At 74.4% G+C, this 361,439-nt stretch carries 315 protein-coding genes, 2 tRNA genes, 2 rRNA genes and 3 pseudogenes (1 of these 322 cut by a window edge); 98 read left to right on the top strand and 224 right to left on the bottom strand.

The window, feature by feature from the left end; all coding sequences use genetic code 11:
• The 3 genes and pseudogenes from EYB28_RS10400 to uvrA all read right to left on the bottom strand — a co-directional run.
• A pseudogene (locus EYB28_RS10400) lies at window positions 1–334 on the bottom strand (carbohydrate ABC transporter, N-acetylglucosamine/diacetylchitobiose-binding protein); the annotation flags it as partial.
• Window positions 335–675: 341 nt separating this feature from the next.
• Window positions 676–1,179, bottom strand: a complete 504-nt coding sequence (locus EYB28_RS10395) for an OsmC family protein (protein WP_166847446.1) — start codon at window positions 1,177–1,179, stop codon at window positions 676–678.
• A 17-nt stretch (window positions 1,180–1,196) separates the two neighbouring features.
• On the bottom strand, window positions 1,197–4,160 hold the full coding sequence (gene uvrA, locus EYB28_RS10390; protein WP_240930494.1) for an excinuclease ABC subunit UvrA: 2,964 nt from the start codon (window positions 4,158–4,160) through the stop codon (window positions 1,197–1,199).
• A gap of 139 nt (window positions 4,161–4,299) precedes the next feature.
• Between uvrA and EYB28_RS10385 the strand changes: the two genes are divergently transcribed.
• Window positions 4,300–4,596 (top strand): YciI family protein, encoded by a 297-nt coding sequence (locus EYB28_RS10385; protein ID WP_166847444.1) that lies wholly within the window; start codon window positions 4,300–4,302, stop codon window positions 4,594–4,596.
• Between the two features lie 36 nt (window positions 4,597–4,632).
• On the opposite strand, the gene EYB28_RS10380 is transcribed toward EYB28_RS10385, so the two are convergent.
• The 4 genes from EYB28_RS10380 to coaE form a co-directional block, all read right to left on the bottom strand.
• Entirely contained in the window at window positions 4,633–5,655 is a 1,023-nt protein-coding gene (locus EYB28_RS10380) for a TerC family protein (protein WP_166847442.1), read from the bottom strand.
• A 20-nt stretch (window positions 5,656–5,675) separates the two neighbouring features.
• Window positions 5,676–6,797, bottom strand: a complete 1,122-nt coding sequence (locus EYB28_RS10375) for a TerC family protein (protein WP_166847440.1) — start codon at window positions 6,795–6,797, stop codon at window positions 5,676–5,678.
• A gap of 208 nt (window positions 6,798–7,005) precedes the next feature.
• Window positions 7,006–9,120 carry an excinuclease ABC subunit UvrB gene (gene uvrB / locus EYB28_RS10370; RefSeq protein WP_166847438.1) on the bottom strand — a complete coding sequence of 705 codons (2,115 nt, stop codon included), beginning with the start codon at window positions 9,118–9,120 and terminating at the stop codon, window positions 7,006–7,008.
• 43 nt (window positions 9,121–9,163) lie between these two features.
• Window positions 9,164–9,796: a dephospho-CoA kinase gene (coaE, locus tag EYB28_RS10365; RefSeq protein WP_166847436.1), complete on the bottom strand. Its 633-nt coding sequence runs from the start codon at window positions 9,794–9,796 to the stop codon at window positions 9,164–9,166.
• An 81-nt stretch (window positions 9,797–9,877) separates the two neighbouring features.
• On the opposite strand from coaE, the gene EYB28_RS10360 reads away from it, so the two are divergent.
• Window positions 9,878–11,758 carry an ABC transporter ATP-binding protein gene (locus EYB28_RS10360; RefSeq protein WP_166847433.1) on the top strand — a complete coding sequence of 627 codons (1,881 nt, stop codon included), beginning with the start codon at window positions 9,878–9,880 and terminating at the stop codon, window positions 11,756–11,758.
• Window positions 11,759–11,933: 175 nt separating this feature from the next.
• On the opposite strand, the gene rpsA is transcribed toward EYB28_RS10360, so the two are convergent.
• Entirely contained in the window at window positions 11,934–13,427 is a 1,494-nt protein-coding gene (gene rpsA, locus EYB28_RS10355; RefSeq protein WP_166847430.1) for a 30S ribosomal protein S1, read from the bottom strand.
• Between the two features lie 191 nt (window positions 13,428–13,618).
• Here rpsA and EYB28_RS10350 point away from each other — a divergent pair, with 191 nt between their 5' ends.
• Window positions 13,619–14,428 (top strand): class I SAM-dependent methyltransferase, encoded by an 810-nt coding sequence (locus EYB28_RS10350; protein WP_205711020.1) that lies wholly within the window; start codon window positions 13,619–13,621, stop codon window positions 14,426–14,428.
• Between the two features lie 25 nt (window positions 14,429–14,453).
• Here the strand turns inward: EYB28_RS10350 and polA are convergent, their stop codons facing one another.
• Window positions 14,454–17,228, bottom strand: coding sequence for a DNA polymerase I (polA, locus tag EYB28_RS10345; protein WP_370459467.1), 2,775 nt, complete (start codon window positions 17,226–17,228; stop codon window positions 14,454–14,456).
• Between the two features lie 10 nt (window positions 17,229–17,238).
• Here polA and EYB28_RS10340 point away from each other — a divergent pair, with 10 nt between their 5' ends.
• Complete coding sequence (locus tag EYB28_RS10340) at window positions 17,239–17,676, top strand: hotdog fold thioesterase (protein ID WP_166847424.1); 438 nt, start codon at window positions 17,239–17,241, stop codon at window positions 17,674–17,676.
• A 65-nt stretch (window positions 17,677–17,741) separates the two neighbouring features.
• On the opposite strand, the gene EYB28_RS10335 is transcribed toward EYB28_RS10340, so the two are convergent.
• Both EYB28_RS10335 and EYB28_RS10330 read right to left on the bottom strand, forming a co-directional pair.
• Window positions 17,742–18,479 carry a GNAT family N-acetyltransferase gene (locus EYB28_RS10335; protein WP_166847421.1) on the bottom strand — a complete coding sequence of 246 codons (738 nt, stop codon included), beginning with the start codon at window positions 18,477–18,479 and terminating at the stop codon, window positions 17,742–17,744.
• A gap of 117 nt (window positions 18,480–18,596) precedes the next feature.
• The gene (locus EYB28_RS10330; protein ID WP_166852149.1) at window positions 18,597–19,226 is read right to left on the bottom strand and encodes an ANTAR domain-containing response regulator; all 630 of its coding nucleotides are present in this window, start codon (window positions 19,224–19,226) and stop codon (window positions 18,597–18,599) included.
• 242 nt (window positions 19,227–19,468) lie between these two features.
• Between EYB28_RS10330 and EYB28_RS10325 the strand changes: the two genes are divergently transcribed.
• The 3 genes from EYB28_RS10325 to EYB28_RS10315 all read left to right on the top strand — a co-directional run bounded on the left by EYB28_RS10325 (window position 19,469) and on the right by EYB28_RS10315 (window position 23,101).
• Window positions 19,469–19,542 (top strand) — tRNA-Leu (locus EYB28_RS10325).
• A gap of 380 nt (window positions 19,543–19,922) precedes the next feature.
• The gene (locus EYB28_RS10320) at window positions 19,923–21,284 is read left to right on the top strand and encodes an exo-beta-N-acetylmuramidase NamZ domain-containing protein (RefSeq protein ID WP_166847418.1); all 1,362 of its coding nucleotides are present in this window, start codon (window positions 19,923–19,925) and stop codon (window positions 21,282–21,284) included.
• Window positions 21,285–21,370: 86 nt separating this feature from the next.
• Window positions 21,371–23,101 (top strand): serine hydrolase domain-containing protein, encoded by a 1,731-nt coding sequence (locus EYB28_RS10315; protein ID WP_166847415.1) that lies wholly within the window; start codon window positions 21,371–21,373, stop codon window positions 23,099–23,101.
• Window positions 23,102–23,204: 103 nt separating this feature from the next.
• Here the strand turns inward: EYB28_RS10315 and pyk are convergent, their stop codons facing one another.
• The 25 genes from pyk to EYB28_RS10190 form a co-directional block, all read right to left on the bottom strand.
• Window positions 23,205–24,644 carry a pyruvate kinase gene (gene pyk, locus EYB28_RS10310; protein WP_166847412.1) on the bottom strand — a complete coding sequence of 480 codons (1,440 nt, stop codon included), beginning with the start codon at window positions 24,642–24,644 and terminating at the stop codon, window positions 23,205–23,207.
• A gap of 88 nt (window positions 24,645–24,732) precedes the next feature.
• Window positions 24,733–26,199 carry a glutamate synthase subunit beta gene (locus EYB28_RS10305; protein WP_166847409.1) on the bottom strand — a complete coding sequence of 489 codons (1,467 nt, stop codon included), beginning with the start codon at window positions 26,197–26,199 and terminating at the stop codon, window positions 24,733–24,735.
• Window positions 26,192–30,760 (bottom strand): glutamate synthase large subunit, encoded by a 4,569-nt coding sequence (gene gltB, locus EYB28_RS10300; protein WP_166847406.1) that lies wholly within the window; start codon window positions 30,758–30,760, stop codon window positions 26,192–26,194. The genes EYB28_RS10305 and gltB overlap by 8 nt, the downstream gene beginning before the upstream one ends.
• 121 nt (window positions 30,761–30,881) lie before the next feature.
• On the bottom strand, window positions 30,882–31,991 hold the full coding sequence (gene lgt / locus EYB28_RS10295; protein WP_166847403.1) for a prolipoprotein diacylglyceryl transferase: 1,110 nt from the start codon (window positions 31,989–31,991) through the stop codon (window positions 30,882–30,884).
• Window positions 31,988–32,977, bottom strand: a complete 990-nt coding sequence (trpA, locus tag EYB28_RS10290; protein ID WP_166847400.1) for a tryptophan synthase subunit alpha — start codon at window positions 32,975–32,977, stop codon at window positions 31,988–31,990. The genes lgt and trpA overlap by 4 nt, the downstream gene beginning before the upstream one ends.
• The gene (gene trpB, locus EYB28_RS10285; protein ID WP_166847397.1) at window positions 32,974–34,329 is read right to left on the bottom strand and encodes a tryptophan synthase subunit beta; all 1,356 of its coding nucleotides are present in this window, start codon (window positions 34,327–34,329) and stop codon (window positions 32,974–32,976) included. The genes trpA and trpB overlap by 4 nt, the downstream gene beginning before the upstream one ends.
• A 113-nt stretch (window positions 34,330–34,442) precedes the next feature.
• Window positions 34,443–35,267, bottom strand: a complete 825-nt coding sequence (trpC, locus tag EYB28_RS10280; protein WP_166847395.1) for an indole-3-glycerol phosphate synthase TrpC — start codon at window positions 35,265–35,267, stop codon at window positions 34,443–34,445.
• Window positions 35,268–35,458: 191 nt separating this feature from the next.
• A complete protein-coding gene (locus tag EYB28_RS10275) occupies window positions 35,459–35,755 on the bottom strand; it encodes an HGxxPAAW family protein (protein ID WP_166847392.1) in 297 nt (98 codons plus the stop codon).
• Window positions 35,756–35,792: 37 nt separating this feature from the next.
• Window positions 35,793–36,452 carry a Trp biosynthesis-associated membrane protein gene (locus EYB28_RS10270; protein WP_166847389.1) on the bottom strand — a complete coding sequence of 220 codons (660 nt, stop codon included), beginning with the start codon at window positions 36,450–36,452 and terminating at the stop codon, window positions 35,793–35,795.
• Complete coding sequence (locus tag EYB28_RS10265; RefSeq protein WP_240930718.1) at window positions 36,449–37,978, bottom strand: anthranilate synthase component I; 1,530 nt, start codon at window positions 37,976–37,978, stop codon at window positions 36,449–36,451. The genes EYB28_RS10270 and EYB28_RS10265 overlap by 4 nt, the downstream gene beginning before the upstream one ends.
• A 92-nt stretch (window positions 37,979–38,070) precedes the next feature.
• Complete coding sequence (gene hisI, locus EYB28_RS10260) at window positions 38,071–38,532, bottom strand: phosphoribosyl-AMP cyclohydrolase (protein WP_166847387.1); 462 nt, start codon at window positions 38,530–38,532, stop codon at window positions 38,071–38,073.
• A gap of 79 nt (window positions 38,533–38,611) precedes the next feature.
• Window positions 38,612–40,444 (bottom strand): ABC transporter ATP-binding protein, encoded by a 1,833-nt coding sequence (locus EYB28_RS10255; RefSeq protein ID WP_166847384.1) that lies wholly within the window; start codon window positions 40,442–40,444, stop codon window positions 38,612–38,614.
• Window positions 40,441–42,432 (bottom strand): ABC transporter ATP-binding protein, encoded by a 1,992-nt coding sequence (locus EYB28_RS10250; RefSeq protein WP_370459466.1) that lies wholly within the window; start codon window positions 42,430–42,432, stop codon window positions 40,441–40,443. Before EYB28_RS10250 ends, EYB28_RS10255 begins: the two co-directional genes overlap by 4 nt.
• A complete protein-coding gene (hisF, locus tag EYB28_RS10245; RefSeq protein WP_166847381.1) occupies window positions 42,429–43,199 on the bottom strand; it encodes an imidazole glycerol phosphate synthase subunit HisF in 771 nt (256 codons plus the stop codon). Before hisF ends, EYB28_RS10250 begins: the two co-directional genes overlap by 4 nt.
• Window positions 43,196–44,182, bottom strand: coding sequence for an FKBP-type peptidyl-prolyl cis-trans isomerase (locus tag EYB28_RS10240; RefSeq protein ID WP_166847378.1), 987 nt, complete (start codon window positions 44,180–44,182; stop codon window positions 43,196–43,198). Before EYB28_RS10240 ends, hisF begins: the two co-directional genes overlap by 4 nt.
• Before the next feature lie 301 nt (window positions 44,183–44,483).
• A complete protein-coding gene (pafA, locus tag EYB28_RS10235; protein WP_166847375.1) occupies window positions 44,484–45,845 on the bottom strand; it encodes a Pup--protein ligase in 1,362 nt (453 codons plus the stop codon).
• A 64-nt stretch (window positions 45,846–45,909) separates the two neighbouring features.
• A complete protein-coding gene (prcA, locus tag EYB28_RS10230) occupies window positions 45,910–46,632 on the bottom strand; it encodes a proteasome subunit alpha (RefSeq protein WP_166847372.1) in 723 nt (240 codons plus the stop codon).
• Window positions 46,629–47,537: a proteasome subunit beta gene (prcB, locus tag EYB28_RS10225; protein ID WP_166847369.1), complete on the bottom strand. Its 909-nt coding sequence runs from the start codon at window positions 47,535–47,537 to the stop codon at window positions 46,629–46,631. The genes prcA and prcB overlap by 4 nt, the downstream gene beginning before the upstream one ends.
• Window positions 47,538–47,543: 6 nt before the next feature.
• Window positions 47,544–47,741, bottom strand: coding sequence for a ubiquitin-like protein Pup (locus tag EYB28_RS10220; RefSeq protein ID WP_166847366.1), 198 nt, complete (start codon window positions 47,739–47,741; stop codon window positions 47,544–47,546).
• Between the two features lie 184 nt (window positions 47,742–47,925).
• Complete coding sequence (locus tag EYB28_RS10215; RefSeq protein WP_166847363.1) at window positions 47,926–48,210, bottom strand: hypothetical protein; 285 nt, start codon at window positions 48,208–48,210, stop codon at window positions 47,926–47,928.
• A gap of 287 nt (window positions 48,211–48,497) precedes the next feature.
• Window positions 48,498–50,231, bottom strand: coding sequence for a depupylase/deamidase Dop (gene dop / locus EYB28_RS10210; RefSeq protein WP_166852140.1), 1,734 nt, complete (start codon window positions 50,229–50,231; stop codon window positions 48,498–48,500).
• A gap of 118 nt (window positions 50,232–50,349) precedes the next feature.
• Complete coding sequence (arc, locus tag EYB28_RS10205) at window positions 50,350–52,038, bottom strand: proteasome ATPase (protein ID WP_166847361.1); 1,689 nt, start codon at window positions 52,036–52,038, stop codon at window positions 50,350–50,352.
• 132 nt (window positions 52,039–52,170) lie between these two features.
• Window positions 52,171–53,238, bottom strand: coding sequence for a tRNA (adenine-N1)-methyltransferase (locus tag EYB28_RS10200; protein WP_166847359.1), 1,068 nt, complete (start codon window positions 53,236–53,238; stop codon window positions 52,171–52,173).
• A gap of 50 nt (window positions 53,239–53,288) precedes the next feature.
• Window positions 53,289–54,407: a site-2 protease family protein gene (locus EYB28_RS10195; RefSeq protein WP_166847358.1), complete on the bottom strand. Its 1,119-nt coding sequence runs from the start codon at window positions 54,405–54,407 to the stop codon at window positions 53,289–53,291.
• Window positions 54,408–54,416: 9 nt separating this feature from the next.
• The gene (locus EYB28_RS10190) at window positions 54,417–55,127 is read right to left on the bottom strand and encodes an HAD family phosphatase (RefSeq protein ID WP_255461567.1); all 711 of its coding nucleotides are present in this window, start codon (window positions 55,125–55,127) and stop codon (window positions 54,417–54,419) included.
• 153 nt (window positions 55,128–55,280) lie between these two features.
• Here EYB28_RS10190 and EYB28_RS10185 point away from each other — a divergent pair, with 153 nt between their 5' ends.
• Window positions 55,281–56,153: a PAC2 family protein gene (locus EYB28_RS10185; protein WP_166847354.1), complete on the top strand. Its 873-nt coding sequence runs from the start codon at window positions 55,281–55,283 to the stop codon at window positions 56,151–56,153.
• 67 nt (window positions 56,154–56,220) lie between these two features.
• On the opposite strand, the gene mshC is transcribed toward EYB28_RS10185, so the two are convergent.
• Entirely contained in the window at window positions 56,221–57,501 is a 1,281-nt protein-coding gene (mshC, locus tag EYB28_RS10180; protein WP_166847352.1) for a cysteine--1-D-myo-inosityl 2-amino-2-deoxy-alpha-D-glucopyranoside ligase, read from the bottom strand.
• 69 nt (window positions 57,502–57,570) lie between these two features.
• On the bottom strand, window positions 57,571–58,443 hold the full coding sequence (locus tag EYB28_RS10175; protein WP_166847350.1) for an undecaprenyl-diphosphate phosphatase: 873 nt from the start codon (window positions 58,441–58,443) through the stop codon (window positions 57,571–57,573).
• A 70-nt stretch (window positions 58,444–58,513) separates the two neighbouring features.
• Here EYB28_RS10175 and EYB28_RS10170 point away from each other — a divergent pair, with 70 nt between their 5' ends.
• Window positions 58,514–59,488, top strand: a complete 975-nt coding sequence (locus EYB28_RS10170; protein ID WP_166847348.1) for an aldo/keto reductase — start codon at window positions 58,514–58,516, stop codon at window positions 59,486–59,488.
• A 21-nt stretch (window positions 59,489–59,509) separates the two neighbouring features.
• Here the strand turns inward: EYB28_RS10170 and EYB28_RS10165 are convergent, their stop codons facing one another.
• The gene (locus EYB28_RS10165; RefSeq protein ID WP_166847346.1) at window positions 59,510–59,857 is read right to left on the bottom strand and encodes a primosomal protein; all 348 of its coding nucleotides are present in this window, start codon (window positions 59,855–59,857) and stop codon (window positions 59,510–59,512) included.
• Between the two features lie 130 nt (window positions 59,858–59,987).
• Between EYB28_RS10165 and EYB28_RS10160 the strand changes: the two genes are divergently transcribed.
• The gene (locus EYB28_RS10160) at window positions 59,988–60,251 is read left to right on the top strand and encodes a DUF5703 family protein (protein ID WP_166843765.1); all 264 of its coding nucleotides are present in this window, start codon (window positions 59,988–59,990) and stop codon (window positions 60,249–60,251) included.
• 21 nt (window positions 60,252–60,272) lie between these two features.
• A complete protein-coding gene (locus tag EYB28_RS10155; RefSeq protein ID WP_166847344.1) occupies window positions 60,273–61,073 on the top strand; it encodes a fructosamine kinase family protein in 801 nt (266 codons plus the stop codon).
• A gap of 16 nt (window positions 61,074–61,089) precedes the next feature.
• Here the strand turns inward: EYB28_RS10155 and EYB28_RS10150 are convergent, their stop codons facing one another.
• The gene (locus EYB28_RS10150) at window positions 61,090–62,460 is read right to left on the bottom strand and encodes a M20/M25/M40 family metallo-hydrolase (RefSeq protein ID WP_166852137.1); all 1,371 of its coding nucleotides are present in this window, start codon (window positions 62,458–62,460) and stop codon (window positions 61,090–61,092) included.
• Window positions 62,461–62,547: 87 nt separating this feature from the next.
• On the bottom strand, window positions 62,548–63,564 hold the full coding sequence (locus EYB28_RS10145) for a LacI family DNA-binding transcriptional regulator (RefSeq protein ID WP_166847341.1): 1,017 nt from the start codon (window positions 63,562–63,564) through the stop codon (window positions 62,548–62,550).
• Window positions 63,565–63,755: 191 nt separating this feature from the next.
• Here EYB28_RS10145 and EYB28_RS10140 point away from each other — a divergent pair, with 191 nt between their 5' ends.
• From EYB28_RS10140 to EYB28_RS10120, 5 genes are all read left to right on the top strand, one after another.
• A complete protein-coding gene (locus EYB28_RS10140; protein ID WP_166847338.1) occupies window positions 63,756–64,580 on the top strand; it encodes an ABC transporter permease in 825 nt (274 codons plus the stop codon).
• Window positions 64,577–65,374 carry an ABC transporter permease gene (locus EYB28_RS10135; protein WP_166847335.1) on the top strand — a complete coding sequence of 266 codons (798 nt, stop codon included), beginning with the start codon at window positions 64,577–64,579 and terminating at the stop codon, window positions 65,372–65,374. Before EYB28_RS10140 ends, EYB28_RS10135 begins: the two co-directional genes overlap by 4 nt.
• A complete protein-coding gene (locus EYB28_RS10130) occupies window positions 65,371–66,384 on the top strand; it encodes an ABC transporter ATP-binding protein (RefSeq protein WP_166847332.1) in 1,014 nt (337 codons plus the stop codon). The genes EYB28_RS10135 and EYB28_RS10130 overlap by 4 nt, the downstream gene beginning before the upstream one ends.
• A 75-nt stretch (window positions 66,385–66,459) precedes the next feature.
• The gene (locus EYB28_RS10125; protein ID WP_166847329.1) at window positions 66,460–67,530 is read left to right on the top strand and encodes an extracellular solute-binding protein; all 1,071 of its coding nucleotides are present in this window, start codon (window positions 66,460–66,462) and stop codon (window positions 67,528–67,530) included.
• Window positions 67,530–68,651 (top strand): hypothetical protein, encoded by a 1,122-nt coding sequence (locus tag EYB28_RS10120; protein ID WP_240930493.1) that lies wholly within the window; start codon window positions 67,530–67,532, stop codon window positions 68,649–68,651. Before EYB28_RS10125 ends, EYB28_RS10120 begins: the two co-directional genes overlap by 1 nt.
• Before the next feature lie 52 nt (window positions 68,652–68,703).
• On the opposite strand, the gene EYB28_RS10115 is transcribed toward EYB28_RS10120, so the two are convergent.
• The 6 genes from EYB28_RS10115 to EYB28_RS10090 form a co-directional block, all read right to left on the bottom strand.
• A complete protein-coding gene (locus EYB28_RS10115; RefSeq protein ID WP_166847326.1) occupies window positions 68,704–70,386 on the bottom strand; it encodes an ABC-F family ATP-binding cassette domain-containing protein in 1,683 nt (560 codons plus the stop codon).
• A gap of 266 nt (window positions 70,387–70,652) precedes the next feature.
• Window positions 70,653–71,255 carry a GNAT family N-acetyltransferase gene (locus EYB28_RS10110; protein WP_166847323.1) on the bottom strand — a complete coding sequence of 201 codons (603 nt, stop codon included), beginning with the start codon at window positions 71,253–71,255 and terminating at the stop codon, window positions 70,653–70,655.
• Between the two features lie 37 nt (window positions 71,256–71,292).
• Entirely contained in the window at window positions 71,293–72,474 is a 1,182-nt protein-coding gene (locus EYB28_RS10105) for an AI-2E family transporter (protein ID WP_240930492.1), read from the bottom strand.
• Between the two features lie 121 nt (window positions 72,475–72,595).
• A complete protein-coding gene (locus tag EYB28_RS10100; protein ID WP_166847320.1) occupies window positions 72,596–73,633 on the bottom strand; it encodes a nuclease-related domain-containing protein in 1,038 nt (345 codons plus the stop codon).
• Window positions 73,634–73,685: 52 nt separating this feature from the next.
• Window positions 73,686–74,342, bottom strand: a complete 657-nt coding sequence (locus tag EYB28_RS10095) for a response regulator transcription factor (protein WP_166847317.1) — start codon at window positions 74,340–74,342, stop codon at window positions 73,686–73,688.
• Window positions 74,339–75,580, bottom strand: coding sequence for a sensor histidine kinase (locus tag EYB28_RS10090; RefSeq protein WP_240930491.1), 1,242 nt, complete (start codon window positions 75,578–75,580; stop codon window positions 74,339–74,341). The genes EYB28_RS10095 and EYB28_RS10090 overlap by 4 nt, the downstream gene beginning before the upstream one ends.
• Window positions 75,581–75,792: 212 nt before the next feature.
• On the opposite strand from EYB28_RS10090, the gene EYB28_RS10085 reads away from it, so the two are divergent.
• The gene (locus tag EYB28_RS10085) at window positions 75,793–76,836 is read left to right on the top strand and encodes an ABC transporter permease (protein ID WP_240930490.1); all 1,044 of its coding nucleotides are present in this window, start codon (window positions 75,793–75,795) and stop codon (window positions 76,834–76,836) included.
• Window positions 76,837–76,878: 42 nt separating this feature from the next.
• Window positions 76,879–77,574, top strand: a complete 696-nt coding sequence (locus EYB28_RS10080) for an ABC transporter ATP-binding protein (RefSeq protein ID WP_166847308.1) — start codon at window positions 76,879–76,881, stop codon at window positions 77,572–77,574.
• A gap of 327 nt (window positions 77,575–77,901) precedes the next feature.
• Here the strand turns inward: EYB28_RS10080 and EYB28_RS10075 are convergent.
• Window positions 77,902–77,988, bottom strand: a tRNA-Leu gene (locus EYB28_RS10075).
• A 126-nt stretch (window positions 77,989–78,114) separates the two neighbouring features.
• Between EYB28_RS10075 and EYB28_RS10070 the strand changes: the two genes are divergently transcribed.
• Together EYB28_RS10070 and EYB28_RS10065 are read left to right on the top strand one after the other, a co-directional pair.
• Window positions 78,115–78,579 (top strand): phosphoribosyl-ATP diphosphatase, encoded by a 465-nt coding sequence (locus EYB28_RS10070; RefSeq protein WP_166847305.1) that lies wholly within the window; start codon window positions 78,115–78,117, stop codon window positions 78,577–78,579.
• 166 nt (window positions 78,580–78,745) lie between these two features.
• On the top strand, window positions 78,746–79,561 hold the full coding sequence (locus EYB28_RS10065; protein ID WP_166847302.1) for a metal-dependent hydrolase: 816 nt from the start codon (window positions 78,746–78,748) through the stop codon (window positions 79,559–79,561).
• 94 nt (window positions 79,562–79,655) lie between these two features.
• Here the strand turns inward: EYB28_RS10065 and EYB28_RS10060 are convergent, their stop codons facing one another.
• A complete protein-coding gene (locus EYB28_RS10060; protein WP_240930489.1) occupies window positions 79,656–80,483 on the bottom strand; it encodes an MBL fold metallo-hydrolase in 828 nt (275 codons plus the stop codon).
• Window positions 80,484–80,765: 282 nt separating this feature from the next.
• On the opposite strand from EYB28_RS10060, the gene EYB28_RS10055 reads away from it, so the two are divergent.
• Window positions 80,766–81,608, top strand: a complete 843-nt coding sequence (locus EYB28_RS10055) for an RIO1 family regulatory kinase/ATPase (RefSeq protein ID WP_205711016.1) — start codon at window positions 80,766–80,768, stop codon at window positions 81,606–81,608.
• Window positions 81,609–81,626: 18 nt separating this feature from the next.
• Here the strand turns inward: EYB28_RS10055 and EYB28_RS10050 are convergent, their stop codons facing one another.
• On the bottom strand, window positions 81,627–82,226 hold the full coding sequence (locus EYB28_RS10050) for a hypothetical protein (protein WP_166847293.1): 600 nt from the start codon (window positions 82,224–82,226) through the stop codon (window positions 81,627–81,629).
• Window positions 82,227–82,264: 38 nt separating this feature from the next.
• Between EYB28_RS10050 and EYB28_RS10045 the strand changes: the two genes are divergently transcribed.
• Window positions 82,265–82,663, top strand: coding sequence for a hypothetical protein (locus EYB28_RS10045; RefSeq protein ID WP_240930488.1), 399 nt, complete (start codon window positions 82,265–82,267; stop codon window positions 82,661–82,663).
• 1 nt (window position 82,664) lies between these two features.
• Here the strand turns inward: EYB28_RS10045 and EYB28_RS10040 are convergent, their stop codons facing one another.
• Entirely contained in the window at window positions 82,665–83,279 is a 615-nt protein-coding gene (locus EYB28_RS10040; protein WP_166847288.1) for a GNAT family N-acetyltransferase, read from the bottom strand.
• 77 nt (window positions 83,280–83,356) lie between these two features.
• Between EYB28_RS10040 and EYB28_RS10035 the strand changes: the two genes are divergently transcribed.
• A complete protein-coding gene (locus tag EYB28_RS10035) occupies window positions 83,357–84,001 on the top strand; it encodes an SRPBCC family protein (RefSeq protein WP_166847286.1) in 645 nt (214 codons plus the stop codon).
• Window positions 83,998–84,432 carry a metalloregulator ArsR/SmtB family transcription factor gene (locus EYB28_RS10030; RefSeq protein ID WP_240930487.1) on the top strand — a complete coding sequence of 145 codons (435 nt, stop codon included), beginning with the start codon at window positions 83,998–84,000 and terminating at the stop codon, window positions 84,430–84,432. The genes EYB28_RS10035 and EYB28_RS10030 overlap by 4 nt, the downstream gene beginning before the upstream one ends.
• On the opposite strand, the gene EYB28_RS10025 is transcribed toward EYB28_RS10030, so the two are convergent.
• The 4 genes from EYB28_RS10025 to EYB28_RS20105 form a co-directional block, all read right to left on the bottom strand.
• Window positions 84,383–85,492: a glycerophosphodiester phosphodiesterase family protein gene (locus EYB28_RS10025; RefSeq protein WP_166847283.1), complete on the bottom strand. Its 1,110-nt coding sequence runs from the start codon at window positions 85,490–85,492 to the stop codon at window positions 84,383–84,385. The two genes, EYB28_RS10030 and EYB28_RS10025, sit on opposite strands and share 50 nt — an antisense overlap.
• A 77-nt stretch (window positions 85,493–85,569) precedes the next feature.
• Window positions 85,570–89,121, bottom strand: coding sequence for an error-prone DNA polymerase (locus EYB28_RS10020; protein WP_166847281.1), 3,552 nt, complete (start codon window positions 89,119–89,121; stop codon window positions 85,570–85,572).
• Window positions 89,114–90,799: a DNA polymerase Y family protein gene (locus EYB28_RS10015; protein WP_166847278.1), complete on the bottom strand. Its 1,686-nt coding sequence runs from the start codon at window positions 90,797–90,799 to the stop codon at window positions 89,114–89,116. Before EYB28_RS10015 ends, EYB28_RS10020 begins: the two co-directional genes overlap by 8 nt.
• The gene (locus tag EYB28_RS20105) at window positions 90,799–91,728 is read right to left on the bottom strand and encodes a hypothetical protein (RefSeq protein WP_205710888.1); all 930 of its coding nucleotides are present in this window, start codon (window positions 91,726–91,728) and stop codon (window positions 90,799–90,801) included. The genes EYB28_RS10015 and EYB28_RS20105 overlap by 1 nt, the downstream gene beginning before the upstream one ends.
• Window positions 91,729–92,011: 283 nt before the next feature.
• Here EYB28_RS20105 and fabG (EYB28_RS10005) point away from each other — a divergent pair, with 283 nt between their 5' ends.
• The 3 genes from fabG (EYB28_RS10005) to EYB28_RS09995 are packed head-to-tail and all read left to right on the top strand — an operon-like array spanning window position 92,012 to window position 93,971.
• Window positions 92,012–92,791 carry a 3-oxoacyl-ACP reductase FabG gene (gene fabG, locus EYB28_RS10005; RefSeq protein WP_166847275.1) on the top strand — a complete coding sequence of 260 codons (780 nt, stop codon included), beginning with the start codon at window positions 92,012–92,014 and terminating at the stop codon, window positions 92,789–92,791.
• A gap of 53 nt (window positions 92,792–92,844) precedes the next feature.
• Window positions 92,845–93,375, top strand: a complete 531-nt coding sequence (locus EYB28_RS10000; protein WP_166847272.1) for a YbhB/YbcL family Raf kinase inhibitor-like protein — start codon at window positions 92,845–92,847, stop codon at window positions 93,373–93,375.
• Window positions 93,372–93,971 (top strand): YbaK/EbsC family protein, encoded by a 600-nt coding sequence (locus EYB28_RS09995; RefSeq protein WP_166847269.1) that lies wholly within the window; start codon window positions 93,372–93,374, stop codon window positions 93,969–93,971. The genes EYB28_RS10000 and EYB28_RS09995 overlap by 4 nt, the downstream gene beginning before the upstream one ends.
• Before the next feature lie 66 nt (window positions 93,972–94,037).
• Here the strand turns inward: EYB28_RS09995 and EYB28_RS09990 are convergent, their stop codons facing one another.
• The 5 genes from EYB28_RS09990 to EYB28_RS09970 all read right to left on the bottom strand — a co-directional run bounded on the left by EYB28_RS09990 (window position 94,038) and on the right by EYB28_RS09970 (window position 100,242).
• Window positions 94,038–95,051: a siderophore-interacting protein gene (locus EYB28_RS09990; protein ID WP_166847266.1), complete on the bottom strand. Its 1,014-nt coding sequence runs from the start codon at window positions 95,049–95,051 to the stop codon at window positions 94,038–94,040.
• Window positions 95,052–95,131: 80 nt separating this feature from the next.
• Window positions 95,132–96,055 carry a universal stress protein gene (locus EYB28_RS09985; RefSeq protein ID WP_166847263.1) on the bottom strand — a complete coding sequence of 308 codons (924 nt, stop codon included), beginning with the start codon at window positions 96,053–96,055 and terminating at the stop codon, window positions 95,132–95,134.
• Between the two features lie 99 nt (window positions 96,056–96,154).
• Window positions 96,155–98,254, bottom strand: coding sequence for an iron ABC transporter permease (locus EYB28_RS09980; protein WP_166847260.1), 2,100 nt, complete (start codon window positions 98,252–98,254; stop codon window positions 96,155–96,157).
• Between the two features lie 37 nt (window positions 98,255–98,291).
• The gene (locus tag EYB28_RS09975; protein ID WP_166847256.1) at window positions 98,292–99,275 is read right to left on the bottom strand and encodes an iron-siderophore ABC transporter substrate-binding protein; all 984 of its coding nucleotides are present in this window, start codon (window positions 99,273–99,275) and stop codon (window positions 98,292–98,294) included.
• A gap of 88 nt (window positions 99,276–99,363) precedes the next feature.
• Window positions 99,364–100,242: an ABC transporter ATP-binding protein gene (locus tag EYB28_RS09970; protein ID WP_205710886.1), complete on the bottom strand. Its 879-nt coding sequence runs from the start codon at window positions 100,240–100,242 to the stop codon at window positions 99,364–99,366.
• 194 nt (window positions 100,243–100,436) lie between these two features.
• Between EYB28_RS09970 and EYB28_RS09965 the strand changes: the two genes are divergently transcribed.
• Entirely contained in the window at window positions 100,437–102,470 is a 2,034-nt protein-coding gene (locus EYB28_RS09965; protein WP_166847252.1) for a beta-N-acetylglucosaminidase domain-containing protein, read from the top strand.
• Window positions 102,471–102,515: 45 nt separating this feature from the next.
• Here EYB28_RS09965 and EYB28_RS09960 read toward each other — a convergent pair whose 3' ends face one another.
• Entirely contained in the window at window positions 102,516–103,337 is an 822-nt protein-coding gene (locus tag EYB28_RS09960; RefSeq protein ID WP_166852125.1) for an RNA methyltransferase, read from the bottom strand.
• A 44-nt stretch (window positions 103,338–103,381) separates the two neighbouring features.
• Window positions 103,382–104,875: an alpha-L-fucosidase gene (locus tag EYB28_RS09955; protein ID WP_240930486.1), complete on the bottom strand. Its 1,494-nt coding sequence runs from the start codon at window positions 104,873–104,875 to the stop codon at window positions 103,382–103,384.
• Window positions 104,876–104,999: 124 nt separating this feature from the next.
• Between EYB28_RS09955 and EYB28_RS09950 the strand changes: the two genes are divergently transcribed.
• Window positions 105,000–105,518: a GNAT family N-acetyltransferase gene (locus EYB28_RS09950; RefSeq protein ID WP_166847249.1), complete on the top strand. Its 519-nt coding sequence runs from the start codon at window positions 105,000–105,002 to the stop codon at window positions 105,516–105,518.
• A gap of 34 nt (window positions 105,519–105,552) precedes the next feature.
• Here the strand turns inward: EYB28_RS09950 and EYB28_RS09945 are convergent, their stop codons facing one another.
• The 6 genes from EYB28_RS09945 to EYB28_RS09920 form a co-directional block, all read right to left on the bottom strand.
• On the bottom strand, window positions 105,553–107,580 hold the full coding sequence (locus EYB28_RS09945) for an ABC transporter ATP-binding protein (protein ID WP_166847246.1): 2,028 nt from the start codon (window positions 107,578–107,580) through the stop codon (window positions 105,553–105,555).
• 85 nt (window positions 107,581–107,665) lie between these two features.
• Window positions 107,666–109,417, bottom strand: a complete 1,752-nt coding sequence (locus EYB28_RS09940) for an ABC transporter ATP-binding protein (protein ID WP_166847243.1) — start codon at window positions 109,415–109,417, stop codon at window positions 107,666–107,668.
• Window positions 109,417–110,160 (bottom strand): TetR/AcrR family transcriptional regulator, encoded by a 744-nt coding sequence (locus EYB28_RS09935; protein WP_240930485.1) that lies wholly within the window; start codon window positions 110,158–110,160, stop codon window positions 109,417–109,419. Before EYB28_RS09935 ends, EYB28_RS09940 begins: the two co-directional genes overlap by 1 nt.
• Window positions 110,161–110,433: 273 nt before the next feature.
• The gene (locus tag EYB28_RS09930; protein WP_166847240.1) at window positions 110,434–111,645 is read right to left on the bottom strand and encodes an SPFH domain-containing protein; all 1,212 of its coding nucleotides are present in this window, start codon (window positions 111,643–111,645) and stop codon (window positions 110,434–110,436) included.
• 169 nt (window positions 111,646–111,814) lie between these two features.
• On the bottom strand, window positions 111,815–112,294 hold the full coding sequence (locus tag EYB28_RS09925) for an NfeD family protein (protein WP_166847237.1): 480 nt from the start codon (window positions 112,292–112,294) through the stop codon (window positions 111,815–111,817).
• Window positions 112,295–112,433: 139 nt separating this feature from the next.
• Window positions 112,434–113,231, bottom strand: coding sequence for an ABC transporter ATP-binding protein (locus EYB28_RS09920; RefSeq protein ID WP_166847234.1), 798 nt, complete (start codon window positions 113,229–113,231; stop codon window positions 112,434–112,436).
• A 132-nt stretch (window positions 113,232–113,363) separates the two neighbouring features.
• On the opposite strand from EYB28_RS09920, the gene EYB28_RS09915 reads away from it, so the two are divergent.
• Window positions 113,364–114,143, top strand: a complete 780-nt coding sequence (locus EYB28_RS09915; RefSeq protein WP_240930484.1) for a hypothetical protein — start codon at window positions 113,364–113,366, stop codon at window positions 114,141–114,143.
• 36 nt (window positions 114,144–114,179) lie between these two features.
• On the opposite strand, the gene glgA is transcribed toward EYB28_RS09915, so the two are convergent.
• Complete coding sequence (glgA, locus tag EYB28_RS09910) at window positions 114,180–115,436, bottom strand: glycogen synthase (protein ID WP_166852119.1); 1,257 nt, start codon at window positions 115,434–115,436, stop codon at window positions 114,180–114,182.
• Window positions 115,437–115,536: 100 nt separating this feature from the next.
• On the opposite strand from glgA, the gene glgC reads away from it, so the two are divergent.
• Window positions 115,537–116,781 carry a glucose-1-phosphate adenylyltransferase gene (gene glgC, locus EYB28_RS09905; protein ID WP_166847228.1) on the top strand — a complete coding sequence of 415 codons (1,245 nt, stop codon included), beginning with the start codon at window positions 115,537–115,539 and terminating at the stop codon, window positions 116,779–116,781.
• Window positions 116,774–117,511, top strand: coding sequence for a phosphoserine phosphatase SerB (gene serB, locus EYB28_RS09900; RefSeq protein WP_166847224.1), 738 nt, complete (start codon window positions 116,774–116,776; stop codon window positions 117,509–117,511). The genes glgC and serB overlap by 8 nt, the downstream gene beginning before the upstream one ends.
• A gap of 76 nt (window positions 117,512–117,587) precedes the next feature.
• Here serB and EYB28_RS09895 read toward each other — a convergent pair whose 3' ends face one another.
• The 3 genes from EYB28_RS09895 to fabG (EYB28_RS09885) form a co-directional block, all read right to left on the bottom strand.
• Window positions 117,588–118,091, bottom strand: a complete 504-nt coding sequence (locus tag EYB28_RS09895; RefSeq protein ID WP_240930483.1) for a histidine phosphatase family protein — start codon at window positions 118,089–118,091, stop codon at window positions 117,588–117,590.
• Between the two features lie 75 nt (window positions 118,092–118,166).
• The gene (fabI, locus tag EYB28_RS09890; protein ID WP_166847219.1) at window positions 118,167–118,934 is read right to left on the bottom strand and encodes an enoyl-ACP reductase FabI; all 768 of its coding nucleotides are present in this window, start codon (window positions 118,932–118,934) and stop codon (window positions 118,167–118,169) included.
• A 112-nt stretch (window positions 118,935–119,046) separates the two neighbouring features.
• Window positions 119,047–119,799 (bottom strand): 3-oxoacyl-ACP reductase FabG, encoded by a 753-nt coding sequence (fabG, locus tag EYB28_RS09885; protein ID WP_166847216.1) that lies wholly within the window; start codon window positions 119,797–119,799, stop codon window positions 119,047–119,049.
• A gap of 256 nt (window positions 119,800–120,055) precedes the next feature.
• Here fabG (EYB28_RS09885) and EYB28_RS09880 point away from each other — a divergent pair, with 256 nt between their 5' ends.
• From EYB28_RS09880 to EYB28_RS09870, 3 genes are read left to right on the top strand one after another with little or no spacing between them, the layout of a single operon-like run.
• Window positions 120,056–120,610, top strand: coding sequence for a DUF3099 domain-containing protein (locus EYB28_RS09880; RefSeq protein WP_166847214.1), 555 nt, complete (start codon window positions 120,056–120,058; stop codon window positions 120,608–120,610).
• Entirely contained in the window at window positions 120,610–120,867 is a 258-nt protein-coding gene (locus EYB28_RS09875) for a hypothetical protein (protein WP_166847211.1), read from the top strand. Before EYB28_RS09880 ends, EYB28_RS09875 begins: the two co-directional genes overlap by 1 nt.
• Entirely contained in the window at window positions 120,864–121,868 is a 1,005-nt protein-coding gene (locus tag EYB28_RS09870; protein ID WP_166847210.1) for an SURF1 family protein, read from the top strand. Before EYB28_RS09875 ends, EYB28_RS09870 begins: the two co-directional genes overlap by 4 nt.
• On the opposite strand, the gene EYB28_RS09865 is transcribed toward EYB28_RS09870, so the two are convergent.
• The 4 genes from EYB28_RS09865 to EYB28_RS09850 form a co-directional block, all read right to left on the bottom strand.
• Window positions 121,841–123,439 (bottom strand): ABC-F family ATP-binding cassette domain-containing protein, encoded by a 1,599-nt coding sequence (locus EYB28_RS09865; protein WP_166847208.1) that lies wholly within the window; start codon window positions 123,437–123,439, stop codon window positions 121,841–121,843. The two genes, EYB28_RS09870 and EYB28_RS09865, sit on opposite strands and share 28 nt — an antisense overlap.
• A gap of 145 nt (window positions 123,440–123,584) precedes the next feature.
• A complete protein-coding gene (locus EYB28_RS09860) occupies window positions 123,585–123,986 on the bottom strand; it encodes a type II toxin-antitoxin system VapC family toxin (protein WP_166847205.1) in 402 nt (133 codons plus the stop codon).
• Window positions 123,983–124,219 (bottom strand): FitA-like ribbon-helix-helix domain-containing protein, encoded by a 237-nt coding sequence (locus EYB28_RS09855; protein WP_205710885.1) that lies wholly within the window; start codon window positions 124,217–124,219, stop codon window positions 123,983–123,985. Before EYB28_RS09855 ends, EYB28_RS09860 begins: the two co-directional genes overlap by 4 nt.
• A gap of 69 nt (window positions 124,220–124,288) precedes the next feature.
• Window positions 124,289–125,332, bottom strand: coding sequence for an alcohol dehydrogenase catalytic domain-containing protein (locus EYB28_RS09850; RefSeq protein WP_166847200.1), 1,044 nt, complete (start codon window positions 125,330–125,332; stop codon window positions 124,289–124,291).
• Window positions 125,333–125,397: 65 nt separating this feature from the next.
• Between EYB28_RS09850 and EYB28_RS09845 the strand changes: the two genes are divergently transcribed.
• Window positions 125,398–126,033, top strand: coding sequence for a response regulator transcription factor (locus EYB28_RS09845; protein ID WP_166847198.1), 636 nt, complete (start codon window positions 125,398–125,400; stop codon window positions 126,031–126,033).
• A gap of 14 nt (window positions 126,034–126,047) precedes the next feature.
• On the opposite strand, the gene EYB28_RS09840 is transcribed toward EYB28_RS09845, so the two are convergent.
• The 4 genes from EYB28_RS09840 to EYB28_RS09825 all read right to left on the bottom strand — a co-directional run bounded on the left by EYB28_RS09840 (window position 126,048) and on the right by EYB28_RS09825 (window position 130,437).
• Entirely contained in the window at window positions 126,048–127,640 is a 1,593-nt protein-coding gene (locus EYB28_RS09840) for a GAF domain-containing sensor histidine kinase (RefSeq protein ID WP_166847195.1), read from the bottom strand.
• 53 nt (window positions 127,641–127,693) lie between these two features.
• A complete protein-coding gene (locus tag EYB28_RS09835) occupies window positions 127,694–128,284 on the bottom strand; it encodes a DoxX family protein (protein ID WP_166847193.1) in 591 nt (196 codons plus the stop codon).
• Window positions 128,281–129,324: a universal stress protein gene (locus EYB28_RS09830; RefSeq protein ID WP_166847190.1), complete on the bottom strand. Its 1,044-nt coding sequence runs from the start codon at window positions 129,322–129,324 to the stop codon at window positions 128,281–128,283. The genes EYB28_RS09835 and EYB28_RS09830 overlap by 4 nt, the downstream gene beginning before the upstream one ends.
• A gap of 111 nt (window positions 129,325–129,435) precedes the next feature.
• The gene (locus tag EYB28_RS09825) at window positions 129,436–130,437 is read right to left on the bottom strand and encodes an Acg family FMN-binding oxidoreductase (RefSeq protein ID WP_166847188.1); all 1,002 of its coding nucleotides are present in this window, start codon (window positions 130,435–130,437) and stop codon (window positions 129,436–129,438) included.
• 255 nt (window positions 130,438–130,692) lie between these two features.
• Here EYB28_RS09825 and EYB28_RS09820 point away from each other — a divergent pair, with 255 nt between their 5' ends.
• From EYB28_RS09820 to EYB28_RS09810, 3 genes are read left to right on the top strand one after another with little or no spacing between them, the layout of a single operon-like run.
• A complete protein-coding gene (locus tag EYB28_RS09820) occupies window positions 130,693–131,493 on the top strand; it encodes a hypothetical protein (protein WP_166847186.1) in 801 nt (266 codons plus the stop codon).
• 40 nt (window positions 131,494–131,533) lie between these two features.
• Complete coding sequence (locus EYB28_RS09815; RefSeq protein WP_166847183.1) at window positions 131,534–132,409, top strand: universal stress protein; 876 nt, start codon at window positions 131,534–131,536, stop codon at window positions 132,407–132,409.
• 21 nt (window positions 132,410–132,430) lie between these two features.
• Window positions 132,431–133,420 carry a zinc-dependent alcohol dehydrogenase family protein gene (locus tag EYB28_RS09810; RefSeq protein ID WP_166847181.1) on the top strand — a complete coding sequence of 330 codons (990 nt, stop codon included), beginning with the start codon at window positions 132,431–132,433 and terminating at the stop codon, window positions 133,418–133,420.
• Here EYB28_RS09810 and EYB28_RS09805 read toward each other — a convergent pair.
• The 6 genes from EYB28_RS09805 to EYB28_RS09780 form a co-directional block, all read right to left on the bottom strand.
• Entirely contained in the window at window positions 133,404–136,052 is a 2,649-nt protein-coding gene (locus EYB28_RS09805; RefSeq protein ID WP_240930482.1) for a cation-transporting P-type ATPase, read from the bottom strand. The genes EYB28_RS09810 and EYB28_RS09805 overlap by 17 nt on opposite strands.
• Window positions 136,053–136,095: 43 nt before the next feature.
• Window positions 136,096–136,653, bottom strand: a complete 558-nt coding sequence (locus tag EYB28_RS09800) for a flavodoxin family protein (protein ID WP_240930481.1) — start codon at window positions 136,651–136,653, stop codon at window positions 136,096–136,098.
• The gene (locus EYB28_RS09795; RefSeq protein ID WP_166847176.1) at window positions 136,640–137,521 is read right to left on the bottom strand and encodes a universal stress protein; all 882 of its coding nucleotides are present in this window, start codon (window positions 137,519–137,521) and stop codon (window positions 136,640–136,642) included. The genes EYB28_RS09800 and EYB28_RS09795 overlap by 14 nt, the downstream gene beginning before the upstream one ends.
• Window positions 137,522–137,626: 105 nt before the next feature.
• The gene (locus EYB28_RS09790) at window positions 137,627–138,154 is read right to left on the bottom strand and encodes a GyrI-like domain-containing protein (RefSeq protein ID WP_166847174.1); all 528 of its coding nucleotides are present in this window, start codon (window positions 138,152–138,154) and stop codon (window positions 137,627–137,629) included.
• A 95-nt stretch (window positions 138,155–138,249) separates the two neighbouring features.
• Window positions 138,250–139,032 (bottom strand): SDR family oxidoreductase, encoded by a 783-nt coding sequence (locus EYB28_RS09785; protein ID WP_166847172.1) that lies wholly within the window; start codon window positions 139,030–139,032, stop codon window positions 138,250–138,252.
• A gap of 15 nt (window positions 139,033–139,047) precedes the next feature.
• A complete protein-coding gene (locus tag EYB28_RS09780) occupies window positions 139,048–139,566 on the bottom strand; it encodes an Hsp20/alpha crystallin family protein (RefSeq protein ID WP_166847169.1) in 519 nt (172 codons plus the stop codon).
• A gap of 222 nt (window positions 139,567–139,788) precedes the next feature.
• Here EYB28_RS09780 and EYB28_RS09775 point away from each other — a divergent pair, with 222 nt between their 5' ends.
• From EYB28_RS09775 to EYB28_RS09735, 9 genes are all read left to right on the top strand, one after another.
• Window positions 139,789–140,070 carry a DUF1876 domain-containing protein gene (locus EYB28_RS09775; protein ID WP_166847166.1) on the top strand — a complete coding sequence of 94 codons (282 nt, stop codon included), beginning with the start codon at window positions 139,789–139,791 and terminating at the stop codon, window positions 140,068–140,070.
• A gap of 210 nt (window positions 140,071–140,280) precedes the next feature.
• The gene (locus EYB28_RS09770) at window positions 140,281–141,747 is read left to right on the top strand and encodes an alpha-L-fucosidase (protein WP_166847163.1); all 1,467 of its coding nucleotides are present in this window, start codon (window positions 140,281–140,283) and stop codon (window positions 141,745–141,747) included.
• A 77-nt stretch (window positions 141,748–141,824) separates the two neighbouring features.
• Window positions 141,825–142,970 carry an ROK family transcriptional regulator gene (locus EYB28_RS09765; RefSeq protein WP_166847160.1) on the top strand — a complete coding sequence of 382 codons (1,146 nt, stop codon included), beginning with the start codon at window positions 141,825–141,827 and terminating at the stop codon, window positions 142,968–142,970.
• Window positions 142,971–143,212: 242 nt separating this feature from the next.
• A complete protein-coding gene (locus EYB28_RS09760; RefSeq protein WP_166847157.1) occupies window positions 143,213–144,508 on the top strand; it encodes an ABC transporter substrate-binding protein in 1,296 nt (431 codons plus the stop codon).
• Between the two features lie 152 nt (window positions 144,509–144,660).
• Window positions 144,661–145,512: a carbohydrate ABC transporter permease gene (locus tag EYB28_RS09755; protein WP_166847154.1), complete on the top strand. Its 852-nt coding sequence runs from the start codon at window positions 144,661–144,663 to the stop codon at window positions 145,510–145,512.
• Entirely contained in the window at window positions 145,509–146,381 is an 873-nt protein-coding gene (locus EYB28_RS09750) for a carbohydrate ABC transporter permease (RefSeq protein ID WP_205710884.1), read from the top strand. The genes EYB28_RS09755 and EYB28_RS09750 overlap by 4 nt, the downstream gene beginning before the upstream one ends.
• Window positions 146,378–148,393 (top strand): beta-galactosidase, encoded by a 2,016-nt coding sequence (locus EYB28_RS09745; protein WP_166847152.1) that lies wholly within the window; start codon window positions 146,378–146,380, stop codon window positions 148,391–148,393. The genes EYB28_RS09750 and EYB28_RS09745 overlap by 4 nt, the downstream gene beginning before the upstream one ends.
• Window positions 148,394–148,693: 300 nt before the next feature.
• Window positions 148,694–148,906: a hypothetical protein gene (locus EYB28_RS09740; RefSeq protein ID WP_166847149.1), complete on the top strand. Its 213-nt coding sequence runs from the start codon at window positions 148,694–148,696 to the stop codon at window positions 148,904–148,906.
• A gap of 179 nt (window positions 148,907–149,085) precedes the next feature.
• A complete protein-coding gene (locus EYB28_RS09735) occupies window positions 149,086–149,364 on the top strand; it encodes an alpha-L-rhamnosidase C-terminal domain-containing protein (protein WP_255461500.1) in 279 nt (92 codons plus the stop codon).
• Here the strand turns inward: EYB28_RS09735 and EYB28_RS09730 are convergent.
• From EYB28_RS09730 to EYB28_RS09690, 9 genes are all read right to left on the bottom strand, one after another.
• Window positions 149,354–149,722, bottom strand: coding sequence for a metal-sulfur cluster assembly factor (locus EYB28_RS09730; protein WP_166847143.1), 369 nt, complete (start codon window positions 149,720–149,722; stop codon window positions 149,354–149,356). The genes EYB28_RS09735 and EYB28_RS09730 overlap by 11 nt on opposite strands.
• Before the next feature lie 26 nt (window positions 149,723–149,748).
• Window positions 149,749–150,237, bottom strand: coding sequence for a Fe-S cluster assembly sulfur transfer protein SufU (gene sufU, locus EYB28_RS09725; protein ID WP_205710883.1), 489 nt, complete (start codon window positions 150,235–150,237; stop codon window positions 149,749–149,751).
• A 28-nt stretch (window positions 150,238–150,265) separates the two neighbouring features.
• Complete coding sequence (locus tag EYB28_RS09720) at window positions 150,266–151,585, bottom strand: SufS family cysteine desulfurase (RefSeq protein WP_166847140.1); 1,320 nt, start codon at window positions 151,583–151,585, stop codon at window positions 150,266–150,268.
• 48 nt (window positions 151,586–151,633) lie between these two features.
• Window positions 151,634–152,404 (bottom strand): Fe-S cluster assembly ATPase SufC, encoded by a 771-nt coding sequence (gene sufC / locus EYB28_RS09715; protein ID WP_166847137.1) that lies wholly within the window; start codon window positions 152,402–152,404, stop codon window positions 151,634–151,636.
• Window positions 152,405–152,450: 46 nt separating this feature from the next.
• Window positions 152,451–152,795, bottom strand: coding sequence for a non-heme iron oxygenase ferredoxin subunit (locus EYB28_RS09710; RefSeq protein ID WP_166847134.1), 345 nt, complete (start codon window positions 152,793–152,795; stop codon window positions 152,451–152,453).
• Window positions 152,792–154,015, bottom strand: a complete 1,224-nt coding sequence (gene sufD, locus EYB28_RS09705; protein ID WP_166847131.1) for a Fe-S cluster assembly protein SufD — start codon at window positions 154,013–154,015, stop codon at window positions 152,792–152,794. Before sufD ends, EYB28_RS09710 begins: the two co-directional genes overlap by 4 nt.
• A 1-nt stretch (window position 154,016) precedes the next feature.
• Window positions 154,017–155,480, bottom strand: a complete 1,464-nt coding sequence (gene sufB / locus EYB28_RS09700; RefSeq protein WP_166847128.1) for a Fe-S cluster assembly protein SufB — start codon at window positions 155,478–155,480, stop codon at window positions 154,017–154,019.
• The gene (locus tag EYB28_RS09695) at window positions 155,477–156,238 is read right to left on the bottom strand and encodes a metalloregulator ArsR/SmtB family transcription factor (protein ID WP_240930479.1); all 762 of its coding nucleotides are present in this window, start codon (window positions 156,236–156,238) and stop codon (window positions 155,477–155,479) included. Before EYB28_RS09695 ends, sufB begins: the two co-directional genes overlap by 4 nt.
• Window positions 156,239–156,484: 246 nt before the next feature.
• Window positions 156,485–157,117 (bottom strand): HdeD family acid-resistance protein, encoded by a 633-nt coding sequence (locus EYB28_RS09690; RefSeq protein WP_166847125.1) that lies wholly within the window; start codon window positions 157,115–157,117, stop codon window positions 156,485–156,487.
• A gap of 90 nt (window positions 157,118–157,207) precedes the next feature.
• Between EYB28_RS09690 and EYB28_RS09685 the strand changes: the two genes are divergently transcribed.
• The 5 genes from EYB28_RS09685 (at window position 157,208) to EYB28_RS09665 (ending at window position 162,022) form a co-directional block, all read left to right on the top strand.
• Entirely contained in the window at window positions 157,208–158,215 is a 1,008-nt protein-coding gene (locus tag EYB28_RS09685; RefSeq protein ID WP_240930478.1) for an ABC transporter ATP-binding protein, read from the top strand.
• Window positions 158,212–159,003, top strand: coding sequence for an ABC transporter permease (locus EYB28_RS09680; protein WP_166847122.1), 792 nt, complete (start codon window positions 158,212–158,214; stop codon window positions 159,001–159,003). Before EYB28_RS09685 ends, EYB28_RS09680 begins: the two co-directional genes overlap by 4 nt.
• Before the next feature lie 83 nt (window positions 159,004–159,086).
• Complete coding sequence (locus EYB28_RS09675; protein WP_166847119.1) at window positions 159,087–160,076, top strand: heme A synthase; 990 nt, start codon at window positions 159,087–159,089, stop codon at window positions 160,074–160,076.
• Between the two features lie 114 nt (window positions 160,077–160,190).
• The gene (locus EYB28_RS09670; protein WP_166847116.1) at window positions 160,191–161,174 is read left to right on the top strand and encodes an ATP-binding cassette domain-containing protein; all 984 of its coding nucleotides are present in this window, start codon (window positions 160,191–160,193) and stop codon (window positions 161,172–161,174) included.
• Complete coding sequence (locus EYB28_RS09665) at window positions 161,171–162,022, top strand: ABC transporter permease (protein WP_166847113.1); 852 nt, start codon at window positions 161,171–161,173, stop codon at window positions 162,020–162,022. The genes EYB28_RS09670 and EYB28_RS09665 overlap by 4 nt, the downstream gene beginning before the upstream one ends.
• Here the strand turns inward: EYB28_RS09665 and EYB28_RS09660 are convergent.
• The 35 genes and pseudogenes from EYB28_RS09660 to EYB28_RS09495 form a co-directional block, all read right to left on the bottom strand.
• The gene (locus EYB28_RS09660; protein ID WP_166847110.1) at window positions 162,004–165,456 is read right to left on the bottom strand and encodes a BTAD domain-containing putative transcriptional regulator; all 3,453 of its coding nucleotides are present in this window, start codon (window positions 165,454–165,456) and stop codon (window positions 162,004–162,006) included. The genes EYB28_RS09665 and EYB28_RS09660 overlap by 19 nt on opposite strands.
• 22 nt (window positions 165,457–165,478) lie before the next feature.
• Window positions 165,479–166,147, bottom strand: coding sequence for an NUDIX domain-containing protein (locus EYB28_RS09655; RefSeq protein WP_370459463.1), 669 nt, complete (start codon window positions 166,145–166,147; stop codon window positions 165,479–165,481).
• On the bottom strand, window positions 166,144–167,826 hold the full coding sequence (locus EYB28_RS09650) for a CTP synthase (protein ID WP_166852098.1): 1,683 nt from the start codon (window positions 167,824–167,826) through the stop codon (window positions 166,144–166,146). Before EYB28_RS09650 ends, EYB28_RS09655 begins: the two co-directional genes overlap by 4 nt.
• Window positions 167,827–167,992: 166 nt before the next feature.
• A complete protein-coding gene (gene murJ / locus EYB28_RS09645) occupies window positions 167,993–169,675 on the bottom strand; it encodes a murein biosynthesis integral membrane protein MurJ (protein WP_166847107.1) in 1,683 nt (560 codons plus the stop codon).
• Window positions 169,672–170,586, bottom strand: coding sequence for a hypothetical protein (locus EYB28_RS09640; protein ID WP_240930477.1), 915 nt, complete (start codon window positions 170,584–170,586; stop codon window positions 169,672–169,674). The genes murJ and EYB28_RS09640 overlap by 4 nt, the downstream gene beginning before the upstream one ends.
• A complete protein-coding gene (locus EYB28_RS09635) occupies window positions 170,583–171,620 on the bottom strand; it encodes a copper transporter (RefSeq protein WP_166847104.1) in 1,038 nt (345 codons plus the stop codon). Before EYB28_RS09635 ends, EYB28_RS09640 begins: the two co-directional genes overlap by 4 nt.
• Window positions 171,621–171,739: 119 nt before the next feature.
• Entirely contained in the window at window positions 171,740–172,933 is a 1,194-nt protein-coding gene (gene steA, locus EYB28_RS09630) for a putative cytokinetic ring protein SteA (RefSeq protein WP_166847102.1), read from the bottom strand.
• A 5-nt stretch (window positions 172,934–172,938) separates the two neighbouring features.
• The gene (gene recN / locus EYB28_RS09625) at window positions 172,939–174,729 is read right to left on the bottom strand and encodes a DNA repair protein RecN (protein ID WP_166847099.1); all 1,791 of its coding nucleotides are present in this window, start codon (window positions 174,727–174,729) and stop codon (window positions 172,939–172,941) included.
• Window positions 174,730–174,732: 3 nt separating this feature from the next.
• Window positions 174,733–175,707: an NAD kinase gene (locus EYB28_RS09620; RefSeq protein WP_166847096.1), complete on the bottom strand. Its 975-nt coding sequence runs from the start codon at window positions 175,705–175,707 to the stop codon at window positions 174,733–174,735.
• Window positions 175,704–176,615: a TlyA family RNA methyltransferase gene (locus tag EYB28_RS09615; RefSeq protein WP_166847093.1), complete on the bottom strand. Its 912-nt coding sequence runs from the start codon at window positions 176,613–176,615 to the stop codon at window positions 175,704–175,706. The genes EYB28_RS09620 and EYB28_RS09615 overlap by 4 nt, the downstream gene beginning before the upstream one ends.
• On the bottom strand, window positions 176,615–176,815 hold the full coding sequence (locus EYB28_RS09610; RefSeq protein ID WP_166843763.1) for a hypothetical protein: 201 nt from the start codon (window positions 176,813–176,815) through the stop codon (window positions 176,615–176,617). Before EYB28_RS09610 ends, EYB28_RS09615 begins: the two co-directional genes overlap by 1 nt.
• Window positions 176,816–176,995: 180 nt before the next feature.
• On the bottom strand, window positions 176,996–178,009 hold the full coding sequence (locus EYB28_RS09605; RefSeq protein ID WP_370459462.1) for an HAD-IIA family hydrolase: 1,014 nt from the start codon (window positions 178,007–178,009) through the stop codon (window positions 176,996–176,998).
• The gene (locus EYB28_RS09600) at window positions 178,006–178,803 is read right to left on the bottom strand and encodes a hypothetical protein (RefSeq protein WP_240930476.1); all 798 of its coding nucleotides are present in this window, start codon (window positions 178,801–178,803) and stop codon (window positions 178,006–178,008) included. Before EYB28_RS09600 ends, EYB28_RS09605 begins: the two co-directional genes overlap by 4 nt.
• Before the next feature lie 963 nt (window positions 178,804–179,766).
• Window positions 179,767–182,883, bottom strand: a 23S ribosomal RNA gene (locus EYB28_RS09595).
• A 605-nt stretch (window positions 182,884–183,488) separates the two neighbouring features.
• Window positions 183,489–185,011, bottom strand: a 16S ribosomal RNA gene (locus EYB28_RS09590).
• Together the 16S and 23S rRNA genes form the textbook arrangement of a ribosomal RNA operon.
• A gap of 618 nt (window positions 185,012–185,629) precedes the next feature.
• Window positions 185,630–186,889 carry a tyrosine--tRNA ligase gene (tyrS, locus tag EYB28_RS09585; RefSeq protein ID WP_166847090.1) on the bottom strand — a complete coding sequence of 420 codons (1,260 nt, stop codon included), beginning with the start codon at window positions 186,887–186,889 and terminating at the stop codon, window positions 185,630–185,632.
• Between the two features lie 95 nt (window positions 186,890–186,984).
• Window positions 186,985–187,341 carry a hypothetical protein gene (locus EYB28_RS09580; protein WP_166847087.1) on the bottom strand — a complete coding sequence of 119 codons (357 nt, stop codon included), beginning with the start codon at window positions 187,339–187,341 and terminating at the stop codon, window positions 186,985–186,987.
• Between the two features lie 18 nt (window positions 187,342–187,359).
• Window positions 187,360–187,587 (bottom strand): hypothetical protein, encoded by a 228-nt coding sequence (locus tag EYB28_RS09575; RefSeq protein WP_166847085.1) that lies wholly within the window; start codon window positions 187,585–187,587, stop codon window positions 187,360–187,362.
• A 167-nt stretch (window positions 187,588–187,754) separates the two neighbouring features.
• Window positions 187,755–188,486 (bottom strand): DNA-3-methyladenine glycosylase, encoded by a 732-nt coding sequence (locus EYB28_RS09570; protein WP_166852089.1) that lies wholly within the window; start codon window positions 188,484–188,486, stop codon window positions 187,755–187,757.
• Between the two features lie 61 nt (window positions 188,487–188,547).
• The gene (locus tag EYB28_RS09565) at window positions 188,548–189,492 is read right to left on the bottom strand and encodes a hypothetical protein (protein WP_240930475.1); all 945 of its coding nucleotides are present in this window, start codon (window positions 189,490–189,492) and stop codon (window positions 188,548–188,550) included.
• 256 nt (window positions 189,493–189,748) lie between these two features.
• Window positions 189,749–189,808 (bottom strand): annotated as a pseudogene (locus EYB28_RS20320) (hypothetical protein); the annotation flags it as partial.
• A gap of 92 nt (window positions 189,809–189,900) precedes the next feature.
• Window positions 189,901–190,284, bottom strand: coding sequence for a PadR family transcriptional regulator (locus EYB28_RS09560; protein WP_166847082.1), 384 nt, complete (start codon window positions 190,282–190,284; stop codon window positions 189,901–189,903).
• Window positions 190,285–190,351: 67 nt separating this feature from the next.
• Window positions 190,352–190,957, bottom strand: coding sequence for an AAA family ATPase (locus tag EYB28_RS09555; protein ID WP_166847080.1), 606 nt, complete (start codon window positions 190,955–190,957; stop codon window positions 190,352–190,354).
• Window positions 190,958–191,054: 97 nt separating this feature from the next.
• The gene (gene argH, locus EYB28_RS09550; RefSeq protein ID WP_166847078.1) at window positions 191,055–192,551 is read right to left on the bottom strand and encodes an argininosuccinate lyase; all 1,497 of its coding nucleotides are present in this window, start codon (window positions 192,549–192,551) and stop codon (window positions 191,055–191,057) included.
• A 2-nt stretch (window positions 192,552–192,553) separates the two neighbouring features.
• A complete protein-coding gene (locus EYB28_RS09545) occupies window positions 192,554–193,783 on the bottom strand; it encodes an argininosuccinate synthase (RefSeq protein ID WP_166847076.1) in 1,230 nt (409 codons plus the stop codon).
• A gap of 79 nt (window positions 193,784–193,862) precedes the next feature.
• Window positions 193,863–194,411 carry an arginine repressor gene (locus EYB28_RS09540; RefSeq protein ID WP_166847074.1) on the bottom strand — a complete coding sequence of 183 codons (549 nt, stop codon included), beginning with the start codon at window positions 194,409–194,411 and terminating at the stop codon, window positions 193,863–193,865.
• The gene (gene argF, locus EYB28_RS09535) at window positions 194,408–195,340 is read right to left on the bottom strand and encodes an ornithine carbamoyltransferase (RefSeq protein ID WP_166847072.1); all 933 of its coding nucleotides are present in this window, start codon (window positions 195,338–195,340) and stop codon (window positions 194,408–194,410) included. Before argF ends, EYB28_RS09540 begins: the two co-directional genes overlap by 4 nt.
• Window positions 195,337–196,623 (bottom strand): acetylornithine transaminase, encoded by a 1,287-nt coding sequence (locus tag EYB28_RS09530; protein ID WP_166847070.1) that lies wholly within the window; start codon window positions 196,621–196,623, stop codon window positions 195,337–195,339. Before EYB28_RS09530 ends, argF begins: the two co-directional genes overlap by 4 nt.
• Complete coding sequence (gene argB, locus EYB28_RS09525) at window positions 196,620–197,546, bottom strand: acetylglutamate kinase (protein WP_166847068.1); 927 nt, start codon at window positions 197,544–197,546, stop codon at window positions 196,620–196,622. The genes EYB28_RS09530 and argB overlap by 4 nt, the downstream gene beginning before the upstream one ends.
• Window positions 197,543–198,724, bottom strand: coding sequence for a bifunctional glutamate N-acetyltransferase/amino-acid acetyltransferase ArgJ (gene argJ, locus EYB28_RS09520; RefSeq protein WP_166847065.1), 1,182 nt, complete (start codon window positions 198,722–198,724; stop codon window positions 197,543–197,545). Before argJ ends, argB begins: the two co-directional genes overlap by 4 nt.
• Window positions 198,721–199,809: an N-acetyl-gamma-glutamyl-phosphate reductase gene (gene argC, locus EYB28_RS09515; RefSeq protein WP_166847062.1), complete on the bottom strand. Its 1,089-nt coding sequence runs from the start codon at window positions 199,807–199,809 to the stop codon at window positions 198,721–198,723. The genes argJ and argC overlap by 4 nt, the downstream gene beginning before the upstream one ends.
• Window positions 199,810–199,827: 18 nt before the next feature.
• Complete coding sequence (locus tag EYB28_RS09510) at window positions 199,828–200,274, bottom strand: nitroreductase family deazaflavin-dependent oxidoreductase (protein ID WP_166847060.1); 447 nt, start codon at window positions 200,272–200,274, stop codon at window positions 199,828–199,830.
• Between the two features lie 31 nt (window positions 200,275–200,305).
• Entirely contained in the window at window positions 200,306–200,824 is a 519-nt protein-coding gene (locus EYB28_RS09505; protein ID WP_240930474.1) for a GNAT family N-acetyltransferase, read from the bottom strand.
• A 10-nt stretch (window positions 200,825–200,834) separates the two neighbouring features.
• Entirely contained in the window at window positions 200,835–201,863 is a 1,029-nt protein-coding gene (locus tag EYB28_RS09500; protein ID WP_166847058.1) for an SDR family oxidoreductase, read from the bottom strand.
• Window positions 201,864–201,904: 41 nt separating this feature from the next.
• Complete coding sequence (locus EYB28_RS09495; RefSeq protein WP_166847056.1) at window positions 201,905–203,668, bottom strand: glycoside hydrolase family 15 protein; 1,764 nt, start codon at window positions 203,666–203,668, stop codon at window positions 201,905–201,907.
• An 89-nt stretch (window positions 203,669–203,757) separates the two neighbouring features.
• Here EYB28_RS09495 and EYB28_RS09490 point away from each other — a divergent pair, with 89 nt between their 5' ends.
• Genes EYB28_RS09490 through EYB28_RS09480 form a run of 3 tightly spaced genes read left to right on the top strand, consistent with a single transcriptional unit; the run spans window position 203,758 to window position 206,425 of the window.
• Complete coding sequence (locus EYB28_RS09490; protein WP_166847054.1) at window positions 203,758–204,741, top strand: quinone oxidoreductase; 984 nt, start codon at window positions 203,758–203,760, stop codon at window positions 204,739–204,741.
• A gap of 57 nt (window positions 204,742–204,798) precedes the next feature.
• Window positions 204,799–205,596, top strand: a complete 798-nt coding sequence (locus tag EYB28_RS09485; RefSeq protein ID WP_205710882.1) for a methyltransferase domain-containing protein — start codon at window positions 204,799–204,801, stop codon at window positions 205,594–205,596.
• A 40-nt stretch (window positions 205,597–205,636) separates the two neighbouring features.
• The gene (locus EYB28_RS09480) at window positions 205,637–206,425 is read left to right on the top strand and encodes an LLM class F420-dependent oxidoreductase (RefSeq protein ID WP_166847052.1); all 789 of its coding nucleotides are present in this window, start codon (window positions 205,637–205,639) and stop codon (window positions 206,423–206,425) included.
• Window positions 206,426–206,471: 46 nt separating this feature from the next.
• Here EYB28_RS09480 and EYB28_RS09475 read toward each other — a convergent pair whose 3' ends face one another.
• The 7 genes from EYB28_RS09475 to EYB28_RS09445 all read right to left on the bottom strand — a co-directional run bounded on the left by EYB28_RS09475 (window position 206,472) and on the right by EYB28_RS09445 (window position 216,003).
• Window positions 206,472–207,329, bottom strand: coding sequence for an SDR family NAD(P)-dependent oxidoreductase (locus EYB28_RS09475; protein WP_166847050.1), 858 nt, complete (start codon window positions 207,327–207,329; stop codon window positions 206,472–206,474).
• On the bottom strand, window positions 207,322–209,916 hold the full coding sequence (pheT, locus tag EYB28_RS09470; protein WP_166847047.1) for a phenylalanine--tRNA ligase subunit beta: 2,595 nt from the start codon (window positions 209,914–209,916) through the stop codon (window positions 207,322–207,324). Before pheT ends, EYB28_RS09475 begins: the two co-directional genes overlap by 8 nt.
• On the bottom strand, window positions 209,916–210,983 hold the full coding sequence (gene pheS / locus EYB28_RS09465; protein WP_166847044.1) for a phenylalanine--tRNA ligase subunit alpha: 1,068 nt from the start codon (window positions 210,981–210,983) through the stop codon (window positions 209,916–209,918). Before pheS ends, pheT begins: the two co-directional genes overlap by 1 nt.
• A 206-nt stretch (window positions 210,984–211,189) precedes the next feature.
• The gene (locus EYB28_RS09460) at window positions 211,190–211,675 is read right to left on the bottom strand and encodes a ribose-5-phosphate isomerase (protein WP_166847041.1); all 486 of its coding nucleotides are present in this window, start codon (window positions 211,673–211,675) and stop codon (window positions 211,190–211,192) included.
• Window positions 211,676–211,746: 71 nt separating this feature from the next.
• Window positions 211,747–213,462, bottom strand: coding sequence for a dihydroxyacetone kinase family protein (locus tag EYB28_RS09455; RefSeq protein WP_166847038.1), 1,716 nt, complete (start codon window positions 213,460–213,462; stop codon window positions 211,747–211,749).
• A 48-nt stretch (window positions 213,463–213,510) separates the two neighbouring features.
• Window positions 213,511–214,863 carry an MFS transporter gene (locus tag EYB28_RS09450; protein WP_240930473.1) on the bottom strand — a complete coding sequence of 451 codons (1,353 nt, stop codon included), beginning with the start codon at window positions 214,861–214,863 and terminating at the stop codon, window positions 213,511–213,513.
• 30 nt (window positions 214,864–214,893) lie between these two features.
• Window positions 214,894–216,003 carry a zinc-binding dehydrogenase gene (locus EYB28_RS09445; RefSeq protein ID WP_370459461.1) on the bottom strand — a complete coding sequence of 370 codons (1,110 nt, stop codon included), beginning with the start codon at window positions 216,001–216,003 and terminating at the stop codon, window positions 214,894–214,896.
• Between the two features lie 147 nt (window positions 216,004–216,150).
• On the opposite strand from EYB28_RS09445, the gene EYB28_RS09440 reads away from it, so the two are divergent.
• Window positions 216,151–217,137 carry a sugar-binding transcriptional regulator gene (locus tag EYB28_RS09440; RefSeq protein ID WP_205710881.1) on the top strand — a complete coding sequence of 329 codons (987 nt, stop codon included), beginning with the start codon at window positions 216,151–216,153 and terminating at the stop codon, window positions 217,135–217,137.
• On the top strand, window positions 217,134–218,624 hold the full coding sequence (locus EYB28_RS09435) for an FGGY-family carbohydrate kinase (RefSeq protein ID WP_166847037.1): 1,491 nt from the start codon (window positions 217,134–217,136) through the stop codon (window positions 218,622–218,624). The genes EYB28_RS09440 and EYB28_RS09435 overlap by 4 nt, the downstream gene beginning before the upstream one ends.
• 34 nt (window positions 218,625–218,658) lie before the next feature.
• Here EYB28_RS09435 and EYB28_RS09430 read toward each other — a convergent pair whose 3' ends face one another.
• The 5 genes from EYB28_RS09430 to infC form a co-directional block, all read right to left on the bottom strand.
• Entirely contained in the window at window positions 218,659–219,309 is a 651-nt protein-coding gene (locus tag EYB28_RS09430; protein WP_166847035.1) for a 2'-5' RNA ligase family protein, read from the bottom strand.
• Window positions 219,310–219,346: 37 nt separating this feature from the next.
• Window positions 219,347–220,207: an RNA methyltransferase gene (locus EYB28_RS09425; RefSeq protein WP_166847033.1), complete on the bottom strand. Its 861-nt coding sequence runs from the start codon at window positions 220,205–220,207 to the stop codon at window positions 219,347–219,349.
• A gap of 66 nt (window positions 220,208–220,273) precedes the next feature.
• Window positions 220,274–220,657 carry a 50S ribosomal protein L20 gene (gene rplT, locus EYB28_RS09420; protein WP_166847031.1) on the bottom strand — a complete coding sequence of 128 codons (384 nt, stop codon included), beginning with the start codon at window positions 220,655–220,657 and terminating at the stop codon, window positions 220,274–220,276.
• A gap of 76 nt (window positions 220,658–220,733) precedes the next feature.
• The gene (rpmI, locus tag EYB28_RS09415; RefSeq protein WP_166847029.1) at window positions 220,734–220,928 is read right to left on the bottom strand and encodes a 50S ribosomal protein L35; all 195 of its coding nucleotides are present in this window, start codon (window positions 220,926–220,928) and stop codon (window positions 220,734–220,736) included.
• Window positions 220,929–221,036: 108 nt separating this feature from the next.
• Window positions 221,037–221,768, bottom strand: a complete 732-nt coding sequence (infC, locus tag EYB28_RS09410) for a translation initiation factor IF-3 (protein WP_370459509.1) — start codon at window positions 221,766–221,768, stop codon at window positions 221,037–221,039.
• A gap of 447 nt (window positions 221,769–222,215) precedes the next feature.
• On the opposite strand from infC, the gene EYB28_RS09405 reads away from it, so the two are divergent.
• From EYB28_RS09405 to EYB28_RS09385, 5 genes are all read left to right on the top strand, one after another.
• Complete coding sequence (locus EYB28_RS09405) at window positions 222,216–222,704, top strand: Fur family transcriptional regulator (protein WP_166847027.1); 489 nt, start codon at window positions 222,216–222,218, stop codon at window positions 222,702–222,704.
• A 13-nt stretch (window positions 222,705–222,717) separates the two neighbouring features.
• Window positions 222,718–224,166 (top strand): catalase, encoded by a 1,449-nt coding sequence (locus EYB28_RS09400; RefSeq protein WP_166847025.1) that lies wholly within the window; start codon window positions 222,718–222,720, stop codon window positions 224,164–224,166.
• 132 nt (window positions 224,167–224,298) lie between these two features.
• The gene (locus EYB28_RS09395) at window positions 224,299–224,676 is read left to right on the top strand and encodes a DUF1844 domain-containing protein (protein WP_166847023.1); all 378 of its coding nucleotides are present in this window, start codon (window positions 224,299–224,301) and stop codon (window positions 224,674–224,676) included.
• Window position 224,677: 1 nt separating this feature from the next.
• On the top strand, window positions 224,678–225,214 hold the full coding sequence (locus EYB28_RS09390) for a hypothetical protein (RefSeq protein WP_166847020.1): 537 nt from the start codon (window positions 224,678–224,680) through the stop codon (window positions 225,212–225,214).
• Window positions 225,211–225,987 carry a S1C family serine protease gene (locus EYB28_RS09385; protein ID WP_240930472.1) on the top strand — a complete coding sequence of 259 codons (777 nt, stop codon included), beginning with the start codon at window positions 225,211–225,213 and terminating at the stop codon, window positions 225,985–225,987. The genes EYB28_RS09390 and EYB28_RS09385 overlap by 4 nt, the downstream gene beginning before the upstream one ends.
• A 24-nt stretch (window positions 225,988–226,011) precedes the next feature.
• Here the strand turns inward: EYB28_RS09385 and EYB28_RS09380 are convergent, their stop codons facing one another.
• From EYB28_RS09380 to EYB28_RS09350, 7 genes are all read right to left on the bottom strand, one after another.
• Window positions 226,012–226,755, bottom strand: coding sequence for an SseB family protein (locus tag EYB28_RS09380; RefSeq protein ID WP_166852065.1), 744 nt, complete (start codon window positions 226,753–226,755; stop codon window positions 226,012–226,014).
• Window positions 226,756–226,868: 113 nt separating this feature from the next.
• Entirely contained in the window at window positions 226,869–227,600 is a 732-nt protein-coding gene (gene priA, locus EYB28_RS09375) for a bifunctional 1-(5-phosphoribosyl)-5-((5-phosphoribosylamino)methylideneamino)imidazole-4-carboxamide isomerase/phosphoribosylanthranilate isomerase PriA (protein WP_166847017.1), read from the bottom strand.
• A gap of 96 nt (window positions 227,601–227,696) precedes the next feature.
• The gene (gene hisH, locus EYB28_RS09370) at window positions 227,697–228,485 is read right to left on the bottom strand and encodes an imidazole glycerol phosphate synthase subunit HisH (RefSeq protein ID WP_370459460.1); all 789 of its coding nucleotides are present in this window, start codon (window positions 228,483–228,485) and stop codon (window positions 227,697–227,699) included.
• Complete coding sequence (locus tag EYB28_RS09365) at window positions 228,482–228,991, bottom strand: hypothetical protein (RefSeq protein ID WP_166847014.1); 510 nt, start codon at window positions 228,989–228,991, stop codon at window positions 228,482–228,484. The genes hisH and EYB28_RS09365 overlap by 4 nt, the downstream gene beginning before the upstream one ends.
• A 4-nt stretch (window positions 228,992–228,995) precedes the next feature.
• Window positions 228,996–229,604, bottom strand: coding sequence for an imidazoleglycerol-phosphate dehydratase HisB (hisB, locus tag EYB28_RS09360; RefSeq protein ID WP_166847012.1), 609 nt, complete (start codon window positions 229,602–229,604; stop codon window positions 228,996–228,998).
• The gene (locus EYB28_RS09355) at window positions 229,604–230,785 is read right to left on the bottom strand and encodes a histidinol-phosphate transaminase (RefSeq protein WP_240930712.1); all 1,182 of its coding nucleotides are present in this window, start codon (window positions 230,783–230,785) and stop codon (window positions 229,604–229,606) included. Before EYB28_RS09355 ends, hisB begins: the two co-directional genes overlap by 1 nt.
• A gap of 165 nt (window positions 230,786–230,950) precedes the next feature.
• Window positions 230,951–231,463 (bottom strand): ubiquinol-cytochrome c reductase iron-sulfur subunit, encoded by a 513-nt coding sequence (locus EYB28_RS09350; protein WP_205710880.1) that lies wholly within the window; start codon window positions 231,461–231,463, stop codon window positions 230,951–230,953.
• Between the two features lie 118 nt (window positions 231,464–231,581).
• On the opposite strand from EYB28_RS09350, the gene EYB28_RS09345 reads away from it, so the two are divergent.
• From EYB28_RS09345 to EYB28_RS09320, 6 genes are all read left to right on the top strand, one after another.
• Entirely contained in the window at window positions 231,582–232,010 is a 429-nt protein-coding gene (locus EYB28_RS09345; protein ID WP_205710879.1) for a hypothetical protein, read from the top strand.
• A gap of 360 nt (window positions 232,011–232,370) precedes the next feature.
• A complete protein-coding gene (locus EYB28_RS09340) occupies window positions 232,371–234,599 on the top strand; it encodes an ATP-dependent DNA helicase RecQ (protein ID WP_166852054.1) in 2,229 nt (742 codons plus the stop codon).
• A 213-nt stretch (window positions 234,600–234,812) separates the two neighbouring features.
• Window positions 234,813–235,742 carry an ABC transporter permease gene (locus tag EYB28_RS09335; protein WP_240930471.1) on the top strand — a complete coding sequence of 310 codons (930 nt, stop codon included), beginning with the start codon at window positions 234,813–234,815 and terminating at the stop codon, window positions 235,740–235,742.
• A gap of 1 nt (window position 235,743) precedes the next feature.
• On the top strand, window positions 235,744–236,688 hold the full coding sequence (locus EYB28_RS09330) for an ABC transporter permease (RefSeq protein ID WP_166847004.1): 945 nt from the start codon (window positions 235,744–235,746) through the stop codon (window positions 236,686–236,688).
• Window positions 236,685–238,739 carry an ABC transporter ATP-binding protein gene (locus EYB28_RS09325; protein ID WP_166847002.1) on the top strand — a complete coding sequence of 685 codons (2,055 nt, stop codon included), beginning with the start codon at window positions 236,685–236,687 and terminating at the stop codon, window positions 238,737–238,739. The genes EYB28_RS09330 and EYB28_RS09325 overlap by 4 nt, the downstream gene beginning before the upstream one ends.
• Window positions 238,740–238,809: 70 nt before the next feature.
• Entirely contained in the window at window positions 238,810–240,540 is a 1,731-nt protein-coding gene (locus EYB28_RS09320) for an ABC transporter family substrate-binding protein (RefSeq protein ID WP_166847000.1), read from the top strand.
• A 98-nt stretch (window positions 240,541–240,638) separates the two neighbouring features.
• On the opposite strand, the gene EYB28_RS09315 is transcribed toward EYB28_RS09320, so the two are convergent.
• Window positions 240,639–243,932 carry a DEAD/DEAH box helicase gene (locus EYB28_RS09315; RefSeq protein ID WP_166846998.1) on the bottom strand — a complete coding sequence of 1,098 codons (3,294 nt, stop codon included), beginning with the start codon at window positions 243,930–243,932 and terminating at the stop codon, window positions 240,639–240,641.
• A gap of 151 nt (window positions 243,933–244,083) precedes the next feature.
• Window positions 244,084–245,409 carry a histidinol dehydrogenase gene (hisD, locus tag EYB28_RS09310; RefSeq protein WP_166846996.1) on the bottom strand — a complete coding sequence of 442 codons (1,326 nt, stop codon included), beginning with the start codon at window positions 245,407–245,409 and terminating at the stop codon, window positions 244,084–244,086.
• An 86-nt stretch (window positions 245,410–245,495) separates the two neighbouring features.
• Between hisD and EYB28_RS09305 the strand changes: the two genes are divergently transcribed.
• Window positions 245,496–245,732: an RNA-binding S4 domain-containing protein gene (locus EYB28_RS09305; RefSeq protein ID WP_166846993.1), complete on the top strand. Its 237-nt coding sequence runs from the start codon at window positions 245,496–245,498 to the stop codon at window positions 245,730–245,732.
• 178 nt (window positions 245,733–245,910) lie between these two features.
• Entirely contained in the window at window positions 245,911–246,969 is a 1,059-nt protein-coding gene (locus EYB28_RS09300) for a DUF1080 domain-containing protein (protein WP_240930470.1), read from the top strand.
• Between the two features lie 78 nt (window positions 246,970–247,047).
• Here the strand turns inward: EYB28_RS09300 and EYB28_RS09295 are convergent, their stop codons facing one another.
• The 24 genes from EYB28_RS09295 to mraZ all read right to left on the bottom strand — a co-directional run bounded on the left by EYB28_RS09295 (window position 247,048) and on the right by mraZ (window position 273,989).
• Window positions 247,048–247,452, bottom strand: a complete 405-nt coding sequence (locus tag EYB28_RS09295) for a pyridoxamine 5'-phosphate oxidase family protein (RefSeq protein WP_166846991.1) — start codon at window positions 247,450–247,452, stop codon at window positions 247,048–247,050.
• 137 nt (window positions 247,453–247,589) lie between these two features.
• Entirely contained in the window at window positions 247,590–248,042 is a 453-nt protein-coding gene (locus EYB28_RS09290) for an NUDIX domain-containing protein (protein WP_240930711.1), read from the bottom strand.
• Between the two features lie 98 nt (window positions 248,043–248,140).
• Entirely contained in the window at window positions 248,141–251,716 is a 3,576-nt protein-coding gene (gene dnaE / locus EYB28_RS09285) for a DNA polymerase III subunit alpha (RefSeq protein WP_166846985.1), read from the bottom strand.
• A gap of 57 nt (window positions 251,717–251,773) precedes the next feature.
• A complete protein-coding gene (locus tag EYB28_RS09280; protein ID WP_166846982.1) occupies window positions 251,774–252,220 on the bottom strand; it encodes a YkvA family protein in 447 nt (148 codons plus the stop codon).
• A gap of 10 nt (window positions 252,221–252,230) precedes the next feature.
• A complete protein-coding gene (locus tag EYB28_RS09275; protein ID WP_166846978.1) occupies window positions 252,231–253,166 on the bottom strand; it encodes an RluA family pseudouridine synthase in 936 nt (311 codons plus the stop codon).
• A gap of 2 nt (window positions 253,167–253,168) precedes the next feature.
• Complete coding sequence (gene lspA, locus EYB28_RS09270; RefSeq protein WP_166846975.1) at window positions 253,169–253,843, bottom strand: signal peptidase II; 675 nt, start codon at window positions 253,841–253,843, stop codon at window positions 253,169–253,171.
• Window positions 253,844–253,874: 31 nt separating this feature from the next.
• A complete protein-coding gene (locus EYB28_RS09265; RefSeq protein WP_166846972.1) occupies window positions 253,875–254,336 on the bottom strand; it encodes a TraR/DksA C4-type zinc finger protein in 462 nt (153 codons plus the stop codon).
• 205 nt (window positions 254,337–254,541) lie between these two features.
• On the bottom strand, window positions 254,542–255,183 hold the full coding sequence (locus tag EYB28_RS09260; protein WP_166846969.1) for a DivIVA domain-containing protein: 642 nt from the start codon (window positions 255,181–255,183) through the stop codon (window positions 254,542–254,544).
• Between the two features lie 196 nt (window positions 255,184–255,379).
• Window positions 255,380–255,625, bottom strand: a complete 246-nt coding sequence (locus EYB28_RS09255) for a YggT family protein (protein ID WP_370459508.1) — start codon at window positions 255,623–255,625, stop codon at window positions 255,380–255,382.
• 124 nt (window positions 255,626–255,749) lie between these two features.
• Window positions 255,750–256,214, bottom strand: a complete 465-nt coding sequence (locus EYB28_RS09250) for a cell division protein SepF (protein ID WP_166846966.1) — start codon at window positions 256,212–256,214, stop codon at window positions 255,750–255,752.
• A gap of 223 nt (window positions 256,215–256,437) precedes the next feature.
• The gene (gene pgeF / locus EYB28_RS09245) at window positions 256,438–257,259 is read right to left on the bottom strand and encodes a peptidoglycan editing factor PgeF (RefSeq protein ID WP_240930469.1); all 822 of its coding nucleotides are present in this window, start codon (window positions 257,257–257,259) and stop codon (window positions 256,438–256,440) included.
• A gap of 7 nt (window positions 257,260–257,266) precedes the next feature.
• Window positions 257,267–258,616, bottom strand: a complete 1,350-nt coding sequence (ftsZ, locus tag EYB28_RS09240; RefSeq protein ID WP_166846963.1) for a cell division protein FtsZ — start codon at window positions 258,614–258,616, stop codon at window positions 257,267–257,269.
• A 217-nt stretch (window positions 258,617–258,833) separates the two neighbouring features.
• Window positions 258,834–259,547 carry a cell division protein FtsQ/DivIB gene (locus tag EYB28_RS09235; protein ID WP_166846960.1) on the bottom strand — a complete coding sequence of 238 codons (714 nt, stop codon included), beginning with the start codon at window positions 259,545–259,547 and terminating at the stop codon, window positions 258,834–258,836.
• Between the two features lie 371 nt (window positions 259,548–259,918).
• Complete coding sequence (gene murC, locus EYB28_RS09230; protein WP_166852040.1) at window positions 259,919–261,385, bottom strand: UDP-N-acetylmuramate--L-alanine ligase; 1,467 nt, start codon at window positions 261,383–261,385, stop codon at window positions 259,919–259,921.
• Between the two features lie 86 nt (window positions 261,386–261,471).
• Window positions 261,472–262,635 (bottom strand): undecaprenyldiphospho-muramoylpentapeptide beta-N-acetylglucosaminyltransferase, encoded by a 1,164-nt coding sequence (murG, locus tag EYB28_RS09225; protein WP_240930468.1) that lies wholly within the window; start codon window positions 262,633–262,635, stop codon window positions 261,472–261,474.
• An 11-nt stretch (window positions 262,636–262,646) separates the two neighbouring features.
• Entirely contained in the window at window positions 262,647–263,909 is a 1,263-nt protein-coding gene (gene ftsW / locus EYB28_RS09220) for a putative lipid II flippase FtsW (RefSeq protein ID WP_166846957.1), read from the bottom strand.
• Window positions 263,910–263,934: 25 nt separating this feature from the next.
• Window positions 263,935–265,398, bottom strand: a complete 1,464-nt coding sequence (murD, locus tag EYB28_RS09215; RefSeq protein ID WP_240930467.1) for a UDP-N-acetylmuramoyl-L-alanine--D-glutamate ligase — start codon at window positions 265,396–265,398, stop codon at window positions 263,935–263,937.
• Complete coding sequence (mraY, locus tag EYB28_RS09210; protein ID WP_166846951.1) at window positions 265,395–266,477, bottom strand: phospho-N-acetylmuramoyl-pentapeptide-transferase; 1,083 nt, start codon at window positions 266,475–266,477, stop codon at window positions 265,395–265,397. Before mraY ends, murD begins: the two co-directional genes overlap by 4 nt.
• Entirely contained in the window at window positions 266,474–267,901 is a 1,428-nt protein-coding gene (murF, locus tag EYB28_RS09205; protein WP_166846948.1) for a UDP-N-acetylmuramoyl-tripeptide--D-alanyl-D-alanine ligase, read from the bottom strand. The genes mraY and murF overlap by 4 nt, the downstream gene beginning before the upstream one ends.
• A complete protein-coding gene (locus EYB28_RS09200) occupies window positions 267,898–269,589 on the bottom strand; it encodes a UDP-N-acetylmuramoyl-L-alanyl-D-glutamate--2,6-diaminopimelate ligase (protein WP_166846945.1) in 1,692 nt (563 codons plus the stop codon). Before EYB28_RS09200 ends, murF begins: the two co-directional genes overlap by 4 nt.
• Window positions 269,590–269,706: 117 nt before the next feature.
• On the bottom strand, window positions 269,707–271,425 hold the full coding sequence (locus EYB28_RS09195) for a penicillin-binding protein 2 (RefSeq protein WP_240930466.1): 1,719 nt from the start codon (window positions 271,423–271,425) through the stop codon (window positions 269,707–269,709).
• 461 nt (window positions 271,426–271,886) lie between these two features.
• A complete protein-coding gene (locus EYB28_RS09190) occupies window positions 271,887–272,330 on the bottom strand; it encodes a hypothetical protein (RefSeq protein WP_166846938.1) in 444 nt (147 codons plus the stop codon).
• Window positions 272,327–273,388 carry a 16S rRNA (cytosine(1402)-N(4))-methyltransferase RsmH gene (rsmH, locus tag EYB28_RS09185; RefSeq protein WP_166846935.1) on the bottom strand — a complete coding sequence of 354 codons (1,062 nt, stop codon included), beginning with the start codon at window positions 273,386–273,388 and terminating at the stop codon, window positions 272,327–272,329. Before rsmH ends, EYB28_RS09190 begins: the two co-directional genes overlap by 4 nt.
• Window positions 273,389–273,554: 166 nt before the next feature.
• Window positions 273,555–273,989, bottom strand: coding sequence for a division/cell wall cluster transcriptional repressor MraZ (mraZ, locus tag EYB28_RS09180; RefSeq protein WP_166852037.1), 435 nt, complete (start codon window positions 273,987–273,989; stop codon window positions 273,555–273,557).
• Window positions 273,990–274,409: 420 nt separating this feature from the next.
• Here mraZ and EYB28_RS09175 point away from each other — a divergent pair, with 420 nt between their 5' ends.
• The 3 genes from EYB28_RS09175 to EYB28_RS09165 are packed head-to-tail and all read left to right on the top strand — an operon-like array spanning window position 274,410 to window position 279,096.
• Entirely contained in the window at window positions 274,410–275,489 is a 1,080-nt protein-coding gene (locus EYB28_RS09175; protein ID WP_166846932.1) for a MoxR family ATPase, read from the top strand.
• 8 nt (window positions 275,490–275,497) lie between these two features.
• Entirely contained in the window at window positions 275,498–276,874 is a 1,377-nt protein-coding gene (locus EYB28_RS09170) for a DUF58 domain-containing protein (protein ID WP_240930465.1), read from the top strand.
• Window positions 276,871–279,096 carry a DUF3488 and transglutaminase-like domain-containing protein gene (locus tag EYB28_RS09165; RefSeq protein ID WP_166846929.1) on the top strand — a complete coding sequence of 742 codons (2,226 nt, stop codon included), beginning with the start codon at window positions 276,871–276,873 and terminating at the stop codon, window positions 279,094–279,096. The genes EYB28_RS09170 and EYB28_RS09165 overlap by 4 nt, the downstream gene beginning before the upstream one ends.
• A gap of 1 nt (window position 279,097) precedes the next feature.
• Here EYB28_RS09165 and EYB28_RS09160 read toward each other — a convergent pair whose 3' ends face one another.
• The 3 genes from EYB28_RS09160 to EYB28_RS09150 are packed head-to-tail and all read right to left on the bottom strand — an operon-like array spanning window position 279,098 to window position 281,391.
• Entirely contained in the window at window positions 279,098–279,559 is a 462-nt protein-coding gene (locus EYB28_RS09160) for a DUF3040 domain-containing protein (RefSeq protein ID WP_166846906.1), read from the bottom strand.
• A 37-nt stretch (window positions 279,560–279,596) separates the two neighbouring features.
• The gene (dinB, locus tag EYB28_RS09155; RefSeq protein ID WP_166846903.1) at window positions 279,597–280,874 is read right to left on the bottom strand and encodes a DNA polymerase IV; all 1,278 of its coding nucleotides are present in this window, start codon (window positions 280,872–280,874) and stop codon (window positions 279,597–279,599) included.
• 7 nt (window positions 280,875–280,881) lie between these two features.
• Window positions 280,882–281,391, bottom strand: a complete 510-nt coding sequence (locus EYB28_RS09150) for an SAV_6107 family HEPN domain-containing protein (protein ID WP_166846900.1) — start codon at window positions 281,389–281,391, stop codon at window positions 280,882–280,884.
• 208 nt (window positions 281,392–281,599) lie between these two features.
• Here EYB28_RS09150 and EYB28_RS09145 point away from each other — a divergent pair, with 208 nt between their 5' ends.
• Complete coding sequence (locus EYB28_RS09145; RefSeq protein ID WP_240930464.1) at window positions 281,600–282,472, top strand: fused MFS/spermidine synthase; 873 nt, start codon at window positions 281,600–281,602, stop codon at window positions 282,470–282,472.
• A gap of 105 nt (window positions 282,473–282,577) precedes the next feature.
• On the opposite strand, the gene EYB28_RS09140 is transcribed toward EYB28_RS09145, so the two are convergent.
• The 5 genes from EYB28_RS09140 to EYB28_RS09120 all read right to left on the bottom strand — a co-directional run bounded on the left by EYB28_RS09140 (window position 282,578) and on the right by EYB28_RS09120 (window position 287,388).
• Complete coding sequence (locus EYB28_RS09140; RefSeq protein ID WP_166846894.1) at window positions 282,578–282,781, bottom strand: cold-shock protein; 204 nt, start codon at window positions 282,779–282,781, stop codon at window positions 282,578–282,580.
• A gap of 250 nt (window positions 282,782–283,031) precedes the next feature.
• Window positions 283,032–283,964: a proteasome assembly chaperone family protein gene (locus EYB28_RS09135; RefSeq protein ID WP_166846891.1), complete on the bottom strand. Its 933-nt coding sequence runs from the start codon at window positions 283,962–283,964 to the stop codon at window positions 283,032–283,034.
• Between the two features lie 115 nt (window positions 283,965–284,079).
• The gene (locus EYB28_RS09130) at window positions 284,080–284,520 is read right to left on the bottom strand and encodes a response regulator (protein WP_166846887.1); all 441 of its coding nucleotides are present in this window, start codon (window positions 284,518–284,520) and stop codon (window positions 284,080–284,082) included.
• A 112-nt stretch (window positions 284,521–284,632) separates the two neighbouring features.
• The gene (locus EYB28_RS09125) at window positions 284,633–285,880 is read right to left on the bottom strand and encodes an ATP-binding protein (RefSeq protein WP_166846884.1); all 1,248 of its coding nucleotides are present in this window, start codon (window positions 285,878–285,880) and stop codon (window positions 284,633–284,635) included.
• A gap of 14 nt (window positions 285,881–285,894) precedes the next feature.
• Window positions 285,895–287,388, bottom strand: coding sequence for a PP2C family protein-serine/threonine phosphatase (locus EYB28_RS09120; protein WP_166846881.1), 1,494 nt, complete (start codon window positions 287,386–287,388; stop codon window positions 285,895–285,897).
• Between the two features lie 204 nt (window positions 287,389–287,592).
• Here EYB28_RS09120 and EYB28_RS09115 point away from each other — a divergent pair, with 204 nt between their 5' ends.
• Window positions 287,593–289,908 carry an AAA family ATPase gene (locus EYB28_RS09115; protein ID WP_166846878.1) on the top strand — a complete coding sequence of 772 codons (2,316 nt, stop codon included), beginning with the start codon at window positions 287,593–287,595 and terminating at the stop codon, window positions 289,906–289,908.
• Between the two features lie 42 nt (window positions 289,909–289,950).
• On the top strand, window positions 289,951–291,189 hold the full coding sequence (gene serA / locus EYB28_RS09110; protein ID WP_166846876.1) for a phosphoglycerate dehydrogenase: 1,239 nt from the start codon (window positions 289,951–289,953) through the stop codon (window positions 291,187–291,189).
• A 130-nt stretch (window positions 291,190–291,319) separates the two neighbouring features.
• Here serA and EYB28_RS09105 read toward each other — a convergent pair whose 3' ends face one another.
• The 3 genes and pseudogenes from EYB28_RS09105 to EYB28_RS09095 all read right to left on the bottom strand — a co-directional run bounded on the left by EYB28_RS09105 (window position 291,320) and on the right by EYB28_RS09095 (window position 292,767).
• Window positions 291,320–291,532 carry a DUF5302 domain-containing protein gene (locus tag EYB28_RS09105; RefSeq protein WP_166846874.1) on the bottom strand — a complete coding sequence of 71 codons (213 nt, stop codon included), beginning with the start codon at window positions 291,530–291,532 and terminating at the stop codon, window positions 291,320–291,322.
• Between the two features lie 314 nt (window positions 291,533–291,846).
• Window positions 291,847–292,335: pseudogene (gene nrdR, locus EYB28_RS09100) on the bottom strand (transcriptional regulator NrdR); the annotation flags it as partial.
• A 102-nt stretch (window positions 292,336–292,437) separates the two neighbouring features.
• Window positions 292,438–292,767, bottom strand: a complete 330-nt coding sequence (locus tag EYB28_RS09095) for a LysM peptidoglycan-binding domain-containing protein (RefSeq protein WP_166846868.1) — start codon at window positions 292,765–292,767, stop codon at window positions 292,438–292,440.
• 274 nt (window positions 292,768–293,041) lie between these two features.
• Here EYB28_RS09095 and lexA point away from each other — a divergent pair, with 274 nt between their 5' ends.
• Window positions 293,042–293,782: a transcriptional repressor LexA gene (lexA, locus tag EYB28_RS09090; protein WP_166846865.1), complete on the top strand. Its 741-nt coding sequence runs from the start codon at window positions 293,042–293,044 to the stop codon at window positions 293,780–293,782.
• An 81-nt stretch (window positions 293,783–293,863) separates the two neighbouring features.
• On the opposite strand, the gene EYB28_RS09085 is transcribed toward lexA, so the two are convergent.
• The 3 genes from EYB28_RS09085 to hflX form a co-directional block, all read right to left on the bottom strand.
• A complete protein-coding gene (locus tag EYB28_RS09085) occupies window positions 293,864–294,823 on the bottom strand; it encodes an L-lactate dehydrogenase (RefSeq protein WP_166846863.1) in 960 nt (319 codons plus the stop codon).
• A 9-nt stretch (window positions 294,824–294,832) separates the two neighbouring features.
• A complete protein-coding gene (locus tag EYB28_RS09080; RefSeq protein ID WP_240930463.1) occupies window positions 294,833–296,911 on the bottom strand; it encodes an ATP-dependent DNA helicase in 2,079 nt (692 codons plus the stop codon).
• Between the two features lie 64 nt (window positions 296,912–296,975).
• Complete coding sequence (gene hflX / locus EYB28_RS09075; RefSeq protein WP_166846860.1) at window positions 296,976–298,511, bottom strand: GTPase HflX; 1,536 nt, start codon at window positions 298,509–298,511, stop codon at window positions 296,976–296,978.
• 178 nt (window positions 298,512–298,689) lie between these two features.
• Between hflX and EYB28_RS09070 the strand changes: the two genes are divergently transcribed.
• On the top strand, window positions 298,690–299,295 hold the full coding sequence (locus tag EYB28_RS09070) for a class I SAM-dependent methyltransferase (protein WP_166846857.1): 606 nt from the start codon (window positions 298,690–298,692) through the stop codon (window positions 299,293–299,295).
• A gap of 55 nt (window positions 299,296–299,350) precedes the next feature.
• Here EYB28_RS09070 and dapF read toward each other — a convergent pair whose 3' ends face one another.
• The 3 genes from dapF to EYB28_RS09055 are packed head-to-tail and all read right to left on the bottom strand — an operon-like array spanning window position 299,351 to window position 301,945.
• A complete protein-coding gene (gene dapF, locus EYB28_RS09065) occupies window positions 299,351–300,277 on the bottom strand; it encodes a diaminopimelate epimerase (RefSeq protein ID WP_166846853.1) in 927 nt (308 codons plus the stop codon).
• Window positions 300,274–301,299, bottom strand: a complete 1,026-nt coding sequence (gene miaA, locus EYB28_RS09060; RefSeq protein WP_166846850.1) for a tRNA (adenosine(37)-N6)-dimethylallyltransferase MiaA — start codon at window positions 301,297–301,299, stop codon at window positions 300,274–300,276. Before miaA ends, dapF begins: the two co-directional genes overlap by 4 nt.
• A 10-nt stretch (window positions 301,300–301,309) precedes the next feature.
• A complete protein-coding gene (locus EYB28_RS09055) occupies window positions 301,310–301,945 on the bottom strand; it encodes a hypothetical protein (RefSeq protein ID WP_166846847.1) in 636 nt (211 codons plus the stop codon).
• Window positions 301,946–302,038: 93 nt separating this feature from the next.
• On the opposite strand from EYB28_RS09055, the gene EYB28_RS09050 reads away from it, so the two are divergent.
• Both EYB28_RS09050 and EYB28_RS09045 read left to right on the top strand, forming a co-directional pair.
• A complete protein-coding gene (locus tag EYB28_RS09050) occupies window positions 302,039–302,635 on the top strand; it encodes a YbjN domain-containing protein (RefSeq protein WP_240930462.1) in 597 nt (198 codons plus the stop codon).
• Window positions 302,632–303,276: a YbjN domain-containing protein gene (locus EYB28_RS09045; protein WP_240930461.1), complete on the top strand. Its 645-nt coding sequence runs from the start codon at window positions 302,632–302,634 to the stop codon at window positions 303,274–303,276. The genes EYB28_RS09050 and EYB28_RS09045 overlap by 4 nt, the downstream gene beginning before the upstream one ends.
• Before the next feature lie 77 nt (window positions 303,277–303,353).
• Here EYB28_RS09045 and miaB read toward each other — a convergent pair whose 3' ends face one another.
• Window positions 303,354–305,000 (bottom strand): tRNA (N6-isopentenyl adenosine(37)-C2)-methylthiotransferase MiaB, encoded by a 1,647-nt coding sequence (miaB, locus tag EYB28_RS09040; RefSeq protein WP_166846844.1) that lies wholly within the window; start codon window positions 304,998–305,000, stop codon window positions 303,354–303,356.
• Window positions 305,001–305,157: 157 nt separating this feature from the next.
• On the opposite strand from miaB, the gene EYB28_RS09035 reads away from it, so the two are divergent.
• From EYB28_RS09035 to EYB28_RS09020, 4 genes are all read left to right on the top strand, one after another.
• On the top strand, window positions 305,158–305,949 hold the full coding sequence (locus EYB28_RS09035; RefSeq protein ID WP_166846841.1) for an amino acid ABC transporter ATP-binding protein: 792 nt from the start codon (window positions 305,158–305,160) through the stop codon (window positions 305,947–305,949).
• A 152-nt stretch (window positions 305,950–306,101) separates the two neighbouring features.
• Window positions 306,102–306,962, top strand: coding sequence for a glutamate ABC transporter substrate-binding protein (locus EYB28_RS09030; RefSeq protein WP_166846838.1), 861 nt, complete (start codon window positions 306,102–306,104; stop codon window positions 306,960–306,962).
• Window positions 306,963–307,049: 87 nt separating this feature from the next.
• Entirely contained in the window at window positions 307,050–307,739 is a 690-nt protein-coding gene (locus tag EYB28_RS09025) for an amino acid ABC transporter permease (protein ID WP_166846835.1), read from the top strand.
• On the top strand, window positions 307,736–308,653 hold the full coding sequence (locus EYB28_RS09020; RefSeq protein WP_166846833.1) for an amino acid ABC transporter permease: 918 nt from the start codon (window positions 307,736–307,738) through the stop codon (window positions 308,651–308,653). Before EYB28_RS09025 ends, EYB28_RS09020 begins: the two co-directional genes overlap by 4 nt.
• 94 nt (window positions 308,654–308,747) lie before the next feature.
• On the opposite strand, the gene EYB28_RS09015 is transcribed toward EYB28_RS09020, so the two are convergent.
• The 5 genes from EYB28_RS09015 to EYB28_RS08995 form a co-directional block, all read right to left on the bottom strand.
• The gene (locus EYB28_RS09015) at window positions 308,748–309,449 is read right to left on the bottom strand and encodes a regulatory protein RecX (RefSeq protein WP_166846830.1); all 702 of its coding nucleotides are present in this window, start codon (window positions 309,447–309,449) and stop codon (window positions 308,748–308,750) included.
• Between the two features lie 40 nt (window positions 309,450–309,489).
• Window positions 309,490–310,608: a recombinase RecA gene (gene recA / locus EYB28_RS09010; protein WP_166846827.1), complete on the bottom strand. Its 1,119-nt coding sequence runs from the start codon at window positions 310,606–310,608 to the stop codon at window positions 309,490–309,492.
• A gap of 225 nt (window positions 310,609–310,833) precedes the next feature.
• Complete coding sequence (locus EYB28_RS09005; protein ID WP_240930460.1) at window positions 310,834–311,721, bottom strand: MBL fold metallo-hydrolase; 888 nt, start codon at window positions 311,719–311,721, stop codon at window positions 310,834–310,836.
• 50 nt (window positions 311,722–311,771) lie between these two features.
• Window positions 311,772–313,976 carry an alkaline phosphatase family protein gene (locus EYB28_RS09000; RefSeq protein WP_166846825.1) on the bottom strand — a complete coding sequence of 735 codons (2,205 nt, stop codon included), beginning with the start codon at window positions 313,974–313,976 and terminating at the stop codon, window positions 311,772–311,774.
• A gap of 53 nt (window positions 313,977–314,029) precedes the next feature.
• A complete protein-coding gene (locus EYB28_RS08995) occupies window positions 314,030–314,263 on the bottom strand; it encodes a DUF3046 domain-containing protein (RefSeq protein ID WP_166846823.1) in 234 nt (77 codons plus the stop codon).
• Window positions 314,264–314,359: 96 nt separating this feature from the next.
• Here EYB28_RS08995 and EYB28_RS08990 point away from each other — a divergent pair, with 96 nt between their 5' ends.
• A complete protein-coding gene (locus tag EYB28_RS08990) occupies window positions 314,360–319,498 on the top strand; it encodes a DEAD/DEAH box helicase (RefSeq protein ID WP_166846820.1) in 5,139 nt (1,712 codons plus the stop codon).
• 84 nt (window positions 319,499–319,582) lie between these two features.
• On the top strand, window positions 319,583–320,392 hold the full coding sequence (locus EYB28_RS08985; RefSeq protein WP_166846818.1) for a DNA-formamidopyrimidine glycosylase family protein: 810 nt from the start codon (window positions 319,583–319,585) through the stop codon (window positions 320,390–320,392).
• A 96-nt stretch (window positions 320,393–320,488) separates the two neighbouring features.
• Here EYB28_RS08985 and EYB28_RS08980 read toward each other — a convergent pair whose 3' ends face one another.
• From EYB28_RS08980 to pgsA, 3 genes are all read right to left on the bottom strand, one after another.
• Window positions 320,489–320,833 carry a helix-turn-helix domain-containing protein gene (locus EYB28_RS08980; RefSeq protein ID WP_166846816.1) on the bottom strand — a complete coding sequence of 115 codons (345 nt, stop codon included), beginning with the start codon at window positions 320,831–320,833 and terminating at the stop codon, window positions 320,489–320,491.
• Between the two features lie 253 nt (window positions 320,834–321,086).
• Window positions 321,087–321,548, bottom strand: coding sequence for a CinA family protein (locus tag EYB28_RS08975; protein ID WP_166846815.1), 462 nt, complete (start codon window positions 321,546–321,548; stop codon window positions 321,087–321,089).
• Window positions 321,545–322,150, bottom strand: a complete 606-nt coding sequence (gene pgsA, locus EYB28_RS08970; protein ID WP_166846812.1) for a CDP-diacylglycerol--glycerol-3-phosphate 3-phosphatidyltransferase — start codon at window positions 322,148–322,150, stop codon at window positions 321,545–321,547. Before pgsA ends, EYB28_RS08975 begins: the two co-directional genes overlap by 4 nt.
• An 81-nt stretch (window positions 322,151–322,231) precedes the next feature.
• On the opposite strand from pgsA, the gene EYB28_RS08965 reads away from it, so the two are divergent.
• On the top strand, window positions 322,232–323,524 hold the full coding sequence (locus EYB28_RS08965; RefSeq protein WP_240930459.1) for a CapA family protein: 1,293 nt from the start codon (window positions 322,232–322,234) through the stop codon (window positions 323,522–323,524).
• 36 nt (window positions 323,525–323,560) lie between these two features.
• Here the strand turns inward: EYB28_RS08965 and EYB28_RS08960 are convergent, their stop codons facing one another.
• Both EYB28_RS08960 and EYB28_RS08955 read right to left on the bottom strand, forming a co-directional pair.
• Window positions 323,561–326,365: a DNA translocase FtsK 4TM domain-containing protein gene (locus EYB28_RS08960; protein ID WP_370459457.1), complete on the bottom strand. Its 2,805-nt coding sequence runs from the start codon at window positions 326,363–326,365 to the stop codon at window positions 323,561–323,563.
• Window positions 326,366–326,451: 86 nt separating this feature from the next.
• Window positions 326,452–326,865 carry a hypothetical protein gene (locus tag EYB28_RS08955; RefSeq protein WP_166846809.1) on the bottom strand — a complete coding sequence of 138 codons (414 nt, stop codon included), beginning with the start codon at window positions 326,863–326,865 and terminating at the stop codon, window positions 326,452–326,454.
• 78 nt (window positions 326,866–326,943) lie between these two features.
• Between EYB28_RS08955 and EYB28_RS08950 the strand changes: the two genes are divergently transcribed.
• Window positions 326,944–327,528: a TetR/AcrR family transcriptional regulator gene (locus EYB28_RS08950; protein ID WP_166846806.1), complete on the top strand. Its 585-nt coding sequence runs from the start codon at window positions 326,944–326,946 to the stop codon at window positions 327,526–327,528.
• 60 nt (window positions 327,529–327,588) lie between these two features.
• On the opposite strand, the gene EYB28_RS08945 is transcribed toward EYB28_RS08950, so the two are convergent.
• From EYB28_RS08945 to dapA, 3 genes are all read right to left on the bottom strand, one after another.
• Window positions 327,589–328,284, bottom strand: coding sequence for a DUF4328 domain-containing protein (locus EYB28_RS08945; RefSeq protein ID WP_166846805.1), 696 nt, complete (start codon window positions 328,282–328,284; stop codon window positions 327,589–327,591).
• 220 nt (window positions 328,285–328,504) lie between these two features.
• Window positions 328,505–330,190 carry a ribonuclease J gene (locus tag EYB28_RS08940; RefSeq protein WP_166846803.1) on the bottom strand — a complete coding sequence of 562 codons (1,686 nt, stop codon included), beginning with the start codon at window positions 330,188–330,190 and terminating at the stop codon, window positions 328,505–328,507.
• A gap of 54 nt (window positions 330,191–330,244) precedes the next feature.
• Window positions 330,245–331,234 carry a 4-hydroxy-tetrahydrodipicolinate synthase gene (gene dapA, locus EYB28_RS08935; protein ID WP_166846800.1) on the bottom strand — a complete coding sequence of 330 codons (990 nt, stop codon included), beginning with the start codon at window positions 331,232–331,234 and terminating at the stop codon, window positions 330,245–330,247.
• 84 nt (window positions 331,235–331,318) lie between these two features.
• Between dapA and EYB28_RS08930 the strand changes: the two genes are divergently transcribed.
• The 5 genes from EYB28_RS08930 to EYB28_RS08915 all read left to right on the top strand — a co-directional run bounded on the left by EYB28_RS08930 (window position 331,319) and on the right by EYB28_RS08915 (window position 336,928).
• Window positions 331,319–332,791, top strand: coding sequence for an NAD-dependent succinate-semialdehyde dehydrogenase (locus EYB28_RS08930; RefSeq protein WP_166846798.1), 1,473 nt, complete (start codon window positions 331,319–331,321; stop codon window positions 332,789–332,791).
• 89 nt (window positions 332,792–332,880) lie between these two features.
• Window positions 332,881–333,579, top strand: a complete 699-nt coding sequence (locus EYB28_RS20100; protein WP_240930458.1) for an AzlC family ABC transporter permease — start codon at window positions 332,881–332,883, stop codon at window positions 333,577–333,579.
• Window positions 333,576–333,896, top strand: a complete 321-nt coding sequence (locus EYB28_RS20095) for an AzlD domain-containing protein (protein WP_205710877.1) — start codon at window positions 333,576–333,578, stop codon at window positions 333,894–333,896. The genes EYB28_RS20100 and EYB28_RS20095 overlap by 4 nt, the downstream gene beginning before the upstream one ends.
• Window positions 333,897–333,963: 67 nt before the next feature.
• Window positions 333,964–334,473: a GNAT family N-acetyltransferase gene (locus EYB28_RS08920; RefSeq protein WP_166846792.1), complete on the top strand. Its 510-nt coding sequence runs from the start codon at window positions 333,964–333,966 to the stop codon at window positions 334,471–334,473.
• A gap of 133 nt (window positions 334,474–334,606) precedes the next feature.
• Complete coding sequence (locus EYB28_RS08915; protein ID WP_166846790.1) at window positions 334,607–336,928, top strand: glycoside hydrolase family 3 C-terminal domain-containing protein; 2,322 nt, start codon at window positions 334,607–334,609, stop codon at window positions 336,926–336,928.
• 90 nt (window positions 336,929–337,018) lie between these two features.
• On the opposite strand, the gene EYB28_RS08910 is transcribed toward EYB28_RS08915, so the two are convergent.
• On the bottom strand, window positions 337,019–337,669 hold the full coding sequence (locus EYB28_RS08910; protein WP_240930457.1) for a TetR/AcrR family transcriptional regulator: 651 nt from the start codon (window positions 337,667–337,669) through the stop codon (window positions 337,019–337,021).
• An 80-nt stretch (window positions 337,670–337,749) separates the two neighbouring features.
• Here EYB28_RS08910 and EYB28_RS08905 point away from each other — a divergent pair, with 80 nt between their 5' ends.
• Both EYB28_RS08905 and EYB28_RS08900 read left to right on the top strand, forming a co-directional pair.
• The gene (locus EYB28_RS08905) at window positions 337,750–338,934 is read left to right on the top strand and encodes an MFS transporter (protein WP_166846787.1); all 1,185 of its coding nucleotides are present in this window, start codon (window positions 337,750–337,752) and stop codon (window positions 338,932–338,934) included.
• 80 nt (window positions 338,935–339,014) lie between these two features.
• Complete coding sequence (locus EYB28_RS08900; RefSeq protein WP_205710876.1) at window positions 339,015–339,545, top strand: hypothetical protein; 531 nt, start codon at window positions 339,015–339,017, stop codon at window positions 339,543–339,545.
• On the opposite strand, the gene EYB28_RS08895 is transcribed toward EYB28_RS08900, so the two are convergent.
• From EYB28_RS08895 to rimP, 12 genes are all read right to left on the bottom strand, one after another.
• Window positions 339,523–340,020, bottom strand: a complete 498-nt coding sequence (locus EYB28_RS08895; RefSeq protein WP_205710875.1) for a hypothetical protein — start codon at window positions 340,018–340,020, stop codon at window positions 339,523–339,525. The genes EYB28_RS08900 and EYB28_RS08895 overlap by 23 nt on opposite strands.
• A complete protein-coding gene (gene dapB, locus EYB28_RS08890) occupies window positions 340,017–340,787 on the bottom strand; it encodes a 4-hydroxy-tetrahydrodipicolinate reductase (RefSeq protein WP_166846785.1) in 771 nt (256 codons plus the stop codon). The genes EYB28_RS08895 and dapB overlap by 4 nt, the downstream gene beginning before the upstream one ends.
• Window positions 340,788–340,842: 55 nt before the next feature.
• Complete coding sequence (locus tag EYB28_RS08885; RefSeq protein WP_166846783.1) at window positions 340,843–342,171, bottom strand: pitrilysin family protein; 1,329 nt, start codon at window positions 342,169–342,171, stop codon at window positions 340,843–340,845.
• Between the two features lie 7 nt (window positions 342,172–342,178).
• Window positions 342,179–344,425, bottom strand: coding sequence for a polyribonucleotide nucleotidyltransferase (locus EYB28_RS08880; RefSeq protein WP_166846780.1), 2,247 nt, complete (start codon window positions 344,423–344,425; stop codon window positions 342,179–342,181).
• Window positions 344,426–344,682: 257 nt separating this feature from the next.
• Window positions 344,683–344,952: a 30S ribosomal protein S15 gene (rpsO, locus tag EYB28_RS08875; protein ID WP_166846778.1), complete on the bottom strand. Its 270-nt coding sequence runs from the start codon at window positions 344,950–344,952 to the stop codon at window positions 344,683–344,685.
• 233 nt (window positions 344,953–345,185) lie between these two features.
• The gene (locus EYB28_RS08870; RefSeq protein WP_166846776.1) at window positions 345,186–346,160 is read right to left on the bottom strand and encodes a bifunctional riboflavin kinase/FAD synthetase; all 975 of its coding nucleotides are present in this window, start codon (window positions 346,158–346,160) and stop codon (window positions 345,186–345,188) included.
• 139 nt (window positions 346,161–346,299) lie between these two features.
• On the bottom strand, window positions 346,300–347,289 hold the full coding sequence (gene truB, locus EYB28_RS08865; protein ID WP_166846774.1) for a tRNA pseudouridine(55) synthase TruB: 990 nt from the start codon (window positions 347,287–347,289) through the stop codon (window positions 346,300–346,302).
• Between the two features lie 74 nt (window positions 347,290–347,363).
• Entirely contained in the window at window positions 347,364–347,834 is a 471-nt protein-coding gene (gene rbfA, locus EYB28_RS08860) for a 30S ribosome-binding factor RbfA (protein ID WP_166846771.1), read from the bottom strand.
• Between the two features lie 89 nt (window positions 347,835–347,923).
• Window positions 347,924–350,764, bottom strand: a complete 2,841-nt coding sequence (infB, locus tag EYB28_RS08855; RefSeq protein ID WP_166846768.1) for a translation initiation factor IF-2 — start codon at window positions 350,762–350,764, stop codon at window positions 347,924–347,926.
• A 187-nt stretch (window positions 350,765–350,951) separates the two neighbouring features.
• Window positions 350,952–351,221 carry a YlxR family protein gene (locus EYB28_RS20315; RefSeq protein ID WP_255461497.1) on the bottom strand — a complete coding sequence of 90 codons (270 nt, stop codon included), beginning with the start codon at window positions 351,219–351,221 and terminating at the stop codon, window positions 350,952–350,954.
• A 102-nt stretch (window positions 351,222–351,323) separates the two neighbouring features.
• Entirely contained in the window at window positions 351,324–352,391 is a 1,068-nt protein-coding gene (gene nusA / locus EYB28_RS08845) for a transcription termination factor NusA (protein WP_166846762.1), read from the bottom strand.
• Window positions 352,392–352,393: 2 nt separating this feature from the next.
• On the bottom strand, window positions 352,394–352,981 hold the full coding sequence (rimP, locus tag EYB28_RS08840) for a ribosome maturation factor RimP (RefSeq protein ID WP_166846759.1): 588 nt from the start codon (window positions 352,979–352,981) through the stop codon (window positions 352,394–352,396).
• Between the two features lie 199 nt (window positions 352,982–353,180).
• Between rimP and EYB28_RS08835 the strand changes: the two genes are divergently transcribed.
• Entirely contained in the window at window positions 353,181–354,320 is a 1,140-nt protein-coding gene (locus EYB28_RS08835) for a DUF4439 domain-containing protein (RefSeq protein WP_166846757.1), read from the top strand.
• 18 nt (window positions 354,321–354,338) lie between these two features.
• Here the strand turns inward: EYB28_RS08835 and EYB28_RS08830 are convergent, their stop codons facing one another.
• Window positions 354,339–356,150, bottom strand: coding sequence for a proline--tRNA ligase (locus EYB28_RS08830; protein ID WP_166846754.1), 1,812 nt, complete (start codon window positions 356,148–356,150; stop codon window positions 354,339–354,341).
• Between the two features lie 61 nt (window positions 356,151–356,211).
• Between EYB28_RS08830 and EYB28_RS08825 the strand changes: the two genes are divergently transcribed.
• Window positions 356,212–357,126, top strand: a complete 915-nt coding sequence (locus EYB28_RS08825) for a DNA-formamidopyrimidine glycosylase family protein (protein WP_166846751.1) — start codon at window positions 356,212–356,214, stop codon at window positions 357,124–357,126.
• A 21-nt stretch (window positions 357,127–357,147) separates the two neighbouring features.
• Here the strand turns inward: EYB28_RS08825 and EYB28_RS08820 are convergent, their stop codons facing one another.
• The 4 genes in view from EYB28_RS08820 to EYB28_RS08805 are tightly spaced (each overlapping or abutting the next) and all read right to left on the bottom strand, a layout consistent with a single transcriptional unit that may run on beyond the window.
• A complete protein-coding gene (locus EYB28_RS08820) occupies window positions 357,148–358,338 on the bottom strand; it encodes a glycine C-acetyltransferase (RefSeq protein ID WP_166846748.1) in 1,191 nt (396 codons plus the stop codon).
• A complete protein-coding gene (gene tdh / locus EYB28_RS08815) occupies window positions 358,338–359,381 on the bottom strand; it encodes an L-threonine 3-dehydrogenase (RefSeq protein ID WP_166846745.1) in 1,044 nt (347 codons plus the stop codon). Before tdh ends, EYB28_RS08820 begins: the two co-directional genes overlap by 1 nt.
• Window positions 359,378–360,649 (bottom strand): Gfo/Idh/MocA family protein, encoded by a 1,272-nt coding sequence (locus tag EYB28_RS08810; RefSeq protein WP_205710874.1) that lies wholly within the window; start codon window positions 360,647–360,649, stop codon window positions 359,378–359,380. The genes tdh and EYB28_RS08810 overlap by 4 nt, the downstream gene beginning before the upstream one ends.
• A protein-coding gene (locus EYB28_RS08805) for a LacI family DNA-binding transcriptional regulator (RefSeq protein ID WP_240930455.1) crosses the window boundary here: on the bottom strand, window positions 360,649–361,439 show its 3' portion. It continues 385 nt past the right edge of the window; only the last 791 of its 1,176 coding nucleotides appear in the window; its start codon lies beyond the right edge, outside the window — the gene reads right to left on this strand; the stop codon is at window positions 360,649–360,651. The genes EYB28_RS08810 and EYB28_RS08805 overlap by 1 nt, the downstream gene beginning before the upstream one ends.

The raw sequence follows: 361,439 nt of genomic DNA, 5'->3' as shown, positions 1-361,439 counted from the left end.
CGGTCGCGATCTGCGTGGACGGCGACACCTTCACCGACGAGCCCGCGTGCAGGCCCGCGAGGATCTCGGCGGCGAACTCGACGTAGTCCACGCCGTACCCGCCGTCGAAGATCACGGCGTCCACCGTCGTGTTCTCCGCCATCCCGAACGGGTTGGTCGCGTCGCCCGTCCCGGTGGGCGCGGTGGTGGCGTCGTCGTCCCCGCCGTCGCCACCCCCGGTGGCGCACGAGGCGAGCGTGAGGCCGAACGGCAGCGCGGCGGCGGAGTAGAACGCCGCACGCAGGAGGGTCCGGCGGCTCGGGTCGGTGGGTTCCACCATGGGGTTCCTGGTCATCGTCGTGGATGCCCTTCGTCTCGGTTGTCCGGCTCTCGGCCTTGAGGTCCAGCGCCGTTCGGTGTGTGGCGGACGTCCCCCCGGACCGCGGCCGCGCCCAGATCGCACGCGCCCGCGGGTCGAGCGACGGGTGCCTCTTCGCCCCCGGCGATCGACGACGCCGTCGGTGTCGACGTCATCCTCGACGTCGCCAGAATCCGCATCTGTAAGGTTCCTCTCCCAATTCCGGAGATGGAGGGAACGTATTCACCGCTCGCGGTCCACGTCAACAGTCTCCGAGGTTTCGTGACCATTCCGGGACCAGCGCGTTCGAGAGGGGGATCCGCGGCGCCGCGGGACCCTCAGCCGACGACGGTCAGCCGGACAGGGGTGGGTTCGACCAGGACGGGGAAGTTGACCGAGCGCGCGATGAAGCACAGGGCGTGGGCACGGTGGTGCAGGTCCGTGATCACGGCGTCCGTCGCCGCGGGCCCCGGGTCGGCGGTCACGCGGGGACGCAGCGTCACGTCGGTGAACTGGCCCTCCCCGCGCGACTCGACGCGCATCGTGCCCGTGGCGTCGTCCGCGTAGCGGCGCACCACCAGCCGCGCCTGCGAGGCGAGGTGGAGGAACCACAGCATGTGGCACTGCGCGAGGCTCGCGACGAACAGCTCCTCCGGGTTGTAACGCGCAGGATCGCCGCGGAACGCCGGGTCGGCGCTGCCGGGCAGGGGCGCCTTGCCCGCGAGCGACACCTCGTGGTCCCGGGAGTAGGCCGTGTAGGACGTCGTCCCCGGCGCGGTGTCGTGCTCCACCCCGGGGTCCGGCCACGAGACGGTCACGGAGTAGTCGTGGTGGGCACCCATGGGGTCACGGTAGGGCGTCAGGCGGCCTTGCGCCTGCCGGCTCGCTTGGGGGTCCTCCCCCGCCCTGCGGGCTTCCCGGACGCGTCGTCGTCGCGCCCGGCAGTCGCACGCCGCGGCAGCGGCGCCGTCGGGACCGGCGGGTGCGCCGACAGCGCCTCCGCCAGGAACGTCCCGGTGTGGCTCTCGGGCACCTGGGCCACCTCCTCCGGCGTGCCCTGCGCGACGACCATGCCTCCCCCGGAGCCTCCCTCGGGCCCCATGTCGACGATCCAGTCCGCGCTCTTGACGACGTCGAGGTTGTGCTCGATGACGAGCACGGTGTTCCCCTTGTCCACGAGCGACTGGAGCACGCCCAGCAACCGCCGGATGTCCTCGAAGTGCAGGCCGGTGGTGGGCTCGTCGAGGACGTAGATCGTGCGGCCCGTCGAACGCTTCTGCAGCTCGCTGGCGAGCTTCACCCGCTGGGCCTCGCCGCCGGAGAGCGTGGGGGCGGGCTGGCCGAGGCGCACGTAGCCCAGCCCCACGTCGACGAGGGTGCCCAGGTACCGGGAGATCGCCGGGAACGCCGCGAAGAACTCGGCGGCCTCCTCGATCGGCATGTCGAGGACGTCGGCGACGGTCTTGCCCTTGAAGTGCACCTCGAGCGTCTCCCGGTTGTACCGGGCCCCGTGGCACACCTCGCACGGCACGTACACGTCGGGCAGGAAGTTCATCTCGATCTTCAGGGTGCCGTCGCCGGCGCACGCCTCGCAGCGCCCGCCCTTGACGTTGAAGGAGAACCGGCCGGGCCCGTAGCCGCGGACCTTGGCCTCCTCCGTCTCGGCGAAGATCTTGCGGATCCGGTCCCACACCCCGGTGTACGTCGCGGGGTTGGAGCGCGGCGTCCGGCCGATCGGCCCCTGGTCGACGTGCACGACCTTGTCGAGCTGGTCGATGCCCGTGACGCGGGTGTGGCGGCCCGCCACCTGGCGCGCGCCGTTGAGCTCGTTGGCCAGGACCGTGTGCAGGATCGAGTTCACCAGGGTCGACTTGCCCGACCCCGAGACGCCCGTGATCGCCGTGAGCACCCCGAGCGGGAAGTCCACGTCGATGCCGCGCAGGTTGTTCTCCCGCGCACCGACCACCGTCACCCGGCGGTCGGGATCGGTCGACCGCCGCTCGGCCGGCAGCGGGATGCTCCGGCGCCCGGCCAGGTAGGCGCCCGTCATCGACCCCTCGGCCTCGAGCAGCCCGGCGTACTCGCCCGAGTGCACGACCTCGCCACCGTGCTCGCCGGCCCCGGGCCCGACGTCCACGATCCAGTCGGCCGCGCGGATGGTGTCCTCGTCGTGCTCGACCACGATGAGGGTGTTGCCGAGGTCGCGCAGCCGGGTGAGGGTCCCGATGAGGCGGTGGTTGTCGCGCTGGTGCAGCCCGATCGACGGCTCGTCCAGGACGTACAGCACCCCGACGAGGCCGGACCCGATCTGGGTCGCGAGCCGGATCCGCTGCGCCTCACCGCCCGACAGCGTGCCGGCCGGGCGCTCGAGCGACAGGTAGTGGAGCCCGACGTCCACGAGGAAGCCCAGGCGTGCGTGGATCTCCTTGAGCACCTCGGCGGCGATGGCGCGCTCCCGCTCGCCGAGCTCCAGCCCGTCGAGGAACGTCTTCGCCTCGTCGATCGGCAGGCGGCACACGTCCCAGATCGACCGGCCGCCCACGGTGACCGCGAGAACCTCCGGCTTGAGGCGGGCCCCCTTGCACACGGGGCACGGGACCTCCCGCATGTACGCCTCGTACTTCTCCTTGGACCAGTCGGACTCCGTCTCCCGGTGCCGGCGCTCGAGGAACGTCACGGCCCCCTCGAACCCCGTGGAGTACTGCCGCTCGCGCCCCCAGCGGTTGCGGTAGCGCACGTGCACCTTGTGGTTGCGCCCGTGCAGCACGGCGTCCCGCGCACGCTGCGGCAGGGCGCGCCACGGGGCGTCCATCGAGAAGCTCATCTCCTCGGCGAGCGCCGTGAGGACACGCTCGAAGTACTCCGACGACGTCTGCGCCCACGGGACCACGGCCCCCTCGCGCAACGACTTCTCCGGGTCGGGCACCACGAGCTCGGGGTCGACCTCCAGCCGAAACCCGATCCCGGTGCACTCCGGGCACGCGCCGTAGGGCGCGTTGAACGAGAACGTCCGCGGCTCGATCTCGTCGAGGGTGAGCGGGTGGTCGTTCGGGCAGGCGCGCTTCTCCGAGAACTTGCGCACACGGTCCAGATCGTCGACGTCGGCGTCGACGAGCTCGACCATCACGAGGCCGCCCGCCAGCGACAGCGCCGTCTCGACCGAGTCCGTGAGCCGGCGCTGCACGCCGTCGCGCGCCACGAGCCGGTCCACGACGACCTCGATGTCGTGCTTCAGCTTCTTCTCCAGCGCGGGCGGCTCCGCCAGCTGGACGACCTCGCCGTCCACCCGCGCCCGTGCGAACCCCTGGGTCTGCAGCTCGGAGAAGAGGTCGACGTACTCGCCCTTGCGCCCGCGCACCACGGGCGCCAGGACCTGGTAACGCGTGCCCTCGGGGAGCTCGAGGAGCTTGTCCACGATCTGCTGGGGCGTCTGCGAGCGCACCGGCTCGCCGCACACCGGGCAGTGCTGGGTGCCCGCGCGGGCGAACAGCAGGCGCAGGTAGTCGTAGACCTCCGTGATGGTCCCCACCGTGGAGCGCGGGTTCCGATTGGTCGACTTCTGGTCGATCGACACCGCCGGGCTCAGGCCCTCGATGAAGTCGACGTCGGGCTTGTCCATCTGGCCGAGGAACTGCCGGGCGTAGGCCGACAGCGACTCGACGTACCGCCGCTGCCCCTCGGCGAAGATGGTGTCGAAGGCCAACGACGACTTGCCCGAGCCGGACAGGCCCGTGAAGACGATGAGCCGGTCCCGCGGGAGGTCGAGCTCCACGTTGCGAAGGTTGTGCTCGCGGGCGCCGGAGATGACGAGGCGGTTGCTCACCGGAGCATCCTACGACCGCCCACCGACATTCGTACAGGCGTTCTATCCGGGTCCTGCGTGGCACCGCCCGGCGTCGGCCTCACGGGCGGCCCCGGACACCCGGCGCGTGCCCGGCACCGACCGTGCTTGGATGGCTGCCATGGCCGTCTTCGCAGTGACCTACGTGTACGTGGCAGACCCCGACCGGCTCGGCGAGGTGCGTCCCGAGCACCGGGCGTTCCTGCGCGACCTGCTCGCGCAGGGCTCCCTCCTGGCGTCGGGCCCGCTGCCCCCGACGCCCGACGGCGAGCCGGGGGGCGCGCTGCTCGTCGTGGAGGCGCAGGACCCGACGGGGGCGCTCACGCTGCTGGACCCGGACCCGATGCGCCGTGCCGGCCTGGTCGCGGAACGCTCCGCGCGTGAGTGGCAGCCCGTCATCGGTGCCCTGGCGTCCTGACCCACCGCCCTGGCGAGCTCTCCCCGGGGCGTCGGGTCACGCCTGCTGGCTCGGCTCCTGCGCCTCCCGCTCCGCCGCGGCGACCGCCGCGGAGCGGCGGGTCTTGAGCAGGCTGGCCACGGTCGCGAGCGCGATCGAGCCGAGGATCACCGCGAGGGAGAGCCAGATCGGCACCTCCGGCGCCCACGCCACGTGGTGCCCGGAGTTGATGAACGGCAGCGTGTTGGAGTGCAGGGCCTCGAGGATCAGCTTCACGCCGATGAACCCGAGGATGACCGCGAGCGCGATCGGCAGGTAGACGAGCCGCTCCAGGAGCCCGCCCAGCAGGAAGTACAGCTGCCGCAGCCCCATGAGCGCGAACAGGTTCGCGGTGAAGACGATGAACGGGTCCGTGGTGAGCCCGAAGATCGCCGGGATGGAGTCGAGCGCGAAGAGCAGGTCGGTGGACCCGATCGCCACGAACACGACGAGCATCGGCGTGAAGAGCCGTGTGCCGTCCACGACCGTGCGGACCTTCGCGCCGTCGTAGTCGGGGCTCAGGGGCAGGACCCGCCGCAGCAGGCGGATCGCCACGTTCTCCTTGAACTCGGCCTCGTCGTCCTCCCCCGCGACCAGCTTGATCGCCGTGTACACGAGGAACGCGCCGAACAGGTAGAACATCCAGACGAACTGCTCGAGGATCGCGGCACCGGCCAGGATGAACGCCGCACGCAGCACGAGCGCGATGATGATCCCGACCATCAGGACCATCTGCTGGTGCTGCCTCGGCACGGCGAACTTCGACATGATGATGACGAAGACGAACAGGTTGTCGACGCTGAGCGAGTACTCCGTCAGCCAGCCGGCGTAGAACTCCCCCGCGGGTGCGGCGCCCCCGACCCCGAGGACCACCAGCCCGAAGACCAGCGCGAGGCCGACGTAGAACGCGACCCAGACGCCGCTCTCCTTCATCGACGGCACGTGCGGGCGCCGCCCGACGATCACCAGGTCCGCGGCCAGCAGCGCGATCAGCGCGACCAGCGACGCCGCCTCGAACCAGTACGGGAGCTCGTGGGTCATACCTCAGCCTCTCGGGTGGATCAGGAGTCTCGGGAGCGGGGGGACTCGGCGGGGGCCTCGGTGTCGGCGCGGGTCTCGGACGTGGTGCCGGGCCGCGGTGCGTCCTCGGACGGCACGTCCGGCGTTTCCGCCCGGGACACGGGAGCGGTCGTCGCCGTGGCGAGGCGACCCCCACGGTCGCGGCGGTCCCGAGCGAGCGAGGCGATCGTGGTGATCGCCAGGACCACGACGATGAACGCGAGGGAGACCGTGGTGGAGATCTCCGGGATCGCCTCGACGTGCTCGCCGCCGTTGACGAACGGCAGGTCGTTGGTGTGCAGGGCGTGGATGACGAGCTTGATGCCGATGAAGCCGAGGATCGCGGCGAGGCCGTAGTTGAGGTAGACGAGACGGTCGAGGAGCCCGTCGACGAGGAAGTAGAGCTGACGCAGGCCGAGCAACGAGAACGCGTTGGCGGTGAAGACGAGGTACGTCTCCTGCGTGAGCCCGAAGATCGCCGGGATCGAGTCGACCGCGAACAGCAGGTCGGCACTGCCGATCGCGATCATCACGATGAGCATCGGGGTGATGTAGCGCTTCCCGTCGACCTTCGCGGTCATCTTGCTGCCGACGTAGTCGTCGGTCGTCGGGAACAGCCGACGGGTCAGGCGCAGGACGGCGTTCTCGTTCCACTCGTCGTCGTGACCGGTCCCGGAGCGGGCCTGGGCGATCGCGGTCCAGATGAGGAACGCCCCGAAGACGTAGAAGACCCAGGCGAAGTTCGCGATGATCGCCGCGCCGGCGGCGATGAAGATCGTGCGCAGCACGAGCGCCACGGTGATGCCGATCAGCAGCACCTTCTGCTGGTGCTCCCGCGGCACGCGGAAGCTCGTCATGATGAGCACGAAGACGAAGAGGTTGTCGACGCTCAACGACTTCTCGGTGATGTACCCGGCGAAGTACTCGCCTCCGTAGTCGCCGCCCCACGCGATCCAGACGATGAGCCCGAACACGAGCGCCAGGGCGACGTAGACCGCCGACCACGTGGCCGACTCGCGCAACGTGGGGGCGTGCGGCGTGCGCACGTGGCCCAGGTAGTCGACGGCGAGCATCACCAGGATGGCGGCGACGGTGACGATCCACACCCACACGGGGACGTCCATAGAACCTCCGGTTGCCTAGCACTGAGCACCGAAGGTCTTCTCCGCCCCTGCCGGTCCCGGCGAGGGCGGGCGAGGCCGGATCGGCAGTCCGTGCCGATCGGGATGACGACCTCACCGCTTGTGGAGTACTCCCCTGCGTCCGGCAAGCATACGGTACCGAGGCACCCTCGTCGTGCCGGCCCGGGCCGCGACCGTCCGGACCCGCAGGTCAGGCGGTCGCCTCCTGCATCTGCCGCAGCTCCTTCTTGAGCCCGCCGATCTCGTCGCGGAGCCGCGCGGCGACCTCGAACTGGAGCTCGGCGGCGGCGGCGTGCATCTGGTCGCTGAGCTCGGTGATGAGCTCAGCGAGCTCGCTCGCCGCCACGCCCGCGAGGCGGTTGCCCGTGACGGCCGCCTCCTTCGGGGCGCCCGGGACGGGGGCCTTCCCCTTGCCCTGGCTCCCGGCCGGGGCCTTGCGGTACCCGCCGGCCAGCAGCTCGGCGGTGTCGATGTCCTCACGCGCCAGCATGTCGGTGACGTCCGCGATCCGCTTGCGCAACGGCTGGGGGTCGATTCCTCGCTCGGCGTTGTAGGCCATCTGCTTCTCGCGGCGGCGGTTCGTCTCGTCGAGGGCGTACCGCATCGCCGGGGTGATCTTGTCCGCGTACATGTGCACCTGACCGGTGACGTTGCGCGCCGCGCGGCCGATCGTCTGGATGAGCGACCGCTCCGAGCGCAGGAAGCCCTCCTTGTCCGCGTCGAGGATCGCGACCAGGGACACCTCGGGAAGGTCGAGGCCCTCACGCAGCAGGTTGATGCCGACGAGGACGTCGTACTCGCCCATGCGCAGCTCGCGCAGCAGCTCGACGCGCCGCAGCGTGTCGACCTCGGAGTGCAGGTACCGCACCCGCACGTCCCGCTCGAGGAAGTAGTCCGTGAGGTCCTCGGCCATCTTCTTGGTCAGCGTCGTCACCAGGACGCGCTCGTCGCGGTCGACGCGCTCGCGGATCTCGCCGAGCAGGTCGTCGATCTGGCCCGTGGTGGGCTTGACCACGACCTCCGGGTCGACGAGGCCCGTCGGGCGGATGATCTGCTCGACGACGCCGTCCGACATCGAGAGCTCGTAGTCGCCGGGCGTGGCCGACAGGTAGACCGTCTGGCCGATGCGCTCGACGAACTCCTCCCAGCGCAGCGGACGGTTGTCCATCGCGCTCGGCAGCCGGAACCCGTGCTCGACCAGGGAGCGCTTGCGCGACATGTCGCCCTCGAACATGGCACCGATCTGCGGCACGGTCACGTGCGACTCGTCGATGACGAGCAGGAAGTCCTCGGGGAAGTAGTCCAGCAGGGTGTTCGGCGGCGACCCGGCCTCGCGGCCGTCGATGTGGCGGGAGTAGTTCTCGATCCCGCTGCAGGTGCCGATCTGGCGCATCATCTCGATGTCGTACGTGGTGCGCATGCGCAGGCGCTGCGCCTCGAGCAGCTTGTTCTGCCTCTCCAGGTCCGCGAGCCGCGCGGCCAGCTCCTCCTCGATCCCCGCGATCGCGCGCTCCATCCGCTCCGGCCCCGCCACGTAGTGCGTCGCCGGGAACAGGTAGACGCTCTGCTCGCTGCGGATCACCTCGCCCGTCAGCGGGTGCAGCGTCTGGATCGACTCGATCTCGTCGCCGAACATCTCGATCCGCACGGCGAGCTCCTCGTACACCGGGATGATCTCCACGGTGTCGCCGCGCACCCGGAACGTGCCGCGCGTGAACGCGGTGTCGTTGCGCGTGTACTGCATCTGCACGAAGCGGCGCAGCATCTCGTCCCGGTCCACGACGTCGCCGACGTCGAGGCGCACCATGCGGTCCACGTACTCCTGCGGTGTGCCGAGGCCGTAGATGCACGACACCGAGGCCACCACGACGGTGTCGCGCCGGGTGAGCAGGTTCGACGTCGCCGAGTGCCGCAGCCGCTCCACCTCGTCGTTGATCGACGAGTCCTTCTCGATGTAGGTGTCCGTCTGCGCGATGTACGCCTCGGGCTGGTAGTAGTCGTAGTACGACACGAAGTACTCGACCGAGTTGTTCGGCAGCAGCTCGCGGAACTCCGTCGCGAGCTGCGCCGCCAGCGTCTTGTTCGGCGCCATCACGAGCGTGGGCCGCTGCAGCTTCTCGATCAGCCAGGCCGTCGTGGCGCTCTTGCCCGTGCCCGTGGCGCCCAGGAGGACGACGTCCTTCTCCCCCGCCTCGACACGGCCGGCGAGGTCCGCGATCGCCGCCGGCTGGTCGCCGGAGGGCTCGAACTCGGAGACCACCTCGAAGGGGGCCACCGCACGCTGCAGGTCGGTCACGGGTCGCATGTCACCACGGTACGGCGCGCCACCGACACCCGGCCTCCCGGCCTCAGGACACCTGCGAGGCGTCCGACTCCTGCGCGACCTCGTGCTCGAGCCGCCGCCACAGCGCGTCCACCTGCGCCCGCAGCTCCTCCTCGGTGCCCGTGCCGTCGAGCGTGACGTCCGCCGCCGCCCTCCGGTCCGCGTCCGACGCCTGGGCCCGCACGCGCGACCACGCCTCCGCCTCCTGCAGGCCTCGGCCGTCCACGAGCCGCGCCACCCGTTGCTCGGCGGGCGCGTCCACCACGACGAGGAGGTGGAAGCGGTCCGACTGGCCGGTCTCGACGAGCAGCGGGATGTCGTGCACCACGACGGCGTCCGGGTCGGCCGCGCCCGCCAGCGCCTCCTGCTCGGCGGCGAGCCGCCGGATCTCCGGGTGCAGGACGCCCTCGAGCCGGGACCGCGCCTCGTCGTCGTCGAAGACCAGCCGCCCGAGCGCGGGGCGGTCCAGCGACCCGTCGGGCGCCAGGACGCCGTCGCCGAACGCCTCCACGACCCCCTGGAGCCCGACGGTGCCCGGCGCGACGGCCTCCCGCGCCAGCAGGTCGTGGTCGACGACGACGGCACCGAGCTCGGCGAGGCGGCGCGCGGCGACGGACTTGCCGGCGGCGATGCCGCCCGTGAGACCGATGCGGAGCATGGGGACCATCCTGCCCCCGGCGTAGGCTTCCCGCCAGGAGCGCCCGCGACCCGGGCGCCGAGCCGGACGCACGGAGGTGGGATGGTCGGCGGACGCGCGATGCGCTCGTACCTCGGGGACCAGGACGTCAAGGACCACCGGCTGGCCTCCTCGACGCCGCGCAGGGTCCTCGCCTTCGCCCGCCCCTACCGGGGGCGGCTCGCGGTGTTCGTCGCCCTCCTGGCCGTCAGCGCGGCGGCCGGCGCGGTCACGCCCCTGCTGTTCCGGCGCATCATCGACGACGGCATCGCCGGCGGCGACCGGGCGCTCGTGCTCGGCCTCGCGGCGGCGGCCGTGGGCGTGGCGCTCCTGTCGGCGGCGCTCTCCGTGGTGGAGAGGCTGCTGTCGGCGCGGGTCGGCGAGGGGCTCATCGTCGACCTGCGCACCGCGGTCTTCGACCACGTGCAGCGGATGCCGCTGGCGTTCTTCGCCCGGGCCCGCACCGGCGCGCTCGTCCAGCGGCTCAACGGGGACGTCCTCGGCGCGCAGCAGGCGTTCACCTCCACGCTGCAGACGGTGGTGTCCAACGGCCTGACGATCGCCTTCACGCTCGCCGCCATGCTCGTCATGTCGTGGCGGCTCACGCTGCTGTCGCTCGTGCTGCTGCCCGCCTTCGTCCTGCCCGCCCGCTGGTTCGGGCGCCGCCTCGCCGCCCTCACCCGCACCGGGTACGAGCTCAACGCGGAGGCCGGCCAGCTCATGAACGAGCGCTTCAACGTCGCCGGCGCCCACCTGGTCAAGGTCTTCGGCGACCCGGACCGCGAGTCGGCCGCCTACGCCGCCCAGGCGCGCCGGCTCCGCGATGTCGGCGTGCGGACCGCCCTCCTGGGCACCTGGTTCCGCGTCGGGCTCACGACCCTCGCCTCCGTCGCGATCGCCCTGGTCTACGGCCTCGGCGGCCTGCAGGCGATCTCCGGCGACCTGACCGTCGGCACCCTGGTGGCCCTCACCGCGTACCTCGGGCGGCTGTACGGACCGCTCACGGCCATGTCCAACGTCCAGGTGGACGTGATGACGGCGCTCGTCAGCTTCGAGCGCGTGCTCGAGGTGCTCGACCTGGAGCCCACCGTCGCCGAGCGGCCCGGCGCCTCCGATCTGCGGACCGCCGTCGCCGCGCACGGCGCGCGCATCGAGCTCGACCACGTGACGTTCCGCTACCCGCGCGCCGACGAGGTCTCCTTGGCCTCCCTCGAGTCCGTGGCGACCGTGCGGTCCGACCCGTCGGCCGACACCCTGCACGACGTGTCGTTCACCGTGCCGGCCGGCACGATGGTCGCCCTCGTCGGGCCGTCCGGGGCGGGCAAGACGACGGTCTCCCAGCTGGTCACGCGCATGTACGACCCCACCTCGGGCACCGTGCGCATCGCCGGCGCCGACCTCCGCGACGTCACCGCCGCGTCCCTGCGCGGCACCGTCGGCGTGGTCTCGCAGGAGGCGCACCTGTTCCACGACACCGTGGCCGCCAACCTGCGCCTCGCCCGCCCCGAGGCCACCGACGACGACCTCGAGCGCGCGCTGCGCCAGGCACGGGTCTGGTCGCTGGTGGCCGGGCTGCCGGAGGGCCTCGACACGGTCGTGGGAGACCGCGGGTACCGGCTCTCGGGCGGGGAGCGGCAACGCCTGGCCATCGCCCGGCTGCTGCTCCGCGCACCCGACGTGGTGGTGCTCGACGAGGCGACGGCGCACCTCGACTCCGAGTCCGAGGCCGCGGTGCAGGCCGCCCTGGACCAGGCGCTGGCCGGGCGCACCTCGCTCGTGATCGCCCACCGGCTCTCGACGGTGCGCGCCGCGGACTCGATCGTCGTGCTCGACGACGGCCGGGTCGTCGAGCAGGGCACGCACCTCGAGCTGCTCGCCGCCGGCGGCCTGTACGCCGAGCTCTACGCCACCCAGTTTGCCGACGCCGGCCCGCAGGTCCCGTAGAGCCCCGTAGGCCGCACGGTCCGGCCCGCACGGTCCGGCCCGCCCGACCCGGCCCCGCGCCACCGCCCTGCCCCGCCCGACGGCGAAGGCCCGCCACCCCCGGAGGGGTGACGGGCCTTCGCCGGTGCTCACGCGGCCGTGCGGCTGCCGCACGGCTAAGTTGCCGCCAGCGGACTCAGTTGCCGGTGAGCTTCTCGCGGAGCGCGGCGAGCGCCTCGTCCGACGCGAGCGTGCCGCCGGCCTCGGGGGCCGGAGCCGCCGACGAGTACGAGGAGGAGGACGACGACGAGGTGGACGACGAGCTGCTGCTCGGCACCGCGTCGCTCACCGCGGCGTCGGCGTCCGCCGACAGGGCCGCACGGACCTGCTCGCGGTGCGCCTCCCAGCGCGCGTGCGCCTTGGCGTACTCGGCCTCCCAGGCCTCGCGCTGCACCTCGAAGCCCTCGAGCCACTCGTTGGTCTCGGGGTCGAAGCCCTCGGGGTACTTGTACTCGCCGTTCTCGTCGTACTCGGCCGCCATGCCGTACAGCGCCGGGTCGAAGTCCTCGGACTCCGGGTCGACGCCCTCGTTGGCCTGCTTGAGCGACAGCGAGATGCGGCGACGCTCGAGGTCGATGTCGATGACCTTGACGAAGACCTCGGCGCCGACGGCCACGACCTGCTCGGGCAGCTCGACGTGGCGCACGGCCAGCTCGGAGATGTGCACGAGGCCCTCGATGCCGTCCTCGACGCGGACGAACGCACCGAACGGCACCAGCTTGGTGACCTTGCCGGGCACGACCTGGCCGATGGCGTGCGTGCGGGCGAAGGCCTGCCACGGGTCCTCCTGCGTCGCCTTCAGCGACAGGGAGACGCGCTCGCGGTCGAAGTCGACGTCGAGCACCTCGACCGTGACCTCCTGGCCGACCTCGACGACCTCGGACGGGTGGTCGATGTGCTTCCAGGAGAGCTCGGAGACGTGCACCAGGCCGTCGACCCCGCCGAGGTCGACGAACGCACCGAAGTTGACGATCGAGGAGACGACACCCGGGCGCACCTGGCCCTTCTGCAGCGTCTGCAGGAAGGTGGAGCGGACCTCGGACTGCGTCTGCTCGAGCCAGGCGCGGCGCGACAGGACCACGTTGTTGCGGTTCTTGTCGAGCTCGATGATCTTGGCCTCGATCTCCTTGCCGACGTACGGCGCGAGGTCGCGGACACGACGCATCTCCACCAGGGAGGCGGGGAGGAAGCCGCGCAGGCCGATGTCGAGGATGAGGCCACCCTTGACGACCTCGATGACGGTGCCGGTGACGACGCCGTCCTCCTCCTTGATCTTCTCGATCGTGCCCCAGGCGCGCTCGTACTGGGCGCGCTTCTTGGACAGGATCAGACGACCCTCCTTGTCCTCCTTCTGGAGGACGAGCGCCTCGACGGCGTCGCCGACGGCGACGACCTCGCCCGGGTCGACGTCGTGCTTGATCGAGAGCTCGCGGGAGGGGATCACGCCCTCCGTCTTGTAGCCGATGTCGAGGAGGACCTCGTCGCGGTCGACCTTGACGATCGTGCCTTCGACGATGTCACCATCGTTGAAGTACTTGATGGTGGCGTCGACGGCGGCAAGGAAGTCCTCCTCGGTGCCGATGTCGTTGACGGCAACCTGCGGTGCGGACTTCGTGGTGGAGATGGTCATTGAGTGGATGCTCCGATGCGGACAGGGCGTAGTGCGGTCAGGGTCGCGGTGACAGGCGCCGTCGCATCGACGAGACTCGTCGGGCGCACTGCACCGCGAACAATCCTATCGATGCCGTCGTGAGGGGTCAACGCGGCCGGGGCGCCCGCCCCCCGACGACCGCGAGGTGCCACGATGACGGGGTGAGCGACCTGCCGACGCCCCCACGCCCCCTCGCGCGGGCGGGCTACCTGCACGTGCCCGACGACCAGGGCGGCGCCGCGGCACGGGGGTGGTGGGACGCCCACGCCGCCGAGTACCTCGACGAGCACGGCGCGTTCCTCGGCGACGCCTTCCGCTGGGGCCCGGAGGGACTCACCGAGGACGAGGCGGGCCTGCTCGGCGATGTCCGCGGCGCGCGCGTCCTCGAGGTGGGTGCCGGGGCGGCGCAGTGCTCTCGCTGGCTCGCCGCGCGCGGCGCGCGGACCGTCGCCACCGACGTCTCCGGCGCGATGCTCCGCGCGTCCCGCCGCGGCGGCGGCCCGGCGGCGCCCACGGTGCCCGTCCTGCAGGCCGACGCGCGGTCGCTCCCGTTCGCGGCGGCGAGCTTCGACGTGGTCTTCACGTCCTACGGCGCCATCCCCTTCGTCCCCGACGCCGCGCGGGTGCACGCCGAGGCGGCGCGCGTGCTGCGCCCGGGCGGCCGCTGGGTCTTCTCCGTGACCCACCCGGTGCGGTGGGCGTTCCCCGACGACCCGTCGGTGCGCGGGCTCACGGCCGACCGCTCGTACTTCGACCGCCGCCCGTACGCCGAGGAGGACGACACGGGGCGCGTCGTCTACGCCGAGTACCACCGCACGCTGGGCGACCACGTGCGCGAGGTCGCGGCGGCAGGCCTCCGGCTCCGGGACGTCGTGGAGCCGGAGTGGCCCGCGTGGAACACGCAGACCTGGGGCGGGTGGAGCCCCGAGCGTGGCGCCCACCTGCCGGGCACCGCCGTCTTCGTCACGACGAAGGACTGACGGTCGGGGTCGCCGGACACCGGGGTCAGTGCCCGGCGTCGTGCCAGGTCTCCCCCACGCCCACCGAGACGTCCAGCGGCACCGCGAGCTCCACCGCCGCACCCATCTCGCGGCGCAGCACCTCCTCCGCGGCCTCCCGCTCCCCGGGCGCGACCTCCACCACCAGCTCGTCGTGCACCTGCAGCAGCAGACGCGAGGCGAGCTGCCGGTCGACCAGCGCCCGGTGGACCCGCAGCATGGCGAGCTTGATGATGTCCGCGGCGCTGCCCTGGATCGGCGCGTTGAGCGCCATGCGCTCGGCCATCTGCCGTCGCTGCCGGTTGTCGCTGGTGAGGTCGGGCAGGTAGCGCCGACGGCCCAGGATGGTCGCCGTGTACCCGGTGGCACGGGCTTCGTCGACGACGCCCGTGAGGTAGTCGCGCACCCCGCCGAACCGGGTGAAGTAGTCGTCCATGAGCGACTGGGCCTCGCTCGTGGCGATGGTCAGCTGCTGGGAGAGGCCGAAGGCGCTGAGGCCGTAGGCGAGGCCGTAGCTCATCGCCTTGATCTTCGAGCGCATCTCGGGCGTCACGTCCTCCGGGGCCACCTGGAACACCCGCGAGCCGACGAAGCGGTGCAGGTCCTCCCCCGACCGGAACGCCTCGATGAGGCCCTCGTCTCCCGACAGGTGCGCCATGATCCGCATCTCGATCTGGCTGTAGTCCGCGGTCAGCAGCGACTCGTAGCCCTCGCCGACGCGGAACGCCCGGCGGATGCGCCGGCCCTCCTCCGTGCGGATGGGGATGTTCTGAAGGTTCGGGTCCGTCGAGCTCAGGCGCCCCGTCGCGGCGATCGTCTGCTGGAACGTGGTGTGGATGCGGCCGTCCGGCGCCACCGACTTCAGCAGCCCCTCGACGGTGGACCGCAGCCGGGTGACGTCGCGGTGGGCGAGCAGGTGCTCGAGGAACGGGTGCCCGGTCTTGACGTACAGGTCCTGCAGCGATGCCGCGTCGGTCGTGTACCCGGTCTTGATCTTCTTGGTCTTGGGCATGCCCAGCTGGTCGAAGAGCACCTCCTGCAGCTGCTTGGGGCTGCCGAGGTTCACCTGCCGGCCGATGACGTCGTAGGCCTCGGCGGCGGCGTCGGCGACGGCAGACGCGAAGCCCTTCTCGAGCTCGGTGAGGTAGTCGACGTCGGCGGCGATCCCGACGTGCTCCATCCGGGCGAGCACGGCGGACAGTGGCAGCTCCACGTCGGTCAGCAGCCCGTCGGCGCCCCGGTCGGCGAGCTGGGCGCCGAGCGCCTCCGCGAGGTCCGCGACGGCCGTGGCCCGCACCGCGGCCTGCCGCGCACGGGGGTCGTCGCCCGCGTCGCCGCCCGCGTCCAGCGAGAGGTCCAGCGCGCCCTGGGCGCCGTCCGGTGCCGCCACGGTCAGCTCCCGCCCGAGGTGCCGCACGGCGAGGTCGCCGAGGTCGTAGCCGCGCTGGTCCGGGTAGCAGAGGTACGCGGCCAGCTCCGTGTCGAAGGTGACCCCGGCCAGCTCCAGGCCCCGGCCCGCGAGCATGTGCCACGCCGCCTTGGCCCCGTGCACGACCTTGGCCGCTCCAGCGTCGGCGAGCCACGTCGTCAGCGCCCGCTCGTCGTCGCCCGTGACGTCGGCGAGGTCGACGACGACCGCCACCGCGCCGGCGCCGTCCGGCGCGTCGGAGGACCCGGTCGCGATCGCCACCTCCCAGGCGTCCGCCGCCCCGGGCGTCGCCGTGCCGGTCACGTCGACGCCGAGCGCCCGGCCCGCCCTCGCCTCGAGCCATGTGCCCAGGCCCCCGGGAGCCAGGCGCTCCAGCTCCACGTCCACGCCGTCGGCCTCCGCCGCGGAGGCCTCGGACTCCCCGGTCGGGTCGGCCGCCAGCAGCCGGTCGCGCAGGGCGCCGAACTGCAGGGTGTCCGAGACCCGGTGCACGGCCTCCCGGTCGAAGCCCGTGAGCTCGAGGTCCGCCGGGGCGAGCGCCAGCTCGACGTCGGTCAGCAGGGCGTTGAGCTCCCGGTTGAGGCGCACCTGGTCGACGGCGTCCCGCAGCTTCTCGGCGGTCTTGCCCTTGAGCTCGTCGACGTGCTCGAGCAGGGCCTCGAGCCCCCCGTAGGTGGTGACCCACTTCGCGGCCGTCTTCGGCCCGACCCCGTCGACGCCGGGCAGGTTGTCGCTCGACTCCCCGACCAGCGCGGCCAGGTCCGGGTAGCGCCCGGGCGGCACCCCGTACTTCTCCTCCACCGCCTGCGGCGTCATACGGACCAGGTCCGAGACCCCGCGCTTCGGGTACAGGACGGTCACGTCATCGTTGACGAGCTGCAGGGCGTCACGGTCGCCGGAGCAGATCAGGACGTCCATCCCCGCCTCGGTCGCCCGGCGGGCCAGCGTGGCGAGGATGTCGTCCGCCTCGATTCCCTCCCGCTGCAGCGCCGGGATCCGCAGCGCCTCCAGGACCTCCTTGATGAGCGGCACCTGCCCGCGGAAGACCTCGGGCGTCGCGTCCCGGTTGCCCTTGTACTCGGCGAACCGCTCGGTGCGGAACGTCACGCGACCGGCGTCGAACGCCACGGCGACGTGCGTCGGCCGCTCGTCGCGCAGCAGGTTCGTCAGCATCGAGGTGAACCCGTACACGGCGTTCGTCACCTGGCCGCTGGACGTCACCAGCGTGTCGGGCAGCGCGAAGAACGCGCGGTAGGCCATCGAGTGCCCGTCGACGAGCAGGAGTCGGGGCTTGTCGGTACGGGCGGCGGTGGATCCGGTCCCGGGTCGCGCAGAGGTCGTCACGGGTGCCAACCTAACGTGCGTGACCGACACTCCTCCGCACCACGGCGAGCCCGCCTTCCCGTCCACCGCCGAGCAGTGGGCGGCCGCCGCCCGTGGCACCCTCATCGAGCGGCTCGGCATCGAGCTGGTGCACACGGGCGCCGACCGTACGACGGGCGCGATGCCCGTGGCCGGCAACACCCAGCCGGCGGGTCTGCTGCACGGCGGCGCCACGGCCGCGCTCGCCGAGACCCTCGCCTCCGTCGCGGCGCAGCAGCACGCCGGCCCCCACCGGGCCGCCGTCGGGCTGGAGCTCAACGCCACCCACCACCGGGGCGTGCGCGCCGGCACCGTCCACGGGGAGGCCCGGGCGATCCACCTCGGACGGTCCACCGCCGCCTACGAGGTCGTCGTCACCGACGACGAGGGCCGCCGCGTCTGCACGGCACGCCTCACGTGCATGATCCTCGCCGCCTGACCCGTCGGCGCGGCGCACCGCACGGGCCGGGCTCGGGACGACGGGGCTCGCTCAGGACGCATGGCTCAGGACGAGACCGGCTCCGAGACCGTCGCGACCGGCGCCGCGGGACGCCCTGGCTCCTCGTCGCCCTCCGGCGCCTGGATGTCGCGCAGCATCTCCTCGCGCTGCGCGTGGAAGGCACGCAGGTCCACCGGCCCGGTGGGGAGCCCGGCGGCGCGGGCGCGGCGGCGCCGCGCGACGAGGTCCTCGATGGCAGCGCGGGTCGCGTCCCGGCGGCTCATCCGCGCGCCGCGCGGCGTCTGCGGCGCCTCCTGCGCCAGCCGCCGCTGCAGCGCGGCCGTCGCCACCACCCGGTGGCCGGAGGCGGGGGCGAACCCCAGCCGGGCCAGGAACCGCTGCATGCCGCGCGCACCGGGGGCCGGGGCACAGTACACGTGCTCGGCGCCGTGCTCGGCCGCCACGGCCGAGGCCGCGGCCAGCAGGGCGCGGCCCGTCCCACGGCGTCGGGCCTGCGGGGTCACGAAGATCGCGTCGATCGAGACGCTCGTCGTCGCGGCGAACAGCATCGGCTCGAGCACCCGCAGGACGATGAAGCCGCAGGCGTGGCCCTCGTGGGTCGCGAGCAGCACCGTGCCCCCGGAGGACACGAGGACGCTCAGGTGCTGCAGGAGACGCTCGGGCTCGGCCTGCGACGCCTGGACCGCGGTCGGGACCTCGACGACGCCCTGCGCGGCGAGGTCGGCGACGGCCACGAGGTCGTCGCCCTCGGCTGGGCGCACCTCGACGGCTGCTGCACGCATCGGCACCTCCTCGGCGACGGCCGGGTGAACGGTCGTCGACGCACGAAACATCACGGAAAGGTCACGGCTCCCAGGCGACGATAGCCGCCGCCCGGGAGCCGCACAAGAATCGCTTGCTCAGGCGCCGCCGACCTGGTCGATCACGGCGTCCGCGACCTCGCGCATCGTCAGGCGACGGTCCATCGAGGTCTTCTGGATCCAGCGGAACGACTCCGGCTCGCTGAGCCCCATCTTCGTCATCAGCAGGCCCTTGGCCCGGTCCACGCGCTTGCGCGTCTCGAACCGCTCGGCCAGGTCGGCGACCTCGGCCTCCAGGGCGCCGATCTGCTGGTAGCGCGAGATGGCGATCTCCACCGCGGGCAGCAGGTCGGCCGGGGTGAACGGCTTGACGACGTACGCCATCGCGCCCGCGTCGCGCGCACGCTCCACGAGCTCGGTCTGCGAGAACGCCGTGAGCAGGACGACCGGCGCCGCGTGCGCCTTGCCGATCCGCTCGGCGGCGGAGATGCCGTCCAGCTCGGGCATCTTGACGTCCATGACGACGACGTCGGGCTTGAGCTCGGTGGCGAGCTGCACGGCCGTCTCGCCGTCACCCGCCTCGCCGACCACGTCGAACCCGGCCTCCCGGAGCGTCTCGACGACGTCCATCCGGATGAGCGCCTCGTCCTCGACGACGACGGCACGTCGTGCCGGCCGCTCGCCCGACGCCTTGGGCTCCTTCGTCTCCTCGGGCTCCTGGTCGATCATCGGCGGCAGGTCGAGCGGCACCGCCGCTGCCTCGGGCTTCGCGTCGTTGGGCTTCTCGGTCACGGGAACATCCTAGACGTCACGTGCCCGTCGTGCGTGCCGCGCGGCGGGTCGAGACGTGTGAGACGCGCGACGATCGTGTGCCCGCGTCGGCTGCTCACGACCCCTGTCGGACGGCCCGGACGTCGTCCCGCCGCCGTGTTGGGCGGCCCGCCCGCCATGTGGTTCGATGGGCCCGCACCGCCCCGGTAGCCCAACCGGCAGAGGCAATCGGCTCAAACCCGATCCAGTATGGGTTCGAATCCCATCCGGGGCACCCACCGACATGACCGGCATGCCACCGGCACGACCGGCCGCTCCCCGTACCCGGCGGACGGGAACCGTCGTCCGGCGTCTCCGCGGGCCGGCGTGTGACGGACGCTCGAGCCCGGCGACCACTCCGGCCACGCACTCCCCCACGGGCCGTCGCCCGGCGCCACGGGCCTTGCCGTCGACCTCGGATGTCGGTAATTTTCCAGGTGTCCATCTATCGAGGCAACTCTTTCACCGGCCGTCCCGACGGCGGTCGGCCCGACCTGCGACGCCGGCGCCCGGCCAGGGGCGGGCGTCGCTCCGCGCGGTGACGATGCCGCGTCCCGGTGACGGCGCCGTCGCTGCCGCCGGCCGTCTGCCGCTCGCGGCAGGAAGGACCCCACGATGCACCACGACTCCCCCGACATCCCCGACCTCCCGGCCCGCCGTCCCAGCCGCCGGCAGCTCCTCGCCGGGGCCGCGCTCGGCGCGGCGAGCGTGCCCCACACCGCGCTCGCCGCCGGCGCCGCACCCGTGGCGGCCACGGCCGGTTCCGGCCAGTCCCCGCGACGCCCCGTCGTCCCCGGCGCCGACCGCCTCGCCGCGGACGGCTGGGCGGCCCTGCGCGACGGCCGCGTCGGCGTCATCACGAACCCCACCGGCGTCCTGCGGAACCTGCGCAGCGTCGTCGACGAGATGCACGAGTCCGGCGTCGTCGACCTCGTCGCCGTCTTCGGGCCTGAGCACGGCTTCCGCGGCACCGCCCAGGCCGGCGGCTCGGAGGGCACGTTCGTCGACGAGCGCACCGGTCTGACCGTCTACGACGCCTACGGCGCCGGTGCCGACGACATGGCGGCGATGTACCGCGAGGCCGGCGTCGACACCGTCGTCTTCGACATCCAGGACGTCGGTGCCCGGTTCTACACGTACATCTGGACCATGTGGCGCGCCATGCAGGCCGCCGTCGAGGTGGACGCCCGGTTCGTGGTCCTCGACCGCCCCAACCCCGTCGGCGGGACCGCCCGCGGGCCGATGATGACCGAGGACTACACGTCCGGCGTCGGCGCGGAGAAGGTCGTGCAGGCGCACGGCATGACGGTCGGCGAGCTCGCCCGGTTCTTCGACGGCGAGCTGATGGAGCCCGCGGTCGGCGCCCGCCTGGGAGACCGGCTCGACGTCGTCCGGCTCTCCGGCTGGCGTCGCGACGTCACGTTCGCCGGCACCGGCCTCGACTTCGTCATGCCGAGCCCCAACATGCCGACGCCGGACACGGCGCTCGTCTACCCCGGCACGTGCATGTTCGAGGGCACGAACCTGTCCGAGGGCCGGGGCACCACCCGCCCGTTCGAGCTCGTCGGGGCACCGTACGCCGACCACCGCTGGGCGGCCGCCCTGACCGACGCCGGGCTCCCCGGGGTGTCCTTCCGCGAGGCGTACTTCAACCCGACGTTCAGCAAGCACTCCGGCGAGGTCTGCAGCGGCGTCCAGGTCACCGTCGACGACCCGGGCACGTTCGACCCGGTGCGCACCGGCGTCGCGATGCTGGTCGCGGCCGCGTCCCTGTACCCCGAGTTCGCGTGGCGCGAGGACTCCTGGGACCCGCAGCGCCCGTTCTGGATCGACAAGCTCACCGGCTCGTCGCGGCTGCGCCAGCAGATCGACGCCGGCGCCTCGACCGACGAGGTCGTGGGCGCCTGGGCCGACGAGCTCGCCGACTTCGACCGCCGGCGCCAGCAGTACCTGCTCTACACCGGGCCCCAGGCATGAGCGCGAGGAGCCCCCGCGGAGGGACGCCGAGGGACGAGGTGTACCGGAGCGAGGCACCGCAGGGATCACGCAGAAGCGGACTCAGCATGAGGGCACGGACGTCACGACTGGTCGCCGCCGCGGTGGCGGCGGGAACGGTGGGAGCGATGGCCGTGCCGATGGCCGCGGGGAGCGCCACGGCCGCCGAGGGCGAGCCGCCGGTGCGGTTCATGCCGCCGAACACGGTCCTGTCCGAGGCGGACCCGGCGGACGTCGGGCTCGACCCGGGGCCGATCGACGCCGCCGTCGCGCAGGTCCGGGCGCACGAGGAGCTTCCCGCGGACGGCGGGTACGCGCTGTACCCCGGCGCGGTCGGGCTGATGGGCTACGAGGGCCGGATCGTCGCGACGGACGCCAGCGGCGACGCGCTCGCCTACGGCGACGAGGGGGTGCCGCTGCCCGCCGACGAGCGCGTGCCGATGCGCGAGGACACGATCTTCGACATGGCGTCGGTGACGAAGCTGTTCACGTCGATCGCCGTCACCCAGCTCGTCGAGGACGGTCTGGTGGAGCTCGACGAGCCTGTCGCCACGTACCTGCCGGCGTTCGCCGCGAACGGCAAGGAGGAGGTGACGGTACGCCAGCTGCTCACGCACACGTCCGGCTTCGTCGCCTGGCTGCCGCTGTGGAGCCGCTACCCCGACGAGGAGTCGCGCATCGCGGCGGTCATGGCCCAGCCGCTCGACGACCCTCCGGGGACCGTCTACCGGTACAGCGACCTCAACCTCATCACGCTGGGCGTGCTCGTCGAGGAGCTGCGTGGCGCGCCCCTCGACGAGGTCGTGGCCGACCGCGTCACGGGCCCGCTGGGGATGACGGACACGGGATTCAACCCGACCGAGGTGGACCGCACGGCGGCGACCGAGTACCAGGCGACGCCGCCGCGCGGCGTCGTCCGGGGCGAGGTGCACGACGAGAACGCCTGGTCGCTCGGGGGCGTCGCGGGACACGCGGGGATCTTCTCCACGGCCGGCGACATGGCGGTGCTCGCGCAGGCCCTGCTCAACGGCGGCGCCTACGACGGCGCGCGCATCCTGTCCCCGCAGTCCGTGCGGCAGATGGTCACCGACTTCAACACGGAGTTCCCCGGCGACGAGCACGGCCTCGGCTTCGAGCTGAACCAGCGGTGGTACATGGACGCGATGTCCGGGCCCCGCACGGCCGGGCACACCGGGTACACGGGCACCTCGCTGGTCGTCGACTTCGAGGCGGACGCGTTCGCGATCCTGCTGACCAACCGGGTCCACCCGTCACGGAGCTCGGGCAGCATCAACGTCGCGCGCCGGGAGTGGGCGCGCGGCCTGGCCTACGCGCAGGGCGTCGAGCCGCGCCGCGGCGACGACGCCTGGCTCTCCGGCGACGCCAACGCCACGACGTCCACGCTCACGGCACCGGTCGACGTGCCCGCCGGCGGCGCGCGGCTCGGTTTCGACCTCTACCTCGACACGGAGTCGACGGACCCGCTCCACCTGGAGTCCTCCGCGGACGGCGGAGACACCTGGACGCCGCTGCCGTTCACGGTCCGCGACCGGGGCACGGCGACCGAGTGGGACGGCGTCGTCGCGGGCTCGGGGACACGTCGCTGGACGCAGGCCCGCGCGGACCTGCCGGCCGGCGAGATTCTCGTGCGGTGGCGCGCGACGACCGACGGTGGCTACCTGGGGCGCGGCGTCCTCGTCGACGGCGTGGTCGCCCGGGGGCCGGGCGGGACGCTGCTCGACGGCGAGTCGTCGCCGGACGCCTTCGACGCCGACGGCTGGCGGCTCGTGAACCGCTGACGGCCGACCACACGAACGCGCGAACGCCCCTCGGTGGCGGGAGTCCTCCCGCCACCGAGGGGCGTTCTGGGTCAGCGGCCGTGCCGTGGGCACGGCCGCCGGGTCACTCGGTGATGGCGTGCACGTCGCCCGCGGTGCCCACCTTGTGCACCAGGATCGAGTTCGTCGTGCCCGGGACGCCCACGGGGGCGCCGGAGACGATGACGACGCGGTCGCCGGGCTCGGCCAGCCCGTTCGCCTGCAGCGTGGAGTCGACCTGGTCGACCATCGCGTCGACGCTGCCGACCTTCGGCACCTGGTAGGTGGTGGTGCCCCAGGTCAGCGCGAGCACGTTGCGCACGTGCTCCTCCGGGGTGAACGCGAGCAGGGGGATGCCCGAGCGCAGGCGGGACATGCGCTTGGCGGAGTCGCCGGACTGGGTGAAGGTCACCAGGTACTTCACCCCGAGCGTCTCGCCGATCTCGGCCGCGGCGCGCGTGATCACGCCGCCGCGGGTGTGCGGGGTCGAGCCCAGGGGCGCGATGCGCTCGCGTCCCATCTCCTCCGTGGCGGAGATGATGCTCGCCATCGTCTCCACGGTGACGATCGGGTAGTCCCCGACGCTCGTCTCGCCGGAGAGCATCACCGCGTCCGCGCCGTCCAGCACGGCGTTGGCGCAGTCCGACGCCTCGGCGCGCGTGGGGCGCGGGCTGGTCGTCATGGACTCCAGCACCTGCGTGGCGACGATGACCGGCTTGGCGTTGCGGCGGGCCAGCTCGACGATGCGCTTCTGCACGAGCGGGACCTGCTCGAGCGGCATCTCGACGGCGAGGTCGCCGCGGGCGACCATGAAGCCGTCGAACGCGGCGACGACCTCCTCGAGGTTCTCCACCGCCTGCGGCTTCTCGATCTTCGCGATCACGGGGACGGTGCGGCCCTCATCCTCCATGATCGTCGCGACGTCGTCGTAGTCCTTGGCGGACCGCACGAACGACAGCGCGATGAGGTCGGCGCCCATCCGCAGGGCCCAGCGCAGGTCGTCGGTGTCCTTGTCGCTCAGCGCCGGGACGGAGACCGCGACGCCGGGCAGGTTCAGGCCCTTGTTGTTCGACACGGGCCCCGGGACCTCGACCTGGGTGACGACGCGCGGCCCCTCGACGGCGGTGACGCGCACGCGCACCTTGCCGTCGTCGATGAGGATCGGGTCGCCGACCCGGGCGTCGCCGGGCAGGCCCTCGTGGGTCGTGGAGACCAGCTCCTTGGTGCCCTCCACGTCCTCGGTGGTGATGGTGAACGTGTCACCCTCGTTGAGGAAGTGCTTCTGGTCGCCGGCGAACCGGCCGAGCCGGATCTTCGGCCCCTGCAGGTCGACGAGGACGGCGACGTTGCGACCGGCCTCCTTCGCCGCGGCCCGTACACCCTCATAGACGGCCTGATGCTCCGCCTGCTCGCCGTGGCTCCGGTTGATCCGGGCCACGTCCATGCCCGCGTCGACCAGCTCCCGGAGCTTGGTCGGGGACGCCGTCGCGGGTCCGATGGTGCACACGATCTTCGCTCTGCGCATGTCTCCAGCCTCGTCGTCGTTCGGCCCCGGTACGACCCGGGCCGGCCCGGCCGCCGCCACGGCGACCGGGGTCTTGCTCGTCCTCGTCCTATCCTCGCAGTGCGACGGTCCGCGGACCCACCGGAGCGGGCAGCTCGGTGCTGCCCTGCAGGAACGAGTCCACCGCGGCCGCGGTGGCGCGGCCCTCGGCGATCGCCCACACGATCAGCGACTGACCGCGGCCGGCGTCCCCCGTCACGAAGACGCCGGGCACGCTCGACGCGTAGTCGTCGGCGCGGCGCACGAGCCCGCGTCCGGTGAGCTCGATACCCGTCTGCTCGGTGATCTCGCCGGTCTCCGGGCCGGTGAAGCCCATCGCGATCAGCACCAGGTCGGCCGGGATCTCCCGCTCGCTGCCTTCCTTCGGCACACGGCGCCCGTCCGGCAGGTACTCGGTCTCCGCGACGCGCAGCGCACGCACGGACCCGTCCTCGCCACCGATGAACTCTACCGTCGAGGCGAGGTAGGTGCGCTCACCGCCCTCCTCGTGCGACTCCGAGACCTCGAAGACGATCGGGTCGGTGGGCCAGGGCTGGTGCGCGGGGCGCTCCAGCGGCGGCTTCTTGCCGATCGCCAGCGTGGTCACGCTGGCGGCACCCTGGCGCAGGGACGTGCCGAGGCAGTCCGACCCGGTGTCGCCGCCGCCGATGATGACGACGTGCTTGCCCTCCGCGCTCGGCGCGTCGGCCACGGGGGCCCCGTGCGCGGCCTTGTTCGCCGGCGTCAGGAAGTCCATCGCGTAGTGGATGCCGGCCAGGTCGCGGCCCGGCAGCGCCAGGTCGCGCGGGACCGTGGCCCCCGTGGCGACCACGACCGCGTCGAAGCGGCGGCGCAGGGCGTCCCAGGTGATGTCCTGCCCGATCGTGACGCCGGGACGGAACCTGGTCCCCTCGGCCTCCATCTGCTCCAGACGGCGGTCGATGTGGTGCTTCTCGAGCTTGAAGTCGGGGATGCCGTAGCGCAGCAGACCGCCGATGGCGTCGTCCCGCTCGTACACGACCACGGTGTGCCCCGCGCGGGTGAGCTGCTGCGCCGCGGCGAGACCCGCGGGCCCGGAGCCGACGACCGCGACGGTGGACCCCGTGAGGCGCTGCGGCACCTGCGGCGTCACCAGCCCGCGGGCGAAGGCCTCGTCGATGATGGAGACCTCGACGTTCTTGATCGTCACCGCGGGCTGGTTGATGCCGAGCACGCAGCTGGTCTCGCACGGCGCCGGGCACACGCGCCCGGTGAACTCCGGGAAGTTGTTCGTCGCGTGCAGCCGCTCGATGGCGTCGGCCCACTGGTCGCGCCACACCAGGTCGTTCCACTCCGGGATGAGGTTGCCGAGCGGGCAGCCCTGGTGGCAGAACGGGATGCCGCAGTCCATGCAGCGGCCCGCCTGCTCCTTGAGGAACGGCTGGCCCTCCTCCCGGTGCGCGTGGACGTCCTTCCAGTCGCGCAGGCGCACCTCGACCGGACGGTTCGGCGGGAGCTCGCGCTCCCGCACCTTCAGGAATCCCCGGGGGTCAGCCACGGGCCACCTCCATGATCTGCTCCCACATCGACGGGTCGAAGTCGTCGCCCTCGCCGAGCGTCGTACCGTTCGCCTCGGCGTCCGCCAGGGCGGCCCGGACCCGGGCCCAGCCGGCCGGCAGCACCCGGGAGAACCGGGCGCGGGCGTCCGGCTCCTCGAGCAGCTCGGCCGCGACGGGCGAGCCCGTCTCGGCGAGGTGCCGTTCCAGCAGGTCGCGCACGACCTGCCAGTCGGCGTCCTCCAGCGGCCCGACGTCCAGCTCGCCGGAGGCGACGGCCTGCGTGTTCATCGCGGCGTCGCGCAGCCCGAGGACGTACGCCACGCCACCGGACATGCCCGCGCCGAAGTTCCGGCCGGTCGGGCCGAGCACCAGTACTGCGCCGCCGGTCATGTACTCGCAGCCGTGGTCGCCCACGCCCTCGACGACCAGCGTCGCGCCGGAGTTGCGCACGCCGAAGCGCTCGCCGACGCGGCCGCGCAGCAGGATCTCGCCGGACGTCGCGCCGTACCCGATGACGTTGCCCGCCACGACGTTCGCCGCGCCCTCGAGCACCGCGTTCTTGTCGGGCCGCACCACGATGCGCCCGCCGGACAGGCCCTTGCCGACGTAGTCGTTGGCGTCGCCGAAGAGCCGCAGGGTGATGCCGCGCGGCAGGAAGGCGCCCAGCGACTGCCCCGCCGAGCCGGTCAGCGTCACGTCGATCGTGTCGTCGGGCAGGCCCGCGCCCCGGTACCGCTTGGTCACCTCGTGGCCGAGCATGGTGCCGACCGTCCGGTTGACGTTGCGCACGGGCACGGAGACCTGCACGGGCAGCGCGTCCTCCAGGGCGGGACGCGCCTGCGCGATCAGCTCGTTGTCCAGGGCCTTGTCGAGCCCGTGGTCCTGCGTCGTGACCTGGTGCAGCGCGGCGCCCTCCGGGGCGTGCGGCTTCGTGAGCACGGGAGCCAGGTCGAGGCCCTGGGCCTTCCAGTGGTCGACGGCCTTGCGCGTGTCCAGCGCCTCCACGTGCCCCACGGCCTCCTCGACCGAGCGGAACCCGAGGGAGGCGAGGTGCTCGCGCACCTCGGTGGCGATGAACTCGAAGAAGTTCACGACGAACTCCGGCTTGCCGGAGAACCGCTTGCGCAGCTCCGGGTTCTGCGTGGCCACGCCCACCGGGCAGGTGTCCAGGTGGCACACGCGCATCATGATGCAGCCCTCGACGACCATCGGCGCGGTCGCGAAGCCGAACTCCTCGGCGCCGAGCAGGGCGGCCACCACGACGTCGCGGCCCGTCTTCATCTGCCCGTCCACCTGCACGACGATGCGGTCGCGCAGGTTGTTCAGCACGAGCGTCTGCTGGGTCTCGGCCAGGCCGATCTCCCAGGGCGTGCCCGCGTGCTTGAGCGACGTCAGCGGGCTCGCGCCCGTGCCGCCGTCGTGGCCGGAGATGAGGACGACGTCCGCGTGCGCCTTGGACACGCCCGTGGCCACGGTGCCGACGCCGAACTCGGAGACGAGCTTGACGTGGATCCGGGCGGACGGGTTGGCGTTCTTGGCGTCGTGGATGAGCTGCGCCAGGTCCTCGATCGAGTAGATGTCGTGGTGTGGCGGCGGCGAGATCAGGCCCACGCCCGGGGTGGAGTGCCGGGTCTTGGCGACCCACGGGTACACCTTGGGGCCGGGGAGCTGTCCGCCCTCCCCGGGCTTCGCCCCCTGGGCGAGCTTGAGCTGGATGTCGTCCGCGTTCGTCAGGTACTCGCTGGTCACGCCGAAGCGCCCCGACGCGATCTGCTTGACGCGCGAGCGCCGCTCCGGGTCGTACAGGCGCTCGGGGTTCTCCCCGCCCTCGCCCGTGTTGGAGCGCCCGCCGAGGCGGTTCATCGCGATCGCGAGCGTCTCGTGGGCCTCGGCCGAGATGGAGCCGTACGACATCGCACCGGTGTTGAACCGCTTGACGATCTCGCTGACGGGCTCGACCTCGTCGATCGGCACCGGCTCGCGGTCGGAGGCGAAGCGCATCAGGCCGCGCAGCGTCATGAGCCGCTCCGACTGCTCGTCCACGCGCCGCGTGTACTGCCGGAAGATGTCCATGCGGCCGGTGCGCGTGGCGTGCTGCAGGCGGAAGACGGTCTCCGGGTCGAAGAGGTGCTCCTCGCCGTCGCGGCGCCACTGGTACTCGCCGCCGGTCGTCAGCCGCTGGTGGGCGGCGTGGTTGCCGGACGCCGGGTACGCCTCGGCGTGGCGCGCGGCGACCTCGGCCGCGACGACGTCCAGGCCGACGCCGGCCAGCCGGCTCGTGGTGCCCGTGAAGTAGTCCTCGACGAGCTCGTGCGACAGCCCGACGGCCTCGAACGTCTGCGCGCCGCGGTACGACATGATCGTCGAGATGCCCATCTTGCTCATGACCTTGAGCACGCCCTTGCCGAGCGCCTTGATGAGGTTCGCGACGGCCTGCTCGGGCGAGACGTTCAGGTAGCCACGGACGGCGAGGTCCTCGACGGTCTCCATGGCGAGGTAGGGGTTCACCGCGGCGGCGCCGTACCCGATCAGGAGCGCGACGTGGTGCACCTCGCGCACGTCGCCGGCCTCGACGACGAGCGAGATCCGCGTGCGCGTGTGCTGGCGCAGCAGGTGGTGGTGCACCGCGCTGGTGAGCAGCAACGACGGGATGGGCGCGAGCTCCGAGTCGGAGTCGCGGTCCGACAGCACGATGTGCGTCGCGCCCGCCTCGATCTGCGCGTCGACCTCGGCGAAGATCTCCTCGAGGCGCGCCTGCAGCGCGCGGCCACCGCCCGAGACCTCGTACAGGCCGCGGACCATGTGCGCCCGGAACTCGCCCTCGAGCCGCTCGTCGCGCTCGATGCGCACGATCTTCGCGAGCTCGTCGTTGTCCAGCACGGGGAACGGCAGCACCAGCTTGCGCGCATGGCGCGGGTCGTCGTCGAGCAGGTTCGGCTCGGGCCCGATGGCGCCCCCGATCGACGTCACCAGCTCCTCGCGGATGGCGTCGAGCGGCGGGTTCGTCACCTGGGCGAACATCTGCGTGAAGTAGTCGAAGAGCAGCCGCGGCCGCGTCGACAGCACCGCCACCGGGGTGTCCGAGCCCATCGCGCCGAGAGGCTCCATGCCGTTGTCGGCCATGGGCGTCAGCAGGATCTTGAGCTCCTCGGTCGTGTAGCCGAACGCCCGCTGGCGGCGCTGCACGGAGGCAGCGCTGTGCGCCACGTGCTCGCGCTCCGGCAGAGAGCCGAGCGAGATCGAGTTCTCGTCGACCCACTGGGCGTACGGGCGCTGGGCCGCGAGCTGCGACTTGACCTCGTCGTCCTCCACGATCCGGCCCTGGTCGGTGTCCACGAGGAACATGCGGCCCGGTTCGAGCCGACCCTTGCGCACGACGGTGGCGGGGTCGATGTCGAGCACGCCGGCCTCGGAGGCCAGCACGACGAGCCCGTCCTCCGTGACCCAGTAGCGCCCCGGGCGCAGGCCGTTGCGGTCCAGGACGGCGCCGATGAGCGTGCCGTCGGTGAACGTCAGGCAGGCGGGACCGTCCCACGGCTCGATGAGGTTCGAGTGGTAGGAGTAGAACGCACGGCGGGCGGCGTCCATCTCGGCGTGGTTCTCCCACGCCTCCGGGATCATCATCAGCACGGCGTGCGGCAGCGAGCGGCCGCCGAGGTGCAGCAGCTCGAGCACCTCGTCGAAGCTCGCGGAGTCGCTGGAGCCCTCGGTGCACACCGGCAGCAGGGGGGTGACGTCGCCGAGGACGTCGCTCGACAGCGTGCCCTCGCGCGCCGCCATCCAGTTCCGGTTGCCGCGCACGGTGTTGATCTCGCCGTTGTGGGCCACGAGCCGGAACGGCTGCGCGAGCGGCCACGACGGGAACGTGTTCGTGGAGAACCGCGAGTGGACGAGCGCGATCTCCGACGCGTACCGGGGGTCCGACAGGTCGGGGAAGAACGGCTCGAGCTGTGCCGTGGTGAGCATGCCCTTGTAGGTCAGGGTGCGGCACGACAGCGACGCGAGGAAGAGGTCCAGCTCGTGCTGCGCCCGCTTGCGCAGGCGGTAGGTGCGCCGGTCCAGCTCGAGCCCCGACAGCTCCCGCGTCGGGTCGGCGACGACGACCTGGCGGAACAGCGGCATCGACGCGCGCGCCGTCGGACCCACGAGGTCGGCCGTGACGGGCACGTCGCGCCAGGCCAGCACGTCGAGCTTCTCCTCCGCGGCGATCGCCTCGAAGCGCCGCGCGAGGGCGTCCGCCTCGGCGGCGTCCTGGGGCAGGAACGCCATGCCGATCGCGTAGTGCCCGGCGGGAGGCAGCTCCACGGCGATCACGTCGCGGACGAACGCGTCGGGGATCTGCGTGAGGATCCCGGCCCCGTCACCGCTGTTCTCCTCGGCGCCCACCGCGCCGCGGTGGTCGAGGTTCAGCAGAGCCGTGAGGCCCGCGTCCACGATGTCGCGGCCGGGGGTGCCTCGCAGGGTCGCGACGAACGCGACACCGCACGCGTCGTGCTCGGCCGCAGGGTCGTACAAGCCCTGGGCCTGGGGTCGCGCGACCCGATGCTGCGGCGTGGTCATCAACACCGTCCTCCTGCACGCCCGTTCGAGGCGTGTCGTGCTCACGTGGTTGGTCGGGACGTCGTCGGCCCGTCGGAACTGCGGTCACGCGCACCGGGCTCTCCCCGGGCGCGCGGCGCCGTCAGGCGCGCGCAGACGTCCCCGGGTCGGGTCCGTCGGCGTCGACGCCGTCGCGGTCCGCCCCGGTCTCCCCGTCCGGGGAGCCGTCGCGGCCCGCGTCGCGTTCTCCGGCACCGTCCTCGACGGTGCCGTCGTCCGCCACGAGCTCCACGTCGTCCTGCGCGTGGTCGTGCTCGCCGGCGGCCGTCCCGGGGTCGTCCGGTGCGTCCGCCATGGTCTCCTCCTGCCCGGGCGGGGTGCGCCCGGGCAGCATGACGCCGTCCTCACGGCCGGGTCGCAGCCTCCCGACGAGGACGAAGGCGACGACGGCCCCGAGGCCGACGACGATCGACGTCCACACGTTCAGCCGCAGCCCGAGCACGTGCTCGGCGGTGTCGATGCGGAGCATCTCGATCCACACCCGGCCAAGGGTGTAGAGCGCGACGTAGGCCCAGAATACCCTCCCATGACCGAGCCTGTACCGACGGTCCAGCCAGACCAAGAACGCCGCTGCCGCGAGGTTCCAGATCATCTCGTACAGGAACGTCGGATGGAAGAGGGTACCTGCCTCGAACGACGTTCCCGTCGCGTCGTTCAGCTGCCGGATCACCTCCGGGTCGATCTCGAGGCCCCAGGGCAGGGTCGTGGGGGCGCCGAACAGCTCCTGGTTGAACCAGTTGCCCAGCCTGCCGATGGCCTGGGCGACCAGCAGGCCCGGCGCGAGCGCGTCCGCGAAGACGGCCAGGCTGACGCCCTTGCGGCGACAGCCGATCCAGGCGCCGAGGCCGCCCAGGGCGACCGCGCCCCAGATGCCCAGGCCCCCCTCCCACACGTACAGGGCACGCACGGGGTCGCCGCCCTGACCCCAGTAGGGCTCGGGGGTGCTGATCACGTGGTAGAGGCGCCCGCCGACGATCCCGAACGGGACCGCCCAGAAGGCGATGTCCAGCACGTCGTCGGCGACCCCGCCGCGGGCGACCCAGCGCTTCGTGGTGATCCAGACCGCGACGACGATGCCGGCCAGGATGGCGAGCGCGTAGGCGCGGACCGGCACCGGGCCGAGGTACCAGGTGTGCTCCGGCGGGCTGGGGATCGCGGCCTGCACGGCCGCGAGCGCGAGGGTCGAGGTCACGAGGCGTCTCCCACAGGGGTGTCGGCGCCGGACCCGGCGCGTGCCGTCCGCACGCCCTCCGCCAGCTCCGCCGTCAGCGCCCCGAGCCTGCCGAGGCGGGCGGCCCACTCGTCGTCGTCCACCTCGTGCGGCGGCCCCGGCACGGCGTGCCCGGGCATCGACTCGCCCAGGAGGGTGCGCACCAGCGCCGACCCGACGATCACGCCGTCGGCGTACCGGCCCACCTCACGCGCCTGCGCGGCGGTCGACACGCCCAGGCCGACGCACACCATCTCCGCGCCGGCGGCGCGGGTGTCGGCCACGAGCTGCTCCGCCCGGTCCCCCACCGTGGCGCGGGCCCCGGTGACGCCCATGACCGACGTGGCGTAGACGAAGCCGCGCGACGCCCCGGCGGTGAGCCGCAGGCGCTCGGGCGTGGAGCTGGGGGCCACGAGGAAGACGCGGTCGAGCCCGGGCGCGCCGTCGGCGGTCGAGCCGGGCCCCGGTCCCCCGGCGTGGGCGTCGCTCGCCGCCAGCCAGTCCGCCCCCTCGTCGGGGACGAGGTCGGGCGTGATCAGCCCGGCGCCACCCGCCGCGGCCAGGTCGCGCGCGAACCTGTCGACGCCGTAGCGCAGCACGGGGTTCCAGTAGGTCATCACGACGACGGGCACCTGCGGCGCGTACGCGGTCAGCTCGGCCAGCACCTCGAACACGTCGGACAGCCGGGTCCCGGCGTCCAGCGCGCCCTGGGCCGCCGCCTGCACGACCGGGCCGTCCAGCACGGGGTCGGTGTACGGGACGCCGAGCTCGATCATGTCCACGCCGTGGTCGACCATGGTCTTCAGCGCCTCGACGGAGCGCGCCGGCGTCGGGAAGCCGACCGGCAGGTAGCCGCCGAGCGCCGGGCGGTCCTCCTCGTCACGCAGGCGCGCCAGCAGCTCGCCCGTGACGCCCCGCGGCCACGTCGTCGCGGTTCCGGTCGCGGTCCCGGCGGTGCCCTGGCTCATCCTCGTCCCTCCTGACGCTCCAGCTCCTGTGCGGCGACGCCCTCGTCCAGCAGCCCGAACCAGCGGGCCGCCGTCGCCACGTCCTTGTCGCCGCGCCCGGAGAGGTTGACCACGATCGACAGCGGGCCGCCGTCGGGCCCCGTGCGCCCCTCCTCGGACAGCCGCCGACCGACGCGCAGCGCGCCCGCGAGGGCGTGCGCCGACTCGATCGCCGGGATGATGCCCTCGGTCTCGCAGAGCAGGCGGAACGCCTCCATGGCCTCGTCGTCGGTGACGGGCTCGTACGTCGCCCGACCCAGGTCGTGGAGCCAGGAGTGCGCCGGTCCCACGCTCGGGTAGTCCAGGCCCGCGGACACCGAGTGGCTGGGCAGCGTCTGGCCGTCGTCGTCCTGCAGCAGGTAGGAGCGCGCGCCGTGCAGCACGCCCGGCGCCCCGCCGGAGAACCGGGCCGCGTGCCGGCCCGTCTCGATGCCCTCGCCGCCTGCCTCGAAGCCGTACAGGGCCACGCCGTCGTCGTCGAGGAACGCGTTGAAGAGGCCGAGGGCGTTCGACCCGCCGCCCACGCAGGCCGCGACGACGTCGGGCAGGCGGCCCGTGCGCTCGAGCAGCTGCTCGCGCGCCTCGTCGCCGATGATCCGGTGGAACTCGCGCACCATCTCGGGGAACGGGTGCGGCCCGGTGACCGTGCCGAGCACGTAGTGCGTCGTGTCGACGTTGGCGACCCAGTCGCGCAGCGCCTCGTTGATGGCGTCCTTGAGGGTCCGCGACCCGATCTTCACCGGCACGACCTCGGCGCCGAGCAGCCGCATGCGCGCCACGTTCAGCGCCTGGCGGCGGGTGTCCTCCTCGCCCATGTAGACCACGCACTCGAGGCCCAGCAGCGCCGCGGCGGTCGCGGTCGCGACGCCGTGCTGGCCGGCGCCCGTCTCCGCGATGACGCGGTGCTTGCCCATCCGCCGCACGAGCAGCGCCTGGCCCAGCACGTTGTTGATCTTGTGCGAGCCCGTGTGGTTGAGGTCCTCGCGCTTGAGGAACACCCGGGCGCCGGCCCCGTCCCCGCCGCAGTGCGCGGCGAACCGCGGCACCTCGGTCAGCGGCGAGGGTCGGCCGGTGTACTCGCGGTGCAGCCGGGCGAGCTCGTCGGTGAAAGCCGGGTCGCCGAGCGCCTTGCGGTACTCGGTCTCGAGCTCGTCGAGCGCCGCGATCAGCGCCTCGGGGACGAACCGGCCCCCGAAGGCGCCGAAGTACGGTCCCTGCACGTCGGCGAGGCGCTCGGCCACCTGGTGCGCCAGGGTCTCGGTGAGCGCGTCCCGCACGGGCTGGTCGGGCACGGGGTCTCCCTCTCGGATCATCGGGTCATCTGTTCATCGGGTCGTCGTCCGCGCGACGCGTCGTCGTCCGCGAGCCGGCCCGGCGTCTCCGGTCCCCCGTGCGCGGGGCGGCACGCGCCGGCGGACGGCGGCGGTCAGGGCTGTGCCGCCGGGCGGACCGACCACAGGGCGGGGTGCTGCCCGGCGGCCACGAGGTCGGCGACCGACGCGCGGGGCGTGCCGTCCGTGACGAGGGCCTCCCCGACCAGCACGGCGTGCGCGCCCGAGCGGGCGTAGTCGAGCACGTCGTGGGGACCGCGGACACCCGACTCGGCGACGCGCACGACGTCGTCCGGGACCAGGGGCGCGAGCCGTGCGAACGTCGACCGGTCGACCTCCAGGGTCTTCAGGTCCCGGGCGTTGACCCCGACGACGCGGGCGCCCGCGTCCAGCGCGCGACGGACCTCGTCGGCGGTGTGCGCCTCGACGAGGGCCGTCATGCCCAGCGAGTGGACCCGCTCGACCAGCGACGTGAGGACGGTCTGCTCGAGGGCGGCGACGATCAGGAGCACGAGGTCGGCGCCGTGGGCGCGCGCCTCCCACACCTGGTACGGCGTGACGACGAAGTCCTTGCGCAGCACGGGGACGTCCACCCGGGCGCGGACCGCGTCCAGGTCGGCGAGGCTGCCGCCGAAGCGGCGCTCCTCGGTGAGGACGGAGATCACGTGGGCGCCGCCGTCGGCGTAGTCGGCGGCCAGGGCCGCCGGGTCGGTGATGGGCGCCAGCGCGCCCTTGCTCGGGCTCGACCGCTTGACCTCGGCGATCACGGCCACGCGGTCCTCCGACAGCAGCCGGCCGCGGCACTCGAGCGCCCCGGGCACGCGCGCGGCGCGCTCCTTGAGGTCGTCGAGCGACGTGCGTGCCTGACGCACGGCCAGGTCCTCGCGGACTCCCGCGACGATGTCCTCCAGGACCGTCATGCTGCCTCCCGTCCCCTCGGCACCGGACCCAGCCCGTCGCCCGGCCCGCTGCCCGGCGTCCTGCCGATGCCTGTCTGTCATGGTAGGCCCCGCGCGAGTGACCCCTTGCACACCGCCGGAGCGTGAGACACCGGACGCGCGCGAGCGGCGTGCTCCCGCCCGTCGGACGAGTGCACGCCGCTCGTGGAGGGTCAGTGCGCGGCCGGCTCGCGCCGCGGCTCCTCGCCCGGCCTCGCCTGGCCGAAGCCCATGTTGCGCAGCACCAGACCCGCCACGTTCGCCAGGACGACGATGACGATACCGGCCCAGAACAGCGCTGCGGCGGGACCGGAGGACGCGACCAGCGGGACTGCGACGCCGACCGCCGCGATCGCCGAGCCGATCATGATCCCGATCATCGTCACCCAGGCCGCGACGGTGTGGCCGTGGTTGGTGGGCGGGACCGCCGGGGGCAGGTAGGCGACCTCGGCGTTGCGGTTGTCGGTCATGGAGTGGATGCCTTTCGTGACGTGGTGCGACACCAGCCTAGCGTTCGTCGGAGGGGTCCGTGCCCCGGGTCAGCGCGTCCCACGCGTCGTGGGGGTCGTGCCGGCCCGTGCCGTCCGCGTCGGCCGTGCCGCCGTCCTCGCCGGACCCGGCGCGCGGCGCGGCGCCGGAGCCATCCGCGGGCGCTCCGGCGCGCTCGTGCCGTCCCGAGGTGGCCCCCCAGCCGGGCGCGCCCAGCACGACGAGCACCGCGACGACGACGATCAGCACGCCGAGCACGGCCGTGAGCCAGGGCCAAACCGCGACCGCCACCGGGGACGTGAGGTCGGTCACGCCCTGCGCGTCCGACGCCCCCGCGGTCGCGGCCGGGACGGGGTCGCGCAGGACGCCCGCCGCGGAGGCGGTGACCAGTCCCCCGGCGAGCGCGACGACCACGGCGACCACCCAGCGGGCGATCCGGCCGGCGATGGCGAGCGCGACGCCGCCCGCCACGACGACGAGTGCCGCGGCGCCGACGGCGGACGCCGCGTCCGTGCCGGTGACCTCCACCGGAACGGACGCCGACAGCGCCGTCGACACGGTGGTGGTGAGCCAGGTGGGCACCGCCGTGGCGAGCGTGAGACCGCCCAACGCCACGACGGCCCAGACCGCGCGGGAGCGCGCCCGCAGCGGGCCGCGGGGCGTGCCCGACGCGCTCACAGCGCACCGAACCGGGACGCGAGCTGCACGGCCCGCACGGCGGCCGCGGCCTTGTTGCGGGACTCCTCGTACTCCAGGGCCGGCACCGAGTCCGCGACGATGCCGCCGCCGGCCTGCACCGACGCGCGCCCGTCGCGGATGCAGGCGGTGCGGATCGCGATGGCCATGTCCATGTTGCCGCCGAAGTCGAGGTAGCCGACGGTGCCGCCGTAGATGCCCCGCGAGGCGGGCTCGAGCGCGTCGATGAGCGCGATGGCGCGGGGCTTGGGCGCCCCCGACAGCGTGCCCGCGGGGAACGTGGCCCGCAGGGCGTCGAGCGCGGTCGCCCCGTCCCGCAGGCGCCCCACGACGGTGGAGCACAGGTGCATGATGTGGCTGAACCGCCGGGTCGCCATGAACTCGACGACCTCGACCGTCGTCGGCTCGCAGACCTTGACCAGGTCGTTGCGCGACAGGTCGACGAGCATGAGGTGCTCGGCGCGCTCCTTCGGGTCGGCCAGCAGCTCGTCGCCGAGCGCGACGTCCTCCTCGACAGTGGCGCCGCGCGGACGCGACCCGGCGATCGGGTAGGTCGTGGCGTGCCCGTCGGTGACCTTGACCAGGGTCTCCGGGCTGGAGCCCACGACGGAGAACTCCGCGCCGTCCGCGTCGGTGAGCCGGAAGTAGTACATGTACGGGCTCGGGTTGATGGTGCGCAGCGCCCGGTACACGTCCAGCGGCTCCGCGGGGCAGTCCAGGTCCAGGCGCTGGGAGAGCACCACCTGGAAGACCTCCCCGTCGCGGATGGCCTCCTTGCCGGTGGCCACGGCGGCCTCGAACTCCTCGCGGGTGGAGCGGAACTCCAGCACGGGCTCGTCGACGTCCTGCGCGGAGCGCAGCACGGTGGGCACGGACGGTGCCGGGTCGGCGAGGCGGGCGGCCATCGCGTCGAGGCGGGCGACGGCGTCCGCGTGCGCCTCGTCCACCCGCTCGTCGGTGTCGTCCGCGTTGATGGCGTTCGCGATCAGCCACAGCGCGCCGGTGTGGTGGTCCACCGCGACCAGGTCGGTCGCCAGGCTCAGCGCCACCTCGGGCACGCCGAGCTCGTCCGGCGCGCGGGACGGCAGCGTCGGCTCCCAGTGCCGCACGGCGTCCCATCCGATGGACCCGGTCATGCCGCCGGTCAGCGGCGGCAGGCCGTCGATCGGCGGGGTGCGCAGCACCTCGAGCGCGGCGCCGAGGACCTCCACGACGTCGCCGGACGTGGGCACGCCCACGGGGACGTCGCCCCGCCAGACCGCCTGGCCGTCGCGCGCCGTGAGGGTCGCCCGCGAGTCCACGCCGACGAACGACCAGCGCGACCAGCCGCCGCCCGCCTCGGCGGACTCGAGCACGAAGGTGCCCGGCCGGTCGCGGGCCAGCGTGCGGTACAGGCCGACCGGAGTGACGTCGTCGGCGAGCACGCGGCGCACGACCGGGATCACCCGGCGGTCGCGGGCCAGTGCGCGGAACGTCGGCAGGCCGGGCCACGTCGCGCCCCACGTCAGCTCGTCGGCGGTGGGCGCGGCGGCCGTTCCGGCCGGCGCCGGGTCGGCTGGCCGGGCCGGCACCTGTGCTGACACGTGGGACGTGGGGGTGGTCACCGGGTCTCCTCGGTCGGGTGGGGCTGGTCGGTGGTGGCGGGCGCTCCCGGGTCGCCGACGACGGCACCCAGGTCTCCCCCGGCCTCGAAGCAGGTGCGGGTGCCCGTGTGGCAGGCGGCGCCCACCTGGTCGACCCGCACGAGCAGGGCGTCGCCGTCGCAGTCCAGCGCGACGGAGCGGACGTGCTGCACGTGCCCGGAGGTGTCGCCCTTGCGCCAGTACTCGCCGCGCGAGCGGCTCCAGAACGTCACGCGGCCCTGGGTCAGGGTGCGGCGCAGCGCCTCGTCGTCCATCCAGCCGAGCATGAGCACCTCGCCGGTGTCGTGCTGCTGCACGACGGCGGCGACGAGGCCGTGCTCGTCGCGCTTGAGCCGGTCGGCGACGGCGTGGTCGAGCGCGGCGGTGGCGGAGGGTCGGGCGCTGGGTCGGGCGCTGGGGTCGTGGGGTCGGGACTGCACCAGAGCATCTTGGCACGGCACCGGGCCTCCAGGTGCCGCCGTCGCGCGGTCCGGGCTCACGTGTCGATCACCGTGTGGATCACCGCGTCTGGGCCACCCAGCTCGCGTGCATCCTGGCGTACACGCCGCCGGCGTCCACGAGGGCGTCGTGCGGCCCGACCTCGACCACGTGCCCGTCGTCCACGACCACGACCAGGTCGCTCGCCTCCGCGGTGGACAGGCGGTGCGCGATGGTCACGGTGGAGCGCCCGGCGGTCAGCGAGTCGAGCGCCCGGGCCATGCGCACCTCGGTCGCCGGGTCGACGGCGGACGTGGCCTCGTCAAGGACGAGCAGGTCGCCGGCGGCGAGGTGGGCGCGGGCGAGCGCGACCAGCTGGCGCTCGCCGGCGCTGAGCGCCTCGCCGCGCTGGCCCACCGGCGTGTCCAGGCCGGCGGGCAGGTCCGCGACCCAGTCCGTGAGCCCGAGCGACGCGACGGCCTCCTCGACGTGGGCGCGCACCCGGTCGGGCAACGGACCCGCGAGCGAGGCGGGCGCGTCCTCGCCGCGCAGCCCGTACGCGACGTTCTGCGCCACGGTGCCGTCGAAGAGGAAGCCCTCCTGCGGCACGAGCACCACCCGCTCGCGCAGCGACGCCGCCGTGAGGTCCCGCAGGTCGACGTCGTCGAGCAGGACCTGGCCCGCGGTGGGGTCCATGAGCCGGGCGACGAGCTTGGCGATCGTGGTCTTGCCGGACCCGGTCCGGCCGACCACCGCGACCTTCGTCCGGGCCGGGATGTCCAGGTCGACGCCGTGCAGCACCTCGGGCCCGTCCGGGTACGCGTAGCGCACGCCCCGCAGCCGGACGCGGGCGGGGCCGCGGGGGCTCGTCGTGCCGTGTCCGCCCGGCTGCCCGCCGGGGTCGACGACGTCGACCGGGGTGTCGACGACCGCGAGGACGCGGCGCCACCCGGCCACGGCGTTCTGCAGCTCGTTGAGGATCTCGGTGGCCTGCTGCACCGGGCCGGTGAACAGCTGGACGCAGAACAGGAACGCGACGAGCTCGCCGGCGGTGAGGTCGCCGGCCATCCCGAGGTGGGCACCGACCACGACGACGACGCCCAGCACCGCCGTGGCCATGAGGGTGCCGGTGGAGAAGACGCTCGCCACCGCCACCATCGCCCTGCCCTGCGCCGCCCGGGTGTCCTCCACGGCGGCGTCGATCCGCCGTCCCGTCCGCGCCTGCGCGCCGTACGCCCGCAGGGTCTCCGCGCCGACCACGGCCTCGGAGACGGCGGCCAGCATCGCCCCCACGCGGGTGCGCACCCGCGTGTACGCCCGGTTGACGAGCCGCTGCCCGAAGCGCAGCAGAAGGAACACGGGCACGAAGGACACCCACACGACGGCCGTCAGCAAGGGCGAGTACACCAGCATCAGCGCCGTCGCGACAGCGACCTGCAGGGTCGAGACGATCAGGGTGATGCCGCCCCACTGGACGAACAGCGACACCGTGTCGACGTCGTTCGTCACGCGCGAGACCAGCGACCCGCGCAGCTCGGTGCCCTGCGCGAGCGTCGACAGGTCGTGCACGTGCCGGAACGCCCGCACCCGCAGGGCCGCCAGGCCTGCCTCCGTGGCCCGGAACAGCCGCACGTTCACCATGGCCGTGCACGCGCCGGCGAGGACGACGGCGGCCGCGGCCAGGCCCGTGAGGAGCAGCACCCGGCCGCCGTCGGGACCGCCGGCGGCCAGGATCCCGTCGTCGATGGTGCGCTGCACCGTCATCGGCACGACGACCCGGCCGGCCGCCCCGAGCACGGCGAGGGCGAGCGTCAGCCACAGGCCGTCGACGATCTGCGGCGAGATCTGCACGCCCCGGCGCACCGTGGCCAGGACGCCGAGGTCGCTCGTGGTCGCGATCCGGGCCGTGCTCATCGGTTCGCCTCCTCGTCGTCGGGCGCCGCCGCGCCCGCCGGCACCGCGCCGTCGCCGCCGGCACCGCACGCGTCCACGGCGGCCTCGTCAGCGGCCTCGCGCCGTCGCCGCGCGGTCTCGCGCTCGTAGGCGGTGGCGAGCTCCCGGTACCCGGCGTCGCGGGCGAGCAGCTCCGCGTGCGTGCCGACGTCCGCCACGCGGCCGGACTCGAGGTGCACGACGACGTCCGCGAGCGCCACCGACGACATGCGGTAGGCGACCATGACGACGGTCGTCGACCGCGCGTCGTGCCCGACGTCGCCGCCCGCCGCGGACACGGCGCCGAGGATCTCCCGCTCCACCCGAGGGTCGACGGCGCTGGTCGCGTCGTCGAGCACGAGCAGGCGGGGCCGCCGCACGAGGGCCCGGGCGATCGCCAGGCGCTGGCGCTGCCCGCCGGACAGGTTCGCCCCCCGCTCCCCCAGGTGCGCGTCCAGGCCGCCGGGCAGCGCCCGGACGACGTCGTCGACGCGGGCGGCGGCCAGCGCCTCCCACACCCGCGCGTCGGTCTCGGGGGAGACGTCGTCGTCGAGGGTGACGTTCGCCCGGACGGTGTCGGAGAAGACGAACGTGTGCTGCGCCACGAGGGCCACCTGCGCGGGGATCTCGCCGGGCGCCGCATCGCGCAGGTCGACGCCGTCGAGCAGGACGGTCCCCCGGGTGGGGTCGCTCAGCCGCGCCAGCAGGGACACCAGGGTGCTCTTGCCGGAGCCGGTGGTGCCCACGACGGCCACGGTGGCGCCGGCCGGGACGTCCAGCGTCACGTCGTCGAGGACCGTGGTGGGCGGCGTGCCGGCCATCCCGCCCGGGCTGCCGCCGACGTCGACGCCCACGCCGGCGAGGCGGACCGCGGCGCCCCGCGGGCCCCGCGGCAGGGGCCGGTCGCCGGGCCGGACCTGGCCGCGGGCGTCCAGCACGCGCGCGATCCGGTCGTACCCCACGAGCGCGCGCGGCAGGTCGCCGAGCACCCAGCCGAACGCGCGCACGGGCACGGCCATGACGGTCAGCAGGTAGGCGGCGGTGACGACGTCGCCGGTGTCGACGGCGCCGGTCGAGGCTCGCCAGGCGCCGACGCCGAGCACGAGCAGGGTGCCGAGGTTCGGCAGCAGCTCGATGACCGGGTCGAAGAGTGCCCGGACCGTGCCCACCCGCACGTTCGCGGCCCGCAGGGCGTCGGCGCGCTCGGCGAAGCGGCCCACCTCCCGGTCGGCGGTGCCGAGGGACTTGACGAGCGTCGCCGCCTCGAACGACTCGTGCGCCACGTCGGCGACCTCGGCCCGCAGCTGCTGCGCGCGCGTCGCGGCGGGCGACATGTGCCGCTGGAAGACGACGTTGGCGGCGACGGCCGCCGGGATGACGACGAGCGCCGCGAGGGCGAGCCACGGGTCGGTCGCGACGAGCATCCCGGCTGCCACCACGATCATCACGAGGACGCCGAGGGCGTACGGGAGCGGGTTGAACACGCCGGTCGCGGCCTCGACGTCGGCGCCGGCGTTGGACAGCAGCTGCCCGGCGGGGTGCTCACGGTGCCAGGACATCGGCAGCCGCAGGTACTGCCGGGTGACGGCGCGGCGGTGCTGCGCCTGGATGCCGGCGGTGGTGTACGCCGCCCAGATGCGGCGGCCCGCGACGCTCAGCGCGAGGGTCAGGGCCACGGCCAGGAGGACGAGGCCCGCCGTCCAGATCTCCTCGCGCGCGGCCGGGTCGCCGGCGATCGCGGGGACCACGACGGCGTCGGTCGCCCAGCCGACGGCGCGACTCACGGCGACGGTCGCTGCGCCGAAGAGCGCCGAGGCCGCCACCGCGAGGGCGGACAGGCGCGGCTCGGCGCGCAGCCCTCGCCCCACGAGCGTGGCGGAGCGGCGCAGGCGGGACCCGGTCAGGGTGACGCCGTGGCCGGCCCCCTGCGCCCCGCCGGGTGCGACGTCCCCGCCCCGCGGGGCGGTCACCGGACCTCGAGGCCGGCGGCGCGCATGGCGTCCTTGACCTCGTGGACCGACAGGGTGCCGAAGTGGAACACGCTCGCGGCGAGCACGGCGTCGGCGCCGGCGCGGGCCGCGGCCACGAAGTCGGCGGGCGTGCCCGCGCCGCCGGACGCCACGAGGGGGACGTCGACGCGCTCGCGGACGGCGGTCAGCATCTCCAGGTCGAACCCGGAGGTGGTGCCGTCGGCGTCCATCGAGTTCAGCAGGATCTCGCCCGCGCCCAGGCGGGCCACGCGCTCCGCCCACTCGACGGCGTCGATGCCGGTGCCGCGCCGCCCGCCGTGGGTGGTGACCTCGTAGCCCGACGGCGTCGTCGTCCCGTCCGTGACGCGGCGGGCATCGACGGACAGGGTGAGCACCTGGCGGCCGAACCGCGCGGCGATCTCCTCGACGAGCTCGGGGCGGGCGATCGCGGCGGTGTTCACCCCGACCTTGTCCGCACCGGCGCGCAGCAGGCGGTCGACGTCGTCGGTGGACCGCACTCCCCCGCCGACGGTCAGGGGGACGAAGACCTGCTCGGCGGTGCGCCGCACGACGTCGACCATGGTCTCGCGCCCGCCGGACGAGGCGGAGACGTCGAGGAACGTCACCTCGTCGGCGCCCTCGGCGTCGTACCGGGCGGCGAGCTCGACCGGGTCACCGGCGTCGCGCAGGTTGGTGAAGTTGACCCCCTTGACGACTCGTCCGGCGTCGACGTCGAGGCACGGGATCACACGGACGGACACGGTCATCTGGGGTTCTGCTCCTCGGTGGCTCCGGACGGTCGCTCGCCGCCGTCGTCGCCCGGCTCCGTGGAACCGGAGACGGCGTCCTCCTCGGTCACCTGGTAGTGCGCGTCGAGGATGTCGACCACGTAGACGAGGGTCTGGTCGGCGAGCAGGCTGCTGGTGCCACCGTAGCCCAGCGCGGGAGGCACCACGAGCATCACCTGCGAGCCGACCGTCTGCTCCACCAGCCCCTGGTCGAGGCCGTCGACGAGCTGGCCGATGCCGACGGTGGCGGACTGGGGCCGGGTCCCGGGCGTCCACGTGGAGTCGAACACGTCGCCGTCGGCCCACCGCACCGCCGTGAAGCGGATCGTCACCACCTGGCCGACCTGCACCTGCGGCCCGCTGCCGCGCAGGAGCGGCTGCACGACCAGCTCCTCGGGCGGCTTCGCGTCGCCCGGCACCCGGACCGACGGCGTCCCGTCGTCCGCGCGCACCACCGTGGGCAGGCCCTCCGCCGGCTTCCGGGCCGTGCCGGAGGCCCGCGTGGGCAGGACGTCGATGACCAGGATGACCGGCACCCCCTGGTCCTCCTCCACGAGCAGCAGGCGGGCGCCCACCCGCTGACCCCGCAGCGTCTCGTAGAGGTTGCCCCCGAGCGACTCGGGGGACATCGTGTACCAGGCCGGGGCGTCGATGAACGTGCTGGAGATCACGCTGCCGTCCCGGCCGTCCTCGGCGTACATGTTGAGCAGCACGGGCTCGCCGTCCGTGACGGGCTCTCCCGCCCCCGGCCAGATCGTGCGCGCGCCCGGCTGGGCCACGTCGTACGGCTGGGCGTAGTCGAGCACGGGCGGCTCACCGACCGTGCCGATCACCTGGACCGGCGCCTGCGACGGCGTCTCCGAGGCGGCGCTCAGGTCGCCCAGCGCCGAGGAGCCGCAGCCGCCGAGCACGAGAGTCCCGCCGACGAGAACGGCCAGGAGGGGCGAGGGACGGCGACGCACCGCGACAGTCTGCCACGCCCCATCACTCGCGTGCCGTTGCCGTTGCCGTTGCCGTTGCCGTTGCCGTTGCCGTTGCCGTTGCCGTTGCTCCCACCGTGACCGGCCGATGTCGCGCGGTGTCGTGTTCTTCGCGCGGACGTATCTTTCCCGAAGCGGAGGGCGCCCAACGCACGCGCCAGCGACCCACCGAGCGGGGCCGGAAGGTTCTTCCGCGCGGGCGTATCCCTCCCGAAGTAGAGGGCGCCCAGCGCCCGTGAACGCGCCTGCGCGGAAGAACCTCCCGGCCCCGCTCCCCACCTACCTACATCGACTCGATCAGCCGCTCGACGCGCTCGTCGACGCTGCGGAACGGGTCCTTGCACAGCACGGTGCGCTGCGCCTGGTCGTTCAGCTTCAGGTGCACCCAGTCGACGGTGTAGTCGCGGCGGGCCTCCTGCGCGGCGCGGACGAAGTCGCCCCGGAGCTTGGCGCGCGTCGTGGGCGGCGGCACCGCGGTCGACTCGAAGACCTCGAGGTCGGTCACCACCCGGTCGACCATGCCGCGCGCGGCGAGCAGGTTGTACAGCCCCTCCGTGCGGGAGATGTCGTGGTAGGCGAGGTCGAGGCGGGCGATGCGCGGGTCGTCGAGGCTGAGGCCGTGCTTGGCCTGGTAGCGCTCGACGAGGCGCAGCTTGATGACCCAGTCGAGCTCCCGCTCGACGAGGGTCAGGTCCCCGGTCTCGAGGGCCCGCAGCCCGCGCTCCCACAGGTCGAGCACCTGCTTGACGACCGGGGTCTGGTCGACGTGGGCCTCGGTGTGCTCCCGGACGCGCTGGTAGTACTCGTACTGGATCTCCACGGCGGTGGCCGTGCGCCCGTTGGCGAGCTGGACGGGGTGCTTTCCGGTGGAGTCGTGGCTGATCTCACGGATCGCCCGGATCGGGTTCTCGAGGGTGAGGTCGCGCATCGGGACGCCCGCCTCGACGAGCCGCAGCACCAGGTCGGTGGCGCCGACCTTGAGCATCGTCGTCGGCTCCGCCATCGACGAGTCGCCGACGATGACGTGCAGCCGGCGGTAGCTCTCCGCGTCGGCGTGCGGCTCGTCGCGGGTGTTGATGATGGGGCGCGACCGGGTGGTGGCGCTGGACACGGCCTCCCAGATGTGGTCCGCGCGCTGCGACAGGCAGTACACGGCGCCGCGGGGCGTGGCGAGCACCTTGCCCGCGCCGGTGAGCACCTGACGGGTGATGAGGAACGGGACCAGCACCTCGGACAAGCGGGAGAAGTCGCCCTGGCGGCGCACGAGGTAGTTCTCGTGGCAGCCGTAGGAGTTGCCCGCCGAGTCGGTGTTGTTCTTGAACAGGTGGACCTTGCCGGCAAGGCCCTCGTGCTCCAGGCGCTGCTGCGCGTCGGCGACGAGGCCCTCGAGGATCCGCTCCCCGCCGCGGTCGTAGGCGACGAGCTGGTGGATGTCGTCGCACTCCGCCGTCGCGTACTCCGGATGGGACCCGACGTCCAGGTACAGCCGCGAGCCGTTGCGCAGGAAGACGTTCGAGGAACGTCCCCAGGCGACCACCTTGCGGAACAGGTAGCGGGCGACCTCGTCCGCGGACAGGCCGCGGCCGTCGTCGGCCGCGCACGTCACGCCGTACTCGGTCTCCAGACCGAAGATCCTGCGGTCCACGACATCCCCTTTCTGCTCGGCCGGCCCCGGTGCCGGGACCGGTTCGCGGGCCCTGCTGCCGGGCTCAGCCCCCGGACTCGGTGAGCAGCTCGGCGAGAGCCGCCCCGTGCAGCCGGCGGAACGCCCGGCGCGGCCGGGCGCGCTCCAGCACGGCCACCTCCAGGCCCGCCGGCGCGATCTCCCGCTCCGACCCCTGGTCGACGAGCGAGCCGTCCGTGCCGACGGCGCCGAGCGTCCGCACGGCCAGCCGCAGCACCTCGGACAGCGACATGCCCTCGTGCCAGGCCTCCGTGACCCGGGCGCCGAGCTGCTCCGCCTGCCCGCCCATGACGACGTGGCCGTGCTCGTCCGCGACGGAGCCGTCGTACGAGAGCCGGTACACCTGGTCCTCGCCGGGCGTCGCGCCGACCTCGGCCACGACCAGCTCCACCTCGAGCGGCTTGGACTCCGTGGTGAACACCGTGCCGAGGGTCTGCGCGTACGCGTTGGCGAGGCCCCGGGCGGTGACGTCCGTGCGGTCGTAGGAGTAGCCGCGCAGGTCGGCGTAGCGCACGCCCGCGACACGCAGGTTCTCGAACTCGTTGTACTTGCCGACGGCCGCGAAGGCGATGCGGTCGTAGATCTCCGAGATCTTGTGCAGGGCGCGCGACGGGTTCTCCGTGGCGAAGGCGATCCCGCCGTCGTAGCCGAGGACGACGACGGAGCGGCCGCGGGCGATGCCCTTGCGCGCGAAGTCCGCCCGGTCCTTCATCAGCTGCTCGGGCGAGACGTAGAACGGCATGGTCATGCGCGCGCACCTCCCTGGGTCCCCTCCGGCCGGGTCCCGCCCGCGGGGCGGTCACCGTGGGCGGCGCGGTGCGCCGCCCCCCGCTCGGCGACGATCCGCTCGACCGTCGCCGCCAGCTCGTCGTCGGCCACGCGGCGCACGCCGTCGGCCGTCACCACGGTCACGACCGGCCAGATCTGTCGGACGGTGTCCGGGCCCCCGGTCGCGCTGTCGTCGTCCGCCGCGTCGTACAGGGCCTCGACGGCCACGCCGACCGCCCCGTCCGCGTCGAGCCCGGGGCGCCACAGCTTCTTCAGGGCGCCGCGGGCGAACACCGAGCCCGATCCCACCGTGTGGTGGTCGTGCTCCTCGTACCGGCCGCCGGTGACGTCGTAGCTGAACAGGCGCCCGTAGCCCCGGTCCAGGTCGTAGCCCGCGAACAGCGGCACGACCGCGAGGCCCTGCAGGGCCAGGGGCAGGTTGCCGCGGATCATCGTCGACAGGCGGTTCGCCTTGCCGTCCAGGGACAGCAGCGAGCCCTCGATCTTCTCGTAGTGCTCCAGCTCGAGCTGGAAGAGCCGGACCAGCTCGACCGCCACGCCCGCCGAGCCGGCGATGCCGACCACCGAGTACGCGTCGGCCGCGAAGACCTTCTCCATCTCCCGGCTGGCGATGAGGTTGCCGGCGGTCGCCCGCCGGTCGCCCGCCATGATCACGCCGCGGCCGCCGTCGTCGGTGCCGAAGGTCAGCGCCACGATGGTCGTCGCGTGCGGCGCGAGGCCCTCTCCCCCGGCGCCCGCGGGCGTGCCGCGGTGCCCGGGGAGCAGGTCCGGCGCGTGGTCCGCCAGGAAGTCCACGAACGACGACGACCCCGGACGCAGGAACGCGTCCGGGAGCCGTCCCGAGGTGTCAGCAGGGTGCGTCATGGAGCCTCACTGACCGCCCTTCTGGACGAAGCCCCGCACGAAGGACTCGGCGTTCGTCTCGAGCACCTCGTCGATCTCCTCCAGCAGGGAGTCCACCTCGGCGTCACGCTCGCTCGTGGCGGGGGCCGCCGGCGGCGGGGCGTCCGCGTCGTCGTCGGGCGTGCGGTCCTCGTGCTGAGGGGTGATCCGTTCCTGACCGGCCATGGTCCGCCTCCTTCGCTCACCTGCGGGCTCTCGGTGAGAACCCCGCAACGACCAGCCTATGCGCTGCTGCCGACACCGCGCGCCGGTGTCCGTTCCTGCGGGCGCGTGTCGCGGCCGGTCAGCGGCTCGCGGCCGCCCGGTTGCGCCCACGGCTGAACCTGGACGACGGCGTCAGGCCTACCGATCAGCCGTCGATCAGCGCGTGCAGCGCGAGCTGCACACGCCCCTCGACCTCGGCGTCCTGCCCGGGGCCGATGTCGTCGGCCGCCAGGAGCACCGTGTGGTAGCGCCCACCGATGCAGGCCTGCGCCATGACAGCAGCGGGATCCTCGAGGTCCGGGACGTAGCGGAGCGTCCATCCGCTGCCCTCGGGCTGCCCGGCGGCCACGAGCAGCATCGAGAAGATCTCGCACGCCCGGTCGTCGTCGACATCCTCGCCGGACTCCACGAGCCTGGACGCGTCCTCCATCGCCCGGAGGCTCTCCTCCGTCAGCATGTCGGAGCCACGAACCGCGTCCGTGAGTCCCGGTAGCCCACGCGCCCACTCGCCGGCCGGGACACTGCCGACCTGGACGCCGACGTCGTCCGGGCGACCCCACTGGCAAGCGGGGACCCCGGGTGCGCCACCGACGAGCAGGGCTCCCAGGGCGAGCGTCATCGCCGGCGACGTTCTCATGGGCGCAATCCACCACGCGGTGGCGCAGCGCGCCCGGCAGTCTCACGGGGACGCGTCGGCCCGTCCCCCCTGCCGGATCGTCACTCCTCGCCGCGGAGCGCCTTCAGCAGGGCCGCCGCGTCGGGGCTGGCGTCCAGGAGGGCGCCGATGTGCCGGCGGGTGCCGCGCTCCGGGTCGAGCATCGGCACGCGCTGCAGCGCGGCGGCGCCCGGCACGTCGAAGATCACGGAGTCCCAGCTCGCCGCCGACACCTCGTCCGCGTAGCGCTCCATCACCTCGCCGCGGAACCAGGCGCGCGTGTCGGCCGGCGGGTGGTGCACGGCGTCGGCGACCGACGTCTCGTCCACGAGCCGCTCCACCGCGCCGGACGCGACGAGGCGGTGGTACACGCCCCGCTCGGGGCGCACGTCGGTCCACTGCAGGTCCAGGGCGTGCAGGCGCGGGTGGTCCCACTCCAGCGAGTCGCGGCTGCGCATGCGCTCCAGCAGGCGGCGCTTGGCCACCCACTCGACCTCGCGGACGCAGGAGGCCGGGTCCGTCGCCAGCCGGTCCAGCACCGAGCCCCAGCGGGCGAGGACGTCGGCCGTCTCCGCGTCGGCGGACGCCTCCGCGCCGCCCATCGCCGCCACCGACCGCACGACGACGTCCCGGTAGGCCTGCTGGATCTCGAGCGCGGTCAGGCGCCGGCCGTCGGCGAGCTCCAGGCTGCGTCCCAGGTCGAGGTCCCGGGAGACCCGCTGCACGTCGCCCACGGGGTCGGCCAGGCGCAGCGCCGCCAGCTCGGCGCGTGCGGGCACGCCCGCCTCCGCGATCTCGTCGAGGTGCTCGGCGACCCACAGCACGAGCGACGTCGTGCCGAGCTTGAGGTAGGTGGCGACCTCGAAGAGGTTGGCGTCGCCGAGGATGAGGTGCAGGCGGCGCCACCGGGTCCGGTCGGCGTGCGGCTCGTCGCGGGTGTTGACGATCGGGCGCCGCAGCGTGGTCTCCAGCCCGACCTCCGCCTCGATGTAGTCCGCGCGCTGGGAGATCTGGAAGCCCGGGTCCGCCCCGGTCGGGCCGAGGCCCACGCGGCCCGAGCCGGCGAAGACCTGCCGCGTCACGAGGAACGGCGTGAGCATCTCCACCAGCGTCGAGAACGCCAGCCGGCGGTCTACCAGGTAGTTCTCGTGCGTGCCGTAGCTCGCGCCCTTGCCGTCGACGTTGTTCTTGTAGAGCACGATCTCGCCGCCGGGCACCTGCGCGAGGGAGCGCACGGCCGCGAGCATGACCCGCTCGCCCGCCACGTCCCACAGGACGCCGTCACGAGGACCCGTGACCTCCGGCGAGGAGTACTCGGGGTGGGCGTGGTCGACGTACAGGCGGGCGCCGTTGGTGAGGATGCAGTTGGCGGCGCTCGGGTCGTCGTACTCCTCCGCGGCGGGCCGCTCGACCTCCTGCGGCTCCTGCGCCCGGGCCTCGGACCGACGCCCCCGCTCGCGGGGCCCCGACGCCGCCGACACCCGCGCGGACGCCGGGGTGCCGCCCGGCACCCCGGCACCGTCATGGGCGGGCGGCACGTCGGCGGACGGGCCCGCGGGCGCCGGCCGGCTCGGGTCGTCGGTCAGCAGCGAGGGGTGCGCCGACGCGCGCTGCAGGTGGAAGCCGCGTGCGTCCTGCAGCGGGTCCTCGTCGTCGTAGTCCCAGCGCGCCGGGGGCCGGGTGCCCGGCCGCGGCGCCAGCGCCCGGTAGGTCATCACCACCTGCGAGCTCATCAGCATGGGGTTGGCCAGCGGGCGTCCCGGGGACAGCACGCCGTACTCGGTCTCGATTCCCATCACGCGACGTACGCTCACGGGCCCAGCCTAGGGTCATCGGGACGCAGGTCGGCCCGGGTGCCCGGTGGTCGGGCACCCGGGCCGGGAGGCGGGTGCGACAGGGACGGCTCGAGGGCCGCTACAGGTACTGGCCCGTGCTGGTGACCGTGTCGATGGTGCGCGGCGTGCCGTCGCCGTCCTTCTTCTGCACGATCGTGCGGATGAAGACGATGCGCTCGCCCTTCTTGCCGCTGATGCGCGCCCAGTCGTCCGGGTTGGTCGTGTTGGGCAGGTCCTCGTTCTCCTTGAACTCGTCGACGCACGCGCTCAGCAGGTGCTCGACGCGGATGCCGCGCTGGCCGGTGGACAGGTAGTCCTTGATCGCCGACTTCTTCGCCCGGTCGACGACGTTCTCGATCATCGCGCCGGAGTTGAAGTCCTTGAAGTACAGGACCTCCTTGTCCCCGGAGGCGTAGGTGACCTCCAGGAACTGGTTCTCCTCGTCCTCGGCGTACATGCGCTCGACCACGCTGCGGATCATGGCGTCCACGGCCGCGGCTGGGTCGGCGCCGTGCTCGGCGACGTCGTCCGGGTGGATCGGCAGGTCCGGCGTCAGGTACTTGCCGAAGATCTCCTTCGCGCCCTCGGCGTCGGGCCGCTCGATCTTGATCTTCACGTCCAGGCGGCCCGGGCGCAGGATCGCCGGGTCGATCATGTCCTCGCGGTTCGAGGCCCCGATGACGATGACGTTGTCGAGCCGCTCGACACCGTCGATCTCGGCGAGGAGCTGGGGCACGATCGTCGTCTCGACGTCGGACGACAGGCCCGTGCCGCGGGTGCGGAACAGGGACTCCATCTCGTCGAAGAACACCACCACCGGCATCCCCTGCGACGCCTTCTCCCGCGCCCGGGAGAAGATCAGCCGGATGTGCCGCTCGGTCTCGCCGACGTACTTGTTCAGCAGCTCCGGGCCCTTGACGTTGAGGAAGAAGCTCTTCGCGTTCGGGTCGCCGCCGCGGGCCTTCGCCACCATCGCCGCCAGGGAGCTGGCCACCGCCTTGGCGATGAGCGTCTTGCCGCACCCGGGCGGGCCGTACAGCAGCACGCCCTTGGGCGGGCGCAGGCCGTGCTCGCGGAACAGGTCGGGGTGGCTGAACGGCAGCTCGACCGCGTCGCGGATCTGCTCGATCTGCGGCCCCAGGCCACCGATGTCCTCGTACGCGATGTCGGGGACCTCCTCGAGGACGAGCTCCTCGACCTCCGACTTCGGCACCACCTCGAAGACGAAGCCGCTGCGCACGTCCACCGTCAGCGCGTCCCCCGCCCGCAGCGAGTCGCCCGGGACGGACCCCGCGAGGCGCACCACGCGCTCCTCGTCGGCCCGGCCCACCACCAGCACGCGGTCGTCGTCGATGACCTCCTTGACGGTGACGAGCTCACCCACCTGCTCGAAGCCGCCGGCCGACACGACCGTCATGGCCTCGTTGAGCCGGACCTCCTGGCCAGGGCGCAGCCCCGCCACGTCCAGGCTCGGGCTGGCCTGCACGTGCATCTTGCGGCCGGCCGACGAGATGTCCACCGTGCCGTCGTCGTGCGCTGCCAGGAACGTCGCGTAGGTGCCGGGCGGCTTGGCGAGGTCGTCGATCTGCCGCTTGAGCTCGACGATCTGGTCGCGGGCGGCCCGCAGGGCCTCGGCGAGCCGCTCGTTCTTGGCGGCGAGGAGGGCGAGCTGGGCGTCGTGGCTCGGCGCCGCGTGCGGCGTCTCCGGTTCCGCGCGGTTCCCCGGGCGGAAGTCCGGGCTGTGCTCCGGGCGAACAGGGTCGGTCATCGCATCCCCTCTCGTACGGCCCGGGTGGCCACCTCCCCGGCCGGGAAGGCGCCCCCGAGATACAGCACCCTAGACGTGAACACCGACGTGAGCGTGGTTCATTTCACGGAGCGGTCGCCGTTCACGATGTCCTCACGTCGCGTCCGGGTCCGTGCCCGCCGCCCCGGCGCCGGAGTCGCGCCGGGCGCGGCGGACCTTCTTGTCCGACACGGAGCGCTCCCCGAGGTCGTCCTCGGTCCACTCGGCGGATGTCGTGGCCTCCGCCCCCGCGTAGGAGCCCTTGGCAGGACGCCGCTTGCGCTCCGGCGGGGCCACCCCGTCGGCGAGGCGGCGGGCCGTCACGAGGAAGCCCGTATGCCCGATCATGCGGTGCTGCGGGCGCACCGCGAGGCCCTCGAGGTGCCAGCCGCGCACCATCGACTCCCAGGCGGACGGCTCGGCGAAGCGCCCGTCGCCGCGCAGCGCCTCGGCGGTCCGCGAGAGCTGGGTGGCGGTGGCCACGTAGCAGACCACCACGCCGCCCGGGGTCAGCGCCCTCGCCACGACGTCCACGTTCTCCCAGGGCGCGAGCATATCCAGGACGACGCGGTCGACCGTGCCGTCCTCGACGGCGTCCGGCAGCACGTCGGCGAGGTCGCCCACCGACAGCCGCCAGGCCGGGTGCGGGCCGCCGAAGAACGACTCCACGTTGCCCCGCGCGATCTGGGCGAAGTCGTCGCGCCGCTCCACCGAGTGCAGCTCGCCGGCGTCGCCGACGGCCCGCAGCAGGGACATCGTCAACGCACCCGAGCCCACGCCCGCCTCCACGACGCGCGCGCCCGGGAAGATGTCGGCCATCTGCACGATCTGCCCGGCGTCCTTCGGGTAGACGACGGCGGCGCCACGCGGCATCGACAGCACGAAGTCGCTGAGCAGCGGCCGCAGGGCCAGGTACTCGATGCCCGCGGTGTTGGTGACCACCCACCCCTCCGGCCGGCCGATGAGCTCGGAGTGGCGGAAGTACCCCTTGTGGGTGTGGAACGTGGCGTCGTCCTTGAGGGTGATCGTGTGCAGCCGGCCCTTGGGGTCCGTGAGCTGCACCCGGTCGCCGACGCGCAGCGGGCCGCGGCGCAGGTCGGCACCGGTCGCCGAGGCGGGCGCCGGGCCGGTCTCGTCGGGCGTCGGAGGTGTCGGGGGCGTCGGGTCGTCGGCGGAAGTCACGACGCGCCAGTCTACTGGCGCACCGGCCGGTGCCCAGCCGATCAGAACACCTAGCGCCGCAGGGCCGCGGCGACCCGCGCCACGTCCAGCACGCCGGTGACCCGGCCCTCCTCGACGACGGGCACGACGCGCGACCCGCCCGCCGTCCGCGCGAGCGTCGACAGCAGGTCCGGCCCGGCCAGGTCCGCGGTCACCGCGGACCCCGCCGGGAACGGCACCACGACCGCCTCGACCGAGGTCGTGGAGGCCGCCTCCGCCGGGACGCCCGCGGCGGCGCCCGGGTCGACCCAGCCCCGCGGTGCGCCGTCCGCGCCCACCACGACGACCACGGCGCCCGGGCGCGCGGCGAGCACGCCCGGCAGCGAGCCGACCGTGGCGTCCGCGGGCACGGTCACGGCGGGGACGGCGAGCCCGCGCACGGTGAGCAGGCCGACCTCCTCCCGGCGGCGCGCGCCCTTGATGGCCTCGCCCGCCCCCGACCAGAGGAACGCCCCGATGAGCGCGGCCCAGGCCACGGTCAGCAGCGACGGCGAGCCGCCCGTGCGCAGGGGCCAGAGCAGCGCGCCGACCACGACGCCCACGGCCACGACCCGGCCCACCCAGCCGGCCGCCAGCGTGCCCCGCGTGCGCGACCCGGTGGCGCGCCAGACGACCGCCTCGAGCACCTGGCCGCCGTCGAGCGGCAGTCCGGGCACGAGGTTGAACAGGCCGACGAAGGCGTTCGAGAACGCCCCGGCGAACAGCAGCAGCGCCGGGATCGTCAGCGAGCTCTGGAGCTGGAAGGCGGCCCAGAGCCCGGCGGCGATGGCGAGGTTGGTCAGCGGCCCGACGACGGCCACCAGTGCACCGTCCAGCGGGCGCCCGGACGAGCCCGTGTACGCGGTGTGCCCGCCCCACAGCGTCAGGGCGACCTCGGTGACGCGGTGCCCGCGGGCCCGGGCCACCAGGGCGTGCGCGACCTCGTGCAGGAACACCGACGCGAAGAGCAGCAGCACGAACGCGAACGCTACCACCAGCACGCCGGTCGTACCCGTCCCCGGAGCGAAGCGCCCGACCGTGGGGGCGAAGACCAGCGTGAGGACGACGGCGCCGAGCAGCCAGGACCGCGTGAGGACGACGGGAGCGCCCGCGACGCGGCCGACCACCCAGCCGGAGGAACGTGAGGTCACCGGCCCAGGCTATCCGGCGGCCGGGGCGGCCCCGGCGGTGAGGTCGAGGACCTCGCCGGCCCCGATGCGGGCCACCGCGGCGAGGTCGACCTGCGCGAGCGAGGCGGCCCGGCTCAGTCCGTCCAGGTGCGGGACCGGGACGACGGCCTCCACGCCGAGCGTGCGCGCGCCCGCGGCCACGGCCGACGCGATCCCGGTGGGCGAGTCCTCGATCGCGACGCACCGGGCGACCTCGACGCCGAGCTGCGCGGCGGCCGCCAGGTAGGGCTCGGGGTGGGGCTTGCCACGACTCACCCGGTCGCCGGTGACCTGGGCGGAGAACGCGTCGGCGGGGCCGCGCGCGACGACCTCGTCGGCGAGCACCGTGTAGCTCATCGTCACCAGGGCGCACGGCACCCCGGCGTCCCGCAGCGCCGTCAGCAGCTCCACGGCCCCCGGCCGCCACGGGACGCTCCGGCGGACCTGTGCGACGACCCGGTCCAGGAGGCGCGCCACGATCTGCTCCGGCTCGAGGCCGACCCCGGCCTCGCGCAGCACCTCGGCCGACACGAGCAGCGGGTTGCCGACGAGCTGCAGCGCCTGCTCGTGGGACCAGCGGCCGCCGAACTCCTCGACCAGCTCGTGCTCCGCCGTGATCCAGTACGGCTCGGTGTCCACGAGCGTGCCGTCCATGTCCCACAGGACGGCGGCGGGCAGGCGGGGCGGGGCGACGGTGTTCAGGGTGGCTCCTGGGCAGTGCGGTCAGGTGCGGACCCGCCCGAGGATATCCGCTCGGTCGCCCGCGCCCCGGGTCGCCGCCCCTCGCTGCGGGCGTCCGGGCTCCGCCGCGCCGCCGCACCGTCGGCGCCGCGCACGCGTGTATAGGCTGGTCGAATGACGATCGAGTCCGAGCCCGCGGGCCGCCACTCCGCCCGGCAGACCGTGATGGTGGCGGCCTTCGAGGGCTGGAACGATGCCGGGGGCGCGGCCACCGCGGCCCTCGACCACCTCTCCGAGACCTGGCAGGCCAAGCAGGTGCGCGAGCTGGACCCGGAGCTCTACCACGACTTCCAGGTCAACCGGCCGGTGATCGAGCCCGGCCCGGACGGCGAGCGGGTGCTCACGTGGCCGACGACGACGATCTCGGTCGCCGAGCTCCCCGAGCGGACCGTCGTGCTGGTGCACGGCATCGAGCCGTCGTTCCGGTGGCGGTCGTACTGCGCCGAGCTGCTGGACCTGGCCGACGAGCTGGGGGTGCGCAGCGTCGTCACGCTGGGCGCCCTGCTCGCCGACGTCCCCCACACCCGCCCGATCCCGATGAGCGCGACGACCGAGAGCGAGGGGCTGCAGGCGGTGCTGGACGTGGAGCCCAGCATGTACGAGGGACCCACGGGCATCGTCGGGGTGCTGCAGCACGAGGCCGCCGCGCGCGACTTCCAGTCCGTGTCCCTGTGGGCCGCGGTGCCCCACTACGTGGCCAACCCGCCGTCACCCAAGGCGACGCTCGCGATCCTCACGCGGGTCGAGGAGCTGCTCGCCGAGTCGGTCCCCCTGGGCGACCTGCCGGAGGACGCCGAGGCGTGGCAGCACGGCGTCGACGAGCTCGCCGGCGAGGACGCCGAGATCTCCGAGTACGTCGCCCAGCTCGAGGAGGCCAAGGACACGGCCGACCTCCCGGAGGCGTCGGGCGAGGCCATCGCCCGGGAGTTCGAGCGCTACCTGCGCCGCCGCGACAAGGGCGACAAGGGCGGTCCCGCCCAGGGCTGAGGAGCGCGAACGGCCGGGACCGACCGGTGCGCGCACCGTCGTCGTGCGCGGGACCGTCGGGCCGACGTCAGAGCCGCACGCCGAGCAGGGCGTCGACGGCGCGCGCGGCGAGGCCGGGGGCACCCTCGAGATCGTCAGCGGTGTCCCGGCCGCCGTCGAGGGCCTCGGCCGCCCAGGCGTCGACCGCCGCGAGCGCCGTCGGGGCGTCCAGGTCGTCCGCCACGGCCGCCCGCACGGCCGCGACCATCGCCGCCGGGTCGGGGGCGCCGTTGCCGGACACGGCGGACCGCCAGCGGTCCAGCCGCTCCGCGCCCGTCCGCAGGTCGTCGCCGGTCCACTCCCACTCGGTGCGGTAGTGGTGCGCGAGCAGGGCGAGCCGGATCGCCATCGGGTCGACGCCGTCGGCGCGCAGGGCGGAGACGAAGACGAGGTTGCCGCGCGACTTGCTCATCTTCTCGCCCTGGTAGGCGACGAGCCCGGCGTGCAGGTGCACCCGTGCCCCGCCACCGCCCAGCACCCGGTCGTGGGACGTCGACATCTCGTGGTGCGGGAACAGGAGGTCCGCTCCCCCGCCCTGCAGGTCGAACGGGAGGCCCAGCCCGTCGCGGGCGATCACGGCGCACTCGACGTGCCAGCCCGGCCGGCCGGTGCCGAGCCGGCCACCGTCCCATGCGGGCTCGCCGGGTCGCTCGCGGCGCCACAGCAGCGGGTCCAGGGCGTTCTTCTTGCCCTCGCGCTCCGGGTCCCCGCCGCGCTCGGCGAACAGCTCGGCCATGGTGCGGGAGTCGAGGCGGGAGACCTCGCCGAACGACGGGTCGGCGGACAGGTCGGCGTAGACGTCGCCGAGCCCGGGGTCGTCGCCGCCCGCGCCGGGCTCGACGGGCACGCGGTACGCGGCCCCGGTGTCCAGCATGTGCTCGACCGCCGCGACGACGGCCGGGACGGACTCGACGGCGCCGGTCCACGTGGCGGGCGGGATGACGCCGAGCGCCGTCATGTCCTCGCGGTACAGCGCGGTCTGCTCGGCCGCGAGCTCCTGCCAGTCCACGCCGGTGGCGGTCGCCCGCTCGAGCAGCGGGTCGTCGACGTCGGTGACGTTCGACGCGTACGTCACGTCCTTGCCGGCGTCGAGCCACGCGCGGTGCAGCAGGTCGAACGCGAGGTAGGTGTTCGCGTGCCCCAGGTGCGTCGCGTCGTACGGCGTGATGCCGCACACGTAGAACCGCGCCGTGGCGCCGGGGGCTGCCTCGACGAGGTCACCGGTGGTCGAGTCGTGCACCCGGACGGCGGCGGGGCCGTCGGCGGGGCGGGGGATCTCGGGGATCTGCGGGGCGGGCCAGGAACGCACGTGCCCAGGCTACCGGCCTGATCAGCGTGCCCTGTCGCCGCGCTTCGCGGCGAGACGGCCGGCAGCGTGTCAGACGACGATGCCGCCGTTCGGCGTCAGCACCCCGGTGAGCAGCAGGACGACGACGACCGCTGCGAGGCCGAGCCGGTACCAGACGAACGGCATGAACGAGTGCGTGGTGATGAGCCTGAGGAAGCCGATGATCACGACGTAGCCGACGACGAACGCCACGAGCGTGGCGACCAGGGTGGCGAACCCGCCGGGCGAGCCCGGGGCAGGGTCGTCACCGAGGGACTTGGCGAGCTGGTAGAAACCGGAGCCGAGGACGGCCGGCACGGCGAGCAGGAACGAGTAGTCGGCCGCGGCCTTGCGCGTGAAGCCCATGAGCAGGCCCGCGGTGATCGTCCCACCGGAACGTGAGACGCCGGGCACGAGCGCCAGCGCCTGGGCGAGCCCGAACGCGATCGCGCGCCGGGGAGTCAGGGTGTCCAGGGTCCGGGTACGCCGGCCGATGCGGTCGGCCCAGCCGAGCAGCAGGCCGAAGACGACCAGGGTGGTCACGGTGATCCACAGGTTGCGCAGCGTCGTCTCGATCGCGTCCTGGAACAGCAGGCCGAGCACGACGATCGGGACCGACCCGAGGGCGATGTACCAGGCCATGCGGGCGTGCGGGTCGTGGGCGCCCATGCGGGCGCGCCAGTCGCGGCCGTGCTTGCCGGCGAGCGAGGTCCACCAGCCGACGCACACGTCCCGGATCGTCCTGCGGTAGTAGAGCAGGACGGCGGCCTCCGTGCCGATCTGGGTGATCGCAGTGAAGGCCGCCCCCGGGTCGCTGGAGCCGATGAGCTCGCCGACGATGCGCAGGTGCGCGCTCGACGAGATCGGGAGGAACTCGGTCAGGCCCTGCACCAGTCCCAGGAGGATCGCTTCCCACGCATTCACGGGCGGCAACACTACCGGGCGCGGCGCGTGCTCCTGCCCGCCGACCACCGCGCCGGTAGCCTTGCGCCCCATGGAGCGTCGAGCGGTGGGCCGGTCCGGCCTGCGGGTGTCCGTGCTGGGCCTGGGGACCATGACGTGGGCGCGGGACACCGACGAGCTCGACGCGGCCGAGCAGCTCCGGGACTTCCTCGACGCGGGCGGGAATCTCGTGGACACGGCCGCCACGTACGGCGACGGCGACGCGGAGCGGCTCATCGGGTCGCTCCTGTCCGGCACGGTGCACCGGGACGAGGTCGTGCTGTGCACCAAGGGCGGGGTCCGCGGCGGTCCCGGCGGCGCGACCGTGGACGCGTCCCGCGGCGGGCTGCTCGCCGACCTCGACGCGTCGCTGGAGCGTCTCGGCACCGACCACGTGGACCTCTTCCTCGCCGCGTGCCCCGACCCGGCCACGCCGCTGGACGAGACGGTGTCCGCGCTGCGGCTGGCGGTGTCGTCCGGCCGTGCCCGCTACGTGGGCCTGGCCAACCACCCGGCGTGGGCGGCGGCGCGGGCCGCCACGCTCCTGACGGGCTCGGGCGCCGACGGCGTCGGGCTGACGGCCCTGGAGCTCGAGTACTCGCTGCTGCAGCGCGGCGTGGAGCGCGACGTGGTGCCGGCGGCGTCCGCGCTGGGCCTGGGCGTGCTCGCCTGGTCGCCGCTGGGGCGCGGCGTGCTCACGGGCAAGTACCGCCGCTCGCTGCCGGCCGACTCCCGTGCGGCGTCACCACACCTCGCGGCGTTCGTCGACCCGTACCTCGACGACACGTCGTCTGCCGTCGTGGAGGCCGTGGCCACCGCCGCGGACGGCCTCGGCCGGGCACCCCTCGAGGTGGCGCTGGCGTGGCTGCTCGCCCGCGAGGCCCTCGCGAGCGCCGTGGTCGGCGCGCGGACGCCCGCGCAGCTGCGCACCTCCCTGGCCGCGGTCGACCTGGAGCTGCCCGGCGAGGTCCACGGCGCCCTGGACGACGTCTCGGCGCTCGAGCTGGGGTACCCGGAACGCTGGTGACCGCCGCCGGGGCGCCCCGGGTCAGCGGCCCGCGCCGCTCCCCTCGCGCCGGGTGGCCGCCTCGTCGAAGTAGTCGTCGTCGAGGTCGTCGTCCTCGGCGTCGCTCCCGTCCTCCGCGGCGTCGTCGTCCGAGTCGTCGTCCGAGTCGTCGTCCTCGCCGTCGTCCTCGCCGTCGTCGAGGTAGAAGGGCGTCACCTCGGCGTACACCTGGGCCAGGGCGTCCTCGTAGACCTCGAAGGCGTCGGCGAGCACCTCGTAGGCGTCGTCGACGGCGGGGTCGTCCTCGCCCCGGCGGGTCGACACCGCGTGGTAGTGGCTCTCCAACGCGGCGACGAAGCGGTCCAGCGCGGCACGCGGGTCTGCGGTCATGCTCCGACCGTAGCGCTCCGCGGGGCACAATGGGCAGACGAAAACGGCTCGTGGACGAAACGGCCCGGGACCACGCCCCTCGCGACCCCGGCCGGGCGGTCCGCGACACGACGTCGTCGGGAGGGCGAGGATGGAGTCGAGCTCGTCGAGGAGCCAGCACGGCACCGGACCGGACCCCGCCGCGGGGAGCCGGTCCGCCTGGCGCAGGCACGGGCAGTACGAGTACCGGGTCGTGACGATCGACCGGGGCACGAGCGTCCCCGACGCTCGCCGGCTGCTCACCGAGGAGGCCGAGTACGGCCGCTGGGAGCTGGCCCGCACGCGGCTCTACATCGGCGGGGAGCGCAAGGTCTGGCTGCGCCGCAAGATCATCAAGGTCTCCCCGACGTTCTGACCCCGTCTGCCGAGGAAACGCATGGTCGAGACCTTTCGCAAGGCACGTCCCGACGCCCCGCCCGGGTTCTTCGCCACGGAGGCCGCGGGGCTGCGCTGGATCGCCGTCCCGGGCGGGCCGCGCGTCGCCGAGGTGCTCGACGTCGGGCCGGCCCACCTGGACCTGACCCGGGTCGCCGCGGCCCGTCCGACGCCGGCCGCAGCGCGCGCCCTGGGGCGGCGCCTGGCCGTCATGCACGACGCCGGCGCCCCCGCCTTCGGCGCCCTGCCCCCGGGCGCCGACGGGCCCGGGTACTTCGGGCCGCTCGACGACCCTCTCGAGCTCGTCTCCGGCGCCTGGGACGACTGGCCGTCGTTCTACGCGCAGGCGCGACTGCGGCCGGTCGTCACGCAGGGCCGCGAGCGCGGCGTCCTCACCGGGCGGGACGCCGACGCCGTCGAGCGCGTCTGCGCCCGGCTCCCCGACCTCGCCGGCGCGGCCGCCGACGAACCCCCGGCCCGGCTGCACGGCGACCTGTGGTCCGGCAACGTGCTGTGGGCCGCGGGGCCCGACGGGCCGGGGACCGACGGGGTCGAGGCCGTCCTCGTGGACCCGGCCGCGCACGGTGGGCACCGCGAGTGCGACCTCGCGATGCTCGCGCTGTTCGGCGCCCCGCACCTGGACGCGATCCTCGCCGGGTACGCCGACGCCCACCCGCTCGCCCCCGGGTGGCGGGACCGGGTGTCGCTGCACCAGCTCTATCCCCTGGCCGTGCACGCGGTCCTGTTCGGCGGTGGCTACGTCGACGCCACCCGCGACCTTCTCGCCGCGCTCGGCGGGTGACAAGCTCGGCGGGTGATCAGCAGGTGCTCAGCAGACGGTCCAGGACGCGCGTGCCGAACCGCAGGGCGTCGGTCGGGACGCGCTCGTCCACGCCGTGGAACATGCCCGCGAAGTCCAGCTCGGCGGGCAGCCGCAGGGGCGCGAAGCCGTAGCCGGTGATGCCGAGCCGGGACAGCGACTTGTTGTCGGTGCCGCCGGAGAGGGTGTACGGCAGCACGGCCGCTCCCGGGTCCTCCGCGTCCAGGGAGGCGACCATGGCGTCGACGAGGTCGCCGGAGAACGGCACCTCGAGCGAGGTGTCCTGGTGGATCGGCTCGATGCGCACGTGCGGCCCGGCGAGCTCGCGCAGCGTCTCCATGCCCTCGGCCTCGCGGCCCGGCAGGAAGCGGGCGTCGAGGGAGGCCTCGGCGCGCCCCGGGACCACGTTGGCCTTGTAGCCCGCCTCCAGCTGGGTCGGGTTCGCCGTGTGCCGCACGGTGGCGCCGACGAACTTCGCGGCCGGCCCGAGCGCGTCGACGAGCGCGTCCACCTGGGCGCGGTCCACGGCGCCGGAGCCGTCCGTGCCGGCCGGGTCGAACGGGAGCCCCGTGAGGTCGGCCACGCCGCGCAGCAGGCGCTCGACGGTCGGTGTCAGGGTGTACGGCCACCGGTGCCGGCCGATGCGGGCGACGGCGGCCGCGAGCTCGGTGACGGCGTTCTCGTGGTTGACCTGGGAGCCGTGCCCGGCGCGGCCGTCGGCGACCAGGCGCAGCCAGCCCAGCCCCTTCTCCGCGGTCTGCAGCAGGTAGGCGCGGCGCCCGCCGACGTCGACGGAGAAGCCGCCGACCTCGCTGATGGCCTCGGTGGCGCCCTCGAAGAGGTCGGGCCGGTGGTTCACCGCCCACTGCGCGCCGTACACGCCGCCGTTCTCCTCGTCCGCGAACATCGCCACGATCACGTCGCGCTGCGGGCGGCGGCCCTCGCGGACCATCTGCCGCACGACGGACAGGATCATGGCGTCCATGTCCTTCATGTCGACGGCGCCGCGGCCCCACAGCAGCCCGTCGGTCTCCTCGCCCGCGAACGGGTCCACCGACCAGTCGGCGGCCGCCGCGGGGACCACGTCGGTGTGGCCGTGCAGGACGAGCGCGGGCCGGGTGGGGTCGGTGCCCTCGATGCGGGTGACGACCGACGTGCGCCCGGGCCGGGACTCGAACACCTCGACGTCGAGCCCCACCTCGGTGAGCAGCCCGGCCACGTGCTCGGCGGCCTCCCGCTCGCGCCCCTCGCCGTTGCCGTAGTTCGAGGTGTCCATGCGCAGCAGGTCGCGGCAGACGCCGACGACCTCCTGCTCGGCGGTGGGATGGGCGGCGCGCCCGCTGGCGGGCTCCGTCTGGCTCTGGGCGATCGGCTGGGACGTCACCCGCTCACCGTACCGGGGCCGTCGTCCGGCGGGCCCGGATCCGGCGCGGAGGGAGGAACGGGGCGGCGGCGCTCAGGCGCCGGGCCAGGCGACCGCGACGGGCAGCCGCTCGGCGACCTCCTCGCGCTCGGCCACGGCTGCCGGCCTCGCGCCGGCGGCGGAGAACGTCGCGAGGGTGGCACGGACGGCCGGGGCGTTCAGGCGGCCGACGAGACGGTCCATCGCGCGCCTGCCCAGGAGCGCGCCGTCGACGTCGACCATCGGGGCCTGCGGCCGGCCGACCACCACGACCCCCGCCGCGTCCGGGCCCGGCGCCGTCGACCACGAGGCCCTCCCCCGCCGGTGCAGGCCGAACAGGGTGCCGAGCCCGAGGTCGGAGGCGTACGGGAGCGCGACCGTGGCGCCGCTGGCGAGCACGTCGTCCACGCCGTCGACTCCCGCCGCGAAGGTGGGCGGGTAGGGGCCCAGGACCGTGAGGTCCACGGCCAGGTCGCGCGCGGCGGCGCGCAGGGCGCGGGTGCGCTGCCCGCTCTGCCAGGAGCGGTCCGGACCGCCGAGGAACGCGACCCGCTCGTGCCCCGCGGCGGCGAGGGAGCGGAGGAGCTCCACGAACGCCGTCGCGGTGTCGGCGACCACGGAGGCGGTGCCGGGCAGCTCGCGGTCCACCAGGACGCTCTGGCGCAGGCCCGTCGCCGTGGTCAGCGTCTCGTCCGAGCAGCGCGGCGCCACCATCAGCACGCCGTCCACCTGGGCGGCGAGGCGCTCGAGGTGCACCAGGTTCTCCCGGCCGGCCAGCTCGTTGACGGCGACCGTGACCTGCAGGTCGTCCTCGGCGGCACGGTCCTGGGCGCCGCCGATGATGGGCGTGAAGAACGTGTTCGTCAGCGTGGGGACCACGAGCGCCACGACACCAGTGCGTCCCCGGGCCAGCTCGCGAGCGGCGCGGTTGGGGACGAACCCCAGCTCCATCGCCGCGGCGAGGACCCGTTCCACCGTGCGCTCCGCCACCAGCTGCGGCTGGCTCAGGGCGCGGGACGCCGTCGACTTGGACACGCCGGCGCGGGCCGCGACGTCGAGCAGTGTGGGCACCCGTTCTCCGTTCTCCTCGTGGCCGTGCCGCCGTCGGCCCGTCGTCGCGCCTGCCCGCTGTTCGGACGGGGGCTGGACGGGAAAGCGGGCGGTCTGGTTTCATACCGTAGCCGATGGAACCGGTTGCGGGAGCGGTTGCGAACGCGACGTCACCCGGCAACCGGCACCACCCACGAACCACGAGGGAGCACATGCGCACACGCCGCCTCACGGCGCTGCTCCTGCTGCCTGGCCTGGTGCTGCTGCTCGCCGGGTTCCTGGTGCCCGCCGCGCTCATGCTCCTGTCGCCGCCGGGCACCGGGACCGCCGACGTCTTCGCCCGCCTCGGGCAGATGCTCACCGACCCCTACGACCTGACGATCATCGGCCGCACCCTCGGGATCGGCCTGACCGTGACCGTCGTCTGCGTCGTCCTCGGCTTCCCCGTGGCCTACCTGCTGGCCCGCTCGACCTCACGCTGGGCGGGCGTGCTGCTCGCCGTGGCGATCTTCCCGCTGCTGCTGTCGAACGTCGTGCGCACGTTCGGCTGGCTGGTGGTGCTGGGCTCGCAGGGCGCCGTCGGGCAGGCGCTCGTGGCGCTCGGGATCGTCGACGAGGCGCCGCAGCTGCTGTACACGCCCCTGGCGATCGTGCTCGGCCTCGTGCAGCTCTTCCTGCCGCTGGCGATCGTCTCCTCCTACTCCGCCCTCGCGCAGGTGGACGCCCGCCTGGACGAGGCCGCCCGCGGGCTCGGCGCGGGGCGGGCGCGGACCTTCTGGACCATCGTGGTGCCGCTCTCCTGGCCGGGCGTCGTCGTCGCCGCCACGCTCGTGTTCGCCGGGTCCATCACCGCCTACACGACGCCGTACCTGCTCGGCGGCTCCCGGCAGCGGATGCTCTCCACGCAGCTGTTCCAGTACTCCAGCTCCACCCTCGACTGGGCGGCCGCGAGCGCCACCGCACTGATCATGACCGTGCTCGTGTTCGGGGTCGCGGCCCTGTCGAGCGCCCTCGGACGCAAGGCGAGGATCGCATGAGCACGCGCCGACCCGTGGCCGCCTCGCTGGCCGTCCTGGGCTACCTCGTGATGATCGGCCCGCTCGTCTTCGTGGTCGTCACGGCCTTCACCGCCGGGTCCACGGTGCGGTTCCCACCGGACGGGTTCTCGCTGCGCTGGTTCGGGGCCGCCGTCGGCTACGAGCCGTTCGTCACCGCGCTGGTCTCCAGCCTGGAGCTGGCCGTGCTGGCCGCCTGCGGGTCCCTGCTGCTCGGCGTGCCGGTGGCGCTGGCCATCCACCGCGGGAGGATCCCCGGCAAGGGCCTGCTGGAGGGACTCTTCCTCTCCCCGCTCATCGTGCCGGAGCTGGTGGTGGGCCTCGCCCTGTACCAGCAGTTCATGGTCGGCCTCGGCATGAACAACTTCACGACGCTGGTGGTCGGGCACACGGTGCTGATGTTCCCGTACGCGGTGCGCGTCACCGGCGCCTCCCTGGCGCTCGTCGACCCGTCCGTCGAGGACGCCGCCCGCGGGCTCGGCGCCTCGCCCGTGCGGACCTTCTGGACCATCACCCTGCCGCTGCTGCGGCCCGGCCTCTTCTCGGCCGCGCTGCTGAGCTTCGTGACGTCGTTCAACAACGTGCCGCTCTCGCTGCTGCTGCAGAGCCGGGACTTCCGCACGCTGCCCGTCACGATGCTCGACTACGTGCAGCAGAGCTACGACCCCATCGTCGCCTCGACGTCGGTGCTCATCCTCGCCGGCACCGTGCTGGTGGCGGTCCTCGCCGAGCGCACCGTCGGGTTCGCGAAGATCTTCGGAGGTATCAACCGATGAGCGCAGCCGAGTTCCGCGCCGTCTCCCAGGTGTTCGGCGACTTCACCGCCGTCGACGCGATCGACCTCACCATCCCCGACGGCAAGCTCACCACCCTCCTCGGGCCCAGCGGGTGCGGCAAGACCACCAGCCTGCGCATGCTCGCCGGCTATCTCAGCCCCACCAGCGGCACGATCCTCGTCGGCGGCCGGGACTGCACCACCACCCCGCCCGAGAAGCGCAACCTCGGCATGGTGTTCCAGTCCTACGCGCTGTTCCCGCACATGACCGTGGCCGACAACGTCGGGTACGGGCTGAAGCTGCGGCGCACGCCGAGGGCCGAGCGGGAGGCCCGCGTCACCGAGGCGCTCGAGATGGTGGGGCTGGCCCACCTCGCGGGCAGCCGGCCCAAGCAGCTCTCCGGCGGCCAGCAGCAGCGCGTGGCGATCGCCCGGGCCGTGGCGATCCGGCCCGAGCTGCTGCTCCTGGACGAGCCGCTGTCCAACCTGGACGCCCGGCTGCGGCTGCAGATGCGTGCGGAGATCCGCCGCATCCAGGCCGAGACCGGCCTCAGCGTGGTGCTGGTGACCCACGACCAGGACGAGGCCCTGGAGATGAGCGACCAGATGGTCGTCATGAAGGACGGCCGGATCCAGCAGCAGGGGTCGCCGCAGGAGGTCTTCCCCGCTCCGGCCAACCGCTTCGTGGCCGAGTTCCTCGGGTACGAGAACTTCATCCCGACGAACGACGCCCTCCTCACCGTCCGCCCGGAGCACCTGCTCGTCGACCCCGACGGGGTCGCCTCCGACGGCGCCACGTCCGGCGGCGTCTCCCTGCCGGGCCGGGTGACCGACCTCGCCTACCGCGGGGTGGACGTGCTCGTCACCGTCGAAGCCCGCGCCGAGGCGAGCGGTGACCCCGTCCGGCTGGTGGCCGACCTGCGCGCCACGACGGCGCCGGACCTGCGGGTCGGCGGCGACGTCCGGGTCGAGGCGGCGCCCGGTCACGTCGTCCCGCTGCCCGCGGGCTGAGCGTCCCCCGCGCGGACGCCCCTCGCACCACCGCCCCTTGCGTCACCGAGAGTGTCCCCTCCGAAAGGAACTGCCATGACCCTGCCCCGCAGGTACCGCGTGCTCCCGGCGCTCGCCGCCACGTCCCTGGTGGCCGTGGCCGGCTGCTCCGCCTCCGGGGGTGACGACGACGCGAGCACCGACACCATCGTCGTCAGCACCTTCCCCTTCGGCGTGGAGGAGTTCACCGAGGCCGTCGTCGACCCGTTCACCGAGGCCACCGGCATCGAGGTCGAGCTCGACACCGGCTCCAACGCGGACCGGCTCTCCCAGCTGCAGCTCGAGGGCGAGGGCACCGGCGTCGACGTCATGCTCATGTCCGACACGTACGTGGCGATCGCCGACGAGGAGGACCTCCTGCAGCCGGTCACCGCCGACGACGTGCCCACGCTGGACGAGATCGCCGGCTTCGCCGTCGACGACGCCTACCCCGGCCCCGCGTACAGCTACCAGCTGAACGGCGTCATGTACGACACGACCGTGCTCGACGCCGAGCAGGCGGCCGCCTGGGACCTGTACGCCGACCCGGCCCTCGCCGGCATGGTGGCCCTGCCCGACATCTCCGTGACGGCCGGCCAGCTCACCGTCTCGGGCGTGGCCGACGCGTTCGGCGACGGCCCCTACGACGTCGACACGGCCTTCTCGACGATGGCCGGCTGGGCGCCGAACGTCCTGCAGTTCTACAGCTCCACCACCGAGTTCACGAACCTGCTCACCCAGGGCGAGATCGTCGGGGGCGTGGCACTCAACGGCTTCGCGACCGACCTGGTCGCGTCCGGCGAGTCGATCGCGTGGACCCCGCCCGCGGAGGGCCGCTACATGGCGACCAACCGGGCCGTGGTCCCCGCCGGTGCACCGAACCCCGAGGGCGCCTTCGCCTTCATCGACTACCTCCTGTCCGTGGAGGCCCAGGAGGCCTCGGCCGAGCTCGTGGGAGACCTTCCCGTGAACCTCGACGCGGAGGTGCCCGCCGAGCTCTCCGCGGTCGTCGGGGACATCGCCGCCGACCCGGCCGCGGCCGGCTACGAGACCCTGGACCCGGCCGAGACCGTCGCGAACCGCAACGAGTGGGTGGACCGGTTCGCGCGCGAGGTCGTGGGGGGCTGATGACCGAGCGGTCCACGACCACGCACGACACGCCGGCGCCGTCCCGGCTCGACCTGCGGCTCCTGCCCAAGGCCGACCTGCACTGCCACCTGCTGGGCACGGTGCGCGCGGGCACGTTCGCGGAGCTGGCGCGGCGCGAGGGCCTCGCGCTGCCCGAGGCTCCCGAGCGGATCTTCGCGTCGATCAACTCCCGGCCGCCGGACCCCGAGCTGTACCGGCACACCCGCGTGCCGATGCCGCAGGGCCGCAGCGACGACGAGCCGGAGCGCTCGTACTCGCTGTTCCAGGCCTCGGAGTGGGTGCGGTCGGTGCTGCGCGACGCCGACGATCTCACCCGCATCACGTACGAGGCGTTCGAGACCGCGCACCGCTCGGGCGCCTGGCACCTCGAGGTCTCGTTCGACATGGTCCCCGCGCACCTGCGCCACCTGGGCTACCCGGCGTGGGTCGAGGCGCACGCCGAGGGCATCCGCATGGCGGAGCGTGACCTCGGCATGACCGGGCGCCTGCTCGCGGCCATCGACCGCAGCGGCACCGGCGAGGAGGCCCTGGACTGGGTCCGGACCGTGACCGACCATCCGCACGAGTACGTCGCGGGGATCGGGCTGGACAACCTGGAGACGGCCGGTCCACCGGAGCGGTTCGCCGACGCGTACCGGCTGGCCGGTGCTGCGGGCCTGGGGCGCACGGCGCACACCTCCGAGCACGTGCCCACCGCCCGCAACGCCGTCACCTGCCTGGACGTGCTCGGCTGCGACCGCCTCGACCACGGGTACTTCGTGCTCGAGGACGACGACGTCGTGGCGCGCATGGTCGACGAGCAGGTGCCGTTCTCGGTGGCCTCGACCACGTCGCGCCGCTCCTGGCGGCCGTGGCGGCGCGCGTCGATCGCGGCGATGGTCGAGGCCGGGATGAACGTCTACCCGTGCTCCGACGACCCGGGGATGTTCCCCACCACCGTGCTGGGCGAGTACGAGATCCTCGCCGAGCAGGTGGGCGTGCCCGACGACCGGCTCGTCCGGATGGCCCGGGCCGGCTTCGAGGCCTGCTGGCTCCCGGAGGACCAGAAGGCCGCCGTCCTGCGGCGGTTCGACGAGACGGTCGCGGGCCTGGCCCGCTGACCTCCCCCCGACACCGGTCGCGGGGCCGTGACCGCCGAGCCCCCCACGGCGGTCACGGCCCCGCGACCGGACCACGACGCAGCACGCCACGCCGCAGCACACCATCGCCCGTGAGGCGCAGCTCGGCGTCGAGCCCGATCCGGTCGAGGAACGCCCGGTCGTGGCTGACGACGAGCAGCCCGCCGCGATAGGCGGCCAACGCCTGCACGAGCTGGTCGGTGCTGGCGAGGTCCAGGTTGTTCGTCGGCTCGTCCAGGACCAGCAGCTGGGCGGGCGGCTCGGCCAGCAGCAGGCGCGCCAGCGTGACCCGGAACCTCTCCCCGCCCGACAGCGTCGCGACGGGCCGGTCGACCTGGTCGCCGCGGACGAGGAAGCGCGCCAGCCAGTGGCGCAGGTCCCCCGGCGCGACGTGCGGGGCGCCGTCCCGCACGGCGTCGAGCACCGTCCGGTCGTCGTCGAGCACGTCCAGCCGCTGGGGCAGGTACCCCACCCGCTCCGTGAGCGCCTCCGCGCGGGCGCCCGACCCGGCTCCGTCGGGCCGGCCGCCGTCCGGCCGGTCGGGTGGCGCGACGAGCATCTCCAGCAGCGTCGTCTTGCCCACCCCGTTGGGTCCGGTGAGCGCCACGCGCTCCGGGCCCGCGAGGACGACGTCGCGCCCGTCGGTGCCCCGCAGCACGGCGAGCCGGCGCGACGACGGGACGTCGGGGTCGGGCAGGTCGACGGTGATGCTGTCGTCGTCCCGCACCGCCCGTCCGGCCTCGCGGACCGCGGCGCGGGCGGCGGACTCCTTGTCCGCCGCCTGCCCGCGGCGGGCCGCCTGCGCCTTCTCCGCGGAGTTGCGCCGGTCGTTGATCGCCGCCTTGACGTAGCGGCGCTCGACGACGTCCTTGCGCCCGCGCCGCTCGGAGTGCGCGATCCGCTCGGCGACCTTGATCCGCTCGCGGCGCTCGCGCTGCAGCACCTGCTCGGCGTCCCGCAGCGCCTGGCGCGCGGCCTCCTGCTGCCCCCGCAGCCACTCCTCGTACGCGGAGTACGGGCCGCCGAACGTGGTGAGCCCGCCCGTGCGCAGCTCGGCGGTGGCGTCCACGAGCTCCAGCAGCGCGCGGTCGTGGGAGACGACGACGAGCGCCCCGCGCCACGTGCGCACGATCTCGTGCAGCCGCTCGCGCGCGTCGCCGTCCAGGTTGTTGGTGGGCTCGTCGAGCAGGGCGACGTCCGCGCCTCGCAGGCGGATCCCGGTGACGGCGGTGAGCACGGTCTCCCCGCCGGACAGCGTCGCGACCCGGCGGTCCAGGACGCCGTCGGACGACGGCAGGCCCGCGGCGTCGAGCGCGGCGACCGCGCGCTCCTCGGCGTCCCAGCCGTCGCCGACGACGTCGAACAGCGGCTCCAGCCGGTCGGCGGGCACGTCGCCGTCGGTGATGGCCCGCACGGCGTCGACGACGTCGCGCACGCCGAGCAGGTCGGCGACCGTCGCGTCGACGTCGAGGGTCAGGTGCTGCGGCAGGTAGTCCGCCACGCCCGAGACGGACACCGAGCCGGACGTGGGACGCAGGCGGCCGGCGACGAGCCGCAGCAGCGTGGACTTGCCCGCGCCGTTGAGGCCCACCAGGCCGGTGCGGCCGCGGGAGAAGGCGCCGGAGACGCCGGCGATCGGGGTGGCACCGTCGGGCCAGGAGAAGGTGAGGTCCTGCAGGACGACGGCGGGGTGAGACTGGTGAAGGGCGGTGGGCACGTGGGCTCCCGGGGACGCGGCGGCGTGCGCCGACGCGGCTGCTCACCGGGGAGGGCACCGGCCCGGGTGCGGGTGAGCGGACGTCAGCGCGAGGTCGTGGGACCGTTCGCCGTGTCCGTCACCGTGCCGTCCTTCCGTCCGCCCCCTCTCACACGCGGCCAGCCCGCGGGGACGGCCACGAGGGTGCCACGCGGCCGGGGCCGGCGCAACCGGAATTCCGGTGGCGCCGGCCCCGGGCACGCCGGCTCCGGTCGTGCGGGCCCTGGTCAGGCCGCGGTGACCGCCTCCGCGGGCCAGGGCTCGTTCGGCCCGCGCCGGTCCTCCGGGACGAGCGAGGCCACCCACGAGTCGACGAGCCGGCCGCGCTGCTGGCCGAACCGCCGCAGGGTGCCCTCGAACCGGAACCCGAGCTTCCACGCGACGCGGCGCGACGCCCAGTTGCCGACGTTCGCGCGCCACCGCACGACGCCGAGCCCCAGGCCCTCCGGGTCGAGCGACCAGTCGACGACGAGGCGCGCCGCCTCCGTCGTCAGGCCGCCGCCGCGGGCGTCGGGCGCGCACCAGTAGCCCACCTCGCCCGACAGCTCGGTACCGGGCTCCCCCGCCCGCGACATGCCGACCATGCCGAGCACCGGGCCGTCGGTCTCGCCGGGGGCGCGCACCGCCCAGGTGAAGTCCTTCTCCTGGGCCCAGCCGTCGTTGACGAACCCCGAGACGAACCCCTCGGCGTCGGACCGCGTGTACGGGGACGGGACGGTGGTCCAGCGCGCGATCGCCGGGTCGGCGCAGATCTCGGCCACCCGGTCCACGTCGGCGGGCGTGGGCACGGACAGGCGGACGCGGTCGGTGGCGAGGACGAACGGTTCCATGCCCGCATCGTGGCACGCGCCCGGCCGCACGATCACGTCATTTGCCTGGTGACGGCCCGTCGTGACGGTTCGTGTCAGGGGTGTCCTCGCCGGCGCTGTCGCCGCCCACGTCGTCGTCCCTGACGTCGAGGAGCCCTGCCTCGGCGGCGGCCAGCTCCGGGTGCGGGCGGTCCCCGCGCAGGGTGGAGAAGACGGTCCACGCGACCGCGATGAGCGGCACGGCGATGATGGCGCCGAGGATCCCCGCCAGCACGGTCCCGGCCGTGACTCCGACGCCGATGACGACCGGGTGCAGCGCCACCTGCCTGCCCATGATCCACGGCTGCAGCACGTGCCCCTCGAGCTGGCCGATCAGCGCGATGCCGATGGTGACGATCAGCGCCGTGACGAACCCCTGCGCCGCGAGCGCCACGACCGCGGCGATGATCATCGCGAGCGGGGCGCCGATCAGCGGGATGAACGCGCCGATGAACACGAGCACGGCGAGCGGCGCGGCCAGCGGCACCCCGAGGATCGTCAGCAGCACGAACGCGAGCACACCGTCGATGAACGCGATGATCACCGTGCCGCGCGCGTAGCCCGAGAAGCTGTACCAGCCCGCGCCCGCGGCCACCTGCCAGCGCGTGCGGTGCCGCTCCGGGATCTGCTCCAGGAACCAGGCCCACATCTTGGCGCCCGACGCCACGAAGAACACGGTGCAGAAGATGGCCAGGGCGAAGATGGCGAAGCCCTCGGCGACCGAGCCCGCGCCCTGCGCGGCCTGGCTCAGCAGGGAGTCCGCGTTCTCGTTCACCCACTGGCGGCCCTGGTCGATCCACTCGTTGATCTGCTCCAGGGTGACGCTCAGCCCGAACGGACCGCTCTCCAGGTAGTCGACGATCTGCCCGAGGCCCGTGTCGAACTGGCCCGCGAGCCGCTCCCACTGGCCCGCCACGGACGCCACCACGTACGTCAGCAGGCCGCCGAGCACGAGGAAGGCGGACAGGATCGCGAGCGCCGTCGCGAGCGGGCGCGGCATCACCTTGCCGTACAGGTCGGCGACCGGGCTCAGCACCGACGCGAACACCAGCCCGAGGAACACCGCCACGAAGACGAGCTGCACCTGCGCGGTGGCCCAGAAGACCAGCGCCACCGCCGCCGTCAGCGCGATGAGGCGCCACGACCACCCCGCCGACGTCCGCAGCCAGGCGGGGACGTTCTCCCTGCTGTCGACCGACACACGGTCTCCTCTCCCCGACCCGGCCCAGTGTGCCGCAGGAGACCTGGCCAGGCCCGGTGCCCGCGCCGACGCACCGTGACGTCGCGACGAACGGCGGCGCGCGCCGCCGGGTCGGGTGCCGTCAGGCCTGCCAGGTGCTCCTTCTCCGGGCGGCCTCGTACAGGGTGTCCGCGTCGTACCCCGGGATCGGGCGGCCGCCGTGGGCGCGGATCGCGTCGGTCAGGCCGCGGTGGTGGACGACGAAGACGGAGGTGTCCGGCCGCCGCCGCTGCGTCGTGATCTGCTTCGGCGCCACGAAGGCGAGCACCGGGACGACGTCGACCGGGAACCCGCACACGGACTGCAGGCGCTGCCCGGCGCGCCGTGCCTCACGCACCGCTTTCGCCGGGAGGTCCTCCTGACGGCCCCGGTACCAGGCGAACGTGTCGCCGATCGTGATGCTCGCCCGGCGGAAGTGCTTGGTGTTGACGGCGAACACGCCCGTCGGCCCGATGACGAGGTGGTCGATGTCCTTGTCAGGGTTGAAGCCGGGGACGGGATCGGGGATGGAGTGCAGCACCCGCCACCGGGGATCCTTCACCGCCATCCGGTCGAGCATCCTGCCGACGACGCGTTCGCCCTTCCACCCCACCCGCCACGGGTCGCGACGCGTGGCCCCGCTGAGGTCGTCCCGGAGCCGGCGCGCGAGCGGCAGCGCCGTGCGGTGCCGCTCGAGCGCGACGCGCAGCGCCTCGCCCGGACGGTTGGCGGCCAGGTCGTCGTCCATCGCCCCGAGCACCTCGGCGCCCGACGTCGTCGCGTCCCGGCGGCGTCGGGCCGGGCGGCCGTGCGGCCGGCGCGCCGCTGCGGGAGACCCTGCGACGACCACGGACGGTGCGCCGGCAGGCGGCGTCGGCGGCACCGACGGCCCCTCCGCAGCCGCCGGCCCGCGCTCGGCGTCCAGGAACGCGGCGGCTGCCGCCGTCACCACCGGCGCGACCGTCCCGGCGTCGGCGCCGTCCTGGACGACGGCCCGCGAGGTCGTCAGGCACCAGTACCCGAGTCGTTCACCGTCCGGCGTCCCGACGTACAGGCGCGGGTTCTTGCCGTAGCCGTTCCACCGCCGCACGCGCACCGGCGTGCCGTGCACCGTCGTCTCGAAGGAAGCTCGTCGCGCCATGCGGCCATTGTGGCTCCTGACCTGCGGATCTGCTCGGTGTGGCGCCGGTTCGTCAGAGCATGCCGCGCTCGCGGGCGGTGGCGGCGGCCTCGGTGCGGGACCGGGTGCCGAGCTTGGTGTTGATGTGCGCGAGGTGGGACTTGACGGTGGCGACGGAGACGAAGAGCTCGCGGGCGACGGCGTCGTTCGACCGGCCGGCGTCGACCAGGCGCAGCACCTCGAGCTCACGAGCGCTGAGGCTCTCGTGCGGGGAGCGCATGCGACCCAGCAGACGGCGTTGGACGTCGCCCGCGAGCGCGACCTCGCCCGCGGCGGCGGACCGGATGGCGCGGGCGAGCTCGTCGGTGGGCGCGTCCTTGAGCAGGTAGCCGGTGGCGCCGGCCTCGACGGCGGCGAGGATGTCGGCGTCGGTGCCGTAGGTGGTCACCACGAGCACGGGGATCGCGTGCTGCCGGATGATGCGGCCGGCGGCCTCGGCACCGCCCATGCGGGCCTCGCCGAAGCGCAGGTCGAGGAGGATGACGTCGGCCCGCCCGCCGGCCTCGAGCCAGGCGAGCGGCTCTTCGGCGGTGGCCGTCTCGTGGACCACGCGCATGTCGGGCCGGCTGTCGACCACGGCACGCAGCCCCGCGCGCACGACGGGGTGGTCGTCCGCGAGGACGACGTCGATCCTCGCGGCGGCGACGGGCACGGTCGCGGGCTCGCTCATCGCCGCGTCTCCCCGTCCCCGGTCGGCAGCGTCACGGCGAGCGCGGTCCCCGCGCCCGGCGCCGACTCCAGCGCGACGGAGCCGCCGAGCTCGCCGGCCCTGGAGCGGATCGCGGGAAGGCCGAACCCGCGGGCACCGGGCCGCTCGGTGGCGGCGTCCGGGTCGAAGCCGACGCCGTCGTCCACGACGTCGAGGGTGACGGTGTCGGGTTCGAAGGTGAGCGTGACGCGGGCGTGCTCGGCGTCGGCGTGCTCGGCGACGTTCGCCAGCGCCGACTGGGCGATCCTCAGCAGCGCCGTCTCCAGAGGCACCGGCAGGGGACGTGCGGTCCCGCCGGTGTGCACCGTGACGGACAGCCTGCGCCCCGTGCCCTCGTCGTGGGACGACGCGGTGCGGTCCGCGACGGCGTGCAGCGCCGCCAGCAACGTGGTGGAGCGTTCGAGCTCCGTCGGGGTGAGGTCCTCCACGACCCGGCGGGCCTCGGCGAGGCTGTCGCGGGCGGCGCCGCGCGCCTGCCCGACGAGGTCGCGGGCCCTGTCGTCGTCCGCGCCGATCGTGACCTGGGCGGTGCGCAGCAGCAGCTCGATCGCCGACAGCGACTGCGCCAGGGTGTCGTGGATGTCGCGCGCGAGGCGGGCCCGCTCGTCGGTGACGACCCGATCCCGCTCCGCCCGGGCGAGGTGACGGCGCGCCCGGGTGAGCTCCTCGACCGTGCGCTGGCGCGTCTGCGACTCGCGGACGAACGCCTCGATGCCGAGGACGACGCCCACGGCGACCCCGGCCCCGAGGAGCGGACCGAGGACGTACCCGGTCCACGGGTCCCCCGGCCCGACCTGGACGAGCAGGCCGTCGGCGACGGCGACGGCGGTCGTCAACGCCACGGCGACGGTGCCCCGGTGGGGGCCGAGCACGTGCATCTGCAGCAGCATCAGCCCGAACGCGATCCACAGCGCCGCGGGCGAGAACCACAGCAGCACGACCCAGGCGACGAGGAGCCCGGCGACCCAGGCGGCGTCGGGCCACCAGACGCCGCGCGGGGCAGCGACGGGACGCTCGTGCACCCGCACCGCCGTCCGGCCCCACAGGTAGACGGCGAGGAACACCGCGGCGACGAGCGCCGCCGGCACCCTGGCACGTGCCGGGGACTGGACGACCGCCACCGCGACGAGCAGCACGAACAGCACGTCCAGCCCGACGACGAGGCTCCTCGTCGCGGAGGGCAGGACGTGTCGCTTCACGACGTCAACGGTAGCCGCGCGGGCCCCGGCCGCATCGTCCGAAAGGTGGAGCGGCGGGGCCACCGTTCGGCGCGGCAGGATCACTCCCGGTCCCGATGACCCGGGCACGCGTGCCGCCGAGGCTGGAAGCAGCATCCCCGCAGCCACCTCCGGAGGTATCCGTGTTCGTCGCCCTGCGCGATCTGAAGCATGCCCGTGGACGCTTCGTCCTCATGTCCGTGGTGATCGTCCTGATCACCTTCCTCGTCACCTTCCTCGCCTCGCTCACCGCGGGGCTCGCGCGGGAGTCGACGTCGGCGGTGACCGACCTGCCGGCCGACCACCTCGCCTTCTCCATGCCCGCCGACGGCGACGCGCCGGAGTTCACCGCGTCGCGGGTGGCCCCCGACCAGTGGGAGCGCTGGGCGCAGGTGCCCGGCGTCGCGTCCGCCGACCCCCTCGGCGTGGCCACGACCCGCGCCGAGGCCGGCGGCACGACCGCGTCGGTCACCGCGCTCGGGGTTCCCGACGGCACGGACCTGGTGCCCGCGGGCCCCGGCGACGTCCGGCCCGGGACCGTCGTGCTGACCGCCGGCGCCGCCGCCGCGCTCGGCGCCGGCGAGGGCGACACCGTGACCCTGGGCGGCAGCGAGCTCACCGTCGCCGAGACGGTCGACGCGGACCAGTCGTTCTCCCACACCCCGGTCGTGTGGACCACCCTGGAGGACTGGCAGGCCGTCGGAGCCCGCGGCGGGCCCGGCACCCCCGTGGCCACCGTCGTCGCCATGACCACCACCGACGACGCCGACGACGCCGCGCTCGCGGCCGCCGACGCCGAGCTCGGCACCACCACCGTCACGACGGCGGACGCCCGCTCGGCGGTACCGTCCTTCGCCGGGGAGAACACGTCCCTGACGACGATGCAGGCGTTCCTGCTCGTCATCTCCGCACTCGTGGTCGGGGCGTTCTTCACCGTCTGGACGATCAGCCGCTCCGGCGACGTCGCCGTGCTCAAGGCCCTCGGCGCCCCCACCGGCTACCTGCTGCGCGACGCCCTCGGCCAGGCCGCCGTCGTCCTCGCCGGCGGGGTCGCCGTGGGTACCGCGCTGAGCGTCGCCGGCGCCCTCCTGCTGCCCGCCGCCGTGCCGGTCGTGGTCACGACCGCGACCACGCTCGTGCCGGCCGCCGGCCTCGTGGTGCTCGGCCTCGCAGGAGCCGCCGTGTCCGTGGCACGCATCACCCGCATCGACCCGCACGCCGCGCTGGCCGCCCGCTGACTGCCCCACCCTCCCCCCCCGACCCCAGAAGGAGCGCACCCCGTGGACCTGCACCTGGAGGGCATCACCCTCGTCTACCCCGACGGCGACAGCACCCTGACCGCCGTGAACGACGTCGACCTCACCGTCCCCGCCGGGACGACCACCGCCCTGCTCGGCCCCTCGGGCGCCGGCAAGTCCAGCCTCCTGGCCGTGGCCGCCGGCCTGACCCGCCCCAGCAGCGGCACCGTCACGATCGGTGACGACGTCGTGTTCACCCCCACCACCACGGTCGCCCGGTCCACGCGGGTGCGGCTCGAACGCCTCGGCATGGTCTTCCAGTCGCCGCAGCTGCTCGGCTCCCTCACCGCGCTCGAGCAGCTCGAGCTGCACGCCCACCTGCGCGGCCGGCGCCCGTCCAGCGTGCGGGGCCGCGCCCTCGAGCTGCTCGACGCCGTCGGCGTGGCCGACCACGCGGGCAAGCGCCCTGCCCAGCTGTCGGGCGGGCAGCGGCAGCGCGTCGCCATCGCCCGGGCCCTCGTCGGACGGCCCGAGGTGCTGCTCGTCGACGAGCCGACCTCCGCCCTCGACCACGAGCGCGGCACCCAGGTCGTCGAGCTCATCACCCGCCTGGCCGGGGAGACCGGAGCCGCGACGCTCCTCGTCTCGCACGACGCCTCCACGCTCGCGACCGTCGACGTCACCGTCCGGATGCTCGACGCCCGGATCGAGGAGGGCGTGGCACCCACGACGATCTGAAGCACGACAACCACGGGTTAGCGGTCAAAATGTGTGTCCGCTGACGGGGTATCCGTGCAGGCCACGACAGGAGAACGGACACTCCCACCGATGACATCGACACGCCCGAGACGGACACACATTTTGGCCGCTAACCCCCAAGGTATGGACGTCCCACCTCAGAGACGCGAGACGCCCCGTCGTGTGGAGCGACGGGGCGTCTCGATCCGCTGTCTCATTCGGATCCCGCCGATGCTCTCGCATCGGAAGTTCGAGACGAATCGCGGCTTCCTCGACCATCAGTGGGTACCCGGCGATTCGGTTCTTCACGTCTTGCCTGTTCAGGCATGGTGTCCGGAGGGGGACTTGAACCCCCACGCCCTATACGGGCACTAGCACCTCAAGCTAGCGCGTCTGCCATTCCGCCACCCGGACAGGTGGACCGTTCCGGCCCTTCCGGCCGTCGCGGTGCGGGGAAAAACATAGCACGATCGGGGCGGGCTCTCGCAAACCGGGGCGCTCGTGACGACGCCTGACGGGGCCACCCGCCAGGATGGCTCCATGACGACGCCATCGGAGCGCGCCATGGTGCGCGAGTTCCACACCGCGTTCGGCGTGCCGGTGAACGACGGCGCCCCGAGCGCCGCTCTGCCGAAAGACCGGCTGCACCTGCGCTACCGGCTGGTGGCCGAGGAGTTCGCCGAGCTCACCGAGGCGGTTCTGGGCGCGCGGGCCCGCGCCGTCGTCGAGCAGGCCATGGCCGAGGTGACGGACCTCACCACCGACGACGCGGACCTCACCGCGATCGCGGACGCCACCGGCGACCTGCGCTACGTGCTGCACGGCATGGAGCTGGAGTGCGGCATCCCCGGCGAGGACGTGTTCGCGGCCATCCACGCCTCCAACATGGCCAAGCTCGGCCCCGACGGCACGCCGCTCCGCCGCGCGGACGGCAAGGTCCTCAAGCCCGAGGGCTGGACGCCGCCCGACGTGGCGGGGATCCTCGCCCGGCGCGCGGCCCGGTGACCACGGCCCCATGAGCACGGCCCCATGAGTGCGGTGACCTGCGCCCACGGCGTCCGCGGGAGTGTCATCCCCACCGTGTAGCGTCCTGCCCGGCCCGGACACAACGGATCAATCGCTGATCCGTGGACATCACCGGGTATCTCGGGACGAAGGAGCACACAAGGTCATGATGGGTGGGCACCACGCCGCGTCGGGGGCGGCAGCGTGGGTCGCGGTGACAGCGACCACGCCGATCTCGTTGGGCTGGTACCCGGTCTCGGACGTCGGGGTGATGACCGGTGCGCTCGTGTGCGCCGGGGCGGCCCTGCTGCCGGACGCCGACCACCACAACGGCACGATCGCGCACTCGCTGCCGCCGGTGTCGGAGTGGCTCACCAAGCTGGTGGCGACCATCTCCGGCGGGCACCGTCACGGCACCCACTCGCTGCTCGGCATCGTCGTGTTCACCGCGATCGCCTGGGCCCTGGGCCTGGTGACGGTCACCACGGAGACGTTCGGCGACGTCCTCGTCGGTCCGGGCGTCCTGGCGGTGCTGCTGTCGGCGTTCGCGGTGCGGGCGCTCAAGCTCACGGGGCAGCGTCGCTGGTGGACGTGGACGCTGTCGCTCGCGCTCGCGGCCTGCATCGCGGCGTTCGCGCCCGAGGAGTGGTACTGGATGCCGTTCTGCGTGGGCCTGGGCTGCGCGGTCCACATCGTCGGCGACATGCTGACCACCCGCGGCGTGCCGCTGCTGTGGCCGCTGAGGTTCCGTTCCCCCACCTGGGTGCGCCGGTACCGGTGGATGCCGTTCGACGACGTGTGGCGCGACGGCGGGAACCTCTCCCTGCCGGTCCTCGGGGATGCCGGGTCGTGGCGCGAGTGGCTGGTCATGACGCCGGTGAGCGCCTACGCGGTGCTGGGCGTCGGGTGGGCCGCGCTGGACCAGATGGGCCTCGACACGGCCGCGGCGTGGGACTCCGCGGCCGCGTTGATCGCCGGCTGACGGGTACACATCAAGGCTCAGGGCTGGATCAAGGGATGACATGGCTCGTCCCCTGATCGCAGGTCACCCAGGCGAAGACGCTGAGAAGCTTCCGTCAGGGTGACGCGTCGCCCACCGTGCGCAGGAGCCGGGCGTGCTCGGCCGCCATGCCGGGCAGCGCCATTCGAGGGTCGTCGGCCCGCCGTCCGGCGAGGACGGCGTCGAGGTAGCGCCGGTCCGCGTCCAGGCGCTCGACGGGCCGGCGCGTCGGCGTGCCGTGCCCCGGCACGAGCACCTCGGCGCGGGCGACGAACGGTGCCAGCCGGTCCAGCCCGGCGAGGTACGCCGCGACGCTCCCTGCACGGTCCGCTCCCCCGGCGATCTCGTCGAACGGCAGCGGGAGCTCGACGTCGCTGAGCATGTCCCCGGCGACGAGCACACGCGCGTCCTGGAGCCACAGCGCGGCGTGCCCGGGCGCGTGGCCGTCGTGGACGACCGGCTCGGCGCGCGGCAGCACCCCGTCCGGGTCCGGCAGCATCCCCGCCGGCGCGGGCTCGACGCACGCGAAGAGCGCACGCGCCCGAGGCGGGTACGACTCTCCGTACCGGCGCTCGTCGGCGTCCAGCTCGGCCAGCAGCCGCGCCCGCTGCCGGCCCGCGACCTCGGCCGCGGCGGGACTCGCCCACCGCGGCACGTCGTCGAGTGCGGGAGGCCACAGCAGGTGGTCGTGGTGGGCGTGCGTGGCGAACCCTGCGACCACCACCGCACCCAGAGACCTGGCCTCGGTCACGAGCGCGTCCAGCTCGTCCGGGGCCCACGCGGGGTCGACCAGCAGCGCGGACCGCCCCGCACCGCCGCCCCGCCCGAGCGCGAGCGTCGTCGTCGTGCGCTCCCGGCGACTCGTGCGGACCAGGACGTCGTCGGCGACCGGTGCGAATCCCACGCGGCCACCCTGGCACGCAGCACGCACGAAAATCACTCGACCGGCCCGGGGGTGGGCTGTCACGATCACGGCAGACGGCACGCGAGAGGCGTGCCCGTGCGAAGGGAGGGCAGTGCGATGGACGACGTCGTCACCCGAGCCCGCCCGGAGCACCGGCGGGCGGACAGCACCCCTTCCTGAGGAGCGCGCCATACGGCGGCTCCCCACCCCCGCAAGGAGCCACCCGTGCCGCAGCACGCCACCCACCCGCAGCACCCCGACCACGATCGGGCCTTTCCCACCCTGACCCTGAGGGCCGCCGACGCGCCCGTCATCGAACCCGGCCCCGACCAGCGGTGGTCCACCTGGACCTCCGTGACCAGGGGCCAGCGCGGCCCCGACCCGCGCCCCGACTGGGTCGTCACCGCCGACGCCGCCCTGGACACCGAGCTCGGCGTCCTCAAGACCGGCAAGGAGGCGGACGTCTTCCTCGTCGAGCGCGCCGTCCCTGGCGACCCCGACCGCACGAGCCTGCTCGCCGCCAAGCGGTACCGGGGCCGCGATCACCGCCAGTTCCACCGCGACGCGGAGTACACCGACGGGCGCCGCGTGCGGCGCACCCGCGACCAGCGCGCGATCGAGGACCGCAAGTCCGCGTGGGGCCGTGCCATGGCCGCCACGCAATGGGCGAGTGCCGAGTTCAGTGCCCTCGGCGCGCTCTGGGACGCCGGCGCACCGGTCCCCTACCCCGTGCAGATCGACGGCACCGAGCTGCTCATGGAGTTCGTCGGCGGTGTTACGGGGGACGGCGCGTACCAGGCCGCGCCGCGCCTCGCCCGCGCCCGCCCGGACCGCGAGCTGCTCGCCGACTGGTTCGACCAGCTCCGCGACGCCATGGGCGTCATCGCCCGGCTCGGCTGGGCGCACGGCGACCTGTCGCCGTACAACGTCCTGGTCGACGGCGCCGACGACGGCGGACGTCTCGTCATCATCGACGTGCCGCAGATCGTAGACCTCGTGGCGAACCCGTTCGGCGCGGATCTGCTGCACCGCGACTGCCGGACCATGTGCGCGTGGTTCGCCTCGCGGGGGCTCGACGTCGACGCCGACGAGCTGTTCGCCGACGTCTTCGCCCAGGCCTGGTGAGCCTGACGTGGGCCCCGGTCAGCCGCCCGCGCCGACGCTGTTGTCCGGCGCCCCGTCGCCGGGCGGCAGGTCGCCGCGCTCGACACCCTCCATGGGCTCAGGCGGCTCCATGGCCCTGAGGATCTTCGCGCTCGGCACGCGGACCTGCTCCGCGGCCTCCCGGAGCACCTCCCGCTCCACGCCGTCGCCGGACACCTGCACGAGCACGTCGTCGCGCTGCACCGCGTACTCGGACGCACCGTCCGCGGTGCGGTAGAACATGCCGTCCTCGGCGGTGCACTCGGCCTGCCCCTCAGCGGCCCCCGACGTCGAGGCGAACGGCGTGGTGGGGCAGCTCTGCGCCGTCATGGTGTCGCGGGTGGCGGCCAGCACCATGATCCGCCCGTCCGACGGGTTGGTGAGGACGACGGAGAACCCGTCGCTCCCGTAGGCGCCCGCACCGCCCGGGGCCGGCTCGAACCCGTCGACGGCGGTCGTCAGGACCACGTCCGGCGGGATCCCCCAGCCTGAGGCGGCGGCTGCCAGGTCGTCCGGGTCGGCGGGTGCGGCCTCCTGGGCGCACCCGGCAAGGAGCGCGAGCAGGACGGGAGTACTCCACCAGAGTCTGCGTCGGTTCACGAGTCGTGATCCTTCCAGGTCCGGCCTACCGTGGTCGGGTGGGCACGCAGGCGATGAACGACCTCGATCGCGAGGCGCTGCGCGACTTCCTCGCGGCGTACGCCATGGTGCTCAGCACGGGCGACCTCGAGGGCATCTCGGAGCGCGTGGACCTCCCCGTGACGCTCGTCGGCCCCGAGGCCTCCGCGCTGCTCACGTCGCCCGAGGACGTGCGCGACAGCGTCCGCGACCGGCCCGCGGCCTCCACCGGCGACAGCGTCGCCGTCGTCCCGGAGGTCGTGGCCGTCGAGGAGGTCGGCTGGGCGCTGCTGTGGGTCGACGTGCGGTGGTCGTACCGCGACGAGCTCGCGGCGGAGCGGGGGAACGACCGGGCCCGCTACCTGCTGCGGCGTGGGCGCGGGACGTTCGAGATCTGCGTCGTCGCCCAGGTCGAGTGACTCACGCACCGCCGGTCGCGCCGTCGAGCCGGCGGTCGAGCCCTCGGTCGAGCTCCAGGCGCAGCACCCACCGCGGCAGCCTGCCGCTGGTGGCCGACGTCGGCGCGACCCGGTCGAAGCCCGCCTGCTCGAACAGCCCGACCGTCCCGACGAACGCGGCGCTGACGGGCACGCGCCGGCCGGGCTCGGGCTCGACCGGGTAGCCCTCGAGCATGCGCGCGCCGTGCGCGCGGGCGTACTCGACCGCGCCGTCGAGCAGCGCGCGGGCCACGCCGCGGCGTCGCCAACCCGGGCGCACGGTGAAGCACATGACCGCCCAGGTGGTGGGCCAGGTCTCAGGATTCCCGGCTGGCAGCACGCGGGAGCGCTGGAGCGTGCGACTCGCCGACTTCGGCGCGAACCCGAGCCACCCGGCGACCTCGTCGCCCTCGTACGCGAGCAGGCCAGGCGCGGGCTCGTGCGTGGCGAGCTCGAGCAGGTACTCCCCGCGGCGCGACGCGTCCTCCTTCGGCGGCAGGCGCCAGTGCATGCACCAGCACGCCTGCGCGCGTCCCGTGGGGTTGAGCACGGTCGCGACGTCGTCGAACCGGTCGGCTGTGGCGGGCTCGATCCGCATGCCCCGAGACTACGAGCCCCTTCCGACACGACGGCCGCCGTGGTTCAATATAAGCGTCTACTTATGAAGGAGTCGCCATGACGTCCACGCTCGACCCCGTCGCCACCGCCCGCCTCGTGACCCGGGAGATCCGCACCGGCGAGCGCGCCGGAGCGCCCACGAAGATCGCCGTGGCGCGCCGCACCTACGCCACCGAGCGCGACGACCTCTGGGACGCGCTCACCTCGTCCGAACGGCTCCCCCGCTGGTTCCTGCCGGTCAGCGGCGACCTGAGCGTCGGCGGGCGCTACCAGCTCGAGGGCAACGCCGGCGGCGTCGTCGAGCGCTGCGACGCCCCGGAGTCGTTCGCCGTCACCTGGGAGTTCGGCGGGCAGGTCTCGTGGCTCGAGATTCGCCTGACCGAGGCCGGCGCCGGCACCACGCTCGAGCTCGTCCATGAGGCCCTCGTGGACCCGGAGATGTGGGAGCGGTTCGGCCCCGGCGCGGTCGGCGCGGGCTGGGACCTCGGCCTCATGGGCCTCGGGCTGCACCTGGAGAGCCGGGCCGCCGTCGACCCGAAGGAGGCCGAGACCTGGACGCTCTCCCCCGACGGCGTCGAGTTCGTGCGCCTCGTCACGACCGGGTGGGCGGAGGCGGCCGTGGCCGACGGCGACGACCCCGCCGGGGCGCACGAGGCCGCGGAACGCACGCTCGATTTCTACACGACGCCGCCGGAGGCGTGAGCCCCGTGTTCGGCGCGCCGGACGAGCCCGCCACCGCCCCGCGCGTCTTCGAGGCGCTGGGCGACCCCGTCCGTCGGCGGCTGCTCGAGCTGCTCGCCCCCGGAGAGCAGGCTGCCGGGGCGCTCGTCACGGCGCTGCAGGCCGAGACGCGGATCTCGCAGCCCGCCGTCTCGCAGCACCTGCGGGTGCTGCGCGAGGCATGCCTGGTGCGCGTGCACGCGGAGGGGACGCGCCGCCTGTACCGCGTCGACGACGCCGGCCTGGACGCGGTCGCCTCCTGGCTCGCCCGGTTCTCGGACGCCTTCGCGCAACCCCTCGACGCGCTCGAGACCGAGCTGGCGCGCGGCCGCCGAGACCGGCGCCGGGTCGACGCCGCCCGGGTCAGCGGGCGTGCGCGTGCCGCGGGGCCTGGTAGGGCTTCGGGAGCTTGAGGTGGCGCTCTGCCATGAGGTCGCGCAGGACGTCGGGCCGGTCGGTGATGATGCCGTCGACGCCCATGTCCATCAGGTGCTCGAGGGTCGGCACGTCGTCGATCGTCCACGGGACGACCCGCATCCCGGCGTCGTGGGCGGCCTCCACCAGCTCCGGCGTCGTGAACGGGACGTAGCCGGGGTCGTCCACGCCGCCGCCCTGCGGGTCGCCGTGCACCGGCGAGAGCGCGTCGGCGCCGAACGACGCCGCAGCGGCCACGTACCGCTCCTGGATCGTGCCGTCGAAGTCGTCGATGTCGATCCCGCCCAGCCAGGGCGACGCGCCCTCCTGCCCGACCTGGAGGAACTGCTGCCCGTTCGTCAGCGCCACGACCGGAAGCCGCGGCTCTACCTGGCGCATGCGCATGAGCGCGCCCCAGTCGAAGCTCTGGATCGTGACCTGGTCGACGAGCCGGGCCTCGCGCACCTCGCGCGCCACGACCTGGACGAACTCCTCGCGCGGTGCCGTCTGCTCCGGAGCGCCGGCCTCGACCTTCGTCTCGACGTTCAGCGTCACCTGGCGCGCCCGGTAGTCGTTCACCAGGCCGAAGACCTCCGACAGCAGCGGCATCGGCTCGCCCGGACGGGTCTCCTGGCCCGGGAACTGCGGCTGCGCGAGCGACCCGCAGTCGATGGTGCGGACCTGCGCGAGCGTGAGGTCGGCGATGTACGTGGTCCCGGGCACGTAGGGGAACTGCGGGTCGCCGGGGAACGCGGGCTCCGTGTCGACGCACTTCGCGGGGTTCGGGTCGCGGTCGTGCGTGACGACGGCGTGCCCGTCGGCGGTGATCTGCACGTCGAGCTCCAGCGTGCTCACGCCGAGCTCGAGCGCCTTCGCGAACGCGGGCAGCGTGTTCTCCACGGTGAGCGCCACACCGCCACGGTGAGCCTGGAGGTCGAGGTCGCGGCCGGACCCGTGCCCGGCGTCTCCGGGGGTGACGGCGGCGGCGAGAGGGACGGCGGACGAGGCCGCGAGGACGGCCGTGAGGGCCGCGGCGACGGCGGCTCGGCGGGTACGCATGACGCCGAGCCTGGGCGGGCGGGATGGCCCGCGCGTGACCCACGGTCGTCGGCCCGGCGTCGGCCGGGTGAATTCCGCTACCGGAAGTCACGCGAGCGGGTCGCGATCGGCAGGTGCAGCGGGGCGAGGTGCTCGGCGAGCAGGTTGACCGCTCCGTCCGCGCTCTCCACCCGCCCGCGCACCACCATGGCCGCCGCCCGACGCGCGACCGTCCGGAACCGCCGCCACAGCCCGGCGGTGCAGATGACGTTCAGCAGCCCGGTCTCGTCCTCCAGGGACAGGAACGTCACGCCGCCCGCGGTACCGGGCCGCTGCCGGTGGGTGACGACCCCGCCGACCGCGACCCTGCGGCCCGGGTCCGTGGCGACCACCTGCCCCACCGTCAGCACTCCCGCACGTTCGAGCCCCTCGCGCACGTGCTCCAGCGGGGAGACCGACGCGGGGGTGATACCGGTCGCCCAGGCGTCGGCGACGTCGACCTCCAGCGGCGTCATGCCCGGCAGCGTCGGCGCGTCCACCCCGACCGACACGCCCGGCAGGGTGCCCGGGCCCTCCTGACCCAGCGCGCCCGCGGCCCACAGCGCCTCCCGGCGCCCCGCACCGAGCGACTCGGTCGCCCCGCCCGTGGCCAGCGCCTCCAGCTGGGCCGTGCTGAGCCCGACGCGGCGCGCCAGGTCGCGCAGGTCGCGGTACGGCCCGTTGTCCTGCCGCTCGCCGACCATCCGCTCCGCGAGGTCCGTGCCGATCCCCCGCACCGCGCTCAGCCCCAGCCGGACGGCCAGCGACGGGTCGGGTGCCGGCCCGAAGTCCCCGCGTTCCGGGGCCGGGCCCGGCGTCCCGTCGAGACGTTCGACGCACGCCAGGGCACGGGAGGCGTTGACGTCCGGGCCCAGCACCTGCACCCCGTGCCGGCGGGCGTCGGCGGCCAGCGACTGCGGGGAGTAGAACCCCATCGGCTGCGCCGCCAGCAGGCCCGCGTAGAACGCGGCGGGATGGTGCACCTTGAGCCACGAGCTCGCGTACACGAGGTAGGCGAACGAGTAGGCGTGCGACTCGGGGAAGCCGAAGTCCGCGAACGCCTTGAGCTTGTCGTAGATCTGCTCACGCACGGCCGGGTCGTCGACCCCCTTCGCGCGCATCCCCTCCATCAGCCGGCCGCGCAGGGCCTCCATCCGCTCGACCGACCGCTTGGACCCCATCGCCCGGCGCAGCTGGTCGGACTCGGCGTGGGTGAAGCCCGCGACGTCGATCGCCATCTGCATGAGCTGCTCCTGGAACAGCGGCACCCCGAGCGTCTTGCGCAGGGACGGCTTCAGCAGCTCGTGCAGGTAGGTCACCGGCTCTCGCCCGCGGGCCCGCTCGATGTACGGGTGCACCGACCCGCCCTGGATGGGCCCGGGGCGGATGAGCGCGACCTCGATGACGATGTCGTAGAACTTTTCCGGCCGCAGGCGCGGCAGCGTGCCCATCTGGGCGCGCGACTCCACCTGGAACACCCCGACCGTGTCCGCCGCGCACAGCAGGTCGTAGACCGCGGGGTCGTCGTCGGGCAGGCCGTGCAGCGTGAGGTGCTCCCCCGTGTGCTCGGCGACCGAGGAGAACGCGTACCGGATCGCGGTGAGCATCCCGAGCCCGAGCAGGTCGAACTTCACCAGCCCCGCGTCGGCGCAGTCCTCCTTGTCCCACTGCAGCACCGTGCGCCCCTCCATGCGGGCCCACTCCACGGGGCACACCTCGATCACGGGCCGGTCGCACATGACCATGCCGCCGGAGTGGATGCCGAGGTGCCGGGGCAGGCGCAGCATCCGGTCGGCCAGGTCGAGCACGGGCGCGGGGATCTGTCCCTCCTCCTCGGCCGACGGCGGCCGCCGGGCGGGCACGACGTCGTGCGCGTCGTCGGCGCGCCGGACCTCGCCCTCGTCCACCGCGAGCGGGTCCACGACGCGCCGCGGCAGCGTCTCCGGCGGGCCCCACCGTTGCGCCATCCGGGCGTCCTTGGCCGCCGTCCTGGTCACGGTCCCGCACGAGGCGCCGCTCGTCGTGCCGCCCGGGGCGCCGGCGGCCGCGCGTTCGTCCCGGGCCGACCGGTCGGCGGCCGGGCTCGCGGGGTCGGGCCCGCGCAGCGACCCCCACCGCTCGATGGACGTGGACCAGGCGTCCTGCTGCCCGACGTCGTACCCGAGCGCGCGGGCGGCGTCGCGCACGGCGGACCGAGGGCGGTAGGAGATGACGTTCGCGACCTGCGCGGCGTGGGTACGGCCGAACTTTTCGTAGACGTGCTGGATGACCTCCTCGCGCCGCACCGACTCGATGTCCAGGTCGATGTCGGGCGGGCCGTCGCGTTCGGGCGCGAGGAACCGCTCGAACAGCAGGCCGTGCCTGACGGCGTCGACGGCGGTGATGCCGAGCGCGTAGCAGGCCGCGGAGTTGGCGGCGCTCCCCCGCCCCTGGCACAGGATCCCCCGCTCCCGGCAGAACTCGACGAGGTCGTAGACGACGAGGAAGTAACCGGGGAACCCCAGGTCCTCGATGACCCGCAGCTCGTGGTCGATCTGCGCCCATGCCCCGGCGTTTCCGCCGGCTCCGGGCCCGGGCCGGGCACCGTACCGCTCGGTGGCCCCGCGCCGCACCAGCTCGCGCAGCCACGAGGCCTCGTCGTGGCCCTCGGGCACCGGGTACGGCGGCAGGTTCGGCGCGACCAGGTCGAGGTCGAAGGCGCACTCGGCGGCCAGGTCCGCCGCCGTCGCCACGGCCGACGGGTGCCGGCGGTGTAGCGCGAGCATCTCGTCCGCGGCACGCAGGTGGGCCACCGGGGCCCCGGGCAGCCAGCCGTCCATGGCGTCGAGGGACGACGTCGCCCGCACGGCGGCGAGCGCGCCGGCCAGGTCGGCGTCGCGCGGCCGGGCGTAGTGCGCGTTCGTGGTGGCGACCAGCGGCAGTCCCGCGTCGCGGGCCAGGTCGGCGAGCGCGTCGTGCAGCGCGGCGTCGCCCGCGTGGCCCGTCGCGGTGATCTCGACGGCGACGTTGTCTCGCCCGAAGACGTCCGTCAGCCGGTCGAGCTCGCGCCGCGCCGCCGCCCGCCCGCCGCCGGGCCCCGGGGCGGTGAGCGCCTGGCGGACGGCGCCCTTGCGACACCCGGTGAGCACCAACCACTCGCCGCCCGCCTCGGCCCCCAGCTCGTCGAGCCGGTACCGGGCCCTGCCCTTGGTCCCGGTGGCCAGGTGCGCGGTCGCGATCGCCCGCGACAGGTTCCGGTAGCCCTGGGCGCCGCGGGCCAGCACGAGCAGGTGGGTCGAGCGCGGGTCCGGGACGCCCGTCGGGTCGTCCAGCACCGGGCGGCTCCCGGAGGTCCCCGGCGCGGCGCCGGGGACCTGCTGGGCGGGCAGGTGCAGCTCGGCGCCGAACACGGTGGGCAGCTCCACCTTCTTGGCGGCCTCGGAGAAGCGCACCACCCCGTACAGCCCGTCGTGGTCGGTGACCGCGAGCGCGGTCAGCCCCAGGCGGTCCGCCTCGGCCGCGAGCTCCTCCGGGTGCGAGGCCCCGTCGAGGAAGCTGAAGGCCGAGTGGGCGTGCAGCTCGGCGTACCGTCCGCCCGTGCCGGCCAGAGAGCTGGTCGGAGGGCTAGTCATAGACGGCCTCCAGGCTCCACGACCCGGCCCCCTGGGCCAGGAGCAGCCCGCGCCCGTCGTCGAGCACCACCTGCAGGTAGACGCGCCTGCGGGTGTCCTCGGACGCGGCGGCCCACCAGCGCTCGGCGAGCGGCCAGGGGCCGGCCCAGCCCACCACGACGGCATCGCCCGGCAGCGCCTCGGCCGTCACGACGTGCGGCGCGCCGCTCATGGCCAGCCGCACGTCCACGACGACGGCGCGCCCCTCGGCGTCCCGCACGCCGGCGGGCACGGGGTCGGGCAGCAGGACGGCGGGCGCGGGCTCCGGCAACGCGCCCGGCCACGGCAGGGCGGCGTCCCGCGGCGGGGGCGCGTCCTCGCCGAACGGCACGAGGTGGATGCGGTCCCGGGGGTCGCGCCCGCCCTGGCGCCGCACCGTGAGCACGGCGTCTCCCCCGAGCAGGCCCTGGACGCGGCCGAGCGCGCGCCGGGCGCGGGCGTCCTCGCCGGCGTCCGGCCCCCACAGGCTCGGCTGGCCGACGCCCGCGGGGGCGACCTCCTCCGCCGTCAGCGCCAGCTCGACGAGGGGGGCCACGGCCGGGGTGCCGGGAGACGCGCCGGAGGCCAGCGCCGCGGTGGTGAGCCAGCCCTCGAGCTGCCAGCGCACCCGGTCGGTGATCCGGGCGGCGCTCATGCCGCCGGCGGCGTCGTCGATGCGCCACACGCGTTCGAGCACGGCCCCGCCGGCACCGTCCTCGGGCCGCGCCTCGGTCCGTGCCGTGATCCGCAGCCGGCCGCAGGCCAGGCCCCGGTCCGCGAGCATCGCGTGCAGCCGCTCGGCCAGCCGGCGGGCGGCGAACGTGGCGACGTCGACGCGCGGCGCCGGCGGGTCGAGCTCCTCGCTCACGGCCAGGTCCTCGGCGACGCGGCGCCGGGCGGGCGGGCGCAGGTCCTCCCCGCGGGCCAGGCGCTGCGCCCAGGTGCCGAGGCCGCCGAACCGGGCGTGCACGCTCTGCGGCGGCAGGGCGGCGAGGTCCCCCAGCGTGCGCAGCCCGAGCCGCCACCACAGGCTCGCGGCCTCGCGCACCGCCGCGACCGCGCCCGGGTCGGCGACGGCGTGCACGAGCTCGCCCACCGGCCGGTCGGCGAGGAACGCGGCCGCACCGCCCGGAGGGACGACGGCGTCGGACCGGGCGGCGAGCACCGCGGCCAGCAGCCCGTCGGCCACGCCCACCTGGCACTCGTGCCCGGTGCGCTCCGCGACGGCCGCCACCAGCTCGCGGGCCAGCGCGCGCTCGGACCCGTGGTACCGGGCGGCGCCGTCGGCGGGCAGCAGGAGCAGGCCCGGGCGCGCCACCTCGAGGCCCGCCACCACGGTCTCGGCCGCGAGCGCCACCGGCTCGAACTCGCGGGCGTCGCGGGCGTCGTCGGCGTCCAGCAGCACGAGCTCCGGGCAGCGTTCCTGCGCCCGCCGGCGCCGCATGCCCCGGCGCACGCCCTGCGAGCGCGCGACGGCGGTGGTGGCCACCACGCTGCGTCCCGCCTCCTGGCCGCCTGCCGACCGCGCCCCGAGCACCGCGGCCGGGACGTGCCCGTCCAGGCCGGCGACGGCGAGCGCGGCGACCACCGGCCAGTCCGGTACCCACAGCACGGCCGTCCGGGTGGCGGTCGCCCGCTCGAGGCCCTTGGGCGCGCCCATCACGCCACCCGCAGGCGCGGGCCCTGCGGTGCCGGTGTCCCCGCCGGCGCCGGCCGGTCGGCGGTGTCGGGAGTGTCCGTCGTGCGGTCCGCCCACGCCAGGGCGCCCTGCGCGCCGTCGGCGAGCACCGGCACCACCACGTCGATCTCCACCGGCCGGGCGGCGGCGCCGCGGCCGGTGCGCAGCACGCTCAGGGTGCGCCGCCGCAGCCAGCCCGCCCCGTGGTCGATGCCGGCCCAGGTGCCGCCGCGGGCGTCGAGCGCCACGTGCGCCCCGGGCCACGTGCCGAGCGGCACCAGGACGGCGCCCCGCTCCCGCGCGCGGGCGCCGAGCCGGCGCCGGTCGGCCCCGGTCAGCGTCGCCTGCGGCCCCACGACCACCAGGTCCATGCCGTCGAGCAGGGCCGCCACGACGGCCGGGGCGTCGGGGCCGGGGCGGGGCACGAGCGCGGTGCGCGCCAGTGCCATCCCGGCGTCGTGCGCCGCGAGCATGCCGACCGCGGGGGCGCCGACGAAGGCGGTCCACGCCCCGGCGGCGGACGGCGCGGCCAGCAGCGCCAGCAGCAGCGAGGCCGATCCCCGCACCGCCAGCGTGCTGCCCCGGGCCACACCGCCGTCCGGCAGCAGTGCGGACAGGTCGGGGTGCACGGACCAGGCGGGGCCGTGCCGGCTGCCCGCGCCCGGTGCCACGTGGGCGGGGTCGCCGCCTGCCGCCCTGCCCGCGGCGGGCCCCGCGGGGTGCGCGAGCGCGACGGGCTCGGCGGGGCTGGCGGGGTCGGCGGGTATGCCCGCCTCGCCGCGCGTCCCGGGCTCCACGACGCGCGGCGCGGCATGGCGCCGCGCCTGGCGGGCGCCCGTGCGCTGCTCGGCCGCGTGCAGCGCCGCCAGCGCGCGGGACCGGCGGGTGTCCTGCTCGGGGGCGACGGTCACGCGACCTCCTCCCCGCGGCGTTCCACAGGACGCCGCGTGCACGGACGTCCGGTTCGAACTGATGTTCGAACACCTCCAGTGTTCGTCCGCCGGGACGGGCTGTCAACCGCGCTGGTCCCGGCCTCGCCGGCGCCCGCGGAGGAGGCCGGGTCGGCACTTCGCCCCCGGGTCGGCACACACGTCTACCGATCCGGGGACGAAGTACCGACCCGGCACGGCGACGCGTGACGAGGGCGCCCGGTACGGTGCACACGACCACACCGTCGTCGTCGAAGGAGCCACCATGACCCACCCCGTCACGGACCGTTCCGCCCAGCCCCGCACCGCCGTCGTCACCGGCGCCGCCCGCGGTATCGGGGCCGCCATCGCCCGCAGGCTCGCCGCGGCGGGGCACGCCGTCGCCGTGGCCGACCTGCGCACCGAGGAGGCGGAGCGGACCGCCGCCGGGATCGTCTCAGGCGGCGGCCGGGCCCTCGCCGTCGAGGTGGACGTCACCGACGCCGGCTCCGTGGACGCCGCCGTCGCTCGGGTGACCGACGAGCTCGGCGCGCCGACAATCCTCGTCAACGACGCCGGCATCCTGCGCGACGACCTGCTGTTCCGCATGAGCGAGGACGACTGGGACGCCGTGCTGGGCGTCCACCTGCGCGGCGCGTTCCTCATGAGCCGCGCCGTGCAGGCCCACATGGTCGAGGCGGGGTGGGGGCGGATCGTCAACCTGTCCAGCACGTCGGCGCTGGGCAACCGCGGGCAGGCGAACTACTCGACCGCCAAGGCGGGCCTCCAGGGGTTCACCAAGACGCTCGCGATCGAGCTGGGGAGGTTCGGCGTCACCGCCAACGCCGTCGCCCCGGGCGTCATCGAGACCGACATGATCCGCGCCGCCGCGGAGCGTGCCCGCGTCCCGCTGGAGGACTACCTCGCCGCGGCCGCGAAGGACGTCCCCCTCGGCCGCGTGGGGCAGCCCGAGGACGTCGCGGCCGCCGTCGCGTTCTTCTGCTCCGAGGAGGCCGCGTACGTCTCCGGCCAGGTGCTCTACGTCGCCGGGGGCCCGAAGGCCTGACCACGCCGCGCGGCCCCTGGCCAGCCGCGACGCTCACGGGGCACGATGGCGCCATGGATCTGAGCCGACCCCTCCCGCCCGACCCGTACTCCCTGCTGCCCGAGGTGCCGACGCTGGAGGTGACCAGCCCGGACGTCGCCGACGGCGCGCCGCTCGCCACCGACTTCACGGTCGACGGGGCCAACGTCTCCCCCGCGCTCGCCTGGTCCGGCGCGCCCGCCGGGACGCGGTCGTTCGTGGTGAGCTGCTTCGACCCGGACGCCCCGACGCCGTCGGGGTTCTGGCACTGGAACCTCGTGGACGTGCCGGCGGGCACGACGTCGCTCGCCCGGGGCGCGGGCTCGCCCGACGAGTCCGGGCTGCCGGACGGTGCCTTCCACGTGCGGCACGACGGCGGCGACCCGGGCTTCATGGGCGCCGCCCCGCCGCCCGGGGACCACCCGCACCGGTACCTGTTCGGCGTGCACGCCGTGGACGTCGACCGTCTCCCGGTGGTCACGGACGCGTCGAACGCCGTGGTGGCGTTCAACCTGGCGTTCCACACGCTGGCGCGCGGCGTCCTCGTGGGGACCTACCGGCGATGAGCGACGCGACGACGCCCGCGCGGGGCACCGGCCTCCCGACGCTCGGGGACCTGCCCTGGGTGCCCGCGCTCGAGCGCCCCGACCTGCTCGCCGCGCCGACGCTCGCGGCGCTGCGCGCATGGGCCGAGCGCGACGAGCGCGCGGCCGCCCAGGTGGCGGTGGCCGAGATCGACCCCGACCACGCCGACACCGCGACCCTGAACGACGTGCACGGGCTGCCGCCCGCGGCGTCCGCCAACTGCGTGCTCGTGGCGGGGCGGCGCGGGCAGGACGAGCGGATCGCCGCCTGCATCGTGCCGGCCACGACGTTCGCCGACGTCAACACGCGGGTGCGCAAGCTGCTCGACGCCCGCAAGGCGTCGTTCCTGCCCCAGGATCGCGCCACCGGCGAGTCGGGCCAGGAGTACGGCGGGATCGGGCCGCTCGGGCTCCCCGAGGCCTGGCGCGTGCTCGTGGACGCGCGGTTCGCGGAGCCGGGCGCGCTGGCCCTGCAGGGCTCGGGCGTGCGGCGCTCCAAGATCCTCATGACCGGGGAGCTGCTGTGCTCCCTTCCCGGCGTCGAGGTGGTCGACGACCTGGGCGTCGAGCGCGGCTGAGGCACGAGCACGACGCGGCCCGGGTCACCCCGACGAGGGGTGGCCCGGGCCGTGTCCGTCAGCGGCTCAGCACTCGGCGCGGCCGCGGCGCCAGTAGCCCATGAAGGCGACGGCCTTGCGGTCCACGCCCTTCTCGCGCACCAGGTAGCGGCGCAGGGTCTTGATCACCCCGGCCTCCCCGGCGAACCACGCGTACAGCACGGTGTCCTGCGCGAGGGGGCGCCCGGCGGTGTCGACGGGCACCTCCCACAGGATCTCGGAGTCGACGTCGACGTCGGCCAGCTCGGACTCCAGGTCGACGCCGGCGGCGGTCCGGGCGCCCGCCTCCGCCGGGACCTCGTCCTGGGAGGGCCGCACGCCCATGGCCAGGAGCCGGTCGGCGGCGTCCTGCACGGCCGGGACCAGCACGTCGCCGTGCTCGCGGTCCTCGCGCGGCAGCCAGGTGACGCGGACGCCGGCGGGCGCGGCGAGCGTCCAGCGGTCCTCCGGGTGCGGGACCTCGAGGAAGACGTCGCCCACGGCGTCCTCGGGCAGCGACTCGCAGATCGCCGCGATGGCGGGCACCGCGGTCTCGTCCCCGGCGATGAGCAGCGCGTGGCTGCGCTCGGGCGGGTGGAACTCCAGGCCGCCGTGCCGGCCCTGCGTGTACGCGGCGTTGGGGCCCATGATGACCAGCGGGGAGCCGGGGCGCGCGCCGTTGGCCCAGCGCGACGCGGGACCGGTGTCGCCGTGCAGCACGATGTCGACGTCGACCTCGCGGCAGTCCTGGCGCACCGCGCGCACCGTGTAGGTGCGCAGCGGGTTGCGACGCTCCTCGGGCAGCGAGCGCCACGAGGTGAACCAGTCGGGGTTCTGCCGGTCGAGGTGGTCCCAGCCGCCGCACGGCGCCGGCAGCAGGAACTTGATCCGCTGGTCGCGCCCGTTGTCGGCGAACTGGTCCAGGTCGTCGCCCGTGAACGTGATCCGGATGAACGAGGGGCAGAGCCGCGTCACGCGCGAGACGGTGACGTCGAACATCCGGAACGGCTGGACGGGGGTCTCGCTGGTGCGCCCGGCGGGCGCCTCGACGGTCTCTGACACGACGGTAAGCCTAACCTCACCAAGGGCACCCTCCGCAAGGAGGTATGACCGGAGTCACACCGCCTGCCGTGGGTGACTTCTCAGCCGTGCGCGCGCACCACCGTGACCGGGCAGGAGCTGGTGTGCACGAGGGTGTGGGTGGCCGACCCGAGAAGCAGGGAGGCGAACCCGCCACGGCCGCGGGTGCCCAGCACCAGCCGCTCGGCCGTCCGGGACTCGTGCTCCAGCACGCGCACGACCTGCCCCTCGTGGACGACGCCGTCCACCTCGACGCCGCCTCGCCCCCCGGTCAGTTCCGCGACGCGCGCCTCCACCCGGTCCAGCGCCCGGCGCAGCACGGGCTGCGCGTCGGCCTCGGTGATGTCGTGGCTCTCGTGCTCGGTCGGCCCGTACGAGACCACCCACTCGGTGAAGCCGGGCCGCCACACCACCACGACGCGCAGCGGGCGACCCAGCGTCCAGGCCGTCTCGACGGCGGAGTCCAGCGCCAGCCCCGCGGGGGTGGACCCGTCGTACCCGACGACCACGGGGGCGTCGGGCGCCACGACGCGGTCCTCTCCCGCCCCCCAGAACGGCACGACGACGACGGGGCAGCGCGCGTGCGCGGTGATCTGCAGCACGACCGACCCGCGCAGCGCGTCGTGGACCGTGCCGTGGCGCGAGGCGCCCAGCACGAGCGTCCCCGCGTCGCCCGAGACGCCCACGAGGGCGGCCGCCGACGGCGCGTACTCCACCGCGGTCTCGGTGGTCAGGCCGGGGGCGACGTCGCGGGCGAGCGCCGCCGCCTCCTCGACGACGGGCCACGCGCCGGCCTCGCCCCGCTCCCCCAGGTCGGCGCCGTGCGGGCTCGCTCTCAGCTGCATGTCGTGCGCCTCGCGGACGTACACGACGCGCAGCACGGCGCCTCGCGCCCGCGCCTCCCGGGCCGCCCACACCAGGGCGGTCCCGGCCGGCTCGGACGCGTCGTACCCGACGACCACCGGTGCGGCCAGGTTCTCCGTCACCTCTCCATCGTGCCTCCGGACGCCCGATCACGACACCGGGCGAGCGTCGGTCACGGGTGGAGGGGGTTCACGTCCCCCTCCGGGCACCCGTTGTCGCCGTCAGCCGGCCGCCCGTCCCCGGCTGCGCCACAGCAGGTACACGAAGTAGGGCGCTCCCAGCAGCGCGGTGCCGAGCCCGGCGGGGATCTGCGCGGGCGCGATGACGACGCGGCCCAGGGTGTCGGCGACGGAGACGAGCACCGCGCCGAGCAGCATCGCCACGGGCAGCACCCGGGAGTGGCGGGCGCCGACGAGCGCCCGCGCGGCGTGCGGCGCGACGAGTCCCACGAACGCGATGACACCCACGGCGCACACGGCGGCGGCGGTCGTGAGCGCCGCGGCGCCGAGGAGCACCAGCCGGGACCGGTCGACGGCGAGGCCGAGCACCCGCGGGGTGTCCTCGTCGAGCGCCAGCACGTCGAGCTCGCGCCGGTGCGTGGCCGCGAGCGGCACGACGACCAGCAGGGCGAGCGCCACCGGCAGCAGCTGCTCCAGGCTGCGGCCGTAGGTGGACCCGGACAGCCAGGTCAGCGCGAGGTTCACGTCCCACGGCGCGACGACGAGGGTGACGAGGGTGATGAGGGCGGTGGTGCCGGCCTGCGCGCCGATGCCGACCAGCAGGAGGCGTTCCGACGCGAGCCCGCCGCGCGCCGAGAGCAGGTACACGAGCGCGAAGACGCCGAGGGCGCACGCACCCGCCGCCGCGGACATCGGCCAGATGCCGACACCGGGCACGAGAAGGATCATCACCACGGCGCCCAGGCCGGCCCCGGAGGTGACGCCGAGGAGGCTGGGCTCGGCGAGCGGGTTGCGGCACACCGCCTGCACGATCGTGCCCGCCAGGGCCAGCGCGGCGCCCGCGAGGACGGCGGCCAGCACGCGGGGCACGCGCTGGTCGAGCACGAAGCTCACCTGCCGGCCGGCGACGTCCCGCGCCCAGTTCGACACGTCCCCGAGGAGCACGATCCGGTCGCCGAGCAGCAGCCCGGCGACCAGGGCGGCGACGAGCGCCACGACGAGCAGCACGAGGACGACGACCACGCGGGCCCGCGTGCGGGGGCGCCCGAGCGCGCCCCGGGCCCCGCGCGACCCGGGCCCGGCGTCGCGCAGCCGCCGCGCCATCCACACGAGGATGCCCGCGCCGAGCACGGTCGTCACGACGCCGGTCGGCACGATGACGGCGGCCCGCCCGGGCAGGACCGCCCGCAGGAGCACGTCCGCGCCGAGCACGACGACGACGCCGACGAGCGCGGCGAAGGGCAGCAGGAGCGCGTGCCGGCCGAGGCCGGGCACGCGGCGCCCGACGAGCCGGGCGATGACGGGCGCGGCGAGGCCCACGAAGCCGATCGGGCCGGCGACGGTCACCGCGATCGCGGCCAGGAGCACGGCGACCAGCACCGAGGCGACGCGGGTGCGGCGCACGTGGATGCCGAGCACCTGGGCGGCGTCGTCGCCGAGGCCGAGCAGGTCGAGCCGCCGCGTGAGCGCGAGCGCGGCGGCCACGCCGACGGCCACGACGGGCGCGGCGAGGGTGACCGTGCGGGTGCCGGACTGGACGATGCTGCCGCTGCCCCACGCGAAGAGCCCGGTGGTCTCCTGCTCGAAGAGCACCAGCAGGACCATCGTCAGCGAGTGCAGGGCGAGCATGATCGCCGACCCGGCGAGCACCAGCCGGGTGGGGCCGTCCGCGCCGCCGCGCGCGAGCGCGAGGACGAGGGCCGCGGCGGCCAGGCCGCCGAGGAACGCGAGGCCGCCCTGGAGGTAGAACGGGACGGTCAGGCCGAGGGCGGCCGCGGCCACGACCGTGACGTAGGAGCCCGCGTTGACCGCGAGGGTGTCCGGGGAGGCCAGCGGGTTGCGCGCCACGGACTGCAGGATCGCGCCCGCGACGCCGAGCGCCACCCCGACGAGCAGGCCGGCGAGCAGGCGCGGGAGGCGGGACGACACGAGCACCGCGACGGTGCTCCCGGCGTCCTGGCCCACCAGGGCGCGCAGCACGTCGAGCGCGCCGACGTCCGCCGTGCCCTGCGCGAGGTGGACGGCCGAGAGCACCAGGACCGCGAGCACGGCGGCCGCGAAGACGGCGACGAGGCGGCCGGGCGCCGCCCGCCCCGCGGCCGGTGGCGCGGGGCGGGCGGCGTCGGGCACGACGGCGGTCACGGGCACGGTGCGGCCGTCGGGACGGGGGCGAGCATCCTCAGGCCAGCGCGTCGACGAGGGCGTCGAGGTACGCCTCGCCGGACAGGGGGCCGCCGAACATCCAGATGCCGTCCGGGACGCGGTGCACGTCGCCCGCGGTCACGAAGGGCAGCTGCTGCCAGACCTTGTTGTCCTCGAGCCCCTCGGCGAACGGGTCGGTCTCGGCGTCGTTGGCCGCGTAGACGAACTGCACGTCGCCGAGCTGCGTCAGCCCCTCGACGTCGGTCTGCGCGAGGCCGTAGTCCGGGTCCCCGCCGTCGGTCCAGGCGTTGACCAGGCCGACCTCCTCGCCGAGCGCGCCGAAGTACGAGCCCGGGGTGAACATGCGCACCGAGACGGTGCCGTTCGCGACCCAGCCGTCCGCCATCGCGAACTCGGCGCCGGCGAGCCCGGCCTCGTCGAGGGCGGCGGTCGCCTCGGCGACCTTCGCGTCGAAGCCCTCCAGGGCGGAGGCTGCGGCGTCCTGGGTGCCGGTGACCTCGCCGAGGGTGGTCACGGTCTCGCGCATGTAGCCGAGGGGGTCCTCGGCGTCCGAGCCGCGCAGGGCGAGCACGGGCGCGACCTCCTCGATCTGCGTGATGACGTTCTCCGGCAGGTCGGTCGTGGTCACCACGAGATCGGGCTCCAGCGCGGAGATCGCGTCGAGGCTCGGCTCGCCGCGCGTGCCGACGTCGGGGGTCTCCGCGTCGATCGGGGCGACCGTGTCCCAGGTGTTGTACCCCTCGACGTCGGCCTGGCCGGCCGGCTCCACGCCGAGCGCCAGCAGGTTCTCCGTGAGCCCCCACTCGAGGGAGACGACGTCCTGGGCGGGGGCGTCGAGCGTGTGCTCACCGCGCTCGTCGGTCCAGGTGACGGGGCCGGTCTCCGCGGAGGTCTCCGGCGCCGCGTCCGCGGCGGGCTCCTCGGTGGTGCCGCAGGCGCCGAGCGCGAGGACCGCGAGGGCGGCGACCGTCGCGGCCAGGGGGCGGGGGGCGATGCGCATGGGTGTCCTTCGATGTCGGGCCCTGCCGGGCCGGCAGGGCGGGGCACGCCGGCGGCGGGGCCGGCGGTCGTGCGGGTGGGGCCGTCGGTCAGGCGGTCACCGGCTGCGTGCGGCGGGCGTCGTGCCGGCCGACCGCCTCGCAGCACGTGCGCCCGGTGACCGGGTGGGTGTACACGTCCACGTGGATGCCGTAGACGTCGGTGAGCAGCTCGCTCGTGAGCACCTCGTCGGCCGGCCCCGAGGCGCGCACGGCGCCGGCGTGCAGCACGACGACGTGGTCGGCGACGGCCGCCGCCTGGTTGAGGTCGTGCAGGACGACGCCGACGGCCACCTGGTGCACGCCCGCGAGGTCGCGCACCAGGTCGAGCAGCTCCACCTGGTAGCGCAGGTCGAGGTAGGTGGTGGGCTCGTCGAGGAGCAGCACCCCGGTGTCCTGCGCGAGGCAGGTGGCGAGCCACACGCGCTGCAGCTCGCCGCCGGACAGCTCGTCGACGCCGCGCTCCGCCATGGCGGTCACGCCGGTGACCTCCATGGCGTGCGCGATCGCGCGGGGGCCGTCCGGGTCGGCGGAGCGGAACCGCCCGCGGTAGGGGTGCCGCCCGTAGGCGACGACGTCGCGGACGGTGACGCCGCTCGGCGTGGGCCGGCTCTGCGAGAGCAGGGTGACGCGCCGGGCGAAGGCCTTGGGGTGCAGGGCGAGCGCGTCGTGGCCGGAGCCGCCCGGCTCGTCGTCCGCGAGCCGGACCGTGCCCGCGTCGGGCCGGTGCAGCCGCGCGAGGGAGCGCAGCAGTGTCGACTTGCCCGACCCGTTCGGGCCGAGCAGGGCGGTGACCGCGCCGCGGCGCAGCTCGAGGCCCGCGCCGTCGACGACCGTCGTGCGGTCGTACGACAGCCGCAGGCCGGCCCCGGACAGCGCGGCGTCGCCGCGCGGGTCCGGCGTCGGCTCGGGCACGAAGGTCTGGCTCACAAAGGTGAGGCTAACCTTCCGGACCGCCCCTGAACACCCCCGGTCTCGTGATCCGGATCACGCGCGCCCGGACGACGCGGGCCCACGCCGGGAACATGGCGCCCGGGCAGGACATGCCGCGCCCGGGCTGTTGACACCGCTTTCCCGCGCTGACAGCGTAAGACATTCTGGTCTAGACCAATGGAGGTTCTTCCGTGACCACGGCACCGACCACGCGGCGCGGCAGGCGCCGCGTCGCCGCCACCCTCGCCTCGGCCGCGACCGTCCTCGCCACCGCGGCCCCCGCCGTCGCCGGCCCCGTCGCGAGCCCTGCCGGCAGCCCGCTCGACGCACCGGCCGGCGCCCACCACGGCGACGCGCTCCCCGTCGTGAGCCCCGCCCCGCAGGAGATCCGGCGCGCAGGCCGGGACGTGCCGCTCCCCGGCAGGGTGGACGTCGTCGTCGACGACGGCACCGACGCCGCCGCCCGCGCCGCCCTCGTGAAGCTCCTGCGCGAGCGCGGCGTCGACCGCGTCGACGTGCGCGCACCGGGCGGGTCCACGCAGGGCCGCACGACGGCGGACGCCGCACCCCTGCGGATCCTGCTCGGCGACGGCACCCGGACGGACGTCCACCGCGCGCTCGGGGACGTCCACGTGCCCGAGCAGGCCGAGGGCTACGCGATCCGCGTCGACCGCGGCGCAGGCGCCGCGGTGGGCACCGTCACCCTGGCGGGCGCGGACGGCGCCGGGCAGTTCTACGCGGTGCAGTCGCTGGAGCAGCTGCTCGTGGGCACGGGCGACGACGCCCGCATCGCGGGGGCCGCCGTCACCGACCACCCGGCAATGCCGCTGCGCGGCACCATCGAGGGCTTCTACGGCGAGCCGTGGACGCACGCCGAGCGCCTCGACCAGCTCGAGTTCTACGGCGACCTCAAGGCCAACACCTACGTCTACGCCCCGAAGGACGACCCGTACCACCGCGAGCGGTGGCGCGAGCCCTACCCGGACGCGAAGCTCGCCGAGCTCGCCGAGCTGGTCGACACCGCCACCGCGAACCACGTCCGGTTCACCTTCGCCCTCTCCCCCGGCAACAGCGTCTGCTACACGAGCGACGAGGACATGGCCGCCCTGGACGCGAAGTTCCAGGCCCTGTACGACGTCGGCGTCCGGGCGTTCAGCATCCCGCTGGACGACATCGACTACACGACCTGGGCGTGCGACGCCGACCGCGAGGCGTACGGCGAGGCCACGCCCGGGAGCGCCGGCAGGGCCCAGGCCGACTTCCTCACGCGGGTGCAGCAGGACTGGGTCGAGACGCACGAGGGCGCCCGGGCGCTGCAGATGGTGCCGACCGAGTACTACAACACCACCGAGTCGCCCTACAAGGCGGCGCTGCGCGAGATGGACGACGACGTGGTGGTGATGTGGACCGGCAACGACGTGGTGCCGCAGTCGATCTCCGTCGAGCAGGCCGTGGAGGCCGACACGGTCTTCGGCGGCCCGACGTTCCTGTGGGACAACTACCCCGTCAACGACTACGGGCAGAGCAGCGGGCGGCTCCTCCTGGCCCCCTACGACAAGCGGGAGCCGGGCCTGTCGGACCACCTCGCCGGCCTCGTGTCCAACCCGATGAACCAGGCCGCAGCGAGCAAGGTCGCCGTCTTCGGCATGCTCGACTTCGCGTGGAACGACCGGGCGTACGACCGGGACCGCAGCTGGACGGAGGCGATGCGGTACCTCGCCGGCGACGACGAGGCCGCGGTGAGCGCCCTGCTCGCGTTCGGCGACCTCAACCACCTGGCGCCGAGCTTCGGGGAGCCGTGGCAGCCGCAGGCACCCGCGCTCGCCGCGGACGTCGACGCGTTCTGGCAGCGGTGGGAGGCCGGTGACCGGCAGGCCGCCGTCGACGGCCTGCGGGCACGCGCCGCGCTCATCGCGGACGTCCCCGAGACGCTGCGCTCGTCCGAGGTCGACCCCGCGTTCGTGTCGGACGCCGCGCCGTGGCTCGACGCCACCGACCTGTGGGGCGACGCCCTGGTCGCCACGCTCGACGCGGCCCAGGCCGACGTCGACGGCGACGCCGCGGCCCGCGACGCCCTGCTCTCGCAGGCGCAGGAGTCCGCGGACGCCGCCGCCGGCGTGATCGTCGACCCGCCGGACAACCGCTGGGGTGCCGCGCCCGTCAAGATCGGCGACGGCGTGCTCGACGTGTTCCTCGACGACGCGCGCGCCGCGCTGCAGGGCTGACCGCTCGGCGGCGGGCGGGAGCGTCGTCCTCCCCCCGCCGGGCGCTCAGACCCGGGTCGCCCAGAAGGCCACCGCGGAGGCGGCGGCGACGTTGAGCGAGTCCACGCCCCCGGCCATGGGGATGGTCACCACCACGTCCGCCGCCTCCACGGTGGGCCGCGAGAGCCCGTCGCCCTCGGTGCCGAGCACGAGGGCGAGCCGCCCGGGCGGGTCAGCGGCCACGTCGTCGAGCGAGACCGCGTCGTCCGCCAGCGCGAGCGCAGCGACGGTGAAGCCGTCCTCCTGCAGCTCCCGCAGGCCGCCCGGCCAGCTCGTGAACCGGGTCCACGGCACCTGGAACACCGTGCCCATCGACACGCGCACCGACCGGCGGTACAGGGGGTCGGCGCAGCGGGGCGTCACCAGGACGGCGTCGACTCCCAGCGCGGCGGCGCTGCGGAACGCCGCGCCCACGTTCGTGTGGTCGACGATGTCCTCCAGCACCGCGACGCGACGCGCGCCCGCACCGCCGCGGGCCCCGGCGACGACGTCGTGCACCGACGGCAGCACGGGGCGATGCATCGCCGCGAGCGCCCCGCGGTGCAGGTGGAACCCGGTGATCTCGCGCAGCACGGCGTCGTCGGCGACGAACACGGGCGCGTCGGGGTGCGCCCGCAGCACGTCGGCCATCGACTCCAGCCGCTTGTCCGCCATGAGGAACGACCGCGGCCGGTGCCCCGCCGCCAGCGCCCGGCGGATCACGGTGGACGACTCCGCCATGTACAGGCCCTCGGCAGGCTCGCGCGCCGAGCGCAGCTTCACGTCCGTCAGGCCGGTGTAGTCGTGCAGCCGCGGGTCGGCGGGGTCGGTGACGTGCACCACCGGCACGTCGGCGGGGCGGGCGTGGGGCGGGGCGTCGTGGGGCGTGCTGCTCACCGGGGCATTCTGGCAGGCCCGGCCGCCTCGCGGTGCTCTCCGCCCGGCAGCGCGGAGGGTCGCAGGACCGCGAGCTCCGCCAGCCGGACCGGCCCGCGGTGGGCGCCGATCTCGACCGTCAGGGCCGTGACCTCGACGGGCGCCAGGTCCAGGATGCGGCGGTACCCGACCGATCCCGCCCACGCGACGATCTCGCCCGGCCCCTCCGCGCGCCCGTCCGCGCGTTCGACGCGCACGACGACGTCCTCGACCTGCTGCCCGTGCGCGACGTCCTCGGCGAGCACGACGCCGTCGACCGTGCGGGGCTCGGGCCAGGACAGACGGACCGCGGGCGCCGGGTCGCCGTGCGCCGGCGCCCAGACGGCCCCGTCGCGCGGCGGCCCGTCCAGCGGCGCGCTGGAGTACGCCACGCGGGCCGCGGGGGCCATGTCGCGGTCGGCGAGCTCCGCGACGAGCGCCCCGAGCCCGCGCAGCGCGGCGACGTCGGGCGCGGCGAGCCGCCCCGACCGGTCCGGCGGCACGTTGAGCAGGAAGGTGCTGTTGCCCCCGACGGATCGGCGATAGATGCGGAACAGCTCGGCCGGGGTCCGCACCTCGTCGTCCTGCGCGGGATGGTGGAACCATCCCGGGCGGATCGACGTGTTGACCTCGGCCGGGTACCAGACGAGCTCGTCGTCGGTGGCGGCGAGGGCCGCCCTGCTGCCCAGGTCGTCCTCGTCGGAGCGCACCAGCCGCGCGAAGGACGGGTCGTCGCCGCGCTGCGAGCGCGACGCGACCCGTTCGGCGTCGCGCAACGACGCCGGCACGACGCTCCACTCGTCCGCGCGGGTGTGGCCCGCCTCGTTGCCGCACCAACGCACGTCCGGCCCACACACGCTGATCGCGGCACCGGGCTGCAGGCGCCGGACCACCTCGTAGTACCGGTCCCAGTCGTAGAGCTGCGTCCGCCCGTCCGGGCCCTCGCCGTTCGCCCCGTCGAGCCACACGGAGAAGACCGGGCCGTAGCCGGTGAGCAGCTCGGTCAGCTGCGCGACGAAGAAGTCGTCGTACGCGGCCCCGGTGCCGTAGGTGGGTTTCGTACGGTCCCACGGCGAGAGGTAGACCCCGAACCCGAGACCGGCTCGGGCGCACGCGTCGGCGACCTCGCGCACGAGGTCGCCCCGGCCGCCGCGCCACGGGCTCGCCGCGACCGTGTGGCCGGTGCGGCGGCTGGGCCACAGGCAGAAGCCGTCGTGGTGCTTCGCCGTGAGGATCACCGCCCGCATCCCGGCCGAGGCGAACACCCGCACCCACTGGTCGACGTCCACGTCGGCGGGGTCGAAGAGCGCGGGGTCCTCGTGCCCGGCACCCCACTCGCGGTCGGTCATCGTGTTCATCCCGAAGTGGACGAAGGCGTAGAGCTCACGGCGCTGCCAGGCGAGCTGGCGCGGGCTCGGCACGACGGCGCTCGCCTGGGCGAGACGCGAGGGCGAGAGCTCCGTGCGAGTCACGAGGGCGTCCTCTCGTCGGGCGGTCGGAGGCCGGCGGCGCCGGTCCGGGCGTCCCGTCCGAGGCAAGCGTCACGACCGGCGCCGGGTCCGACCGGTGTCACCGGGAGGTCGTAGGCTCCCGCTCGTGACCCGACCCACCGTCGCCCTCAGGACGCGCACCGACGCCGACCTGCCCGACCTCGTCGCGGCCCTCGCCGCGCAGCAGCCCGCGTCGGGCTACCCGCACCGGTGGCCGCTGCCGTTCCCCACCGAGGAGTTCGTCGTGCGCGACGGCGAGGAGGCGGCGTGGGTCGCCGAGGCCGGCGGGCGCGCCGTCGGGCACGTCAGCGTCACGGCGGTGGCCGACGACGAGCACGGCGCCCTCTGGTCGGCCGGCGCCGGCCGGCCGGTGGCCGAGCTGGCGTGCGTGTCGGTGCTCTTCGTCCACCCGGACGCCCAGGGCCAGGGGGTGGGCGGGCGGCTGCTCGACCACGCCGCGGACTGGATCCGCGGCACCGGGCGCACGCCCGTGCTCGACGTCGACGACCGCGACGGCGTCGCGCACGCCGTCTACCTGCGCAGGGGCTGGCGGATCGTCGGCGAGGCGAGGTTCCACTGGCAGCGCGCGGACGCGCCGCCCGCCCGGCTCATGGTGCTGCCGTAGCGGACGGCGCGCGCCCCCGTCTCGGGGCGCCGGGTCACACCTCGGCGCGGCCCGCGGCGATCTCCTCCTCGTCGACGACCGGCGCGCTGAACTGCGAATCGTACAGCCGGGCGTACGCCCCGCCCGCCGCGAGCAGCGTCTCGTGGTCGCCCTGCTCGACGATCTGCCCGTGCTCCATGACGACGATCGTGTCCGCGTCGCGGATCGTGGACAGCCGGTGCGCGATGACGAAGCTGGTGCGCCCCGAGCGCAGCGCGTTCATCGCCTGCTGCACCAGCACCTCGGTGCGGGTGTCCACGGAGCTGGTCGCCTCGTCGAGGACGAGGATTTCCGGGTCCGCGAGGAACGCGCGGGCGATGGTGAGCAGCTGTTTCTCCCCCGCCGACAGCGACGTGGCGTCGTCGTCCAGCACCGTGTCGTAGCCGTCGGGCAGCGTGCGCACGAACGGGTCGACGTGCGTGGCGCGGGCGGCGGCGAGGAAGTCCTCCTCGCTCACCTCGTCGCCGTCGTGGACGCCGTAGCGCAGGTTCTCGGCGATCGTGCCGTGGAACAGCCACGTGTCCTGCAGCACCATGCCGATCCGCGAGCGCAGGTCGTCGCGCGTCAGGGCGCGGGTGTCGACGCCGTCGAGGGTGATCCGCCCGCCGTCGACCTCGTAGAAGCGCATCAGCAGGTTGACGAGCGTCGTCTTGCCCGCACCGGTGGGCCCGACGATCGCGACGGTCTGCCCGGGCTCGGCCACGAGGTCGAGACGCTCGATGAGCGGCTCGTCCGGCAGGTAGGAGAACGAGACGTCCTCGAACGCCACCCGGCCGCGCACCCGGCGCTCCAGCCGCCGCGGCGCTTCGGGGTCCGGGTCCTGCTCCGGGGCGTCGAGGAGCTCGAAGACCCGCTCGGCGGACGCCACGCCGGACTGCAGCAGGTTCATCATCGAGGCGATCTGCGTCAGCGGCTGCGTGAACTGCCGTGAGTACTGGATGAACGCCTGCACGTCGCCCAGGGAGAGCTGGCCCGTGGCGACCCGCAGCCCGCCGATCACCGCGACCAGCACGTAGTTGAGGTTTCCCAGGAAGCCCATCGACGGCTGCATGGTGCCCGAGATGAACTGCGACCGGCGGGTCGCGTCGTACAGCGCCTCGTTCTCGACGGCGAACTTCTCCGCGGCGGCCTCCTGGCGCCCGTACACCTTGACCAGGGCGTGCCCGGTGAACATCTCCTCCACGTGGGCGTTGAGGCGGCCCGTGGCCGCCCACTGCGCGACGAACTGCGGCTGCGAGCGCTTGGCGATCTGCATCGCCAGCAGCACCGACAGCGGCACGGTCACGAGCGCCACCAGGGCCAGGATCCACGAGATCCAGAACATCATCGCCAGTACCCCGACCACCGTGAGCAGCGAGGTGACGACCTGCGCGAGGGTCTGGGTGGTCGTCTGCGCCAGGTTGTCGATGTCGTTCGTGACGCGCGAGAGGATCTCGCCCTTGGCCTGCTTGTCGACGTGGCTCAGCGGGAGCCGGTGCAGCTTGGCCTCGACGTCCTCTCGCAGGCGCCGCATCGTGTTCTGCACGGCGATCGTCATGATGCGGGACTGCAACCAGCCGAAGACGAACGCGCCGGCGTAGATCGCGAGCACGGCGAGCAGGATCTGCCCCAGCCGACCGAAGTCCACGCCCTGGCCGACCACCAGGTGGTCCATCGACGCCAGCATGTCGGCCTGGGTGTCGTCGCCGGCCTGCCGCAGGCCGGCGATCGCCTGGTCGGTGGTGGTCCCGGGCGGGACGGATGCGCCGAGCGCCTTGCCGACGACGCCCTCGAAGATGACGTTCGTGCCCTCGCCGAGGATCTTCGGCCCCACGACGCTCAGGGCGACCGAGGCGACGCCGCACACGAGCAGGATCGCGACGCGGACCCGCTCGGGCCGCATCACCGCCGCGAACCGCCGCAGCGATCCACGGAAGTCCATCGGCTTGGCCACGGGGCCGCCGCCCATGCCGCCCATCGGTCCCCCCGGGCGGGGACCGGACGGCCGCCCGCCCGCCGCGGGGGCGCTGCGCTGAGCGCTCATGATGTGCTCCTCTCGCACGACCGCTGCGGTGCCTCGCTCCTGCAGCCCTCGTTCCTCGCGCTACCTCCGCGGGGGCTCCTCGCGCTCATGCAGCTTCCTCCAAGGACATCTGGGACGTCACGATCTCGGCGTAGGTCTCGTTGCTCGCCAGCAGCTCGGTGTGGGTGCCGCGCCCCACGATGCGGCCGTGGTCGAGCACGAGGATCTGGTCGGCGTCGCGGATCGTCGCGACCCGCTGGGCCACGACCAGCACGGTGGCGTCTCTGGTCCGGGGCCGCAGGGCCGCCCGCAGGCGGGCGTCGGTCGCGTAGTCGAGCGCGGAGAACGAGTCGTCGAACAGGTAGACCCGCGGGCGGCGCACGACGGCGCGGGCGATCGCGAGCCGCTGGCGCTGGCCGCCCGAGAAGGTGGTGCCGCCCTGCGACACCGGAGCCTGCAGGCCCTCGGGCAGCGCCTCGACGAAGTCGCGGGCCTGCGCCACCTCGAGCGCCTCCCACATCTCGTCCTCGGTGGCGTCGGACCGGCCGTACCGGAGGTTGTCCGCCACCGTCCCGGAGAACAGGAACGCCTTCTGGGGCACCAGCCCGAGCAGCGACCCCAGGTCCGCCGTGGACAGGTCCCGCACGTCCACACCGTCGACCAGGACCCGGCCGCCGGTCGCGTCGAAGAGGCGCGGCACGAGGTTCAGCAGCGTCGTCTTGCCCGCACCGGTCGACCCGATGATCGCCGTGACCTCGCCCGGGCGCGCCGTAAAGGACAGGTCGTGCAGCACCGGTTCCTCGGCGCCCGGGTAGCCGAACTCGACGCCCTCGAGGCGCACCTCCCCGCGCGGTCCGGCGCCCCCGCCCAGGGAGGACAGCGGCGCGGGCGCGGTGGGCTCGGTGACAGACGTCTCCGTGCGGAGCACCGCGGTGATGCGGCCCGCGGCCACGGAGGCGCGCGGCACCATCATCGTCATCATCGTCGACATCATGACGGCCGTGAGGATGTACATGATGTAGCTGAGGAACGCCATCAGCGCGCCGACCTGCATCTCGCCGGCGTCGATCCGGCGCGCGCCGAACCACAGCACCGCCACGCTCGAGGCGTTCATGATGAGCATGACCATCGGGAACGCCAGCGCCATGAGCTTGCCGGCGCCCAGCGACGTGTCGTGCAGGGCCGTGTTCGCCGCGCCGAACCGCCGCCGCTCGTGCCGCTCGCGCACGAACGCTCGCACCACCCGCAGGCCGGTGATCTGCTCGCGCAGCACGGCGTTGATCGCGTCGATCCGCTTCTGCATCGCCCGGAAGTAGGGCACCATCCGCCACATCAGCAGCCCGACGGCGATCCCGAGCACGGGCACGACGACCAGCAGCAGGGCGGACAGCCCGACGTCCTCCTGGAGCGCCATCACGACGCCGCCGACCATCATGATCGGCGCCATGACCATGATGGTGAACATCATGAGCGTCACCATCTGCACCTGCTGCACGTCGTTCGTCGTGCGGGTGATGAGGGACGGGGCGCCGAACTCGCCGAGCTCGCGCGCCGAGAAGCCTTGCACGGAGTCGAAGAGGTCGCGGCGCACGTCGCGGCCCAGGGCCGTGGCCGCGCGGGCGCCCAGGAAGACGGCACCGACCGCGCAGACCACCTGCCCGAGGCTCACGACGAGCATGACTCCGCCGACGCGCAGGATGTACCCCGTGTCGCCCTGCGTGACACCGTTGTCGACGATGTCCGCGTTGAGCGAGGGCAGGTACAGCGACGCGAGCGTCGCGAGCAGCTGCAGCACCAGCAGCAGCGCGACGGCTCCGCGGTACGGGCGCAGGTAGGTCCGCGCGAGGGAGACGAGCATCAGGGCTCCTCGGTGTGGGGGGCGTCGGGAGGATTCTCGGCCGCGGAGGGTGCGGCGTCCCGGTCTTTTTCCGCGTCGTCCGGGTGGCGGGCGACGTCGTGGACGATGCCGTGGACGAGGGCGTCGGCGACGACCCGGGCGGGCGGGGCGGGCACGAGGGGTTCGACCCGGCCGTGCGTCCCGGCGACGCTCGCCTCGACCAGTGCGACCGCGACCTCCACGGGCACGCGCAACCGGTGCACGTCCGGGCCGAGGACGGCGACGAGCCCTTCGACGATCACCTCGCGCTGGCGCTGTCGCTGGGCGAAGATCCGCGAGCGCAGCGCCTTCGCCTCGTCCGAGAGCGCGGCCTCGCGGGCGTCGGCGCGGTGGTGCAGCGCTCGGAGCACGGTCATCCACCGCATGACGTCCGCCGTGCTGTCGCGGCCGAGCTCGATGACCCGGGCGATCCGGTCGGCGAGCGGCAGCGCATGGTCGATCGCGGCGAGCGCGGCACCCGTGGACTCGGGCCCCGAGGCGCGCTCCAACCCCTCGATCGCCACCGCACCGATCAGCGCGTGCTTGTTCCCGAAGGCGCGGAACAGCGTGCCCTCCGCGACGCCGGCGGCGTCCGCGAGCTCTCGGCTCGTCACGTCGACGCCGCGCTCGGCGACGAGGGGAAGGACGGCCGCCGCGATGGCGGCCCGCCGTTCGTCCGGGGTCATCGGGGCGGCGCGGCCGGCGGCCGTGGGGTCGGGTGTCACGCCGGCGAGCGTAACTGAGTGAGCACTCACTCCGCAACCGGCACCCGCCCACCGACCGCCCGCCACCGGTGCCGAACATGTGGTTGGTCAGGGATTCAGACTCTGAATCCCTGACCAACCACATGTTCGGCACCGAGGAATGACCTGTTCGGCACCGAGGCGGGGCGAGGAGATGGGCGGGAGCGTGCCGGGTGGTCCCGGGCACGAGACGAGAGGGCCGCCACCCGTCGGGTGACGCCCCTCTCGTCTCGTGCTGCGTGCTCCGGTGGCCCGCTACTGCTGGGGCGCCTCCGGGTCCTCCGGCGCGTCCGGCTCGCCGCCCAGCGGCCGCGGTTCCGGCCCCGGGGCGGGCAGCGGCGGGGTGGGCCGGCCGCCGGGCTGCTGGCCGCGCTCGGCGGACCGGTCGAACGGCGAGCCCGACCGCGTGCCGGCGCTCGTGGCGTCGGCCGTGGCGGCCTCCGCCTGCCGGCGCGCCTCCGCGAGCGCCTCGCTCGGGTCGGTGAGCGCCGAGGTGGTGAGCGTGGACGGCCGGGGGCGGTGCTCCCCCTCCTCGCCGGACTCGTCGGACGGCGGGGCCGGGATCCCCGGCGTGCCCGGCTCCCCGCCGAAGCCCTTGGCGATCGAGCCGAGCGCGGCGGTGAACTCCGTCGGCACGACCCACAGCTTCGACGACGTGCCGTTCGCGATCTCGGGCAGCATCTGCAGGTACTGGTAGGCCAGCAGCTTCGGGTCGGGGTCGCCCTCGTGGATCGCGCCGAACACCTGCAGGATGGCGCGCGCCTCACCCTCGGCCGTCAGGATCTTCGACTGGGCGTCACCCTCGGCCCGCAGGATCTGCGACTGCTTCTCGCCCTCGGCGGTGAGGATCTGCGACTGCTTGACACCCTCGGCCGTGAGGATCGTCGCACGGCGGTCGCGCTCGGCGCGCATCTGCTGCTCCATCGCGCCCTGCACGCTGGCCGGCGGGTCGATGGACTTGAGCTCGACGCGGTTGACGCGCACGCCCCAGCGGCCGGTCGCCTCGTCGAGCACGCCGCGCAGCTGGCCGTTGATCTGGTCGCGGCTGGTGAGCGTCTGCTCGAGGTCCATCGACCCGACCACGTTACGCAGGGTGGTGGTGGTGAGCTGCTCGATCGCGGTGATGTAGTTCGCGATCTCGTAGACCGCGGACTTCGGCTCCGTCACCTGGAAGTAGACGACGGTGTCGATGCTCACCACGAGGTTGTCGCTCGTGATCACCGGCTGGGGCGGGAACGACACGACCTGCTCACGCAGGTCGACGCCGGCGCGGACCTTGTCGACGAACGGCACCAGCAGGTGCATCCCCGGCGAGAAGGTGCTGGAGTACCGGCCGAGCCGCTCGATGATCAGCGCGGTGGCCTGCGGCACGATGCGCACCGCCTTGAACAGCGCCACCACCACGAAGATGACGAGCGCGAGGAGAAAGATCCACAGCACGATCGTCCCCGGTTGTGTGTCCTCCACGTCGAACCTTTCTGTCGGAGTCTCAGCCGGCGTCGAGCTCCCGGCGGTCGGACGGCGATCGGCCCGTGGGCCGGTCACCGGCGCCGCGCGGTGCGCCGGCGGGAGCGCCGACGCAGGCGCGACGGTCGTACGGTTCAGCTACCCCGGGCGCACCGGCCCGGACGGGGCGTCACGCGGGCTGCTCGGGCTGGGTGCTCCCGGACGTCGCGGGCTCCACGACGGCGGTCGCACCGTCGATCTGTACCACGCGCACCTCCGAGCCCGGCAGCACCCTGCCGGACGAGTTCGGGATCCCGTCGTCGGGAAGCCGGGCGCTCCACACCTCGCCGGACAGCTTGACCCGCCCGCCGGTCTCGGTGACCTCGGAGATCACGACGGCGAGCCGGCCCACCTGCCCGGCGGCGTTGGTCTCCACGAGCGGCATGCGCTGCTTGAGGTGCCGCAGCAGCCACGGCCGGAGGGTGAACAGCAGCAGGACCGCCACGACGCACGCCACGACGATCTGCAGCCAGAACTCACCACCGGCGGCCGCCGTCACGGCCCCGCCGACGGCGCCTCCGGCGAGCATGATGAGCACGAGGTCGAGCGAGAGCATCTCGACCGCGGCGAGCACCAGCGCCCCGCCGACCCACCACAGCCACGAATCCATGATCACCTCCGCAGGCCCCGGGCCGGACCCTGCTGTGCGCGGCCACGGGGTTTTGCTCAGACTTTACCAAGGTTCCGCGAAGTCCGGGGCGCCCGCGCCCAGCGGGTCGCGGCGTTGCCTGGCCCCGACGACGGAACGATCAGCGGCCGGCGGGACGCGCGGCGCGCGCCAGCCAGCGGCCGCCGCCGTGGGCGACCATCAGCGGCGTGCCGAACGCCTCCGAGAGGTTCTGTGCGGTGAGCACGTCCTCGATCGGGCCGGCCGCCTGGATCCGCCCCTTCCCCATGAGCAGCAGGTGGGTGAACCCCGGCGGGATCTCCTCGACGTGGTGCGTCACGAGCACCAGCACGGGCGACGCCTCGTCGCCGGCGAGGCCGGAGAGCATCCCGACGAGCTCCTCACGCCCGGCGAGGTCGAGGCCGGCGGCAGGCTCGTCGAGCAGCAGGATCTCGGGGTCCGTCATCAGGGCCCGGGCGATCTGGACCCGCTTGCGCTCGCCCTCGGACAGCGTGCCGTAGAGCCGGTCCACGAGGTGCGCGGCGTCGAAGGACGCCAGCAGGTCCTTGGCCCGCTGGACGTCGAACTCCTCGTACGCCTCCTGCCAGCGGCCGGTGACCCCGTACGCCGCGGTCAGCACGACGTCGCCGACGCGCTCGTGCCCGGGGATGCGGTCGGCGAGCGCCGCCGACGACAGCCCGATACGGGGCCGCAGCTCGAACACGTCCACCCGGCCGAGCCGCTCGCCGAGCAGGTCGGCGGTGCCCGCCGTCGGGTGGGAGCGCGCGGCGAGGATCTGCAGCAGCGTCGTCTTGCCGGCGCCGTTGGGGCCGAGCACCACCCAGCGCTCCCCCTCGTTCACCTGCCAGTCGACGCCGTCGAGGATGGTGGAGGTGCCGCGTCGGACGGTGACGCCCTTCAGGTCGAGAACCGCGCTCATGAGGCCCGACCCTACCCGAGCGCGGGCCGTCCCCCGGCGTCCGTCCGGGCACTCCCGCAGCGGCGTCGGCGCTGCTCCCCGGGTGTGCGGACCACGATGCCCGCACCCTGCCCGGACGTCTACTGTGAGGCCGTGGACACCGACACGAACGACCTGCCGCGCAGCGTCGTGCTCGCGCTGTGGCTGGGGTGCGTCGGCGCCGCGCCGGGCGTCGTGGCCCGCAGCGTGTCAGGCGACGACGAGCCGCACACCGTCGCCGGCCTGCCCGACGCCACCTCGGACGCCGCGTCGGCGGGGATCCGCGAGCTCGCCGCGACCTGGGGCACGGGGCCGCGCGAGGTCGTCGCGCTGCTGCCCGCCCCCGGCGACCCCGCCGGCGTTCCCGCGGCCGTGAACCACGACGCGACCGAGGCCGGCGAGTGCCTGCTCGTGACGACGGCGTCCGGGTCGTGGGCGGCCGTCCCCCGGGTCACGGGCTTCGGCAGCGCCCTCGAGCCGGGGCACCTCGTGAGCTGGCAGGTCAGCCCGGTGCCCGCCTGGTCCACGCAGGTCGCCGGGGCGCTGGGCGCCCTGGCCGACGCCGAGCGGGAGCTGCGCACGAGCCTGATCACGGCCACGGAGGCGCTGGACTCGCTCGACGTCGCACGGTGGCGCGACGATGCCGCCGACGCGATCGAGCGGCTCCGGTCCGGCAGCACGTCGGCCTGGCCGGTGCCGGAGCTCGACGGGCGGCGCGCCCGGGTGCTGCAGCTGGCGACGCGGCTGCTGGGCATCGTCGACCTGGCCCGCGTCGACGACGGCGGCGCCGTCAACGTGTGGCAGGCCGACCAGCGGTCGACGGCGCTGCGCGAGGTCGAGCGCACGGCCCGGCACGCGCTGGCGGCGGCCACGTACGCCTCGGTTCCCGGCTGAGGCTGGGCTGAGGCGGAGACGCGGCGCCGGCCCCGCTCAGCCGTCCAGGACGGCCCGGTAGACGTCCATCGTGCGCTCGGCGACCGCCGCCCACGAGAACGACGCCTCGGCGCGGGCGCGGCCCGCGGCGCCCATCGCGGCGGCGCGGGCGGGGTCGTCGAGCACACCGGTGAGCGCGGCCGCGAGGTCGGCGACGAAGCGCTCGGGGTCGAGCGGCGTGCCGGTGCCGTCGTCCGCCTGCTCGATCGGTACGAGCGCACCGGTCACCCCGTCCTCGACCACCTCGGGGATGCCGCCGGTGGCGGTGCCGACCACGGGCAGGCCGACCGCCATCGCCTCCAGGTTGACGATGCCGAGGGGCTCGTACACCGACGGGCACACGAAGACGGTGCTCGCGGCGAGCACCGCCACGAGGTCGGGCCGCGGGAGCATCTGCTCGATCCACACGACCCCGGCGTCGTCCCCGGAGCCGGCACCGGTACCGCCCCGCGCGGCGCGCAGGTCGGCCACCAGCGCGCGCACCTCGGCGAGGATCTCGGGGGTGTCCGGCGCCCCGGCGCAGAGCACCAGCTGCACCTCGCGGGGCAGCGCGGCCGCGGCCCGCAGCAGGTAGGGCAGGCCCTTCTGCCGGGTGATGCGCCCGACGAACACGACGGCCGGCCGGTCCGGGTCGACGCCCAGCTCGCGCACGGCACGCTCGGCCGCCGTGTCGCCGGCCGGCGGGCGCTGCCACCCGGCCAGGTCGATGCCGTTGTGCACCACGTGGACCCGCCGCGGGTCCAGCTCGGGGTAGACCCGCAGGATGTCGGAGCGCATGCCCGCCGAGACCGCGACGATCCCGGCGGCCCCGAGGTACGCCGTCCGCTCCGCCCAGGAGGACACGGCGTAGCCGCCGCCGAGCTGTTCCGCCTTCCAGGGACGCAGCGGCTCCAGGGAGTGCGCCGTCACCACGTGCGGGACCCCGTGCAGCAGGCCGGCGACGTGCCCGCCGAGGTTCGTGTACCAGGTGTGCGAGTGCACGACGTCGGCGCCGGCGACGTCGGCCGCCATCTGCAGGTCAACGCCCAGGGTCGCGAGCGCGGGGTTGGCGTGCGCGAGCCCGGCGGGAACGCCGTACCCGGCGACGGCGTCCCGGTCGCGGCCGGCGCCCTCGACGGGCGGCCGCTCGCCGTCGAAGCACCGCACCCGCACGTCGGCGTGCCGGCGCAGCGTGGCCGACAGCTCGGCCACGTGCACCCCCGCTCCCCCGTACACGTGCGGCGGGTACTCGCGCGTCAGCATGTCCACCCGGATCTCGCCCACGGCCCCAACCTACCCAGGGAGCCGCCCGCCCACCGGGCGCCGCGCGCGAGCCCCGGGGGCACGACCGTGCCCGGGGCTCTAGGGTCGAGTCATGGCCTCGTCCCACCCCCGCGTGCTCGCGATCGTCCTCGCCGGCGGCGAGGGGAAACGTCTCATGCCGCTGACGGCGCACCGGGCCAAGCCGGCGGTCCCGTTCGGCGGGATCTACCGCCTCGTGGACTTCGCGCTGTCCAACATCATCAACTCCCACTACCTGCACGTCATCGTGCTCACGCAGTACAAGTCCCACTCGCTCGACCGGCACATCGCCAAGACCTGGCGCATGTCCGCGCTGCTGGGCAACTTCGTCTCGTCCGTCCCCGCCCAGCAGCGGGTCGGCAAGCACTGGTACCTCGGCAGCGCCGACGCCGTCTACCAGTGCCTCAACATCCTCGACGACGAGCGCCCCGACATCGTCGTGGTGGTGGGTGCCGACCACGTGTACCGGATGGACTTCTCGCAGATGGTCGACGCGCACGTCTCCTCGGGCGCGCGGGCCACGGTGGCCGCCATCCGCCAGCCGATCGCGCTGGCGGACCAGTTCGGGGTGATCGAGGTCGACCCGGACGACCCGACGCGCATCCGCGACTTCCTGGAGAAGCCGACCAGCCCGGTGGGCCTGCCCGACTCCCCCACCGAGGTGCTGGCCTCGATGGGCAACTACGTCTTCGACGCCGACGCGCTCGTCGAGGCCGTGACCGCCGACTCGGCGGACCCGGACTCCCGCCACGACATGGGGGGCGACATCGTCCCCGCGTTCGTGGCCGAGGGCACCGCAGGCGTGTACGACTTCATCCGCAACGACGTGCCCGGGACGACCGACCGTGACCGCGCCTACTGGCGCGACGTCGGGACGATCGACGCCTACTTCGAGGCGAACACCGACCTCATCGCCGTCGAGCCGGTGTTCAACCTCTACAACGACGAGTGGCCGCTGCACACCGGGTACACCGGCCTGCCTCCCGCCAAGTTCGTGCACGCCGGCGCCGGGCGCCTCGGCCACGCCGCCGACTCGATCGTCTCGCCAGGTGTCCTCGTCTCCGGCGCGACCGTCGCAGGGTCCATCCTGTCCCCGGGCGCGCACATGCACTCGTGGGCGACGGTGACCGACTCCGTCGTCATGGACAACGTCCAGGTGCACCGGCACGCCCAGGTCCACCGCGCCATCCTCGACAAGAACGTGGTGGTGGGCGAACGGGCCCGGGTGGGGGTCGACCACGACCAGGACCGGGCCCGCGGCTTCACCGTCACGTCGTCGGGGATCACCGTCGTCCCGAAGGGCACCGTCATTGCTTGACCGCACCGCACCCGACCCCACCGGCACCAGCCCCGCCGAGGGCGGCGCCTCCCCGGCGCCCGGCCGGCGTCCGCGCCGCCTCGTCGTCACCGACGTCGACTCGACGTTCATCACGGCGGAGGTCATCGAGCTGCTCGCCGACCACGCGGGCACCCGCGAGCAGGTCGCCGCCGTCACCGAGCGCGCGATGCGCGGCGAGCTGGACTTCGCCGGGTCCCTGCGCGAGCGGGTCGCCACCCTCGCGGGCGTCCCCGTCGACGCCCTCGACGAGGTCCGCGACGCGGTCCGCCTCACCCCGGGCGCCGCGGAGCTCGTCGCCGAGTCGCGGCGCCGCGGGTGGGAGTTCGGCCTCGTCTCGGGCGGCTTCGCCGAGATCCTCGAGCCGATCGCCGCGGACCTGGGGATCCGGCTCTGGCGCGCGAACCGCCTGGAGGTCTCGGGCGGCCGCCTCACGGGCCGCACCGTCGGCCCGGTCGTGGACCGCGCCGACAAGGCCGCCACGCTGCGCCGGTGGGCCGGCGAGTGCGGGCTGCGCATGGTCGACACCGTCGCGGTGGGCGACGGCGCGAACGACCTCGACATGATCGACGCCGCGGGCATCGGCGTGGCGTTCGCCGCCAAGCCGCTGGTGCGGGCGCAGGCGCCGTTCAGCATCGACGGGCCGCGGCTCGACGCCGTGCTCGAGGTCATCGACCGGGTCGACCAGGCGGCCGGCCTCGCCGGGGAGTGAACTCACGACGACGCCCCGCCCGCGCCGCGCGGGGACGCGGTGCGGACGGGGCGTCGTCGGCGGTCGGAGGCGGGCGTCAGGACGGGCGACCGACGTGCACCAGGCGCGCGGACCCGCGGCCCCACGCCGACCAGCCGTGCTCGGCGGACTCGAGGACCGAGTAGGTGGCCGTGGGCACCCCGACCCGCACCTGGGCGAGCGCGGCGTCGTCCGAGCCGTCCGCGGCGAGGTAGGCGGCCGTCGCGGCCATCGTGGGCTCGTGCCCGATGACCAGCAGGGTCCGCACGTGGTCGTCGACGCCGCGCAGCAGCTCGCGCACGTCCCGCACGCTCGCCTCGTACAGCTCGTCGCGCACCTGCAGGCCGCCGGACGGCACGCCGTCCAGGTGCCCCTTGGCGATGTCCCACGTCTGCCGGGTGCGCAGCGCCGACGACACGAGCGCGAGGTCGGGCACCAGCCCGGCCGCGGTGAGCGCCGCGCCCACGCGGCCCGCCTGCTTGCGGCCCTTGAGCGCCAGCGGCCGCTCGTGGTCGAGCACGCCACCGCCGCCAGGCTCCGCCTTGGCGTGACGCAACAGCACGAGCCGCCACGGAACCGTGGCGTGCTCTGACTGTGTTACCGCTCTCATGCGCTCCGTCTCATCACGTCGGTCAGCTCACTGGCCCATCGCGTGCACGCCACCGTCCACGTGGACGATCTCGCCGGTCGTGGCGGGGAACCAGTCCGACAGGAGCGCCACCACCGCACGGCCGGCGGGCTCGGCGGTCGTCTGGTCCCAGCCCAGCGGCGCACGCTGCGGCCAGGCGTCCTCCATGGTCGCGAAGCCCGGGATGGACTTGGCGGCCGTCGTACGGATCGGCCCGGCGGAGACGAGGTTACACCGGATGCCGTGGGGCCCGAGGTCGCGGGCCAGGTACCGGTTGGCGGACTCCATGCCGGCCTTGGCGACGCCCATCCAGTCGTACACGGGCCACGCGAACGTGGCATCGAAGGTCAGGCCCACGTAGGCGCCGCCGTCGGTCATCAGCGGGCGCGCCGCCTCGATGAGCGACTTGTAGGAGTACGTCGAGATCTGCAGCGCGGTGGCGACGTCGTCCCACTGCGCCGACAGGAAGTTGCCGCCCATGACGCTCTGCGGGGCGAACCCGATCGAGTGCAGGACGCCGTCCAGTCCGTCGACGTGCTCGCGCACCCGCTCCGGCAGGGCGGCGAGGTCCTCCGCGCTCGTGACGTCGAGCTCCACGACCGGCGCCTCGACGGGGAGCCGCTTGGCGAAGGCCTGGGTGAGCTTCATCTGGCGGCCGAACGAGGTGAGCACGACCTCGGCGCCCTCCTCCTGCGCGAGGCGCGCCGCGTGGAAGGCGATCGAGCTGTCCGTGAGGACGCCGGTGACGAGAAGCTTCTTGCCGTCGAGCAGAGCCATGGTGACCTTTCGCTGGTGCTGGTGGGAGCGTAGCGGCACCGGGGCCGCGAGGGGGAACCGGTCCGCGGACGTGGCGCGGGCCGGCCGGGTGTGGAGCCGGGGTCGTGCGGGGTCAGTGGCCCATGCCGAGACCGCCGTCGACGGGGATCACGGCGCCGGAGACGTACGCGGCGGCGTCGGAGGCGAGGAACTCCACGACGCCCGCGACCTCGTCGGTCGCCGCGAACCGGCCGGCGGGGATGGAGGCCTTGTACTGCTTCTGGGTCGCCTCCGGCAGGGCGGCGGTCATGTCGGTCTCGACGAAGCCCGGGGCGACGACGTTCGCGGTGATGCCGCGGCCGCCGAGCTCGCGCGTGACGGAGCGGGCCATGCCCACCAGGGCCGCCTTCGACGACGAGTAGTTCACCTGGCCGGGCCCGCCGTAGAGGCCGACGACCGACCCGACGAGGACGATGCGGCCCTTGCGGGCGCGGATCATGCCCTTGGAGGCGCGGCGCACGCACCGGAAGGTGCCCGTCAGGTTGACGTCCAGGACGGTCTCGAACTCCTCGTCGCTCATGCGCATGAGCAGCTGGTCGCGGGTGACGCCGGCGTTGGCGACGAGCACCTCGACCGGGCCGAGGTCCTTCTCGATCTCGGCGAACGCGGCGTCGACGGCCGCGCTGTCGGTCACGTCCGCGACGACGCCGTGGACCCCGGCGGGCAGGTCCCCGCCGCGGTAGAGGGTCGCGACCCGGTCGCCGGCGGCGACGAAGCGCTCGGCGATCGTGCGGCCGATGCCGCGGGCCGCGCCGGTCACGACGACGACGCGGCCCGTCGCCTCCTCGGGCTCCTGCGCGGACGTCGCGGGGGTGGCGTCGGTCACGGTGGTCTCCTCGGTCACGGGAACGGTCGGGGTGGCGTACGAAGGCGGCGTGGCGACCGGGCCGCCCGCGGGGCGGCCGGCGGCCGGCGCACCGGGTCCCGGTGGCGGCCACGCACCCAGGTGACGCTACCTCCTGACGACCGGCGGGCCCGGTCGCGACGGGCCACACGAGTCCGCGGCCGTTTGTCGGATCCCTACAAGCGACCGTGCGTCCGGGGCGTCCTCGGTGCCGGACCGGCGGCCGTAGACTGGCCGGGTGAGCAACGTCCGCGCGACCTCACCCGGTCCGCAGCCGTCCGGTCGCAGGCGGCACCCGGCGGACCAGGGCCCGCAGGTCCCCTCGATCACGAGCGCTCCCGAGCCGCTCGCGGACGACCAGGCGCGCCGCACCCGGCGGTACCTGGTCCAGATGGGGGTGCGCCTCGTCTTCTTCCTCGCCGCCGTCTCGATCTACGTCGGCGGGTGGGCACCCGTGTGGGTCATGTGGACGATGATGGCGGCCGCCGTCGTGCTCCCCTACTCCGCCGTGCTGTTCGCGAACGCCGGCCGCGACCGCACGAGCTACGACACCTCTCCGGTCACGGAGCAGGCCCGCGCGGCGCTGCCCGTCACCGGGGCGACCAGGGCTTCCCAGCCGGCCGACCGCGCCGAGCCGGCGGCGTGGTCGCCCGCCGACGGGCACGAGGGGCACACGGTCGTGGAGCACGGCGACGCCCCCGGCACCCCGGACGGCGACACGGCACGGACCGACCGAGCCGGCGAGGGCCAAGAGAACGACGAGAACGACGACGATCCCGCGGGAGGACGCTGATGGACGTGCTGGGGCTCGGGGCCGACCCCGTGGCGGGCGAGCTGGTCTGCTCCGCCAAGGGCTGCCGGGAGACGGCCGCCTGGGGGCTGCTGTGGAACAACCCGCGCCTGCACACGCCCGAGCGCCGCAAGGTGTGGCTCGCCTGCGAGGCGCACCGCGAGCACCTGGAGCAGTTCCTCGGCGCGCGGTCGTTCTGGAAGCGGACCGTGCCCGTCGAGGACCTCGACCACGAGCCCGGCGGGCCCGGCGCCGCGTGAGCACCGAACGTCCCGCGGCCCCCGGCGCTCCCGACGGCCGGGCGGCGCCGGCGGCGCCGCGCACGCGCCGGCAGTGGGTCACCCTCGGCCTGGGGGCGGTGCTGCTCGCCGCGCTGTGCGTCCTGGCCGCGGTCTGGCAGTGGCACCGGTACACCGACCGCGAGGCGCAGATCGACCTCGTCGAGTCCAACTACGCCGCGGACGCGGTGCCCCTCGGCGACCTGCTCGCCGGGCCGGGCGCGACGCTCGCCGCCGACGACGTGTGGCAACCCGCCGAGGCGACGGGCCGCTACCGCCCGCAGGACACGGTGCTGCTGCGCAACCGCCCCGTCGGCGGCCGGCCGGGGTTCCACGTGCTGGTGCCGTTCACCACCCAGGTCGACGGCGAGCGGGTCGTGCTGGTCGTCGACCGCGGCTTCGTCCCCCTCGGCGAGGACGCGAGCTCCCCGGCCGCCGTGCCCGACCCGCCGTCGGGCGAGGTGACGGTGACCGTGACGATGCGGGCCGACGAGCCGCCGTCCGACCGTGGGGCCCCGGCCGGGCAGGTGCAGGCCGTCAGCACGGCGCAGGTGCTCGCCGCGAGCCCCGAGGGCGCGGGCTGGGCGGACGGCGCGACCGTCGGCGCCTACGGCCAGCTCCGCACGGAGGACCCGGCGCCCGACGCCGCCCTCGGCGCTCTGCCCGAGCCGGACACCGACCCGGGCTCCCACCTCAGCTACACCGTGCAGTGGTGCGTCTTCGCGCTCGGCGCGCTCGGGGGGTACCTGCTGCTGTGGCGGCGTGAGACCCGGCCGGTGACGGTCACCGCCGGGGACCTGCTGGCCGGCGAGCCGGGGGCACCGGGCGGAGGCGGCTCCCGGCGCCGGGGCCGCCGGCGCGTCGACGAGGACTACGAGGACGCCCTGCTGGACGCCGCCGAGGCGTCGGCCGCCGACCGGGCGCCCGCGCCGGCGCGCGACGCGCGGGACACGGCTCAGGCCAGGGACACGAGCTCCGCGTAGTCGTCCGACCACAGGTCCTCGTCGCCGTCCGGCAGCAGCAGCACCCGCTCGGGGTTCAGTGCGTCCACCGCGCCGTCGTCGTGCGTGACCATGATCACCGCGCCCTCGTAGGAGTTCAGCGCGCCGAGGATCTCCGCGCGCGACGCCGGGTCGAGGTTGTTCGTCGGCTCGTCGAGCAGGAGCACGTTGGCGCTCGAGACGACGAGCGTGGCGAGCGCCAGGCGCGTCTTCTCCCCGCCGGAGAGCACGTGGGCGGGCTTGTCGGCGTCGTCCCCGCTGAAGAGGAACGACCCGAGCGTGGTCCGCACCTGCGTGTCCGTGAGGTCGGGCGCGCTGTGCCGCAGGTTCTCCACGACGGTGGCGTCCATGTCGAGCATGTCGTGCTCCTGGGCGTAGTAGCCCATCTTCAGCCCGTGACCGGGGACGACCTCGCCGGTGTCCGGCTCCTCCACCCCGGCGAGCAGCCGCAGCATCGTCGTCTTGCCCGCGCCGTTGAGACCCAGGATGACCACGCGCGAGCCGCGGTCGATCGCCAGGTCGACGCCGGCGAAGACCTCCAGCGAGCCGTAGCTCTTCGACAGCTCGCGGGCCATGAGGGGCGTCTTGCCGCACGGGGCCGGCTTCGGGAACCGCAGCGCGGCCACCTTGTCGGTCTGCCGCTCGGTCTCCGTGCCGGCGAGCATGCGCTCGGCCCGCTTGATCATGTTCTGGGCGGCGGTCGCCTTGGTGGCCTTGGCGCGCATCTTGTTCGCCTGCGCCATCAGGGTGCCGGCCTTCTTCTCGGCGTTGGCACGCTCCCGGCGGCGACGGCGCTCGTCCTGCTCGCGCTGCTCGAGGTACTTGTCCCAGCCGAGGCTGTACTGGTCGAGCTCGCCGCGGTTGGCGTCCAGGTGGAACACCTTGTTCACCGTCGCGCGCAGCAGCTCGACGTCGTGGGAGATCACGATGAACCCGCCCGGGTACGACTTGAGGTAGTCGCGCAGCCACACGATCGAGTCGGCGTCGAGGTGGTTGGTGGGCTCGTCGAGCAGGAGCGTGTCCACCCCGGAGAACAGGATGCGGGCCAGCTCGACGCGGCGGCGCTGGCCGCCCGAGAGCGTGTGCAGGGGCTGGGCGAGGATGCGGTCGTCGAGAGCGAGGTTGCTCGTGATGCGGTGCGCCTCCGACTCGGCGGCGTAGCCGCCGGCGGCGAGGAAGCGGGCCTCGAGCTTCGGGTACCGTTCCATGGCCGCCTCGTGCGTCGCGGCGTCCTCGGACGCCATCGCCGCCTCCGTCTGGCGCATCTGGGTCACGATCCGGTCCAGTCCGCGCGCGCTGAGCACCCGGTCCATGGCGAGCACGTCGAGGTCGCCGGTGCGGGGGTCCTGCGGCAGGTAGCCGATCTCGTTGCCGCGCGTGATCTGCCCGGCCGTGGGCAGGCTGTCGCCGGCGAGCGTCTTGGTGAGCGTCGTCTTGCCCGCGCCGTTGCGGCCCACCAGGCCGATGCGGTCGCCGGCGGCGACGCGGAACGTGGCGGGGTGCAGGAGCGTGCGGGCGCCGAAGCGCAGCTCGACGCCGTGGGCGGTGATCACAGAGGTCTTCCCTCGGGTGGACGGTGATGGGCGCCCTGCGGGGCCGGCCTCGTCCGGGCCGGCCGCGGGCAACCCTTCGAGTGTACGGTGCCACCGACGGGGCATCGCCCGGATCTTCGCCGCGAGGGCGGCCGTGCGTCCGACGTCACCCGACCACACGGACCGGGCACCGGGCGACACCCGCCCGGGCGATCCGCACGTCGGCGGTCACGAGCGTGACGTCGTGCGCCTCCGCCGCCGCGACGTAGCCCGCGTCGTACGCAGACAGGTTCGGGTGCAGCTGCCACATCCGGGCCAGCAAGGGACCCGTCGGCGCGACGGCGGCGGTCACGCGCGTCAGCCATCCGACGGCGGCGACCGCGCGCTCCCGGTCCAGCCTGCCACCGAGGTGCAGCCCGCGCACGGCCGAGAGGACCTCTGTGCGCCAGTGCTCGGGGACCACCCAGTCCGGGTCGGTGTGGAGGACCTCGGCGGCCGCCGCCCTGCGCGGGTCCGCCCCGGGTACGGCGAAGAGGAGCGCGACCGTCGAGGCGTCCGGGACGATCACCGCGCGCCCGCGCGGCCCTCGTCCAGCGCCTCGAGCACGTCGTCGACCGTGAAGTCGCCCCTGCCGGGCCAGCCCGCGGTCTCGTCGACGAGCGCGCGGTTGCGCGTGAACGACGCCTCCCGCAGCACCACCTCGCGCAGGAACATGTTCAGCGACTGCCCGTTCTCCCGGGCGCGCTCGGCCAGCACGTCGCGGACGTCGTCCGGCACGTCGCGGATCTGCAGATAGGCCATGCACCCATCGTACACTCATAGTGCATGCACTCTCCGTCGGTCCCGCCTGGCACCGCCCGGGAGGCGCGCTCAGCGGGCGGGGTCGACCATCGTCATCCCCGCGACGACCTCGCGGTCGAGACCGGGCAGCGCCGCCGCGGCCTCCTCGAGGCCGACGACGCGCTCGACGAGGGCCTGCGGACGCAGGACGCCCCGCGCGACGAGGTCGAGCATGCCCGGGTAGTCGGCGGCCGCCATGCCGTGGCTGCCGAGCAGGTCGAGCTCGTACGCGATCACCCGGTCCATCGGCACGCGCGGGTGGCCGTCGACCGGCGGCAGCAGCCCGATCTGCACGTGGCGCCCGCGCCGGCGCAGGCTGGCCACGGCGTCGCCGCAGGTGCTCTCGCTGCCGACGGCGTCGACGGCGACGTGCGCTCCCCCGCCGGTCAGCCCCGCCACGACAGCCGGGACGTCGGTGGCCCCGTCCGCCAGCACGACGTCGGCCGCGCCGGCGTGCCGTGCCGCGTCGAGCGCCGGCTCGTGCCGGTCGACGGCGACCACCTGCGCGCCGAGCGCGCTCGCGATCATCACGGCGCTGAGCCCGACGCCGCCCGCGCCGACCACGACGACCCGCTCCCCCGCCGCGAGGCGGGCGCGCCCGACCAGCCCCCGGTAGGCCGTCGCGAACCGGCACCCGAGGGCGGCGGCCGCCTCGGCGCTCACGTCGTCGGGCACGGCGACGAGGTTCGCGTCCGCGGCGTGCAGGGCGACGAGCTCGGCGAACGACCCCCAGTGGGTGAACCCCGGCTGCGTCTGCGCGGGACACACCTGCGCGTCGCCGCGGGCGCACCAGGCGCACCGGCCGCAGCCGCACACGAACGGCACGGTCACCCGGTCGCCGACGCGCCAGCGCTCCACGCCCGCGCCGACCGCCGCGACCTCGCCCGCCAGCTCGTGACCGGGCACGTGCGGCAGGGCGATGCCGTCGTCGTGCCCCGCCCACCCGTGCCAGTCGCTGCGGCACAGGCCGGTGGCCGCCACCCGCACGACCACGCCGCCGTCGGGCGCCACCGGCTCGGGCACGTCCCGCACGCGCGGCACCGCGCCGAACTCGTCGAAGACCACTGCTCGCACCGGCCCAGCCTCGCACGCCGCGCCCTGGGGTGGTGGCCGCGCTGCCGACGGCGTAGAACGAGAGCATGGATCCGGTCCGCGTCTACCTGGTCGACGACCACGAGCTCGTCCGGCGCGGCCTGCGCGGGCTCCTCAGCACCGAGGACGGCATGGAGGTCGTCGGCGAGGCGGGGTCCGCCCGCGAGGCGCTGCGGGACATCCCGCCCCACCGCCCCGACGTCGCCGTGCTCGACGTCCGGCTCCCCGACGGCTCCGGGGTGGAGGTGTGCCGCGAGCTGCGGTCCGCCATGCCCGAGCTGCGGGCGCTGATGCTCACGTCCTTCGACGACGACGAGGCCCTGTTCGCCGCGATCATGGCCGGCGCCTCAGGGTTCCTGCTCAAGGTCGTCTCGGGCTCGGACGTCGTCGACGCGGTCCGGCGGGTGGCGGCCGGCCAGTCCCTCATCGACCCGGCCCTCGTCTCACGGGTCCTGGACCGGGTGCGGTCCGGCCCGGCGCAGGACCCGGTGCTGGGCGCGCTGAGCGAGCAGGAGGTGAAGGTGCTGGCCCTCGTCGCCCAGGGGCTCACCAACCGGCAGATCGGTGCGAAGATGTTCTTGTCCGAGAAGACGGTGAAGAACTACGTGTCGAACATCCTGACCAAGCTCGGTCTGCGCTCCCGGACGCAGGCCGCGGTGCTGGCGGCCCGGCTGCTGGGGTAGCCGGGACGTCCGCGCTACGCAGGGGCGGGCAGGGGCACCTGCCAGGTCAGCGTGCTGCCCGACGGGACGCGCCGTTCGAGGGCGAGCGTCCCGCCCAGCTCGGTGGCCCGGTCGCCGAGGTTGCGCAGGCCGCTGCGCGGGGCCGACGGCGCCGGCCCGACGCCGTCGTCGCTGACCACGCACGTCAGGCGCTGGGGCGTGGCGGTGACCGCCACCCACACGGTGCTGGCGCCGGCGTGCCGGGCACAGTTGGACAGCCCCTCGCGCAGCACCGCGACCACGTGGTGGTGGACCGACGGCTCCACCAGGGTGTCCAGGGGACCCTCGACGGTCAGCACGGGCGGACGCCCCAGGGCCGGCCCGTACTCGGCGACCAGGCTCTGCACCTTGGCACGCAGCGAGGCCCGGTGCTGGTCGACCGGGCGCAGGTCGACGATCGACCGGCGTACCTCGGTGATGGTGGCGTCGAGCTCGTCCATCACCGTGCGCAGGGCCGTGCGGTCCTGCTCCGGCAGCCCCTTCTCGAGGATCTTGAGCTGCAGGCCGAGGGCGAACAGGCGTTGCGTCACGCCGTCGTGCAGGTCCCGGGCGATCCTGTTGCGCTCCGCCAGGACGGCGAGCTGCTGCTGCATCTCGCGGGTGTGGCGCCGCTCGAGGACGAGCGAGGCCTGCCCGGCGAAGTTCGCGACCAGGTCCGTGTCGTCGCCGGCACCGTCCAGGTACGGCTCGCGCGGCAGCACGACGACCAGGGCGCCACGGGTGAGCGCGTCGATCGACAACCGCGTCATGACGACGCCCCCGTCACCGAGGTCGGCCCAGCGGGTGCTGCCGCTGGCCATCGCCAGCATGAGCGTCGGGCGGACCTTCTCCAGCGTCTCGTACGGGTCGTGGGTCCCGTCGCCGCTCGCGGCACGCACCGTGAACCGGCCCAGGGCCACCGGGTCGGGGTCGGGGGCGACGGCGATGGCGACCTGCCCGGCGGCCCCCTGCAGGGCCTGCCGCAGGACGGCGTCGAGCGCGTCGTCCGGGCGGACGGTGCGCAGCACCTCGCCGGGCAGCGCGGCGGTCGCCTCGAACCAGCGCGCCCGGCGCTCCGCCGTCATCAGCAGCCTCGCATGGTCGATGGCCAGGCCGGCGAACCCCGACAGGGCGACGACCGCCCGCTCGTCGGCGGCGGTGAACCTGCGGCCGTTGGTCTTGTCCGTCAGGTAGAGGTTCCCGAAGACCTGCCCGCGCACCGTGACGGGGACGCCGAGGAAGGACGTCATCGGCGGGTGGTTCGGCGGGAACCCGGAGGACGACGGGTGGTCGGCGAGGTCGTCGAGCCGCAGCGTCTCGTGGTGGGTGATGAGGTGTCCCAGCAGCCCGCGCCCGGTGGGCAGGTCGCCGATCGCGCGCCGGCCGTCCTCGTCGATGCCCTCGGCGATGAACTCGACGAGCTCGCGCCGCGAGCGCCCGATCACGCCGAGCGCACCGTAGCGGGCGCCGGCGAGCTTGCAGGCCGCACGGACCACGCCCACGAGGAGGTCCCGCAGGTCGAAGTCGGTGGAGACGCCGTTGACCGCCTGCAGGATGGCGTCCTCCACCTCACGGGTGGTCCGGTCCACGTCTTGAGCGTAGACCGGACCACCGCCACCGGCGAGCCCCGCGTCGGGCGGGCTCAGGTGAGCGCCGGCCAACGTCGCACCAGCGCGGTCCGCTCCCACCACCGGCCGATCCCGAGCGTCCGACCGGCGTCCCCGAGCGCCAGGGCCACGAGGACCAGGGCGTAGATCAGGTGGTCGTCCATGAACGGGTTGTTCGCGGGCGGGAGCACGGCCGTCCACATGAGGACCAGCATGACGGCCCCGGCCCCGGCCGCGATCCGTACGCCGGCCCCGAGGATCAGCGCGACCCCGATGCCGAGCAGACCGATCATGAAGAGCCAGTCGAGCCACGACTGCCCGGCCAGCCCCTGGTAGAACCCGGCGAACGGGCCGGCCGTCGCCCCGGCGAGGAAGCCGGTGGTCGGCTCGCCGCCGCGCAGCCAGGCGTCGGCGGACGCGGTCTCGTGCCCGAGGCCGAACGTCTTGTCGAGGAAGGCCCACAGGAAGACCCAGCCGAGGCTGATCCGGATCAGGCCTCCGACGACCCGCAGCGCGCGGCGCGAGGACCGCTCCTGCTCGACGACGGGTCCGTGGTCGGCGACGTGCGCCGACGCCTCGGGCGGCGGTGCCGCGGCGTGCCGACGCCGTTCGTGGACGTCACTCATGATGGTGCCTCCTCAGGGAGCGCCCCCGGCGGGGGCGACGGTCTGGTGTCCTCGGTGCTCTCGTCCACGGTCTCGTCCGCGGTCACGTCCGTGGTCACGTCCGCGGTCGCCTCCGTGGTCTCGTCCGCGGTCTCGGGGGCGGCCTCCACCCGCGCCGGCACCGGGACCACCTCCACCGGGCAGGGGGCGTGCTGGAGCACGGTGCGCGTCACGGTGCCGAGCACGGACGACACCATCCGCGTCCCCAGTCCGCCGCGCCCGTGGCGCCCGATGACGAGGACGTCGGCCTCGGCCGCGCGCCTCACGAGCGTGTCCGCGACGTCGGCGTACTCCATCCGGGTCTCGTACCGCACGCCCGGGTACCCGGCGGCGGCACGCGCGACGAGCCCGTCGATGATGCGGTGCGACTGGGTGCCCCACTCCTGCTGCACCGACCACTCGTCCACGAGGTAGCTGTAGAACGGGTCGAGCCGCCAGCAGTGCAGGATCTCCAGGCGGGCCCCGCGCTGCGCCGCGAGGGCGAACGCGCGAGCCAGCACCGCGGCGGAACCCGCGGACCCGTCGACACCCGCGACGAGGCGTCCGTGCTCTCGGCCCTGGTCCCAGACCTCGGGGACGCTCACGACCGGACAGGTCGCCCGGGCCACGACGCCGAAGGTGGTGCTCCCGGTGAACAGCCGCTGCGCACGCGTGCCGTCGCGGTGGCCGAGGACCACCAGGCGCGCCTGGCGCCCCGCCGTCGCCAGCAGCTCCGCGGCGGGCCCCAGGGCCACCTGCAGCCGGGTGCGGACCCGCCCCTCCGAGAGCCGTTCCACGAGCGCGTCGGCCTCGGCGAGCCGCTCGTGCCCGACGTCGACGAGCGGGTCGCTCGCCAGCAGCGGCAGCATCGGCCCGACCGGCACGACGTCGTGGACGGCGGTGATCAGCCACAGGGAGCAGTGCTCGCGCTCGGCCTCGCAGACGGCGTAGGCGAGCGCGCGCGAGGAGTCCGCCGAGCGGTCGATCCCCACCACGACGGGCTCGTCGTGCCTCGGCTCCATCACACGCTCCCCGGGTCGGTCCGTGCGCGCTCCCCGCGCACCTCTTCACCGTGCTCCCGGCCCGGCGCGCCCGGCAGGGCCGAGGGGGCACCGACGACCGTGCCGTTCGGTTCACCCGTCCCCGGGCCGTCGGCCCCCGCCGGGGCGGGCCGACGTCCGGTGCTCCCGGACCAGGTCGTCCACGGGCCGCCGTGGTGTGCGCGCCGGGCGGGCGCTGTACCCGAGCCGCATGAGCATCTGCGGCGCCGCACCCAGGGACAGCACCGTGCTCAGGTCGTGGCGGGTGGTCGGGTTCTCCAGCACCGTCGTGGCGAACGACGCGTGCACGAAGTAGGTGGTCGCGACGAGCAGCAGGTGCTCGAGCGCCTGCCCGGCGGCGACCCAGTCCCGGGGCGAGTCGCCCGGCGTCGTGAGGACCGCCATCGTCGACCGCCGCTCGAAGTGCACCAGGCCCGAGCGCGCGCTGAACCGGCGCACGGGTGCCCCCTCCTCCGCGGCGGCGGGCCCCAGCAGGTCGCGCGGGATCCCGTCCGGCCGGGCCGAGCGCGCCCCACCCGTCCAGGCCCGCTCCTCGCCGACGCCGACCTCGTCCTCGGCCGCGAGCGCCTCCGCCCGGCGCACGAGCGCCAGGACCTGCTCGCGCACGGGGTCGGACGCGGGGACCGCGCGCAGCCCGGCGCCCTCGTCGCGCGCCGCAGCGCGCAGCGCCTCCAGGACGTCGACGTCCAGGGGCTGGTCGTCGAACGGCACCCGCGAGGTGACGCGCCGCTGGATCGCCACGGCCAGCTCGAGCTCGTCCGTCTCCGGCCCTGGCCCTGGATCCAGGTCCACGACCGCGACCAGCCCGGGGTCGGCGGGGTCGGGCAGCACCCGCACGCGCGGGCGCAACGACTCGCGTCGCGCGGCCGTCCGGGCGTTGAACAGGAAGGCCCCGCAGCTGATGAGCATCTCGCGACCCTGCGGGTCCGTGTGCCGCAGCTGACGGGCCGGGTCGGCACGCACCTCGAGGGTGCTGCCGTCGAACCGCACCCGCCACGGCTGCGTGTTGTGCACGCTCGGCGCCCGCCCGGCCGACTCCACGATCCGCTCCACCCGCGCGTCGACGACGTCCATCGAGTCCTCCCTCGTGCCCGTGCAGGCCCCCGCCGTCACCCTCCCGCCCCGACGGGTCCAGCGCACCACCGCGCCCGGGCGCCGGACAGGGCGGAACGGCCCCCGGCGCCCCGGCCGATGGGCCCGCCGTCACCCAGCGACACGGGACTACCTGCGCGCGGCGCGGGACCTTCGGCCCTGTCCCCCGGCGCACGCTGACGGCGAGGGTGGCGTCATCGAGAGGTTCGGGCCGTGGCGGCTCGAGGGGGAGGCGACATGAGCGACGCACGCAGGCGCACCGAGCGGATCATCACCGCCGGCATGCGCGCACCGAGGTTGCCGCGGGCGCTGCCGTGGCTCGTGGAGGTCGACGACGGCGGTATCACGGTGCGGGTGGGCCCGTCGTGGGTGGACCAGCACGCGGGGGCGCACCGGGAGACCTATCTCAGCTGCGGTGCGTTCGTGCTCAACGTCCGCGTCGCCGCCGAGCACGAGGGGCTCGACGCCTATGCCCGGCTTCTTCCCGACCGTTCCGACCCGCTGGTGGCCGCACGCATCCAGATGAGCCCGTCGGCGGCACGCTACTTCGACGAGCCCGGCCTGCACGAGGCGATGTCGGCACCACGCCGGGCACCGGCGTCGCTGGGAGCTCCGCTCCCGACGCCTGCGGGCCGCGCCGTCGACGGGCCGCTGACCGACGTGCTCCGGCGTGCGGCCGTGCGCGAGCACGCCGGGCTCACGTTCCTCGGGCCGGACGACCTGGCCGGCGTCGAGGGCAGGGCCCCGGCGGACCCGGTGGAACGGCCGCCGCTCGCCGGAGCCGTCGTGACGACGATCGGGGACGGGCCGTACAACTGGCTCGTCGCCGGCCAGGCGATGGAGCGCATGCTCCTGGTCGCCGCCTCCCGCGGGGTGCGCGCGTCGTGCTCCGCCCGTGTCTTCGACGACGGCCCGACGAGGGACGGCGTCGAGCAGGCGTGGGGGGTGGACGGGCGACCCCAGGCGCTCGTCCGCCTCCCCGCCCGGGCCGCGGCGGAGCAGGCCCCCCAGCGGGACCTGCTCCGCCGCACCGCCTGACCGATCCCGAGACACGCCGCGTGGCGAGAAACGGACGAGCATGAGCATCACCTGGTCGCACGGCGTCGTCGTCGGCGTCGACGGCTCCGACGAGAGCTACCACGCCTTCGGCTGGGCGCTCGCGGCGGCGGACCGCCACGACGCCCGCCTGACCCTCTCGCACGCCGAGGTCATCCCGGTGGGGCCGATCACCCCGGTGCCCGCCTACGACCCCGGCGCGATCCAGGAGACGACCGAGGCCCTGCTGCGGCACGCCCTGGAGCGCAGCGGGCCGCGTCCCGACGGGGCGACGCCCGTCGACGCGTCCGGCAGCACCGGCACGCCCGCCTCCGTGCTCGTCCTGCAGTCGCGCGACGCCGCCCTCGTGGTCGTGGGTCGCCGGGGCACGGGCCGGACGCACCGGATCCTGGGCTCGGTGTCCGCCGCGACCGCGGCGCACGCGCACGGCCCGGTGGCCGTGGTGCCCGCCGGCTCGACCGGCACCGCGCCGGCGCGCGTCGTCGTCGGCGTGGGGTTCGACGACGACCCCACGACCGCCCTCGACCTGGCGTTCTCCGAGGCCGACCGCTCCGGCAGCCCCGTCGCGCTCGTGCACGCGATCCAGCCGGCCACTCAGGTCGCCCGGGAGTCCGGGTCCGGCGACCCTCCGGAGATCCACCAGGCGCTGCGCGGGCTGCTGGACCGTTGGTCCGGGCGATACCCGGGCGTCACCTGCGAGGTGGACGCCCGCCCGGGGGTGGCCGCGGAGGTCCTGCTCGAGCACGCCACCCCGGACGACCTGCTGGTCGTCGGCGGCCGGCGGCACTCCCGCCTCGCCGGCCGGCTGCTGGGGTCGGTGCCCGACGCACTGCTCGCGGACGCCCCCTGCGTGGTCGCGGTCGCGCACACGCCGCGCACCGTGTCCGAGCCCGTCTGACCGCGCCCGGGGTCGACGGTCGTGCGGGCGTGGACGACGGGGGGCTCGGCAGGAAGCCTGACCCTCGCGGAGCTGGCGGAGCCGCGCCCCGGTCCCGACGAGGTCCTGGTCCGGGTCGAGGCCTGCGGCGTGTGCCGCACCGACCTGCACGTGGTGGACCGGGAGCTCCCCGTGCACCTGTCACCGGTGGTCCCCGGCCACCAGGTCGTCGGGACGGTCGTCGACGCCGGACCGGCCGTCCGCCGGCTGCGGCCCGGCGACCGTGTGGGCGTCGCCTGGTTGCGGCGCACGTGCGGCGTGTGCCGGTGGTGCCGGGACGGACGGGAGAACCTCTGCCCCGCCTCCCGCTTCACCGGGTGGGACGCGCACGGTGGGTTCGCCGAGCTCACGGTGGCGCCGGAGGCGTTCACGTACCGGCTGCCGCACCGGCTGGATCCCGTCGCGACCGCCCCGCTGCTGTGCGCGGGCATCATCGGCTACCGGGCGCTCGTCCGGGCCTGCCTGCCGCCCGGGGGCATGCTGGGTCTGTACGGCTTCGGCTCCAGCGCGCACCTCACCGCCCAGCTGGCCTCGGCGGCCGGCGCACGGCTCTCGGTCATGACGCGGGGCGCGCAGAACCGGGAGCTGGCGCGGCGCGGCGGCGCGGACTTCGTGGGTGGCGCCACGGACCGGCCGCCGGCGCCCCTGGACTCCGCGATCGTCTTCGCGCCCGCGGGCGAGCTGGTGCCGCTGGCGCTGGAGGCCACCGCCCACGGCGGCACCGTGGTGCTCGCCGGCATCCACATGAGCGACGTGCCGTCGATGAGCTACACGAGCCACCTGTTCGGCGAGCGGGACCTGCGCACCGTCACCGCGAGCACGCGCGCCGACGGCGACACGCTCCTGCGCCTGGCCGACACGCTCCACGTCGCCCCGAGCGTCACGACCTACCCGTTCGAGCGGACCGGTGCCGCGCTCGACGACCTCCGTGCCGGGCGCGCCGCCGGGTCGCTCGTCATGACGACGACCTGAGCGGCGAACGGCCGCTCCCCCGGCGCCGCCCGCGGTGGGCACGCCGGCGGGCCGCCTTGTCCGCGGCGTCGGCGAGCACGACGAGGACCGGGGCGAAGCCGGCCACCGCCCATCCCACCGCCGGCGGGGGGCTGCCGCCCAGCACCTCCGACAGCGGCGCGGACAGGAACAGGCCGAGCAGCAGCAGGCCCACGACGACGGCCGTCAGGAGCAGGTGGTTCCCGCCGAGCGGGAGCGCGCCCGCCCAGCGGTGCTCGCTCCGGCAGGCGAAGACGTTGCCGAGCTGGCCCAGCACGACCGCGGTGAAGGCCGCACCCGAGGCGAGCGCGAGTGTCGTGGCGGAGACGTCCGCCCCGAGGCTCCAGCCCGCGAGCCCGAGCACCGCGACGAAGGCTGCCATCTCGACTGCCGCCTCCGCGGGCCCGAGGACGCCGAAGACGCGCAGCAGCACCCGTCGGTCGACGAGCGCTCCCGTCCGCTCCCGCGGGCCCATCGTCCGCCGGTCCGGGGGCTCGGCGCCCAGCGCGAGCGCGGGCAGCAGATCGGTCCCGATGTCCAGGGCGAGGATCTGCAGCACGGTGAGCGCCAGCGGGACGGACCCGCCGCTCAGCGCCCACACGAGGAACGGGGTGAGCTCGGCGACGTTGTCCGTCAGGTGATAGGTGAGGAACTTGCGGATGTTGGAGAACGTCGCCCGTCCCAGCTCCACCGCCGCTACGATGCTGCCGAAGGCGTCGTCGAGGAGCACGACGTCCGCGGCCTCACGCGCCACGTCGGAGCCGCCACGGCCCATGGCGACCCCGACGTCGGCCTCCCGGAGCGCCGGGGCGTCGTTGACCCCGTCTCCCGTCATCGCGACCACGTGGCCCCGGGCACGCAGCGCCCGGGCGATGCGCAGCTTGTCCTCGGGCGTCACCCTCGCCACGACGAGACCGTCCCGGTCGACGAGCCGGCCGAGCGCGTCGTCGTCCGCCGGCAGGGCCGCGCCCTCGACGACCGTCGGCTCACCACGACACAGGCCCACCTCCCGCGCGACGGCCGCGGCGGTCCTGCGGTGGTCCCCCGTGAGCATGGCGAGCCGGATCCCGGCGGCGCGGCACGAGGCCACGGCCGCGTGGACGTCGTCCCGCACCGGGTCCTGCAGCGCCACCAGCCCGAGCAGCCCGAGGCCGGCCTCCACGCGTGCCGCCCGGTCCCGCACGTCGCTCTCCCGGGCCGGGCGCGCCGCGACGGCCAGCACCCGCAGACCCCGACCGGTGAGCTCGGCGAGCGCGTCGTCCGCCGCCCCCGGGTCGGCGGTGAGCGGGACCACGGCGTCGGGAGCACCCTTGACGAACACCCGGTCCCCCGCGAGCACGGACATGCGCCGGCGACGGGCGTCGAACGGGAGTCGTCGGCGCACCGGTCGTGCGGCCTCCGCGGCCGCCACGTCGACGCCGGCGCGCAGTGCCAGGACGTGAAGGGCCACCTCCATGGGATCCCCGTGGGGGGTCCACGTCTCACCGCTGCGCAGCAGTCTGCCCGTCGAGCAGCGGGTGGCGCCGAGCGCCAGGTCGCGCACCGCGGCCCGCACGTCGCGTTCGTGGTCCGCGGCGGTCGCCGCCCCCGTGCCGGCCCGCCCGGGGACGGCGGTGATCCTGCCCGTCGGGGCGTAGCCGTGCCCGACGACCTCAGCCGCCCCGCGCGGGGTCCAGACCGCGACGACCGACATCTCGTTGCGAGTCAGGGTGCCGGTCTTGTCCGTGCAGACGAACGTGGTGGCGCCCAGGGTCTCGACGGCGTCCAGCCGCCGCACGAGGGCGTTGCTCGCCGCCATGCGCTGCGCTCCACGGGCCAACGACAACGTCACGGTGGGCAGCAGCCCTTCGGGGACCAGGGCGACGGCGACGCCGACCGCGAAGAGGAAGCCGTCGGAGGGCGGGACGTCGAGAACCAGGGTGACGGCGAAGAACGTGCCGCCGATGGCGATCGCGATGCCCGCGATCGTGCGCACGACGCGCCGCAGCCGCAGGTCCAGCGGGCTGGCCGACCGCCTGGACCGTCTGGTCAGACGCACGACCTGGGCCAGCTCGGTGGCTTCGCCCGTCGCCGTGGCCTCGGCGGTGGCCTCGCCCTCCAGGACATAGGTGCCGGCGCGGACCGTCTCAGCCGTGGCGGGATGTGTCGCGGCGCTCTCCCCGGTCAACGCCGAGGCGTCGACGGCGAACCCGTCCGCGCCGGCGAGGCGGGCGTCAGCGCAGATCGCGTCGCCCGCCTCGAGCACCAGCAGGTCTCCGACCACCACGTCACGCGCGTCGATCAGGCGGCGACGACCGTCACGCACCACGGTGGCGCGTGCCGGCATCAGGTCCAGCAGCCGCTGACCGGCACGGTCCGCCCGGTGCTCCTGCGCGAACGCGAACGCTCCGTTGACGATCACCACCGCGACCGTGGCGACGGCGAGCTGTGGCATGCCTCCGACCCAGGCGAGGACGGCCGCGCCCCACAGCAGGAGGGCGAAGAAGTGCGTCAGCTGCGCGACGGCGAGGCGTGCCGACGACGGCGGTCGTGCGCGCGGGAGGACGTTCGGGCCGCGTTCCCGGAGACGGTGCGCCGCCTCGGACGCCGACAGGCCGGCCACCTCGTCCGCCACGCTCGCCACCGTGCGCCTGCCGGCCGTGTGTCGCGGGGGCCGATCACGGCCTGCGCCGCACGTCGGCCGCCTCGCGTGCGAGATGCTCGCCCCAGGCCCGGGCTCGCTCGGCCTCGTCGGGCAGCAGCGGCCCCTCGACGTCGGCGACGTAGAAGGACTCGCCGTGCACGACGGTCCGGTGACCGCCCCGGCGCAGCTCGCGCTCGGCGGCCCGCGCCGCCGAGCCGGGAAGATGGCGCGCGCCCGCGACACGGGTGTCGAACGTCGCGTACAGGCGGTCCGGCCGGTCGGCCGGCAGCATGTCGATCCAGTCCCGGATCCCGGCGGTGTCCCGCGGGAGGGTGTCCGCGCGCTCCTGCGCCTCGCGCCGCGTCCGTGGCCGGCTCATGCTGAAGGCGTGCGTCGGTCCTCCGACGACGACGAGGGTGTCGTCCGCCTCCTGGCGTGCTCCAGGCTCGTCGACGGCGACGACACGTACCGGCATGTGCCTGCCGAGACCGTCGGCGACGGCCTCGGCGACCTTCGCGGTGTTGCCGAAGCTGGACTCGTAGACCACCAGGGCCGACTCGTCGTCCACGGCGTCGGCGTCAGCGCTCCTCACGGTCCCTCCGTTCGTGGGCGACGACCACCGCGCACGGCGCGTACCGCAGCACGGCGTCCGCCACCGAACCCATCAGGCGGCCGACGACGCGGGGGTGGCGGCGGCCGCCGAGCACGAGCAGGTCACGTGGGGTGACCCCCTCGAGGAGCGCCTCGCGCGCCGGGCCGCGCCGGATCTCGACCGTGTGCTCGATGTCGGTGTACTTGCCGGCCCAGGACTCGAGAGCCTCGGCACGCTCCTGGAGCACCGGCGGGGCGGGATCCCCGAGGACCTCGGTCACGACGTGCGCCGGCGGGTCGGGGTCGAAGACGTGCCGCAGCACCACCGGGCGCCCGGCCGCGCGCCCTTCCGCGAAGGCGAGGTCGAGCAGGGGGCCCGGGTCGTCGTAGGGATCGACGCACGCGACGACGCGCTCGGGCGCGGACGTGGACGCACCGGGCGGGACCACGGCCGCCGGACCTCGCGCCGTCGCCGCCATCGCCGCGGACACGGACCCGAGCACGAGCCGTTCCATGCCGGACCGTCCGCTGCGCCCCACGACGACGAGGTCGGCCGTGCGCGAGCTCCTCACGAGCAGATGCACGGCGGACCCGGTGAACGCCTCGACGCCGACCTCGCCGGGGGCGGGGATCCCCAGGTCGGCGATCGCCCGCCGCGCCTCGTCGACGTACGACCGGTGCACGTCGGTCTGGTCGACGTACGCCCCGGTCATCCCGTACGGCGCGGCGTAGGCCGTGAGGAGCGACAGCCGCGCCTCGTGGCGAGCGGCCGTCGCGACCGCCCACTCCAGCGCGTGCCTGCTGTCGGGCGACCCGTCGAACCCCACCACCACACCGTGCGGCCACCTGTACGACTTCGTGACGTCCATGGACGCTCACCTCCTTGCCTCAGGACACCGGTTCGTCGGTGCCGCCCTGAAGTGCCGCCGGTCCCGTCTCCGTGGGGCCGAAGGTCCCGGCCGTGCCGACGGCGCTCACGCCTCGACGGCCGGGCCCGCGACGGCCACCGCGATCCTCGTGCGCCACGTGGCCGGGTCGGGGTCCGACTCGGGACCCGCCTCGTACAGCTCCCACGACTGGTCCACGGACCGCAGGTCGTGCTCCGTCATCCACGACTCCAGCCGGGCGTACGTGTCCGGGAGCGTCTCGTACGACCCGACGTGGACGACTTCGACGACCCTCGCCTCCGGGAGCGCGTCGGCGACCGCCACTCCACCGTCCGGCTCCTCGGCACCCGGCAGGCCGCCCGGTCCCGCCGGCTCCCGCACGGGCTCGACCACCGGGAACCCGACCTCCACGTCCACGCCGTCGCCCAGGTGTCCGCGGTACCGCGCGTAGGGCGGCCCGGCAGGCCGGGCTCCGGCGCGCTCCACGAGACCCGCCGCCCGGGGGATCATCCGCTCGAAGAGCGCGGGCAGGTCCTGCATGCGCACCACCTGCCGGAACCCGAGAGTCGGCTGCTCCACCGACTCGATGATCCGGATCTCCTGCTGCTCGTCCACCGTCCGCACCTCGTCCCTCTTCCAGGCCTGCCCGGCCGCAGGCGTGCCTGCCGGGCTTCGTCGTCCGTCTTCGACGCCGGTCACCTCGACGCCGGTCACCACGTCGTGTCACCGCGCAGCACGACGTCCGAGCCGCCGTCGACGAAGACGACCTGCCCGCACACGTGCGTGTTCTCCTCGCCCACCAGCCATGCGAGCAGCAGGGCGGGCACCTGCGCGGTCATGAACCCGTGCAGCGGCATCGGCACCGCCGCCTGGATGGCGGCACGCCCCTCCGCGGTCGCCAGCATGTCGGCCACCATCGGGGTCTCCACCACCCCGGGCGCGATCGCGTTCAGCGGGATCCCCGCTCCGGCCCACTCCGGCCCCGGGGCGTTCCGTCGGACCCACCGGCAAAGCGCTGCCTTGGTGCTGGCGTAGACGAGCCCGCCCCGGCCGGAGCCCACCAGCTCGGCGGATCGAGCGAGCGCCGCGGGCTCGTCGCCGGCCAGGCACCGGTCCACGAGCGTGGCGTCCCGGGGCAGCAGGCTCGCCATCGACGCGGTCGCGACGGCGCGCGGGGCCTGCGAGCCGGCGAGCGCCGTCCGCAGGCCGTCGAGCGTGGCCACCGTGCCGAAGTAGTTCACCGCGACGGTCAGCGGGTCCTCCCGTGCCAGCCCGGCGTTGGCGACCACCGCGTCGACACCGTCGGGGGCGAGGCGCCGGACCCCGTCGCACAGGTCGGCACGGCCCTCCGGCGTCGCCAGGTCGGCCACCACGTCGATGTCCCCGGTGTCCTGCACGTCCACGCCGACGGTCCGCGCCCCGCGGCCCGCGAGGAGCCGTCGGGTGGCGAGCCCGATCCCCGAGGCCGCCCCGGTCACCACGACGGTACGCATGACGGTCGGCGGCGCTCAGGCGCGCCGCACCTCGATCGTGCGCGCTGCGGGACGCTCGGCCGGCACCGGGACCCGGACCTCCAGGACGCCGTCCCGGTACGTGGCCGTCACGTCGCTGCTCGCGTCGCGCGGGAGCCGCAGCCGGCGCTCGAACTGTCCGTACCGGAACTCGCTGCGGTAGCCGCCCTCGTGCTCGGAGGTCCGCTCCTCGCGGTGCGCCGCGATGGTGAGGATGCCGTCGTCCACGGTGACCTCGACGTCCTTCTCGGGGTCGAGACCGGGAAGCTCCGCACGGATCACCAGCTCGTCCCCCTCGCGGGCCTCCTCGACGCGGATCAGGGCTCCGACGCCCGGCCCCGGGTCACGTCCGGCGAAGACCTCGGTGAACGGCCAGGCGTCCCACCGCGGAGGCCACAGGCCCGTGAGGTGCTCCGCGAGCTCGCGGCCCGACCGGTGCGCGGCACTCGTCGTGGTGCTCGCTCCCCCCGCCGGCGTGCCCGTGCCCTCGGTGTTCCGGGTGCCCTCCGTGCTCATGGCCGTCCTCCTCCGCTCGGCCCGCGGCCGCAGGCGCATCCCCTCCACGATCGGCGCGACCGGGCGGGCCACGGCAGGGCCGTTGGTCCCGGCGTGACGCGTCGGTCCTCCCCTCGGCACAGGTCCACCCGCCCCTGCCCGAGCGGCGCGGCGGAGGCGAGGCTGGGGTCACGGACCGTGCGGGACCTCGCCGCGCCGCACACGACGACAGGAGTGCCAGTCATGGCCCACACGTGGAAGGTCGCGATCCAGCTGTTCGACGCCGACGACGCCGGGCAGGACGGCATCGTGACCACGGCGCACGCCGTCCTGACGACGTCGAGCGGCACGTCGCTGGAGGGCCGCGGCCGGGCACGCCGCAACCCCCACGACCCGTCGGTCACCGAGATCGGCGAGGAGCTGGCCGCGTCCCGCGCCCTGCGGGACCTGGCCGACCGGCTGCTCCGCGCGACGTCCGCCGACATCGCCGAGCTCGAGCACGAGGACGTGCGGCTGCGCCGGTGAGCGACCGCATCCGCAGCCGGCCTGCTGGTGGCGCACGATGCGACGCATTCGCCGCATGGACGCCATGGTCGACCTCGGACCGGACGTGGCACGCCCGCCTCCCGGACGCTGGCACGCAGGACCGTCGCCTTGTAGCATGACCGTTTGTCAACCGACGAAATAAACAGGTCGGACCGACGGCAACGAGCACAGGGCGGGAAACACTTCACGATGACATCGACCATCGACGATATCGACCGCCTCACCGCGGTGAGGCCGGACAAGCGCCAGGCCGCCTGGCAGCAGCTGGAGTTCTACGCGTTCATCCATTTCGGGATGAATACGATGACGGACCGCGAGTGGGGACTCGGCCACGAGGACCCTGCGCTCTTCCACCCCGTCGCCCTCGACACCGACCAGTGGATGCGCGCGATCAAGAGCGCCGGCATGACGGGGGTCATCCTCACCGCCAAGCATCACGACGGGTTCTGTCTGTGGCCCAGCAGGGTGACGAGCCACTCCGTGTCGTCATCCCCGTGGCGCGACGGCTCCGGCGACCTCGTCGCCGAGGCGGCGAGCGCGGCAAGGAGGCACGGCCTCCGCTTCGGCGTGTACGTGTCACCGTGGGACCGCACGGAGAGCACCTACGGCTCCGGCCGGGCCTACGACGACTTCTTCGTCGCCCAGCTCACCGAGCTCCTCACCCGGTACGGCCCGATCTTCTCCGTCTGGTTCGACGGCGCCAACGGCGAAAGCCTCGACGGACGGGTGCAGCACTACGACTGGGACCGCTACTACGAGACGATCCGGCGCCTCCAGCCGGACGCGGTCATCAGCGTCTGCGGCCCGGACGTCCGCTGGTGCGGCAACGAGGCCGGGCACACACGGGAAGACGAGTGGAGCGTAGTCCCCGGCAAGCTCCGTGACGCCGAACGCATCGCGGAACAGTCCCAGCACGTGGACGACGGCCGGTTCTCCCGGTTCGTGCGCAGCGACGACGAGGACCTCGGTAGCCGCGAGGCTCTCAGCGGCCACCTCGACGACCTGGTCTGGTACCCCGCCGAGGTCAACACCTCCATCCGGCCGGGCTGGTTCCACCACTCCGCCGAGGACGCCGCTGTCCGCACGGCCGAGGAGCTCTTCGAGATCTGGTGCAGCTCGACCGGGGGCAACGCGACGTTCCTGCTCAACGTGCCACCAGACATGAGCGGTCGCGTGGCCGCGCCGGACGAGCGGGAGCTCGCACGGCTGGGCGAGCTCATCGAGAACTTTCGCACACGGGTTGTGCCGTCGCTCGCCCACCCGTCCACGGTCCTCGGCCGCGAGGCCGGGTCGGACGCGCTCCCGACTGCGTTCTCGTGCGAGTTCGGACCTCGTCCGGACACCTCGTGGCGCCCCGACCCCGACGATCCGCGCCCGGCGGTCGTGCTGACGTTCGACGAGCCACGACCCGTCGCCGCAGTCGTGGTCAGTGAGGACATCCGCCACGGCCAACGCGTCGAGGGCGTGAGCGTCCGTGCTGTCGTGGACGGCGACGAGGTCGTTCTCGCCGAGGCCGGGTCCGTCGGGTATCGCCGAGTGATGCGTTTCCCAGCGGTGACCGTCGGACGACTGACCGTGACCTTCGAGTCGGCCAGAGGCACACCCGCGGTCGCCACGGTGGCCGCCGTCGAAGGCGTCACGACAGAACCGACCTGATCACCGTGACCAGACTCGCGGGTGGGCACGGTCCCACGAACGGGGCGACTCACCCGCGCTCTGGTACGTTCGTCGCGATGAACAGGGCGACCGCTCACCGGCGGAACGGTGTCGAGCGATGGCCCGAGTTCCACCCGACAACACAGGCCGCTTTCAACCAGGTCCTCTGGCGGGGCGGCTTGTCGCGCAGCGACATCGCCCGGAAGCTCGGGATCTCACGGGCTCGGCTCACCGCCATCACCCGCGACCTGGAGGAGGCCGGTCTCCTGGTCGAGGGGCAGCGCGAGCTCCGAGCCTCCACGGGGCGACCGGCAGAGATGCTTCACGCCGTGACCACCGCCTTCCAGTTTCTCGGGCTGCACCTGCGCGGGACCGACGTCATCGCTGCGCTGGTGGACCTGGACGGGACGGTGGTGTGGGAGGACAGCACATCCCTGCAGACCGGGTCACCGACCGAGGTCGTGGATCTGGCGTCGCGATGGCTCCACGAGACCGCATCATCGTTCCGGGTAGCAGCGGTGGCCGTCTGCGGACCGTTGCATCGTGTGGGGCTCGACCCGGCTCACGAGCAGATCCGGGGAATCGGCGACCGCCTCCAAGAAGAGTTCGCCGAGACGTCGACGGTCCCGCTCTGGGTCGAGGACGACGTGGTCGCACTCACGGCGTTCGAGCAGTGGCCCCAGCTTTCCGAGGGCCAGAACAGCATGGTCCTGATCTCGGTGGGCCAGGAGATCGGCTTCGGCCTCGTCACCGACCGGCAGATCATCCGCGGCGCCCACGGGACAGCCGGTCGATTCGACCACGTCCCGGTCGTCACCGACGGGCCCGAGTGCCCCCTGGGCCATCACGGCTGCCTCTGGAGCGTCTGCTCGACCACGGCGGTCGTGCGCAGCGTGCCGGGTTCGACGAGCATGTCCGAGGTCTCCGCACGCGCGGACTCCGGGGATCAGCTCAGCACGCAGGTCATGGAACGTGCCGCAGAAGGCCTCGGGACCGCCGCCGGCCATGTCGCGAACTTGCTGGACCCCGACAAGCTCGTCCTGACAGGCGAGAGCCATACCGTCCTGCGCGGCAGGCTCGCGTCGTTCCACGCCGCGTTGCGCCGGACGCACCTCGGAGGTCGGGAGGTCCAGGTCGACCTCCCCGACTTCGACTTCGTTGAGTGGGCGAGGGCCGCCGCCGGTCTGGCCCTCTATCGAAGCCTGACCACCCAGGGCTACTGAGCCGCTGCGACGGCCCAGACGGACACGCACGCGGGACACGCGCCGCTCGACCCGTACCACGACCGCAACGACCACTCAGCGGCGAGCCCTGAGGCTCCGCACCTCCTGACACCAACGGCGGAACCCCCTCTCAACCCTCTTATTTTTGCTGCTTGACAAACTCGCCAGGGGTCCGCGAACCTGAACGGGCGCCGCCGGAGATCGCGGCCATCCGTCCCACACGCTCGGTCAAGGGAGACGTCATGCGTACACCTCGAACCACTGCAGCAGTACTCGGTCTCAGTCTCGCGACGAGCGCGCTCACGGGCTGCGCAGCGTCCGGCGACGGCTCTGGCGCGCCCGTGACGCTGGAGTACTGGGCCTGGGCACCCGGCTCCGCGGAGGAGGTCGAGGCATTCAATGCGTCCCACCCCGACATCCAGGTGAAGCACACAGACATGGGTGGGGGCGAGACCTCGTCCGCCAAGCTCGTCACCGCGCTGAGAGCCGGCAACGCTCCCGACCTCGCGCTCGTCGAGAACACCTCGCTCCCCCGGATGGTCGTCTCCGGCGTGCCGCTCGACATCACCGAGCACGTCTCCGACGTCAAGGACAACTTCGCACCGGGCTCCTGGGCACAGACCACGTTCGACGGGCACACCTTCGCCGTCCCGCAGGACGTGGGCCCGATGGCTCTCCTCTACCGACAAGACATCTTCGAGAAGTACGACGTCCCCGTTCCCGTGACCTGGCAGGACTACCGGGACGCCGCAGAAGCCATCCAGAAGCAGGACCCGGACCTGACGATGGCATCCCTGAGCACCGACGGCTGGGGCTGGTACGCGCCCGTCGCCGCACAGGCCGGCGACGACTGGTGGTCGGTGGACGGCGACAGCTGGACGGTCAACATCGACGGCGACAAGTCGCGCCAAGTCATGGACTTCTTCCAGGGGATGTACGACGACGGGCTCATCAGCGCGGACCCGCTCCTGACACCGACCTACAACAAGCAGCTCAACGACGGCACCATGGTCACCTGGCCCTCGGCGGTCTGGGCGCCAGGAGTCATCGAAGGTGTCGCACCGTCGACCGCCGGGAAGTGGGCTCTGGCGCCCTTGCCACGCTGGGACGCCGACGACCCAACGGTCTCGTTCCAGGGCGGATCCTCCGTGGTCGTCACCTCCGCGAGCGAGCATCCGGAAGAGGCGGCCGAGTTCGCGAAGTGGCTCAACGCGAGCGACGAGGGCGCCGAGATGATCCTCAACGTCCAGAACGGCTACCCCGCCGCCCTGTCCGGACAGGATGCCGCGAGGGAGCAGGACCCGCCCGCTCTCATGCCTCAGCAGGCCGACTACTACGACGTCGTCGCTGACATCGCCGAGAACACCAGGCCTGTCACCTGGGGGCCCAACACCGACGTCGCCGCCGCAGCGTTCACCGACGCGATGAATGCCGCCGTCGAGAACGGCACCTCGTGGGCGGACGCCCTCACCGTGACACAGGACGCGGTCGTGGCGGACATGAAAGAGCAGGGATTCACGGTCGAGGAGGCCGAGTGACTCCGCAGTCGGCGGGAGGGCAGACCATCACCCACCGCACGACAGCCCGCGCCGACGCGCGAACGGCGACTCACCCCACCGGCCACCGCGGGTCGCGAGGCCCGTCGTCCCTCCGCCCACGTCTCGCCCCCTATCTCTTCAGCGCCCCGGCGATGGTTCTGTACGTCGCCTTCACCGTCATCCCCCTCGGGTACGCGTTCGGCTCGAGCTTCTTCGCCCAGCGGCTGACCGGCGGAGGGATCCTCGGGACCCGCCGGACGGTGTTCGTCTGGTTCGAGAACTACGCCGAGGTCCTCACGAACGCGAGCCTCGTCGCCGGCCTGGGACGGCTGGCGATCTACGGGATCATCGCGGTACCGCTCACCCTGGGGCTCGCGCTGGTGTTCGCGCTCCTGCTCGACGCCGACGGGACCCGGTTCAAGCGGTTCGGCCGCACCGCGATCTTCATCCCCTACGCAGTACCTGGCGTCGTCGCTGCCCTGATGTGGGGATTCATGTACCTGCCGGCCACCAGCCCGTTCTCGCACGTGACCCGCGCACTCGGCCTGGGCACCATCGGATTCCTCGAGCGCGACGGCCTGTACGGGTCGATCGCGAACATCACCATCTGGGGTGGGGTCGGCTTCAACATGCTCGTCATCTACACGGCCCTCCGCAGCATCCCGCACGAGATGATCGAGGCGGCCCGCATCGACGGTGCCGGGGAGGTCCAGGTCGCGCTGCGGATCAAGGTCCCCCTGGTGGGGCCCGCGATGGTTCTCACCTCGATCTTCGCTCTGCTCGGAGCGCTCCAGCTGTACGGGGAGCCTGCGATGCTCAAGCCCCTCACGAACAGCATCTCCACCACGTGGGCACCCCTCATGACGATCTACCGCGACGCGTTCGTGCTGGACAACCTGTCATCCGCTGCCGCCGCATCCATGGTCCTCGCGCTCGGCACGGCCGCCGCGTCGCTCGCCGTCCTGGCGGTCGTCCGCCGTACCAGCCGAAGGGGGATGGCGTGACGACCCTGACCGCACTTCGAGGCACCGGACGACCTTCTCTGCGCCGCGGCAAGGTTCTTCCCACGCTCGTACTCGTCCTCGGCGCGATCTACTGCCTGATTCCCGTCGCCTGGGTGTTCGTCGCCGTGTCGAAGGCACCGGGCGAGCTCTTCAGCTCGTTCACCTTCGCCCCGGGCACCGGCCTCCTGCAGAACGTCGCCGACCTGTTCTCGTTCGGGGGCGGCGCCTACGGCATGTGGGCGCTCAACTCGCTGCTGTACGCCGGACTCGGCGGCGTGCTTTCTACCCTCGTCTCCGCTTCCTGCGGCTACGCACTCGCGAAGTACGACTTCGCCGGCGGCCGGATCTTCTTCGGCGCGCTCCTCGCAGGTCTCCTCATCCCTGGCATCACGCTCGCGGTACCGCAGTACCTCCTGCTCTCGGACCTCCAGCTCGCCGGGACGCGCTGGTCCGTGCTCCTGCCGAGCATCATCAGCCCGTTCGGGATCTACCTGTGCAAGGTCTTCGCGGACGGTGCCGTCGCCCAGGAGGCGCTCGAGGCCGCACGCATCGACGGCGCCAGCGAGTGGCGCATCTTCCGGAGCATCGTCCTGCCGCTGATGGTGCCCGGCATGGTCACCGTATTCCTGCTGCAGTTCGTCGGTATCTGGAACAACTTCCTCCTGCCCTACATCATGCTCGCCGATCAGTCCACGTTCCCCCTGACCGTCGGCCTGAACTCGCTGCTGAACCAGGGCTCTGGTTCCCCAGCCCTCTACTCGCTCGCGATCGCCGGTGCCGCCGTCGCGATCGTCCCCCTCATCGCCCTCGTGCTGTTTCTCCAGCGCTTCTGGCGCCTCGACCTCATCTCCGGAGGAGTCAAAGGATGACCCTGTCCCACACCGATCAGAGCTGGCCGACGAGCGGTATCAGCTTCGGCGGCGACTACAACCCCGAGCAGTGGCACCCCGACGTGTGGCGAGAAGACGTCGATCTGATGCGCCAGGCCGGAGTCAACCTGGTCTCTCTCGGCATCTTCTCCTGGGGCCTGCTCGAGAAGGCAGAGGGCGTCTACGACTGGGCGTGGTTCGACGAGATCGTGGACCTCCTCGGAGAGAACGGGATCTCCATCGACCTGGCGACGCCCACCGCGGCCCCACCCAGCTGGCTCCTGGCCCGACACCCAGAGTTCCCGCCAGTCGACCACGACATGACAAGGCACTGGCCCGGTGCTCGGCTGGGCTGGTGCCCGAGCAACCGGGACTTCCGCTCGCACGCGCTCCGTATCGTCCGAGCGGTGGCCGAGCGCTACGGCTCTCGCGAGCACGTCGTGATGTGGCACGTGAGCAACGAGCTCGGCGGCGGGAACGGACACTGCTACTGCGACGTCTCTGCCGCCGCGTTCCGGAACTGGCTCAAGAGCAGGTACGGCTCGGTGGACAAGCTCAATGAGGCCTGGGGAACCGCGTTCTGGGGCCACCACTACGGGACGTTCGATCACATCCTGCCGCCCCGCGGCAACGACGCGAAGAACCCCTCCCTGATGCTCGACTTCGACCGGTTCTCGTCCGACGAGCTCCTCGAGCACTATCGCGCCGAGCGCGCAGTGCTCAAGGAGGTCACCCCGGACCTGCCCGTGACCACGAACTTCATGGTCGGGGCAGAGCCCGACGCCGTCGACTACGCGCGCTGGGCGCCGCACATGGACATCCTCGCGAACGACCACTACACCCGCTCGTCGGACCCCGTGCCCCAGCAGGACGTGGCCTTCTCGGGGGACCGCATGCGCTCCCTCACCACGGACAGGCGACCCTGGCTGCTCATGGAGCACTCGACCAGCGCGGTGAACTGGCAACCGCGCAACCGGGCCAAGAACCCGGGCGAACTGATCCGGGACGCGATCAGCCACGTCGCGCACGGCGCGGACGGCGTCATGTACTTCCAGTGGCGTGCTTCCCGCGCCGGGGCAGAGCAGTTCCACTCCGGGATGGTCCCCCACGCCGGACCGAACACCAAGGTCTTCCGCGAGGTGCGCGCCCTCGGTGGCCATCTCCGGCGTCTCGCCCCGGTGCTCGGTTCTCGGGTGCCGGCAGCTCGGGTCGGGATCCTGTTCGACAACGAGGCGGGCTGGGCGACCCGTCGCGGTGTGAAGCCCAACAACTTCCTCGAGTACGGCGCGGCCGTCCGCGACTGGCACGCGGCCTTCTGGCGACGGGGTGACGGCGTGGACGTGCTGCCGCCGTGGAAGGACTTCTCCACCTATGACACCCTCGTCGCACCGCAGCTCTTCCTCGTCTCGGACGACACCGCACTACGGGCCGAGGAGTTCGTCGCGGCGGGCGGGACCTTGATCGTCACGGCGTTCTCGGGCATCGTCGACGAGAACGATCAGGTCCGGCTCGGCGGGTATCCCGGGGCTTTTCGTCGTGTTCTCGGCGTGTGGACCGAGGAGTTCTACCCCCTGCAGGAGGGCGAGACGTTCCGGCTCGACAACGGCTGGAGCGGCCAGGAATGGACCGAGCACGTCCACGCAGAGGAAGCGGACGTCCTCGCGCGGTACCAGGGTGGGGCGCTCGACGGCTACCCGGCTGTGACCGTCCGGACCCACCCGGGCGGTGGCCGGGCCGTCTATGTCTCGGCAGGCATCGGCCGTGCAGGGATCCGGGCTCTCGTCGACGACCTCGTCGAGCCGCCTCCGGAGGTCGTCGGCAGGGTTCCGGGCCTCGAGGTCGGGGTGCGCCACACCACGATCGACGAGTTCGTCTTCCTCATCAACCATGCTGCGGAGGACGCGACGTTGAACATCTCGGGCACGGAACTGCTCAGCGGGCTCACCACCGAGGGCTCGCTCGTCGTCCCGGCAGGCGACGTCCGCGTGGTGCACCGCAGCAGGCCGGCCTGACGGACCGGTTCAGGGGCGCAGCCCGGTCGGACGTCGGGCCGGGCTGCGACGGAGGGACGCTCCACCGAGTCATTCACTGGACGCACCTCACGGTGGAGCTCTCCTGGCTCCCACCAGGAAGTCGGCCCGGCCCTCTTCGCCCGTAGAAGCCCGGCACGCGGGCGGGGTCGCCGCGTGCCATCGGGACGGCGGGCCGGACCCGGGCCAGTCGCCGCGTAGGTCGTCGAGGTCGACCGCGTGCGCCATCGCGGCATTGCTAGCGTCGGCTGAGGCGCGACCCTGACCGTCTCCTCCTGGCAGGTGTACCGGTGGTACGGCGACGACGGCCTCCAGCAGCGGCACTGGTCGGCGACGGTCGCGTATCACGACCACCCGTCGCACCGGGCGCTCCACCGTGTCCTCGACGGCGGCCACGTCGAGACGGGCGAGATCAGGCTGCACGCCGCGGTGGAACTGCTGTCCCCCGAGCGCCGGGACGACGTGCTCCACGTCTGCGTGCGGCGCACGGCGTGAGCTACGGCGCCATGCTCGGGCGTGGCGCCACCTGCCGGAGGTCTGGACCAGTCCGCGCGCCTCGCAGAACCACGACATGCTCGGCGCGTGGTCCGCCGCCCGCGTAGCCGGCACCTCGCAGGCCGCGGCGGCCGTGGGCTGGCAGGACGTCGTGGTCGAGCCCGCCCTCGTCGGTTGTCGTGGCATCCGCGTCGGCGGGGTTCGAGTCCGTGCGAGGTGTCGTGTCCAGATCCTGGGCCCGCGACGAGGACTGGACCACGCTGACCGTCCAGGTCCCCGGCAACACCCGCGCGGTCGTCCGGGTCCCGGTGGGCGAGGACGAGTCCGTGACCGCGCCGGAGTGCGCCGACCGCGTGCCGACCGAGGTGGAGGGCTTCGCGCAGTTCGAGGTCGCCGCCGGGCGGTTCACCTTCAGGGCCGGCGTGCCCGCCCGGGGCGTGAGCCGCGTCAGACGTTGAAGCCCAGCATCCGCAGCTGCTCGCGGCCCTCGTCGGTGATCTTCTCCGGGCCCCACGGCGGCATCCACACCCAGTTGATGCGGAAGCCGTCGACGATGCCCTCGAGCGCCTGGCCGGACTGGTCCTCGATGACGTCCGTCAGCGGGCAGGCGGCGGACGTGAGAGTCATGTCGATCGCGGCGTGGTTGTTCTGGTCCACCTGCACGCCGTACACCAGGCCGAGGTCGACGACGTTGATGCCGAGCTCGGGGTCGATGACGTCGCGCAGCGCCTCCTCGACGTCCGCGGCGGTGACGGGGGTGGGCTCCGCGACGGGCGCGCCCGCCGGCGGCGCCGTGTCGGTGGTGTTCTCGGTCATGGGGTCCTCCGGTTCGCAGGTAAGGCTCACGACGCCAGCGCGCCGCTGCGCGCGAGCGAGTCCTTCAGCGCCGCCCAGCCGAGCAGCGCGCACTTGATGCGGGCGGGGTACTGCGAGACGCCCGTGAACGCGCTCGCGTCGCCGAGGGCGTCGAGGGCCTCGTCGTCGTCCAGCCCCTTGCCCCGCGAGGCCATGAGGTCGTGGAACACGGCGTCCAGCCGCGCGATCCCGGCGAGGTCCTGGCCGGTGACCAGCTCGGTCATCACCGAGGCCGACGCCTGCGAGATGGAGCAGCCCTGGCCCTCCCAGGAGACGCCCGCCACGGTCGTCCCCTCCGCGTCGGTCCGCACGTCCACCCGCAGCGTGATCTCGTCGCCGCAGGTCGGGTTCACCTGGTGCGACTCGCCGGACCGGTGGCCGGTCGCGGGGTCGCCTGCCTCGACGAGGCCGCGGCCGTGCGGGTGCTTGGCGTGGTCCAGGATCACCTGCTGGTACATCTGCTCGAGCGCGCTCACTGCCGCTCCCTCCGATCCGTCGCCACGTTCAGTCTTCCACCCCGAAGAACGCCCGCACCCCCGCCAGGGCTTCCCGGAACGCGGCGATCTCCTCGACCGTCGTGTACACGGAGGCGGACGCGCGGGCGGTCGCCGCGACGCCGAAGCGCCGGTGCAGCGGCTGGGCGCAGTGGTGGCCCACGCGGACGGCGATCCCCTGGTCGTCCAGCACCTGGCTGACGTCGTGCGCGTGCACGCCGTCGACGACGAACGACACGACGGCGAGGCGGTCGCGGGCGTCGGCGGGCCCGATGACCCGCACGCCGGGGATCTCGGCGATCTTCACCAGCTCGGCGGCCAGCGCCCGTTCGTGCGCCGCGACGGCGTCCATCCCGAGCTCGGCCAGCCAGCGCGCGGCCACACCCATGCCGACGGCCTGCGCGACCATCTGCGTGCCGGCCTCGAACCGCTGCGGGGGCGGCGCGTACGTCGTGGAGTCCATGGTGACGACCTCGACCATCGACCCACCGGTCGTCACGGGCGGCATCGCCTCCAGCAGCTCGCGGCGCCCGTACAGCACCCCCACGCCGGTGGGGCCGAGCATCTTGTGCGCGCTGAAGGCCGCGAAGTCCACGCCCAGGGCGTGCAGGTCGACGGGCAGGTGCGGCACGGACTGGCACGCGTCCAGCACCGTCAGCGCACCGACCCTCCGCGCCGCGGCGACAAACTCCGCCACGGGCGCCACCGCGCCGGTCACGTTGGACACGTGCCCGAACGCCACGACGCGGGTGCGGTCGGTGATCACCGACGCCGGGTCGGACACGTCGATCCGCCCCTCGTCGTCCACGCCGAACCAGCGCAGGACGGCGCCCGTGCGGGCGCAGAGCTCCTGCCACGGCACGAGGTTGGCGTGGTGCTCCGCCTCGGTGACGACGATCTCGTCGCCCGGGGCGAGACGGAACCGCTCGGCGGCCGCTCCCCCGCGCCCCGCGGTGGCGTTCGACAGCGCGTACGCCACGAGGTTGATCGCCGCCGTCGCGCCGGGCGTCCACACCAGCTCCCCGGCATCGGCCCCGACGAGCGCCGCGACCGACTCCCGGGCCTCCTCGAACGCCTCCGTCGCCTCCTCGGCGAGCTGGTGCGCCCCGCGGTGCACGGCCGCGTTGCGCTGCTCGTAGAAGTCGACCTCGGCCTCCAGGACCACGTTCGGCTTCTGCGAGGTGGCGGCGGAGTCGAGGTACACCAGCGGACGACCACCGCGCACCGTGCGCCCCAGCAGCGGGAAGTCCGCCCGCACGGCGTCCCAGTCGACGACGGTGGCGTCGATGGGGACGGCGCCGGCGGGGCGCACGGTCTCGGTGGTCGTCATGATGCTCCCTCGTCAGGGCTTCTCAGGCGGGCGTCTCAGGCGGGCGTCTCAGGCGGACATCGTCGCGCCGGTGCCCACGTACTTGTCGTAGCCCTCCTCCTCGAGCCGCTCCGCGAGCTCCGGGCCACCCTCCTCGGCGATCTTGCCGTCGACGAAGACGTGGACGAAGTCGGGCTTGATGTAGCGCAGGATGCGCGTGTAGTGCGTGATGAGCAGCACGCCGACGTCGGTGTTCTCCTTGGCGCGGTTCACGCCCTCGGACACGACGCGCAGGGCATCGACGTCGAGGCCGGAGTCGGTCTCGTCGAGGATGGCGAAGCGCGGCTTGAAGAGCTCCATCTGCAGGATCTCGTGGCGCTTCTTCTCACCGCCGGAGAAGCCCTCGTTCACGGAACGCTCGGCGAAGGTCGAGTCGATGCGCAGGTTCTCCATCGCACCCTTGACCTCCTTGCCCCACGTGCGCAGGGCCGGCGCCTCGCCGTCGATCGCGGTCTTGGCGGTGCGCAGGAAGTTGGCCACGGACACGCCGGGCACCTCGACCGGGTACTGCATGGCGAGGAAGAGGCCGGCGCGGGCGCGCTCGTCGACCGTCATGGCCAGGACGTCCTCGCCGTCGAGCGTGACGGTGCCGGACGTGACCTGGTACTTGGGGTGGCCTGCGAGGGCCGAGGCGAGGGTGGACTTGCCGGAGCCGTTCGGCCCCATGATGGCGTGCGTCTCGCCGGAGTTGATGGTCAGGTCGACGCCGCGCAGGATCGGCTTGGCGCCTTCCTTCGTCTCGACGCTGACGTGCAGGTCGCGGATCTCCAGGGTGGGCATTGTCGGTACTCCAGGTGGTGGTGGGAGAAGTCTGTGGGGGTGGGTGTCAGGACGCGGCGGCCAGCGGCTCGTCGACGTCGACCAGCACGTGGTCGCCCTCGACGGTCACCGGGTAGACCGGGACGCCCTGGGTGGCGGGGAGCTGCAGCGGCTTGCCGGTGCGCAGGTCGAACTGCGACCCGTGCAGCCAGCACTCGACCAGGCAGCCCTCCACCTCGCCGTCGGACAGCGAGACCGCGCCGTGCGAGCACACGTCGGACAGGGCGTGCCACCCGCCGTCGGCGTCGCGCGCGAGCGCGACGGGGACCTGGCCGTCCTCGCCGTCGAGCTCCACGAGCATCGCCTCCTCGGGCCCGAGGTCGCTGGTCATGCAGGCGAGCTGCGCGGTCACGCGCCCTCCTGCGCGGGAGCGGTCCCGGTGATGACGCTCATCGACTTCTCGAGCTCCGCCTCGATCGAGTCGATGAGGCGGTCGCGCACCGAGTCGACGCCGATCTCCTCGATCAGCTCGGCGAAGAATCCGCGGACGACGAGGCGACGGGCGTCGACCTCGGGGATGCCGCGGGCCATGAGGTAGAAGAGCTGCTCGTCGTCGAACCGGCCGGTCGCCGACGCGTGCCCGGCGCCGTCGATCTCCCCGGTCTCGATCTCGAGGTTCGGCACGGAGTCAGCGCGCGCGCCGTCGGTGAGGACCAGGTTGCGGTTGAGCTCGTAGGTGTCCGTGCCCTCGGCCTTCGCCTGGATCAGCACGTCGCCGACCCACACCGCGTGCGCGCCGGCACCCTGCAGCGCGCCCTTGTAGGTGACGCGCGACTTGCAGCGCGGCACCCCGTGGTCCACGAACAGGCGGTGCTCCTGGTGCTGGTCGGTGTCGGCGAAGTACAGGCCGACCATCTCCACGTCGCCGCCCTCGGCGGTGAACGCCGCGTCCGGGGTGACGCGCACGACGTCGCCGCCGAAGGTGACCACGACGTGCTTCAGCTTCGCGTCACGGCCCACGACGGAGCGGTGGCTGGAGGCGTGCACGGCGCCGTCGGCCCAGTCCTGCACGCTGACGAGCGTCAGGTGGGCCCCGTCGTCGACGACGACCTCGACGGTCTGGTTGAGGAGCGCGTCGCCGCGGTGGTCGATGACGACGACCGCCTCGGAGTGGTGCTCGGCGTGCACGAGGACGTGCTGCGCGGTCGCGTCCGTGGACACGCCCTCGACCCGGATCGACGTCACGTCGCTGGCGACGGCCTCGGCGGGGACCGTCACGACGGTCGCCTCGCTGAAGGCGTTCCAGGCGGTGACGGCGGTGCGGTCGCCCGGCTTGCCCGCGGTGCCCAGGCGGGCGTCGTCGCGGCCGACGATCTCGACCTTCACCTCGGGCGCCTCGACGACCGTGGTCAGGACGCCGCCGGCACCGAGCTCGGGGGCGAAGAGCGGCTGCAGCTTCGCCACCGGCGAGAAGCGCCACTCCTCCTCCCGCCCGGAGGGCACGGGGATGTCGGCGAGGTCGAACGAGGTCACACGCTCGGCGCGCGAGCCCGCCGGCACGACGCCGTGCGAGTGCGCGCCGTCGGCCACGGCGCGGGTGTGGTCCGTGGACAGATCAGTGGTTGCAGTCATTTCAGCCGACGGACCCTTCCATCTGCAGCTCGATGAGGCGGTTGAGCTCGAGCGCGTACTCCATGGGCAGCTCGCGCGCGATGGGCTCGACGAACCCGCGCACGATCATGGCCATGGCCTCGGTCTCCTCCATGCCTCGGGACATGAGGTAGAACAGCTGGTCCTCGCTCACCCGCGAGACCGTCGCCTCGTGCCCCATGGACACGTCGTCCTCACGGACGTCGACGTACGGGTAGGTGTCGGACCGGGAGATCTGGTCGACGAGCAGCGCGTCGCACAGCACGTTCGACGCCGAGTGCTCGGCGCCCTCGAGCACCTGCACCAGGCCGCGGTAGGACGTGCGGCCGCCGCCGCGGGCCACCGACTTGGAGACGATGGAGCTCGACGTGTGCGGCGCCGCGTGCACCATCTTGGCGCCGGCGTCCTGGTGCTGCCCCTCGCCGGAGAAGGCGATCGACAGGGTCTCGCCGCGCGAGTGCTCCCCCAGCAGGTAGATCGCCGGGTACTTCATCGTCACCTTGGAGCCGATGTTCCCGTCGACCCACTCCATGGACGCGCCCTCGGCGGCCGTGGCGCGCTTGGTCACCAGGTTGTACACGTTGTTCGACCAGTTCTGGATGGTCGTGTACCGCACGTGGGCGTTCTTCTTCACCACGATCTCGACGACCGCGGAGTGCAGCGAGTCGGACGAGTAGATCGGCGCGGTGCAGCCCTCGACGTAGTGGACGGAGGAGCCCTCGTCCGCGATGATCAGCGTCCGCTCGAACTGGCCCATGTTCTCCGTGTTGATGCGGAAGTAGGCCTGCAGCGGGATCTCGACGTGCACGCCCGGCGGCACGTAGACGAACGAGCCGCCCGACCACACGGCGGAGTTCAGCGCGGCGAACTTGTTGTCACCGTTCGGGATGACGGTGCCGAAGTACTCGGCGAACAGCTCCGGGTAGTCGCGCAGGCCGGTGTCGGTGTCCACGAAGATGACGCCCTGCGCCTCCAGGTCCTCGCGGATCTGGTGGTAGACGACCTCGGACTCGTACTGCGCCGCGACGCCGGCCACGAGGCGCTGCTTCTCCGCCTCCGGGATGCCCAGCTTGTCGTAGGTGGCCTTGATGTCCTCGGGCAGGTCCTCCCAGCTGGTGGCCTGCTGCTCGGTGGAGCGCACGAAGTACTTGATGCGGTCGAAGTCGATCCCCGTGAGGTCGGCACCCCAGGTCGGCATCGGCTTCTTCTCGAACAGCCGCAGGGCCTTGAGACGGCGCTTGGTCATCCATTCCGGCTCGTTCTTCAACGCCGAGATGTTCTTCACGACGTCCTCGTCGAGGCCGCGCTGCGCGACCTCGCCGGCCTCGTCGCTGTCGTGCCAGCCGAACTGGTAGGCACCGATCGAGTCGATGATCTCCTCATCGCTCTGCTTGTCGGTGCGCTGCTCGTCAGCCGCCAGGGCGGCGTCCTGCGTCGGAGCGCTCATCGTGATCCTTCCTGCGTGCCGCGCGTGCGGGTCGCGGGGGTGGGGGTCGGTTCGGGAAGTTCGGTGGTCGCGGGCAGCGGGACGTTCGTGACGCAGGCGTGCGCCCCGCCCGCGATGGTGGCGAGGCGCTGCACGTGCGTGCCGAGCAGACGTGCGAACGCGCGGGCCTCGGCCTCGCAGAGCTCGGGGAACTCCTCGGCGACGTGCTGCACCGGGCAGTGCCCCTGGCAGAGCTGGACGGTGGGCACCAGCGGCCCGGCGACGGGCCGCACCGAGGCGGCGTACCCGTCGTGGGTGAGGAGGTCCGCGAGCTGCGCGGCCCGCTCGTCGGGGTCGGTGGCGGTCAGCTGCGGCGCGTACCTGCGCACGACGCCGTCGTACCGCTCGGCGGCGAAGCGTGCCACGGCCTCGTGGCCGCCGGCGGCCCGCAGGTGCCGCATCACCTGCAGCGCCAGCTCCGAGTAGCCGACCGAGAGCTCGGACTGGCCACGGGTGCTGACGACGTAGCGGCGGGCGGGCCTGCCACGCCGGCCGGCCGACGGGGCGGCCTCGTGCACGGCGATGGTCCCGTCGTCCTCGAGCACCCCGAGGTGCCGGCGGACCGCCGCGGACGTGAGGCCGAGCCGGCCCGCGAGCTCGGCCGCGGTGACCGGGCCCTCGGCGGCGACCAGCTCGAGCACCCGCCGCCGGGTCGGGCCGTCGGCGTCTCCCGTCGTCACAGGGGTGGGCGCCGGCGCCGTCGGCTGCATCGTGCTCATGTGGTCACCTCCGTCCGGCTCCCCGTCCTGGACGCTCACGCGGGGGCACACCGCACCCCGTGACGCGTCGTCGATATAGAGAACATCCTTGTTGCGTAATCCAGGATGTCAAGGAAGGCAAGCCTCACCGAAGCCGCAGGAGAGCCGCCGCGGACCCCCGGAGTGACCGAACTCACGGGCGCGAGGACGACCTGACGGTCGCCACCGCAGCGGGTAGCGACCGCCAGGTCGTGGTCGGCGCCCGGCTCAGTCCTCGATCTCCCCCTCGATCACCTCGCCGCGGCGGGTCGGCGGCCCGCCGGCCGCACCCTGGGCGCCGACCGCGCGCAGCTTGAGCCCCAGCGCGATCATGGCGACGCCGAACACCACGGCGAAGGCGCCGATCACCACGGACAGCCCCACGATCGCCCCCGACGGGTTGCTGAAGCACACCACCGCGAGCGCCACCAGCAGCAGGCCCGAGACCAGGTTCCAGATCCACGACGTCCCTCCGCGCCGGCGCAGCGTCGGGACGACGAAGAGCTGCAGCAGCCCGAACACGAGGGCCCAGATCGCGATCAGCACCAGCGCGATCCCCAGGAACACCCCGGGCCAGATCAGCAGCACGGCGCCGAAGACGAGCGCGACGATCCCCACGCCCGAGTTCACCGACCCGGCCGAGGTGCCCCGCCGACGCATGCCGTCCACGAGGCTCACCACGCCGTCCACCAGCACGAACATGCCGAACACCTGCACCAGCAGCGACGGCGTCTTGTCCGGCAGGAAGATCGCGAGCAGCCCGAACGCCAGCGCCAGCGCGCCGCGCACGACCGGCCAGTACCACACACGGCGCGCGAGGGCGGCGACGTCCTGCGGCGGGGTGAACGTGTAGAAGGTCATCTGTGGTCTCTCCTGCCTCGTGCTTCGGCGGTGACGTGCGCGGTGACACGTGCAGGGCCGACGGCCCCCCACGGTCCGTAGAATCTTCCGGTGCCCACCTCCATCGCGCCAACGGGCGTGCCCGCCGACGCCGGTACCTCGCCGGACCACGCCGTCGTCGTGACCGGTCTCGTCAAACGTTACGGCGGCCGGGCCGTCGTCGCCGGGCTCGACCTGGTCGCGCGGCGCGGCGCGGTCACGGCGGTGCTCGGGCCCAACGGCGCCGGCAAGACGACCACCGTCGAGTGCTGCGAGGGACTGCGGACGCCCGACGCCGGCACGGTGCGCGTGCTCGGCCACGACCCCGTCGCCGACGCCCGGGCCCTGCGGCCGCGCGTCGGCGTGATGCTGCAGGACGGCGGCCTGCCCACCGGCGCCCGCGCCGCCGAGGTGCTGCACCACGTGGCGGCCATGTACGCGGCGCCGCGCGAGGTCTCCGAGCTCGCCGAGCGGCTGGGGGTGGACTCCTTCGCGCGCACCACGGTGCGGCGACTCTCCGGCGGGCAGCGCCAGCGGCTCGCCCTCGCGGCCGCCGTCGTCGGGCGTCCCGAGGTCGTGTTCCTCGACGAGCCGAGCGCCGGCATGGACCCCCAGAGCCGGCTCGCCGTGTGGGACCTCGTGCGCGAGCTGCGCGCCGACGGCGTCGCGGTCGTGCTCACCACGCACCTCATGGACGAGGCCGAGGACCTGGCCGACCGGGTGCACGTCGTGGACCACGGGCGGGTGATCGCCGTCGGGACCGTCCCCGAGCTCCTCACCGGGTCGCTGCCAGGCGCCGCGCACGGCGACGACGCGGCCCGCGACCAGACCGTACGGTTCACCGCGACGGCCGGGCTGGACACGACCGCGCTGGCCGGCGCGCTCGGCGGCGACGGCGGCTGGTCCGTCGCCGAGCCGTCGCCCGGCTCCTACACGGCCACCGGCCCGGCGGATCCCCGGGCGCTCGCCCGGCTCACCGCCTGGCTCGCCGACCGCGACGTCCTCGCCGGCAGCATCACGGTCGGGCGGCGCACCCTCGAGGACGTCTTCCTCGACCTGACGGGACGGGACCTGCGATGACCACGACCGGCCCCGCCCCCGCCGTCTCCGGCCCCGACGCCCCCGCGGCGGCTCCCGCCCGGCGCCGGGTCGCCGCCCAGGCGGCGTTCGAGACGCGCGCCATCCTGCGCAACGGCGAGCAGCTGCTCGTCACGCTCGTGCTTCCCGTGCTGCTCCTCGTGGGCCTCGCGCAGACGTCCGTCATCGAGCTCGACACCGCCGGGCTGGCCCGCATCGACTTCGTGACGCCCGGCGTGCTGGCCCTGGCGTGCGTCTCGACGTCGTTCACCTCCCAGGCCATCGCGACGGCGTTCGACCGGCGCAACGGCGTGCTGCGGCTGCTCGCGACGACACCGCTGGGGCGCGGTGGGCTGCTGGCCGGCAAGACGCTGGGCGTCCTGGCCGTCGAGGTGGTGCAGGTCGTGGTGATCGGCGGCGTGGCGCTGGCGCTGGGCTGGCGCCCGGACGTGGCGGGCGTCCCCGCCGCGGTCGGCGTCGGGCTGCTCGGCACCGCCGCGTTCACCGCGCTCGCCCTGCTGCTCGCCGGGACCCTGCGGGCCGAGGGCGTCCTCGCCGTCGCGAACCTCGTGCTGGTGCTCCTCGTCGTGGGCGGCGGCCTGCTCGTGCCGCCCGGGCAGCTCCTGGGACCGTTCGCCCACCTCGCCACCTACCTGCCCTCCGGGGCGCTCGGCGAGGCCATGCGCGGGGCGCTGCTCGGCACCGGCGTCCCGCTCGTCGCCGTCGTCGTGCTGGCGGCCTGGACGGCCGTGCTCGGCTGGGCGGCCGCCCGCTTCTTCCGCTGGCACTGAGGCGCCCCCGGGCCGGGCCAAGGTCACACCCGGCGCCCGCCGCGACGGCGGGAACGGGCCGGTCCGGGCGATACCGTGGGGGTGTGACCTCGCCGAGCCCCGCCGTCCGGCCCGCCTCCACTCCCGGCCCCGACGCCGACGACTCCGCCGACGCCCGCCCGGACCGGCTCGCCCGGTTCCGGCCCTGGACGCGGAACGTGCTGCTGGCCAACGTGATCGGCCAGATCCTCATCATCGGCACCGGCGGTGCCGTGCGGCTCACGGACTCCGGCCTCGGCTGCTCCACCTGGCCGATGTGCGAGCCGGGACAGTTCACCCCCGCGTTCCACGCCGAGTCGACGATCCACCCGTACGTGGAGTTCGGGAACCGCACGATGACAGGGGTGCTCGGCGTCATCGGCGTCATGGTGCTGCTGCTCGTGTGGACCGACCGGCGTCGCTCGCGGGCCTACCGCGCCCTCGGCGTGGTCCCCCTGGTGGGCGTCGCGGCCCAGGCGGTCATCGGCGGGGTCGTCGTCCTGCTGGAGCTGCACCCGGGGTGGGTCTCCCTGCACTTCGGGGTCTCGGCCGCCCTCGTGTGGTTCAGCGCCTACCTGCTGCACCGGCACGGCGAGGGCGACGGGCCGCCGGCGCGCATCGGTTCGCGGGCCGTCGCCACCACCGGGGCCCTGCTCGGGCTGCTCCTGGTCCCCGTCGTGACGCTGGGCGTCCTGGTCACCGGCTCGGGCCCGCACTCCGGCGACACCGAGGTGGGCTACCGGCTCGCCCTGGACCCGCTGTCGGTCACCCGGGCCCACTCCGCGACGGTGTGGCTGTTCGTCCTGACGCTGGGGGCCCTGCTGGTGCTGCTGCACCGCGCCCGCGCGGCCGCGGGCGCACCCGCCGGAGCCCTGCCGCGGGCCCGCCGCGCCGCCTGGCTGCTGCTCGCCGTCACGCTCGCGCAGGGCGCGATCGGGTACGTCCAGTACTTCACCGGCCTGCCCGAGCTGCTCGTCGGCATCCACCTCGTCGGGGCCGGCAGCCTCACGTGGGCCACCGCGAACGCCGTGCTGCGCCTGCGCAACCGCGCCTGAGGGGACGGCCCGCGACCCGCAGGGCCGTCCCGCCTCCCTCCCCCGCCATCGGCGTGACAGCCGGTGACAGCGCTCTGACAGCGTCGTGCGAGCGGCCACGCCCACCGTGGAGCCATGACCACGAACGCGATCGAGGCCACGGGCCTCGTCAAGACCTTCGGCGACCACCGCGCCGTCGACGGCGTGGACCTGACCGTACGCACCGGGTCGGTCTACGGCGTCCTCGGCCCCAACGGCGCCGGCAAGACCACCACCATCCGCATGCTCTCGACACTGCTGCGGCCGGACGGCGGGTCGGCCGCCGTCTTCGGGCACGACGTCGCCCGTGAGCCGTTCGTCGTGCGCCAGCTCATCGGCGTGACCGGGCAGTACGCCTCGGTCGACGAGACGCTCAGCGCGACCGAGAACCTCATGCTTTTCTGCCGCCTCAACGGGCTGCGCGGAGCGGCCGCGGCCCGGCGGACCCGCGACCTGCTCGAGGAGTTCAGCCTCACCGACGCCGCGGCCCGCCCGCTGCGGAACTTCTCCGGCGGCATGCGCCGCCGGCTCGACCTGGCGGCCAGCCTCATCGCGCAGCCGCCGCTGCTCTTCCTCGACGAGCCGACCACCGGCCTCGACCCGCGCACGCGCGGGCAGATGTGGGACACGATCCGACGCCTCGTCGCCACCGGGTCGACAGTCCTGCTGACCACCCAGTACCTCGACGAGGCCGACCAGCTCGCCGACCGCATCGCCGTCATCGACCGTGGGCGCGTCGTCGCCGAGGGCACCGCCGACGACCTCAAGTCGTCCGTCGGCCAGCAGTCGCTGCAGCTCACCCTGCTGCGCCCCGAGGACCTGGCCGGCGCCCTCGAGGCGACGCACGACGTCCTCGGCGTTCCCGGGACGCCCTCGCCCGAGTCCGGGCGGCTCACCGTCCCCGTCGCCGACCCCGCCCGGGTCACGGAGCTCCTGGTCCGCCTGCGCGAGCGCGGCGTCGACCTCGACGGGCTGTCGATGGACAGGCCCACGCTCGACGAGGTCTTCCTGACCCTGACCGGCCACGCCACGAGCGACACCACCCCTGCTGCTCCCGAGCCCGAGGAGATCCCCGCATGACCACCATGACCACCGCCCCCGCGGCACCCACGGCACCGGGCGGACGCATCGTCCCCGGCTCCGAGCGCACGCTGCGCAACCGCGTGACCGTCCGGCAGGCCGTGAGCGACTCGCTGGCCATGGCCCGGCGCGGCCTGATCAAGATCCGCCGGACGCCCGAGCAGCTCATCGACGTCACGGTGCAGCCGATCATCTTCACCCTGATGTTCACCTACATCTTCGGCGGCGCGATCGCCGGCGACGTGGCGAGCTACCTGCCGATCATCATCCCGGGGATCCTCGTGCAGACCGTCATCACGACGTCCGCCGTCACCGGCACGCAGCTGCGCGAGGACATGGACAAGGGTGTCTTCGACCGGTTCCGGTCGCTGCCCATCGCCCGCATCGCGCCCCTGGCGGGCGCCCTGGTCGCCGACACCGTGCGCTACCTGATCGCCACCACTCTCACGATCGTCATGGGCCTGATCATGGGCTGGCGACCCGGTGGCGGTGTCGGGGGCGTGCTCCTCGCCGGCCTGCTCGTCGTGGTGTGCGCCTGGTCGCTGAGTTGGATCTTCGCGTTCCTCGGCGTGATCGCCCGCTCCGCCTCGTCCGTGCAGGGCATCTCGTTCCTGGTCCTGTTCCCGCTGACGTTCCTGTCCAACGCGTTCGTCCCGGTGGAGACCATGCCGTCGTGGCTGCAGGGGTTCGTCGACGTCAACCCGGTCTCCCACCTCGTCACTGCCGTGCGGGACCTGGCGAGCACGGGCTCGATGAGCGGCGAGGTCGGCATCGCGCTGCTCAGCTCCGCCGTGGTGGTGGCGGTCTTCGCCCCGCTCGCCGTGCGCAGCTACATGAAGAAGGCCTGACCCGACCTGCCCGGCTCCTGGTCCGCCTCCGTCGCGAGGCGGCCCAGGAGCTCGTCGGTCCGTGGCACGAGCTCGTCGCGGTCCAGGGCCGCGACCCGGCCTTCCACGGTGCGCACGAGGTCGGCGTCGTCGGCGGCCTCGTGGACGGCGTCCCGCAAGCCGTCGAGGCGCAGGACGGGCAAGTCCTGTCGCGCGCCGAGCCGGCCGGCCAGGGCGAGGAGCTCGACGCCGGCCGCCATCCTTTCCCGGTCACGCAGGCCCGACGGGTCCGCGCCGAGGCATGCCCAGTACGCGACCCCGACCGCCGACGTCCCGAGCACGGGCCGGTCGACGAAGCCCGGGCCTGCACCCCTGACCGCGCGACCGACGTCGACGACTCGGCGCACGAGGCCGCCGTCGTCACCAGCACCGGCCTGCACGCGCCGCACCAGCGCCGCCGAGGACACCATGAGGAACCACGGGGCGCCGTCTCCCATAGGCTGCCCCGCGCCGAACGACGCGACCGCGCGCGCGAGGTGCGCCAGCGCTCCGTCGCGGTCCCCGCGCAGCCACGCGATCTCTCCCCGGCCCAGCTCGACCAGGGACGACGCCTCCGCCGACCGGTGCTGGCCCCGGTCCCCGCCGAGCGCCTCGTCCATGGCCGCGACCGTCGCGTCCGCGGACCGCAGGTCGCCGAGCACCAGAGCGGCGCTCAGCTCGATCCACCGGACCTGGCGCTCCATCTCGCGGGCCCCGAGCGCTTCCAAGCCGGTCCTCGCGGCGTCGACCCATCGTGGCGTGGCGCCGGCGTCGCCACGTTCCGCGAGGAACGAGGCGACCACCATCGCCGTCGTCGCCGTCGCCGCGACATCGCCCAGCGCCTGCGCGTCGTCGTGGGCGGCGACGGCCAGCTCGACCGCACGCGTCAGCTCGCCGTCGTTCTCCCGCTGCTGCGCCTCGAACATGTGCGCCATCAAGGACGTGTACCGGTCCTCGGACCGCTGCAGCCGCCGGAGGACGTCGGCGAGCTCCTCGGGCCCCCGCGCCAGCACCACCGCGGACAGGTCCCGGGTCCGCGAGCCGACAGCAGGGCTCGAGCGCAGCAGGCGCCGGAGACGACCGAGGGCACGGCCTGCCCGGCCCGGCGGGCCGAAGGCGGACACCGCGGCCGTCACCTCGAGCGCGATGGCGGTCGCGTCGGCGTGCTCGTCGGGGACGTCCCAGCCGCGCAACGCCTCCAGGACCGTGTCCGCGAGCCCGAGGACGCGCTCCTCGGCCCCGCGGGACGCCCAGCTGCCGAGCAGCGCGACGAACCCGCGCACGGCGACGTCCGGACGTCCGCGCTCGACCGCCCGCCGCACCGCAAACAGCAGGTTCTCCTGCTCGCGGCCGAGCTCGGCCGCGGCGTCCACCTGCTCCGGCGACAGCAGGCGTGAGGCGCAGCGCCGTGCCACGGTCATCGTCCACCCGAGCACCGCCTCCTCGGCCACGTCCTCCTCCTGCGCCGCGGCGAGCCGCAGGAGCCCGAACTCCCGCACGGTCTCGACCATGCGGTAGCGGCTCGTGCCGTCCGCCTCCTCGACGCGCACCAGGGACTGCAGCACGAGCGCATCCACGTCGTCGTCGACCTGCCACCCGCGCCCCTCGGGCACCAGGGCCCGCGCCGCCTCCGCCGAGAACCCGTCCGGGAGCACGGCGGCGCGGCGCCACAGCGCCTGCTGTCCGGCGGTGAGCAGGTTCCAGCTCCAGTCGAGCACGGCCTCCAGCGTGCGGTGCCGGTCCGGCGCCGAGCGGTCCCGTCCCCGCAGCAGGGCGAACCGCTCGTCGAGCCGTGCGTCCACCTCCGCGACGCTCAGCGTGCGGATCCTCGCCGCGGCGAGCTCGATGGCCAGCGGGAGCCCGTCGAGGCGCTCGCACAGGCGGGCGACCGCCGGGCGGTCGAGCAGCGCGTCGGGGCGCACGGCGCGCGCCCGCTCGACGAACAGGCGGACCGCGGGGCCCCCGTCCTCGTCGTCGGGGTCCGACCCGAGCGGGGACGGCGCGTATGTCACCTCGTGCTCGAGCAGGAGCGGCGTCCGGCTCGTGGCGAGCACCCGAAGCCGCGAGGACACGTCCAGCAGCGCGCCGGCCCAGCGGGCCGCGCCCTCCACGACGTGCTCGCAGTTGTCCAGCACGACGAGCGCGTGGGCTTCCCTCAGCCGGGCCGCCACCTGAGTTTCCAGGTCGCCGGCCCGCAGCCTGTCGGCCAGCCGCACGGACCCCGCTCCGGGCGCCACACCCAGGGCGTCCGCGAGCGCCAGGACGACGTCCTCGTCCGTCCGGACACCGACGAGCTCGACGACCACCACGACGGGGGTGCGCTCCAGCGAACGTCGCGCGACCTCCTGCGCCAGGCGCGTCTTGCCGAGGCCGCCCGGGCCCAGCACGGTCACGAGCCGGGCGTCACCCAGCGTCTCCAGCACGGAGACGACGTCCTGCTCGCGGCCGACCAGCGGCGTCGGGTAGGTGCGCACCCCGCGGGCGGTCGCGCCCGTGGCGTGCGCCGTCCCACCGTCGTGGCCCGCACCGGTCCGCGGCGGCACCGAGCCGGTCGGCGGCTCCGGCAGGGTCGCCGGCGAAGGCCCGGGAACCGCCGCCGACGCGGCCTCTCCGCGCCGCTCGACGTCGGCGGCGAGGCGCTCGTAGAGCGTCGCGGTCGCCGGCCCCGGCTCGCTGCCCAGCTCGCGCACCAGCACGGACCGCAGCCGGGTGAACACCCGGAGCGCCTCCGCCGGGCGGCCGAGGCCGCCGAGCGCGCCCATGAGGGCGCGCGCAGCGTCCTCGTCGGAGGGGTCGGCGGCCACGTCCGCCCCGGCGAGCTCGGCGACGACGGCGTGCTGCCCCGCCGCCTCCGCCGCGTCCCGGCGCACCACCCGGAGCTCGTCGCGGCGGCGCCCGGCCACCGCCGCGAGCTCGGCGGCCACCCCGGCGAACTCCCCGCCCTCGAGGTCGCTGCCGGGCGTGCCGGACCAGAGGCTCAGGGCCGCCCCCGCGGTGTCCGCGGCGACGCGCGGATCGCCGGAGACGAGCTCGCGGCGGGCAACGGTGAGGGCGTCGCCGGCCGCGTCGAGGTCGGTGGCCACGTCGAGGGCGTACCCGGTCTCGGTCGCGCGCACGACACCACGCCCGGCGACGGCCCGCAGGCGCGACACGAGGTTCTGCAGGGCAGCGCGCGGGTCGGCGGGCAGGGACTCGTGCCACAGCCGGTCGACCAGCGCCGTCGAGGAGACCCCGCGACGCCCCGCGAGGGCGAGCAGCACGACCAGCGCGCACGCGCGAGCACCGCGGGGGCCGCGCGGGCCCCCGTCCGGGCCCGCCACCCGGACCGGCCCGAGCACCCGGACGGCCGGGGCCGCCGCGGCGTCCACCGGCGGCGCGTCGTCGGCCCCGAGCGCGGGGCGGGAGTGGTCGTGCACGCCTGTGGAGCCTACCGCCCCCTCAGGCGCCGGGTCGGCACGGCCAGGGCGCGTCGGCGGGGCGCAGGGAGGCCCAGCCGCCCGCGCGGCTCGCCGCGGCGGCGAGCACACCGACCACGGCGGACGGGTTGTGCAGGCTGCCGTCCAGCACCCGCGCCACGGCCTCGTCCAGCGGGACCCAGCGGGTCTCGATGCCCGCCTCCTCGCCGGTGCGGGCGTGCCGGTCCGCCGCGGCGACCTCCGCGACGCCCCGGGCCAGGAAGACGCGGACCGCCTCGTTGGAGCTGCCCGGCGTGGTCGCGTAGTCGGTCAGCACGGCCCACGACTCCGCGGTGACGTCGGCCTCCTCCGCCAGCTCGCGCGCGGCCGCGTCGGCGGCGGGCTCGCCGTCGACGTCGAGCAGCCCCGCGGGGACCTCCCACAGGAACGCACGGACCGGGTGGCGGTACTGGCGCAGCAGCAGCACACGGTCCTCGTCGTCCAGGGCGACGACCGCGACCGCCCCGGGGTGGTCCACGTACTCCCGCGTCACGACGCCCGCGTCGCCGAGGTCGACGTCGTCGCGCACGAGGTCGATGATCCGGCCGTCGTACAGGCGCTCGTGCCGGAGCACGGGGCGCGGGTCGACCTCGTCAACCACCTCGGGCACGTCGGGCGCGCCGTCCGCCGGCCGGCCATCCGCGTCACTCACGCCGTGGCGCCCTGACGCACCAGGGCCGCCGCCACCAGGCCGGAGAACAGCGGGTGGGAGCGCGTGGGACGGGACTTGAACTCCGGGTGGGCCTGCGTGCTGACGTAGTACGGGTGGACGTCGGCGGGCAGCTCGACGAACTCCACGAGGCTGGCGTCGGGCGAGGTCCCGGAGAACACGAGGCCCGCGGCCTCGAGCTGCTCGCGGTAGGTGTTGTTCACCTCGTAGCGGTGCCGGTGGCGCTCGGAGGCCCGCTCGCCGCCGTACGTCTTCGCGACGACGGTCCCCGCGCCGAGGTGCGCGTCGTAGGCGCCGAGGCGCATCGTCCCGCCGAGGTCCCCGTCCCCGCCGACGATCGCGAGCTGCTCCGCCATCGTGGCGATCACCGGGTGGTCGCTGTCCGGGTCGAACTCGGTCGACGACGCGTCGGCGAGGCCGAGGACGTTGCGGGCGTACTCGATGACCATGGACTGCAGGCCGAGGCAGATGCCGAGCGTCGGGACCAGGTTCTCGCGGGCCCAGCGCAGCGCGCCGACCTTGCCGTCGATGCCACGCACGCCGAAGCCGCCGGGCACCAGCACCGCGTCGACGCCGTCCAGGGCCTCCTGCGCGCCCTCGGGAGTCTGGCAGTCGTCCGCGGCGACCCACCGGATGCCGACCTTGGCGTCGTTGTCGAAGCCGCCGGCGCGCAACGCCTCGGTCACCGACAGGTACGCGTCGGGCAGGTCGATGTACTTGCCGACGAGCGCGACCTCGACGTGGTGCTCCGGCTCGTGCACGCGCTCCAGGAGCTGGCTCCACCCGTCCCAGTCGACGTCGTGGAAAGGCAGGTCGAGGCGGCGCACCACGTAGGCGTCCAGGCCCTCGGCGTGCAGCACCCGGGGGATGTCGTAGATGCTCGGCGCGTCGACCGCGTTGACGACCGCCTCGTTGTCGACGTCGCACATGAGCGCGATCTTGCGCTTGATCGACTCCGGCACGACGCGGTCGGCGCGCAGCACGATCGCGTCGGGCTGGATGCCGATGGAGCGCAGCGCGGCCACGGAGTGCTGCGTCGGCTTGGTCTTGAGCTCGCCCGACGGGCCGATGTAGGGCACGAGCGAGACGTGCAGGAAGAAGCAGTCGTCGCGGCCGAGCTCGTGGCGCACCTGCCGCGCCGCCTCGAGGAACGGCTGGGACTCGATGTCGCCGACGGTGCCGCCGATCTCGGTGATGATGACGTCGACGTCGGCGCCGGCCTGGTCCCGCATGCGCGACTTGATCTCGTCGGTGATGTGCGGGATGACCTGCACCGTGTCCCCGAGGTACTCGCCGCGGCGCTCCTTGGCGATGACGGACGAGTAGACCTGGCCGGTCGTGACGTTGGACGAGGCGGGCAGCTCGATGTCGAGGAACCGCTCGTAGTGGCCGATGTCCAGATCGGTCTCGGCGCCGTCCTCGGTGACGAACACCTCGCCGTGCTGGAACGGGTTCATCGTGCCCGGGTCGACGTTGAGGTACGGGTCGAGCTTCTGCATCGTGACCCGCAAGCCGCGCGAGCGCAGCAGGCGGCCGAGCGAGGAGGCCGTGAGTCCCTTGCCGAGCGACGAGGCCACACCACCCGTCACGAAGATGTGGCGCGTCTGGTGCGTGGCACCGGCGCGGCTGAGGGTACGGGGCTGAGGGCGGGTCTCTCGAATGGTGTCGGCCACGGAACTCCATGCTAACCGACGCACGGGCCCCCGACGCGGCGGAGCGGACCGTTCCGGCAGACCCGGGCCGACGTCACAGCGGCCGCCCGTCGTCCTCCTCTCCGCGGCCTCGGGTCGGTGCAGGTCAGAGCCGTGAGGGCGGATCGGCGCCTCGTCAGCGACGGAGCATCCCGCGGGCCCGCCGGGCCACGGACGCGACACGCCCACGCACCTCGCGGTCCGCCGCGGCGACCACGACGACCACGACGACCGCCGCCAGCAGGCCCGCCGCCACGCCCAGGCCGACGTCCGCCAGGAACCGGCCGAGGTCGAACGGCGTGCCCCCGCCGTCCGCCCCGGGCCCGGAGCCACCGGCCGGCAGCAGCCACCGCGCGAGCGTCGCCCCCGCGGCACCCGCCGCGAGCACCACCGCACCCGTGCGCGGGACGCCCCGCAGCGCCGCCGGCCCGAGCCGGCGGCGCACCGCGACGAGCAGCCCCGCCGCCGCCACCGTCATGCCGGCCGTCACCGCGGCGCCGAGCCACGCCAGGACCTCCACCCGCGTGGTCACGCCCCCGGGCCGGCCGGCGAAGACCGGCACGCAGGCGAGCGCGCCGGCGGCGACGACGGCCCAGCCCGACGCCGTGGCGACGACCGCCGCCCGCCCGGAGTCGACCGCGTACAGGAGGCGGGACAGCTGGAGGATCAGCGCGAACCCGAGCAGCCCCGGCGCCATCCACGCCAGCGCACCGCCCATGCCCGCGGCGTCGCCGTGCGAGACGACCATGTCGAACACGTCCTCGACGAACGGGGCCGCGGCCACGAGGGCGGCGGCCCCGGCCCCCATCGTGGTGACCAGCACGCGCGTGGTGGACGACACCAGCCGGCCGAGACCGTCCCAGGCCCGCTGCGCGGCGAGCTCCGCGAAGCGCGGGAACGCGCTCGTGGCGATCGGGAACGCCAGCACCGCGTACGGCAGCTGGTACACCTGCTGGGCGTACAGGTAGATGGTCCAGGTGGCGTCCCCGCCGGCCCGGATCCCGGCCCACATCAGCGCGAGCTGGGACAGCTGCTGCGCGACCAGGGCGCCGATCCCCGCGAAGGCGAGCCGGGCGGCGCGCCGCCCCTCGCCGTCGACGAACCGCAGCGTGGGCCGCAGCCGCACCCCGGTGCGGTGCACGGGCCGCAGCAACGGCAGGGCGAGGAACGCCACCCCCGCGGTGTTCCCCCACGCCAGCCACCCGAGCGCGCGGGACGACAGCGCGGCGACGTCCTGCTGGTTCCCGTCGGCGAGCGCCCCGAAGACCGCGTACACGCCGATGACGACGAGGCTGGAGACGAGCGGGGCGAACGCCGGCCAGAAGAACCTCTTGTGCGCCTGCAGGACGCCGCCGAGCACCACCGACAGCCCGTACAGCGGCACCTGCAGCGCGAAGACCCGCACGAAGTCCGCGGCGACGGCGACGTCGGCCGCGTCCTCCAGCGGCAGCAGGCGGGAGATCGGGTCGGCGAGGAGCGCCATGAGGCCGCCCAGCGGGACGAGCACGACGAGCGTCCACCCCAGCAGCGCGGACGCCGTCCGCGAGACCTTCTCCTGCTCGCCCCGGACGAGGAAGCCGGACAGCAGCGGCACCACGGCGCCGGCGAGCGCTCCCCCGGCGGCCACCTCGAACAGCACGTTCGGCAGCAGGTTCGCCGCGTTGAAGGGCCCGTCGACGCCGCCCGTGCCGAGGTAGTGCGCCTGGGCGAGCCAGCGGCCGAAGCCCACCACGCGGCTCGCGAGCGTGACGACGGTGATGAGCACCGCCGCGCCCGCGAGCGTCTGGCCGGCACGCGCCCGGCCGGCCGGCGTGGTCAAGCCCGCGCGTCCTCGTCCGCGCCCGAGGCGGCCTCGGGCGCCGCGGTCTCGGGCGCCGCGGTCTCGGGCGCCGGTCGCCGCCCGAGGCGGTCGACCCGTCGCAGCCACGGCGTGCGGTCGATCACCGCGGAGAAGCTGACGCGCTCGGAGGCGAGGGTCAGGCCGACGACGGCCCCCAGCGCGGCGACGCGCACCGCGCGCGGCGCGCCGAACGCCCACTGCGCTCCCACGAGCGCGCCGAGGGCGTTCGCCCCGCCGTCGCCGAGCATGTCCCGCTCGGCCAGGTCGCCCGGTGCGGCGGCCGCTGCCGCGCCGACCACGGCGCCCGCCGCCGGGACCGAGCCGCCCGCGACCGGCAGGCTCAGCACGGTCGCCGCCTTGAACGCGCGGCCGGGGCGCAGGTCCAGCAGGTTCAGCAGGTTGGCCGTGCCGGCCACCAGCGCGCCGTTCACGACGACGTCGGCCGCGTGCCCCGCCGCCCCGCCGGTGCGCCGGGTCCCGACGGCGGCCGCCACCATCGAGGTCGCCCCGATGCCGAGCACCTTCAGGCCACCCGTCGTCAGCGTGCCCCGCGCCAGCGCGCCGAGGTGGCCGCGCAGCCCCTTGGTGCGGGTGGAGGCGTCCTCGGCGAGGTCGTCCACGAGGCCGAACGCCCCGGCCCCGGCGGTGGCGAGCGCCGCGGCCGTGCGGGTGCGGGGGTCGCTCCCGGCGAGCGCCCCGGCCGACAGGCCGGCGGCCACGGCGGGCCCCTCCAGCATGCTCACGGGCTCGCCGCGGTGGTTGGTCCGGGTCCAGCGCGCGGCGCCGCCCGGGGGGTCGGTGTCGAGCACCCGGCGCGCGGCGACCGTCACGGCCCCTGCGACGAGGCCCGCGCGCAGCAGCGCTCCCGCCCGCGCCCCCCGCCGGCTCACGACTCGTCTCCCGAGCCGGAGCCGCCCTGGTCGCCCGCGGCGCTCCCGCCGGCGTCGCCGGACGCCTGCTCGGCGGGCGGCGGCAGGACCGTGGCACCCTCCTCGAACCCGTACTGGTCCACGACCCCGGTGCTGGTCGAGGCGATCGCGAGCGGCACCACGATCTGGCCCGTGCGCTGCTCGATGCCGCTCACCGTCGTCACGGTGTCGACCAGCTCCTCGTCGCCGCGGACCGTCGCGATCAGGTCGCCCTCGGTGGTCGTCGGGCCTGCCAGCACCGTCGCCGCCAGCTCGGACGCCGTGCCGGCGAGCGTCGCCAGCGCCGCCGCGCCCATGGTCTCGGGGTCGCCGCCCTCGGTCGGCTCCTCCGGCATGTCCGTCGCGCCCCCGGAGAGCAGGAGGATCGCGTCCGCGGGCTCCTCCGGGGCGGACTCGACCTCGATCAGGCCGACCCGCTCGAGCAGCTGCTGCAGCTCCTGCGCCTCGCTGCTGCGCTGGCCGGGAGCGTCGGCGTCGGTGTCCGTGAGCGCCACCGTCAGCGCGGCGCCCAGCAGCTCGGCGGTGTTCGACTCGTCGTCGATGAGGTTGCCCGCGGCCTCCTCGCCGAGCTGCTCGCGCAGCCCGCCGGCGACCGTGTCGCGCAGCGTGCTCTCGTCCGCCGCCGTCCACGACTCGGTCAGCGACTCGTGCGCGACGACGCGCGCGCCGGCGTCGTCGAGCTCGTCGAGCACGGCGCGCTCGGTGTCGTCGCCCACCTGGTCGACGTCGACGACGGCGATCCGCTGGGCGGCGAGCGATCCGGTCACGAGCTGGTCGCCCGCCGCGTCGACGAAGCGACGCTGCTCGTCGAGGTTCTCCTGTGCCGCGTCGATGTCCTCGCGCAGCGCGTTGCGCTCGTTCCGCAGCGCGTCCACCTGGTCCGTGAGCTGTTCCCCGATCGCCCCCTGCAGCGGCCCCGCCCCCAGGATGATGCCGACCGCGAGGGCCAGGAAGACGGAGATCAGCGAGACGAGGTGGTATCTGAAGTCGATCACGTCGGCAGGGGTTCCTTCATGGGGTGGCGGTCAGGTGCAGGGTGGTCGGGTGCGGGTCGGGCTCCGGTGACGGCACCGGCCCGCGGCGGGCGGACACCCGCGGTCGCGCGTCGGGGAGGTCAACCGCCGAAGAGGCTACCCACCCAGGAGACGACGTCGTCGATCCGCGCACCGAGGAGCCCGAAGAACGTCTGCCCCGCCGACGTCGACCACAGCGCCGCAAGCACCGCGGCCACGCCGGCCAGCGACAGCAGCGTGAGCTGCAGGTTCGAGATGCGGGTGCGGTACAGGCGCGAGACGCCCTTCGCGTCCACGAGCTTGCCCCCGACCCGCAGGCGGGTCAGGAACGTGCTGGCCATGCCCGCCCGGCCCTTGTCCAGGAACTCCACGAGCGTCGCGTGGGTGCCCACCGCTACGATCAGCTCGGCACCCTTGTCGTCCGCGAGCAGCATCGCGATGTCCTCGCTCGTGCCGGTCGCGGGGAAGACGACGGGGTCGACGCCGAGCGCGCGGACCCGCTCCAGCCCCGGGGAGTTGCCGTCGCGGTAGGCGTGCACGACGATCTCCGCCCCGCACGCCAGCGCCTTGTCCGACACGGAGTCCATGTCGCCGACGACCATGTCCGGCTTCCACCCGGCGTCGATGATCGCGTCCGCGCCGCCGTCGACGCCCACCAGCACCGGCCGGTTCTCGGCGATGTAGGAGCGCAGCATCGCGAGGTCCTCGCGGTAGTGGTAGCCGCGGACCACGATGAGCACGTGGCGGCCGTCGATCCGGGTGCGCACGTCCGGCACGCCGACGCCGTCGAGCAGCAGGTCACGCTCCCGGCGCAGGTACGTCATCGTGTTCTCGGCGAAGTTCTCGATCTCGACGGAGAGACCCTCGCGGGCGGCGGCCATGTCCGCCTCGATCGTCTCGGGCGTCTGGCGGGTGCCCTCGGCGACGACGGCGCCGTCCACGACGACCTTCCCCTGCTCCACGCCGACCGCCGTGCCCTCCGGCAGGCTCATGACGTCGGGGCCGAGGCCGTCGACGAGCACGATGCCCGCCTCGACCAGGATCCCGGGTCCCGCGTTGGGGTACCGGCCCGACGTCGAGCGGGCGGCGTTGAGCACGACCGCCGGCCCCGCGGCGACCAGCGCGTCGGCGGCCACGCGGTCGATGTCGACGTGGTCGATGACGGCGACGTCACCGGCCTGCAGGCGCTTCGTCAGGTCCTTGGTCCGCGCGCCGACGCGCGCGGGCCCCTGCACCTCGGGCAGGTCCTCGCCGGGGTCGGCGGCGCGGTCGGGCTTGCGCAGGATCATCTTCATCGCCCCTATCGTCCCACGATGGAGGACTCCAGGAGCTCGACCGCGTGCTGGCGAGCCGTGGCCGACTCCTCCTGGCCGGAGAGCATCCGGGCCAGCTCACGGACGCGGGCGTCGCCGGTGACCTCGCGCACACCGGTCACCGTCACCGCCGGTACGCCGTCCTCGACGTCGGTACCGTCGGCGCCGTCGGCGCCGGTGTCGTCCACCTCGGTGCCGGCGGCGCCCTGCGACTTCGTCACCACGAGGTGCGCGTCGCCGAACGCCGCGACCTGCGCGAGGTGCGTCACCACCACGACCTGGGTGCGGCGCGCCAGCGCGGCGAGGCGCCGACCGACCTCGACCGCGGCACGGCCGCCGACGCCCGCGTCGACCTCGTCGAACACGAAGGTGGGCAGCAGAGCGCCGTCGCCCGGCTCGTCCTCCACGCGCGCCGTGGCGAGCGCCACCTCCACGGCCAGCATGACGCGGGACAGCTCGCCGCCCGAGGCCCCCTTGCCGAGCGGTCGGGCGGGCGCACCGGGGTGCGGCTCAAGCAGGAACGTCACCTGGTCGAGCCCCGAGGGCCCCGGCTCGGCGGCGGGCTCGACGCGCACGACCAGCCGCGCCCCCGCCATCGCCAGGCCGGCGAGCTCGTCCGTGACGGCCGCGGCGAGCGCGTCGGCCGCGGCCCGGCGCCCCTCGCTCACCCGCTCGCCCGCCGCCGCGAGCACGTCGTCCAGCTCGGCCGTGCGGCGGCGCATGGACTCCAGCCGCTCGCCGCCGTCGTCGAGGTCCAGGAGGCGCAGCCCGGCGTCGCTCGCCCACCGCAGCACGTCGTCGATCGTCTCGCCGTAGGTGCGGGTCAGCGCCCCCAGCTCGGCCAGGCGGGAGTGCGCCGTCTCCAGCCCGGCCGGGTCCGCCTGGAGTCCGTCCACGTACGACGCGAGCTCGCCCGCCACGTCGGCGAGCAGGTAGCCGGCCTCCGCCAGGCGGGTCGCGTGCTCGCCGAGCGCCGGGTCGTCGGACGCCACCGCCTCCAGCGCGCGGCGGGCGCGCTCCACGGCCGCGACCGCGGTCCCGTCGGTCTCGACGTCGTCGCCCGCCACCGTGTCGTGCGCCTCCTGGGCCGCGACGCGCAGCCCCTCGGCGTTGCCCAGCCGCGCCACGAGAGCGGTCAGCTCGGCGTCCTCCCCCGGCTGCGGGTCCACGCGCTCGATCTCGGCGAGCCCCAGACGCAGCAGCTCCGCCTCGCGGGCGCGCTCCGCGGCGCGCGTCGTCAGGTCGTCGATCTCCGCGAGCAGCCCGGCGCGCTCGGCCCACGCCGCCCGGTACTCCTCGATCGTCGCCCGGTGCCGGGCGCCCGCGAACGTGTCCAGGGCGTCGCGCTGCTTGGCCGGCGTGCGCAGGCGCAGCTGGTCCGCCTGCCCGTGCACGGTCACGAGCTCGTCCGCGATGTCGGCGAGCACCCCCTGGGGGACGCCCCGGCCGCCGAGGTGCGCGCGCGAACGGCCGCCCGCGGCGACGGTGCGCAGCACGACGACGGTGCCGTCGTCGTCGACCTCGCCGCCCGCCTCGTCGACCCGTGCGGCCACGTCCTCACGGCCGGTCACCCGCACCCGGCCCTCCACGGCGGCGCGCGACGCCCCGGGGCGCACGGCGCCGGCGTCCGCCTTGCCGCCCATGAGCAGGCCGAGGCCCGTGAGCACCATCGTCTTGCCCGCGCCGGTCTCGCCGGTGATGACCGTCAGGCCGTCGGCCAGCGGCACCCGTGCCGTCTCGATGACGCCCAGGTTCTCGATCGCGATCTCCTCGAGCACGCCTCACGCCTCCTTGTCCTGCTCGGGGTCGTCGTGCCTGCCGTCCCGCTCCGCCTCGTCGTACCGGTCGTCGCCCCGCTCGGGACGCTGCGCCGCCAGCTCGCGCCACCCCACCACGGGCAGCGAGAACTTGGACACGAGCCGGTCGGTGAACGGGGCGGTGAAGAGCCGTGCGAAGCGCAGCGGGAGCGCGCCACGACGCACCTCGACCTGGGCCCCCACGGGCAGGTCGATGCGCCGGCGGCCGTCGCAGGTGAGCACCGCCCCGACGGCGCTGCGCTCCAGCACCTTGACCGTGTACGTGGACCGAGGGCCGATCACCAGCGGGCGCGCGAAGAGGGCGTGCGCGGAGAGCGGCACGAGCAGCACGCCGTCCACGTCCGGCCACATCACCGGCCCGCCCGCGGAGAAGGCGTGCGCCGTCGACCCGGTGGCCGTAGAGATCACGACGCCGTCGCAGCCGAAGGAGGACAGGGGGCGCCCGTCCACCGCGATGCCGACCTCGACCATGCGCTCGCGCTGCGCCTTCTCGACGGTGGCTTCGTTCAGCGCCCAGCCGGTCATCGGCTCGGGCTCACCCGGCAGGTGCACGACGACGTCGACGACCGCGCGCTCCTCGACCTCGTAGTCGCGCGCCGCCAGCCGCTGGACCGCGTGCCGCAGGTTCTCGCGCTCGCTCTCCGCGAGGAAGCCGACGTGCCCGAGGTTGACGCCCAGCAGGGGCACCCCGGTGCCGTGCGTCAGCTCGGCGGCGCGCAGGATGGTCCCGTCGCCGCCGAGGACCATGACGACCTCGGACTCGGTGACCCCCTCCCGGACCCGGGCCGCGGCCATGTGGTCGCCGAAGGACTCGGCGAGGTCGTCGTCGTGCAGCGCCACCTCGAAGCCGGCGGCGGTGAGCTCGCGCACCGCCTCGGACAGGGCGGCCACGGCCTCCGGCCGGCCACCGTGCGTGACGACGAGGACTCGGCGGGTCACGGGGCTCCTCCGATCGGCAGGACGGGCGGGACGGCGGGGACGGTGCCGGGCTGTGTGCCGTCGGCGGGCGGGGACCACGCGACGGCCTCCCGCGCAGCGGCGGCCACCGCGTCGTCCCCGGTCGCGGGCTCCTCACCGTGGTCGCCGACGACGAACCAGCAGAAGTACTCCGTGTTGCCGCTCGGGCCGGGGACTGGGCTCGGCACGAGCGCCACCGGCCGCCACCCGGCGTCGGCGCCCGCGCGGACCACGGTGCGCACGCTGTCGGCTCGCAGGCCGGGGTCGCGCACGACGCCGCCGCTGCCGAGCCGTTCGCGCCCGACCTCGAACTGCGGCTTGACCAGCAGCAGCACGTGCGAGCGCGCACCGAGCACGCTCGCGAGCGGGCGCACCACGAGGGTCAGGGAGATGAATGACAGGTCACCGACGACGACGTCCGGGGCGGCGTCCAGCGTGCCCGGCGTCAGGTCGCGGACGTTGAATCCCTCGACGACGTCGACCCGTGGGTCGGAGCGCAGCGACGGGACGATCTGGTCGTGCCCGACGTCGAGCGCCACGACGTGCGCCGCACCGTGCCGCAGCAGGACGTCGGTGAACCCGCCGGTGGACGCGCCCAGGTCGAGGCACGCCGCCCCGGGCAGGGCGTCCACCAGCGCGCGTCCCACGGGGTGCGCGGCCAGCGCGGCCAGCGCCCCGGCCAGCTTGCCGCCGGCGCGCGAGGCAAAGCCCGGGTCGTCGGGGTCGTGCGCGACCTCCAGCGTCGCGCCGGCCGGCACCTGCGCCGACGGCTTGGCGACCGTGCGGCCGGCCAGGTGCACGCGACCGGCCGCGACCAGCTCGGCGGCCTGACGACGGGAGCGGGCGAGTCCGCGGCGCACGAGCTCGACGTCCGCGCGCACGTCGGGCATCAGGCCTCCGCCCCGGGGGCGCCCGCCTGCTCGTCCTGCCCGTCGAGCCGGGCACGGAGCCGGTCGTGGACGGCACCGAACCGTGCCACGTGCTCCTCCAGGGGCAGGTCGTCCAGGCCGGAGAGCGCCTCCGCCACGGAACCCGGGGTGGCGTCGTCCTCGACCGTGCCCGGTCCCGGCTCTCCGGTGTCCCGTGTCATCGTCCCTCCTCACGTGCCTCGCCGCTCGCTTCGCGCCGACGGCGTCGTGCGCGGCGGCGTCAGGTGCCGCGCGTCGTGGTCCTCGTGGTCATGACGGCGCCGCGGCCGGGTCCACGGTACCCGGAACCGCCGACGTCGACGGGTGCACCACGCACGTCCTGGGGACGGCGGCCCGGGCCCTCAGGCCGTGAGCTCGGGCACGCTCGACGGGTCGAGGGTGCCGCCGGCGTCGACGACCTCCCACGCTGCCGCGCACGCGGCCCTGACCACGTCGATCCCGGCGGGCCCTTCCCTGTCGATCTCGAGCGTACGGCCGGTGACGCGTGCCGCCCGGTCGCCGCACCGCCACCAGCCGTCCGCGGCCGGCTCGGGCTCGGGGTGCGGCTCGAGCAGCGACCGCAGGTCCGCACCGACGAAGTCGGGACGCAGCTCCGGTTCCGCCAGCACGGCGTCCCGCGCGGAGGAGACGCCCGTGAGGACGTGCAGGCCCGGGTAGCCGCCGGCCCGCGCTCCCGCCAGGTCGGTGTCGAGCCGGTCCCCGACCACCAGGGGTCGCTGTGCGCCGCTGCGCTCGACGACCATCCGGTACATGGTCGGCGACGGCTTGCCGGCGCTGTCCGGGCGGACGCCGGTGGCCGCGGTGACCGCGCCGACGAGCGCGCCGTTGCCGGGGGCGAAACCCCGCGCCGTCGGCAGCGAGAGGTCGAGGTTGCTGGCCACGTGCCACGCCCCGCCGGCGACGGCGTACGCCGCCTCCGCCAGGTCGGGCCACGCCAGGCCGGGGGCGTACCCCTGGGCCACCGCTTCCGGTGCGTCGTCGGCCGACTCCACGACCCGCAGGCCAGCGGCCTCGACGGCGGTGACGAGGCCGGCGCCGCCGATCACCAGGACGCGGGCGCCCGGCGCGAGCCGCGTCCGCAGCAGCGCGGCGCAGGCCTGCGCCGCCGTCATCACCTCGTCGGGCGACGTCGGGATGTCGAGGCCGGTGAGCTGACCGGCGACGTCCTCCGGCTCCCGGGACGCGTTGTTCGTCACGAACACGAGCCGCAGTCCCGCGTCGCGCGCCGAGACGAGGCTCGGCGCGGCGTGCGGGATCGCGAGGTGGCCGCGGTACGCGACGCCGTCCAGGTCGACCAGGGCGAGGTCGTGGGCCGTGGCGAGCGGCTCGGCGCTGCCGCGCAGCATCGCCGTCACGCCCGCGGCTCCTCGTCCCGCGCCTCCGGCACGGGCGGGTCGTCTCCGTCGCCCGGTGCGGCGGGTGCGTCCTGGCCGGCGTCCCGCGTCGTGTGGTCGTCCGTGACGTCGGCCTCGGGCGCGTCGTCCTCGGGCTCGTCGGGCTCGGCCGACTCGTCGTAGACGTCGTAGACCACCACGTCGTCGTCGAGGGACACCCCGGCGGCGCGGTCGAGCACGTCCGGGTCGATGCCGGCGAGCACCGCGGCGGCCTCGTCGGCACGTCCGGCCTGCTCGAGGGCCACGGCCCGGGCCTGCAGGACCCGGACCCCGAGCTCGCCGGTCCGCTCGGCGGCCGGGATGCGGTCCAGCACGGTCAGCGCGGCCTCGTGCTCGCCCAGGTCGGACCGGGCCCCGCTCACCACGATGGCGAGCTCGGTGCGGCCCTCGGCGTCGAGGGTGCGGGCCTCCTCGCTCGCCGCGAGGGCGATGGCTCGCTCCGGGCGCCCGAGGCCACGCTCGGCGTCCGCCATCAGCGGCAGGTGCTCCGACGACCCGTTGAGCCGGCGGACCGTGCGCAGCTCGCGCAGCGCCTCGGCGAACCTGCCGGTGCGGTAGGCGGCGATCCCCGCGGCCTCCCGCACGACGTCGATCCGTCCCCCGCGCCGCACCGCCGCCTGGGCGTGCTCGTAGGCACGCTCGGGGTCGGTGTCGAGCAGGCGGCCGGCCATGACCAGGTGCAGGCCGACGCGCTCGGCGTTCTCCTTCGTCAGGCCGCGCATCCGCGCGCGGGTGTCGCGGCTGAGCTGACCCATCGACGCGTCCTCGGCGATCTCCGGCTCAGGGGTGCGGGGCCGCTTGTCCTCCCCCGGGCGCGACGCGCCACGGTGCGCCGCCGGGCGCCCCGGTCCGGAGCGCCGCGCGTCCGCCCCGCGGGCGTCGGCTCCGCGTCGGACCTGCCCGCGGGGGCCGTCGCCCCGCCCGGCACCCGCGCGGTCCGGGCCACCGCGCCGGTCGCCACGCTCCGAGGGACGGCGGTCTCCGCGATCCGGCGCACCACGGCGCTCACCACGGTCGGGAGCACGACGCTCGCCACGGTCCGGCGCACCGCGACGGTCACCGCGGTCGGGAGCACCACGACGCTCGCCTCCAGCCGGCGCGTCCCGCCGGTCACGGCGGTCCGACGCTCCCCGCGCGGTGTCGTCCCTGCGGGCCCCCGTCCGTCGTCCGTCGTCGGCGCCTCGGCGGTCGGTTCCCGGAGGACCGCCTCGCGTCGACCGTCGGTCGTCCTGCCGCTCCTCACGGCGACCGCCGATCGTGCGGCCCTGCTGGGCTCCACCGCGGCCGCTGGCCGCCCTCCGGTCCCGGTCCCCGCTGCGGGAGGTACCGCCGCCACGGTGCGGCGAACGGCCGGCCGAGTCGTCCCGGCCCCGGTCCTCGGGCGATGCGTTCACGGTCTACCCCTTCTCGACGACAATGCCCCGGTATTCTCCCACGTCACCATCGCTCGACAGGGCCCTGCCGGCCACGGGCAGCTGTGACAGCGCGCACCTGTCACCACCCGAGCCGATCCGCACCGGGGCTGATCAGGATGCCTTGCCGCGCAGCGCCGCGCGGGCCTCGACGATGAGTGGTCGGGAGCGGCCCACGTGGAGTGTGCGGATCACGGGTGGGTGTGGGGGTATGCGTGAAGGCCCACCCCCGGGGTATCCGGGGGTGGGCCTTCACATGAAAGGGTGTTCGGCGGCGTCCTACTCTCCCACCCCACGCATGTTGGGTGTGTGAAGTTGTTGGCTGATTAGTACCGGTCAGCTGCGACAGTCGTTAGTCCTGTCTTCCACATCCGGCCTATCTACCCAGTGGTCTAGCTGGGTGCCTTCACCCCCGTGGGGGATGGAAACCTCATCTTGAAGCAGGCTTCCCGCTTAGATGCTTTCAGCGGTTATCCCTTCCGAACGTAGCTAACCAGCGGTGCCCTTGGCAGGACAACTGGCACACCAGAGGTTCGTCCGTCCCGGTCCTCTCGTACTAGGGACAGCCCTTCTCAAGTTTCCTACGCGCGCAGCGGATAGGGACCGAACTGTCTCACGACGTTCTAAACCCAGCTCGCGTACCGCTTTAATGGGCGAACAGCCCAACCCTTGGGACCTACTCCAGCCCCAGGATGCGACGAGCCGACATCGAGGTGCCAAACCATGCCGTCGATATGGACTCTTGGGCAAGATCAGCCTGTTATCCCCGGGGTACCTTTTATCCGTTGAGCGACGGCGCTTCCACAAGCCACCGCCGGATCACTAGTTCCGACTTTCGTCCCTGCTCGACCTGTCGGTCTCACAGTCAAGCTCCCTTGTGCACTTGCACTCGACACCTGATTGCCAACCAGGCTGAGGGAACCTTTGAGCGCCTCCGTTACATTTTGGGAGGCAACCGCCCCAGTTAAACTACCCACCAGGCACTGTCCCTGATCCGGATCACGGACCGAGGTTAGATGGTCGATGCGGCCAGAGTGGTATTTCAACGATGACTCCACCCGACCTGGCGGCCGGGCTTCATAGTCTCCCACCTATCCTACACAAGCCGAACCGAACACCAATACCAAGCTGTAGTAAAGGTCCCGGGGTCTTTCCGTCCTGCTGCGCGTAACGAGCATCTTTACTCGTAGTGCAATTTCGCCGAGCTCGCGGTTGAGACAGCGGAGAAGTCGTTACGCCATTCGTGCAGGTCGGAACTTACCCGACAAGGAATTTCGCTACCTTAGGATGGTTATAGTTACCACCGCCGTTTACTGGGGCTTAAATTCTGGGCTTCACCACAAGGGTTGACCCGTCCTCTTAACCTTCCAGCACCGGGCAGGCGTCAGTCCGTATACATCGTCTTGCGACTTCGCACGGACCTGTGTTTTTAGTAAACAGTCGCTTCTCCCTGGTCTCTGCGGCCCTCCCCGCCTCACCGGAGCTAGTCCGGGTCACGGTTCAGGCCCCCCTTCTCCCGAAGTTACGGGGGCATTTTGCCGAGTTCCTTAACCACGATTCGCTCGATCGCCTTGGTATTCTCTACCTGACCACCTGAGTCGGTTTAGGGTACGGGCGGCTAGAACCTCACGTCGAGGCTTTTCTCGGCAGCATAGGATCACCCGATTCCCGCTGATGCGGTCACCATCAGTTCTCACCTGAGTGCCTGGCGGATTTGCCTACCAGACGGGCTACGACCTTGGACGTGGACAACCATCGCCACGCCGGGCTACCTTCCTGCGTCACCCCTGTTAACACGCTTACCTACTACCGGTTCGGGTCCCACGCCGCCCCACCGGTGAGTCCCCGAAGGAACTCGGTGGTGGATTGGGGTGGTGAGCATCACCGGGCTCGGTATGGGCGGTTCTTCGCCGGTAGGAGAATGTCAACTCCTTGTCCATCGACTACGCCTGTCGGCCTCGCCTTAGGTCCCGACTAACCCAGGGCGGATTAACCTGGCCCTGGAACCCTTGGTCATTCGGCGGACGGGTTTCTCACCCGTCATTCGCTACTCATGCCTGCATTCTCACTCGTGTGGCCTCCACCACTGGATGACTCCGCGGCTTCACTGCCCACACGACGCTCCCCTACCCACCCACACACCTGAACACCGATCAAGTCGATGCTAGATTATCGTGTGAGTGCCACGGCTTCGGCGGTGTACTTGAGCCCCGCTACATTGTCGGCGCGGAATCACTTGACCAGTGAGCTATTACGCACTCTTTCAAGGATGGCTGCTTCTAAGCCAACCTCCTGGTTGTCTGTGCAACTCCACATCCTTTCCCACTGAGCACACGCTTAGGGGCCTTAGCCGGTGGTCTGGGCTGTTTCCCTCTCGACTACGAAGCTTATCCCCCGCAGTCTCACTGCCACGCTTGTCTTACCGGCATTCGGAGTTTGGCTGACGTCAGTAACCCGGTGAGGCCCATCGGCCATCCAGTAGCTCTACCTCCGGCAAGAAACACGTGACGCTGCACCTAAATGCATTTCGGGGAGAACCAGCTATCACGAAGTTTGATTGGCCTTTCACCCCTAACCACAGGTCATCCCCTCAGTTTTCAACCTAAGTGGGTTCGGTCCTCCACGCCGTCTTACCGGCGCTTCAACCTGCCCATGGCTAGATCACTTCGCTTCGGGTCTAGACCCGGCGACTGGATCGCCCTATTCGGACTCGCTTTCGCTACGGCTTCCCCACACGGGTTAACCTCGCCACCGAGCACTAACTCGCAGGCTCATTCTTCAAAAGGCACGCCGTCACCCCAACCAAGGAGGCTCCGACGGATTGTAGGCACACGGTTTCAGGTACTATTTCACTCCCCTCCCGGGGTACTTTTCACCTTTCCCTCACGGTACTGGTCCGCTATCGGTCACTAGGTAGTATTTAGGCTTAGCAAGTGGTCTTGCCAGATTCACACGAGATTTCACGGGCCCCGTGCTACTTGGGATCCCCTCCACCAGGCCGCACCATTTCGTCTACGGGACTCACACCCACTATGGTCCGCCTTTCAATGCGGTTCGACTATGACACGACTTTCTTACTGGTCCAAGAACTGTCAGATCCTTGAAGAAGGTCCCACAACCCCGCACGTGCAACGCCTGACAGCTTGACACACGCACGGTTTGGCCTCATCCGCTTTCGCTCGCCACTACTCACGGAATATCTCTTCCTGCCGGTACTGAGATGTTTCACTTCCCGACGTTCCCCCCTGCACCCTATGAATTCAGATACAGGTAACCCCACATGACTGAGGCTGGGTTCCCCCATTCGGACACCCTCGGATCACAGCTCGTTTGCCAACTCCCCGAGGCTTATCGCAGGCTACCACGTCCTTCTTCGGCTCCTAGTGCCAAGGCATCCACCCTGTGCCCTTAAAAACTTCGACACACTACAAAATTTGCTACAGAGATCCAAAGAACCAACCACACCAAGGCCCCACAACCGGGGGCCACCAGTACAGCCGGCCTTCGAACATCTGGGATGCTCGCGTCCACTATGCAGTTCTCAAGCAACGGACGACCCACCAGCAACCAGCACGCCTACCCACCACCACACCCCACACACCACCAGAACCCCCACCCCACAGACCCCCCACCCCCACAAGCGCGAGGACGAAGAACCACACAGAAACAGGAGAACCAGCAACATGCCAGGCACGGCACCGAGCGGTTCGCACCACCAGTGACCCGCGTCAACCAACCAAAGACCCCCGAACACCCCGAACCACCCCGACCCCCACCACCACAGCAGGAACCAGACCAGCCCGAGACGCCGATTGCCTCAGGACCCAACAGTGTGCTCAACAGACCCCCGCACCACACGAACCAGCTTTCCCACCAACACACAGTCGGCGTACTCACCAGCCCCCACGACACGAGAGCCCTACAGTCAATGTTCCACCCATGAGCAACCACCAGGCACACACTCGGCGCCTACGATGGCCTGCCAAGACCCCACAACAACAGCTGCAGGATCCTCAGATGCTCCTTAGAAAGGAGGTGATCCAGCCGCACCTTCCGGTACGGCTACCTTGTTACGACTTAGTCCCAATCGCCAGTCCCACCTTCGACCACTCCCCCCACAAGGGTTGGGCCATGAGCTTCGGGTGTTACCAACTTTCGTGACTTGACGGGCGGTGTGTACAAGGCCCGGGAACGTATTCACCGCAGCGTTGCTGATCTGCGATTACTAGCGACTCCGACTTCATGGGGTCGAGTTGCAGACCCCAATCCGAACTGAGACCGGCTTTTTGGGATTCGCTCCACCTTACGGTATCGCAGCCCTCTGTACCGGCCATTGTAGCATGCGTGAAGCCCAAGACATAAGGGGCATGATGATTTGACGTCATCCCCACCTTCCTCCGAGTTGACCCCGGCAGTCTCCCATGAGTCCCCGGCATAACCCGCTGGCAACATAGGATGAGGGTTGCGCTCGTTGCGGGACTTAACCCAACATCTCACGACACGAGCTGACGACAACCATGCACCACCTGTACACCGACCTTACGGGGCACCCATCTCTGGATGTTTCCGGTGTATGTCAAGCCTTGGTAAGGTTCTTCGCGTTGCATCGAATTAATCCGCATGCTCCGCCGCTTGTGCGGGCCCCCGTCAATTCCTTTGAGTTTTAGCCTTGCGGCCGTACTCCCCAGGCGGGGCACTTAATGCGTTAGCTGCGGCACGGAACTCGTGGAATGAGCCCCACACCTAGTGCCCAACGTTTACGGCATGGACTACCAGGGTATCTAATCCTGTTCGCTCCCCATGCTTTCGCTCCTCAGCGTCAGTTGCGGCCCAGAGACCTGCCTTCGCCATCGGTGTTCCTCCTGATATCTGCGCATTCCACCGCTACACCAGGAATTCCAGTCTCCCCTACCGCACTCTAGTCTGCCCGTACCCGATGCACGCCCACAGTTGAGCCATGGGATTTCACACCAGACGCGACAGACCGCCTACGAGCTCTTTACGCCCAATAATTCCGGACAACGCTTGCGCCCTACGTATTACCGCGGCTGCTGGCACGTAGTTAGCCGGCGCTTCTTCTGCAGGTACCGTCCACCCGAAGGCCTTCTTCCCTGCTGAAAGAGGTTTACAACCCGAAGGCCGTCATCCCTCACGCGGCGTCGCTGCATCAGGCTTTCGCCCATTGTGCAATATTCCCCACTGCTGCCTCCCGTAGGAGTCTGGGCCGTGTCTCAGTCCCAGTGTGGCCGGTCGCCCTCTCAGGCCGGCTACCCGTCGACGCCTTGGTAGGCCATCACCCCACCAACAAGCTGATAGGCCGCGAGCCCATCCCCCACCGAAAAACTTTCCAACACCCACCATGCGGCAAGTGCTCATATCCGGTATTAGACCCCGTTTCCAAGGCTTATCCCGAAGTGGAGGGCAGGTTGCTCACGTGTTACTCACCCGTTCGCCACTGATCCACCCAGCAAGCTGGGCTTCACCGTTCGACTTGCATGTGTTAAGCACGCCGCCAGCGTTCGTCCTGAGCCAGGATCAAACTCTCCGTAAAAGAGAGAACAACACCACGAACCCCCAAAAAAGGACCCGCGATGCCAATCGATACTGGCCAGACAAGCTAGCAAAAAACTAGACTGTCCGATCCAAAGGAACCACTAAAGGTTCAAAAATTTGGCATTGACTATCAAGCACACTGTTGAGTTCTCAAACAACCGACGCACACCATCCAAGACCAGGAATTGACTATCAAGCACACTGTTGAGTTCTCAAACAACCGACGCACACCATCCAAGACCAGGACCTCGTCCCGACCCCGTCCGGGGCAACCCTTCAACCTTACCAGGCCCGTTCTCCCTGTCAAGTCCTGATCTTGCGATCGAGTCTGACGAAGGCCTCGTGCCCGATATCCGAAGCGCGACGCACGAAGACGTCCCGTGAAGGAATCGGAGGACCGCCCTCCGGGACCGTCCACCGGTACCCGACCCTGAGGCCGTCTCCGCGGTGTCCGTTGCTCCCTGCCGGGCGAACGACGAGAACATTACACACACCTCGGCGGGGAGGACAAATTCGCAGGTCGGGCCGCATTTCCGGGTGTCCGCGCCGCTGCTGGCGCGGTCGTAGGCGGGGGCGGAGGGCTGTGGCCCCCCGCCCCCGCCTACGACCGCGCGCCTCAGTCGGTGGACGCGACCGCCAGGGTCTTCTTCCCGCGCCGCAGGACGGCGAACCGGCCGTGCAGCAGATCGGCGGGCTCGAGCACCGCCTCGTCGGAGGTCACCTTGACGTTGTTCACGTACGCCCCGCCCTCGGCGATCGCACGGCGTGCCGCCGCCTTGGACGCGACGAGCCCGGTGCCCACGAACGCGTCGACGACGAGGTCCCCCGCCTTCGCCGTGGTCCGTGGCAGCTCGGCCACGGCAGCCCCGAGCGTGCCCTCGTCCAGGGCCGACAGCTCGCCTCGACCGAAGAGAGCCTGGCTCGCGCCGATGACCGCGTCGGTCGCGCCCTGCCCGTGCACCAGCGTGGTCAGGTCGCCCGCCAGGGCGCGCTGCGCCGCCCGGGCGAAGGGACGCTCCGCCACCTCCTGCTCGAGCGCGGCGATCTCCTCCGCGGTGCGGAACGTGAAGACCTTCAGGTACTTCACGACGTCAGCGTCCGCCTGGTTGAGCCAGAACTGGTAGAAGGCGTACGGGCTCGTCAGCTCGGGGTCGAGCCACACGGCCCCTCCCTCGGACTTGCCCATCTTGGACCCGTCGGCCTTGGTGATCAGCGGCGACGTCATCGCGTGCACCGCCGCGCCGTCGGTCTTGCGGATGAGCTCGACGCCGGACAGCAGGTTGCCCCACTGGTCGTTGCCGCCGAGCTGTAGCGTGCAGCCGTGGCGCTCGTACAGCTCCCGGTAGTCCATCCCCTGGAGCACCTGGTAGCTGAACTCGGTGTAGCTGATGCCCTCGTCCGAGTGCAGGCGGCGCGCCACGATGTCCTTGGCGAGCATGGTGCCCACGCGGAAGTGCTTGCCGACGTCCCGCAGGAAGTCGATCGCGGACATCGACCCCGTCCAGTCGAGGTTGTTGACCATCCGCGCGGCCGCCGGCCCCTCGAAGTCGAGGAACGGCTCGATCTGCGAGCGGATGCGATCCACCCAGCCCGCGACCACGTCGCGCGACTGCATGGTGCGCTCCGTGGTCGGGCGCGGGTCGCCGATCAGCCCGGTGGCGCCGCCCACGAGGGCGAGCGGGCGGTGGCCCGCCAGCTGCAGGCGGCGCATGGTCAGCAGCTGCACCATGTGGCCCACGTGCAGGCTCTGCGCGGTCGGGTCGAAGCCCGCGTAATAGGTGACGGGCCCCTCGGACAGCGCAGAACGCAGCGCGGCCTCGTCGGTGGTCTGCGCCACCAGGCCCCGCCAGTGCAGCTCGTCGAGGATGTCGGTCACCGTGTCAACTCCTTGGTCAGGGAACGCGGCCCACCGCGGGCCGCCCCTCTAGTCTGCCCGACGACGAACGGGGACGACGCCACCGACCACCGGACTCACGGCGCCAGATGGTCCGCCGGGTCCTCGCCGAGGTCACGCAGCGCCTGTTCGACGGAAGCGATGCTGCTGCCGACCCCGTAGTGCGGGACGAAGGAGGCGGACGCCGTACCGTCGGAGATCCGCACCCCGGGCTGGGACGTCTCCCCCATCGCGATCTCGCGCGCCTCGACGCGCCCCGGCACGAGCCGCACGGACCACCGTGGTTCCCGGTCGCCGCAGATCCAGATCTCGGCGCGGTCACCGACCACGGCCACGGCCAGCACCGTGGTCCAGCGGCGCGAGAGGCCCTGGGTGCCGACGCCCGCGTCGACGGCGTCGGACCAGAGCTCGCGGGACGAGTAGGCGGGAATCACCACGGCACCCGGACGTGCCTAGCGGACCTGAGCGACGAGCTGGTCGCGCCGGGCCCCGTACCGGCGCACCAGCAGCGCGATCAGGAGCGCGCTCGTCACCGCCACGATCACGACGACGAGCGTGGCCGCCCACCAGTCGCCGTCGAAGACCGGCGCGCCGATCAGCGCTCTGGCGACCAGGGCCAGGACGCCGCCGAGAAGACCCACCGCCGCGACGACCCAGCGGGTGCGTCGGTACCGACGCACACTGAACCTCGCCCTCGCCACATCGTCCCCACCGGGCACGTATCGATCCTCTCGTGATCCGTCGACAGCCCCCGCGGACACGGCACCGCGACGCGGGGAGCCTGCCGACGCCGCCGGCCGTGCCGAGCGTACCCACGCGCACGTGGTGCGGGTGCGTCGCGGGCGGCCTACCGGGCCGCCCGGCCTTCCCCACCAGGGCCGCGCGCCGGCCGGCGCGCCGCCTGCCGGTAGTCCGAGACGGTGTCCTCGCCGTCGAGCCAGAACCGCCACGGGAACAGGTCGCCACGGCCGCCGTCGCCGCTCACCCCGACCCGGGGCCCGGACCGGACCACGCCGGGCGAGGCACCCTGCCGCCCGCCGGGCAGCGCCACGACGACGCCCCCGGCCGGGTCGGTGACGTCGGCGCCGTCGTCGGCGAGGTCCAGGGCGAGCGCCACGGTGAGGCGGGCCGGGCCGCGCGCGAGGTCGCGGTCGGACCGCAGCACCCCCGCCGCCCGCCGACGGCGGGCGGCCAGCGCCCGGCCGCCTCGGGGCGTGTCCGCGGCGGCGCCGACGCGCGCGCCGCCGTCCGAAACCGCGCCGTCCAGCACCTCGCCGGCGCGCAGCAGGACCGCCGACGCCCGCCCGGGCGGCCCGCAGACGACGTTCACGCAGTGGTGCAGGCCCAGGTGGCGGTAGACGTACAGGCGCCCGCCCTCGTCGAACATCGTCGCGTTGCGCGCGCTGCGACCCCGGTAGGCGTGGGAGCCCGGGTCGTGCTCGCCGTCGTACGCCTCGACCTCCGTCGGCCGCAGGGCGACCGTGCCGTCCGCCGTGCGCCGCAGGAGGACCGCGCCCAGCAGGTCACGCGCGACGTCGGTCGAGGGGCGGTCGTACCAGGAGCTGTCCGGGACGCGCATGCCGCTCATCATCGCGCCGGCCACCGACAGCGGCACGTCCGGCACCCGCGCGCCGGGCACGTCAGGCGAACCCGAACACGAGCGGGAAGACGACGACCACGACGGCGGCCCACAGCGCGTACACGGGCAGGAACCCGGTCTGCCACCGCTCGATCGCGGCGAACGAGCGCCGGCCGCGCAGGAACCCGCCGGTGAGCCACGCGGCGCGCGCCAGGTGGGTGAGCAGGAGCAGGTTCAGGCCGAGGGCGGCGACCTTGTTCGGGCTCGGGCCGAACTCGGCGATGCGCGTGAGCATCGCGGTCAGCAGCACGGCGTCGGCCGCGAGCGCCGCCACGAGCAGGACCAGCTGCAGCGCGTCGAAGAGCCCGCGCGGCGCGAGCGGGTCGCGTGCGGAGATCGAGTACAGCACCAGGCACAGCACCAGGACGAGGATCGCGTCCATGAGGATCAGCAGCCCGCGGTCGGCGGCAGCGAGGTCGCCGGCGCTGAGGAGGACGGGCAGGGCCGCCAGCAGCATGACGATGGTCAGCGGGGTGAAGACGCGGGTCAGCACCGGCGCGATGTTCTCGACCACGCTCTTCTTGGCCTCGACGAGCCAGGCGGCCACCACCAGCGCCCCGGGGACGCCGAAGGGCAGGATCCAGGACTCGAGGGCGGGCTCCAGGTCGACGTCGATCACGCCGAAGAGGGCGGCCGTCAGGCCGACGAGCACACCGCCGCCGAGGGCGAGGAGCGTCAGGTAGACGACCAGCTCGCCCGTGAACCGGACGAAGTCCATGCGCCCCGCGTGGGACCGCCACCGTCCCTCGACGTAGACGACGCCGAGCAGCGCCCAGAGCACGACGGGCGTGTGGATCGCGGCGAGCGTCCCGGTCGACCCACCCGGCGCGAAGGGGTAGGCGTTCACCACGACCGCGAGCACGAGCAGCGCGCCGCCGGCGACGGCCGGCACGCGCGCCGGGACCCGGCGCTTCCAGGCGAAGTAGGCGGCCACGAAGGGGATCACGAGCAGGCCGGCGTCGCGCGTCAGCGTCCACTCGTCGGCGATGGTCGCGATGCCGACCTTGAGCGCGAGGCCGGGCGCCGACCGCGAGCAGGAGCACGACGGCGAGCTCGCGCCACCGCGTGGCGCCCGCCGGCGCCGCGCTGTCGGCGGGGACGAGGACGAGCTGCTTCCAGAGCCGGTCGGAGTGCTCCCGGGCGAACTCGCGCGAGACGTCGTCGAGGCGGCCCATGCGCTTGACGGCCACGAGGAAGGCCTCGTCGGCGTCCAGGCCCGTCGCGCCGAGGTCGTCGACCTGCGCGCGCAGGTGGTCCTCCATCTCGTCCACGTCGCTCGCCGCGATGGCCCGGTGGCGCCGGACGTACCCGCGCCACTGGTCGATCTGCGCCTCGAGCCGCTCCGGCGCCCCGGTCACGCCCACCCCTCGGCCGCGGCGCCCGGCAGGTGCACGGCGCGCGCGTCGTCGCGGACGCCCTGCCAGACCTGGCGCAGGGCGCCGGCGACGACGGCCCACTGCTCCTGGCGCTCGGCGAGCGCGTCGCGGCCCGCGTCGGTGATGGCGTAGTGCTTGCGCCGCCGGCCGGTCTCGGACCTGCCCCACGAGGACGCCACGAGGCCGAGCCGCTCGAGCCGGTGCAGCAGCGGGTAGAGCATGCCGTCGGTCCACTGCATGCGGCCGCCGGAGAGCTCGGCGACCCGCTTGGCGATCGCGTACCCGTACGACTCGCCGTCGGCGAGGATGCCGAGGACGAGCGGGGTCGCGGACGCGGCGACCAGGTCCTTGTCGATGTGCACGGGCACTCCCATACCTAGAGCTGCAAGGGATCATTACCCTAGCAGCACGAGGTATGACCGGGCGCCGTCAGGTGCGCCGCGCGACGACGCGTCCCCGCCCGTCGAGCCGCACGTCCGCGCGCGTCTCGGTGCGCTCCCGGGCGAAGTGGACCCGCTCGTCCGCCATCCACCGCACCAGGTGGGCACGGGACCCCTCCCCGTCCCGCGCGACGGTGCGGCGCAGCCGCTCGGAGTCCTCGGCCCCGACCCACACCCGCAGGGCGGCCACCGGGTCGACCTGCCGGGCCGCCGCGCCGCACCCCTCGACCACCACGACGGGCCACGGCTCGACGTCGTGCCACTCGGCGTACGCCCCCGCGTACCAGTCGTAGCGCCGGTACCGGCCCGCTCCCCCGGCGGCGAGCGGCTCGAGCACCCACTCGCCCAGGCGCCGCGCGCCGCCGTCGGGTCCCGCCGACCATCCCTCGTACAGGTCGTCCAGGTGCACGACGGCGCTGTCCAGCGCGGTCGCGAGCTGCGTGGCGAGCGTCGTCTTGCCGGACCCCGCGGGGCCGTCCACGCACACCAGGCGCACGGTCCGCCACGGCTCGGGCGCGCCCGGCGCCGGCAGCCGCGGCCGGGCGTCGCGCACCCGCCGCACGAGCATCGCGAGCACGTCGTCGGGCACCGTCATCGACCATGTCCTTTCACGACGCCGAACATGTGGTTCCTCCGGGACTCAGGGGTCGAGTCCCGGAGGAACCACATGTTCGGCACCCGAGGCAGGTGGGTCAGGCCTCGTCGTCGGAGGCCCAGAACCGGAACTCGGCCGACTTCCCCCTCGCCTCCGCGAGCTGCTCCGCGACGCGCGCGGGGGCCGTACCGCCGACTCCGTCGCGGGAGGCCACGGAGCCCGGGACGCTGAGCACCTCGCGCACGTCCGGGGTGAGGTGCTCGGAGATCGCCGCGAGGTCGGCGTCGGACAGGTCCCACAGCTCGATGCCGCGCTCCTCGCAGACCCGCACGCACGCGCCGGAGACCTCGTGGGCCACCCGGAACGGCACCCCGTGGCGCACGAGCCACTCCGCGACGTCCGTCGCGAGCGAGAACCCCTGCGGGGCCAGCTCGGCCATCCGGCCGGTGTCGAACGTGATCGTGCGGACCATGCCCGCGAACGCAGGCAGCAGCACCGTGAGCGTGGCGACCTGGTCGAAGACGGGCTCCTTGTCCTCCTGCAGGTCGCGGTTGTACGCGAGCGGCAAGCCCTTGAGCGTCGTCAGCAGCCCGGTCAGGTCGCCCACGAGCCGCCCGGACTTGCCGCGCGCCAGCTCGGCGATGTCCGGGTTCTTCTTCTGCGGCATGATGCTCGACCCGGTCGACCAGGCGTCGTCGAGCCGCACGAAGCCGAACTCCTTGGTGTTCCAGAGGATGATCTCCTCCGACAGCCGGGACAGGTCGACGCCGACCATCGCCGCCACGAAGGCGAACTCGGCCGTCACGTCGCGCGCGGCCGTGCCGTCGATCGAGTTCTCCACCGGGCCGTCGAACCCGAGCTCCGCCGCGACGGCGGCCGGGTCGAGCCCCAGGGACGAGCCCGCGAGCGCCCCCGAGCCGTACGGCGAGCGCGCCGCCCGCACGTCCCAGTCCACGAGCCGGTCGACGTCGCGCAGCAGCGGCCAGGCGTGCGCCAGGAGGTGGTGGGCGAGCAGCACCGGCTGCGCGTGCTGCAGGTGCGTGCGCCCGGGCATCACCGCGTCGCCGGCCGCGTCCGCCTGCGCGACGAGCGCGTCGACGACGTCCAGCACCTGGCGGGCGACGACGCGGGCGTGGTCGCGCAGGTACATGCGCACCTGCGTGGCGATCTGGTCGTTGCGCGACCGGCCGGCCCGCAGCTTGCCGCCGAGGTCCGGGCCGGCGCGCTCGATGAGGCCGCGCTCCAGCGCGGTGTGCACGTCCTCGTCGCCGAGGACGGGCAAGAACTCGCCCGACTCGACGTCGGCGGCCAGCCGGTCGAGCGCCTCGAGCATGCCCGTCAGCTCGTCGTCGGTCAGCAGGCCCGCGGCGTGCAGCACGCGGGCGTGCGCCCGGGACCCGGCGATGTCGTAGGCCGCGAGCGCCCAGTCGAAGTGCGTCGACTGGGACAGCGCCTGCAGCTCCGGCGACGGTCCGCCGGCGAAGCGCCCGCCCCACAGGCTGGTGCGCTCCTCCGGGGTGGCGACGTCCGACGCGTCCCGGCCCGCGAGCTCGTCGCCGGGCTCGTGGTCGGGGGTGTGGTCGGTGCCGGGCATCGTCACAGCTCCCCGGTGCCGAGGTCCGGGCCGTTGCCGAAGCGCTCGTCGCGGGCCGCGGCCTGCTTGGCGGCCAGACCGTAGATCTCGATGAAGCCCTTGGCGTGCGACTGGTCGAAGGAGTCGCCCTCGTCGTAGGTGGCGAGGTTGAAGTCGTACAGGCTGGTCTCCGACCGCCGCCCGGTGACGGTGGCCCGCCCGCCGTGCAGCACCATGCGGACGTCGCCGGAGACGTACTTCTGGGTGTCGTCGACGAACGTGTCGAGGTTCTTCTTCAGCGGGGAGAACCACATGCCGTCGTAGACGAGCTCGGTCCAGCGCTGCTCGACGCCGCGCTTGAAGCGGGCCTGCTCGCGCTCGAGGGTGACGTTCTCCAGCTCCTGGTGGGCGGCGATGAGCGCCACGGCACCGGGCGCCTCGTAGATCTCGCGGGACTTGATGCCCACGAGACGGTCCTCGACGATGTCGATGCGGCCCACGCCCTGGGCGCCGGCGCGGCGGTTCATCTCCTGGATGGCCTGCAGCGGCGTGACGGCGACGCCGTCCAGCGCGACGGGGACGCCGCGGTCGAACGTGACGACGACCTCGTCGGCGACCGGCGGGAACGTCGGGTCGTCGGTGTAGGAGTAGACGTCCTTGGTGGGCTCGTTCCAGATGTCCTCGAGGAAGCCGGTCTCCACGGCGCGGCCCCACACGTTCTGGTCGATCGAGAACGGGTTCTTCTTCGTCGTCGCGATCGGCAGGGAGTGGCGCTCGGCGTAGTCGATCGCCTTCTCGCGGGTGAGCGCCAGGTCGCGCACGGGCGCGATCGACTTGAGGTCGGGGGCGAGCGACGTCGTCGCGACCTCGAAGCGCACCTGGTCGTTGCCCTTGCCGGTGCAGCCGTGGGCGACCGTGGTGGCCCCGAACTGGCGGGCGGCGCGCACCAGGTGCTTGACGATGACGGGCCGCGAGATGGCCGAGACCAGCGGGTAGCGGTCGAGATACATGCCGTTGGCCTTGAGGGCGGGCATGCAGTACTCGGTGGCGAACTCGTCGCGGGCGTCCGCGACGTACGCCTCGACGGCGCCGCAGTCCAGGGCGCGCTTGCGGATGACGTTCATGTCCTCGCCACCCTGGCCGACGTCGACGGCGACGGCGACGACCTCGGCCCCGGTGGCCTCGGCGATCCAGCCGATGGCGACGGAGGTGTCCAGGCCGCCGGAGTAGGCGAGCACGACGCGATCAGTCATGGGAGTTCTCTTTCCTGCGTTCGGGGTCGGGTCGAGTCTGGCAGCCGCCGCTCCCCCCGCGGGGGAGGCCGGCCGGTGGTCATTCGCCGGTGAGCTCGAGGAAGCGCGCGGCGAGGTCGTCGCCCCCGGCGGGGTCGCGGGCGACGACGAGGATCGTGTCGTCCCCGGCGATGCAGCCCAGCACGCCGGGGAAGACGGAGTGGTCGATGGCGGAGGCGAGGTAGTTGGCGGCGCCTGGCGGGGTACGCAGCACCACCTGGTTCCCGGAGGCCTCCGCGGAGACCAGCAGGTCGTTGCACAGACGGGCGAGCCGGGCGGCGACGTACTCGACGTCCTGCTCCCCCGTGCCGCCGGCCTGCACGCTGCGGTCGCCGCCCTCGCCGGGGACGGCGTACACGAGCGCGCCCGAGGCCGAGCGGACCTTCTCCGCCCGCAGCTCGATGAGGTCGCGCGAGAGGGTGCCCTGGGTCACCGTGACGCCGGCCTCCGCGAGCTCGCGCGCGAGCTCGGCCTGCGAGTGGATGGCGGTGCGGCGCACGATGTCGACGATGCGCGCGTGGCGCGCGGCCTTCGTCGCCGGAGCCCCGGTCGCGGGCGCGCCCGTCCCCGGGGCCGTTGCGTCCGTCATCGCGCCTCCAGCAGCCACGTCAGCACGGCCTTCTGCGCGTGCAGGCGGTTCTCGGCCTCGTCCCACACCACGGAGGACGGCCCGTCGATCACCGACGCGGTGACCTCCTTGCCGCGGTAGGCGGGCAGGCAGTGCAGGAAGATCGCATCCGGCGCCGCGGCGGCGAGCAGGGTGTCGTCGACCTGGTAGGGCTCGAAGACCCCCTCGCGGGCCGCGGCCTCGTCCTCGTCGCCCATGGACACCCAGGTGTCGGTGACGACGGCGTCGGCCTCGGCCACGGCCACGCGCGGGTCCGTCGTCACGGTGACCGACCCGCCGGTGGCGGCCGCGATCTCGCTCGCGCGGGCCACGACGCCCTCGGGAGGCAGGTAGCCGTCCGGGCCGGCGACCGACACGTGCAGTCCCGCCGTCGCCCCGCCGAGCAGGTACGAGGCGGCCATGTTGTTCGCCGCGTCACCCACGTAGGCGAGCCGTTGCCCCGCCAGGGCGCCGACGCCGCCGCGATGCTGCGCGATCGTGACGAGGTCGGCGAGGATCTGGCACGGGTGGAACTGGTCGGTGAGCGCGTTCACCACGGGCACGCGGGAGATCGCGGCCATCTCGTCGATCCGCTCCTGGCCGAAGGTGCGCCACACGATCGCCGAGACCTGCCGGTCGAGCACGCGCGTGACGTCCGCGACGGACTCGCGCACCCCGACCTGGGCCAGGCGCCCGTCGACCACGAGCGGGAAGCCCCCGAGCTCGGCGATCCCGGTGGCGAAGGACACCTGCGTGCGCAGGGTCGGCTTGTCGAACAGGACCGCCACGCCTTGCGGGCCGGCGAGCGGGGCGCGCACGTAGCGGTCCTCGCGGAAGGCCATGGCCAGCTCGAGGATCTCGCGCTGCTCGTCGGGCGTGAGGTCGTCGTCGCGCAGGAAGTGGCGGGTCATGCGGTCTCCTCGGGGGACTGTTCCGGGGCGGCGGGCACGTCGACGGACGCGAAGAAGCGGGCGGCGTCGCGGGCCTGGTCGGCGGTGAGGACCAGCGGGGGCGCGAGCCGGATCGCGTCGGGCGCGACGGGGTTGACGATGAGGCCGGCGTCGAGCGCCGCCGCGGCCACCTGCGGCGCGACGGGCCGGGTGAGCCGGACGGCGAGCAGCAGCCCGCGGCCGCGCACGCCGGCGACGAGCGGGTTGGCCGCCGCCTCGATCTCGCGGGCGAGCAGCGCGCCCGTCTCGCGCACGTGGGCGAGCAGCCCGTCGCGCTCGATGACGCCCAGGGTGGCGAGCGCCGCCGCGGCGGCCACGGGGTTACCCCCGAACGTGGTGCCGTGCTGGCCGCGCCCGAGCAGGCTCGCCGCCCGCTCTCCGAAGGCGATCGTGGCGCCGACGGGGAAGCCCCCGCCCAGGCCCTTGGCGAGGGTGACGACGTCGGGCACGATGCCGCCGCCGATCTCCGGCTGCTGGAAGGCGAACCAGGACCCGGTGCGCCCGACGCCGGTCTGCACCTCGTCGAGGACCAGCAGCGCGCCGGCGTCCGCGGTGAGCCGCCGCGCGTGGGCGAGGTAGCCCTCGGGGAGCGGCCGCACGCCCGCCTCGCCCTGCACGGGCTCGACGACGAGCGCGGCCACGGGGCCGCGCGCGGCCACCGCCGCCGCGGAGAAGGCCTCGTCCAGGGCGGCCGTGTCGCCGAACTCCACGTGCTCCACGCCGCCGGGCAGCGGCTCGAAGGGCTCGCGGTAGGCCGCCTTCGCGGTCAGGGCGAGCGCGCCCATCGAGCGGCCGTGGAACCCGCCGGTCAGGGCCAGCACCCGGGCCCCGCGGGGGCCGTTGCGCCGCGCCATCTTGAACGCGGCCTCGTTCGCCTCGGTGCCGGAGCTCGAGAGGAACACCCGCGACCCCTCCGGGGCGCCCGCGAGCCGCAGCAGGCGCTCGGCGAGGGCGATCTGGGTGGGCGTGCCGAAGAAGTTCGACACGTGCCCCAGCGTGCCGAGCTGCGCGCTGATCGCGGCGGTGAGCGTCGGGTGGGCGTGCCCGAGCGCGTTGACGGCGATGCCGGCGAGCAGGTCGAGGTAGCGCCGCCCGTCGGCGTCCCACACGTAGGAGCCCTCGCCGCGCACGAGCACGCGCTGCGGGGGGCCGAACGTGTCCATCACGGCGTGCGTGTACCGGTCGGTCCAGTCCATGCCGGTCAGCTCGCCGCCGGCGAGGGCGGTGTCCAGGATGTCGCTCATGCGTTCGCCTCCGTCGCGGTGGTCGCCACGTCGGGGACGACCATGGTCCCGTTGCCGCGGGTGGTGAAGACCTCGAGGAGCACGGAGTGCGGCTGGCGGCCGTCGATGACGGTGGCGCGCGGCACGCCGCCGCGCACCGCCCGCAGGCAGGCCTCCATCTTGGGCACCATGCCCGCCGAGAGGCTCGGCAGCAGGGCCGCGAGGTCGTCCGCGGCGATCTCCTCGACGAGCGAGTCCGTGTCCGGCCACGAGGTGTACAGGCCCTCGACGTCCGTGAGGACGATGAGCTTGGTGGCACCGAGCGCGACGGCGAGCGCCGACGCGGCGGTGTCCGCGTTGACGTTGAGCACCTGGGTGGGGTCGTCGACGTCGGGCGCCACGGTCGAGACCACGGGGATGCGGCCGGCGTCGAGCAGGTCCTGCACGGCGGCCGGGTGCACCTGCACGACGTCGCCCACCAGGCCGACGTCGACGGGCTCGCCGTCCACGACGGCGTGCCGCCGGGTCGCGCCGAACAGGCCGCCGTCCTCCCCCGACAGCCCGACCGCGTGCGGGCCGTGGGCGTTGATGAGCCCGACGAGCTCGCGCGAGACCTGACCGGTGAGCACCATGCGCACGACCTCCATCGCCTCGGGCGTGGTGACGCGCAGCCCCCCGCGGAACTCGCTGTGGATGTCGAGGCGCTCGAGCATGGCGTTGATCTGCGGGCCGCCACCGTGCACGACGACGGGACGCAGGCCCACCTGGCGCAGGAACACCATGTCCTGCGCGAACGCCGCCTTGAGCGTGTCGTCGACCATGGCGTTGCCGCCGTACTTGACCACGACGAGCGCGCCCGCGTACTCCTGCAGCCACGGCAGCGCCTCGACGAGCACCTCCGCCTTCTGGCCAGGCTCCAGCCCGTTCACGACGTCGCTGCTCATGAGCTGTACGCGCTGTTCTCGTGGACGTACGCGTGGGTGAGGTCGTTGGTCCACAGGGTGACCTCCGCGTCGCCGGCGTGCAGGTCGACGGTGATCGCGACCTCGCGCGACGCGGCGAGGTCGACCGACTCGCGCGGCTCGTGGGCTCCCCCGGCCTTGCAGACCATGACGCCGTTGATGCTCACGTCGAGCTCGGCCGGGTCGTAGGGCGCGACGTCCTCGGGCACGGTGCCGACCTGGGACAGGATGCGCCCCCAGTTGGGGTCGTTGCCGAAGATCGCCGCCTTGACGAGGTTGGACCGGCTGACCGCGCGGGCCACGGCCAGGGCCGCGTCCTCGGTGGTGGCGTTCGTGACGGTGATGGCGACGTCGTGCGACGCGCCCTCGGCGTCGGCGATCAGCTGGCGGGCCAGGTCGGCGCAGACCGCGGTGACCGCCTCGGTGAGCGCGGCGGCGTCCGGGGTGGCGCCGCTCGCGCCGGACGCCATGAGCACCACCGTGTCGGACGTCGACATGGCGCCGTCGGAGTCCACCCGGTCGAACGTCAGGCGGGTCGCCTCGCGCAGCGCGGCGTCCGCGGTCCCGGCGTCCACGGCCGCGTCGGTCGTGACGACGCACAGCATCGTGGCGAGCGCGGGGGCGAGCATGCCCGCGCCCTTGGCCATGCCGCCCACGGTCACGGTGCCGTCCGGGGTCTCGATGGTGCGCACCGCGGTCTTCGCCACGGTGTCGGTGGTCATGATCGCGGTCGCGGCCGCCCGGCCCGCGGCGTCGTCGTCCGCGAGCGCCTCGACGGCGACGGGCACGCCCGCGAGGAGTTTGTCGGCGGCCAGCCGCACGCCGATGAGGCCGGTGGAGGCGACGAGGACGTCGATCGCGCCGATGCCCAGCGCGTCGGCGACGGTCTCCGCCGTCGCGTGCGAGTCCTGGAAGCCGCCCGGACCGGTGCACACGTTGGCGCCCCCGGAGTTGAGCACCACAGCGCGCGCGACGCCGTCCTTGACGCACTGCCGCGACCACAGCACCGGGGCGCCCACGACGCGGTTGCTCGTGAACACGGCCGCCGCCGTGTGCTCGGGGCCGTCGTTGACCACGAGGGCGAGGTCCGGGGTGCCGGACTCCTTGAGGCCGGCGGTCACGCCGGCGGCTCGGAAGCCCTGGGCGGCGGTGACGCTCATGGTGCGACTCCTTCGGTGACGAGGCCGGCCGTCTCCGGCAGGCCGAGGGCGAGGTTCATGGCCTGCACGGCCTGGCCGGCGGTGCCCTTGACGAGGTTGTCGATGGCGGTGACGGTCACGACGCGCCCGGCGGCCTCGTCGAGGGCGACCTGCACGAGGGCGGTGTTCGACCCGGCCGTCATGGCGGTGGTGGGCCACTGCCCGGCGGGCAGGACGTCGACGAACGGCTCGTCGGCGTACGCCCGCTCCCAGGCGGCGCGCACGTCGGCGCCGGTCGCGGCCTCGTGGCCGGGGGCCAGCCGCGCGGTGACCGTGGCGAGGATGCCCCGCGACATCGGCACGAGCGTGGGCGTGAAGCTGATCGACACGTCGGCCGCCCCGGCGACCCGCAGGTTCTGCGCGATCTCGGGGATGTGCCGGTGGGTGCCGCCGACGGCGTACGGCACCGCCGACCCGAGCCCCTCGGCCGCGAGCAGGTGCGGCTTGAGGGACTTGCCCGCCCCCGAGTAGCCGTTGGCCAGCACGGCGACGACGTCGACCGGGCTCACCAGGCCGGCGGCGACGCCGGGCTGCAGCCCGAGCGTGACGGCGGTGACGTTGCAGCCCGGGACGGCGACGCGGCGGGCACCGGCGAGGTGGTCGCGCTGGGTGCCCGCGACCGACCCCGCGCCGTCGGCGTGGACCAGCTCGGGCAGCCCGTACGGCCACGTGCCGGCGTGGGTCGAGCCGTAGAACGCCTCCCAGTCCGCGGCGGACGCGAGCCGGTGGTCGGCGCCGAGGTCGAGGACGAGCACGTCGTCGGGCAGGGCTGCGGCGATCTCCCCGGACGCCCCGTGCGGGAGCCCGAGGACGACGACGTCGTGGCCCGCGAGCGCCTCGGGCGTCGTGGGCGCGAGCACCCGGTCGGCCAGGGATCGCAGGTGCGGCTGGAGCTCGCCGAGGCGCGCGCCGGCGTTCGAGTGCGCCGTGAGGGCGCCGACCTCGAGGTGCGGGTGCCGTGCCGCCAGGCGGAGGAACTCGCCCCCGGCATAGCCGGAGGCGCCGGCGACCGCGACGCGGAGCTGCTGCGACGGGATGCTGACCATATGCAGCACTATACATATCTATGCATCACTCTGGGGAGCGTCCCACGATCCGGGCACGACGCCGCCGTGGTCAGCCGGCCCGCGGGTGCGCAGCAGGCGGAACTCGCGACGCCGCAGCAGGCGCAGGACGAGGCGGGCGGGCGCGGGGAAGGCCGCACGGCCGACGTCGGGCGCGAGCGGCTCCACGCCGACGACCGTGTGGGTGCGCCCGGCCACGACGACCTCGCACCCGCCGGCCGCGACGACGTTGCGGTACCACGACACCTGCGGGCCGTAGGTCAGCTCCGCGACGAACCCGCCCGCCGTCGGGGCGAGGATCAGCGGCGTCTCGTACCGGCGGCCGGACCTGCGCCCCACGTGGCGGACGAGCGCGAACGGTCCGCGACCCGCCCGGGCGGCCCGCAGGGTGAGCGGGTTGAGGGTCCGCTTCAGCACCTGGAGGAACCCGTCCTTCACCCGGCCCATGATGCGCCCTCCCGGCGCCGCACATGCCGACTCAGGTTAGGTCGAGGTACATCACGTGCAGCCCCACGTAGCCGTGCGCCGGCGACCGGAACGCGCCCGGCACGGTGCCGATGATGGCGAACCCCAGCGACCGCCACAACCGGACGGCCGGCGCGTTCGACTCCACCACGGCGTTGAACTGGATGCCGTGGAAGCCCCGCTCCCGGTGCCAGGCGACGACGCGCTCGCCCAGGGCGCGGCCCACCCCGAGCCCGCGCGCCGCGGGCGCCACCATGAAGGAGGCGGTGCCGACGTGGTCCCCGTGGCCGGGGCGGTTCGGGCCCATCTTGGCCGTGCCGAGGACGGTGCCGTCCGCGGACTCGGCGACGACGGTGGCCCCCGGCGGGCGCTCCATCCAGACCTCACGCGCCTGGTCGCTCGTCAGGTCGAGGGGGTACACGTACGTCTCTCCCTCGCGCACCACGGCCTCCACGACCGGCCACAGGAGGGGCCAGTCGTCATCGGTCGCGGGGCGGATCGTCAAGGAGGTCGCGGGCCTCGTCGTGGTCACGAGCGGCACGCTACCCGGCCGCGGCGCGCCGCCACGCCGCGACGCCCACACCGAGCCCCGCGACCGCTCCCGCGAGGGCACCGAGGGCGGCGTGGTGCCGCGACGCCCACACCTGCGGGGCGCGGGTGCGGGAGCGGTCGTCGAAGACGCCGTGCGCCCCGTAGTCGTGGCCGGCCGGCCCGTCCGCCGGCTCCCACAGGTTCACGGGCCGGTCGGGCCGGCGGGGGGCGGAGGCCTGCTGGGCGTCGTACCCGGTCCGGGCCAGGTAGCGGTCGAGCAGCCCCGGCGCGAGGGCGTTCGCGACGAGCGTGCCCACGGTGGAGGCCCCCACCCAGTACTCGCGCCGCTCGGGGTGGTCGGCGGCGTGCAGCACGGCGTCCGCGGCCACCTCCGGCTGGTAGATCGGCGGGACGGGCTGGGCGTGGCGCGGCAGGCGCGAGAGCACCCAGGAGAACTGCGGGGTGTTGACGGCCGGCATCTGCACCATGGTCACGTGCACGCCGCTGCGCTCGTGCAGGAGCTCGCACCGCAGGGACTCCGTGAAGCCCTGGATGGCGTGCTTCGCGCCGCAGTAGGCGCTCTGCAGGGGCACGCCGCGGTAGGCGAGCGCCGAGCCGACCTGCACCACCGCACCGGCGCCGCGGGGCCGCATCCTGCGCAGCGCGGCCATCGTGCCGTGCACGTAGCCCAGGTACGCGACACGGGTGACGCGCTCGAACTCGTCCGCAGCGATCTCGCCGAACGGCGCGAAGACGGAGGTGAACGCCACGTTCACCCACACGTCGATCGGGCCGAGGGCGTCCTCGACCCGGTCCGCCGCGGCCTCGACGGCGGCCGCGTCGGCGACGTCCACCTCGACGGCGAGCGGCGTGCCGCCCCGGTCCGCGACGTCTCGTGCCGCCGCGTCCAGGCCCACGGTGCCGCGCGCGAGCAGGGCGACCCGGTCGCCCCGGTCCGCGAACGCGCGCGCGGCCGCGCGTCCGATCCCGGCGGAGGCCCCGGTGACCACGATCGTCCGCGCGTGCTGGTGCCGGCCCATGTCTGCTCCTTCCGTCGGCGTGCGGCCTCGCCGGCCGCCGGTCAGACCGTCGCGCCGCCGGGGTCGGCGGCGAGCCGCGCCGACGTCTCCAGCAGCATCGCGTGCACGAACGCCTGCGGCAGGTTGCCGCGCAGCTGACGCTCGGACACGTCGAACTCCTCCGCGAGCAGGCCGGGCGGGCCGCACGCGGCGCGGGTGCGCTCGAACCACCTCGCCGCGGCCACGGCCTCCCCCTGGTGGTGGTACGCGGTCGCCAGGGCGAACCCGCACAGCAGGAACGCCCCCTCGTCCTCGCCGAGGGCGCGGTCCGAGGGGCGGAAGCGGTATACGTAGCCGTCCTCGGTGAGCTCGTCGCGCACGCGACGCAGCGTGGCGCGCGTGCGCGGGTCCTCCGCGGGCAGCGCCCCGCGCACGGGCGACAGCACCGTCGACGCGTCCGGGCCCGGCAGGTCGGGCGCACGACGCCAGGTGCCGTCCGGGTCGAGGCAGCGGGCGGACGTCGCGGCCAGCACCCGGTCGGCCAGCGCCCCCAGCCGGCCGGCGTCCCGCGCCGGGACGTGCCGGGCGAGGGACCGCAGCCCCGCCACGCAGGCGAGCCGGGACTGCGTCCACCAGCGGTCGTCGAGCTCCCAGATGCCGGCCTCCGGCGCGTCCCACCGCCGCTCGATCCCCTCGACGGCGATCCGCGCGGCCCGCTCCGTCTCGGCGTGCCACCGGTCCCGACGCGCGGCCGCCGCGAACAGCTGGAGGACCTCGCCGAGCGTGTCGAGCTGGAACTGGTCGTTGACGTGGTTGCCCACCACGACCCTGCCCCCGGGGTAGCCGGGCAGGTCCACGCCGGGCGGCTCGTGCTCGTCCGGCACGGGGCTTCCGTCGGTGCGGTACGCGGGGGCGAGCCCGGGGCCGTGCTCCAGCAGCCGCGCCGTCGCGAACGCCACGGCGTCGTCGAGGAGCGACAGCGGCCCCGCCACGGCGGCGGCCTGCCCGGCGTAGGCCTGGTCGCGCAGCCACACGTAGCGGTAGTCGTAGTTGCGCCCGGCCCGCGCCCGCTCGGGCAGGCCCAGGGAGGCCGCGGCGACCATCCCCCCGCCCGGCTCGGTGAGGCCGCGCAGGACGGCGGTCGCGTGGCCGGCGTCGCGCGGCGCGACGGTCTCCCCGAGGTCCGGGGCCTCCCGCGTCCAGGCCGCGCGGACCGAGGGCCACGCCTCGTCGGGATCGACGGGACGGTCGCCGAGGCGCCCGATCTCCAGGACGAGGTCGAGGTGCCGGCCGGGCTGCACGGTCTCGTGCAGCACCAGCCCCTCCGCGCGGTGCACGGCACCGGCCGCGCCGGACCACCGGAAGTCCAGCCCTCCGCTGTGCCCGGTCCACGTGCCGTCGTCCCCGCGGTGCAGCCCGACCATCCGCCGGCGCCCGAACTCGGCGCGCACGTCGAGGACGACCTCGACCCGGGCGGGGACCTCGGAGGCCATGACCCGGCGGAGGAGGACGACCCGGTCCGCCTCGCCCGGGAACCCGAGCGCGTCGAGGCACTCCACCTCGGCCTCCGGCGTCACCCACCGGTGGTGCCACACGAGCGAGTGCGGCTCGTACCAGCCGCCCCAGACGTACGGCTCGCGCGGCGTCACGGCGTACACGCCCGCGCCGCCGACGAGACCCGAGAACACCGGGGGCGAGTCCCAGGCCGGCGCGCACAGCCAGGTCAGGTCTCCCCGCGGCCCGCACAGCGCCCCGCGCCGCCCGTCGGCGAGCAGCACCTGGTCGCGCAGCACGTGGGGCGGGAACCGGTCCCAGACTCGTGTCATCGGCCCTACCGTGCCACCGGCGTGACCTCGTCGCACGGCCACCGGGACACCCGGCCGTCGACCGCGGCCCGGGCCGTAGGCTCGGACCCATGCACGCAGTCGTGGCCCGCGAGGCGGGCGGTCCCGAGGTCCTGGCCCACACCGAGCAGCCCGACCCCGCTCCCGGCCCGGGCGAGCTCCTCGTCCGCGTCGCGGCGGCAGGGGTCAACTTCATCGACACCTACCGGCGCGCCGGCGTCTACCCGATGGACTACCCGCACGTGGTCGGGGTCGAGGGCGCGGGCACGGTCGAGGCGCTCGGCCCCGGGGTCGGCACGGTCGCCGTCGGCGACCGGGTCGCGTGGGCGGAGGCGCCGGGCTCCTACGCCGAGCTCGCGGTGGTCCCGGCCGCGCACGCCGTGCGTGTGCCGGACGGGCTCGACCTGACGACCGCGGCGGCGCTGCCGCTGCAGGGCATGACGGCGCACTACCTCGTGGCCTCGACGTTCGATGTCGGGCCCGGGCACGACGTCCTCCTCACCGCGGGCGCGGGCGGGGTGGGTCTGCTCGCGACCCAGCTCGCCGTGGCCCGCGGTGGCCGGGTGGTCACCACGGTCTCCTCGGCCGAGAAGGCGGCCCTGTCCTCAGCGGCGGGCGCCGCCCACACCGTGGACTACGCCGCGATGGACGACGTCACGACGGAGCTGCCCGCCGTCGTGCGCGAGCTCACCGACGGCGCCGGCGTGCACGTGGTGTACGACGGCGTGGGGCGGGCGACGTTCGAGGCGTCGCTGGCCTCGCTGCGCCCGCGCGGCACGCTCGTGCTGTTCGGCGGGGCGTCGGGCCAGGTGCCGCCGTTCGACCCGCAGCGGCTGAACAAGGCGGGGTCGCTGTTCCTCACGCGCCCGACGCTCGCGCACTACACGGCCACGCGCGGCGAGCTCGAGTGGCGCGCTGGCGAGGTGCTGGGCTCCGCCGCCGCGGGCGACCTCGACGTCCGCGTGGGTGCCACCTACCCGCTGGCCGACGCCGCCGCCGCGCACGCGGCGCTCGAGGGCCGCGCGACGACGGGCAAGGTGCTCCTCGTGCCGTAGCGCGACCGGCCACGATGTATCTTGATGTCGAGATACTCGACGTCGAGAGGAATTCCCGTGGCCGACTGGTCCCCCACCGCCTACCTGCGCTACACCGACGAGCGCTCCCGCCCGTTCGCCGAGCTCCTCGCCCGCGTGCCCGCCGCGCCCGCCACCGTGCTCGACCTCGGCTGCGGGCCCGGGCACCTCACCGCGCTGCTCCGCGACCGCTGGCCGGACGCCGACGTCGTCGGCCTCGACGCCTCGCCCGCGATGGTCGAGCGGGCGCGGGCCGCCGACCCCGACGGCCGGTACGTGCTGGGCGACGTGCGCGACGTCGCCGTGGGGCGGGCGCCGGCGGGTGTCCCGGCGCGCGCGGACCTGGTCATCAGCAACGCCACCTTCCAGTGGGTGCCCGGCCACCGCGACCTGCTGCCGGCGCTGGCCGACCTGGCCGGCACGACGTTCGCGTTCTCCGTGCCGGGCAACCACGACGCTCCCAGCCACCGGCTCCTGCGCGAGGTGGCCGCGCGCGAGCCCTACGCCGCGGCCGTGGGGACGGTGGAGCGCCGGGCGGTGGGCGACCCCGGCGAGTACCTCGACCTCCTCGCCCGCCCCGGCCGGCAGGTCGACGTCTGGGAGACGACCTACACCCACGTGCTCGACGGCGACGACCCCGTCCTGCGGTGGATCTCCGCGACCGGGGCGCAGCCCGTGCTGCACGCCCTCGACGCCCACGACGCCACCCACGGCACGGACCTGCGAGCCCGGTTCGACGCCGAGTACGGTGCCGCCCTGCGCGAGGCGTACCCGCGCCGGGCCTACGGCACACCGCTCGCGTTCCGCCGCGTCTTCGCGGTCGCCACGCGGGCCTGACCCGATCCGCGAGGTCGTGCCGCGGCCTAGGGTGGGCGCCATGAGCGACACCCCCGCCCGAGACGTCAGGATCGCCGTCCAGCTCCAGCCGCAGCACGCCGACTACCACCAGCTCCGCGACGCCGTCCGCCGCGCCGAGGACGCCGGGGTCGACGTCGTCTTCAACTGGGACCACTTCTACCCGCTGAGCGGGGACCCCGACGGCAAGCACTTCGAGTGCTGGACGATGCTCGGCGCCTGGGCCGAGCAGACCGAGCGCGTCGAGATCGGCGCCCTGGTCACCTGCAACTCCTACCGCAACCCGGACCTCCTGGCGGACATGGCCCGCACGGTCGACCACATCTCCGGCGGCCGGCTGATCCTCGGGATCGGGGCGGGCTGGTTCGCCAAGGACTACGAGCGGTTCGGGTACGAGTTCGGCACCGCGGGCTCGCGCATCGCGGACCTCGCCCAGGCGCTCCCCCGCATCCGGCACCGGCTGGCGGAGGGCAACCCCGCCCCCACGCGGCGGATCCCCGTCATGATCGGCGGCGGGGGCGAGCGCAAGACCCTGCGCCTGGTCGCGGAGCACGCCGACGTCTGGCACTCGTTCGGCGACGTCGACACCCTGACGCGCAAGTCCGCGATCCTCGACGAGCACGGGGCCGCCGTCGGCCGCGACACCGCCGCGCTCGTCGAACGGTCGGTCGGCGTCTCGGCGCCGCCCGAGGAGGTCGGCCAGGCACTGGTCGACGCCGGGGCCACGCTCTTCACGATCGGGTCGAGCGGGCCGGGCTACGACCTGTCCCTCGTGGAGCGGTGGGTGCGCTGGCGCGACGAGCGCCGGTGACGGCCGAGGGGCGCGCCCGGGTGCCGGACGCGCCCCTCGCGACGGGTCAGCGGCCGGTGAGGGCCGTACCGAGCGGGTCGTCGTCCGCGGCCGGCTGCACGCGCAGCCGCCGGGCGGCCGGGGCAGTCGCCTCGGCGGCCAGGGCCGCGAGCGACTCCGGCGTGTCGTGCGACGCGCGGACGAACCAGCCCGAGCAGGCGTCGAGGCCGCCGGCCGCGAACGCGGCCACGAGGTCGACGGTCCGCTCGACCGGGGTCCACTCGGTGCGGCCCTCGTGGGCGCGCATCGCGGCGGTCATGTCGGTGCGCACCACGCCCGGGGCCACCTCGAGCACCCGCAGCCCGCGGTCGTGCCCGGCGAGGTGCAGCCCGGCGCCGAGGCGCATCAGCGCCGTCTTGCTCAGGTTGTAGGCGCTCGCGCGGCCGTTGTCGTGCGAGCCCGCGCCGCTGTTGAGATCGACGACGCGCCCGCCGCCGCGCGCGAGCATGCCCGGCACGACGTGCCGGGCGAGCAGGAACGGCCCGCGCACGTTCGTCTCCAGCACCGACCACCACTCGTCCGGGTCGGCCTCCCACAGCGGGACCTCGGTGTCGATCCGGCCCGCGTTGTTGACCAGCAGGTCGACCGACCCGAGCTCGCTCTCGGCGCGGGCCACGGCGTCGGCCACGGCCGCCGGGTCGGTGACGTCGCACGACAGGGCGACGGCGGTGCGGCCGAGGCCGCGGACCTCGCCGGCGACCTCGGCCAGCCGGTCCGCGTCGCGGGCCAGCAGCGCGACGTCGAGCCCCGCCCGGGCGAGCCCGAGCGCGACCTCGCGGCCGATGCCGCGGCTCGCGCCCGTGACCAGGGCGGTGCGGGCGGGAGGAACACCGTCGGTCCGGGCGGCGGCGACCTGCTCAGCCACGCAGCACCGCCCCCACCCGCTCGGCGGTGGCGGCCACGACGCCGTCGCGCACCGCGCGGACGTCGTCCGCCGTGAGGGTGCGGTCGGCGGCCCGCAGCCGCACCGAGTACGCGAGCGACTTCTTGCCCTCACCGACCTGGGCCCCCGTGAAGACGTCGAAGAGCGTCGCCTCCTCCAGCAGCTCCCCGGCCCCGGCGACGACGGCCGCTCGCACGTCCGCGGCGGGCACCGACGCGTCCACGACGAGCGCGAAGTCCTCCTTGGCCGCCGGGAAGGCGGAGACGGGGCGCGCCTGGACCGGCTCCGGGTCCGCTGCCGCGACCAGCGCGGACAGGTCGAGCTCGAAGGCGACCGCGCGGGCGGGCAGGCCCAGCGACTCGACCACCTTCGGGTGCAGCTCCCCCGCGTGACCCACGACGGTGCCGTCGGCGTCGCCGCCCGCGACCACCACGGCCGCGCACCGGCCCGGGTGCCACGGCATGGTCTCGGCGTCGGCGCGCACCGCCACCTCGACGCCGACGCGCTCGGCCACCAGGCGGGCCGCCGCCACCGCGTCGGCCCAGTCGGCCGGCCGCCCCGGGCCCCACCAGCCGGCGCGCTCCGGCGACCCGGCGATCACACCGGCGACGTGCCGCGGCTGGTCCGGCACCGCGGCGTGCAGCGCGGCCAGGTCGTCGTCGGACGGGCGGACGCCCACCGGGAGCTGCGGAGCCGCCGGCGCGCCCGGGACCGGGCGGGTGACGAGGCCGAGCTCGAAGACGGCCACGTCGCCGAGGCCGCGCGCCGTGTTGCGCCGCGCGACCTCCAGCAGCGTGGTGAGCAGCTCGGCCCGCAGGAACGGGCGGTCGTCCGCCAGCGGGTTCGCCAGCCGCAGCGTCGTGCGCCGCACGTCGTCGGCGGGCAGGCCGAGGGCGTCCAGGTCCGCGGTGCCGACGAACGGGTAGGACAGGACCTCGACGAACCCCGCCTCGGCCAGCGCGCGGGCGACCGACCGGCGGGTCCGCTGCTGGGCCGTCAGCCCGCGGCCGCCGGGCGCCGCCGGCAGCACCGACGGGATCCGGTCGTACCCGTCGATCCGCACGACCTCCTCGACCAGCGCCGCCGGCTCGGTGAGGTCGGGGCGCCACGACGGCGGCGTCACGCGCAGCGGGTCGTCGCCCTCGACGACGCACCCGATCTGCTCCAGGATCCGCACCACGGTGGCGCGGTCGTACTCCACCCCGGACAGGCGCGTGGGCAGCGTGGCGTCGAGCGTCACGGGCGTGGGCGCCGTCGTCGCGTCGAGGTCGCTCACGGCGTCGTCCGCGGTGCCGCCGCCGAGCTCGACGAGCAGGTCCACCACGCGCTGCGCGGCCACGGCCGGCAGGCGCGGGTCCACGCCGCGCTCGAACCGCTTGGCCGCCTCGGACGGCAGGCGGTGGCGGCGGGCGGTGCGGGCCACGGTGACGGGGTCGAAGTGCGCGGCCTCGACGAGCACGTCCGTCGTCTCGCCCGACACCTCGGACGACTGTCCGCCCATGACGCCGGCCAGGCCGAGCACCCGGACGCCGCGCTCGCCGGCGGGCGAGTCGGTGATGAGCAGGTCCTCGGCGTCCAGGGCGCGGTCGACGTCGTCCAGCGTCGTCAGCCGCTCCCCCGCCGCCGCGCGACGGACGACGATCGGCGCGGCGACCCGCGCCAGGTCGTAGGCGTGGATGGGCTGGCCGAGGTCGAGCATCACGTAGTTGGTGACGTCGACCGCGAGGGAGATGGACCGCATGCCCGAGCCCTCGAGCCGGCGCTTCATCCACGGCGGTGTCGGCGCGGCGGGGTCGATGCCGCGCACGATGCGGGTGACGAACCGGTCGCAGCCGACGTTGCCGTGGATGGGCGCGGCGTCGTCGACCTCGACGGCGAACCCGTCGGAGGTGGCCGCCGGCAGGTTCGCCACCAGCGCGGGGTCGGTGAACCGCGCCCCGGTGGAGTGCGCGTACTCGCGGGCCACGCCGCGGTAGCTGAACGCGTAGCCGCGGTCGGGCGTGACGTTGATCTCGAGCACCTCGTCGCCCAGGCCGAGCAGCGCGACCGCGTCCTGCCCGGGGGTGAGGTCGGCGGCGTCGAAGCCCGCGCGGGTGAGCACGAGGATGCCGTCGTGGTCCTCGCCGATGCCGAGCTCGCGCACCGAGCAGATCATGCCGTCGGAGACGTGCCCGTACGTCTTGCGCGAGGCGATGGCGAACCCGCCGGGCAGCACGGTGCCGGGCAGCGACACGACGACGAGGTCCCCGACGCCGAAGTTGTGCGCGCCGCAGACGATGCCGCGCGCGCCGCCGGCGGGCACGTCGGCATCGTCGACGCCCTTGATCTGCGTGGCGTTGTGATCCGGGCCGACGTCGACCAGGCACCAGTTGATCGTCTTGCCGTTCTTCTGCGGCTCGGGCGTCAGCGCCAGCACGCGACCCACGACGAGGGGGCCGGTGACGGCGGCCGGGTGGATCTCCTCCTCCTCGAGCCCGACGCGCACCAGGTCGGCGGCGAGCCGCTCCGCGGTGAGGTCGGCCGGCAGCTCCACGTGCTCCGCGAGCCAGTCAGTGACGATGCGGGGCATCAGATCTCCGTCCCGAACTGGGTGGAGAAGCGCACGTCGCCCTCCACGATGTCGTGCATGTCCGCGATCGAGTGCCGCAGCATCAGCGTGCGCTCGATCCCCATCCCGAAGGCGAAGCCGGAGTACTCCTCGGGGTCGATCCCCGCCGCGCGCAGCACGTTGGGGTTGACCATGCCGCATCCGCCCCACTCGATCCAGCCCGCGCCGCCCTTCTTCTGCGGGAACCACAGGTCCATCTCGGCGCTCGGCTCGGTGAAGGGGAAGAAGCTGGGGCGCAGCCGCGTCTTCGCCTCGGGCCCGAACATGGCGCGCGCGAACGCGTCGAGGGTGCCGACGAGGTTCGCCATCGTCAGGCCCTTGTCGACCGCGAGGCCCTCGACCTGGTGGAACACGGGCGTGTGGGTCGCGTCGAGCGCGTCGGTGCGGAACACCTTGCCCGGGCACGCGACGTACAGCGGCACGCCGCGCTCCAGCAGCGAGCGGGACTGCACCGGGGAGGTGTGCGTGCGCAGCACGAGGTTGGACGGCTTGCCGCCCTCCCCCTCGACGTAGAAGGTGTCCTGCATCTGCCGCGCCGGGTGGTCCGGGTCGAAGTTGAGCGCGTCGAAGTTGAACCACTCCGCCTCGACCTCGGGGCCGTCGGCGATCTCCCAGCCCATCCCGACGAAGAAGTCGGCGACGCGCTCCTGCACGAGCTCGATGGGGTGGCGGGCACCGGCGGGCCGGCGCTCGGGCGGGAGCGTCACGTCGACCGCCTCGGTCACGAGGACGCGGGCGTCGCGCTCGGCCTCGAGCTCAGCCTGTCGGGCGGCGAGCGCCTGGGCGACGCGGCCGCGGCGGGGGCCGACGTTCTTGCCCGCGGCGGCCTTGTCGGCGCCGGGCAGGCCGCCGATGGCGCGGTTCGCGAGCGCGAGCGGGCTCTTGTCGCCGGTGTGCGCGACCCGGACGGCCTTGAGCTCGTCGAGGTCGCTCGCGGCCTCCGCGGCGGCGAGCGCCGCGTCGACGGCGGCGTCGAGAGCGGTGACGTCGAGGGGGTCGACGCCGGAGTCTGACGTGGGCGTGGACATGCGTGCCTTCCTGAGATGGGCCCTGGGAGCCGATGGCGGCGGGGTCAGTGTATGTGCCCGCCCGGGCCGGTCAGGTCGGCGTGGCCGACGAAGGACGCCGACCGCGCTCAGCGCGCGTGCGCGGCCGTGACCAGGCCCGTGGCGGGCCCGGTCAACCGGCGGTCGTGGCGTGTCACGTCTCCCATGATGGCACAGCGGCCCCGGCCTCAGGCGACCTCGTACCCGCAGATCGCGTCCACCTTGGCCGCCGACGCGCTCGCCGGGTCGAACTCGTAGCCGAGCCACTCGCGCACGAGGCGCCGCGCGAGCTCGGTGCCCACGACGCGCTGGCCCAGGCACAGCACCTGCGCGTCGTTGCTCAGCACGGAGCGCTCCACGGAGTAGGAGTCGTGCGCGGTCACGGCGCGGATGCCGGGCACCTTGTTGGCGGCGATGGCGACGCCGAGCCCGGTGCCGCACACGAGCAGCGCCCGGTCGGCCTCGCCATCCACGACGAGGCGGGCGGCACGGACGGCGACGTGCGGGTAGGCGGTGTGGCCGTCGGCGTCGACACCCACGTCCGTCACCCCGGCGACGCGCGCGTCGGCGCGCAGGTCGTCCGCGAGGAGGGACTTGAGGGCGTACCCGGCGTCGTCGGACCCGACGACGAGACGCAGGGGCCGGTACGGCGTGCTGTCCGGTGTGGTGGTCATGCGTGCTCCTCTCCGCCCGCCGGCGACGGGCGACGTCCTGGGGGCCGGCGCACCGGCCCGGGTGGTGGCGGTCAGCGGCCGGTGAGCAGGTCGCCGACGCGGGTGACGACGAGCGCGAACGACGTCGCGCCGGCGTCGGGGGTGCCGACGGACTTCTCGGCCAGGGGCCGGGCCCGGCCGACACGGGGCCGCAGGCCGGCCGTGTCCCGGGCCCCCTGGCTCGCCGTCTCGGCCGCGGCGGCCCAGGCCTCGGCGGTGCCGGCGCCCGCGGAGACCTGCTCGCGGAACGCGGCGGCGAACGGCAGCAGCGCGTCCAGGAGGGTCTTGTCCCCCGCGCTCGCGCGGCCGAGGTCCTGCACCGACTCCGCGAACGCGTCGACGGCGTCGGCGACGTGCGCGGGCGTGTAGGCGTCGCGGTCGTCGCCGAGCGAGGCGCCGGCGGCCTCGAGCGCGGCGCCCCACAGCACGCCCGACGTCCCGCCGGCGTGCTCGGCCCAGGCGCGGCCGGCGCGGGCCAGCAGCCACGCGACCCCCGCCCCGGGCGGCAGCTCGTCGACGCGCCGCAGGGCGGCGTTCGCCCCCTTGAGCATGCCGCGCCCGTGGTCGCCGTCGCCGGCGACCGCGTCGATGTGCCCGAGCTCCTCCTCGTGCTCGGCGAGGAGGTCCCGCACGGCGCGCACGGCGCGGGCAGCCTCGGCCGCTGCCTCCCGGGACGCCGTGGTGGCCGGTGGCGCGGGCTCGTCGTCGCCGGTCTCGGCGGCGCGGTCCGGCGCCGACGCGTCGAGCCGGTCGAGCGGCGCGCGGACCTTGCGGTACGCCGGGGTGTAGGCGTCGGCGCGCCAGTACTCCTCGAGCTCGTCGTCCAGCCACTGCAGCGTCAGGGAGGCGCCGCCCATGTCGAGGCTCGTGACGAGCTCGCCGACTTCGGGCTCCACGAGGGTGTACCCGCGCTCGCGCAGCAGCGCCGACACGTGGCGCCACAGCAGGAAGAGCTCCTCGTACTTGGTGGTGCCGAGCCCGTTGACGATCGGCGCCACGCGCGCCGAGGGCGCCGGGTCGGGGGCGGCGGCGAGGAGCCTGTCCACGAGCAGGCCGGCGAGCTTCTCCGCGGGCAGCAGCGGGACGTCCTCGATACCGGGCTCGCCGTGGATGCCGAGCCCGAGGCCGAGGTGCCCGGCGGGGACCTCGAACAGCGGCGCGTCCGCGCCGGGCATCGTGCAGCCGGAGAAGGCGACGCCGAGGGAGCGGGTGGCCGCGTTGGCGGCGCGGCCCACGCGCTCGACGTCGTCGATGCCGTGGCCGGCGGCGGCCGCCGCGCCCATCGCCTTGAAGACCGAGAAGTCCCCCGCGATGCCCCGGCGCCGGTCGGGCTCGTCCGCGGAGGCGACGTCGTCGGTGACGACGACGATCCGGGTGTCGATCCCCTCCTTGCGCAGGCGCTCGGCGGCGATGCCGAAGTTCATGATGTCCCCGGCGTAGTTGCCGAAGCTGAGCACCACGCCCCGACCCTGGTCGGCGGCCTTGGCGACCGAGTAGGCCTGGGCCGCGGACGGCGAGGTGAAGATGTTGCCGACCACCGCACCGGCAGCCAGCCCGGGGCCGACGGTGCCGCAGAACGCCGGGTAGTGGCCGGAGCCGCCGCCGATGACGACGGCGACCTTCGGCTCGCCGTCGGACAGCGTCACCACGCCGCCGGGCACGCCGCGCAGCCGGTCCGCGTAGAGGTCCAGGAATCCGGCGAGCTGGTCGTCGGCGAACTCGTCCGGGTCGTCGAAGATCGTCGTCATGTCAGCGTCCTTCTCGTTCTGGCGGGGGCGGGCCGGCCCCCGGGCGGGTCAGCGGGCGGCGTCGACGGCCGGGGCGGGCACCGGGGCGGGGTGGCCCGGCTGGTCGACGGTGAGGCGGCCGACCATGACGAACGCCGCGGCATACAGGGCGACGAACATCCAGACGATGCCCTGGCCGCCGAAGCCGACGGCGTAGCCGAGGGCGACGACCGCGGAGCCCAGGAAGGCGGCCCCGCCCGCGGCGGTGGTGTACATGGCCATGGCGGCGCCCTTCCGCTCGGGGGCCAGGGCGGGCATGATCGCGCCCATCGGCACGAAGCCGGCGAGCAGGCAGCCGAAGACGCAGCCGGCCGCGGTGGCGACCCAGAAGCCCCAGTCGGAGCCGTAGGGCACGAGCTGCGGCACGTACCACCAGGCCAGCAGGCCGAGGGACGAGCCGAAGACGCCGAACCACTTGACGGTGCGCTGCCAGCCGATGCGGTCGCCGATCCACCCGAACAGGGCGTTGACGCCGATGTTGGTGGCGTACACGAGCACGGTCATGGTCAGCCAGCGAGCCTGTCCCCACCCCCGGTCGTCCGCGATGATCGCGGGCAGGACGATGAACATGCCGTACTGGGGCGCGGTGTTGATGAGGCGCACCAGGAAGCCCATGAGGACCTTGGGGCTGCGGACGGTGAGCGCCAGCCCGGACAGCATCACCGCCGACGCGGAGTCGCCCTCGGGGGCGATGCGCCGGGACCCGCGCGGGTCGCGGACCCCGATCCAGGCGACGAGGAAGCCGAGGGTCACGGGCAGCAGCGACGCCCACATCGCGCCGGTCTCGCCGGCGAACCCGCCGCCGAACGTCGGGATGGCCCCGATGGCGAAGAGCGAGCCGAGGGTCGGCAGGCCGCCGGTGAAGGCGACGTAGAACCAGCCGACGGCCGAGCCGTTGCGCTCGGGGCGCGTGGCGACGTTCACCCACACGAGGAAGCCGAAGGCGAACAGCGGGTAGCCGAAGCCGCGGATCGCGTAGCTGACCGCGGTGAACCAGAAGCTGCCGCTGTCGAGGGCGAGCAGGAAGACGGCCTGGAACACCACCCAGACCGCGAACCCGAGAAGCATGACCCGGCGGGGGCCGATGAGGTCCGCGAGCGCCCCGGAGAGGTAGCTGCCCACGAGCACGGTGAGGCTGTAGGCGGTGATGATGGTGGCGACGGTCGCCTCAGGGCTGCCGAGCGCCTCCACCAGGTGGGGGGTGATGAAGTTGGAGTCGACACCGACCCCGGTCATGAACAGCAGGACGCCGAGGTAGCCCCACGCGACGGTGCGCGGGATGCCCATCCGCTCGAGGCGGGAGTCGGTGCTGGACGGAACGGCCGGCGACGTCGCGTCGTCGCGCGTCGTGGTCGAGGACATGGTTCTCCTTCGAACGGTCGGTCGGGCGGGTCAGACGAGCGAGGGGACGATCGAGACCTTCACGGACCCGCCGGCGGAGTCGCCCACGAGGTCGAGGGCGTCCTGGAAGCGGTCCAGCGGAAACTGGTGGGTGCAGACCTCCTCGAGCGGCAGCGTGCCGGACTCGATGAGCTTGATCGCGGGCCGCCAGCAGTGGGGGCCGAGGTGCGCGCCGAGGACGTCGAGCTCCTTGTCGTCGGAGATGATCGACCAGTCGACGGTGACGTCGTCCTTGAACACGGAGTACTCGACGAAGGTGCCGAGCTTGCGGAGCATGTCGAGGCCCTGGGAGACGGCGGACGGGTGCCCGGTGGCCTCGATGTAGACGTCGGCGCCGTAGCCGTCGGTGAGCTCCTTGACGCGGGCGACGGCGTCGTCGGTCGTGATGTTGATCGTGAGGTCGGCGCCGGCCTTGCGGGCGAGCTCGAGCTTGGCGTCGCTCATGTCGAGCGCGACGACGAGGTAGGGGTTCTTCTGCCGGGCGCCGGCGATGGCGCCCAGGCCGATCGGGCCGGCGCCGGCCACCACGACGACGTCGTCGAGCTGGATGTTCCCGCGCTCCACGGCGTGCATGGAGCAGGACAGCGGCTCGGCGAAGGCGGCGTGCTGCGGCGCGATGCCGGTGCTCACCTGGTGGACGAGGGCGCGCTCGGGGACGAGCACGTACTCGGCCATGGCGCCGTCGAAGCCCTTGAAGCCGAACATGTCGTGGGGGCCGCACATCCAGTAGGCGCCGCGCAGGCAGTAGCGGCACTCCCAGCAGGGCACGATCTGCTCGCAGGCGAGCCGGTCGCCCAGCGCCGCGCCGCGCTTGTCGAGGGCGGCCTGATCGCCGGCCGCGACGACGGTGCCGGCGAACTCGTGGCCGGGCGTGCGCCCCTTCTCGGCCCAGGCGGGGCGGTGCTCGTCGCCCCAGAACTTCGCGGCGCCGTGGTAGCACTTCAGGTCGCTCGCGCAGACGCCGACGGCGTCGACCTTCAGCAGGAGCTCGCCCGGGCCGGGCACGGGGACGGGGACGGTCTCGAGGCGGTAGTCCTCCGGGCCGTGCACGACGACGGCACGCATCGTGGCGGGGATCTCGGCGTTCTTGACGAGTGACACGGTTCTGACCTCCGTTGGCGCAGGGGCGGCGTCGCGATGGACGCCCGACTGCCCTGAACATATGTGTTGAACAGATGTCAACGCAAGTGTCGAGGTGAAGAAGGCAGAATCGGGGGCGCATCCCGTCCCGTGAACCCGAGGAGCACCGTGAACGAGCGCGACGACGCGACCGAGCCGGGGACCAGGCAGCAGTTCTCCCCCGACGTCGCCTACCAGGCGGCCCGGATGTACTACGTCGACGGCGCCACGCAGGCTGGCGTGGCCGAGCGGCTGCGCGTGTCCCGCCCCACGGTCAGCCGGCTGCTGTCGGAGGCCCGCCGGCTCGGCATCGTGCGCATCGAGGTCGTCGACCCGCGCTCCGACGAGCGGGACGTGCTCGCCGCCCGGCTGCGCGACGCGCTCGGGCTCGACCACGCCCGCGTCGTGCCCCCCGTGCACCCCAGCCGGCTCGGGCCGGACCTCGCCCCCGCCGTCGGCGCCGAGCTCGAGGAGATGTCGCTCGCCGCCGGGGACGTGCTCCTGCTGTCGTCCGGCCGCACGATCTACGAGGTCGTCCGCGAGCCGCTCCCCCGCATGACGGGCGTCCAGGTGGTGCCGACCGTCGGCGGCCTCCGCGAGCCCGAGGCCTGGTACCAGACGAACGAGATCGCGCGGCTCGCCGCGTCGAGCACCGGCGCGTTCCCGTCGTTCCTGTTCACCGAGGCCGTCCCGACGGCCTCGATGCGGCGCTCCCTCGACGTCGACCCCGCCTTCCAGCACGTCCTCGGCCTGTGGAACGGCGCCCGCGCCGCCGTCGTGGGCATCGGCGCCCCCACGGCGACGCGGAACTCGATCTCGCGCTTCATCCCCACCGACGCCTCGACCTTCCGCGACGCGGTCGGCGACGTGTGCCTCAACTTCTTCGACGCCCAGGGCCGCGCCATCGAGTTCCCCGGCAGCGACCGCATGGTGCGCACCCCCCGCGAGCTCCTGCAGGGCCTCGACCGGTCCGTCGGCGTCGCCGTCGGCGCCGAGAAGGCGCCCAGCATCCTGGGCGCGGTGCGCGCCGGGCTCGTCCGGTCCCTCGTCACCGACGCCGAGACGGCGCGCGCCGTGCTCGCCCTCCTCGACCGGCACGACGCCCCCGCCTCATGACGGTCGACGCCACCGTCGGGGTCGACATCGGCACCTCGAGCTCGAAAGGTGTCCTCGTGGCGCTCGACGGCACCGAGCTCGCGCGCGCCGCGATCACGCACGAGCCCACGCGCCCGCACCCGGGACACGTCGAGATGGACGCCGCCCTCTGGTGGTCCGAGTGCGTCGACCTGGTCCGCGACCTGCTCCGGCAGGTCGACGACGTCGCCGTGCGCGCCGTCGGCCTCAGCGGGATGGGCCCGTGCGTCCTGCTCACCGACGCCGCCGGCACGCCGCTGCGGCCCGCGATCCTCTACGGCGTCGACACCCGCGCCGGCGCGCAGATCACCCGCCTCGAGGCCGAGCTCGGGGCCGACGAGGTCCTGCGCGTCACCGGATCCCGCCTGACCAGCCAGGCGGCCGGGCCGAAGCTCGCCTGGGTCGCCGAGCACGAGCCCGACGTCTGGGCCCGGGCGCGCCGCCTGTTCATGCCCGCGTCGTGGCTCGTGTGGAACCTCACCGGGCGGTACTGCCTGGACCACACCTCGGCCAGCCAGGTGGACCCGATGTACGACCTGCGGGCCGCGGCCTGGCACGACGAGTGGTCCGGGCTGCTGCGCGGCGGGGTCGAGCTGCCGCCGCTCGCCTGGCCGGGCGACGTCGCCGGGCACGTCACCGCGGACGCCGCCGCCCGCACCGGGCTGCCCGCCGGCATCCCCGTGGTCGCCGGGACGACGGACGCCTGGGCGGAGGCCGCGAGCGCGCCGACCGGCCCCGGCGACCTCGCGCTGATGTACGGGACGACGCTGTTCATGATCGCCCGCGGCTCCCGGCCCCTCGTGCACGAGCGCCTCTGGACCACGGCGGGGCTGCGCCCGGGCGAGTTCGACCTCACCGGCGGCACCGCGACCAGCGGGGCGGTCACCTCGTGGCTGCGCCGGCTGTTCGGCGGACCGGACTTCGCCGACCTGGTGGCCGAGGCCGCCGCGTCGCCGCCGGGCAGCCACGGCCTGCTCATGCTCCCGTACTTCGCCGGGGAGCGGTCGCCCCTGCACGACCCGGACGCGCGCGGCGTGCTGCTGGGCCTCACCCTCGACCACGGCCGTGGCGACGTGTACCGCGCCGCCCTGGAGGCGACGGCGTTCAGCGTGCGCCGGCACCTCGAGCTGATGGCCGACGCCGGCGCGCGGGTGGAGCGGGGCGTCGCGGTGGGCGGCGGGTCGCAGAGCGACCTGTGGCCGCGCATCGTCACCGACGTCACGGGCCTGCCGCAGACGCTGGGGCGGAGCACCGCCGGCGCCTGTCTGGGCGGCGCCCTCCTCGCCGCCCGCACCGTCGCGGACGTCGACATCGCCGCCTGGAACCCCCTCACGACGACCCTCGAGCCCGACCCCGCGCACGCGGAGCGCTACGACGCCCTGTACGCGGACTACCTCGCCCTCGACGCGGCCACGCGCCCGGCCGCGCACCGGGCGGCGGCCGTTCAGCGGGAGACCGACCCGGCCTGAGGGCGCCGCCCGAGGGCCGCGGCGGCGGGCGGGCTCAGCCGGGCCCGGGCCCGAGCGGGACGACCGCCACGTCCTCGTGCAGGGGGCCTCCGGAGCGGCCCTCGCCGAGCCGGGACCCCACGACGTGCACCGTGTCGACACGCCAGGCCGGTCCGCGGTACACCGCGAGGGCCCGCGCCCACGGCACCAGCGGAGACTCCGCCGACCGGCCGCGCGGCCCGCGACTGCCCCCGCGGGCCCCCGCGACCGCGCCCCGCCGGTCGGGCGCCGCGCGCAGCGTGGTGCGCGCGACGGTCAGGTGCGGCCGCCCGCCCGCACGGTCCGCCGCGGGCAGGCCGGCGCCGTCGGCGACGTCCCGCGCCGTCGCGGCGGCCCGCTGCAGCTCGGGCACGGCGCCGGTCACGCCGATCCACAGCGTGCGCCCGCCGAACGCCCCGCTGCCCGCGAGGGCGAGCTCGAACGGCGGGACGTCGCGCAGTGCGACCTCCAGCGCCTCGACGTAGCCCGGCACCGCGCCGTCGGGCACCTCGCCGTGGAAGACGAGCGTCACGTGCCGCTGCGCGGCCGGCACCCACCGCAGGCCACGGCCCGGGTCGCCCAGCGACCGCCCGCCCACGCCGCCGAGGGCGAGCTCCAGGTGCGCGACGGCGTCGTCGGACGGGTAGACGGCCGTGAACAGTCGCATGCCGCGATGGTAGGCCGGACGCACGGCCGGGCCGTGGTCAGCGCTGGGCGCGGCCGCTGGCGTAGAGGCAGACGGTGGCCGCGGTGGCGAGGTTGAGCGACTCGGCCCGGCCGCGGATGGGGACGCGCACGACGGCGTCGGCGAGCGCGCGGTCGTCCGGCGGCAGCCCCCAGGCCTCGTTGCCGAAGACCCACGCCGTGGAGCCCGCCAGGTCGGGCAGACCGCCGCCGGTCGCGACGGGCGTCCCGGCCACGTCGAGCAGGTCGTCGAGGTCGTGGTCCCCCGACCCGTCGGCCGCCAGGACGACGCAGCCCGCCCGCCGCGCGGCGTCCGCGACGTCGGACAGCGCCACGCCCGTGACGACGGGGAGGTGGAAGAGCGAGCCGGCCGTCGAGCGGACGACCTTGGGGTTGTGCACGTCGACGCTCTCGCCGGCGAGCACCACGAGGTCCGCGCCCGCGGCGTCCGCCGCGCGGACCACCGCGCCGGCGTTCCCGGGGTCGCGGACGTTCGCGAGCACCGCGACGAGCAGCGGGCCCGCAGCAGGCGCGCGCAGGGCGTCGTCCAGCGCGCACGGGTGCGCCCGCACGACGGCGAGCACCCCCTGGGCGTCGGGGCTCATGGCCTCCAGGACCTCGCGCGTGGCGACGTGCACGTACAGCCCCGCATCCTGGGCCGCCGTGCGGATCTCGGCGTACCGCTCGGCGGTCGCCGGGGTGAGGTAGACGTCCCGGACCTGCCCGGGCGCGTGCCGGACCGCCTCGCGCACGCCCTGCGGGCCCTCGACGAGGAACTGCCCGTGCCGGGAACGCGCAGGACGCCCGGACAGCGCCCGGACCTGCTTGACCCGATCGGCTCGCGGGTTCGCGAGCGTCACCTCGGGGATGCCTGAGGTCATGTCGGAATCATGCCTGGCATCGGCAGGTCGGGCGTCGTCCGGGCGTCCGGGTGCTGAGCGGGTCGCTCAGGCGGCCTTCGGAGCGTTCACGTCCGACGGCAGCGCGTCCTTGGCGACCTGGACGAGCGCGTTGAACGCCGCCACGTCGTTGACCGCGAGCTCGGCGAGCATGCGGCGGTCCACCTCGACGCCCGCGGCCTTGAGGCCCTGGACGAAGCGGTTGTAGGTCAGGCCCTGGGCGCGGGCCGCCGCGTTGATCCGCTGGATCCACAGCTTGCGGAAGTCGCCCTTCTTGGCCTTGCGGTCGCGGTACGAGTAGACGAAGGAGTGGGTGACCTGCTCCTTGGCCTTGCGGTAGAGACGCGACCGCTGGCCGCGGTAGCCGCTGGCGCGCTCGAGGGTCGTACGGCGCTTCTTGTGGGCGTTGACCGCCCGCTTCACGCGTGCCACGTGATGCTCCTTGCAGTGTCGGGGCCGGAAGTGCTGGCGGCGGTGTCGTTCTCGAACGACGGTCCGCCGCAGGGGGTCACTTGCCGAGCAGCTTCTTGATGTTCTTGACGTCGGCCTGCGAGACCGTCTGGTCCATCGCGAGTCGGCGGGTGCGGCGGCTCGACTTGTGCTCGAGGTAGTGGCGAGCGTTGGTCTGCTCGCGCATGACCTTGCCCTTGCCGGTGACCCGGAAACGCTTCTTGGCGCCGGAGTGCGTCTTGTTCTTCGGCATGACTGCCGTCTCTCCTCGTGTCGGTCACCCACCCGGGGGCGGTGACGTGTGCGGACCGGGGCCGGCGGGCCGACCCGGTGCCAGATGGTCAGTACGTGGCCGGTGCCCTCAGCGGGGGCTCGGCTTGGGCCGCGCCGGCGTCGGCCTGGGCGCCGCGGGTGCCGGCGTCTCCGACGCCGGGCGCGGCGCCTCCGCGGGCTCCGGTGCGGCGGGCGCCTCGGCCTCGGTCCCGGTCGCCTCCGGCTCGTCGGCCGCGGTCTGCGACTGGGCGCGGGCCTCGGCCTTCACCTCGGACTTGGTCTTGCGCTGGGCGTTGACCTCGGCGGAGCGCTTGCGCTGCTCGCTCTTGGCGTCGGCCTTCTTCTTCACCGGGCCCAGGACCATGGTCATGTTGCGGCCGTCCTGCTTCGGCATCGACTCGACGAAGCCGAGGTCGGAGACGTCCTCCGCCAGGCGCTGCAGCAGGCGCACGCCCATCTCGGGGCGGGACTGCTCGCGGCCGCGGAACATGATCATGACCTTGACCTTGTCGCCCGCGCTCAGGAAGCGCTCGACGTGGCCCTTCTTGGTCGCGTAGTCGTGCGGGTCGATCTTGAGGCGGAACCGGATCTCCTTGAGCACGGTGTTCGCCTGGTTGCGCCGCGCCTCGCGCGCCTTCATGTCGGACTCGTACTTGAACTTGCCGTAGTCCATGAGCTTGGCGACGGGCGGGCGAGAGTTCGGCGCGACCTCGACCAGGTCGAGGTCGGCGTCCTGGGCAAGCTTCAGGGCGACTCCCGTCGCGACCACGCCGACCTGCTCCCCGCCCGGGCCGATGAGTCGGACCTCGGGGACGCGGATCCGATCGTTGATGCGAGGCTCGCTGATGGTGATGCTCCTAGGAACTCGTCGGTAGACCGCCAGGGACGGGAAAGGCCCCCGACCTGAGCACAGGTGGAGGCCATGAACCGACGTCGGGCGCGAGAGCCCGGCGACCGGGGTCGGTGCCGGCTGCTCGCCGCCCGACCGGACCCGGCCCCTGTCGACGCTCTCGGCGTGCGGTCGGCGCTCGGGTGGGATGGAATCCACTTGATGCACCCGGGACCAGCTCGCACGCTCGACGGCGTCCGATCGCTCGACCCAGGTCGGTCAGCCACCAAGGCTAGCACGGACCAGGGGCGCCTCGGGACGCCTGTGCCGGACACCACCCCGGCACCCACGGCCGATCCCGACCCGGCCCGCCCGAGCGCGGACACGCCCCCACCCCTTACTGGAACGATTCCAGAAAAGGCTGCTACCGTTCCGGCCATGACCACGGCGAGCACGGACGACAGCACGCTGCTGCGTGAGCGCGGGCTGCGCGTCACGGGCGTGCGCCTCGGCGTCCTGCGCGCTCTCGACGGGCACCAGCACTCCACCGCGGACGACCTCGTCCGCGCCGTGCGGGCCGATCTCGGCACGGTCTCGGTGCAGGCCGTCTACGACTGCCTGCACGCCCTGACGGCCGCCGGGCTCCTGCGACGGATGGAGCCCGCCGGCCACCCCGCACGCTACGAGCGCCGGGTCGGCGACAACCACCACCACGTGGTGTGCCGCGGGTGCGGCGCCGTCGCCGACGTCGACTGCACCGTCGGCGCCGCCCCGTGCCTCACGCCCCGCGACACGCACGGGTTCACCGTCGACCTCGCCGAGGTCACCTTCTGGGGCCTGTGCCCCACCTGTGCTTCCGAGCCCACCGCCGACCCCGTCCCGGCGGCCGGGCCCTCCGGCACGACCCACCGAGTTGGAACCCCCTGAGAAAGGACGTCACATGACGACGCCGTTCACGACGACCCAGACCGGAACCCCGGTCGCCAGCGACGCGCACTCGCTCACCGTGGGCGCGGACGGGCCCACCGTCCTGCACGACCGCTACCTGGTCGAGAAGCTCGCCTCCTTCAACCGGGAGCGCGTGCCCGAGCGCAACCCGCACGCCAAGGGCGGCGGCGCCTTCGGCGAGCTCGTCGTCACCGAGGACGTCTCGCGGTACACCAGCGCGGCCGTCTTCCAGAAGGGGGCGAAGAGCGAGACGCTGCTGCGCTTCTCCTCGGTCGCCGGCGAGCAGGGCTCGCCCGACACCTGGCGCGACGTGCGCGGCTTCGCGCTGCGCTTCTACACGGAAGAGGGGAACCTCGACATCGTCGGGAACAACACCCCGGTGTTCTTCCTGCGCGACGCGATGAAGTTCCCCGACTTCATCCACTCCCAGAAGCGCCTCGGCGCCTCCGGCCTGCGCGACGCGGACATGCAGTGGGACTTCTGGACCCTGTCCCCCGAGTCGGCGCACCAGGTCACCTACCTCATGGGCGACCGCGGCCTGTCGAAGTCCTGGCGCCACCTCAACGGCTACGGCTCGCACACCTACCAGTGGGTCAACGCCGCCGGCGAGCGCTTCTGGGTGCAGTACCACTTCATCAGCCACCAGGGCGTCGAGCACATGTCGAACGAGGACGCCGAGCGCATCGCGGGCGAGGACGCGGACTTCTACCGCCGCGACCTGTACGAGGCCATCGAGCGCGGCGACCACCCGTCGTGGGACGTCATGGTGCAGGTCATGCCGTACGAGGACGCGAAGACCTACCGCTTCAACCCGTTCGACATGACCAAGGTCTGGCCGCACGCCGACTACCCGCTCATCAAGGTCGGCACGTTCACGCTGAACCGCAACCCGCGCAACTACTTCGCGGAGATCGAGCAGGCGGCGTTCTCGCCGGGCAACCAGGTCCCCGGCACCGGCATCTCGCCGGACAAGATGCTCATGGCCCGCGTGTTCGCGTACAACGACGCGCACCGCCACCGCATCGGCGCGAACTTCAACCAGCTGCCGGTGAACCAGCCGCACGCGGCCGAGACGGCGAACTACATGCACGAGGGCCCGATGCAGTACCACTTCAACGGCCCCGAGGCCCGCGTCTACACCCCGAACTCGTTCGGCGGCCCGGCGGCGGACCCGGCCCGCGCGGCGGAGGCCGGCTGGGAGTCGGACGGCGAGCTGCTGCGCGCCGCGCAGACCCTGCACGCGGAGGACGACGACTTCGGCCAGGCCGGCACCCTGTACCGCGAGGTCTTCGACGAGGCCACCAAGGCGCGCTTCCTCGAGACCCTGACCGGCCAGGGCAAGTCGATCACGATCGACGAGATCCGCGAGCGGTTCTTCCAGTACTGGACGAACGTCGACGCCGAGCTGGGCGCCAAGCTCCGCTCCGAGGTCGCGTCCTGACCTCGGCCTAGGGCGACGGTCGACGCGCTGTCGACACGTCGTCGACGCCTCCGGGGGCCGGGTCCGCGCGGAGCCGGCCCCCGGTGCCGTCCCTGTCGTCCGAGCCGCACGCACGATGCGAGGATGTCCCCCATGAGCAGCAGCACGCCCGAGTCGGCGTCCCCCGGAACCGACCCCGCCGTCGACGGCGCGACCCGTGACATCGCCGACGTCGCCGCCGTCGAGGTCATCACCACGGCGGCCGTCCACCTCATGAGCGCCGCGGCCGTCAAGTGCGGTCTCGCGGAGGAGGCCGACGCCGCCGAGCACCTCGACCTCGACGAGGCGCGCAAGCTCATCACCGCGCTCGCCGCGCTGGTCACCACCAGCGCGCCCGACATCGGCAACCAGCACGCCCGGTCGCTGCGCGACGGCCTGCGGTCCCTCCAGCTCGCGTTCCGCGAGGCCTCCGTCGTCCCGGACGCGCCGGGCGAGGGCCCTGGCGAGAAGTTCACGGGCTCCGTCGTCTGAGATGGCCGCGCCGCACGCCCGCAGCCGTGCCGCGGTGCCCGTGCTGGGCGTGCTCCTGGTGGCCGCCCTCGCGCTCGGCGGGTACCTGTGGCTCACCACCGTGCGCTGGCAGGCCGACAGCGCCACGTGGGAGGCTCAGGCGCGCCGGTACGCGGACCGTGTGGCCGAGCAGCGTGCCGAGACCTCGGCGGTCGAGGCCGAGTTGGTGGCGGCGCGCGAACAGCTCGCGACCGCCACGGACCGCATCACCGACCTGGCGAACGAGAAGGCGCAGCTCGGCGACCGGAACGTGGTCTCCCAGCTGGAGGTCGACCAGCAGACCCGGGTGAGCGAGGCCGCCGCGGTCGTCGCCGACGCGCTCGACCAGTGCATCGGGGCGCAGTCCCGGCTCATCGACGCGCTCGCACGGGACGACGCCGCCACGTCGGACGGCCCGGCGGCCACGGACCGGTTCGCGAGCGACGTCGACGACCTCTGCCGGCAGGCGGTGGACGCGCACGACGAGCTGCGCCGCGAGCTGCGGGGCACGGCGCCGTGAGCGCGGCGCGCGCACGGCGCCGCCCCCCGGGCCCGGGAGCCCCCGCCCGCCGCGCCCTGCTCGCCGGCCTGCTGGCCACGACCCTGGGCGGCTGCGGCGTGCTGCCGGCGCTTCCGGACCCGGTGCCGAGCGACGTCGTGCCGTCCTACCGTGCGTCCTTCGCGCCGCCCGCCCACAGCCCGGACGACGAGCTCTCCCCCGACGGCTTCGACGCCGTGCAGCGCATGGCCGTGCGGATCCGCAACGTGGGCTGCGACGGCCTGTCCACGGGGTCCGGCTTCGCGATCGACGAGCACACCCTCATCACGAACCGGCACGTCGTCGCCGACTCCGAGGACCTGCAGGTGAGCACGTACGACGGGCGCGACCTCACGGTCTCGGCGGCCGCCACCGCCCGGCTGGCGGACCTGGCCGTGGTACGCACCCGCGACCCCCTGCCGAGCCACCCGCGCGTGACGCCGGACGACCCGCAGCCCGGCGACGCCGTCACGGTCGTGGGGTACCCCGAGGGCGGCGAGCTGACGGCGACCGCCGGGGCCATCATCGGGCCGACGACCGACCCGCTGCACGAGAACCTCGGCGAGGTCCTGCGCACCGACGCGCCCGTGGAGCCCGGGTCCTCGGGCTCGGCCGCCCTGGACGCGCACGGCGACGTCATCGGCGTCGTCTACGCCAAGACGGGCGACGGGGACTCGCTGCTCGTGCCGAGCTCGACGCTGCGCGACCTGCTCTCCGACTCCGACGCGTTCAGCGACCTGCCGCCCTGCTCCTGAGGCCGGTGCGGGCGGGCGTCCGGCTCAGCGGGCGGCACCCACGCGGAGCTCGAGCGAGTCGACCCGCTCGGAGATGACGCTCGACGCTCCGAGCCGCGCGTTGACCTGGCCGAGCACGCGGTCGAGCCCGGCCCGGTCGAGCCCCGGGTCCAGTGCCAGGACGACGGCGACCTCGGCGCGCCGGCCCGGCTCGGCGTGGGCCCGCACCACGTGCTGCACGGGGGCGGCGGCGTCGGCGACGGCGGCGGCCACCTCGGGGTCCACCGTCGGCGCGCCGTCGTCCCCCGGACCGGTCAGCGCCGGGCGCCACCGCCTGCCCTGCGCGAGCGCCCACACGGCGGGCCTGGGCACCTGCACGGTCACGGGCCCGGAGGGGTCGACGACCAGGAGGGACCAGTCCTCGCTCACGGCCGACAGGGCTGCCCGCGGCGCCTCGACGGGTACCGGCCGGGCGTCCGGCCGCCACGCGGCCATCGCGTCGACCGACGTGAAGACCGGCAGCGCGCGCCGCCCGTCGGGCGCCTCGACCGCGACGACACCGGCGGAGGCCTCCTTGTCGACCTCCAGCTCCTGCCCGTCGTGGGTGACGGCGGCCGTGGCCTCGACCTCGGCCAGCACCGGCACGAGCACACGCGTCCGGGCCAGGTGCTCCACGACGTCGGCGAGCGCGGCCCGCCCGGCGGCGTAGCCCTCGAGGAGCTCCGCGAGCCGGGCGTCCACCGAGCCGTCGTCGCCGGCGAACTGCGAGGTCGGCTGGATCGAGCGCAGGTGGCCGGGGAGCTGGCGCCCGGCCGACTCCTGCCCGGTGTCGTCCTGCCCGGTGTCGTCCTGCCCGGTGTCGTCCTGCCCGGTGTCGTCCTGCCCGGTGCTCTCCGGCGTGCTCACGGACGCCCCGCGACGTCGAGCGCCTGCGGCAGGGTGAACGCGCCCGAGTAGAGGGCCTTGCCCACCACGGCGCCCTCCACCCCGTCGGGCACGAGCGCGCGCAGCGCCTCGAGGTCCGCGAGCGAGGAGATGCCGCCGGAGGCGACGACGTGCGCGTCGGTGCGCGACGCGACGTCGCGCAGCAGGTCGACGTTGGGGCCCCGCAGGGTGCCGTCCTTGGTGACGTCCGTGACGACGTACCGGGCGCACCCGGCCTCGTCGAGCCGGGCGAGGACCTCCCACAGGTCGCCGCCCTCCTTCGTCCAGCCGCGGGCCGCGAGGGTGGTGCCGCGCACGTCGAGGCCCACGGCGACGGCGTCGCCGTGGTCGGCGATGACCCTCGCCGTCCACTCGGGGTCCTCCAGGGCGGCGGTGCCGATGTTCACGCGGCGGGCGCCGGTCGCCAGCGCCCGCTCCAGGGAGGCGTCGTCGCGGATGCCGCCGGACAGCTCGACCTGCACGTCGAGCTCGGCGACGACGCGGGCGAGGAGGTCGGCGTTGGAGCCGCGGCCGAACGCGGCGTCGAGGTCCACGAGGTGGATCCACTCGGCGCCGCCGGACTGCCAGTCGAGGGCGGCGGCCAGCGGGTCGCCGTAGGACGTCTCCGAGCCCGCCTCCCCCTGGACGAGGCGGACGGCCTGGCCGTCGGCGACGTCGACGGCGGGCAGCAGGACGAGGCGGTCGGTCATCGGTGTGTCTCCAGCATCGCGGGTGGGCCCGGCGCGGTGCCGCGCGGGTCGTGGTGGTCGGGAAGCGTCACGGCGCTGCGTCATGGCGGGACTGCGTCACAGCGAGCGGACCCAGTTCTCCAGCAGGGTCGCGCCGGCGTCGCCGGACTTCTCCGGGTGGAACTGCGTCGCGGACAGCGGGCCGTCCTCGACGGCGGCCACGAAGCGCGCCGCGGCCCGGCCGTCGCCGTGCCGCGCCCAGGTGACGCGCGGCGGGGTGTAGCGCGGGTCGGCGGCCTCGTCGTGCCCCTGGGGGAACTCGTGGGCGGCGTAGGAGTGCACGAAGTAGAACCGCTCCTCCTCGACGCCGCGGAACAGCACGCTGTCGGCGGCCGCCTCCACGGGCGACCAGCCCATGTGCGGGACGACGGGGGCGTCGAGGCGGTCGACGACGCCGCGCCACTCCCCCAGGCCCTCGGAGCGCTCGCCGTGCTCGACCCCGGCGGTGAACATCACCTGCATGCCGACGCAGATCCCGAGCACGGGTCGGTTGCCGGCGAGGCGCCGGTCCACGACCTGGTCGCCGCGGGCGGCGCGCAGGCCGGCCATGCACGCGCCGAACGCGCCGACGCCGGGCACGACCAGGCCGGTCGCCTCGCCGGCGCGCCGCACGTCCGCCGTCAGCTCGACCTCGGCGCCGACGCGCTCCAGCGCCCGGACGGCCGAGCGCACGTTGCCGAAGCCGTAGTCGAAGACGACGACGTGGGGCCGTCCGGTGGTGCCCGCGGCGGCGGGGCGCGGGTTGAGCTCGGCCGCCGCGCCGCCGTCGGGCAGGAGCGGCGCCACCTCGTCCGTCGTGCCGGTCACGCCCTGGCCCGTCGCCCGGCCCGTCTTCTGGCCCGTCACTTCTTGTTCTTCCGGGCCCGGCGCGCCGCCCCGGTCAGCATCCGCACGGCCTTGAACCGGCTGATGTCCTTCGACGCGACGACGTCGGTCAGGTCGGCCACCCGCAGGTGGCCCGTGAGCAGGTCCTCGAGCACCTCGGGGGCGCCGCCGAGCACCAGCCCGGGCGGCAGCTCGCCGTCGGCCGCGCCGTCGGCGTAGCGCACGCAGGTGAGCTGCTCGCCCCACCGCGTGACGAGCACGAGCGGCACCCCGGCGACGAGCTTCGAGATCGCGGCCGCCGCGTGGTCCGGCGCGTCGTCGCCGGTGTCCTGCAGCACGCCGAGCGCGCCGACGTCGGTCGCCACGGCGAGGACGTCGAGCTCGGCGACGGCGCAGGCGGCCGCCAGCGGCTCGGCACCGGCGATCTGGGTGATGAGGACGGCCAGCTCCGGGTCCTTGCGGGTGCCGTCGAGGCCGGACAGGTCGTCCGGGACCTCGAAGCCGTCGGGCAGGGGGTCGGTGGTCATGCGGTTACAGCGCACCCTTCGTGGACGGGACGCCCTCGACGCGCGGGTCGGGGGCGACGGCGGCGCGCAGCGCGCGCGCGAGCGCCTTGAACTGGGCTTCGACGACGTGGTGCGGGTCGCGGCCGGCGAGGACCCGCACGTGCAGGCAGATGCCCGCGTGGTGAGCGATCGACTCGAGCACGTGCCGGGTCAGGGACCCGGTGAAGTGCCCGCCGATGAGGTGGTGCTCCTGGCCGGCGGGCTCGCCGGAGTGCACCAGGTACGGCCGCCCGGAGACGTCGACGACGGCGAGCGCCAGGGCCTCGTCGAGCGGCACGGTCGCGTCGCCGAACCGGGAGATCCCGCGCTTGTCGCCGAGGGCCTGGCGCAGCGCCTCGCCGATGACGATCGCGACGTCCTCGACGGTGTGGTGGGCGTCGATGTGGGTGTCGCCCGTGGCGCGCACGGTGAGGTCGATGAGCGAGTGCTTGCCGAGCGCGGTGAGCATGTGGTCGTAGAACGGCACGGTCGTGGAGATCTCCGTGCGCCCGGTGCCGTCGAGGTCCAGCTCGACGACGACGCTCGACTCGCTGGTGGTCCGCTCGATCCGGGCCGTCCGGGTCCCTGGCTGCATCAGCCCTCCTGCTCGTTCGTGACGTGGGCGGTGTCTCCGGCGACGTCCTCGGCGAGCACCTCGGTCAGTGCCGTGCGGAACGCGGCGTTCTCGGCCGGCGTCCCGACGGAGACGCGCAGCCATCCCGCGGGGCCGGTCTCGCGGATGAGCACCCCGCGCTCGAGCAGGCCCTGCCAGACGGCGTGCCGGTCCGCGAAGGTGCCGAAGAGCGCGAAGTTCGCGTCGGTGTCGGCGACCCGCAGCTCCCGGCCGCCGTGCCGCCGCCCGCGCAGCCAGGCCACGAGCTCGTCGCGCTGCGCGCGCAGCTCGGCCACCTGCGCCAGCAGCGCGTCGCGGTGCGCGAGCGCGCCGCGGGCCGCCGCCTGGGTGACGGCGGACAGGTGGTACGGCAGGCGCACCACCCGCAGCGCGTCGACGAGGCGGGGGTCGGCGGCGAGGTAGCCGAGGCGCAGGCCCGCGGCGGCGAACGCCTTGGACATCGTGCGGGTCACGGCGAGGTTCGGGTGGTCGGCGAGGAGCTCGAGCGCGGACGGCGTGCCCGGGCGGCGGAACTCGGCGTACGCCTCGTCCACGACGACGACGGCGCCCGCGCGGCGCCCGCCCGCCTCGGGGGCGTCGGGCACCTGGACGCGGGCGGCGGCGTCGAGGACCGCCTCGACGGCGGCGGCCGGCAGGGCCGTGCCGGTGGGGTTGTTCGGGCTGGCCAGCAGCACCACCGACGGCTGCTCGGCCTCGATGGTCGCGACGGCGCGGCCGACGTCGAGCGTGAAGTCGTCCGCCCGCCGTGCGGTGACCCAGCGGGTGTGCGTGTCGCGGGCGTACTCGGGATACATGGAGTACGTGGGGGCGAAGGAGACCGCGGTCCGGCCCGGGCCGCCGAAGGCCTGCAGCAGGTGCAGCATCACCTCGTTGGACCCGTTCGCGGCCCAGACGCCCTCGGGGGCGACGCGGACGCCCGACTCCGCGGCGAGGTAGTCGGCCAGGTCGGCGCGCAGCGCGGGGAAGTCGCGGTCGGGGTAGCGGTTCAGCCCGCCCGCCGCGGCGGCGACCTCGCGGGCGATCGTCGCCACGACGTCGGCGGGCGGCGCGTACGGGTTCTCGTTGACGTTGAGCAGCACCGGCACGTCGAGCTGCGGGGCGCCGTACGGCGCCTCGTCAGCGAGCTCGGGGCGCAGCGGCAGCCCGACGTCGTCGGCACGCCGCGCGGCGACCCGGGCGGCGCGGGCGGTGGGCGGGGTGGTCACGGCGCCCAGTCTACGGAACACCGGACGCGGTCCCGCGGGCCCGTCCGGGGCGCGGACGGCGCCCCGCCACCACCCGTCCGTCTCGTCGGCGGGGTTCCCGCGTCACGCCAGCACGACGTCCTGCCCCGAGACGGTGACGTCGACCACGGCGAGCGGCTCCGGCGCCGGCCCGCCCAGCACCGCGGCGTCCGCCAGCGCGTAGCGCGACTGGTGGCACGGGCAGACCAGCTCCCCCTCGCCCGGCGCGACGGTGCAGCCCGCGTGGGTGCACACGGCGCTGAAGGCGTGGACCTCGTCCTCGGCGGTCCGGGTCACGAGGACGTCCTGGCCGCCCACGGTCGCGGCGACGGCGCCGCCCACCGGGACGTCCGCGAGCGCGACCACGACCGTGCCGGAACCCTCCGCCTCGGCCGAGGCAGCGGCGTCTCCCGGTTCCTGGCGACCCTCGGTGCACGCGGCGAGGAGCCCGGCACCGGCGACGGCACCCGCCGCCGCGCCGGCCCCGCGCAGGACCTGCCGGCGGCTCGGGGCGGCGCAGGCACCCGCGTGCGAGCACACGGGTGCCGGCGCGGGGACGAGGCCGTGCTCGGTGGGCGGCGTGGGGTCGGGCGTCATCGGCACCTCCGGGGCTGTCACGGGACCGCGGGCGACCGCGCCGCAGCCGGGAGGCACGTCGCACGTACAGCGACGACGCACCGTCGTGCCGGTGGCGGTCCGGCCGCACGGTGGCACGATGTCCATCATGGTCGGGCACACCTCCCCCGCGCCACCCGCACCGGGCACCGGGCCCGGCCGGCGGGCGGGCGCCCGCGCGTGGCGCGCGGTCGCCGCGCTGGGCGTGCTGGCCTCCGGGGTGGTCCACGTGCTGCTGTGGCTGCAGGGGTATGCGGACATCGCGGTCGTCGGCCCGCTGTTCCTGCTCAACGGCGTCGCCGCGGCGGTGCTGACCGTCCTGCTGCTCGGGTGGCGACACTGGCTGCCGCTCGTCGGCGGCATCGCCTTCGGCGGCGCGACCCTGCTCGCGTTCGTGCTCTCGACGACGGTCGGCTTCTACGGGGTGTCGGAGACGTTCGCCGGCACCGAGGAGCTCGTCGCGGCGGGCGCCGAGGTCGTCGCCGTGGTGGCCTCGACGCTCGCGCTCGTCCGCGAGCACGGCCGCTGACCGCCCGCCCGGTCCACCGCGGTACGCCTCCGAGCGCGCCCGCGCCGCACCCCTGCCCGCGAGCACCACGACTCCCGGCGCGCTGTGGACGACGCCGGACGGCCGTGGGCGGCGAGCCCTACGATCGCTGGTGTGACACACCCCGACGACCCGTACGCCGACCTCGTGTTCGCCCCGACGGACGACGACGCCCCGCCGCCGGACGACGTCGCCCCCGAGCCCGACCGGCCCGAGCCCGACGGGGGGACGGCACCGGCCTCCCTCGCACCGCCACGAGGCCCGGCCGCGGCACCGGCCGGCTCCCCCGCGCCGAGCGGACCGACAGGGCACGACGACGCGTCCCGGCGCGCCAAGCTCGCCATGCTGCGCGGCCTCATGGACACGGCCGGCGGCGAGGGCGGGACCCTGCGCGAGCAGGCCACCGACGCGCTGCGGGCGCTGGTCGGCCGGGACGACGCCGAGCTGCGGGACGACCAGTGGACCGCCATCGAGGCGCTGGTGGCGTTCCACCGCCGCGCCCTGGTCGTGCAGCGCACCGGGTGGGGCAAGTCGGCCGTCTACTTCGTGGCGACCAGCCTGCTGCGGGCCCGCGGCGCCGGCCCCACCGTCATCGTCTCGCCGCTGCTGGCCCTGATGCGCGACCAGATCGCCGCGGCGTCGCGCGCCGGGATCCACGCGGTGACGATCAACTCGTCGAACGTCACGGAGTGGGAGTCGGTGCACGCCCAGATCGCGGCGGGCGAGGTCGACGTCCTCCTGTGCTCCCCCGAGCGGCTCAACAACCCCGCCTTCCGGGACGAGGTGCTGCCGCGGCTCGCCGCCGACGCCGGGCTGGTCGTGGTCGACGAGGCCCACTGCATCTCCGACTGGGGCCACGACTTCCGGCCCGACTACCGGCGCATCCGCACCCTGCTCGCGGACCTCCCGCCGGGGATCCCCGTGCTCGCGACGACGGCGACCGCGAACGAGCGGGTCACGCGGGACGTGGCCGAGCAGCTGGCCGTGCGCGCGGCCGTGCCGGCCCCGGGGTCCGACGTCGGTCCGGACGCCGCGCTGGCCTCGGGCGACGACGTCCTCGTGCTCCGTGGAGGCCTGGACCGCGAGTCGCTGCACCTGGCGGTGCTGGAGCTGGGCGACCAGCCGACGCGCGTGGCCTGGCTCGTCGAGGCCCTGCAGGAGATCGACGGCTCGGGCATCGTCTACTGCCTCACGGTCTCGGCCGCGGAGGAGGTCGCCTCCCAGCTGCGGGGGGCCGGCCTCGCCGTCGACGCCTACACCGGACGCACGGACCCCACCCAGCGAGCGCAGCTCGAGGACGACCTCAAGGAGAACCGCGTCAAGGCCCTGGTGGCGACGTCGGCGCTCGGCATGGGCTTCGACAAGCCCGACCTGGCGTTCGTCGTGCACCTGGGCGCCCCCTCCTCGCCCATCTCCTACTACCAGCAGGTGGGCCGCGCGGGCCGTGGCGTCGACGACGCCGTCGTCGTGCTCCTGCCCGGCCACGAGGACAAGGCCATCTGGGACTGGTTCGGGTCCCAGGCCTTCCCCGCCGAGGCGCAGGTGCGGGCCACCCTCGCCGCGCTCACCGACGCCGGCGAGGCGCTGTCCACGGCCGCGCTCGAGACGCACGTGGACCTCAAGCGGTCCCGGCTCGAGACCATGCTCAAGGTGCTCGACGTCGACGGCGCCGTCCGGCGCGTGCAGGGCGGCTGGGTCGCCACCGGGCGCGAGTGGGCGTACGACGCCGCGCGGTACGAGCGCGTCGCGGAGACGCGGGCCGCCGAGCAGCAGGCGATGCTCGACTACGTCGCGACGACGGGCTGCCGCATGGCGTTCCTGCGCCGCCAGCTCGACGACCCCCGGCTCCCCGACGGCTGGGCCTGCGGCCGCTGCGACCGGTGCGACGGGGTCACGCTGCCCCCGCCGCCGGACCCCGAGACCGTCACCTCCACCCGCACGGAGATGGACCGCCCGGGGGTCGAGGTCGAGCCGCGCAAGATGTGGCCGTCCGGGCTGGCCACGCTGGGCCTCGCCGAGCGCGGCAAGATCCCCGCGTCCGAGCGGGCCGAGCCCGGCCGGGCGGTCGCGCGCCTCGACGGCCTCGGCTGGTCCGGGCCGGTGCGCGAGCTCTTCGCCCCGTCGACGCCGGACGGCGAGACCCCCGTCGCCCTGCGCGGTGCCGCCGCGCGCGTGCTCGACGACTGGGACGACGTCCACGAAGGCGACGAGCGGCGTCTCCTCGTGGAGGGCGTGGTCGCGGTGCGGTCCACGACACGCCCCCGGCTGACGTTCCATCTCGCGAACGGGCTCGCCTCCTACCTCGGCGTGCCGCTCGTCGGGGCGGTCGGCCCGGCGGCCGGCCAGGAGGCGCCCGGGCGCCACGACGTCAACTCGGCGATGCGCCTCGCGGGAGTGGCGCGGCGCCTCGAGCTCCAGCTCGGTGACGCCGCCCTGCGCGGGCTGCCGGGACGCACCCTGCTGCTCGTGGACGACTACACGGACACCGGATGGACCCTCACCGTCGCCGCACGGCTGCTGCGGGCCGCGGGCGCCGCCGCGGTGCACCCGTTCGTCCTCGGGGTGCGCTGACCAGCGAGGACGCTCCCGCGACGCGTCGTTGAACCGTTTCTTGCCCTGGGCACGGATCGGTAACAATTTTCGCCCGCGGTGTGCGCTGTGTCTCAGGTGCGGCAGATCACGTTGTAGCGTCCTGCGCACCGCCGATGTCCAGCAGAGAGTCCACCGACCTTGATCCGATACGTGCTTCGCCGCGCCGCAGGCTGGTTCCTGATGGTCGTGGCGGTGACGAACCTGACGTACTTCCTCGCCTGGGCCTACCTGGACCCCCGCGCCAACTACGTGGGCCGGCGTCCGCCGCTCAGCGAGGAGCAGATCGTCAACCTGCTCGAGCCCCGTGACCTCTACGACGGCACCCCGCTGCTCGTGCGGTGGTGGCACTGGTTCAGCGGCATCCTCTTCCACTGGGACTGGGGAGTGGGCCCCACCGGGCAGTCCGTCAACGAGCAGGTCGCGTACCGCATGTGGGTCTCGGCCGAGCTCATGCTGGGCGCCACGATCCTGCTCACCGTGCTCGGCATCGCGCTCGGCGTCTACAGCGCGTCGCGGCAGTACCGGCTCGGCGACCGCATCGCCCAGGGCACGTCGATCATCACCATGAACATCCCGATCGTCGTGGCGGCGCTCGGGCTGGTCCTGCTCGCGATCGCGTTCAACGAGACCGTGGGCACCACGGTCTTCTACGTCACCGGGTCGTCGAGCATCGGCGTGAGCGGGTTCTTCCCCGTGCTCGTGGACACGCTGCAGCACATCGCGCTGCCGACGCTCGCGCTGGTCCTCATCGGGTACGCGCAGTACCACTTCCTGCAGCGCTCGCTGCTGCTCGACAACATCAAGTCCGACTACGTGCGCATGGCCCGCGCGAAGGGCCTCACCAAGCAGCAGGCCATCCGCAAGCACGCGCTGCGCACGTCCCTCATCCCCGTCACCACGCAGGTCGCGTTCTCGATCCCCGCCGTCTTCACCGGCGCGGTGCTCACCGAGTCGATCTTCGCGTGGAAGGGCATGGGGCAGTACTTCATCGAGACGATCACGAAGAACGACATCCACGGCGTCGTCGCCGTCGCGGCCTTCGGTGCCGTGATCACCGCGTTCGGCGCCATCCTCGCGGACATCGCCGTCGTCGTTCTCGACCCCCGAGTGCGGGTGAGCTGACATGACATCGCGACCCATCCCCCTGAACGACCCGGACGCGGGCGACGACACGACGACGCCCGGGTCGGGGCACGACGCGCCGGAGCGCAAGCGCCTCACGAAGTGGCAGCTGTACAGCCGCCGGTTCGCCCGCAACCGCCCCGCCGTGGCGGGCGTCGTGATTTTCGCGCTCCTCGTGGCCTTCGCGCTGTTCGGCTCGTTCTTCGCCAAGTACGACCACGTCGAGCTGGACTTCCTGGCGCTCTCCGACCCGCCGAGCCCCGAGCACTGGTTCGGGACCAACAACTCCGGCAACGACCTGTACGCGATGGTCGTGGTCGGGCTGCAGCGCTCCCTGCTCATCGCCGTCGTGGTGGCCGTCGGGACGACGGTCCTCTCGGCCCTCGTCGGGACCGCGGCCGCCTACTTCGGCGGCCGCGTGGAGCGGGTCTCGCTGTTCGTCATCCACTTCCTCATGGTGGCACCGACGTTCCTGCTCCTGGCCATGATGTCGAACGACTCCGGCGGCGACTGGAAGGTCATCGCCCTGGTGCTCATCCTCGTGAGCTGGTTCTTCCAGGCCCGCACCATCTGGACGATGTCGCTGTCGCTGCGCGAGCGCGAGTTCGTGCACGCCGCCCGGTACATGGGCGTGCCCGGCCTGCGGATCGTGCTGCGCCACATGATCCCGAACATCGGGTCGCTGCTCGTCATCAACTTCACGCTCGGCGTCGTCGGGGCCGTCATGGCCGAGACCGGCCTGTCGTTCCTCGGGTTCGGCGTCAAGCTCCCCGACGTCTCCCTCGGCTCCCTCATCGGCATCGGCGCGTCGAGCATCTCGAGCGCGCCGTGGCTCTTCGCCTTCCCCGCGGCGGCGCTCACGCTGCTGACCGTCTCGATGGCGCTCATCGCCGACGGCCTCCGCGACGCCCTCGATCCCACCTCCGCGGCAGGAGGTCGCGCATGACCACCCCCGTCCTCTCCGTCCGCGACCTCACGGTCAGCTTCCCGTCCGAGGCGGGGCGCGTCGACGCCGTGCGCGGCGTCTCCTTCGACGTCGCCGCGGGGCGCACCCTCGGCATCGTCGGCGAGTCGGGCTCCGGAAAGTCGGTCACGTCCCTCGCCGTCATGGGCCTGCTCGACGAGAACGCCAGCATCGGCGGCTCCGTGACCTTCGACGGCCAGGAGCTGCTCGGCAAGAGCGACGCGCAGATGTCGAAGATCCGCGGCAACGGGATCGCGATGATCTTCCAGGACCCGCTGACCTCGCTCACGCCGGTCTTCACCGTCGGCGACCAGATCGTCGAGGCCCTGACCGTCCACAACCCGAAGCTGTCCAAGCGTGCGGCCTGGGACCGTGCCGTGGAGCTGCTGCGGCTCGTGGGCATCCCCCGGCCGCAGGAACGGGTGCGCTCGTTCCCGCACGAGTTCTCCGGCGGCATGCGCCAGCGGGTGGTCATCGCGATCGCGATGGCGAACGACCCCAAGCTCATCATCGCCGACGAGCCGACCACGGCGCTGGACGTCACGATCCAGGCGCAGATCCTCGACCTGATCAAGACCGCCCAGCGCGAGACCGGCGCCGCGGTCATGATGATCACCCACGACATGGGCGTCGTCGCGAACGTCGCCGACGACGTGCTGGTCATGTACGCGGGCCGGGCGATCGAGCAGGCGCCGGTGGACGAGCTGTTCGCCGACACGCGCATGCCGTACTCCATCGGGCTGCTCGGCGCCATCCCGCGCGTCGACAAGACGGAGAAGACCCCGCTGGTGCCGATCACGGGCGCCCCTCCCCTGCTGGTCGACCTGCCGGATGCGTGCCCGTTCGCGGACCGCTGCCCGATCGTCACCCCGGAGTGCCGGGCCGCCGAGCCGGCGCTGGTGACCGTGGGCGGCAAGGCCGACCACCGGGCGGCGTGCATCCGCGCCGAGGAGATCCGGGCCGGGCGCATCGACGGCGGGCCCGTCTACCCGGTGCCCGAGGTGCCCGCCTCGCGGTTCGACGAGGTCCCGCGCGACCTGCGCGAGCCCACGCTCGAGGTCGAGAACCTCACCAAGTCGTTCCCGCTGACCAAGGGGGCGTTCCTCAAGCGCAAGGTCGGCGAGGTGCACGCCGTCAAGGGCGTCAGCTTCGACGTCCGCGAGGGCGAGACGATGGCGATCGTCGGCGAGTCCGGCTCGGGCAAGACCACGACGCTGCTGCAGATCATGGACTTCGCCCCGCAGGACGACGGCGACGTGCGGATCGTCGGCACCAGCGTGGCCGACCTCAAGCACGCCCGTGAGGAGCGCGCGCTGCGCCGCGACGTCCAGATCGTGTTCCAGGACCCGATGGGGTCGCTCGACCCGCGGATGACCGTCTTCGACGTCGTCGCCGAGCCGCTGCGCACGGTCGGCACGGCCGCGAAGGACATCGGCCCGCGCGTCGACGAGCTGCTGGACCTGGTCGGGCTGGACCCCGCGCACAGCGACCGGTTCCCGGCCGCCTTCTCCGGCGGCCAGCGCCAGCGCATCGGCATCGCTCGCGCGCTCGCGACGAACCCGAAGCTCGTGGTCCTGGACGAGCCGGTCTCCGCGCTCGACGTCTCGGTCCAGGCCGGGGTCATCAACCTGCTCGACGAGCTCAAGGGCCGGCTCGGGCTGTCGTACCTCTTCGTCGCGCACGACCTGTCGGTCGTCCGGCACATCGCCGACCGCGTGGCGGTGATGTACCTCGGCAGCTTCGTCGAGCACGGCGACGTCGACGAGGTGTTCGACGACCCGCAGCACCCGTACACCCGGGCGCTGCTGTCGGCGATCCCCGTCCCGGACCCGGTCCGGGAGCGGACCCGCGAGCACATCGTGCTCACCGGGGACCTCCCGAGCCCGACGGACACGATCACCGGCTGCGCGTTCGTCTCCCGGTGCCCGCTCTACCAGACGCTCGACCCCGCGGAGCAGACCCGGTGCGAGACCGAGGTCCCGGCACTCACCGGCCGCGACGGCGTCCACGTGAACGCGTGCCACTACCGCTGACCCGCCGGCCACCAGACATTCCCGACCGTCAATCCGACGAACAGCGCCACCAGGCGCGAGAGGAGCACCCATGAGGTTGCAGCACCGATCACTGAGGGGCGTCGCCGTCGCCGGCGCGCTCGCCGTGGCCCTGGCCGGATGCGGGGGTGGCGGCGACAACGACGGCGACGGCGGAGAGCCGACCGCCGAGGCCCAGACCATCGAGGGCGCGGACTACAACCCGCAGCCGCGCGAGAACCTCGAGCAGGGCGGGGAGGTGACCTTCCCGATCACCGAGATCACCCCGCAGATGAACGTCAACCACGGCGACGGCTCGGTGGACACGGCCACCATCTGGGAGTGGTACAACCCCCAGACCATCCTCATGACCCCGGAGGGCGAGGCGCAGGCCAACCCCGACTACCTCACCGACTGGACCACCGAGGTCGTGGACGACAAGACCGTCGTCACCTTCACGATCAACCCGGACGCGGTCTGGAACGACGGCACCCCGATCACGTGGGAGTCGTACAAGCAGACGTGGATCGCCAACCGGTCCACCGACGAGGGCTACGTGCCGAACACCACGGACGGCTACTCCCTGATCGAGTCGGTCGAGCAGGGCGAGGACGAGCGCCAGGCGGTCGTCACGTTCAAGCAGGTCTACCCCTGGACCGACGGCCTCTTCTGGCACATCCTCAACCCGAACGTCGACTCGCCCAAGGTCTTCAACGAGGGCTACATCGAGCAGGCGCACCCCGAGTGGGGGGCCGGGCCGTACAAGATCGACGAGTTCGACGTCAACGGCGGCACCATCTCGTTCGTGCCGAACGAGAACTGGTGGGGCGACGAGCCCATGCTCGACCGGGTGACGTTCCGCGTCCTCGAGCCGACCGCCGCGGTCAACGCGTTCCAGAACGGCGAGACGAACTACGTCGACAACCTGTCCGCCGACAACCTCGAGCAGCTCGCCGACGTGGAGGGGGCGGTCACGTACCGCGCCCAGCGCACGGCGTCGAACCTGCTCGAGCTCAACGCCGAGCGGCCGCAGTTCAAGGAGCTCGATGTCCGGGAGGCGGTCTTCAAGGCCATCAACCGCGACCAGATCAAGGAGGTCGTCTGGAACGGCCTCAACTACACTGAGCCGGACGCCGGGTCGTTCAACCTGTTCCCGTTCCAGGAGGGCTACGTCGACGCGTTCGCCGAGGCCGGCGGCGGGTTCGACGTCGAGGGCGCCAACGCCCTGCTCGACGAGGCCGGCTGGACCCTGAACGGCGACGTCCGCGAGAAGGACGGCGTCGAGCTCGGGGGCCGCATGCCGATCTTCGGCGACGACCCCATCACCGAGGCCCGCGCCAAGGTGGTGCAGCAGCAGCTCGCCGAGATCGGCTTCAAGCTGGAGATCGACAAGCGGCCGGCGAGCGACTTCTCGACCGTCCTGTCGACCAAGGACTGGGACCTCGTCATCCTCGGGTTCTCCTCCAGCGACCCGTACGGCGTGGCCTACATGTGCCAGATCTACTGCTCGGACAGCGGCCTGAACCTGTCCGCGACGGGCACCAAGGCGATCGACAAGAAGATCGCCGACCAGGTGACCTCCCTGCCGACGGCGGAGGAGCAGATCGAGGCCGGCATGAAGCTCGAGTCGGAGATCATGGCCGAGACGTGGGGCATCATGCCGCTGTACAACGGCCCGTGGATCTCCATGGCCACCGAGGGCCTCGCCAACCTCACGCCCGAGACCTACACCGGTCTCGACCTCTTCGGCCTGCAGCCGGTGGAGAACGTGGGCTGGGAGAAGGACTCCGCCGCCGCGGAGTGATCCGGGTGAACCTCAGCCGCTGAGCTCCGGCTCGGCAGCAAACCCCTCGGGGCCGGTGGTCGAACCACCGGCCCCGAGGTCGTTCCCGGGCACGGCGGTCAGGACTCGAGCAGCCCCCGCACGTCGTCGGCGGCCAGACGCCCCGCGAAGGTGCCGGCGTCGTCCTCCATCACGGCGTCGAACAGCGCCGCCTTGCGGGCGGCGAGCGCCATCACCTTCTCCTCGATGGTGTCCTGCGCGACCAGGCGCGTCACGACGACGGAGCGTGTCTGGCCGATGCGGTGCGTGCGGTCCACGGCCTGCGCCTCGGCAGCAGGGTTCCACCACGGGTCGAGCAGGTACACGTGGTCGGCCTCGGTGAGGTTCAGCCCGACGCCGCCGGCCTTGAGGCTGACGAGGAACATCGGCACGTCACCGTCCTTCCAACCGCGGATGACGTCGGCGCGGCGCTTCGTCGCCCCGTCGAGGTAGGCCGTGGCGATCCCCGCCGCCGCGCACCGCTCCTCGACGCGGCGCAGGAACGACGTGAACTGGGAGAACACGAGCGCGCGATGGCCCTCGGCGCTGAGCTCGGCGAGCTGGTCCAGCACGGTGTCGAGCTTGGCGGAGGCGATGCCCGCGTACGCGTCGTCGACGAGGGAGGCGTCGAGCGCCAGGCGGCGCAGGGTCGTCAGGGACCGGAAGATCGCCACCCGGTTCGCCTCGAAGTCCTCCAGCAGGCCGAGCAGCCGCTGCCGCTCACGCTGCAGGTGGGTGTCGTAGACCTTCCGGTGGTCCGGGCTCAGGGGCACGCGCAGCACCTGCTCGGAGCGCGGCGGCAGCTCCGGGGCCACCTGCTCCTTGGTCCGGCGCAGCATGAGGGTGCGGATCCGGCGCTTGAGCCCGCCGAGGGCGCGGTTGCCGGCGGCCACGACCGCCGGGTCGTCGTCCGCCGCCGCGGCCGCGACCGGGCGCACGACCTGCTCGCGGAACCGCGCCTGCGACGGGTACAGGCCCGGGGCGACGACGGCGAGGATCGCCCACAGCTCGACCAGGTCGTTCTCCAGCGGGGTTCCGGTGATCGCCAGCTTGAAGGGCGCCGCCAGGACGCGGGCCGACTGGTTGGCGCGCGTGCGGGGGTTCTTGGCGAACTGGGCCTCGTCGAGGATCAGCCCGCTCCACGCGAGGGCCTGGAAGGCGGCGAGCTCGAGCCGGTACACGGCGTAGGAGGTCACGACCACGTCGGCGCCGGCAGCGAGGTCGGCCAGGGGCGTGCCCAGCGTCTTCGTGGTGGCCGGCACCGCGACCACCCGCAGGCCCGGGGCGAAGCGCGCGGCCTCGTCGGCCCAGTTGCCCACCACGGACGCCGGCGCGACGACGACGAAGGGCGGGTCCTCCGGCGCGGTGTCCCGGGCGTGGGTGAGGAAGGCGAGGGTCTCGACCGTCTTGCCGAGCCCCATGTCGTCGGCCAGGATCCCCCCGAGGCCGTGGCGCCACAGGAACGTGAGCCACTCGAATGCCTGCCGCTGGTAGCCGCGCAGCTCGGCCCGGAGGCCCGGTGGCGGGGCGAGCGGCGCCGGCACCCGGTCGCCGGCGGCCAGGGCCCGCAGCTCCGCCACCGAGCGGCGCCAGGACTCCGCCACCGCGACGACGTCGGCGACGTCCTCGATCTCTCCCCACAGGTGCGCGTCGTAGCGACTCACCCGCGCCGTGCCGGGCACGTCGCTCAGGGCGGACGCCTCCTCGACGAGCTCACGCAGCCGGCCGAGCACGGGCTGGTCGAGCCGCAGCCACGAGCCGTCCACGAGCAGCAGCCGCTCCTGGTCGCGGGCCAGCGCCGTGAGCAGCCGGGCGAACGGGATCTCCTTGCCGGCGACGGACACGGAGATGCCGAGGTCGAGCCAGTCGGTGTCGCCGGACGGCGCGCCGTCCACGACGACGCGCGGCGCGGCGTCGAGGTGCAGGTAGTCCGGGACGTCGCGGGCATCGACCTCGACGTCGGCCTCGCCCGCGAGGGCGGGCAGGACGCCGTGGGCCAGGTCGAGGGCGTCGAGGCCCGTGAACCGCTCGCGCTCGGCGAGGTCGATGCGCTCGAACCCGGGGACGCTGCGCACGGCGGCCTGCGCCTTGGCGCGGATCTCGCTCTCGACGTCGGGCGACCGGGCGGGGTCGGTGCGGTCGTCGTCGAGCGGCGCCGTCGTGGCGGTACCGTCCGGGCGCGGGTACCGCCACGACCAGGTCAGCTCGGCGCGCTCGGGCGCCGCGAAGTCGGCGCGGGCCACGAGCACCGGGCGCGGGACGGGCGGCAGCTCGACGCTGCCGTCGGAGACCACCCGCGTCACGCGCCGCAGCACGGGCAGATGGTCGGCGAAGAGCTCGCCCGTCTCCGCGGCCGGGACGTCGAGGCGACCCAGGGCGACGAGCCCGCCCGCGGCGGGGTCGAGGCGACGCGGCGTGGGGCCGAGCCGGAGCGTGGTGCGGCCCTTGGCCGCCTCGACGGCGAACAGGCCCGTGTCGCCCACCGTCCCCAGGCGCGCCTGGTCGCCGGCGTCGGCGCCGTCGAACGAGGTGACCGGGCGCAGGTGCACCCCGTCGCCGTCCGACGAGGCCACCACGCACCACGTGGCCTCGTCGGCCAGGTGCACCTCGTCGCGAGCCCCGTGGCCGACGAGCGGGACGCCCAGGTCGGCGGCCTCGGCGAGCAGCGGCCACAGGCCGCGTCCGCCGGCGGCCAGGGGGCGCCACGCCGTCCGGCCGCGGCCGAAACCCCCGGTCTCGGTCAGGGCGGAGCCGAGGTCGGCGAACCACCGGCGGACCTGCGGCGAGGGCGTCGCACGCACGTCCGCGAACGCGTAGAGCCCGGTGGCCAGCGCCTCCCAGCTCGCCTCCGGCGCGACCTTCCACCCGCCGTGGCGGGCCGGGACGACCGGCCGGACCGTGAGCCGGGCCTCGCTGTCGCCGAACGCCTCGTCCAGGCGGAACCGCAGCGCGACCGGCAGCACCGCCCCCGCGGCCGGGCCGGACGCACCGAGCGCCCCGCGGGTCGCGGCCGCGAGCCGGCCGCGCCAGCCGCCGTCGTCCTCCCCCGCGCGGTCGCCGGGGCCGGGGGCGCCCTGCGGCGCGACGTGCAGGAGCACCGCCGCGACGTGCTTGCACCACGTGCGCACCGGGCAGGAGCACGCGCACGTGTCCACGCGGTAACGGTCGGCGTCGTCGAGCGTGAACCAGACCCGGCAGGAGTACGGCTGGGCACCGCTGCCCTGCACCCGGGCGGACAGGAGCATCGCGTCAGCGTCCCAGCGCCACGCCCCCACCATGCCGCCGCGCTCGTAGCCCTGGGCCCGGCGGAACGTCGTGGTCCCCACGAGCTCGCCCACGACGAGGGGGTCGACGCGGGGCGGCGGGGCGGGCATGGGCCCATGCTCGCACGGCCCGCCGACGCGTTCCGCCCCGCGACGACGTCGGGTCGATCACGACCGCTTGGCACGCTATTTCGTGGAGTGGACGCTCTCCGGCCGGACGACCACGGTCAGCACGACGAGCCGCGCCCGGGCCGGGCCGGCGTCAGGCGAAGCGGGCTCGCACGGCCTCGCCGTGCGCCGGGAGGTCCTCGTCGTCCGCGACGGCCACGATCCGGTCCGCGACCTCGGCGAGCGCGTCGCGCGTGTACTCGACGACCTGCACGGACTTCAGGAACGCGTGCACCCCGAGCCCGCTGCTGAAGTGCGCGGACCCTCCGGTGGGCAGCACGTGGTTGGACCCGGCCATGTAGTCCCCCAGCGGCACCGGGGCCCAGGGGCCCACGAAGATCGCGCCCGCGGAGCGCACGCGGTCGGCCAGCGCGGGCGCATCCTGCGTCTGGATCTCCAGGTGCTCGGCGCCGTACGCGTCGACGACGGCGAGCCCGTGCTCGACGTCGTCGACGAGCACGACCGCGGACTGCGACCCGCCGAGGGCCTGCAGCACGCGCTCGGAGTGCTTCGTGGCTCCCGCCAGGTCGCCGAGGCGCGCCTCGACGGCGCCGGCCAGCTCGACCGACGGTGTCACCAGCACGGAGGCCGCCATCGGGTCGTGCTCGGCCTGGCTGATGAGGTCGAGCGCCACGTGCCCCGCGTCGGCCGTGCCGTCGGCGAGCACCGCGATCTCCGTGGTCCCGGCCTCCGCGTCGATCCCGACGAGCCCCTGCACCAGGCGCTTGGCCGCGGTGACGTACAGGTTGCCCGGCCCCGTCACGACGTCGACCGGCTCGCAGAGCACGTCGCCGTCCTGCGGCGCCGACCCGGCCGCGCCGTAGGCGAACATCCCCACGGCCTGTGCCCCGCCGACGGCGTACACCTCGTCCACGCCGAGCAGCGCGCAGGCCGCGAGGATCGTCGGGTGGGGCAGACCGCCGAAGTCCTTCTGCGGCGGCGACGCGACGGCGAGGCCCGGCACGCCGGCCTCCTGCGCGACGACGACGTTCATGACCACGGACGAGGGGTACACGGCCCGCCCGCCCGGCACGTAGAGACCGACGCGCTGGACGGGGATCCACCGCTGGCGGACCACCGCGCCCGGCGCGAGCGTCGTCGCGTGCTCGGTGGGTACCTGGTCGGCGTGCACGGCGCGCACGCGGCGGATCGCCTCGCTCAGGCCCTCGCGCACCGCCGGGTCCAGCTCGTCGAGCGCGCGGCGGATCTCCTCGCGCGGCACTCGCAGATGCTCGGGGCGCACCCCGTCGAAGCGCTCGGCAAGGTCGCGGAGCGCGGCGGCGCCGCGGGCCTTGACGTCGGCGAGGATCGGGGCGGCGGCCGAGACGGCCTCGTCCACCCCGACCTCGGGGCGCGGAAGCACCCCGAGCAGCTCGGTGCGGGACAGCTCGCGCCCGCGGAGGTCGATGCGCTGGATCACCCGGCCAGTCTACGAGGTCGCGCGGGGGCGGCCGGGACGGTTCCACGACGACCGAGCGGTGGAACGGCACCGGCACAATGGTGCGCATGAGCTCCGCCATCGAGGTCCCCATCCGCGACGACGTGATCCGGCTCGGCCAGTTCCTCAAGCTGGCGGGGCTGGCCGAGTCCGGCACGCACGCGCGCGACCTCGTCGCCGACGGCGACGTCGCCGTCAACGGCGAGACCGAGACGCGGCGCGGCCGCCAGCTCACGCGGGGCGACCGGGTGACCGTGGCGGTGCCCGACGCGCCCGACGGCGCCGAGACCGCCGTCGTCACGTGACCCCACCCCGTCGCGGGCGGGAGATCGGCGTGATTCCCGGCGGGAGAGCGCCGGTCTCGCGTCCCCGTGCACCCGCAGACTTCTGCGTCCTGAGCGACAGAAGATGATTGGCACCCATTGAAAGTGGTCCCGCGGGCTTCTAGGGTCGGGACGAGCACCGCCGACCCGAGGAGAGACGATGACGTCCACCCCCCGCACCATGCCCCGACGACGCGCCCGGCTCACCCGCCTCGCGGGGACGGCCGCGATCACGGCCGCGCTCGGCCTCGCCGCGCCCTGCGCCGCCGGAGCCCCCGAGGAGAGCCCGCCGACCTGCGACGCCCCTGACGCGCGGCCGGCCGTCGTCCTGCTCGACACCGACACGGGCGTCGACAACGCCGCCCTCCCGGGCGGCTGCACGCTCAACGACGTCATCGACGACGAGCGGTCCTGGTCCAACCACGGCCGCTTCGTCGCGCACGTCCAGGACGTCACGCGCGACCTCGTGGCCGACGGCGCGCTGAGTCGCGCCGACGCCCGCACCCTCGCCGGCGCCGCGGCCCGCTCCGAGGTCGGCACGGTGCCCGGCTACGAGACGCTGTACGACGGCAGCGCGGAGTCGTTCGCCGACTGGGCGTACGCGGGCGACGGCGGCTTCGACCGCATGCCGGACGGCACGATCCGCAGCCGCGCGGGCGCCGACGGCGGCTTCGGCACGCTCTGGTACCCGCACGAGCAGTACGAGGACTTCTCGCTGCGCCTGCAGTTCCGCGACGACGCGCCGGGCGACCTGCGTGCCAACAGCGGCGTCCAGGTCCGCTTCCCGGCGCTCTGGGGGCCGGTCGAGGGCTGCCCGACGACCTTCAACGGCGGCGAGACCGGCAACCTCTCCTGGATCGCCGTCAACTGCGGCCACGAGATCCAGGTGAACGACTCCCCCGAGGAGGGGTCGAACGACCCGCGCAAGACCGGGTCCGTGTACGGCTTCGCCGACCTCGGGCTCGCGGAGGCCATGCCCACGCCGAAGGGCACGTGGAACGACCTCGAGATCCGCGTCGTCGGCCAGCACTACACGGTGATCCGCAACGGCGTGGTGATCAACGAGTACGAGAACCTGCCGGGCGTCCCGTTCCCCGGCCGCCCGCACGACCCCGACTCCAGCAGCCGCGGGCTCGTGGGATACGTGGGCCTGCAGGCGCACGGCTCGGCGCCCGACGTCGTCTCGTACCGCGACGTGCGGGTGCGCCCCCTGTCCTGACGCAGCCCGGCCCGTTGTGGGTACGAGACACGCCGATGCGCGCTGAGCGACGCCGGCGTGTCTCGTACCCACAACGGATCAGGCCATGTAGGTGCTCGCCATGACCTTGTCCGGGGTCAGCCGGAGCACGACCCGGTCCGGCTCCGGGTCGAGCGGCCAGTACCGACGCACGTGCCGCGCGACGGCGTCCGCCACCTCGTCGGGGTCCTCGCTCACGGCGAGCGTGCCCTCGAGCGTCAGCCACCGGCCGCCGTCGACCTGGCACACGGCCGCCCTCGGCGGGGCCCCGTCCGGGCCCCGCCGCCGCGCGTTCGCCACCTTCACCGACCCCCGTCGCGCGGTGATCCGCGCGAGCCCGGCGTCGGCGTCCCAGGTGAACGCCACCGGCACCACGTGCGGGGAGCCGTCGGCGCGCAGCGTGGTCAGGGTGGCCAGGTGACGCTCCGTGACGAACACGAGCTGTTCGGGGTTGAGTCGCAGCACGGCAGCGAGCCTACGTCGGCACCCCACCGGGACGGCGAACCGTCGGGCTCAGCCGCGCCATCGTCGGCCGAGCCTGCGGCTCCGCTCCGCGAGAGATGCCTCGCCCCTCGGCCCTCACGCTCCGCTGCGCCTCCGGCTCAGCCGAACCCGTCGGTGAGGATCGCGGGGACCTGCGAGCCGTGGCGTCCCGCGTCGTGCATCGCCCGCAGGACCACGCGCTCGTGCGGCACCACCGGAGCGGGCAGGGCCGCGAAGCCGAACCACGCCAGGTCCGCGGCCTTGCCCGGCTCCTGGAGCGCCGGGGTCCCCGACCAGCGCACCGCCTCGAAGAAGAAGTCGACCCGCTGCTCGAGCGCCGGGCCGCCGGGCTGCCCGCGGTGCATCGCCGTGACCGGCCGCAGGTCCGCCGGCGCCACCTCGACGCCCAGCTCCTCGCGGGCCTCCCGCACGGCCGCCGCGACGGCGGACTCCCCCGGCTCGACGTGCCCGGCGGCCGCGGCAGCCCAGTGGCCGTCCATGAACCCGGTGCCGGACCGCAGCTGCAGCAGCACCTGCCCCTCGCGGCGCAGGAAGACGTACGCCGCCGGCACGACCCGGAACCGGTGGGCCGCGGTGCCGTCGTCCCAGACGGGCCCCGGGTCCCCGGCGCTCCCGCCGCCGGCGCCCGCGCCGGCCCCTGCCGGCCCGCTCACGAGAGGCAGCTCGCGCCGAGGAGGGCCTTCAGGTCGCCGAACAGCGCCGGTGACTTCTCGACGCGCAGCGTGTCCGCGGCACGCACCACCGTCCGCTTGCCCGGCTCGGCGACGCTCACGTGCACCTCGGCCGACCCAGGGTGCGAGGCCAGCACCTCGCGCAGGCGGACCATGACCGGCTCCACACAGCGCGTGTGCGGGACCGTCACGAGGACCGGGGCGTCCGCGACGGCGGACGTGTCGGGCAGCGAGACCTCCATGGCCTGCAGCTGCATCTGCTCGTCGCGGCGCCGGACCCGGCCGCGCAGCGTCACCACCTGGTCCTCCGCGAGGACCGTGGAGTAGGCCAGGTACGTCTCGCCGAAGAACATCACCTCGACGGACCCCTCGAGGTCCTCGATGGTGACCGCCGCCCACGGGTTGCCGTTCTTGCTCATCTTGCGCTGCACGCTCGTCAGCAGGCCCGCGACGGTGACGGTCGAGCCGTCGGCCCGGGCCTCGTCGTTCACCAGCGCGGCGATCGAGGTGTCGGCCGCCCGCGCGAGCACGTGCTCCAGCCCCGACAGCGGGTGGTCGGAGACGTACAGCCCGAGCATCTCGCGCTCGAACGACAGGAGCTGCTTCTTCTCCCAGTCCGGCAGGTCCGGCACGTCGACGGCGAACGTCATCGACGCGTCCTCCTCGCCGCCCATGCCGGCGAACAGGTCGAACTGCCCCTCGGCCTCCTTGCGCTTGACGCTGATCACCGAGTCGACCGCCTGCTCGTGCACGACGAGCAGCGCGCGGCGCGGGTGGCCCAGCGAGTCGAAGGCGCCCGCCTTGATGAGCGACTCGATGGTGCGCTTGTTGCACACCACGGCCGGCACCTTGTCGAGGAAGTCCGTGAAGGAGGTGAAGGAGCCCTTCTCCTCGCGGGTGGTGATGATCGCGTCGACGACGTTCGCGCCCACGTTGCGCACGGCCGTGAGGCCGAACCGGATGTCCTCGCCGACCGCCGTGAACTTGGCCGCCGACTCGTTGACGTCCGGCGGCAGCACCGTGATGTGCATGCGACGGCACTCGTTGAGGTAGAGCGCCATCTTGTCCTTGTCGTCCTTGACGGACTGCAGGAGGCCGGCCATGTACTCGGTGGGGTAGTTCGCCTTGAGGAAGGCGGTCCAGTACGCCACGAGCCCGTAGCCGGCGGAGTGCGCCTTGTTGAACGCGTACCCGGCGAACGGGACCAGCACGTCCCACACCGCCTGGATCGCGGCGTCGGAGTACCCGCGCTCCTTGCAGCCCGCCTCGAAGTTGACGAACTCCTTGGCCAGCACCTCGGGCTTCTTCTTGCCCATGGCACGGCGCAGCAGGTCGGCCTGGCCGAGCGTGTAGCCGGCGAGGATCTGCGCGGCGCGCTGCACCTGCTCCTGGTAGACGATCAGGCCGTAGGTCTCGTCGAGCACCTCGGACAGCGGCTCGGCGAGCTCGGGGTGGATCGGCTCGATCTTCTGCTGGCCGTTCTTGCGCAGCGCGTAGTTCACGTGCGAGTTCATGCCCATCGGGCCGGGCCGGTACAGCGCGATGACCGCGGACAGGTCGTCGAACTTGTCGGGGCGCATCTGCCGCAGCAGCGAGCGCATCGGGCCGCCGTCGAGCTGGAACACGCCGAGAGTGTCGCCGCGGGCCAGGAGCTGGTAGGACGCCGGGTCGTCGAGCGCGACCGTCTCGATCGCGACGGGGTCCTTGCCGTTCATGACGATGTTCTCGAGCGCGTCGTCGAGGATCGTCAGGTTGCGCAGCCCCAGGAAGTCCATCTTGATGAGGCCGAGGCCCTCGGACGTCGGGTAGTCGAACTGCGTGATGACCGCGCCGTCCTGCGGGCGGCGCATGATCGGGATGACGTCGATGATCGGGTCGCTCGACATGATGACGCCGGCCGCGTGCACGCCCCACTGGCGCTTCAGGCCCTCGACGCCCCGCGCGGTCTCGACCACCCGCTGGGCCTCGGGGTCCGTGTCGTGCACCTGGCGGAACTCGGCGGCCTCCGAGTAGCGCTCGTGCTGGGGGTCGAAGATCCCCGACAGCGGGATGTCCTTGCCCATGACGGGCGGCGGCATCGCCTTGGACAGCTTCTCACCCATCGCGAAGGGGAAGCCGAGCACGCGCGAGGCGTCCTTGAGCGCCTGCTTGGCCTTGATGGAGCCGTAGGTGACGATCATCGCCACCCGGTCGTCGCCGTACTTCTCGGTGACGTACCGGATCACCTCGGAGCGCCGGCGCTCGTCGAAGTCGACGTCGACGTCGGGCATGGACACGCGCTCCGGGTTGAGGAAGCGCTCGAAGATGAGGCCGTGCTCCAGCGGGTCGAGCTCCGTGATGCCCATGACGTAGGAGACCATCGACCCCGCGGCGGAGCCACGGCCCGGGCCCACGCGGATGCCCTGCTCCTTGGCCCAGTTGATGAAGTCCGCGACCACGAGGAAGTACCCCGGGAAACCCATCTGGGTGATGATCTTGACCTCGTGGTCCGCCTGCCGGCGCACCGCGTCGGAGATCCCCTGCGGGTACCGGCGCCGCAGCCCCGCCTCGACCTCCTTGACGAACCAGCTGACCTCGTCCTCGCCCTCGGGGACCGGGAAGCTCGGCATGTAGTTCGCGTTCGTGTCGAACGACACGTCGCACCGCTCGGCGATGAGCAGGGTGTTGTCGCACGCCTCGGGCATCTCCCGGAACAGCCGGCGCATCTCCGCCCCGGTGCGCACGTAGAACGTGTCGCTCGCGAACGCGAACCGGCTGCCGCCCTGGTCGTACGTCGGCTCGTCCAGCGTGGAGCCCGAGTTGATCGCCAGCAGCACCTCGTGCGCGTGCGAGTCCTCCTGCTTGGTGTAGTGCAGGTCGTTGGTCGCCACGAGCGGCGCGCCGATCGCCTTGGCGACCTCCAGGAGCTGCTTGGACGTGCGGGACTCGATCTCGATCCCGTGGTCCATCAGCTCGACGAAGTAGTTCTCCTTGCCGAAGATGTCCTGCAGCTCGCCCGCCGCCCGCACGGCCTCGTCCCACTGGCCCAGGCGCAGCCGGGTCTGGATCTCCCCCGACGGGCAGCCCGTGGTGGCCATGAGGCCCTTGGAGTACGTCTCCAGCAGCTCGCGGTCCATCCGCGGCCACTTGCCCATCTGCCCGTCCAGGGAGGCGAGCGACCCCGCCCGGAACAGGTTGTGCATCCCCTCGTTGTCCCGCGACCACAGGGTCATGTGCGTGTAGGCGCCGCCGGCGGAGACGTCGTCGCGGCGCTGGTGCTCCTCGCCCCACCGGACCTTGGTGCGGTCGTGCCGGCTGGTGCCCGGCGTGACGTACGCCTCGACGCCGATGATGGGCTTGATGCCCTTCTTGCGCGCGGTGTTCCAGAAGTCGAACGCCCCGAACAGGTAGCCGTGGTCGGTGATCGCGATCGCCTTCTGCCCGACCCGTTCGACCTCGTCGAACAGGTCGCCCAGCCGCGCCGCGCCGTCGAGCATCGAGTACTCGGTGTGCACGTGCAGGTGCACGAAGTCGTCGCTGGGCGGTGCTGTGGAGGCGGTCGCGGCGTCGGGCATGGACCAGAGTCTAGGAGGGCCCACCCACACCGGAGGCGCCCCTCGCCGAGACGCCGCTCACTCGTCGGTCCGCGGCGACGTCCCACCGGGAAGGCCGACGGCAGCCCGCAGGACGGCGAGCCCCGCGTCGGTCCCCGGCCAGTGCCGCCGCACGGCGTCGGGGCCCGCCCGGCGCACCGCCCAGCGCAGCACGAGCACGACGGCGATCGCGTCGTCGGCCCAGCCGATCACCGGCAGGAAGTCCGGCACCAGGTCGACGGGCACCACGAGGTACGCGCCGAGCGCGACGAGGCCCCAGCGCACCGCCCGGGGCACCTCCGGGTCCGCCGCGAGCCGGCGGACCAGCCGCACGACGTCCGGGAGGAGCCGCAGCACCTCGCGCCAGCCGTGGTCCGGCAGTCGCCGCCGGACGGCGAGCAGCACCACGACCAGCGCCAGCCACGCCGCGAGCAGTGCCACGCCGACGCCCAGCAGGAGGTCGCCCCACCACGGCAGGCCTGTCACCGGAGGCCGGTCACCGGTACGCGGCGCGGACGACCTCGAGCGCGGCGGCGAGGTCGTCGGGGTACTCGCTCGTCACCTCGACGTCGCGCCCGGTCACGGGATGGCTGAAGCCGAGCCGCATCGCGTGCAGCCACTGGCGCTCGAGCCCCACGCGGGAGGCCAGCACCGGGTCCGCCCCGTAGGTGAGGTCGCCGACGAGCGGGTGCCGCACCGCGGCGAAGTGCACGCGGATCTGGTGGGTGCGCCCCGTCTCCAGGTGCACCTCGACGAGCGACGCCGCCGGGAGCATCTCGAGCACCTCGTAGTGCGTCACCGAGTGCTTGCCGTCCGCCACGACGGCGAACTTCCAGTCGGCGCTCGGGTGCCGGCCGATGGGGGCGTCGATCGTGCCCGTGGTGGGCTCGGGGTGACCCTGCGCGAGTGCGTGGTAGACCTTGTCGACCGTGCGCTCCTTGAAGGCGCGCTTCAGCCCGGAGTACGCGGCCTCGCTCTTGGCGACCGCCATCAGGCCCGAGGTGCCGACGTCGAGACGGTGCACGATGCCCTGCCGCTCGGCGGCCCCGGACGTCGCGATCCGGTAGCCGGCCGCCGCCAGGGCGCCCACCACCGTCGGCCCCGTCCAGCCGGGCGAGGGGTGCGCGGCGACGCCCACCGGCTTGTCGACGACGACCACGTCGTCGTCCTCGTACGCGATCCCCATGCCCTCGACGGGCTCCGCGACGACCGCGGGAGCCACGTCCTGGCGCGGGTCGGGGACGTCGACCTCGAGCCGGCTCCCCGGGACGAGGCGGTCCGACTTGCCGACCGTGCGCCCGTCGAGCTGCACGGCGCCCGCCGCGGCGAGCTCGGCGGCCTGCGTGCGGGAGAAGCCGAGCATCCGGGCCAGGGCGGCGTCGACGCGCTCCCCCGCCAGTCCGTCCGGCACCGGCAGCGTGCGTGTCGCCACGGTCAGCCCTCCCCGTCGCCGCGCTCGTCCCGGGGGCCTTCCCGGCGCGCGTCCTGCGGCTCGTCCGTCTGGCGGCGGCCGTCCAGCCCGGTCCCCCGGAACGTGAGGATCACGACGAGGCCGGCGGCGACGACGATCGCGATGTCCGCCACGTTGCCGACGAAGAACCCGGCGTAGTCGATGAAGTCGACCACCTTGCCGTGCGCGAACCCGGGGTCGCGGAAGAGCCGGTCGCCGAGGTTGCCGAGCGCCCCGCCCAGCAGCAGACCCAGCGCGACCGCCCAGCCGCGCGAGCCGATCCGCCCGATCGCCCGCACGATGACGACCACGACGGCGACCACGACGATCGTCAGGATCCAGGTCATGCCGGTGCCGCTGAGGATCGACAGCGCGGCGCCGGGGTTGTAGATCAGCCGCAGGGACAGCAGGTCGCCCAGCAGGGGGATCGGGTCTGCGCCCTCGGTGAGGGCCGACTCGGCCCACCACTTGGTCAGCTGGTCGGCGGCCAGCACGACCGCCGCGAGGACGACGGTCCACGCGACGAGCCGACGGCGCCTCGCCGGGGAGACCGGGTGCGCCTCCGCGGCGGGCGCGGACGTGGCCGGCGAGGACTCGGTGGCGCTGTCGCGCGACACGGGCTCGGGAGCCGGAGCGGACCCGGCGGGGTTGGTCGACATCGTGCGCCAGTCTATGCGGCCGGCCTCCCGCTCAGCGCCGCTCCTCGCGCGTCTTCGCCTCCACCGACAGCGTGGCCCGCGGGAACGCCTGCAGGCGCGCCTTGCCGATCGGCAGCCCGGTGATCTCGCACGTGGCGTAGGTGCCCTTGCGGATGCGGTCGATCGCGTGGACCGTCTGGTCGAGCAGGTCGCGCATGTTGTTCACGAGGGTGAGCTCCTGCTCGCGCTCGAGGGCGCTGGAGCCGTAGTCGGCCTGGTCGTCCCCCGCCCCGTCGCCGGAGTTGCGCAGCAGGTCCGACAGCTCGGCGTCCGCGGCGGCGAGCTCGCGCTGCAGACGCTCCTTGTCCTGGAGCAGGAAGGCCGCCTGCTCCTCCATCTCGGCACGCGTCCAGGGCTCCTCGCCGTCGCGCACGGGGAAGCGCTTGACGTCCTTCGCCAGGTTCGGGAAGTTCTCACGCAGCGCGGCGCGCGTGTCGGTCGAGAGCTTGGCCATCTCAGCCGCCCTTCTGTCGGGTCCTCGCGGGGAGTCACCGCAGCGTAAGTGCGCGGGCCGGTCGGCACAACAGCACGCGCCGTACGGCTGCGTGCGTGTCGTGCCGACCGGCCCGTGACAGGTCCGTGCCGACCGTGCGCCCGGTCGTGACGACCGGGGCGGGACGAGCCCGAGAGGGCTCGGATCAGAGGCTCAGATCAGTGGCTCAGATCTCCGAGGAGCGGCCGCCCGCCCCCGCGCTCTGCTGCGGCGGGAGCGCCGAACCACGCGCGTCCAGGTCGCCCAGCAGGTTCTGCAGGAAGCTCTTGAGGCGCGTGCGGTAGTCCCGCTCGAAGAGCCGGAGCTCGTCGATCTTGCGCTCCAGCAGCGAGCGCTCCTGCTCGAGCTGGGAGAGCGTGCGGTGGCTCGTCTCCTCGGCCTCGCGCACGATGCGCTCGCCCTCGGCCTTCGCCTCCGTGATGAGGCGGTCGCCCTCCTCCTGGCCCGAGCGCACGTAGTCGTCGTGCAGCTTCTGGGCGAGCTGGAGCATCCCGGTGGCCGACTCCGGCTCCGGCTGCTGGCCACCGGCGGCGGCCGGGGCCGGCGCGGGGGCCGGAGCCGGTGCGGGGGCCGGCGTCGACGCGACCGGCTGCGACTGCTGGGCGGCGTCGGACCGGCTCAGCTCACCGACCCGTCGCTCGGCGGCAGCGAGCTTCGAGCGCAGGTCCTCGTTCTCCTCCTGCACCGAGGTGAGCGTGCGCACGACCTCGTCGAGGAAGTCGTCGACCTCCTCGACGTCGTAGCCCTCCCGGAACTTCGTCGCGGAGAACTTCTTGTTCAGGATGTCCTCTGCCGTCAGCAGCGCCATCGTTCACCTCATCACGGTTGCACGGTCGTTCGCAGGACCCGGCGGGTCCGCCGTCCGGGTGACCACGGTAGCCCACGGTCCCGGGGGCGACATTTCCAGGCACACCGCGCCGCGCACGCCCACACGACGTCTTCACACGGCCGTCGAACCCCGCACCTGCGAACTCACCACGACCCCACGGCACCCGCGACGTTCGTCACAGCGCGCCGAACACCCGCGCGAGGATCGACACGCCGATGAACAGGACGAGGAAGGCCAGGTCGAGCCGCACGTGCCCGAGCGACAGGGGCGGGATGAGCCGGCGCAGCGCGCGCAGCGGCGGGTCGGTGACCGTGTAGACCGCCTCGGCGATCACGAGCACCACCCCGCGGGGACGCCAGTCGCGGGCGAAGAACTGCACCCAGTCGAAGACCAGGCGCACCACGAGGCACAGGAGGAACATCCACAGCACGAAGCTGATGAGGTCGAAGATGACACGCAGCGGGTCCACGGGTCGAACCTACCCGAGACGACGACGCGGCCAGGGTCGACGTGCCTCGACCCTGGCCGCGCGGCGGCGGTGGCGCTCAGCTCTGGTTGTAGAACGCTCCCTTGCCCGCGACGGGCTCGGCGGGCTTCTCCTCGCCCGCGATCTCCACGTGCTCGGGCGAGAGCAGGAACACCTTGTTCGTCACGCGCTCGATCGAGCCCCGCAGGCCGAAGATCAGCCCCGCGGAGAAGTCGACCAGCCGCTTGGCGTCGGCGTCGTCCATGTCGGACAGGTTCATGATGACCGGCGTGCCGCCGCGGAACGCCTCGCCGATGCTGCGGGCGTCGTTGTACGAGCGCGGGTGGATGGTCGTGATGCGGCGCAGGTCCGCGCCGACCACCGTCTCCGCCACTCCGGCGCGGTGCAGCGGCGTGACCTGCGCCTGATGGTCGTCGCGCACGGGTGCCTCCAGGTCCTCGTACTCGTCGAGGTACTCGTCCGGCTCACCCTGCTCGTCGGCGAGCCCCAGGTACAGCATCGTCTTGCGAAGCGCTCCGCCCATCGCCCTGCTCCGTTCCTCGGCACGTCACGCGCTGTGTCTTCCGCCCCGCGTGTCCCGGACGGTGAGTCGACGGTAACCACGCCGGCACACGCATCAGCGCACGACACGCCGGTGTGTCGTGCGGCGACGCCCGCGGCCGCCGCACGGTGGCGACCCCTGGTCGGAGCGCTGGTGGGGCGGCCGGACACCGGTCCGGACGGGGTGGGCCGGCCCCGCGACGGTGTCAGGCGAGGACGACCACCCCGGCCTGGCGACCGGTCGTCGTGCCGCTCGCGGTGGCACGGCGGTGGGAGAACAGGTCGGTGTCGGTCCGGGTGCAGCGGTCCACGTGGGTCGCCGCGACGCCGCGCGAGGCGAGCTGCGCGAGCACACCGGCAGGCAGGTCGAGGGCCGGGGTCCCGGCCTCCGTCGTCGCCCAGGTCTCCGGCACGAGTGCGCTGACCTCGTCCCGCAGGTCGTCGGGCACCTCGTAGCAGCGGCCGCACACGGCGGGCCCGACGGCGGCGCGCACGTCCTGCGTGCGGGCGCCGCGCGCGAGCATCTCGTCGAGCGCCCGGTGCACCACGCCGACCGCCACGCCGCGGCGCCCGGCGTGCGCGACCGCGGCGACCCTGGCCACCGGGTCCGCGAGGACGACGGGGACGCAGTCCGCCACGAGCACGCCGAGGCCGAGGCCGGTCTCGACCGTCACCATCGCGTCGGCCTCCCCCACCGCGACGGGCGGCTCGTCGCCCGACCACTCCACGCGGTCGTGGGGGCCGACCTCGAGCACGCGGTCGCCGTGCACCTGCGCCGCGAACGCCACCGGCGCGCCGACCCAGGCCTCGAGGCGGGCGCGGTTCTCCCGGACCCGGGCGCGGTCGTCGCCGGTCGACGTCCCCAGGTCGAGGGACGACCACGGCGCCGGAGACACGCCGCCGTGCCGCGTCGTGAAGCCGGCGACGACGCCCGCGCCGAGGTCGACCCGCAGCAGCCCCGCGCCGAACTGCGCCGGCAGCAGCGACTCCTGGGCCCAGCCGACCGCCCCGTCGACGCCGCTTCTCACGCGACGCTCACTTGAGGAAGTCGGGCACGTCGAGGTCCTCCGCCGGCCGGCGGGGCTCGTCGACCAGGCGCGGCACCTCCACGGGCCGCTCCACGGTCACCCCCTCGCCCTCGCCGTCCTCGACCACCGTGAAGGACGGCCGCTGCTCGCGGGCCTGCACCGACTCCGCCCGCGCCGCGCCGGCCGGCGTGGTGCGCGCCCCGTCGAGGCTCGCCGGCACGTCGTCCGGCTCCGCGGGGATCGGGCGCGGGCGCGGCGCGGCGGCGGGCGCGGGCGGCTGCGGGACCGGGGCGGTCGCGGGCGCCGGTGCCGCGGCGCTCCGCTCGGTACCCCCGCCCGCGGAGACGGCCGGCGCGGCGGAGGACCCGGAGATCTGGCCGAGGCCGCGGTCGTCCTTGCGCGCCTGCGGCATCCCGCCGTCGAAGCCGGCGGCGATCACCGTGACGCGCACCTCGTCGCCGAGCGAGTCGTCGATGACGGTGCCGAAGATGATGTTCGCCTCGGGGTGCGCCGCCTCCTGGACGAGCCGCGCCGCCTCGTGCACCTCGAACAGGCCGATGTCGCTCCCGCCCTGGATCGACAGGAGCACGCCGTGCGCACCGTCGATCGAGGCCTCGAGGAGCGGCGAGGAGATGGCGAGCTCGGCGGCCTGCACCGCGCGGTCCTCGCCGCGCGCCGAGCCGATGCCCATGAGCGCCGAGCCGGCCCCCTGCATCACCGACTTGACGTCGGCGAAGTCGAGGTTGATCAGGCCCGGGGTCGTGATGAGATCGGTGATGCCCTGCACGCCCGAGTGCAGCACCTGGTCGGCGGAGTGGAACGCCGAGATCGCCGACACGCTCTTGTCCGACATGGACAGCAGCCGGTCGTTGGGGATGACGATGAGGGTGTCGACCTCCTCCCGGAGCGTCTCGATGCCCTGCTCGGCCTGGACCGACCGGCGCCGGCCCTCGAAGGTGAACGGCCGGGTGACCACCCCGACGGTCAGCGCGCCGAGGGACCGGGCGATGCGGGCGACCACGGGCGCGCCGCCCGTGCCGGTGCCGCCGCCCTCGCCCGCCGTGACGAAGACCATGTCGGCGCCGCGCAGGACGTCCTCGATCTCCTCGGCGTGGTCCTCGGCCGCCTTCTTGCCGACCTCCGGGTCCGCGCCGGCGCCGAGGCCGCGGGTGAGCTCGCGCCCGACGTCGAGCTTGACGTCGGCGTCCGACATCAGCAGCGCCTGCGCGTCGGTGTTGATGGCGATGAACTCGACACCCTTGAGGCCGACCTCGATCATGCGGTTCACGGCGTTCACGCCGCCACCGCCGATGCCGACCACCTTGATCACTGCCAGGTAGTTCTGCGGAGTTGCCACGTCGTTGCCTCTCGGGTCGTTCCTGTCCCGACGTCCCCGACCCGGTCGTTCCGGCCCGGCGGTCCCGCCCGGAACCCGAACCCTAAGGTTCGAGTTGAGGGTTAGAGTTATGTCAGGTTGCTGCTGCGTTCGACGGTATGTGCCGCACGGAGCACCACGAAGCACGTGGTCCGGCGTGTCGCACGGGGCGGGTGCTCGACACCTGTGTCAAGGGGGGTCACCGCGTGATCGGCAGCTCGGGCGACGACACGTCGATCGTGCCCGCGTCCGGGGCGACCTCGCGCAGGGTCCGCACGGCCTCGACCTTCAGCGGAAGGTCCGCGCTGCTCCCCCACCGCACGGTCGTCCCGTCGGCCAGCACCGTCTCCACCGCGTCCTGCGTCGCCGCGCTGACCTGCTCGGTCGCCCCCGCCAGCTTCGGCGGCAGGCCGGCGAGCACGTGCAGCGCCGCCTGGAGGGCGCGGGCGTCGTCCAGGGGCACGTCGACCTGCGGCAGGCCCGACGGCGCCGAGCCCCGCGTGCCCAGCCGCACACCCTCGCCGTCGAGGACGACGTACTTCCCGCCGTCCGGCACCGCGGCCACCGGCACCCGGGCGGTGAGCGTCACCCGCAGGCCGTGCGGCCACGACCTCGCCAGGCTGACGTCCTTGACACCGTGCAGGCCGAGGATCTGCTCGCGCATCGACACGGTGTCGAGGCGCGGCAGCGGCGTGCCGTCCGCGGCCTCCACGACGTCGCGCACCTCCTGGGGGTCCACGGTGCTGCCCTCGCCCGTGACGACCACCTCGTCCGCGTCGAGCGCCAGCACCGGGGACCAGAACGCCCCCGCGGCGAGCGCCGCCAGGACGAGCACGACGAGGACCCAGGCCACGACGCGCCGCCAGGCCCGGTGGCGACGCATCGCCGTGCGCTCCGCGAGCCGGTCGGCCATCGCCGTCGAGACCCGCGGCGGCGTCGGCTCGCCGGCGGGGACCACCGCGCCCCGCCCGGACGCCGCCGGTACCGGCGCGGTCGCCGGCGCCGCACCCCGCGGGGCCCGGTCGCGAGTCGGGCCGCTCGCCGCGCTGGGGGCCGCAGCCCGACCGTTCGCTGCCTTGCCGTTCGCCGGCCCGGCGCCCGGGCGGCGGCCTCCGCTGTTCGCCCCGGGGCCGTCCGACCCCCCGGAGTCCGGCCGGTCCGGGCCCGCCGGCACCCGCGGCACGGCACCGGTGCGCACTCGCTCGCCGGACGCCGGCACCGGTCGGTCCGAGCGGTCGTGACGGTCCGGGCGCGGCGTCGTGCGGGGTCGGGACGGCGGGCGCATCAGCCCATGGTCTCCTCGCCACGCCCCGGCGCCGCGCCCGCCACGCCGGGCTCCGGCGACGCCGCACCGGCGTCGTCGAGCCCGCGTGCGGCCAGGTCCGCCAGGACCACCGGGCCGAGCTCGGTGACGTCCCCCGCCCCCACCGTGAGCACGAGGTCGCCGGGGCGGGCCAGCGCGGCGATCACGTGCGCCGCCTGGACCCGGTCCTCGACCGGACGCAGCAGGCCGCCGGAACGGGTCCGCTCGGCGCGGTCGGTGATCGTGCGTGCACTCACGTCGGGGTCCACGTCCTCGCGGGCGCGGTACACGCCGGTCACGACGACCTCGTCGGCGAGGGCGAGGGCGGCCGCGAAACGGTCGGCGAAGATCCGCGTGCGCGAGTACAGGTGCGGCTGGAACAGCGCGAGCACCCTGCCCTCCCCGGCCACGGGCCGCGCGGCGCGCAGCAGCGCCTCCACCTCCGTCGGGTGGTGGTCGTAGCTGTCCACGACGCGCACGCCCGCCACCCGGCCGCGCTCCTCGAAGCGCCGCCCCGTCCCGACGAACGCCGCGGCGCCCGCCACCGCCCGGCCCGGGTCCGCACCGAGGAGCACCGCCGTCGTCACCGCGGCCGCCGCGTTGAGCGCGTTGTGGGCGCCAGGGACGTCGAGGCGCAGCTCTCGCTCGGCCTCGCCGAGCGGCCCGCCGGACAGGACCGCGGTGACCGTGCCGGCGCCGGGCACCACCGACCCGACGCGCACGTCCGCGCCGTCGTCCAGCCCGTAGGTGACCACCGCCCGCCCCGCGGCCCGGTGCGTGGCCGCGAGCGCCGCCGACCCCGGGTCGTCGGCGCAGGCCACGAGCGTGCCGTCGGGCGTGATCTGGGCGGCGAAACGGACGAAGGCCTGCTCGAACGCCTCGGTGGTGCCGTAGTGGTCGAGGTGGTCGGGCTCGACGTTCGTCACCACGGCCACCGTGGGCGCGTAGTTAAGGAAGGAGCCGTCGGACTCGTCCGCCTCCGCGACCAGCACGTCGGAGGTGCCGAGGTGGCCGCCCGGCACCGCCGTCTCGGTGCCGTCGGCGGCGCGCACCCGGACCGTGCCGCCGATCGCGAACGAGGCGTCCACGCCGCACTCGCGCAGCACCGTCGCGACCATCGCCGAGGTGGTGGTCTTGCCGTGGGCGCCCGCGACCGCGACGGCGCGCCGGTCGCGCATCAGCGCGGCCAGCGCCTGGGAGCGGTGCAGCACCCGCACGCCGGCGCCGCGGGCGGCCGCGAGCTCGGGGTTGGTCTCGCGCACCGCCGACGAGACCACGAGGGTGTCGACGCGCGCCGCGCCGTCGGCGGCGACCACGTGGGCCGCGTCGTGCCCCACCCAGACCTGGACGCCGTCGGCGCGCAGGGCCTCCAGCGCGGGGGTGGCAGCGGCGTCCGAGCCCTGGACGGCGACGCCGCGCGCGGCGAGCAGACGCGCCACGACCGACATCCCCGCTCCGCCGACGCCGACGAGGTGCACGCGCCCGAGCCGGTCGACGTCGGGCACGGCGGCCGGACCGGCCGGCGCCGTGCCGCTCACGACCCGCTCCGCTCGGCCGACTCCGCGACGGCCTCGCCGACGAGGTCGGCCACGCGGGCGGCCGCGTCGCGGACGCCCGCCGCGCGGGCGGCGTCCGCCATCCGCGCCAGACGGTCGGTGTCGCGCAGCAGCGCGGGCACCTGCTCGGCCACCCACGCCGGGGTGAGGTCGTCGTCGGCGACGAGCAGGCCGCCGCCCGCCGAGACCAGCGGCGCGGCGTTGAGGCGCTGCTCCCCGTTGCCGATCGGCAGCGGCACGTAGACGGCCGGGACGCCGAGCGCCGCCAGCTCGCAGACGGTGCCCGCGCCCGAGCGGGCCACGACGAGGTCCGCCACGGCCAGGCCGAGGTGCATCTCGGACAGGTACTCGCGCACCTGGTACCGCGAGGCCTCGTGCCCGCCCGCCGCGACCGCGGCGTCGACGGCGGTGCGCACCGGGCCGGACTTGTCCCGGCCCGTGAGGTGCAGCACCTGCACGCCGGCGCCCAGCAGCGCGTCGACGGCGCCCGCCAGCGCGGCGTTGACCGACGCGGCACCCGACGAGCCGCCGGTGACGACGAGCGTCGGGACGGTGGGGTCCAGGCCGAGGGCGTCCGCGGCCCGCACGCGTGCGGCGGCGGCGTCCCGCGAGCGCTCGGCGACCAGGTCGGAGATCTCGGCCCGCAGGGGCAGGCCCACCGCGCGGGCGCCCGGGAGCGCGGTGTCGCCGAAGGTCGTGCCCACCCGTGCCGCCCAGCGGGCGCCGAGACGGTTGGCCAGCCCGGGCCGGGCGTTCTGCTCGTGGACGACGACCGGCACGCCGCGGCGGCGGGCCGCGAGGTAGGCCGGGGTGGACACGTAGCCGCCGAAGCCGACGACCGCCTGGGCGTCGATCTCGTCGATCGCCGCCTCGGCCGCCCGCACCGCGGACGTCAGGCGGCCGGGCAGGCGCAGCAGGTCGACGCTCGGGCGGCGCGGCAGCGGCACGCGCGGCACCGGCCACAGCCGGTAGCCGCGCGCCGGCACCAGGTCGGCCTCCAGGCCGCTGGTGGTGCCGAGCACCAGCACGCGGGCGTCGGGCTCCCGGGCGCGCAGCTCGTCGGCGACGGCGAGCAGGGGGTTGACGTGGCCGGCGGTGCCGCCGCCGGCGAGCACGACGGAGGTGACTGCGGAGGTCTTCACAACCCGCGACCCTATCTGCTGGCGCGGGGCGTGCGGCCGTGCCCGCGACGTCGCGAGAGCACCGCCACGGCCCTCCGCACGACACGCGGCCGGGAGGCCAGGGCCTCCGCCGCTCCCGGCTCCGTGCGCGCGAAGCTGATGACCACGCCGAGGGCCACCATCGTCGTCACGAGCGCTGACCCGCCGGCCGAGACCAGCGGCAGCGGGACGCCGATCACCGGCAGGACGCCGATCACCACGCCGATGTTGACGAAGGCCTGCCCGACCACCCAGCAGGCGATCGCCGCGGTGGTGATCTTGACGAACGGGTCGGTATGACGGCGCACGACGCGGGCCATGGCGACGCCGAGGACGGCGAACAGCGCCAGCACGAGCAGCGTGCCGAGCAGGCCCAGCTCCTCGCCGATGACGGCGTAGATGAAGTCGTTGTGGGCCTCGGGCAGGTAGTTCCACTTCTCGCGGCTGCCGCCGAGGCCGACCCCGAACAGGCCTCCGGTGCCCAGGCCGTACAGGCCGTGGATGGACTGGTAGCACTCGCTCGCCTCGTCGCAGGCCGAGCCGTACGTGGCGAGGATGCGCTCGATGCGGTCGCTGCTCGACTGGTTGAGCACGAACGCCCAGCCGACGATCACTGCCCCGCCGACGCCGCCCACGGCGAGCAGGGACGCGGGCGCGCCGGACACCCAGTACGCGCCGAGCCCCAGGAGCGCGATGATCATCGCCGTGCCCAGGTCGTGGCCGGCGATGACCAGCCCGACGACGGCGACGAGCCCGATCACTCCGGGCACGAGGGCCTGGCCCCAGCGGCCCAGCAGGTGCTGCTTGCGGCCGAGCACGGCGCCGAGCCACACGGCGAGCGCGAGCTTGGCGAGCTCGGAGGGCTGGAACTGGATCGGCCCGAGCACCAACCAGTTCCGGTTGCCGTTGACCAGCTTGCCGACGAACGGCACCGCGATCAGCATGCCGAGGGCGACCAAGATGGCCGGCCAGGCCAGGCGCTTGTACCAGCGCACCGGCAGGCGCGCCGCGACCAGCATGAGCGGCAGCCCGATGAGGGCATAGCGTGCCTGGTTGAGGAACGCCGCGAACGGCGACCTCTCGGCGGCGATCGACTCGATCGTCGAGCTGGACAGCACCATCACCAGCCCGATCACCAGCAGCAGCCCGCTCGCGCCGACGAGCAGGTAGTAGCTCGTGACCGTGCTGTTCCACTGCCCGAGCCACGGGCGCCGGTCGCTCGGCGCGGCCCGCCGGGAACCCGTCGTCACCGCCATGCGCTCTCCCGTGCCTTCCGCCCGTCTACAGCTCCGCCACCGCGGCGGTGAAGGCCTCCCCCCGCTGCGCGTAGGAGGCGAACTGGTCCATCGACGCGCCGGCCGGGGCCAGCAGCACGGTGTCGCCCGCCCGGGCGAGGTCCCGCGCCGCCACGACGGCCCGGCGCATCACCGTCCCAGTGTCGCCGGGATCCACCACGACGACCGGGACCTCGGGCGCGTGTCGGGCCAGCGCCCCGCGCCACGGCTCCGGGTCGACGCCGATGAGCACCGCCCCGCGCAGCCGGTCCGCCCGGGAGGCGACCAGGTCGCCGAGGTCGGCGCCCTTCGCGAGCCCGCCCGCGACCCACACGACGGAGCCCGGCTCGTGGGCCGCCAGCGAGGCGGCGGCCGCGTGCGCGTTCGTCGCCTTCGAGTCGTCGACGTACGCGACGCCGTCGAGCACGCGGACGGTCGCGATCCGGTGCCCCCCGCCGCGGTAGGCGCGCAGGCCGTCGCGCACCGCGGCGGCCGGGACACCGTGAGCGCGGGCGAGCGCCGCCGCGGCCAGGGCGTTGGCGACCAGGTGCGCCGGCAGGTGGGCGGTGTCGGCGCCGGGCGCCAGGTGCGCGAGGTCGGCCAGCGTGCCGAGCTCGGCGGCGTAGGTGCTCCGGTCGGGGGCGTCGGTGGGCGCGTGGAAGGCCCGGTCGACGAGCACGTCCTCCACGACGCCGACCTGCCCGGGCCCGGGTGCGCCCAGGGTGAACCCCACGGCGCGGGCCCCCTCGGCCACGTCGGCCTCGCGCACGAGCTCCTCCGTCCGCGGGTCGGCCGCGTTGTACACGCAGGCCACCCGCGCCCCGGCGTAGATCCGGCCCTTGTCGGCCGCGTAGGCGTCGAGCGACCCGTGCCAGTCGAGGTGGTCGGGCGCGACGTTCAGCACGGCGGCCGCCTCGACGGCGGTGCTCGACGTGTGGTGGAGCTGGAAGCTGGACAGCTCCACCGCGAGCACGTCGAGGTCGGGATCGAGCGCCGCCGTGACGAGCGGGGTGCCGACGTTGCCCACGGCCAGGGTGCGCCGGCCCGCGGCGTCGAGGATCGCCGCGAGCATGCCGACCGTCGTCGTCTTGCCGTTCGTGCCCGTCACGGCCAGCCACGGCGCGGGCCCGGAGCCGTCGGCGCGCGGCACCCGCAGGTGCCACGCGAGCTCCACCTCGCTCCACACCGGGACGCCGGCGCGGGCGGCCGCCTCCAGCAGGGGCGCCGTCGGCGGCCAGCCCGGCGAGGCGACCACGAGGTCGGCGCCGGCGACCACGCGCTCGGCCGCGGCGGCGTCGGGCACGTCGCGCACGTCGGCGTCGTCCGCCCGCGCGTCCACCGTGCGCAGGGAGCGCACGCGGCCCGCGAGGGCGCCCGCCACCGCACGGCCGGTGACCCCGAGCCCCGCGACGACCACACGGGCGGCGGCAAGGTCAACGGCACGGTCGACGGGCGCGGGCCCACCCGTCACGTGACCACCCACTCGGCGTAGAAGACCCCCATGCCGAGCGCGGCGAAGAGCCCCGCGATGAGCCAGAACCGGATGACGATCGTCACCTCGCCCCACCCCGACAGCTCGAAGTGGTGGTGCAGGGGCGCCATCTTGAACACGCGCTTGCCCGTCATCTTGAAGAACCCGATCTGGATGACGTCGGACATCACGATGATGACGAACAGTCCGCCGATGATGGCCGCCAGGATCTCCGTGCGGGACAGGATCGAGATCCCCGCCAGGGCGCCGCCGAGCGCCAGCGACCCCGTGTCGCCCATGAAGATCCGTGCCGGGCTGGCGTTCCACCACAGGAACCCGAAGCAGGCGCCCATGATCGCGGCGGCGATGATCGCCATGTCCTGCGGGTCGCGCACCTCGTAGCAGCGCGGGCCCGCGGCGGCGAGCCGCTGGCAGGACTGGTTGAGCTGCCAGATGCTCACCAGCACGTACGCGCCGAAGACGATCAGCGACACGCCCGTGGCCAGACCGTCCAGGCCGTCGGTGAGGTTGACCGCGTTCGACCAGGCCGTGATGAGGAAGTTCGCCCACACCACGAAGAGGATCAGCCCCACCGTCACCCCGGCGAACGCCAGGTCGAGGTTCGTGTCGCGCAGGAACGAGACCCGCGTGGACGCGGGCGTGCGCGCGTTCTCGTTGGGGAACTGCAGGGCCAGCACGGCGAAGCTGATGCCGACGAAGCCCTGGCCGACCATCTTGGCCTTCGCCGTGAGCCCGAGGGAGCGCTGCTTGCGGATCTTGGTGAAGTCGTCCAGGAAGCCGACCAGCCCCAGGCCCGTCATGAGGTACAGGCACAGCAGCGCCGACGCGCTGGGCGGCCGCCCCGCCACGATCATCGACGCCGCGAAGCCGACCAGGGCCGCGCCGATGATGACGACACCGCCCATCGTGGGGGTGCCGCGCTTGGTGAAGTGCGCGGTCGGGCCGTCCTGGCGGACGAACTGCCCGTAGTTGCGGTGCACGAGGAAGCGGATGAACAGCGGCGTGCCGAACAGCGCGACGAGCAGCGAGACGCCCGCCCCGACGAGGATCGCGATCACGGGGCGACCTCCGTGCCGACCTCGCCGGCGGCCAGCTCGTCGCCGAGGCGCCACAGCCCGGCCCCGAGCGACGACTTGACCAGCACCACGTCGCCGGGCCGCAGCTCGTCGGCCAGCACCGCACGCGCCGTGTCGAGGTCAGGCACGAAGACCGACTCCTCTCCCCAGGACCCCTCCTGGAGGGCACCCTCGTGGATGTGGTACGCGCCCTCGCCGACCACGACGAGGAGCTTGACGTTCAACCTCACCACGAGCCGGCCGATCTCGTCGTGCGCGGCGCGCGCGGACTCCCCGAGCTCCAGCATCTCGCCGAGCACGGCGACCGACCGGCGCGAGCGCCCAGCCATGACGGCGAGCGAGCGCAGCGCGGCCCGCATCGAGTCCGGGTTGGCGTTGTACGCGTCGTCGACGACGGTGATGCCGTCCGGCCGCTCCGTCACCGCCATGCGGTGCGGGCTCTGCGGCGTCGCGCGGGACAGGACCGCCGCGACCTCGTCCGGCGGCGTCCCGAGCGCCGTCGCGACCGCCGCGGCGGCCAGCGCGTTGCTCACGTGGTGGGCACCGACCAGCCGCAGGTCCACGCGCTGCGGGTCCGCGCCGGCCCGCAGGCCGAAGCCGGCCCGGCCCGTCGCGTCCACCTCCACGTCGACGGCACGGACGTCGGCCGACGGGATGGTCCCGAACGTCAGCACGCGGGTGCCCTCGGCCGCGCGCGGCGCCATGGCCGCGACCCGCTGGTCGTCGGCGTTCAGCACGACGGTGCCGCCCGCCACGACGCCCGTGACCATCTCGGCCTTGGTGGCGGCGATGGCCTCGACGGAGCCGAACTTGCCCACGTGCGCGACCCCGACCGCGAGGACGACGCCGACGTCGGGCGGGGCGATCCGGGTGAGGTAGGCGATGTTGCCCGGGGCGTCCGCCCCCATCTCCAGCACCAGGTAGCGGGTGTCGGGGGTGACGCGCAGGACGGTCAGCGGCAGGCCGACCTCGTTGTTGAAGGAGCCCGCGGGCACCACGACCTGCTCCGCCGGCACCCGCGCCCCGAGGAGCTGGCCCAGCAGGTCCTTGGTCGTCGTCTTGCCCACCGAGCCGGTCACGGCGACGACCCGCAGGTCGCCCGCCGCCCGGGCCCGGGACAGCACGTCGCGCGCCAGGTCGCCCAGGGCCGCCTGCACGTCGTCGACGACGACGGTCGGCACCCCGTCGAGCTCGCGGGCGGCGAGCACGAGCGTCGCGCCCGCCTCGACGGCGCCGTGCGCGAAGTCGTGCCCGTCGACGTGCTCGCCCGGCAGGGCGACGAACAGGGACCCGGCCTCGACCCGGCGGGAGTCCACGACGACGGGTCCGGCGACCCGCACGTCCGGGCCGGCGTGCAGCCGTCCCCCGGTCGCCTCGGCGACGTCGGCGGCGGTCAGCTCGATCATGCGGTGGTGGTCCTCTCGTCACGCGCGGCGCGCTGCTGCGGGGCATCGACGGGATCGAGGGCGTCGAGAGCACGACGGGCCTCGACGCGGTCGTCGAGCTCGAGGTCGACGCCGGCGACCTCCTGGATCGTCTCGTGGCCGCGTCCCGCCACGAGCACGGTGTCGTCGGCGGAGGCCTCGGCCACCGCGCGGACGATCGCGCCCGCACGGTCGGCGACCTCGAGCACCGTGACCTCGCGCCCGGCCTCCCGGGCGACCTGCTGCGCCGCCCGGGCCCCGTCCAGCACGGCGGCGCGCACGGCTGCCGGGTCCTCGCCGTGCGGGTCGTCGTCGGTGACGACGACGACGTCGGCCCCCGCCACGCCGGCGGCACCCATCGACGGCCGCTTGCCCCGGTCGCGGTCCCCGGTGGCGCCGAAGACGAGCACGAGCCGGCCCGCCGTGGACGGGCGCAGCGCGTCGAGCGCGAGCTCCAGCGCGTCGGTGTTGTGGGCGAAGTCGACGATCACGCGCGGCCGTCCGGTCCCGTCGCCGCCGGGGCTGATGACCTCCATGCGGCCCGGCACCGTCGCGGACAGGCCGTCGGCGCCGTCGAGCGCCTCCGCCACGTCGGACACGTGCGCCCCGCCCTCGAGCACCATCGCGACGGCCAGCGCCGCGTTCGCGACGTTGAACTCCCCCGGCAGCGACGTCGAGGTGCGCAGGGTGCGGCCGTCCGTGTGCGTGAGGGTGAAGGCGGAGCCGGTGCCGTGCGGCGCGACGTCCGACACGGTCCAGTCGGCGCCCGGCGCGCCCCCGTCCCGCGGGGCCGTGCGCAGCGTCGCGACCGGCACCTGCGCGGCGGCGGCCATCCGCTCGCCCCACACGTCGTCGACGACGACGACGCCGCGGCGGGCGTGCGCCGGCGTGAACAGCAGCGCCTTGGCCTCGAAGTAGGCCTGGAGGTCGCCGTGGAAGTCGAGGTGGTCCTGGCTGAGGTTCGTGAAGCCCACGACACCGAAGTTGATGCCGTCCACCCGGTGCATCGACAGCGCGTGCGAGGAGACCTCCATCGCGAGCGTGCGCACGCCCTGCTCGCACATCGCGGCGAGCACGGCCTGCAGGTCCGCCGCCTCCGGGGTGGTGAGCCGGCTCGGCAGCACACGGTCGCCCGCACGGGTCGTCACGGTGCCGACCAGCCCGCTCGTCCACCCCAGCGCGCGCAGCAGGTGGTCCAGCTGGTAGGTCGTCGTGGTCTTGCCGTTCGTGCCGGTGACGCCGAACGTCATGAGCCGCTCGGCCGGCTCGCCGTAGACCCAGGCCGCGACGGGGCCGAGGACGCCGCGCGGATCCGGCGTGACGAGCACCGGGACGTCCGGCGGCAGGGCGTCCTGGCCGGCGCCCGCGCCGAGCAGCGCGGCGCCGTCCGGGTCGGTCAGCACCGCGCGCGCACCGCGCGCGACGGCGTCCGCGGCGAACCGCGCGCCGTGCGCCGACGCGCCGGGCATCGCCACGAACAGGTCGCCGTCGGCCACGGCACGGTTGTCGCACGCCACCGCGCCGACGAGCACGTCGGGGAGCGCCACGTCCGTGCCCGTCGTCGTGCCGGTCGTCGGCGACGCCAGGTCGAACCCGAAGGTCAGAGCGAGATCCCGCACCCGGTGAGGCGTGGACCTCTCGGGCCGGATGCGGGCGGTCGGGGATGTCACGGAGTAGAACCTACCCCCTGCCGGGAGCCGTCCCGGCACCGTCCGGCGCCTTCATGACGACCGTCACCGCGGGCCGTCGCGGGCGCCCCGGCCGGCCACCGGTCGCGCACCGGCCGCTCACCACTCGAGGTCGTACGGGTCGGGCTCCGTCGTGCTCGGCGGCACGTCCATCTTCTGCAGCGTGTACCCCATGAGGTCGCTGAAGACGGGCGCCGCGACCACGCCGCCGAAGATGGACGACTGCGGGCTGCGCAGGAACACCGACACCGTGTAGCGGGGGTCGTCCGCGGGCGCCACGCCGATGAACGACGCCATGTACGTGGTGCCGCCGCCGGGGAGCCACATCTGTGCCGTGCCCGTCTTGCCGGCCACCCGGTAGCCGGGGACGCGCGCGTTCTCCGCCGTCCCCTCGTCCCCGACGACGGACTCGAGCATCCGCATGAGCGAGTCGGCCGTCTCGGTGGAGACGACGCGCGTGCGCTCCGGCTCGGGCGCAGGCGTGAACGTCCCGTCCGGCGCCTGCGAGCCGGCGAAGAGGCTCGGCTCCACCCGCACGCCGCCGTTGGCCACCGTGGAGAACACCTGGGTGGCCTGGATGGCGTTCACCGCGACGCCCTGGCCGAACAGGATCGTGTAGGGCGTGCGGGGGTCGTGGGCGAAGCTCTCCTCGTCGGGCAGGATCCCGGCCGACTCCCCCGGCAGACCCAGTCCCGAGGGCTCACCGAACCCGAACTTGCGCAGGTAGTCGTAGCGCACCTGCTCCGGGATCTTCTCCCCGATCTGCACCGTCCCCGTGTTCGACGAGTGCGCCAGCACCCCCGCGAGCGTGAGGCGCTGCACCGGGTGCCCGTGGGAGTCCTTGAACGTCTGCCCGTTCGGCGTCGTGTAGGTGTACGGCACCTCGAACTGGCTCTGCGGCTTCCAGTACCCGCCCTCCAGGGCGGCGGCCATCGTGACGACCTTGCCCGTCGAGCCCGGCTCGAAGACGTCCTTGACGGCGCGCGAGCCGTTCGCCACGTCGGCGGTCGAGCGGTCGTTCGGGTCGACGTGGCCCGAGTCGGCCAGCGCCAGGACCTCACCGGTTCGCACGTCGCTGACGACCGCCATCGCGTACTTCGCGCCCGTGTCCGACACCGCCTCGTCCAGCAGCTCCTCGGCCTTCCACTGCACGTCGCGGTCGACGGTGAGCCGCACGTCGCTGCCAGGTTTCGCGGGCACCGTCTCGACCGGGGCGTTCGGGATCATGACGCCGTCGCGCCCGCGCTCGAACGTCGTCGTGCCGTCGGTGCCGGCCAGCAGGTCGTCGTAGGCGCGCTCCAGGCCACCCTGCCCGCCCAGGTCGTCGTTGACGAAGCCCACGAGCGGGCCCGCCACCTCGCCGGCCGGGTACGTCCGCTGCGACGTGAGGTCGGTACGCACGTACGCCTGCAGCCCGAGGTCGGCGATCGCGCGCTGCACCTCCGGCACGACGTCGCGGGCGAGCACCACGTAGCGGTCCTTGCCGTTGAGCTTGGCCGCCAGGGCGGCGGGCTCCTCGTCGAGCACCGGCCCGAGCAGCTGCGCGACGCCGAGGGCGCCGTCCTCGACGGGGTCGCCCGTGGCCTTGTCGACGCGCGAGGCGCCCCGGAAGCTCTGGATCGCGAGCTGGTCGCCGACGATCGTGTACCGGTCCACGCTCGTGGCCAGCACGTTGCCGTTCACGTCGACGATGTCGCCCCGGTGCGCGACCTGCACGTTCGTCTGCAGCCTCTTCTGCTGGGCGTCGGCCGCGAGCGCGGGCCCCATGAAGACCTGCACCTGCACGAGGCGGCCGACGAAGACCGTGAGGACCAGCACCGCCACCACGATCAGCCAGCGCTGCCGCCGCTCGGGCTCGCCCGGCCGCGGCCCGCCGGGGCCGCGGGAGCCGGAGCGAGGCGGGGCGGGCGGGCGCGCCGGCGCCCGGCCGCGCCCGGCCACGGCGGCGCCGCGGCCGGGCGTCCCCCGTCCCCGCGACGCCGCCGACCTCGACGCCCCGGAGCGCGCCGACGGGGTCCGTGCGGCCGCCGACCGCGCCGACGTGGACCGCGCCGACGTGGACCGCGCCGACGTGGATCGCGCGGGCGCAGACCTGGTCGAGGAGGACCTGGACGAGGAGGCCCCGGCGGCAGGGGCACCCTGCGCGCCACGCGGCCGCCCCGATCCGGGGGTGGCGTTCGTCGTCCGGGGAGTCACCCTGCGAGTCTGCGACGCCCCGGCCCGGCCAGCCCCGGCCTGGCGTCGGCGTGTCGGGTCCGCGCCGCGGGGCGCCCGCGGGCTCACGGCTCCTCCGAGCCGTCCTGCGCGCCCTTCCCGGCGCCCACGCCGACGACCGACCGCGACCCGACGCTGATCATCGTCGGGTCCTCCGCGGGGACCATGCCCATGGCACGGGCGCGGTCGGCGAGCGAGTTCTCCGCCGCACGCAGCTCCGCCTGCTTCGCCTGGACGTCCTGAGCCACCTGCCCGACCTCGCGCTGCAGCGCCGCGGCCTCGTACGACCCGCGCGCCATCGACGTGTTCAGCAGCAGCGCCGCGAGCAGCGCGCCCGCGAGGATCAGCGCGCACAGCACGAGGAAGGGCACCCCGGACGTCGCCTGCAGCGGCGCGCGGACGACGTCGAACCGGCGGCCGGCGCCGCCCTCCAGCGCGGTCAGCGGCGCGCGGCGCGGCGACGCCCCGGTCCGGGTCCCCGGTGTGGCCGGGGCACGCAGTGCGCTCATCGGCGGGCCTCCTTGTTCATCCGGTGGTTCGTCCGGTCGGTCGTCCGGGCGGCGGGCTCCATGTGCGACGGGGTCGGTCGGACGCGTCGGGCGGCACGCAGCCGCACCGACGCGGAACGGGGGTTGCGCTCGAGCTCCGCCTCGTCGGCCGTCTCGGCCCCCCGGGTCAGCGCCTCGAGGTACGGGCGGTGGGACTCGGGCTCGACGGGCAGTCCGGGCGGGGCGCTCGACGTCGTCCCCCGGGCGAAGGTCCGCTTGACGATGCGGTCCTCGAGCGAGTGGTACGACTCGACGACGATCCGCCCGTCCGTGGCGAGCACCTCGACGGCGGCGGGCACGGCGCGCTCGAGGACCTCGATCTCGCCGTTCACCTCGATGCGCAGCGCCTGGAAGGTCCGCTTGGCCGGGTTGCCGCCCGTGCGCCGGGCCGCCGCCGGGATCGCGGCGCGCACCGCCTCCGCGAGCTCGCCGGTCCGCTCCCACGGCTGCTGCTCCCGGCGGCGCACGATCGCGCGCGCGACCCGCGGGGCGAACCGCTCCTCGCCGTAGTCCCGCAGGATCCGCACCAGGGCGCGCTCGTCGTAGGTGTTCAGCACGTCGGCCGCGGTCCGGCCGCGCGACTGGTCCATGCGCATGTCCAGCGGGGCGTCGCGGGCGTACGCGAAGCCCCGCTCGGCCTCGTCGAGCTGGAGCGAGGAGACGCCGAGGTCCATCAGCACGCCCTGGACGCCGGGCAGGCCGAGGTCGGCCACCACGTCGCCCACCTCGTCGTACACCGCGTGCACGCCCGTGAAGCGGTCGCCGAACCGGGCCAGGCGGGCGCCCGCCAGCTCCAGGGCCTGCGGGTCACGGTCGATGCCGACCACCCGTGCCGAGGGCACCTGCTCGAGCACCGCCTCGGCGTGCCCGCCCATGCCGAGCGTGCAGTCGACGAGGACGCTGCCCGGCTCCGTCAGCGCCGGGGCGAGGAGGTCGACGCACCGCTGCAGCAGCACGGGCACGTGGCGGTCGCGCGCGGGGCGCGCACCGCTCGTGTCGTCGGACGCGTCGTCGGTCATCGGTCCTCCTCTCCTCGTGCTCGTCTCCGGCTCCGGTCGTCGCCGGGTGTGCGCGGCCCGGCCGGTCAGGTCTCCCTCCGCGTGTTCTGGCGCCGGGGAAGTGCGTCAGACGCTCGCGGGAGGAGGCCTCACCGGCCGGGGCCGGTCGCTGTGCGGTTGTCGTGCCTCAGAACTGCAGGTCCGGGAAGATCTGCTCGGCCGTCTCGGAGTACGCCGACTCCTGCTCGGCCAGGTAGGTCTCCCAGGTGGGCCGGTCCCAGATCTCGACGCGGGTGCCGGCGCCGATCACGGCGACGTCCCGGTCGAGCCCGGCGTACGTGCGCAGGGCCGGGGGGATGACGACCCGCCCCTGCTTGTCCGGCACCTCGTCGCTCGCCCCCGACAGGAACACGCGGAGGTAGTCGCGCGCCTGCCGGCTGGTGACGGGAGCCTGCCGGACCTGCTCGTAGATGCGGCCGAACTCGTCCATCGGGAGGAGGAAGAGGCAGCGCTCCTGTCCCCTCGTCATGACGAGGCCGGGAGCGAGTCGGGCACGGAACTTCGCGGGGAGGATGAGCCGGCCCTTCTCGTCGAGCTTGGGGGTGTACGTACCCAGCAGCAGGCCGGCCCCCGAGAACATCTCACCCGGTCCACCTGCCACGGTCCGCACCTCCCCTCGCGCTCCCGCTGCCTCCACGCTACTCCACTTTCCTCCACCGAGCGCGGGATGTGATGGGGAGTTCTCCCCATCTCCACGGCTTCTGCACCGGTCCGGGGATGTCGGCGCAGGTCACCGCCCCGCGACCCGGGTGGAGGGCGGACGCCGCCCCTGGCGCTCCCCGCCCCGTCCCGCGCGCGCCGGGGGCGGGGGCATCCGTGACGATCCGGATCTCTCGGGCGCACCCCGGACCGCAGCCGACCCCTCCGGGACGCCCGCGGGCCGGCCGGGGAGCGAAGTGGATCGTGACCGCCGTCACGCGCGCGAGCTCGCGTCGACTAGGCTTCGAGGGATCGTCACGAGCACGTGATACGGAGGTCACCCGTGCACCCAGAGCCCGCCTCCCCCACGATCGGCGACGCCCGCGCGGAGGCGGACGCGGCAGGGGGCGCCGACGGCCTCGGGCCCGACGCCCTCGCCCGCGGGCTGGACGAGCTCGTCGCGACGACGACCGCGGTCCGCGAGGCCCTCGACACGGTGGTCACGGGGCGCCCCGGGCTCGCGGACGTCACCGTCGCCGTGCTGCTCGCCGAGGGTCACCTGCTCATCGAGGACGTCCCCGGCGTCGGCAAGACCACCCTCGCGAAGGCGCTGGCCCATACCGTCGACTGCCAGGTCGGCCGCATCCAGTTCACGCCCGACCTCCTGCCCAGCGACCTCACGGGCGTCAACGTCTTCCGCAGCGCCACCGGGGACTTCGAGTTCCGCCCCGGCCCCGTCTTCAACAACGTCGTCATCGGCGACGAGATCAACCGCGCCTCCCCCAAGACCCAGTCGGCGCTGCTCGAGTGCATGGAGGAGGGGCAGACGACCGTCGACGGCACGTCGTACACGCTCCCCCGCCCGTTCCTCGTCGTCGCGACGCAGAACCCGGTCGAGATGGAGGGCACCTACCCGCTGCCGGAGGCGCAGCGCGACCGCTTCGCCGCGCGGCTCGCCGTCGGCTACCCCGACAACGACGCCGAGATGCGGATGCTCGACGGCCACGAGGCGACGTCTCCCCTCGCGCGCCTGGCGCCGGTGACGACCGGTCACGACGTCGCCCGGTACGCCGTGCTGGTCCGCGCCGTGCACGCCTCGGCCGCGGTGAAGCAGTACGTCGTGGACCTCACGCGCGGCACCCGCGAGCACCCCGGCCTGCGCCTCGGGGCCTCGCCGCGCGCCTCGCTGCAGCTCCTGCGGGTCGCCAAGGCGCTGGCGGCCATGTCCGGGCGCGACCACGTGCTCCCCGACGACGTCCAGACGCTGGCCGGCCCCGTGCTCGCCCACCGCCTCGTCCTGGGCACGGAGGCGCGGCTGGGAGGCACCCGGCCCGAGGACGTCGTGGACGAGGTCGTCGCGCGCACCCCCGTGCCGGCGGCACGCCCCGGCGGCCCGGCCGTCGGCGCCGCCCGCGGCCGCTGAGGAGGGCCGTGAGCAGCACCGCGTCCCTGGCACGCGAGCTCGCGCCGCCCGGCCCCGGCGCTCCCGGGGCGGCACGGGCCGCCATGCGACGGCTCGCCCGGGTGCGGCTCACGGGCCGCGGCACCGCCCTGCTGTGCGCGGGCGTGGTGCTCACCGGGGGCGGCGTCGTGCTCGAGCTCCCCGACCTCGTCGGCCTGGGCGCCGCCGCTGTCCTCGTCGTGGTGGCGTCCTGGACGGTGATGGGCGTGCAGCGGCTCGACGCCGGGCGCGGGGCCCTCGACGTCACCCGCACGCTGTCCCCCCACCCCGTGGTGCGGGGGCAGACCACGGCCGTGCGCCTCGAGGTCGGCGCCCGCGCCCGCACCGGCGCCGCGTACGAACGGCTCGCCCGGCTGCGCCTGTCCGAGCAGGCGGCGCACGAGCTCGCCGGCCCGCACGGCATCCGCGCCCGGGTCACGGCGCACCCGGACCGCCTCTCGGTCCGGTACACGCTCGAGCCCGCGCGTCGCGGCCGGTGGGCGCTCGGCCCGCTCCTGACCACCCGGACGGACGTCTTCTCCCTGGCCCGCACGACGCAGCCGCTCGGGGCGACCACCCTCGTCGCCGTCCGGCCGCGCACGGTGGACCTCTCGACCCGCTCGCACGTGCTGGGTGACGTCGACCGGGCCGCCACGGGCGCGCGGCTGGCCTCCACGGACGACTCGGTGCTGCGCGAGTACGTCGCCGGCGACGACCCGCGGCGCGTGCACTGGGCGGGCTCCGCGCGCCAGGGGCGGCTCATGGTCCGCGCCGACGAGAGCGCAGGCGTCCGCCCCGTGACCGTGCTCCTCGACCGATCGACGCTGCCCCCGCCCCCCGAGAGCCGCGCGACGTCGCGCCCGGCCGCCCACGGCACCCGGGGCGTCGACCACGGCGAGCGGGCCGTCGAGCTGGCGGCGTCCGTCGCCGTGGCCTTCCTCGAGGCCGGGCGCCCGGCCCGCCTGGTCGGCTCCGCGCCGGGACCCGTCGAGACGCCGTTCTCCTCGGGCGCCGGGCTCGGGCGGGCCGCCGTCCTGGACGCCGCCGTGGACCTGCGCGGCCACCGGTCGGCGGCGGCCGCGACCGAGGCGATCGTGGCCACCGCCCGCTCCCTGCGGCTCAACCGGACGGGCGCCGAGGTCACCGTGGCCGTCCTGGCCCCGCAGGCCGAGGCCGCCCGCCACGAGCTCGCCACCCTCGCCGCCGACGGCACCTGCTGGGCGGTCGTCCTCACGCCGCAGGACGTCTCCGACGACGCCGCCCGCACGGTCGCCGACCTGCGCCAGGCGGGCTGGCGCGTCGCCGTGTGCGACGCGGGGACACCCCCGGCCCAGGCGTGGTCGCTCCTCGCGGAGCGTGTCTCATGATCCCGTCGCACGCCGGCCCGACCGCGCGGACGGTCGCCACGGGGGTGCTGGTCGCCGTGGCGGTCGGCGCCTCGATGCTCGCGCTCACCTCCGTCGTCGTGCCCGGGGACTGGACCCGGGCCGGTCTCGTCGGCGTCGTCCTGGTCACCGCCACGACCACCACGGCCCGCGTCCTGACCGAGCGCCGCGCGCGCACCGGCCGGCGCGCCACCGACCACGGGTCGGTGCTGCCCACGCTCGCGGGTGCCGTGGTCGCGGCGTGGTACGCGCTGGCCCGGTACGGCGGCCCCACCTCGGACCTCGACCCCGTCGTCACCCCGGGCCACCTCGCCCGCGCGGTCTCCCGGCTCGGCGAGGCCGGCGAGATCACCCGGTCCGAGGTGGCGCCCGTGACCGGGACCCTCCCGATCGCGCTGCTCGCGGTGGGGGGCACCCTCCTCGTCCTGCTGCTCGCCGACGCGCTCGCCGGGGGCCTGCGCCGGCCCGCGGCGGCGGGCATCCCGCTGCTCGCCCTGTGGGGGCCGCCGCTCGTCCTCACCGGCGAGGTGCCCTGGCCCGTCTTCGTCGTCACGGTCACCGCGCTCCTGCTCCTGCTCACGGTCGACGGCCCCGCGGGCGCTCGGCGCCGGCCCACCGGAGAACGCCCGCCCCCGGCCGTCCGGCGCGCGGAGCGCGCCCGCGCCGTGGTCACGGCGGGCACCGCGCTCGTGGTGGCGCTGACCGCGGGCGCGCTCGGGGGCGCCTCCTCGGCGCTCCCCGGCGCCGCCGGAGGCTGGTACCGCGCCTTCACCACCACCGGGGACACCATCCGCCTGGCGGAGGACCTCGACATCCTGAGCAACCTCACCGCGCGGTCGGGGGCGACCGTCCTGCGGTACTCGGCCGACCCGGAGGTGGAGGTGGGGCCGCTGCGCAGCTACACCGCCTCCGCGTTCGACGGCCGGCGCTGGCAGCGCGGCGAGGAGCGCGACGGGCAGCCGTTCGAGCCCGCCGAGGTCCTGTGGCCCGAGGACCCCCCGGCGGCGGCCGCCACCCACGAGCTCGACCTCACCGTCGGCGAGCTCCGCGACGACAAGCTTCCCCTGCCGATCGACCCCCGGACCGTCGAGACCACCGGGTCGTGGCGCTACGACCCGGTGCGGGACGAGGTCGTGGGCTCCCTCACCGACCGCGGCGACACCTACACGTCTCAGGTCCACGCCCGCGACCTGTCGGCGGACGCCCTGCGGGACGCCGGCACCGGGTCGACCGACCCCGCGTTCACCGAGGTCCCGGACTCCGCGCACGCCGAGGAGATCGCCGCCACGGCCCGTGAGGTCGTCGGGGACGCCGCGACGCCGTTCGACCAGACCGTCGCGCTGCAGCGCTGGCTGCGCGACCCGGGCCGTTTCACCTACTCGACCAGCCTGCCGCGCGGCGGCACGGGCGACCCCGTGTGGGACTTCCTGCAGCACCGCACGGGCTACTGCGTCCAGTACGCCACCACGATGGTCGTCATGGCCCGGTCGCTCGGCATCCCGACCCGGCTCGCCGTCGGCTACCTGCCCGGCGAGCGGACCGGCGAGACGGAGTGGCAGATCACCGGCCAGGACTCCCACGCCTGGCCGGAGGTCTACTTCGCCGGGACCGGCTGGGTGCGGTTCGAGCCGACGCCGGCCCAGCAGACGGGCGCCGCCCCCGAGTACACCGTGGACCGGAGCGGCGCCGCCGTGCCCGCGCCGGCGGACGACGTGCGCGCGACGGACCGTCCCGCCCCGGAGACGGAGGCCCCTACGGAGCAGCCGACGAGCGCGCCGCCGGCGGTCGCGGGCGGCACCGTCGACGAGGGCGTCCCGGGCTGGGTCTGGGCGGTCACGGCGACCCTCGTGACCGCCCTGGTCGCGGCCGTCCTCGTGCTCGTCGCGCGCCGACGCCGCGACGCGGCCGACCTGGACCCCGAACGCGCCTGGCAGCAGGTGCTCGCGACGATCGAGTCCGGGGGCCTGCGGCTCCCGCCCGCGACGACCTTGCGGAGCGCCCCGGCGACGATCGCCACGCAGGTCGGTGAACGGACCGGCACACCGCTGGACGACTCCGTGCTCGACGACCTCGGCGCCCTCGCCGCGGCGGCCGAGCAGTCACGCTACGCGCGCACGCCCCGGACACCCGAGCCCGGACGCCTCGCGGAGCTCACGGCGACCGTCACGACCGACCTGCGGCACCGGCTGGGCCGGGCCCGCTGAGTCAGCGGCCCTGGTCGCGGCGGCGCTCCCAGCGCTCTTCGAGCCTGGCCAGGAACCCGCCGTCCTTCTTGCCGCCACGCCCGGTCCCGTGCCCGGTGCCACCGCGCGGGGCCGGCGCCGACGTCCCCGCCGGCCGGTTGGCGTTGCCCGGGTGCGTCGACGGGTCCACGGTGCCGTCCGGCCGCACGACGCCGGTCGGCCCGGACCTGCGGGGTGCGGCGAACGCGTACACCACGCTCGCGAACATGAGTACGAAACCGATCACGCCGAGCCAGGTCGTCGATGACACCGCACCGAGAACCAGGAGGAGGAGGCCGGCGACGACGCCGACGCCGGCCAGGACGTAGCGCAGCGGCGAACGCCGGCGCGCCTGCTGCAGCGTGTTGGCCAGACGAGGGTCGTCGCTGCTCAGCGCGCGCTCCATCTGCTCCAGCACGCGCTGCTCGTACTCAGACAGAGGCATCGAGTCCCCCGGGATCTCGCGACGGAACGTAACCCCTTCAGGATATGCCCGCTGACGGCGGCGCGGTAGTCGGCGCCTCCCGATCCACCCGGCGGGCCGCAGAGGCCCCCAGCCGGATGGCCGCGGAGCCGAACCTCTCGCGCACGGCGTCGAGCGTGACCTCCACGTCCCGGCGGGCCTCGTGCCGGGGGTCGAGCGCCTCGTCGAGGGTCGGCTGCTGGGCGAAACCCTCCCGTCGCGCCAGGTTCTCGCCGCGCACGCCGACGAGCCGGACCGGCAGGCCCCGCAGGTCCGCCGCGGCCAGCAGCTCGCGCGCGACGCGGAAGATCTCCTGCGCCACGTCGGTCGGCACCTCGACCGTGCGCGCCCGGGTCAGCGTCCGGAAGTCGCTCGTGCGCACCTTGACGGACACCGTCCGGGCGACCACGCCCTGGCGACGCAGTCGCGCGGCGACGCGGTCGGCGAGCTCCAGGACACGGTCCTCGACCGCCCCCAGGTCGGTGAGGTCGCGGGAGAAGGTCGTCTCGGCGCCGATGCTGCGCTCCTCGCGCCCCGGGACGACGGGTCGCGGGTCGCGCCCCCAGGCCAGGTCGTGCAGGTGTGCGCCGGCGACCCGGCCCACGGCCGCCTGCAGCGTGGCCACGTCCGTGTCGGCCAGCTGAGCGACGGTCGAGATGCCCCACCGGGCCAGCGCCCGCTCCGTGGCGTCCCCGACGCCCCACAGCGCGCCGACGGGCAGGGCCCGCAGGAACGCCACCGTCGCCGAGGCGGGCACGAGCAGCAGACCGTCGGGCTTGGCGTGCGTGGAGGCGAGCTTGGCGACGAACTTGTTCTGGGCGACACCGACGGAGCACGTCACGCCGTGCTCCGCGCGCACGCGCTCGCGCAGCCGTGCCCCGATCTGCGTCGGGCTGCCCAGGCGACGGCGCGCGCCCCGCACGTCCAGGAACGCCTCGTCGACCGAGACCCGCTCCACGAGGGCGGTGATCTCCCCGAGCATCTCCATGACCGACTCCGAGACGGCGTGGTAGAGGCCGTGGTCCGGCGGGATCACGACCGCCTGGGGGCACAGCCGCAGCGCCGCCGCCATGGACATGGCGGACCGCACGCCGAACGCGCGGGCCTCGTACGTCGCGGCGAGTACCACGCCCCGGGCGTGGGCGCCCACGACGACGGGCCGTCCCCGCAGCTCGGGACGCCGCACCAGCTCGCACGACGCGAAGAAGGCGTCCATGTCGACGTGCAGCACGGAGGTCCCGGTCTCGTCGGACCCCCAGTCCCGGAACGCGCCGGAGGCCCGCGGGCCCCGGCTCACGACCGGCTCACGACGCCGCCGGCGCCACGTCGAGGGGCCTCGCGAACCCGGCCTGCGGGTCGACGAGGATCCCGACCTCGTCCCGGAAGTCCTCCGCGCAGGCCACCAGCTCCGCGGCCCGCCGGGGGTCCACCTGGTCGAAGCGCCCCGCGTCGACGGCCGCCCGCAGCCGGGCGCCGGAGGCGAAGTACCCCGACCACGCGGCGAGGTCGGGCTCCACCAGCGCGAGCATCTCCCACACCGACCGGGCACCGGACCGCCGCGAGGGACGGCCGCGCATCGCGACGACGGCCGCGGCGGCCCGCAGCGCCGCGAGGTGGGCGTGCACGAAGCGTTCGGCGGGGTCCACCGACGCGGTGGCGGCGACCAGCTCTGCGTCCGACCGCGCCAGGAGCTGGCGCACCTGCGGGTCGACGACCGGCCGCCCCCGGTGCACCGGCACGGGGGCCGTCGCGACCCGCGACGCCCCACGACCCGACACCCGGTCCGCCGTCCGTCCCGGCTCCCGAACCGCCATCGTCCCCACCTCCGTGCTCCACGGTCTCCCGCTCAGTGTCGAACACGCGTTCGACCCCTGTCAACGGCTCGTCACCGACGCCCGGCCCGCGCTACGGGAGACTGGTGCCATGGCCCGATCCTCCCGCCGTGGCACCGCCCGCCCGGAACGCCGTCCCGGCCGCCGTGCACCAGGATCCCGCGAGGCACCGACACTGCCGGAGGGCCCGGTGGCGATCGACACCGGCACGGCCGAGGTCGAGCGGGACCCCGACCGCCCGCATCTCGTGACGCTGCACGTCAACGGCGTACCCAGCTCGGCGCTGGACCTCTCCGACCCGGGGTTCCTCGCCTTCGAGTACATGCAGCAGATGGCCGCCGTCGTCGCGGCGCTGCCTGCGGGCCCCCTGCGGGTGCTCCACCTGGGCGCCGCGGGCTCGGCCTTCGCCCGCGCCCTCGACCACGAGCGGCCGGGGTCGCGCCAGCTCGGCGTCGACGTCGACGCCCGCCTGCTCGACCTCGCGCGCACGTGGTTCGCCCTGCCGCGCTCCCCCGCGCTGCGGCTGCGGGCGGACGACGCCGGGCACGCGCTCGAGACCCTGCACCCGGGCTCGTTCGACGTCGTGGTGCGCGACGTCTTCGCCGGGGACAGGACGCCCGACCACCTCGCCGACGACGCCTTCGCCGCCGCGGCCCACCGCGTGCTGCGCCCGGGCGGCCTGCTGCTGGCCAACTGCGCCGACCGACCGCCGCTCCACCTCGCCCGGCGCGAGCTGGTGACGCTCGCCGGCGTCTTCGGCGCCGAGGCCGTCGGCTCCGGGCGCCTCGGGGCGGTCGCGGAGCCCGCCGTCCTCAAGGGCCGGCGGTACGGCAACGTCGTGCTCGCCGCCGTGCGGGCGCCGGTCGCCGACGACGCACGGAGCGCGGAGACGGGGGCGGCCGAGGAGACCGACGACGCCAAGGACGCCGGGGACGCCACGGGCGGCCCGGACGCGCCCGACCTGCGCGACGCGGCGCTCGCCCGAGCCCTGCGCACGCTGCCCGTCCCCGCCCACCTGCTGGTCGCGGACGACGTCGCCCGCTTCGCCGGCCTCACCGGCTGACGGGGCTCGTCGGGCGGACCGGGCCGGTCAGGCAGGATCGTGTCCGGACGCGACGAGGGCCGCGACCCGCCGGGTCGCGGCCCTCGTACCGGGGGAACAGGCCGCTCAGAGCGGGACGACCTGCTCCGCCTGCGGCCCCTTCGGCCCCTGGGTGATCTCGAACTCGACCCGCTGGGCCTCGTCGAGCGTGCGGTACCCCTGCGCCTGGATCGCCGAGTAGTGCACGAAGACGTCGGCCCCGCCGCCGTCCTGAGCGATGAAGCCGTAGCCCTTCTCGGAGTTGAACCACTTCACAGAACCCTGCGCCATGCTGATCCTTCGACCTTCCGTCCAACAGTCACGGACGCGCCGGACGGCCGCCCGTCGCTGCAAAAGCCCCCGACGCCGGTTCCTGCGAAGGTCCGCCACTGCAACGCCGCAAGTGTGGCACGGACCACGTTCCGGCGCCACGGTTCCGAGGGACCGTATCGCCATGCGGTCGAACCGCCACGACCCGCGCGAGCGACACCATCGGGCCGTCCGGGACACCGCCGGACGATCCGGACGGACGCCGACCCGGTCAGTCGTCGCCCTGCTGCGCCAGGAAGCGCTCGAACTCCGCCCCGAGCTCGTCCGCCGTCGGCAGCGGCGCCTGCTCGGCCAGGAGGTTCGGGCGCCCCACCGAGCGGGTGAACGCGTCGTACTGCTCCTCGAGCGCCTTGACGACCGCTGACACCTCCTCCGACTCCCCGACCTGCTTCTCGACCTCGAGCGTCGTGTCCGCCGCCGCCGGGGCGAGGGTGCCCGTGGCGAGGTCCAGCCCGGTCGCGCGCTCCACGTGCTGCAGGGCCACGACGGCGGCCGGGGTGTAGCGGGACTGGGCCAGGTAGTGCGGCACGTGGACGGTGAACCCGAGCGCGTCGTGACCCGCCTCGCCCAGGCGGTACTCCAGCAGGGCGGGCAGCGAACCGGGCACCCGCACGGTGCCGAGGTACGACGTGTAGTCGTCCACCAGGCCGGAGCGGGTGGCGTGCGCCGTCAGCGTCAGGGGCCGGGTGTGCGGGACGCCCATCGGGATGCCGTGGAACCCGACGGTGAGGGAGACCCCGAAGCGGTCGACCAGCTGCTTGACCGCGGCCACCACCCGCTCCCACTGCAGGTCGGGCTCCGCCCCGTGCAGGAGCAGGAAGCCGGTGCCCTCCGGGTCCACGACGTGGTCGACCGCGAGGAACGGCTCGGTGTACCCGGACCACCGGTCCGAGTCGAACGTCATCGCCGCGCGCTTGGACCGGTAGTCGAGCAGCTGGTCCACGTCGAAGGTCACCAGCCGGGTCGTGTCCAGGTCCTCGACCAGGTGCTCGACGGCGATCTCGCCGGCCGCCCCGGCGTCCACGAACCCCGTCACGGCGTGCAGCAGCACCGGGCCCGACGCGCCCTGCGCGTCGTGCTCGGCCAGCCCGGCGCGCTCGACCGCGTCCTCGTCGACCTCGTAGATCCCCTGCGGGTCCAGCAAAGCCCGTCCTCCTCGCCAGGATGCCTGTCGGCACCGCGGGCACCCTGCCCGCACCGATCACAACCACGACCGGCGCCGGATCCTTCCCGGGCCGTCACCGTCGGCGAGGTCGGGTTCAGCGACGCGGGAGGCGCACCACGCTGACGAAGAAGTCGTCGATCTGGCGGACCACCTCGATGAAGCGCTCGAAGTCCACCGGCTTCGTGACGTAGGCGTTCGCGTGCAGCGAGTACGAGCGCAGCACGTCCTCCTCGGCCTCGGACGTGGTGAGCACCACGACGGGGATGTGCCGCAGCTCCTCGTCGGCCTTGACGGCCGCGAGCACCTCGCGGCCGTCCATCCGCGGCAGGTTGAGGTCCAGCAGCACCAGGTCCGGCCGGGGCGCGTCGGCGTGCTCGCCCTCGCGGCGCAGGAACGCCATCGCGCTCACGCCGTCGGAGACCACCGACAGGCGGTTGGCCACCTTGTGCTCCTCGAACGCCTCCCGCGTCATGAGCACGTCGCCCGGGTCGTCCTCGACCAGGAGGACCTCGATCCCCGTCTGCTGCTCCGACATGCTCGTTCCTCCCCGTTCCGGCCCGTCGTCACCGGCCGGCGACGACGCCCGGACCCCCGCGCGCGGGCACGTCGTCCCAGGTCAGCCGCTAGATCCGGCCGCGCGCCCGAGCCTAGCCGACGTCGTCGCCGGGCGCAGTCCCGCCCGCGGGGAGCGTCCAGCGCACCACGGTGCCCTCGCGCACGCCGTCGTGCTCGGCCGGCTCCAGCCACACCCGCCCGCCGTGGTGCTCCACGACGCGCTTGACCAGGGCCAGGCCGATCCCCGTGCCGGAGTAGACCTCCTTCGGGTGCAGGCGCTGGAAGATGACGAAGACCCGCTCCGCGTACTGCGGGTCGATGCCGATCCCGTTGTCCGTGCACGAGAGCTCCCACCAGTCCGGCCCGTCCCTCCGGTCGTCCGGGGCCTCCGCGGCCGCCTCGGCCGCGGTGACCCGCCGGGCCGCCACGTGGACGCGCGGGGGCCGGTCGGGGTCGCGGAACTTCAGCGCGTTGCCGACGACGTTCGCGAGCAGCATGGCCAGCAGGCCGCGCTCGCCGCGCACCACGGGCAGCGGGCCGTGCGTCACCCGCGCCCCGGTCTCCACGACGCGCGCGTCCAGGTCGTGGAGCACCTGGGTCAGCACCGCGGCGAGGTCGACGTCGGTCACGGGGCCGCCGGAGCGCCCCACGCGCGAGAAGCTGAGCAGGTCCTGGATGAGTCGCTGCATGCGACGGGCCCCGTCGACCGCGAAGGCGATGTACTGGTCCGCGCGGTCGTCGAGCTGGTCGCCGTACCGCTTCTGCAGCAGCTGGGTGAAGCTCGCCACCTTGCGCAGCGGCTCCTGCAGGTCGTGGGACGCCACGTAGGCGAACTGCTCGAGGTCCCGGTTGGACCGCGCGAGCTCCCTGGCCTGGGCAGCGAGCTGGGCACGGGCGTGCTCCGTCTCCTCGTGCGACTCGCGCACCTCGGCCACCTGCTGCACCAGCTCGCGCCGCATCTGCTCGACGTCCGTGGCGAGCGCCACCACCTCGGCGGCGACCGGCCCGGTGCCGGCGCCCAGCGACTCCACGCGCACCTCGCGCTCGTGCGCGCCCGTGCTGGCCTCCCGCACCGACACCGCGAGGCGCTCCAGCGGGTCGGTCACCCTCCGGTGCAGGGCCCGCCAGCCGAGCGTCCCCACGACGACCACGAGCGCGACGAGCACCAGCACCACGACGAGCAGCAGCTCGTTCCACAGCCGGGCCGACGCGATCGCGCCGTCGGGCGCGTCGTCCTGCAGCAGGCTCAGGGCACGCTCGACGGCGACCAGCGCCATGCACAGCGCCAGCAGCAGGACCGCGCCGACGACCAGCAGCACCCGCCGCACGGTGTCCCGCATGCTCCGGACCCGGCTCACGCGCGCCCCCACTCCGCGGAGTCCGCCAGCGTCGACGACCGGACGCCCGGGCTCGTGTCACCGGGCCCGGACCACCCGACCACGAGCAGCGCGGCGTCGTCACCCAGCGGCCCGCCGTGCAGCGTCCGCACCTCGCGCAGCACGCGCTCGACCACGCCCGAGATCCCGTGCCGGGCCAGGTCGTCGCTGACGAGCGCGTGGAGCCCGGCCTGTCCCAGGCGCGGGGTACGGCGGCGCATCGGTCCGGGCGGGCGCGGCTCGGCGTCCGTGCCGTCCTTGCTGCTCTCGCCGACCTTGCTCCCGTTGCCGTGCAGGGCCGCGAGCGCCACGGCGTCCGCTCCGATGCCGTCCGGGGCCTCCCGGGCGGCGGCGACCTCCGCCTCGACCAGACCGTCCGTGTAGAGCATGAGCGAGAACGGCCCGTCGACGGCGATGCGGTGCGCGTCCCAGCCGCCCTCGACGGGCACCCCGAGCGCCCGGCCACGGGTCACCGGCGGCACCGACTCGCAGCGGACCTCGCCGGCCGGCCCGGTGATCAGGAGCGGAGGCAGGTGGCCCGCCAGGTACACGTCGACGGCCCGGCGGTCGGGCGCCACCACCACCTGGCACAGCGTCACGAAGACCTCGCGGCGGGCCCGCTCCGTCAGCAGCACCTGCTCCAGGTGCCCGAGCACGACCTGCGGCGGGGTGCCGGTCAGCACGAGCGTCCGCCAGGCCGTGCGCAGCGTGGCCCCGAGCGCGGCCTCGTCGGGCCCGTGCCCCGCCACGTCGCCGACGACGGACAGGACGGTGCCGTCCGGCTGCTCCACGGTGTCGAAGAAGTCGCCGCCGAGCAGCCCCTCGCCGCCGGGCAGGTAGCCCACCATGACCGACAGCTTCTCGTCGGCGACCAGGGGCTTGGGCAGCAGGGCCCGCTCCAGGCGGGCAGTCTCCTCCGCGCGGACCGCGCTGCGGTACAGGGCGCGCTGCTGCGCGGCCGACCGGCGCCGCTGCAGCGCGTACCGGAGCGACCGGCCGAGGAGGTCGGCGTCCGTCTCCCCCTTGACGAGGTAGTCGTCGGCGCCCGCCGCGACGGCGGCCAGCCCCTGGTCGGTGCCGGCGTGGCCGGTCAGCACGACGAGCGCCGGCACGTCGTGGACCTGCTCCGCCGCGGCACGGAGCCGCTCGACGGCGGTCAGCCCCACGGCGTCGGGCAGCCCCAGGTCGAGCAGCACGCAGTCGACCGGCGAGCCGGGCGCGGGCCCGTCGGCCAGCGCACCCGCCTCGCGCGAGAGCTGCGGGGACGCCGGCACGGGGCGCGTGCGGGCCAGCGCGTCCACGGCCTCGGCGACGGTGTGCGCCCGGCGCAGCTCCACCCTCACGCCCGCGTCGTCGAGCAGCTCGGTCACCAGCAGGGCGTCGGCGTCGTCGTCCTCCACGAGCAGCACGACCGACGTCGCGTCCTCGACCGGGCCGACGGCCCTGGTGTGTCGGACGTCGCCGCTGCTCATGGGGCTCGATCCTAGTCCTCGGCGGGCCTCGGGAGCCCGGGGGCCGACCGGCGCGTCGCCCGATCCGCCCGCCCGCGGCCGGGCGGCACGGGGCGCGGATGTCCCGGCCGTCCGCCAGGTCTGCGATGATGGTCCGCCGCAGCGCCGCCGCGGCACACGTGCGCGGTGGGACGCTGCGACGTCATCAGGACGCAGGGAGGATGCGTGGCGGGCAGGCAGGACGAGCTGGCGCGCGAGCAGGCGGTGGTCGACCGCCTCTACGGCAGGCTGGACGAGCTGCGGGACCTGGCGCGCGAGCGCCTCGCCGACGTGCGGCGCTCGGGCCCGACCGGCTCACCGCAGAACCGCAGCGAGCGCGACGCGTTCGCGACGCTGTACGAGGACCGCGCCGCCCAGCTCGACGCGGTGGAGGACCGCCTCGTCTTCGGCCGGCTCGACCTCGACGGCGGCACCACGCGGTACGTCGGCCGCGTCGGCCTCGCCGACGAGGCGCACCGCTCCCTCCTCACCGACTGGCGCGCTCCCGCGGCCACCGCCTTCTACCGGGCGACCGCGCTGCACCCCGGCGACGTGCGCCGGCGACGGCACCTCGTGACCACCGGCCGCACCGTCGCCGGCGTCGAGGACGAGGTGCTCGACCTCGACGCCCTGGCCTCCGACGGGGCCGTGCCCGACAGCGACGGGCAGCTGTCGGCGTCGTCGCTGTCGGGCGAGGGAGCCCTCCTCGCGTCCCTCGCGACGCGGCGCACCGGCCGCATGACGGACATCGTGTCCACGATCCAGGCCGAGCAGGACCGCATCATCCGGGCCGACCTCGCGGGCGCCCTGGTCGTGCAGGGCGGCCCGGGCACCGGCAAGACCGCCGTCGCGCTGCACCGCGCCGCCTACCTGCTCTACGCGCACCGGCGGCTGCTGGAGCGCCGCGGCGTGCTGCTCGTGGGCCCGAGCCGCGCCTTCCTGCGCTACATCGACCAGGTGCTGCCCTCCCTGGGCGAGACCGGGGTCGTGTCCACCACCGTCGGCGAGCTCGTCCCGGGGGTGCGCGCCACGGCGACCGACCACGGGCTGGTGGCCCGCCTCAAGGGGCGGCTGACGTGGCAGGCGGCCATCCGGCGCGCGGTGCGCGCGCGCCAGCGGGTCCCCGCGGCCGACGTCGCGGTGCGGGTCGACGGCCACGACGTCGTCGTCCGCAGGCGCGACGTCCGCGACGCGATCGCCCGCGCCCGGCGGACGCACAAGCCGCACAACGAGGCGCGCACGACCTTCGTGCGCGAGATGCTCTCGCGCCTGGTCGACCAGCGGCGCGACGCCGACGGCGACCTGTCGCCCGAGGAGGCGGCGGCGTTCACGGCGGAGCTGCGCGCGCACCGGGACGTGCGGGTCGCCCTCAACCTCGCGTGGTTCCCCCTCACCCCCGAGCGGCTCGTCGCCGACCTGTTCGCCAAGCCGCACCGGCTCGCCGAGGCCGCACCCGAGCTCACCGACGACGAGCGCGCCGCCCTGCGCCGCGACCCCGACGCCGCCTGGACCGAGTCCGACGTGCCGCTGCTGGACGAGGCCGCGGAGCTCCTGGGCGAGGACGACTCGCTGGCCCGCGCGCAGGACCGGGCCGCCGAGGCCGAGCGCGCCGCCCAGGTCGAGTACGCCCGCTCGGTGCTCGAGTCCAGCGGCGCCGGCGGCGGCCTGGTCGACGCGGAGACATTGGCGTCGCGGTTCGAGCAGACCGGCCCGCGTCTGACCACCGCCGAGCGCGCCGCGTCGGACCGGACGTGGACGTACGGCCACGTCGTGGTGGACGAGGCGCAGGAGCTCTCCCCGATGGCGTGGCGGATGCTCGCGCGCCGCGTCCCGACCCGGTCGATGACGATCGTCGGCGACGTCGCCCAGACGTCGTCCGCCGCCGGCGCGCGGTCCTGGGCGGCCGCGCTCGGCGAGGTGCTGCGGGACTCGTGGCGCCTCGCCGAGCTCACCGTGAGCTATCGCACCCCCGCCGCCGTGGCGGACGCGGCCCAGCGCATGGCGGCCGCCGCGGGCCTGCCCGTCTCCGAGCTCACCGCGGCCCGCGAGGTCGACGGCGCGCTCGAGCTCGTCCCGGTCGGGCTGGGCGAGGACGAGGGTGAGGACGAGGTCGTGGGCGCGGCCGTGGACCGCGCCCTGGGGCTGGCCGCGACGTTCGTGGAGCGGGACGGCTCCGGGCGGGTGGCGGTGATCGCCCCGGCCGGGCTGGTCGGCCTCCTGCGCGAGCGGGTCGCCGACGCGCTGCCCGCCGCGCTGGGCGGTGCCGAGGCCGCCCGCCTCCTCGCCCAGCAGCCCGAGGACGCCCAGCTCACGGTGCTCGACCCCCACGCCGCCAAGGGTCTCGAGTACGACGCCGTCGTGCTCGTGGAGCCGGCGCTGGTCGCGGAGGGCGACGGCGGCGTCTCGGACCTCTACGTGGCGATGACCCGCCCGATGCAGCGGCTCGTCGCCGTGCACTCCCGGCCGCTGCCGGACGGGATCGAGGCACCGGCCGGAGCATGAGACGCGCTTGTCTTCCACCGTCCGGCAGCGCACCATGGGCGCGTGCTGCGCGCCCTGCTACTTGAGAACATCCACCCCGCCGCCGTCCAGAACCTCCGTGCCGCGGGCATCGAGGTCCACGTGCGCTCCGGCGCGCTGGACGAGGCCGAGCTGATCGAGGCCCTGGCCGACTTCCAGATCCTCGGCATCCGGTCCAAGACCACGGTCACCCGGAAGGTGATCGAGAGCCTGCCCGGCCTGCTCGCGGTCGGGACCTTCAGCATCGGGACCAACCAGATCGACCTGGCCGCGGCCGCCGCGCACGGCGTCGCCGTGTTCAACGCCCCGTACTCCAACACGCGGTCGGTGGTGGAGCTCGCGCTCGCCGAGATCATCGCGCTGACCCGTCGCCTGACCGTGCGGGACAAGGCGCTGCACTCCGGCACCTGGGACAAGACGGCCGACGGCTCGCACGAGGTGCGCGGCCGGACCCTCGGCATCATCGGGTACGGCAACATCGGCTCGCAGCTGTCCGTGCTCGCGGAGAACCTCGGCATGCGCGTGGTCTTCTACGACACCGCGGAGAAGCTCGCGCTCGGCAACGCCCACCGGGTCGAGACGATCGACGAGCTGCTCGAGGTCGCCGACGCCGTGACGATCCACGTGGACGGGCGCAAGGGGAACGCCGGCCTCTTCGGCGCCGACATGTTCGCGCGGATGAAGCCCGGCGCGATCTTCCTCAACCTGTCGCGGGGCTTCGTCGTCGACGTCGCGTCCCTGCGCGAGAACATCCTGTCGGGGCACCTGTCCGGCGCGGCGGTCGACGTGTTCCCGACCGAGCCCAAGAAGCGCGGCGAGGAGTTCGTCTCCGACCTGCGGGGCCTGCCGAACGTCATCCTCACGCCGCACGTCGGCGGCTCCACCGAGGAGGCGCAGGAGGCGATCGGCGAGTTCGTGTCCAAGAAGCTGCGGGACTACATGCAGACCGGGTCGACGACCCTCGCGGTCAACGTGCCCAAGCTGCAGCTCGAGCACACCGGGGTGGGGCGCATCATGCTCCTGCACCGCAACGTGCCGGGCGTGCTGGCCAAGGTGAACCAGGTGTTCGCCGACCACGGGGCCAACATCGAGGCGCAGATGCTCGCGACGCACGGCGACCTCGGCTACGTGGTCACGGACATCTCCGACGTCACGCAGCGCGGTGCGTCCGCCAAGCTCCAGGCCATGGAGTCCACCGTCCGCCTGCGCATCCGCGACGCCTTCGAGCGGCCCGAGTTCCCCCCGGGGCCGGCCGCCGGCTGACGGGCCGACGAGCCGCGCCGGGCTCCACGACCGAGCGGGAGACCCGACCGGACCGACGAGCCGGACCGACGACGAGGGCGCCCCGGGACCTCCCGGGGCGCCCTCGCGGCGTCCGGCCTGGCGGCAGCGCTCAGCCGGACTTGCGGCGGAACATCCTCTGCACCGGGCCGTTCGTCTCGGAACCGTGCACCGCGCCGGTGTTCGCGTCCGAGGACGCCGACCGGTGCCGAGCCGCGTTCTTCCGCTCGAGCGCCTCGCGGAACCTCGCCTTCGTGTCCTCGCTCGGCGCCGTCGCACCGGCCTCGTGCCCGGACGCCCCGGGGTCCGTCCCCTCCGCCGTCATCGCGACCACCTCACGCTCGGTCGGTCGTGCGGGCGGTCGCCCGCACGTGGCGTCAAGCATGCGGCACCGGCGCCGGGACCGCTACCGAATTGCCGCCCGACGCGACGACGGGCGTCCCGCCCCGGGACCGACCGCCGCGGTCAGCCGCGCAGCGGTGTCGCCTGGGGCGACGTGTCGCCGGACGACGCCTCGTCCCGCCCGTCGGCCCGGTCACGGTCGGGGGTCTCGTCCCTCCCGTCGGCGGGTCGGCCGCGGGACTCCGTGTCGGGGGCACCGTCCCCGGCATCGTCGGCACCGGTGTCGCCGGTGTCGTCACCGGAGTCGGCGCCCTCACCGGCGGCCCGCGCCCGCCGCGTCTCCCGCTCGGCGCGCAGCGACGTGATCGCGCTCTCGAAGTCCTCGAGAGAGTCGAAGTCCTGGTAGACGCTCGCGAAGCGCAGGTAGGCGACCTCGTCGAGCTCGCGCAGCGGCCCGAGGATCGCCAGGCCGACCTCGTTCGCGTCGATCGCGGGACTCCCGGTGGCGCGCAGCGTCTCCTCCACGCGCTGCGCCAGCAGGGCCAGGTCGTCCGCGCTCACCGGACGGCCCTGGCACGCCTTGCGCACGCCCGAGACGATCTTGTCGCGGCTGAACGGCTCGGAGGCGCCGGAGCGCTTGACCACGGACAGGCTCGCCGTCTCGACAGTGGTGAAGCGGCGCTGGCACGCCGGGCACTGCCGACGCCGGCGGATGGCGGTGCCGTCGTCGGACGTCCGGGAGTCGATGACTCGCGAGTCCGCGTGTCGGCAGAACGGGCAGTGCATCGGTGTTCTCCTGCGCTCGGTGCCGGACCGGCACGCCCGGCTGCCCGACAACGTAGGCGGGAAGGCAGGCACCGCGCAACACGGTCCGCGCCGCGGCCTGCGTCATCGCACCGGCAGGAGTACCACCTGCCCCACCTGCAGGTCCGCGGAGTCCATCCGGTTCAGCGCCCGCAGGTCCGCGACGACGTCGCGCACGTCCTCGTCCACCTCGACGAGCTGGCTCGCGTAGTCCCACAGGGACTCCCCCGGCGCCACCGCGTGCAGGCGCACCTCCACGGGCCCCGCCGGGGCCTCCGCCACCGCCCGCTGGCCCACGAGGCCCGCGGCCGCCGAGAGCACGAGCGCGAGCAGGACGACCACGACGCGCCCGCGCCGCGTCAGGCGCAGGCCGCCGAGGCCGAGGAGTCCGTGGGGCTCTGTGGTCCTGGCCATGGTGCTGGTCCTCTCGTCACCGTTCGTCCCGTCACGACGCCCGCGCCGGCTCGAACGTCCGTACGTCGAACACCTGTACGTCGAACACCTGTTCCAGGTGTACCACGCGCCCCCGACGGCGTCGAGCCCACTCGCCCGAGATGTCGAACAGGTGTTTGATGTGACGGGTGATCTGGCCTACAGTGGGCGCAACGCTCAGGACGGCGCGGGCCGGCGGTACGCCGGGCCCCGTGGTCCGGCGCGTGGCCGCGGCGACGAGGGACGGGAGTGCGTCATGACGAGCGGACGGAACGGGTCCGGGGCCGGTGCGGCGCTGGCCCCGGTGAGCGAGCTCGCGGCCGGGTCGGACCGGCTGACGCCGCGCCAGCGGCGCGTCCTGGAGACGATCCGCACCTCGGTCGAGGACCGCGGGTACCCGCCGACCATGCGCGAGATCGGCGAGGCCGTCGGGCTGTCCAGCCCTTCCTCGGTCAAGCACCAGCTCATGACGCTCGAGCGCAAGGGCTACCTGCGGCGCGACCCGAACCGGCCGCGCGCGATGGAGGTCGTCGACCCGGACGCACCCGCCGACGAAGCAGCCGGCACGGGCGCACCGGGCGCGGCACCCGCCGTCCCCGTCCTCACCGACGAGGCGGTCACCGCGCCGTCGTACGTGCCCCTCGTCGGCCGCATCGCCGCCGGTGGCCCGATCCTGGCCGAGCAGCTCGTCGAGGACGTCTTCCCGCTGCCGCGTCAGATCGTGGGTGAGGGCGAGCTCTTCCTGCTCGAGGTCGCCGGGGACTCGATGGTCGACGCCGCCATCTGCGACGGCGACTGGGTCGTGGTGCGGCGCCAGCCCGTCGCCGAGAACGGCGAGGTCGTGGCCGCCATGATCGACGGCGAGGCCACCGTCAAGACCTTCAAGCAGGCGGACGGCCACGTGTGGCTCATGCCGCAGAACGCCGCCTACAGCCCCATCCCGGGCGACGCCGCGCAGGTGCTCGGACGGGTCGTCGCGGTGCTGCGCAGCCTCTGAGCCGTCCGGGCCGCGCCACCGCCCGAGCGGCGGCCCTCGACGGGAGCGACGCGTGCCCGCGGGGCCCGGTGAGGGGCCCGGCTACAGGCCCAGCCGGCGCTGGACCGCCCGCATGCTCTCCGCGGACGATCTCAGGCCCGCGACCTCCGCGTCGGACAGCGGCGTGTCGATCGTCTCGGCGACGCCGCGGCGGTCGACGAGCGACGGCACGGAGAGGCACACGCCGCTGATCCCGTAGAAACCGTCCAGCCGCGAGGACACCGACATCACCCGGTGCTCGTCGTTGAGCACGGCCTCGATGATCCGTGTCCCGGCCAGGCCCACGGCGTAGTTCGTCGCTCCCTTGCCCTCGATCACCCGGTAGGCCGACGAGACCACGTCCGCGGCGATCGCGTCCCGGGCCGCGGCGTCGAGCGGCGGCCGGCCACGGAACGGACGCCAGTCCAGCAGCGGCACGCCCGCGATCGTCGCCGAGCTCCACAGCACGATCTCGGAGTCGCCGTGCTCCCCCGCGATGTAGGCGTGCACGTTGCCCACGGCGACACCGCAGTGCCGTGCCAGCGCGTCCCGCAGCCGCGACGAGTCCAGCACCGTGCCGCTCCCGAGCACCCGCTCGTGCGGCAGCCCGGTGACCTGCTGCGCCGCGTACGTGACGACGTCGACCGGGTTCGTCACCATGAGGAACACGGCGTCCGGCGCCACCTCGACGAGCCTCGGCATGATCGACCGGGTCAGCCCGACGGTCGCCTCCGCGAGGTCGAGCCGGCTCTGCCCCGGCCGCTGCTTGGCGCCCGCCGTCACGACCACGACGTCCGCCCCGCGGCAGACCTCGATGTCGTCGGAGCCCTCGATCTCGGCCTGCGGGATGAACATGCCCCCGTGCCGCAGGTCGAGCACCTCCGCCTCGACCTTCGTCCGGTTGACGTCCATGAGCGCCACGGTCCGGGCCGCGCCACGGGCGAGAGCCGCGTAGGCGAGGGTCGCGCCCACGGCCCCGGCACCGACGACGGCGAGCTTGGTCGTGCTGCGCGACTGGTCCACGCCGCCAGGTTAGGTGTCCAGGCGGCGCAGCGCAGCGCGGACGAGCGCGGAGTCGGTCGTCGGCCAGAAGTCCGGCAGGGAACGGGTCAGGAACGTCCCGTAGCGGGCCGTGGCGAGCCGAGGGTCGAGCACGGCCACGACGCCGCGGTCGGCATCGGTGCGCACCAGGCGGCCGGCGCCCTGGGCGAGCAGGAGGGCCGCGTGCGTGGCGGAGACCTGCATGAACCCGTTGCCGCCGGACTGCTCGACCGCGCGGGCGCGGGCGGCCTTGACCGGGTCGTCCGGCCGGGGGAACGGGATGCGGTCGATCAGCACGAGCTGGCACGACGGCCCGGGCACGTCCACGCCCTGCCACAGGGACAGCGTCCCGAACAGGCAGGTGGCCGGGTCGTCGGCGAACGCGCGCACGAGCGTGGGCAGCTGGTCGTCGCCCTGGCACAGCACGGGAACGTCGAGCCGCTCACGCATCGCCTCGGCGGCGGCCTGCGCCGCCCGGCGGGACGAGAACAGCCCCAGCGTCCGCCCGCCCGCGGCGGTGATCAGCTCGGCGATCTCGGTCAGCTGCGCGTCCGTCGTCGGCTCCCGCCCCGGCGCGGGCAGGTGCCGCGCGACGTACAGGATGCCCTGGCGCGGGTAGTCGAACGGGCTGCCGACGTCGAGACCCTGCCAGTCGGGCGTCTCGTCGGACCCGCCGGACGCGGCCAGCCCGAGGGACCGCGCGACCGGGTCGAACGTGCCGCCGAGGGCGAGCGTCGCGGACGTGAACACGCCCGTGGACTCGCCGAGCAGGTGGGTGCGGATGAGGCCGGCGACCGCCAGCGGCGCGGCGTGCAGCCGGGTCACCCCGTCGCCGCCCCACGGCGAGTTCTCGCCCGGGCGCGAGCACCACAGGACGTCGTCGCTGGTGTCCTCGGCGGCCATCCGCTCGGCGACCTCGAAGAGCTGCAGGACGGCGGACTGCGCCATCTTCTGCCCGGCCTCCGCGGCGCCGGCGTCCTGCGCGGACCGGTCCGCCGTGGGCTTGAGGCGGGTCAGCAGCTCGCGCGCGGCGTCCCGCACGCCCGCGACGGCGGCGCGCAGCTCGTCGGGGAGGCCCGCGCCGAAGCGCTCCGCCGGGGCCGTGGCCAGCACCGACCCGAGGCGCTGCGACGCCGCGTCCAGGGCCGACGTCTCCGTGCCGGCGTGCCGGCGCGCCAGGCGGGCGGCGTGCTCGACGACCGTCAGCGACAGGTCGACCGTGGCCGACGCCGTGACGCGCTCGGCGAGCTCGTGCGCCTCGTCCACCACGACGACGTCGTGCTCCGGCAGCACCCCCGTGTTCCCGGACGCGGCGATGCCGAGCATCGCGTGGTTGGTCACGACGACGTCCGCCTCCCGCGCGGTGGCACGCGCGCGCTCGGGGAAGCACTCGGCGAGCAGCGGGCACCGGTTGCCGAGGCACTCCAGCGCCGTGACCGACACCTGCCGCCAGGCACGGTCGGGCACGCCGGGGACGAGGTCGTCGCGGTCGCCGGTCTCGGTCTCGTCGGCCCAGGAGTGCAGCCGCCGCACGTGGTCGGCGAGGCGCGCGCCGTCCTCGCCGGGCGTCCCCCGGCCGCCGTCCGGCGCGGGGGGCGCCGGGTGCTGCTCCGCGGCGGCGCCCTCGCCCGGCCCGGGGTCGGGCGGCAGGTCGAACAGGGTGGCGCCCTCGGCCGGGTATCCCCCGGTGATCTTGTGGCGGCACAGATAGTTGTGCCAGCCCTTCAGCAGGGCCACGCGGGGCGGGCGCGGCAGCCGCGGCCCGACCGTCTCGGCCACCAGCGGCAGGTCGCGGGCCACCACCTGGCGCTGGAGTGCCAGGGTCGCCGTCGACACCACCACGCGGCGCCCGTCGACGACCGCGTGCCGCACTGCGGGCACCAGGTAGGCGAGCGACTTGCCCGTGCCAGTGCCCGCCTGCACGAGCAGGTGGCGTCCGGCCTCCACCGCGTCGTCGACGGCGACCGCCATGCGGTGCTGGCCCTCGCGCCGACCACCGCCCAGACCGGCGACCGCCAGGTCGAGCAGGGCGTCGGTGGCGGGCGCGTCGGCGGTGTCGTGGGAAGTCACCGCACGATCGTAGGCGCGGTCACCGACGCCCGCGGTCACGCTGCGCCGGTCGCGGCGCTCCGGCTCAGTGCGCCGCGCGGCGCAGCTCGGCGGCCAGGCCCTCGTCGACGTGGCCCCGCACCCGCGTGCCCTCGGCGAGGTGCTCGGTGCGCATCCCGCTGCCGTGCTCGTGCGCGCGGTGCACCAGGTCGCCGCGGGAGTACGGCACGACGAGGTCCACCTCGACGTGCGGGCGCGGCAGCTCGGCGGCCACGAGTGCCCGCAGCTCCGCCATCCCCTCGCCGGTGTGCGCGGAGACCACGACGGTGCGCGGCTCGCGGCGCTGCACGCGCCCCACCACCTCCGGGTCGGCGACGTCCGCCTTGTTCAGGACGACCACCTCCGGCACCCGGTCGATCCCCGGGATCTCCGAGAGCACCTCACGCACCGCGGCGATCTGCCCTTCCGGCTCGGGGTGCGAGGCGTCGACCACGTGCAGCAGCAGGTCGGCGTCGCCGACCTCCTCGAGGGTGGAGCGGAACGCCTCGACGAGCTGGTGCGGCAGGTGCCGCACGAACCCGACCGTGTCGGTGAGCGTGTACTGGCGGCCGTCCTCCGTGCGCGCGCGCCGCACCGTCGGGTCCAGGGTGGCGAACAGCGCGTTCTCCACCAGGACGCCGGCCTCGGTCAGGGCGTTGAGCAGGGAGGACTTTCCCGCGTTGGTGTAGCCGGCGATCGCGACGTTCGGTACCGCGTGCCGCTGCCGCTCGAGCCGCTTCGTGCGGCGGGCGGGCTCCATCGCAGCGATCTCCCGCCGCAGCTTGGCCATGCGGTTGCGGATCCGGCGGCGGTCCAGCTCGATCTTGGTCTCGCCGGGACCGCGGGAGCCCATCCCGGCGCCCTGGCCGCCGACCTGGCCACCGGCCTGCCGGGACATCGAGTCGCCCCAGCCGCGCAGGCGCGGCAGCAGGTACTCCAGCTGGGCCAGCTCGACCTGGGCCTTGCCCTCCCGGGACTTCGCGTGCTGGGCAAAGATGTCGAGGATCAGCGCCGTCCGGTCGATCACCTTGACCTTGACGATGTCCTCGAGCGCGCGCCGCTGCGACGGCGCGAGCTCGGTGTCCGCGACGACGGTGTCGGCGCCGGAGGCGGCCACGACGTCCGCGAGCTCGGCCGCCTTGCCGGAGCCGAGGTAGGTGCCGGGGTCCGGCTTCTGGCGGCGCTGCAGCATCCCGTCGAGCACCTGCGAGCCCGCCGTCTCGGCGAGCGCGGCGAGCTCGCGCAGCGACACCTCGGCCTCGCGGGCCGCCGCCTCGCCCCCGGAGTACAGGCCCACGAGGACCACCTTCTCGAGGCGCAGCCGGCGGTACTCGACCTCGGTGACGTCGTCGAGCTCGGTGGACAGGCCCGCGACGCGGCGCAGGGCCGTGCGCTCCGCCAGGTCGAGCTGGTCGCCGTCGTGCGCCGCGTGGACGGTGGTGCCGGCCGTGCGCGCGGTCCCCGCCCGGGCGAGCACCCTGGCGACCACGTCGTCCGCGATCGCCTGCGCGTCGCGCGCGGCGTCCGAGGGCTCCGACGGGCCGGTCAGCGGGGTGTCGGGGTTGGTCGGGGTATGGGTCAAGGTGAGCCTCTCGGGTTGCTGGCAGCGTGCGGGCGTCGGTCACGTCGTCGGTCTCGGGACCGGTCCCGTCGACGGGTACAACAAGGGTCGCACGCCGGATCGTCCCGATCCCACGAAATTCTCGCCGGGCGGACGGGCGGGCGTCGGGGGGCGGCGACGGCGGCCGTAGGATCGGCCCGTGAGCGAGCAGCCGGACCACTACTTCACCGCACGGCCGGCCTCCCCCGCCGAGCGCCGCCGCCAGGTCGTCCACCTGGCCGGTCGCGACGTCGAGGTCGACGTGGCCGGCGGCGTCTTCTCCCCCGGCGGCGTCGACAAGGGCACCCGGGTCCTGCTGGCCGAGGTGCCGGACCCCCCGGACGGCGGCCACCTGCTCGACCTGGGCTGCGGCTGGGGGCCGCTCGCGATCACGATGGCGTCGCGAGCCCCGCACGCCACCGTCTGGGCGGTGGACGTCAACGAGCGGGCCCTCGACCTGCTCCGCGGTACGGCCGACCGGCTCGGGCTGACGAACCTGCGCGCCGTGACCGCCGACCAGGTGCCCGACGACGTGCGGTTCGCCGCGATCTGGTCGAACCCGCCGATCCGGGTCGGCAAGTCCGTGCTGCACGACCTGCTGCGCACCTGGCTCCCCCGCCTGGACGACGCCGGCGCGGCGTGGCTCGTCGTCGCCAAGAACCTCGGCTCCGACTCGCTGGCACGCTGGATCAGCGCCGAGCTGGACGTGCCGGTGACCCGGGCGGCGTCGGCCAAGGGGTTCCGCGTCCTGCGCGTGGACCGCTGACCGGACCACCGGACCCGGCGCTCCCCCGCGGTCACCCGGAGGTGGCGACCGGGCGCTACAGCTCGACGTCCCCGGTGAAGACCAGCTCGGCGGGCCCCGCCAGCTCGACGTGCCCGCCCTCGAGGACCCGCACGCGCAGCACGCCGCCGGGCACCTCGACCTCCCACACGTCCGGGACGACGGCGTCCGCGGCAGCGCCGGCCCAGGTCCGCACCGCCAGCGCCGCCGCGCACGCCCCCGTCCCGCAGGACTGCGTCTCGCCGACGCCGCGCTCGTGGACCCGCATGCGCAGCCGGCCCACGGGCCGCCCGTCGGAGTCGACCGCCTCGGCGAGCGGCACGACGAGCTCGACGTTGGTCCCCTCGGGCGGCAGCGGCTCGACCTGGGGCGGCAGCGTCAGGTCCACCGCCGCGAGCTCGTCGTCCCGGGCGAGGGCCACCACGGTGTGCGGGTTCCCCACGTCGACGCTCAGGGCGGGCCGCGGCGCGGTCCACCCGGCGGCGGCGACCGCGGCGTCGGCCCCGGCCCGGGCGGCGTCCTCGCCGCCGGGCAGGTGCCAGGCCCCCATGTCGACGGCGTACCAGCCGTCGGGCTCCTTGCGCACGCGGCGCACGCCCGCCCGCGTCCCGAGCGCCAGCTCCTCGCCGTCCGCGAGGTCGGCCAGGCCCGTGCGCTCGGCGAACGCCGCGAACACGCGCACCCCGTTGCCGCACATCTGGGCGACGGAGCCGTCGGCGTTGCGGTAGTCCATGAACCAGATGGCCGCCGGCTCGTCGGCGAGCACCTCGTCGGCCACGGACTCGCCCGCCCGGGCGATCGCGGCGGTGGGCGCGAGGCGGATGACGCCGTCGGCCCCGATCCCCCCGCGACGGTCGGACAGGCGGCGCACGTCGTCGGGGGTCAGGTCGAGGTCACCCCGGGTGTCGGCGACCAGCACGAAGTCGTTGTGGGTGCCGTGACCCTTGGTGAAGCGCAGCGTCATGAGCCCAGCCTACGGCGCACCGGACCGGCCTCCGGCGCGGGCAGCGCCCCCGCGTCGGCGTCGCGCACGACCCGCAGCGCGTCCTGGAGCAGCGTGGGCGAGCCGGCGTCGAGCCAGTGCACGCGCGGGTCGCGGCCGAACCAGCCCATCTGCTTGCGCGCGAGCCGGCGGGTGTTGGCCACGACCGCTTCGCGCGCCCCGTCCTCGCTCAGCTCGCCGCGCCAGCAGGCCAGCACCTCCGCGTACCCCACGGCTCGTGCCGCCGTCGCCCCGAGCCCGGGCCCGGCGCCCCCTTGCGCCGGCGACGCGAGGGCCCGCACCTCGGCCAGGAGCCCGGCGTCCCACATGCGCTCCACCCGGCGTGCCACGCGCGCGTCCAGCACCTCCCGGTCGCAGTCCAGCCCGATCTGCACGGCCGGGCGGACGTACTCCTGGCGCGGCAGGTTGGCCGTGTACGGCTGCCCCGTGAGCTCGATGACCTCCAGCGCCCGCACGATCCGCCGCGTGTTGTGCGGGCCGATCGACTCCGCGGCCCGCGGGTCGATCCGGGCGAGCTCGGCGTGCAGCGCGCGGCGCCCCTCGGTCTCGGCGCGCGCCTCCAGCCGCTCGCGCACCCGGGGGTCGGTGCCGGGGAAGTCCATGTGGTCGAGCAGGGCCCGCACGTACAGGCCCGAGCCGCCCACGACGACCGCGCGGGCACCCCGGCCCGCGATCGCGTCCAGGTCGGCGCGGGCGGCCTCCTGGTAGCGGGCCACCGAGGCGTCCTCGGACGGGTCCAGCACGTCCAGCTGGTGGTGCGGCACGCCGCGCCGCGCGCCCGGGGGCACCTTGGCGGTGCCGACGTCCATGCCCCGGTAGAGCTGGAACGCGTCGGCGTTGACGATCTCCGCGGGGTCCAGCGCGAGGGCGAGGTCGATCGCCAGGTCCGACTTGCCGGTCGCCGTGGGCCCGACGACGGCGACGACGGGCGCGGCCGTGGGCGCCGCGCGGTCGGGGACGGCGGGGGTGCCAGGTGCGCTCACGGAGGCGACCCTAGCCCGCGAGGGACCCGCGCTCCCGCCGGTCCTCCCGCCAGGCCGTCAGCTCGTAGCGGCCCGGGAGGTGGTCCCCGCGCTCGACGGTCGCGGTCGTCTCCGGCACCCAACCGGCCTCGGCGACCAGGGCGGCGGCGATCTCCGCGACGGGCTGCGTGGACGGACCCGGCGACCACGCCAGCACCGTCGCGGCGGCGGCCCGCACCGACGCGACGGCGCGCGCCACGACGGACGGCGGGGCGTCGGCGGGCAGCTCGATCACTCCGACGGCACCGCGACGCCCCGGCTCGCCGCGGGCGACCAGCGCACGGCCGAGGGTGAGGAGCGCCACCGACGCGGGCACGTGCGCCGCCCCCGCCCGCGGCCAGCCGTCGAGGTCGGGCAGCCACCGGTCGGGGATCCCGGCCCCGGCGAGCGACGGCCGCCGGGGTGCGGGGCCGGCGTCGTCCGGCGGCGTCGCGCCCCGGGGAAGCGGCGCGACGACCAGCAGGTCGCGCGCGCCGCCGGCGTCGTCGAGCAGGCGCCCGAGCAGAGTGGCCGCCCGCTCGCGGGTCGTGGTCAGGACGTCCTCGGCGCCCGCGGCTCCGCGCACGAGCAGGGGGGTCGCCGGGAGCGCGACGGCACGGACGGTCACGGCGCCAACCTACCGCCCGGCGCGTGCCCGCTCCGGGCGTGGGGTCGGTGGACGGTCCGCCCCGCGCACGGCTCGACGTGTAGCGTGGGCGAGGTGAAGTTCTTCGGTGCACGCCGGACGAGCAGGTCCCGGTCGGCCTCGGCAGGCCGGGCCGAGGCGATGGGTGACGACGAGCTGCGCGCCAGGGTCGAGGACCTCCTGCTGCGCCACGTGGACGCCGGCGAGACGTCGGACGAGGTGGACGAGCCCGCCGGGGAGCCGCCCTCACCACTCTCCCGCGCACGGGTCGAGCAGTGGCTCGAGGCCGCCGGGTTCTCCTACTTCGTGGACTCCGACGGCGACGTGGGCGGCCTCTGGCACGGCTGGCTGTTCTACTTCCTGGTCCTCGGTGACGACTCCCAGGTGCTGCAGGTGCGCGGCCAGTGGCACCGGGACCTGACGATCGAACGGCTCGAGGACGTCCTCGAGCTGTGCAACGGGTGGAACGCGGAGCGCATCTGGCCCAAGACCTACGTGCGCGTGCGCGACGACGGGACGGTCGTCGTGTGCGCCGAGGTCACCGTGGACGTGGGCCACGGCGTCAGCGACGAGCAGCTCGACCAGCTGCTGCAGTGCGGGCTGAGCACGGGGTCGATGTTCTTCGAGCACCTCGACTCCACGTTCCCCGACCCGCTGCGGAGCGCACCGTGAGCGGCGGCTGGCGCGACGGCGCACGGCGTACGGCGCGCGGCGCCGCGGGCGTGGCCCGGCTCGCCGCCGGCGGCGCCCTGCGGGCCGCCCGGGGCGCCGGCCGAGCGGTCGAGGGTTCCCTCGCGAGGCGCCGTGCCGCGGCGCCTCGCCCCGCGACCGGGCAACCCGGGCGTCCCGGCCGCGGGCGGGTCGGCCCCGCGCGGCCTCGCTCGCTCAGCGCCGCCCGCGTCGCCGACGACCTGACGCGCCGCGGCTACCGGTTCCGCACCGACTCCGACGGCGACATCACGGGTACCTGGGACGGCAACCGGTTCTGGTTCCTCCTGCTCGGCGACCACTCCGAGATCCTGCAGGTGCGCGGTCGCTGGGCCGGGGCGGTCACGCCCACCTCGCGGCTGTCCGTGCTGCAGACCGTCAACGACTGGAACCGCGAACGGGTATGGCCCAAGGTCTACACCCGGCCGGAGGGCGACGGGCTCGCGCTGTACGCCGAGGTGTCGGTCGACTTCGAGCACGGGGCCACCGACGAGCAGCTCGCCGCGACGGTGTCGTGCGGGCTCGTCACCGCCTCGCAGTTCTTCGCCACCGTCGGCACCGTCGCGCCGGGCGGCCCCGGCGGCGACGCGACGGACCCCGACTGAGCACCGACCGGGCACCTCGACGCAGGACCCCGGCCGAGCACCGGCGCTCTGGGCTCGCCGGCGGCCGGGAAGCGACGTCAGCGACGCAGCGTCGGCATCCCGAGGCTGACGGGCCCGGCGCTCGCGCCGCCGTCGCCGTGACCGTGGCCGTCGTCGCCCGTGAGACGTGTCCTCTCCCGCTGCGCCCAGGCGTCGCCCGACCGGGTGCGGCGCACCGCGTAGGTGCCGCCCGCGAGCGCCGAGTCGGCGATGAGGTGGTGCGGTGCCGCGCGGGTGACGTCCACGGTCACGAGATCGCCCGGGCGGGGCAGCCGCGGGTCCAGGGCCCCCGTCTCGGCCAGCCGGGGGTCGTCGGTGGTCACCGGCGGCCCGCCGGCCACGTGCTCGGCCAGGCCGGCCGGCACGGCCACGTGCACGAGGCGGTTGTCGGGCGCCCGCCCGGACAGCCGGTGGGTGGCGCCGTCCTTCTTCCCGGAGCCCTCCGCGACCAGGACCTCGAGGGTGCGGCCGACCTGCCGGGCCGACTCCTCGGCGCTGATCCGCTCCTGGAGCGCCAGCAGCCGGTCGAACCGCTCCTGCACGACCTCCTTCGGCAGCTGGCCGTCCATGGTCGCGGCCGGGGTGCCGGGGCGGGGCGAGTACTGGAACATGAACGCCGAGCTGAAGCGGGAGGCCTCGACGACGCGCAGCGTCTCGGCGAAGTCCTCCTCCGTCTCGCCCGGGAACCCCACGATGATGTCGGTGGTGATCGCGGCGTCGGGCATGCGCTCGCGCACCCGCTCGAGGATCCCCAGGAACTTCGCGGAGCGGTACGAGCGGCGCATGGCGCGCAGCACCCGGTCCGAGCCGGACTGCAGCGGCATGTGCAGCTGCGGCATGACGTTCGGCGTGTCCGCCATCGCGTCGATGACGTCGTCGGTGAAGGCGGCGGGGTGCGGCGACGTGAAGCGGACGCGCTCGAGCCCGTCGATCTCGCCGCAGGCGCGCAGCAGCTTGGCGAAGGCGCCGCGGTCGCCGAACTCGACGCCGTAGCTGTTGACGTTCTGGCCGAGCAGCGTCACCTCGACGGCGCCGGACGCGACGAGCGCCTCGACCTCGGCGAGCACCTCGCCGGGGCGGCGGTCGCGCTCCTTGCCGCGCAGGTGCGGCACGATGCAGAACGTGCAGGTGTTGTTGCAGCCGACGGAGATCGACACCCAGCCGGCGTAGACGGACTCGCGCCGCGTGGGCAGCGTGGAGGGGAACACCTGCAGCGACTCGGCGATCTCGACCTGCGCCTCGGCGTTGTGTCGCGCGCGCTCCAGCAGCACGGGCAGCGCGTCGAGGTTGTGGGTGCCGAACACGACGTCGACCCAGGGGGCCTTGTCGACGATCTCGCCGCGGTCCTTCTGCGCGAGGCAGCCGCCGACGGCGATCTGCATGCCCGGGCGGTCCGCCTTGAGGCCCGCGAGCTGGCCGAGGTTGCCGTAGAGGCGGGTGGCGGCGTTCTCGCGGACGGCGCACGTGTTGATCACGACGACGTCGGCCCTGCTCGCCGCCTCGTCCTCGGGCGCGGCGCGCGTGTACCCGGCCTGCTCGAGCATGCCGGCCATGTGCTCCGAGTCGTGCACGTTCATCTGGCACCCGAGCGTGCGCACCAGGTACGTGCGCGCCGGGGCTCCGGCCTGCGCCGTCGCCGGGTCCTCGGCGGGCGCCACCGCGGGGTTCTGCGTGGTGAGGGACATCGTTCCTAGGGTACGGTGCCGCTCGCGTGGGTCCCGACGTGGTGCCCCTCATCCGGCACGCCGTCGTGACCTCGAATGGACGCACCGTTACTCAACCGTTGCGCGACCGGGGCCGCTGGTGCTGGTCGACGTCACGACGACTGGTTAGGTTCGAGAGATGGATCACGGCGAAACGACGGCGGCGGGGAAGCCCGGCGCGCCCGAGGAGCTCGGCCCCCCGCTCGTGGAGCTCAAGGGGGTCAACAAGCACTTCGGCGACCTGCACGTGCTGCGGGACATCGACCTGACGGTGCACCGGGGCGAGGTCCTCGTCGTCATCGGCCCGTCCGGGTCGGGCAAGTCGACGCTGTGCCGGGCCATCAACCGGCTCGAGACCGTCGACGAGGGCGAGATCGTGATCGACGGCCAGCCGCTGCCGCAGGAGGGCCGGGCGCTGGCGAAGCTCCGCGCGGACGTCGGCATGGTGTTCCAGGCGTTCAACCTGTTCGCCCACAAGACCATCCTCGAGAACGTGACGCTCGGGCCGGTCAAGGTCCGCCGGGAGCGCGGTGCCGCCGCGAAGGAGCGGGCGCTCGCCCTGCTGGACCGCGTCGGGGTGAAGAACCAGGCGCACAAGATGCCCGCACAGCTCTCGGGCGGGCAGCAGCAGCGCGTCGCCATCGCCCGCGCGCTGGCGATGCAGCCCAAGGTGATGCTCTTCGACGAGCCGACCTCGGCCCTCGACCCCGAGATGATCAACGAGGTGCTGGACGTCATGGTCGCGCTTGCCAAGGAGGGGATGACGATGATCGTCGTCACCCACGAGATGGGGTTCGCCCGCAAGGCGGCGAACCGCGTCGTGTTCATGTCCGACGGCGAGATCGTCGAGGAGGCGACGCCGGAGGAGTTCTTCACCGCACCGCGCAGCGACCGCGCCAAGGACTTCCTGTCCAAGATCCTGACCCACTGAGACCCACCGGTCCCGGGACCTTCCGGGACCCACGACATCCCGACCCCGACAGACCGACGCTCCACCCGGCGGGAGACCCCCGCCGACCGTGGGACCGGGCCTCGCTGGCGAGCACCGGGCCCCCGGGCCACCACTCACGAAGGGTAAGAACGATGCGCACACGACACGTTGGTGCCGCCACGCTCGCCGCGCTCACCGCGCTCACGCTCGCCGCCTGCGGTGGCGGGGACGTCGGCGGCGGCGACGGCGGAGACGGCGGCGACTCCTCGGACGGCGGCGGCGACTCGATCAAGATCGGCATCAAGTTCGACCAGCCGGGCCTGGGCTACCAGGACGGCAGCGAGTACACCGGGTTCGACGTGGACGTGGCCACCTACGTGGCCGACAAGCTCGGGTACTCCGAGGACCAGATCGAGTGGGTCGAGGCCCCGTCCGCGAACCGCGAGACGATGCTGCAGACCGGCCAGGTCGACATGATCTTCGCGACGTACTCCATCACCGACGAGCGCAAGGAGCAGGTCGCGTTCGCGGGCCCGTACTTCGTCGCCGGCCAGGACCTCCTCGTCGCCGAGGACAACTCGGACATCACCGGCCCGGAGACGCTCGAGGGCAAGAACCTGTGCTCGGTGACCGGCTCCACGTCGGCGCAGCGCATCAAGGACGAGTACGCCGAGGGCGTCCAGCTCGTGGAGCGCCCCGGGTACGCGGAGTGCGTCACCGCGCTCACCGCGGGCCAGGTCGACGCCGTCACCACGGACGACATCATCCTCGCCGGCCTCGCCGGCCAGGACGCCAACAAGGGCAAGGTCAAGGTCGTGGGCAACCCGTTCTCCGAGGAGCGCTACGGCGTGGGCCTGCCGCAGGACAACGAGGTGTGCGAGGACGTCAACTCCGCGATCCAGGAGATGATCGACGACGGCTCCTGGGAGGAGTTCGTCATGTCGAACACCGAGGGCACGGGCTACGAGCCCAACGCGGACCAGAACCCGCCGACGCCCGACGCCTGCGCCTGACGGGACCCGGAGGGGGCGGCGCGCACGGCGCCGCCCCCCTCGCCCCGCCCTCTCCCCCGCCACGACCCGCCGGAGGCATGACACACCGTGGGTGACTTCCTCTCCCAGTTCGCCGCGCTCTTCGCCGAGTACGACGTGCCCGGGGCGTTCTGGGTGAACATCCAGCTGACGTTCTGGGCGGCGATCTTCTCCCTGATCCTCGGCACCGTGCTGGCGCTGATGCGCATCTCGCCGATCGCGAGCCTGCAGTGGGCCGGCGCGGCGTACGTGAACGTGCTCCGCAACACGCCGCTGACCGTCATCATGACGTTCTTGTTCCTCGCGGTGTGGACGCAGCTGCAGATCAGCCTGTCGGACGACTTCGCGCAGAACTTCTTCCGGTTCGCCGTCGTGGGCCTCACGGTGTACCACGCGGCGTTCGTGTGCGAGGCGATCCGATCCGGCGTCAACACGGTGCCCCTCGGCCAGGCGGAGGCGGCTCGTGCCATCGGGCTGTCGTTCCTGCCCGCCGCGCGGCTGATCATCCTCCCGCAGGCGTTCCGCGGCGCGGTCGCACCGCTCGGCAACACCCTCATCGCCCTGCTGAAGAACTCCACCGTCGCGGCCGCGGTGAGCGTCTCGACGGAGACCTCCACGCTCATGCGGGAGATGATCGAGAGCAACGCCAACTACATCTACGCGATCTTCATGACGTTCGCGATCGGCTTCGTGGTCCTGGTGATCCCGATCGGCCTCCTGACCACGTACCTCTCGAACCGACTGGCGGTGCGCCGATGAGCACGCAGAAGTCCGTCCTCTTCGACGCCCCGGGCCCGCGAGCCCGTCGCGGCATCGCGATCGGGAACGTGGTCGGCGCTATCGTGGTCGCGGGGATCGCCGCGCTCGTGCTGGCCGAGCTCGGCCGCAAGGGCCAGCTCTCGTGGGACCTGTGGGGCCCGATCTTCACCTCCAGCGCCTGGCTGGACTACTTCCTGCCCGGCCTGCAGAACACGCTGCGCGCGGCCGCGTGGGCGGTCGTGGGCGCCGTGGTGTTCGGGCTCGTGTTCGGGTCCGGGCGGCTCGCGTCGTCGCGGACCGTGCGGTGGATCAGCGGCGTGGTCGTGGAGTTCTTCCGTGCCGTGCCGGTGCTGCTGATGATGATCTTCTTCTGGCTGCTCTTCGGCTACAACGACGTCGGCGACGAGCCCGCGTTCCTCGCGGTCGTCGTCGCCCTGATCCTCTACAACGGGTCGGTCATCGCCGAGCTGGTGCGGTCCGGCGTCGGAAACCTGCCCAAGGGGCAGTCCGAGGCGGGGCTGGCGATCGGCCTCACCGGCGGCCAGACGCTGCGCTCCATCCAGCTCCCGCAGGCGCTCATCGCGATGCTGCCCGCCCTGGTGTCCCAGCTCGTCGTCGTCCTCAAGGACACGGCGCTCGGGCAGATCATCGCCTACCCGGAGCTGCTGCGGGCCGCCCAGACGTTCGGCAACGGCAACAGCAACAACCTGCAGACCCTCGCGGTCGCCGCCGTGATCTTCATCGTCATCAACTGGGCGCTCACCGCCCTGGCCCGATGGCTGTCGCGGTACCTCAGCGGCCGTACGTCGGGCGGCGCAGCCGCAGGGCCCGGCATCGGCAACCCGGCGACCCCCACAGGCAAGGGCGGCCCCGGCAACGCCATCGCCGCGACCGGCGACGCCACCGCCACCTGACCTCGGCAGCGCGGTCGCACGGCAGGGGCTCGGACGCTCTTCGGCGTCCGGGCCCCTGCCTCCGTCGCGGGAGCCTGTCGTGTCCTCGCGGACGTCAGTCCTCGACGCCGACGTCGTCGAGGCCGGTCTCACCCTCCTCGGCCAGGGCGTCGCGCACCGCACCGAACGCGACGCCCGGAGCGTATCCCTTGCGGCCCAGGGACCCGACCGCTCGGCGGACCCGCACGTCGCGCTCGAGGCCCCGCGTGCGGCCGACGTGCTTGCGCGCCAGGGCCAGCGCGGCCTCCCGCTCGTCGTCGCCGTCCACCTGCTCGAGCGCGGTCGCCGCGGTGTCCTCGTCGATGCCGCGGCGGCGCAGCTCCATGGCGAGCGCCCGGCGAGACAGGCCACGCTCGGCGTGCCGCGTGCGCACGATCATCTCTGCGTACCCGGCGTCGTCGACGAGGCCCACCTCGTCGAAGCGGTCGAGCACCGGGCCCACCACCGCCTCGGGGTAGCCCTTGCGGGCCAGCGACTGCTCCAGCTCCGCGCGGCTCTTCGGCGCCGCCGACAGCACCCGCAGCAGTGCCTCCCGCGCCTTCTCCGTCGCGTCGTCGAGACTCAGCTCGCCGGCCTCGATCCGCTCGGCCACGGTGCGGCGCGGTGCGCGGGCCCGCGCGGCGCCATCCGCCGAGGAACCCCGCCCGCCCCGGCGGCCGCGACGCTTCCCCTCGCCGCGACCGCCCTGGGTGCCCGGGCCGCCCGTACCACCCGGGCCGGGCGCGTCGTCCCAGGCGCCCGGGTCCACCACCGTCATGCCACCCCCGAGGGAACGCACCGCGCCGGCAGGCCGGCCATCAGAACGGGGCCTTCTTCCCCTTCGCACCGCCCTTGGCCGGGGCTGGGGCGGCGGCGACGTCGGCCTTCACCGCCGGAGCCACGGCATCGGCCGCGACGTCCGGGGCCGGCGCGTCCAGCCGGGCGCCGATGCCGAGCTTCTCCTTGATCTTCTTCTCGATCTCGTTGGCGAGGTCGGGGTTGTCCCGCAGGAACGCCCGTGCGTTCTCCTTGCCCTGGCCGAGCTGGTCCCCCTCGTAGGTGAACCAGGAGCCGGACTTGCGCACGAACCCGTGCTCCACGCCCATGTCGATGAGCCCGCCCTCGCGCGAGATGCCGACCCCGTACAGGATGTCGAACTCCGCCTGCTTGAACGGGGGCGCCATCTTGTTCTTGACGACCTTGACCCGCGTGCGGTTGCCCACGGGCTCGGTCCCCTCCTTGAGAGTCTCGATGCGCCGGATGTCCATGCGCACCGAGGCGTAGAACTTCAGCGCCTTGCCGCCCGTCGTCGTCTCGGGCGAGCCAAAAAATACGCCGATCTTCTCGCGCAGCTGGTTGATGAAGATCGCGGTGGTCCCGGACGAGCTCAGCGCGCCCGCGATCTTGCGCAGCGCCTGGGACATGAGCCGGGCCTGGAGGCCGACGTGGCTGTCGCCCATCTCCCCCTCGATCTCGGCCTTGGGGACCAGGGCCGCGACCGAGTCGATGACGATGATGTCCAGCGCCCCGGAGCGGATCAGCATGTCCGCGATCTCCAGGGCCTGCTCGCCGGTGTCCGGCTGGGAGACCAGGAGGGCGTCCGTGTCGACGCCGAGCTTCTTGGCGTACTCCGGGTCCAGGGCGTGCTCGGCGTCGATGAACGCGGCGATGCCGCCGGACTTCTGGGCGTTGGCGACGGCGTGCAGCGCCACCGTCGTCTTGCCGGACGACTCGGGCCCGTACACCTCGATGACGCGGCCACGCGGGAGCCCTCCGATCCCGAGCGCCACGTCGAGCGCGATGGACCCCGTCGGCACGACGTCCACCGGGGCACGCCCCTCCTCGCCGAGACGCATGACCGAGCCCTTGCCGAAGTTGCGGTCGATCTGTGCGAGCGCGGCCTCGAGGGCCTTATCACGGTCTGCCGGTGCAGGCATGTCGGTCACCTTTGCGTTCTGGGCGCGGCGGCTGCGCGCCGGCGTTCGTGGCTGCGTACTCATGTTGTTGCCGACCGTACGTCCCGCCACCGACACCGTCGGCCACCGGCCGGCGAGCTGTGGACGGGCACGGACGCGAACGTGTCTGTGGACCCACTCTAGCCGAACATCTGTTCGATGCCAGTCCCGGCGCACCGGCGTGCCGCAACCCCCGCTCCGTCGTGCTCAGCCGTCGTCCCACCGCCACGCCCCGCCCGGGCGCAGCACGACCGCCCGGGTCCCCGGCGCCACCCTCCGCACCGCCGCGGCGAAGCCCTCGCCCGCGTGGTCCATCCAGCCCGGCGGCAGGTGGCGCCCGCCCGGGGCGTGCAGCGTCCCCCAGTGCACGGGCACCGCCACCCGCACGCCCACCTCCGCGCAGACCTCGGCGGCCCGCACCGCGTCCAGGTGCCCGCCGGACAGCCGGGGCCCCCAGCCCGCCACCGGCACCAGCGCCACGTCCACGCGTCCGCCGGCGAGGTCGCGCACGTGACCGATCCCCGGGAAGTGCTCCGTGTCCCCGACCGCCCACAACGTCGGACCCGCGCCCTGTTCGCCGTCCACCCCGGCCGCCCGCACCAGGTGGCCCGCCGCGGCGCCCGGACGGTGCGGCATGGGACGGTCCCCGTGCACCGCCGGCGCGAGCCGCACCTGCGCCCCGGCGACGTCGTGCCACTGCCCCGGGTGCCACGCCCGCGGGCTGCCCGCCCCGGCCGGGCGCGTCGCGTGCCCCGACCGGCCGCCCGCCCGCGCGTCGTGCGCCGTGTCCCGCCACGTGCCCTCCAGGCCGACGCCCCGCAGCCCCTTGGACCGCAGCCACCGCGCGTTGGCGGGCGCCGCGAGCACCGGCACGTCCCCCAGCAGCCGCAGCGAGCGCAGCTCGGCGTGGTCGTGGTGCAGGTGGGAGACGAGCGCCGCGTGGGCGCCCCGCCACGCGTCGGTCGCGGGGCGGTCGCCGCGGCGCCGCAGCAGGCCGGCGTGCCGGTGCAGGAGCGGGTCGGTCACGAGGCGCGTCGCGCGGCCGTCCGGCCCGACCAGGTCCAGGACGACGGTCGAGTGCCCCAGCCAGGTCACCCGCAGTCCGGTCGCGGCGCCGCCGCGAGCCCCCGCCCGCCGCGCGCCGCTCACGGCTCGCCCCGCAGGCCCAGCGCCGAGAGCCAGCCCACCAGCCGCGCGTGCACGGCCTCCGCACCCACCAGCATCCGCCGGCCGTCGACGTCCTCCCGGTCCGCGTCGGGCACGTCGAGCTCCGCCGGGTGCAGCAGGAACGCCTCGCCCTGCGCCCCGCCCAGCCCGCCGTGCGAGCCGACCAGCCCCTCGAAGGCGTGCACGCGCCCCATCGGGTCGAGCGCCGAGACGAGCACGAGGTCGCCGGCGTCGGGCAGGAGGGCGGCCCGCAGCAGGTCGGCCCGCGCCCGCGACCCGTACCCGGCGAGCGGGTCCTGCCCCGTGACGGCCCCGTCCGTGAGGCGGTGGGTCCCCGCGCTGCCGTGCGCCACGACGACCGGCTCTACGCCGTCGTGCCCGCCGTCGTGCCCGCCGTCGTGCCCGGTTCCGTCGCGCACGACGACGACCCCGACGGCCGGGTGGGCCAGGAGCCCCGGCAGCAGCGCCGGCCAGCGGGCGGACACCTGGGCGGCGTCGAGCGGCGCCGGCTCCCGGCAGAACCACACCATCCCGAGGTTGCCGGAGCCGACGACCGCGACCTCCGGCAGGTCGGCCCTCGCGGGCCCCGCGCCGGGGCCGCCGTCGTGCTCCCGCCCGCCGTGCCGCGGGCGGTCCCGGTCCGGCCCGACGAGCACGCGCGCGTCGCCGCCGCGCAGCGAGTTGAGGGCGGTGTTCGCCGGGCCCCACGCCTCCCGCTCCTCCCGGTCCGGTCCCCCGGCGCGCCCCGGTCGCGCGGCACGGTCCCGCCCTGCCCGGGCCGGCGGGACGCCCTGGTCCGAGACGTTCCCGCCGCCGGACGGCGTCCGCGCCATCAGCCGGCGCACCTCGTCCGCGAGGGACCGCCCGGAGACCTGCTCGAACGTCTCCCCGAGGGACTGCCCGTGGTCCGAGAGCACCACGACTCGGTAGTCGCGGGGCGCCCCGCGGGCCACCTCCTCCCACAGGCCGATCACCCGGTCGAGGCCCTCCAGGGCGCGCAGGGCCTCCGGGCGCAGCGGCCCCGCGTGGTGGGCGATCTCGTCGTAGTCGACGAGGTCCACGCACACCACGGGCGCGCCGCGCACCAGCTGCTCGGCGACGAGCGAGGTGTTGAGGTCGCGCAGGAGCACGTTCGTCACCGCGCGCAGCACCGGGTACCAGCCCAGCCGGGACACCCGCGGACGTACCCCGCGCACCGTCTGCTGCCACCCCTGGTAGAGCTCCTTGCCCGCCTCCGCGACGGTGACCACGAGCGCGCGCACCAGGACGAACGGGCTGGCGAAGAACCGCACGAACATCTGCCCAGGGCCCAGCCCCTCGGACGCCCGGCTCATCACGAGCAGGGAGGTCGCGGCGCCGCCCGAGAACATCGTCGACACCGCGGTGCCGCCGTCCGCGAGGAGCCCGCGCCCGGCGCCCGCGGCGGCCTCCACCAGCGCCGCGTCGGCGGGACGGTTCGTCACGACGAGACGGCCGTGCTCGCGCGACCACCAGCGGAACGCGGGCACCGGCGCCGTCGTCCCGTGCAGCAGGCCCAGGGTGCTCGCCGGGGTGGTGCAGGGGACCCGCGCCCACCACGACTCCAGGCGGTGGCTGCCCGAGGAGAGCCACCGCCCCAGGGTCGGCGTCAGGCCGGCCTCGAGCGCGTGCTCCAGCGTGGGCCGCGACACCCCGTCGAGCATGACGACGAGCAGGCCGGGCGGCGCGTCGTCGCCCGCCCCCTCGTCCCGCCGCCGGCGCCGGGACAGGCCGGCCCGGCGCCGTGCGCCGCGCACGAGGTCCGCGACCACGAACGCGTTGTCGCTCGCCCCGAGGGCCCAGTGCCCGACCGCCATCACGCACGCGGCGATGACGAGGACCGCGAGGGCGTCCGGCCAGGACCGGACGGTGAGCCCGGGCAGCAGGCGCAGCGCGACGACGAGGACGGCGACCTGGGCCGCCAGCCCCAGGACCAGCGCCCCGAGCGCGCCCACGACCCCCGCCAGCCGGCGCAGCGGGGCCCGCAGCACCGCGTCCCCCGCGCCGACCACGAGCGCGGCGGGCAGCACCGCCCACACGGGGGTCGCCCGGGCGCCGTCGACGACGCCGATGGCGACCGCGAGCCCCGCGGCCGTCGTGGCCAGGGACCACAGGCCGGAGCGCAGGTCCGCGACCGACATCGGGGCGGCGGGCACGCGACTCATGGCGCCATGATGCCGCGCCGCGGTCCCCTGAGCCCGTCAGCGCGGGGGCGGCGTCAGCGGCGCGGCGGCGCCTGCCGGCGGGCGTCGCGCCCCCAGCGGTCGGCGTCGGGCACGTCGAGGGCGTCGCACAGGGCGTGCCACACGTCCCGCGGCTCGACCCCCGCGTCGAGGGCCTCGGCGGGGGTCCGCTGGTCCAGCCGCGGCAGCACCTGCTCGCGGACCAGGGCACGGCCGTAGCCCGGGCCGAAGACCTCGTCGACCAGCTCGCGGAACTCGCTGTAGCGCACGCGACCAGCCTGCCACGGCCCACCGGACGCACCGCAAGCCCGCGGGGCCGCACGCACGACGGGCGGCCTGTCGGCCCCGCCTGCCACGATGGCGACGTGACCGACACCCCCGCCGCCGACGCGCTGGCCCGCTTCGCCCCGGCGACCCGCGCGTGGTTCGCCGGCGCCTTCGCCGCGCCGACGCCGGCGCAGGCGGGCGCCTGGGAGGCGATCGGCAGCGACCGGCACGCGCTCGTCGTCGCGCCCACCGGCTCCGGCAAGACGCTCGCCGCGTTCCTGTGGGCGATCGACCGGCTCACGACGTCGCCCCGCCCGGAACCCGCCCGCCGCTGCCGCGTGCTGTACGTCTCGCCGCTGAAGGCCCTCACGGCCGACGTCCAGCGCAACCTGCGCTCGCCGCTGGCCGGCATCCGCCAGGCCGCCGCCCGCGCCGGCACCACCGTCGAGGACGTCACGGTCGGCGCCCGCACCGGTGACACGCCGGCGTCCGAGCGGCGCGCGTTCGCCACGCGCCCGCCCGACGTGCTCGTCACGACCCCGGAGTCCCTGTTCCTCGTCCTGACGTCGCAGGCGCGGGCGGGGCTGGCCGGCGTCGAGACCGTGGTCGTCGACGAGATCCACGCGGTCGCGGGGACCAAGCGCGGGGCGCACCTGGCCCTCAGCCTGGAGCGGCTCGACGCGATGCTGGACCGGCCGGCCCAGCGGGTGGGCCTGTCCGCGACCGTCCGCCCGGTGGAGGCGGTCGCCGACTTCCTCGGCGGCCGGCGCCCGGCCGCCGAGGGCGGGCGCGAGGTGGTCGTGGTGAACCCGCCGGCGGACAAGCGGTGGGCGATCGATGTGGTCGTGCCGGTGCCCGACCTGGCGGACCTGGACTCGGCCGGTCCCGCCCGCGCGGACGGCGCAGCCCCCGGCGACGGGACCGGCACGGCACCCGGCACAGGACCCGGCACCGTGGTCGACGACGGCGGCGACGGGCTGCCCGCGGACCTCACCGGCGACGCGACGTCGCCGCTGCGCCGCGCCTCGGTGTGGCCGCACGTCGAGGAGCGCGTGGTGGACCTCGTCGCGGACCACCGCTCGTCCCTGGTCTTCACCAACTCCCGGCGCGGCGCCGAGCGCCTCACGGCGCGGGTCAACGAGATCTGGGCCGAGCGCTCCGGCGCCGCCCTGCCGGAGCCCGGCACGCAGTGGCCGGCGCAGGCGCAGGGGCAGTCCGGCGCGTCGGTCGGCCTGCCGCCCGCGCCCGAGGGCGGCGAGCCGCCGGTGCTGGCCCGCGCCCACCACGGCTCGATGAGCCGCACCGAGCGCACCCGCACGGAGACCGACCTCAAGGCGGGCCGGCTGCCCGCGGTGGTCGCGACGTCGTCGCTGGAGCTCGGCATCGACATGGGCGCCGTCGACCTGGTGGTGCAGGTGGGCGCCCCGCCGTCGGTCGCGAGCGGGCTGCAGCGCATCGGGCGCGCCGGGCACCAGGTGGGCGCCGTGTCCCACGGCGTCGTCTTCCCGACGTTCCGGGGCGACCTCGTGCCCGCCACGGTGGTCGCCCAGCGGATGCGCGCCGGCGAGATCGAGCGGCTGCGGGTCCCGGCGAACCCGCTGGACGTCCTGGCGCAGCAGGTGGTGGCCGCGCTCGCCACCCGCGACTGGGACGCCGACGAGCTCGCGGCGACGTTCCGCCGCGCCGCGCCGTTCGCCACGCTGAGCGACGGCGCGTGGCGCGCCGTGCTCGACATGCTCGCGGGACGCTACCCGAGCGAGGACTTCGCGGAGCTGCGCGCCCGGATCGTGTGGGACCGGGCCACGGGGCGCCTCTCCGGGCGGCCGGGCGCGCTGCGGCTGGCGGCCACGAGCGGCGGCACGATCCCCGACCGCGGCCTCTACGGCGTGTACCTGGCGACGGACGCGCCCACGGCCGGGTCGCCCGCCGACGCGGGCGGGGCAGCCCGCCCCCGGGGCGGCAAGCGGGTCGGCGAGCTCGACGAGGAGATGGTCTACGAGTCGCGCGTCGGGGACACCTTCACGCTGGGGTCGTCCACGTGGCGGATCGAGGACATCACCCCCGACCGGGTCCTCGTCACCCCGGCCCCGGGCCTGCCGGGGCGCCTGCCGTTCTGGAAGGGCGACTCCCCCGGCCGCCCCGCCGAGCTCGGCCGAGCGGTCGGCGCGTTCGTCCGCGAGACCGACGCGCTGCTGGCCGCGGACGCCGAGCGCGGCACCGACGACGGCCGCGCCCGCCTGCGCGACGCCGGCCTCGACGCCTGGGCCGCCGACAACCTGGCCGCGTACCTCACCGAGCAGCGCCGCGCCACGGGCCGGCTCCCGGACGACCGCACCGTCGTCGTCGAGCGGTTCCGCGACGAGCTCGGCGACTGGCGCGTCGTCGTCCACTCCCCGTTCGGCGCGCCCGTGCACGCGCCGTGGGCGCTCGTGGTCGCCGCGCGTCTGCGCGAGCGGTACGGCACCGACGTCGCCGCGATGCACGCCGACGACGGGATCGTGCTGCGGCTCCCGGACGCCGGCGACACGGGGTGGGACCTGGGCCCCGTCGGCCCCGGGGACGGCGGTGACGGCGGGGCCCGGCTCGGGGACGGCGGGCCGGCCGTCACCGCCGAGGACCTGCTCGTCGACCCGGACGAGGTGCTGGCGGCCGTCCGGGACGAGCTGGGCGGCTCGGTGATGTTCGCCGCCCGGTTCCGGGAGGCCGCCGCGCGGGCCCTGCTGCTGCCCCGGCGCCGCCCCGACCGGCGCCAGCCGCTGTGGCAGCAGCGCCAGCGGGCCTCGCAGCTGCTGCAGGTCGCCTCGCAGTTCCCCGACTTCCCGATCATGCTCGAGGCGGCGCGCGAGTGCCTGCGCGACGACTTCGACGTCGCGTCGCTGACCGAGCTCATGGGCGACCTGGCCGCCGGGCGGGTCCGCCTCGTCGAGGTCACGACGAGCGCGCCGTCGCCGTTCGCGCAGGCGCTCCTGTTCGGTTACACGGCGCAGTTCCTGTACGACGGCGACGCCCCGCTCGCGGAACGCCGGGCGGCGGCCCTGTCGCTCGACCCGGACCTGCTCGCCGAGCTCCTCGGCGAGCAGGGCGCCACCGCGCTCGCCGACCTGCTCGACCCGGCGGCGGTCGAGCGGACCCAGGCCCTGCTGCAGGCGCTGCACCCCGACCGGCAGGCGCGCGACGCGGAGGGCCTGTGGGACGTGCTGCGGCGCACGGGGCCGCACCCGCTGCCCGCCCTGCGGGCCCGCACCCGCGAGGACGTGCGGGACCGGGTGCCGGGCTGGCTCACCGAGCTGGAGGCGGCGCGGCGCGTCATCCGCGTCCGGCTGGCGGGGCACGCCGAGGACGAGACGGAGCAGTGGGCCGTCGTCGAGGACGCGGGCCGGCTGCGCGACGCGCTCGGCGTGGCGCTCCCGGTGGGCGTCCCGGAGGCCTTCACGGAGCTGGTCGACGACCCGCTCGGCGACCTGCTGCGCCGCCACGCGCGCACCCACGCGCCGTTCGGCGCGGCGGACGCGGCCCGCCGGTTCGGGTTGGGGGTGGCGGTGGTGCAGCGCGCCCTCGCGGGCCTGGAGTCCGCCGGCACCGTCGTGCGCGGGGCGCTGCTGCCGTCCTCGCTCGGCGGCACGGGCGACGAGTGGTGCGACCCCGAGGTGCTCCGGACGCTGCGTCGCCGGTCCCTGGCCGCACTGCGCGCGGAGGTCGAGCCGGTCGACCCGGAGACCCTCGGCGTGTTCCTCCCCCGCTGGCACGGCGTCGGGGCGCGCGCCGGGGGCGCCGGCGCCGCCGGCGGCACGTTGCGGGGCGCCGACGGCGTGCTGCGGGCGGTGGAGCAGCTCTCGGGCGCGGCCGTCCCGGCGTCGGCGCTCGAGACCCTGGTGCTGCCCGCCCGGGTGTCCGACTACGCGCCCGCCCTCCTCGACGAGCTCACCACCGCCGGCGAGGTGCTGTGGTGCGGGCACGGCCGGCTGCCGGGGTCGGGCGGCGGCGACGGGATGATCAGCCTGCACCTCGCCGACGGGGCGCCGCTCACGCTGCGGGACCCCGACCCCGTCGACGACGGCGGCCCGCTGGACACCGACGTGCACCGGGTGGTGCTGGACCTGCTGACGGGCTCGGGCGGCTACTTCCTGCCGCGTCTGGCGGAGCTCGCGGGAGCGAGCCGGGCAGCGGTCCTCGAGGCGTTGTGGGACCTGGTCTGGGCGGGTCGGGTGACGAACGACCGGCTCGGCCCGCTGCGGGAGGCCCTCGGCGGCGCGGGCCGCCGCGGCGGGGGCGCGCACCGCGCCCCCGCCGCGCCCGGCCGGGCGCGGCCCGTGCGGGGCTCGCGGTTCGGGCTGGCGCGCCCGGCCACCGAGACCCCGCGCACGGGAGGCGGCCGCTGGTCGGCGCTGCCGACCGTGGAGCCGGACCCGACGCTGCGCGCGCACGCGCTGTCGCAGGTGCTGCTGGAGCGGCACGGGGTGCTCACCCGGGCGGTGGCGCCGGTGGAGGGCGTGGCGTCGCGGTTCCGGGACGTGTACCGGGTGCTCGGGGAGCTGGAGGAGCGCGGCGCGGTGCGCCGCGGGTACTTCCTCGAGGGGCTGGGCGGGTCCCAGTTCGCGCTGCCGGGGGCGGTCGACCAGCTGCGGGCGGACGCAGGCGACCGGGACCGTGGGCTCGAGTCGGGCCGCGAGGCCCGGGACGGCACCGGCGGCCTGGACGGACCGGACGGCGTAGCCGGCTCCGGCGGCTCCTTGCCCGCCCCGGGCGCGCGAGGGGCCCCGGTCCCCGAGGCCGTGCTGCTCGCCGCCACCGACCCCGCCAACCCGTACGGGGCCGCGGTGGCCTGGCCCCGCACGTCGGGAGCCGGTCCCGCGGGCCGGACGGCCGCCCCGAGGCCGACGGACCGGGACGGCGACGCGGAGGCCGGATCGGCGGCGCCGTCCGGGGGCACGCACCGGCCGGGCCGCAAGGCGGGTGCCGTGGTGCTGCTCGTCGACGGCGAGCTCGTGCTCTTCGTCGAGCGCGGCGGCCGCACCGTGCTGTCGTTCGGCCGGGGGGACGCCGGCGACCCGGGCCGCCTCGCGGCCGCGGCACGCACCCTGGCGGCCGCGACCCGGGAGGGCCGGCTGGGGCGCGTGACCGTGCAGCGGGTGGACGGGGTCGCGGCGCTGTCCGCCGCCCGCGACCGGACGCCGGCGGCCGCCGCCCTGCTGGACGCCGGCTTCGGGATCACCCCGCGGGGGCTCCGACCGTCGTGACGCGCCGTGGGGTGGTGCGGTGCCCGGGCGGCGCCGACCCGGGTCGTGCACCGGGGCGCCGGCCCGGCCTCTAGGCTGCGTGTCATGCCCGAGGGAGATGTGCTCCTCCTCACCGCCGAGAGGCTCGGCGCGGCCCTGCGCGGCTCCGAGCTCGTGCGGGCCGAGCTGCGCTGGCCGTCGGCCGCGGGCGTCGACCTCGTCGGGCGGGCGCTCACGGAGGCGGCCGCGTACGGCAAGCACGTGCTGCTGCGCTTCGACGACGGCCGCACCCTGCACACCCACCTGCGCATGGACGGGTCGTGGCGGGTGCACCGCACCGGCTCGCGCGATGCCGCGGCACGGTCCCCCGCCGTGCGCGCGGTGCTGGCCACCCGCACATGGACCTGCGTGGGGTGGCGGCTCGGCATGCTGGACGTCCTACGGACCCGGGACGAGCCGCGCCTCCTGGCGCACCTCGGGCCGGACGTCCTGGCGCCGGGATTTCCCTCCCGGCTCGGCGAGGGCGTCAGCCGGCTCCGTGCGGAGCCGGGCCGGGCGGTGTGCGCGGCGCTGCTCGACCAGCGCACCGTCGCCGGGCTCGGCACGATCTGGACGGCCGAGGCGCTCTTCGCCTGCCGCGTCTGGCCGTGGACCCCGGCGGGCGACCTCGACGACCAGGCCCTGGCCACGCTGCTGAGCACGGCTCGGCGGCTCATGTCCCGCAGCGTCGCGGTTGCGCGGCGCGCGGGCTTCGGCGCCGTCGAGCACGCGGTCCACGGCCGGCACCGCCGCCCCTGCCGGCGGTGCGCGACGCCCGTCGCGCTCGGCAGCACGTCCGGGCCCGGGCGCCGGCCCGACGGCCCCGAGCGCGTCGTCTACTGGTGCCCGTCGTGCCAGCGCGCACCCGCCGCGTGAGGCCGGACGACGCTCGAACCTCCGCACGGCGAAGGGGCCGGACCGCGTCCGCGGTCCGGCCCCTCGTCGTGCCGTATGACGGCGCGCCGTGTGTCGTCAGCCGACCGGCGCGAGCTTCTCGTGCACGGCGTCCTCGCGCGGCTCGCCGCCCTTGCTGAGCATGCCGGCGAAGACGTCCGCCGGGATCGTGTCCGGGATGTGGAGCCCCTCGGCGACCGCGACCCGGTCGCTCACCTCGCGCAGCACGAGGGACATCGGGACGTCCAGGGCCTCGCAGATGGAGGCCAGGAGCTCGGAGGAGGCCTCCTTCTGCCCACGCTCGACCTCGCTCAGGTACCCGAGCGACACGCGCGCCGCCGACGACACCTCACGCAGGGTGCGCCCCTGACGCTGCCGCGCGCCACGAAGCACGTCCCCGATCTCTCGTCGCAGTACGACCATCTCACGCCCCCTCTCGGTGTGACCCTCTCTGTCCCGTCCCGCCGGCGCCTGGCCGGCGGCCGGGGTCGTCGCCCGTCCGGTGCCCCGGCGTGCCGGGGTGGCACCACCGTACCGCGCCCGGGCCCTGTCCGGCCCGGTGCCGGGCCTGGTGCGGGGCAGATCGAGACGCTTTCGTGCCCTGTCGGTCATCACACCTGCCGCAACGTCGCGGCCGGGGGCGTTGTTCCCACCGTCCCGGTCCCTCACGCATCCTTCACCGGAGCGCCTCGACCACCAGGTCGAGCGCGGCGTGGACGGCGCCGTCGCGCACCGCCGGCCGCTCCCCGGGGATGTCGAGCCGGCGGACCCGGTCGCCGTCGGGGGTGCTCACCGCCACATACACCTCGCCCGGCGGGTGGCCGTCCTGCGGGTCCGGCCCGGCCACGCCCGTGGTCGCCACGCCGACGTCGGCACGCACGGCGCGGCGCACCCCGCGGGCCATCTGCGCGGCGACGTCGGGGTCGACGGCGCCCCGGGCGTCCAGGAGCGCGGCGTCGACGCCCAGCAGCGACGACTTCACCTCCGTGGCGTACGCGACGACGGCCCCGCGCAGCACCCGCGACGAGCCCGGCACCTCGACGAGGGCGGCCGAGACGAGGCCCCCGGTGAGGGACTCCGCGACCCCCACGGTCCAGCCCCGGGCGAGCGCGGCGTCGAGGAGGTCGCCGGCGGTCACGCCGCGGCCTCGGGACGGGGGCCCTCCGCCTTCGCGTCGCGGCGCAGCCGCCACCCCTGCGCCGCGTAGTCGATCCCGGTGACGACGGTGACGCCGATCGCGGCCCACATCACCACCCAGGCCGTGTCGTGCACGGAGGACGGCAGGTGCGCGAGCGGCAGCAGGAAGAGCGTGATCGCGACCATCTGCAGCACGGTCTTGATCTTGCCGCCGCGCGAGGCGGGCATGACGGCGTACCGCAGCACGACCATGCGCATCGCGGTGACACCGAGCTCGCGCGCGAGGATGACGACCGGCACCCACCAGGGCAGCTCGCCGAGCGGCCACCACAGCAGGATCAGCGCCGCCCCCACGAGCGCCTTGTCCGCGATCGGGTCGAGGATCTTGCCGAGGTCGGTCACCAGGCCGCGCGAGCGCGCGAGGTAGCCGTCGATCCTGTCGCTCACCGCGGCGAGCACGAAGACGGCCGTCGCCACCAGCCGCCACGTCACCGAGTCGCCGCCGTCGGCGAGCAACGCCCACGCGAAGACCGGCACGAGGACGATGCGGACCATGGTCACGAGATTCGCGATGTTCCACGGCGACGGAGTCGGGTCGGTCATCCGGCCAGCCTACTGGGGCCCGCGGCGCACCCCGTGACCGGGCGACCTCCTGCGGGTCCCGACACCCGGTACCCTCGGCGGGTGCCACCCTCGACGACGGCGGGTCCGACGCACGCACGACCGCGGCGCAGCGCTGCGCGCCGGGTGGGTGCGTCGCTCGCCCTTCTCACCGCCGGCCTCGCGGGCTGGACGACCTGGCAGGTCACCGACCACGACGGCGACGTCGCGGCCCCGACGACGACCGTGCCGGCCGCGGTGGTCGCGGCCAAGTCCGCGCCGCCTCCCCCCGACCCGCCGGCCGGGTTCACGGTGCTCGCCGCCGGCGACCTGCTGCCCCACGGGCCCGTGGTCCGCTCGGCGCAGGGCGGCAGCGACTTCGAGACGCTGCTGTCCGGCCTCGACCGGTGGGTCGCCGGGGCCGACCTGGCGCTGTGCCACATGGAGGTCCCGGTGGCGCCCGAGGGCACCCCGCCCAGCGGGTACCCGCTGTTTGCCGCGCCGGGCGGCCTCGTGGACGCCGTCGCGGCGCAGGGATGGGACGGCTGCTCGACCGCGTCGAACCACTCGGTGGACCGTGGGTACGACGGCGTGGTCGCCACCCTCGACGCGTTCGACGCCACCGGGCTCGGGCACGCCGGCACGGCGCGCTCGGAGGCCGAGCAGGCCGCCCCGCAGCGCTACGAGCTGGAGCGGGCGGGACGCACGATCACGGTCGCCCACCTCTCGGCGACGTACGGCCTCAACGGGCTCCCCGTCCCGGACGAGGCCCCCTGGGCGGTGGACCTCATCGACGCCGACAGGATCGTCGCGGACGCCCGCCGCGCCCGCGACGCCGGGGCCGACGTCGTGCTGCTCAGCCTGCACGCCGGCGTCGAGTACACCGAGGACCTGACCGACCAGCAGATCGAGGTCACGCACGCCGTCGCCGAGTCCGGTGCGGTCGACCTGGTCATCGGCCATCACGCGCACGTGCCGCAGCGCATCGAGAAGCTCGACGGCGGCCCCGGTGGCAACGGCATGTGGGTCGCCTACGGGCTCGGGAACCTGCTGTCGAACCAGAGCGCCGCGTGCTGCGACGCGCGCACCAGCAACGGTGTGCTCCTCACGGCGACCTTCCGGCAGGACCACGCGGGCGCGCCCGTGCTGGTGACGGACGTGGGCTGGACCGGGACCACGGTCGACATCGCGGCGGGGCACCGGGTGCACGCGCTGCCCGACCTCGGTGACGGCGAGGCCGGCGACCTCTCCGCCGCCGAGCTCGTGGCCCGGCGGGAGCGGGTGGCCGCGGCGGTCCGCGACGCCGCCGACCACCGCGTCGAGCCGCCGACACCCACCGGCCCCGAGCCCGAGGTCGTGCCCCGGACGGCGCCCTGACCGCCCGCGGTCACGACGCCGACGGAGCGCCCGTCGTCAGCGCCAGCCGTGCTCCGGGTCGGTGTCCGCGCCGTCGTGGTAGTCCGTGGCCACGGGCGGCGCGTGCCCGTCCGTGCCCGCGGCGTACGGGTCGCCCGTCCCGGCGGCCTCGGCATCCTGGTCGTAGGCGTCCGGGGGCGTCTCCCCGCGGATGAGCGCGAGCGCCGAGGGCAGACCGTCGGGGCCGACCAGCACCTCGCGCGCCTTCGACCCCTCGGAGGGGCCCACGATCTCGCGCGACTCCAGCAGGTCCATGAGCCGACCGGCCTTCGCGAAGCCGACACGCAGCTTGCGCTGCAGCATGGACGTCGACCCGAACTGCGTGGTCACCACGAGCTCCGTCGCCTGCAGGAGCAGGTCGAGGTCGTCGCCGATGTCCTCGTCGATCTGCTTCTTGGCCGCGGCGGGCGCCGTGACGTCCTCGCGGTAGACAGGCTTGAGCTGGGACTTCACGTGCTCCACGACGGAGTGCACCTCGGACTCCGTGACCCACGCGCCCTGCACGCGCATCGGCTTGGCCGCGCCCATCGGCAGGAACAGCGCGTCACCCTGGCCGATGAGCTTCTCGGCGCCCGGCTGGTCGAGCACGACGCGCGAGTCGGCGAGCGACGACGTCGCGAACGCGAGACGGGACGGCACGTTGGCCTTGATGAGGCCCGTGACGACGTCGACCGACGGCCGCTGCGTGGCCAGCACGAGGTGGATCCCGGCGGCGCGGGCGAGCTGGGTGATGCGCTGGATCGAGGCCTCGACGTCGCGCGGGGCGACCATCATGAGGTCGGCCAGCTCGTCGACGACCACCAGCAGGTACGGGTAGGGCGCGATCTTGCGCTCCGAGCCCGGCAGCGGCTGCACCTTGCCCGAGCGCACGCCCGCGTTGAAGTCGTCGATGTGCTTGTACCCGAACGTCGCGAGGTCGTCGTAGCGGGCGTCCATCTCCCGCACCACCCAGTCGAGGGCCTCGGCGGCCTTCTTCGGGTTGGTGATGATCGGCGTGATCAGGTGCGGGATGCCCTCGTAGATCGTCAGCTCCACCCGCTTGGGGTCCACGAGGATGAGCCGCACCTGCTCGGGCGTGGCCCGCATGAGGATCGAGACGATGAGCGAGTTGATGAAGCTCGACTTGCCGGCGCCGGTGGCGCCCGCCACGAGGATGTGCGGCATCTTCGCGAGGTTCGCGACGACGTAGCCGCCCTCGACGTCCTTGCCCACGCCCATCACCATCGAGTGCTCGGTACGGCGGGCCGCCGAGGACCGCAGCACGTCGCCGAGCACGACCGTCTCACGGTCGGTGTTCGGGATCTCGATGCCGATGGCGGACTTGCCGGGGATCGGCGAGAGGATCCGCACGTCGGCGCTGGCCACGGCGTACGCGATGTTGTTGGTCAGCGACGTGATGCGCTCGACCTTGGTCTTCGCGCCGACCTCGACCTCGTAGCGCGTGACCGTGGGCCCGCGCGTGTAGCCGGAGACCTGCGCGTCGACCCCGAAGTCGTCGAAGACCTTCGTCAGGGCCTCCACGACCCGCTCGTTCGCCGCCGACCTGGTCTTGTGCGGCGCGCCCTCGCCGAGCGACTCCTCGCTGGGCAGCAGGTAGACCGTGTCGCCGTCGAGCATCGGCTGCTCGCCGCGCCCCATGGGCGGCAGGTCGCCCGCCGGCGGCTTGGCGTCGTCGACGAGCGCCGGCGAGGGCGGCGCGGGCGGTGCGGCGACGGCCTGGGTCGGCGCGGACCGGTCGGCCTTCGCCTTGCCCGCGCGCGCGGCGGCCGTCTCCTTCTCGAGCGTCGCCGCCTTCTCGAACGCCTCGTCGCCCGCGTACTCGTCCAGCCCCGCCGCCTCGGCCGCCTCGGCGGCGCGCTGCGCCTTGGTCTTGCGCGTGCGCTTCCGGCGCTGCGGCGTGGTGTCCGTGCCGTCGTGACGGGAGACGCCCTCCGCCAGCGGCAGGCCGTCGCCGTCCTCCTCGGGGTGGTGGTTGCCGGTGAGCCGGTCGTACAGCCCGCGCAGTCGCTCCGGGATGCGGTGCACCGGCGTCGCCGTGACGACGAGGAGGCCGAAGAAGCCGAGGAGGAGGAACAGGGGCACGGCCACCCAGGCGGTCACGCCGGTCACGACCGGGGTCGCGGCGAGGTAGCCGATGATGCCGCCGGCGTCCTGCACGGCGGCGAAGCCCTGGCGCGGGGACGGGTTGTCCTCGGCGATCGCGACGAGCGCGCACACCGAGATCACGACGAACGTCAGACCGATCGCGACCCGGGAGTTGGCCTGCCCCCGCTCCGGGTGGCGCATGACGCGCACCCCGAGCCAGATGAGGAGCACGGGGACCGCGACCCCGGCGAGCCCCACGGTGCCGGCGACGACCGCGTGCACGACCGTCCCGAAGGTTCCGGACAGCCCCCACCACTCGCGCGCGGCCACGACCAGCGCGAGCGCGATGAGGAAGAAGGCGACGCCGTCGCGGCGGTGCTCGGGTTCCAGGTCTCTTGCTCCCTTGGTGATGCTGCGGGTCACGGCGCCCAGGCCGTGGGCGACGCCGAGGTACGCGCCCCGGACGGCGCGCACCGGCCACGACGGGCCGTGGCGCGCGGGGCGCCGCGACGGCGGCCGTCCCCCGCCACGGCTGCCTCGCCCTGTGCCCGACCGTCCCGTGCCCGAGCGCGCCGACGACGCGCCCCGCGCGGGGGCGCGGGACGAGCTGCGCGCGGGCGTACGACGCGCCGGGGCGGACACCGAGGCACTCCGCCCGGTCCGCGCCGCGCCCCGCGGGGTCCCGGTGATCTTCCGGGCGGGTGTCCGGGTCGCCATGATGGTCCCACCGTACCCGCGCCCGGACGACCGGCGGCGGAGGTCGCGGACGCGTGTCCGGCGCCCCTCACGACGCCCCCGTGGCGCTATGCCGCGGCGAGCAGCCCCACGGCGAGCGTGACCACGCCGGCGGCGAGGGCGACCGCGCCGGCCGGCAGGAGGACCACCGCACCGTTCGGGCGGGTGCGCCCGGAGCCCATTGCGGAGAAGAAGAACCCGGCGGGCATCAGGATCGCCGCGACGAGCACCCCGGTGGCGGCGACCCACCGGGCGAACCCGCCGAGCGCGGTGGCCTCGGCGAGGACGACGCAGAGCAGCCCCAGGACGACGAGCACGCCGGCGTGGGCGTGCCCGGCGCGGAAGAAGGACGCCTGGAACGCGGTGGCGGGCACCCTGCCCGTCACCACCTTGACCAGGAAGTATCCGCCGGACTCGATCGCCACGACGGTCAGCAGGACGATGCCCGCGGTGACGCGGGCCGCGTCGGTGAGCTCGAGCACGGGGGCCTCCTCGCTAGTTTGAGAACACTGTTATAGAACACTGTTCGCAAACTGGTGTCAAGGGGTTAGGCTCTCCGCATGGCCCGGCCCCGCGTGCACGACGACGCCCTGCGCACCCGCCTGCTCGAGGTCGCCTCCGAGCTCGTCGCCGAGCGCGGCGAGGACGCGCTCACCGTGCGCGCCGCGGCCTCCGCGGCCGGCACGAGCACCTCGGCCGTGTACGCCCTCTTCGGGTCCCGGGAGGACCTGCTCACCGCGGTGAGCGACGAGGGGTTCCGTCGCTTCGCCGCCCACCTGGACGCGGTGCCCCGCACCGCCGACCCGGTCGCGGACCTGCGGCAGCTCGGCCGCGCCTACCGCACCAGCGCCCTGGCGGCGCCGCACTTCTACCGTGTGATGTTCGACCGCGCCGTCCGCCCGGCACCCCACGCCCCGGCTCCCGTCGAGCAGCCCACGTTCCTCGTCCTCCGCGACGCCGTAGCGCGCGTGGTCGGGGCGCCCGGGGGCCGCACCGAGGCGGCAGCCGTCGGGCTGTGGGGGCTGGTCCACGGGCTCGTGTCGCTCGAGCTCGCCGGGCTGCTGCCCGGCGACGCCGACGCCCGCGCCGCGCGGTACGACGCCGCGGCCGGCGCGGTGGGCCCCGCGCTGCTCGCGCCCCGCTGAGCGGCTCTGAGCGACGTGGCCCCGGCGGAGCCGCCCGGCGACCGGGGTGGAGGACGGCCGTCAGGATCGGGCGGACGCCGTCCGGGTCCGCTGGTCGGCGGTGATCTCCCGCACGAGACGCACCCACAGCACGAGCGCCACGACCATCACCAGCAGGGAGAGTCCCTCGATCCCGGGCAGGAGCGCGGGGTCGCGGGGGCCGTAGCCCATCGTCGCGAACGTCGCCTGGTTCATCAGCCACGCCGAACCCAGCCAGCAGCCCCACCACAGCCCCAGGCCGCCGCGCCGCACCGAGCCGGCCGTCGCGGACCGCACGTCGCGGACCACCTGGTACGGGAACCACAGCGACACCACGGGCACGACCCAGCCCAGCCACACCCAGACCGGGCCGCGCGCCTGCGGGACCAACGGCGAGAGGGTGACGGCGAGACGCCGGCTCTGGTGCAGCCACAGACAGGTCACGACGAAGGCGACCACCTGCGCGCCGAGGAGCCAGCGCGCCACCCGGTCGTGCGTCGTGACCTCGAGCATCCCCCCACCGCCGGTGGCGGCCATCTCGTCGAGCGCGGCACCGAGCGCCGCCGCCGCCGAGAACGACGAGACGAACGAGACGGCGACGAGAGCCGTCCACACGCAGGCCACGACGATGCTCGCGGTCCCGAGCGCCGTCGGCGGCCGGGGCACGGCGGGCGACGGGCCCGGGACCGGCCGCACGGTCGCGCCCGCCGGGCGGGGTCCCGTCGCACCGGCGTGCACGGACGTGGTCGGTTCGGACGACGGTCGAGACGGTTCTGGGTGCGACACGGATTCCTCCACGAATCGGCCAACACACCCCAGGTTAGCGAAAAGTTCGCAGGTGAGCGCGCTGAGGAGGCCCGCTGGGCGGCGACGTCCGGTACCCGGCAGAGCGACGCCCCCGCCCGTGGGACGACCCACGGGCGGGGGCGGAGGGATCAGGCGTCCACTGCGCTCCGGCTCAGGCCTCCACGACCACCGGGACGATCATCGGCCGCCGGCGCAGCCGCCGGTTCACCCACTGCCCGATGACCCGGCGCATCACCTGCTGGAGCTGGTAGGTGTCGGTGGCGCCGCCCGCGATGGCGTCCTCGAGCGCCCGCACGACGTCGGGCTGGATCTCCTCGAAGACCGCGTCGCCCTCCGCCATGCCCCGTGCCAGGATCTGCGGCCCGGCCAGCACCTTGCCGGTCGCGGTGTCGACCACGGCGAAGACGGACACGAAGCCCTCCTCGCCGAGCGTCCGCCGGTCCTTCAGCTCGTTCTCCGTCACCTCGCCGACGGTCGACCCGTCCACGAAGACGTACCCGCACGGCACGGCGCCCACGACGGACGCCTTGCCGTCGACCAGGTCCACGACGACGCCGTCCTCCGCCAGCACCACACGGTCCGCCGGCACGCCCGTGCGGACCGCGAGCGCGGCGTTCGCGACGAGGTGGCGCACCTCGCCGTGCACGGGCATCACGTTGCGCGGGCGCAGCACGTTGTAGCAGTAGAGCAGCTCGCCGGCGCTGGCGTGGCCGGACACGTGCACCTTGGCGTTACCGGAGTGCACGACGCGCGCCCCGAGCCGCGTGAGGCCGTTGATCACCCGGAACACGGAGTTCTCGTTGCCCGGGATGAGGGACGACGCGAGGATCACCGTGTCGCCGTGGCCCACCTGCACGCGGTGGTCGCCGTTCGCCATGCGGCTCAGGGCCGCCATCGGCTCGCCCTGCGACCCCGTGGACATGTACACGATGCGGTCGTCGGGCAGGTCCCCGGCCTTCTTCAGGTCGATGAGGACCCCCGGCGGCACGTCCAGGTAGCCGAGCTCCGCCGCGATGCCCATGTTGCGCACCATCGAGCGGCCGACGAGCGCGACCTTGCGGCCGTGCGCGTGGGCGGCGTTGAGCACCTGCTGCACGCGGTGCACGTGGGAGGAGAACGACGCGACGACGATCCGCTTCTCCGCCTGGGCGAAGACGTTGTCGAGCACGGGACCGATCTCGACCTCGTTCGTGACGAACCCGGGCACCTCGGCGTTCGTGGAGTCGACCATGAACAGGTCGACGCCCTTCTCCCCCAGCCGCGCGAAGGCGCGCAGGTCGGTGATCCGCCCGTCGAGCGGCAGCTGGTCCATCTTGAAGTCGCCGGTGTGCAGCACGGTGCCGGCGCCCGTCGTCACGGCGACGGCGAGCGCGTCGGGGATGGAGTGGTTGACCGCGACGAACTCGCAGCCGAACGCGCCGAGCTGCACCGTCTCGCCCTCGGTCACGACGCGCGTGACGGGCTTGATGCGGTGCTCCTTGAGCTTCGCCTCGACGAAGGCGAGCGTGAGCCGCGACCCGACGATCGGGATGTCGCGGCGCAGGCGCAGCAGGTAGGGCACGGCACCGATGTGGTCCTCGTGCCCGTGGGTCAGGACGATCGCCTCGACGTCGTCCATCCGGTCGGCGATGTACTCGAAGTCCGGCAGGATCAGGTCCACGCCGGGCTGGTGGTCCTCGGGGAACAGGACCCCGCAGTCGATGACGAGCAGCTTGCCCTGGTACTCGAGGACGGCCATGTTGCGACCCACCTCGCCCAGGCCGCCGAGGGCGACGACTCGCAGGCCGTGCGCGGGCAGCTCCGGGGGCAGGGGAAGTTCGGGGTGAGGGTGACTCAAGGGGCCTCCTGGCCTCGTGCGAACAGTACGGAAGTTCCTCGGCGCGACGTGCGGTCAGCGCGGCGTATGGATCGCGGGGTGCCCCACGACGGCGGTGGCGTCCTCCGGCAGCTCCGGAGGAGACATCGGCGTCGCCTTGGCGGGGATGAGCCCGACGGCGGTGAGCACGGCGCGCAGGTGCGCCACCTCGTGGTCGCTCGCGGCGACGTTCGGCAGGCGCAGCGTCCGGTGCTCCAGGGCGCCCTGCGCCTGCAGCGCGGCCTTGGCCATCACGGCCTGCGCGCCAGCGCCGTTGAGCGCGTTGACGACGGGGACCGTGGGCCGGAACGCGGCCAGCGCCTCCGCGTGCTCGCCCGCGTCCCACGACCGCACGGCCTGCGCGAAGTGCGCCGCCACCAGGTGCGCCGCGACGGACACGATGCCGGCGCCGCCGACGCTCAGCATCGGCAGCAGCAGCCCGTCGTCGCCGGAGTACCAGGCCAGGCCCGTGGCCTCGATCAGCTGTGCGGCGGACCAGACGTCTCCCGTGGCGTCCTTGTTGGCGACGATCCGCGGGTGCTCGGCCAGGCGACCGAACGTCTCGGGCGCGATGCGGACGCCCGCGCGGCCGGGGACGTCGTAGAGCATGACGGGCAGGTCCGTGGAGTCCGCGACCGCCACGCAGTGCTGGTACAGGCCCTCCTGCGTGGGCCTCGAGTAGTAGGGCGCCACGAGCAGGAGTCCGTCCGCCCCGGCGTCGGCGGCCTGGGTGGCCATGCGGATCGCGTGCGCCGTGTCGTTGGATCCCGCGCCCGCCAGGACGGCGGCACGGTCGCCCACGGCCTCCACCACGGCGGCGACCAGGGCCGCCTTCTCCGGCGCGTGCGTCACCGGCGACTCGCCGGTCGTGCCGGACAGGACCAGACCGTCGTTCCCGTCGTCGACCAGCTTGGTCGCGAGCGCCGCCGCCGCCTTCAGGTCGACGGCGCCGTCCGGCGTCATCGGGGTCACCATCGCGGTCAGCACCGCACCGAAGGGGCGCTCTGGCGTCGCGGGAAGCGTCATGGGTCCACCGTACCGGTCACGGACCCCGGCGACCGCCGTCGCCCGGCTGGTGAGTGGCGGCGGGCCGGTCCCATACTGGCTGCCATGACCGCACCGACGCTGTCGCCCGCGCTCGTGGCGCACCTGCCCACGGGGATGCTCGTGGGCGGCCACTGGGGCCCGGCGGCGGGCGGGCGCACGTTCGAGGTGGCCGACCCGGCCACGGGCGAGGTGCTCTTCGACGTGGCCGATGCCACGGCGGACGACGGCCGCCGCGCCCTGGACTCCGCCGCCGATGCCGCCGGCCCGTGGCGCGCCGCCGCGCCGCGGGAGCGCTCCGAGGTGCTGCGCGCGGCCTACGAGCGGATCACCGCGCGCACGGACGCGTTCGCCTCCCTCATCACCGCCGAGTGCGGCAAGCCGCTCGCCGAGGCCCGCGCCGAGGTCGCCTACGGGGCCGAGTTCCTGCGCTGGTACGCCGAGCAGGCGGTGCGCGCCGACGGACTGGTCCGGATCGCCCCGGCGGGCGCAAACCGCCAGCTCGTGCACCGCCGGCCGGTGGGCCCCGCGCTGCTCGTGACACCGTGGAACTTCCCCATCGCGATGGCCACCCGCAAGATCGGCCCTGCCCTCGCCGCCGGGTGCCCCGTGGTCGTCAAGCCCGCGAGCGCCACGCCGCTGACGACGATGCTCGTGGCGGAGGTGATCCGCTCGGAGCTCGCCGACCGCGGGCTGCCGACCGGCGTGGTCAACGTGGTGCCGACCTCGAGCCCCGGCGATCTCACCGGTCCGCTCCTGGGCGACGACCGCCTGCGCAAGCTCTCCTTCACGGGCTCGACCGCCGTCGGGCGCACCCTGCTGGCCCAGGCCGCCGACCAGGTGCTGCGGTGCTCCATGGAGCTCGGCGGCAACGCGCCGTTCCTGGTCCTCGCCGACGCCGACCTGGACGCCGCGGTCGACGGCGCGGTCGTCGCGAAGCTGCGCAACGCCGGGCAGTCGTGCGTCGCGGCCAACCGGTTCTACGTGCACGACTCGCTCGCGCGCGAGTTCGCCCGGCGGCTGGCCGACAGGTTCGCGTCGCTGCGGGTCGGTCCGGGCGCCCGGGACGGGGTCGACGTCGGCCCCCTCATCGACGCCGGCGCGGTGGACCGCGTCGCGGGCCTGGTGGACGACGCCACCGGGCGCGGGGCCCAGCTGCTCACCGGCGGGGACCGGCCGGAGGGGCCGGGCTCCTTCTACGAGCCCACCGTGCTCGCGGGCGTCGACCCCGACGCCCGAGCCGTGCGCGAGGAGATCTTCGGTCCCGTCGCGCCCGTCGTGGCCGTCGCGGACGACGACGAGGCGATCGCGCTGGCCAACGCGACGGAGTACGGCCTCGCCGCCTACGCCTACACGACGTCCCTCGACCGGGCGATGCGGGTGTCCGACGAGGTCGAGGCCGGGATGATCGGCATCAACCGCGGCATGGTCTCGGACGCGAGCGCGCCCTTCGGCGGGGTCAAGGCCTCGGGGCTGGGGCGCGAGGGCGGCGAGGCGGGCCTCGAGGAGTACCTCGAGACGGTCTACGTCGCGCTCTGACATCCGTAGGAGCATCCGGGCGGGCGGCGCCGGCACCCCGGGGCGGGACGGTGCGCGGTGCGACGCCGCGGCGTGGTTGGCTGGGTGCCGTGGGACCAGGACGCCTCAGCCCGGCGGTACGCGCCGCGGTACGCCAGGGGACGTCGGTCGCCGTGGCGACCGGCCTGTACGGGATCTCGTTCGGCGCGCTGTCGGCGGTGGCCGGGCTCAGCGTGGGCCAGACCGCGACCCTGAGCCTCCTGCTGTTCTCCGGCGGCTCGCAGTTCGCGCTCGTCGGCGTGGTCGCGGCAGGCGGCTCGCCCGTCGCCGCCGTCGCGACGTCCACCCTGCTCGGCGCCCGCAACACGCTGTACGGCGCGGTCGTCGCCCCGCTGCTGGGGGTGCGCGGGTGGCGGCGCCTCGCCGCGGCGCAGCTGACGATCGACGAGTCCACCGCGGTCGCCGTCGCTCAGCGCGAGCCGGCCGCCACCCGCGCCGGGTTCTGGGTGACGGGCCTCGGCGTGTTCGCGCTGTGGAACGCGTTCACCCTGCTGGGCGCGCTGGCCGGTGACGCGCTCGGCGACCCCCGGGCATGGGGGCTCGACGCCGCCGCGGGCGCGGCGTTCCTCGCGCTGGTGTGGCCGCGGCTCGCGGCCCGGGCCGCGCAGGTCGTGGCCGCGCTCGCCGTCGGCGTCACCATCGCCCTCGTGCCACTGACGCCACCCGGTGTGCCCGTCCTGGGTGCGGCCGCTGCCGCGATCGTCGCCGGCCTGGTCGCGCCGTCGCGCGCCGCCGAGGAGGGCCGATGAGCGCCGCCGTGCTGTGGGCGACCGTCCTCGTCGCCTCGCTGGCCTCGTTCGCGCTCAAGCTGGCGGGGCACCTGGTCCCCGAGCACTGGCTCGCGACCGACCGGGTGCAGCGCACCTCCTCGCTCGTGACGGTCGCGCTGCTCGTCTCCCTGGTGGTGGTGCAGACGTTCACCGACGGTCAGGCGCTGAGCGTCGACGCGCGGGTGCCCGCCCTCGCGGTCGCCGCGGTCGCGCTGGCGTGGCGGGCCCCGTTCGTGGTGGTCGTCGTCCTGGCGGCGGCCACGGCCGCCGGGCTGCGCGCGCTCGGCTGGGGCTGACGGCGTTCCTCGGACCACCGCGCGGACCGTGGCCCGGGGAGCACGGCGCCGCCACTACGCTGGCTTGATGGCGCTCTTCCGTGAGACGGCCGACGTCTCGGTCCGCCCGGCGGTCCCCGGCGACGAGGAGGCGGTCACCCGCGTCCAGGTGTCGGCCTGGCGCGCGACGCACGAGGCCGCCCTGGGGGACGGCGTCGTCGACGCGCTCGACACGGGCGCGATGCGCGACCGGTGGGCGCAGGCGATCACCGCTCCCCCCGGCGAGGGGTTCGCCGTCCTCGTCGCGCTGGCCGGCCCCGAGATCGTCGGCTTCGCCGCCGTCGCCCCCGGCCAGGTCGTGGCGCTCGAGGTCGAGCCGGAGCACCAGCGCGGCGGGCACGGCTCGCGACTGCTCTCGGCCGCGGTGGACCGGCTCCGCAGCGACGGCGCGGAGGAGGTCGTCACCTGGGTGCTCGACGACGACACGGCCCGCGAACGCTTCCTGTCCGCGGCGGGGCTCGGCCCCGACGGGAGGGAGCGCACTCTCGCCACGGGCGTGCGCGACGTCGTCGAGCGCCGCTGGTCCGCGGCCATCTGACGCTGCGGCCGGAGTGCCGTCGGCGACACCGCCCCGCCCCCTGCCGGGCCACGTCGCACCCACTTATACTTACCACTCGGTAGGTTTTTGCTACGCTGCCCGGGTCGCACCGACCCCGACCCTGGAGCACCCCGTGTCCCTCGAGCAGACCGCGCCCGGCACCGCCGGCGCCACCGACCGGCCCGCCGGAGCCCTCGACGTCGAGCGCACGCTCGCCGCCCTCACCCTGGAGGAGAAGGCCTCCCTCCTGTCCGGCCTCGACTTCTGGCACACCCAGCCGGTCGAGCGCGACGGCGAGACCCTCGTCCCGTCGGTCATGGTCACCGACGGCCCGCACGGCCTGCGCAAGCAGGACGAGTCCGCCGACCACCTCGGCCTCGGCAACAGCGTGCCCGCCACCTGCTTCCCCACCGCGGCGGCGCTCGGCTCCACCTGGGACGCCGACCTGCTGCACCGCGTCGGCGAGGCGCTCGGGCGCGAGACGCGGGCGAACGACGTCGCCGTGCTGCTCGGGCCCGGCGTGAACATCAAGCGGTCCCCGCTGTGCGGACGCAACTTCGAGTACCTCTCCGAGGACCCGGTCGTCGCCGGCGACCTGGCCACCGCGCTCGTCGAGGGCATCCAGTCGACGGGCGTGGGCACCTCGCTCAAGCACTTCGCCGCCAACAACCAGGAGGCGGACCGCATGCGCGTGTCCGCCGACGTCGACGAGCGCACGCTGCGCGAGATCTACCTGCCCGCGTTCGAGCGGGTCGTCACCCGCGCGCAGCCGTGGACCGTCATGTGCGCCTACAACAAGGTCAACGGCACCTACGCCTCCCAGCACGACTGGCTGCTCACCACCGTGCTGCGCGACGAGTGGGGCTTCGACGGCCTCGTCGTCTCCGACTGGGGCGCCGTGCGCGACCGCGTCGCCGCCGTCGCCGCGGGCCTCGACCTGGAGATGCCGGCGACGGGCGGCCGCACCGACGCCCAGGTCGTCGCCGCCGTGCGCGCCGGCGAGCTCGACGAGAGCGTCGTCGACACCGCGGCCCGCCGCGTCCTGCGGCTGCTGGCGCAGACCCTGCCGGCGCTCGACGCGCCCGGCGCCGTCGACGCCGACGCCCACCACGCGCTGGCCCGTGAGGCCGCCGCCGCGGGCACGGTGCTGCTCAAGAACGACCCGGTCGACGGCGAGGCCCTGCTCCCCCTGGACCCCGGCACCCTCGCGGACGTCGCCGTCATCGGCGAGCTCGCCCGCACCCCGCGCTACCAGGGCGCCGGCTCGTCGCAGGTCAACCCGACCCGGCTCGACGACGCCCTGACCGCCCTGCGCGCGGCCGCCGGCGCCGACCTGCCGTTCGCGCCCGGCTACACGATCGCCGAAGGTCCCGACGACGACCGCTCCCCCGCGACCCTCGTGGCCGAGGCCGTCGAGGTCGCGCGCGGGGCGCGCACGGCCGTGGTGTTCCTCGGCCTGCCGGCCGCCGACGAGTCCGAGGGGTACGACCGGGACCACATGGACCTGCCCCCCGCGCAGGTGGCCCTGCTCGAGGCCGTCGCCGCCGCGAACCCGCGCGTCGTGGTCGTGCTCTCCGGCGGCTCGGCGATCTCGGTCGCGCCCTGGCGGGACGCCGTCCCGGCCCTGCTGGTCGGCTGGCTCGGCGGCCAGGCCGGCGGGTCCGGCGTCGCCGACGTCCTTACCGGCGCCGTGACGCCGTCGGGCAAGCTCACCGAGACGCTGCCGCTGCAGCTCGAGGACAACCCGTCGCACGGGAACTTCCCCGGCGAGCTCGGGCACGTGCGCTACGGCGAGGGCGTGCTGGTGGGCTACCGCTGGTACGACGCGAGGCGCATGGAGGTCGCCTACCCGTTCGGGCACGGGCTGTCGTACACGACGTTCGCCTTCGACGACGTGGCCGCCGAGGTCACGGGCGCGGGCCGGGACGCACGGGTGCGCGTGCGGGCGCGGATCAGCAACACCGGCACCGTCGCGGGCGCCGAGGTGGTGCAGGTGTACGTCGGCGACCCCGAGGCGCAGGTGCAGCGCCCCGAGCGTGAGCTGAAGGCGTTCGCCAAGGTGCGCCTCGAACCCGGCGCGTCACAGGTCGTGGAGCTCGCCCTGGACGCGCGGGACCTGTCCTACTGGCACCCGGTGCTGGGTCGCTGGGTCGTCGAGGGCGGCGAGTTCGTCGTCTCGGTGGGCGCGTCGTCGCGCGACCTGCGCGGCTCCGTGACCGTCGACGTCGCCGGCGAGGACGTCGCGCTGCCGCTCGGCGAGCTGTCCACCCTCGGCGAGGCACTGGCGCACCCGGTGGCCGGACCCCCGATCCGCGGGGCCCTCGACGGCAGCCCGCTCGACCCCGAGATGCTGGCGATGGCCACCGACATGCCGCTCGTCGTCCTCGCGGACTTCGGCATGGGCGGCCTGGACCGCGACGCGCTCGCCCGGCTGATCGAGGCCGCGAACACCTGACCCCCACCCTGCACGGGCCGGTGGTTCTGATTCGTCTCGCTGTCCGTCGGATCACGACACAGATCAGAACCACCGGCAGGACGACGCGGGTCAGGCCGGCGGGTCGAGGAGGATCAGGTCGAGGTACGCCCGCAGGTCGGCGGCCATGTCGACACGTTCGGCGCGCGGGCGCTCGAGCGAGTACAGCCACTGGACCTGCAGCCCGTCCATGAGCGCCACGAGGGTGCGCGCGGCCACCGCGGGATCGACGCCGTCGCGGAGCCTTCCCTCGTCGCCGAGGCGCGCCAGCTCGGCGCGCATGCGGGACACCGTGTCCCGGTACCGCGCCGCGAAGAAGTCGTGCGCCGGATGGTCGGCCGACGTCGCCTCGGCCGCGAGCCCGGCGAACACCTCGACGACGGGCCGGCGCAGCGCGTTGCGCTCCACGAGCCGCACGATCGCCTCGAACAGCGAGCGCCCTTGCGCGAGGTCGGTGTCGACGTCTGCGAAGTCGACGGCGTCCCGGTGCTCCAGCACTGCCTCCAGCAGGGCCGCCTTGGTCGGGAAGTGGTGCAGCAGGCCCGGGTGCGAGATGCCGACCCGCGCGGCGACCTCCCGCAGGGACGCACCGTGGTACCCCACCTCGCCGAACAGCGCGATCGCCGCCTGCAGGATCTCCTCGCGCTTGGCCCGGCCCTTGGCGTAGCCGCGCCGCGGCGCCCCTCCGGGCGCCGTCCCGTCGTGGACCGTCGTCTCGCTCACGCCCGCCATTGTGCCGGTCACGGCCACACATCGCGTCGCCGGCACGGCCTGGCCGCCCGCCACGGTGAGAGGATGAGCCGGTGCCGCCCTCCCCCACCACGACGCGCACGCTGCGGGACGCCGCGGCGGGGATCGCCGTCCTCGCGGTCGCGAACTTCATCGCCATCACCACCGAGGTGCTGCCCGTCGGGCTGCTGCCGCAGATCGCGCGCGGCGTCGAGGTGTCGGAGTCGACGGCGGGGCTGCTCGTCACCGTCTACGCGTTCGTCGTCGCGGCGTTCGCGGTGCCGCTCACGCTCGCCACGCGTTCCCTGCCCCGCAAGCCGCTGCTGCTGGTCACCGTGGTGGTCTATGCCGTGAGCAACCTGCTCGTGGCCGTCGCGCCGTCGTACGCGCTGGTGGCGGCCGCCCGCACGCTCGGGGGCCTCGGGCACGCCGTGTTCTTCTCGGTGTCGATCGCGTACGCCGCGCGCCTCGTGGGGCCGCTGTACACCGGACGCGCGCTGACGCTCGTGACGGCGGGCGGCACTCTGGGCTTCGTGCTGGGCGTGCCGCTGTCCACCTCGCTGGGCGCGGCGGTCGGCTGGCGGTGGTCGTTCGCCGTCGTCGCGGGCGTGTGCGCGGCCACCGCCGTGCTCGTCGCGTGGCTGCTGCCCGCGGTGGCCGTCGAGCCCGCCCGCCCGCGCGACCGGGCCGCCGCGCGGGCGGGCCGCGCCCGGCTCGGCATCGTCGTCGGTGCCAACACGATGCTCTTCGGCGGCCACTACACGGTGTACACGTACATCTCGGTGCTGCTGCTCGCGACCGGCCTGTCCGAGGGCGCCGTCGGGCCCGTCCTGCTCGTCTTCGGGGCCGTCGGGCTGATCGGGCTGTGGGCCGCGGGCCGGTTCCTCGACCGCACGCCCCGGGCCCTCACGCTCACGGCGATGGCGGTGATCGCCGCCGCGCTCGTCGCGCTGGCGCTCGCGCTGCCGCACGCCGCCGGGGTGCTGGCGGCCGGCGGCGTGTGGCTGTCCGCGTTCGGCGCGATCCCGGCCACGTTCCAGGCCGCCGCGCTGCGCACGCAGGGCGCGAGCCCGGACGTGGCCGGCGCCTTCGTCAACGCGACGTCCAACTTCGGCATCGGGCTGGGCGCCGCCGTGGGCGCCGCCGTCGTGGCGGGGGCGGGGCCCCGGGACCTCGCCCTGACCGGGGCCACCATCGTCGCGGTCGCCCTGGTCGTGGTGCTCGCCGCCCGCCGGTCGTTCCCCCGGCACCCGGCGTAGCGCAGCCTCGGACCACGCTCGTTCCACGACCGTCACGACGCCGTGACCGTGACGTAGCACCGCCCTGCCACGGTGGTGCCATGGACCACTCCCTCGTGACCGACTACTTCGCGGCGCCCAACGACGCCGTGGCCGCGACCGTCGTGCGCCTGGAGCAGGGGCCGTCCGTGGTGGCGCGCGGGTCGGGGGTGCCGCTCTTCGACACGGTCCGCCTGCCCGGCATCGACCCGTTCGTCATGCTCGGACGGCTCGCGGAGCTGGTCTGCCGGCTCCCCTACGCACGAGTCACCGCGCACCCGCGCCACGGCTCCCTGGTCCAGGGGTCCACCGACGCCGGGCCGTGGGTCGTGACGATCTCCGAGGAGGTGGCCGGGGCGCTGGCCGCCGCGTCTCCGCGGCTGCTGACCACCGTCGCCCAGGACTGGCCGCGCGTGGCCGGCGCGGCTGCGGCCGCGCCGGAGACGCTCGCGCCCGCGCTGGTGGCGCTCGGAGACCTCGCTGGTCGGGCCGGCCAGGCCCGGCACGCCCTCTACTGCTGGCTGTGGCTCGCGCCCGACGCCGGCGGCCCGTCCGGCGCGCCGACCGAGGTCACGACGGTGCGCCAGGGGTGAACATCGACGACGCCTTGCGCAGCATCGCCCGGGCCCGCCGGCGGTCGCCCGCCGCGTCGTAGGCGAACGCCAGGTGGTACCAGGCCCGCCAGTCCTCCGGCGCGGCCTCGACGTCGGCGCGGCGCGCGGCGAACTGCTCGTCCGCCGCCGCGCGGTCGATGCGGCCGCCGGGCGAGCGCGGCAGGTCGTCCACGGGCAGCTCCCCGGCCGCGGCGAGCGTGTCCGCCATCCGCTGCACGCGCGTCGCGAGCCGGTACTCGCGGGCGACGAGCCCGATGACGAGCAGCGGGATGACGAGCACCGCCACGCCGATGCCCACCAGCACCGGGTGGCCCTCGCGGATCATCGCGACGCCCCGCCCGGCGATCTGCCACACGTACAGCGCCAGGAGGGCCGTCACCGCCACGGCGCCGGCGAGGCCGCGCGGCAGCCGGCGACGCCGCGCGGCGCCCTCCCCGGTCGCGGGCTCGGTCACGACAGGTCCAGCACGTTCTCGAGCCCGACGGTCAGCCCGGGCCGGCCCACGACCTCGCGCACCGCGAGGAGCACCCCCGGCATGAACGACGACCGGTCGAACGAGTCCTGGCGGATCACGAGCTGCTCGCCCGGGTTGCCCAGCAGGATCTCCTCGTGCGCCACCAGGCCGCGCAGCCGCACCGCGTGCACGCGCACGCCGTCGACGTCGGCACCCCGCGCCTCGTGGCCGGTCTCGGTGGCGTCGGGCATCGGGCCCAGCCCCGCGTCCGCCCGGGCGCGGGCGATCGCCGCGGCCGTGTGCCGGGCGGTCCCGCTCGGGGCGTCCACCTTGGCCGGGTGGTGCAGCTCGACGACCTCCGCGGACTCGAAGAACCGCGCCGCCTTGGCCGCGAACGACATGGCCAGCACGGCGGACAGGCCGAAGTTCGGGGCGATCAGGACGCCGAGCCCGCCGCCGGCACGGTCCGCGTTCACCCGCGCCGCGTGCTCCGCGACCCGCCCCCGGGACGCGTCGTCCCAGCCCGTGGTGCCCACCACCGCGTGCGCCCCGGCGTCCAGGACGGCGTGCACGTTGGCCTCCGTGGCTGACGGGACCGTGAAGTCCACGGCCACGTCCGCGCCGGCCAGCGCGGCCGCGTCCACCGTGTCGCCGGCGTCGAGGCGCGCGACGAGCTCCAGGTCGGGCGCCGCCTCGACCGCGGCGCACGTCTGCGAGCCCATGCGGCCGGCGGCACCGAGGACGGCCACCTTCAGGGTCTCGGTCATGGTTCAGGTCTCCTGCTCTGCTGGACGATGCTCTGCTGGGCGGACGGCGCCGGGCTCAGTCCGCGAAGGGGCCCACCCGGACCACCGACCGCGGGCGGGACGCGAGGTCCGCGGCCAGCTCGCGCACGTCCTCGGCCGTGACCGCGCGGACCCGCTCGAGCATCTCCGCGACGCTCAGCAGCTCACCGTAGACGAGCTCCGCCTTGCCCAGCCGGCTCATCCGCGACCCGGAGTCCTCCAGGCCCAGCACGAGGCCGCCCGAGAGCTGCCCGACACCGCGCTCGAGCTCGGCCGCGCTGATGCCGTCGGAGGCCAGCCGGTCGAGCTCGTCGCCCAGCAGGCGGGTGACCTCGTCCACCTTCGCCGGGGAGCAGCCCGCGTACAGGCCGAACATCCCCAGCCCGCCGTGGCCCGAGGCGAACGAGTACGTCGCGTACGCGAGGCCGCGGCGCTCCCGGATCTCCTGGAACAGGCGCGAGGACATCCCGCCGCCGAGCACCGCGTTGAGCACGGACATGGTGAAGCGGCGGTCGTCGGTGGCCGCAAGCCCGGTGGAGCCGACGATGACGTTCGCCTGCTCCACCTGCCGCGACACCGTGAGGGAGACGGCCTCGGTCGGCACGCCGCTCGTGTCCGCCTCGGACGTGCGGCGCTCGCGCGGCGCGACGGCCCCGCTCAGGTCCCAGCCGCCGGCCGCCAGCGACCGGGTCACCTGGGACACCAGGGCGTCGTGGTCCACGCCGCCGGCGGCCGCGACCACCAGCGTCTCCGGCCGGTAGTGCCAGCGGTAGTGCTCCGCCACGGCGTCGCGGGGCACCGCGCGGATCGTGTCGGGCGTGCCGCCGATCGGCCGGCCCAGCGGGTGGGTGCCCAGCACGGCGGCCGCGAACTCCTCGTGCACGACGTCGCCCGGGTCGTCGTCGGTCATCGCGAGCTCTTCGAGGATCACGCCACGCTCGGTCTCGAGCTCGCCGGCGTCCAGGCGCGCGGACGTGACCATGTCACCGATGACGTCGACGGCCATCGGCAGGTCGGAGTCCAGCACGCGGGCGTAGTAGCAGGTGTACTCCTTGCCCGTGGCCGCGTTGGCCTCGCCGCCGACCTCGTCGAACGCCGCGGCGATGTCCATGGCCGACCGTCGCGGGGTGCCCTTGAACAGCAGGTGCTCGAGGAAGTGGGTGGAGCCGAAGTGCCCGTCGGACTCGTCCCGGGAACCGACCCCGACCCACGCGCCCACCGTCGCCGAGCGCAGGCCCGGCATCCGCTCGGAGAGCACACGGACACCGCCGGGCAGGACGGTGCGACGGATCGTCGCGCCGTCCTGCCCGGCGGTGAGGTCGGCACCGGGCTCGCCCGCGGGGACGAGCGGAAGGTGCCAGGTCATCGGAGCGTCAGGCCTCCGCAGGTGCTTCGGTCGCGTCCGCCTCGGCGTCGGACTTCTCGTCCTCCGTGACCGCGACGAGCGACAGCTTGCCGCGCGGGTCGATCTCGCCGATCTCGACCTGGACCTTCTGCCCGATCGACAGCACGTCGTCGACGTTCTCGACGCGCTTGCCGCCGACGAGCTTGCGGATCTGGCTGATGTGCAGCAGACCGTCCTTGCCCGGCGAGAGCGAGATGAAGGCACCGAACGACGTCGTCTTGACGACGGTGCCGACGAAGCGCTCGCCGACCTCCGGCACGTGCGGGTTGGCGATCGCGTTGATCGCCGCGCGCGCGGCCTCCGCCGACGGGCCGTCGGTCGCACCGATGTAGACGGTGCCGTCGTCCTCGATGGAGATGTCGGCGCCCGTCTCCTCCTGGATCTGGTTGATCATCTTGCCCTTGGGCCCGATGACCTCGCCGATCTTGTCGACCGGCACCTTCACCGCGATGACGCGCGGGGCGTTGGGGCTCATCTCGTCCGGCACGTCGATCGCCTCGGCGAGGACGTCCAGGATCGTCAGGCGCGCGTCGCGGGCCTGGCCCAGCGCCGCACCCAGCACCGAGGCGGGGATGCCGTCGAGCTTGGTGTCGAGCTGGATGGCGGTGACGAACTCCCGCGTGCCGGCGACCTTGAAGTCCATGTCGCCGAACGCGTCCTCGGCGCCCAGGATGTCCGTCATGGCGGCGTAGCGGGTCTCCCCGTCCACCGTGTCGGACACCAGACCCATCGCGATGCCCGCGACCGGCGCCTTGAGCGGCACGCCGGCGTTGAGCAGCGACAGCGTCGAGGCGCACACGGAGCCCATGGACGTCGAGCCGTTGGAGCCGAGCGCCTCGGACACCTGGCGGATCGCGTACGGGAACTCCTCGCGGCTCGGCAGCACCGGCACGAGCGCACGCTCGGCCAGGGCGCCGTGGCCGATCTCCCGGCGCTTCGGCGAGCCCACGCGGCCCGTCTCACCGGTCGAGTACGGCGGGAAGTTGTAGTTGTGCATGTAGCGCTTGCGCGTGACCGGCCCGAGCGAGTCGATCTGCTGCTCCATGCGCAGCATGTTCAGCGTGGTGACGCCCAGGATCTGGGTCTCGCCGCGCTCGAAGATCGCCGAGCCGTGCACGCGCGGCAGCACCTCGACCTCGGCCGACAGGGTGCGGATGTCCGCCAGCCCGCGCCCGTCGATGCGCACGCCGTCCGTGAGCACGCGCTGGCGCACCAGCGCCTTCTGCAGCGAGCGGTAGGCGGCCGACAGCTCCTTCTCGCGGCCGTCGAAACCGTCCTGGAGCTCGCCCAGCATCTGGGCCTTGATCTCGTCGAGGCGGTTCTCGCGCTCCTGCTTGTCGGCGATCGCGAGGGCCTCGCGCAGGGGCTCGGTGACCGCGGACTCGACGGCGGCGTACGCGTCGTCGGCGTAGTCCGGGAACAGCGGGAACTCCTGGACGTCCTTGGCCGACTGCTCGGCCAGGGAGAGCTGCGCGTCGCACAGGGCGGCGATGAACGGCTTGGCCGCCTCGATGCCCTCGGCGACGACCTCCTCCGTCGGCGCGGCGACGCCCTCGGACTTGATGAGCTTCCAGGCGTCGTCGGTCGCCTCGGCCTCGATCATCGCGATGGCGACGTCCTCGGTCCCGTCGGCGGCGGTCACCTTGCGGCCGGCCACCACCATCTCGAAGACGGCGCGCTCCTTGTCGGAGTACTTGGGGAACGCGACCCACTGGCCGTCGATCAGCGCGATGCGCACCGCGCCGGCGGGGCCGGAGAACGGCAGGCCGGAGATCTGGGTCGACGCGGACGCGGCGTTCATCGCCAGGACGTCGTAGGCGTCGTCCGGGTGCTGGGCCATGACCGTGATGACGATCTGGACCTCGTTGCGCAGGCCCTTGACGAAGAGCGGGCGCAGCGGGCGGTCCGTGAGGCGGCAGGTGAGGATCGCCTCGGTGGACGGGCGGCCCTCGCGGCGGAAGAACGAGCCGGGGATGCGCCCGGCCGCGTACATCCGCTCCTCGACGTCCACCGTCAGCGGGAAGAAGTCGAACTGGTCCTTGGGGTGCTTGCCGACCGCGGTGGTCGACAGCAGCATCGTCTCGCCGTCCAGGTACGCGGCGACGGAGCCGGCGGCCTGGCGGGCGAGGCGGCCCGTCTCGAAGCGGACGGTGCGGGTGCCGAAGCGGCCGTTGTCGATGACGGCCTCGGCGAACTGGATCTCGGGACCCTCCACGGGTGCCCTCCTGTTCTCGAAGGCGCCGCGGCTCGGCGGTCTTCGATCGAGGCCCACGGAGCTCGTCGTCCCGCCGGGGGCGTGGACGCGGCTCGGGAGGCCACTACCGAGGACCGGACGATGACCGGCGGCGCGGTACGGCGTGGACGGACGGTCGCCCGCCCACGGGGACGCCGGGAGGGCGCCCCCAGGACCATCTCACCAGACCAGCCCGGCCCCTGCCGAGGGACCGGGCTGGTCGGCGTGGTCCGGCGAGCTCAGCGGCGCAGACCGAGCCGGGCGATCAGGCTCCGGTAGCGCTCGATGTCGACCTTCTGCAGGTAGCCGAGCAGGCGACGGCGCTGGCCGACCAGGAGGAGCAGGCCACGACGGCTGTGGTGGTCGTGCTTGTGCTCCTTGAGGTGCTCGGTGAGGTCCGTGATGCGCTGCGTGAGGAGCGCGACCTGCACCTCCGGCGAGCCGGTGTCGCCCTCGTGAGTCGCGTACTCGGTGATGATGGACTGCTTGGTGGCAGCGTCGAGCGGCATGGCTCTCCTTCGGTGTCGTTGCGCGGTGCTCCGGGACTGCTTCACCGGGCGCTCTGGATCCGCGGCCGATCAGACGGCCTCACCATGCTACCAGCGCGGCGCGGCGGCGCCGCCCATGCCCACCGCGGGCGCCTACCGCAGGATCAGCGGATGTTGATTGTCGGCCGAGTCTGCGGTTCCGCTCCGGGCGGGTGCCTCGTTCCTCGGCCCCCACCCTGCGCTGCACCTCCGCCTCAGCCGAGGGCGCGGCGCGCCTGCGCCACGTCCTCGCGCATCTGCGCCACCAGCGGGTCGATCCCCTCGAACCGCAGCGTCGGGCGCAGCCGCGCGACCAGCTCGAGCACGACCGGCTCGTCGTACAGGTCGAGGTCGTCGCGGTCGAGGACGTACGCCTCCACGCGGCGCTCGACGCCGTCGAACGTGGGGTTGGTCCCGATGGAGATCGCCGCCGGCAGGTCGACGTCGGGGTGGCCCGGGGACGCCGCCGCCAGGACCGGGCGCAGCAGCCGGCCGGCGTAGACGCCGTCGGCCGGGACCATGCCCTCGATGCCGCCCAGGTTGGCTGTCGGGAACCCGAGCTCGCGGCCCCGCGCGTCGCCGTGCACGACCGTCCCCCGGACCCGGTGCGGGCGCCCCAGCACCTCGGCCGCCCCGGCCACGTCGCCCTCGGCGAGCAGCGCCCGCGCCGCCGAGGAGGACCACCGGTGCGTCGACCCGTCGTCGCCGGGCAGGCACTGCCCGACGTCGTCGACGGCGACGACCTCGAACCCGTGCGCGCCACCCAGCTCGACCATGGTCGCCAGCGTGCCGACGTTCCCCTTGCCGAAGCGCACGTCGTGCCCCACGACGACGGTCCGCGCGCCGAGCGCGCCCGTGAGGTAGCGCGTGACGAACTCCTCCGGGGTGAGCGCCGCGAGCTCGAGCGTGTACGGCACCACGAGGGTCGCGTCGAGGCCGGTACGGGCCAGCAGGTCGAGGCGGTCCGTCAGGCCCGTCAGCAGGTCGGGCGCCGAGGCCGGCCGGTGCACGGCGGCGGGGTGCGGGTCGAAGGTCAGGGCCACCGCCCGGCGCCCGTCGGTGCGCGCCAGGCGCACGAGCCGGCCCAGGACGGCCTGGTGCCCCCGGTGGACGCCGTCGAAGTTGCCGATCGTCACGACCGACGGCCCGAAGCCGGCCGGGACCTGCTCCAGCCCCGTGAACACCTGCACTCGATCTACTCCTCGCCAGAAGGGGTCCCGCGGCCGCTGCGTCCCGCGCCGACCGTCAAGGGTACGACGAACGGCGGGGCGCGTCGTCACCGGGCAGGACGGCCCGCGCCGCCCGCGTGCCACGAACGGGCTCCTCGCCTCAGCGGCTCCGCCCGCCGGCCTCCCCGGCGGGCGCGAGGACCAGGACGGGCTTCGCCAGCCGCTCCCCCGCCCGCCGCGTGTCCTCCAGGAGGGCCACCAGCGCGCCGTCGGGCCCGATCCCCGCGACCGTGCCGCTCCGCCCGGTGCCGGCGACCCGCTGCCCGTACCCGAGCGCGCGCGCCTCGCCCGCGTCCAGCTCGCGCACGGGGAACGTGGCGCGGGCGGCGTCCGCGAGGCCGAGCGTGGCCAGGACGCCGTCGGCGTCCGCCTGGGCCTCGAGCTGCTCCAGGGTGGCGGCGTCCGCCAGCTGATAGCCGCCCACCCGCGTGCGCCGCAGGGCCGTGAGGTGGCCGGCCGTGCCGAGCGCCGCCCCCAGGTCCCGGGCCAGCGCGCGCACGTAGGTGCCGGACGAGACGACGACGGACACGTCCACGTCGAGCACGGGGACACCGTCCTCGGTGCGAGCCGCCCGGGCGCCGTGCACGTCGAACCGGTGCACGGTCACGGGGCGCGCCGCGAGCTCGACCTCCTCGCCCGCGCGCGCCCGGGCGTACGCCCTGCGCCCGTCCACCTTGATCGCGCTCACCGTGGTCGGGACCTGCGCGATCTCGCCCGTGAGCGCCGCGACCTCCCGCGCCAGCGCCGCCTCGTCCACGCCCGGTCCCACGCCGGGCGCCGCCACGACCTCGCCCTCGGCGTCGTCGGTCGTCGTGCCCACGCCCAGCCGGATCGTGGCGTCGTACGCCTTGTCCGCGCCCACGACGTACGTCAGCAGCTTCGTGGCCCGGCCCACGCCGACCACGAGCACGCCCGTGGCCATCGGGTCGAGCGTGCCGGCGTGCCCGACCTTGCGGGTGCCGGCGAGCCGCCGGCACCGGCCGACCACGTCATGGCTCGTCCAGCCGGCCGGCTTGTCCACGACGAGGAACCCGTCCGCCGCCGTCGGCCGTCGCGGCGGACGGTCACCCTGCGTGCGCGTGCGGCCCATTCGTCTCCCTCACCGTCCGGTGGACGGCACGGCGCGGGCGGCGCGGCACTGCGCGCCGCCGCCCGCGCGCGCCGTCACGCGTCGTCGTGCTCGCCCTGGTCGCCCGGCTCGTCCGTGCGGTACGGGTCCGCCTCGCCCGCGAACCCCTTGCCCTCGCGCAGCGCGGCGAGCTCGGCGTCGCGCCGGCGCGCGTCGAGCAGGGCCGCGTCGAGGTGGGCCGCGGTCTCCGGCACGGAGTCCAGGTGGAACTCGATCGTGGGCGTCAGCCGCACCCCGGTCTGCTTGCCCACCTCCGAACGGATCAGCCCCTTGGCGCTGTTCAGCGCCGCCGCCGTGCCGTCCCGCTCCTCGTCCGAGCCGTAGACGGTGTAGAACACCGAGGCGTTCTGCAGGTCCCCCGTCACGCGCACGTCGGTCACGGTCACGAAGCCCAGCCGCGGGTCCTTGATCCGCGTGTCGAGCATCTGCGCGACGATCTCCTTGATGCGGTCCGCCAGCTTGCGGGCCCGCGGGTTCTCGGGCCTGGCGCCCCTCTGGTCGGCCATGGTGTCTTCCTCTCTCGACGCCGACGGCGCCCCGCCACCCGCGCTGCGGGGGCGGGGCGCCGTCGTGCTGGACCGGTGCTGCCGGGCCGTCAGGCGCGCGGCTTCTCGCGCATCTCGAAGGTCTCGATGACGTCGCCCTCGGTGATGTCGTTGAACGACCCGAGGCCGATGCCGCACTCGAAGCCCTCGCGGACCTCGGTGACGTCGTCCTTCTCGCGGCGCAGCGACTCGATCGACAGGTCGTCGCCGACGACCTTGCCGTCGCGCAGCACACGCGCCTTGGTGTTGCGCCGGATCGTGCCCGACCGGACGATCGAGCCGGCGATGTTGCCGAACTTCGAGGACCGGAAGACCTGGCGGATCTCCGCGGTGCCCAGCTGGGCCTCCTCGTACTCCGGCTTGAGCATGCCCTTGAGGGCCGCCTCGATGTCGTCGATCGCCTGGTAGATGACCGAGTAGAACTTGACCTCGACGCCCTCGCGCTCGGCCAGGTCCTCGACGCGCTCGCCGAACTTCACGTTGAAGCCGATGATCACGGCGTTGTCGACCGTGGCCAGGTTCACGTCGTTCTGCGTGATGGCACCCACACCGCGGTGGATGACGCGCAGCTGGACCTCCTCGCCGACGTCGATCTTGAGCAGCGCGTCCTCCAGGGCCTCGACGGCACCGGAGACGTCGCCCTTGAGGACCAGGTTGAGCGTCTCGACCTTGCCCTGCTCGACGGCCTTGGTGAAGTCCTCCAGGCTGATGCGCTTGCGACGCTTGGCCAGCAGGGCGGCACGCTCGGCGGCCTCGCGCTTCTCCGCGATCTGCCGGGCGGTCCGCTCGTCCGGCGCCACCAGGAAGGTGTCGCCGGCGCTGGGCACCGACGCGAGGCCGAGCACCTGCACCGGACGTGCCGGACCCGCCTCCTTCACCGCCTGGCCGTGCTCGTCGAACATGGCCCGGACGCGGCCGTGCGCGGTGCCCGCGACGATCGCGTCGCTCACGCGCAGCGTGCCCGACTGGACCAGCACCGTGGCGACGGCACCGCGGCCCTTGTCGAGGTTCGCCTCGATGGCCACGCCGCGCGCGTCCTTGTCCGGGTTCGCACGCAGGTCGAGAGCGGCGTCCGCGGTGAGCAGCACCGCCTCGAGCAGCTCGTCGATGCCCTTGCGCCGCAGCGCCGAGACCTCGACGAACATCGTCTCGCCGCCGTACTCCTCGGCCACCAGGTTGTACTCGGTGAGCTGCTGGCGGATCTTGTCGGGGTTCGCCCCCTCCTTGTCCACCTTGTTCACCGCGACCACGATCGGCACGTTCGCCGCCTGCGCGTGGTTGAGCGCCTCGACCGTCTGCGGCATGACGCCGTCGTCGGCGGCCACCACGAGGATCGCGATGTCCGTGACGTCGGCACCACGGGCACGCATGGCGGTGAACGCCTCGTGACCCGGGGTGTCGATGAACGTCAGCGCACGGTCGTTGCCCTCGTGCTCGGTGTGCACCTGGTAGGCACCGATGTGCTGGGTGATGCCGCCGGCCTCGCCCGCGACGACGTCCGTGGACCGGATGGCGTCGAGCAGCTTGGTCTTACCGTGGTCGACGTGACCCATGACGGTCACGACCGGCGGACGCGGCATCAGGTCCTCGTCCGACTCGTCGGCCTCCTCGGCCTTCAGGTCGATGTCGAAGGACTCGAGGAGCTCGCGGTCTTCCTCCTCGGCGGAGACCATCTCGATCTTGTAGCCGAGCTCGGCGCCCAGGGTGACGAACGTGTCCTCGTCCAGGGACTGGGTGGCCGTGGCCATCTCGCCCAGGTGGAACAGGACGGTGACGAGCGACGCGGGGTTCGCGTCGATCTTGTCGCCGAAGTCGTTCAGGGACGAGCCGTGACGCAGCCGCACGACGGTCTCGCCGTTGCCGCGCGGGACCTGCACGCCGCCGATCGACGGCGCCTGCATCTGCTCGAACTCCTGGCGCTTCGCCCGCTTCGACTTGCGCCCCCGGACGGGACGGCCGCCGGCGCGCCCGAAGGCGCCCTGCGTCGAACCGCGGCCGGCGCCGCCGCGACCGCGGAAGCCGCCGCCACCACCGGGGCGGAAGCCACCGCCACCGCCACCGGGACCGCCACCGCGGCCGCCACGACCGCCGCCCGAGGGGGCGGGACGCTCGCCGGGACGCGGCATGGACGTCTTGCCGGGCATCATCCCGGGGTTGGGGCGCGGGCCGCCCGGGCGCGGCGCCGCGGGACGCGGCGCGCCGGGACGCGGGGCGCCCGGACGCGGACCGCCGGACCGCTCCGCGGACCCCTCGCCACGGTCCGGCCGCTGGCCGGGACGCGGCATGCCCTGGCTGGACGCGAACGGGTTGTTGCCCGGGCGCGGCGAGCCGGAACGCTGGCCGGAGCGCGGCATGCCCTGGCTGGACGCGAACGGGTTGTTGCCCGGGCGCGGCGAGCCGGAACGACCGCCCCTGCCGTCACGACCGTCACGGCCGTCGCGCGACGAGGTGGGCTTCGGCGCACCCGGCTTCGGTGCCGCGGCGCGCGGGCCGGGCGTGGGGGCACCGGGCTTCGGCGCGCCCGGCTTGGGCGCGGCCCCCGGCTTCGGGGCACCCGGCTTGGGCGCGCCCGACTGGGGCGCCTCGGCCGCGGGCGCGGACGGGGCCGCGGCGGCCGGCTCGCTCGGCGCGGGCGGCGTCGGGGCCTGCTCACCGGACGGCTTCGCCGGCGCGGGCTTCGGGGCCGACCTCGGCGTCGCCCGGGGCGCGGGCTTGTCCGCGGGCGCCTTGGCGGCACCGGCGAACTTGTCGCGCATCTGGCGCTCGACGGGCGCCTCCAGGGTCGACGACGCCGACCGGACGAACTCGCCGGCCGACTTCAGCTCGGCCAGCAGGGTCTTGCTCTCCACTCCGAGCTGCTTGGCCAGCTCGTGAACGCGGATCTTCGCCACATCTCTCCTGTCTCGGCCCTCCTGCGAGACAGGCAGGACCGTGGTTAGTACCGAGTACTCATCGCTGCGGACTCATCGGGTGCCCATCGGCTTCTGACCCGCTTCCTTGTCGACTTCGTGTAGGTGCGGCCGAGCGAGCTCGGTCGCGTGGGCCGGGCCGCCGCGAGGCGGACCCGACCGGAGGGTCTCAACGGCCCTGCCGCTCCAGGTGCTCCCGGACGCCCGTCAGGTCGACGGGGCCCGTGGCGCGCAACGCGCGCACCACCGCCCGACGCCGATCGGCGAGCTCCAGGCAGGCGAGCGTCGGATGAATCCAGGCGCCGCGCCCCGGAAGGGACGCGCGGACGTCGGCGACGACCCGGGTCGGACCCGGGGACGCGCTCTCCGACGATGCGAGCACCAACCGCAGGAGTGCGGACCGCAGGTCACGCGCCCGGCACCCGACGCACGTCCGCACCGGCCCGGTCGGTTCCGGGGTGGGGTGAGGGGAGGTCGGGCCCTGGGCTCGTGGCCCGGTCCCTGACAGTCTAGCGCGACGAGTCACGTGCCGTGACCGGCCTCAGCTCTCGTCCGCGCGGGAGACCGCGTCGTCACCTGCGTCGTCACCTGCCCCGGCGCCCGCGACAGGGCCGCCCTCGTCCGACCGGATGTCGATGCGCCACCCGGTCAGCTTCGCGGCGAGACGGGCGTTCTGCCCCTCCTTGCCGATCGCGAGCGAGAGCTGGTAGTCCGGCACGACGGCTCGCGCGGCCTTGGCGTCCGCGTCCACGACCGTGACGGAGCTCACACGTGCCGGGGACAGCGCGTTCGCCACGAAGCGGGCGGGGTCGTCGTCGTGGTCCACGATGTCGATCTTCTCCCCGCGCAGCTCGGTCATCACCGCGCGGACCCGCGAGCCCATCGGGCCGATGCAGGCGCCCTTCGCGTTGAGGCCGGCCACGCGGGAGCGCACCGCGACCTTGGTCCGGTGGCCGGCCTCGCGCGCCACCGCCGTGATCTCGACCGAGCCGTCGGCGATCTCCGGCACCTCGAGCTCGAACATCTTGCGCACGAGGCCCGGGTGGGTGCGGCTCAGCGTGACCTGGGCGCCCTTCATGCCCCGCGAGACCTCCACGACGTAGCCGCGCAGGCGCTCGCCGTGCACGTACTCCTCCGTCGGCACCTGCTCGTGGGGCGGCAGCACGGCCTCCGTGTCCCCGAGGTCCACGAGGACCACCCGCGGGTCCCGGCCCTGCTGGATGACCCCGGCGAGCACCTCGCCCTCCTTGCCGCGGAACATCCCGAGCACCTGCTCGTCCTCGGCGTCTCGCAGCCGCTGCACGATCACCTGGCGCGCCGTGGCCGTGGCGATGCGGCCGAAGTCCGCCGGCGTGTGGTCGAACTCCGGGCCGAGCTCGACCGAGGGCCTCGCCTCCGGGTCGGACGGGTCCGGGGTGCGGATCTCCTCGCGCGCCCACACCGTCACGTGGCCCGACCGGCGGTCGAGCTCCACCCGGGCGTGCGTGTACGCGTCCGGCGTCCGGTGGTACGCCGACAGGAGGGCCTGCTCGATGGCGGCGACGAGGACGTCGAGGCTGATGTCCCTCTCCCGCTCCAGCAGCCGCAGCGTGCTCATGTCGATGTCCATCGTCAGCCTTCCTGCTCGCGGGCGTCGCCCGTGGTCGTGTCGGTCCGCGGGCGACCCGTGCCGTCGTCCGCCCTGTCCCCCGCGCCGTCGTCGGCGGCGTCCCGCTTCAGCTCGACGTCGATCGTGCCGCGGGCCACGTCCGCGAGGGCCACGCGGGCGCCGTCGGCCAGGACCAGCACCGGCCCGTCGCCCGCACCGTCCCCGCCGTCGACGACGTCGACCAGCCGGCCGGCGACGGTGCCGCCGTCGTGCAGGCGCAGGGTCACCAGCCGCGTGCGCGCCCGGCGGAAGTGCCGCTCCTCGGTCAGGGGGCGCGACGTCCCGGGCGTCGAGACCTCCAGCACGTACGCGCCGGGGACGACGTCCCGCTCGTCGAGCGCCGCCGACACCGCGCGCGACACGTCGCCCAGGGTGTCCGAGTCGAGGCTGCCGACCGCGTCCGGGAGCAGGTCCACGGTGACGCGCACGACCGACCGCTTCCCCGCCCGGGTCACCGCGACGTGCTCGAGGAACAGCCCCGCGGCGTCGACCGGTGCGGCGACGACCTCCCGGACCGTGTCCGCCGTCGGGCGGCCGTGCTGCCCTGCCATCGCTGCCTCCCGTGGGTCACGTGGTGAAACTGCCGTGTGCTCCCGCGCCGGGACTTCCGCGGCCGGTGTGTCGTTGTGTGTGCAGCGTCCAGCGTAACGAACACCGCGAGTCGTACGAACCGGAACCGCAGGGCACGGGCGCGGCGAACGTCACATCGACAGCACATCGGTCGGGCCGGACGTGGCATCATCGGGCACGATGAGCCCGCACCCCCGACCCGAGGCCGTGCACCGGTACGGCCGGCGACGCGCCGCGCTCGCCGCCGCCCTGCTGGCCGCCCTCGTCACGACCGGGTGCGGGGTGCGCCTGGAGTCCCCGCCCGTCGCCGAGCCGGTCCCGGACTCCCTGGAGGTCGTGCGGCGCACGGCCGTCTCGGACGCGCTCCTGGTCGCCGAGCGCGCCGAGGGCGCGCTGGAGCAGGTGCCGCGCGGCCGCGAGCGGCTCGTGGCCGAGCTGACCCGCATCGTGGTCGACTCCGAGAGCCAGGCCGCCGAGCTCGGCGGCGAGTACGACTCGGGCCTGGCGACCGACGACCCGGCCGACACTCCCGAGGCGTCCGCCGCGGAGGACCCGACGACGGTGCCGGACGTGGTGGCCTCCCTCGACGACGCCGCGGCCCGCAGCCGGACCGCGGCCGGCACGACCACGGACGGGCCGCTCGCACGGCTGCTCGCGTCCGTGGGCGCGGCCCAGACGGTGTCCGCGACCCGGCTCGCCGCACTGGCGGACGTCGCCGGGCCGGACGTCGTGGACCCGCGGATCCCCGAGCCCGTCGGGCAGGGCAGGGCGGCGCAGCCGGCGTCCCCCGCACCCGAGGAGTCCGACGGGACCGCCGGCACCGACGAGGGCGACGAGGCCCAGGACGCGAGCGCCGAGGACCCCGCCGACGAGGCCACCCCGCCCGAAGGGCTCACCGTGGACCAGCTCGAGACCCTCGTGGTCTCCGAGGACGCGACCGGGTACGCCCTGCGCCTGCGTGCCGCCCTCGCCGACGGGACGCGCCGGGAGCGCCTCCTGGCGCGCGAGGAGGCCCACCTCGCGCGGGCGACGGCCTGGGCCCGCCTCGCCGGCATCCAGGACACCGCGCAGGACCCGCGCCGCGTGGCCTACGAGGTCCCGCGCCGCACGGAGCTGGGCGACGGCGCCCTCGTGCGCACGCTCGAGAACGACCTCGCCACCGACTACGCCACGCTCGTGGCCGGCACGGCACCCGGCAGCCGGGGCACGGTCGTCGACCTCCTCGTCGACGCCGCCCTGGCGCTCGACGACTGGGACGCCGAGCCCTCGCCCTTCCCGGGCCTGCCCGAGCAGCAGGACGAGGACGAGGGCGAGGACTGACCGGCCGGGCGCTGCCTCCTAGCCGGCCAGCATCGCCTCGACGCGCTCGACGACGGCGGGCACGGCGTCGTCCACGGCCACCTGCTCCGCCTGCCCGGCACGCGGCCGGACCTCGACGACGCCGTCGGCCAGGCCGCGGCCCACGACGACGAGCAACGGCACGCCGAGCAGCTCCGCGTCGGCGAACTTGACGCCGGGCGAGACCTTGGGCCGGTCGTCGTAGACCACCTCGACACCGTGGGCCACGAGCTCGGTCGCGATCCGTTCGGCGGCGTCGAAGACCTCCGTGCCCTTCCCCGTCGCGACGACGTGCACGTGCGCCGGCGCCACCTGGGCGGGCCAGGCGAGGCCCTTGTCGTCGTGGTTGCCCTCGGCGATCGCGGCCAGCGCTCGCGTCACACCCACACCGTACGAGCCCATCGTCACCGTGACGGCCTTGCCGTTCTCGTCGAGGACCTTGAGGTCCAGCGCTTCGGCGAACTTGCGGCCGAGCTGGAACACGTGCCCCATCTCGATGCCCCGGGCGGTCTCGAGAATGCCGTCGCCGTTCGGGCACGGGTCGCCCGGCCACACCTCGGCCACCTCGATCGTGCCGTCGGCGGTGAAGTCCCGCCCCGCGACGAGGTCGATCACGTGCTGGCCGGGCCGGTTCGCGCCGGTCACCCACCGTGTGCCCTCCACGACGCGCGGATCGAGCAGGTAGCGGATCTTCGCCGTCCCCGCCTCACCCAGGACGCCCGGGCCGATGTAGCCCTTGACGAGCTCGGGGCGCGCGGCGAAGTCCTCCTCGCCGAAGGGCGAGAACTCGGCCGGGTAGAACGCGGCCTCCATGCGCTTGACGTCCACCTCACGGTCGCCCGGGACGCCGATCGCGACCGCCTCGGTCGTGCCGTCCGGGTGGTCCAGGCGGAACAGGACGTTCTTGAGCGTGTCGCCCGCCGCCCAGGGCCGGTCCTCGCGCGGGAACCGGGCGTTCAGGTACGCGACGAGCGCCTCGATCGTGGGCGTGTCCGGGGTGTCCTCGGCGTGCGCCTCCGCGGTCCCGTCGAAGGGGATCGGGTCCGGCACGGGGGCGTGGGCGGCCTCGACGTTCGCCGCGTAGCCGCATGCCTTGCACTCGACGTAGGTGTCCTCGCCGATCGGCGACTTGGCGAGGAACTCCTCCGACTTCGAGCCGCCCATCGCGCCCGCGTGCGCCGACACGATGACGTACTCGAAGCCGAGGCGGTCGAAGATCCGCTGGTAGGCGGCGCGATGCTTGGCGTAGCTCTCGTCGAGACCGGCGTCGTCGACGTCGAAGGAGTACGAGTCCTTCATGATGAACTCGCGCCCGCGGATCAGGCCGGCGCGCGGGCGCGCCTCGTCGCGGTACTTCGTCTGGATCTGGTAGAGCGCGAGGGGGAGGTCCTTGTACGACGAGTACAGGTCCTTGACCAGCAGGGTGAACATCTCCTCGTGCGTGGGCGCGAGGAGATAGTCGGCCTCCTTGCGGTCCTTCAGCCGGAAGATGTTGGGGCCGTACTCGGTCCAGCGGCCTGTGGCCTCGTACGGCTCGCGCGGCAGCAGCGCCGGGAAGTGCACCTCCTGCGCGCCGATCGCGTCCATCTCCTCGCGGACCACGCGCTCGACCTTGGCCAGGACGCGCAGGCCGAGAGGCAGCCAGGAGTAGATCCCGGGGGCCGCGCGGCGGATGTAGCCGGCCCGGACCAGCAGCCGGTGGCTCGCGACCTCGGCGTCGGCCGGGTCCTCGCGCAGCGTGCGGACGAACAGGTGGGACAGGCGCAGCAGGTCACCCGGCTGACGGGTGCCGGGGAGGGACGCGATCGACATGCGGGCCAGCCTAGCGGCGCGTGGACGTGCCCCCGGTCCCGAGTGTTGGCAGCATGTCCTCATGCCCGAGCTCCCGGAGGTCCAGGCGCTGGCCGACTTCCTCGGCGAGCGTGCCGCAGGCCGCACCGTCGTGGCCGCGGACGTCGCCGCGATCGCCGCGCTCAAGACGTACGACCCCCCGGTCACCGACCTGGTGGGGCGCACGGTGGCCGGCGTCGACCGGCACGGCAAGTGGCTGGACCTGCGCCTGGACGCCCCCGGTACCGCCAGCACCGGAAGCACCGCCGGCGAGCTCCACCTGCTCGTGCACCTGTCGCGCGGCGGCTGGGTGCGCTGGTCCGACCGGGCGCCCACCACCCCGGTGCGGCCCCGCCTGGGCGGCTCGTCGAAGGGCACGGCGCTCGCGCTGCGGGTGCGCCTCGACGACGGGTCCGGGTTCGACCTCACCGAGGCGGGCACCCGCAAGCGGCTCGCCGTGCACGTGGTCCGCGACCCGGACGACGTGGAGCAGGTGCGCACCCTCGGGGTCGAGCCGCTGTCCCCCGCGTTCACGCCCGAGGCGCTGGCCACGCTCCTGCACGGGAAGAACCAGCAGGTCAAGGGGCTGCTGCGTGACCAGCGGGCGATCGCGGGGATCGGCAACGCCTACTCGGACGAGATCCTGCACGTGGCCCGCACGTCGCCGTTCAAGCTGTCGCGCTCGTACACCGACGACGAGGTCGCGGCGCTGCACGAGGCGGTCGTGACGACCCTGCGCGACGCGGTGGCGGCGGCCGCCGGCCGGCCCGCCGCGGAGCTCAAGGACGCCAAGCGCGCGGGCATGCGGGTGCACGGCCGCACCGGGCAGGCGTGCCCGGTGTGCGGGGACACCGTGCGCGAGGTGAGCTTCGCGGACCGGTCGCTGCAGTACTGCGCCACCTGCCAGACCGGCGGGCAGGTGCTCGCCGACCGGCGGATGTCGAGGCTGCTGAAGTAGCCCGGGGCGGCGCGGGTCGGCTCAGCCCGCCGTGACCGCCGCGCGCGACGCGACGAACGCGTCCACGCAGGCGCGCACCTGCTCGGGCGTGTGGGCGGCGGAGAGCTGCACGCGGATGCGCGCCTCGCCCCGCGGGACCACGGGGTAGCTGAACGCGGTGACGTACACGCCCCGCTCCCCCATGGCGTCGGCGACACGGGTCGCGAGGACGGCGTCGCCGAACATCACCGGCACGATCGGGTGCTCGCCGGGCAGCAGCTCGAAGCCCGCCTCCGTCATGAGCCGGCGGAACAGCGCCGCGTTGGTCGCCAGCCGCTCGCGCAGGTCGCCGGAGCCCTCCACGAGGTCCAGCGCCGTGAGCGTCCCGGCCACGATCATGGGAGCGAGCGTGTTGGAGAACAGGTACGGGCGGGCGCGCTGGCGCAGCAGGTCGACGATCTCGGAGTGCGCGGCGACGTAGCCCCCGGACGCGCCACCGAGCGCCTTGCCGAACGTCCCCGTGAGGATGTCGACCCGGTCGGCGACGCCGAAGTGCTCCGGCGTGCCCGCGCCGTGGTCACCCATGAAGCCGACCGCGTGCGAGTCGTCCACCAGCACGAGCGCGGAGTACCGGTCCGCGAGGTCGCAGATCTCGGGCAGCGGCGCGAGGTAGCCGTCCATCGAGAACACGCCGTCGGTGACGATGACGACGTGGCGTGCGCCGCCGTCGCGCGCCGCCACGAGCTGGGCCTCCAGGTCGCCCATGTCCCGGTTGGCGTACCGGAAGCGGGCCGCCTTCGACAGCCGGATCCCGTCGATGAGGGACGCGTGGTTGAGCGCGTCCGAGACGATGGCGTCCTCGCGGCCGAACAGCGTCTCGAAGATGCCGCCGTTCGCGTCGAAGCACGACGAGAACAGGATGGCGTCGTCCGTGCCGAGGAACCCCGCGACCCGGCGCTCCAGCTCGCGGTGCTGGTCCTGGGTGCCGCAGATGAACCGCACGCTCGCCAGCCCGTACCCCCAGGTGTCGAGGGCGTCGCGGGCGGCGGCGAGGATGCGCGGGTCGTCGGCCAGCCCCAGGTAGTTGTTGGCGCAGAAGTTCAGCAGGTCGGCGCCGCCCGCCCGGATCATGGCGCCCTGCGGCCCGGCGATGCCGCGCTCGCGCTTGGTCAGGCCCGCCTGCTCGATCTCGGCGAGCTGGCCCGCCACGTGCTCCCGGAAGCTCCCGTACATCACCACTCCGTCCAGTCGAGGACCACCTTGCCGCCGTCGGCGGACGCCGCCGCCGCGAACCCGTCGGCCCAGCGGGACGCCGGGAGCCGGTCGGTGACGACGGACGCGATCGCGGAGCGCAGGGTCGCGCTCGTGCGCAGCATCGCGTCCATCGCCTGCCACGTCTCGAACATCTCGCGGCCGTAGATGCCCTTGAGCGTGAGCATGTGCGTGACGACCACGCCCCAGTCGACCGCGATCTCGCTCGTGGGCAGGCCGAGCATCGCGATCCGCCCGCCGTGGTTCATGTTCGCGATCATCTCCGGCAGCGCCGGCGCCGCCCCGCTCATCTCGAAGCCGACGTCGAACCCCTCGCGCAGCCCGAGGGAGCGCTGGGCGTCGGCGACGCGCCCGCTGCGCACGTCCACGACCGCGTCGGCGCCCATGCGGCGCGCCATCTCCAGCCGCGCCGGGCTGACGTCGGTGCCGACGACCAGGTGCGCCCCCGCGTGCCGGGCCACGGCGATCGCCATGAGCCCGATCGGGCCGCAGCCGGAGACCAGCACGTCCTCCCCGATGACGGGGAACGCCAGCGCCGTGTGCACCGCGTTGCCGAGCGGGTCGAAGATCGCGGCGACGTCGAGGTCGATCTCCGCGTGGTGCACCCACACGTTCGTGGCCGGCAGCACGACGTACTCGGCGAACGCCCCGTCACGGTGCAGGCCGAGCCCCTGGGTGCGGATGCACATCTGCCGGCGCCCGGCACGGCAGTTGCGGCAGGTGCCGCACACGATGTGCCCCTCGCCGGACACGACGTCGCCGACGGCGACGTCCTGCACCAGGTCCCCGACCTCGACGACCTCGCCGACGAACTCGTGCCCCGGCACGAGCGGCGCGGCGATCGTCGACGCGGCCCAGTCGTCCCACCGCTCGATGTGCAGGTCCGTGCCGCAGATCCCGGTGCGCAGCACCCGGATCTTCACCTCGCCGATGCCCGGTACGGGCTCGGGCCGGTCGACCAGCTCCAGTCCCGGACCGGGGCCGGGCTTGAACAGCGCCTTCACTCCGAAGCCTCCATCGAACCCTGCGTCGCCTGCGTCGTCACGCCCCGCACCATCTCACGATCCGGACCTTCCGACGAAGCCGGGCCGCCGGCCGGGGCCCCGGCGCCGGGTTGGCCCGCGTCGAAGTAGGCGACGAGCCCGTCGTCCAGGCGCGGCACGTCGAGCGCCGCGCCCCCGGAGCGCAGCGACTCGGTGGCCCGGAGCCCGGCGGCGACCGAGTCGCGGGCGGCGACCGGCGATGTCGCCGTGCCCCCGCCGTCGCGCACGAAGCGCACGAACTCGTCGACGAGCGCGACGTCGGCGCCGCCGTGCCCGCCGGTGGCCTCGGGCACCACGAACACCTCGTCGGGCGCGGCGCTGCCGGAGTGGCGGCGGTTCCACAGGTGCACCTCGGACCCCGAGGAGTCGCCGGTGTTCTCCAGCCGACCGTGCGTCCCGATGACGGTGTAGTTGCGCCAGTAGTCCGGGGTGAAGTGGCACTGCTGGTAGGAGGCGAGCACGCCGTTGTCGAGGAGCATGTTGACCTGCGAGACGTCCTCGACGTCGACCACCGGGTGCAGGCCCTTCTGCTCGGTCGGCGGCCAGTTGTCCAGGGAGAACCACTGCGGCATCACCTGGCCGGTCCGGTCCTGCCGGTCGTCGATCCCCGCGTACAGCGCCTGGGCGCCCATCGCCTGGACCCTCCGGGAGGGCGCCCCCGCGAGCCAGTGGACGACGTCGATGTCGTGGGCGCCCTTCTGCAGCAGCAGCCCGACCGAGCGCGAGCGGTCGGCGTGCCAGTCCTTGAAGTAGAAGTCGCCGCCGTGCCCGACGAAGTGCCGGCACCAGACCGCCTTCACCTCACCGACGGCCCCGCGGGCGACGAGGTCTCGCATGAGCACGACGACGGGCATGTGCCGCATGTTGTGCCCCACGTACAGGCGGCTGCCCGTGCGCCGGGCGGCGGCGAGCATGGCGTCGGCGTCGGCGAGGGACGTCGCCACGGGCTTCTCGCAGAAGACCGCCACGCCCGCCTCGAGCGCGCGGATCGCCGGGCCGGCGTGCCGGTCGTCGGGGGTGAGGACCATCGCGGCGTCCACCCCGGCGGCGAGCGCCTCGTCGAGGTCCGCGGTCAGCAGCGCGTCGGGGAAGTCCGCACGGGCCCGCTCCCGCGCCCCCGGGTCGGGGTCGCACACCACGGTGACGGCCGAGCCTCGCCCGGGCCGGTGCGCCTCGCGGGCCACGCTGCCGCGCAGGCCGTAGCCCACGACTGCGATCCTGATGTCCATCAGTGCTCCGTCCTCGTGTCCGTGCGGCCCGGCCCACCGGTGGGGTCGTCCGCGACGGGCGCCGGGTCGGCGCCCGTCAGGTGCTGGTCGTGGTGGCCGGGCCCGCCCGGCCGGCGGCCGCTCGACTCGCGCTCGACGAGCGACCAGTCGAACTCGTGCACGCGGCCGTCGCCCCGCACACCGTCCCGCGCGACGTCGAGGACGATGCGCGCCTGGCGCGCGAAGAAGTCCCGGGGCCCGACGGACGTCAGGGGCGGCGCGCTGACCTCCCCGTCGGGCGTGTTGCCCACCCCCACGACGGCGACGTCGTCGGGGACGCGCAGCCCGAGCCGGTGGGCGGCGCCGATCGCGGCGATCGCGGCGAAGTCCGTCGTCGCGTAGACGGCGGACGGCGGGTCCGGGCGGTCCAGGAGCGCCAGCGCCCCCGCGAACGCGCTGGCCTGGGAGGTCTCGTACGTGGCGACCCGGTCGTCGCGCACCGGCAGGCCGCGGCCGGCGAGCCCGTCCGTCCAGGCCGTGAAGCGGGTGGGGCCGGGCGCTCCGACGAGGCCCGCCGCGGCCAGGCAGGCGACGTCGTCGTGCCGGTCCAGGAGGTGCGCGACGGCCAGCCGGCAGCCGGGCACGGCGCGCGAGCGCACGACGTCGAACCCGGCCGGCCGCAGCGTCTCGGAGAACACCACGAGGCGCCGGCCCTGCTCGACGAGCTCGGCGAGCCGCTCGCGGTCCGTGGCGTCGTCGCGCACCCCGTCGAGGTAGACGACGTCGCTGTCCTGGCGCTGCACCGCGTCGA

Source organism: Isoptericola sp. BMS4, from assembly GCF_011634835.1.
Lineage (GTDB): Bacteria > Actinomycetota > Actinomycetes > Actinomycetales > Cellulomonadaceae > Isoptericola.
The sequence above is the reverse complement of the archived record's forward strand: the minus strand, read 5'-3'. Positions and strand labels throughout refer to the sequence as shown.

Bases quoted from the DNA above. Each gene is read 5' to 3' on its own strand.
- argH (WP_166847078.1), bottom strand. From the start codon at position 192,551: ATGCCCGGCACCGACCACACCCCCGACCACGAGCCCGGCGACGAGCTC.
- EYB28_RS09755 (WP_166847154.1), top strand. From the start codon at position 144,661: ATGGTTCTGTACGTCGCCTTCACCGTCATCCCCCTCGGGTACGCGTTC.
- EYB28_RS09815 (WP_166847183.1), top strand. From the start codon at position 131,534: ATGAGCATCACCTGGTCGCACGGCGTCGTCGTCGGCGTCGACGGCTCC.
- EYB28_RS09345 (WP_205710879.1), top strand. From the start codon at position 231,582: ATGTCCATCATGGTCGGGCACACCTCCCCCGCGCCACCCGCACCGGGC.
- EYB28_RS10140 (WP_166847338.1), top strand. From the start codon at position 63,756: ATGCGCACACGCCGCCTCACGGCGCTGCTCCTGCTGCCTGGCCTGGTG.
- EYB28_RS09680 (WP_166847122.1), top strand. From the start codon at position 158,212: ATGACCACGACCGGCCCCGCCCCCGCCGTCTCCGGCCCCGACGCCCCC.
- EYB28_RS09035 (WP_166846841.1), top strand. From the start codon at position 305,158: ATGGATCACGGCGAAACGACGGCGGCGGGGAAGCCCGGCGCGCCCGAG.
- EYB28_RS09235 (WP_166846960.1), bottom strand. From the start codon at position 259,547: ATGGCCGACCGGCTCGCGGAGCGCACGGCGATGCGTCGCCACCGGGCC.
- EYB28_RS08960 (WP_370459457.1), bottom strand. From the start codon at position 326,365: ATGGCGACCCGGACACCCGCCCGGAAGATCACCGGGACCCCGCGGGGC.
- sufB (WP_166847128.1), bottom strand. From the start codon at position 155,480: ATGAGCGCTCCGACGCAGGACGCCGCCCTGGCGGCTGACGAGCAGCGC.
- EYB28_RS09365 (WP_166847014.1), bottom strand. From the start codon at position 228,991: ATGACCACCGACCCCCTGCCCGACGGCTTCGAGGTCCCGGACGACCTG.
- sufC (WP_166847137.1), bottom strand. From the start codon at position 152,404: ATGCCCACCCTGGAGATCCGCGACCTGCACGTCAGCGTCGAGACGAAG.
- EYB28_RS09190 (WP_166846938.1), bottom strand. From the start codon at position 272,330: ATGAGCGCACTGCGTGCCCCGGCCACACCGGGGACCCGGACCGGGGCG.
- EYB28_RS10130 (WP_166847332.1), top strand. From the start codon at position 65,371: ATGAGCGCAGCCGAGTTCCGCGCCGTCTCCCAGGTGTTCGGCGACTTC.
- EYB28_RS08835 (WP_166846757.1), top strand. From the start codon at position 353,181: ATGAGCCCGCACCCCCGACCCGAGGCCGTGCACCGGTACGGCCGGCGA.
- EYB28_RS10095 (WP_166847317.1), bottom strand. From the start codon at position 74,342: ATGAGCGAGCCCGCGACCGTGCCCGTCGCCGCCGCGAGGATCGACGTC.
- EYB28_RS09015 (WP_166846830.1), bottom strand. From the start codon at position 309,449: ATGACGGTGGTGGACCCGGGCGCCTGGGACGACGCGCCCGGCCCGGGT.
- EYB28_RS09945 (WP_166847246.1), bottom strand. From the start codon at position 107,580: ATGAGCGCTCAGCGCAGCGCCCCCGCGGCGGGCGGGCGGCCGTCCGGT.
- dapA (WP_166846800.1), bottom strand. From the start codon at position 331,234: ATGACGCTTCCCGCGACGCCAGAGCGCCCCTTCGGTGCGGTGCTGACC.
- EYB28_RS10330 (WP_166852149.1), bottom strand. From the start codon at position 19,226: ATGATCGACCAGGAGCCCGAGGAGACGAAGGAGCCCAAGGCGTCGGGC.
- EYB28_RS10160 (WP_166843765.1), top strand. From the start codon at position 59,988: ATGGAGTCGAGCTCGTCGAGGAGCCAGCACGGCACCGGACCGGACCCC.
- EYB28_RS09940 (WP_166847243.1), bottom strand. From the start codon at position 109,417: ATGCTCGTCTCCCTCGCGCGGACCTACCTGCGCCCGTACCGCGGAGCC.
- rbfA (WP_166846771.1), bottom strand. From the start codon at position 347,834: ATGGCCGACCAGAGGGGCGCCAGGCCCGAGAACCCGCGGGCCCGCAAG.
- glgC (WP_166847228.1), top strand. From the start codon at position 115,537: ATGGCCTCGTCCCACCCCCGCGTGCTCGCGATCGTCCTCGCCGGCGGC.
- EYB28_RS10220 (WP_166847366.1), bottom strand. From the start codon at position 47,741: ATGGCCGGTCAGGAACGGATCACCCCTCAGCACGAGGACCGCACGCCC.
- EYB28_RS09250 (WP_166846966.1), bottom strand. From the start codon at position 256,214: ATGGGCGGAGCGCTTCGCAAGACGATGCTGTACCTGGGGCTCGCCGAC.
- uvrB (WP_166847438.1), bottom strand. From the start codon at position 9,120: ATGCGACCCGTGACCGACCTGCAGCGTGCGGTGGCCCCCTTCGAGGTG.
- EYB28_RS09545 (WP_166847076.1), bottom strand. From the start codon at position 193,783: ATGACTGATCGCGTCGTGCTCGCCTACTCCGGCGGCCTGGACACCTCC.
- EYB28_RS10380 (WP_166847442.1), bottom strand. From the start codon at position 5,655: ATGACCCACGAGCTCCCGTACTGGTTCGAGGCGGCGTCGCTGGTCGCG.
- EYB28_RS09570 (WP_166852089.1), bottom strand. From the start codon at position 188,486: ATGCGCGTCCCGGACAGCTCCTGGTACGACCGCCCCTCGACCGACGTC.
- rpsO (WP_166846778.1), bottom strand. From the start codon at position 344,952: ATGCCGCTCGACGCTGCCACCAAGCAGTCCATCATCACCGAGTACGCG.
- EYB28_RS10395 (WP_166847446.1), bottom strand. From the start codon at position 1,179: ATGGGTGCCCACCACGACTACTCCGTGACCGTCTCGTGGCCGGACCCC.
- EYB28_RS09765 (WP_166847160.1), top strand. From the start codon at position 141,825: ATGAACAGGGCGACCGCTCACCGGCGGAACGGTGTCGAGCGATGGCCC.
- EYB28_RS08930 (WP_166846798.1), top strand. From the start codon at position 331,319: ATGACCGCACCGACGCTGTCGCCCGCGCTCGTGGCGCACCTGCCCACG.
- dapB (WP_166846785.1), bottom strand. From the start codon at position 340,787: ATGACCGAGACCCTGAAGGTGGCCGTCCTCGGTGCCGCCGGCCGCATG.
- EYB28_RS10065 (WP_166847302.1), top strand. From the start codon at position 78,746: ATGATGGGTGGGCACCACGCCGCGTCGGGGGCGGCAGCGTGGGTCGCG.
- pgsA (WP_166846812.1), bottom strand. From the start codon at position 322,150: ATGACCGACCCGACTCCGTCGCCGTGGAACATCGCGAATCTCGTGACC.
- EYB28_RS09425 (WP_166847033.1), bottom strand. From the start codon at position 220,207: ATGACCTCAGGCATCCCCGAGGTGACGCTCGCGAACCCGCGAGCCGAT.
- EYB28_RS09555 (WP_166847080.1), bottom strand. From the start codon at position 190,957: ATGACGGTGCCCGACGACGTGCTCGCGATGCTCGTGCGGCGGGTGCGC.
- EYB28_RS09690 (WP_166847125.1), bottom strand. From the start codon at position 157,117: ATGACCTTCTACACGTTCACCCCGCCGCAGGACGTCGCCGCCCTCGCG.
- EYB28_RS09020 (WP_166846833.1), top strand. From the start codon at position 307,736: ATGAGCACGCAGAAGTCCGTCCTCTTCGACGCCCCGGGCCCGCGAGCC.
- EYB28_RS10125 (WP_166847329.1), top strand. From the start codon at position 66,460: ATGACCCTGCCCCGCAGGTACCGCGTGCTCCCGGCGCTCGCCGCCACG.
- EYB28_RS09000 (WP_166846825.1), bottom strand. From the start codon at position 313,976: ATGAGTCGCGTGCCCGCCGCCCCGATGTCGGTCGCGGACCTGCGCTCC.
- EYB28_RS09030 (WP_166846838.1), top strand. From the start codon at position 306,102: ATGCGCACACGACACGTTGGTGCCGCCACGCTCGCCGCGCTCACCGCG.
- dapF (WP_166846853.1), bottom strand. From the start codon at position 300,277: ATGACGCTGCGCTTCACCAAGGGTCACGGCACCCACAACGACTTCGTG.
- EYB28_RS10020 (WP_166847281.1), bottom strand. From the start codon at position 89,121: ATGACTAGCCCTCCGACCAGCTCTCTGGCCGGCACGGGCGGACGGTAC.
- argB (WP_166847068.1), bottom strand. From the start codon at position 197,546: ATGAGCAGCGACGTCGTGAACGGGCTGGAGCCTGGCCAGAAGGCGGAG.
- argJ (WP_166847065.1), bottom strand. From the start codon at position 198,724: ATGAGCGTCACCGCCGCCCAGGGCTTCCGAGCCGCCGGCGTGACCGCC.
- EYB28_RS10025 (WP_166847283.1), bottom strand. From the start codon at position 85,492: ATGCGTACCCGCCGAGCCGCCGTCGCCGCGGCCCTCACGGCCGTCCTC.
- EYB28_RS09105 (WP_166846874.1), bottom strand. From the start codon at position 291,532: ATGACGGCGGAGGGGACGGACCCCGGGGCGTCCGGGCACGAGGCCGGT.
- EYB28_RS10360 (WP_166847433.1), top strand. From the start codon at position 9,878: ATGGTCGGCGGACGCGCGATGCGCTCGTACCTCGGGGACCAGGACGTC.
- EYB28_RS09995 (WP_166847269.1), top strand. From the start codon at position 93,372: ATGAGCGACGCGACGACGCCCGCGCGGGGCACCGGCCTCCCGACGCTC.
- miaB (WP_166846844.1), bottom strand. From the start codon at position 305,000: ATGTCCCTCACCACGCAGAACCCCGCGGTGGCGCCCGCCGAGGACCCG.
- coaE (WP_166847436.1), bottom strand. From the start codon at position 9,796: ATGCTCCGCATCGGTCTCACGGGCGGCATCGCCGCCGGCAAGTCCGTC.
- dop (WP_166852140.1), bottom strand. From the start codon at position 50,231: ATGGGAATCGAGACCGAGTACGGCGTGCTGTCCCCGGGACGCCCGCTG.
- EYB28_RS09120 (WP_166846881.1), bottom strand. From the start codon at position 287,388: ATGAGCAGCGGCGACGTCCGACACACCAGGGCCGTCGGCCCGGTCGAG.
- EYB28_RS09300 (WP_240930470.1), top strand. From the start codon at position 245,911: ATGACGTCCACCCCCCGCACCATGCCCCGACGACGCGCCCGGCTCACC.
- hisF (WP_166847381.1), bottom strand. From the start codon at position 43,199: ATGACCGTGTCCGTCCGTGTGATCCCGTGCCTCGACGTCGACGCCGGA.
- fabG (WP_166847275.1), top strand. From the start codon at position 92,012: ATGACCCACCCCGTCACGGACCGTTCCGCCCAGCCCCGCACCGCCGTC.
- EYB28_RS08900 (WP_205710876.1), top strand. From the start codon at position 339,015: ATGGACCACTCCCTCGTGACCGACTACTTCGCGGCGCCCAACGACGCC.
- pheS (WP_166847044.1), bottom strand. From the start codon at position 210,983: ATGTCCACGCCCACGTCAGACTCCGGCGTCGACCCCCTCGACGTCACC.
- EYB28_RS09610 (WP_166843763.1), bottom strand. From the start codon at position 176,815: ATGACACGGGACACCGGAGAGCCGGGACCGGGCACGGTCGAGGACGAC.
- murC (WP_166852040.1), bottom strand. From the start codon at position 261,385: ATGTCGGTCGTGGCGCGTCTGCTCGCCGCGCGCGGCGTCGCCGTCCAG.
- EYB28_RS08950 (WP_166846806.1), top strand. From the start codon at position 326,944: ATGGCCCGGCCCCGCGTGCACGACGACGCCCTGCGCACCCGCCTGCTC.
- EYB28_RS09265 (WP_166846972.1), bottom strand. From the start codon at position 254,336: ATGGCCAAGCTCTCGACCGACACGCGCGCCGCGCTGCGTGAGAACTTC.
- EYB28_RS08825 (WP_166846751.1), top strand. From the start codon at position 356,212: ATGCCCGAGCTCCCGGAGGTCCAGGCGCTGGCCGACTTCCTCGGCGAG.
- arc (WP_166847361.1), bottom strand. From the start codon at position 52,038: ATGACCGACCCTGTTCGCCCGGAGCACAGCCCGGACTTCCGCCCGGGG.
- EYB28_RS09495 (WP_166847056.1), bottom strand. From the start codon at position 203,668: ATGACACGAGTCTGGGACCGGTTCCCGCCCCACGTGCTGCGCGACCAG.
- truB (WP_166846774.1), bottom strand. From the start codon at position 347,289: ATGGGCCGCACGCGCACGCAGGGTGACCGTCCGCCGCGACGGCCGACG.
- EYB28_RS20095 (WP_205710877.1), top strand. From the start codon at position 333,576: ATGAGCGCCGCCGTGCTGTGGGCGACCGTCCTCGTCGCCTCGCTGGCC.
- EYB28_RS09745 (WP_166847152.1), top strand. From the start codon at position 146,378: ATGACCCTGTCCCACACCGATCAGAGCTGGCCGACGAGCGGTATCAGC.
- EYB28_RS10110 (WP_166847323.1), bottom strand. From the start codon at position 71,255: ATGGAACCGTTCGTCCTCGCCACCGACCGCGTCCGCCTGTCCGTGCCC.
- murF (WP_166846948.1), bottom strand. From the start codon at position 267,901: ATGATCGAGCTGACCGCCGCCGACGTCGCCGAGGCGACCGGGGGACGG.
- EYB28_RS10185 (WP_166847354.1), top strand. From the start codon at position 55,281: ATGACGATCGAGTCCGAGCCCGCGGGCCGCCACTCCGCCCGGCAGACC.
- EYB28_RS09845 (WP_166847198.1), top strand. From the start codon at position 125,398: ATGGATCCGGTCCGCGTCTACCTGGTCGACGACCACGAGCTCGTCCGG.
- EYB28_RS09830 (WP_166847190.1), bottom strand. From the start codon at position 129,324: ATGGAGCCGAGGCACGACGAGCCCGTCGTGGTGGGGATCGACCGCTCG.
- ftsW (WP_166846957.1), bottom strand. From the start codon at position 263,909: ATGGCGGTGACGACGGGTTCCCGGCGGGCCGCGCCGAGCGACCGGCGC.
- EYB28_RS09160 (WP_166846906.1), bottom strand. From the start codon at position 279,559: ATGCCTCTGTCTGAGTACGAGCAGCGCGTGCTGGAGCAGATGGAGCGC.
- EYB28_RS09125 (WP_166846884.1), bottom strand. From the start codon at position 285,880: ATGCGGGACACCGTGCGGCGGGTGCTGCTGGTCGTCGGCGCGGTCCTG.
- recA (WP_166846827.1), bottom strand. From the start codon at position 310,608: ATGCCTGCACCGGCAGACCGTGATAAGGCCCTCGAGGCCGCGCTCGCA.
- EYB28_RS10320 (WP_166847418.1), top strand. From the start codon at position 19,923: ATGCACCACGACTCCCCCGACATCCCCGACCTCCCGGCCCGCCGTCCC.
- EYB28_RS09305 (WP_166846993.1), top strand. From the start codon at position 245,496: ATGAGCTCCGCCATCGAGGTCCCCATCCGCGACGACGTGATCCGGCTC.
- EYB28_RS10040 (WP_166847288.1), bottom strand. From the start codon at position 83,279: ATGCGGATCGAGCCCGCCACAGCCGACCGGTTCGACGACGTCGCGACC.
- EYB28_RS09095 (WP_166846868.1), bottom strand. From the start codon at position 292,767: ATGGCCAGGACCACAGAGCCCCACGGACTCCTCGGCCTCGGCGGCCTG.
- lspA (WP_166846975.1), bottom strand. From the start codon at position 253,843: ATGTCGACCAACCCCGCCGGGTCCGCTCCGGCTCCCGAGCCCGTGTCG.
- EYB28_RS09430 (WP_166847035.1), bottom strand. From the start codon at position 219,309: ATGCGACTGTTCACGGCCGTCTACCCGTCCGACGACGCCGTCGCGCAC.
- EYB28_RS08980 (WP_166846816.1), bottom strand. From the start codon at position 320,833: ATGGTCGTACTGCGACGAGAGATCGGGGACGTGCTTCGTGGCGCGCGG.
- EYB28_RS09760 (WP_166847157.1), top strand. From the start codon at position 143,213: ATGCGTACACCTCGAACCACTGCAGCAGTACTCGGTCTCAGTCTCGCG.
- EYB28_RS10070 (WP_166847305.1), top strand. From the start codon at position 78,115: ATGACGACGCCATCGGAGCGCGCCATGGTGCGCGAGTTCCACACCGCG.
- EYB28_RS09875 (WP_166847211.1), top strand. From the start codon at position 120,610: ATGGACGTGCTGGGGCTCGGGGCCGACCCCGTGGCGGGCGAGCTGGTC.
- EYB28_RS09460 (WP_166847041.1), bottom strand. From the start codon at position 211,675: ATGACCACCACACCGGACAGCACGCCGTACCGGCCCCTGCGTCTCGTC.
- EYB28_RS09825 (WP_166847188.1), bottom strand. From the start codon at position 130,437: ATGGACGTCGTCGACGCGCGGGTGGAGCGGATCGTGGAGTCGGCCGGG.
- rpsA (WP_166847430.1), bottom strand. From the start codon at position 13,427: ATGACCATCTCCACCACGAAGTCCGCACCGCAGGTTGCCGTCAACGAC.
- EYB28_RS10385 (WP_166847444.1), top strand. From the start codon at position 4,300: ATGGCCGTCTTCGCAGTGACCTACGTGTACGTGGCAGACCCCGACCGG.
- EYB28_RS10335 (WP_166847421.1), bottom strand. From the start codon at position 18,479: ATGCGTGCAGCAGCCGTCGAGGTGCGCCCAGCCGAGGGCGACGACCTC.
- EYB28_RS09615 (WP_166847093.1), bottom strand. From the start codon at position 176,615: ATGCCCGACGTGCGCGCGGACGTCGAGCTCGTGCGCCGCGGACTCGCC.
- EYB28_RS10000 (WP_166847272.1), top strand. From the start codon at position 92,845: ATGGATCTGAGCCGACCCCTCCCGCCCGACCCGTACTCCCTGCTGCCC.
- nusA (WP_166846762.1), bottom strand. From the start codon at position 352,391: ATGGACATCGACATGAGCACGCTGCGGCTGCTGGAGCGGGAGAGGGAC.
- EYB28_RS09720 (WP_166847140.1), bottom strand. From the start codon at position 151,585: ATGACGACCACCGAGACCGTGCGCCCCGCCGGCGCCGTCCCCATCGAC.
- EYB28_RS09130 (WP_166846887.1), bottom strand. From the start codon at position 284,520: ATGTCGGAGCAGCAGACGGGGATCGAGGTCCTCCTGGTCGAGGACGAC.
- EYB28_RS09490 (WP_166847054.1), top strand. From the start codon at position 203,758: ATGCACGCAGTCGTGGCCCGCGAGGCGGGCGGTCCCGAGGTCCTGGCC.
- lexA (WP_166846865.1), top strand. From the start codon at position 293,042: ATGACGAGCGGACGGAACGGGTCCGGGGCCGGTGCGGCGCTGGCCCCG.
- rpmI (WP_166847029.1), bottom strand. From the start codon at position 220,928: ATGCCGAAGAACAAGACGCACTCCGGCGCCAAGAAGCGTTTCCGGGTC.
- EYB28_RS10015 (WP_166847278.1), bottom strand. From the start codon at position 90,799: ATGGGCGCGCCCAAGGGCCTCGAGCGGGCGACCGCCACCCGGACGGCC.
- EYB28_RS09315 (WP_166846998.1), bottom strand. From the start codon at position 243,932: ATGCCCGCCCCGCCGCCCCGCGTCGACCCCCTCGTCGTGGGCGAGCTC.
- EYB28_RS10170 (WP_166847348.1), top strand. From the start codon at position 58,514: ATGGAGCGTCGAGCGGTGGGCCGGTCCGGCCTGCGGGTGTCCGTGCTG.
- EYB28_RS08985 (WP_166846818.1), top strand. From the start codon at position 319,583: ATGCCCGAGGGAGATGTGCTCCTCCTCACCGCCGAGAGGCTCGGCGCG.
- EYB28_RS09165 (WP_166846929.1), top strand. From the start codon at position 276,871: ATGATCCCGTCGCACGCCGGCCCGACCGCGCGGACGGTCGCCACGGGG.
- EYB28_RS09255 (WP_370459508.1), bottom strand. From the start codon at position 255,625: ATGTTCCTCCTGTGCCTCGTGGTGCGCCTGGTCTTCGACTGGGTGCAG.
- pheT (WP_166847047.1), bottom strand. From the start codon at position 209,916: ATGCCCCGCATCGTCACTGACTGGCTCGCGGAGCACGTGGAGCTGCCG.
- prcB (WP_166847369.1), bottom strand. From the start codon at position 47,537: ATGACGCACCCTGCTGACACCTCGGGACGGCTCCCGGACGCGTTCCTG.
- EYB28_RS09730 (WP_166847143.1), bottom strand. From the start codon at position 149,722: ATGACCGAGAACACCACCGACACGGCGCCGCCGGCGGGCGCGCCCGTC.
- EYB28_RS09835 (WP_166847193.1), bottom strand. From the start codon at position 128,284: ATGAGTGACGTCCACGAACGGCGTCGGCACGCCGCGGCACCGCCGCCC.
- EYB28_RS10035 (WP_166847286.1), top strand. From the start codon at position 83,357: ATGACGTCCACGCTCGACCCCGTCGCCACCGCCCGCCTCGTGACCCGG.
- EYB28_RS09400 (WP_166847025.1), top strand. From the start codon at position 222,718: ATGACGACGCCGTTCACGACGACCCAGACCGGAACCCCGGTCGCCAGC.
- EYB28_RS10315 (WP_166847415.1), top strand. From the start codon at position 21,371: ATGAGGGCACGGACGTCACGACTGGTCGCCGCCGCGGTGGCGGCGGGA.
- EYB28_RS09450 (WP_240930473.1), bottom strand. From the start codon at position 214,863: ATGTCCTCGACCACGACGCGCGACGACGCGACGTCGCCGGCCGTTCCG.
- EYB28_RS09510 (WP_166847060.1), bottom strand. From the start codon at position 200,274: ATGGGCCGGGTGAAGGACGGGTTCCTCCAGGTGCTGAAGCGGACCCTC.
- EYB28_RS08830 (WP_166846754.1), bottom strand. From the start codon at position 356,150: ATGTCGATCGCGTCCCTCCCCGGCACCCGTCAGCCGGGTGACCTGCTG.
- EYB28_RS09435 (WP_166847037.1), top strand. From the start codon at position 217,134: ATGACGGTCGACGCCACCGTCGGGGTCGACATCGGCACCTCGAGCTCG.
- EYB28_RS08820 (WP_166846748.1), bottom strand. From the start codon at position 358,338: ATGTACGGGAGCTTCCGGGAGCACGTGGCGGGCCAGCTCGCCGAGATC.
- rimP (WP_166846759.1), bottom strand. From the start codon at position 352,981: ATGGCAGGGCAGCACGGCCGCCCGACGGCGGACACGGTCCGGGAGGTC.
- EYB28_RS09455 (WP_166847038.1), bottom strand. From the start codon at position 213,462: ATGACGACGATCTTCGACGACCCGGACGAGTTCGCCGACGACCAGCTC.
- trpB (WP_166847397.1), bottom strand. From the start codon at position 34,329: ATGATCCGAGAGGGAGACCCCGTGCCCGACCAGCCCGTGCGGGACGCG.
- EYB28_RS09975 (WP_166847256.1), bottom strand. From the start codon at position 99,275: ATGCGCATCGCCCCCCGCCCCCTGGCCGCGACGGTCGCCGCCCTCGCG.
- rsmH (WP_166846935.1), bottom strand. From the start codon at position 273,388: ATGACCGACGACGCGTCCGACGACACGAGCGGTGCGCGCCCCGCGCGC.
- EYB28_RS09350 (WP_205710880.1), bottom strand. From the start codon at position 231,463: ATGACGCCCGACCCCACGCCGCCCACCGAGCACGGCCTCGTCCCCGCG.
- EYB28_RS09480 (WP_166847052.1), top strand. From the start codon at position 205,637: ATGAGCGACACCCCCGCCCGAGACGTCAGGATCGCCGTCCAGCTCCAG.
- EYB28_RS09340 (WP_166852054.1), top strand. From the start codon at position 232,371: ATGCTGCGCGGCCTCATGGACACGGCCGGCGGCGAGGGCGGGACCCTG.
- dnaE (WP_166846985.1), bottom strand. From the start codon at position 251,716: ATGCCCGACGCCGCGACCGCCTCCACAGCACCGCCCAGCGACGACTTC.
- EYB28_RS09920 (WP_166847234.1), bottom strand. From the start codon at position 113,231: ATGAGCGCGGTTCTCGACCTGAAGGGCGTCACCGTCCGACGCGGCACC.
- EYB28_RS09795 (WP_166847176.1), bottom strand. From the start codon at position 137,521: ATGGACGTCACGAAGTCGTACAGGTGGCCGCACGGTGTGGTGGTGGGG.
- EYB28_RS10100 (WP_166847320.1), bottom strand. From the start codon at position 73,633: ATGGCGCGACGAGCTTCCTTCGAGACGACGGTGCACGGCACGCCGGTG.
- EYB28_RS08885 (WP_166846783.1), bottom strand. From the start codon at position 342,171: ATGACCTGGCACCTTCCGCTCGTCCCCGCGGGCGAGCCCGGTGCCGAC.
- EYB28_RS09325 (WP_166847002.1), top strand. From the start codon at position 236,685: ATGACCACCCCCGTCCTCTCCGTCCGCGACCTCACGGTCAGCTTCCCG.
- EYB28_RS09780 (WP_166847169.1), bottom strand. From the start codon at position 139,566: ATGAGCACGGAGGGCACCCGGAACACCGAGGGCACGGGCACGCCGGCG.
- EYB28_RS10165 (WP_166847346.1), bottom strand. From the start codon at position 59,857: ATGACCGCAGACCCGCGTGCCGCGCTGGACCGCTTCGTCGCCGCGTTG.
- EYB28_RS09925 (WP_166847237.1), bottom strand. From the start codon at position 112,294: ATGGATTCGTGGCTGTGGTGGGTCGGCGGGGCGCTGGTGCTCGCCGCG.
- EYB28_RS09390 (WP_166847020.1), top strand. From the start codon at position 224,678: ATGGCCGCGCCGCACGCCCGCAGCCGTGCCGCGGTGCCCGTGCTGGGC.
- EYB28_RS10255 (WP_166847384.1), bottom strand. From the start codon at position 40,444: ATGAGCACGGCCCGGATCGCGACCACGAGCGACCTCGGCGTCCTGGCC.
- sufD (WP_166847131.1), bottom strand. From the start codon at position 154,015: ATGACTGCAACCACTGATCTGTCCACGGACCACACCCGCGCCGTGGCC.
- EYB28_RS09695 (WP_240930479.1), bottom strand. From the start codon at position 156,238: ATGAGCACGATGCAGCCGACGGCGCCGGCGCCCACCCCTGTGACGACG.
- EYB28_RS10135 (WP_166847335.1), top strand. From the start codon at position 64,577: ATGAGCACGCGCCGACCCGTGGCCGCCTCGCTGGCCGTCCTGGGCTAC.
- hisB (WP_166847012.1), bottom strand. From the start codon at position 229,604: ATGCAGCCAGGGACCCGGACGGCCCGGATCGAGCGGACCACCAGCGAG.
- pyk (WP_166847412.1), bottom strand. From the start codon at position 24,644: ATGCGCAGAGCGAAGATCGTGTGCACCATCGGACCCGCGACGGCGTCC.
- EYB28_RS09670 (WP_166847116.1), top strand. From the start codon at position 160,191: ATGACCACGAACGCGATCGAGGCCACGGGCCTCGTCAAGACCTTCGGC.
- EYB28_RS09600 (WP_240930476.1), bottom strand. From the start codon at position 178,803: ATGGGTCAGCTCAGCCGCGACACCCGCGCGCGGATGCGCGGCCTGACG.
- EYB28_RS09540 (WP_166847074.1), bottom strand. From the start codon at position 194,411: ATGACGGACGCAACGGCCCCGGGGACGGGCGCGCCCGCGACCGGGGCT.
- EYB28_RS09530 (WP_166847070.1), bottom strand. From the start codon at position 196,623: ATGAGCGACATCCTGGACACCGCCCTCGCCGGCGGCGAGCTGACCGGC.
- trpC (WP_166847395.1), bottom strand. From the start codon at position 35,267: ATGACGGTCCTGGAGGACATCGTCGCGGGAGTCCGCGAGGACCTGGCC.
- gltB (WP_166847406.1), bottom strand. From the start codon at position 30,760: ATGACCACGCCGCAGCATCGGGTCGCGCGACCCCAGGCCCAGGGCTTG.
- EYB28_RS09320 (WP_166847000.1), top strand. From the start codon at position 238,810: ATGAGGTTGCAGCACCGATCACTGAGGGGCGTCGCCGTCGCCGGCGCG.
- EYB28_RS09405 (WP_166847027.1), top strand. From the start codon at position 222,216: ATGACCACGGCGAGCACGGACGACAGCACGCTGCTGCGTGAGCGCGGG.
- argC (WP_166847062.1), bottom strand. From the start codon at position 199,809: ATGGTCAGCATCCCGTCGCAGCAGCTCCGCGTCGCGGTCGCCGGCGCC.
- EYB28_RS09665 (WP_166847113.1), top strand. From the start codon at position 161,171: ATGACCACCATGACCACCGCCCCCGCGGCACCCACGGCACCGGGCGGA.
- EYB28_RS09395 (WP_166847023.1), top strand. From the start codon at position 224,299: ATGAGCAGCAGCACGCCCGAGTCGGCGTCCCCCGGAACCGACCCCGCC.
- EYB28_RS10275 (WP_166847392.1), bottom strand. From the start codon at position 35,755: ATGACCGACAACCGCAACGCCGAGGTCGCCTACCTGCCCCCGGCGGTC.
- EYB28_RS09140 (WP_166846894.1), bottom strand. From the start codon at position 282,781: ATGGCGCAGGGTTCTGTGAAGTGGTTCAACTCCGAGAAGGGCTACGGC.
- priA (WP_166847017.1), bottom strand. From the start codon at position 227,600: ATGACCGACCGCCTCGTCCTGCTGCCCGCCGTCGACGTCGCCGACGGC.
- argF (WP_166847072.1), bottom strand. From the start codon at position 195,340: ATGACCCGCCACTTCCTGCGCGACGACGACCTCACGCCCGACGAGCAG.
- EYB28_RS08810 (WP_205710874.1), bottom strand. From the start codon at position 360,649: ATGGACATCAGGATCGCAGTCGTGGGCTACGGCCTGCGCGGCAGCGTG.
- EYB28_RS10375 (WP_166847440.1), bottom strand. From the start codon at position 6,797: ATGGACGTCCCCGTGTGGGTGTGGATCGTCACCGTCGCCGCCATCCTG.
- EYB28_RS09855 (WP_205710885.1), bottom strand. From the start codon at position 124,219: ATGGCCTATCTGCAGATCCGCGACGTGCCGGACGACGTCCGCGACGTG.
- EYB28_RS09820 (WP_166847186.1), top strand. From the start codon at position 130,693: ATGAGCGACGCACGCAGGCGCACCGAGCGGATCATCACCGCCGGCATG.
- prcA (WP_166847372.1), bottom strand. From the start codon at position 46,632: ATGACCATGCCGTTCTACGTCTCGCCCGAGCAGCTGATGAAGGACCGG.
- EYB28_RS09500 (WP_166847058.1), bottom strand. From the start codon at position 201,863: ATGGGCCGGCACCAGCACGCGCGGACGATCGTGGTCACCGGGGCCTCC.
- EYB28_RS10155 (WP_166847344.1), top strand. From the start codon at position 60,273: ATGGTCGAGACCTTTCGCAAGGCACGTCCCGACGCCCCGCCCGGGTTC.
- EYB28_RS09770 (WP_166847163.1), top strand. From the start codon at position 140,281: ATGACATCGACCATCGACGATATCGACCGCCTCACCGCGGTGAGGCCG.
- EYB28_RS09150 (WP_166846900.1), bottom strand. From the start codon at position 281,391: ATGGCGGTTCGGGAGCCGGGACGGACGGCGGACCGGGTGTCGGGTCGT.
- steA (WP_166847102.1), bottom strand. From the start codon at position 172,933: ATGAAGATGATCCTGCGCAAGCCCGACCGCGCCGCCGACCCCGGCGAG.
- EYB28_RS10120 (WP_240930493.1), top strand. From the start codon at position 67,530: ATGACCGAGCGGTCCACGACCACGCACGACACGCCGGCGCCGTCCCGG.
- EYB28_RS09775 (WP_166847166.1), top strand. From the start codon at position 139,789: ATGGCCCACACGTGGAAGGTCGCGATCCAGCTGTTCGACGCCGACGAC.
- EYB28_RS10085 (WP_240930490.1), top strand. From the start codon at position 75,793: ATGTCCGTGGTGATCGTCCTGATCACCTTCCTCGTCACCTTCCTCGCC.
- EYB28_RS09785 (WP_166847172.1), bottom strand. From the start codon at position 139,032: ATGCGTACCGTCGTGGTGACCGGGGCGGCCTCGGGGATCGGGCTCGCC.
- fabI (WP_166847219.1), bottom strand. From the start codon at position 118,934: ATGGCTCTGCTCGACGGCAAGAAGCTTCTCGTCACCGGCGTCCTCACG.
- EYB28_RS09330 (WP_166847004.1), top strand. From the start codon at position 235,744: ATGACATCGCGACCCATCCCCCTGAACGACCCGGACGCGGGCGACGAC.
- EYB28_RS08920 (WP_166846792.1), top strand. From the start codon at position 333,964: ATGGCGCTCTTCCGTGAGACGGCCGACGTCTCGGTCCGCCCGGCGGTC.
- EYB28_RS10215 (WP_166847363.1), bottom strand. From the start codon at position 48,210: ATGGAGGACGCGTCCAGGCTCGTGGAGTCCGGCGAGGATGTCGACGAC.
- EYB28_RS09260 (WP_166846969.1), bottom strand. From the start codon at position 255,183: ATGGCGCTGCTGACGGCAGAGGACATCCTGAACAAGAAGTTCTCCGCG.
- trpA (WP_166847400.1), bottom strand. From the start codon at position 32,977: ATGAGCCAGGGCACCGCCGGGACCGCGACCGGAACCGCGACGACGTGG.